The sequence below is a fragment of the Pseudomonas sp. A6 genome, assembly GCF_052367875.1.
Classification (GTDB): domain Bacteria; phylum Pseudomonadota; class Gammaproteobacteria; order Pseudomonadales; family Pseudomonadaceae; genus Pseudomonas; species Pseudomonas citronellolis.
Genome location: NZ_CP198970.1, coordinates 1451166 through 1900306 on the forward strand (window position 1 = coordinate 1451166; position 449141 = coordinate 1900306).

Consider the following 449141-nt stretch of genomic DNA (forward strand, 5'->3'; position numbering starts at 1 on the left):
GCACGCCCCGCCACCCGCAGGAGTTGCTGCGCCACCGCTGCTTCCAGTTCAGCTTCGACAGCCCGTGGAACCGCTGGAGCTTCCGCGCAGGCCCGGAGCGCCTGAGCGTGCCGGTGACGCCCGCGGCGACCTTCGCCCAGGGCGACCTGCTGCGCGACATGGCCCTGGCCGGCGCCGGCATCGTGCGCCTGGCCGACTTCCACATCGGCGCCGACATCCGCGCCGGCCGCCTGGTGCAGGTGCTGGAGGAATACCCCAGCGACCTGCGCGAGCCGGTGTACCTGATCTATGCCAACCGCAGGCACCTGAGCCCGAGGATCAAGGTCTTCCGCGACTTCCTCGAGCAGCGCCTGCGGGAGGCTCCCTGGAGCCTGTCCTAGGGCAGGCCGTTACGACCCATTCACGAGGCGCCCGCACGGCGGGCGCGATGCAGGAGTAGACCATGGCCCATCTGGTGGGTGACGTATCCAGCGCCGCGCGCATTCTTCCCGACCTGGACGGCGAGAAGCTGTTCATCCAGCGGGGCAGGGGGGCCTATCTCTGGGACGCCCAGGGGCGGCGCTACATCGATACCGCGCTGGGCTTCGGCGCGGTGCTGCTCGGCCATTCCGAGCCGGCGGTGATCGAGGCGGTGGGCGCCGCTCTGCAGGACGCCGCCGCGCCGTCCTGGGCCCACGTGCGCGAGCATGCCGCCGCCGACTGCCTGGCGCGCCACGGCGGCGCGCTCGACAAGGTGATCTTCACCAACTCCGGCAGCGAGGCGGTGCACCTGGCCTGCCGCGCGGCGCGCGCCTACACCGGCCGGCCGCGCATCGCCAAGATGGCCGCCGGCTTCGACGGCTGGTTCGACGAGGTGACCCTGGGCAACGTCGGTTCCGCCGAAGCCACCTTCGCCCCTGGCGAGCGCCCGGCGAGCGAGCGCATGACGCTGCTGCGCTACAACGATTTCGACGACGTCGAGCGGCTGTTCGCCGAGCACAGCGACATCGCCGCCGTGCTGCTCGAACCCATGCTGGCCAACGCCGGCTGCATCATGGCCGCGCCCGGCTACCTGGCGCACGTGCAGCGCGTGGCCCATGCCCACGGCGCGCTGGTGATCAGCGACGAGGTGCTGATGGGCTTCCGCCGTCACGCCGGGCTGAGCAGCCTGTACGAGGGGCTGGACCCGGACCTGGCCAGCGTCGGCAAGGCCATCGGCAATGGCGTGCCGGTCTCGGCGGTGCTGGGCAAGGCGCACATCCTGGCCGGCTTCGAGGAAGGCCGGGTGCTGCGCGGCGGCACCTTCAGCGGCAACCCCATGGCCTGCGCGGCGGTGCAGGCAACGCTGGCGCAGCTCGAAGACGCCGACTACGCCGCGCTGATGGCGCGTGGCGAGGCGCTTCGCAGCTGGATCGAGCGGCTGTTCCGCGAACATGGCATGCCCCTGTCCACCAGCGGCTACGGCAACGTCTTCGGCCTCTGGCCGGCAGAGCGGGCGCCGCGGGATTTCGACGAAGCCGCGCGCATCGCCAACCCTGGCTTCAGCAAGGCGCTGCATCTGGAACTGCGCCGCGGGGGTGTGCTGTTGATGCCGTCGCCCTATGGCCGGCTGTACCTGTCCTTCGCCCATACCGATGCGGTGGTCGAGGAGATGAAGGCGGCGTTCGAGCAGGCGGTGGGGCGCTTGGCCGAGGTGCTCTTGTAGGAGCGAGCTTGCTCGCGAACAAGCGCGGTGCCATGCGGTTCGCGAGCAAGCTCGCTCCTACGAGAAGCCGTGCCTGCCTGAGCCGTAGGAGCGGAGCTTCTCCGCGATAGCCGGAACCACCGGCGCGATTCGCGGATGAGATCCGCTCCTACGCTGCCCCGCCTACGCCATTCCCCTGTAGGAGCGCGCCCTGCGCGCGAAATCGCGGGCAGGGCCCGTGCGGGAATGCGTGGTGTTTTTCCCGTAGGAGCGGAGCTTCTCCGCGATAGCCGGATGTATCGGCGCGCTTCGCGGATGAGATCCGCTCCTACGCTGCCCCACCTGCGCCATTCCCTGTAGGAGCGCGCTCTGCGCGCGAAATCGCGGGCAGGGGCCGTGCGGGAATGCGTGGTGTTTTTCCCGTAGGAGCGGAGCTTCTCCGCGATAGCCGGATGTATCGGCGCGCTTCGCGGATGAGATCCGCTCCTACGCTGCTCCACCTGCGCCATTCCCTTGTAGGAGCGCGCCCTGCGCGCGATTTCGCGGGCAGGGCCCGCTCCTACAGGTTGTGGGCTTTCAGGCTTGCTGGCGGGCGCTTTCCTGCAGTCGCCGGGGCTCGGCGGCGGCTTCTTCGCCGGCCAGCTTCTGCGCCGCCGGCTCGTCTTCGGCGTTGACCGAGCGGCGGAAGCCCTTGATGGCTTCGCCGAGGTCGCTGCCCAGGTGTTTCACCCGCTTGCTGCCGAATACCAGCAGCGCCACCAGCAGCAGGACCAGCCAGTGTTTCCAGTCGAATATGCCCATCACCATGTCTCCAGATCGCGGTTCGGTTGTTGTTATTGGCGCCTGCATTTTTGGTGGGTGGGTTCTGCTGCAGAAGGCACTATCCAACAGATAACCTGGACTTTTCGTGGATCGTGCGGGTGGCCGATCTACGGCGGGAGGGCAGGGCTGGAGACTTTTCCGCGAGGAGTGGAATTTTCTTAAGAGTATTCGCTTGGCTTGTCCGCTGAATATTTATAACTAATTGATTTTCAAGTATTTAACTCGTGGCATGGTAATTGATTGGGGGTCGCCGGCGCGGCACGCAAGTGGCCGCGCGCCAATCCGATAACAACAAAAGGCCGGCACTCCCATGTTCGATCAATCCGTTCGCCTTCGCGTATCCCGCCTCGCCTGCGCCATGTTCCTGGCCGGCGCCGCCACCTCGGCCCTCGCCACGGAGGGCGGCACCTCCTCCTGGCCCATGGGCATCGAGATCTACGGGATGGGCATCCTTCCACCGCCTGGCACCTACGCCCAGCTGTTCGCGGGCAACTACCTGGCCGATACGTTGCGCGACAACGGCGGCCACAAGGCCGCCGACATCGACCTGCGGGTCTCTACCCTGGTGCCGCGTTTCGTCTGGGTGACGGAGCAGAAGGTACTGGGCGGCGACCTCGGCTTCCATGCCCTGCTGCCGCTCACCGACATGCGCCTGAACATCAAGAATGGCCCCCACGACCACAAGCGCGGCATCGGCGACGCCCACCTGGGGCCGGTGATCGGTTTCCACCCGAGCGAGAAGTTCCACGTGGCCACCGGCGTCGACTTCGTGCTGCCCACCGGCAGCTACGACAAGGACGACATCATCAACCTGGGCACCCACTACTACACCGTGCAGGCGGTGCTGGCGATGACCTACGTGGACCCGGCGGGGCCCAACGCCGACATCCGCCTGATGCACGACTACAACTTCGAGAACCGAGCCACCGACTACCAGTCCGGCCGTGAGCTGCACGCCGACTACACCCTTGGCTGGGGCATGGGCAACGGCTGGGTGCTCGGCGTCGGCGGCCACGCCTACCAGCAGATCAGCGACGACAAGCTCGATGGCCATACCGTCGAGGACTCCCGCGGGCGGACCTTCTCCATCGGCCCGGCGGTGCAGTATGCGAGCAAGGACGGCTGGTTCTTCAGCGCCAAGTGGCAGGACGATACGGGCGTGCGCAACCGGCCGGATGGGCAGACCTTCTGGTTCAAGTTCACCACGCCGCTCTAAGAGTCTGGGGTGCTCTCTCTTCGTAGGAGCGAGCTTGCTCGCGAACAGATTCCGCAGCGGGGCTCATTCGCGAGCAAGCTCGCTCCTACGAGAAGCCGTGCCTGCCTGAGCCGTAGGAGCGGAGCTTCTCCGCGATAGCCGGAACCACCGGCGCGATTCGCGGATGAGATCCGCTCCTACGCTGCCCCGCCTACGCCATTCCCCTGTAGGAGCGGACCTTGTCCGCGATAGCCGAAGGTTCCGGCGCGATTCGCGGATGAGATCCGCGGTAAACATGACGCCCCGTAGGATGGGTTGAGCTTGCGATACCCATGCGGTCGTGGTGATGGGTATCGCTTCGCTCAACACCATCCTACGAAAGGCCATGCTCGCCCATGCGGTAGGAGCGGAGCTTCTCCGCGATAGCCGGAACCACCGGCGCGATTCGCGGATGAGATCCGCTCCTACGCTGCCCCGCCTACGCCATTCCCCTGTAGGAGCGCGCCCTGCGCGCGAATCGCGGACAAGGTCCGCTCCTACGGTAAACATGACGCCCCGTAGGATGGGTTGAGCGAAGCGATACCCATCACCCTGGCCCGATGGGTATCGCAAGCTCAACCCATCCTACGAAAAGCGCCTCGGCACAGTTCGCAAGACAGTTGCGGCCTCAGCGCCCCTTCAACCGGTAGCTGACCTGAGCGCGGCTCATGCCGAGCATCTGCGCGGCGGCGGTGATGTTGCCGCCGGTGCGTTCCATCGCCACTTGCACCAGGCGTCTTTCCACGTCTTCCAGGGAGATGCCGAGGGTCGGGTTGCGGCCGGAGACGAAGGCGAGCAGGCTGGCCAGTTCGGGTTCTTCCACGGCCTTGCCGGGCGCTGCCTCGGGCGTCGCTGGCGCCGGCGCGGGCTGTTCGCTGCCGGTTTCGGCGAGGGGGCGGGACAGCCGGCCTTCCGCCGTCAGCCCTATGGGCGCGGCGATCGGCGCGGCGCCGCCTTCGGCCAGGTGGATGACGTCCATCACCTCGCCATCGGCGGCGGCGATGACGCCGCGTTCGATGAGGTTCTGCAGCTCGCGGATGTTGCCCGGGAAGCGGTAGGTCAGCAGCGCGTTGACCAGGCGCGTGCTGAAGCCGGCCAGTTGCCGGCCGTGGCGCAGGCTGAACTTGCGCAGGAAGTAGCTCATCAGCAGCGGGATGTCTTCCCGGCGCTCGCGCAGCGGCGGCAGGTGGATGGGGAAGACGTTCAGGCGGTAGAACAGGTCCTCGCGGAAGCGCCCGGCCTCCACCTCGCGGCGCAGGTCGAGGTTGGTGGCCGCGACCACCCGCACGTCCACGCGGATCGCCGTGGTGCCGCCGACCCGCTCCAGCTCGCCTTCCTGCAGCACGCGCAGGATCTTGCTCTGCGCGGCCAGGCTGAGGGTGGCGATCTCGTCGAGGAACAGGGTGCCGCCGTTGGCCCTTTCGAAGCGTCCGGGCCGCGAGCGTTCCGCGCCGGTGAAGGCCCCGCGCTCGACGCCGAACAACTCGGCCTCCACCAGGTTCTCCGGCAGCGTCGCGCAGTTCAGCGCCACCAGTGGCCCCTGGCTGCGCTTGCTGGCCTGGTGCAGGGTGCGGGCGAAGAGTTCCTTGCCCACGCCCGATTCCCCGGTCAGCAGCACCGTCGCCTGGGTCGGCGCCACGCGCTGCAGCAGCTGGCTGGCGGCCATGAAGGCGGCGGAGATGCCGACCATCGGCTGGTCCTCGGCGGGGCTGGGCAGCGTGGCGGCCGTGGTCGCCTGGCTGCTGCCGTAGGTGCTGCGGCCGAGGAAGTCGCTGGCGTCCAGGTGGGCCAGGTCGGCGTCGATGTCGTCCCATTCCTCCGCCGGCTTGCCGATGATGCGGCAGGCGTGGTGGCCCATGGCGCGGCACTCCACCTCGCGGAACACCACCAGGCGCCCGAGCAGTGACGAGGCGTAGCCGCTGGCGTACCCGATGCCCATCCAGCACGAGGGCTCGCTGCCCAGGCCGTAGGTGGCGATGTGTTCGTCGGCCTCCAGCGAGTTGTGCCAGAAGAACTCGGAGTAGAAGTGGCCGATGCTGGTGTCGATCTCGAAGTTGATCGGCTCGACGTTGACCATCCCTTCGAGCATGTGCAGGCGCGGCCCGGCGCTGTACAGGCTGGCGTGGTCGCCCTCGGGCCACTGCTCGCTGACCTGCGCCGCGTCGCGCGCGCCGGCCTGCCAGCCGATGCGGGTGAGCAGGCCGCGGGCCTTGTCCAGCCCCTGGGCCTCGATCAGTTCGCGGCGGATGGCGCCGAAGGCGGAGCCCTGCAGCAGCATCATGCGCTGGCCGCACAGCCAGATGCTGCCGTCCTGGGGAGAAAAGGCCACGGTCTCGGCCAGTTGCTCGGCAGAAGGCAGGCCCCGTGGATCGAATTGGCAGGCGCGGTCGACGATCAGGCGTTTCTGCCGGCTGAGCATGTGCCGGAAGAACTCTTCGTCCACCGCGCGCCCGTGTTTGCCCGGATTTGTAATAGTCATAAGGCAGTTCAAGAAGACGCAGGCTGGTCTGGGGAGTATGCCGGCCCGGCCACGGCGGTCAATCGGATTCCAGTCCGAGGGGGAGGGGCGGCGAGCGCAAAACGTACGATAACCGCACGGAATCCCGCTTTTGGCCGCGTCCGTCGAGCTTTCTCCAGCGCCGCGATTTTCTCTGCACAAAATTCCGCGGCCGCCGCGCCGCCAGCGCGAAAGGCGCCGCAGAAATCCTCAGATCAAATAACAACTATTTGTTTTTAAAGGAAATTTTTAAAGATAGCGCAGCTGGCACGATAGTTGTTAATGCCGAAACACTTGCAACTGAAAAATCCATAACAAGAAACCGGTGATTTCGACATGAACATCCTCCGCGCTTTCCACCATGCCCGTGCACTAGCCCATCCCGCCCTTGCCCGGCGCCGCCCGGCCCGCCCCGGCGACTGACCTTCGCCCAGCCCGTTTCCCTGTTTCCGTGGCCTTCGCCCAGGCCGGCGGCGGCCGTCCCTCGTCCAGACAAGAGGCACCAGCAACGATGAGCACCAGACCCCAGCCCTACCAGAACCTCGACCTGCAGCCGATCGCCGGCGCCTGGCGCGCCGGCGGCAGCGGCCGGCACATGGAGGTCCTCGACCCCTACACCGGGCAGAGCCTGCTGCGCCTGGCCCTGGCTGACCGCGCCGACCTTGACGCCGCCTATGCCAAGGCCGCCGAGGCCCAGGTGGCGTGGGCCGCCAGCGCGCCCGCCGAACGCGCCCGGGTGATGCTCGAAGCGGTGCGCATCCTCGATGCGCGCCGCGAGGAGATCATCGACTGGCTGGTCCGCGAATCCGGCAGCACCCTGCTCAAGGCGCAGATCGAATGGGGCGCGGCGCGCGCCATCACCCTGGAGGCGGCCAGCCTGCCGAACCGCGTGCACGGGCGCATCGTCGCCTCCAACGTGCCGGGCAAGGAAAGCCGCGTGTACCGCGTGCCGCTCGGGGTGGTCGGGGTGATCAGCCCGTGGAACTTCCCGCTGCACCTCACCCAGCGTTCGCTGGCCCCGGCCCTGGCCCTGGGCAACGCCGTGGTGGTCAAGCCGGCCAGCGACACCCCGGTGTCCGGCGGCCTGCTGCTGGCGCGCGTGTTCGAGGAGGCCGGGCTGCCGGCCGGCGTGCTCAGCGTGGTGGTCGGCGCCGGCAGCGAGATCGGCGACGCCTTCGTCGAGCACCCGGTGCCGGCCTTCATCTCCTTCACCGGCTCGACCCAGGTCGGGCGCAACATCGGCCGCATCGCCAGCGGCGGCGCGCACCTCAAGCACGTGGCCCTGGAGCTGGGCGGCAACAGCCCCTTCGTGGTCCTGGCCGACGCCGACATCGAGCAGGCGGTGAACGCCGCGGTGGTGGGCAAGTTCCTCCACCAGGGGCAGATCTGCATGGCGATCAACCGCATCATCGTCGAGCAGCCGGCGCTGGAGGCCTTCACCCGGTGCTTCGTCGAGCGCGTCCAGGCGCTGCCCTATGGCGACCCGCGCAAGCCGGAAACCGTGGTCGGCCCGGTGATCAACGACCGCCAGCTGCAGGGCCTGCGCGAGAAGGTCGCCAAGGCCCTCGACGAGGGCGCGCGCCTGCTGGTCGGCGGCGAGCCCCAGGGCAACGTCATGCCGCCCCACGTGTTTGGCGACGTGCACGCCGGCATGGAGATCGCCCGCGAGGAAATCTTCGGCCCGCTGGTGGGCATCCAGGCCGCGCGCGACGCCGAGCATGCGCTGGAGCTGGCCAACGGCAGCGAATACGGCCTGTCCAGCGCGGTGTTCACGTCGAGCCTGGAGCGCGGCGTGCAGTTCGCCCAGCGCATCCACGCGGGCATGACCCACGTCAACGACATGCCGGTCAACGACGAACCCAACGCGCCCTTCGGCGGCGAGAAGAACTCCGGCCTGGGCCGCTTCAACGGCGACTGGGCGATCGAGGAATTCACCACCGACCACTGGATCACCCTGCAGCACTCGCCGCGGCCCTATCCCTTCTGAGCGGCCGCCGGTCCCACCAATCCAATAACAAGATGGAGTACGAAATGTCCTTATCCTTCGACAGCCCGGCTGTGAAACGGACCTTCGCTGCTTGCCTTTGCGTGCCCTTGCTCGTGCTGGCCGGTAGCGCCTTCGCCGACGGCGACGGCGTGTGGAAAGGCGGCGCCAACGTCTACGAGAAAGTCTGCGGCCGCTGCCATGAGACCGGCATCGGGCCGGAGCTGAAGGGGCGCCAGCTGCCGTCGCCCTACATAGTCGCGGTGGCGCGCAACGGCCTGCGGGCGATGCCGGCCTGGCCGGCTTCCTTCATCGACGACAAGGCGCTGCAACAGGTCGCCGACTACATCTCGCAGGCGCCCGCGCCGGCGGCCAAGCCCTGAGGAGCGCGCCATGAATCTCGAACGTCGTTCCCTGCTCAAGGGCATGGCCCTGGGCGGGCTGGCGGGCATCGCCATGGGCGGCTCCGGCCTGGCCCTGGCGCGTGGCGTCGCCGGTGGCGCCGTGGCACAGCCGACACTGGTGCTCATCAGCCCGGCCGTGGCCGGCTCGGCCTTCCTCCAGGGCCTCGCCGCCAACCCGGCCGCGGCCCGGGCCGAGCTGCTGCGCAGCGATGCCAGCCTGGCTTTCATCCGCGAGCTGCAACAGCGCCTGGAGGCCGGACGGCCGCAGCGCATCGTCGGCCTGCTGGACGACGCCAGCGCCGCGCTGGTGGTCGACCTGGCGCGCAGCGCCGGCGCCCGCGTGCAGTGGCTTGGTGAGCACAGCGCCGATGCGCGCGCCTCGCGGCACCGGCTGATCACCGCGGATGCCGCCCACGGCCACGCCCTGCAACTGGGCCTGCAGCTGGACGCCTGCGGCGCCGGCTTCGACCTGCGCGAGCAGTGCCCGCTGGGCAGTCGCCAGCCCCTGCGCCTGGGCGCCGCCGGCCGCAACGCCGGCAACGCCGAGCAATGGGCCGCCACCCTCGGCTACGGCCTGGCCTCGCTCGGCGCGCAGCCGCCGGCGCCCGCGCCGCTGGTGGCCGGCCGCCCGAGCCCGCTGGCCGGGCATTTCGTTTCGTTCTCGATCCAGGCTTGAAGGAGCACCTCCCATGACTGACGCAACCAACAAGGCCGTGCTCCCGCGCGGAGTCGACGCGAACCACTTCCAGCAGGCGCTGGCCAAGTTCCGCAAGCTGCTGGGCGAGGAGAACGTCCTGGCCAAGGACGACCAGTTGATCCCCTACGGCAAGATCATGATGCCGGTGGACAACGCCGAGCACGCGCCTTCCGCCGCCGTCACCGCCACCAGCGTCGAGCAGGTGCAGGGCGTGGTGAAGATCTGCAACGAGTTCAAGATCCCGCTGTGGACCATCTCCACCGGCCGCAACTTCGGCTACGGCTCGGCGGCCCCGGCGCAACGCGGCCAGGTCATCCTCGACCTGAAGAAGATGAACAAGATCATCCACATCGACCCGGAGCTGTGCACCGCCCTGGTCGAGCCCGGCGTCACCTACGGCCAGCTCTACGACTACCTGCAGGAAAATAACCTGCCGCTGATGCTGTCGTTCTCCGCGCCCTCGGCCATCGCCGGCCCGGTGGGCAACACCATGGACCGCGGCGTGGGCTACACCCCCTACGGCGAGCACTTCCTCATGCAGTGCGGCATGGAAGTGGTGCTGGCCAACGGCGACGTCTACCGCACCGGCATGGGCGGGGTGCCCGGCGACAAGGCCTGGCAGGTGTTCAAGTGGGGCTACGGCCCGACCCTGGACGGCATGTTCACCCAGGCCAACTACGGCATCTGCACCAAGATGGGCTTCTGGCTGATGCCCAAGCCGCCGGTGTTCAAGCCCTTCAGCATCGTCTACGACGACGAGGCGGATATCGCCGACATCGTCGAGATGATCCGCCCGCTGCGCATCGCCCAGATCATCCCCAACGCGGTGGTGATCGCCAACGCGCTGTGGGAGGCCGCCGGCATCAGCGTGCGCCGCTCGGACTACATCAAGGAGAAGGGCGCGACGCCCGACTCGGTGATCCAGCAGGTCGTCAAGGACAAGGGCCTGGGCCAGTGGAACGTCTACGCGGCGCTGTACGGCACCCCCGAGCAGGTGGAGGTGAACTGGAAGATCGTCACCGAGACCGTGAAGAAGTCCGGCAAGGGCCGCATCGTCACCCAGGAGCAGGCCGGCGACACCCAGCCGTTCAAGTACCGCGCCGAGCTGATGAGCGGCGTGCCCAACCTGCAGGAATTCGGCCTGTACAACTGGCGCGGCGGCGGTGGCTCGATGTGGTTCGCCCCGGTCAGCCAGGCCCGCGGCAGCGAGTGCGACAAGCAGAAGGTGCTGGCCAAGCGCATCCTCAACAAGCACGGCCTGGACTACACCGGCGAGTTCATCGTCGGCTGGCGCGACATGCACCACGTGATCGACGTGCTCTACGACCGCACCGACCCCGAGGAGACCCAGCGCGCCCACGACTGCTTCGCCGAGCTGCTGGATGAGTTCGCCAAGGAGGGTTACGCCGTGTACCGCGTGAACACCGCCTTCCAGGACCGCGTGGCGCAGATCTACGGCCCGGTCAAGCGCCGGGTGGAGCACGCCATCAAGCGCGCCCTGGACCCGAACAACATCCTCTCGCCGGGCAAGTCCGGCATCGACCTCGCCAACAACTTCTAGCAACCGCAACAGGCCCCGCCGGCAATCGCCGGCGGGGCCGTTTCGCACAGCTGAATCCACTGGCCCGTTCCGCGCACGCCGGGTGCCGGGGGCCCCGGAACGGGAGCGACTCGCGCCATGCGCAACTGGTTTGACAACCTCGGCGTCACCTACAAGCTGGGGCTGGGCTTCGGCCTGGTCCTGTGCCTCACCGCGCTGCTCGCGGTGGGCGACTGGATCAGCCGCGAGAGCCTGCTGCAGCGCAGCCGGGCCCAGGAGGTCTACGGCGCGCTCAACGAATCGCTGGCGGAACTGCGCCTGTCGTTGCAGGACTATTTGCTGGACGGCGCCAAGGCGGCCAGCGAGCAGCGCCTGGGCGCGGCGCTGGATGACTTCGAGCGCCAGCAGGCGGCGATGCGCGCGCGCAAGCTGTTCGCCCGCGCGGACCTGCTCGCCCTGGAGCAGCAACAGGGCGAACTGGTCGGCGACTACCGCCAGGCCCTTGGCAAGCTGCAGGCCGCCAACCATGCGGCCAGCGCCGTTCGCGACGAGATGGCCGAGCGCGCCGAGCGGGCCTTCAAGGCGCTCAGCGCCCTGCAAGCGCTGGCGGCGGGCCTGGACGAACACGACGAACGCCGCTTCGCCTACTACCAGGCCGGCACGCAGCTGATGCAGGACCTGCTGCTGGTCCGCTACCGCGCGGCGGGCTACGTGGCCCATCCCGGGCCGGAGTCCGAGCGGCTGCTGAACGAACAGATGCGCCTGGCCATGGAGAACTTCCCGCGCCAGGCCAAGGTCTTCGGCGCACAGCCCCCCGCCGAGCTACTGGCGGTGGCGGCGGACCAGCAGAGCTACGCCAAGTGCATCGAGGCCTACCGGGCCGCCACCGCCACGGTGGAACAGGCCCGCCAGGTGCTGGTCAAGGTCGCCGAGCAGACCCGCGAAATCACCCAGGCGCTGACCCGCCAGCAGATCGAACTGCGCGACGAGGTGGCGGCCTTCAGCCGCCTGGCCCAGGCCAGCGTGGCCCTGCTGGCGATACTGGCCAGCGCCCTGGCCGCCTGGTTCATCACCCGCCGCATCACCCGGCCGCTGCACGAGACCATGCAGGTGGTCGAGCGCATCGCCTCGGGCGACCTGTCGCAGAACATCCAGGTCCGCCGTCGCGACGAGCTGGGCAGCCTGCAGCAGAGCATGCAGCGCATGAGCTGGAACCTGCGCGACCTGATCGGCGGCATCCGCGATGGCGTGACGCAGATCGCCAGCGCGGCCGAGCAGCTCTCGGCGGTCACCGAGCAGACCAGCGCCGGCGCCAATAGCCAGAAGGTCGAGACCGACCAGGTGGCCACCGCCATGCACGAGATGTCCGCCACCGTGCAGGAAGTGGCGCGCAACGCCGAGCAGGCCTCCCAGGCCGCGTCCGCCGCCGACCGCGAGGCCCACGACGGCGACCGCGTGGTGAACCAGGCGGTGGAGCGCATCGAGCGCCTGGCCCGGGAAGTGGAACGCTCGGCCGACGCCATGCAGCGCCTGGAGCAGGAGAGCGAGAAGATCGGCAAGGTCATGGACGTGATCAAGTCGGTGGCCGAACAGACCAACCTGCTGGCGCTCAACGCCGCCATCGAGGCGGCCCGCGCCGGGGAAGCCGGCCGCGGCTTCGCCGTGGTGGCCGACGAGGTGCGCGGCCTGGCCCTGCGCACCCGGCAGTCCACCGAGGAGATCGAAGCCCTGGTCGCCGGCCTGCAGAACGGCACCCGCCAGGTCTCCAACGCCATGCTCGGCAGCCGCGAGCTGACCGCCAGCAGCGTGGCCCTCAGCCGCCAGGCCGGCGAGTCGCTGGGCAGCATCACCCGCACGGTGTCCAGCATCCAGGCGATGAACCAGCAGATCGCCACCGCCGCCGAGGAACAGAGCGCCGTGGCCGAGGAGATCAGCCGCAGCGTGGTCAGCGTGCGCGACGTGTCCGAGCAGACCGCCGCGGCCAGCGAGCAGGTCGCCGCTTCCAGCGTGGAGCTGGCGCGGCTGGGCGGCGAGCTGCAGGCGCTGGTCGGCCGTTTCCACGTCTGAGCCCCGAACGCCGCCGGGGCCTGGGCACGCCCTCAGTCGTGCCCGTCGTCGTGGCCCCGGCTCGGCACCATCCCGGGCGGCACCAGGCCCTCGGGCAGCCACAGCCGCTCCAGGTTCCTGAAGCCCCAGCGCAGCGGGTCCTCGCGCTGGACGATGCGGTCGTAGATGCGCACGTCGGCCAGGTCGCGCAGTTCCTTGGCGATGGCCTGGCGCCGGTGGGAACAGAAGAACACCTGCACCTGCGGGCGCGTCAGGTTCTCCGGGTTCTGCTGGACCACCACCCCGAGGTGCCCGGACTCCAGGCGTACCAGGCTGCCGATGGGGTAGATGCCGATGGTCTTGACGAAGGCCTGGAACAACTGCGGGTCGAAATGCCCCTCCCAGCTGGCCATGCGCGCCAGGGAGCCGGCGGCTTCCCAGGCGCACTTGTACGGGCGGTCCGAGGTGATGGCGTCGTAGACGTCGCAGATCGCCGCCATGCGCGCCAGCAGGCTGATCTGGTTGCCGGCCAGGCGGTGCGGGTAGCCGGTGCCGTCGTAGCGTTCGTGGTGGTGCAGGCAGACGTCCAGCACCTGGGGCGACAGCCGGGTGTGCTGGCGCAGCATCTCGTGGCCGCGTTCGGGGTGGGTGCGCATGATGGCGAGCTCGGCCTCGTCGAGCTTGCCGGGCTTGTTGAGGATCGCCGGCGGCATGGCCATCTTGCCGATGTCGTGGAGCATCCCGGCCAGGCCGGCCTCGCGCTGGGCCTCGACGTCCAGGCCGAGCTGGCGGGCCAGGGCGACCATCAGCGCGCACACCGTCACCGAGTGCATGTAGGTGTATTCGTCCTTGTTCTTCAGCCGCGCCAGGCTGATCAGCGCCGAGGCGTCGCGGGCCAGCGAGGCGCAGATGTCCTCCACCAGCGGCAGGCACAGGTCCAGGTCGATCGCCCGGCCCATGCGCGCCTCGCGGAACAGTTCCATCAGCGTCAGCTTGGAGCGTTCGAGGATGCGCGCGGCTTCGAAGAACTCGTTCGGATAGATGGCCGGCGGCGCCTCGCCGACAAGCGCCACGACCGGCTCGGCGATGCCTGTGGCGGGCGCCGCGCCGGGGCCCTGCGCCGCCGGCGCGACGGCGTCGGTGACGCCCAGGCCGCGGGCGTCGTCGATCCACAGCCATTGCACGCCGCTGTTCTGCAGGGCGCGCAGGTCGCCGGGGTTCTCCAGCATGAAGCGGGTCTTCCAGAAGGGGTGGGACAGCCAGCTGCCCTCCAGCGACTGGATGAACATGCCCAGGCGAACCTGGTCGGTGCGAATCCGCTTAAGCATGGGGCAGGCTCCGTGGCGGCGGCGCCGGGCTGCGGCAGCCCTCCGGGGAACGCCGGCCGGGGCGGGCGGGCGAGACAGTCACGCACTCTGCTGGCATGGGGTACCTACGGGCCAAGGGGCCTCTCCTTCGTTCGGTGCCATTATCTCGGCGCCAGGAAGTAGCGCTTCTGCTGGAGTGCTGTGGCCCTTTGCCAGCAGGCAAAATATTTTCGTCGTATACGGAAAATTCCCTCTGTAATGGCAAAGTAACGGTCGGGCGGGGACTGACGTGTAGGAACTCATCGGAATGCCGAGCTTTATTCCCGATGCGCTGGAGGGGCAGCGCATCCTGGTCGTCGATGATCTGGAGAGCGAGCGTCGCCTGCTCGCCGAATACCTGCAGCAGCAGGGCTGCCGCATCTACCTGGCGAGCAACGGCCAGGACGCCTTCAAGAAAGTCCAGATGATCAACCCGGACCTGGTGCTGATGGACGTGCTGATGCCCGTGTGGGACGGCCTGACCTGCTGCCGGATGATGCAGGCGAACACCCATACGCGGGACATCCCGGTGGTGTTCCTGAGCGGGGCGAACACCCCCGAGGAGCGCGTCCAGGGGCTGCTGGTGGGCGCCGTCGACTACATCACCAAGCCCTTCAACCTCGAGGAAATCCGCCTGCGCCTGGCCATCCACCTGCGCCGCTGGGGCACCGACCGGCAGGCCTCGCCCATGCCGCCCAGCCACGCCGGCAACCTTGACAGCATCCTCTTCCAGTCGGCCCGCCAGGTACTGCTGCGCACCCTGTCGCACACCCCGGAACTGCAGGAGCTGGCCGAGGCCGTGGGCACCAACAGCAAGCGCCTGAACGAGGCCTTCCGCCAGTGCGTGGGCGTGACGGTCTTCGAGTACCTGCGCGAGGAGCGCATGAAGGAGGCCTGCGTGCTGCTCAGCGGCACCGGCCTGCCGATCCAGGCCATCGCATTGGAGGTGGGCTTCACCAGCGGGGCCAACTTCTCCACCGCCTTCCGCGAGCGCTATGGCCTCTCGCCCAGCCAGTTCCGCCAGTCGCGCCTGGACCTGGAGCCCGGCGATGCGCCCTGACCCGCGCGCCGCCTTCACGGCCCTGCTGGGGAGCCTGGCGCTGCTGCTGGTCATGGGCGTGTCGCTGTTCCTCAACCGCGGCGACCTGCAGGCGCCCTACATCGACCTGACCCGCAGCGCCCAGGTGTTCGAGGAGGCCCCCGGCCAGGCGCTGACGCCCGAGCAAGCCTGGCGCCAGGCCGACTGGCGGCCGGCCGATGCCAGCAGCCTGGCGGCGCCGCGGCGGGAGTCGACGCTCTGGCTGCGCCTGCGGCTGGAAAACCCCGACGCCCTCGCCTGGGAGCGCTGGCTGGAAGTGGCGCCCTGGCGCGTCGGCGAGGTCGATCTGTACCGCCTGGACGCGGCCGGCGGGCGCGTCGACGGGCACTGGCACATCGGCCTGTCGGTGCCCCTGGCCGAGCGTTCGCTGCACAGCCGGCGCAACCTGCTGCCGGTGGCGCTGGCCCCCGGGGAGAGCCGCGAGCTGCTGCTGCGGGTGCGCAGCGAGAGCCGCCCGGGCCTGGCCCTGAACCTGTGGGACATGGGCGCCGTGCTGGCCCAGGACAACGTCGAGCAACTGACCCATTCGATGCTGTTCGGCTGCGTGCTCACCCTGACCGTGCTGCTGTTGCTGCGCCTGGACTGGAGCTTCGCCATGCTCGCCGTGTGGCTGGGCGCGGCCTACGCCCTGGAGGCGGAAAAGGAGGGCTACCTGGCCTTCCACCTGTTCAGCGGGCAGTTCATCCACGGCCCGGGCATGCGCATCGCCTTCTGGCTGGTTTCCCTGGTCGGCTTCCTGGTCGCCGCCCGGCGCCTGCTCGGCCTGGCCGGGCAGGGCGCATGGCGGCGCCTGTACCTGGCCGGCGTGTTCGCCTGCCTGGCGCTGGCCGTCGCCCTGCCGCTGCTGCCGAACAACCTGGCGCGCACGCTGAACCTGTCGCTGAGCTTCTGCCTCCTGGCCTGCTGGCCGCTGTCGCTGTTCTCGCTGCGGCTGCGCGGCGACTTCTGCCGGCAGGTGCTGGCGGGGCTGTTCCTGCTGAGCTGGGCGGAAAGTTCCTGGTTCATCCTTCGCTACCTGCTCAACCTGGGCTACAGCGGGCAGTTCAGCGTGGACGTGGTGATGCTCAGGCTGAGCATCATCATCGGCATCATCGGCCTGTTCACCCTGCAGCAGCAGATGCGCAAGCAACGCCTGGAAACCGAGAGCCTGCAGAGCGAACGCCGGCAGAAGGCGCAGCTGGAAGAGGCGGTATCCCGGCGCACCGCAGAGCTGCAGGCCGCGTTGGTGAAGGCCAAGGACGCCAACCAGGCGAAGATCGACTTCCTCGGGCGCGTCAGCCACGACCTGCGCTCGCCGCTGACCTCCATCATCGGCTACGCCCAGCTGCTGCAGGAGGAGGGCGGGCGCAGCACCCGCAAGGCCGGTGTCATCCTGCGCAGCGCCGGCCACATGCTGACCCTGATCAACGACCTGATCGACCACGCCCGCGGCGTTTCCAGCGACCGCCTGGACATCCAGCCGGTGTACATCCACGGCCTGCTCGACGCGGTGGCGATGGATGCGCACATCCTCGCCCAGCGCAACCGCAACGCCTTCCGCCTGACGCTGTGCGGCGACATTCCCACGGTGCTGCAACTGGATGCCAAGCGCCTGCGCCAGGTGCTGACCAACCTGCTGGACAACGCCGCCAAGTTCACCCGCGACGGGCGCATCGCCCTGCAGGTGCAGGCCGCCGGGCAGCCGCTCAAGGCGGGCCTGGCGCAGCTGCGCTTTTGCGTCAGCGACACCGGCTGCGGCATTCCCGAGCAGGACCTGCCCAAGCTCTTCACCCCGTTCTTCCGCTGCGACGCCACCGGCGTGGAAGGCGCCGGGCTCGGCCTGGCCATCGTCGAGCACTGGGTCCAGCTCATGGGCGGGCGGGTGACGGTGCAGAGCGCGCCCGGCGAAGGCACCCGGGTTTCCTTCGAGCTGACCCTGGCCGTCGGCACCGAGCAGGACATGGCCCAGCCGCAGCTGTTCGACCTGCCGATGAAGAGCCTGCCGGTGCGAGGCGAGGGGCAGCTGGTGTGGGTCGTCGAGGACAACGCCGACATCCGCGACATGCTGGTGGACCTGCTCGAGGCCAGCCGCTTCCGCGTCGAGGCGGCCGTCGACGGGCAGGACTGCCTGGAGCGCCTGATGGGCCCGGGCGGGCAGCGGCCGGACCTGGTCCTGACCGACTACCTGATGCCGCGCTGCAACGGCGGCGAACTCCTGCTGGCGCTGCGCGAGCGCTGGCCGGGGCTGCCAGTGGTGCTGATGTCCGCCACCCAGCAGACCATGCAGTCCCTCGGCCAGGCGGGCGGCCTGCCGTTCGACGCCAGCCTGGTGAAGCCCATCAGCCTGGCCGACCTGGGCGTGACCCTGGCCCAGTTGCTGCGCCTGCGCGGCGGCCTGGCCGGCGTGACCGAAAAGCCTGACCGCCGTCAGCAAGCGCTGGCCGAACAGTTGGAATCCTTGAGCCGAGGGCAGCGGCAACAACTTCAGGCGCTCGTGGAATCGGGCGCCATCACCGACCTCATCGAATGGAGTCGAACACTCGCCGATGCCTCTGGGGAGTTGGCGGTGTACTTGCGAGAACTGGCAGAAACAGGGGACCTGGACTCCATGGAAGAAATGATGGGGTTACTGGGAAGCAACCCGTGAAGTCCCGCGTTTTATTTTTGGAAAGGAAAGGCCCTGGCGGCTTGCGGGCTTAGGGGGTCGAGTGTGGGGAGTCAAATGAAAAACAAACAACACCGGGCGTTCGAGGTGCTCGTCATCGACGATGAGCCGCTGGTCGCATCGGAGCTTTCCGAAGTGCTGGAGAGCGTCGGTTTCTCCTCGGTCGGTTGCAGTTCCATCGCCGAGGCGGTCGCGCTGTTCAAGAAGAACGCCAAGTTGCGCATCCTGGTGTGCGACCTGAACCTGGGCAGCGAATGGGGCCTGGACGCCATCAAGGAAATCCACGGCGCGGTGGGCGACGACTATATCTTCGAAGTCATCGTCCTCACCGGGTACGGCGAAAGCGACAAGGTGGTCGAGGCGATGCGCGCCGGGGCCTCGGACTTCCTGATGAAGCCGGTGGCGCCGCAGGAGCTGATCGAGTCGGTGGAGCGGGTGGAGAGCAAGCTGCTGCAGAGCATCCGCCGGCAACGCAGGATCCTTCACCTCAACGGCCGGCTGGAGCATATCGCGGAGTCGCTGAACTCGCTGTTTCAGGACGTCAGCGCGATCAAGATGGACGTCCACGGCGGCCCGAACGTCTTCGACCTGGACGATGACGAGCGTGCCGCCCCGGACAAGGTCGACATCAGCAGCCCGCTGTTCTTCAACCTGACGCAGCGCCAGCAGGAAGTGGCGCAGTTGATCTGCAAGGGCTATTCGAACTACCGGGTGGCCCATGAGCTGGGCATTTCCGAGAACACGGTGAAGCTCTACATCACCCAGATATTCAAGCTGCTGCGGGTCAGCAACCGCACCCAGCTGGCCATGCTGCTGGCTGCCTCCTCCGGCGCGCCTGGAGGCTTGGATGCCAGGGGGGCGCTGAGGTAATCCGCAATAAGCGGGCGCCTACAGGTCGTGGTTCGCCTTGCGCCTGGGCGATGACTTGAGCGCCAGCTGCGTGCGGTTGCTCAGCCCGGTGAGGCGCAGCGACTGGGAGACGTAGAGCTTCACCGTATGCTCGCTGATGCCCAGCTTGCAGGCGATCTGGTAGTTGCTCAGGCCCTTGCCGATCAACCTGACCACGTCGAGCTGGCGCAGGGAGAGCTTGGCGAAGAAGGGGTTGGCCAACTGGTCTTCCGGCGTGTTCAACAGGGCCTCGTCGTCCTTCGAGGGCTCGCCCCTGGCGGGCCTGGACGCAGTGCTCGCGTAGTTGATGGCCTTCTTCGCATCGCTGGCCAGGGACTTCAGGCTCTCGGTCAGCACGTCCAGGCGCGACTCCGCGCGGATGACCCGCTGCCGGTCGCGGGCCCGTTCCTCCAGCTTCTCGGCCAGCTTCTCCAGCGCGGCCAACAGGTGCTCGGGGTTCAGCGGCTTGGCGAGGAAGTCGCAGAAGCCGCTGCGCAGCACGTCGATCAGTTCGTCCTTGCCGGCCCGCCCGCTGATGGTGATGGCCTCGAACAGCCGCTCGCTGCCGGCCAGCGCCTGCATGCGCTCCAGCACTCGCGGGCCCTGGCTGTCCTGCAGGTCGAAGTCGAGGATCAGCATGTCGATGCCGGGGTTGGCCTGGAACAGCGCCAGGGCCTGTTCCGCCGTGTGCGCGCCCAGGCAGGGGTAGCCGGCGCAGTTCAGCAGGTCGACGACCTCTTCGACGATGTCGGGCTCGTCGTCGAGGATGAGTGCCTGGTGCCCGTGCAGGTTCGCTTTTCTTGTTGTAGCCACTGTGTTCAGACCTTGTTGCGCAGGCGCCGGGCCCCGGCGGTTCAGCTGGATTGCGTGAGGTTTCGCGAGCGCAGTTCCAGGTATTCGCTCAGGTCCTGGAGCCTGTCGCGCTCCAGCTTCCTGCGCATGTGCGACCTGATCCGGCTGACGAAGGTGCGGGGCTCCACCGGCTTGGGGATGAAATCGGCCGCGCCCAGCTCGAACCCTTCCAGCTCGGCTTCGGTGGTGTCCTCGCCGGTGAGGAAGATGATGGTGATGTCGCGGGTGCGGGCGTCGGACTTGATCGCTTCGCACAACTGATGTCCGTTCATGCCCGGCATGCCCAGGTCGGCGATGACGATGTCCGGCAGGGGCGTTTCCTCCAGCGTGCCGAGGGCCTCGTGGCCGGAGCCTGCGGTTTTTATATTGAAGAGACTTTCGAACAACTCCGCCGTCGAGGCCAGTGCGTCCGGGTCATCGTCAACGAGCAATATCAGGGGAAGTTCCGAACGGGTCAGCATCGCTTTTACCGAAGTTCTGCGGAGAGTGGTGTTCGCCTGTTTCCTTTTTGATTTCCGCTGGGCAGGTTTTATTGATTAAAGCTGCCCAGTGCGCGCGCGGATATTCATGAATTTGCCCCACTTCAATTGCGGATATGAAGTGGGGCGGTGCGATTGCCGCGGCGAGAAATCAGAGCGCGTCGGAGATCTGCTGGAAGACCGAGACCAGCTTGGGACCGAGGATCTTCAGGGTGGCGATGATGGCCACGGAGATCAGGCCGGCGATGACCGCGTACTCGATCGCGGTGGCCCCTTCCTTGTCCTTGGCGAATGCCTTTGCGGAAGAGACGAGTTTCTGGATTTTCAACTTGAAGTTCATGGTGCCTCCGTTGCGGGTATATCTTCCGATTCTTTTATGGGGAGTAACTTTTTACAACTAGTAGGAAGGGCCTAGTAGCTTTTGGTCGTTTTATTTATCGGGGCATCAAGGTAGCTTGCCGGCCTTCTCGCGAGATCGACGAGTCTGCTTTCGATACTTGCTTCCCGAATGTGCTTTCCGCTGGCTGCAACGAAATAATCATCATGAAAAGTAAATTGTTGATGGCGTTTGCCGGGCTTCTGTTACTGGGGGCGGTGGTGGTCGGTTACCTGGGGTTGTCCATCGGCAGGCCCGAGGCGCCGGTGGTCGCCAGCGAACCCGTTCCCACCGTGCTCCCCACCGATCCGGACAAGCTGCAGCGCACCCCCGTGGTGGTGGTCACCCGCGACCTGCCGGCGCTGGCGCTGCTGGGCAAGGACGATCTGCGCCTGGAATACCTGCAGACCGCGCCGGCGGGCAGCTACACCCAGGTCGAGGCCTTGCTCGGCCAGCGCGTGTGGGTGCCGGTGGCGGCCGGCAGCATCCTCTCCGGCGCCGTGCTCGAACCCGGCGGGCCGCTGGCGCGGACCATCCGCGCGGACGAGCGGGCCATGGCCATCGCCGTGGACGACGTGGTCGGCGGCGGCGGCTTCGTGCTGCCGGGCGACTACGTCGACGTGGTGCTCTACGTCGCCGACCAGCAGGGCATCCAGCGCGACGTCCGCGCCCAGCTGGTGCTGCCGGGCGTGCGCGTCCTGACCTATGGCGAGCAGATCGCCGTGGGCGGCGACGGCCAGGCGCGCAATGCCGACGACGGCAAGGACAAGGAACGCAAGGTGGCTCGCACCGCGGTGTTGGCGGTGCCGGCGAACGCCACCGCGCGGCTGATGCTGGCCAGCCAGGCCGGCTCGTTGCGCCTGGCGGTACGCAGCAAGGACGAGAAGCTCTACGAGAAAGAGCAGCAGGGCAGCTACCAGCACACCGCCCTGAGCGCCGCGAACACCGAGTCCATCACCCTGGAGCAACTGCTCGGCCGCCGCCAGCCGGTGGCCGCGGCGGTTCCGCGCAGCCCGGCCCGGCCGCGGGCCGCTGCGGGCGTGACGGTCTACCGCGGCGGCACGGTCGCCCACGAGGCGCCTTGAATCAGCCCCTGAAGCAGGGAGAGGGAGTAGTTAGGATGGCTTGCAATATGGGATACCGGCGTCCGGCTGGTGGGGTGGGCGTTTGCCTCGCGGGCGTCATGGCATGGGCGCTGCTGGGTTCGGCGCAGGCCGCGCCCAAGGCCTGCGAAGGGCTGGCGCAACTGCCGCAGAAGCTGGTGCTGGCGCTGCAGCAGGGCGTCCAGCAGGACCAGCAACTGCCGCTGCCGATCAAGCGCCTGGCCATTGGCGACCCGCAGATCGCCGACGTGCAGCTGCTGGACAAGCGCAACTTCCTGGTCACCGGCAAGGCCCAGGGCGAGACCAGCCTGCTGGTCTGGACCGGCTGCCCGGGCGACCCGCTGCGGGCCCAGGTGCAGGTGGCCGGGCGTTCGATCCGCGACGTGGGCGCGACCAGCGACGCCGTTGCCGCCGCCAACCTGGCCAGCCAGGTGCAGACCGACATCCGCTTCGTCGAGGTCAGCCGCAGCAAGCTCAAGCAGGCCAGCACCTCGCTGGTGCGGCGCGGCTCCAACCTGTTCATGCTCGGCGCGCCGGGCAGCCTGAGCGGCATCAGCGTGGGCTCCGACGGCGGTGTGACGGGCAACTTCGGCACCAGCGACAGCGGCTTCAACGTCATCTGGGGCGGCGGCAGCAGCAAGGTGCTGGGCTTCCTCAACATGCTCGAAGGCAGCGGCTTCGCCTACACCCTGGCGCGCCCCAGCCTGGTGGCCACCAGCGGGCAGAGCGCGTCCTTCCTGGCCGGCGGCGAGTTCCCCATCCCGGTGCCCAACGGCGATAACAACAACATCACCATCGAGTACAAGGAATACGGCGTGCGCCTGACCTTGACGCCGACGGTGATGTCCACCGGGCGCATCGCCCTGAAGGTGGCGCCGGAGGTCAGCGAGCTGGACTTCTCCGCCGGCATCCAGACCAACGGCATCGCGGTGCCGGCGCTCAACGTGCGGCGCACCGACACCAGCGTGATCCTCGCCGACGGCGAGAGCTTCGTGATCAGCGGCCTGATCAGCAGCAACACGGTGAGCAACGTCGACAAGTTCCCCGGCCTGGGCAACCTGCCGGTGCTGGGCGCGTTCTTCCGCTCCTCGCAGCTGGACAAGGACGACCGCGAACTGCTGATGGTGGTCACCCCGCACCTGGTCCAGCCGCTGGCGGCCAATGCCGCGCTGCCCAAGCTGCCCGGCGAGGGCCTGCGCAAGTACGACCCCGGCTTCGGCGAGTTCTACTTCCTGGAGAACGGCCAGTACGACGGCCGCGCTTCGGCCAGCGGGATGTCCCAGTGATGGCCGGCGATCCGTTGGGCCGCAGCGGCAGCCGCGTGCCCGCCGCGCAAAGCCGCAACGCCGCCCAGACCTTCGTCGCGCTGACCCAGCACGCCGGCGAGCTGGAGTGGCTGCAGAGCAGCCTGGCCAGCGCCGGCCAGGTGGTCGCCGCCACCAGCGGCACCCTGGAGGAGCTGCTGGCGCTGCTGGAAGTGACCGGCGCCGGCGTGCTCTTCATCAGCCTGAACAAGGCCAACCTGATGGTCCACGGCGCCCTGATCGAGGGCCTGGTGTCGGCGCGGCCGATGCTGGCGGTGGTGGCCGTGGGCGATGGCCTGGACAACCAACTGGTGCTGGCGGCCATGCGCGCCGGCGCCCGCGACTTCGTCACCTATGGCGCCCGCGCCAGCGAACTGGGCGGGCTGGTCCGGCGCCTGGGCGGGCGCCTGCCCAGCGTGCCGGTGAGCGCCGTGCAGCAGGGCGAGCTGTTCGCCCTGGCCAGCGCCCGGCCGGACGCCGACGGCGCCTTCGTCGCCCTGCACCTGGCGTTGGCGTTGCAAGCCCGGGAGGGTAGCCGGGTGCTGCTGGTGGACATCGGCCAGCCGGCCGGCGAGGCCCTGGCCATCCTCGGCATGGATGCGCCCTTCACCTTCGCCGACGCCATGCGCAACCTGCGCCGCCTCGACCAGACGCTGATCGACAGCGCCTTCAGCCGCCACGACTCCGGCCTGCGCCTGCTCAGCCTGACCGACGAGCCCGGGGTGCTGGAGCGCATGACCACCGCCGAGCTGTACCTGCTGCTGGGCAACCTGCGCACGGCCTTCAGCCACGTGCTGATCAACTTCACCGCCATGCCCGAAGGCGAGCTCGCCCGCCAGTTGCTGCAGCAGGCCAGCCGCGTGCTGTGGCTGGTGGACCAGAGCGTGCCCTCGTGCAGGAAGGGCCTGGAAAGCCTGCGCCGCCTGCGCGAGAACAGCCAGGCGCTGCCGCGCATCGAACTGCTGGTGGAGCGCTACCTGTCCGCGGTGCCGCCGGACGAGCAGGCCCTGTGCCGCATGTTCGGCCTGGAACTCTTCGGCGTGTTGCCGGCCTCGGCCGAGGCGCGCCTGCGGGCGAAGAACCTCGGGCGCAGCCTGTTCGAGGTGGCCCCGCGCGACCCCCTGGCGCTCAAGCTGCGCGCCCTGGCCGAGCCGCTCGGCGCGGTGGGCGGCCAGGCGCGGCGGCGCTTCCCCTGGTTCGGCCGCTTCCGGGGCGCGCGTCCATGAGCTACGCCAGCAGCCTCGGCGCGCACGAGCAGGAAATGCAGCTGCTGAAGATGCGCCTGCACCGCTACATCATCGACGAGATCGACGAAGACGGCGTGAACCTGCTGGAGGGCGCGCGCCCGGCGGTGGCCCAGTACGTCGCCGAGAAGGTCGGCGAGTACGCCGCGCGGCGCCAGCTGGCGATCTCCCGCTACGAGCTGGACCGCCTGGCCGAGGAAGTGGTGGACGAGCTGACCGGCTTCGGCCCGCTGGAAGTGCTGCTGCGCGACCCGGACATCAGCGAAATCCTGGTCAACGGCCCCGACCGAGTCTTCATCGAACAGCGCGGCCGCCTGTACCAGAGCGACCTGCGCTTCATCGACGACCACCACGTGTACCGCGTCATCCAGCGCATCCTGGCGCCCCTGGGGCGGCGCCTGGACGAATCCAGCCCGATGGTCGACGCGCGCCTGCCCGACGGCAGCCGGGTCAACGCCATCATCCCGCCGGTGGCCCTGGACGGCCCGTGCATCTCCATCCGCAAGTTCAGCAAGGAGCTGCTGCAGAGCGCCGACCTGCTGGCCTACCAGAGCGTCGACGAGGCGCTGCTGGGGTTCCTCCGCCAGGCCGTGGAGAACCGCTGCAACATCCTCATCAGCGGCGGCACCGGCACCGGCAAGACCACGCTGCTCAACGTGCTGAGCGGCTTCATCGACGCGCGCGAACGCATCGTCACCATCGAGGACACCGCCGAGCTGCAGCTGGGCCACGACCACGTGGTGCGCCTGGAGACGCGCCCGCCGAACGCCGAGGGCTACGGCGAGGTGACCGCCCGCGACCTGATCCGCAACGCCCTGCGCATGCGCCCGGACCGCATCATCCTCGGCGAGATCCGCGGGGTGGAAGTGCTCGACGTGCTGCAGGCGATGAACACCGGCCACGACGGCTCGATGAGCACGGTGCACGCCAACTCGGCGATGGACTCGCTGTTGCGCATGGAAATGCTGGTGGGCCTGGCCGGGCACAAGCTGCCCGAGCAGACGCTGCGGCAGATGATCTGCGCGGCGCTGGACATCGTGGTGCAGATCACCCGCCAGGCCAACGGCCGGCGCTGCATCAGCGAAGTGCTGGAAGTGCTGGAGGTGCGCGACGGCATCTACGTCACCAACTCGCTGTTCAGCCTGGACCGGCGCGCCAGCGGCAGGTTCGTGCGCACCGGCGTGCCGTCGGGACTGAAACTGCGCCAGGTGGCGGCATGAGCGCCGGGGCGCTGTTGCTGGTGGTGGCCAGCCTGGCGCTGGTGGGCCTGGCTGTGCTGCTGCTCGGCCTGGGCCTGCGCGCGCGCAACAACGAACAGGTGGTGCGCCGCCTGGTGCCCGGCCAGGCCCTGGGCGACCTCGCCGCGGCGCGGCCGCGCACCCAGCACTGGCTGGTGCGGCGCATGCGCCGCGCCGGCATCGTGCAGATGCGCCCCTGGCTGGTCGGCGCGGGGCTGGCGATGCTGGCGCTGGCCGTGCCGGGCTGGCGCCTGCTCAACGTGTTCGGCGTGCTGCTGGCCGTGCCGCTGGTGCTGCTGCTGTTCAACGGCCTGCTCGGCCTGCTGTACCAGCGCCGCCTGCAGAAGATGATCCGGCAGATGCCGGCCTTCCTCGACCAGGTGGTGCGCAGCCTGCAGGCCGGACGCACCCTGGGTGACGCCATCGAGCAGGCGGTGGTGGCGGCCGACGACCCGCTGCGCTCGATCTTCGCCCGCGCCAGCAGCCACGTGCAGCTGGGCATCAGCCTGCCCGAGGCGCTGCAGGACATCGCCGAACTCTACGACGTGGAGGAGCTGCACATCCTCGCCCTGGGCGTGACGGTCAACTACCGCTACGGCGGCAACACCACGGACTTGCTGGACAACATCATCAAGGTCATCCACGAGCGCGAGAAGATCGGCCGCCAGCTGCGCGCCATGACCGGCGAGACGCGCTTCAGCGCCCTGGTGCTGGCGGTGCTGCCGCTGGGCCTGGGCATGTACATCCTGGCCAGCAACCCCGGCTACCTGATGGCCATGTGGACCGACGGCTTCGGCCGCACGCTGCTGCTGACCTCACTGGGGCTGCAGGCGGTCGGCTGCGTCACGCTGTGGCGCATGCTCAAGAGCGTGTAGGAGACGGACATGGACGCAACCTGGTACGTACTCCTGGCCCTGCTGCTGTTCGGCGCGGCGCTGGCCCTGCTGGTGTCGCAGAGCCGCGCGGCCAACCGCGAGCAGCACCTGATCGAACAACGCCTGGGCGCCGCCGCGCAGGGCGGCGAGGACGCCGCGCGCTGGAGCGCCCGGGCCATCGAACGGCTCGGCGACGGCCCGCTGGGGCGGCGCCTGCAGCCGGGCGACCAGGAGGTGCGCGACCTGCTGGCCCGCGCCGGCTGGAACGGCAACCTGCCGCGCAGCCTGTACCAGGCCGCGCAGCTGGCCTTGCCGCTGCTGGCCTGCGCCCTGGTGGCGCTGGCCGGCCTGCTGCGGGGCGACGCCCTGGACGACCTGCTGCTGCCGCTGGCCTTCGCCGCCGGCCTCGGCTTCCTGCTGCCCAAGCGCGTGCTGGCGCACCTGGCGGACAAGCGCTGCCGGCGCCTGGCCGAGGAAGTCATCGTCTTCATCCAGCTGGTCCGCATCCTCTTCGACACCGGCCTGACGGTGGAACAGGCGCTGCGGGTGGTGCAACTGGAGGGCCGCAACATCGTGCCGCTGCTGACCCAGGAGCTGGACCTGGTGCTGGCCCACGCCGACAGCGGCCTGGACCTGGCCGACGAGCTGGACCAGCTGGCCAGGCGCCTGCAGGTGACCGAGCTCGCCGACTGCTGCGGCGTGCTGCGCCAGATGCTGCGCCAGGGCGGCAGCGCGCGGGCCTCGCTGGCGACGCTCAAGGCCCTGTTCGAGGACCGCCGGCTGACCTCGCTGCAGGAAAAGATCAGCAAGCTGGCGGCGAAGATGAGCCTGGTGATGATCACCCTGCTGTTCCCGGCGCTGCTGATCATCCTGGCCGGGCCGGGGTTCATGGCCATCACCAAGGCACTGGGGGGAATGTGATGAAGACGTTGTGCTTGCTGGGCCTGCTCGGCCTGGCCCTGGGCGGCTGCGCCAACCTGCCGGACGATCTGCGCGGCAACCTGGCGGAGAGCTTCCCGGCCCTCGGCCAGAGCTGCGGCAGCCGCCTGAGCCAGGACCAGGAACTGCAGCTGGACATGGCCCGCGGCATGTTGCGCGAGGGCCGCCTGCACGCCGCCCTGGCGCACCTGCAGACGCTGCCGGCGCAGTCGCTGGACGTGCGCGAAAGCAAGGCCGTGGCTCTGCGCCGCATCGGCAGCCCGCAGGCCAGGGCCGAGTACCAGGCCCTGCTCGGCACCTGCAAGGCCGGCGAGGCGCACCACGGCCTGGGCCAGATCGCCCTGCGCGAGGGGCGCATCGCCGAGGCCGAGCGCGAACTGCGCGTGGCGGCGCATCTGCAGCCCACCGACCGGCTGGTACGCAACGACCTGGGCGTGGTGCTGCTGCGCAAGGGCGACCGCGAAGGCGCGCGCTTCGAATTCCTCACCGCCCTGGAGCTGGACGGCGACGACAAGCTGCCGGCCAGCAACCTGCTCAGCCTGTTGCTGCTGGAGGGCAAGACCGCCCAGGCCACGGCGCTGGCCGAGAAGGCGCGGCTGTCCGACGAGCAGGTGCGCCAGGCCCGCCAGCGCGCCGATGCGCTCAGGGGCGGCGCGCCGGCGCCGCGGGCAGCTCAGGTGGCAGCGGCGCTGCCAGCCGTGCCGGCGGCGGACGGCGCCAGCGTGGCCCAGGTCCGCGTGCAGGCGCAGCCCCTGCCGCAGCCGCTGGTGGAACAGCAGATCAGGTAATCGACGGCGGGCGCCCGGCCGCAAGGCGGCCAGGGCCCGCGATGGAAACGGAGACTAGCTATGAAACGGATCATCCTCAGCGGCCTTCTGCTGGCCGCCCCCCTGAGCCTTGGCGCCACCGAGTCGGCGCGGCCGCAAGCGGGCAGCAGCGCCCGCGACCAGTGGGAAGTCGACCACTGGCTGCAACTGCAGCGCAGCGGCCAGCAGGCCTCGGCCAACCGCCAGGCCGCCACCGCGGCCGAGCGCGACCGCGCCTACCGGCGCTACCTGGACAGCTACAGCCACCCGATCCCCGAGTACCTGCTGGACGAGAACCAGGGCTTCAACACCGGCAAGAAGTGATCCCCGACGTCAAGGAGATGTCCATGTTCGGCAAGCGGCAGCGCGGCGCTATCGGTGTGCTGGCGGCAGTCACCCTGCTGTTGGTGCTGATCTGCATGGCCCTGGTGGTGGACACCGGGCGCCTGTACCTGGAGCAGCGCAAGCTGCAGCGGGTGGCAGACATGGCGGCGCTGGAGAGCGCCACCCAGAGCGGCATGTGCGCTACCCAGGCGAACGCCGACGTGCAGGCGCTGGCGATCACCAGCGCGCGGCGCAACGGCTTCGCCGACGACGGCCGGCTGGTCGCAAGCCTGGGCGACGTGGTCTTCGACGGCAGCGGCCAGCGGCGTGTGTTCCGCGCCGCCAATAGCAGCTGGAACGACTCGGTGCAGGTCGTCGCCAGCCGCACGGTGCCTTCGAGCCTGGTGCTGAACGTCGCCTCGGTGTTCGGCGCCGGCACGCCCACCAGCGTCACCCTCCAGGCCCAGGCGGTGGCCCGGCGCCAGGCCATGGCCGCGCTGTCGGCGGGCAGCGGCCTGCTGCGCCTGGACAGCAGCAATTCACCTCTGCTCAACGCCTTGCTCGGCGGCCTGCTGGGCACCCGGCTGAACCTCGACCTGGTGACCTACCAGGGCATCGCCGGGGCCAACGTCAACCTGCTCGCCCTGGGCGAGCAGCTGCAGCTGGCCGGCGTCGACCTCGACCTCGGCTCGGTGGACAGCCTGCTGGACGCCGACGTCAGCGTGGCGCAACTGCTCCAGGCCGCCATCGACGCCGCCGACGCCTCGCAGGTCGCCGGCGTCAACCTCGCCCTGCTGCGCAGCGCCCTGGCCAGCATCAAGGTGCCCTCGGCGAACATCAGCCTGGGGCAGATCATCAGCGTCATCGCCCCGGACAGCGCGCGCAACGCGGCCCTGGGCGCCGACGTCAACCTGCTGGACCTGCTGATGACCACCGCGCTGGTGGCCAACAAGCAGCATGCGCTGGCGATTCCCGGCCTGACGCTGAACGTGCCGGGGCTGGCCAGCCTGACGGTGAAGCTCACGGTGATCAGCCCGCCGACCATCGCCGTCGGCTACCCCGGCAAGGACGCCGGCGGGCAGTGGCGGACCCGCGCCAGCTCGGTGCAGGTGGCCCTGAACGTAGTGGCCGACGTGGACCTGCTCAGGCTCGGGCTGGTCAACGCCCATGTCGACCTGGGCGCCAGCGTGGCCCAGGGCTACGCCGCCCTGGACAGCATCGCCTGCGGCGGCGCCCAGCGGGCCTCGCAGGTCAACGTCAAGGCGCAGCCCGGCGTGGCGGCGGTGGCGCTCAACGACCTGAGCGTGAAGCTGCTGGGCAACGGCAACGCCTACCTGGCCAGCGTGTCGGTGAATACCCGCAAGGGCGACGTGGCGCTGGCCGCCCCCGGGGAACAGCCGCTGGCCTTCGACATCGCCTCGCCGGTCGACCTGCCCAGCGCCGTGCAGCGCGTGCAGAGCCCCCTGGGCGCCTCGCTGGCGGCGGGCATCGCCAGCCTGTCGCGGAGCCTGAGCCTGTCCGTCGAACTGAACACCCAGGGCCTGCTGTGCAAGGCGCCCCTGGTCGGCTGGCTGCTCTGCCCGCTGGGGAAACTGCTCGACGGCGTGGTCGGCGGCCTGGTGAATTCGCTCGGCGACCTGACCAGCCTGCTGACCCAGGCGCTGGCCTCGGTGCTCGCCAGCCTGGGCAGCCAGCTGATCGACCCGCTGCTGCAACTGCTGGGCATCCAGACCGGCACCCTCGACGTGCGCATCATCGACCTGCGCACCCCGGGCGCCCAACTCCTGATCTAGGCCACGGCCGTCGCCAGGCAACCACGACTCTACCCGGGGGAACCCATGCAGCAGAAACACCCGAGCCGCCAGCGCGGCGCCGTGACCATCGAGTTCGCTGCCGCCTTCATCCTGTTCTTCACCGTGATGTACGGCGTGCTGGCGTATGGCATCCCCATGCTGGTGCTGCAGTCGTTCAACGACGCCGCGGCCGCCGGCGCGCGGGTGGCGCTGTCGGTGAACGACTCGCTGGGCTCGCAGCAGTACCAGGCGGCCCTGCAGGACACTGTGGCCCAGGCCGTGTCGAGCCGCCTGGGCTGGATGCCGAGCCGCTGGTACACCGGCTGCAGCGACGGCAAGTACGTGGCCGCGCCGGTGGCCGAGGGGCGCTACACGCGCATCACCGTCTGCGTGCGCTACCCCGCCGACGCCACCCCGTTGGTGCCGGTGCTGACGCTGCCGGGCATCGGCCCGGTGCCGCGGCTGCCCGCGGTGCTGCAGGCCCAGGCCAGCCTGCTGCTGTGAGGTCGACGATGCGAGGACTGTTCCGTGGCCACTCCAACGACAAGGCCGCCCTGGCGCAGAACGGCGAAGCGCTGATGGACGAGGCGCAGAGCGGGCTGGACGAGCAGTACTGGCAATGGAGCCAGGCGCACTGGGACCTGTGCATCGAGCTGGATGCCGAGGACCGCGTGTGCCGCCTGGGCGGGCGCCGCGCCCGCTGCCTGGCGCAGCCGACACATGCCGGCACGGCGCGCCTGGGCGACTATCTGGAGCGCAGGTCCCGGCCCGCCAGCCCGGCGCCGGAGTTGCGCCAGAGCCGCCAGGCGGACCTGGCCCTGCGCAGCCTCGACCAGCAGCCGCTGGTCTTCCGCGTGCAGGTCAGCCCGCTGGCCGGCCGCGGCTGCCTGCTGCTGGGCACCGACATCTCCGACCTGAACTGGCAGAGCGACCGGGAAAAGTCGCAGATGCAGTGCTTCAACGTCATCAAGCAGTTGCTCTCCCGGCTCAGCCACGTCGCCCTGGCCGAGCTGCCGGGCGCGCTGGGCGAAGTGCTGGAGGTCATGGCCAACAGCTTCGCGCTGCAATCCATGGCGCTGGTCCTGGCGGAGCCGGGCGGCGGCGGGCGGGTGTTCGCCTGCTACGTCCGCCCCGGCGCCCACAGCCTGCTGCGCGAAGGCCTGGCCCTGCCGGATTGCGGGCTCGCCGCCCTGGCCGACAGCACCCTGCTCGGCGCCGGCGGGCCCGGCTCGGCGTTGCTGAAGCAACTGTGCTGCGAACGCCTGCGGGTGGTGCCGGCGACGCCGCAGGGCGGGCAGGGCGCCTGGCTGATCGGCGAACCGGACGGCCTCGACGAAGGCCGCGCGGGACTGTCGCCCGGCGACTGGCAGTGCCTGGCCGAACAACTGGCGCTGCAGGTCTTCGGCCGCCTCGAACGCAAGCGCCTGCGCGATGCCCTGCACCGGCTGAACCTGCTGGAGAGCAGGGTGCAGGGCGGCTACTGGCGCTACGACGCGGCGCGCGAAGGCTTCCAGTTCTCCGCCGCGGTGGCGGCCATCCTGGAATTGCCCGAGGGGCAGACGCGGCTGTCGCGGGAGGAACTGCTGCAGCGGCTGCACCCCGCCGATGCCGACGAACTGCTGATACGCCTGCGCCAACTGGGCCCCGGCGGGGAGCTGGCGCAGGACCTGCGCCTCTGCCCGGATTCCTGGACCCGCATCCGCCGCTGGCTGCACCTGCAGGGGCGCTGGCAGGGCGGCAGCGAGCACGGCTTCCTCGACGGCGTGCTGCTCGACGTCAGCGAGGCCCGCCAGCAGGCACAGCAGGCCGAGGCCACCCATGCGCGCCTGCGCAACCTGATCGACAAGGCGCCGGTGGTGATCTACGTGCAGCGCGTGGAAGACGGCCAGCTGATTCCGGAGTTCTACAGCGAAAGCGCCGGCAACCTGCTGGGCCTGGACCTGCAGGCGAACAGCTGGCAGGCCCTGGCCGAGCGCGTGCACCCGGACGACCTGGGCAGCTTCTTCGAGCGCGGCCGCACGCTGCTGCGCGAAGGGCGCGTCAACGCCGAGTACCGCCTGCGCGACGGCGCCGGGCAATGGCACTGGCTGTACGACGAGGCCAAGCTGCTGCGCGACGCCCAGGGCCTGCCGCGGGAAGTGGTGGGCCTGTGGCTGGACGTGACCGAGCGGCACCAGGCCGCGCAGCGCATCGCCGAGAGCGAGGAGCGCTACCGGATGCTGGTGGAGGACTCGCCGGCGCTGATCTGCCGCTATTCGGCCAGCCTGGTGCTGACCTTCGTCAACCACACCTTCGCCAGCTTCCTCGGCGAGCCGGTACAGGCGCTGCTGGGGCGGCGCCTGGACTACTGGCTGTCCGAGCGCGATTGCAGCGCCCTGCGCGCCCGCCTGGTCGAAGGGGCCGGCGGCGGCGTCGAGGAATCCTGGGAGCTGCGCTTCAACCTGCCCGGCCGGGAGTGTCGCTGGCTGATCTGGAGCGACCGCCTGCTGTTCGACGACCAGGGCCGGCTGCGCGAAGTCCAGGCGGTCGCCCGCGACAACACCTCGGTGCGCCATTCCCAGCAACAGCTCGCCCAGGGCGCCAAGATGGCCGCCCTGGGGCAGATGGTCAGCGGCATGGCCCACGAGATGAAGCAGCCCCTGCACGTCATGCGCCTGGCGCTGTTCAACGCCTGGCAGCGCCTGGACGACCCGCAGTACCTGGGCGAGAAGCTCAAGCGGGTGGATGCCCAGGTCGACCGGCTGACCCGCGTGGTCAACCACATGGGGGTGTTCAGCCGCAAGTCCGACTTGGACATGGCCCCGTTCGATCCCCAGGCCTGCTGCGAGGCGGTGGTGCTGCTGCTGGGCGAGAGCATGACCCAGCAGGGCATCACCCTGGAGCTGGAGGCGCCCCAGGCGCGGCCGAAGGTTATGGGCTTTGCCGACCAGCTGGAACAGGTGCTGGTGAACCTGCTGGCCAACGCCCGCGACGCCTTGCTGGAAAAGCGCGAGGGTGCCAGGTGGATCCGCCTGGGCCAGCACCCTTGCGCCGAGCCCGGGTGGCTGGAACTGCACGTGTGCGACAGCGCCGGGGGCATCGAGCCGGCACTGCTGGAGCGCATCTTCGAACCCTTCTTCACCACCAAGCCGGTGGGGCAGGGCACCGGGCTGGGGCTGTCGGTGAGCCACGACCTGATCCGCAACATGGGCGGCAGCCTGTGCGTGAGCAACGCCGAAGCCGGGGCGCTGTTCGTCATCCGCCTGCCCCTGGCGGAAGGCTGAAAGTTCCGGGGTGATGATCGCCGGCGAAGAAGTTCGCCGGTTTAGTTTCGCGATGAAACAGTGGGTTTTGATGTCGGGCTAAGTTGCTCCCTGGTGGTGTACTTTGTTTTTCATCATTCGAAGAATACTTGGGTGCGAAGATAATACATCGAGGGCATTGGTATGCTGTTGGCGATCCTTGCTGGTGTGCTTGTTGTTATTGTCCTTGAGTTTCTACGCGTATTGAGAAACTCCGCCCGTAGACGGCGGCGCAATCCTGAAGACGAATGAGGCAGAGAGGGCGGGAGGCTGTCCCTGCAACGGGGGCGGCCAGGTGTTGCGGAGGGGCGCTGCCTGGGCTGTAGCGGCTGCGCGGGGTGGTGGGGTTGTGCGCCGGGCTAGCCGGCCCGGGCTCTGGAGAAGCGGATCTTCTGCCAGCTGACCTCGCTTCTGAAGTCACCGGTATCGCCCAGCAGCTTGAAGCGCATGCTGCGGTACAGGGCGGTGGGGAAGCTGCAGCCTATCCTTCTCAGGTGGCCGTACATCCAGACCAGGCCGGAGTCCTCGTATTGAACTTTTGCTTGCATGGCATTCCTTGAATGAAGGATGAGTCGTTCTTCTGGTTTTGCATAGGGCTCGACTTTTGAATTATGGAAGTGGGTGGATGACTTGGATATATCCACATTGAACTAGTTGCTTCGTCTAGTTATTGAATAGGCACAACTTTCCCGGGGGCTATCCAGGTGGAATATCGGCGTGGGTTCTCGGGCGGCGGGTGTACTGCGCAAAGGGAAGGCCTGCGCCTCCCCGGTCACCGGGCGTTCATTCCCCTGGCGGGAGCAGCGTATCGATCTCGCGGAAGATCGCCTGCCATTCCGCCTCGCTCATCTCCATCAGGCCGAAGGAGCGCAGCAGGAAGGCGCCCTTGGCGGCGAGGAAGGCCAGGCGGGCGTTGCGGCTGCGCTCGTCGTCGCCGCCTTCCTGGATGAGCAGGGGGCGGTACCAGTCGCTGGAGCGCTGGCGCAGTTCCTCCCGGCTGAGCATCGCCGCGAGCACGGCCGCGGCGCGCTTGCCCAGGGCCTCGTCGCTGGCGGCCAGCAGTTGCACGTGGGCGCGCAGGTTGTCGAGCGGTTCCGCTTCGTCTGGGGTGTTGTCGCGTACAGCCACCTCGAACTCCGCTTTCCATCGGTTGAACATGGCCTCGATCAGGCCATCCTTGGTGCCGAAGCAGGATTGCACGCCACCCTTGCTGATCCCGGCGGCCTTGGCCACCTCGCCGATGGACAGCGCCGCAACGCCTTCGCGCATGACCACGCCTTCGGCGGCATCCAGGACCTTGCCTCTATCAATGACGGGGCGCTTACTCATCGGGTCTCTTCTGCATTAGAATACGGTCGTATTTTAAGGTTGGCCAGCCGTGCGGCCGCCCGTGCCGGTTGTGCCCCGCTGCGCCTGGCAGCCTGGGGACGGCACGGTCCTTCTCGATTCGCAGCAGCCGCTAGAGCTGCGCGCGTGCGGTAATGGCCTGGGACCCTGTCCGGCAGGGAGGCGGTGGCTTCCATTCCTGACCGATTCGTCAACGCTTGCCACCCGCTCGGCGAGGGGCAAGTCATCAATGTTCATGGCAATGGCGATTTTTTGACATTGCCGGTCTTGCGGGTAAACGTCGCCGCTATGTGGACGGAAGGCTGACGCTTTCACCCAATGGGGAAGCATAACGCGCCCAGCGGGAAAGGCACGTCAGACATGCTGGCAATTTACAGGCGCAGTTGCCGATGCCGCCTGGCGACCCTTCGCCGAAGGCCGTCTCTGGATTGATGTATGGAAATGGAAAGCAGTACTTCCGCCGGTATCGCCTTCGCCAGGCGCATCCACGCGCCACGCAGCCTGGGCTGCGGTCTCAGCTTCGTGTTCATCGCGGTGCTCGTCTATCCCGGCCACCCCGCGCTCTGGGCCTGGATGCTGGTCAACGGCTTCCTCTGGCCGGGCCTGGCCCGGTTCATCGCCGTGCGCGCCGCCGTGCCCTACCGGGCCGAGCTGCGCAACCTGCTGCTGGATTCGCTGTTCGCCGGCGGCTGGGTGGCGATCATGCACTTCAGCCTGCTGCCCTCGGCGCTGCTGCTGTCGATGGTCACCATGCACAACGTGGCGGCCAACGGCCCCGGCTTCATGCTCAAGGGCCTGCTGGCCAACGCGGCGGGCATCCTGGCGATGGGCTTGCTGACCGGCTACCAGGTGGACCTGGAGACGCCCAGGCGGGTGATCTGGGCCTGCCTGCCGATGCTGTTCTTCTACCCGCTGGCGGTGGGCTGGACCAGCTACAGCCTGGCGCGCCGCCTGCACGCCCAGCGCCGCGCCTTTTCCCTGGTGGACTGCTTCGACCAGCAGCAGCTGTTGCTGTCCTACGACGTCTGGCTGCACCGCCTGGCCCAGGAATTCGGCCGCTGCCGGCGCGGTGGGCCGCGGGCGACCCTGGCGCTGATCCGCATCGACGACCACACCCGCCTGCGCCTGCGTTACGGCAACCTCACCGCCGAGGCCCTCAGCGTGCGCCTGGGCCACCTGATCAAGGCCGAGGTGCGCAACACCGACCACGTCAGCCGCAAGCATCCGGACGAATATCTGGTGCTGTTCCGCCAGACCCACGGCGCCGGCGCTCGCGCCTGCGTCGAGCGCATCGCCCAACTGTTCGGCAACTTCGACCAGGCCTCGCTGCCGCCGCTCTCGCTGAGCATGGGCCTGGCCGACTACTCGACCGACTTCGCCAGCGAACACGACTGGATCGAACACGCCCGCCAGGCCCTGGCGCCGTGCGCCGCCGCCGAGGACGCAGCCCCGTAGGTGCCGGCTGCGCCGAGGTGCTCTTCGTAGGAGCGCGCCCTGCGCGCGAAATCGCGGGCAGGGCCCGCTCCTACAGGTTTCCGTGAGGCATGGCATTCTCCCCCGTAGGAGCGGATCTTATCCGCGATAACCGGAACCATCGGCGCGGTTCGCGGATGAGATCCGCTCCTACGCTGCCCCACCCGCGCCATTCCCCTGTAGGAGCGCGCCCTGCGCGCGAAATCGCGGGCAGGGCCCGCTCCTACAGGTTGCTGGGGAGCACGGTATTCCTCCCCCGTAGGAGCGGATCTTATCCGCGATAACCGGAACCACCGGCGCGATTCGCGGATGAGACCCGCTCCTACGCTGCCCCACCCATGCCATTCCCCTGTAGGAGCGCGCCCTGCGCGCGAAATCGCGGGCAGGGCCCGCTCCTACAGGTTGCTGGGGAGCACGGTATTCCTCCCCCGGAGGAGCGGACCTTGTCCGCGATAGCCGGAACCACCGGCGCGATTCGCGGATGAGATCCGCTCCTACGCTGCCCCACCCGCGCCATTCCCCTGTAGGAGCGAGCTTGCTCGCGAACCACATGGCACCGGGTTTGTTCGCGAGCAAGCTCGCTCCTACGAAGAGCGCCTCGGCGCGATGCTCAGCCGGCTGGTATCCACCAACTCCACCACCCGCGCCCGCAACTGCCCGCAACCACCCTCCACATCCTGCCCCGCGCTGTTGCGCACCTTGGTCAGCACCCCCCGACTGTGCAGGTAGCGCACGATCTCTACGATGCGCTCGCCGTCCGGGCGCTGGTAGGCGTCGCCTTCCAGGGCGTTGAAGGGGATCAGGTTGAGCACCGCGAACTTGCCCTTGAGCAGGCGCAGGATGCCGTCCAATTCATCCTGGCCATCGTTCACGCCCTTGAGCAGCGTCCACTGGTACTGGATGGGGTAGCCGACCTGGCGGGCATAGGCCTCGCCCAGCTCCACCAGTTCGTCCGGGGTGAGCTTCGGCGCCTTGGGCAGCAGGTGTTCGCGCAGGTCCGCGCGGGTGGTGTGCAGCGACAGGGCCAGGGCCGGTTTCACCCGCTGTTGTGGCAGGCGCTCGAACACCCGCGGGTCGCCCACCGTGGAGAACACCAGGTGCTTGTGGCCGATGCCACCGTCGCCGCCGAGGACGTCGATGGCCTCCAGCACGTTGTCGAGGTTGTGCGCCGGCTCGCCCATGCCCATGAACACCACCTTCTTCACCCGCCGCAGGCGCCGCGCCAGCACCACCTGGGCGACCATCTCGGCGGCGCTCACCTGGCGCAGCAGGCCGCTGCGGCCGGTCATGCAGAAGCGGCAGCCCACCGCGCAGCCGACCTGGCTGGAGACGCACAGCCCATCGCGCGGCAGCAGCACGCTCTCCACCATCTGCCCGTCGGCCAGGCTCACCAGCAGGCGCTCGGAGCCGTCCCCGGCGGGGTGGCGGGAGTGCAGGCGCGCCAGGCCTTCCAGCTGCGCGGCCAGCTCCGGCACGGCGTTGCGCACCGCCAGCGGCAGGAAGTCCTCGCTGGCCTGGCGCTTGGTCCCGGCATCCAGCGCCCGGCCCTGCAGCCAGGCACGCAGCATCCGCCCGCGATGGCGGGGCAGGGCGCCGAGGTCGGCGAGGAGTTGGTCGAAATCGGTCAGGCGCATGGGGCGCGCATGCTAACACTGGCGCGGGGTGTGGCGAAGGCGGGGCGATAAACCACGCAGGCGGCGCCTGAAGGGACGTTCAGCGGTCGCTGAAGCTTTCCACGAGGTCCTCATGGCGGATCGCCCGGCCCGGTTCGAAACCGGCCAGGCGATCATGGGCGAGGTTCTCCAGGCGCAGGTCGTGCAACTCATCGAGCAGGGCCTGGTAGGACTCGACGTCCAGGATGACCGCCATGGGAATCCTGCCCCTGACGACTACCAGCTTCTCGTGCTTTTGCGCCGCGACTTCCCGCAGCCGGGCGTCGAGCGTTCTCTTCAACTGGGTGAGCGAAACGGCGCGTGCCGTATGCCGGCGTGTGTTCATGGCGGTGCTCCCGATAGGCGAAGGCTGGACGATGGTTGAGCAGGCCCGCTCGGACCATGCCCCGAACAGCGTTTCGGAGGCTTCCCACATGGCTATCCGTTACGGGCTTACATCGCGCCTCTCTATTCTCCGCCGGTCACGGTCGACCCCGTGGCCGGGTTTGACGACCCGTGGAACAGGCGCGATCGCGCCGATGGCATATGCGAAAACGGCGTAGCGTTTTTTGCAGGCCCCCGTGCGCAGTTCGATCCATCTGCCACGCTTCATGGCGGATCGCGCGGGGAGGCCTTCGGGCCTGCCGGTACCTGTTCCCGGTTCGTCAACCCCGCGCGGTCCGCCTCCCTTCGTTTGACGACGCAGCGGCGGACTCCCCTCTCTGAACAGGAGTTCCCAGCATGCATGATGCCTATACCGCCACCACCTTCCTCCGCCACAACCGTCCCCTGCGCGGCCTGCTGATCGATGACCAACCCTGGTTCGTCGCCCACGACCTGGCGCGGCTGCTCGGGCTGCATCATCCACAGGCGCTGGCGCGGCGGCTGGATGCACATGAGGCGCGCTCGGTGCTGTTGTGCGCGGCCTCCGGCGCCGAGGAGTGGCTGGAGGTGGTCAACGAAGCCGCGCTGTACAAGGCGCTGATCCGCTTCGGTCACCCGGAGAACCGCGCCCTGGGGCGCTGGCTGGGCGAGCAGGTGATTCCGCTGCTGCGCGACCAGGGCCGCGTCGATCCGCAACGGCCCCGGCGGGTGCTGATGAGCTGGCGCTCGCAACGGGTGACGCTGCTGGACTGGCAGGGTGAGCTATGGGTGCCGCTGCAGCAATTGCCCACTTTCAGCCCTTGCAGCGGCGAAGGTAGTGGCTGGCTGGGGCGCCTGCGAGCTTCGCTCTAGCCCGCATATAGCCTGGTTTTGTCGTCATCCGGCAGGCTGCGGCCGCAGCCTGCCGGTCAGGAAGGGCTTGCCCTGGCGGCTGGACGTGGCAAGCTAGCGGCCCTCCCGTCCACCCCTTCCGCATCATGTCGCTCAATCGCAAAGTCGTTCTCGCGGGCGTGCTCATCGTGGCCTGGCTCGGCATTCTGTTCGCCGCCTTCTGGTCGTTCCACGGCCGCTACCTGCGCAGCTATCCCGATACCACCCAGCTGTTCGATGGCCAGGCGCTGCAGCTGCCGGCGCAACTGGCAGGCCCGGGGCACATCCGCGTGGTGCATTTCTGGGACCCGGAATGCCCGTGCAACGTCGCCAACCAGCAGCACCTGGCCTCGCTGATCAAGCGCTTCGAGCCCCAGGGCGTGGACTTCTACGCCTACCGCAAGCCCGGCACCCAGGGCCGCCTGGCCAGTGAGCTGTGGGGCCTGAAGCCGCTGCCGGAATTCCCCTCGCCGCCGCCCATCGCCGCCAGCCCCTCGGTGGCGGTGTGGGACCGCGACGGCAAGCTGGCCTACTTCGGCCCCTACAGCGAAGGCGCCACCTGCACTTCGGCCAACAGCTTCATCGAGCCGGTGATCCAGGCGCTGGTCGAAGGCCGCCAGGTGAAGTCCCCCAGCACCCTCGCCACCGGCTGCTACTGCGACTGGTAACGGCGTTGGGCCTTGCGCCCCTGGGAGCGGCTTTGGCTTTTCGTAGGAGCGAGCTTGCTCGCGAAGGGAGTTTGCCGGTGGCTGTGGTGTCGGGTTCAAGAGCGCCCTCTCCCCAACCCTCTCCCTGAAGGGAGAGGGGGCTGTCCTCTGCGGGCTGGAGGTCAGGTGCCATCCTCACACATCGTCATTCCCGCGAGCGGTTGTACGCCCTGCATCACCGGGTGGGCGTGGCGTAGGGCGGATAACCGTTCGCGGTTATCCGCCGCTTGACCGTGCGGCCCTGGGAGCGGCTTTGGCTTTTCGTAGGAGCGAGCTTGCTCGCGAACAGTGGTTACCGGTGGCGCAGGTGTTGGGGGTAAGAACGCCCTCTCCCCAACCCTCTCCCTGAAGGGAGAGGGGGCTGTCCTCTGCGGGCTGGAGGTCAGGTGCCATCCTTACACATCGTTATTCCCGCGAACGGTTGTACGTCCTGCATCACCGGGTGGGCTTGGCGTAGGGCGGATAACCGTTCGCGGTTATCCGCCGATTGACCTTGGCCCCAGGGCGCGCTGGATTCGAACCCGAAGCTCCCGTTTCCGAGCGCTCCGGGCTTGACCAGGAGGCCGGCGTCGAGATGGGTGTAACGGCGTACAACCGCGAACGGTTGTACGCCCTACAGCGTCAGCGTGAAACGCTCCACCAGCGCGCCTGGCAGCAACTGGGTGGCCGCGCTGCGGCGTCCGTAGGTGTTGGTGTCGATGCGCAGTGAGCGTTCGCGGGTCAGCGCCTGCAGGTGTTCGCCGAGCAGGCTGTAGAGGCTGTTGTCGAAGCGCATGCTGGCCAGGGGCGCGACTATCCGGCCGTCTTCCACCCAGAAGCTGGCGAAGCGCGTCATGCCGGTGATGCGCGCGGCGGCCAGGTCCGAGTAGTTCAGGTACCAGAGGTTGCCGATGTACAGGCCGGTGCCCAGGCGCGCCAGCACTTCGTCCTCGGGCAGCTCACCGGCGGCCATGACCAGGGACTGCGGCGTCTCGTGACTGTTGGCGCCGTAGGCGGGCAGGTTGAATTCCTTCGCCGAGCGCGGGCTGACCAGTTGGCCGACCATGCGTCCGCCCTCGATCAGCGCCTGGTCGCGGCGCAGGAAGCCGTCGCTGTCGAACAGCGGTTCCAGGCCGGTGCTGGCCGCTTCCTCCAGGCTGACTTGCGGTGACAGGCTGGCATGGCCCAGGTGCAGCGACAGCAGCGGGCTCTGGCGGGTGGCCAGTTCGCGGGCGGAGAAGCCGCCCCAGCACAGCAGCGAGATGATTTCCTCCAGCGCCGCCGGCGCCAGGTAGGCGCGGTAGGCGCCGGGTTGCAGCGTGCGCCGTGGGCGTTGCAGGTAGTCCAGCTGCTCGCGGGCGCGGGCGAAGGCCTGGCCCAGGGCGGCGGCGTTCCAGTCGCGCGCGGCGTAGGTGGTCTTCACCGCCTCGCCGTTGTCGGCGAACAGGCTCCAGTCCAGGCTGGCGCTGCCGGCAGCGTGCCAGCCGAAGCTGCCGCGGGTGTTGGCGAAGCCGCGGTACAGCGGGCCGCCGGCGTAGATGCCGACCAGGTCCAGGCCTTGCGCCCGGGCGTCCACCTGGTCGATCACCTCGCGGACTTCCGGCAAGCGGCCGGGGGCTTCCTGGACGCGGGTCCAGGGCTCGTCCTCCAGCAGCAGGTAGGGGTCTTCCGGGACCACTTCCAGGGTGCCGCGCAGTTGTTCCAGGCCCTGTTGCAGGCGCTGGCGGTCTTCTTCCGCGCCGCCGGTCAGGCTCAGCTCCAGGCTGGCGTGGCGCGCGCCGCGGATCAGCCGCAGCTGCGCTTCGATCTGCAGCACGCGGGTGGCCTGGCGCACCCGGGCGTGGTTGAAGCGCACGAAGTCGGAGTCCTCGGCGGCGAGCCACAGGCTGAATTCCTCGTCGCCGCGCAGCCGGCCCTTGAGCCAGTCGGCGAGTTCGCGCAGGTGGTCGGGGGACAGTCGCAGTTGCATCAGGCCTGCCCTCCGAACACGGTGACGTCCTTGAACACGCAGGCCGGCGAGGCGTGGCCGACGGTGATCGCCTGGTTGGGCTCGCCCTTGCCGCAGTTGGCGGTGCCCAGCACGCTGAAGGTGGAGGCGTCGCCCACCGCGCCCAGGCTGCGCCAGAACTGCGCGGAGATGCCGCGGTAGTTGGGGTTGCGCACCACGCCGGCGAGTTCGCCGTTTTCGATCAGCTGGCCCCATTCGCAGCCGAACTGGAACTTGTTGCGCGCGTCGTCGATGGACCAGGAGCGGTTGGTGGCCATGAGGATGCCTTTTTCGATGCCGCCGATCAGTTGCGCCAGGCTCTGGTCGCCGGGCTCGACGTTGAGGTTGGCCATGCGGTCGATGGGCGCGCGGTTCCAGCTGCTGGCGCGGCTGTTGGCCACCCCGGCGAGCTGGCTGCGGGCCTGGGACAGGGCGCCGCCCAGGGGGCGCTGGAGGATGCCGCCGGCGATCAGCAGCCGGCGCTCGGCGGGCGTGCCTTCGTCGTCGTAGGCGTAGCTGGCCAGTTCGTCGGGCACGTCCGGGGCGAAGCTGACGTTGAGCAGCGGCGAGCCGTACTGGTAATGGCCGAACATGTCCGGCGTGACGAAGCTGGTGCCGGCGTAGTTGCGCTCGTCGCCGAGGATGCGGTCCAGCTCCAGCGGGTGGCCGATGGATTCGTGGATCTGCAGGATCATCTGGTCGGGCATCAGCAGCAGGTCGCGGGTGCCTTCCGGGGTGTTGGGCGCCAGCAGCAGTTGCAGGGCCTCGTCGGCGACGCGCGCGGCGGCGCCGGCGAAGCCGCTGTGCAGCACCACCTCGGCGCCGCCCTGGCGCGCCACGTCGAAGGTGCGCGTCTGGCTCTGCCGGCCGTCGAAGGCGGTCACCGAGAGCCAGGGGTAGAGGCGCTGGGTCTCGTGCAGCAGGTCGCTGCCGTGGCGGTCGAGGTACAGCTGCCGCTCGCGCACCACGCGCAGGCTGGCGGACCAGTCGACGATGCGTTCCTCGCGCGGCACCGCGGCGCATTCCGCGCGCAGCAGGTCCAGCCATTGCGCCAGGTCCGGCAGCGGGGTGTCGAGGTTCGGGCTGCTACGCCGCTGGCGGCCGAGGTCGGCGCCGGTCTGGGCCGGGCGCGGCAGGGCACGGGCGGCGATGCCGGCGGCGAGCTGGCGGGCGCGTTCGAAGGCCTGGCGCAGGCCTTGTTCGCCGAGGTCGCTGGTGGCGGCGAAGGCTTCCACGCCATCGATCTCGGCGCAGAGCATGGCGCCCTGGTCGAGGCCGTGGCGCACCGGGTCGGGCTGGTCGCGGGTCACGCCGCAATCGAGGCTGTGCCGCTGCACCAGGCGCAGGGAGCGGAAGGCCGGGTCGTGGCGCAGGGTGGAAACGAAGTGGCGCAGGGCCGCATGCAGGCTGTCGGGCATCCGGGGGCTTCCTGGGGAGGGGCGAACTCCGGATTGTGCTCCTGCCGCAAACTTCATTGCCAGTGTGAAAAAGGGGGAAGGGCGGAGGGGATGGCTTTGGCTTTTTGGCTTTTGGGCTTTTCGTAGGAGCGAGCTTGCTCGCGAACAGGGGTTACCGGCGGCGTAGGTGTTGGGGATAAGAACGCCCTCTCCCCAACCCTCGACTGCGCGCCCCGCCCTGAAGGGAGAGGGGGCTGTCCTGAGTGGGCTGGGGGTCAGGTGTCATCCTTGTACATCGTCATTTCTGCGAACGGTTGTACGCCCTGCATCACCGGGTGGACCTGGCGTAGGGCGGATAACCGTTCGCGGTTATCCGCCGTTTGACCTTGCTCCCCGGCGCGCCTCGGTTACGGGTAATGCTCCAGCACATAACGCAGCGACGCCGGCAACATGGGCCCATGACCCAGACCATCGAACCGCTGGTACTGCACCTGCAGGCCCGGCACCTTGGCCAGGTCGGCGCTCAGTTCGCGGGCCGGGCGTTCGGCGTCGCCTTTCAGCGGGCCGCGCGGGTTGCCCGGTTCGTCGCCGCCGCGCATCAGCAGCAGGCGCGGGCGGCTTTCGCCCAGGCGTTGTTGCAGGCCGGCGGCTTCGCGGACGATGGCGCCGTCGTGCCACCACAGCGAGGGGCTGGCGGCGGCGTAGGTGTTGAACTCGCCGGGGCGGGTGAACAGGGCGTGGAGCACGGCCAGGCCGCCGTAGGAGTGGCCCCAGAGGGTCTGCCGGCTGGCGTCGATGGGGGCGACGGCGGCGACCATGGGGCGCATGCGTTGGCGCAGCAGGTCGAGGAAGGCGTCGATGCCGCCGCTGGGCTGGCCGGTCAGCGGGTCGAGTTGCCTGGCTTCGCCGGGCAGCGGCGGGGTGTAGTCGTAGGTGCGGGCGTTGCGTTCGATGCGCTGCTCGGTCTGGTAGCCGACCGCGACCAGCAGCGGCGCCTGGCCGCTGGCGAGCTTGTCCAGGCTGGCGGCATCGAGCGCGCCGAGGGCGGCGTTGCCGTCGAGCATCCACAGCACCGGGTAGCCGGCGGCGGGCGCCGGACGTTCGGGCTTGCCGACCCACAGGCGGTAGTGGCGCTGGCCGTCGGCGGAGTCGAGTTCCAGCTGGGTGAAGCGGTAGGCCAGGTCCTGGCGTTGCAGCAAGGTGGTGTCCATCTTCTGGTCCGGCGCCGGTTGCGCCAGGGCCGCCGGGGCCGGCGCGGCCAGTGCCAGCGCCAGGACCAGGGGCAGGGTGGTGGTTTTCATCAGGCGATCTCGTCTGCCGGCCCCCGCCGGGAGCGGGGGCCGGGTGGTCCTCAGAAGGACGCGGTCAGGCTGGTGTAGAGGGTGCGGCCGGGTTCGTTGTAGGTGGCGGCGCCGGCGCCGGCGATGTTGGTCACGCCCTGGGCGTTGCCGGCGCGGTACAGGCGCTTGTCGAAGATGTTGTCGACGCCGGCGGTGAGGCTGAGGTTCTTGCTGATCTTGTAGGTGCCGCTGGCGCCGGTCAGCGCGTAGGGCGAGAGCTGGTCGTTGGCGCTGCCGGTCACGCGGTCGCCGTGGTAGTCATACTTCTTCGGCTTCTGCTTGCCGTACCAGGCCACGCTCAGCTGCAGCGAGAGGTCGTCGCTGGCCTGCCAGTCGAGCATGGAGTTGAGGGTGTACTTCGGCGTCACCGAGAGCACGTCGCCGGTTTCCTTGTTCTTCGACTGCAGCATGTAGGTGAAGTTGTTGTTCCAGGTCAGCTGCGCGGCCAGCGGGATGCTCAGGGTGCCTTCCAGGCCCTCGACCAGTGCCTTGGGCACGTTCTCCCACTGGTAGATCGCGGCGTTGGCGTAGCTGCCGGTGCCGCCGGTCGCGCTGCCCACCGGGGTCAGGCCGGAGTCGATCTTGTTCTTGTAGTCGTTGCGGAAGTAGGTCAGCCCGGCGACCCAGCCGTCGTCCTTGTACTCGATGCCCAGTTCCTTGTTGACGCTGGTCTCGGCCTTGAGGTCCTCGTTGCCTTGCAGGTAGCAGCTGGTGGTCTGCCCGTAGCAGCCCTGGCCGCGGCTGTAGAGCAGGTAGTCGGGGTTGAGCTGGTAGAGGTTCGGCGCCTTGTAGGCGCGGGCGATGCCGGCCTTCAGGGTGAGGGTGTCGCTCAGCGCGTGGGACAGGTTGAGCGACGGGCTCCAGTTGTCGCCGACGATGCTGTGGTGGTCGAAGCGCAGCGCCGGGGTGAGCATGGTGCCGGGGAGGATCTCGATGTTGTCCTCGGCGAACAGTGAGAAGATCTGCGCCTGCGAGGTGGTGTCGCGGCCGCTGCTGGTCAGGCCTGCGACCGAGCCGCCCTCGGTGGTGGTCTGGGTGTTGGCGCTGGGGTCGTCGAGCTTCTGCTGGTTCCACTCGCTGCCCAGGGTCAGGGTCTGGTCGCGCCAGGCGTGCAGCGGCAGGTTGACCTCGCCGTGGGCGGTCAGGTCGCGCAGGGTCGAGGTGTAGAAGTCGGTGTTGCTGAAGATGCCCTCGGTGCCACCGGCCAGTCCTTCGTTGATGCGGCTGTTGCGCGTCTTCTCGTACTGCAGGTAGGCCATCGAGCTGCCGAAGTCCCAGTCGCCGCGGTGGGTGAGCGAGTAGTTCTCGCGGTACATGATGTTGGTCTCGTGACCCAGCATGCTCTTCACGTTGGCGTTGCTGTTGGTGTTCTGGGTGTCGCCGGTGTAGATGTTGCCCTGGCGGCTGAAGCCGCTCTCGAACTCGAGGCTCTGGTTGGGCGCCAGCTTCCAGCTCAGCTGGCCGTTGATGTCCTTGTTGCGCACGCCTTCGCGGCCGGCGGGGAGGGTGCCGGCCTGGTTGCCGGTGCGCTCGGACTCGTGGCCGGAGTTGATGTCCCAGTCGTCGGCGTCGGTCTTGGCCAGGTTGCCGTAGACGCGGTAGCTGAGGGTGTCGGTCAGCGGGCCGTTGAGGCCGAAGCTCACGCGCTTGCTGGCGCCTTCGTCGCCGTGCTGCGGGAAGTTCTGGTAGACGGTGAGGTTGCCGTGGGTTTGCCTGGCCGCCTGCTTGGTGATGATGTTCACCACCCCGCCCATGGCGCCGGAGCCGTAGCGCGCCGCCGCCGGGCCGCGGATGACTTCGATGCGCTCGACCTGGTCGGCCGGCACCCAGTTGGTGTCGCCGCGGGTGTCGCGCTCGCCGCGCCAGCCGTAGCGCACCGAGCTGCGGCTGCTGACCGGCTTGCCGTCGACCAGGATCAGGGTGTTCTCCGGGCCCATGCCGCGGATGTCGATCTGCCGGTTGTTGCCGCGCTGGCCGCTGGTGGAGTTGCCGGTGAGGTTGACCCCCGGCATGGTGCGGATGATCTGCGACAGGTCGTTGGCCGGCGGGCGCTTGGCGATGTCCTCGGCGGTGATGACGGACACGCCCGGGGCCTGCTTGGTTTCTTCCTGGGCGGTGGCGACCACGGTCTGGCTGTCCAGTTCGACGGGCTGCTCGTCCTGGCTGGCGGCATGGACGGCGCTGGCCAGCAGGCAGCTGGACAGCAGCAGGAAGGGGACTAGGGGTTGGGCACGGGACGACATCTTCGATCTCCGGAAGTTCAGCCTGAAGGCGAGAGATCGAAGATGATAATTACTCACAATTGCGAGTAAAGCGCATTAACTTTCTAAACACTTCCAGGCCGCCGGCAACAGCAGGTGCAGGCACAGGCCGGGGTGGGCGTTGGTGGCCCACAGGCGGCCGCCCTGCAGCTCGATGGCGCGGCGGGCGATGGCCAGGCCCAGGCCGAAGCCGGCGCCGCTGCCTTCCAGGCGCTGGTAGGGCTCGAAGATGCGCTCAAGGTCGGCCTCGGCCACGCCGGGGCCCTGGTCGCGCAGGCACAGGTGCCAGTGCCGGCCTTCGCGCCAGCCGTCGAGGCTGACGCGGCCGCCCGCCGGCGAATGGCGGATGGCGTTGCGCAGCAGGTTCTCCAGGGCCTGGGCCAGGCTGTCCAGGTGCACCTGCGCGCTGCATTCGGTGCCCAGCGAGCAGGGCAGCCGCGCCGGCTCCCAGCCGCTCTCGAAGCAGGCGTCCTCGCGCAGCGCTTCCCACACCGAGAGCACCAGCACCGGTTCGGTGGGCAACTGCGGGCGCTCGGTGTCCATCCAGGCCAGGTCGAGGGTGTCTTCCAGCAGCCGCTGCATGTCGGCCACTTCGCGGCCCAGGCGCTGGCGCAGCTGTTCGGGCGGCAGCTCGCCGTCGTGGGCGATGCGCAGCCGCGCCAGGGGCGTGCGCAGTTCGTGGGACAGGGTGCGCAGCAGCAGGCGCTGCTGGGCCAGGCTCTGGCGCAGGCGCGCGGCCATGTGTTCGAAGGCCTGGGCCAGCTCGCCCAGTTCGTCGCGGCGCTCCTGCAGCGGCAGGCCGGGGCTGTCGAGGTCGTCGGCGCGCAGGGCGTCGGCGCGGTCGCGCAGGCGGTTGAGCGGCACCACCAGGTGGCGGTACAGGGCCAGGCCCAGCAGCAGGGCCAGCAGGGTCGGCGCCACGCCGTGGGTGATGACGTGGGTCCAGGGCGTCAGGCCGCTGGGCAGCAGGCGCTCGGGCAGTTGGATGACCAGGCGGCCGTCCTCGGGGCGTTCGGGGAATTCGATGCTGACGTAGGGCAGCTCGTCCTGCAGGCGCCGGCTCATGGGCCAGTCGAGCTTGCGCATGAAGGTCAGGTGGCTGGCTTCCTCGGCGCTCAGCGCGGTGGTGCCGAGGCTTTCCAGGCGCGGGCCGACCAGGGCGACCCAGGTGTCTTCCTCGCGTTCCAGCTGGCGGCGGAAGGCTTCGGCGCCGGCCGCGCCGCCCTGGCGCCAGGCCTGCTCGGCCTGCAGGGCGTAGCGCGCGAGGTACAGGCGGTCGGCTTCGTCGAGGAAGTAGGTGCTGCGTTCCACCGACAGGCCCCAGTTCCAGATCAGCCAGGTCAGCGTCAGGCAGAAGCCCACCTGCAGCAGGGCCAGCTTCCACAGCAGCGGGTGGCGGCGCATCAGGCGCCGTCCGTTTCGACCAGCACGTAGCCCTGGCCGCGCACCGCCTGGATCTGCAGGTGCTGCGCGCCGATGGCAGTGAGCTTGCGGCGCAGGTTGCAGACGTGCACGTCGAGGCCGCGGTCCAGGCGGGTGTAGGCGCGGTGCAGCACGCTCTGGTAGAGGAAGGCCTTGCTCAGCGCTTCTCCGGGGTGCGCGCGCAGGGTCGCCAGCAGGCGGTACTCGGAGCCGGTGAGGCCGGCGGCGCGGCCCTGGTGGGTGACGTCGCGGGCCTCCTCGTCGAGGGTCAGCTCGCCGTCCCGGGGGGCCTCGGCCGGGCGTCGGTCGAGGGCCACGCGGCGCAGCAGGGCGTCGACCCGGGCGTCCAGCTCGGCCAGGCTGAAGGGCTTGGGCAGGTAGTCGTCGGCGCCGCGGGTGAAGCCGCTGATGCGGTCCTGCTCGGCGCCCAGGGCGGACATCAGCATCACCGGCACGGTCTGCCGGCGGCGCAGTTCGTCGAGCAGGCTGAGGCCGTCGACGCCGGGCAGCATGATGTCCAGCAGCACCAGGTCGAAGCGGCCCTCGCGCAGCGCGGCCAGGCCCTGGGTGCCGTTCTCGCAGGCGCGCACGGCGAAGCCGCGGGCCAGGAAGTGGCGTTCCAGGTCCGGGCGCAGGTGGGCGTCGTCTTCCACGAGGAGTAGTTGCGGTGACACGTGATCAGCCATGGATGAGAACAAAAAGCAATTGCAAATGATCCCACTGGCGGTGGGGGCGGGGCAATGGCTGGGTGCTGGCATTTCGTCGCATCTGAGGTGCTGGGGGGATGGTGCTTTTCGTAGGAGCGAGCTTGCTCGCGAACAATGGCGTCAAGCCTTGCTCCGGAGCGATGTCGAAGCCGGTCCCCTCTCCCCAGCCCTCTCCCTGAAGGGAGAGGGGGCTTGTCCGTGCCGAGAGGAGGAATGGCTTCAGTCGGAAACCAACGGTGCTGCCGGCTGACTCCAGAACATCCGTGTCTGCCCAACGGCCCCCTCTCCCTGAAGGGAGAGGGGACTTGTCCGTGCCGAGAGGAGGAATGGTTTCAGCTGGCAGCTTTCGGTACTGCCGGCTGACTCAGGAATATCCAAGCACTCCGAACGGTCCCCTCTCCCTTCAGGGAGAGGGTTAGGGAGAGGGTGCTCTCAGTCTTGGCGCCGAAGCCCCATTCGCGAGCAAGCTCGCTCCTACGAAAAGCAAGCTCGCACCCGACTGGCCCCAACGATCAGCGGCGTGCCGCTGTAGGGATCGCTCAGCAGCGTACAGCGCACGCCATACAGCGCCTCCACCAGTTCCGCCGTCACCACCCTGGCCGGCGCGCCTTCGGCCAGCACCTGGCCGCCCTTCATCGCCACCAGGTGGTCGGCGTAGCGGCAGGCGCTGGACAGGTCGTGGACCACCATCACCACCGTCTTGCCGGCCTCGGCCAGGTGGCGGATCAGTTCGAAGACCTCGATCTGGTGGCCCAGGTCCAGCGCCGAGGTGGGTTCGTCGAGCAGCAGCAGCGGGGTGTCCTGGGCGATGGCCATGGCGATCCAGGCGCGCTGGCGCTGGCCGCCGGACATGGATTCCAGCGGCCGCTCGGCCAGCTCGCCGAGGTCGGCGGCGGCCAGGGCGGCGTCCACCACCTTCTGGTCCTCGGCGCTCCATTGCTGGAACAGGCCCTGGTGCGGCTGGCGGCCGAAGCGGATCAGCTCGGTCACGGTGAGGCCGTCCGGGGCGCTGGCGTCCTGGGGCAGCAGCGCCAGGCGCCGCGCCACTTCCTTCGACGGCAGGCTGGCGATGGCCTTGCCGTCGAGCAGCACGGCGCCGCCGCTGGGCCTCTGCAGGCGCGCCAGGCCCGCCAGCAGGGTGGACTTGCCGCAGCCGTTGGGGCCGACGATGGCGGTGACCTGGCCGGCCGGCAGGCGCAGGTCCAGGCCTTCGATGATCGGCCGCTTGCCGTAGGCCATGCACAGGCCGCGGGTTTCCAGCGGGGCGCTGGGGTTCGGGTTCATGGCTGTCTCCCGGAGGGTTGGCGCAGGATGATCCACAGCAGGTAGGGCGCGCCTATCACCGCCATGACGATGCCCACGGGGATTTCGATGGGCGCCAGCAGGGTGCGCCCCAGCCAGTCGGCCAAAAGCGTCAGCAGGGCGCCGGCCAGGGCCGCGTTGAGCACCGGCACGCCGTGCTGGCCGCCCAGGTAGCGCGCTGCCTCGGGGGCGATCAGCGCCACCAGGCCGACCGGCCCGGCCACCGCCACGGCCAGCCCGGTGAGGGCCACGCTCAGCGCCAGGGTGGCGATGCGCATGGCGCCCAGGCGCACGCCCAGGCCGATGGCCACGCTGTCGGAGAAGCGCATCAGCATCAGCGGCCGCGTCAGCAGGCGCGCCGCCGGCAGGCCCAGGGCCAGGCCGCCGGCCAGCAGCCACACGGCCAGCGGCGGACGGGCGTTGAGGCTGCCGACGGTCCAGGGGTAGGCGGCGTTGGCCGCGTCTATGTCGGCGCGGGCCAGCATCAGGTTGGTCAGGGCGCCGAACAGCGCGCCTATGCCCAGGCCGACGACGATGAAGCGATAGCCGCGGGCGCCGGCCCCGGCGGCGAGCAGGAAGGTCAGCGCGGCAGCGCTGGCGGCGCCGGTCAGGGCCAGGGCCGAGGGCGCCAGGCTGGTCGGCACCGCGACTATGGAGGCCACGGCGAAGGCGGTGGCGCCGTTGTCCAGGCCGACCATGCCCGGGGTGGCCAGGCGGTTGCGCGCCAGGGTCTGCATCAGGCAGCCGGCGGCGCCCAGGGCGGCGCCGCTGAGCAGGCCAGCGAGCAGGCGCGGCAGGCGCAGCTCGCGCACCAGCAGTTGCTGGAAGGGGTCGCCCTGGCCGAGCAGGGTGGCGATGGCCTGGCCGGCGCCGAGGCCGTCGCCACTCAGGCAGAACACGAAGGCGGCGGCCAGCGCCGCCAGCAACGCCAGGCCGACCATGAGGCTGCGGCGGTGCCAGAGCAGCGACAGCCGGCCCAGGCGCAGCAGGCCGTAGCCGTGGGGAGAGGGCGCGTTCATTGGCGTTGCAGCGTCGGCAGGCGGTGCGAGCGCACCACGGCGATGAGGATGGGCGCGCCGACGAAGGCGGTGACCACCCCCACCGGCATCTCGTAGGGGCGCACCAGCAGGCGCGCGATTATGTCGGCCAGCAGCAGTACGCAGGGCCCCAGCAGCAGGCACAGGCCGAAGCAGCTGCGGATGTCGCTGCCCACCAGGCGGCGGGCGATGAAGGGCACGATCAGGCCGAGGAAGGCGATGGGCCCGGCGGCGGCGTTGGCCGTGCCCACCAGTAGCGCCACCGCCAGCAGGGTGGCCAGGCGCACCCGCTGCGGGTGATGGCCGAGGCCGCTGGCGACGCGTTCGCCCAGGGCCAGGGCGGCCAGCGGGCGGACCAGCGGCAGTGCCACCAGCAGGCCGAGCAGCAGCCCCGGCAGGCTCCAGTGCAGGGTATCCAGCGGCCGGCCGGCGAGGCTGCCGACCACCCAGAAGCGCACCTCGTCGGCGGTGCGCTGGTCCCACAGCAGCACCAGGCTGCTCTGGGCGGTGAGCAGGCCGGAGAAGGCCACCCCGGCCAGCACCAGGCGCACCGGGTCGTCGCCCACCCCGCGCAGGCGCGACACTGCCAGCACCAGCAGGCAGCCGCCCAGGGCGCCGAGCACGGCCACCGCCAGGTTGAGGCCGGCGGCGGTGGCGCCGAGGTTGATCGCCAGGGTCACGGCGAAGGCCGAGCCGGCGCTGACGCCCAGCAGGCCGGGCTCGGCCAGCGGGTTGCGCGTCACCGATTGCAGCAGCAGGCCGGCGGCGCCCAGGGCCACGCCCACCAGCAGGGCCAGTTCGGTGCGCGCCAGGCGCAGCACGCCGACGACGAAGCGGGTGTCTTCGTCGGCGCCGCCGAACAAGGCTTGCAGGCTGGCCCAGGGACCGGCGTCGCCGGCACCCAGCAGCAGGCTGGCCAGGCACAGCAGCAACAGAAGCGAAGCCGCCAGCCCGAGGGCCAGCGGCTGGGGCAGGCGCGCGGGCAGCATCAGTTGGCCAGCGCCTTCTCCACGTCATCCAGCACCTGCTGGGCGGCCAGGTAGCCGGAGCTGCTGCTCCAGATCTGCCCGTCGACGCTGGCCAGGTGCCCGGCCTGCACCGCTTTCAGGCGGGTGAAGGCCGGTTGCTGGCGGGCTTCGGCCAGGGCCTTCTCGCCGTCGGGGTTGAGGGTGGCGAGGAAGATCCAGTCGGCATCGGCCTTGGACAGGTTCTCCAGGCTGAGGATGTCGGTGTGCGGACGCTGGGTCTGCTGCGCCGCCAGCGGGTTGGGCCGCAGGCCCAACTGGTCGAGCAGCTGGCCGGCGAACAGGTGGCTGGACATCATGATCGGCCCCTGCGGGTTCCAGCGCACCACGCTCAGGCTGGCGTCGGCCGGCAGCCGTGGGCGCAGCCCGGCGATGCGCTGGTCGAGTTCGTTCAGGCGCTGCTCGGCCTCGGCGTTCCTGTCCAGGGCCGCGGCGTAGGTGCGGAAGGCTGCGCGCCAGTCCTCCAGGGCGCCGCCCTTGGGCACCACGGTGGGCGCCATCAGGCTGAGCTTGGCGTACTGCTCGCGGGTCAGGCCGGGGCTGGCGAGGATCAGGTCCGGGCGCAGCTTGAGCACGGCTTCCAGGTTGACTTCGCGCACGGTGCCCACCAGCGGCAGCTTGCCGGCCTTGGCCTTGAGGTATTCGGGGATGTCGCTGCCGCCGCGGCTGGCCAGCGCGCCCAGGGGTTGCACGCCCAGGGCGAGGGCGGCGTCCAGGGTGTTCTCGCCCAGGGCCACCACGCGCTGCGGGTGGTCCTTGACCTGCACCGGGCCGAAGGCGGTGTCCAGGGTGGCGGCGCTGGCGCCGCTGGGCAGCAGGAGCAGGAAGGCGCTGGTGACGGCGGCGGCCGCGCAGGCCAGCAGGCGGCGGGAGAGGGGAAGGGCTCGGGCTTGCATGGAGGTTTTCCTGAGGCGCCGAAGATGGCGGGCGGTTGGGAAACGCCCATAGATACGACAGAAGCGAGTTGGAATCACTCGCATTTACCGTTTTTTTACAACTGCGATGATTTGTGTCAAAGCCGCGCGGCAGGGCGCCGCGCGGTTTGCCCGGGTCAGTGGCCGGCCCACAGCGCGCGGGGAATGCACACCTGGCCGTCGAACAGCAGGCGCGCGGTGCGCACCAGGCCGCAGCCGGCCACCAGGCCGTCGCGCAGGCGGATTTCCACGCTGAATTCGCCGCTGGGGTGTTCCACCGCCAGGCGCCGCACTTCGCCTTCGCCGGCGCGAGCGACGTCCTGCGCCACCGAGCCTTGCACCAGGCAGGCGCTGGCCACGCTCACCGCGCCGAACACGCCGATGGAGGCATGGCAGCGGTGCGGGATGAACGAGCGGGTGTTGATCGCCCCGCCCTGGCGCGGTGCCGAGACCAGGCACATCTTCGGTACGTTGCGCTGGCCGACATCGCCCAGGTTCATGCGCGGGCCGGCTTGCAGGCGGATGGACTCCAGGCGCGCCTTCAGCTCGGCGTCGGCGTCCAGTTCCTCGCGGCTTTCGCAGCCGCTGCGGCCCAGGTCCTCGGCGCGCAGCAGCACCACCGGCATGCCGTTGTCGATGCAGGTGACCTCGATGCCGTCGAAGCTGTCGCGGGCATTGCCGGTGGGCAGCAGGGCACCGCAGCTGGAGCCGGCCACGTCGGCGAACTCCACCACCAGCGGCGCGGCGCTGCCGGGCACGCCGTCGATGCGCGTGTCGCCGGCGTATTCCACCTCGCCGTCGGGCGTGGGGACGTGCGCCACGGCGATCTGCCCGGTGTTCTCCATGAAGATGCGCACCGCCGTGCTGGCGCCGCGCACCGGCACCAGGCCGCGCTCGAGGGCGAAGGGGCCGACGCCGGCGAGGATGTTGCCGCAGTTCTGCCCGTAGTCCACCCGCGCCTCGTCCACCAGCACCTGGGCGAACAGATAGTCGACATCGGCGTCCTCGCGGCGCGAGGCCTGGACGATGGCGACCTTGCTGGTCAGCGGGTCGGCGCCGCCGAGGCCGTCGATCTGGCGCTTGTCCGGCGAGCCCATCACCGCCAGCAGCACGCGCTCGCGCAACCCGGCGTCGACGGGCAGGTCGGTGCCGAGGAAGTAGGCGCCCTTGGAGGTGCCGCCGCGCATGAGCAGGCAGGGGATGCGGGTCTGGCTCATGTTCAGCCTCCCAGTTCGTCGAGGCTGTCCACGTAGCGCAGGCCCTTGGCGGCCAGGCGTGGGCGCATCTCGTAGATGTCCAGGCCGAGTTCGCCGGCGGCCAGGCGCAGGCGCTTCCGTTCTTCCAAATCGGCGCGCTTGCGCGCGGCTTCCAGCACCTGGGCCGCTTCGCCGTGGCGCACCACGACCACGCCGTCGTCGTCGGCGATGACGATGTCGCCGGCGTTCACCAGTTGCCCGGCGCACAGCAGCGGCAGGTTCACCGAGCCGAGCACTTCCTTCACCGTGCCTTGGGCGTTGATGGCCCTGGACCACACGGCAAAGCCCATCTCGCGCAGGGTGTGGCTGTCGCGGATGCCCGCGTCTATCACCAGGCCGCGCACGCCGCGGGCCTTGAGCGAGGTGGCCAGCAGGTCGCCGAAGTAGCCGTCGCTGCACGGCGAGCTGGGCGCCACCACCAGCAGGTCGCCGGGGCGGCACTGTTCGACGGCGACGTGGAACATCCAGTTGTCGCCCGGCGCCACCAGCACGGTCACCGCGCTGCCGGCCACCGCCACGCCCTGCTGGATCGGGCGGATGCCGGTGTTCAGCAGGCCCTTGCGGCCCTGGGCCTCGTGCACGGTGGCCACGCCCAGGCGGGCGAGTTCGTCGATCACTTCCGGCGCTGCGCGGGGGATGTTGCGCACCACGATGCCGGTCTTGCCGATCAGCGCGCTCATGCCAGGTTCTCCGTCACGCGCGGGAACACGCTCTGGAAGCCTTCGGCGTAGACGATGTTGCGCGCGCTGGTGATGCCGACGTTGCGCTTGGCCTGCACGCCGCGCTGCAGGGCGACGCGGGTGTAGTACTCCCACAGGTGTTCCTGGCCGGCCATGCACTGGATGGCGGCGTACTTCCTGTCCCACACGCCGGTGATGTCGAGGAAGGTGTCCGGGCGCCATTCGCACTGCTCCGGCTGGTGCGGTTCGAAGGCGTATACGGGCGGCGCGCCGACGATCTTCTCGCCCGGCTTGTAGCCCTCGGCCTGGGCGATGATGCGCGCCTCCTGGGCGAGGTTCATGGCCAGCGGGTGGTCGTAGTTGTACGGGTCCTTCAGCGAGTGGCTGAGGAGGAATTCCGGCTGCACGCGGCGGAACACGTCGGCCAGGCGGAACAGGGTGTCCTGGTCGGCGCGCATCGGGTAGTCGCCGATGTCGAAGAACTCGACGCTGGCGCCGAGGATTTCGGCGGCGGCCAGGGCCTCTTCGCGGCGCGCGGCCTTGACCTTCGCTTCGGTCATCTCGCCCTTGCGCCACAGCTTGGCGGACTCGCCGCGCTCGCCGAAGGACAGGCAGACGATGTGCACGGCGTAGCCCTGCTCGGCGTGCAGGGCGATGGCGCCACCGGCGCGCCAGACGAAATCGGCGGAATGGGCGCTGACCACCAGGGCGGATTTTTGTGCTGCGTTCATGTGGGTGGGCTCCGGTTGGGAATGTGTCGAGGATGTCACCGAGGGCCACGGCGGACTAATGCGTTCAGTTGTTGGAGGTATGCGTTCTGCTTATTGCGCTTGTCCGGAGGGCTGGGCATAGTCCCGTCGGAGTAAGGCTGCGCGCCGGGAGGGGATATGAGCGACTTCGAGCTGCCGAACCTGATGCAGGTCCGCGCCTTCGTCCGCGTGGCGGACCTGGGCAGCGTGTCGCGGGCTTCGGAGGCGCTGTTCCGCGCGCAGTCGGTGGTCACCCGCGCCATCTCCGAGCTGGAGGCGCGGCTCGACGCGCCGCTGTTCGAACGCCACGCCAACGGCATGCGCCTGACCGACTACGGCGACTGCGTGCTGCCCCGCGCGCGCCGCGTGCTGGCCGAGCTGGAGAGCGTGCCGAGGGTGCTGGGCGCGGCGCCGGTGGAGCCGCTGTACCTGTTCCAGGGGCGGCGCCTGGAGGTCTTCGTCAAGCTCTGCGAGACGCGCCACATGCAGACCGTGGCCAGCCACTTCGGCCTCAGCCAGCCGGCGGTCAGCTCGGCGCTCAAGGTGTTGGAGGGCGGCTGCGGCCGGCCGCTGTTCGAGCGCACCCCGCGCGGCCTGCAGCCGACGCGGGCGAGCCACGAGATCCTCTTTCCGATCCGCCGCGCGCTCAACGAGCTGCGTCATATCGAGACCGACCTCAGCGCCATGCGCGGCAGCCTGCAGGGCGTGGTGCATGTCGGCGCGTTGCCGCTGGGGCGCACGCGCATCCTGCCCGAGGCCATCGTCCGCCTCACCGCCGAGCATCCCGGGGTGCGGGTGATCACCAACGAAAGTCCGTTCGACCTGCTGGCCACCGAGCTGCGCGCCGGCGACCTGGACTTCGTCTTCGGCGCCCTGCGCTCGGCGGACTACGCCAGCGACCTGGCCGGCGAGGCGCTGCTCACCGAGGAGATGGTGCTGCTGGCGCGCCGTGGCCACCCGCTGCTGGAAGGCACCCGCGAGCTGGCGGAACTGCAGCGGGCGCGCTGGGTATTGCCGCGCGCGGGCTCCCCGGCCCGGGGCCTGCTCGACGCCTGCTTCGCCGCCTCGGGCATGGCCGCGCCCTGGCCGGTGGTGGAGAGCGGCGACCTGGCGACCATCCGCGGCCTGCTGCTGCGCTCGGACATGCTCGCGGCGGTGTCGGCGCACCAGCTGGAACACGAGATAGCCTCCGGCGAGCTGTGCCGCCTGCCGGTGCAGCTGCAACAGACCACCCGCGCCATCGGCCTGACCTGCCGCAGCGGCTGCCTGCATTCGCCGGTGTCGGCGGCGTTGATGCAGAGCATCCGCGAGGTGATCCAGGGGACAGGGGCCCATAACCTGTAGGAGCGGGCCCTGCCCGCGATTCGCGCGCAGGGCGCGCTCCTACAGGGGAATGGCGCGGGTGGGGCGGCGTAGGAGCGGATCTCATCCGCGAATCGCGCCGGAGGTTCCGGCTATCGCGGACAAGGTCCGCTCCTTGTATGTCGACGACCCGCCATAACGGCGGGTAGTCTCCGGCTGATCACCGGAAGGAAGACCAGGAAGACGTGTCCGCTCCTAGGCTACGAGCCTGCACTGTAGATAGTCTCCTGCCTTCCCAATCCACTCGTGAGTCCGAACGGTATCTGGAGCCCCACCCCGGTGGTAGCTCGTATAGGCAAGGTTGGATGGAGTGGAGTGCTGATGATGTAAAGCTGTAAGAGGTAGCAGGAGTTATGGCCATCGTAGTTGGCGTGGATATCGCCAAGAAAACTTTCGACATTGCGGTTCTGCAGAGCAATGGCAAATACCGCACCAAAGGCAATCTGAGCAACGATCAGTCGGGCTTCAGCGTCTTTGACCAGTGGCTGCAAAAACATGCCGAGCCAGGGGCGTGGGTGGTGATGGAAGCCACCAACATCTATCACGAAGCTCTGGGCGATTATCTGTTGGCCCGGGGATATCGTGTCTGCGTGATGAATCCGGCACGTATCGCCAGCTATGCGCAAAGCCAGTTGCAACGGGTCAAGACCGACAAGGTCGACGCCAAGTTGATCGCCCTCTACGGCGCTCGGCATGCCGAGGATCTCCAGCTCTGGCAGCCGGACCCGGTGAGCGTGCGGCAACTCCGTGCGCTGGTACGGCGCTACGAAGAGCTCAAGGAGCTGTTCCAGATGGAAATCAACCGCCTGGAAACCGCCAAGAGCGACGTGGTGAAAGAGTCGATCCTGTCGGTCTCGGCCCATCTGGAACAGCAGATTGAACAGACGCTGGAAGCGATTCGCCAACATATCGACAACGATCCTGACTTGCGGGGCAAGCGCGATCTGCTGACGAGTATCGAGGGTATCAGCGACAAAACTGCAGCCCTGTTGCTGGCCGAACTTGGATCAATCAGCCGCTTCGAGAGTGCCCGGGCGGTCGTGGCTTTTGCAGGACTCAATCCGAGGCTCAGGGAATCCGGCCAACACAAGGGCCAGGTGAGGATCTCAAAGATCGGCTCACGCCTCTTGCGGGCAGGCCTGTTCATGCCAGCCATCTGTGCCATGAGCCATAACCAGGCGATACGGGCACTGCGTTTACGGCTCGAGGAGAAAGGCAAAGCGGGTAAACAGATCATCTGTGCTGCCATGCGCAAGCTGCTGCAGATCGCCTATGGCGTCCTCAAGTCGGGCCAGCCATACAATGTGGAACTGGCCCTTGCTCGAGGCTAGGTGACACGGTATCTACGGGAGAAATACCGCGCTTCCGGCAACCTGTAGGAGCGGGCCCTGCCCGCGATTCGCGCGCAGGGCGCGCTCCTACAGGGGAATGGTGCGGGTGAGGCAGCGTAGGAGCGGATTCCATCCGCGATCGCGGACAAAGTCCGCTCCTACAGGGGGCACCTGACAATCGTAGGATGGGTTTCGCAAGCTCAACCCATCCTACGAAAGCGCCTCGGCGTGGGGCCTACAGCAGGCTCAGTGGATAGCTCACGATCAACCGGTTCTCGTCGAAGCTGTTCGTGCGCCCCCAGTCGCGGCGCATGTTGGAGTTGCGCCACTTCACGTTCAGCGTCTTCAGCGGCCCGGATTGCACGGTGTAGGCCAGCTCGCTCTCGCGGGCCCATTCGGTGCCGTCGTCGGTGCTGGCGTTGTGCACGTTGTCGCCGTGGATGTAGCGGTTCATCAGCGTCAGGCCGGGCACGCCGAGGGCCGCGAAGTCGAAGTCGTGGCGCAGTTGCCAGGAGTGTTCCCTGGCGCTCTCGAAGCTGGAGCCGAAGGCATCGTTGGCCAGTGTGCCGCCGCTGGCGCCGTTGACGCGGAACCACTCGTCGTCGCCCATGACCTTCTGCAGCCCGACGTAGAAGGTGTTGCCGCCGACCTTCGCCGAGAACATCCCCGAAGCGGTGCGGTTGTCCAGGTCGCCGGCCTTGGCGCTGCCGTCTTCCTTGCCCCAGAAGTAGCCGAGATTGGCGCCCAGCACCCAGTCGCCGATCGGCTGGAAGTGCTGCACCTGCAGGTACTGCTGCTGGTAGATGTCCTTCAGCTCGGCGTTCCACAGGCCGACCAGGGTGCGCTCGTGGTTGAAGCGGTATTCGCCGCCGACGAAGTCGAAGCGGTCGGAGGTGTAGGCCGTGCGGTTGAACAGGCTCATGTCCTCCATGCTGGCGTCGTTGCGCGGGCTGTTCTGGCGGAACTGGCCGCCGTAGAGAGTCAGCCCGGCGAGTTCCTTCGAGGTCACCTGCGCGCCCTGGAAGGTCTGCGTCAGCGAACGGCCGTCGTCGGAACGCAGGATCGGCAGTGCCGGCGCCCATTCGCCGACTTTCAGTTCGGTCTTCGATACTCGCGCCTTGCCGGCCACCGCCAGGCGGCCGAAGTCGTCGGCCGGGCGGCCATCGTCGTGCACCGGCAGCAACTGGGTGCCGGCGGTGCCCTTGCCGCCATCGAGCTTGACGCTGTACAGGCCGAGCACGTCCAGGCCCAGGCCGACGGTGCCCTGGGTGAAGCCGGACTTGAAGTCGAGGATGAAGCTCTGCGTCCATTCCTCGGCCTTGCCCTGGGCGGCATCGCCGGTGTAGTCGCGGTTCATGTAGAAGTTGCGCAGGGTCAGGCTGGACTTGGCGTCGTCGAGGAAGCCTTCGGCCAGCGCCTCCAGCGGCAGGGCCGAGGCCAGGGCCAGGGTGCAGACGAGACGGTGCTTGTGGGACGGGCGGATCATTGTTGTTGTTCTCCGTTTCTTGGGCAAAGCGTCGCCGGCCAGCGGCACGATGGCGTCGCTGGTGGGCGGTGAAGCTGGGCGGGGGAGCGGGGTTAGCGCGGGGCCTTGCCGGCCACCGAGTAGCGCACCTGCTGGTTGCGCGTCTTCATGAAGTCTTCCAGGCTCTGGCCGCGCATGGCGGCGTAGATGTCCAGGTTGGAGACGCCGAGCACGGCGCCGAGTTTCTCCAGCACGAAGAAGATCACCCCGTAGTGGATCAGACCGCGCCAGTCGCGGCGGCGCAGCAGGTCGCGCTCTTCCTCGCTGAGGTCGGCTTCTTCGTACAGCGCCTCGGGTTCGGCGAGGAAGCGCTGGCGCCACTGCGGCTCGATCATGCGGTGCAGGAACTTGTTCAGCCGGTAGCCCTTGGCGCTGCGCTCCAGGGTGTAGGGGTAGGTGCCTTCCAACTGCTCGGCGCCGGCCAGCTGGTGCTGCATGTGCTGGCGGTGGCGCTCGATGGCCGGGGCCGGCAGGCGCTGGTCGCGGTTCTGCAGCAGCAGGGTGGCGATGCCGGTCATGGACGGCAGGTAGTAGTCCTGGTGCAGCTTGTCGACGCTGGCGGACAGCGCGCCGCGCATGATCAGCCAGGTGATCACCTCGGCGCCCTCCATGCCGCCGAGGGTGGCGTATTCGGCGACGGTCATTTCGGTCAGGCGCTCGGGGTCGTTGACCAGCAGCTCGATGAACTGCGCGTCCCACTCCGGGTTGTTGAAGCCGCAGCGCTCGCCGTGGACCTGGTGCGACACGCCGCCGGTGGCGACGATGGCGACCTTGAGGTCTTCCGGGTAGCTCTCGATGGCGCGGCGCAGGGCCTGGCCGAGCTTGTAGCAGCGCCGCGCGCTGGGGATCGGCAACTGCAGCACGCCGACCTGCAGCGGGACTATCTGCAGCGGCCAGCCGTCTGCGCAGGGCAGCAGCGCCGACATCGGCGAGAAGAAGCCGTGGTCCAGCGGCTTGTCGCGGAAGAAGCTCATGTCGAACTCGTCGGCCATCAGGCTTTGCCCGATGTGCCGCGACAGCGCCGCGTGGCCGCCCACCGGCGGCAGCTCGCGCGGGTTGCCGCCCTCGTCGGCGACGCCGTAGCGGTCGTCGACGCCGAGGGTGAAGGCGCTGTAGTGGTCGAAGAAGAACGAGGTGACGTGGTCGTTGAAGATGTAGAAGAGCACGTCCGGGCGCTGTTCCTGGAGCCAGGCGCGGATCGGTTCGAAGCTCTTGAAGATCGGCGCCCAGGCCGCTTCCTCCTGCTTGTCGTGGTCGACGGCGAAGCCGATGGTCGGGGTGTGGGAGACGGCTAGGCCACCAATGATGCGTGCCATGACGGGGTCCTCTGGTTCAGGTTACTGCGCGGCCAGCGCCTGGCTCGCGCGGCGCCGGGCGTGGCCGTTGGCCAGGATCGCCAGGGCCGCGACGAACGCCGGCAGGCCGAGGAAGGTGAACAGCAGCGGCAGGCCCAGGCCGAGGCTGAGCACCGCGCCGCCGATGAGCGAGCCGAAGATGGCGCCGAAGCGGCCGATGCCGAGCATCCAGCTTACCCCGGTGGCGCGGAACTCGGTGGGGTAGTAGCCCGGGGCGAAGGCGTTGAGGCCGGTCTGCGCGCCGCTCATGCAGAAGCCGGCGGCGGTCACGCCGACCACCAGCAGGCTGGACTCCAGGCTCAGCGCGCCGAGGCTGACGATGCACAGGCCGCCCAGGGCGTAGGCGATGGCGATGACGCGGTTGGGGTTGCGCCGGTCCATGATCCAGCCGACCACGATGGCGCCGACGGTGCCGCCGATCTGGAACAGCCCGGTGATGGTGGCGGCGCGTTCGATGGACAGGCCGCCGTCGCGCAGCAGGGTGGGCAGCCAGCCCATGGTCAGGTAGATCACCAGCAGGCCCATGAAGTAGGTGGCCCACAGCGCCAGGGTGCCCAGGCGGAAGCGCCCGTCGAACAGCTGGCGCACCGGTGTCTTGTGCCGCACCGGCGGCTCGCTGACGGTGAAGCGGGTGCCTGCGGCGAAGCGCCCGCCGAGCCTGGCCAGGGCCGCGGCGATCTGCTCGGCCGGGGCCTTGTGCGCGGCCATGAAGCGGGCGGATTCCGGCAGCAGCCACAGCAGCAAGGGCAGCAGAGCCAGCGGCAGCAGGCCGCCGGCGAGCAGCACCGCCTGCCAGCCGTGGTGCGGGATCAGCCAGGCGGCGAGGAAGCCGCCCAGGCCCGAGCCCATGTTGAAGCCGGTGAACATGATGGTGATCAGCAGCGAGCGGCTGCGCTCGGGCAGGTACTCGGCCAGCAGGGTGGTGCTGTTGGGCATGGCCGCGCCCAGGGCGACGCCGGTGAGCAGGCGCAGGAAGGCCAGTTCGTAGGGGCTGCGGGCGAAGGCGCAGGCCAGGCTGAGCAGGCTGAAGCCGGTCACCGCGATCAGCAGCACCTTCTTGCGGCCGAGGCGGTCGGCATAGGGGCCGGCGGTCAGCGCGCCGATGGCCAGGCCGATCATCCCGGCGCTCATCACCGGGCCGAAGGCGGCGCGGGACAGGCCCCACTCCTGCATCAGCGACGGGGCGATGAAGCCCATCACGGCGACGTCGAAGCCGTCGAACAGGACGATGAGGAAGCACAGGGACAGGATCAGCCACTGGTAGGCCGAGATCGGGCGGCTGTCGATCCAGTCTTTGACATCGACGGTCTCCATGCCACCGGGGTTTTGCTTGAGCATTCGCGTTCACCTTTTGTTCTTGTAGTGGTGAAAATTCCAACAGGCTTCGAAAACGATGATGACCGGCAGGAATCACCTCGCCGTTTTTCGGCGTGGGGCGACTGTAAGGCTCAAGGGGCGGGGCTTGCCTCTGGGAAATCCTTAAGCGGGTATCGGTTTTGTTTATGGGGCGCTTGCGCAGGCGTTGCCGGGGCCGGCGACGCCTGGCGGGCAGGTTTCACTGATTGAGTTCCTCGTGGTAGTCGGCCTGGCCCTGACGCCAGTAGGCGGCGACGCGCATGGCTTCCTTCGCCTGGCCCTTCTCCAGCAGCAGGTTGCGCACGCGGACCATGGCCGCGGCCTCGCCAGCGCCCCAGGCGAAGCCTTCGCCGGCGGGCAATTGCAGAGCCTCGACGGCGGCCAGCAGGGTTTCGCCGTCATCGAACCAGTGCAACTGAAGGTCGGCGGCGCTGGCGAACTGGCGACGATCAGCAGCCTCCACCTGCAGCAGGACGATGGCGCGGGTGCCGGCCGGCATCTCCTCCAGGCGCCGGTGCACGGCGGGCAGGCCGGTGGCGTCGGCGACGAACAGGTGCCAGTCGAAGTCCAGCGGGACGATCATCGAGCCGCGCGGGCCGCCGATTACCGCGTTGTCGCCGACCTGGGCGTGCTCGGCCCACTGGCAGGCCTTGCCGTGGCCGTGCAGGGCGAACTCGACGGTCAGCTCGCGGGCCGAGGCGTCGAAGCGGCGCGGGGTGTAGTCGCGGCGTACGATGCTGCCGTCGTCGTCCTCGAACATGAACTTGACGTGGTCGTCGAAGCCGGCGGAGACGAAATCGGCCAGGGCCTCGCCGGCGAAGGTGAGGCTGACGAAGTGCGGGCTGAGCTGTTCGCGGCGGGCGACCTTCACTTCGCGCATGCGCAGTTCGTGGCGGACGCGTTGCACGCGGCGTTGTTGGGTGGCTTGAGTCATGGGTGGCCCTCTTGGGCTATGGTTGATAATATCAACGATCATAAGAATCATTAGTTGATAAAGTCAACCGTATAGTCATGAAAGCCGACGACGTTCTCGAAACCATCCATGCCGTCATGCACCTGTACCGTTCGCGGCAATACCGCGAACTGCGCGACGGCCCCCACGACCTGACGCACATGGAATTCAAGGTGCTGTCCTTCTTCGCCCGCCGCCCGGGCGCCACCCAGCGCCAACTGGTGGAACACAGCGGCCGCGACAAGGCGCAGATCGCCCGGCTGATCCAGGGTCTGCGCAACCGTGGTTTGCTGGAGGGCAGCGCCGATGCATTGGACAAGCGCAGCGTGTGCCTGAGCTTGAGCGCCGCGGGTCAGGCGGTTTACGCCGAGGTGGAAGGGCAGGGCCGGCATCTGTCGGAGGTGGCGGTGCGGGGCTTCAGCGCGCAGGAGCGGGAGCAGTTACAGGGGTTGTTGGCGCGGGTGGAGGCGAATTTGCAGGGGGAGTAGGGGTTTTTGTGGAGGGGCTCGCCGGTGGTTTTGGTGGGGGCGTTCCCTCTCCCCAGCCCTCGGCTGCGCGCCCCGTCCTGAAGGGAGAGGGGGCGTTTCCGTGCCGAGAGGAGGAATGGTTTCAGTTGGTAACCTCTGTGCTAGCCGGCTAACGCCGAAACCCCCGAACACGCCCAACGGTCCCCTCTCCCTTCAGGGAGAGGGTTAGGGAGAGGGCGCGGAGGTTGGCATGGCAGCGGAGCCGCCGGTTACCTCGTTCGCGAGCAAGCTCGCTCCTACGAAAAGCTGGCCAATACCCGAGCGCAATAGCGGCTCCCGTAGGAGCGGGCCCTGCCCGCGATTCGCGCGCAAGGCGCGCTCCTACAGGAATGGCGCAGGTCAGCCCTCCACCACCCGATAGCACGGCTCATACGCCGCCCCACCCGGCAGCTTCATCCGGTGCTGCTTGACGAACGCATGCAGCAGTTCATCCAGACGCCGCATCAGCGCGGGTTCGCCGTGGATTTCGTAGGGGCCGAATTCCTCGATGGCGCGCACGCCCTTTTCCTTGACGTTGCCCGCGACTATCCCGGAGAACGCCCGGCGCAGGTTGGCGGCCAGTTCGTGGGCCGGCAGGTCGGTGCTCAGCTGCAGGGCGGCCATGTGTTCGTGGGTGGGGTCGAAGGGGCGCTGGAAGCCGACGTCGATCTTCAGCAGCCAGTTGAAGTGGAAGGCGTCGTTGCGCTCGCGGCGGAACTGCTTGACCTCCTTCAGGCCCTGGGCCATGTGCCGCGCCACTTCGGCGGGGTTGTCGATGATGATCTGGTAGCGCCGCTGCGCCGCCTCGCCCAGGGTGGCGCCGACGAAGGCGTGCAGCTGCTCGAAGTAGGCCGAGGCGCTGCGCGGCCCGGTGAGCACCAGGGGGAAGGGCAGGTCCTGGTTGTCCGGGTGCATGAGGATGCCCAGCAGGTAGAGGAATTCCTCCGCCGTGCCGACGCCGCCGGGGAAGATGATGATGCCGTGGCCGACGCGCACGAAGGCCTCCAGGCGCTTCTCGATGTCCGGCAGGATCACCAGTTCGTTGACGATGGGGTTGGGCGCCTCGGCGGCGATGATCCCCGGTTCCGTCAGGCCCAGGTAGCGGCCGCCGTGGTGGCGCTGCTTGGCGTGGCCGATGGTGGCGCCCTTCATCGGCCCCTTCATCACGCCCGGGCCGCAGCCGGTGCAGACGTCCAGGTTGCGCAGGCCCAGTTCGTGGCCGACCTTCTTGGTGTACTTGTATTCCTCGGTGCTGATGGAGTGGCCGCCCCAGCACACGACTATCTTCGGCTCCACGCCCGGGCGCAGGGTGCGCGCGTTGCGCAGCAGGTGGAAGACGTAGTCGGTGATGCCCTGCGAGGTGTGCAGGTCGACGCGCTGGTTGTCCAGCTCGTTGGCGGTGTAGACGATGTCGCGCAGGGCGCTGAAGAGCATCTCGCGGGTGCCGGCGATCATCTCGCCGTCGACGAAGGCGTCGGCCGGCGCGTTGACCAGTTCCAGGCGCACGCCGCGGTCCTGCTGGTGGATGCGCACCTCGAAGTCGCGGTAGGCGTCGAGGATGGTCTTGGCGTTGTCGATGCGCGCGCCGGTGTTGAGGATGGCCAGGGCGCACTGGCGGAACAGTTGGTAGACGCTGCCCGAGCCGGCTTCGCTGAGTTGCTGGACTTCGCGCTGGGACAGGGTTTCGAGGGTGCCCTTGGGGCTGACCGAGGCATTGATGGTGGGTCTGGGGGACATTACAGCTTCCATTGGTGCGGATGCCCGGGAGGGCACCTGGGTACTCGACCGCGCGGTGGCGGTGTCCTGCCCCGGGATGGCCGCAAGGGCGGCCCGGTGAGGGTGGGGCTTAAGCGGATAGTAGTGCGTGGGGAGCGAGGCCGCGAGCCCTGCGGATTGCCATCACGGCTGCGGGAAGGCCTCGGCCACCCGCCGGGAAGGCGGGAGCCGGACGACGGGGCGGGGCGTTCAGCCGGCCAGGGCGGCCACCGGAATGCCCTGCTGGTTGGGCAGGTAGCCGTTGCCCAGGGACAGGCTGATCGGCTGGCGCTGTGGCTTCAGGAAGCCGAGCAGGGCATCGCGGGTGTCGTGCCAGCCCTGCTTGTGCTCGACATCGATGAAGTGCCCGGCATTGCGGATGGTGCGGAACTCGCAATCGCGGATCAGCTGCTGGAACAGCTTGGCCTCGGCCGGCGTGGTGTAGAGGTCCAGCTCGCCGTTGAGGAACAGCAGCGGGATGTCGATGGCGGCGAACTTCTCCATGTAGCTCTCGGCGCTGAGCTTGAGCACCTGGCAGATGTGGAAATGCATCTGCCGGTACTCGTGCTCGTCCAGGCCGGCGACGTGGCGGAAGTTGTAGCGCTTGAACAACTGCGGCAGGTAGCGGCCGATGGTCTCGTTGACCAGGCTGGCGACGTTCGGCCGGTCGCAGGCGCCCAGGTAGTCCAGGCCGCGGTGCAGGTAGTCGAGCATCGAGGCGTTGAGCAGCGGCGAGAAGGAGCTGATCACCGCCTTGCGGATGCGGCTGGGTCGCTGCGCCAGGGCCAGCAGGGTGGCCACCCCGCCCCAGGAGAAGGACATCACCACGTCGGCGCGGTAGTGCTCGATCAGCCCGAGCAGCAGCTGCGCCTCGTACTCCTTGCTGATGAATTCGCGGCAGTCGTTGTGCGCCTTGGACCCGCCGGCATAGGGCTGGTCGTAGCAGACCACGTTGAAGTGCGGTTGCAGGTATTTCACCGTTTGCGCAAAGGAGGCGGTAGTAGCCAGCGAGCCGTTGACCAGGATGATGGTCTGGCGTGCTTCCCTGTTGGCGTGGAACTCCGTGTAGACCCGGTGTTGCAGAATTTCGACGACGGCGGTTTCCGGCCTCATGTCGCTTCCTCCATACGCAGCTCGAATGGATGCACCCACGATTGGGTACGAGAGAACTACCAGGCAGAAGGAAAACGCCTCGAGGTGACAGCTTCATGTCACTCGGCGAAAGTTCATATTTCTTTTATTTTCAAAAACTTATAAGTGCAAAAGCGAAGCGCCGAACCTCTTCGGGAGGGCCGTGCACGGGGCTTTCGAGGCAGGTAGGAAAGGCTGGGCCGGGAAGTGCCGAGCGGAAAAATCTTCTTGGACGTGATGCGTGACCGATGAGTCACGCATGGGGCAGAGTTAAGCAGGACGGTTCGCCCGCCGCAAGCCTGTGCCGGGCGTTTTCCCGCCACCGCCGGGGTGGAATCCGACGAACTGCGTTTTTCCGGCAAAAGGCCAGCGTCCTATTACACTTTCCTACAGCTCTTTCTAACTAACTCTCCTGCCGCGGAAGAGGTCGTTGCGCTCCTCCCTGGCCGACACAACGGATGGGTCGGATTCATGGTCGTGCACCCTGTTTTGCGAACCGGGCTGGTTTTCGCCGTGCTGGCCTGCGCGGGTCCGCCCGCGGCCGCGGATGACCTCTACGGCTGCGCGCAACCGGTGCGCCTGGCGTTCTACCGCAACCAGGTGTTCTACCACGACGGCAAGGGCCTGGACGCCGACCTGGTGGCGGAACTGGCGCGCCGCACCGGCTGCGCCTTCGAGGTCTCGGTGCGGCCGCGGGCGCAGATCTGGACGGCCCTGCAGCGCGGCGAACTGGACATGGCCACCAGCGCCGTGGCCACCGTCGAGCAGCGCCGCTACGCCTACTTCGTGCCCTACCTGCGCCTGCGCGAACGGCTGATCGTGCCGCTGGACCTGTCCGCCGACCTGCACAGCCTGGACGACTTCCATGCGCTGCCGGGCGTGCGCCTGGGCGCGGTCGCCGGCTACAACCACGGCCCCTACCTGGACGCCATGCTGCGCATCCTGCGCAGCGAGGGGCGGGTGCGCGAATACGTCGACGAGACGGCCTGCTTCAACGCTCTGCTGGGCGGCGAGGTGGACGGGCTGATCGGCCACGAACTGAGCCTGTCCGGGCTGCTCCACGAGCCGGCGCTGCGCCACCGCTTCCGCGGCATCGACGTGGCCCGCGGGCCCGGCGTGCCGCGCAGCCTGGTGCTGGCCCGCGGGCGTTTCAGCGCGGCGCAGAGCGCGCAGTGGCAGCGCCTGTTCGAGGACCTGCGGCTGGACGGCTCGCTGGTCCGCATCTTCCTGCGCAACGCGCCGCTGGACGTCGCTGCGGCGCTTCTCGACAACGGCTACCGGCCGACCCCCGACGGGCAAGGCGGACAGGACGAGGCACCATGAGGGCAGACAAGCGCGGCATCCCCCTGCAGGTCCTGGTGACCGGCGCCATCATCCTGAGCATGCTGGTGCTGGCCGTGTCCCTGCTGGTGCAGGGCTACCGGGGCGTGGAAGGGGCGTTGGTGACGGCGGCGGGGGAATCCGCGGCGCAGCTGGGGGTGACGGTCAACGAGCGCATCCGCCGGTTGCTCGACCCGGCGCAGAACACCCTGCGCCTGCTCAGCTACGACGGCATCTCGCAGACCGACAACCTGCCGGCGCGCCTGGAGCGCCTGCCGATGCTGGCCGAGAACCTGCGCGCCAACCGCACCCTCAGCGCGCTCTACATCGGCTACCCGAACGGCGAGTTCCTGCTGATCCGCGCCCTGCGCACGGCCAAGGCGCGCCAGGCGCTCAAGGCCCCGGAGAAGACCTTCTACCTGGTGCAGAGCCAGACCCTCGGCGAGCAGGGCGCGCTGGTCGGCGAGTGGCGCTTCTACGACGCGCGCCTGCAACTGCTGCAGCGCCAGGAACGCCCCGACTACCGCTACGACCCGCGCCAGCGCCCCTGGTACAAGGACGCCTACGCCGGCAAGGGCACGGTGCTGACGCAGCCCTACGTGTTCTTCACCACCCAGGAGATCGGCCTGACCCTGGCCCTGCGCAGCGTCGACGGCGCGGCGGTGATCGGCATGGACGCCTCGGTGGACGACCTGGCCACCGAGATGGGCGGCCTGCGCCAGACCGCCAACACCGAGCTGGCGGTGCTCGGCGCGCAGAACACGGTGATCGCCTACCCGGACCTGGAGCGTTTGCTGCTGAACCAGGGCGGCGAGGTGCGCCTGGCGCACCTCGACGAACTCGGCGTGCCCAGCCTGGAACGCCTGGTCGAGCTCGGCGGCCCGCCCGGCACGCCGCAGCGCTACCAGGTGGCGGGGCAGGACTGGTACGGCATCTGGGTGCCGCTGGTGAACTTCGCCAGCGGCCAGGCGCGGGTTCTGATCGGCATCCCGGCCGACGAACTGTTGGCCGGCGCACGGCAGATGCTGCTGCACCAGGCCGCCTGGAGCGGCGCGCTGCTGCTGGCCCTGCTGCTGCTCGGCTGGCTGATCGGCCGGCGCATCGCCCGCCCGCTGCGGGCCCTGGCCGACCAGGTGGGGGCGCTGGCGGCCTTCGACTTCGCCCGGCCGGTGGGCGTCGACTCGAAGATCCGCGAGGTGCGCGAGCTGAGCCGGGTGCTCGGCGGCATGTCGCGGACCATCCACAACTTCCAGGGCATCACCCTCAGCCTGAGCCGCGAGACGCGCCTGGACAGCATGCTCGCCGAGGTGCTGTCGCGCCTGGTGGTGGCCACCGGCGTGCAGGGCGGCGCGGTGTACCTGCTGCAGGAACAGGACAACCGCCTGGTGCAGGCCTGCGCGGTGAACGGCGAGCACTACCCGCAGTCGCTGCTCATCGAGGGCTTCGACGAGGCGCAGTTGGCCAGCCTGCTGGACCAGGCCCTGAGCGGCCGCGGCCGGCACATGGAGGTGCCGCTGCGCAACCGCAGCGAGGAGCTGCTGGGCATTCTGGTGCTGCAGCTGCAGGAGGAGGGCGAGCGCCGGCGCACGCCGCGGCGGCCGTTCAAGCGCTTCGTCGAGGAGCTGTCCGGCGCCGCCGCCGTGGCCATCGAGACGCGCCAACTGATCGAGGCGCAGCAGCGCCTGCTGGACGCCATCATCAAGCTGCTGGCCGACGCCATCGACGCCAAGAGCCCCTACACCGGCGGCCATTGCGAGCGGGTGCCACAACTGGCCGACATGCTGCTGCAGAAGGCCATCGACGACCGTGACGGGCCCTACGCGGCCTTCGCCATGAGCGACGCCGAGCGCTACGAATTCCAGATCGCCGCCTGGCTGCACGACTGCGGCAAGATCACCAGCCCCGAGTACGTGGTGGACAAGGCCACCAAGCTGGAAACCCTGTACAACCGCCTGCACGAAGTCCGCATGCGCTTCGAGGTGCTCTGGCGCGACGCCGACATCCGCTACTGGCGCGGCCGCGCCGAGGGCGGCGAGGAAAGCGTGCTGCGCGAACGGCGCGATGCCGAGCAGCAGGCGCTGCGCGAGGACTTCGCCTTCGTCGCCCAGACCAACGTCGGCGGCGAGTTCATGAAGGACGAGGACATCGAGCGCCTGGCGCGCATCGGTGAGCGCCGCTGGTGGCGGCACTTCGACGACCGTATCGGCATCTCCCACGACGAGGCCGAGCGCCTGGCCGCGACGCCGGTCGAGCCGCTGCCGGTGGAGGAACGCCTGCTGGCCGACAAGCCCGCACACCAGGTGCCCTGGGGCGAACGCAAGCCGCCGGTGGCCAAGGACGACCCGCGCAACACTTGGGGTTTCGACATGCGCCTGCCGGCCTTCGCCAGCCACTACGGCGAGCTGTACAACCTGGGCATCCGCCGCGGCACCCTGACCGACGAGGAGCGCTTCAAGATCAACGAGCATATCGTCCAGACGCTGATGATGCTCAGCGCGCTGCCGTTGCCCCGGCACCTGCGCCGGGTGCCGACCATCGCCGCCAACCACCACGAGAAGATGGACGGCACCGGCTACCCGCGGCGGTTGTCGGGCGAGGCGATGAGCATTCCCGAGCGGATCATGGCTATTGCCGACATCTTCGAGGCGCTGACCGCCGCCGACCGCCCCTACAAGGCGCCGAAGACGCTGTCCGAGTCGCTGAAGATCCTCGCCTGCATGGCCCGCGACCGCCATGTGGACGCGGGGCTGTTCCGGTTGTTCGTGGCCAGCGGCGTGTACCGCGAGTACGGCGAGCGCTTCCTGCGGCCGGAGCAGATGGATGTGGTGGACGAAGCGGCGGTGCTGGCCATCGTCGAGGCGGGGCAGGCGGAGAAGGCCTGAGCCGCGGCGTAATGCTGATCACTACGGCGTTATCCGCCGAATCGCGGACAGAGTCCGCTCCTACGGGGGAGGCATGCTGTGCTTTCCGGCAACCTGTAGGAGGCCCTGCCCGCGAAATCGCGCGCAGGGCGCGCTCCTACATGGAAATGGCGTGGGTGGGGCAGCGTAGGAGCGGATCTCATCCGCGAATCGCGCCGGATCGTCCGGCTATCGCGGACAAGGTCCGCTACGGGGGAGGCATACCGTGCTTCCCGGCAACCTGTAGGAGCGGGCCCTGCCCGCGATTCGCGCGCAGGGCGCGCTCCTACATGGGAATGGCGTGGATGGGGCAGCGTAGGAGCGGATCTCATCCGCGAATCGCGCTGGTGGCTCCGGCTATCGCGGACGGAGTCCTACAGTTCCAGGGAAGCCCCGTAGGATGGGTATCGCTTCGCTCAACGCCATCCTACGAAAAGCCGTGCTTCCTGGAACCGTAGGAGCGGACTCCGTCCGCGATGGGATTCACCGGCCACGCCGGACGTCCCGGTGGCACGAACACAGCCCCTCTCCCTCCGGGGCGGCGTCAGCGCGGCGAGTCCAGCGCCACGCTGCCCTCGGCCTGGAACAGCACCAGGTGGTCGGCGGCCACGCCGATGCCGACTTCCTCGCCCGGCTGGTGATCGGCATGGCTGGGGAAGATCGATTCCAGCAGGGTGCCGGTGGCCAGTTGCAGGCGGTACAGGGTCGCCGCGCCGAGGAACGACTTGCCGACGATGCGCGCCTTCAGGGTGCCCTGCGGGGCGTAGACCAGGTCGTCCGGGCGCAGCAGCACGTCCACCGCGCTGCCCTGGGGCAGGCTGTAGGCGCGGTTGCCGCGCAGCACGCCCAGTTCGGTCTGCACGCTGTCCGGGTCGAGCATCTGCCCGCGGATGAAGTAGCCCTGGCCGATGAAGCTGGCGACGAAGGGCGTCTGCGGCTCGTGGTAGAGGTTGAAGGGGGTGTCCCACTGCTCCAGGTGACCGTGCTTGAACACGCCGACCTGGTCGCTGACGGCGAAGGCCTCTTCCTGGTCGTGGGTCACCAGCACGGCGCTGGTGCCGCGCGCCTTGAGGATTTCGCGGACCTCGTGGCTGAGCTTGCGGCGCAGCTCCACGTCAAGGTTGGAGAAGGGCTCGTCGAGCAGCAGCAGCAGCGGCTCGGGGGCCAGCGCGCGGGCCAGGGCCACGCGCTGCTGCTGGCCGCCGGACAGCTCGTGGGGGTAGCGCCGGCCGAGCTTGTCGAGCTTCACCAGCTCCAGCAGCTCGGTGACGATGCGCCGGCGTTCGGGGTGCTTGCGGATGCCGAAGGCGACGTTGTCCTCCACCGTCAGGTGCGGGAACAGCGCGTAGTCCTGGAACACCATGCCGATGCGGCGCTTCTCCGGCGCCAGGGTGAAACCGGGACGCGAGATGGCCTCGCCGGCCAGGTGGATCTCGCCTTCCTGCACCGGCTCGAACCCGGCGATGGCGCGCAGGGTGGTGGTCTTGCCGCAACCGGAGGGGCCCAGCAGGCAGCCGATGTCGCCGGCGTTCAGGTGCAGGCTGACGTCCTGCACCACGCGCTGCTGCCCATAGCCACAGGAGAGGTTTCTGAGTTCGAGCAACAGCGGTCGGGTCATGGATCGGGCCGTGGAGAAAGAAGCGGAGGCAGAGAGTTTACACGTGGCGAATGAGAATTACTCGCCGGCGCGAACGCGGCGACCCCGTGCCGCACGGCGGGCCGGGGCCGTGCGGCTGGGTGAAGGTCAGGCGTAGTGGGCGTGTTCGACCAGCAGTTCGAGCAGCGCCTTCTGCGCGTGCAGGCGGTTCTCCGCCTGGTCCCAGGCCACCGAGCGCGGGTCGTCCAGCAGGTCCTCGCTGATCTCCTCGCCACGGTGCGCCGGCAGGCAGTGCATGAACAGCACGTCCGCGGCGGCGCCGTCGAGCAGCTCGCGGCTCACCTGGTAGGGGCGGAAGGTGCGCAGGCGCGCCTGGGCTTCGTCTTCCTGGCCCATGGAGGCCCAGACGTCGGTGCTCACCAGGTGCGCGCCGGCCACCGCTTCGCGCGGGTCACGGACCACGCGCACGCGCTCGCCGGCCAGTTCCTGCAGCGCGGCGCTGGGCTCGTAGCCCTCGGGGCAGGCCACGCGCAGCTGGAAGTCGAAGCGGATGGCCGCCTCGATGTAGCTGTTGCACATGTTGTTGCCGTCGCCGATCCAGGCCACCGTCTTGCCGGCGATGCTGCCGCGGTGCTCGTGGAAGGTCTGCATGTCGGCCAGCAGCTGGCAGGGGTGCAGGTCGTCGGACAGGCCGTTGATCACCGGCACCCGCGAGTTGGCGGCGAACTCGGTGAGGGTGCTGTGGGCGAAGGTGCGGATCATCACCGCGTCGACCATGCGCGACATCACCTTCGCTGCGTCGGCGATGGGTTCGCCGCGGCCCAGCTGGGTGTCGCGCGGGGAGAGGAAGATCGCCTGGCCGCCGAGCTGGATCATGCCGGCTTCGAAGGAGATCCGCGTACGCGTCGAGGCCTTCTCGAAGATCATGCCCAGCACGCGGTTCTTCAGTGGCTCGTAGAGCACGCCTCGGTCGCGCAGGTCCTTCAGCTCGCTGCCGCGGCGGATCAGACCGAGGAGTTCGTCGGTCGTGTAATCCAGCATCGAGAGGAAGTGCCTTGCGCTCATGATTCAGTACCTACTGCTTATTCTCAGAGTTGCGACCGAGGGTCTGGCCGGCTTTTCGAGAAAAAACGGACTGAACCTGCGGCCTGACCGCATGCAGCGGAAATTTAGGGGGAAGACGCGATCCTATAAGGAAATTACGCATCCACGCAAGTTTGCCGCGGAGAGCCCCGCCGGGCCCGGTGGCGGCGGGTTTCGGAACATTTCGGAAACGAACGGAAAGGTCCTATTGGGTCTGGCGAGCGGGACTACATAAACGCCCGCGTCTCCCTTGATAGCTTTTCGCCGCCGCCGAGTCCGGCGGCACAAGCCATTAGGAGAAGTTTTCAATGAAGAAACTATGGATGAGCACCGCCCTGGCAGCGGTGATCGTGACCGCCAGCGGTTGCACCAGCTACAACGTCAACCAGCCGTCGGCGCCCATGGATGGCGTGGTGAGCACCGACCTCAAGGCCGACGTCCGCGTCGGCGAGCCGATCACCGGCCAATCCTCGGTGAACATCCTGTTCGGCTTCCTCAAGTTCGGCGGCGACAACCAGTTCGCCGACGGCGTGGCCTACGGCGGCACCGACGGCGGCTCGCTGCTGTCCTTCGACCCGGTGTCCAGCGTCAAGTCCGCCGCGGCCTTCAAGGCCGTGAAGAGCTCCGGCGCCGACCTGATCGTCGCGCCGCGCTACGAAGTGTCGGTACAGGACTACTTCGTGTTCAAGAAGGTCGACGTCAAGGTCACCGGCAACAAAGGCAACATCGCCGGCATCCGCTGATGCCAGCACGGTCGGCATCCCCCCTCTGCCGACCGTCGTCCCCTGGTGGAGGGCCGGCCCCGTGCCGGCCCGATTCACGTCTATACCCCCCGATTCACTGCACTTAGGCTTGTGGCGTTCGCCGCGGCGCCGTTCCATAGTGCTCGCTCTGGTAACGACCGGCCCATGAAGGCCGGCGCAACAACAAGAGGCGAGCCATGAGCAAGACCCTCCACCACCGTGCGTGCCACCTGTGCGAGGCCATCTGCGGCCTGACCATCGAAACCGAGGAGCAGCGCATCCTGTCGATCAAGGGCGATGCGCAGGACAGTTTCAGCCGCGGCCACATCTGCCCCAAGGCAGTGGCCCTGCAAGACATCCAGAACGACCCCGACCGCCTGCGCCAGCCGATGCGGCGGGTCGGTGGCGAGTGGCAGCCGATCGCCTGGGACGAGGCCTTCGAGCTGGTCGCCGCGCGCCTGGCCGAGATCCGCGAGCGCCACGGCAACGACGCGGTGGCCGTGTACCAGGGCAACCCCAGCGTGCACAACTACGGGCTGATGACCCACAGCAACTACTTCCTCGGCCAGCTGAAGACGCGCAACCGCTACTCGGCCACCTCCGTGGACCAGCTGCCGCACCACCTGGTCAGCCAGCAGATGTTCGGCCACGGCCTGCTGATCCCCATCCCGGACATCGACCACACCGACTTCATGCTGATCCTCGGCGGCAACCCGCTGGCTTCCAACGGCAGCATCATGACCGTGCCGGACGTGGAGAAACGCCTCAAGGCCCTGAAGGCCCGCGGCGGCCGCCTGGTGGTGGTGGACCCGCGGCGCACCGAGACCGCGGCGCTGGCCGACCAGCACCTGTTCATCCGCCCGGGGCAGGACGCGGCGCTGCTGCTGGGCATCCTCGACGTGTTGTTCAGTGAGAACCTGGGGCGCGCCAGACACCTGCCGGTGGCCGGGCTGGAGGAGGTGCGCACGGCGCTGGCGCCCTTCGGCGTCGAGGCCATGGCGCAGCGCTGCGGCGTGCCGGCGGCGAACATCCGCGAGCTGGCCCGGGACTTCGCCGCCGCCGACAAGGCGGTGTGCTACGGGCGCATGGGCGTTTCCACCCAGCGCTTCGGCACCCTCTGCCAATGGCTGGTGCAACTGATCAACCTGGTCACCGGCAACCTCGACCGCGTCGGCGGCAGTCTCTGCACCACGCCGGCCGTGGACCTGGTGGCGAGCACTTCCGGTGGTGCCTTCGGCCGCTGGCGCAGCCGGGTATCGGGCTTGCCGGAGTACGGCGGTGAACTGCCAGTGGCAGCGCTGGCCGAGGAAATGCTCACCGAGGGCGAGGGCCAGGTCCGCGCGCTGGTCACCGTGGCCGGCAACCCGGTGCTCTCCACCCCCAACGGGCGGCGCCTGGAGCAGGCCCTCGACGGCCTGGAGTTCATGCTCGCCATCGACCTCTACATCAACGAGACCACGCGCTACGCCGATCTCATCCTGCCGCCCACCGCGCCGCTGGAGCACGAGCACTACGACAGCACCTTCAATGTCTTCGCAGTGCGCAACGTCACCCGCTTCAACGAGGCGGTGCTGCCCAGGCCCGCCGGCGCGCTGCACGACTGGGAGATCTTCGTCGGCCTGGCCAAGGCCTATGCTGCGCGCCAGGGCACCGAGCTGAAGCCGACCGTGGCGCCGGAACAGATGATCGACATGGGCCTGCGCTTCGGTCCCTATGGCGATGCCAGCGAGCACAAGCTCAGCCTGGCGCGCCTGCGCGAGCATCCCCATGGCCTCGACCTGGGCCCGCTGCGGCCGAACCTGGCGGCGCGCCTGAAGACTTCCAGCCAGCAGGTGGAAGCCGCGCCGGCGTTGTTCCTCGCCGACCTCGGGCGCTTCGCCGACACCCCGGCGCCGGCCGAGGGCCAGTTGCTGCTGATCGGCCGCCGCCACGTGCGCAGCAACAACTCCTGGATGCACAACTACCACCGCCTGGTGAAGGGCAAGCCGCGCCACCAGTTGCTGATGCACCCCCAGGACCTGGCCAGCCGCGGCCTGGTGGACGGCCAGCGGGTGCGGGTGCGTTCGCGGGTGGGCAGCGTCGAGATCGAGGTGGCGGCCAGCGACGAGGTGATGGCCGGCGTGGTCAGCCTGCCCCACGGCTGGGGCCATGCGCGCCCCGGCGTGCAACTGGCCATCGCCAGCGGGCAGGGCGGCGCCAGCGCCAACGACCTGACCGACGAGCGCCACCTCGACGCGCTGTCCGGCAACGCCGCGCTCAACGGCGTGCCGGTGGAGGTGGAGGCGGCCTGAGGCGCGCGGCAAAGCCGAGCGCTGTGCTCGGCTTTCCGGTACACTGTCGGCAAAGTACCGGCTGCATTGCCGGGCAGTAGCGAAGTTCAGCCGAGGTTAGCCAATGGACATCATCGATACCATCAAAGAGCAGATCGCCAACAACCCCATCCTGCTGTACATGAAAGGTTCGCCGAACGCTCCGCAGTGCGGTTTCTCCGCCCGCGCCGCGCAGGTGCTGATGGCCTGCGGCGAGAAATTCGCCTACGTCGACATCCTGCAGAACCCGGAAATCCGCGCCAACCTGCCGAAGTACGCCAACTGGCCGACCTTCCCGCAGCTGTGGGTGGGGGGCGAACTGGTCGGGGGCAGCGACATCCTCGTCGAGATGTTCGAAAAGGGCGAACTGCAGCCGCTGATCAAGCAGGCCGTCGGCAACGCCGAAGCCTGATCGACGGCATAGCCGTTGTAGCGAAGAACCCCGCGCCAGCGCGGGGTTTTTCATTTGTGCGGGGAAAGGATTCGAACCGATGGACGACCGTAAGAGGGCCCGCGCGGCCCGTTGGGCCTGCGCCTTCTGCTTCGGCGCCGGCGGGCTGGTGCATGGCAGCGTCATGGGGCGCATCCCGGCGCTGAAGAGCCTCACCGGCGTCGACGAACAGGGCCTGGGCCAGGCGCTGCTGGGCGCCGGACTCGGCGCATTGCTGGCGTTCTCCTTCGCCGGCACGTTGGTGCGGCGCCTCGGTAGCCGGCGGGTGACCCTGGCCAGCGCCGCGGCGCTGCTGCTGGTGTTCCCGCTGCTGGGGCTGTGCCAGAGCTGGTGGGCGCTGGCTCTCGCGCTGCTGCTGGTAGGGCTGACCTTCGCCACCCTGGACGTGGCGATGAACACCCAGGCGGTGGAGGTGGAGCGCCTGCTGGGCCGGCCCTGCCTGTCCAGCCTGCATGGCATGTACAGCCTCGGCGGCCTGATCGGCGCGCTGGGCGCGGCCTTGCTGGCAGACCTCACGCCGTTCCGGCATTTCAGCCTGCTCGCCGTGCTGGCGCTACTGGCCCTGCCGCTGTTCGGCCGGCGTCTGCTGGAAGGGCGCAGCGAACCTCAGGCCGATGCACAACCGCGCCGGCGGGGGCTCCGGCTGCCGCCGGCGGCGCTGGTCGGCCTGGGGCTGCTGACGCTCTGCGCCTTCGTCTCCGAAGGCGCGGTGGCGGATTGGAGCGCGCTGCTGCTGCACAGCGTGCTGGGCGCTTCGGAGCGGATGGCAGCGCTGGGCTTCGCCGCCTTCTCGGCGACCATGGTGATCGGCCGGCTGTTCGGCGACCGCCTGCGCCTGCACGTCGCCGACGTCGCCCTGGTGCGCGGGCTCAGCCTGCTGGCCATCGCCGGCATGCTGCTGGCGCTGTTCGGCGGCCGCGTCGAGCTGTCGGTGGCGGGCTTCGCACTGGTCGGCCTGGGCCTGTCGGTGGTGGTTCCGATCCTCATCGGCGCGGCCGGCAACCGGCCGGGCGTGGAGGCATCGAGCGGGGTCGCCGCGGTGGCGTCGTTCGGTTATGGCGGGTTGCTGCTGGGGCCGCCGCTGATCGGCATCCTGGCCGAGCACATCGGCCTGCGCCTGGCATTGCTGGTGGTGGTGGGGCTGTGCGCGGGGCTGCTGTTCTGGGCGCACCTGGTGCGCCGCCCGCAGCAGGCGGGGTAGGGAAGAACGGGGGCGCCGCGCGAGGCGGCGCCCGCAACCGTCAGTCGTCTTCGTGCATGTGCGACTGCAGGTAGTTCTCCAGGCCGACCTTCTGGATCAGGCCGAGCTGGGTCTCCAGGTAGTCGATGTGCTCTTCCTCGGACTCGAGGATGTTCTTGAGCAGGTCGCGGCTGACGTAGTCATGCACGCTTTCGCAATGCACGATGGCGTCGCGCAGGTCCTTCGCGGCCTTGAGTTCCAGGTTCAGGTCGCACTGCAGCATTTCCTGGGTGTTCTCGCCGACCAGCAGCTTGCCCAGGTCCTGCAGGTTGGGCAGGCCCTCGAGGAAGAGGATGCGTTCGATGAGCTTGTCCGCATGCTTCATCTCGTCGATCGACTCGTGGTACTCGTGGGCGCCGAGGCGCTTCAGGCCCCAGTCGTTCCACATGCGCGAGTGCAGGAAGTATTGGTTGATGGCGATCAGCTCGTTACCGAGGACCTTGTTCAGATGCTGGATGACTTTCTTGTCGCCTTTCATGCCGAGTCCTGCCGTGTGGAGTGGGTAGGACTGGAATTTTCGCCCTCTTATAACCGGATGTCAAACGTAAGCTATTGATTTAGTTATAAAAAGGAATATGAATACGAATGTTTTCATTCCGCAGTTAGGCGCTAAATCCTTGAATTGCGGGCATAAAAAAACCGGGCCTGGGCCCGGTTCTTCTGGCGTATGCCGAATCGGCATCGCTCAACTGGCGGCATAGGCCAGCGAGTAGTTCATCGTTTGCGCGCCCTGCAGGTCGCCGAGGGTCTCGCGCACCACCTGCTTGGCGAGGCAGGCGCACTTGCCGCACTGAGTGCCGACGCCGGTGCTTTCACGCACTTCGCGGTAACTGCAGCATCCTTCATAGATCGCGTCGCGGATCTGGGTATCGGTAACACCTTGGCAGAGGCAGACGTACATGGATGGCACTACTGGTGTGGGGTTGTTGGCGTCGATACTAATGTTAATGAGAATGATTGTCAAAAGTTGAGGGGAGACTTTTTGGCGTGTCGACGAACGGTCTTTCGGGGGGAAGGGCCCAATCGCGGACGGAGTCCGCTCCTACGGTTCCAGGAAGCACGGTTTTTCGTAGGATGGCGTTGAGCTTGCGATACCCATCACCACGGCATGGGTATCGCAAGCTCAACCCATCCTACGAAGAGCACCTCGGCATAAGCCTGAGGTTCAGGGAGGTACGGGCGTAGGAGCGGACTCCGTCCGCGATGGGGTTCACCGGCCACGCCGGACGCCCCGGTGGCACGAACAGCCCCAGGCATCGATCCAATAAAAAAGCCCCGCATCGGCGGGGCTTTCTCATAGCAAAGGGCCAAGAACAAGGATCAGTCCTCATCCTCCATCCACCCACCGCATTCCTTCCACCGGTTGACGATCCCGCAGAACAGCTCCGCGGTCTTCTCGGTGTCGTAGCGTGCCGAGTGCGCCTCGCGGTTGTCGAACTCCATGCCGGCGGCCTGGCAGGCCTTGGCCAGGACCGTCTGGCCGTAGGCCAGGCCGGCCAGGGTGGCGGTGTCGAAGCTGGAGAAGGGGTGGAACGGGTTGCGCTTGAGCCCGGTGCGGTTCACCGCGGCGTTGAGGAAGCCCAGGTCGAAGCTGCTGTTGTGGCCGACCAGGATCGCCCGCTTGCAGCCGTTGGCCTTCAGCGACTTGCGCACGCCACGGAAGATCTCGGTGAGCGCCTGCTCCTCGGCCACCGCCATGCGCAGCGGGTGGTCGAGCTTGATGCCGGTGAACTCCAGGGCCGCCGGCTCGATGTTGGCGCCTTCGAAGGGCTCGACGCGGAAGAAATGGGTATGTTCCGGGAACAGGTAGCCGTTCTCGTCCATGCCGATGGTCACCGCGGCGATTTCCAGCAGGGCGTCGGTGGCGCAGTTGAAGCCGCCGGTCTCGACGTCCACCACCACCGGCAGGTAGCCGCGGAAGCGGCGCGCCATGGGGTGGCGCGGGCCGGGGGGGAAGTTGCCGTCGAACTCTTCTTCGTAATGCTCCTCGCTCATGCGCCGGCCTCCAGCAGGCGCCAGCGCAGTTTTTCGCCGGCGCGCAGGGGCACCACCTCATGGTCGCCGAAGGGCAGGCTGGCGGGCGCCTGCCATTCCTCGCGGACCAGGGTGATGCTGTCGGCGTTGCGCGGCAGGCCGTAGAAGTCCGGGCCGTGGAAGCTGGCGAAGGCTTCCAGCTTGTCCAGGGCGTTGCGCTGCTCGAAGGCCTCGGCGTACAGCTCGATGGCGGCGTAGGCGGTGTAGCAGCCGGCGCAGCCGCAGGCCGCTTCCTTGGCGTGGCGGGCGTGGGGCGCCGAGTCGGTGCCGAGGAAGAACTTCGGATTGCCGCTGGTGGCGGCGTCGAGCAGGGCTTCCTGATGCACGTTGCGCTTGAGGATCGGCAGGCAATAGAAGTGCGGGCGGATGCCGCCGACCAGCATGTGGTTGCGGTTGTACAGCAGGTGGTGGGCGGTGATGGTGGCGCCGACGTTGGCCGGGGCGGCCAGGACGAACTGCGCCGCATCGCCGGTGGTGATGTGCTCGAACACCACCTTGAGCGTCGGGAAGCGCTCGACCACGCGGGCCAGGTGCTCGTCGATGAAGCGCTTCTCGCGGTCGAACACGTCTACCTCGGCGCGGGTCACCTCGCCGTGCACCAGCAGCGGCAGGCCGACTTCGGCCATGGCCTCGAGCACGTGGAAGATGTTGTCGATGCTGGTCACGCCGGAATCGGAGTTGGTGGTGGCGCCGGCCGGGTACAGCTTGGCCGCGTGGACGAAGCCGCTGGCCTTGGCGTTGCGCACGTCCTCGGCGCTGGTGCGGTCGGTGAGGTAGAGCACCATCAGCGGTTCGAAGCGGCTGCCGGCCGGGCGCGCGGCGAGGATGCGCTGGCGGTAGGCGTCGGCTTCGCCGGCGTTGCGCACCGGCGGCACCAGGTTGGGCATGATGATGGCGCGGCCGAAGGTGCGCGCGGCATCGCCGACGGTCTGGGCGAGGGCGGCGCCGTCGCGCAGGTGGATGTGCCAGTCGTCGGGGCGCAGCAGGGTCAGGCGGTCGGACATGGGGATACCAGAGGACGATTTGCAGCGGAATTGAAGTGGGGAAATGCTACCGGAAAAGCCCGCCGCCGGCACTCGCTATCAAGTTTCGCCGGGACCGTCCGATATCTCCTGGGTACTTTCCAGCATTACCCGGAGCCGTCCGTGCGCCATTCCTACTTTCTCCTGCTCGGCCTGTGCGCCAGCCTGCCGGCCTGGGGGCTGACCTTCCAGACGCGCCTGGAGAACGCGCGCTGGACGGCGGCGGGCGACCAGTTCGAATGCCGCCTGTCGCAACAGGTGGACGGCTTCGGCGTCGGCGAGTTCGTCTGGCGCGCCGGCGAGCAGCCGACCTTCCGCTTAAAGCCACAGCGCAACTGGCCCGGCGGCGGTTCGGCGACGCTCCTGGCGGCGGCGCCGCCGTGGCGGCCGACCCAGGGCGACATCAACCTGGGCTCGGTGGCCCTGGTCGCCGGCGAGGTGCCCTTCACCAGCAGCCAGCAGCAGGCCGGGCGCCTGCTCGACGGCGTGCTGGAAGGGCGCAGCCCCGAGGTGCGCCTGCGCGCGACGGGCGGCCAGGACCTGCGGGTGCGCCTGCTGCCGGCGCGCTTCGCCGACGGCTACGCGCAGTTGCAGGATTGCTCGACGAAGATGCTGCCGGTGAACTTCGAGCAGGTGCGCCAGGCGCAGGTCGGCTTCTCCGGCGGCGGCGACGCCCTGGACGCCGTGGCCCGCGCCAAGCTGGACATCGTCCTGCAGTACCTCAAGGCCGACCCGACGGTGAACCGCATAGAGCTGGACGGCCATTCCGACAACAGCGGCAACCGCCTGAGCAACCGTGACATCTCGCGGCGCCGCGCGGTGGCGGTGATGGAATACCTCAAGGCCCACGGCGTGCCCGAGGAGCAGATCACCGTGCGCTTCTATGGCGAGCGCTACCCGCTGGTGAAGAACAGTTCCGAGGCCAACCGCGCGCGCAACCGCCGGGTGACCCTGCACCTGTCCCGCGAGGCCGTGCCGGAAACCCCGCCGGCGCCAACCGCCGCGCCCAGCACGACGCCAGCCGCACCGCCAGCCCCCGCGCCCGCGGCTCCGCAGGCCAAGACGCCAGCCGGCAACGCCCCGGCTTCGGCGTCGCCGGGCCAGTCGCCAGCACGCGGTGCCTAGTCGCACTCACGATAGAATCTGTCGCTTTGTCGTCAAAAGCTGTCGCGCCTCTGTAATTTCCTGAAACGCAGCAGTAGAATCGGCGGTTTTCGTGACAACCCCCCGTGGAGTGATGGCATGGCGGACGTGAAGAAGGTAGTCCTGGCGTATTCCGGTGGCCTGGATACCTCGGTGATTCTCAAGTGGCTGCAGGATACTTATAACTGCGAAGTGGTGACCTTCACTGCCGATCTCGGCCAGGGCGAAGAGGTCGAGCCGGCCCGCGCCAAGGCCAAGGCCCTGGGTGTGAAGGAAATCTACATCGAGGACCTGCGAGAAGAGTTCGTCCGCGACTTCGTCTTCCCGATGTTCCGCGCCAACACCATTTATGAAGGCGAGTACCTGCTGGGTACCTCCATCGCCCGTCCGCTGATCGCCAAGCGCCTGATCGAGATCGCCAACGAGACCGGCGCCGACGCCATCTCCCACGGCGCCACCGGCAAGGGCAACGACCAGGTGCGCTTCGAGCTGGGCGCCTATGCGCTCAAGCCGGGCGTCAAGGTCATCGCCCCCTGGCGCGAGTGGGACCTGCTGTCCCGCGAGAAGCTGATGGACTACGCCGAGACCCACGGCATCCCGATCGAGCGCCACGGCAAGAAGAAGTCGCCGTACTCCATGGACGCCAACCTGCTGCACATCTCCTATGAAGGCGGCGTGCTGGAAGACACCTGGACCGAGCACGAAGAGGACATGTGGAAGTGGACCGTCTCCCCGGAGAAGGCCCCTGATGCTGCGACCTACATCGAGCTGACCTACCGCAAGGGCGACATCGTCGCCATCGACGGCAAGGAAATGACCCCGGCGCAGGTGCTGACCGAGCTGAACCGCATCGGCGGCGCCAACGGCATCGGCCGCCTCGACATCGTCGAGAACCGCTATGTCGGCATGAAGTCCCGCGGCTGCTACGAGACCCCCGGCGGCACCATCATGCTCAAGGCCCACCGCGCCATCGAGTCGATCACCCTGGACCGCGAAGTCGCTCACCTGAAGGACGAGCTGATGCCGCGCTACGCCAAGCTGATCTACACCGGCTACTGGTGGAGCCCGGAGCGCGAGATGCTGCAGCAGATGATCGACGCCTCCCAGGAGTACGTGAACGGCGTGGTGCGCCTGAAACTGTACAAGGGCAACGTCATCGTGGTCGGCCGCAAGTCCGACGACTCGCTGTTCGACGCCAACATCGCGACCTTCGAGGAAGACGGCGGCGCCTACAACCAGGCCGACGCCGCGGGCTTCATCAAGCTCAACGCGCTGCGCATGCGCATCGCCGCGAACAAGGGCCGCAAGCTGTTCTGATAAGCTTGCCAGCCTGAGCCAGACAAACCCCGGCCACGAGCCGGGGTTTGCTTTTATGCGCCCGAAACGGGCCGGATGAGGAGAACGACCCCCATGAGACTGCTGCATACCATGCTGCGCGTCGGCGATATGGACAAGTCCATCGCCTTCTACACCGAAGTCCTGGGCATGACCCTGCTGCGCCGCAAGGACTACCCGGACGGCCAGTTCACCCTGGCCTTCGTCGGCTACGGCGCCGAGGACGAGAACAGCGTCATCGAGCTGACCTACAACTGGGGCGTGGACAAGTACGAGCTGGGCACCGGCTACGGCCACATCGCCCTGGAAGTGGACGACGTCTACAAGGCCTGCGAGGACATCCGCTCGCGCGGCGGCAAGATCACCCGCGAGCCGGGCCCGATGAAGCACGGCACCAGCATCCTGGCCTTCGTCGAGGACCCGGACGGCTACAAGATCGAGCTGCTGTCGCCGCAGCGCAAGGACTGAGGTCGTTCCTGGGGGCGACCGCCTCCGACGCCATGTTCGAACCGCCTGGTCCCTCCGGCCAGGCGCCGGGTGTTACCGAATGAGCCGCGCACCGGCAGGGGCGTGGGCATGATCGCCTCACCCTGCCTATCCCTTCATCCGCTTATTCGGTAGTGAAACATCGAAAACTGGCCGGCATATCGGTCCTTGGCGAGTTTCCATTCAACCGGCTGATTCCAAAGGTTTAATGCCTGAAACAGGCATTTCCCTTCCTTCTCCATGAGCTGGCATGCCTCCTGCAATTTTCTCAGGGAAACATTGTTTCGCGGGGGAAATAGCTGAGTCAGAGCCTTGCTCAGGGACGAGCCGGGGGAGTGCTGCCAGTGGCGCTCCATTGAATAGCCATTTCGGTTCCTGAGCCTCCTGTGCGCTGCTCGTCGACGTGACGATCGCGGTCAAGGGACGGCTTTGCCCGAAGGTGGCGAATAACAAGAAAAAGGAATGGAAATGAAAGCGTCACTTCTGGCCTTGGGCATCCTGGGCTGTATGTTGCAGCAGCCCGTTCTGGCAAAGAACATCGACCCGGTAAAACTGCCGCCGGTCAATCTCGGCGGTGGTTTTTTCTCCGAGGGACTGGCGAGGCCGGGGCATCACCTGATGTTCCAACAGAACTTCTATTCAGTCGAAAACATAAAGGATGGCGAAGGCGATGAAACACCCGGGGAGAAGAACAACCGGATAAGCACCAGTATCTTTCAGTACGCGCTCAATACCCCATGGAAGATATTTGGCGCCGAGTACGGTTTCACCGTCAGGGTGCCTGTCATCCACTCGGACATCGATGTCGAAGTCGGAGCCAAGGGGCGCGATTCCGGCGTGGGGGACCTCACCCTGCGGCCGGTGAAACTGACCTGGCGCGACATGCCGCTGGGTTCCGGACGGCTCACCCTGCAGTCGATCCTGGCGCTGACGCTGCCGACCGGCGCATACGACGACAAGCGGTACGTCAATGTCGGGAGCAACTACCTCTACCTGAACCCCATGTTCGCCGGCACCTACTTCAGTGGGCGCTGGAGCCACAGCTTCAACCTCGGATACGTCTGGAGCGACCGCAACGACGATCCGGTCGGCGGTCGAGCCCGCAGCGCGCAGCCCGGCACCGCCATGAACCTGAGCCTGTCGAGCGGCTATCTGCTGTCGGAGCGCCTCAGGTTGGGCCTGGCGGGCTACAGGCTGGAACAGCTGAGCGACGATCGCCTCGACGGGCGCAGGGTCAGCCGTTCGAAGGAGTCCGTCTCGGCGCTCGGACCGGCTTTTTCCTATTTCCATCGCCAGGCGCGGCTGGGCTTCGGAGTGGCCTGGTACGAGGAGTTCGATGCCAGGAACCGGGGCCAGGGCACCCGGGTGATCGCCAATATCCACAAGGGCTTCTGAGGAGGGGCTATGGACAACAAGCTGATCCTGTTGTTGCTGTCGCTCTGTGTCCTCGGTTTGCCGAGCGGCGCTGCGTCGAAGGATGAGGCTCCCCTCTACCGCACCGTCGACCTGGGCCGAGCGATGGGGACGGGCAGGGAATACCAGACGCGGATCGTCTTCCTGGGGACGGGAAGCCCCATCCTCGAGCCGGACAAGGCGGGGCAGTCGATCGCGATCGTGGTCAGGGACAGCGTCTACGTGTTCGACGCAGGGCACGGCAGCATGAACAACCTGTCCAGGTACGGCGACGGCAAGGTCTTCCCTCCGTGGAAGATGCCTACCGGGTATCCGGGGGCCGGCTACATGGACAAGCTGTTCCTGACGTACCTGGATAGCGACCATGTTCTCGACGTGCCGGCGTTTCTCCTGCGCTTCTGGATCTATGGCCGCCAGGGGCCGGCCCGGGTCCACGGTCCGCCGGGCACGGAGGCGCTGGTGCGCGGCGTGCTGGAGGGGAACAAGCAGTGGATAGACTATCGCCTGGCTTCGACGAGAACGAAGAACAAGGCGGGCATCACCGTGGAAACCAAGGAGTTTTCAGCCCCTGGCCCGGTCTTCTCCGATGAGCACGTTCGCGTTTCCGCCTTCCAGGTCGTCCATGGTAGTTGGGACCCCGGCAGGACCTACGGGTACAGGGTGGAAACGCCGGACCTGGTGATATCCATCACCGGCGACTATTCGTACCGCCTGACGCCGGCGCTGGAAGAGAAGCTCGCGGGCAGCGACATCGTCATCAGCGAAGTCATGAGCTCGGCGGGCACCGCGAAGCTTCCCGGCGAGTGGCGCGACTACATGCTCGATGCCCACACCACGGAAACCCAATTGGCGGCGCTGATGGCCAAGGTGCAGCCCAGGCTGCTGATCGGCACCCACGCGCTGACGCACGGGGAGGCGCGCGGTGACCTGCTGCTGCGCTTGCAGGCGCTGTATGGAGGGCGCGTCGTGCTGGCCGATGACAATATGGTTTTCCGATGAGCGCAGGCATGCACCCGTGCGTGCCGGAGGTGAGAACCGAAAAAAACGAAGCCCCGCCAAGTGCGGGGCTTTTTTCAGCTTGGGCGCAAGACTCAGAGGTCGAAATCGTAGTCCGACAGCTGGCGCTGCAGGCGGCGCTCTTCGAGGTAGTTGTCGATGATGCGGCGCTTGGTGAGGTTGGTCTTGGCGACTTCGGCGGCAGCTTCGACGCTGTCATCGGCATCGTCGGTGCTCACTTCGTCTTCGAGCTCGAGATCTTCTTTATCGGCCATAACGATCACTCCAACGTGCGGGGTGTGCTTGGCGCCCCTTATAGCGACAAAGCTCGGGGCGGTAAAAAAGATTTTTTCAATGAGCGGCGATGCTTTTGACGATAGCACTCAATCGTCGGAAGTCTTGTGCTTGTACTCGCACAGGTCCTCGATGCGGCAGCTGCCGCACTGCGGCTTGCGCGCCTTGCAGACGTAGCGGCCATGCAGGATCAGCCAGTGGTGGGCGTCCAGCAGGTATTCCCTGGGCACGAACTTGAGCAGCTTGCGCTCCACCTCCAGGACGTTCTTCCCCGGCGCGATGTTGGTGCGGTTGGCGACGCGGAAGATGTGCGTGTCCACCGCCATGGCCAACTGGCGGAAGGCGGTGTTGAGCACCACGTTGGCGGTCTTGCGCCCGACGCCGGGCAGGGCCTCCAGGTCCTCGCGGTTCTCCGGCACCTTGCTGCCGTGCTTCTCGATGAGGATGCGGCAGGTCTCGATGACGTTCTTCGCCTTGCTGTTGTACAGGCCGATGGTCTTGATGTACTCCGACAGCCCGTCCACGCCCAGGGCGTAGATGGCTTCGGGGGTGTTGGCCACCGGGTAGAGCTTGGCGGTAGCCTTGTTCACCCCGACGTCGGTGGCCTGGGCGGAGAGGATCACCGCGATGAGCAGCTCGAAGGGCGAATCGTAGGCCAGCTCGGTCTTGGGGTCGGGGTTGTCTTCTTGCAGACGGCGGAAAATCTCCGCGCGCTTGGCGGCATTCATTCGATCACTCCGGTCACGCGGACGCGCTGGCGCTCTGCGGCGGGTACGTTGCCCGCCTGCGCCTTGGCGCGTTCCGCCAGGCTTTCATCGATACGGTTCTTCAGGGCTATCAGCAGGCCCAGCAGGAGGAAGGCGCCGGGCGGCAGCACGGCGAGCAGGAAGCCCTGGTAATCGGCTATCTGCAACTTCCAGCCGGCGGCGGCCGGACCGAACAGCAGGTTCATGTCGGCCAGCAGGGTGCCGTGGCCGATGAGTTCGCGCAAGGTGCCCAGCACCAGCAGCACCAGGGCGAAGCCGGCGCCGGTCATCAGGCCGTCGAAGGCCGCGCGGGCGACGCCGTTGCGCGCGGCGAAGGCTTCGGCGCGGCCGAGGATCACGCAGTTGGTGGTGATCAGCGGGATGAAGATGCCGAGGATCTGGTACAGCTCGTAGGTCCAGGCCTGCATCAGCAGTTCGATGCAGGTGGTCAGCGCGGCGATGATCAGCACGAACACCGGCAGTCGCACCGCCGCGCCGACCCAGCGCCGCGTCGCGGAGATGGCGGCGTTGGAGCAGGCCAGCACGAAGATGGTCGCCAGGCCCAGGCCGAGGGCGTTGACCATGGAGTTGCTGGTGCCCAGCAGCGGGCACAGGCCCAGCAGCTGGACCAGCCCGGGGTTGTTCCGCCACAGGCCCTGGCGGGCGATCTCGCGGTAGCTATTCATGTTGTTCGCCTCCGGCCGCCGGCGCCAGCAGCGCGGCCTTGTGCGCATCGAAATACTGCAGCGCCTTGTGCGTGGCCTTGACCACGGCGCGCGGGGTGACGGTGGCGCCGGCGAACTGGTCGAACCGGCCGCCGTCCTTCTTCACCTTCCAGCCGGCCTCGTCCGGGTCGGCCAGGGAACGGCCGTCGAAGCCGTGCAGCCAGTCGCTCTTGCCCGGCTCGATCTTGTCGCCCAGGCCCGGGGTTTCCTTGTGCGCCACCACGCGCACGCCGAGCAGGCGGCCTTCGGCGCTGACTCCCACCAGCAGTTCGATGGCGCCGCTGTAGCCGTCCGGCGCGGTGGCCGGGAGTATGACGCCGGTGGCGCGGCCCTGCAGGCGGGCGACGAAGGCCTGGGCCGGCTGCGGCTTGCCCAGCAGCTTGGGCTCGAAGACTTCGACGGGGGCGTCCAGCGGGTGGTTGTCGTAGCTTCCCGGCGGCAGCAGTTCCAGCAGCAGGCGCCCGCGCGCCTCGCGCTGGGCCTGCTCGATGCGCGCCTGGGTGAACTGGTGAACCACCGCCACCAGGCCGACGCAGAGCACCGCGAAGGCCCCCAGCAGCAGGGCGTTCTTCAGCATGGAACGGCGGCTGTCGGCCATCTCATTCCCCCAGCTTGAAGCCGCGCTTGGGCTTCTTGTGCCCGTAGGTGCGCGGGCGGGTGTAATAGTCGATGGTCGGCGCCGCCAGGTTCATCAGCAGCACGGCGAAGGCCACGCCGTCGGGGTAGCCGCCCCAGGCGCGGATCACGTAGGTGACGATGCCCACGCCGAGGCCGAACACCAGGCGCCCGCGGTTGCTGGTGGCGCCGGAAACCGGGTCGGTGACGATGAAGAACGCGCCGAGCATGGCCGCGCCGCTGAACAGGTGGAACAGCGGCGAGCCGTGGGAATCCGAGCCCGAGCCGTTCCAGAACAGCAGGCTCATGACGAACAGGCCGCCGAGCATGCCCAGCGGCGCATGCCAGGTGAACAGCTTGCGCCAGAGCAGGAACAGGCCGCCGGCGAGGAAGGCCAGGTTGACCAGCTCCACGCCGCGCCCGCCGACGTGGCCGAAGGCCGCGCTCTGCGTCAGCAGCTCGTCGATGGTCAGGCTGTGGTTGTTCTTCAGCACGTCCAGCGCGGTGGCGCCGGCCCAGGCGTCCGGCGGCGGCGCGCCCAGGCCGAGGATGCGCGACAGGCCGTCGACCAGGCCGAGGCCGGCGTCGGGGCTGGGCCAGCGCGTCATTTCCAGGGGGAAGGACACCAGCACCACCACGTAGCCGAGCATCGCCGGGTTGAACGGGTTCTGCCCGAGGCCGCCGTACAGGTGCTTGCCGAACACCAGGGCGAAGGCGCTGGCCAGCAGGCTCAGCCACCAGGGCGCGTAGGGCGGCAGGGCCAGGGCCAGGAGCACGGCGGTGACCAGCGCGCTGCCGTCCTTGAGGAACACCGCCAGCGGGCGCTTGCGCAGGTGCAGCATCAGCGCCTCGGTGCCCAGGGCCACCGCGCTGCACCAGAGCAGGTTGAACAGGGTGCCGACGCCGTACAGGGCGATCAGCGCCAGGGCGCCCGGGGCCAGCGCGGCTAGCACCTGCAGCATGACCTTCTGCGTGCGGTTGGCGCCGGTGGCGTGGGGCGAGGAAAAATGCGGCAGGGCCATGGGTCACTCCGTATCGCGCGCGGCCAGCGCGTTTTCCGCCGCTGCCAAACGCTCGCGCGCGGCGGCCAGGCGGGCTTCGTCGGCGCCTTCGCGTTCGAGCTTCTTGAGGTCGGCGCGGGCGTAGGCCAGTTCGGTCTTGAGGGCGCGGGTGGCGGCGTCCACCGGGCGCTTGTCGATGCGTTGCAGGTCTGGCGCCGGCTTGCCGCTGGCGTCCTCGGCGGCGTGCAGCTGGCGCTCGGCCTCGGCCAGGGCTTCGCGCAGCAGGGCCAGTTCGGCTTCGCCGGCGCCGTCCTGCTCGGCTTTCCTCAGCTCGGCGCGGCGGCTGACCAGGGCGATCTTGGCTTTCTTCAGGTTCGCCATGCCGTCGCCGGCGGGCTCCGCCTTGGGTTCGGGCGCTGCCTGCAATTGCGCCAGGTGGCGCTCGGCCTGTTCGGCGGCTTCGCGCAGCTGGGCGAGGGTGGCCTGCTGCTGTTCGTCGGGCGCTTCGCCGAAGGCTTTCTCGGACTTCTTCAATTGGGCGCGGGCCATGGCAGCGTCGATCTTCGCCTTCTTCAGGGCCGCTTCGTCGCCGATTGCTGGCTTGGGAGCGGCGGGGGCTGGTTCGGCTTCGGCAGTCTCCAGGGCCAGGCGGGCCTGCTCGGCGGCCTGGCGCAGCGTCTCGACCTGGGCGCGCAATTGTTCGGTGTCGTGGGCGGCCAGCTGCTTCTCGGCCTTCTGCAGGGCGACGCGGGCCATGCTGGCTTCGATCTTCAGCCGCTTGAGGTCGGCGCCGGCGTTGCCCACGGCCTTCTCCGATTTCACCCGTTCGATGGCCGACTGCGGCGCTTCCACCAGCGGCGCGGCGGCCTGGGCTTCGCGGGCGCGGGCGGCGCGTTCCAGGCGGGCCTGGCGTTCCTCGGCCTTGCGTTGCTCCTCGCGGCGCAGGCGTTCCTGGCGGTGCTCGAAGCGCAGGCGCGAATGCTCGGCCTTCTGCTGTTTCAACTGCAGTTCGCGGATGTCCGCCTTGGCCGCGCGGTAGTACTGCACCAACGGGATGCTGGAGGGGCAGACGTAGGCGCAGGCGCCGCACTCGATGCAGTCGAACAGGTTGTAGGCCTGCAACTGCTCGTGGTCGTCGCCCTGGGCGAAGAAGTACAGCTGCTGCGGCAGCAGGCTGGCCGGGCAGGCCTGGGCGCAGTCGCCGCAGCGGATACACGGCAGGGCGGCGGGCGGTGTCGGCAGCTCCTCGGCGCTGGCGGCCAGCAGGCAGTTGGCGGTCTTGATCAGCGGGGCCTGCAGGTCGCCGAGGGTGATGCCCATCAGCGGGCCGCCCATGAGCAGGCGGCCGAGCCGGCCGCGGTCCAGGCCGGCGAATTCCAGCAGTTCGCCGACCGGCGTGCCAAGCAGCGCCTCGACGTTCATCGGCCGTGCCAGGGCGGCGCCGGTTAGGGTGGTGATGCGTGAGATCAGCGGGCGGCCGAGGATAAGCGCATCGCGCAGCGCCACGACGGTGCCGACGTTGACGCAGACCATGCCGATGTCCGCCGGCAGGCCGCCGCTGGGCACCTCGCGGCCGCTGAGCAGCTGGATCAGCTGGCGTTCGCCGCCGGAGGGGTACTTGGTCGGGACCACCCGCAGTTCGATGGCGCGCTCGCCGATGGCCTGGCGCAGGGACTCGATGGCCTGGGGCTTGTCATCCTCGATGCCGAGCAGCACCTGCTGCGGTTGCAGCAGGTGCATGAGAATTTCGATGCCTTCCACCAGTTCGGCCGCGCGTTCGCGCATCAGCATGTCGTCGGCGCTGATGTAGGGCTCGCACTCGGCGCCGTTGATCACCAGGGTGTGCAGGTCCTCGGCGGCGCGGGCGGCCAGCTTGGCGGCAGTGGGGAAGCCGGCGCCGCCGAGCCCCGCGATGCCGGCCTGGCGGATGCGTTCCAGCAGGGCGGCGGGGCTTTCCTGGCGGTAGTCGGGGCAGGGCTGCAAGGGCGCCCATTCGTCCAGTCCATCGGCGTCGATGACGATGGCTTCGGCCAGCAGGCCGGAGGGATGTGGATAAGGCTGCTCGCCGATCACCACCACCGTGCCGGAGGTCGGTGCATGCACGGCGGCGCTGATGGCGCTGCCGGGGCTGGCGATCATCTGGCCCTTGAGCACGCGCTCGCCGACGTCCACGCAGGGCAGGGCCGGCGCGCCGGTGTGTTGCTGCAGCGGCAGGATCAGCCGGCTGGGCAGTGGCGCCCGGACGATGGGGCCGGCGGTGGATTGTGCCTTGTTGGTCGGCAGATGCAGGCCGCCGGGGAAGTCCCAGGCCTTGGCGTTCATGCGGCCTGCTCCCGGTCGCTGGCGATCAGCCGGGCATCGGGCAGCGGCCATTTCCAGTCGCGCACGCCGACTTCCAGGTCGAGCATGTCGATGCAGTCCACCGGGCAGGGCTCGACGCACAGATCGCAGCCGGTGCATTCGGCTGCGATCACCGTGTGCATCTGCCGCGCGGCGCCGACGATGGCGTCCACCGGGCAGGCCTGGATGCACTTGGTGCAGCCGATGCACTCGGCCTCGCGGATGAAGGCCACACGCGGCGGGGTTTGCGCCGGGGCGTCCAGGGGCGGCGCCTCGACGTCGAGCAGGTCGGCCAGGGCGGCGATGGTGGCGCTGCCGCCGGGCGGGCACTTGTTGATCGCGTCGCCCTGGGCGATGGCCTCGGCGTAGGGCTTGCAGCCGGCATAGCCGCATTGCCCGCACTGGGTCTGCGGCAGCAGGGCGTTGACCTGTTCGGCCACCGGGTCGCCCTCGACGCGGTAGCGCACCGCCGCGTAGCCGAGCAGGGCGCCGCTGGCCAGGCACAGGGCCAGCAGCACACCGACCGCGAGCAGCACGGCGCTCATAGCTTGATCAGACCGGTGAAGCCCATGAACGCCAGGGACATCAGCCCGGCGGTGATCATGCCGATGGCCGCGCCCTGGAACGGCTTGGGCACGTCGGCGATGGCAATGCGCTCGCGCAGGGCGGCGAACAGCACCAGCACCAGGGAGAAGCCCAGCCCGGCGCCGAAGCCCTGGACGCTGGACTGCAGGAAGCCGTACTCGGGCTTGTTGGCGTTGAGCAGGGCCACGCCGAGGACGATGCAGTTGGTGGTGATCAGCGGCAGGAAGATGCCCAGCACGCGGTACAGCAGCGGGCTGCTTTTCTTCACCAGCAGTTCGGTGAACTGCACCACCACGGCGATCACCAGGATGAAGCCGATGGTGCGCAGGTACTCCAGGTCCAGCGGCCGCAGCACGTAGCGCTGCAGGATGTAGCTGCAGATCGAGGCCAGGGTCAGCACGAAGGTGGTGGCCAGGGCCAGGCCGATGGCCGTCTCGATCTTGCGCGACACGCCCATGAACGGGCACAGGCCGAGGAACTGCACCAGCACGAAGTTGTTGACCAGGATGGCGCTGACCAGGATCAGGGCGAGTTCGGTCATGGCCGGGCGCCTCGGGCCGGGCGGTGGCGGAGCTTGGGCATGCTCAGATTCCCGTGATCAGCAGGTCGATGGCGGCGATGATGTCCAACCGCAGGTGCGCCAGGCTGCCCACCGGCTCGCCCAGCTCGCGGCGCGCTACGCCGGCCATCTGCGGGGTGAGCAGCAGCAGTTTCTCGCCCTCCACCGTCACCTCGGGCATCAGCCGGTCGATGCCGGCCAGGCCCTTGCCGCGGCTGAGCGGGATCACCACGCGGGTGTTCAGCGAGGTGAGCAGCTCGCTCTGCACGTCCAGCAGCAGCGGGATGTCCTCGCGGCTGCGCGGGCTGGGGTTGCGGTACAGGTCGAACTGCGGCATCAGAAGCTCCGCAGGTCGTCGGCGAACACGCCGGCGCCGTCCACATGCTGATTGTAGGCGTCTATCGCCTGGCGGTTCTGTTCCAGCCAGCGTTGCCGCAGGCGTTCGCGCACCACGTCGGCCAGCGCTTCCTCCAGCACCGCCGAGAGGTTCACGTCCAGCTCGCGGGCCTGCTTGAGCAGGTCGCTGTTGAGGCTGAGGTTGGTGGCTTTCTTCGGGGCTTGGGGATCGTAGGTCGTGTGCATGGGAACCTCCGAGACGGATGCGCATAGGTTATGCGCATGGTCGTACCCGGGCAAGGCAGAAACGACGACGCCGGCCCCGGGGCCGGCGTCGCGTTCGGCGCGTGCCGCTTACTTCACGCGCTGGCCCGGCTTGGCGCCGCTGTCCGGGCTGAGCAGATAGATTTCCTCGCCGCCGGGGCCGGCGGCCAGGACCATGCCTTCGGAGACGCCGAACTTCATCTTGCGCGGGGCCAGGTTGGCCACGTACAGGGTCAGGCGTCCTTCGAGCTTGCTCGGGTCCGGGTAGGCGCTCTTGATGCCGGAGAACACGTTGCGCTTCTCGTCGCCGATGTCCAGGGACAGGCGCAGCAGCTTGTCGGCGCCCTCGACGAACTCGCACTTCTCGATCAGCGCGATGCGCAGGTCGACGGCGGCGAAGGCGTCGAAGTTGATTTCCGCGGCCAGTGGGTCCTTGGTCAGTTCGCCATTGCCCTTGGGTTGGTTGGCGGCGGCGAGGTCTTCCTTGGAGGCTTCGATCATGGCTTCGATTTTCGCGGGCTCGATACGGGTCATCAGCGGGTTGAACGGGTTCAGCTGGTGGTTGGCCAGCAACTGCTCGTGGTCGCTCCACTTCAGCGGGGCGACGTTGAGGAAGGCTTCGGCGGCCTCGGCCAGCTTCGGCAGCACCGGCTTGAGGAAGATCACCAGCTGGCGGAACAGGTTCACGCCCAGGGCGCAGATGGCCTGGACCTCGGCCTGCTTGCCTTCCTGCTTGTTCAGCGCCCAGGGCGCCTTGTCGGCGATCCAGGCGTTGGCCTGGTCGGCCAGGGCCATGATTTCACGCATGGCGCGGCCGAAGTCGCGGGCTTCGTAGGCGGCGGCGATGCTCGGCGCGGCGGCCTTGAAGGACTCGACCAGCTCCGGCGCCGGATTGGCATCCACCAGCAAGCCGGCGTTGCCCTTGTGGATGAAGCCGGCGCAGCGGCTGGCGATGTTGACCACCTTGCCGACCAGGTCGGAGTTGACCTTCTGCACGAAGTCCTCGAGGTTCAGGTCGAGGTCGTCGACGCCGCGGCCGAGCTTGGAGGCGTAGTAGTAGCGCAGGTATTCCGGGTCCAGGTAGTCCAGGTAGGTGCGCGCCTTGACGAAGGTGCCGCGGGACTTGGACATCTTCTGCCCGTTGACGGTCAGGTAGCCGTGCACGTTCAGCGCGGTGGGCTTGCGGTAGCCGGCGCCTTCGAGCATGGCCGGCCAGAACAGCGCGTGGAAGTTGACGATGTCCTTGCCGATGAAGTGGTACAGCTCGGCCTTGGAATCCTTGTTCCAGAAGGCGTCGAAGTCCAGCTCCGGGCGGCGCGCGCAGAGGTTCTTGAAGCTGGCCATGTAGCCGATGGGCGCGTCCAGCCAGACGTAGAAGTACTTGCCCGGGGCCTCGGGGATCTCGAAGCCGAAGTAGGGCGCGTCACGGGAGATGTCCCATTCCTGCAGGCCGGCGTCCAGCCATTCGGCGATCTTGTTGGCCACCGACTCCTGCAGCGCGCCGCTGCGCGTCCACTGCTTGAGCATGGCGTCGAAGTCCGGGAGCTTGAAGAAGTAGTGCAGCGACTCCTTGAGCACCGGGGTGGCGCCGGAGATGGCCGATTTCGGGTCCTTCAGCTCGGTGGGCGAGTAGGTGGCGCCGCAGGCTTCGCAGTTGTCGCCATACTGGTCGGCGGTGCCGCACTTCGGGCAGGTGCCCTTGATGAAGCGGTCGGCCAGGAACATCTGCTTTTCCGGGTCGAAGTACTGCGTCACCGGGCGCGTGGCGATGTGCCCGGCGTCGCGCAGCTTCAGGTAGATGGCCGAGGACAGCTCGCGGTTCTCTTCCGAATGGGTCGAGTAGTAGTTGTCGAAGTCCACCAGGAAGTCGGCGAAGTCGGTCATGTGCTCGGCGCGCACGGCGTCGATCAGTTGCTCCGAGGTGATGCCCTCGCGCTCGGCGCGCAGCATGATGGCCGAGCCGTGGGCGTCGTCCGCGCACACGTACACCGCCTGGTTGCCACGCATCTTCTGGAAACGCACCCAGATGTCGGTCTGGATGTATTCCAGCATGTGGCCCAGGTGAATGGAGCCGTTGGCGTAGGGCAGGGCGCTGGTGACGAGGATCTGGCGGTTTTCGGACATGATGCTCAGGCCATTGGGGTAAATCGAGGGAAGTCGGTAACTATATAGGAAGCGGCGAGCTGCAAGCCACAATAGGCTACAGGCGGCGAGCTGCCGGTAGGGGCGACCGGTCGTGCCGAGGTGTTCTGTAGGAGCGAGCTTGCTCGCGAATGGGCCTGTAGCGGACTTTGTTCGCGAGCAAGCTCGCTCCTACGAGAAGCCGTTCCCGCTCGTACGCCGGGAGCGAGGCGCCGTGTTCGCCTGAAGCCTGCCGCCTGCAGCTGCTGTTAGAATGTCCGCCTACCGTGCTCAGCCTTTTTTCGGGAGAACCCATGAGCGTCGTCACCCGCGCCACGGTGGAGGCCGTCCTCCGCCAGATCACCGACCCGCACAGCGGCCAGAACCTGCTCGACGCCGGCTACCTGCGCGATCTCGACATCCAGGGCGGGCGCATCGCCCTGGGCCTGGAGCTGGGCTATGCCTGCGGCCTGTTCAGGAATGGCCTGGCGCAGACCGTGCAGATGGCCCTGGAAGCCCTCGACGGCGTGGACTCGGCCCAGGTGAAGGTGGACGTGAAGATCGCCGCGCACAAGGCCCAGGCCCAGGTGCCGGGCATGAGCAACGTGAAGAACATCATCGCCGTGGCCTCCGGCAAGGGCGGCGTGGGCAAGTCCACCACCGCCGCCAACCTGGCCCTGGCGCTGGCCCGCGAAGGGGCGAAGGTGGGCATCCTCGACGCCGACATCTACGGCCCCAGCCAGGGCATCATGTTCGGCATTCCCGAGGGCATCCGGCCGAAGGTGCGCGAGCAGAAGTGGTTCGTGCCGCTGGAGGCCCATGGCGTGGAAGTCATGTCCATGGCCTTCCTCACCGACGACAACACCCCGGTGGTGTGGCGCGGGCCGATGGTTTCCGGCGCGCTGCTGCAACTGATCACCCAGACCGCCTGGAACGACCTGGACTACCTGGTGATCGACATGCCGCCGGGCACTGGCGACATCCAGCTGACCCTGGCGCAGAAGGTCCCGGTGGCCGGCGCGGTGATCGTCACCACTCCGCAGGACCTGGCCCTGCTCGATGCCAAGAAGGGCGTGGAGATGTTCCGCAAGGTCAACATCCCGGTGCTGGGCGTGGTGGAGAACATGGCGGTGCACATCTGCTCCAACTGCGGCCACGCCGAGCACCTGTTCGGCGAGGGCGGCGGCGAGAAGCTGGCGGCGCAGTACGGCGTGGATCTGCTGGCCTCGCTGCCGCTGTCCATGGCCATCCGCATGCAGGCCGACGGCGGCAAGCCGACGGTGATCGCCGACCCGGAAAGCCAGTTGGCGATGATCTACCAGGAAATGGCCCGCTGCGTGGGCGCGCGCATCGCTCTGAGCGAGAAGGACGCGCCGGCGATGCCGAGCATCTCCATCAGCGAGGACTGATCAAGGGCGCGGCCTGGCGGCCGCGCTCGTCATTTGCCGGACGCCATGGCCGCGGTGGCCTCAGTTGACCTTCAGCTTGCCGCCACGGCCCAGCCCGCCCTCGACGTTCTGGGCCTTGTAGTCCTGCAGGGACACGACCATCTTGTTCCAGGCATCGATGAAGGCGACCACCGTGGCCTTGCCTTCGGGCGTGCGGGAAAAGCCGCCCAGCCCTCCGCCGACGCCACCGCCGAAGCCGGCCAGCGCGGCTCCGTAGTTGGTCGCGGTCGAGTTGCCTTCGGCTGCGGCGATCTGCACCGAGGAGCGAATGTCGAACAGCGAGAGCGTGACCACCGAGGCCTTGGTTTGCAGCGCGCCGGCGAGTTGGCCGATGGCGGCGTTGCCGATCAGCCCGCCGAGGGTTCCGGCCAGGCCGCCAATGGCGGAGTCGTTGATGATGATCTGCGGTTCCAGGTAATAGTCGGCGGCGACCCGCTGGCCCTTGTGCTGTTTAGAACCGGCACGGTATTCGCCGGATAGCCGCTGTATCTCGGTGATGCGCGAGAGGCGGGCGTCGGATCGCTGGTTGCCGATCGAGGTGATGACGAAGCAGTTCGATTGCTGTACCGCCAGGCGCAGCAGGGGTTCGATGGAGGTCATCTGCGTGGCGCTGCCGAAGGGGCCGTACCAGTCGGCCTCGCGCCCGTCGTCCACGGCGATGGTGCCCAGTGGCTTGTCGCAGCGCTGCAGCGATTGCTGCGCGCCGTTGCTGTTGCCGCCGGCCGCCGCGCCGGAAACCCCGGCATGCTGTCCCCCCGGCGAGATCAACCCCCCGCCCAGTGCCGCGCATCCATTCAATGTGCCGGCAATGGCCGCGCCCAGCATGTATTTAACAATGCTCTTCGATTTTGATTTCATGTTGTTTTGCCGTTTGGTGTTGGGGGGTGTTTGTTCTTCTGCCAGTTGCCGTTGCGGAAACTTTCGACTTGTGACTTCCAGCTAGCGCCAGTGCCAGTTGTCATCCCGCCAATAACTGCGATAGGGATAGGCCGAGTACCAATAGCGCAGGGTCATTTCCCGCCAGTCGCTCTTCCACTTGAAATAGGCGGCTTCGGAGTTTTTGGCGGCGCGGGCCTGGGCCAGGAGTTGCATCGACTCCTGATCGCCTCGGCCCGCGGCCATCGCCAGCCATTTCTCGGCTTCCTGCGGGTCGGCGCCCATTTCCTCGAGGCCGCCCAGGTAGAGGCCGCCGAGGGCCTTCTGCGCCTCCAGGTCCCCACGCTCCGCGGCGCTGCGCATCCACTGCAGCGCCTGGTAGCTGTCCTGGGCCACTCCATCCCCGCGGAAATAGCGCAGCCCCAGGTCGTAGGCCGCGCGCGGGTCGGTGGCGGCGAGGGACAGGAGCGCGCTCGAGGCTCGGTCCGCGTCGGTATCCGTGGGGTTATTGCCGGCAGCTGAAGATGACGCCGGGGGCTGTTGTGTTCCACAACCTTGTTCATCGCAAACCGGCTTCGGGTCGTTTGTCGCGCACGCAATTAGCAATAAGGGAAACAGCAGGAGGGGAATCTTTGGATTCATGGGAGTTCCCTGCGGGGCGTTTATTGTGATTTCCGCTGTAGGCAACTTATGGCGGGGCAGGGGGCAAAGTATCTTTCACGTCCGGTTCAAGGTGCAGGTGAAGTTTCTTTTGAGTCTTGTGAGATTTTTCTTAAAAAGTTGGAAGTATCTCGGCAATATCTGAAATACGCGTTGGCCCGCTACCCTCGCGGCCAGCATTCGTGTGTTGTTGGACGGTCTTCGGCGGGCCCGTGTGCAACGCGTTTTCGACGTTGGTCATGCAGCCTTTGCTGCCGACGGGCGCTGCCGGTAAGATTCGCGTTTCTTTTTCAGCAGCTACGGGACGCCCGCCATGAGCATCAAATCGGACAAGTGGATTCGCCGCATGGCCCTGGAGCACGGGATGATCGAGCCCTTCGTCGAGCGCCAGATCCGCGGCGCCGACGACAGCCGGGTGATCTCCTACGGCGTCTCCAGCTACGGCTACGACGTGCGCTGCGCCGCGGAATTCAAGGTGTTCACCAACATCCACTCGGCGGTGGTGGACCCGAAGAACTTCGACGAGAAGAGCTTCGTCGACATCAACAGCGACGTCTGCATCATCCCGCCGAACTCCTTCGCCCTGGCGCGCACCGTGGAGTACTTCCGCATCCCCCGCGACGTGCTGACCATCTGCCTGGGCAAGAGCACCTACGCCCGCTGCGGCATCATCGTCAACGTCACCCCGCTGGAGCCGGAGTGGGAAGGCCACGTGACCCTGGAGTTCTCCAACACCACCAACCTGCCGGCGAAGATCTACGCCCACGAGGGCGTGGCGCAGATGCTGTTCCTGCAGTCGGACGAGGCCTGCGAGGTGTCGTACAAGGATCGTGGGGGCAAGTACCAGGGGCAGACTGGGGTGACGCTGCCCAAGGCCTGAGGCTTTAGGCGGATGCGAGAAACCGGGCTTTGGCCCGGTTTTTTGTTGCCTGGCGGTTGGCGCGGAGCAGTCCTGGACGCAGCGACCATCTTGCCGACTGCGCCGTGGCGCTTTTCGTAGGATGGGTTGAGCCTGCGAAACCCATGCTGCCGTGGCGATGGGTATCGCTTCGCTCAACCCATCCTACGACTGAGCCCCCCTCACTTCAGATTCCCACTGAGAAACTGCCGCAACCGCTCGCTCTTCGGCTGACCCAGCACCTCCTGCGGCGGCCCCTGTTCCTCGACGCGGCCCTGGTGGAGGAACAGCACCTGGCTGGAAACCTCGCGGGCGAAGGCCATTTCGTGGGTCACCAGGATCATGGTGCGGCCTTCCTCGGCCAGGGCCTTGATCACCTTGAGCACCTCGCCCACCAGTTCCGGGTCCAGCGCCGAGGTGGGTTCGTCGAACAGCATGATCTCCGGCTCCATCGCCAGCGCGCGGGCGATGGCCACGCGTTGCTGCTGGCCGCCGGAGAGGAACGCCGGGTACTTGCCAACCACCTGTTCCGGCAGGCCGACCTTGTTCAGGTAGGCGCGGGCGCGCTCCTCGGCTTCCTTGCGCTCCACGCCGAGCACCCGGCGCGGCGCCAGGGTGACGTTCTCCAGCACCGTCAGGTGGCTCCACAGGTTGAAGTGCTGGAACACCATGGCCAGGCGCGTACGGATGTGTTGCAGCTGCGCCGCGTCGGCCACGCGCATGCCGCCGGGGCTGGCGACCATGCGGATTTCCTCGCCGTCCAGGCTCATGCGGCCTTCGTCGGGCTGTTCGAGGAAGTTGATGCAGCGCAGGAAGGTGCTCTTTCCCGAGCCGCTGGCGCCGATCATGCTCACCACGTCGCCGGTGCGGGCTTCCAGGGACACGCCCTTTAGCACCTCGTTGTCGCCGTAGCGCTTGTACAGGGCGTCGATCTTCAGTGTGGTCATGGAGTCCTCAGGTTACGGCCGCCGCGCGGCCGGGATGGGGTTCAGCCATGGCTGGGGCCGAGGAAGGCCAGCCAGCGGCGTTCGGCGAGGCGGAACAGGCCGACCAGGGTGAAGGAGGTCACTAGGTACAGCGCCGCGGCTATGCCGAAGGACTGGAAGGAGAGGAAGGTGGCGGCGTTGGCGTCGCGGGCGATCTTCATGATGTCCGGCACCGTGGCGGTGAAGGCCACGGTGGTGGAGTGCAGCATGAGGATCACCTCGTTGCTGTAGTAGGGCAGCGAGCGGCGCAGCGCCGAGGGCATGATCACGTAGCGGTACAGGCGCCAGCCGCTCAGGCCGTAGGCGCGGGCCGCTTCCACCTCGCCGTGGGCAGTGTTGCGGATGGCCCCGGCGAATATCTCGGTGGTGTAGGCGCAGGTGTTCAGGGCGAAGGCCAGCAGCGTGCAGTTCAGGCCGTTGCGGAAGAAGGCGTCGAGGATCGGCTGCTCGCGCACCGCCGCCACGCTGTAGATGCCGGTGTAGCAGACCAGCAACTGGATGTAGAGCGGCGTGCCGCGGAACACGTAGGTGTAGAACTGCACCGGCCAGCGCAGCAGCGGGTTGCGCGAGACGCGGGCGATGGACAGGGGAATGGCGAAGGTGAAGCCGAAGGCGATGGACACCGTCAGCAGCCAGAGCGTCATGGCCAGGCCGGTGATGTGGTAGCCGTCGGTCCAGAGGAAGGCCTTGCCGTACTGCTGCAGCAACTCGATCATCGCAGGGCCTCGCGCACGCCGATGGCGTAGCGGCGCTCAAGGGCGTTGAGCACGATGTTGGAAACGGTGGTGAAGAGCAGGTAGATGGCCGCCGCCACCAGCAGGAAGAACAGCAGGCGGTAGCTGCTCTTGCCGGCGTCCTGGGCGGCGCGCACCACGTCGGAGAGGCCGATGATGGAGACCAGCGCGGTGGACTTGATCAGCACCATCCAGTTGTTGCCCACCCCCGGCAGGGCGAAGCGCATCATCTGCGGGAAGAGCACGAAGCGGAAGCGCTGCAGGCGCGTCAGGCCGTAGGCGCTGGCCGCCTCCAGCTGGCCGCGCGGCACGGCGAGGATGGCGCCGCGGAAGGTCTCGGTGAAGTAGGCGCCGTAGATGAAGCCGAGGGTGATGATGCCGGCGCTGAAGGGGTCGATCTCGATGTAGTCCCAGTCCATGTAGTCGGTCAGGTCCGCCAGCCAGGTCTGCAGGCTGTAGAAGATCAGCAGCATCAGCACCAGGTCGGGCACCCCGCGGATCAGCGTGGTGTAGCAGGTGGCGGGGAAGCGCAGCAGCCTGGAGCCGGACAGCTTGGCGCTGGCGCCCAGCAGGCCGAGGGTCACCGACAGCAGCAGCGAGCAGATCGACAGCTTGACGGTCATCCAGGTGCCGTCGAGGAGGATGGAGCCGTAGCCCTTGAGGCTCATGGTCTCGGCCAGGGTACGGAAGAAGTCCTGGAGCATGCGCAGGCAACTCCTTGTGCGGCGTTATCAGCAGAATAGACCGCGCCCGGCCGCCTTGGCGGCAGCCGGGTGCGGTGGACGCGGGTCAGTCGTTGTAGATGTCGATGTCGCCGAAGTATTTCTTCTGCAGCTTGTCGTAGGTGCCGTCGGCGTGGATCGCCTTGATGCCCTTGTTGATCATCTCGCGCAGTTCGTTGTTGCCCTTCTTGATGCCGATGGCGATGTCGGCCGGCATCAGCGGGTCATGCACCGGCTTGCTGATCTCGAAGCCCTTGCCCTGGTCGGTGGTGAGGAAGCCCTGTTCGGCCTGCAGCATGTCCTGCAGCGAGACGTCCAGGCGCCCGGACACCAGGTCGGCGTAGACCTGGTCCTGGTTCTGGTAGCTCTTCACGTTGACCCCGGCCGGCTCCAGCTTGGCCTTGGCGAAGGTTTCCTGGATGGTGCCCTGCTCGACGCCGACGGTCTTGCCCTTGAGCGATTCGGCGGTGGCTTCCAGGCCCGAGCCCTTCTTGCTGATCATCGCGGTGGGGCTGGTGAACAGCTTGTCGCTGAAGTCGATTTCCTTCTGGCGCGCCTCGGTGACGGTCATCGAGGAGATCACGCCATCGAACTTGCGAGCCTTCAGGCCCGGGATCATGCCGTCGAAGTCGTTGGCCATCCACACGCACTTGACCTTCAGGTGCTCGCAGATGGCGTTGCCCAGGTCGATGTCGAAGCCGACCAGGCTGCCGTCCGGCGCCTTGGACTCGAAGGGCGCGTAGGACGGGTCGGTGGCGAAGCGGATTTCTTTCCATTCCTTGGCCTGCAAGGCTCCGGCGCCAGCCAGCAGCACCAGGGCGGAGAGGGTCAGCCATGCTTTTTTCATCGGTTGGAATCCTTGGTGGTTGATTCAAGCAGTGGAACCAAAGGCATAACATCAATGTGACAGCAAGTTTCGAACCAGGGGCGCAACCACGGGCCTCGGCGGTAGGAGACGGACGACGGGCGCGTTCCTACGACAGGTATAGCAGCCGGTCGGGGAAGGGATGCCCCAAGACGGGGCGAGGGGGCGGGGTTTTCGGTAACAGCCTGGTGCGCCGATTGTGGCGCGGGCAGCAAAAAAGAAAGGCACCCGAGGGTGCCTTGAAGATGATCATGGAGTAAGTCGACAGATCCGACCCGCCGGCGCGGCGGAAGTTCCGCACCGCGCGCTCATTTCTGCGGGACGAGGGTCAGGCGCTTGCTGCCGTAGACGCGGTCGAGGTTCTGGCTCTGGAACGGGAAGCTCATGTAGTCGCCCTTCAGCCAGGCGTCGATGCCGTCGGCGTAGTGCGGGCTGGCCGGGTTGCCGGACTGGCCGCTGCTGTTGACGCCGAGCATGGGCTCGCTCTGGCCGAAGTCGACGACGATGCGCATGGCCGGGATCAGCCAGGTGTCGAAGTTCTGGCCCCAGTTGTAGGCGGAAACGTTCAGCGTGCTGTGGTCGCCGCCGGCCGGGTAGGGGCCGCGGTCCAGGTAGCCCTTGATGGCGCCCAGGCCGGCGCGCTGTCCAGCGTCCAGGTAGGGCGCCATCTTGGTGCTGTCGCTGACCCAGTTGTAGGTGTGCAGCTTGCCCCACTGCCAGGCATGGCGGTCGCTGCCCAGCTTCTGTTCGCAGAAGGCGGTGGCGGCGGCCAGGCTGCGCGCGAGGATGGCCGGCTTGTCTTCCTTCTGCGGCGTTTTCACGTCGTCCCAGAAGGGGCTGTCATCGCGGCCCAGCAGGTGGTCGGCCTGGGCCGAGTAGGAGAGGTCGGCGTTCTGCACGAAGGCCTTCCAGGCCGGGCTGTCTTCCGGGCCGAGTTCGTCGAGGAAGATCTGCTTCGCGCTTTCCTGCAGGAAGGCCTCGTAGAGGGCGGCGTCGGCGGAGCTGGCGGAGAGCTTGCCGTCGAACGCCATCAGCCGGTCCAGGGCCTCGCGGGCGCGCTCGCGCTGGCCCTCGGGCAGCGCCTGGATCGCCTGCTTCAGCGGCGCGGCCATGCCGGGCGCGTCGAGCATGCCCTGCAGCTTGGCGGCGAAGGGCGTGGTCTGGTCGTACTGCATGGCGATCATGCTGCGCGCGTCGTGGCGGTTGCTGGCGTTGGCCAACTGGGCGATGCGCTCGGCGCGTTCGGGGTAGTACCAGGAACTGGACAGCTGCGCGCCGTAGCCGGGCTGCACGGTGCGGTTGTTGGCGGTGCCCAGCCAGCCCTGCTGCGGGTCCTGGTCGGAGGGATGGAGGATCGGGTCGGCATAGCCGTCCCAGTCGTAGCGCCCGTCCCAGCCCGGGGAGGGCAGCAGGCCGCGGCCGTCCTTGCGGTTGGGGAAGCGCCCGGTGACCTGCCAGCCGATGTGCTTCTCGTCGGCGAACACGATGTTCAGCGGCATGGCGCGTATTTCGCGGGTGGCGTCGAAGGCCTGCTCGACGCTCTTGGCCCGGGACAGGTCGAAGAAGGCGTCCAGGCTCTTGTCCGACACCGCCTGGATGCTCTGGTAGGCCAGGCCGTAGCTGCTGGACAGCGGTAGCGGCTGCAGGTCGTTCTTCTTCGCGCCGAGCAGGGCGCTGTTGAGCAGCGGGCCGTGGCGGGTTTCATAGATGGTCTCGCGCACCGGGCGCTGGCCCTTGATGAAGAAGGTCTCGACGCGCTCGCTGGCCGGCTTCCACTGGCCGTCGGCCAGGTAGTAGAGCTTGCCGCCCTGGCGCCGCAGCTGTTCGAGGAAGACGTCCTGATTGTCGCCCATGACCATGGTCATGCCCCAGGCCAGCTTGCCGTTGAAGCCGGCCACCACGCCGGGCACGCCGGCGATGGTGACGCCCGCGGCGCTGTACTTCGGCGAGCGGATCTGCATGAAGTTCCAGATCGACGGCATCGACAGCGGCAGGTGGGTGTCGTTGGCCAGCAGGCTCTTGCCGCTGCGGCTGCGCTGCGGGGCGATGGCCCAGTTGTTGGAGGCGGCCACGCCGAGCATCTGCAGCCCGGCCACGGCCTCGGCGGCGCCACCGACCTCGGCCAGGCCGGGAATCTGCCCGGCGAGGTTCAGGCCTTTGAGCTTGTCGGCCTCGGCGAAGGGTAGTTCCTCGTCGGGGTAGATGGGCGTGAGCCAGGCGAGCTTCCCGGCGCCGACCTTCTGCGCGAGCACCAGGGAATCCAGTTCTTCCTGCAGGTTCACCGCCAGGCCGAAGTTGAGCAGGGCGAAGACCAGCGCCGAATCCTCGGGTTTCCAGTATTCCGGGCGGTAGCCGGACTCGGCGATGTCCATCGGCAGCTTGTCGCGGTAGCGGAACAGGTAGGCGTTGACGCCGCGCGCGTAGGTTTCGAAGAAACGCTTCAGGCGCGGCGAGGAGCCGGTGTAGAGGGCATTGGCGGCCTGCCTGAGGTTGACCGTGCGCATGAAGCGGTCGATCTCCAGGGCGCCCGGCCCGACCATCTCCGACAGCCGCCCCTGGGCCATCAGGCGCAGGCTGACCATCTGGCCGATGCGGTCGCTGGCATGCACGTAGCCCATGGCGAAGAGCGCGTCGTGGAAGGTGCTGGTCTCGATCAGCGGCATGCCCAGGGCATTGCGGCGCACCGACACGCTTTCGGCCAGGCCCTTGAGCGGCTGCACGCCGGAGGTGGGCGGCAGGCTGTCGGCGTAGCGGTCGTTCAGCCAGGTCTGACAGCCAGTCAGGCTGACTGCGGCGCTGAGGGTGGCGGCGAGGCCGAGTCGGGGAAGCGGGCGGAAGGCTCGCGAGGCCATGGAAGCGTGCTCCTGCACAGGGGCTTGCGGAAAGCCGCTACGTTAGAGAGGCGCGCACCTTCGCGCAAGCCGCGGGGCAGGGAATTCGCGGGGTGTGGGTGGTTCGGGAGGGTGGGCGCGGGGATGCTCGCGATGGGTGTTCGTGCCACCAGGGCGTCCGGCGTGGCCGGCGAGTCCAATCGCGGACGGAGTCCGCTCCTACGCCCGTGCTTCCCTGGAACTATAGGAGCGGACTCTGTCCGCGATTCGTGCGGATAACGCCGTAGGCATTATGCGCCCTACGGATTTCCAGAGAACTTCGGGTGCTGGGTTCAAGAGCGCCCTCTCCCCAACCCTCTCCCGCAAGCGGGAGAGGGGGCTGTTCGGAGTGGGGGGAGAATCCTGAGTCGTCCTGATACGCCTTACCTCACCCCCGTCATTCCCGCGAACGCGGGAACCCAGTGACGGGTGGTTGGGTTCGCGAGCAAGCTCGCTCCTACGAAAAGCAAAAGCAAAAGCGCGTTTGCTTTTGGATTTCCAGAGAAACATCCGTGCACTCCGAAACGCCCCTTCAGAAGGCCGAGCGAAACCGGCGCTCAGGAGGTCATGCGACATGGATGTCGCGAGAGCCCCGTGGGCTACAGGGACGTACCCTCGGGGCGGGCCTCCGTGGCGGGGGAGTTCGTGAGGGTAGCCCGGCTTTATCGGGCCCGTATGTTGGGGCAAGCCTTTTTGGTTCCTTTTGTGGCGTTTGACAAAAGGGACTCGCCCGAGGGGGCGAAACAAAAAATCTCCGCAGACTCGGAGCGGCGCAGAAACACCCAAACAAGAAGGCAACTGGGTTCCCGCGTTCGCGGGAATGACGGGGGTGAGGTTAGGGGTGGGAGGATGGAGCCTGATCGACGCACCGCTCAGGACAGCCCCTCTCCCTTCAGGGAGAGGGTTGGGGAGAGGGCGCTCTTACCCCCAACACCATCGCCACCGGGTAAACCCCGTTCGCGAGCAAGCTCGCTCCTACAGGGGCTTTTGTGCCCGCCGGAAACGAAAACGCCGTTTCCCCTCACGGAAGAAACGGCGTTCTCACCTAGCCCACCCGCCTCAGGCGCCGTGGCACTTTTTGAACTTGGCGCCGCTGCCGCAAGGGCACGGATCGTTGCGGCCAACGTCCTTCAGCGGATTACGCACCGGCTCGTGGCTGTGATTGCAGTGCGGGCCATGCACGTGGTGATGATGGTCATGATCATGGTCGTGGTTGCAGTCGGGACCATGTACATGGGGTTCCTGGCTCATGGGTGCCTCACTCCGGGATGAAATCGCCGGGGATTATCTCGCCATTGCGCGCGATATGCACGGTGCGGCCGAACAGCAGGCCGGTCTTCACGTCGCCTTCGAGGCTGTAGCGGATCGGCTTGTCCGGGTCTTCCAGCAGCTTGACGATGTACTTCATGTGCCGCCAGAGGTTGGTCTGCACCGGCACCTCGAAGAACTGCCGGCCGTTGGCGGGCACGGTGAACCAGACGCTGGATTCGCCTTCGGCCAGGTCGACGTCGTTCAGCTTGACCTTGTAGGCCAGGCCGCGCACCGGCAGGCTGAAGTCGTTCGGGTTGTCGATACGGAAGTGCAGTGTGAACTGTTGCTCTAGCAGGCGGGCTTTCACCACGTCCACTTTCATCAGCTTCACGTCGGGGCTTTCGAAGCTACCGGTCATCCAGCTGCAACCGGAGAGGAGCGCGAAAATCCAGACTAGGCTGATAATTCTTATCGTTTGCGCCTGATAATTCATTTCAATCCCCCAAGACGCCCCAGTGTACCAAGCGGCTGCTTGGCCGCAAGTTGTTGTTGCGTTAAAAGAAGTTGTCCCATACTGGGCCGCCCGTCGGCAGACGGGAGAACACAGGAGTGTGATGGATGAGCCGTTTCGAAATCGTCTTTTCCGGTCAGACGCTTCCAGGCGCCGATCCGGAAGCGGTGAAGGCCAACCTGGCCAAGCTGTTCCAGGCCGATGCGCAACGCATCGCCCTGCTGTTTTCCGGCCGCCGCCTGGTGCTGAAGAATAACCTCGACGCCGCCGCCGCCGACAAGTACCGCGCCGCTCTGGAACGGGCCGGCGCGCGCGTCGAGGTGGTGGACATGGCCCCCGCGGTGGAGGAGATCGAACTGGCCCCGCCGCCCGCCGCCGAACCCGCTCCTACCCCGGCACCGGCCGCGGCTACGCCGGGACGGCTGAAGGTAGCCCCGCGCGACGAGTACATGGCGGCCTTCGCCGAGGTAGACGCGCCGGACTTCGGCCTGGCCCCGGTGGGCGCCGACCTGCAGGACGACAAGGCCGAGCCGCATGCGCCGCAGGTTGACCTCAGCCAGTTCAGCCTGGCGCCGGTGGGCAGCGACATGGGCCAGGCAAAGGCGGACCCCGCCGCGCCGGCGCCCGACACCAGCCATCTGAAGCTGGCCGACTGAGCGCTCAGCCGTTCTGCTGGGGATCGTCCTTGTAGACGAACTTGGGCATTTCCCAGTGGAAACGGATCGCCAGCAGGCGGAACAGGAAGCCGGCGAACAGGGTGATCAGCATGGCCTGCTCGTTGGGCAGGTCCAGCTGGATGCAGATCAGGTAGCACCAGGCGCTGGCGAAGGACACGCTGGCGTACAGCTCGCGGCGGAAGATCAGCGGCACGTCGTTGCAGAAGATGTCGCGCAGGATGCCGCCGAACACCCCGGTGATCACCCCGCTGACCGCGGCGATCAGCAGGCTGTGGCCCATCTCCAGGCCGACCTGGCAGCCGATCAGGGTGAAGGCCACCAGGCCGATGGCGTCGAGTACCAGGAACAGCGAGCGCAGGTGACGCATCAGCGGCGCGATGAACACCGTGACCAGCGCGGCGCCGGCGGTGAGCGCCAGGTATTCCGGGTGGCGCACCCAGGTCAGCGGGTAGTGCCCCAGCAGCATGTCGCGCATCGAGCCGCCGCCCAGGGCGGTGACGCAGGCCACCAGCACCACGCCGAACAGGTCCATGCTGCGGCGCCCGGCCGAAAGCGCGCCGGTCATGGCTTCGGCGGTGATGGCGATGATGTAGAGGACGGTCAGCAGCATGGCGAGGGGCCCGCGAAAAAGCGCGCATTCTAGCCGATGGGCCCGATGCACCCAATGGGTGCATGCGGTGTCCCTCTTTAGGTGGGAACGAATCCTTCGCTATCCACGCCCGCCGGAAAGCCCTGGCTACAGGTGCAAGAGAAGCTCTGACGTAGGATGGGTTGTTGCGATACCCATCACCATGGCCCGATGGGTATCGCTTCGCTCAACCCATCCTACGAGGCACGCCCCGGTGCGTCCGCCGTGTCAACCGATCCACGGCCCGCAGCATTTCTTCAGCTTGCCGCCGGCGCCGCACGGGCAGGGATCGTTGCGGCCCAGCTTGAGCGGCACCGTCGGGTCGAGGAAATACCAGCGGCCGTCGCGCTGGACGAAGCCGGAGCATTCGCGGTGGCTGTGCTCGCCGTTGGCGTCGTGCCAGCGCGCGGTGAAGGTGACGCGGGCATGCTCGGGCGTGCCGCCGAGCACCTCGTGGCTTTCCACCTCCAGGCCCAGCCAGGTGCTGCCCAGGCTCCAGGCGCGGATGGCCTCCAGGTCCAGGCCGGGCTGCTGGGCCGGCAGCGTGGTGTCGCGCAGGTAGTCCACCAGGCCCAGGGCGTAGGCGCTGTAGCGCGAACGCATCAGCGCCTCGGCGGTGGGCGCCGGCTGGCCGGCGTGCAGGCGGCCGCAGCAGTCCGCCAGGGACAGGCCGCTTCCACAGGGGCAGCAGGGCTCGGTCATGGTCACCACCAGTACTTGCCGAAGTTTTCCGGGTTGGCCCAGAACTTGGCGTTCAGCCAATCCGGGACCTGCTTGTATTCACGCAGATCGTAGGTGAACAGCGTGAGTGTCTGATCGTCGCGCTGGAAGCGTTCGCTGGCCTGCATGCCCAGGGCGTAGAAGTCGATTTCGGCGACGCCGGCCTCGGCCAGGTCGACCAGCACGGCGACGCGGCTGCTGTTGAGGTTGCGGATGCCGCCGACCAGTTGCAGCGCCGCGCGCCGCTCCAGGTGTTCCAGGCAGTCGGCCAGCAGCGCCAGGTCGTAACGCTGCGCCGCCAGTTCCGCCGGCAGCTCGCCTGCGGCGGCGCCGTGCACCTGGCAATCGGGGTGGGCCTGGCGGAAGGCTTCCACGGCGGGAATGCCGCTGGCGCCTACCAGCAGCAGGCGTTGCGGGGCGTAGCGGTCGAGCAGGGCGGCCAGCGCCTGCTGGGGCGTGCGATCGGAAATCATCGGTGTGCGGAAACTCTCGTTCGGAATGCGCAGAGACTAGCCTGTGAACCCCTTCATGGCCTAGTGCTGGCGTATTCGTGCATCGCCGTCTTTACTCGGTAATTGTCGGTTCAGACCCATCTCACAGGAGAGACTGATATATGAGCATCAAAAGGACCGCTTTACCCCTGCTGCTGGTAAGCACGCTGCTCACCGGTTGCGCAGGGTTGCAGAAGTCCGACTGGCCGACCTGCGCATTGGTCGGTGGTGTAGGGGGCGCTGGCCTGGGCTCCATCGAAAGCAGTGCCTGGGCGGGCTGGGGCGCGCTGATCGGCGGCGTGCTCGGCGCGTCCTACTGCTGGGTGCATGGCGAAGGCGAGAAGGTGGTCGAGGCGCCGCCGCCCGCACCGGCTCCCGAACCGGCTCCGGCACCGCTGCCGAAGGAAGAGACCATCGTGGTCAGGGACCTGCACTTCGCCTTCGACTCGTCGAAGATCGACAACCGTGACAAGGACAAGCTCGACACCATCGCCACCCGCCTGAAAGAGGAAGCCTCCACCACCACGCTGGATATCTCCGGCCACACCGACAGCGTCGGCACCGACGCCTACAACCAGAAACTGTCCGATCGCCGCGCCCACGCGGTGGCCAACTACCTGGTGGATGCCGGCGTGCCTGCCAGCAGCATCAAGTCGGTGGAAGGCTACGGCGAAAGCAAACCGGTCGCCGACAACAAGACCAAGGAAGGCCGCGCGGAAAACCGTCGCGTGGAAATCCTGATCAAGCGCCAGTGACACCCGGCGTGTGCTGAAGCGAAAGGGGCCTTTGCGCCCCTTTCGTGTTTCCGCCGCCTATGGAAATCGTCACCGCCTCCGGAGTATGGTGCCGGCACAAGAAACCGGGGGAGCATCTACATGAAGGCTTTTGTGGGGCTGGGCAAGCTGGTTGCCCTGTTGTTCTGGCTGGCGGTGCTGGCCAATCTGCTGCATCCCTTCGCTCATCCGTTCGCGACCCTGCTGAAGGTCGCCGGGGGCCTCATCCTGCTGATCCACATCCTTGAACTGCTGGCGCTCGGCGCACGCCTGAAGGGGCGTTCGTCCCCCTGGCTGGACCGCATCCAGGTCCTGCTGTTCGGCATCTTCCATTTCCTCTCGCTGCCGGCACCGGTCAAGGAGGGCGGTCATGCGTAAGCTGCTGTTGGGCCTGATGCTGCTGGCGCCGATCGAGGCCGCCAGCGCCGCTTCGGTGCAGGTGGAGGCCAATACCGTGCTGCGCCTGCCGGTGAAGGGCGAGTCCCTGAGCCTGGAACACGTCCGCGTGGCGGAGGGCGGCGCGCTGCTGATCCCGTCGCGGGTGAAGGTGCTGCACATCGACGAACTCGACCTGCAGAAGAACGCCCGCCTCGGCGTGTTCCCCGGCGAGCAGCCGCTGCGCATCGAGGTGGCCCGCGGGCACCTCGCCGATGGCAGCGTGATCGCCGCCCAGGGCGCTGCCGGCAGCTTCCACCGCCCGGCCAGCGCCGGCCGCACCCTGACCCTGCGCCTGCAGGACGTGCAGGTGGAGAACCTGCTGGTCGACGTGCGCGGCGGCGTCGGCGCGCCGGGCTACGACGGCCTCGACGGCGCCAATGCGCGCAGCGGCGGTTGCCTGTGGGGCGGCGCGGAGCAGGGCGGCGACGGCCAGGACGCCGGCGACGGCCAGACCGGCGGCGCCGGCGGCGTGGTGCGCCTGGAAGTGCCCCAGCAATTCCCCGTGGAGTCGGTCAAGGTGCGCCTGGAAGGCGGCGCCGGCGGTGCCCCGGGCCAGCCGGGCAAGGCCGGCGCGCGCAGCGGCGAAAAGGGCTGCCTGCTGTACTCGGTGGACGGTGGCAAGGCCGGCCACGACGGCAACGCCGGCAAGCCCGGCCCCAGCGGCGCCCAGGGCCGTCTGGACGTCGTGCGTTTCTGATTGAAACCGGCGCGGGCCCGCGGCCCGCGCCAATGTTCACCAGTGCGGGCGCGCGGCGACTATCGCCACCAGCGCCATGCCCAGCAGCAGGTTGCCGCCCACGGTGCGGCGGACTCGCCCCAGCACCGCGCCGCCGGCGGGCCAGTCGGACGCCTCGATGGCACGGCGCAGCTCCGGCAATTGCAGCGCCTGCACCCGCAGGAACAGCGCCAGCATCGCCACGTACAGCCCCATCATCACCTGCACGTAGCGCGGCGCGCCGGCCACGCCGTTGAAACTCAGCTGCAACATGCCGATACCAGTCACCGGCAGCACCAGCACCGCCACCCAGACCCAGACGAAGAAGCGCCGGAACACCTCGGCCCACAGCTTCAGCCGCGCCGGCGCATCCAGCGCGGCGACGGCCGCAGGCCGCAGGATCATCCAGGCGAAGAACATCCCTCCGACCCAGACCAGGGCGGCCAGGACGTGCAGGGCGTAGACGGGGGCAAAGGCGGTCATTCGGCGATCTCCGCTGGCGGTTGAAAATAAGCGCGCTATCATAGCCGGCCCACAGGGTCTGTTGACGTTTTGTCGCGAGCCGCGTTGCAGCGACAAATGGCGCCAGGCTAGGCGCGGGACGCAGGCAATGGCGCTCCCTTGGCAAGTCCCGCAACGACGCATGGCGCCATTTGCCGCGCAACCCGAAGGGACGGGCCCTTTTTTGCGTGGTGCCGCGTTACTCGTCGTTCATTTGGAATGACCAAACCGCTCTCCTCGCGCCTTGCCCTACGCAAAAAATGGCTCCGTCGCGGTCGTGACAAAACGCCAACAGACCCTGCTACCACTGAAAATTTATCCAGCATCGGGATGTATCCCGCATGCCCGGGAATTCCATGCTCAGCAACGAACTCAAGGCCACCATCCAGGGCGCCTATACGCGCTTCCTGGAAGCCAAGGAACTCAAGCCGCGCTACGGCCAGCGCCTGATGATCGCCGAAGTGGCCAAGGTCCTGGGCACCATCGAGACCGACGAGGAAGGCCATCGCACCGGCGAGGCCGCGGTGGTGGCCGTGGAGGCCGGCACCGGCACCGGCAAGACCGTGGCCTACAGCCTGGCCGCCATCGCCTGCGCCAAGGCCGCCGGCAAGCGCCTGGTGATCGCCACCGCCACGGTGGCGCTGCAGGAGCAGATCGTCCACAAGGACCTGCCCGACCTGCTGCGCAACAGCGGCCTGGCCTTCAGCTTCGCCCTGGCCAAGGGCCGCGGCCGCTACCTGTGCCTGTCCAAGCTCGACCACCTGCTGCAGGAAGGCCAGGCGCAGAACGCCACGGCCCAGCTGTTCGAGGAAGAAGGCTTCCGCATCGACGTCGACGAGAGCGGCACCAAGCTGTTCAACCAGATGATCGAGCGTCTGGCCGGCAACCGCTGGGACGGCGACCGCGACTCCTGGCCCGAGGCCATCGAGGACGCCCACTGGGCGCAGCTGACCACCGACCACAGCCAGTGCACCAACCGCCACTGCCCGAACTTCCAGCAGTGCGCCTTCTACAAGGCGCGCGAGGGCATGACCAAGGTCGACGTCATCGTCACCAACCACGACCTGGTGCTGGCCGACCTGGCCCTGGGCGGCGGCGCCATCCTGCCGGACCCGCGCGAGACCCTCTACGTCTTCGACGAAGGCCACCACCTGCCGGACAAGGCCATCGGCCACTTCGCCCACTTTACCCGCCTGCGCGCCACCGCCGACTGGCTGGGGCAGGTGGAGAAGAACCTGACCAAGCTGCTGGCGCAGAACCCGCTGCCCGGCGACCTCGGCCGGCTGATCGAGCAGGTGCCGGAACTGGCCCGCGAACTGCGCACCCAGCAGCAGTTCATGTTCACCGCCTGCGAGGAGATCGGCGACTTCCGCGCCGGCGAGGACATGGAAGGCCGCGAGCGCCCGCGCCACCGCTTCGTGGGCGGGGTGGTCCCCGAGCACATCCGCGAGATGGGCATCGAGCTGAAGAAGGGTTTTTCCAAGCTCACCGACCTCTTCACCCGCCTCACCGAACTGCTCAAGCAGGCCATGGACGGCGAGGGCACCGCCGGTGTCGCCAGCTACCAGGCAGAGGAGTGGTACCCGCTGTTCGGCAGCCTGCTGTCGCGCGCCCAGGGCAACTGGGAACTGTGGACCGCCTTCACCTGCGAGGACCCACAGGACAGCCCGCCCATGGCGCGCTGGCTGACCCTCGCCGAGAGCGGCAGCTTCTACGACATCGAGGCCAACGCCAGCCCGATCCTCGCCGCCGAGACCCTGCGCCGCAACCTGTGGAACGTGGCCTACGGCGTGCTGGTGACCTCCGCCACCCTGACCGCCCTGGGCACCTTCGACCGCTACCGCATGCGCGCCGGCCTGCCGCGCGCGGCGGTCACCGCCGTGGTGCCCAGCCCCTTCCACCACGCCGATGCCGGCCTGCTGCGGGTGCCGGACCTGAAGGCCGACCCGCGCGACGCCGCTGCCCACACAGCGGCCATCGTCCGCGAGCTGCCGGCCATGGTCGAAGGCGCGCGGGGCACCCTGGTGCTGTTCGCCTCGCGGCGGCAGATGCAGGACGTGTTCGACGGCCTAGAGCGCGACTGGCGCAAGCGCGTGCTGATCCAGGGCAACCTGTCCAAACTGGAGACGCTCAACAAGCACAAGGCCCGCGTCGACGACGGCGAGCCCAGCGTGCTCTTCGGCCTGGCCAGCTTCGCCGAGGGTGTCGACCTGCCGGGGGCCTACTGCGAGCACGTGGTGATCGCCAAGATTCCCTTCGCGGTGCCGGACGACCCGGTGGAGGCGGCGCTCTCGGAGTGGATCGAGGCGCGCGGCGGCAACCCCTTCATGGAGATCGCCGTGCCCGACGCCTCGCTGCGCCTGGTGCAGGCCTGCGGGCGCCTGCTGCGCACCGAGCAGGACCGCGGCACCATCAGCCTGCTGGACCGCCGGGTGGTGACGCAGCGCTACGGCAAGGCCATCCTCAACGCCCTGCCGCCGTTCCGCCGCGAGATCGCCTGAGGCGTGCGGCACCCGTAACAGGGGACGGCGCGCCGTCCCAGGTCGCAAACCCCGGTGGCGCCCGGCGCTGCCCCAAGGACAAGGTTGCATGCGTTCATCCCGTTGGCATCTGCCCCTGCTGTTCAGCCTGAGCCTCGCCTGCGCCCCGCTGTGGGCCGCGCCCAGCGACGACACCCTGTTCAACTTCGTCAAGCCGATGGCCGTGGTCGGCGTCGGCCTGCAGGACGCCGACCTGCCCAGCTCCACCGCCGAGGCCACGCCCGAGGGCGAGATCCTGCGGCGGGTGAAGTTCCATCCGGCGGCGCGCCCCACGCTCACCCTCAAGCCCGCCAGCGGCAGCTGGGACTGGTCGCGGGCCGACGCCATGAGCCTGCGCATCCAGAGCGCCATGGACTGGGCGCTGACCCTGGAGATCGATATCGACAACCTCGACGGCACGCCGGGCCTGCACGCCAGCGTCGCGCTGCCCGCCGGCCCGGCGCAGACCCTGCTGGTGCCGCTGCAGGCCACCGCGCCGCAGCTGTTCGGCATGCGCGCCGGGGTGCCGATGCCGATGAGCCTCGACGGCCAGCGCGTGCTCATCGCCCCGGTGGTCACCGGCGAGCTGCAGCGCAACAAGGTCGGCGCGGTGCGCATCTACCTGAACGCCCCGAAGGCGGCCCAGGACATCCTCGTCGGCCGCTTCGGCACCCGTTCCGGCGGCGACGAGCTGCGCAAGGCCTACACCGGCATCATCGACGCCTACGGCCAGTCCACCCGCAGCGACTGGCCGGAGAAGGTCAAGAGTGTCGAGCAACTGGCCAACGCCTGGAAGGCCGAAGGCGAGCAACTGAAGAAATGGCAGGCCCAGGCGCAGCCCACCGACACCTTCGGCGGTCTGCTGGAAGGCCCGGACTTCCAGGCCACCGGCTTCTTCCGCACGGAGAAGCGCAACGGCCGCTGGTGGCTGGTGACGCCGGACGGGCACCCGTACTGGTCCCTGGGCGTGAACACGGTGAACAGCGAAAGCAGCCAGACCTACGTCGAAGGCCGCGAATACATGTTCGCCGAGCTGCCCGCCGAGGGTGAGCCGCTGGCCGACTTCTACGGCCAGAGCGACGACCGCGACGGCGTCGGCGCCCAGCAGGGCAGGGCCTTCGGCCACGGCCGCTGGTACGACTTCTACGCCGCCAACCGCTACCGCGCCACGGGCGGGCTGAGCGGCCAGCCGGCTGCTGACGCCTGGCTGGAGCGCACCCTGGCGCGCCTCGACGCCTGGGGCTTCAACGGCCTGGGCAACTGGAGCCAGCCGGCTTTCGCCGGCGCCTCGCGGATACCCTACAGCCTGCCGCTGGCCATCGGCGGCGACTACGCCACGGTCAGCACCGGCTACGACTGGTGGGGCGCCATGCCCGACCCCTTCGACCCGAAATTCGCCATGGCCGCCGAGCGCGCCATCGCCATCGCCACCCGCGACCACCGCGAAGACCCCTGGCTGCTCGGCTACTACGCCGACAACGAACTGGCCTGGGCCGGACAGGGCAGCGAGCCGCGCAACCGCTACGCGCTGGCCTTCGGCACCCTGGCGCTGTCCACCGACAGCCCGGCCAAGCGCGCCTTCATCAAGCAACTGAAGGACAAGTACCACGAGCACGAGGCCCTGGCCGAAGCCTGGGGCGTCGAGCTGGGCGCCTGGGAAGACCTGGACGCGCCGGGCTACCAGGCCCCCGCGGTGCAGGCGGAACACCCGGCCATCGAGCAGGACTACAGCGCCTTCCTGCGCCTGTACGCCGACCAGTACTTCAAGACCCTGCGCGACTCCCTCAGCTGGCACGACCCCAACCACCTGCTGCTGGGCGGTCGCTTCGCGGTGAACACCCCCGAGGCGCTGGCCTCCTGCGCGCGGTATTGCGACCTGCTGAGCTTCAACCTCTACGCGCCGACGCCGCAGCAGGGCTACGACGCCGCCTACGTGCGCAGCCTCGACAAGCCGGTGCTGATCAGCGAATTCCACTTCGGCTCGCGCGACCGCGGGCCGTTCTGGGGCGGGGTTTCCGAGGTGTACAACGAGCAGCAGCGCGGCGAGCGCTACCAGCAGTTCCTCGCCGCCGCGGTGAAGGACCCGCAGATCGTCGGCGCGCACTGGTTCCAGTACCTCGACCAGCCCGCCAGCGGCCGCCTGCTCGACGGCGAGAACGGCCACATCGGCCTGGTCGGCATCACCGACCTGCCGTTCGCCGGCTTCATCGACGCGGTGCGCAAGGGCAACCAGCAGGTGATGAAGGCCATGCTGGAACAGGCCCGTGCCGCCGCCAAGGCAGCGCCCGAGGCGCCCACCCCGCGGGTCGACCCGGACGCCACCGCCAGCGCCGCACAGGACGTGCCGGCCGCGCAATAGAACGGCATTCGCCGCGGCCATGATGGCCGCGGCCCTACCCAGGTCGGGTTCACAAGCCGGCGGGGTGCTGGAAGAATGCGCCTTTCGTCCCCAGTCCGGAGTGCCCCATGACCCTGCAAGGCCATTGCGACAGCCGCTTCACCCCCGTAGCCGACGCCTTCGCCGCGCTCTTCGAGGACCCGCAGGAACGAGGCGCCGCGCTGTGCATCCAGGTCGGCGGCGAGACCCTGGTGGACCTCTGGGCCGGCAACGCCGGCAAGGACGAAGGCCAGGCCTGGCAGGCCGACACCATCCTCAACCTGTTCTCCTGCACCAAGACCTTCGCCGCCGTGGCCGCCCTGCAACTGGTGGGCGAGGGCCGCCTGGAGCTGGACGCCCCGGTGGCGCGCTACTGGCCGGAGTTCGCCGCCGCCGGCAAGCAGGCCATCACGCTGCGCCAGTTGCTCTGCCACCGCGCCGGGCTGCCGGCGCTGCACCAGATGCTGCCCGCCGAGGCGCTGTACGACTGGCAGGCGATGACCGCCGCGCTGGCCGCCGAAACGCCCTGGTGGACGCCGGGCAGCGAGCATGGCTACGCGCCCATCACCTACGGCTGGCTGATCGGCGAGGTGATCCGCCGGGTGGATGGCCGCGAGCCCGGCACCGCCATCGTCGAGCGCACCGCCAAGCCCCTGGGGCTGGACTTCCACATCGGCCTGGACGACGCCGAGTTCCCGCGCGTGGCGCACATCGCCCGGGCCAAGGGCAACCTCGGCGACGCCGCGGCGCAGCGCCTGCTGCGCACCCTGATGAGCGAGCCGAGCGCCCTGAGCACCCGCGCCTTCACCAACCCGCCGTCGATCCTCACCAGCACCAACAAGCCCGAGTGGCGGCGCATGCAGCAGCCGGCCGCCAACGGCCACGGCAATGCCCGCGCCCTGGCCGGTTTCTACGACGGCCTGCTGCAGGGCAAGCTGCTGGATGCCGCGCTGCTCGCCGAGTTGACCTGCGAGCACGCCCGCGGCGAGGACCGCACCCTGCTCACCGGCACCCGCTTCGGCCTGGGCTGCATGCTCGACCAGCCGGAACTGGCCAACGCCACCTACGGCCTCGGCCCGCAGGCCTTCGGCCACCCCGGCGCCGGTGGCTCGGTGGGCTTCGCCGACCCCGAGCGCAGCCTGGCCTTCGGCTTCGTCACCAACACCCTCGGCCCCTACGTGCTGATGGACCCGCGCGCCCAGAAGCTGGCGCGCATCGCCGGCGACTGCCTGTAGGCGCCCCGGGCCAGACGCCGCGCAGCGCCTGGCCGACGAAGCGGCGGAACCTTCCGCCGCGGCTCCGCTCGAATGGCGACTTCATGGGGAAACCGCGCCGGGTTTCGTCGCGTTTTTTCCCCCGCTGCTACGGCCGGGGTTCCACCGCTCGTCAGTTGAAGAGCAAAATGCCCATTTCCCTTAGTAAGTTATGTTCGAATCTTGATTCGCGACATTAACTTGTGTCCGTCCCTGTTGCCCAAGACCGTCCAATGGAATTCCGCCCATGAGACTGCTCAAGCTTTCCACCCTGACCCTCTGCGTCACCCTCGGCGCCTGCAGCCACTTCCAGTCCCAGGACGCCGCCGCGCCGGCGCCTAGCCAGGCCAAGGCCGACGGCGGCAGCCACTGGTGGTGGCCGTTCGGTAACACCGAAGCCAGTGCCCAGACCGAGACCAAGGCTCCCGCCGCGGTGCCCAAGCCGGTGGTGGCCCAGGTGGACGCGGCCACCGACAAGTCCGCCGGTGGCCACTGGTGGTGGCCCTTCGGCGATTCCGCCTCGGCCCAGGCCAAGGCCGACAACCCGGTGGCCGCGCCCAGCGCCCAGGACACCAAGGCCTGGCTGGACCAGCACGAAGCCGCCGTGCGCGCCGCCGTGGCCGGCAGCAAGTTCAGCGTCGAACGCCGCGACAACGCCCTGGTGCTGACCGCGCCGGTGGACGGCTCCTTCAATCCCAAGCGCCAGGAACTGCTGCTGCCGATCACCCTGGCGCCGCTGGCCAACGTCGCCAAGATCGTCGAGAAGGACCCGCAGGCCGGCGTGTTCATCCTCGGCCACAGCGACAGCAGCGGCGACAAGGCGGCCAACGACAAGGTCAGCCAGCAGCGCGCCGTGGCCATCGCCGCGATCTTCCGCCTGAGCGGCCTGGGCAACGACCGCCTGCGCTACAAGGGCGTGGGCGACGCGCAACCGATCGCCGACGACAAGACCAAGGCCGGCCGCGCCAAGAACCGCCGCGTCGAAGTCATGCTGACCCCGCGTGGCGGCCTGCTGGCCCTGGCCCAGAGCAACTGAAGCAGCGCGGCGCTTGTCGCCGGTCAAGCAATCTCGCCTGCCACTGGTTAAGCTAATGCACTGGCTTTTTCGAGGAGACGACGATGGCCCAGACCCTGGCCGACATGCGCCGCGAATACACCCGGGACGGACTCTGCGAGGCCCAGGCGCCCGCGGAGCCCTTCGTGCTGTTCCAGCAATGGTTCGAGGACGCGGTGAAGACCGAGCAGTTGCCGGTCGAACCCAACGCCATGACCCTGGCCACGGTGGACGCCGACGGCCAACCGCATTGCCGCGTGCTCCTGCTCAAGGGGCTGGACGACCGCGGCTTCACCTTCTTCAGTAACTACGACAGCGCCAAGGGCGACCAACTGGCGGCCAACCCGCGCGCGGCCATGACCTTCTTCTGGCCGGCGCTGGAGCGCCAGGTGCGCATCGAAGGCCGGGTGGAGAAGGTCTCGCCGGAAGAGTCCGACGCCTACTACCGCGTGCGCCCGCTGGGCAGCCGCCTGGGCGCCTGGGCTTCGCCGCAGAGCCGGGTGATCGGCAGCCGCGAGGAGCTGGAACGGCTGCTGGCGGAAACCGAGAAGCGCTTCATGGACGTCGCCCCGCACTGCCCGGACCACTGGGGCGGCTACCGCCTGCTGCCGCAGCGCATCGAATTCTGGCAGGGCCGCCCGAGCCGCCTGCACGACCGCCTGAACTACCGTCTGGTGGACGGCGCGTGGCAGCGCGAGCGCCTGGCGCCCTGATCCCGCACGGTGCTTTTCGTAGGATGGGTTGAGCTTGCGAAACCCATGCGGTCACAGTGATGGGTATCGCTTCGCTCAACGCCATCCTACGGCGGCTCGTACAAAGCTCCGCGCCCTCCTATGTAGGAGCGCGCCCTGCGCGCGATTCGCGGGCAGGGCCCGGCGGTCACGGCTTCTCGTAGGAGCGAGCTTGCTCGCGAATGAGCCCCGCAGCGGAGTCTGTTCGCGAGCAAGCTCGCTCCTACGAAGAACATCCCAGCGCGGCCTGCAAGACAGTTGCTCCTACAGGTGTAGGGCGTACAACCGTTCGCGGTTGTACGCCGTTACACCCATCCCAGCATCGACACCATGGTCGAGCCGAACCCGCAGTCCGCCCCGGCTCCCGGCATGAGTCCGAGTGGGATACGGCCAAGGTCAAGCGGCGGATAACCGCGAACGGTTATCCGCCCTACGCCAACCCTTTCCTCCGCTGCACGGCGTTGTAGGATGCCCCCTACATACCGACACCGGACCCGCCCATGAAACTCGTCATCGCCCCCGATTCCTTCAAGGAAAGCCTGTCCGCCCCCGAGGTCGCCGCCGCCATCGCCCGCGGCTGGTCGCGGGCGCGGCCGCTCGACGAGATACTGCTGCGGCCCATGGCCGATGGCGGCGAGGGCACCGTGGATGCGGTGCTGGCGGCCACCGGTGGCGAGCGCCGCGAATGCGCGGTGCGCGGGCCGTTGGGTGCGCCGGTACAGGCCCACTGGGGCTGGCTGGAGGAGGGCGCCGCGGTGATCGAGATGGCCGCCGCCAGCGGTCTGCACTGGGTCGCCCCGCAGCTACGCGACGCCACCCGCACCACCAGCTACGGCACCGGCGAGCTGATCCGCGCGGCGCTGGACGCCGGCGCGCGCAAGATCATCCTCGGGCTCGGTGGCAGCGCCACCAACGACGGTGGCATGGGCCTGCTGCAAGCCCTGGGCGTACGCTTCCTCGACGAACGCGGCGAGCCCCTGGGCGACGGCGGCGCGGCGCTGGCCGGACTGCACGCGATCGACCTGGCTGGCCTGGACCCGCGCCTGGCCGGGGTCGAAGTGGAAGTCGCCGCCGATGTGAACAATCCGCTGTGCGGCGAGCATGGCGCCTCGGCGGTGTTCGGCCCGCAGAAGGGCGCCAGCCCCGAGCAGGTCCGCCAGCTCGATGCCGCGTTGGCGCGCTACGCCGAAGTCGCCGCGCGCACCCTCGGCCAGGACCACAGCCTGTTCCCCGGTGTGGGCGCGGCGGGTGGCCTGGGCTTCGCCGCGCGGGCCTTCCTCAGGGCGCGCTTCCGTCCCGGCGTGGAGCTGGTGGCCGAGGTTTCCGGCCTGGCCGAGGCGCTGCGGGGCGCGGACCTGGCGATCACCGGCGAGGGCCGCCTGGACGAGCAGAGCCTGCACGGCAAGACGCCCATCGGCGTGGCTCGGCTGGCACGGGAGGCAGGGGTTCCGTTGATCGCCCTGGCCGGCAGCCTGGGCAAAGGCTATGGTCGCTTGCACGAGGCGGGCATCGCCGCGGCCTTCAGCCTGGTCCCGGGGCCGATCAGCCTGGCCGAGGCCATGGCCGGCGCCGCGGGCGAACTGGAGGCGCGCGCCGAGGAACTGGCGCGCCTGTGGAGCCTGGCTCAGCCGGCGCGGTAGTCGTCGGCGGCGCGCTGCAGCCAGGCCGGCAGCTCGCTGCGCGACACGCCTTCGTCGCGGGCCAGTTGCAGGCACTGCAGCAGGTACTCGCGCTTGTGCGGGTCGTCGCCGGCCAGCGACAGCGCCAGGTCGCGGTCCATCCAGCGGCGGATGCGCACGAACAGCCACCAGTGGAAGTACAGGCCGGCGGCGGTGGTGACGACGATGATGAAGTAGTCCATGGGCCTTCCTCGTGGGGATGCTGACCTTACCCCAGGCGGGATGGGGGAATGAACGCGCGCTTTTGCCGCAGCTGTCGGAAGAGGCTGTACGGCGGCTGAATCGAACGAAAACTTTGACCTGGCCGGCGTGACAGCAAGTGGCGCGGCAGAGTCTAATATTCACATATCTATCCGGAGGTTCCCGTATGCGTAAATCCGCCTTCCTGCTCGCCGGTTTCACTGCAGTGGCCCTGGCCCTCGGCGGCTGCCAGTCCAGCCTGACCGGCGACACCTACAGCCGTGACGAGGCCCGCACCGTGCAGAACGTGCGCTGGGGCACCATCGAAGCCCTGCGTCCGGTGAAGATCGAGGGCACCAAGACGCCGATCGGCGCCGCGGCGGGCGCCGCCGTGGGCGGCATCGGCGGCAGCGCCATCGGTGGCGGCAAGGGCAGCTACGTGACCGCCATCATCGGCGCCGTGGCCGGCGGCCTGCTGGGCGCGGCCACCGAAGAGGGCCTGACGCGCACCCAGGGCGTGGAGATCACCGTCCGCGAAGACGACGGCAGCTCCCGCGCCTACGTGCAGGAAGTCGACCAGGGCGCCATCTTCCGCGTCGGCGAGCGCGTGCGCATCCTGACCGTCAACGGCACCAGCCGCGTTTCCCACTGATCGGCCCGCCCCGCCCGCCTGGGCGGGAGCGTTTCCTGGCGCGCGACACCGGTTTCCGGTGTCGCGCGCTATCGTTTCCGGGTAGCGCTTTTTCCCGCGCCCAGCCTTTCGTAATAGTTCTATCCAAGACGCGCATTCGATAGATATGGATAATCGCCCGGTTCCATGGCTTTCCTGGTAAGTCAGCCATGTCTGAAGGATTAAGGAGAAGGTGATGATGCTGGCGCTGTTGATCGCGCTGCCTTTCCTGGGCTGTTGCCTGCCGGCGCTGTTCGAGCGCCTGGGCCGCAACGCCTGCGCCGCGGCGGCGGCCGTCGCGCCCTTGCTGGGCCTGGGGATTCTGTTCGGCCAGCGCGGCGTGCTCGGCGGCGAGCGGCTGCTGGCGCGCTACGACTGGCTGCCGGAGCTGGGCCTGAACCTCAGCCTGCGCCTGGACGGCCTGGGCTTCCTGTTCGCCCTGCTGATCCTCGGCATCGGCCTGCTGGTGATCCTCTACGCCCGCTACTACCTCTCCGAGCGCGAGCCCACCGGGCGCTTCTACGGTTTCCTGCTGCTGTTCATGGGTTCCATGCTCGGCGTGGTGCTCAGCGAGAACCTGCTGCTGATGCTGGTGTTCTGGGAGCTCACCAGCCTGTCGTCGTTCCTGCTCATCGGCTTCTGGAGCCACCGCTCCGACGCCCGCCGCGGCGCGCGCATGGCCCTGGCGGTCACCGGCGGCGGGGGCCTGGCGCTGCTCGCCGGCATCCTGCTGATCGGCCAGGTGGTGGGCAGCTTCGAGCTGAGCGACGTGCTCGCCGCGCGCGAGGTGCTGCAGGCCAGCGCGCTGTTCCCGCTGATCCTGGTGCTGGTGCTGCTGGGCGTGTTCACCAAGTCGGCGCAGTTCCCCTTCCACTTCTGGCTGCCCCACGCCATGGCGGCGCCCACGCCGGTGTCGGCCTACCTGCACTCGGCGACCATGGTCAAGGCCGGGGTGTTCCTGCTGGCGCGCCTGTACCCGGCGCTGGCCGGCAACGACCTGTGGTTCTACCTGGTCGGCCTGACCGGCCTGGCGACGCTGCTGCTGGGCGCCTTCCTGGCGCTGTTCCAGAACGACCTCAAGGGCCTGCTGGCCTACTCGACCATCAGCCACCTAGGCCTGATCACCCTGCTGTTCGGCCTGGATTCGCCCATGGCCAACGTCGCGGCGATCTTCCACATCATCAACCACGCCACCTTCAAGGCCTCGCTGTTCATGGCCGCCGGGATCATCGACCACGAGACCGGCAGCCGCGACATGCGCCGCATCAACGGCCTGTGGAAGTACATGCCGCACACCGCGGTGCTGGCGATGGTGGCTTCCGCGTCCATGGCCGGGGTGCCGCTGCTCAACGGCTTCCTCAGCAAGGAGATGTTCTTCGGCGAGACCCTCTCGCAGAACATGGCCGGCGCCTTCAACTGGCTGATCCCGACCCTCGCCACCGTGGCCACGCTGTTCTCGGTGGCCTATTCGGTGCGCTTCATCCACGACGTGTTCTTCAACGGCGAGCCGGTCGACCTGCCGAAGACGCCCCACGAGCCGCCGCGCTACATGAAGGTGCCGGTGGAGGTGCTGGTGGGCCTGTGCCTGCTGGTGGGCATGGCCCCGGCCTGGACGGTGGCGCCGCTGCTGTCGGCAGCCGCCTCGGCGAGCCTGAACGGCGCGCTGCCGGCCTACAGCCTGGCGATCTGGCACGGCTTCAACGCGCCGCTGGCGATGAGCCTGATCGCGCTGGTCGGCGGCATCGCCCTGTACCTGCAGCGGCGGCCGCTGTTCGCCTGGTTCGCCGGCTTGCCGGCGGTGGACGCCAAGCAGGTGTTCGAGGCGCAGGTACAACGCCTGGCGCGCTTCGCCCGTGGGCTGACCGGGCTGCTGGAGAACGGCTCGTTGCAACGCTACGTGCTCTGGCTGCTGCTGGCGGCCGTGGTGGTGGTCTGCGCCGGCCTGGCGGGCCTGCCCGCGCTCGCCGGCAGCCGCGCCTTCGTCGAGGTCGACGCCGTCACCGCCCTGTGCCTGGCGCTGCTGGCCCTGGCCGGGCCGCTGACCGTCGTGTTCCACCGCCAGCGCCTGGTGGCGCTGGTGCTGCTGAGCATCTCCGGGCTGTTGGTGGCCCTGGCCTTCGCCCGCTTCGCCGCGCCGGACCTGGCGCTGACGCAGCTGGCGGTGGAAGTGGTGACCATGGTGCTGCTGATGCTCGCGCTCTACTACCTGCCGCAGCGCACGCCGCGGGAAAGCAGCAGCCTGCGCGGCCTGCGCGACTTCCTGGTGGCCGTCGCCTGCGGGGTGATGGTGGCGCTGCTGGCCTACGCGGTGTTCAGCCGGCCCTACGACAGCATCGCCGGCTACTACCTGCAGCACAGCGTTTCCGGCGGCGGCGGGCACAACGTGGTGAACGTCATCCTGGTCGACTTCCGCGGCTTCGACACCCTGGGCGAGATCAGCGTGCTGGCCATTGCCGCGGTGGGCATCTTCGCCCTGCTCGACGGCCTGCGCCTGCCGCGCCGCGCGCGCGACGCCGAGGGCCTGGCCTGGTCGGCCGACGCCCACCCGCCGATCCTCGCCACCCTGGCCCGGCTGTTGCTGCCGCTGGCCCTGCTGGTGGCGGTGTTCATCTTCCTGCGCGGGCACAACCTGCCGGGCGGCGGCTTCATCGCCGGGCTGGTCACCGCGGTGGCGCTGATCCTCCAGTACATCGCCTGCGGCAGCCGCTGGGTGCATACCCGCCTGCCGCTGAACTACTCGCGCACGGCCGGCCTGGGCGTATTCGTCGCCGGCCTCACCGGCCTGGGCAGCTGGGCCTTCGGCTATCCCTTCCTGACCTCGTCCTTCGGCCACTTCCAGCTGCCGCTGGTGGGCGAGTTCGAGCTGGCCACGGCCATGCTCTTCGACCTGGGCGTCTACCTCACCGTGGTGGGCGCGACCCTGCTGATCCTCGCCGGCCTCGGCGAACTGAACGCGCCGCCGCAGCCGGCGCCGGCCAAGGAGGCCCGCTGATGGAAGCGCTGTTCGCCATCACCCTCGGCCTGCTCACCGCCAGTGGCGTGTACCTGCTGCTGCGGGCACGCACCTTCCCGGTGGTGCTGGGCCTGACCCTGATCTCCTACGCGGTGAACCTGTTCCTCTTCGCCATGGGCCGCCTGGCCGGCGAGCCGGCGGTGCTGGGCCAGGTGGCCAACCCCGGCGACCCGATCCCGCAGGCGCTGGTGCTGACCGCCATCGTCATCGGCTTCGCCATGACCGCCTTCGTCATAGTCCTGGCCCTGCGCGGCCTTGCCGAGACCGGTGACGACCATGTCGACGGCAAGGCGCGGGAGGACGGCGAATGAATCACCTGCTGATCGCCCCGGTCCTGCTGCCGCTGTTCGCCGGCTGCCTGCTGCTGCTCGCCGGCCATGCCTCACGCGCCGCGCGGGGCATCTCGCTGCTGGCCACCCTGGCGCTGCTGCCGCTGGCCGCGCTGCTGCTGCAACAGGCTGCCGGCGGCCAGGTGCAGTTCTACGCCCTGGGCAACTGGCAGCCGCCATTCGGCATCATCCTGGTGCTCGACCGCCTGAGCGCGCTGATGCTGCTGGCCAACGCGGTGCTGGCCAGCTTTGCCTTGCTGTACGCGCTGCGCGGCGACGACCGCCGCGGCAAGCACTTCCACGCGTTGTTCCAGTTCCAGCTGCTCGGCCTCAACGGCGCCTTCCTCACGGGCGACCTGTTCAACCTCTTCGTGTTCTTCGAGATCCTGCTGATCGCCTCCTACGCGCTGCTGCTGCACGGCGGCGGGGCAGGGCGGGTGCGCGCCGGCGTGCACTACGTGGTGCTCAACCTGGTGGGTTCGGCGTTCTTCCTGATCGCCGTGGGCACGCTCTATGGCGTCACCGGCACCCTGAACATGGCCGACATGGCCGTCCGCGTAGCCCAGCTGGGGGCGGCCGACGCGCCGCTGGTGCGCGCCGCGGCGCTGCTGTTGCTGGTGGTGTTCGGCCTCAAGGCGGCGTTGCTGCCGCTGTACTTCTGGCTGCCGCGGGCCTATGCCGAGGCCAGTGCGCCGGTGGCGGCGCTGTTCTCGATCATGACCAAGGTGGGCATCTACTCGATCCTGCGGGTGTACACGCTGATCTTCGGCGACCACGCCGGCGAGCTGGCCAACCTGGCCCAGGCCTGGCTGTGGCCGCTGGCCCTGGCCGGCATCCTGGTCGGCACCTTCGGGGCGTTGGCGGCGACGCGCCTGCAGGGCCTGCTGGCCTACCTGGTGGTGATTTCCGCCGGTACCCAACTGGCGGTGCTGGCGCTGGGTTCCGCGCAATCCCTGGCGGCGCTGCTGTTCTACCTGCTGCACAGCACCTGGGTGGTGGGCGGGCTGTTCCTGCTCGCCGACCTGATCGCCCGCCAGCGCGGCGACAAGGCCGGCCTGCTGGTGCAGGGCCCGGCGCTGCTGCAGCCACAGCTGCTGGGCGCGCTGTTCTTCGTCGGCGCCATCGCGGTGGCCGGGCTGCCGCCGTTCTCCGGCTTCTTCGCCAAGCTGCTGATCCTGCGTTCGGCCAGCGGCGGCGAGGCGCTGGCGCTGTGGGCGGTGGTGCTGGGCAGCGGCCTGCTGGTCACCGTGACCCTCAGCCGCGCCGGCAGCGCGTTGTTCTGGAACACCGGGCGCAGCGTCCTCGGCAACGCCGAGCGTGACCCGCTGCGCCTGCTGGCGGCGGTGGCGCTGCTGGCTGCGGCCGTGCTCCTGGTGCTGTTCGCCAAGCCGCTGCAGGCCTACCTGCAGGCCACCGCCGAGCAGTTGCTGGACGTCGACCTCTATCGCCGGGCGATCCTGTCTGGAGGTGGCGCATGATCCGCCGCCTGCTGCCGCATCCGCTGCTCAGCCTGTGCCTGCTGCTGGGCTGGGTGCTGCTGGTCGATGACTTCTCCTTCGGCCACTGGCTGCTCGGCGCCGGGCTCGGCCTGGCCTTGCCGCTGCTGTGCCGCGACATGCTGCTGGCGCCGCTGCGCATCCGCCGCCCGGGCCCGCTGCTGCGCTTCATCGGCCTGGTGCTGTACGACATCGTCATGGCCAACCTGCAGGTCGCGCGCCTGGTGCTCGGGCCCACCAGCAAGCTGCAGCCGGGCTTCGTCGAGGTGCCGCTGGAACTGCGCGAGGATTTGCCCATCGCCATCCTCGCCAGCGTCATCACCCTGACCCCCGGCACGGTCTCCGCCGACCTCAGCGCCGACCGCCGCAGCCTGCTGGTGCACGGCCTGGACGTGCCCGACCCGCAGGCCCTGGTGGCGGACATCAAGGCGCGCTACGAGGCGCCGCTGAAGGAGGTGTTCGAATGCTCGCCTACGTGATCCCGCTGTGCCTGGCGCTGATCGCCCTGGCCCTGCTGCTGACGGTGGCGCGCCTGGTGCGCGGGCCGAGCGCGGCCGACCGTATCCTGGCGCTGGACACCCTGTCGGTGGAGGCCATCGCGCTGATCCTGCTGTACGGCCTGTGGAGCGGCAGCGGCCTGTACTTCGAGGCGGCGTTGCTGATCGCGGTGATGGGTTTCGTCAGCACCGTGGCGCTGTGCAAGTTCCTGCTGCGTGGAGACATCATCGAATGAGCCTGTTGGTGGAAATCCTCGTCAGCGCGCTGTTGCTGGGCGGCAGCCTGTTCGCCCTGCTCGGCGCCCTGGGCCTGTACCGCCTGCCGGACTTCTACACGCGCCTGCACGCGCCGACCAAGGCCTCGACCCTCGGCGTGGGCGGCGTGGCGCTGGGTTCGCTGCTGTACTTCAGCACCAGCGGCAACGGCGTGAGCCTGCACGAGGTGCTGATCACCCTGTTCCTGTTCATCACCGCGCCGGTCAGCGCCCACCTGCTGGCCAAGGCCGCCATGCAGGCGCGCCTGCCGCGCACCCCGCGTACCCGTGGGGAGCCTTGGGAGTAGGGCTCCCGGCTGCGCCGGGGTGCTTTTCGTAGGATGGGTTGAGCCTTGGCGAAACCCATGCGGTTGCGCTGATGGGTATCGCTTCGCTCAACACCATCCTACGGGTCTCGTGCTTGCCGGAGGGGGTAGGAGCGGACCTTGTCCGCGTGTGGTGGTTCAATTTCCTCGGACACCTCGATAGGTGGAAAATCCACTGAATAGAGGAGTCATTCATGAGCCGTAAACGCAGAGCATTCGATGCCAGCTTCAAGCTGCAAGTCGTCCAGATGATCAAAGACCAGGGCCTGAGCATTACGCAGGTCTGTCGAGACATGGACCTGGGAGAGACGGCAGTTCGCCGCTGGGTTCAGCAATACGAAGCCGAGCTGTCGGGGCAGGCGGGAGTGGGTAAGCCGCTGACACCCGAGCAGCAGCGGATTCGTCAGTTGGAGGCCGAGAATCGCCAGTTGAAGCAGGACAACGACCTGCTAAAAAAGGCCTCGGCCTTCTTCGCCCGCGAACTGAAGTGATTCACCGGTTGATCGCGCAGCAGCAGCAGCAGAAGAAGGCCGGAGTTGCACGGCTGTGTCGGCTGCTGGGTGTCAGTCGGTCGGGCTACTACGCCGCACAGCGCCGCCCCTTGCGCCCAGCCTTGCACTGCCCGGTAGCCGCTTCCTTGAAGGCCCTGTTCATGAGCTGCGGGCGTACCTATGGGAGCCGTCGCCTGCAAGCCGCGCTCAATGGCGAGGGCGTGCATGTAGGGCGCTACCGAGTCCGCCGGCTGATGCGCGAGCACCGGCTTCGGCCAGTCTGGAAGCGCAAGTTCGTGCACACGACCAACAGCAAGCATGACCTGCCGATAGCCTCCAATATCCTGGCCCGCCGGTTCGATCCTCCAGCGGCAAACCAGGCCTGGGTGGCAGATATCACCTACATCCGTACCCGCCGTGGCTGGCTGTACCTGGCTGCGGTGATGGACCTGTATTCGCGCAAGATCGTCGGCTGGGCGATGGCGCCGAACATGCCGGCGGAACTGGCCTGTTCGGCGCTACAGATGGCGATTGCTCAGCGGCAGCCAGCGCCAGGCCTGGTTGTGCACTCGGATCGTGGTAGCCAGTACGCCAGCGAGGTTTATCGTGCGCTGCTCAGGCGGCATGGCCTGGTGTTGAGCATGAGCCGCAAGGGAAATTGCTGGGACAACGCGGTCATGGAACGCTTCTTCCTGAACCTGAAAATGGAGCGGGTCTGGCAACGTGACTACGCCAACCATGCTGAGGCTATGACCGACATTGCCGACTACATCGTCGGCTTCTACAACAACGTGCGCCTGCACTCCAGCCTGGGCTATCTGCCTCCCACCCGCTACGAGCGCAGGCCACCCAGACAACCTATCGAAGTGTCCGAAATTATTTGACCACCACAGCGATAGCCGGAGGTTCCGGCGCGGTTCGCGGATGAGATCCGCTCCTACGCTGCCCCACCCACGCCATTCCCTGTAGGAGCGCGCCCTGCGCGCGAAATCGCGGACGGAGTCCGCTCCTACGGGCGGGAGAGACGCTGGCGCAGGCCATTACAGTTTTCCCCCGGCGCTGTGCCTGTCGGCCACCCGCGGCGCGCTTCTATACTGCGGGGATTCATTTCCTGGAGCGTCCCGTGCAGCAGTCCCGGCCCTTCGCCCTGGCATGCCTGGTCCTGGCCATGGCGCTGTGGGGCAGTTCCTTCATCGCGCTGAAACTGGCCTTCGCCGAATGGCCGGCGATGTGGGTGATCTTCGCCCGCATGGCCATCGGCAGCCTGATCTTCCTCGCCGCCTGGCGCTGGCGCGGGCGGATGGACTACCAGGCGGGCGACTGGAAGTACCTGGTGGGCCTGGCGGTGTGCGAGCCGTGCCTGTACTTCGTCTGCGAGTCCTTCGCCCTGCAGTACACCAGCGCCGCCCAGGCCGGGATGATCACCGCGCTGCTGCCGTTGCTGGTGGCGGTCGGCGCCTTCCTCCTGCTGCACGAGCGCATCGCCCGCAACACCTGGGCCGGCTTCGCCCTGGCGGTGCTCGGCGCGCTCTGGCTGACCCTCGCCGGCGAGCCCGACCAGCATGCGCCGCAGCCGCTGCTGGGCAACTTCTTCGAACTGCTGGCGATGGTCTGCGCCACCGGCTACACCCTGTTGCTCAAGCACCTGTCGGCGCGCTACTCGCCCTTCATCCTGACCGCCATGCAGGCCTTCATCGGCTCGGTGTTCTTCCTGCCCCTGGCCGCCCTCAGCTCCGGCGTGCCGCCGGCGCCCAGCGGCCAGGGATTGTTCGCCCTGGTGTACCTGGGCAGCGTGGTCACCGTCGGTGCCTACGGCCTGTACAACTTCGGCGTCAGCCGGCTGCCGGCGAGCCAGGCCACCGGCTTCATCAACCTGATCCCGGTGTTCACCCTGGTATTCGCCTGGCTGCTGCTGGGCGAGCGCCTGAACGGCCAGCAGCTGCTGGCCGCCGGCCTGGTGTTCGCCGGCGTCGCCCTCAGCCAGTGGCGCAGCGCCACGCCCGCGCCCGCCGGGGTGCTCGACTGACCGAACGAGGAACCGCCCCATGTCCATCGACATCCGTGACTGGACCCGCGAAGCCATCCGCATCATCGAGGCGGACTTCCAGCGCAGCGCCGACACCCACCTGATCCCCCTGGAAGCGCCCGGCCTGCCCGGCATCGACCTGTACTTCAAGGACGAATCCAGCCACCCCACCGGCAGCCTCAAGCACCGCCTGGCGCGCTCGCTGTTCCTCTACGCGCTGTGCAACGGCTGGCTGAAGCCGGGGGCGCCGGTGATCGAGGCTTCCAGCGGTTCCACGGCGATCTCCGAGGCCTACTTCGCGCGCCTGCTGGGGCTGCCCTTCATCGCCGTGGTGCCGGCCAGCACCTCGAAGGAGAAGATCGCCCAGATCGCCTTCTACGGCGGCCGCAGCCACCTGGTGGACGACCCCACGCAGATCTACGCCGAGTCCGAGCGCCTGGCCCGCGAGAGCGGCGGGCACTTCATGGACCAGTTCACCTACGCCGAGCGCGCCACCGACTGGCGGGCGAACAACAACATCGCCGAATCGATCTTCCAGCAACTGCGCCACGAGCGCTTCCCCGAGCCGGCCTGGCTGGTCTCCAGCCCCGGCACCGGCGGCACCCTGGCCACCCTCGGGCGCTTCGCCCGCTACCGCCGGCACCAGACCCGCGTGCTTTGCGCCGACGCCGAGCGCTCGGTGTTCTTCGATGCCTACCGCACCGGCGACCGCAGCCTGACCCTGGACTGCGGCTCGCGCATCGAGGGCATCGGTCGGCCGCGGGTGGAGGCGTCCTTCCTGCCCGCGGTGCTCGACGCCATGGTCAAGGTGCCCGATGCCTGGTCGCTGGCGGCCATGCACTACCTGGCGCAGCGCCTGGGCCGGCGCGTCGGCGGCTCCAGCGGGACCAACCTGGTGGGCGCGCTGCTGGCGGCGCGGAGCATGCTCGATCGCGGCGAGTCCGGCTCGATCGTGGCGATCCTCTGCGACGGCGGCGAACGCTACGCGACCAGCTACTACGACCCGCTGTGGTTGATCCAGCAGGGCTTCCAGCTGGAGCCGATGATCGATGCGGTGCGCGCCTGCGTGGAGCAGGGCAGCGCACTGCCGGAGGCGTTGCCGGCGCTGGGGTTGTGACGGGCCGGCTTATTCCTGGTAGGCGGCGCCGGGGTAGGCGCAACCGCGCATGACCTTGTCGTCCAGGCGCAGTTCGGCGGTGAGGTTGTTCACCGCGCCGCTCATGCCGTTGACGCAGCGCGCCGGGGCCACCCACAGCTCCAGCTTCTCGCCGTTGGCCTCGGTGGAATAGCTGCTGCTGCCGCCGGGCACGCTTTCCACCACGTAGGGCAGCACCTGGTCCGGCTGCCCCGGGCGCTGCAGCAGCAGGCCCTGGGCGTTGACCATCACGCTCCAGCCCGGCTCGTTGCCGCCTGCCTGGACGATGGTCTGCCTGAAGTTGGGGTCGTCGCAGCCGTGGCCCTCGTTCTGCAGGCGGTACAGCGAGCGCACTTCGAACTTGCCGTCGGTGTTGCTGGCCTGGCCGCCGGAATAGGCGCCGCGCGCGTCGATGAACAGCTTGCCGGCGCCGTCGGCGAACAGGTCGCGGGACTCGCGGGCCACGGCGCTGTCGGCGCCGTCCACCAGGTTGAAGCGGCGCTGCTCGTTGCACGGTCGCAGCACCAGGCCGCCGTCCTCGCGGGTGACCTCGCCCTGTACCCGCGTCGGCGCATCCTGGCGGGTGGGCTCGGGCTTCCACACCTGGCAGGCGGCGAACAGGGGCAGCAGGGCATAGAGGAAGAGACGGGCTTGGCGCATGAGATAGGGCTCCCGGAAAAATGCGCCCACGTTACCGAGCCAATGGCACCTGCTCAAGGGCTACAGTGGTAGGGACAGTCGCAAAAGGAGGCATCCGATGATTCGCTACAAGCGCGCCTACGAGGCCCCGGCCGCGGAGGACGGCTACCGGGTCCTGGTGGACCGGCTCTGGCCCAGGGGCATCAACAAGGAGGAGCTGCACATGGACGAATGGCTCAAGGACGTGGCGCCGTCCACCGAGCTGCGCCAGCGCTTCCACCACGATCCCGGCCTGTTCGAGGAATTCCGCCGCGCCTACCACGCCGAACTGGCGGCGCATCCGGAGCACTGGTGGAAGCTGCTGGGGATCGCTGGCAAGGGCGACCTGACGCTGCTCTATGGCGCGAAGGATACCGAGCACAACAATGCGCGGGTGTTGGCGGAGTTTCTGGAGGATGAGATGGAAAGGGTGGGAGAGGGGAGTTCGCCGGTGTGCTATGCGGGGAAGAAGGAGTGAGGGGGTTGGCTTTTCGTAGGAGCGAGCTTGCTCGCGAACGGAGTTATCCGGTGGCTTCGGTGTTTGGGGTTGACGCCGTCCCCTCTCCCCAACCCTCTCCCTGAAGGGAGAGGGGGCTTGTCCGTGCCGAGAGAGGGTCAGGTTTCAGCCGGTAGCTTTCGGTGTTACCGGCTAACTCCAGAACATCCGTGTCTGCCCAACGGTCCCCTCTCCCTTCAGGGAGAGGGTTAGGGAGAGGGCGCTCTTGAGGATTCGCGTGCAAGAACTAGGCGTCCCCCTCGCTCCTACAAGTAGCAAGTAGCCCCCGCCCCACACTCACCAAACCTTGTAGACCCGCCCCGTCTCCGCCCCTTCCACACTCCGCGCGAACCCCAGCGCCGCATCCGCCGCCGGCACCGGCTTGAAGCCGCGGAAGAACGGCCCATAGCCCGCCATCGACTCCACCAGCACGTTCGGGCTCACCGCATTGACCCGCTGCCCGCGCGGCAGTTCGATGGCGGCGCTGCGCACGAAGCCTTCCACCGCCGCGTTGACCAGGGTTGCCGAACTGCCCTGGCGGATCGGCTCCTCGCTGAGGATGCCGGTGGTCAGGGTGAAGGAGGCGCCGTCGTTGGCGTAGTGGCTGCCGATCAGCACCAGGTTGACCTGGCCCATCAGCTTGTCCTTCAGGCCGACGGCGTACTCCGCTTCGCCCATCTCGGCGAGCGGGGCGAAGTGCACCTTGCCGGCGGCGCTGACCAGGGCGTCGAAGGGGCCTACCTGCTCGAACAGGGCTCGGATCGAGGCGCTGTCGGTGATGTCCACGCGCAGGTCGCCGCTGCTGCGGCCGACGCGGACGATCTCATGGCGCTGGCCCAGTTCGCTGGCCACGGCCTGGCCGAGGGTGCCGCTGGCGCCGACGAGGATGATCTTCATGCTGACTCCGGGAGTGAGTGGGTGACGGAGCCAGTCTAGGGACGTATTTTGTTGAGATAACCGGGGTAATCGGCAACCTGGCGTTTTCGTGGGGAAACAATCATGGGCGAACTGGAAGACCTCTCGGCCTTCGCCGTGTTGCTGGAATGCGGCAGCTTCACTCGCGCCGCCGAGCGCCTGGGTTGCAGCAAGGGGCAGTTGTCCAAGCGCATCAGCGCCCTGGAGCAGTCCCTGGGTGTGACCCTGCTGCACCGCACGACGCGAAGCCTGGCGCTGACCGCCGCCGGCCAGGCCCTGCTGCCCGAGGCCCAGGCGCTCAACGCCCAGGCGGCGCGGGCGCGGCAGGCGGTGGCGCGGTTGCAGGAGGAGGCGCGTGGCACGGTGCGCATGAGTGTGCCGGTGTCCCTCGGCGAGACCTTCTTCGACGCCTGGCTGGTGGAGTTCTCCCGCAGCCATCCGGGCATCCGCCTGGAACTGGACCTGGCCAACGAGCGCCGCGACCTGGTGGCCGACGGCTTCGACCTGGCGATCCGCTCCGGCGTCGGCGGCGACGAGCGCCTGGTGGCGCATCCGCTGTTCGCCCTGCAGGAACTGACCTGCGCCACCCCGGCATACCTCGCCGCCCACGGTGAGCCGCAGCGGCCGGCGGACCTGGCCGGGCACAATTGCCTGCTCAACACCCACTACCCGGGCCCTGGCCCGTGGCTGTACCAGCGCCAGCACGAGCTGTTCCGCGTGGAGGTCGGCGGGGTGCTGGCGAGCAACCACTACACCCTGCTGAAGAAGGCGGCGCTGGCCGGCGTCGGCATCGCCCGGCTGCCGTCCTACATGCTCCAGGACGAACTGGCCGACGGCCGCCTGCGCTGGTTGCTGCGCGACTACCAGACGCGCAGCACGCCGGTGTTCCTGGTGCACCCCTACCAGGGCGGGCTGCCGCGGCGCACGCAGTTGCTGGTGGACTACCTGCTGGCCTGGTTCGAGCGCGCCCGCCAGCGCCTGCTGCAATTACAGGGCTGAAAACGGCTTCGTTCAGCTTCGTTCAGTGTGGGTTCAGCTGGAGTTCAGGGGGTGTTCAGTGACGAGGGAATAGGCTTTGTCCATTCCCTTAGTGACCGTCCGCGAGGACCCGACCATGAAAACCTCGACCCCGAAAGCCTCCCGCTCCCTGCTGCTCGCCGCCTTCGTCGGCAGCGCCCTGGTGCTGTCCGGCTGTGCCTCGAACCTGTCCGGCAGCAGCTATTCCCGCGCCGATGCCCGCGCGGTGCAGAGCGTGCGCATGGGCACCATCGAATCCCTGCGCGCGGTGCAGATCGAAGGCACCAGGACGCCGATCGGCACCCTGGCCGGTGCCGCCGTCGGCGGTATCGCCGGCAGCGGCATCGGGGGTGGCCGTGGCGCCGCCATCGCCACCGTTCTCGGCGGCGTCGCTGGTGGGGCCGCCGGCTCGGCGGTGGAAGAGGGCCTGACGCGTACCCAGGGCGTGGAAATCGTGGTCCGCGAGGACGACGGCATGTCCCGCGCCTACGTCCAGGCGGTGGATGCCGGCCAGCGCTTCCGCGTTGGCGACCGCGTCCGCATCATGAGTGTCAACGGCGCCAGCCGCGTGACGCTCTGAGCCGCCGTGCAGGAGGCACAGTCATGAACAAGGCGCTGATCCTGCTGGCGGCGTTGCTGCTGGCGCCCGCCGCCTGGGCCGGCGAGGGCGACTCCTGGTACCTGCAGACCAGCGTGCTCACCCGGCACTGGAACCACGACCCGCAACACAACAACCACCAGGACCTGATCGGTGTCGAGCGCAACCGCGACGATGGCTGGGTGTGGGGCGGCGCGACCTTCCGCAACTCGTTCCGCCAGCGCTCCAACTACGTCTACGCCGGCAAGCGTTTCGACCTGGACGACTCGCCGTTCTACTTCAAGGTCACCGGCGGCGCCATCCAGGGCTACCGCGGCGAGTACCGCGACAAGATCCCGCTCAACCGCTACGGCGTGGCGCCGGCCGTCATTCCCTCGGTCGGCGCCCAGGTCGGCCGCTTCGCCAGCGAGTTCGTGGTGCTGGGCAACTCGGCCGGGATGGTCAACCTGGGCGTGCACCTGTAGCGGCGCGCCCCGTTCAGCCGGCGGTTTCGGCCAGGGCGGCGTCCAGGGTGTCGATCAGCAGGTCGGCGTGTTCCTGTTCGAAGGCCAGCAGCGGGCGGATCTTGAGGATGTTCTCCTGCGGGCCGGCGGCGCTGATCAGCACGCCGCGCTCGCGCATGGCGTTGACCACCCGGCGCGTCTGCGCGGCGGCCGGGGCCTTGCTGGCGCGGTCGGCGACCAGTTCGACGCCGAGGAACAGCCCGGCGCCGCGCACGTCGCCGATCAGTTCGTGGCGCTGGGCCAGGCGCTGGAAGCCCTCGCGCAGGTAGTTGCCGAGCCGTTCCGAGCGTTGCTGCAGGCCTTCGTCGCGGATCACGTCGAGCACCGCCTGGCCGGCGGCGCAGCTCACCGGGTTGCCGCCGAAGGTGTTGAAGTAGCGCACGCTGCGGCCGAAGCTTTCCAGCACCTCGGGGCGCGCGACCACGCCGGCGATGGGCTGGCCGTTGCCCATGGGCTTGCCCAGGGTGACCAGGTCCGGCTGCACGCCGTGGCGCTGGAAGCCCCACATGTGCTCGCCGGTGCGGGCGAAGCCGCTCTGCACTTCGTCGGCGATGTAGAGCAGGCCTTCGCTGCGGGCCACGGCCACCGCTTCGGCTAGGACGCCGATGGGGCCCGCGAACACGCCGTCGCTGGCGAAGATGCCGTCCACCAGCAGCGCGGCGGGCTCGATGCCGTTGGCGCGCAGGTCGGCGATGGCGGCGCGCACGTCCTCGGCGAGCAGGCGGGCGACGTTCTCCGTGCCCAGGCGGTAGGCGTCCGGCGCGCGCACGGTGCGGGCGTGGGCGGGCAGGGTGATGCCGCTGCCCAGCGCCGGCGAGAGTTCGGAAATGTCGCCGGTGACGCCGTGGTAGGCGAAGCGGGTGACGATCACCCCGCTGCCGCCGGTGTGGTGGCGTGCGATGCGCAGGGCCAGGTCGTTGGCCTCGCTGCCGGTGCAGGTGAACATCACCTGGCCGAGTTCTGCGGGGAAGGTGGACAGCAGGTCCTCGGCGTAGTCGAGGATGCCTTCCTGCAGGTAGCGCGTATGGGTGTTCAGCACCGCCGCCTGGCGGGCGATGGCCTCGACCACCCGCGGGTGGCAGTGGCCGACCGAGGCGACGTTGTTGTAGGCGTCGAGGTAGCGCCGGCCCCGCTCGTCGTAGAGCCACACGCCCTCGCCGCGCACCGTGTGCAGCGGGCGCTCGTAGAACAGCCGGTAGGCCGGGCCGAGCAGGCGCTCGCGGCGCTCGATCAGGCTGCGTTCCTTGTCGCTCAGGCGCTCGGCGTCGGCCGGGCTGTAGCCATTGGTCATGGTCATGCGGGGGACTCCTCGTGGCAGGCGCGGGCGATGCGTTCGCGCGCCTCGGATCGGGACAGCCCGGCCAGGCCCTGCAGGCTGGCGCGGGCCTGGCGGGCGTTGCGCAGGATGTAGTCGCGGTTCTCCGGGTGCAGGCTGGCGCGCCAGGCGGTGATGCCCAGGGTGAGCACCAGGCGGGTGGCCATGAGGTCGCAGAGGATGTCCTGCTCGGCTTCCAGCAGCGGGTTGCGCGCGTGATAGGCGGCGATGAATTCCAGGGCCGGGGCCAGCACGTCGCCCTCGCTGCCCAGCTGGTAGGCGGCGGCCACGCCGAGGTCGTTGACCAGCGGGGCATGGACCATGTCGCCGAAGTCGAGGATGTTGCGCAGCCGCTCGGGGTGCGCGGCGTCGACTATCACGTTGTGCGGGTTGAGATCGTTGTGGATCACCTGGGCGCGCAGCGTCGGCAGGCGCGGCAGGGCGTGTTCCTCGAAGTTGTCCAGGGCGCGCTCGACCAGGCCGCGCAGCTCGCCGTCGTCGATGTGCCGCAGCAGCGGGCGCAGGCGCTGGGCGTGCTGCAGATCCCAGAGCAGTTCGTGGCCGGAGGCCGGGTGCTGGTAGCCGTGCAGGGCCAGGTCCAGGCGCGCCAGGGCTTCGCCCAGGTTGCGCCGCAGCGCCGTCGAGCGCTGGGGCACGCGGTGCAGCGGCAGGCCTTCGACGAAGGACATCAGCCGCGCCAGCATGCGCTGGCCGTCCACTTCCACCCAGGTCTGGTACTGGCCGTCGAGGGCCGGGTAGACGCGCTGCACCGGCAGGTTCGGGTCGGCCTGCTGGACGCGCAGCAGGGCGCGGTTGTGGAAGTCCACCACCTGCGGGTCCTCCAGTGGGTGGGACAGCTTGAGCAGGCGGCTGGCGCTGTCGTGGGCGCCGATCTGGAAGTTCAGGTCGCGCTCCCCGGCCAGGCGTTGCAGCGGGCCTTCCAGGCCGAAGCAGTCGCGGGCGATGGCCGCGGCCTGGTCCGGCGTGACCTGGGCGGGCGTGGCTTCCAGCAGGGGATCGTGGGCGAGGGCGGTCAGCGGCATGCGCGGGGACTCCGGTTCTTGTCGTGCTTGTCGTTCTTGTGGGGCTGGCGGCCATTAAAGCATAAAGAAAATATGATGCATCATATTTTATTCGACGGCCGATTGCGTCATTATCGAACGCACTCCGCAAGCCCGAATGGATGGACACGCACATGAGCGAACCCAGGACCCTGCTGCTCACCGGCGCCAGCCGCGGCATCGGCCACGCCACCGTGAAGCACTTCAACGCCGCCGGCTGGCGGGTGTTCACCGCCTCGCGCCAGGACTGGGTGGCCGAATGCCCCTGGGCCGAGGGGCTGCTCAACCACATCCACCTGGACCTCGAGGACATCGCCAGCGTCGAGGCCGCCCTGCCAGCCATCCGCGAGAAGCTCGGCGGCCGACTGGACGCCCTGGTGAACAACGCCGGCATTTCGCCCAAGGGCCCGGAAGGCCAGCGCATGGGCGTGCTGGAGAGCGACTACGGCACCTGGCTGAAGGTGTTCAACGTCAACCTGTTCTCCACCGCGCTGCTGGCCCGCGGGCTGTTCGAGGAGCTGAAGGCGGCCCAGGGCAGCATCATCAACGTCACCTCCATCGCCGGCTCGCGGGTGCACCCTTTCGCCGGCGTCGCCTACGCCTCGTCCAAGGCCGCGCTGGCGGCGCTGACCCGCGAGATGGCCTACGACTTCGGCCGCCACGGCGTGCGGGTGAACGCCATCGCGCCGGGGGAAATCGATACCTCGATCCTGTCGTCGGGCACCGAACTGATCGTCGAGCGCGACATCCCCATGCACCGCCTGGGCAAGCCGGAGGAGGTGGCCTCGCTGATCCACTTCCTGTGCACCCAGGGGGCTTCGTACGTGAACGGCGCGGAAATCCACGTCAATGGCGGCCAGCACGTCTGAGCGGGTGGCTGGCAATTCGCCGGCGACCGCCGCATCATCGCGCCCGGAATAGCACGAGGAGCCCATGAACTATCCCATCGACGGCCTCAACCACGCCTACCTGGGCAGCGGCGTCTACGCGTTGCTGCGCGAGGCGCTGATCACCGGACGCTTCCAGCCCGACGACCGCCTGCGCATCCGCGACCTGGCGCAGCAGCTGGGCACCAGCGTGACGCCGGTGCGCGACGCCATCCTGCAACTGGCCAAGGAGCAGGCCCTGGTGCTGCGCACGCCAAGGGACATCCGCGTGCCGGTGCTGAGCCGCGAGCAGTACCTGGAAATCCGCAGCATCCGCGTGGCCCTGGAGGGCCTGGCCGCCGAGACCGCGGCCGGCCGCGTCACGCCCGCGCAACTGGCGATGCTGGAGAAGAACATCCGCGACAACCTCGCGGCCATCCACGCCGACGACCTGGTGGCGGCGCTCAAGCTCAACCAGGCCTTCCACTTCGCCCTCGCCGAGATCGCCGGCATGCCGCTGCTCAAGGGCTTCCTCGACAGCCTGTGGATGCGCACCGGGCCGCTGATCGCGCGGACCTACGGCAGCTTCAACGAACGCATGGCGGTGGAGCACCACTGGGAAGTGCTGCACGCGCTGCAGAAAGGCGATGGCGCCGCGGCGCGCGCAGCCATCTGCGCCGACCTCACCGATGGCAGCCAGAAGATGCTGGAGTTCCTCGCTCAGCGCGAAGAGGACGAGGCGCGGGCGGCGGGTTGAATCCCTCATGGGAATGGCGCGGGTGGGGCAGCGTAGGAGCGGATCTCATCCGCGAATCGCGCCGGTGGTTCCGGCTATCGCGGACAAGGTCCGCTCCTACGACCGTGCATTCCTGCGGCTATCCGCCATGCCATGCCAATGTAGGAGCGGGCCCTGCCCGCGATTTCGCGCGCAGGGCGCGCTCCTACTCGCGAACGGTGTTTACCGGCGGCAACTGTGTTTCGGATTGACGCCGCTCCCTCTCCCCAACCCTCTCCCGCAAGCGGGAGAGGGGGCTGTCCGTGCGATCGGGGAGGGAGGTTTCATCCTGCCGTTTTCGCAGGTCCGCAGAGGGCGCAGTCCAATGTAGGAGCGCGCCCTGCGCGCGATTCGCAGGCAGGGCCTGCTCTTACGCTACAGGCGTGCACGGCTTTTCGTAGGAGCGAGCTTGCTCGCGAACAGATTCCGCAGCGGCACCTAAGGCGATGGGGCCGCAGTCCAGTCCTCCAGGCGCAGCCCCGGTACCCGCTCGAATTCGCGCAGGTTGTTGCTGACCAGGATCAGCCCGCGGGAACGGGCGTGCCCGGCGATCATCTGGTCGTAGGGGCCTATGGGCTTGCCGATTCGCGCCAGTTCGGCGCGCAGTTGCCCAGTGTGGGCCGCCGCGTTGCCGTCGTAGTCGAGCACTTCCAGGCGGGCGGCGAAGCCTTCGACGATGCCCAGGTTGTGTTCCGGCATGGAGGACTTCTCGGCACCGTATATCAGTTCCATCAGCGTCACCGAACTGATCGCCAACTGCCCATGGTGCTGGTTGAAGGCCTCGCGAACGACTTGCGGCTTGTTCTTGATGGTGAAGATGCAGATGTTGGTATCGAGCATGAACTTCAGCATCAGAACCCCTCGCGTTCCTGTTCCGCCGGTTGCTCGCGCTCGCTCATGAAGTCGGCGCTGACGTTCTCGCCGTCGAACCAGCTGTCCCAGCTCTCCCCGGCCGGGGTGAGGATGCGGGTTCGGCCGATGGCCACGACGTCTACGCGCTTCACGTCTTCAGGCAGCGCGACGGCCTTGGGCAGGCGCACGGCCTGGCTGCGGTTGCTCTGGAATACGGCGCCTTGTTCCATGCTCGGCCTCCGGGATGGGGAAAGGGGAGGCTTCATGGTAAGGATGATGAGGGATATGTCAATGGGATATACATTGCTGGAGAACCAAAGAAAAACGGCCCCGAAGGGCCGTTTTCTTTTGCCGCAAGAGGCTCAACCCCCCAGGTAGGCGTCGCGTACCTTGGGGTTGACCAGCAGGTTGGCGCCGGTGTCCTGCATCACGATGTGGCCGTTCTCCAGCACGTAGCCGCGGTCGGCGAGCTTCAGCGCCTGGTTGGCGTTCTGCTCGACGAGGAAGACGGTCACGCCTTCGCTGCGCAGCTGTTCGATGATGTCGAAGATCTGCTGGATGATGATCGGCGCCAGGCCCAGGGACGGTTCGTCGAGCAGCAGTAGCTTGGGCTTGCTCATCAGCGCGCGGCCGATGGCGAGCATCTGCTGCTCGCCGCCGGACATGGTGCCGCCGCGCTGGCTGAAGCGTTCCTTCAGGCGCGGGAACAGGCCCAGGACGCGGTCCATCTGCTCCTGGTAGTCGCCCTTGCTGGTGAAGAAGCCGCCCATGGCCAGGTTTTCCTCGACGGTCAGGCGGGCGAACACCCGGCGGCCTTCGGGGACCACCGCGATGCTCTTGCGCATGATGTGCGAAGACTCCTGGCCGACCAGTTCCTCGCCGAGGTACTTGATGCTGCCGGAGGCCGCCCGCGGCGAGCCGCAGAGGGTCATCAGCAGGGTCGACTTGCCGGCGCCGTTGGCGCCGATCAGGGTGACGATCTCGCCCTGCTGCACTTCCAGGCTGACCTCGTGCAGGGCCTGGATCTTGCCGTAGAAGGTGGAGACCTTGTCGAACTTCAGCATGGCTCAGGCCTCCCCCAGATAGGCTTTGATCACGTCCGGGTTGTCGCGGATCTGCTCCGGGGTACCGTCGGCCAGGGGCGTGCCCTGGTTGATCACGTAGATGTGGTCGGAAATGCTCATCACCAGCTTCATGTCGTGCTCGATCAGCAGCACGGTCACGCCGTGCTCGGCGCGCAGCATGGCGATCAGCGCCTTGAGGTCCTCGGTCTCGCGCGGGTTGAGGCCGGCGGCCGGCTCGTCGAGCATGAGGATCTGCGGGCGCGTCATCATGCAGCGGGCGATCTCCAGGCGGCGCTGCTGGCCGTAGGCCAGGGTGCCGGCCGGGCGGTTGGCGACGTCCTTGAGGTTGACCACTTCCAGCCAGTGCGCCGCGTAGTCCAGCGCCTCGGCCTCGGCGCGGCGGAACCCGGGGGTCTTCAGCAGGCCGGCGAAGAAGTTGGTGTTGATGTGCCGGTGCTGGGCCACCAGCAGGTTCTCCACCGCGGTCATTTCCTTGAACAGGCGGACGTTCTGGAAGGTGCGCACCACGCCGCGGTGGGCGATCTTGTGGCCCGGCAGGCCCTGGATGGGCTCGCCGCGCAGCAGGATCTGCCCGCCGGTGGGCTGGTAGAAGCCGGTCAGGCAGTTGAACACGGTGGTCTTGCCGGCGCCGTTGGGGCCGATCATCGAGACCACCTGCTTTTCCTCGACCTTGAGCGCGACGCTGTTGACGGCCAGCAGGCCACCGAAGCGCATGGTCAGGCCGGATACTTCAAGAATCGGTCGACTCATTTACGCAACTCCAGGTGCGGGCGCTGCATCGGCAGCAGGCCCTGCGGACGCCAGATCATCATCAGCACCATGATGGCGCCGAACATCAACATGCGGTATTCGCTGAACTCGCGCATCAGTTCGGGCAGCAGGATCATCACCACGGCGGCGAGGATTACGCCCAGCTGCGAGCCCATGCCGCCGAGGACGACGATGGCGAGGATGGTGGCCGACTCGATGAAGGTGAACGACTCCGGGGTCACCAGGCCCTGGCGCGCGGCGAAGAAGCTGCCGGCGAACCCGGCGAAGCAGGCGCCGAGGGTGAAGGCCGAGAGCTTGATCATGGTCGGGTTCAGGCCCAGCGCGCGGCAGGCGATCTCGTCCTCGCGCAGCGCTTCCCAGGCGCGGCCCAGGGGCATGCGCAGCAGGCGGTTGATGACGAACAGCACCAGCAGCACCAGCAGCAGCGCCACCAGGTAGAGGAACACGACCTTGTAGTTCGAGTTGTAGGCGATGCCGAAGAACTCGTGGAAGGTCTGCATGCCCTCGGGGGCGCGGCGCTCGAAGGTCAGGCCGAGCAGGCTCGGCTTCTCGATGTTGCTGATGCCGTTGGGGCCGCCGGTCAGGCCGGTGAGGTTGCGCAGCAGGACGCGGATGATCTCGCCGAAGCCCAGGGTCACGATCGCCAGGTAGTCGCCGCGCAGGCGCAGCACCGGGAAACCGAGCAGGAAGCCGAACAGCGCGGCCATCGCCCCGGCGATCGGCAGGCAGGTCCAGAAGCCCAGGCCGTAGTAGTGCGAGAGCAGCGCGTAGCTGTAGGCGCCCACGGCGTAGAAGCCGACGTAGCCGAGGTCGAGCAGGCCGGCGAGGCCCACCACGATGTTCAGGCCCAGGCCCAGCAGCACGTAGATCAGCACCAGGGTAGCGATGTCCACCGCGCCGCGCGAGCCCCAGAAGGGCCAGGCCAGGGCGACCAGGATCATCACGATGATCACCTTGCGCTGCACCGAGGGCTGCGTCAGCGAGCGGTACAGGAAGTTGTTCTCGCCCAGGTGCAGGGTGCGGCCACGGCTGAAGCTGAAGCGGTCGCGCACCAGTTGCCAGACGAACATGGCCACGGCGCACGCGGCGATGGTCCACAGGGTGCTGGGGCTGACGCCTTCCAGCTGCAGGCCGATACCGATGACGCTGAGTTTCAGGCCGAGGATCGGGTAGGCCACCGCCAGCACCAGCAGGGCGCTGAAGAAAGCCGTCTTGAGTCGCTTGTTCATACCTTCTCCACCTCCGGACGACCGAGCAGACCGGTGGGGCGGAACAGCAGCACCAGGACCAGCAGGCTGAAGGCCACCACGTCCTTGTACTGGTCGCCGAACACGTCGGCGCCGAAGGCTTCGGCGACGCCCAGCACCAGGCCGCCGAGCATGGCGCCCGGAATGCTGCCGATGCCTCCGAGCACCGCGGCGGTGAACGCCTTGATGCCGGCGAGGAAGCCGATGTTCGGGTTGATCACGCCGTACTGCAGGCCCAGCAGGACTGCGGCCACGGCCGCGAGGCTGGCGCCGATGACGAAGGTCAGGGCGATGATGTTGTTGGTGTTGATCCCCAGCAGGTTGGCCATCTTGATGTCCTCGGCGCAGGCGCGGCAGGCGCGGCCCAGGCGGGAGCGGGAGATGAACAGGCTGAGGCCGTACATGGCCAGCAGGGTGACGATGAAGATCAGCACCTGCATGTACGAGACGGTCACCCCGTAGCTGGGATCGCCGAAGACGAAGTTCCCCGGCAGCAGGTTGGGGATGGCCTTGTCCTTGGAATCCTGGGCGAGCAGGACCTCGTTCTGCAGGAAGATCGACATGCCGATGGCGGAGATCAGCGGGATCAGCCGGTTGCTGCCGCGCAGCGGGCGGTAGGCGATCCGTTCGATGCTGTAGCCATAGGCGCTGGTGACGATGATGGCAGCGGCGAAGGTGCAGAAGATGACGATCGGCAGGCTGACGATCCCCATCATGGCCAGGCCGGTGATCACGATGAAGGCTACGTACGAGCCGATCATGTAAACCTCGCCATGGGCGAAGTTGATCATGCCGATGATGCCGTAGACCATGGTGTAGCCGATGGCGATCAGGGCATAGGTGCTGCCAACGGTAAGGCCGTTGACCAGCTGTTGCAGGTAGTGATAGAGCTCAGGCATCACCTAACTCCTCGGGCGTCGCGTGAAGCGGCGCTTGTGGCGCGACGGACCCCCGGAATACGCGGAATAAACAAAGCCCACTGCGGGTGCAGTGGGCTCTGGACCTCAGGCGGCAGACCTTATTTGACTTCGGTCTTGGTGCCGTCCTTGTGCCACTGGTAGACCACGAAGTTGAAGTTCTTCAGGTCGCCCTTCTCGTCGAAGGCCAGGGCACCGGTGGGCGTATCGAAGGTGTTGCTGCGCAGGGCGGCGGCGACCTTTTCGGTGTCTTCGCTGCCGGCTTTCTTGATGCTGTCGGCGATGACCTGCACGGCGGCGTAGGCCGGGAACACGAACGGGCCGCTCGGGTCCTGGTTCTTGGCCTTGAAGGCGGCGACCAGGGCCTGGTTCTTCGGATCCTGGTCGAAGGACTTCGGCAGGGTCACGTACAGGCCTTCGGAAGCCGGGCCTGCGATAGCGGAGATTTCCTTGTTGCCGACGCCTTCCGGGCCCATGAAGCCGACTTTCAGGCCTTTCTCGGAAGTCTGGCGCAGCAGCAGGCCCAGTTCCGGGTGGTAGCCGCCGTAGTAGACGAAGTCGACCTTGGCCTGCTTGAGCTTGGCGATCAGCGAGGAGAAGTCCTTGTCGCCGGCGTTGATGCCTTCGAACAGGGCGACTTTCACGCCGGCGTCTTCCAGGGTCTTCTTGACCGCGGTGGCGATGCCTTCGCCGTACTGCTGCTTGTCGTGGATGACCGCGACGATCTTCGGCTTGACGTGCTCGGCGATGAACTTGCCGGCGGTCGGGCCCTGCATGTTGTCCAGGCCGATGGTGCGGAAGATCAGCTTGTAGCCGCGGCTGGTGATGTCCGGGCTGGTGGAGGCCGGGGAGATCATCAGGATGCCTTCGTCCTCGTAGATGTCCGAGGCCGGCTGAGTGGAGCTGGAGCACAGGTGGCCGACGACGAACTTGACGCCGTCGTTGACGATCTTGTTGGCGACCGCCACGGCCTGCTTCGGATCGCAGGCGTCATCGTAGACCACGCCTTCGAGCTGCTTGCCGTCGACGCCGCCGGCCTTGTTGATCTGCTCGATGGCCATCTTGGCGCCGACGAACTCCATCTCCCCGTACTGGGCGACCGCACCGGTCACCGGACCGGCCAGGGCGATCTTGATGGTATCGGCGGCCATCGAATAGCTGGCGACGCCGGCCAGGGCCATGGCGGTCAACAGTTTGGAAAGACGTTGGGTACCCTTTTTCATAATGCTCCACTCTTTCTTGTGTTTTCGTTCTTGTGGTTCGTGGCCGCGGTTCGACGGGCTTTGCGCCCGGGGGAAGCCGCCGGCAACTGTACCGGTACAGTGTAGAGTGCCGCTTCGCCGCTTGAAAAGCCGCTGGCGGCGGGGCGTTTCGCCCCATGTCGCAAAGTCGCAATAAACGTATAGAAAAACGGCGTTGTGCCAGTACCCTCCTTTGGTCCCATCCGCCCCCGCGGCTCCCGGGAAACTTGCCTGGCGCCGACCGGGCGGTATCATGGCGCCGCCTGATTTCCCGGTGAGCACCATGACTGAACAAACTAGCACCCTCTATGCCAAGCTGCTCGGCGAGACCGCGATGATTTCCTGGCAGGAGCTGCAGCCGTTCTTCGCCCGCGGCGCCCTGCTGCTGGTGGGCGAGGCCGTGGACCTGGTGGAGGCCGCGCAGGCCGTGGCCGAGGACGACCGCCAGAAGGTCGCCGCCTGGCTGGCCAGCGGCGACCTGGCGCGGGTCGACGAGGCCCGCGCCCGCGACTTCCTCGAACGCGACCCGCAGCTGTGGGCGGTGGTGGTGGCGCCCTGGGTGCTGGTGCAGGAGCGTGCGGAAAAAAACCGCCTGCATTGACCCGGGGCGGCTTGCGTTGCCCGCAGGCGAGCTAGACTTGCGGGACCACTGCAAGGAGTCACGTCATGTTCGAGCCTGGTCACCTGCATCTCCACGCCCTGCCGGGCCTTGACCAGCAGGCGCTGGATATCCACCTGTACTACGAGATTCGCCACGACGCCGAGAAGGGCGCCTATGTCCACTTCACCATGGACGGCAGCATCGACGGCAATGCCTTCAAGGAAGAGTTCGACATGCCCAAGGACCAGGCCTTCAACTTCGCCAGCGATGCTACCCGCATTGCGCAGAAGCATGGCCTGCACCCGCGCTTCGGGCCGATCGTGCGCATCCATAAGGAATACGATGCGATGTTCGAGGACATTCGCGTCAAGCTGGGGACCCATCCGGGGGATCCGGTGGACCTGGACAAGGTGCTCCATGGCGGTGAGTGAGCGCTGATACGCGGAGGTCCGGCGGGTGCCGTGATGTTGCTTGTTTACTTAAAAGAGGATGCCGTTTCTCTGGGTGGGGGAAACGGCATTTTTCATATGGGGTGGGCCATGGCTTTGCTTGCGGAGCGGGGGACCTCGGCTCCGTGCTCCGATCTCCACCCCGTCATTCCCGTGAACGCGGGAACCCAGAGACTTCTGGTTTGGGTGTGTTTGCGCCGCTTCGGCGTGCTCGGATGTTTCTTGTTTCGCCCCCTCGGGCGAGTCCCTTTTGTCAAACGCCACAAAAGGAACCAAAAAGGCTTGCCCCGACATACGGGCCCGACAGAGTCGGGCTACCCTCGCGAACTCCCCCGCCACGGAGGCCCGCCCCGAGGGTACGTCCCTGTAGCCCACGGGGCTCTCGCGACATCCATGTCGCATGACCTCCTGAGCGCCGGTTTCGCTCGGCCTTCTGAAGGGGCGTTTCGGTGCGCGCGGCTATTTCTCTGGAAGTCCAAGAGCAAACGCGCTTTTGCTTTTGCTTTTGCTTTTCGTAGGAGCGAGCTTGCTCGCGAACCCCGCAGTCACTGGATTCCCGCGTTCGCGGGAATGACGAGGTGGGGGTTGGGCGTATCAGGATGACTCAGGATTCTCCCCCCACTCCGAACAGCCCCCTCTCCCGCTTGCGGGAGAGGGTTGGGGAGAGGGCGCTCTTGAACCCAGCACCTAAAGTTCTCTGGAAATCCGTACGGCGTTATCCGCCATTGTTGTTCGGCTCCGGTGTTCCGCCCTACGCCCTCAGGCACTGACCCACCGCTGCCGCGCCCAGGCGCTGAGGGTGTCGACGCCCAGCACCAGCACCAGCATGGCGAGGATCACCGTGGCCGCCTGGGCCTGCTGGAACAGGCTGAGGCTGAAGTAGAGCATCTGTCCCAGGCCGCCGGCGCCGACGAAGCCGAGCACGCTGGCCATGCGGATGTTGTTCTCCCAGCGGTAGAGGATGTAGGCCACCAGTTGCGGCCAGACCGCCGGCAGGGTGCCGTAGGCGAAGGCCGCGACCCGCCCGCTGCCGCCCAGGCGCAGGGCCTCGGCGGGTTCGGCCGGGGTGTTTTCCAGGGCTTCGGCGAACAATCGGCCGAGCACGCCGCCGGTGTGCAGGGCCAGGGCCAGGGTGCCGGCGTTGGGGCCCAGGCCCGCGGCCAGCACCATGAGCGCGCCCCACACCAGTTCCGGCACCGCGCGCAGGGCGTTGAGGACGAAGCGCGCCAGGCTCTGCGCGGCGGCGCCGAAGCGGCCGGCGGCCGGTAGCGCGAAGAGCATGCCCAGCAGCGCCGCGAGCAATGTGCCCAGGGCCGACATGGCCAGGGTTTCCAGAGCGCCGCGGGCCACCGCGCTCAGGTGCGTGGCGGACAGGTCCGGCGGGAAGAAGTCGCGGGCGTAGCCGAGCATCTGCCGCAGGCCTTCGCCGCTGAGCAGGCCATCGCTGTCGACTTGCAGATAGATGAAGGAGGCCGCCACCGCGAGCAGGATCGCCAGGCTCCAGCCGATGGCGCGCAGCAGTCCGGCGCGGGCGCGGTTCATTCCAGCCTCCGGCGCAGGAAGCGGCTGAGCTGGTCGGCGCCCAGCACCAGCAGCAGGAAGGTCAGCAGGATGCTGGCCACCTCGCCGCCGGCGAACATGCGCAGCGACAGGTCGACCTGCTGGCCGAGCCCGCCGGCGCCGACGAAGCCCATGACCACCGAGGCGCGGATGGCACACTCCCAGCGGTACACGGTGTAGGAGATCATCTCGCTGGCCGCCTGGGGTAGCAGTCCGTAGGCGAAGGCGCCCAGGCGCGAGCCGCCGCCCAGCAGCAGCGCGCGGGTGGGGCGCGGGTCCACCGATTCGAAGATTTCCGCGTAGACCTTGCCGAGCATGCCGCCGTAGGTGATGGCGATGGCCATGACGCCGGCGGTGGGGCCCAGGCCGACGGCGCGGACGAACAGCAGCGCCCAGACGATCTCCGGGATGCTGCGCAGCACGATCAGCAGCAGCCGCACCGGCCAGCGCAGGGCGCGCGCCCACCAGGCCGGCAGGCCGCCGCGGGGCAGGGCGGACAGCGACAGCGCGCGGGTGGCCAGCAGCGCCGCGGGGAAGGCGATCAGCCAGGCCAGGGCCATGCCGGCGGTGGCGATGGCCAGGGTTTCCAGGGTGGCGCGGCCGAGGATGGCGAGGAATTCGGCGTCGTGGGCCGGCGGCCAGAAGCCGGCGAGGAAGCCGGCCATGGTGCGCGCGTTGTCGCCAGTGAACAGGCCGCGGATGTCCAGTTCGCTCAGGCGCAGGCCGGGCCACAGCAACAGCAGCGCCAGGGCGGTCAGCAGCAGCCGCGGCAGGGCGGCGGGGTCGCGGGGTTTCAGCATCGCGGGATCTGCACCACGTGCAGGGGCTCGACCGGCGCCGGGGCATCCAGGCTCAGTTGCTCGTTGGCGTAGAGCTGCTGCAGGTCGTCCGGGCTGACGCTGGCGGCCGGCTTGTCGAAGACGATGCGCCCGTCGCGGATGCCGACGATGCGCGGGAAGTGCGCCAGCGCCAGGTCCACCGCGTGCAGGCTGGCCAGCAGCGTCAGGCCACGGTTGGCGGCCTCGCGGGTGAGCAGGTCGAGGGTGTGCCCGGCGAGCACCGGGTCCATCGCCGAGACCGGCTCGTCGGCCAGCAGCAGTTGCGGCTGCTGGTACAGCGCGCGGGCGATGCCGACGCGCTGCAGCTGGCCGCCGGAAAGCTGGTCGCAGCGCTGGAACAGTTTGTCGGCCAGGTCCAGGCTGCGCAGGGCTTCGCGGGCGCCGTCGATGTCCAGCGGGTAGAGCAGGCTGGCCAGGCTCTTCCACAGCGGCCACTGGCCGAGGCGCCCGGCCAGCACGGCGTTGACCACCCGCTGGCGCGGCGGCAGCGGCGGCGCCTGGTGGATCAGGCCGATGCGCGCGCGCAGGCGCTGGCGGGCCCGACTGCTCAAGCGCCAAGGCTGGCTGCCGAGCAGTTCGATTTCGCCGTGGCTGGGCTTCAGGGCGGTGGCCAGCACGCGCAACAGGGTGGTCTTGCCGGCGCCCGAGGGGCCGATGATCGCCACCCGCTCGCCGGCCTCGACGCTCAGGTCGATGCCGGCGAGGGCGCGCTGGCCGTTGGCGTGCTGGTGCTCCACGCCGGTCAGGCGCAGGCTCACTTCAACAGGCCGGCGGCGCGGGCCGACTCCTCGATGCCCTTGTAGTTCTCCGGCTTGGTCTCGATGAAGCGGCTGGCCGCCTGCAGGTCGAGGATGGCCTTGTCGCGCGGCTTGCTCGGGTCGAGGTCGAGGAAGGCCTGCTTGATCTTCTCGGCCAGGGCCGGGTCGAGGTTGCCGCGCACGGTCCAGTTGTAGTCGTAGTAGGTCGGGGTGGTGGCGAAGACCTTCACCTTGTCGGTGTCGACCTTGCCGGCGTCCACCAGCTTCTGCCACACCGAGGCGTTGAGCACGCCGGCGTCCACCTTGCCGGCCTGGACCCAGGCCACGGTGGCGTCGTGGGCGCCGGAGTAGGCCACGCGGGAGAAGAACTGCTCGGGGACGATGCCATCCTTCTGCATGAAGTAGCGCGGCATCAGGCTGCCGGAGGTGGAGGACACCGAGCCGAAGGCGAAGGTCTTGCCCTTGAGGTCCTGCAGCGACTTCACGTGCGGGTCGGCGCTGATGAATTTGCTGGTGAACTGCTGGTCCTGCTCGCGCTGCACCAGGGGAATGGCGTTGCCGGTCTTCAGCCGCGCCTGGACGAAGGTGAAGCCGCCCAGCCAGGCCATGTCCAGGCGGTCGGCGGCCAGGGCCTCGACCACGCCGGCATAGTCGGACACCGGGATGAACTTCACCGGCATGCCCAGGCGTTCCTGCAGGTATTCGCCCAGCGGCTTGAACTTGCGCAGCAGCTCGGTGGGGGCTTCGTCGGGGATCGCCGAGACCTTCAGTTCCTTCAGGGTTTCGGCCTGGGTGAAGCTGGCGGAAAGGGACAGCGCAAAACAGGCGGCGAGCGCCAGGGTGCGTTTCAGCATGGGAGCAGTCTCCGGTTCAATAGCGGAAAAAGCCTGGGAAGTATAGTGGCGGTCTGCCGGTGCGCGTGGAAATGACCACGGCGGCGGGCTCGCAGGCTCGGCGAAGGCGGCGGTGGACGGTTAAGATGGCCGTCCCCGTGCCCGCTATTTTGCCCGACAGGAGCCATCCATGTCTGCCTTGCCCTCCATCGCCTTCGCCGGCCTCGGTCTGATGGGCGTGCCCATGAGCCGCCGCCTGCTGGCCGCCGGCTACCCGTTGACCGTGTGGAACCGCTCCGCCGCCAAGCGCGAGCTGCTGGCCGGGGAGGGCGCCCGCGCCGCGCAGAGCCCCGCGCAGCTGTGCGCGGATGCCGGGATCGTCATGCTCTGCCTGGCCGACACCGCCGCCGTGCGCGAGGTGGTGTTCGGCCCCGGCGGCATCGTCGAAGGGGCGAAACCGGGGCAGTTGCTGGTGGACTTCTCCAGCCTGGAGCCGGCCGCCACCCGCGAGATGGCCGCCGAGCTGGAAGCCCGCAGCAGCATGCGCTGGATCGATGCGCCGGTTTCCGGCGGCACCCCGGGCGCCGAGGCCGGCAGCCTGGCGATCATGGCCGGCGGCCGGGTGGAGGACATCGAGCGCGTCCGCCCCGTCCTCGCCCACCTCGGCCAGCGCCTGACGCGCATGGGCGAGGTCGGCGCCGGCCAGGTGACCAAGGTGTGCAACCAGATGATCGTCGCCTGCAACGCCCTGGTGATCGCCGAAGTGGTGGCCCTGGCGGAGAGCGCCGGGGTCGACGCCAGCCTGATCGCCCCGGCCCTGGCCGGCGGTTTCGCCGACTCCAAGCCCTTGCAGATCCTCGCCCCGCAGATGGCTGAGAGCTGCTTCGAGCCCATCAAGTGGCACGTGCGCACTTTGCTCAAGGACCTGGACACCGCGGTGAAGCTGTCCCGCGAGCAGGGCTCGGCCACGCCCATGAGCGGCCTGGCCGCGCAACTGATGCGCCTGCACGGCAGCCAGGGCCACCTGGCGCACGACCCGGCCACCCTGGTCGAGCAGTACCGCCAACCCCGCGATTGAGGAATGCCGCCATGCCGATCTGCGCCAACCTGTCCCTATTGTTCACCGAGCTGCCGCTGATCGAGCGCGTGCGCGCCGCCGCCGAGGCCGGTTTCGCCGGGGTGGAGATCCAGTTTCCCTACGAGGTGCCGGCCGCGGCATTGCAGGCCGAGCTGCAGCGCAGTGGCATGCCGCTGGTGCTGTTCAACCTGCCGGCCGGCGACCTGATGCAGGGCGGCGCCGGGTTGGCCGCGGTGCCGGGGCGCGAGGCGCAGTTCGCCGTCGGGCTGCGCCAGGCCCTGGACTACGCCGAGGTGCTGCGGCCGCAGAAGATCAACGTGCTGGCCGGGCGCCTGGCCGAGGGCGTCGAATGCGAGCAGGCGCTGGCGCTGCTGGCCGAACACCTGCGGCAGACCGCCGAGGCCTTCGCCGGGCGCGGCATTGCGGTGCTGATGGAGGCGATCAACCTGCACGACATGCCCGGCTTCCTGCTCAACACCCCGCAGCATCTGCTGGACATGCTGGCGCGCGTCGGCCACCCGAACCTGGCGGCGCAGCTGGACTTCTACCACATGGCGCGCATGGGCCTGGACCTGGCCGACTGCGTGCGCCAGCTGCAAGGGCATATCGGCCACGTGCAGTTCGCCGACGCCCCCGGGCGCGGCGAGCCGGGCAGCGGCGAACTGGACTTCGGACCGGCGCTGGCGGCCTTGCGGGCCCAGGGCTACGCCGGCTGGCTGGGCGCCGAATACCGCCCGGTTGGCGCTACCAGCGCCGGCCTGGGCTGGTTGCCGGCTTGGCGGGAACGTCTGCAATCGGCCTGAGCCGACAAACGTTGTATCGATTCAGTGGCGAATTTGACACTTTTTTGACTAACTGATCAGTAGATTCGGCGCGCCCGCCGTGACGGTGGGCGATGCCGTTCTTCCGCTGCGCCCAGTCAAGGAGTGCCTCGATGTCCGAGGACAACCGTCACCTGTTACCCACGATCAGTTCCAACCGCCTGGTGCTGCTGTTTTCCCTGGCCCTGGTGCTGTTCTACAACCTCGCCACCTGGAAGGCCCTGGACGGCCTGGTGCCGCTGCAGGGGGCGTATCGCATCGCCTTCTTCGCGTCCTTCGGCGTCTTCCTCTGGGCCGCGTTCAGCCTGCTGCTGACCCTGGTGTCGTTCCGCCCGTTGCTCAAGCCGGCGCTGACCCTGGTGGCGCTGTGCTCGGCCGCCGCCGCCTATTTCATGAACAGCTACGGCATCGCCATCGACACGGTGATGGTGCAGAACGTCTTCGAGACCAACCCGGGCGAGGCCGAGGCGCTGTTCAGCGGCAGGCTGGTGGCCTACCTGCTGCTGCTCGGGGCGCTGCCGTCGGCGCTGGTCTGGGCGCTGCCGGTGGCCTACAAGCCGTTCCTGCGCGGGCTGCTGAACAAGGTATTGGTGGTGTTCGCCTGCGTGGCGGCGGTGGCGGTGATGGTGGGTAGTTTCTATTCCACCTACGCGCCGATCTTCCGCGAGGAAGACAAGCTGACCCACTTCATCAACCCGACCAACTACATCTATGCCGTGACCAAGTATGGCAAGCAGCGCCTGGGCATCAAGAAGGCCGAGCTGGTGGTGCAGAAGATCGGCGAGGACGCGGTGCAGAGCGCCAAGGCTTCGCAGCGGGCGAAGAAGTCGCTGTTCGTCTTCGTGGTCGGCGAGACCGCGCGGGCCGACCACTTCTCGCTCAACGGCTACGCCCGGCAGACCAACCCGGAGCTGGCGAAGCTGGACATCCTCAACTTCACCCAGGTGCATTCCTGCGGGACCTCCACCGCGGTGTCGGTGCCCTGCATGTTCTCCAAGTTCCCCCGCGAGGACTACAGCGACAAGAAGGGCAAGACCTACGAGAGCCTGCTGGACGTGCTGCAGCGCGCCGGCCTGCAGGTGATCTGGCTGGACAACAACAGCGACTGCAAGGGCACCTGCCTGCGCGTGCCGCACCGCGACATCCCGAAGAACCAGCCCGGCCCGTTCTGCGACGGCAACCGCTGCCTGGACGAGGCCCTGCTGCAGGACCTGCAGGCGTACATCGACGGCCTGAAGGACAACGCCATCATCGTCCTGCACGCCGACGGCAGCCACGGCCCGGAGTACTACGACCGCTACCCGGCGGACATGGAGCGCTTCAAGCCGGTGTGCCGCACCAACCAGCTGGGCAGCTGTTCGAAGGACGAGCTGGTGAACGTCTACGACAACACCATCCTCTATACCGACTTCTTCCTGTCGAAGGTGATCGATCTGCTGAAGAAGAACAGCGACAGGTACGACACCTCGATGCTCTACGTCTCCGACCACGGCGAGTCGCTGGGCGAGAACGGCGTGTACCTGCACGCCGCGCCCTACGCCATTGCCCCGGCGGCGCAGGTCCACGTGCCCATGGTGATGTGGTTCGGCCCCTCGACCCTGCGCGACCTGGGCATCGACCGCGGCTGCCTGGCCGGCAAGCGCGACGAGCAGGACCTGAGCCACGACAACCTGTTCCACTCGGTGCTCGGCCTGCTGGACGTGCGCACCAGCCTGTATCAGCCCGGCCTGGACATCTTCCACTCCTGCCGCGGCAACGCGGTGGCGGCGGGTGAGTGACGCCGATGCCGTAGCCTTCTGCTTTTCGTAGGAGCGAGCTTGCTCGCGAACGGATTCCGCAACGGGGCTCGTTCGCGAGCAAGCTCGCTCCTACAGGGGGGCTCCAGGCGAAAAAAGGCCGTGCGGGTCATCCCGCACGGCCTTTTTCATCGGGGTGGACTTAGTTGTCGCGAACCAGCAGCACCGGGCGGTTGCTGACGCGCAGTAGGCCCTCGGCCACGCTGCCCAGCATCAGCCGGCGCACGCCGCGGCGGCCGTGGGTGCCCATGACGATCACGTCGGCCTTGGCGTCCTCGGCCTCCAGCTCGATGCGCTCGGCGATTTCCTCGCTGGCGCGCTCCTGGCACACGCGGTCGAACTTCGCCTTGACCTTGTCGCCGACCTGCTCGCGGGCCTTGGCCAGCACGTCGTCGGCGGCCTTCAGCGCGGCTTCGCGCAGCGGTTCGGGGTTGTAGTAGACGGCATAGTCGGGCAGGTGGCGCAGCGGGCTGTCGACGATGGTGATGACGCGCAGCTCGCCGCCAGTCAGTTGCGCCAGCTTGACCGCCTCGCCCAGCGCGCGGTCGGAAACCGGGCTGCCGTCCACTGCTACCAGAATGCGCTCGTACATGATGTATCCCTCAATGAGTGGCTTGGTGGGAAAACTCTAGCTCTCCCCGGGGTGGATTCCCTTGCGCAGCGTCAATAGTAGACCGTGAGGGCGGATGTGCCGGCGGAAGGGGCTCCGCGCGAGCGGACTTCGTCCGCGGTTTCGCGCGCAGGGCGCGCTCCTACATGGGAATGGTGAGGGTGGGGCAGCGTAGGAGCGGATCTCATCCGCGAATCGCGCCGGATCGCCCGGCTATCGCGGACAAGGTCCGCTCCTACGGGGGAGGCACGCTGTGCTCCCCTGCAACCTATAGGAGCGGGCCCTGCCCGCGATTTCGCGCGCAGGGCGCGCTCCTACATGGGAATGGTGTGGGTGGGGCAGCGTAGGAGCGGATCTCATCCGCGAATCGCGCCGGATCGTCCGGCTATCGCGGACAAGGTCCGCTCCTACAGGGGGACGCCAATTGGGCAGGCATGAAAAAGGCCGCCGCGGTTTCCCGGGGCGGCCTCTTGGGCGTGGCGCGGATCAGCCGGCGACCAGCACGCGGATCGCCTCCAGGCGCAGCGAGGCCTTGTCCAGCAGGGCAACGCTCTCGTCGCGCTGGGTGCGCAGGGCTTCCAGCTCGCTGTCGCGCACGCTGGGGTTGACCTGCTTGAGCGCGGTCAGACGCGCCAGTTCCTCGTCCAGGCTCGCCACCAGTTGCTGGCGGGCCTTCTCCACGCGCTCGGCGTGTCGCGGGGCGATCTTGGCCTCGCCAATGGCGAACTGCTTGGCCAGCACGTCGCGCTGGGCCTGGACGAACTTGTTGGCGCTGGCGCGCGGCACGCTTTCCAGCTGCTCGTGCAGCGTCTCGAAGGCCACCCGGGCGGCCAGGTCGTTGCCGTTGGCGTCGAGCAGGCAGCGCAGCGCCACCGGCGGCAGGAAGCGGCCCAGCTGCAGCTTGCGCGGGGCCACCGCCTCGCTGACGAAGAGCATCTCCAGCAGCACGGTGCCGGGCTTGAGCGCCTTGTTCTTGATGATCGCCACCGAGGTGTTGCCCAGCGAGCCGGACAGCACCAGGTCCATGCCGCCCTGCACCATGGGGTGCTCCCAGGTGAGGAACTGCATGTCCTCGCGGGCCAGGGCCTGGGCGCGGTCGTAGGTGACGGTCACGCCCTCGTCGTCGCCCAGGGGGAAGCTGGCGTCGAGCATCTTCTCGCTGGGCTTGAGGATCAGCGCGTTCTCGGAGTGGTCCTCGCTGTCGATGCCGTAGGTGTCGAACAGCTTCTCCATGTAGATCGGCAGGGCGAACTGGTCGTCCTGTTCCTCGATCGCTTCCACCAGCGCCTCGCCCTCGCCGGCGCCGCCGGAGTTCAGCTCCAGCAGGCGGTCGCGGCCGCTGTGCATTTCCGCTTCCAGGGCCAGGCGCGCGGCCTGGCCTTCTTCGAGCAGGGCGGCGAAGGCGTCGTCGTCGCTGCCTTCGAGCAGTTCCACCAGGCGCGGGCCGTAGCGGTGCTGCAGGGCGTTGCCGGTGGGGCAGGTGGCGAGGAAGGCGTTGAGCGCCTGGTGGTACCACTGGAACAGGCGTTCCTGCGGGCTGTTCTCCAGGTGCGGCACGTGGATCTGGATGGTGTGCCGCTGGCCGATGCGGTCCAGGCGGCCGATGCGCTGTTCCAGCTGGTCCGGGTGGGCCGGCAGGTCGAACAGCACCAGGTGGTGGGCGAACTGGAAGTTGCGGCCCTCGCTGCCGATTTCCGAGCAGATCAGCACCTGGGCGCCGAATTCCTCGTCGGCGAAGTAGGCCGCGGCGCGGTCGCGCTCGAGGATGCTCATGCCCTCGTGGAACACCGTGGCCGGGATGCCCGAGCGCAGGCGCAGGGCGTCTTCCAGGTCCAGGGCGGTCTCGGCGTGGGCGCAGATCACCAGCACCTTGAACTGCTTGAGCATCTTCAGGGTGTCGATCAGCCATTCCACGCGGGGGTCGAAGCGCCACCAGCGGGCGTTTTCGTCGGTGTTGTCGTCGACTTGCGCCTGGAAGCTCACTTCCGGGTACAGGTCCGGGTGTTCGCCGACCGGCAGCTCCATGTATTCCACCGGGTTGGGCAGCGGGTAGCTGTGCAGCTGGCGCTCGGGGAAGCCCTGTACCGCGGCGCGGGTGTTGCGGAACAGCACGCGGCCGGTGCCGTGGCGGTCCAGCAGTTCGCGGATCAGGCGCGCGCGGGCATCGTCGTCGCCACTCTCGACGGCGGCCAGCAGCTCGTCGCCGGCTGCGCCGAGGAAGCCATGGATGGCCTCGCGCGCGGCGGAGGACAGGCGGCCCTGGTCGATCAGTTCCTGCACCGCCTCGGCGACCGGGCGGTACTGGCTGCTCTCGCGGCGGAAGGCCTCCAGGTCATGGAAGCGGTCCGGGTCGAGCAGGCGCAGGCGCGCGAAGTGGCTGTCCAGGCCCAGCTGTTCCGGGGTGGCGGTGAGCAGCAGCACGCCGGGGATGATCTGCGCCAGGGTTTCCACCAGCTGGTACTCGCGGCTGGCCTGCTCCGGATGCCAGACCAGGTGGTGGGCCTCGTCGACCACCAGCAGGTCCCAGCCGGCGGCGCACAGGGCGTCCTGGGCGCGCTCGTCGGCGCGGATCCACTCCAGGGCCACCAGGGCCAGCTGGCTGTCCTCGAAGGGGTTGCTGGCGTCGCTTTCGGCGAAGCGCTCGCGGTCGAACAGCGCCACTTCCAGGTTGAAGCGCCGGCGCATCTCCACCAGCCACTGGTGCTGCAGGTTCTCCGGCACCAGGATGAGCACGCGGCTGGCGCGCCCGGAGAGCAGCTGGCGATGGATCACCAGGCCGGCCTCGATGGTCTTGCCCAGGCCCACTTCGTCGGCCAGCAGGACGCGCGGGGCGATGCGGTCGGCGACCTCGCGGGCGATGTGCAGCTGGTGCGCGATGGGCTGGGCGCGGGCGCCGCCCAGGCCCCAGAGGGAGGATTGCAGCAGGCGGGTGCGGTGTTCCAGGGTGTGGTAGCGCAGGGCGAACCAGGGCATGGGGTCGATCTGCCCGGCGAACAGGCGGTCGCTGGCCAGGCGGAACTGGATGAAGTTGGACAGCTGGGTTTCCGGGAGTATCTTGGCGTCGTTGTGCGAGTTGATGCCGTGGTAGACCAGCAGGCCATCGACCTCCTCGACCTCGCGGACGGTCATCTTCCAGCCTTCGAAATGCGTCACCTCGTCGCCCGGGGCGAAGCGCACGCGGGTCAGCGGGGCGTTGCGTTCGGCGTACTGGCGGGTATCCCCGGTGGCCGGATAGAGCACGGTGAGCAGCCGTCCGTCGAGCGCCAGGATGGTGCCCAGCCCCAATTCTGCTTCACTGTCGCTGATCCAGCGTTGACCCGGTTGATACTGCGCCATGGACACCTCCCGCAAAAAGCCGGCTATGGTAACGGAACACGCGGCTTTCAGCGACGCCCGTTCGCACGCAGCGGCCGGGTGGCATCGCCGCCTCGGGGGGCGATGGGCCTGCGCCGGCTCCGCGCCGCCGGCCAGGACCGGGATGGATGCGGATTGTTCCGTGAAGTGTAGCGACGGCCCCGGCGCCTGCCGCCGCCAGCCGACAACCTGAAGCCCGCGAGGAGCCAGCGACAGCCATGATCCCGCCGATCCCCAGCGACGTACTGCCGGTCACCGCGCAGCAGGACCCGGCGCGCTCGCGCCCGGATGTCGCCCCGGTGGCGCCGGTGGTCCCTGCCACGAGCGATGCCGCCGTGGGCCTGGAGCGCCGCCCGGCGGAAATGACGCCGGAGGAAGAGTACCCGCAGCACCAGCGGCGCCGGCAGCAGGCGCAGGGCGAGGAGGCTGAGCCCGAGGCGCCGGAGGAGCCCGCCGACGACGGCCTGGGCGAGGCGCCGCGCAAGGGCGTGTGGATCGACATCGAGGTCTGAGCGCGCCGCGTAGTAAGCTGTCCTTCCCGACCCGTCTCCCGTCACCGCCATGCTCTTCGCCGACGCGCCCATTCATCTCGAACACGCCGAGCTGCGCCTGATCCCGCACTGGTGCGATGAAGCCTGCGCCACGGCCTGGTTCGCCGAGCTGGTCGAGAACACTCCCTGGGAGCGGCCCAGCGTGCGCCTGCACGGCCGCGACTACCCGGTGCCGCGCCTGGTGGCCTGGTACGGCGACGCCGAGGCCAGCTACCGCTACTCCGGCCTGGTCCACCGGCCGCTGCCGTGGACGCCGCTGCTGGCGGAAATCCGCGAGCGCGTGCAGGCTGAGGTCGGCCAGCGCCTGAACGGCGTGCTGCTCAACTATTACCGCGACGGCCAGGATTCCATGGGCTGGCACAGCGACGACGAGCCGGAGCTGGGCCGCAACCCGCTGGTGGCCTCGCTGAACCTCGGCGGCACGCGGCGCTTCGACCTGCGCCGCAAGGGCCGCGCGGCCATCGAGCATTCCCTGGCGCTGGATTCCGGCAGCCTGCTGGTCATGTCCGGCGCAACACAGCATTATTGGCAGCATCAGGTGGCCAAGACGCGGCGCCCGGTCGCCCCCCGCCTGAACCTGACCTTCCGCCTGGTGCACGCCTGATCATGAGCAACGACGACAAGCTGATCGACTTCAACGCCGAGCGCGACAAGCGCATCCACGACGTCCACGAGAAGCGCCTGCAGGAAGTGCGCAAGGCCTTCGAGCAGGCCCTGCCGCTGGGCAAGGCACGCAAGAAGGGCAAGGGCAAGCCGAAGAAGCGCTGAATCCGCTCCGCCCGTTCCGAACATCCCGCCAGAAGCCGCCCCGCGCGGCCATGCACCGCATCCCAACCCGCCCCGAACTTGATCTGGATCAGTTATCCGAAGCCCCGTGAACCGGGGCTTTGCGGCCATTGATCCAGGTCAATATCGCGCCCCCGGCCGACGCTAACCTGAGCCCATCTTCAAAACGCACAGGGATTCAGGAGGCCAGCATCATGTTCATCGACGAAGTGGTTCTCGCCGGCATTGTCACCGTTGGTCTGATGGTCCTGTTCTGCGGTGGAGTCGGATATTTCATCTGGAAGGACAGCCACAAGAAGGGCTGATCTCCTTCCCGATCACAGAGCACGCAAGGCACTTGGGGCGACTTCGGTCGCCCGTTTTTTTGCCTGCGATTTTTCCTCGCGGACGGAGTCCGCTCCTGCATCCGTGCTTCCCACTCTTGCAGGCTGGGCCGGAATGCTCTTCGTAGGAGCGAGCTTGCTCGCGAACAAACACGCTGCCATGCGGTTCGCGAGCAATCTCGCTCCTACGAGAAGCCAGAAGCAGTGCCCGCCGGTATGGTAGGGCTCCGCCCGCGCAGGTCGCACGATGGCCAGGAGAAACGCCATCGCAGGATGGGTTGAGCGAAGCGATACCCATCGCCACGACCGCATGGGTTTCGCAGGCTCAACCCATCCTACGAAGAGCATCTCGGCGCAGTCGGCTTCGAGGCAATGAATAAAAAACGCCGCTTCCCCCTCGGGGGAAAGCGGCGTTTTTTTGTGGGCGCGGATCAGCCGATGGTGATCGGCGGCAGCGCCGGCAGTTCGATGTCCAGCTTCTGCTTCGGCGCCAGCACCTCGGCTTCGCCTTCCACCACCGCCTCGCCGTTCTGGTTGAGCACGCGGGTGCCGATGCGCACGCGGTTCTTCGGCAGTTTTTCCAGCACTTCCAGCTCCACATCGAGCACGTCGCCGATCTTCACCGGGCGGGTGAAGCGCAGGCTCTGGCCCAGGTAGATGGTGCCCGGGCCGGGCAGGGTGGTGGCGATGGCGGCGCTGATCAGCGCGCCGCTGAGCATGCCGTGGGCGATGCGCTCCTTGAACAGGGTGGTGGCGGCGTAGTCGGCGTCCAGGTGGACCGGGTTGCGGTCGCCGGAGACTTCGGCGAAGAGCTGGATGTCGCGCTCGCCGACCGGGCGCTGGAAGCAGGCCTTCTGCCCGACTTCGAGCTCGGCGTAGGGAACGTTCTGCACCTGGGTCATGGCTTTTCCTCGTGGTTCGCGCCTTGGCCTGCGGAAAGGATTCCGTCCAGCCAGGCGATCAGGTTGCGGGTGACCTCGTCGCGGTTGGTCTCGTTGAACAACTCGTGGCGGGCCTCGGGGTAGATCTGCGTCTGCACGTCGCGCAGTCCGGCGCGGCCCAGCGCCCCGGCCAGGTCGCGCAGGCGCTTGCCCTGGCTGACCGGGTCGCGCTCGCCGCCGATGATCAGCAGCGGCAGGGCCTTGTCGATGCGCGCCAGGTGCTGCACCGGGGTGATGTCCTCCAGGCCGCCGAGCAGGTCCAGCCACAGCTGGTTGCTGCAGCGGAAGCCGCACAGCGGGTCGCTGATGTACTTGTCCACCTCGCGGGTGTCGCGGCTGAGCCAGTCGAATTCCGTGCGGTTGGGCTTGAAGGCCTTGTTGAACGAGCCGAAGGAGAGGAATTCGATCAGCGCGCTGCGCCCCAGCGGGCCCTGGCGCCAGCGCTCGAAGCGGGCCACCAGGCGCGCGGCGCGGTACAGCGCGATGCTCTGGTAGTTGGAGCCGGAGAGCACCGCGCCTTGCAGCGTGGCGCTGTGCTGCAGCAGGTAGGCGGTGGCGATGTAGCTGCCCATGCTGTGGCCGAGCAGGACCACCGGCAGGCCGGGGTGCTGCTCGCGCACGTGGCGGTTGAGGCTGAGCAGGTCGCCCACCACCTTGCCCCAGCCGCCCTGGTCGGCGTAGTGGCCCAGGTCGCCGTGCTCGGCGGTGCGGCCGTGGCCGCGCTGGTCGATGGCCAGCAGCGACCAGCCGGCGGCGTTCAGCGCCTCGCCCAGGCGGGCGTAGCGCCCTGCGTGCTCGGCCATGCCGTGGGAGAGCATCACCACGCCCTTGGCTGCGTCTGCGGTCCAATGGTGGGTGTACAGCGGGGTCTGGTCGCTGGCGGTCAGCCAGTAGGCGGCGTACGGCATGGGCAATCCTTGTGCCGGCTCGGAGTGGCGGCATTCTAGCAGCGCCTGGCGCTGCGCAGCATCCCGCCGGCGGTGGCGCAAGATTCACGAAGTAAATGGGAATGGCCGAACTATTTGCGCTGCACCGGGCAACTGCTACTTTGCGACGGATGCCCCTGCGCCGGATGCCCGAGGGAGCCGGCCGGGAACAGCCTTGCAGGTAATAAAGAGGACAACAGCCAATGCAAGCGGAATTCTGGAACGACAAACGTCCCGCCGGCGTGCCCAGCCAGCTCGACCTGGGCGCCTACAAATCGGTGGTGGAAGTGTTCGAGCGCTCCTGCAAGCGCTTCGCCGACCGCCCGGTGTTCAGCAACATGGGCGTGACCCTCACCTACGCCGAGCTGGACCGCCTGTCCGCCGCCTTCGCCGCCTACCTGCAGCGCAACACCGACCTCAAGCCCGGCGAGCGCATCGCCGTGCAGATGCCCAACGTCCTGCAATACCCCATCGCCGTGTTCGGCGCCCTGCGCGCCGGCCTGGTGGTGGTCAACACCAACCCGCTGTACACCGCCCGCGAGATGCGCCACCAGTTCAAGGACTCGGGCGCGCGGGCGCTGGTCTACGTCAACCTGTTCGGCAAGCTGGTGCAGGAAGTGCTGCCGGACACCGGCATCGAATACCTGATCGAGGCGCAGATGGGCGACCTGCAGCCGGCGCTCAAGGGCCTGCTGGTCAACGCCGCGGTCAAGCACGTGAAGAAGATGGTCCCGGACTACCAGCTGCCCCAGGCGGTGCCCTTCAAGGAGGTGCTGCGCCAGGGCCGCGGCCATGCGCTGCAGCCGGTCAAGGTCGGCCTGGAGGACATCGCCGTGCTGCAGTACACCGGCGGCACCACCGGCGTGGCCAAGGGCGCCATGCTCACCCACGGCAACCTGGTGGCGAACATGCTGCAGGTGGACGCCTGCCTGTCGCAGCACGGCCCCGACGGCCGCCCGCTGATGAACGAGGGCGGCGAGGTGATGATCGCGCCGCTGCCGCTGTACCACATCTATGCCTTCACCGCGAATTGCATGTGCATGATGCACAACGGCAACCACAACGTGCTGATCAGCAACCCGCGGGACATCCCCGGCTTCATCAAGGAGCTGAAGAAGTGGCGCTTTTCCTCGCTGCTGGGGCTGAACACCCTGTTCGTGGCGCTGATGGAGCACCCGGAGTTCAAGGACCTGGACTTCTCCAACCTCAAGGTCACCAACTCCGGCGGCACCGCCCTGGTCTCGGCCACCGCCGAGCGCTGGAAGGCCGCCACCGGCTGCACCGTGGTCGAGGGCTATGGCCTCACCGAGACCTCGCCGGTGGTCAGCACCAACCCCTACGGCGAGCTGGCGCGCCTGGGCACCGTGGGCATCCCGGTGCCGGGCACCGCGCTGAAGGTGATCGACGACGAGGGCAACGAGCAGCCCGTGGGCGAACGCGGCGAGCTGTGCGTGAAGGGCCCGCAGGTGATGAAGGGCTACTGGCAGCGCCCGGAGGCCACCGAGGAGGTGCTGGACGCCGAGGGCTGGCTGCGCACCGGCGACATCGCGGTGATCGACGCGGACGGTTTCGTACGCATCGTCGACCGCAAGAAGGACCTGATCATCGTTTCCGGCTTCAACGTCTACCCCAACGAGATCGAGGACGTGGTCATGGCCCACCCGAAGGTGGCCAACTGCGCCGCGGTCGGGGTGCCGGACGAACGTTCCGGCGAGGCCGTCAAACTCTTCGTCGTGGCCCGTGAGCCGGGTCTGACGGTGGAGGAGCTGAAGGCCTACTGCAAGGAGAACTTCACCGGCTACAAGGTTCCCAAGCAGATCGTCCTCAAGGAGGCCCTGCCGATGACCCCGGTGGGCAAGATCCTGCGCCGCGAGCTGCGCGAGAGCGCCTGACCGGTTCGGCCGCAACAACCCTCCGAACGGAGGCTGGTCCGACGACCCGCCTCCGTTTTTTTCGTCTCGCTTTCCCTGGCAGCGTCTTTGTCAGACAATCCAACAAGGCCGCAGCCCTTCTGGCACGGGCTTTTCCGACCGATGGACGGGTTGTGACCGATTTGCCTGCTTTTGGTCATTTTTATGACTGGGTAGGCTGTGTTTGGTGCTGGTCGGGTTTTGGCAAAGCTGTTAATCTCGGCCCGCTTTTCGCTCCCCGACTCAAGGGAAAGCGGCACAAACACAACAAAGAACCGCGTACGCGGTAAAGATAAGCTGTTGCTTAGGAGTGGGCTTCCATGATCGACAATTTCTGGAAGGACAAATACCCAGCAGGTATCGCTGCCGAGATCAATGCCGACCAGTACCCGAACATCCTCGCGGTGCTCAAGGAGTCCTGCCAACGCTTTGCCAACAAGCCTGCCTTCAGCAACCTTGGCAAGACCCTGACCTACGGCGAGCTGTACCGCCTCTCCGGTGATTTCGCCGCCTACCTGCAGAACAACACCGACCTGCAGCCGGGCGACCGCATCGCGGTGCAGCTGCCCAACGTCCTGCAATACCCCATCGTGGTGTTCGGCGCCATGCGCGCCGGCCTCATCGTGGTCAACACCAACCCGCTGTACACCGCGCGGGAGATGGAGCACCAGTTCAACGACTCCGGCGCCAAGGCGCTGGTGTGCCTGGCCAACATGGCCCACCTGGCCGAGGAAGTGCTGCCGCGCACCGGCATCCGCCACGTGCTCATCACCGAGGTCGCCGACCTGCTGCCGCCGCTCAAGCGCCTGCTGATCAACGCGGTGGTCAAGTACGTCAAGAAGATGGTCCCGGCCTACCACATCGGCAACGCCGTCAAGCTCAACGACGCCCTGGCCAAGGGCCGCGGCAAGAGCGTGCGCGAATCCTCGCCGAAGGCCGACGACGTGGCCGTGCTGCAGTACACCGGCGGCACCACCGGGGTGGCCAAGGGCGCCATGCTGACGCACCGCAACCTGGTGGCCAACATGCTGCAGTGCAAGGCACTGATGGGCGCCAACCTCAACGAGGGTTGCGAGATCCTCATCGCGCCGCTGCCGCTGTACCACATCTACGCCTTCACCTTCCATTGCATGGCGATGATGCTCACCGGCAACCACAACATCCTGGTGACCAACCCGCGCGACCTGAACGCCTTCTCCAAGGAGCTGGCGCAGTGGAAGTTCACCGGCTTCGTCGGCCTGAACACCCTGTTCGTCGGCCTGTGCAACAACGAGGCGTTCCGCAAGCTGGACTTCTCCAGCCTGAAGCTGACGCTCTCCGGCGGCATGGCCCTGCAACAGGCCGCGGCCGAGCGCTGGAAGGAAGTCACCGGCTGCGCCATCTGCGAAGGCTACGGCATGACCGAGACCAGCCCGGTGGTGTCGGTGAACCCGTTCCAGAACATCCAGATCGGCACCATCGGCATCCCGGTCCCGTCGACCCTGTGCAAGGTCATCGACGACGCCGGCAACGAGCTGCCCCTGGGCGAGCGCGGCGAGCTGTGTGTCAAGGGCCCGCAGGTGATGAAGGGCTACTGGCAGCGCCAGGAAGCCACCGACGAGATCCTCGACGCGGACGGCTGGCTGCGCACCGGCGACGTGGCGATCATCCAGGAAGACGGCTACATGCGCATCGTCGACCGCAAGAAGGACATGATCCTGGTCAGCGGCTTCAACGTGTATCCCAACGAGCTGGAAGACGTCCTCGCCACCCTGCCGGGCGTGCTGCAGTGCGCCGCCATCGGCGTGCCGGACGAGCGCTCCGGCGAGGTGATCAAGGTGTTCGTGGTGCCGCGCCCGGGCGTGACCCTGACCAAGGAGCAGGTGGTCAAGCACATGCACGACAACCTGACCGGGTACAAGCGTCCGAAGTACGTGGAATTCCGCGAGAGCCTGCCGACCACCAACGTCGGCAAGATCCTCCGTCGCGAATTGCGCGACCAGGAGCTAAAGAAGGCCCAGGCCTGAGCCGATAACAAGAAACCCGCCCCACGGCGGGTTTTTTGATGCCGTCGCCCCTGCCTATGGAGGCTGCCACCGTGATTCCCTCCCTGCGCCTGCGCGCCAAGGTCCTGAGCCTGGCGCTACTCCCGATCCTGATCCTCACCCTGGTGCTCTGCGCCGTGGCCCTGGTGGCCCTGCAGCGGCTGTCCGGCCAGCAGGAAGAACAGATCCGCCAGAGCCTGATCGACGACCGCCAGGTCCAGCTCAAGCAGTTCGTCGACGTCGCCCTGGCGGCGGTCGGCCCGCAGTACCAGGCCGCGGCCGAGGGCGATGCGGCGGCGCGCGAGGCCGGGGTGGCGCTGCTCAAGCGCCTGGCCTACGGCAACGGCGGCTACTTCTGGGGCTACGACACCCGCTCGGTGCGCGTCTTCCAGGGCACCAGCGAAGAGCGCATCGGCGAAGACTTCAGCAGCTTCCGCGACCCCAACGGCGTCTACGCCATCCGCGAGCTGGTGCGCGCCGGCCAGGACGACAGCCACTACGTGCACTACAGCTTCACCCGCCCGGGCAACAGCGCCGTCGTGCCGAAGATCGGCTACGCGCAGTACCTGCCGAAGTGGAACCTGGTGTTCGGCACCTCGCTGAACCTGGACGACATCGAGGAAGACGTGGCCAAGGCCCGCGAACATCTGCACGGGCAGATCAACAGCCTGCTGACGCTGATGATCGGCTCGGCCCTGGCGCTGCTGGTGATCATCGCCCTGGTGGCGGTGCCCACCGGCAACGCCATCGTCCGCCCGCTGCTGCGCGTCAAGGCCAACCTCGACGACATGGCCGCCGGCGACGGCAACCTGACCCACCGCCTGCCGGTGGAAAGCCGCGACGAACTGGGCGAGCTGGCGCAGTCGTTCAACCGCTTCGTCGAGAAGATCCACACCCTGGTGCAGCAGGTGGCCGGCACCACCGGGCAACTGTCCGGGCTGGTCGGCAACGTCGCCCAGCAGGCGCAGCGCTCGGAGCAGGCGATGGCCGGCCAGCGCAGCGAGACCGACCAGGTGGCCACGGCGATCAACGAAATGACCGCCGCTGCCCAGGAAGTGGCGCGCAGCGCCCAGCGCGCCGCCGATGCCGCCCGCGACACCGACCGCGAGGGCCAGGCGGCCAAGCGCGAGGTGGACCTGTGCGTGGCGCAGATCAACGACCTGGCCGGCGAGGTGAGCAGCAGCAGCGAGGCCCTGGACACCCTCAGCCAGGACGTGCGCGGCATCGTCGGCGTGCTGGAGGTGATCCGCTCCATCGCCGAGCAGACCAACCTGCTGGCGCTCAATGCCGCCATCGAGGCGGCGCGGGCCGGCGAGGCCGGGCGCGGCTTCGCGGTGGTCGCCGACGAAGTGCGCGCGCTGGCCAGCCGCACCCAGCAGAGCACCGGCGAGATCCAGCAGATGATCGACCGCCTGCAGGCCACCACCGCCGGTTCCGTGCAGGCCATGCAGCGCGCCAGCGAGATGGCCGGGCGCACCCGCAGCCAGGCCGACCAGGCCGGGCAGTCGCTGGACGCCATGGCCAACCTGATCGGCACCATCAACTCGATGAACGCGCAGATCGCCAGCGCCGCCGAGGAACAGACCGCGGTGGCCGAGGAGATCAACCGCAGCGTGCACCAGATCGCCGACGGCGTGGACCGGGTGGCCGAGGACGCCGTGCAGGGCGCGCGCACCGCCGGCGAGCTGAGCGGCCTGGGCGAGCGCCTGCGCCAACTGGTCGGCCAGTTCCGCATCTGATTCGCGCCTGAAACCCCGCCGCCACGCACTGGGCGTGGCGACGCGGGGCGTTACTCTGCGACAATCGCGCCTTTGCCCCTTTCCGGAAGCGGCCGCCGCCAGGCGCGCGGCCGCCTCCGGCACAGACGCCAGCTCAGCCGATGACCGACGTAACGCCCAGCCCCGAACAGCTCCTGCAACGCCTCGACCACGCGTTGATCCGCGACCGCCACCGCCTGCGCCGGCAGTTCCACGAACTGCGCAAGCACCCCGACGACGGCAAGCTGGCGCAGTGGGTGGAGCGCTTCCAGGCTTCCTGCGCCAAGGTCGAGGCGCGCCGCGCCAGCGTCCCGGCGATCCGCTACGACGACAGCCTGCCGATCGCCGCCAAGCGCGACGAGATCAAGGCCGCGCTGCTCAAGAGCCAGGTGGTGGTGATCGCCGGCGAGACCGGCTCGGGCAAGACCACCCAGCTGCCGAAGATCTGCCTGGAGCTGGGCCGCGGCAGCCACGGCCTGATCGGCCACACCCAGCCGCGCCGCCTGGCCGCGCGCAGCGTCGCCACGCGGGTGGCCGAGGAGATCGGCACACCGCTGGGTTCGCTGGTGGGCTACCAGGTGCGCTTCGAGGACCAGAGCGACGACAGCACCCTGGTCAAGCTGATGACCGACGGCATCCTGCTCGCCGAGACCCAGCACGACCGCTACCTGGAGCGCTACGACACCATCATCGTCGACGAGGCCCACGAGCGCAGCCTGAACATCGACTTCCTGCTCGGCTTCCTCAAGACCCTGCTGCCGCGCCGGCCGGACCTGAAGCTGATCATCACCTCGGCGACCATCGACCTAGAGCGCTTCTCGAAGCACTTCGGGGATGCGCCGATCGTCGAGGTTTCCGGGCGCACCTACCCGGTGGACACCTGGTACCGGCCGCTGGCCGCCGAAGTGGACGAGGACGGTGAAGCGCTGTTCGACGACCTTTCGGTGGACGAGGGCATCCTCCGCGCCCTGGACGAAATCGCCGCCCACGAGCGCGAAGTCGGCAAGCGCCCCGGCGACGTGCTGGTGTTCCTCCCCGGCGAACGGGAAATCCGCGACGCCGCGGACATGCTGCGCAAGGCCAACCTGCGCCACACCGAAGTGCTGCCGCTGTACGCGCGGCTGACCCCGGCGGAGCAGCAGAAGATCTTCGCGCCCATGCCGGGGCGCAAGATAGTGCTGGCCACCAACGTCGCCGAGACCTCGCTGACGGTGCCGGGCATCCGCTACGTGATCGACAGCGGCACCGCGCGCATCAGCCGCTACAGCTACCGCGCCAAGGTCCAGCGCCTGCCCATCGAGGCCGTGTCCCAGGCCAGCGCCAACCAGCGCAAGGGCCGCTGCGGGCGGGTCGAGCCGGGCATCTGCGTGCGTCTGTACAGCGAAGACGACTTCAACGGCCGGCCGGCCTTCACCGACCCGGAGATCCTCCGTACCAACCTGGCGGCGGTGATCCTGCAGATGCTCCACCTGCGCCTGGGCGACATCGAGGCCTTCCCCTTCATCGAGCCGCCGGACGGCAAGGCGATCAAGGACGGCTTCACCCTGCTGCAGGAACTCTCGGCGGTGAACCGCGAGGGTCAGCTGACGCCGCTGGGCCGCCAGCTGGCGCGTCTGCCGGTGGACCCGCGGCTGGGCCGCATGCTGCTGGAAGCGGCCCACCAGGGCAGCCTGAACGAAGTGCTGACGGTGGCCAGCGCGCTCTCCGTGCAAGACCCGCGCGAACGCCCGATCGAACGCCAGCAGGCCGCCGACCAGGCCCATGCGCAGTGGAAGGACCCGGATTCGGACTTCGCCGCGCTGATCAACCTCTGGCGCGGCTTCGAGGAACAGCGCCAGGCCCTGGGCTCCAACGCCCTGCGCGCATGGTGCCGGAAGAACTTCCTCAACTATCTGCGCCTGCGCGAATGGCGCGACGCGCACCGCCAGCTCACCCTGATCTGCCGCGAACTCAAACTCCCCTTCGGCAAGGGCGATGCTTCTCGTAGGAGCGAGGGGGGCGCCTCAGTCATTGCTCGCGAACAACCCAACGCTCCGAAACCCCAGGCCGGCAAAGACGCAAAGAGCGTTCGCGAGCAAGCTCGCTCCTACAAAGACGGGGAGCAGCCCAAGCGCGACATCGACTACGCCGCCGTGCACAAGGCCATCCTCTCCGGCCTGCTCAGCCAGATCGGCCAGAAGTCCGAGGACGGCGACTACCTGGGCGCGCGCCAGCGGCGCTTCTGGGTCCACCCCTCCAGCGTCATCGGGCGCAAGAAGCCGCAGTGGATCATGGCCGCCGAACTGGTGGAGACCACCAAGCTGTTCGCCCGTATGGTCGCCAAGATCGAGCCGGACTGGCTGGAGCCCCTGGCCGCGCACCTGGTGAAGAAGAACCACCTGGAGCCGCACTGGGAGAAGAAGCGCGGCCAGGTGGTGGCCTACGAGCAAGTGACCCTCTACGGGCTGATCATCGTCGGCCGCCGCGCCGTGCACTACGGCCCCATCGACCCGCCGGTGGCCCGTGAGCTGTTCATCCGCGAGGCCCTGGTGCGCGGCGAGATCAACAGCCGCGCCAGGTGCCTTGCCGCCAACCGCCAGTTGCTGGAGAAGCTCGACGAGCTGGAAGCTAAGGCGCGCCGCCGCGACATCCTCGCCGACGAGGAAACCCTGTTCGCCTACTATGACGCGCGCCTGCCGGCGGACATCTACCAGACCGCCAGCTTCGAGAAGTGGTACGAGCGCGAGCACAAGCAGCAGCCCGACCTGCTGATCATGCGCGAGGAAGACGTGCTGGCCCGCGACGCCAGCGAAGTCACCGCCGGCCTCTACCCGGACCGCCTGCGCCTGGGCGAGCTGCAGCTGCCGCTGACCTACCACTTCGAACCGGGCCACCCGCGCGACGGCGTGACCCTGCGTGTACCGGCGCCGCTGCTGCCGCAGCTTCCCGCCGAGCGCCTGGAATGGCTGGTGCCGGGCCTGCTGGAAGCCAAGTGCGTGGCCCTGGTGCGCAACCTGCCCAAGGCCATCCGCAAGAACTTCGTGCCGGTGCCGGACTTCGTCCGCGCCGCGCTGGGCAAGATGACCTTCGCCGAAGGCGCGCTGCCCGGGGCCCTGGGCCGCGAGCTGCAACGCATGACCGGCAGCCGCGTGGCCGAGGAAGCCTGGGCCGAGGCCGCCGCGCTGGTGGAAAGCCACCTGCGCATGAACATCGAGGTGGTGGACGCCCGCGGCAAGTTCCTCGGCGAAGGCCGCGACCTCGCCGAACTCACCGCGCGCTTCGCCGAAGCCAGCCAGGCCGCCCTGGCCATCCCCCAGGCCGACAAGCCGCAGAAGCCGGTGGAAGCCAAGGGCTTCGCCGAGGTGGCGGAAAAGGCCCAGCAGAAGATCGCCGGGCTGTCGATGACGGTCTACCCGGCGCTGGTGGAAGAGGGCGGGGTGGTCAAGGAAAACCGCTTCCCGACCCAGGCCGAGGCCGAGTACCAGCACCGCCGCGCCCTGCAGCGCCTGCTGCTGCAGCAACTGGCCGAGCCGGCCAAGTTCCTGCGTGGCAAGCTGCCGGGGCAGACCGAGATGGGCCTGCTGTACCGCGAACTGGGCCGCGTCGAGGCGCTGGTGGAAGACATCCTCCTGGCCAGCCTGGACGCCTGCATCCTCGAAGGCGAGGCCAGCCTGCCCCGCGACGGCGCGGCCCTGGCTTCGCTGGCGGAGAAAAAACGCGGCGCCTGGACCGAGCACGCCGAACGCATCGCCCGCCTGGTGCTGGACATCCTCAAGCTCTGGCACGGCCTGCAGAAGCGCTTCAAGGGCAAGGTCGACCTGGCCATGACTGTGCCGCTCAACGACGTGAAGGGGCAACTGGCCAACCTGGTCTATCCCGGCTTCGTTCGCGACACCCCGCTGGAATGGCTGAAGGAATACCCGCGCTACCTCAAGGCCGTGGAACAGCGTCTGGACAAGGTCGCTGGGCAAGTCCAGCGCGACCGCGTGTGGAGCGGCGAGATGGCCGGCTACTGGGACCAGTACAAGGCCCGCCAGGCCAAGCACGCCCAGGAAGGCAAGCGCGATCCGGAACTGGTGCTGTACCGCTGGATGCTGGAGGAGTACCGCGTGTCGCTGTTCGCCCAGCAACTGGGAACGAAGGTGCCGGTGTCGGACAAGCGGCTGAGCAAGCAGTGGGGCCAGGTCGAGGCCTGACGCAGGGCTGATCGCTTTTGGTAGGAGCGGACTCCGTCCGCGATGGGCCGAGCCTGCGCACAGAACATCGCGGATAAGCGAGCATGGCTTTTCGTAGGATGGTGTTGAGCGAAGCGATACCCATCACCGCAACCGCATGGGTTTCGCAAGCTCAACCCATCCTACGAAAAGCGCCTCGGCGCGGCCGGCAAGACAGTCGCCCCTACAGGCGTACCGCTCAACCCTTCTGCGGAATCCCCAACCCCCGCTGCACCGCCGGCCGCGCCAGGAACGCCTCCAGCACCCGCTTCACATTGCCGAAGCGCTCGAACTGCACCAGGTCCCCCGCCTCGTAGAAGCCCACCAGGTTGCGCACCCAGGGGAAAATGGCGATGTCGGCAATGCCGTACTCCTGCCCCATCACCCAGTCGCGCCCTTCCAGGCGCTGGTCGAGCACCGCGAGCAGCCGCCGGGACTCCTCCACATAGCGATTCAGCGGCCGCTTGTCCTCGATCTCGCGACCGGCGAATTTATTGAAGAAGCCCAACTGGCCGAACATCGGCCCGATGCCGCCCATCTGGAACATCAGCCACTGGATCGCCTCGTAACGCCGGGCCGGGTCCTTGGGCAGCAACTGGCCGGTCTTCTCGGCCAGGTAGATGAGGATGGCGCCGGACTCGAACAGCGCCAGCGGCTGGCCGCCGGGGCCGTTGGGGTCAAGGATGGCGGGGATCTTGTTGTTCGGGTTCAGCGAAAGGAATTCCGGGCTGAACTGGTCGTTGCGCTCGAAGCTGACCAGGTGCGGCTCGTAGGCCAGGCCGGTTTCCTCCAGCATGATCGAGACCTTCACCCCGTTGGGCGTGGGCAGCGAATACAGCTGCAGGACGTCGGGGCGGGTGGCGGGCCATTTGCGGGTGATCGGGAAGTCGGCGAGCGAAGGCATGGGAACTCCGGTCTGAAAGTCGAACGCCCAGCATACGCCGCCGATCGCGCAGGGGGGAGGTGCCAGCGGCGCCGCGAGCCGGTATGGTGCCGTCTCCGATCCACCGCTCAAGGACAGCGCCATGAGCCTGCAAGGCACCTACGATGCGCAGAACATCTTCGCCCAGATCATTCGCGGCGAGGCACCCTGCTACAAGCTGTACGAGGACGACGACGTGCTCGCCTTCCTCGACCTCTTCCCGCAGTCCCACGGCCATGCGCTGGTGGTGCCCAAGCGCAGCGCCGCGCGCAACATCCTCGAAGTCGACCCCGATGCGCTGTGCAAGGTGATGGGCGTGGTGCAGCGCCTGACCCGCGTGATAGTCGAGGAGCTGAACCCCGACGGCGTGCAGGTGGCCCAGTTCAACGGCGCGCCGGCCGGGCAGACGGTGTTCCACATCCACGTGCACATAGTGCCGCGCTATGCCGGCCAGGGCCTGGGCATCCACGCCGCGCAGAAGGCCGACCCCGCCGAGCTGGAGCAGTTGCAGGCGCGCCTGGTGCGACGTATCAACGGGTAAAGCGGGGAAGGGCGGGGCCGTGGCCCCGCCCGGGCGTCAACGCTGGGCCGGGAGGATGTCGAAGCCTTTGTTGGCGTCGCTGAGGATGCGGAACTGCGCGGTCTCGCCGGCGGCGAGGTCCACCAGCAGTTCGCGGCGCAGCAGGCCCTTGCTGCACAGGCCCTCGCCCTGTTCGTCGGCGCCGATGCCGACGATGTGCTGGCCGGGTGGCAGCTGGAAGCTGGCGGTCTCGCCCACGGCAATGCGCGCGGCCAGTTGGCGGTCGATCTTGAAGGCGACCATGCAGCCGCCGCCGAGGAAGCCCAGGTCGCGCTCGACCTCGACCTTGGCGTCGCCCTGGGCCTCCTGCTGGAAGCCCAGCAAACGGTCGGCGGGCACCGGGCCGGTTTCCTTGGCCTGGTAGGACGAGCAGCCGGCCAGGGCCAGCAGGGACAGCGAAGCGATCAATGCGCGCATGGGCGCCCTCCGTGGTTGGGGTTCCTCGAAGGCTAGCGCAGCGTCGCCGAGGCTGCCGTGAATTCGCCGTGGCGGCGTTGGTCGTCGTCGTTGCACCGTCCGGCGGGCGACGACCGGCTGTCATGCCGGGCGGGCGGACTGGCTAGACTCCATCCACGCGGATGGGCGGTCGTTTCGTCCAGCGCTCCGCCATGCCTGGCGGGGCCAGGGAAAGGTAGCCATGCACGACAAGGCCAAAGCCAATGCGCCGGGGGAGCCGGCAGCCAGCACCAGCGGACTGGACCTGGCCGACCAGCGCCTGCTGATGCGCCTGATCTTCTTCTGCACCGGGCTGACCCTGGGAATCTTCTCGGTGCTCCAGTGCCTCAACGGCAACTATCTGCTGGCGGGCCTGGAGGCGCTGGTCTGCGCGCTGTTGCTGTGGGCCACCTCGCGCCTGGCGCGGGTGCGCGACCTGACGCCGTGGATCTACGCCTACCTGCTGCCCACCTTCTGCTTCCTGGTCTACATCATCATCATGCCGCAGGCCTCGGCCACGGCCTTCGTCTGGCTCTACCTGATGCCGGTGATGGCCTACCTGCTGCTGGGCGCGTGGCGCGGCTTCCTGCTCTCGGTGCCCTTCGTCGGCGTGGCCGCGCTGCTCTACCTGCGCCAGCACCCGCTGCGCCTGGACGCCCCGGGGATGATCGACCTGGGCAACGCCATCCTCTGCGGCCTGCTGATCATGGCCTTCGTGCACATCTACGAAACCCGCCGCGCCCAGGCCCAGCAGTTGCTGCAGCGCCTGGCGCTGAGCGACGCGCTGACCGGCGTGGCCAGCCGCGAGGCGTTCCAGCGCGCGGTGCTGCGTTGCCTGGAGGATTCCCGCGGCAACGGCCAGCGCTGGGTGCTGGTGCTGCTGGACGTGGACCACTTCAAGGACGTCAACGACCGCTGGGGCCACGACGCCGGCGACAAGGCCCTGCAATACCTCTGCGCCCGGCTGCGCCTGCACCTGCGCGCCGGCGACATGATCGGCCGCCTGGGCGGCGAGGAGTTCGCCCTGCTGCTGCGCAACACCGTCCGCTTCGACGCCGCGCCGCTGGTGGAGCGCCTGCGCACGGACCTGGCGGCCAACCCGCTGCTGTACCGCGGCCATGTCATCCCGCTGTCGGCCACCTTCGGCCTGGCCGAGTGGCCGGTGGACGGCGACGACGCCGAGGCCCTGTACCGTTGCTGCGACCACCGCCTGTACCGCGGCAAGGCCCAGGGGCGCAACCGCCTGGTCTGCGGCGACGGCTAGGCCGGCACCGGGCGCGGCGCCCAGGCCTGCTTCAGGCGCCGGCCCAGGCGCAGTTCCACCCATTCGTAGCTCAGCCAGGACAGCAGCAGGATCGCCGGCAGGCACAGCGCCAGCGTCTGGTACGGACCGAGGCCCAGGCGCTGGTGCAGCCAGTAGCTGGCCAGCCACAGCACGATCACGTGGACCAGGTACACCGAATAGCTCCAGTCGCCCAGCGCCTTGAGCGGGCGGCAGCCGGCGAACCATGGCTCCAGCGCCACGCAGGCGGCCACCAGCACCGCGCTGGGCAGGCCCCAGGTCAGCGGGCGCCAGGGATGGTCGGCGGGGAAGTGCAGCAGCACCAGCACCGCGCCCAGCGCCAGCGGTAGTGCCAGCGATGCCCGCAGGCGCAGCAGGCCGCGGCGGTACAGCTCGGCCAGCAGCAGGCCGAAGAGGAATTCGCAGACGATGGGGTTGCGGTAGAAATTGCTCAGCCACGGCGCCTTCGCCAGCACGCCGCTGACCAGCGCTAGCAGCGCGCCGACCAGCCAGGGGCGCCAGCGTTCGCCGGCGGCGAAGGAGAGGGCGAACAGCAGGTAGAAGAGCATCTCGAAGTTCAGCGTCCAGCCCACCGGCAGGATCGGGTAGAAGCCGAAGCCGCCGGGGTTCTGGCTGGGCAGGAAGAGCAACGACAGCAGCAGTTGCGGCAGGGCCACGCCGTAGACCGGCATCAGGTTGCCGAAGGCGTAGAGGATCAGCGCGGTGATGGCGGTGTACAGCCAGTAGGCCGGGGCGATGCGCGCCAGCCGCTGGGCCAGGAAGGTCAGGCCGGGCACCTGGCGCCCGGCGCAGGACAGCTGGATGACGAAACCGCTGAGGACGAAGAAGATGTCCACCCCGACCTGGCCGCGGGTGGACAGCAGGCGCCCGCCGAGGCTGTCAGCGCGAAAATCGAAGAACACCTGCATGAAGTGATGGAACACCACCAGCCAGGCGGCCAGGGCCCGCAGCGCCTGAAGGGAAACCAGCATCGCTACCTCTGTGCTTGCCAATGAAAAGGGGCGCCGGCGGGCGCCCCTTTCCTCGACAGCGGTTTTCCCGCCGGGGTTCAGCGCACCTGCCCGGTGGCATGCGGGCACTCGCCCCAAGGGCATTTGCGCAAGAGCGCAGGGCGCTTCCGCCAACTCGCCTGGATGGCCTGGCTATCGAGGCTTTCGGGAATTTCAATCACCGGCCGGTACAAGGTCTGTATGCTGGAAAACTGCGCCGCGGTAGCGGCATTTCCCGGCGATTTGCCGCATAATCGGCGGTTATTCGAGCGCCGCGCAGCGCCGCCGCCGTTGGGCGGTGGAAGATGCCAGCGCGCCACCTTCGATGGCACACTGCCTGGTCATCAGGCCGTGCCCTCAGGCCCATGCGGGCCGAACCCCTTTTGCAGTGCCGGCCCGCGGGCGGGCACATCGATGCCTAACCATGCTGCCGGGGCCGGCAGCCAGATTGAGAAGAGGATTGACCGTGCATAAAGTCGTGATCAGCGGAACCGGTCTCTATACCCCGCCGTTCAGCATCTCCAACGATGAACTGGTGGAGTCCTTCAATGCCTACGTCCGCCAGTACAACGACCAGCACGCCGAAGCCATCGCCAAGGGCGAACTGGAAGCGCTGAGCGAATCCAGCTCGGCGTTCATCGAGAAGGCCTCCGGCATCAAGAGCCGCTTCGTGGTCGACAAGCAAGGCATCCTCGACCCGCAGCGCATGGTCCCGCGCATCCCCGAGCGCAGCAACGACGACTGGGGCATCCTCTGCGAGATGGCCGTGCACGCCGCCAAGGAGGCGCTGCAGCGCGCCGGCCGCAGCGCGGCGGACATCGACGGCGTCATCGTCGCCTGCTCCAACCTGCAGCGCGCCTACCCGGCGGTGGCCATCGAGGTCCAGGCCGCCCTCGGCATCCAGGGCTTCGGCTTCGACATGAACGTCGCCTGCTCCTCGGCCACCTTCGGCCTGCAGGCCGCGGCCAACGCCGTGCAACTGGGCCAGGCCCGCGCCATCCTGATGGTCAACCCGGAAATCTGCACCGGCCACCTGAACTTCCGCGACCGCGACAGCCACTTCATCTTCGGCGACGCGGCCACCGCGGTGATCGTCGAGCGCGCCGACCAGGCCATCGGCAAGCAGCAGTTCGACATTGTCAGCACCAAGCTGCTGACGCAGTTCTCCAACAACATCCGCAACAACTTCGGCTTCCTCAACCGCGCCGCGGAAGAGGGCATCGGCCAGCGCGACAAGCTGTTCGTCCAGGAAGGCCGCAAGGTGTTCAAGGACGTCTGCCCCATGGTCGCCGAGCTGATCGGCGAGCACCTGGCGCAGAACGACATCCCGGTCGGCGACGTCAAGCGCTTCTGGCTGCACCAGGCCAACCTCAACATGAACCTGCTGATCACCCGCAAGCTGCTCGGCCGCGACGCCGAGGCCCACGAGGCGCCGGTGATCCTCGACAGCTACGCCAACACCAGCTCGGCCGGCTCGGTGATCGCCCTGCACAAGTACCACGAGGACCTGCCCGCCGGTTCCATCGGCGTGCTCAGCTCCTTCGGCGCCGGCTACTCCATCGGCAGCGTGATCCTGCGCAAGCGCTGACCGGGTGGGCGAAGCCGACGGCGAACTGCTGGCGCGCCTGCGCGCCGGCGAGGACGCGGCCTTCCGCGAGATGGTCGCGGCCTACCAGGGCGCCATGCGCGCCGTGGCTTTGGCCATCGTCGGCAGCCCCCACGCCGACGAGGTGGTGCAGGACGCCTGGCTCGCCGTGGTGCGTCACCTGGACGGCTTCCAGGGGCGCTCCAGCCTCAAGACCTGGCTGCTGACCGTTACCGCCAACACCGCCAAGAGCAAGCTGCGCCAGGTGCGCCGGGAAGTCTCCCTGGACGACATGCCGGCGCCCCACGGCAGCATCGACGACAGCCGCTTCGCCGCCGACGGCCACTGGAGCGCCGCGCCCCTGGCCTGGCATTCGGACTCGCCCGAGGCCCTGCTGGCCGAGGACGAACTGCGCGAATGCCTGGAAAAGACCCTGCTGAGCCTGTCGGACATGCAGCGCAGCGTGGTCCTGCTGCGCGAGCGCCAGGGCCTGGAATTGCAGGAGATCTGTAATCTTCTGTCGCTTTCCCTCTCCAATGTCCGGGTGTTGCTGCACCGCGGGCGGCTGAAGCTGTTCGCCACCCTGGAGCATTTCGAGGAGACCGGCCAATGCTGACCTGCAAGGAACTGGTGGCCCTCTCCAGCGACCTGCTGGACAGCCAGCTCGGCCTGCGCGAGAAACTCGCGGTGCGCCGCCACCTGCTGCTGTGCCGCCACTGCCGGCGCTTCATCCGCCAGATGCGCCTGACCCAGGCCAGCGTGCGCCGCCTGCCGGAAGACCGCGACACCGGCCTGGACCTGCTGGCCGCCCGCCTGGCCGAACTGCGCCGGGACCATTCGCGGCGCTGAGCGCAATTGCGCCGGGATGACCAGCTATCGCGGACAAGGTCCGCTCCTACGGGGGAGAAATACCGTGCCTCCCGGTAACCTGTAGGAGCGGGCCCTGCCCGCGATTCGCGCGCAGGGCGCGCTCCTACATGGAATGGCGCAGGTGGGGCAGCGTAGGAGCGGATCTCATCCGCGATCCGCGCCGATACCTCCAGCTATCGCGGACAAGGTCCGCTCCTTGTATGTCGACGACCCGCCATAACGGCGGGTAGTCTCCGGCTGATCACCGGAAGGAAGACCAGGAAGACGTGTCCGCTCCTAGGCTACGAGCCTGCACTGTAGATAGTCTCCTGCCTTCCCAATCCACTCGTGAGTCCGAACGGTATCTGGAGCCCCACCCCGGTGGTAGCTCGTATAGGCAAGGTTGGATGGAGTGGAGTGCTGATGATGTAAAGCTGTAAGAGGTAGCAGGAGTTATGGCCATCGTAGTTGGCGTGGATATCGCCAAGAAAACTTTCGACATTGCGGTTCTGCAGAGCAATGGCAAATACCGCACCAAAGGCAATCTGAGCAACGATCAGTCGGGCTTCAGCGTCTTTGACCAGTGGCTGCAAAAACATGCCGAGCCAGGGGCGTGGGTGGTGATGGAAGCCACCAACATCTATCACGAAGCTCTGGGCGATTATCTGTTGGCCCGGGGATATCGTGTCTGCGTGATGAATCCGGCACGTATCGCCAGCTATGCGCAAAGCCAGTTGCAACGGGTCAAGACCGACAAGGTCGACGCCAAGTTGATCGCCCTCTACGGCGCTCGGCATGCCGAGGATCTCCAGCTCTGGCAGCCGGACCCGGTGAGCGTGCGGCAACTCCGTGCGCTGGTACGGCGCTACGAAGAGCTCAAGGAGCTGTTCCAGATGGAAATCAACCGCCTGGAAACCGCCAAGAGCGACGTGGTGAAAGAGTCGATCCTGTCGGTCTCGGCCCATCTGGAACAGCAGATTGAACAGACGCTGGAAGCGATTCGCCAACATATCGACAACGATCCTGACTTGCGGGGCAAGCGCGATCTGCTGACGAGTATCGAGGGTATCAGCGACAAAACTGCAGCCCTGTTGCTGGCCGAACTTGGATCAATCAGCCGCTTCGAGAGTGCCCGGGCGGTCGTGGCTTTTGCAGGACTCAATCCGAGGCTCAGGGAATCCGGCCAACACAAGGGCCAGGTGAGGATCTCAAAGATCGGCTCACGCCTCTTGCGGGCAGGCCTGTTCATGCCAGCCATCTGTGCCATGAGCCATAACCAGGCGATACGGGCACTGCGTTTACGGCTCGAGGAGAAAGGCAAAGCGGGTAAACAGATCATCTGTGCTGCCATGCGCAAGCTGCTGCAGATCGCCTATGGCGTCCTCAAGTCGGGCCAGCCATACAATGTGGAACTGGCCCTTGCTCGAGGCTAGGTGACACGGTATCTGCGGGGGGAGGAATACCGTGCCTCCAGGAACGGGCAGGGGAATGGCGCAGGTAGCACACCGTAGGATGGGTTGAGCGAAGCGATACCCATCACCGTGGCCCGATGGGTATCGCAAGCTCAACCCATCCTACGAAAGCCCATCGGCCCGGGCCTGGCTCGCCTGCCATGCCTCCAGCCCGCCGGACAGCGCCCAGGCGCGCGGGTAGCCGTGCTTGCGCAGGCGCTCGGCGAGCATGGCCGCGGAGAGTTCGTTGGGGCAGGCGCAATAGATGACTACGTCGGCCTGGCCGAGGCTGTCGGCGAGCCCGTCCAGCGGGGTGTCCAGGGTCATCGGGATGGCGCCGGGGATGCCGTCCTCGCCGGCCTCGGCGCGCACGTCGAGGATCAGCGGGGTGTCGCCCTGGTCCAGGCGTTCGCGCAGTTCCTCGACGCTGATCCTGGGAATCCGCGCGGTGCGTCGCAGCAGGCTGTAGCGCTGCCACAGGCGCCAGGCGATGAACAGCGCGAAGGCCGCCAATAACAACAGCAGGCCGCGGGTCGCGTAGTCGTGCAGCCAGCCGAGCAGGCTGTCGACGGTGTCGCTGAAGATGGCACCCAGCAGCAGCGCCGAGCCCACCCACAGCGCCGAGCCGGCGAAGTCGTAGCCGAGGAAGCGGCGCAGCGGCGTGCCGGTCATGCCGGCCAGGCTGGTGGACAGCGCGCCGGCGCCGGGCAGGAATTTGCTGATCAGCAGCGCGCGCGGGCCGATGCGCAGGTACAGGCTCTGGCTCTGGCGGATGCAGCTGTCGCGCGACAGCGACACCCTGCAGATGCTGCGCAGCAGGAAGCCGCCGTAGCGGCGGCCGGCGAAGTACCAGGCGGTGTCGGCGATCAGGCAGGCCAGGGTGGCCACCGCCAGCGCCTCGCCCAGGGACACCCCGTGCCCCTGCAGCGCGAGGGCGCCGGCGACGATCAGCGCCGGGTAGGCCGGAATCGGCAGGCCCAGTTGCTCCAGCAGCACATTGAGGAAGAGCAGGGCGGGGCCGTAGCGTTCGATCAGCGGTTGCAGTTCTTGCATGGAGTGGGCGCGGTGGCGGAGGGGGAGGCGACAGCATACTGCCGCTCGTCCGGTGCGTCAGTCCCCGCTGACAGCCGCTGCTTTCAGCCCATGACCGCGTAGTCGAATTTTTCGGAAAAGTTCAGCTGTAACAAAAAGTTTATATCTATGCAGCCGATCTGAAATAACCCCCCGCCAAGATTCCCCGCAACACAGAAGAGCCGCCAAACGGCTGCGCGAGACCATGGGGGCCGCGCCCTGCATGCCAGGCGCTCAGCGTGTTCAACGCTTAAAACACCATAAGGGGAATCCTGATGATCCGTAAGAACTACGCCGGTTTTGCCATGGGCGGCCTGGCGCAGGCCGTGCTCGGCGCCAGCATTGTCGTACCCGCAGTCGCTCACGCCGACTTCATTTCGGACAGCAAGGCCAACGTTGAACTTCGCAACTTCTACTTCAACCGCGATTTCCGCAGCTCCACCCAGGCGCAGCAGAGCAAGCAGGAAGAGTGGGGCCAGGGCTTCATCCTGAAATTCGAGTCGGGCTATACCGACGGCACCATCGGCGTGGGCGTCGACGGCATCGCCGCGCTGGGCCTGAAGCTGGACTCCAGCCCGGATCGCACCGGCACCGGCCTGCTGCCGAAGACCGCCGACGGCGATGCGCCGGACGACTTCAGCAAGGGCGGCGCCACCCTCAAGCTGCGCTACGAGAAGAACACCCTGAAGATGGGCACCCTGACGCCCAAGCTGCCGGTCGTGGTGACCAACGACAGCCGCCTGCTGCCGCAGCTCTTCGTGGGTAGCGCGATCAACTCCACCCAGCTCGACGGCCTGAACTTCGACGCCGGCCGCCTGAACCAGACCAACCGCCGTGACTCCTCCAACTACGAGGAAATGACCGTCACCACCGGCGGCAAGAAGAACATCACCGTGCGCAGCGGCAACACCACCAACGAGTTCGACTACGCCGGCGCTACCTACAACTGGACCAAGAACTTCAGCACCGGCTACCACTACGGCCAGCTGGACGACTTCTACAAGCAGCACTACCTGACCCTCGGCTGGACCCTGCCGATCGCCGAAGGCCAGTCGCTGAAGTCCGACGTCCGCTGGGCCAAGTCCACCGACGACGGCGGCAGCAACGTCGACAACAAGGCGTTCAACGCCATGGTCACCTACAACCTGGGCTACCACGCCTTCGGCGTCGGCTACCAGAAGATGAGCGGCGACACCGGCTTCGCCTACATCAACGGCACCGACCCCTACCTGGTGAACTACATCCAGATCCTGGACTTCGCCAACAAGGACGAGAAGTCCTGGCAGGCCCGCTACGACTACAACTTCGCTGGCCTCGGCATCCCCGGCCTGACCTTCATGACCCGCTACGTGAAGGGCGACAACGTCGACCTGCTGAACGCCAGCGGCGACGACGGCAAGGAATGGGAACGCGACACCGACATCGCCTACGTCGTCCAGGAAGGCGCGCTCAAGGGCTTCGGCGTCAAGTGGCGCAACGCGACCACCCGCAGCGACTTCGCCCGCAACAGCGCCTCGTCCAACAAGGCCGACGAGAACCGCCTGATCCTCAGCTACACCATGCCGCTGTGGTAATGGCGCTGAAGTAAGACGTCACTCCTATGGTTTGAGCCCCGCCACCTGGCGGGGCTTTTTTTCGTCTGCGAACCGCCCATCGCGGACGGAGTTTGCTCCTACGTTGCAGGCGAACGCGGCTTTTCGTAGGAGCGAGCTTGCTCGCGAACGCCCCCGCTGCGGAATCTGTTCGCGAGCAAGCTCGCTCCTACAGGGAAACATCCGCGTGGTTTCCTCCATGGACGAAAGCGTCAATCCAGGCTGAGCGCTGCCGTCATTGAGGCGTGGCGGGGCTGGCACCTAACCTGCCGGCACTTCCACCGACCAGGATTCGCCAGCATGCAGCGCATACACTTCGAGACCGAGCACAACCTGTTCCGCGATGCCTTCGCCGCCTTCCTCGCCAAGGAAGTGGTGCCGCACCAGGAGGCCTGGGAAGAGGCTGGGGTGGTCGACCGCAGCGTCTGGCTGAAGGCCGGCGAGCTGGGCTTCCTGCTGCCCTGGGCCGACGAGGAATACGGCGGCGCCGGGCTGAAGGACTTCCGCTACGAGCAGATCATGTGCGAGGAACTGGCGCGCATCAACGAGCCGGGCTTCATGATCCCGCTGCACTCGGCGCTGTGCGGGCCCTACATCGCCGAATACGGCAACGCCGAGCAGAAGGCGCGCTTCCTGCCCGGGATCATCCGCGGCGAGACCATCCTCGCCGTGGCCATGACCGAGCCTTCCGCCGGCTCCGACCTGGCCGGCATGCGCACCACCGCCGTGGACAAGGGCGACCACTACGTCCTCAACGGCTCCAAGGTGTTCATCTCCAACGGCCTGCTGGCCGACCTGGTGATAGTCGCGGCCAAGACCGACCCGAACAACAAGCACGCCATGGGCCTGTTCCTGGTCGAGCGCGGCATGCCCGGCTTCGAGCGCGGGCGCAACCTGAAGAAGCTGGGCATGAAGAGCCAGGACACCGCCGAGCTGTTCTTCAACGACGTGAAGGTGCCCAAGGAAAACCTGCTGGGCGACGCCAAGGGCGGCTTCTACTACCTGATGAACATGCTCGCCCAGGAACGCCTGACCAACGCCTGCGGCGCGGTGGCCGGGGCCGAGGCGGCGCTGCAGGCCACCCTCGACTACGTGAAGGAGCGCAAGGCCTTCGACCGGCCCATCGCGCACTTCCAGAACACCCGCTTCAAGCTCGCCGAGATGCGCACCCAGGTGGACGTGGCCCAGGTGTTCACCGACCGTTGCGTGATGGACCACAACCAGAAGAAGCTCAGCCCCGAGGTGGCCGCCGAAGCCAAGCTGTTCACCACCGAACTGCTCGGCAAGGTGGTCGACGAGGGCGTGCAACTGCACGGCGGCTGGGGTTACATGTGGGAATACCCGATCTGCCGGATGTACGCCAACGCGCGCATCCAGCGCATCTTCGCCGGCACCTCGGAGATCATGAAGGAGATCATCAGCCGCGGCATGAAGCTCTGAGGCGCGGCTGTTTCACTGGATCCCCGCGTTCGCGGGAATGACGGGGAAGGCCAGTTCACGGACAGCGTCTTCCCCGCGAACGCGGGGATCCAGAAACCACACCCAGGAGTTCCCCATGAAAGGCCCGCTCGCCTCGCTGAAAGTCCTCGACTTCTCCACCCTGCTGCCGGGGCCCTTCGCCTCGCTGCTGCTGGCCGACATGGGCGCCCAGGTGCTGCGGGTGGAATCGCCCACGCGCATGGACCTGGTGCGCGTGTTGCCACCCCATGACGACGGCGTCTCGGCCAGCCACGCCTACCTCAACCGCAACAAGCGCAGCATCGCCCTGGACCTGAAGCGGCCCGAGGCGGTGGAGGTGGTGAAGCAACTGGTGCGCGAGTACGACATCGTCCTGGAACAGTTCCGCCCCGGCGTCATGGACAAGCTGGGCGTCGGCTACGAGGCGCTCAAGGCGATCAACCCGAAGCTGATCTACGTCTCCATCACCGGCTACGGCCAGACCGGGCCCTACCGCGACCGCGCCGGGCACGACATCAACTACCTGGCCCTGGCCGGCGTGGCCAGCTACACCGGGCGCAAGGACACCGGCCCGCTGCCCCTGGGCGTGCAACTGGCGGATATCGCCGGCGGCTCGCTGCACGGGGTGATGGGCTTGCTCGCTGCAGTCATCCACCGCCAGCAGACCGGCGAAGGCCAGCAGGTGGACATCAGCATGACCGACTGCGCCTTCAGCCTGAACGGCATGGCCGGCGCCGGCTACCTGGCCTGCGGCGTGGAGCCGGGCATGGAGGCCCAGGCGCTGAATGGCGGTAGCTTCTACGACTACTACTGCACCCGCGATGGCCGCTGGTTCTCGGTCGGCAGCCTGGAGCCGCAGTTCATGCAGCAGTTCTGCACCGCCATCGGCCGCCCGGAGCTGGCCGCCCGCGGCCTGTCGCCCAAGGCCGAGGACCAGCGGCTGCTCAAGCGCGAGATCGCCATCGAGTTCGAGAGGCGCGATTTCGCCGACTGGTGCGAACGTTTCGCCGCCGTGGACGCCTGCGTGGAACCTATGCTGCCGCTATCCGAAGCGGTGGAGCACCCGCAGATCCAGGCCCGCGGCCTGGTCACCGAAGTGCCCCGCGGCGATGGCCGCAGCCAGCGGCAGATGGCCTGTCCGATCCGCTTCTCCGCCGGCCTGCCGGCGCCGAAGCACATAGGCGTGGCGGCGGGGGCGCACAGTGCCGAGGTCCTGGCCGAACTGGGCTATAGCGACGAGCAGGTGGCGGCGCTGAAAGCCGCGGGCGCGGTGGGCTGAAGCTACTCGCGGACCACTTCCCCGGTGAACACCAGGGTGGTGCGGCAGCGCCGGCAGTAGTAGCGGCGGCCCTGGGCCACCAGGTTGTGGCGCTGGGCGGAGAAGGGGAAGTCGGGGTTCTCGTCGCAGCGGCAGCGGTAGATGTAGCGCGTGGCGCGGCGCCGCTTGATCTCGTAGGTATGGCAGCGGTCCGGCGGCAGGCCGTAGACGCCGCGCATGATCAGCTGCCACTCCTCGCCGTGGGGGCGGATGCGCGGGCCGAACATCTGGTGCGCGATCAGGTGCGCGACCTCGTGGGCCACGGTCTGCTTGAGGAAGTGCTCGCGGTTCTCGCGGTAGAGCTGGGGGTTGAAGCGCAGCAGGTTCTCGTCCAGGTGCGCCACCCCGGCCTTCTGCCCGCGCAGGCGGAAGCTCACTTCCGGACGCGGGAAGCGGCGCTGGAAGAAGCTTTCCGCCAACTGGTAGCAGGCTTCGACACGGGCGTTGAGCTGTTCGGGCATACAGTATTTTCTCCGACGGCTGCCGATTATGCCGGAGCCGCGGGCGTTGTGCAGGCCGCTCGTCTGCCGTGCAGGTTCGGGCAAGTGGCGGGGAGTTCCAGGCAAGGAAGAGCCGGTGTTGTAGGAGCGAGCTTGCTCGCGAAGGGAGTTTGCCGGTGGCGTAGGCGCCATATTCAAGAGCGCCCTCTCCCCAGCCCTCGGCTGCGCGCCCCGCCCTGAAGGGAGAGGGGGCTTGTCCGTACCGGCTGATGGGCATGGTTTCAACCTGTAACTTCGTTTCCGGCTGACACCGAAACATCCGAGCACGCCGAACGGTCCCCTCTCCCTTCAGGGAGAGGGTTAGGGAGAGGGCGCGGACTTCGACAACGCTCCTGGAGCCAAGCCAGAAACCGACCCCCCACAAACGAAAACCGGGCCCCCAGGGCCCGGTCTGCATTCGCCAGTCAAGCCTCAGGTATATTCCGGCCCCACCCCGCTCCCCCAGAGGATCACCGACAGCGCGATCATCGCCACCAGCACCACCAGGCCCACCGCCAGCACCGAGCTGGAGAACAGGAAGCCTTCGTCCTTGGGAATGTTCATGAAGGCCGGGATGCCGACGTAGAGCAGGTAGACCGTGTAGCAGATCGCCGCGGTGCCGATGACCATGCCCAGCCACAGGTGCGGGTAGAGCGCGGCCACGCCGCCGATGAACAGCGGGGTCGCCGTGTAGGCGGCGAACACGATGCACTGGGTCATGCTCGGAGTGGCGTCGTAGGTGCGCGCCATCCAGTGGATGAAGGCGCCCATGACGGCGACGCCGGCGAGCATCGCCACGTAGGTGAGCACGGTGAGCTGGATCGCGCTCGCCGGTGTCAACTTGACCGGCCCTGCGCTGCCCAGCACCCAACCCACCTGGGTGGTGCCAATGTAGGCGCAGATGACCGGGATGGCAGCCAATATCAGCACATGGGTCAGGTACATGTGGCTGATGCTTTCTTCTTCGCCGCGGATTTCCTGCCATTCCTGATCGGGATGGGTGAAGAGCCCCCACACATGATGGATCATCTCGGCAACCTCCTCGTTATTATGCAGGCCGCCTCCCAGCGCCGCGCCGGGGACGCATGGCCAGCGCCTTCCGGTGCCCGTCAGACTCGTGCGACCTTGTGTCGCAGTATAGGAAAGCCCCGAAGGCCGCGTCCTGCCTGGGGTTAGAGCAAATCGGAGCTTCATGGGCGGCTGTAATAGCGCTCGAGAATTTCCATCGCCTTGTTGATCGACTGCAGGCGCGTGGTGCTGCCGCCGCGGTCCGGGTGGTGCTGGCTGACCAACTGGCGGTAGCGCAGCTTGATCAGCGCGTAGTCCACCGGGCCGTCCTCCAGCTCGAACAGGGCCAGCGCGGCGGCCTTCTCGCCGTCGCCCTGCATGCGCGTCCAGAAGCTTTCCAGCAGCTTCTCCACGTCGCGCTCGGTGGTGTCGCGCAGGTTGCTTTCGTCCAGGTAGTAGTCGCGCAGCGGGTCGCTCTCCACCAGGCCCGGCGCGCCGGGTTGCCAGGGCAGCAGGCGGATCTGCAGCGGGCCGATCTGCAGGAAGCCGGCCTCGTCGGCGCAAAGCTCATCGCGCAGGCGGTAGAGGGCGTTGAACACCAGGAAGTGAGTGCGGAACAGCACCAGCTTGTCCAGCAGCGGCAGGTGCGGGACATGGGTGGAATGCCGCGCCTTCAGCTGCTGGATCAGCTGATATTCGGAAAGGCCTTCAGGGGCCTCGCGCAGCAGTTCGAGCAACTGCCCGGCGAGGTCGAGGCGGGCGTCGAGGTCGGGAGTCATGGGCATGAGCCTAGCATCAGGCTACCGATGAAGGCGGGGTGCGCGTAAAATAACCAGCTTTTCGTCTTCCCCCCGGATTCCACAGCACCATGGCCAGCACCCTTTCGGTCAACCAGAACAAACTGCAGAAACGCCTGCGCCGCCAGGTCGGCGAGGCCATCGCCGACTTCAACATGATCGAGGACGGCGACAAGGTCATGGTCTGCCTGTCCGGCGGCAAGGACAGCTACACCCTGCTCGACGTCCTGCTGTACCTGCAGAAAGTCGCGCCGATCAAGTTCGAAATCGTCGCGGTGAACATGGACCAGAAGCAGCCCGGCTTCCCCGAGCACGTGCTGCCGGCGTACCTGGAGTCCATCGGCGTGCAGTACCACATCATCGAGAAGGACACCTATTCGGTGGTGAAGGAGAAGATTCCCGAGGGCAAGACCACCTGCTCGCTGTGCTCGCGCCTGCGCCGCGGCACCCTCTACACCTACGCCGACGAGATCGGCGCGACCAAGATGGCGCTGGGGCACCACCGCGACGACATCCTCGAGACCTTCTTCCTCAACATGTTCTACGGCGGCACCCTCAAGGCCATGCCGCCCAAGCTGCTGTCCGACGACGGCCGCAACGTGGTGATCCGCCCGCTGGCCTACTGCAACGAGAAGGACATCGAGGCCTACTCGGTGCTCAAGGAATTCCCGATCATCCCCTGCAACCTCTGCGGCTCGCAGGAGAACCTGCAGCGCCAGGTGGTCAAGGAAATGCTGCTGGAATGGGAGCGCAAGACCCCCGGCCGCACCGAGATCATGTTCCGCGCCCTGCAGAACGTGGTGCCCTCGCAACTGGCCGACCGCAACCTGTTCGACTTCGCCAGCCTGCGTATCGACGACAACGCCACGCCGCGCTTCGTCGACGTGATGAACCTGTAATAAAGGAAGGGCGATGCGCGACTACCAATGGCTGCACGAATACTGCCTGAACCGCTTCGGCTCGGCGGCGGCGCTGGAAGCGCGCCTGCCGCAGCCCAAGAGTCCGGCCGAACTGGCCGCGGTGAGCGATGACCGCTACCTGTCGCTGATCAGCCTGCGCATCTTCCGCGCCGGCCTCAAGCACAGCCTGGTGGACGCCAAGTGGCCGGCCTTCGAGGAAGTGTTCTTCGGCTTCGACCCGCAGAAGGTGGTGCTCATGGGCGGCGAGCGCCTGGAGAACCTGATGCAGGACACCCGCCTGATCCGCCACCTGGGCAAGCTCAAGAGCGTGCCGCGCAACGCCCAGATGATCCTCGACATCGCCCATGAGCACGGCAGCTTCGGCAAGCTGCTGGCGGACTGGCCGGTGACCGACATCGTCGGCCTGTGGAAGCTGCTGGCCAAGCGCGGCAACCAGCTCGGCGGGCTGTCGGCGCCGCGCTTCCTGCGCATGGCCGGCAAGGACACCTTCATCCCCAGCGACGACGTGGTCGCCGCGCTCAAGGCCCAGGAAATCGTCGACAAGGCGCCCACCAGCCAGAAGGACCTCGCCGCCGTGCAGACCGCCTTCAACACCTGGCACGAACAGAGCGGCCGGCCGCTGTGTCAGCTCTCGATGATGCTGTCGTACACCGTCAACCATTAGAGCCCCAGGCGGCCGCTGCCGACCATCCACAGCGCGGCCAGCGCCAGGGCCAGCACCAGCGCGCCCAGCGCCCGCTCCCCGGCGTTGCCGAAGGCCGCGAGGCCGCGCTGGCGCCGGGCGTGGATGAAGAAGCCCAGCCCCGGGGCGTAGAGAATCATCGACAACAGCAGGTACTTCAGGCCGGCGGCATACAGCAGCCAGAAGCCATAGAGCGTGCCCAGCGTCGCCATCGCCAGCAGTGCCGGGCTCGGCTGCCGCAGCACGCGCTTGAGGCAGAAACCGGCGCACAGCAGGTAGGGGATCAGCGCCATCGAGGTGGCCAGCTGGATCAGCGCGTTGTAGCCGGAGGCGTTGAGGAAGGCGACCAGCAGCAGCGCCGAGATCAGCGTGTTGGTCAGCCATAGCGCCGGCGCTGGCGTATCCACGTCGTTGGTCCTGCCGAACAGCGCCGGCGCGGTGTGCCCTTCGCCGCGGCTGGCCAGGTAGAGCATCTCCACCGCCAGCATGGTCCAGGCCAGCAGGGCGCCGCCCACCGAAACGATCAGGCCGACGTTGATCAGCGTGGCGCCCCAGGGGCCCACGGCCGCGGCCATCACCTGGGCCATCGACGGGTTCTTCATCTGCGCCAGTTCGTGCTGCGGCACCACCCCCAGCGACAGCACCGAGACGCAGACCAGCAACAGCAGGGTGATGACGAAGCCGAGCAGGGTGGCCCGGCTGACGTCGGCCGCGCGCCGCGCGTGGCTGGCATAGACGGTGGCGCTTTCGATGCCGAGGAAGACCCACACGGTGTACAGCATGGTGGTTTCCACCTGGCGGGTGACGCTGCCCAGCGCCGGGCTGCCCCAGAAATCCAGGCGGAACACCTCGACGCGGAAGGCCAGGGCGACGCAGAGGATGAACAGGGCGATGGGCACCACCTTGGCCAGGGTGACGATGGCGTTGGTGATGGCCGCGTTGTGCACCCCGTGCAGGACGAAGGCGTGCATCAGCCAGAGCACCGCCAGCTCGCCGAGCAGCGCCGGCCAGGTGGTGCCGTCGCCGAAGAAGGCCAGCGCGCCGAACGAGCCCAGGGCGCTGAACAGCACGACGAGGTAGCCGGCGTTGCCGACCCAGGCGGAGATCCAGTAGCCCCAGGCGGCATTGAAGCCCAGGTACTCGCCGAAGCCCTCGCGGGCGTAGCCGTAGACGCCGTCGTCCAGTTCCGGGCAGGTGGTCGACAGCCACTGGAAGACCCGCGTCAGCGTCAGCATGCCGACGAAGGTGATGCCCCAGGCGATGAGAATGGCCCCGGCACCGGCGCCTTCGGCCATGTTCTGCGGCAGGCTGAAGATACCGCTGCCGATGATGCCGCCCACCACCAGGGCGGTCAGCGCCGGCAGGCCGAGTTTTCCTTTATCCGAAATCGACATCTTGCGCCTCCGAGACAGCAACCGGTGGCGTGGCGGCATCTGTCGCCACGCATGACGCCGGCGCAGGGGAGGGGGCCCGCGCCGGCGCGACGGGCCGGGAGGCCCGCCGCTGGAGCGGCCGTTCAGAAGCGCAGGGACATGCAGCTGACGCCGCCGTCGATCTTGCGGTACTCGGAGGTGTCGACCTCGATCACCCGGTAGCCGAGGTCGGCGATCTTCTGCCGCGTGCGCGGGTAGCCGGCGGGCATGATCACCCGTTCGTTGACCCAGATGCAGTTGGCCGCGTAGGCCTCCTCCTCGGGGATTTCGACGATGTTCAGGTGCTGGAACTCCGGCTTGTCGATGAACTCACCGGCGGCCAGCAGGTTGCCGTGCTCCAGGTAGGCGAGTCCGGTCTTCAGGTGCAGCACCTTCTCCAGGCGCACCACCGAACCGGTGAAGCCGTGCTTGGCGAGGAGGGCGATCATCTGCCGGGCGCCTTCGGCGTTGGTCCGCGCCGATTCGCCGATGTAGAAGTGCTCGCCGACCATCATGATGTCGCCGGCCTCCACCGTGCCGGGTGCTTCGATGCGCTCGACCTTGCCCGGATAGAAGCGCTGGATGGTCTCCTCGATGATTGCGGTCTCGCCGCGCCGCGACTCGGCGCCGGGGCGGGTGATGATGGCGCAGCGCGGGGTGCAGAGCACCGGGTCCTCGACGAACACCGAGTCGGGGAAGCGCTCGTCCGGCGGCAGCAGGGTGATGTCCAGGTCGCAGGTCTGCAGCGCGCGGATGTAGGCGTTGTGCTGCTCCAGGGCCCTGGCGAAGTCCGGTTTGCCCAGGTGGCTGGAGGTCAGGCCGTCGACCAGGCTGCTGGCCGGGGTGCGGGCGATGATGTGCTTGAACATGGCGTTTCCTCTTGCAGATGGATGCTTGCCGCGTTGCAAGGCGTGCGCCAGGCGGATCGGCGTGCCGCAGACGGTTTTCCTGGCCTGGCGTTGACCCGCAGCGGGGCGGGCTCGCGCGCTTTCGTCGAAACTGGGACAGTTGTCGAAAACCGGACGGATATAAAAGGCTGGGCTGCCATGGCTGTTGTCGAGAATGCGACGGTTCCTACGGAAAAGGACGAATTGCGCTGGCTGGTGGACAGCCTGGCGCCGATCTTCGATGGGCTGCGGCAACCGGTCACGGTGGTCGACACCCAGGGGCGCTTCGTCTACTACAACCAGGCCAGCGGCCTGCTCGACGGCCTCGACCCGCGGCAGGCGCTGGGCATGCACGTGCTGCAGAGCGCGCCCTGGCTGCAGGCGGAGCAGAGCACCTTGCTGCGTTGCCTGGCCCAGGGGCGGCCATCCATCGATACGCTGCAGGCCTATGTCGGCGCCGGCGGCGAGCTGTTGCAGTACCGGCACCGGGCGATCCCGCTGCACGGCCGCGGCGGCCAGTTGCTCGGGGCGATGGAGGTGGGCGAGGTGGTGGCGGAATGCGCCGCAACGGACGACGAGCCGGACTGCCCGCCGATCCTCAGCGTCACCCCCGGCCTGCAGCGGCAGTTGCAGCGCCTGGACATCTTCGCCGCGACCGACCTGCCGCTGCTGATCCATGGCGAGACCGGCACCGGCAAGGAACTCTTCGCCCGCCGCGCCCACGCCCTCAGCCCGCGGCGCAACGGTCCGATGATCAGCCTGAACTGCGCGGCCATCCCCGAGACACTGCTGGAGAGCACCCTGTTCGGCACCACCCGCGGCGCCTTCACCGGCGCCGAGAACCGCAAGGGCATGTTCGCCCTGGCAGAAGGTGGCACGCTGTTTCTCGACGAGATCAACTCCATGCCCATGGCCCTGCAGAGCAAGCTGCTGCGCGTGCTGCAGGACGGCAGCTACCTGCCGCTGGGCGGTCTGCGGCCGTTGCGCGCGGACGTGCGCCTGGTCGCCGCGAGCAACCAGGCACCGCGCCAGGCGATCGCCGAGGGGCGCTTGCGCGAGGACTTGTATTACCGGTTGGAGGTCGGTTGCCTGAGCATTCCGCCGTTGCGCGAGCGCCCCGCTGACGTCGAACTGCTGGCCCGGGCCTTCGTGCGCCGCGACGCGCGCAGCCTGAACCCGCGGGTGACGGCCTTGGGGCCGCGGGCGCTGGCGCGCCTGCAGGCCTGCGCCTGGCCGGGCAACGTGCGCCAGCTGGAAAACGTGATCCGTCGCAGCCTGCTGTTGCATGGCCAGGGCGGACCGGTGCTCGACGAGGTGGTCTTCGCCGACGAGGAGCCACGGGACATGGCGGTGGCCGGAGACGGGCCGCCAGCGCTGGGCCTGCGCGAGAGGCTGGCGGAACAGGAGCGCAAGCTGATAGAAGAGGCCTTGCGCCGGGCGCGGGGCAACCTCTCGCAGGCCGCCGCCAGCCTGCGCATCCCACGGACGACGCTGCTGGGGCGCCTGCAGCGCCTCGCCGTACAGTACCCACCCGCCGGCGACACGCTGGCCTGACAGGAACCCGCCCATGGACTCATCAATGGCCGCGCTCGTCCAAGCCGTGCAGGCCGCCGAACGCATCCTGGTGATCACCGGCGCCGGCCTCTCGGCGGATTCCGGCATGCCCACCTACCGTGGCCTGGGCGGCCTGTACAACGGCGTGACCGAGGAGGGCATCGCCATCGAGGCGGCCATCTCCGGGCCCATGCTGCGGCGTGACCCGGCGCTGTGCTGGAAGTACCTGGCGCAACTCGGCCGGGCCTGCCTCGCGGCAGCGCCCAACGCCGGCCACGAGGCCATCGCCGAACTGCAGCGGCGCAAGCCGGAGTGCTGGGTGCTGACGCAGAACATCGACGGCTTCCACCGCCGCGCCGGTTCGCCGATGGAACGGCTGATCGAGATCCACGGCGAACTGCGGCCGCTGTACTGCCAGTCCTGCGGGGCCGAGAGCGATGAACTGGAGGAACACCTGCAGCGTCCGCTGCCACCGCAATGCGCGGTCTGTGGCGGTGTGCTGAGGCCGCCGGTGGTGCTGTTCGAGGAGATGTTGCCGGAGGCGGCGATCGACAGCCTCTACGGCGAATTGCGCAAAGGCTTCGAAGTCGTGCTGCTGGTGGGGACCACGGCGAGCTTCCCCTACATCGTCGAGCCGGTGCTGCGCACACGGGCCGCCGGCGGCTTCGTCGCCGAGGTGAATCCGGCGCCGACCGACCTCAGTTCGAGGGTCGATGTAAAAATTGCAGGACGAGCCTTAGACATTCTGCCGCAACTGATAGGTCACATTTCGCGATAAAAAACTTGCATCGGCTCGATCGAGCGGGCAAATTAGCGCGCTAATGGAACTAATGAGACACGGTCGTGCCCATGCTTAGACGCTTCGCACCCCTCGTGCCCATGAGTTTCGTCTTGCTGCTGGCCGCTTGCGCCAGCCATTCGCCAGAGTCCCAGCCGGGTCAACAGCAGGTCGCCGTAGAGCAGGCCACCCGCAGCTGGGCTCAGATTGACCACCATCAGGCAACGCTGGCGGATGTAGAAGACGAGGGGGCAGGAAATGATAACGGGAACCCGTCAGGGCGGGTTTCCAGCATTCTGGATCGCGCATTCGAACTGATCGGCACGCCGTATCGCTTCGGGGGCCGTTCGGAGAAAACCGGTTTCGATTGCAGCGGCTTCGTCGGCTACCTGTTCCGCGAAGAGGCTGGGATCAAGCTGCCGCGTTCCACGCGCGAGATGATCACCATGGACGTCCCGCTGGTCTCCAAGGAAGACCTGCAACCGGGCGACCTGATCTTCTTCAACAACCGTGGTCGCGGACGTGTGAGCCACGCCGGCATCTATATTGGCGATGGCCAGTTCATCCACTCCGCCAGCCGCCGTGGCGGTGGTGTACGGGTGGACAACCTGGACGACAGCTACTGGCGCCTGAGCTACATGGAAGCCAAGCGCGTCCTGGAGCCGGGTTACCAGGCACAACAGACAGTAACGCGCTAATCTTAAAGTTTTACTTTAAGTATTGCGCTTAAGCGTTTGACGGTGCAAAGTGATGGCATTCCTGAACAGGGGATGCCATCACATGCATACCTCCCTCCGAATCATCACCCTCGCACTCGTTTCCCTGCTGGCCGCCTGCGCTAGCCATACACCGCCCGCGCCGCCGCCGGTGGTCTACGCGCCCTCGAACAACTTCGGCGATTCCCAGGCTGCGGACGACGTGCTGATCCGCGCCATCGGCCTGGTGGGTACTCCCTATCGCTGGGGTGGCAATACCCCTGATGGCGGTTTCGACTGCAGCGGCCTGATCGGCTACGTCTACCGCGATGCCACCGGCCTGCAACTGCCGCGCTCCACCCGCGAGATGATCGGCATGCGCGTCCCAGCGATCGGCCGCGAGGGCCTGCAGAGCGGCGACCTGGTGTTCTTCGCCACCAACGGTGGACGCAACGTCAGCCATGCGGGTATCTATGTCGGCGAGGGGCGCTTCGTGCATGCGCCCAGAACGGGCGGGACCGTACGCCTGGACAGCCTCGACAGCCCCTACTGGCAGCGGGCCTTCCTGGAAGCCAAGCGCGTCCTCGCGGTACAGAGCCTCGCCCTCCACCCCTGATCTTCAGGAGGGCCCATGACCACCCGTACGCTCAACCTCGATGACGCGCTCTACCAATACCTGCTCGACACCTCCCTGCGCGACACCCCGCTGAAGGCGCGCCTGCGCGAGGAAACCGCCGCCCTGCCCATGGCGCGCTGGCAGATCGCCCCCGAACAAGGCCAGTTCCTCGCCCTGCTGGTCAAGCTGACCGGCGCCCGGCGCATCCTCGAAGTGGGCACCTTCACTGGCTACAGCGCCCTGTGCATGGCCGAGGCGCTGCCCGAAGACGGCCACATCCTCTGCTGCGACCTCCCCGGCGACTACAACGCCACGGCGCAGTCCTACTGGCGCGAAGCCGGCGTCGAAACCCGCATCGAACTGCGCCTGGGTCCCGCGCTGGACACCCTGGCTGGCCTGGAAAGGGAAGGCCAGGCGGGCAGCTTCGACATCGCCTTCATCGACGCCGACAAGGCCAACTACCCACGCTACCTGGAACACGCCCTGACCCTGCTGCGCCAGGGCGGCCTGGCGATCTTCGACAACGTGCTGTGGAGTGGCCGGGTACTCGAAACCAACCCGCAAAGCGCTGACACCCGCGCCATCCAGCAATTGAACCTGGCGCTGAAAAGCGACGCGCGGGTGGACTATTCGCTGCTGCCGCTGGGCGACGGCATGGGGCTGTGTCGCAAGCGCTGAATTGGTGCTGAGAGGGCGTCTATTTTTCCGACAGTGCCATCGTTGCCTGCAGATAGTGCCTGGGTTAGATTCCTACCCTATCGGGCCGATAGCTCAGCTGGGAGAGCGCCGCGTTCGCAATGCGGAGGTCGGGAGTTCGATCCTCCTTCGGTCCACCAGCTATTAGAGAACCCAGCCATTCGGCTGGGTTTTTTATGCCTTACATGGGCGCTGCTTTATATATATAAAATATTTTTATGTTTACTTTTGAGGGTTATGGATTGAAGGCGCTCGTAGGGCAAAGAAGCGATTTATTTAGACAATTTACGTGGAGTGGGGTGATATCTCTGCTCTTTGTCTTGGTGGCTTTCTTGTGGTTTGGTCATCGGGGCTTGAATCTGTGGGATGAGGGTTTCCTGTGGTATGGCGTTCAGCGGACTATGTTGGGTGAGGTACCGCTCAAGGACTTTATGTCATATGATCCGGGGCGTTATTACTGGTCGGCGGCGGTGATGTCCATGATGGGGGGAGATGGAATAGTCTTTCTTCGTGTGGCAGTTTCTATTTTTCAATTTTTTGGGCTGTTCTGTGGGGTATATCTAATCGCTCGGTCTCGTCCCCGCTTGAGGAGCGTAGATGGGGTCGTTCTCCTGTTTGCTGCAGCTGTTTTTGTGCTTTGGATGTTTCCGCGTCATAAGTTGTTTGATATTTCCATTTCGATATTTCTGGTCGGGATATTGGCATGTCTTGCGGGCTCCAGAACTCCTCGTCACTATTTTGGGGCGGGAGTTGGGATCGGATTGATTGCTTTTTTAGGGCGTAACCACGGAGTGTATGGGGCTGTGGCGAGCGTGGCTGTAATGGCTTGGTTATTGATTGGGGAGGGGGCGAGAGAGGCTGCAGTAAAGAAAATTTCTTCTTGGTGTGTAGGCGTTGTGGTGGGATACGCTCCTATGCTTTTCTTGATTCTCTTTGTTCCTGGTTTTGAGGATGCATTTTTAAATGGAGTGAAATTTCAGATTTCCCGAGGCTCAACGAACCTCCCTCTCCCTATTCCCTGGCCATGGCTTGTTGATTTTTCCACGTCATTTTGGCTGGACAGCCTGCGAGCATTTTTGGTTGGTGTTCTTTTTGTTTCTTTATTGATATTTGGGGGCCTTTCTCTTCTGTGGGTTTTTTTTGAAAGGCTGAGAGGTAGGGCCGTTCCGCCGGTTTTTGTAGGTGCTGCTTTCTTGTCGCTACCTTACGCGCACTATGCTTATTCACGTGCGGATGTAGGTCATCTTTCTCAAGGGATTTTTCCTCTGCTTATAGGTTGCTTACTCCTGATCTTCCGACAGAATGGGAAGAGGAGGGGGCTTTTGCTATTGGGGCTATTGGCGATTAGCCTAATCGGTGTCGGAGCCAATCAGCCAGGTTGGAACTGTAGTGGAGATAACCGATGCGACAAGCTAGTGGTAGCTGGCGATCAGTTGGAAGTGGACTCTGCGACTGCAAAAAATGTCCAGTTCATATTGGATCTTGCTGAAAAATATTCAGGAGAGCATCACGCATTTATAGCGACCCCGTATTGGCCGGGTGCCTATGCGCTGCTTGGTGTCAAGTCTCCACTTTGGGCGAACTATGCACTGTGGTCGCGTGGGATCGCTTTTGAGCAAGAGGAAGTTGAGCGAATCAAAGCGGCGAACCCAGGTGTGATAATTGTTGTCGACCTTCCTCTGGATGGTCGTGAGGAGCTGAGGTTTAGAAATACTAATCCGCATATATATGAATATGTAGTGGAAAATTTCCGTGCTTTACCTGACTCCGATGCTCGTTGTCCGTCTTGTCGTGTGTTCGTAGCTAAGGATTTTCCTGGCGAGGATTGATATGTTTTTGTTTCATGCCCTGCGAGGAGCATTTGAGAGGTTTAAAAGTGAATGACTTTGTCGCGTATAGTGTCGTTGTTCCAGTTTATGGTTCGGAGCTTATCCTTCGCGAACTTCATGAGCGCCTGACAGAGACGTTGAAGACGCAGGGGAAGAGTTATGAGATCGTTTTTGTTGATGACTGTGGGCCCGGGAGTACGTGGGCTATCCTACAGTCGCTTGCCGAAAAGGATTCTCATACTACTGCTATTCAGCTTATGCGCAACTTCGGCCAAGGCAGTGCCACCTTGTGCGGCATGGCTCATTCGCGCGGTCAGGTTGTAGTGACCATTGACGACGATCTACAAAGTGCACCGGAGGATATCCCGCTTTTACTGAGGGGGCTGGAAAGTGATGTAGACGTCGTAATGGGGGTTCCAGCCGAAAAGCAGCATAGTTTGTTTCGGCGCCTGGGGAGCCACCTGGTAAATGAAATGAACGCGCTGTTCCTGGGGAAACCGCGGGATTTGAGGTTTACCAGTTTTCGAGCCATTCGGCGGCCGGTGGTTGATGCTTTGCTTGAGCTACGAGCATTGAATCCTGTGTTAGGCGTTATGCTAAGTTCGGTAACGCGGCGTATCGCCAATGTCACTGTTCCGCATTATCCCCGTCGAGCGGGTAAAAGCGGGTATACCTTGGCGCGCCTGCTGCGGGCCACGATGAGCAACTTCATCGGGCAGTCCGTTCTTCCCCTTCGTCTCCTGGGAGTGATCGGTGGTTTCGGGATCATTTTCAGCGTGCTGTTCTCCGTTTATCTGCTATGCCGGTATTTTCTGGGCGGTATCGCGGTTCCGGGTTGGATGACCACAACCTTGCTGTTGCTGTTCCTCTCCGGTTTCAACTTCTTCGCCTTCGCCGTGATCGGTGAGTATGTTTTACGGATTCTCCAGCGGGTCAATGCCACTCCCCAGTACTTCGTGCGCAGGCAGACGAGCGTTACGGAAGCCGAGTTGCATGGGGGCTATGATGGTGGTAGCCAGCGCTAGGACGGATGGATGAGGGCTTGGAGTGACTAAAAGATTTCTGGTACTGGGAATTGGTGCAGCGCAGGCTGATCTGTTGGCGCGTTTGTCGGGCGAATTTGAAACGCATGCATTGAGCAATACCACGGCTGGCCCAGGTCGAACCCATGCACGGCATTTCGCTCAGGTGGACATTACCGACAGAGGCTCCGTCCTGCGCTATGCCCGCGACCATGCCGTGGATCAGATCTACTCCGTCGGGTCTGATGTCGCAATGCCTACGGTGGGGTACGTGGCGGAGCAACTTCATTTGCCGCGGCTGGCCAGTGAAGAGGTTGCGGTGACCTGTAACAACAAGGGGTTGTTGCGGCATCACTTGCAGGGCTTGCCCGGATCTCTGGAGTTCGAGGTGCTGGAGCATGCGAACCAGGCGACCGACGTGCCCTTGCCAGCGATGCTCAAGCCGGTCGACAGTCAGGGGCAGCGGGGTGTCTGCAGTGTGTCGGCGTACGCGCAGATACCGGCGGCTTTTGCCGCGGCCGTAGGTTTCTCTCGTTCCGGTCGGGTCATAGTCGAGCAGAAAGTCGAGGGGCGGGAGATATCCGTGAATGCCTTCTTCGCCGAGGGTGAGATGGTTTTCTTCCTCCCTTCCGACCGGGAGTCCTGGGCTCAGTTTGATGGTGGCATCATTCGCCGACACATCCTTCCAGCCAGCCTTTCGGACGGGGCGGAGCAGGCGGTTCGTGAACTGGTGCTACAGACAGCGGCACAACTGGGTGTACAGGAAGGACCGCTGTATTTTCAGATCAAGATGAATGGGGACTTCCCCTATTTGATCGAGGTTGCCCCGCGGCTGGATGGCTGCCATCTGTGGCGCCTGATTCTGGCCAGCACCGGTGTCGATCTGCTGGATGGATGCATCAAGCGGTTGCAAGGGCGGACGGTCACCATGCCCGCTACCCTGAGCGTCCGGCCAGCCTATCTGGAGTTCTTTTGTCAGCCGCCCGGCGAGAGCTTCGCCTTGGTCGATGCGCATCCTGATGCCGTTCATGTCGAATTCTATTACGCACCTGGCGAGTACGTTCGTAGCACCAACGGGCTCATGGAAAAGTGCGGCTATCAGATCGTGATGGGAGAGCTTTAGCCCATGAAGCTCGCCATCACCGGGGCTAACGGTTTCGTCGGCAAGCATCTGGTCGAGTTGCTCGGACCACGATACGAAGTATTTGCTTTGTCGCGTACGGTTCCTGACGAGCGATTGCCGGGAGTCACCTATATTGCGACTGACTACTCCCTTGAGTCCCTGCGGCGTCATCTCGCGGGGATGGATGGCTTGGTTCATCTCGCTGCCGCTCGGCCCAAGGGGGATATCGATTCCGATGTTCTGGGTAATGTAAGCCTGGACTACCGGGTGCTGCTCTGTGCTGAACAATGTGCACTCCAACAGGTCGTACTAGCCTCGACACGGGGTGTCTATGGGCGATTGCCCGTGCCGTGGAGCGAGGCTCAAACGCCAGCGCCGGAGTCGCCTTATGCCTTGGCCAAGAGGCACTCAGAACTGACTGCGGATTACTTCATGCAGCGTGGGCTGAATATCGTGACCCTCCGTCTGGCCCAGGTATTCGGACTGGGGGAGTATCCGAGCAGTGCCATCGCCACCTTCATTCGCAAGGCTTATCGTGATGAACCGGTGACCCTGACAGTGACAGGTATTCTTCGGGAATATCTTTATATCAGGGATATAGCTACTGCCATCGAGGCTACGCTGCTTAGATCTGGCAATGGAGTCTTCAATCTGGGCTCGGGAGAGTGCTCATCGTTGGAACAGATCGCGCGGACGATATTCCGGGCATTCGGCCGGGAGTACCGAGTAAGTGAGGCGCAGAGTATGAAGAGCGTACCGGAGCATTCATTGATGGACAGTTCGTGCTTCCGCCGAGAGTTCGATTGGGCCCCTGTATGGACTCTGCAGGCTGCTGCCGAAGACATTGCAATGACGCTGCGCGATGAACGGGAGGCGGCCAGGTATGGATTATCAGGAGATTGACAGCCAGATAGACCCGCTGGCCACAGTGTACTCTGGCGCACGAATCAAGGCGTCTACTTTGGCGGAGCATGTTTCGGTCGGCAACTTCTCTCGTGTCGACTTCAGCCAGTTGGCCAGCCGAGTCAGGATAGAGCGTGCCAATCATCTGCTTCATGCGAGTCTGGGGCGACATTCCTATACCGGCATGAATACGGTGATCATGTATGCCGATATTGGCAGTTTCTGTTCCATCTCATGGAATGCCAGCATTGGTGGCGGCGAGCATGATCATTCACGCATCGTTCAACACTCGTTCTTATATAACGATCATGACCAGCTCCGTCCGTTCTCGGCAGAAATTCCTTATGACCGTTTCGCGTTGCCGTTGAGCATCGGACACGATGTCTGGATAGCCGCGGGTGCAGTGGTCTGTCGCGGAGTACGCATAGGTAACGGCGCTGTCGTTGGAGCCAATGCCGTAGTTACGACTGACGTTGAACCCTATGCCGTGGTGGTTGGGGCGCCAGCCAGGGTGGTGAAGTATCGCTTCCCGGCAGCGATCATCCGGAAGCTGGAAGAGCTGCGGTGGTGGGACTGGTCAGCCGATGATATTCAGCGACACTTCGATCTATTGAGTTCGGTTCCTGATGCTGAGGCACTGGAAGTCCTACTGAACCGAAACTATCAGAGCTGACGGATTGTTGATGTCTCGTCGTATGTGGCTGGTTCTCTTCCAGGCAAGCTTCTCTGTTGCCGTAGTCGTCTACCTCATTCGTTTTCTCGATTGGTCGGCTATCGCCTCGCTGTTGCGCGATGGGAGCCTTTATCGTCTTTGGCCCGGGCCATTGATTCTTCTCGTGGGGCTGGTCATGGCTGCCAATCGTTGGCGTCTGGTTCTTGCCGCTTTAGGTATCGCCCTGCGATCTTCGAGTGCTCTCTATCTGTATCTGGTGGGCACCTTCTACGGTGTCATGTTGCCCGGTGTGCTGGGTGGCGATGCTGTACGGGTGGCTCTGTGTGCGGCGCGCCAGCGTGGAGCCGTATCCAGGGTTTTGGCTTCGGTGGCCATCGAGCGCGGACTGGGGCTCTGCGGTGTGGCTTTGGTCGGTTCGCTGGGTGTGCTTGTGCTGAATGATGCCCTTCGTCGAAAGCTAGGCTCGGAGGCCCTGTTGATTGCCCCGACGATTGTGGCTTCGCTATTGGTTTTAATCGTGGTGCTGAGCGGTGCCCCACGGTTGTTGAAATGGCTTGGCGGCAGGTTTGTCGGCCAGCGCCTGGACGGATTGGTGGTGCTCTACCAGAAGTTATGGAGTCTCCCGTCTGGGACCTTGTTGTCTACTTTGCTGCTTAGCACTTTGTTCCAGGCCGCAGATATCCTGGTTTTCTATTACTTCGCGCATGTCATGGAACTGGAACTGCCCCTGGCACTCTGCCTGGTAGTCATTCCAATCATCTATCTGTCAACTGTATTACCCATTTCACTGGGGGGCATAGGCGTTCGGGAAGGTGTGATGGTCTGGTTGCTGGGAAGAATCGGTGTGCCAGTCGCGGACGCCGTGCTGCTCGCCTTCCTGATGTATCTCAATCGTGTGGCGCTTGCCCTGATCGGTGGTGCCGTAGCGGCATTGCATACCCTGATCGGTGCTGGAAAACGCACGTGAATTCGATATCGGTTTCTGCCCTCTGGGCGCGTACCCTGCCATTGGCGTTGCCGTTGCTGCTCTGTGTGTTGTTGTTGAGTGCATTGTCGGTATGGGAGCCCTACTGGCAGACCAATGACGATGTAGGCATGGCGATGCGTGTGGAAGGGTTCGGCTCGATTGCCGTGCCCAGTCGCAATCTGATCTTCTCCAACGCCCTGTGGGGGGCGTTCATTCAATGCATACCGAGTGTCCGCGGGTTACTTGGATATTCGTTGGTCACTTATCTGGTTCTGCTGGCAGTTGCGCTAGTGGCCTGCCATTTTCTCATCCGTCGAGGCATGGGCCCCTGGGCCGCCGTGGTTGCGGTATTCAGCGTATTCTTTTACCCGTGCGTCTTCCCACAGTTCACAGTTGTTTCAGGGCTGGCTGGGATGGCCGCTGTGTTGGCGCTGCTGGATTATCGGGAGCGACGTGGCAACGGGGAACTGTTCCTGTGCTTCATTCTGGCCCTGGTGTCCTATCTGATTCGATGGAACGAGTTTCTCTTCATCGTTGCTGTTTCGATACCGCTCTGGCTGTCGCTCCGTATCCTGCGTGATCGGGCGTTTCTCTTGCTGTTCCTTGCAATTGCTGCTGCCAGCCTTGCGGCAATCGCTTTCGATCGCGCGTCCTATTCGGATGTCAGTTGGGCGAAGTACAACGCCTTCAATGCCGTAAGGGTGAAGCTTACGGACTATGGCCTGGCGGACTATCTGAAAACCCTTCCCCTGCATTCTTCCAGCGAGTTGAGCGTCAATGACTTCGACCTGTTGAGGAACTGGTTCTTTGTCGATGACAACCTGACGTCTTCGCGGACCATGGAGGCGTTGCGCCAGGCTGTGCCGGGTGAACTCAGCGCGCCGCGTAGCGTTGGGAGAGGGATCGAATCCATCCGTTCTGCTTGGCAGGATCCACGTGCTTTTCCACTTGCGCTGGCAGGGCTGGTCATCGGTGCGCTATTGGGTAGTTTGCGAGTGTGGTTATGCCTTTTTTTATTTTACGCTGGTCTGTTCTATACCGGTTATATAGGTAGGCCAGGTGTCTTCTGGGCTTATTATCCAGCGTTGAGTGCTTGCCTCCTGTGGATGATTGCACAGGCGTCGACGTTGCGAGGTACGCGCCGGTGGCTGGCATATATAGCACTTTGTTCTTTGGCAGCCAGTACCTTTTGGCAAACAGTAAAACAGCATCAGCAGATAGACGGGATGGTCCAGGATATCCGGCGCGACGTCAAAGAGCTGGGTACGGATGTGATCGTAACCTGGGGGGGTTATTTCCCTTATGAATATGTCTACTCGCCGTTTGATCGTAATCTGCACAACGCAGGGTTTCGTTTTTACTCCCTCTCATCCGGAACCTATGCTCCGACTTCGCTGGCCTATCGGCTGGAAAGTGAGAAGCCGGGCTGGTTCGTGCAACGCCTGTTGTCCTCGCAAGGCCTCGACTTCAGTGGCTATGCCGATAGACCGATTCCAGCCCAGGGGGAATATCTTCGCAACTACTGCATGCAACGGCATCAAGGTGAGTTGGAACTCAAGGTTGTGAAGAATCTTGGCAGCATTGTTGTCGTCAATGCCAGATGCATAACCGGAAACAAGGGATAAGCCTGTGTCGAAGAAGCTTCCATTCAATCGCCCGTACATTTCCGGACGAGAACTTTACAATATCGCCAATGCCCATCTTTCCGGGCATCTTTCTGGAGATGGTCAGTACACCAAGTTGTGCCATGCCTGGCTGGAGCGATACACCCGATCGGCCAAGGCGCTCTTGACCCATTCCTGCACTGCGGCCTTGGAAATGGCTGCTCTGCTGCTGAAGATCCAGCCGGGGGATGAAGTCATAATGCCTTCATTCACCTTTGTTTCCACAGCTAATGCCTTTGTCTTGCGCGGAGCAGTGCCGGTCTTCGTGGATATCCGCGAGGATACTCTCAATCTTGATGAGCGCCTCATCGAGTCGGCAATCACTGAACGTACCCGTGCAGTGGTACCGGTCCACTATGCGGGTGTCGCCTGTGAAATGGACAGCATCATGGCCGTCGCGCATAAACGGCAGATCAAGGTCGTGGAAGATGCTGCCCAGGGTGTGATGGCATCTTACAAGGGGCGTGCTCTGGGAAGCATTGGAGACCTTGGGGCATATAGCTTCCATGAGACCAAGAATGTCATCTCCGGAGAGGGCGGGGCATTGCTGGTCAACGAGCCGCTGCTGGTCCAGCGTGCGGAGATCATTCGCGAAAAGGGGACCGACCGCAGTCGCTTTTTCCGAGGCGAAGTGGACAAGTACACCTGGCAGGAAGTGGGGTCCTCATTCCTCCCTGGCGAATTGATAGCGGCATTCCTCTGGGCGCAGCTCGACGAAGCCGAACGCATCACCGAGGAGCGTCTGGCATGCTGGGAGCTGTATCACCAACTGCTCGAGCCGCTGGAGAAGGAAGGCCTCCTGCGTCGCCCCGTGGTGCCTGCCGACTGCCAGCACAACGCCCACATGTACTATGTGCTACTGGATTCCGCTGCAAGTCGGGAGCAACTGCTGGACGATCTGAAGCGACAGGGGATAGGGGCCGTTTTCCATTACGTGCCGCTGCATGCCTCCCCGGCAGGTGAGCGCTACGGTCGAGTTCACGACAGCATGGCGGTGACTGAACGGCAATCCGAGCGCTTGGTACGTTTGCCCTTGTGGCTGGGGATTTCCGAAGCGGAGCAGAACCAGGTCGTCGAACAGATCAAAATCAGCCTTAAGTGCAGTGGTTGATGGACCGAAAAAGGCACGCCGAGGCGTGCCTTTTCGTTGTAGATGGGGATCAGGCAACATCCACCAGAATCACCTCGCTGTCCTCCAGCGCCGTCACCTTCACCACCGCTTCCTCGGCGATGGCCGCGCCGTCGCGGGCTTCCAGGAGCATGCCGTTGACTTCCACCTTGCCAGCCGCCGGCACCAGGTAGGCGCGGCGTTCGTTGCCCAGGGCGTATTCGGCGCTCTGGCCGGCTTTCAGGGTGGCGGCGGCCAGGCGGCCGTCGGCGCGGATGCGCAGGGTGTCTTCGTCGTTTTCATCGCCGCTGGCGAGGATCACGAAGCGGCCGGCGCGGTCGCCTTTGGGGAAGGGCTTGGCGCCCCAGGATGGCGTGCCGCCGCGTTGCGTCGGCAGGATCCAGATCTGGAAGATCCTGGTCACGTCCTGCTCCAGGTTGTATTCGGAGTGGACGATGCCGCTGCCGGCGCTCATCACCTGCACGTCGCCCGCCTCGGTGCGGCCCTTGTTGCCCAGGCTGTCCTGGTGGGTGATCGCACCCTGGCGCACGTAGGTGATGATTTCCATCTCGCGGTGCGGGTGCGGCGGGAAGCCGGTGCCCGGGTCGATCTCGTCGTCGTTCCAGACGCGCAGGTTGCCCCAGTTCATGCGCTCGGGGTCGTAGTACTCGGCGAAGGAGAAGTGGTGCTTGGCGTTGAGCCAGCCGTGGTGGGCGCCGCCGAGCTGGGCGAAGGGTCTGCGTTCGATCATGGGATCAGTCCTCTTGGGGCGCTGGGCCGGCGAGTTGGCCGGCCTGCGCGGTTCATGGAGGCTATGTTGATCCCGATTGAGTCGATATAAAAGCGCAAATATCCGAGATAATTTATCGAATTTACAGATTTATTCAGATCGCCCCTGATCAGGATTGAGGAACTTGCTGAGGAACTGCCGGGTGCGTTCCTCGCGGGGCTGGGCGAACAGCGTCTTGGCGTCGCCCTGTTCGACGATCACGCCCTTGTCGATGAAGATCGCCCGGTTGGCGACGTCGCGGGCGAAGCTCATCTCGTGGGTGACGATGACCATGGTGCGCTTTTCCTGGGCCAGGCCGCGGATGGTCGCCAGCACTTCGCCGACCAGTTCCGGGTCGAGCGCTGAGGTGGGTTCGTCGAAGAGGATCACGTCCGGCTGCATGGCCAGGGCCCGGGCGATGGCCACGCGCTGCTGCTGGCCGCCGGAGAGGCGCTTGGGATAGGCGTCTTCCTTGCCGGCCAGGCCGACCTTCGCCAGCAATTGGCGGGCGCGTTGCACGGCGCTGTCGCGGGGCTCCTTCTTGACGATCACCGGGCCTTCGATGACGTTTTCCAGCGCGGTGCGGTGGGGGAACAGGTTGAAGTTCTGGAACACGAAGCCGACGTGCTGGCGCAGCTTGCGGATCAGCCCCTGCTGTGGCTTGAGCGGGCGCGAGGCGTCGATCTCGATGTCGCCGACGCGGATGGTCCCGCCGTTGGGGATTTCCAGCAGGTTCAGGCAGCGCAGCAGGGTGGTCTTGCCCGAGCCGCTGGGGCCGATGATCGCCACCACCTCGCCGGCCGCGACGGAGAGGTCGATGCCCTTGAGCACCTCCTGGCCGCGGAACTGCTTGGTGAGCTTGCGTACCTCGATCATGCCTCGTGCTCCCGGTCATGGCGGTTGACCCGCTCTTCCAGGCGGTTCTGCAGGTGCGCCAGGACGCTGGCGAGCACCCAGTAGATGAGCGCGGCGGTGAGGTACATGGTGAACACCTCGAAGGTCCGCGCGGTGATCAGCTGCGCCTGGCGGAACAGCTCCGGCACCTGGATGGTGGCGGCCAGGGCGGTGTCCTTGACCAGCGAGATGAAGCTATTGCCCAGCGGCGGCAGGGCGGTGCGCGCGGCCTGGGGCAGCACCACCCGGCGCAGCGTCTGGGCGCGCGTCATGCCGATGCTGGAGGCCGCCTCCCACTGGCCGCGATCGATGGAGCCGATGGCGGCGCGGAGGATCTCGCAGACGTAGGCGGCCATGTTCAGCGAGAAGCCGATCAGCGCCGCCGGCAGCGGGTCAAGCTCCAGGCCCAGCTGCGGCAGGCCGTAGTAGATCATGAACAGCTGCACCAGCAGCGGCGTGCCGCGGAAGAACGACACGTAGATGCGCGCCAGCCAGCTGAACACCGCGTGGCCATACAGCCGCGCCAGGGCGAGGATGAACCCCAGCAGCAGACCGAAGAACATCCCGCCGATGCTGAGGACTACGGTAAAGACCGCGCCCTTGAGCAGGAAGGGCGCGGAATCCAGAGCGAGCTGCAGGCTTTCGTCGATCATTGGGTCACGTCAGCCTGGAACCACTTCTCCGAAAGCTTTTTCAGCGAGCCATCGGCCTTGAACTTCTCGATGGCCTTGTTCAGCGCGCCGAGCAGCTCGGGGTTGCCCTTGCGCAGGGCGATGCCGGCTTCCTGGCGGGCGAAGGGCGCGCCGGTCAGGGCCATGGCGCCCTTGGTCTTGTTGACCATGTCGAAGGCGGCCAGGCGGTCCACCAGGATCACGTCGATGCGCCCGCTGCGCAGGTCCTGGAACTTGGTCGGGTCGTCCTCGTAGGTGCGCACGTCGGCCTGCGGCACGTTCTGCTTCAGCCACTGCTCGTAGTTGGTGCCCAGGCCCACGCCGACCTTCACCCCGGCGAGCTTCTCGGGCGTGTCGTACTTGCTTTCGTCGCCCTTGCGCACCAGGGCCTGGATGCCGGAGACGGTGTAGGGCTCGGAGAAGTCGTACTTCTTCTTGCGCTCCTCGGAGATGGTCACCTGGTTGATCACCACGTCCAGGCGCTTGGACTCCAGGGCGGCGAGGATGCCATCCCACTTGGTCGGCTGGAACTTGGCCTTCACCCCCAGTTCCTTGGCCAGCAACTCGGCGAAGTCCACCTCGAAGCCGGACAGCTTGCCGTTCTCGTCGACGAAGCTGAAGGGCGGGTAGGTGCCTTCCAGGCCGACCTTGATCGCGCCGTTGCCCTGGATCTGTTTGAGCAGGTCCTCGTCGGCCGAGGCCTGCTGGCCGAGGAAGCTGGCGCCGAGGGCCAGGGTCAGGCCGGCGAAGATGAAACCGCGTCGCAGGATGGAGAAGTTCATGATTGCCCTCGTTCTTGGTGTTTCAAGCAGGTTAGTAGGCTGCGCGACTATAGGGGGTCAATGGTTATGCAATAAAATAATGAAATATCCTGTTCATATAACTTGAATGAATTCACAGCAGCGACGGGTAGGCGAACAGCGCCGGGGCGCCGCCGGTGTGCAGGAACAGCAGCGGGCCTTCGGCGAAGCGGCCGTGGGCCACGCCATCGAGCAGGCCGGCCATGGCCTTGCCGGTGTAGACGGGGTCCAGCAGCAGGCCTTCGGTCGCGGCGAGCAGGCGCATCGCGTCCAGGGTGCCGGCGTTGGGCTCGCCATAGCGCGGGCCGAAGTAGGCGTCCCACAGGTGCACGGCGAAGTGCGCCGCCAGCGGCCGGCCGAGCAGGTCCGCGGTGCGCTGCGCCAGGCCTTCCACCTTGGGCCGCTGGGTGGCGTCGGGACGCGAGACGGTGACGCCGATCACCGGGGTTTCCGGCAGCGCTTCGGCCAGCGCCAGGGCTAGTCCGGCATGGGTGCCGGCGCTGCCGGAAGCGAGCACCACGGCGGCGAAGTGCTGGCCGCTGGCGCGCACCTGCTCGGCCAGCTCCAGGCCGGCGCGCACGTAGCCCAGGGCGCCGAGGGCATTGGAGCCGCCGATGGGCACCAGGTAGGGCTTGCGCCCCTGGGCGCGCAGGCGCTCGCAGGCGTCCTGCAGCAGGGCGTCGGCGTCGTCGAGGTTGGCGACCGCTTCCACCTGGGTGCCGAACAGGTCCAGCAGCAGGCGGTTGCCGTTGCCCAGGTAGTTGGCGTCGTCGGTGCCGATGGGGTTTTCCAGCAGGGCCAGGCAGCCCAGGCCCAGGCGCGCGGCCAGCGCCGCGGTCTGGCGCACGTGGTTGGACTGGATGGCGCCGGCGGTCACCAGCACGTCGGCGCCGGCGGCGAGGGCATCGGCGGCGAGGTACTCCAGCTTGCGCACCTTGTTGCCGCCCATGGCCAGCGGGGTGAGGTCGTCGCGCTTGACGAAGAGCTCCCGGCCCAGTTGCGCCGACAGGCGCTCCAGCTTGTCCAGTAGGGTAGGGGCGCCGACCAGGTCGAGGCGGGGGAAGCGGGTGAGGGCGTCGCGCAGGGAACTCATCGGAGGGGACCTCGGCGATACTTGAACGATCCGCCAAGATAGAACGGGGCAGGGGCGCGCGGCAATTCGCCGGCGGGGCTTTTCTTTGCGCCGCGTCTCGACGAGAATTTCACGCCGATTGTTATAAGGTTACATTTTGTTTCCCTGCGCGCCGATGTACCGGCTGGCCTCCTGGCCGCCTCTGGAGTTGTGATGCGAGTCGACCTGGACACCGCGGGCGAGGACCTGCAGGCGCTGCCGCGCTTCCAGCAGGCCGCGGTGCATGCCCGGCGCCTGTTCGCCCTGGCCCTGGGCAGCGGCTTGCTGGCCGCGCTGCTGTTCCTCCTGGCGATTCTCATCGGCCTGTTCGCCGCCCGCTCGCCCTGGCTGCCTCTGCTGTGCAACAACGCGGCGGCTTTGCTGCTACTGGCCGCGGCGGCGCAGTCGGCCTGGCGCGTCGACGCCTGGCGGGCGCGCGCCCTGGGACAGGAGCCTTCGCTGCGCTGGTTCGGCGGGCGTGAGACGGCGGACGAACCGCTAGCCCCCGAGGCGCTGAGCGCCTATGACCGCTTCCTCGACAGCATCGGCCGTGGCATCCGTTCGCTGCTGCGGCGCATCGGCCCGGGCTCGCTCTGGCTGGCGGGGCTCTGCGTCGCCGCGCTGCTGGTGATCCGCGCCGGCTGGAGCCTGGCGCTGCCGGGCGCCGACCTCGGCCAGGCGGCCTATGTTGGCGCCGGCCTGTTGTTGCTGGGCGCCTTCGGCCTGCTGGTGCTGGAGCGCCACTTCGCCGCCAGCGGCGAGGCCCAGTGGCCGGAAGCCGCCGCCCTGGCGCCGCTGCTGCGGCTGGTCATCGCCGTGCAGCTGCTGTCGCTGCCCGGCCTGCTGTTCGCCAGCGCCGACAACCTCTGGCCGGTGCGCCTGCTGGTGCTGATCGGCTTGCTGCCCGCTGCGGTGGCCGTGGAGCTGCTGGCGCGCGCAGTATTTTCCGCCTTCCTGCCGCAACGCGAGCGTGAGGAGCCGCGCCTGGTCGCCCGCAGCCTGGTGGCCGGGCAATTGCGCTGGCCGCCGCGGCCGCTGCAGTTCCTGCAGGACGAACTGCAGCAGCGCTTCGGCATCGACCTGCGCCAGGTCTGGGCGTTCGCCTTCATGCGTCGCGCCTTCCTGCCGGTGGCCGCGTTGGTGGCGCTGGTCGGCTGGCTGCTCAGCGGCATACACGAGGTGTCCCTGGACGGCCGCGGCGTCTACGAGCGCTTCGGCAAGCCCGAGGCGGTGCTGCAGCCGGGCCTGCATGTCGGCTTGCCCTGGCCGTTCGGGCGGGTGCTCGCGGTGGAGAACGGCGTGATCCACGAACTGGCCACCTCCGGCGATTCCGCCGTCGCCGACCCGCCGGGCCCGGCCGATGGTCCCGCGCCGGACAGCGCCAACCGCCTGTGGGACGCCTCCCACCGCAGCGAGAAGTCCCAGGTGATCGCCAGCGCCGCCGAGGGCAAGCAGAGCTTCCAGGTGGTCAACATGGACGTGCGTTTCGTCTACCGCATCGGCCTGGACGATGCCGCGGCCCTGGCGGCGACCTACAACAGCGCCGATGTGCCGGCGCTGATCCGCAGCACCGCCAGCCGCGTGCTGGTCCACGATTTCGCCTCGCGCACCCTGGACGGCGTCCTCGGCGGCGAGCGCGAGGCCCTGGCGCAGGACATCGGCAAGGCCGTGCAGGCCGACCTCGATGAGTTGCACAGCGGTGTGGAAATCCTCGCCACCGTGGTCGAGGCCATTCACCCGCCGGCCGGCGCGGCGAATGCCTACCATGGCGTGCAGGCGGCGCAGATCACCGCCCAGGCGCTGATCGCCCGCGAGCGCGGCAAGGCCGCCGAGCAGGGCAACGAGGCCCGTCTGGCCGCCAGCCAGGCGGTGGACAAGGCCAATGCCGACGCCCGCGAGACGCTGGCCGCGGCGCGGGCCGCTGACCTGCGTTTCGGCGCCGAGCGCAAGGCCTGGCAGGACGCCGGCCAGTCGTTCCTGCTGGAACAGTATTTCGCCCGCCTGGGCCAGGGCCTGGGCAATGCCAGCGCCCTGGTCATCGACCATCGACTGGGCGCCGGCGATGCGCCGACCCTCGACCTGCGCGGCTATTTCACCGCGCCCTTCGACCCGGCGCGCAAGCCGGCCAAACAGGAGCTCGCCCCTTGAGTTCGTCGCACAGCCACGACCACGCGCACCACGACCACGACCACGGCCATCACCATCACGAGCATGAGCACGGCGGCGCCGGGCCCTTGCCCTGGCGGCGCATCGGCCTGGCCGCGCTGCTGGTGCTGTTCGCCGCCGCCACCGCCTGCCTGGTGCAGGTGCGCTCCGGCGAGGCCACGGTCGTCACCCGCTTCGGCAACCCGGTGCGCGTGCTGCTGCAGCCGGGGCTGGCCTGGCGCCTGCCGGCGCCGTTCGAGGCGGCCATCCCGGTGGACCTGCGCCTGCGCACCACCTCCAGCGGCCTGCAGGACGTCGGCACCCGAGACGGCCTGCGCATCATCGTCCAGGCCTACGTGGCCTGGCAGGTGCAGCCCGACGCGGACGACGTGCAGCGCTTCATGCGCGCGGTGCAGAACCAGCCGGACGAGGCGGCGCGGCAGATCCGCACCTTCGTCGGCTCGGCCCTGGAAACCACCGCCAGCGGCTTCGACCTGGCCGACCTGGTGAACACCGACGGCAGCAAGGTGCGCATCGCCGATTTCGAACAGCGCTTGCGCGGGCAGATCGACAAGACCCTGCGCGACACCTACGGCGTGCGCGTGCTGCAGGTGGGCATCGAACGCCTGACGCTGCCCTCGGTGACCCTCGGCGCCACCGTCGACCGCATGCGCGCCGAGCGTGAGACCATCGCCACCGAGCGCACCGCCGAGGGCAAGCGCAAGGCCGCCGAGATCCGCTCCGCCGCCGAGCGCGACGCGCGCATCCTGCAGGCCGACGCTACGGTCAAGGCTGCCGACATCGAGGCGCAGTCCCGCGTCGAGGCGGCGGACATCTATGCCAAGGCCTACGCCGGCTCGCCCGAGCTGTACAACCTGCTGCGCTCGCTGGATACCCTGGGCACCATCGTCAACTCCGGCACCCGCCTGGTCCTGCGCACCGACGCCGCGCCCTTCCGCGTGCTGGTCGACGGCCCGCCGCAACTGCCGGCGCCCAAGCCGGGCGCGCAGCATGAGTGAGCGCGGCGAGGGCGGCAGCCCCTGGCTGCAGGCCGGGCGCCTGGCGTTCGTCGCGCTCTATGGTGTGACGCTGCTGGCGGCGCTCGGCTGGGCGCTGTCCAACGTCCGCGAGATCGGACCGGACAGCCGCGCCGTGGTGCTGCGCATGGGCGCCCTGCAGCGCATCGCCAACCCCGGCCTGCTGCTGGCCTGGCCGCGGCCCTTCGAGCAGGTGGTGCTGCTGCCGGCGGCCGAGCGCGTCATCGAGCGCCGGGTGGAAACCCTGCTGCGCTCGGCCCAGGCGCAGAAGGCCGACCTTGACGTCAGCCTGGTCAACGACGCCACGGCCGGCTCCGGCTACCTGCTGACCGGTGATGCCGGCGTCGTGCAACTGGACGTGCGGGTGTTCTACAAGGTGGTCGACCCCTACGCCTACGTGCTCCAGGGCGAGCACGTGCTGCCGGCGCTCGACCGCCTGGTGGCGCGCAACGCCGTGAGCGTGTGCGCGGCCCGCGACCTGGACACCATCCTGGTCGCCCGCCCCGAACTGGTCGGCAGCGACAGCGCCGTGGCCGAGCGCCGCGAGCGCCTGCGCGGCGACCTGCAGCAGGGCGTCAACCAGAGCCTGGCGGCATTGGCCGCCGCCGGCAGCGGGCTGGGCATCGAGATCGAGCGGGTGGACGTGCAGTCCTCGCTGCCGCGCGAGGCGGTGAGTGCCTTCAACGCCGTGCTCACCGCCAGCCAGTTGGCCGAGCAGAACGTCGCCAGCGCGCAGAACGACGCCGCGCGGCAGACCCAGGCGGCCACCCAGGCCGCCGACCGCACCCTGCAGGTGGCCCGCGCCCAGGCCGGCGAGCGCCTGGCCAAGGCCCATGCCGACACCGCGACCATCACCAGCCTGGCCGCCAGCCAGGACCCCGGCCTGCTGCTGCGCCTGTACCGCGAGCGGGTGCCCGGCATCCTCGGCAAGGCCGGCGCGGTCACCACCGTCGACCCCCGCGACGCCGGCCGCCTGATCCTCCAGGGGCCGCAGCCGTGAAGCAATGGGCGGACAGATGTCACACGGACGCGCTAGGCTCGCCGAGGGCCGCAGGCCCGACACCCACATTCCGAGAAAACACCTAGGGCGGGACACTCCATGAACGCTGTCGCTTACCGGCACTCTTCCACTTCGTCGCGGGGCAACCGCTGGCGCCCCCTGGGCGCGCTGCTGCTGGCCCTGGGCCTGCTGCTCGGCGCCGGCAGCGCCGAGGCCGGCCGCGAACTGCCCTCGGGCATGCTGGTGGGCGTGGTGGACAGCGCCAGCTTCCCGGTCATCACCCTCAAGCGGCCCAAGCCCAACCTGCTCAAGCAGGTGGTCAGCCTCGGCCTGTACCAGAAGACCGTGAGCTACCCGGTGGCGGTCTCGGTGCGCATCCGCAACGAGAACAACCTGTTCATCGTCAACGGCCTGATGCCGCAGCTGAAGGACAAGTTCGTCGCCCTGAAGAGCGGCCTCAGCGGCCAGGTCAACCAGATCTGGGTGCTGACCGAGGCGGAGGCCGAGGAATACGTACAGCGCCCGGACACCCGCTTCCCGCCCCGGGCCACCCTCCTCAAGGACGACGAGACCGCGTCGAGCCAATGACCTGAGCGATAGATGAGCGCACACCACCACCACGGCCATCACCATGGCCACAGCCACAGCCACAGCCACAGCCACAGCCACAGCCACAGCCACAGCCACAGCCACGGCCACCTCACGGGGGCCATGCTCAGCCGCGACGAGCAACGCGCCGCCGCCCGCCAGCTGAGCCTGGCCATGCTCGCCCTCGGCCTGCTGCTGCTCGGCCTGCTCTGGCGCTGGCTGGCGCCGCAGCAGGAAGGCGTGGCGCAGATGCTGCTGGGCGTCGCCTCGCTGCTGGTGGCGGTGCCGGTGCTGCGCTCGGCCGCCGCCAGCCTGCGCCACCCCAGCCTGCACGGCATCACCGACCAGTTGATCGCCCTGGCGATGCTCGGCGCCTGGGCCACCGGCGACCTGCTGACCGCGGCGCTGCTGCCGATCATCATGATCTTCGGCCATGTGCTGGAGGAGCGCAGCGTGATCGGCTCCCAGGAAGCCATCGAGGCCCTCGGCCGCCTGACCCGCAGCCAGGCCCGGCGCATCCGCGCCGACGGCGCCGTGGAGGAAGTGGACAACGCCCAGCTGCGCGCCGGCGACCAGGTGGAGGTGCGCGCCGGCGACCGCGTGCCGGCCGACGGCCGGGTGCTGGACGGCCAGGCCAGCCTGGACACCGCGCCCATCACCGGCGAATCGGTGCCGCTGGAGGCGCAGGCCGGGATGGAAGTCTACGGCGGCGCCATCAACCTCGACGGCCTGCTGCGCATCGAGGTGACGCGCACCGGCGAGGAATCCACCCTGGGCAAGGTGATCGCCCTGATGCAGCGCGCCGAGCGCGCCAAGCCGCCGATCACCCGCCTGCTGGAGCGCTACGCCGGGCGCTACATGGTGCTGGTGCTGCTGATCGCCGCGGTCACCTGGTTCGTCACCAACGACCCCCAGGCCATGCTCGCCGTGCTGGTCGCCGCCTGCCCCTGCGCCCTGGTGCTGTCGGCGCCGGCCACGGCCATCGCCGGCATCGCCGTGGCGGCGCGCCACGGCATCCTGATCCGCAGTTCGGCCTTCCTCGAGGAACTGGCCGACCTGACCTCGCTGGTGGTCGACAAGACCGGCACCCTGACCCACGGCAGCCTGCGCCTGCAGGCCCTGTGCGGCGAGCCCGGGGAAGACCCGGCGGCGCTGCGCCAACTGGCCGCCAGCCTGGGCGCGGCCAGCAGCCACCCGGTCAGCCGCGCCCTGGCCGCGCTGGTGCCCCACGATGTCTACCACCCGCTGGAAGACATCCGCGAACGCCAGGGCCTGGGCGTCATCGCCCACACCCCGCAGGGCGAGGCGGCCCTCGGCCGGCCCGAACTGTTCGCCCAACTGGGCATCGCCACCGCGCCGGTGCCCGAGCACGACGGCCCCATCGCCGGCCTGGCCCTGGGCGGGCGCTTCTGCGCCTGGCTGCTGCTGGCCGACAGCCTGCGCCCTGAGGCACCGCAGGCCATGGCCGAACTGCGCGAGCTGGGCCTGGGCCGCCAACTGCTGCTCACCGGCGACCGCCAGAGCGTCGCCGAAGGCGTGGCGCGCGAGGTGGGCATCGCCGAAGTCAGCGCCCAGGCGCTGCCCGAAGACAAGCTGCACCGCGTCGGCGAGGAAATCGACAAGGGCTTCCGCCCGCTGGTGGTGGGCGACGGCATCAACGACTCGCTGGCGCTCAAGGCCGGCGTGGTGGGCGTGGCCATGGGCGCCGGCGGCGCCGACATCGCCCTGGCTTCGGCCGACGTGGTGCTGATCGGCAGCGACCTGCGCCGCCTGGGCACCTGCGTGCGGCTGAGCCGCCAGTGCCGGCGCACCCTGCAGGTGAACGTGGCGATCGGCCTGGGCTGGACCCTGGCGATAGTCGCGGCGGCTGCCTTCGGCCTGCTCGGCGCCGCCGGGGCGATGATCGCCGCCGTGCTGCACAACCTCAGCACCCTGCTGGTGCTGGGCAACGCCGGGCGCCTGCTGCGCTTCGACGAAAGCCTCGGCCAGGCGCGCCCGGCGGGGCCCACCGGGGAGCCGGTCGGCGCCTGAGGAGCAGCGGGCACGGTGCCTATCGGGTATGATGGGCGCCGTTTCCGCATCTTTCACCCGGTCTCTATCATGACTTCCTCGCAACAGCCGCCGCGCGACGACAGCGCGGACACCCCGGCCCAGGCCCCGCTGTCCCTGGCCGAACTGACCCGCGCCGCCCTCGCCGCGCAGAAGGACGCCGCCGCCGGCTACCAGCCGCGCAAGGCCCACGACAAGGATGTACGCCGTCCACCGGCGCCCCGCGGTTCGCGCCGCTCCATGGGCAAGCGCTGACGGCTCCGGCGGGGAGCAAATGGCCGCCGGGCTTGTCGAAACAGGCCCGACATCCTCAGAATGACCGGCTCGCACCTTTGCCGGTCGCAGACAAGGAGAGGCAATGAAAGCGATTCCCCTGTTGCTCGGCGCCAGCCTGCTGGTGCTGGGCGGCTGCAAGACCTTCGGCGGCCACTACGAGATAGACGCCGTCGACGCCAATGGGCAGAAGCTCAACAAGAAATCCTTCCTGGCCCAGGGCAGCGGCATCTACACGGTGCGCAACGCGCTCTGCTCCAGCTATCCCAAGGCCACGGTGATCATCCGTGACATCGACGCCGACCAGGAACTGGAAGGCGAAAGCCCCTACCACTGCAAATGACCATGAAACGACTGCTGCTGATCGGCGTGGGCGCCGGCGACCCCGAGCAACTGACCATTCAGGCGGTCAAGGCATTGAACCGCGCCGACGTGTTCTTCCTGCTCGACAAGGGCGCCAGCAAGAGCAAGCTGCTCGACCTGCGCCGCGACATCTGCGAGCGCTACGTCGAGCGCAGCGATTACCGCGTGGTGGAGGCCGAACTGCCGGAGCGCGAGCGCGGCGTGGCCGACTACGCCGGCAGCGTGGTGGACCTCAACGCGGCCAAGCAGGCGCTGTTCGAGCGGCTGATCGACGAGCACGTGGCCGAAGACGGGTGCGGCGCCTTCCTGGTCTGGGGCGACCCGGCGCTGTATGACAGCAGCATCCGCATCCTCGACGCCATCCTCGCCAGCGGCCGGCTGCGCTTCGATTACGAAGTCATCCCCGGCATCACCAGCGTGCAGGCCCTGGCCGCGCGCCACCGCATCCCGCTCAACCACATAGGCGGCGCGCTGCAGATCACCACCGGCCGCCGCCTGGCCCGCGAAGGCCTGCCCGCCGGCGTGCAGGACGTGGTGGTGATGCTCGACGCCCAGGACAGCTACACCGGCCTGCGCGGCCAGGACCTGGAAATCTTCTGGGGCGCCTACGTCGGCACCCCGGACGAACTGCTGATCGCCGGCCGCCTGGACGAAGTCGCCGAACGCATCCGCGACACGCGCCTGAAGGCCCGCGAGGCCAATGGCTGGATCATGGATACCTATCTGTTGCGGCGGGTGGAGAACCAATAACGTGCGCTCGGTGTTTGCCACGGGTGGCAGTGCCGCCAATGTACGCACTATCGCTTCGGATGCCTGCGCAGACTCGGACCCGATATCGCCATGAAGGCCTATGAACCACCGCTTGCCCTTTCCGCTTCACTGCTGCGATTGGTCGGTGAAATCTGCGAGCGGGTCGGTCGGCTTTCGGTGGGTGGCGACTCGGCATTGACGCCTCAACTACGGCGCGACAACCGTATCCGTACCATCCAGGCCTCTCTGGCCATCGAAAACAACACCCTCAGCGTCGAGCAGGTCACTGCCGTGCTGGAGGGGAAGCGGGTGCTGGGATTGCCCCGTGAAATCCAGGAAGTGCGCAATGCCTTTCGCGCCTATGAATACCTGCCTTCCTGGCACCCGACCTCTCAACTCGATCTATTGGCAGCCCACGCCAGCCTGATGGAAGGGCTCATCGACGACGCAGGGCATTTTCGACAGGGTGGTGTCGGCATCTACCGGGGTGACCAACTGCTACACATGGCGCCGCCGGCCAACCGTGTCCCGACGCTGGTGGGGCAGTTGCTGGAGTGGCTGGGCCATACGGACTGGCACCCGCTACTGGCGAGTTGTGTTTTTCATTACGAGTTCGAATTCATTCACCCGTTCGCCGATGGCAACGGGCGCATGGGACGACTCTGGCAGACCTTGATACTCAGTCGCTGGAATCCGCTGTTGGCTTACTTGCCCGTGGAGACGGTCATCCATGCCCAGCAGGAGGCCTACTACGCGGCCTTGGCCGAGGCCGATCATGTTGCACAGGCGACGCCCTTCGTTGACTACATGTTGCGGGCATTACTGGCAGCCATGGACGAAGTCGCGCAGACCGAACAAGTAAGCGATCAAGTTACCGACCAAGTAAACGAGAGCGTGCAACAGCTGTTGCAGGCTTTCAACAAGGGAGAAGCCCTCAAGTCCTCGGAAATCATGCGCAGGTTGGGGTTGTCGCACCGGCCAACCTTCCGGAAGAACTACCTGGGGCCGGCGATAGCGTCCGGATTGCTGGAAATGACCCAACCGGATTCTCCGCGCAGTCCCCTGCAGTGTTATCGCTTGACCGATCCGGGTTGGCGCAGGCGAGTTTCCGACTAGCCGTGGCGATGGGTATCGCTTCGCTCAACCCATCCTACGAAAGGCGCTCCGTAGGGCGTATAACCGTTCGCGGTTATACGCCGATACGCCGGGGCCACAGCCAACGCCACGGTTGGCCTTGGCGCCGCCGGGGACCGAGGCCAAACGGCGGATAACGCCGTAGGCGTTATGCGCCCTACGCGCCATGGGGTGCGGTCTTTCACCGCTCGAACTTCTGCGCCTGCCCCTGCTGCAACGTCCAGCCCACCACCTCGGCGGCCAGGCGGTCGGTGGCCTGGCCGAAGGCGCTGACCACTTCCGGCACCTTTTCCCCTGCGGACGGCTGGCGGACCTCGAAGCGTCGCGTCGCGATGATGCGCTGGGTGGCGCTGCGCACCAGGCGGGCTTCGAGGATGACCACCGCTTCCACGCCCTTGTCGCGGTATTCGGCCTGGAAGGCGCGCAGGTCGCCGCCCAGTTCCAGGTCGGCTTGCAGGCTGACTTCGTCGCTGCTCAGGGCCTGGATGCGGCCGTCGGCGCGGAAGGCGTCGAGCAGGCGGTCGCGCAGCAGCGGCGGGGCGCCGTCGGCCCAGCGCGCGCCCTTGTAGACGCTGAGCAGGTCGCCCCTGGGCTGCACGGCGATGCGGTTGCTGTCCAGCACCTGGCTGGCCCTGGGCGCCAGCACCCGCAGCGACCAGTCCACCGCCGGCGTGGCGCGCGGCGGTTGCTGCTGCGCCGGCAGCAGGTAGATGTCCGGGGTCTCCGCCTTGGGCAGGATCGAGCAGGCCCCGAGCAGGGCGGCGAGGGCGCTGTAGCCGAGCAGGCGCAGGGGGGCCTTCATGGTTGGAACTCCTTGGTGCGGTTGCCGCCGAACAGGTAGTTGGTCGGGTTCTCTTCCAGGCGCCGGGTGACCCGCTGCAGGTTTTCCAGGGTGGCGCGCAGTTCGCGCACCGCCGGGCCTATCTCGCCCAGGCCGTTCAGCCCGCCGTTGACCGAGTCGTAGTTGCTGTCGAGCAGGCGCTCGACCTTCTCGCTGCTGCGTTGCAGCGCGGCGAGGGTCTGCTGGGCGCTGACCAGCGAATCCTTGCCCTGGCTGCCGAGCAACTGGTTGGCGTTGCCCAGCAGCTGGCTGGCGTTGGCCAGGGTCAGCTTGGCCTGTTCGCTGGCCGCGGCCAGTTCCTGCACGGTGCGGCGGATGTCGCCGCGCTGCTCGGCGATCACCGCGGTGGCCTGGTCGATGTGGTCGAGGGTGCGGCTGATGCGGTCGACGTTTTCCTGGGAGAACATGCGGTTGACGTTGTTGATCAGGTTGCTGACGTTGGTGGCGATGTCCTCGCCGTTGGCCAGCAGCTTGCTCAGCGGCGAGGGGATGGTCTTGATCACCGGCACCTGGCCGTCCTTGCCCACCAGCGGCGGGCTTTCCGGCGAGCCGTTGCTGAGCTGGATGATGGCGGTGCCGGTGACCCCGGTGATGGCCAGCTTGGCGCGGGTGTCCTGGCGGATCGGCGTCTGGTCGAAGACGCGGATGCGCGCCAGCACCTTGCGCGGGTCGCGCGGGTCCAGCCGCAGGCTGACCACGTCGCCGACCTTGATCCCGCTGTATTGCACGGTGCCGCCCTGGGACAGGCCGGTCACCGCCTCGGTGAAGATCACGTCGTAGTAGTTGTACTGCTGGTCGCTGCTGTTCTTGGCCAGCCACAGGCCGAAGAGCAGGCCGCCGATGGCCACCAGCACGGTGAACAGGCCGATGACCACGTGGTGGGCGCGGGTTTCCATTCAGTTCTCCTCCCGCAGGCGGTCCGCCGCCTGCTGCGCGGCACGGCCGCGCGGGCCGTGGAAATAGTCCTGGACCCAGGCGTCGGGGTTGGCCGCCACCTCGTCGAGGCTGCCGACCACCAGCACGCGCTTCTGCGACAGCACGGCGACGCGGTCGCAGATGGTGTAGAGGGTGTCCAGGTCGTGGGTGACCAGGAACACGGTGAGGCCGAAGGCCTCGCGCAGGGTCAGGATCAACTGGTCGAAGGCCGCCGCGCCGATCGGGTCGAGGCCGGCGGTGGGTTCGTCGAGGAACAGGATGTCCGGGTCCAGGGCCAGGGCGCGGGCCAGGGCGGCGCGCTTGACCATGCCGCCGGACAGCTCCGAAGGGTACTTGGCGCCGGCTTCCGGCGGCAGGCCGGCCAGGGAGATCTTCACCTTGGCCAGGTACTCGGCGTCGTCGCGGGACAGCCCGGCATGCTCGATCAGCGGCAGGCAGACGTTCTCGCTGACGGTCAGCGAGGAGAACAGCGCGCCGTTCTGGAACAGCACGCCGAAGCGCCGTTCGATCTTCGAGCGCTGCTCCGGCGGCAGTTCCAGCAGGTTCTGCCCGAACACGTGGATCTGCCCTTCCTGGGGCCGGCGCAGGCCGATGATGGCGCGCAGCAGCACCGACTTGCCGGTGCCCGAGCCGCCGACCACGCCGAGGATTTCGCCGCGGCGCACGTCCAGGTCCAGGTGCTCGTGCACCGCGTGGTCGCCGAAGCGGTTGCACAGGTCGCGGACCTGGATGATGGCTTCTTCGCTCACCAGCCCATCTCCATGAAGAACAGCGCGGCGATGGCGTCGATGACGATCACCGCGAAGATCGACTGGACCACCGCCGAGGTGGTGTGCTCGCCCACCGACTGTGCGCTGCCGCTGACGCGGAAGCCTTCCAGGCAGCCGATCACGGCGATGACGAAGGCGAATATCGGCGCTTTCACCAGGCCCACCAGGAAGTGCTGTACGGCGATGTCGTTCTGCAGCATGACCATGAACATGCGTGGTGAGATGTCCAGCGACAGCGCGCAGACCACGCCGCCGCCGACGATGCCCGAGAGCATCGCCAGGAAGGTCAGCAGCGGCAGCACCAGCAGCAACGCCAGCACCCGCGGCAGCACCAGCAGTTCCATCGGGTCCAGGCCCAGGGCGCGGATGGCGTCGATCTCCTGGTTCGACTTCATCGAGCCGATCTGCGCGGTGAAGGCGCTGGCGGTGCGCCCGGCGAGGAGGATGGCGGTGAGCAGCACGCCGAACTCGCGGAGGAACGAGAAGCCCACCAGGTCGACGGTGTAGATGGCCGCGCCGAACTTGTTCAGCACGGTGGCGCCGAGGAAGGCCACTACGGCGCCGACCATGAAGGTCAGCAGGGCCACGATGGGCACCGCGTCCAGGCCGGTCTGCTCCATGTGCGCGGCCAGCGAGGTGGGCCGCCAGCGCCGGGGATTCAGGGCGCAGCGCGCCAGGCTTTCGAGGGTCAGGCCGATGAAGCCGAGCACGCCCACCAGGTCCTTCCAGAAGACCTCCATGGCGCGGCCGATGCGTTCCAGCAGGTCGGCCAGGGCATTGCCCGGCGGCGGCTTCTTCTCGTGCAGGCGGCACTGGGTGATGGAGCTGCCCACCGCGCGCAGCAGGTCGCGGCGTTCCCTGGGCACGTCGGCGGCGATCTCGTCCAGGCGCTGCAGGCCGCTGGCGCCGATCAGGTCGGCGAGCAGGCTGGCGCCGGCGGTGTCGAGGGCGCCGAGCTGGCTGAAGTCGAAGCCCCCGGCGTGGGCCCGCTGGCCGTCGAGGGCGCCGACCTGGCGCTGCAGGTCGGCGAAATGGGCGAGCGTCCAGTCGCCGCTGACTTGCAGCAGGGGCGGGGAGGCGGAGGTGTCCAGGCGCAGCTGGCCGGCTTGAGCGGTTTCGGTCATCCCACGGAGTCTAGCGGAGTTGTGTGACGGGACCATCCGTCGCCTTGCATCCAGGGAGGTTACAGGATGTTTCTTGACATTGTTAGCAAGCTATTTAATAGTTCGGTCAACGATTTTGCCGGTATGTCTGCATGCCTGCCTTCCTGTCGCTGTTCACCGAGTTCTTTCGCGCCGTGCTGCGCCCGCGCCGCACGGACCTGCAGTTCGCCAGCAAGTCGCTGCTGGCCGGCATTCTCGCGCTCTACCTGGCGTTCCGCTTTGAGTTGCAGCAACCGCAATGGGCGCTGGTCACGGTGTTCGTGGTCAGCCAGCCGCTGAGCGGCATGGTGCTGGCCAAGAGCGTGTTCCGCCTGCTCGGCACCTGCATCGGGGCCATGGTCTCGGTGGCGCTGATCGCCCTGTTCGGCCAGGCGCCGCTGCCTTTCCTGCTGGCCATGGCCGCCTGGCTGGCATTCTGTACCGCCGGCGCCTCGCTGCTGCAGAACTTCTCTTCCTACGGTTTTGTGCTCGCCGGTTACACCGCGGCGATCATCGCGCTGCCTTCCAGCGCCGCGCCCATGACGGTGTTCGACCAGGCCGTGGCGCGCTGCTCGGAGATCGGCCTGGGCATCCTTTGCGCCTCGCTGGTGAGCATCGTGCTCTGGCCGCGGCGGGTGCAGCAGCAATTGGCGGAGCAGGGCAAGGGCGCCTGGGAGACCGGCCTGCAGGCGGCCGCTGCCGAACTGACCGGCGCCGACGAGCGCGGCCCGCTGATCCGCGCCATGGGCCGCATCGTGGCGGTGGATGCGCAGCGCGAGCACGCCTGGTTCGAGGGCGAGAGCGGCCGGCGCCGGGCCCAGGCGCTGCGGGTACTGAATGCCGACCTGCTGGGCCTGCTGCGTGCGGCGCGCAAGGTGGCGCGGGAATGGCGGCTGCTGGACCAGGCCGCGGCGGCCGCGCTGGAGCCCTGGCGGTGCGAGGTCATGGCTCTGCTGGATAAGGCCGAGTACCGCGACTTCGAAGACTGCCGTGAACGCCTTGGCGTCGCCGCTCGGGAACTGGACAACGCCCAGCAGAGCCTGTGCCTGGAATGCCTGGCGCGCACCCTGGAGATGGCCGGCGAGGCCCAGCGCAGCATGCAGGCGCTGGTCTACGGCGAGGCGCCGCGCAACGCGCCGGGGGTGATCGTCTGGCACCGCGACATCGAACGCGGCCTGCTCTACGGCTTGCGCAGCGCCCTGGCGTTCCTCTGCGTGTCGGCCTTCTGGCTGGCCACGGCCTGGCCCAGCGGCCTGGGCGCGGTGTCCATCACCGGCGTGGTGCTGAGCCTGTTCGCCAGCCGCGACAACCCGGCCGGCGCCGGGCTGAACTTCCTGCGCGGCATCGTCCTGTCGGTGCCCTTTGCCGGTGTCGCGGGCCTGGTGATACTGCCGTTGTGCGATGGCTTCCCGGCGTTGGCGCTGGTGCTGGGCGTGCCGCTGTTCATCGCCGCGCTGTGCATGACGCGGCCGCCGATCGCCGCCATCGCCTCGTCCTTCTGCATCTTCTATGTGAAGAACATCGGGCCGAGCAACGAGATGAGCTACGACCTCGGTCACTTCCTCAACTCGGCGCTGGCCACGGTGGTTGGCGTGGCCTTCGCCGTGCTGGTATTCAACCTGGTACGCCTGGCGCCCGGGCAGCGCCATTACCGCCGCGTGCTGGCGGCCATCCTCGCCGACCTCGCGCGGCTCACCCGCGGCCCGTTGCCGGTGGCGGAGGTGTGGTTCGACGGCCGCAGCGCCGACCGCCTGCTGCGCCTGGCGCAGTTCTACAAGAACCTGCCGGCCGAGCGCCGCGCGCGCTGGCGCGGCGGGCTGCTGGGGCTGGATCTGGGCGACGAGCTGCTGTTCCTGCGTGCGCGCTTGGCCGCTGCCCGCGGCCCCGTACGCCGGGCCCGCGACGCCTACCTGCTGTGCCTGCACGACCTGCTGCTCGCCGGCGGCCCGCGCGCCGGCCGCGAGCAGGCCCTGGACGCCGCCAGCGTGGCGCTGTTCCAGGCCCTGGAAAACGACCACCGGCTGCCCGCCGAAGGCCGCGAGCTGGCCTGCGCCACCCTGGTCCAGCTGCAGTTCATCTGGCTGCGCTGGTGCCGCCAGGACCCGGCCGCCGCGCCCGCGCCGGCGGCGCGACCCATCGCCGCCGCCGATTGACCGGCCACCCCGCCAGCCTCTAAGCTGCGCGCCTGCTACAGGTGCCTCCAGCCACGGCTGGAGGTGAAACAGGGAAGCCGGTGCAACCGAGCCAATTCGGTCATTCCGGCGCTGCCCCCGCAACGGTAGGCGAGTCACGCGGACGCAACAGCCACTGTGCCAACGGCATGGGAAGGCGCAGCCGCAGAGGTCCAATGACCTTCACTCGCGAGCCCGGAGACCGGCCCGTAGCGCAAGACGACGCGCAGGAAGCCGTCGGGCGCTGCCCAGGCCGCGCTCCGATCGCCCCGCGTCATCCCGGTTTACTAGCCGCGCGGGTGAGAGCGGTGGAGCGATCAGGCAGATGAGCATTCTCCTTCCAGCCACGGCCCCGCGCCGCGCGGCTGCTTTCCTTCGTCACTCCCGCACGCCCCTTCAGCCCCGGTGCCTTGGCATCGCGAGCACGGCCGCCTTCGGCCAGGAGACACAACGATGAGCGAATCCCCGGAAAAGGACGAGCGCCACCGCGCGCGCATGCAGCGCAAGAAGGACGTGATCGACGAGAAGATCGCCCAGGCCCGGGACGAGCGCGGCGTGCTGCTGGTGCTCACCGGCAACGGCAAGGGCAAGAGCAGCTCGGCCTTCGGCATGCTCGCCCGCGCCCTCGGCCACGGCATGCAGGCCGGCGTGGTGCAGTTCATCAAGGGCGCCGCGAGCACCGGCGAGGAAGCCTTCTTCCGGCGCTTCCCCGAGCAGGTGCGCTACCACGTGATGGGCGAGGGCTTCACCTGGGAGACCCAGGACCGCCAGCGCGACATCGAGAAAGCCCGGCAGGCCTGGGACGTGGCCCGCGAGCTGCTGGCCGACCCGGCCGTCGGCCTGGTGCTGCTGGACGAGCTGAACATCGCCCTCAAGCACGGCTACCTGGAACTGGATACCGTGCTTGCGGACATCGCCGCACGCCCGGCGCATCAACACGTGGTGGTCACCGGCCGCGCCGCTCAGCCGGGCATGATCGACGCCGCCGACACCGTCACCGAGATGGGCCTGGTCAAGCACGCCTTCAAGGCCGGCATCAAGGCGCAGAAAGGGGTGGAGTTCTGATGACCCAGGCGCGCCAGTGCCCGGCGCTGCTGATCGCCGCTCCCGCCTCGGGGCAGGGCAAGACTACCGTCACCGCCGCCCTGGCCCGCCTGCACGCGCGCCAGGGGCGGCGGGTGCGGGTGTTCAAGGTCGGCCCGGACTTCCTCGACCCGATGATCCTCGCCCGCGCCAGCGGCGCGCCCGTGCACCAGCTCGACCTGTGGATGGTCGGCGAGGCGCAGAGCCGCCGGCTGCTCTGGGAAGCGGCGGGGGAGGCCGACCTGATCCTCATCGAAGGGGTGATGGGCCTGTTCGACGGCACGCCCTCGGCGGCCGACCTGGCGCGCACCTTCAATATGCCGGTGCTCGGGGTGATCAACGGCCAGGCCATGGCGCAGACCTTCGGCGCCCTGGCCGTGGGCTTGGCCACCTATCAGCCGGGCCTGCCGTTCTCCGGCGTGCTCGGCAACCGCGTCGGCAGCCAGCGCCACAGCGACCTGCTGCGCGACAGCCTACCGGAGTGGATCCGCTGGTACGGTGCGTTGCCGCGCAGCGCCGACCTGGAACTGCCCAGCCGCCACCTGGGCCTGGTGCAGGCCGAGGAACTGGCCGACCTGGACGCGCGCCTGGACGCCGCCGCCGACGCCCTGGCCGCCAGCAGCGCGGTGGACCTGCCGCCGCCGGTGAGCTTCGCGGCGCCGGCCGAGCACGCCGTGCCGCCAGCCCTTGCCGGCGTGCGCATCGGCGTGGCGCGGGACGCCGCCTTCGCCTTCCTCTACCAGGCCAACCTCGACCTGCTGCGCGAACTGGGCGCCGAGCTGAAGTTCTTCTCGCCGCTCACCGACGAACGCCTGCCGGAGGTGGATAGCCTCTACCTGCCCGGTGGCTATCCGGAACTGCACCTGGCGCAGCTGGAGAACAACCGCGCCATGGCCGAGGCCATCCGCGCCCACCACGCCGCCGGCAAGCCGCTGCTGGCCGAATGCGGCGGCATGCTCTACCTGCTCGACGGCCTGACTGACGCCGAGGGCCGCAGCGGTCGGCTGCTGGGCCTGCTGCCCGGCCGCGCCACTTTGCAGAAGCGCCTCGCCGCCCTGGCCTTGCAGGAAGTGGAACTGCCGGAAGGCCCGCTGCGCGGCCACACCTTCCACCATTCGCTGCTGGACAGCCAACTGGAACCGGCCCTGCGCGGCACCTGCCCGAACGCCAAGCCGGTGGCCGAGGCGGTGTTCCGCCTGGGCCGACTGACCGCGTCCTATATCCATTTCTACCTGCCGTCGAACCCGGCGGCCGCCGCCGCGATCTTCCGCCCATGAACCAGCACGCCTACAGCCCCGAGGAACGCGCGGCCATCTACCGCGCCATCGCCGAGCGCCGCGACATGCGCCACTTCAGCGGCGGCGAGGTGGCCCCGGCGCTGCTGGCGCGCCTGCTGGAAGCGGCGCACCAGGCCCCCAGCGTCGGCCTGATGCAGCCCTGGCGCTTCATCCGCATCACCCGCCCGGAACTGCGCGAGGCCATCCACGGCCTGGTGGAGGCGGAGCGGGTGAAGACCGCCGAGGCCCTGGGCGAGCGCTCCGAGGAATTCATGCGGCTGAAGGTCGAGGGCATCCGCGACTGCGCCGAGCTGCTGGTGGCGGCCCTGGCGGACGGCCGCGAGGCCCACGTCTTCGGCCGCCGCACCCTGCCGCAGATGGACCTGGCCTCGCTGGCCTGCGCCATCCAGAACCTCTGGCTGGCGGCCCGCGCCGAAGGCCTGGGGATGGGCTGGGTGTCGCTGTTCGAACCCGCCGCCCTGGGCGAACTGCTCGGCCTGCCGGCGGGCAGCGAGGCGGTGGCGGTGCTCTGCCTGGGCCCGGTGGCGGAGTTCTACCCGGCGCCCATGCTGGCCCTGGAAGGCTGGCGCCAGCCGCGCCCGCTGAACGAACTGCTTTATGAAAATCACTGGGGAGAACGCCCATGAGCCTGGCCCTGCTGAGCGTCGCCGGCGTGGCCCTGGACGGCCTGCTGGGCGAGCCGAAGCGCTGGCACCCGCTGGTGGCCTTCGGCCGCCTGGCCGACCGCCTGGAACGCCGCTTCAATCGCGCCCGAGTGCCATTGTCGACGTCTGGCACGGACAGCCCCCTCTCCCTTCAGGGAGAGGGTTGGGGAGAGGGTGCTCTCCCAAACTCCCCAACCTCCGATAACCACACCCCCGGCCTAGGCTGGCGCAGCCACGGCGTCACCGCCTGGGCCCTGGCCGTACTGCCACTGACCTTCCTCACCTGGCTGCTGACCCTGGTCCCGCACCTCGGCTGGCTGGTCTCCGCCATCGCCCTCTACGCCGCCATCGGCCTACGCAGCCTGGGCGAGCACGCCGAACCCGTGGCCCTGGCCCTGCGCGACGGCGACCTGCCCGAGGCGCGCAAGCGCGTGGGATATATGGTCAGCCGCGAGACCGCTGAACTGGACGACAGCGCGGTGGCCAAGGCCGCCACCGAATCGGTGCTGGAGAACGGCAGCGACGCGGTGTTCGCCGCGCTCTTCTGGTTCGCCGTGGCCGGCGCGCCGGGCGTGGTGCTCTATCGCCTGAGCAACACCCTGGACGCCATGTGGGGCTACCGCAACCCACGCTTCGAACGCTTCGGCTGGGCCGCGGCGAAGATCGACGACGCCCTCAACTACATCCCCGCGCGCCTGGTCGCGCTGACCTATGCGCTGCTCGGCAACACCCGCCTGGCCCTGCGCAGCTGGCGCCGCCAGGCGCCGCAATGGGACAGCCCCAACGCCGGCCCGGTGATGGCCGCCGGCGCCGGTGCGTTGGGCGTGGCCCTGGGCGGCAATGCCGTCTACCACGGCGAACTGCATGAACGCCCGCATCTGGGCGAAGGCCCGGCGCCGGGCGCCCGCGACATCTGGCGGGCCCTGGCCCTGGTGCGTCAGGGCGTGCTGCTGTGGCTGCTGGCGATCCTCGGCCTGGGGGCGCTGCTGCATGCTTGAGCACGGCGGGAAGCTGCGCGCAGCCGCGCAGCGCTACGGCATCGCGCTGGAGGACTGGCTCGACCTGTCCACCGGCATCGCGCCCTGGCCCTGGCCGCTGGCGGACATCCCCGCCAGCGCCTGGCAGCGCCTGCCGGAAGAGGACGACGGCCTGGAGCAGGCCGCGCGCGATTACTACGGCTGTGACTCATTGCTGCCGCTGCCCGGCAGCCAGGCGGCGATCCAGGCTCTGCCGCGTCTGCGCGCACCGGGCCGGGTCGGCGTGCTCGCGCCTTGCTACGCCGAACACGCGACGGCCTGGAAACAGCATGGCCATGAGCTGCTGGAGCTGGCCGACGATGAGGTGGACGGCCTGATCGACCAGCTCGACGTGCTGCTGCTGGTCAACCCCAACAACCCCACCGGCCGACGCTTCGACTGCGAACGCCTGCTGGCCTGGCACGAGCGCCTGCGGGCCCGCGGCGGCTGGCTGGTGGTGGACGAGGCTTTCATGGACTGCACCCCCGGCCACAGCCTGCTGCCCCTGGCCGGCGGCCAGCCGGGCCTGGTGGTGCTGCGTTCGCTGGGCAAGTTCTTCGGCCTGGCCGGCGCGCGCCTGGGCTTCGCCTTCGCCGAGCCGGCGTTGCTGCGGGGCCTGGCCGAGCTGCTCGGGCCCTGGGCGGTGAGCGGGCCGACGCGCTGGGTGGCGCAGCACGCCCTGGCCGACCATGCGCGGCAAGGTGAACGCCGCGCAGCGCTGGAGCAGGCCGGCGCACGCCTGGCCGCGCTTCTGAAAACGCACCGGTTGCTGACCCAGGGCACCGCGCTGTTCCAGTGGCTTGCCTACCCTCGGGCCGGCGAACTGCACGAGCACCTGGCTCGCCGCGGCATCCTCGTACGCCTTTTCGACAGCCCGCCGAGCCTGCGCTTCGGCCTGCCCGCCGACGAAGCCGGTTGGCAGCGCCTGGGCCAGGCCCTCGGCGAATGGAGCCCGACATGACCACCCTGATGGTGCAAGGCACTACTTTAATGGTGCAGGGCACCACCTCCGACGCCGGCAAGAGCACCCTGGTGACCGCGCTGTGCCGCTGGCTGCGCCGCCAGGGCGTGGCGGTGGCGCCGTTCAAGCCGCAGAACATGGCGCTGAACAGCGCGGTGACGGCCGACGGCGGCGAGATCGGCCGCGCCCAGGCGGTGCAGGCGCAGGCCTGCCACCTGGCGCCGCACACCGACATGAACCCGGTGCTGCTCAAGCCCAACAGCGACGTGGGCGCCCAGGTGATCATCCACGGCCGCGCGGTGACCAGCATGAACGCCGCCGCCTACCACGACTACAAGAGGGTCGCCAAACAGGCTGTGCTGGAATCCCACCAGCGTCTGCTCGACGCCTACCAGGTGGTGATGGTGGAAGGCGCCGGCTCCCCGGCGGAGATCAACCTGCGCGCCAACGACATCGCCAACATGGGCTTCGCCGAGGCGGTGGACTGCCCGGTGATCCTCATCGCCGACATCGACCGCGGCGGCGTCTTCGCCCATCTGGTCGGCACCCTGGAGCTGCTTTCGGAAAGCGAGCGGGCGCGGGTGAAGGGCTTCGTCATCAACCGCTTCCGCGGCGACATCGCTCTGCTGCAACCGGGCCTGGATTGGCTGGAGGAGCGCACCGGCATCCCGGTGCTGGGCGTGCTGCCCTACCTGATGGACTTCCACCTGGAAGCCGAGGACGCCATCGACACCCGCCAGGCCGCCAAGGCCGGGGAAAGCCTCAAGGTGGCGGTGCCGGTGCTGCCGCGCATCAGCAACCACACCGACTTCGACCCGCTGCGCCTGCACCCACAGGTGCAACTGACCTTCGTCGGCCCCGGCCAGCCGCTGCCGGCGGCGGACCTGGTCATCCTGCCCGGCTCCAAGAGCGTGCGCGCGGACCTGGCCTTCCTCCGCGCCCAGGGCTGGGACGCCGCCATCGAGCGCCACCTGCGCTATGGCGGCAAGCTGCTGGGCATCTGCGGCGGCTTGCAGATGCTCGGCCGCACGCTGTCCGACCCCCACGGCCTGGAAGGCGCCGCCGGCGACAGCGCCGGCCTCGGCTGGCTGGAGTTGGACACGGTGCTGGAACCGGAGAAGCAACTACGTAACGTACGCGGCCGGCTGGCCCTGGAAGACGCCGAGGTCGGCGGCTACGAAATCCACGCCGGCGTCACCAGCGGGCCCGCATTGGAGAGCCCGGCGGTGCGCCTGGACGACGGCCGCTGCGACGGCGCGCTGAGTGCCGACGGCCAGGTCATGGGCACCTATCTGCACGGCCTGTTCGAATCCCCCGCCGCCTGCGCCGCGCTGCTGCGCTGGGCCGGCCTGGGCGAAGTGCAACAGCTGGACTACCACGCCCTGCGCGAGCGCGACATCGAGCGCCTGGCGGACCAGGTGGAGGCGTATCTGGACACCCAGAAGCTGAAATCCCTGTGTGGCCTTTGAGCCAAGGGCCGCAGTTGCGGCTCTTCGTAGGAGCGAGCTTGCTCGCGAACCCGCCCCGCTGCGAATCCGTTCGCGAGCAAGCTCGCTCCTACAGGACATGACTTCCCCGGAGAAAACCCATGCTTGAACTCATCCTCGGCGGCGCCCGTTCCGGCAAGAGCCGCCTGGCCGAGCGCCTGGCCCGGGACAGCGGCCTGCCGGTCACCTATTTCGCCACCGCGCAGATCGGCGACGGCGAGATGGGCGAGCGCATCCGCCAACACCGCGACCGGCGCCCCGCCGAATGGGGCCTGGTGGAGGAACCGCTGCACCTGGCGCGGGCCCTCGCCGAGCACGCCGCGCCGGACCGCTGCCTGCTGGTGGACTGCCTGACCCTGTGGCTGACCAACCTGCTGCTCGCCGACGACGGCGCGCACCTGCAACATGAAGTGAACAAACTGCTGGCCACGCTGCCGGCCCTGCCGGGCCGCATCCTCCTGGTCAGCAACGAAACCGGGCTGGGCGTGGTGCCCCTGGGCGAGCTGACGCGGCGCTACGTCGACGAGGCCGGCTGGCTGCACCAGGCCCTGGCCGAGGCCAGCGAGCGGGTGGTGTTCACCGTCGCCGGCCTGCCCATGACCCTCAAGGGAGATCCCGTATGAGCCTGCAATGGTGGCGCGAAGCGTGCCAACCCACGGACCGCGTGGCGCGCGACAAGGCCGCCGCGCGCCAGGACCAGTTGACCAAGCCGCGCGGCGCCCTGGGCCGCCTGGAGGACGTGGCCGTGCACCTGGCCAGCCTGCAGGGCCGCGAGCGGCCGAGCCTGGAGCACCTGTGGATCGCCCTGTTCGCCGGCGACCACGGCGTGGTGGAGGAGGGCGTCTCGGCCTACCCGCAGGCGGTGACCGGCGAGATGCTGCGCAACTTCGTGCGCGGCGGCGCGGCCATCAGCGTGCTGGCCCGCGACCTGGGCGCTCGCCTGGAAGTGATCGACCTGGGCACCGCCGTGCCCCTGGAACCGCTGCCCGGCGTGCTGCACCTGATGGTCGGCGCCGGCACCCTGAACTTCGCCCGCGAGCCGGCGATGACCGCCGCGCAGTGCCTGATCGCCCTGGAGGCCGGGCGCGAATCCGTGCGCCGCGCGCAACAGGCCGGCAGCGAGCTGTTCATCGGCGGCGAGATGGGCATCGGCAACACCACCTGCGCCGCGGCGCTGGCCTGCGGCCTGCTGGGCGAGCGCGCGGCGCCTCTGGTTGGCCCGGGCACTGGCCTGGACGCGCGAGGCGTGGCGCACAAGGCCGAGGTCATCGAACGCGCCCTGGCCCTGCATGGCGGGCACTGTGCCGACCCCTTCGAGGCCCTGTGCCGCCTCGGCGGCTTCGAGGTGGCGGCCCTGGCCGGCGCCTACCTGGCCTGCGCGCAGAAGGGCATCGTCGCCCTGGTGGACGGCTTCATCTGCAGCGTCGCGGCGCTCTGCGCGGTGCGCTTCAACCCGCAGTGCCGCGACTGGCTGCTGTTCGCCCACAGCGGCGCCGAGCCCGGCCACCAGCGCGTGCTCCAGGCCCTGGAGGCGCAGCCGCTGCTGGACCTGGGCCTGCGCCTGGGCGAGGGCAGCGGCGCCGCCCTGGCCGTGCCGCTGCTGCGCCAGGCCTGCCGGCTGCACGCCGGGATGGCCACCTTCGCCGAGGCGGCGGTGTCGGACCGCCCGGCATGAGCCTGCGCCTGGACCTGCTGCGCCACGGCGAAACCGAACTGGGCGGCGGCTTCCGCGGCCGCCTGGACGACGCCCTGACCGCCGCCGGCTGGGCGCAGATGCAGGCCGGCCTGGGCCTGGAGCAGCCCTGGGAGGCCCTGGTCAGCTCGCCGCTGCGCCGTTGCGCCGCCTTCGCCGAGCGCCTGTCGGCCGCAAGCGGCCTGCCATTGCACCTGGAACCGGACCTGCGCGAGATGGATTTCGGCGAGTGGGAAGGGCTTTCCGCAGCTAAGCTGATGGAGACTGATAGCGATGCGCTAGCCCGCTTCTGGAACGACCCCTACGCCTTCACCCCGCCGGGCGGCGAACCGCTCGCGGCCTTCGAGGCGCGGGTGTTCGCCGCCCTGCAGCGGCTGTACGCGACGCATGCCGGAAAGCACCTGCTGCTGGTGACCCATGGCGGGGTGATGCGCCTGCTCGGCGCGCGCGCCCAGGGCCTGCCGCGCGAGCACTTGCTGCAGGTGAGCGTCGCCCACGGCGAACGGCTGGCGCTGCGCATCGAGCCGCAGGCCGGCGGCTGGAACATCCAACCGGTCGAGTCCGCCGTGAGCGCGCCCCGATGAGCAACCTGTTCCTGCCGTTGATCGCCCTGCAGTTCCTCAGCCGCATCCCGATCCGCCTGGGCGAGGTGCCCACGCCCGAGCAGTTCGGCCGCGCCACGCTGTTCTACCCGCTGGTGGGGGCGCTGATGGGGGGCGGGCTCTATGCGCTGGGCTACTTCTTCGGCGAGACCTACCTGCTGCTGCACGCCGCGCTGCTGCTGGCCGTATGGGTGGCCTTCAGCGGCGCCCTGCACCTGGACGGCCTGGCCGACACCGCCGACGCCTGGGTGGGCGGCCTGGGCGACCGCGAGCGCACCCTGGCGATCATGAAGGACCCGCGCAGCGGCCCGGTGGCGGTGGTGGTGCTGGTAGTGCTGTTGCTGGTGAAGTTCTGCGCCATCGCGGCGCTGCTCGACGCCCACCACTTCTGGGCCCTGCTGCTGGCGCCCTGGCTCGCGCGGGTGGCCCTGCCGCTGCTGTTCCTCACCACTCCCTACGCCCGCCCCGGCGGCCTCGGCCAGGCCCTGGCCGACCACCTGCCGCGCCGCGCGCTGCCCTGGATGCTGGTGCTCAACGCCGCGCTGATGCCGCTCACCGGCCTGAGCGGCCTGGTGGCGCTGGTGGTGGCGCTGGCGGTGTTCCTCTGGTGGCGCAACCGGCTGATGGCGCGGCTGGATGGCACGACCGGGGATACGGCGGGGGCCTTGGTGGAGTTGGTGGAGTGTGCGGTGTTGGTGGCTCTGGCGATCTAATCAGCCGGAACGCTGTGGTGTGTGATTCGACCGCGTAGCCCTCTCCCCAGCCCTCTCCCTGAAGGGAGAGGGGGCTTGTCCGTGCCGAGAGAAGGAATGGTTTCAGCCTGAAACCCTCGGTGTTGCCGGCTGACTCCAAAACATCCAAGCGCTCCGAACGGTCCCCTCTCCCTTCAGGGAGAGGGTTAGGGAGAGGGAGCGGACTTCCCGCCGGGCACCTCACCCCAAGGCGAACACCCTCACCCCAACGTCTCCGGCGGCGCCTCGTAGCTCCCCGACTCATAGCTCACCCCATGCCGCATCTTCGGCGGCGCATCCCCCGCATGCAGGCTGGTGACCGTGTCGATGATGGTCTTGTCCTCCAGCGTCATGCGGTCGAGCATGCGCAGGTGGGCGATCCAGTTGTCCACCAGGAACACCTCCTGCCAGGCCTCCTTGTCGCTGATGTCGCGGTACAGCGCCCAGCGTTCGGCGCCGTTGCGCAGGCGCAGGCGGCGCAGCGCCTTGGCCGCGCGGACGAAGTCGCGGGTGCGCTCGGCCGGGATGCGGTATTCGATGGTCACCAGCACCGAGCCGCGCTGGGTGTCGAAGACGAAGGTCGGCTCCCCCGGCAGGGTGCTGGGCGCGCGGGCGATGCTGCCGGGGTTGAGCTCCGGCAGGCGCGAGTTGTACAGCAGCGCCACCGACACCAGCAGCAGGCAGCCGGCGGCCAGCAGCGCGCCCTGCACGCCCAGGGTGCCGGCGAAGTGGCCCCAGAGGAACGAGCCCAGCGCCAGGCCGCCGTAGATGGCCGTCTGGTACAGCGCCAGGGCGCGCGCCTTGACCCAGTCCGGCACCAGTATCTGCACCGCCGAGTTGTAGCTGGCCACCGCGGCTATCCAGCAGCTGCCGCCAAGGATCAGCGCCGGGAACAGCACCCAGAGGTTGTCCACCGTGCCGAGGACCAGCAGCACCAGGCCGAGGGTGCCGCCGCCCAGGCTGATCAGCCGGCTGGTGCCGATCACCTTGCGCAGGCGGCCGACCAGGGTGCTGCCGAGGATGGCGCCCAGGCCCAGGGCGCCGAGCATGTAGCCGTACACCGAGGCATTGCCGTCGGGGTTGCGGTGCGCCAGCAGCGGCAGCAGCGCCCAGACCGCGCTGGCCGACAGGCCGAACACCGCCGAACGCAGCATCACCAGGCGGGTTACGCTGGAGTACTGGGTGAAGCGCAGCGCCGCCACCACCCCTTCGACGATGTGCTCCGGCGGCAGGGTGCGCTTGGGCACCTCGCGGCGCCATTGCCAGATGGCCCAGATCAGCGAGGCGTAGCACAGGCAGTTGAACAGGAACACCCAGGGCGCGCCGGTGGCCGACAGCAGCAGGCCGCCGATGGCCGGGCCGACCGCGCGGGCGACGTTGTAGTTGACGCTGTTGAGCAGCACCGCGTCGCCCACCAGGCGCGGCGGCACCTGCTCGTTCACCGCCGCCTGCCAGGCCGGGATGGTGATGGAGCTGCCCAGGGACAGCCAGAGGATGGACGCGATCAGCAGCAGCGGGTCGAGGTAGCCGAGGAACGCCAGCAGCGTCACCAGGGCGGCGCCGGACAGTTCGATGGTGAGGCCGACGAGCATGATCTTGCGCCTGTCGTGGTTGTCCGCCAGCACCCCGGAGAGGATCGACAGCAGCACCAGCGGCAGCGCCGAGGCGACCTGGATCATCGCCACCATCAGCGGGCTGGCGTGGGCCTCGGTGACCACCCAGGCGGCGGCCACCGACTGCGCCCAGGTGCCCAGGTTGGCGAACAGGTTGCAGATCCAGATGATGCGGAAGGCCGCGATGCCGAACGGGGCGAGCACGCCGCTGCGCTGGGGATCGGCCTCGTTCTTCAGCGGCAGGTCGTTCTTCGGTGAAACGGATTGCAGCATGGGGGAAATGCCTTCTTGCGATGGCCGGCGACGACGGCGCTCTGCCGGCAGGTCATGCCCGGCAAGTGTAGTGGCTGGCCCCGCGCTCGCCATTGATGATGGTCAGCCTGGCCTTATCGGTGAATCGCCCTGGCCCTCTGCGACAGTGCCCCGCAGCGCCGGGATTGCTAGGCTGCGGGGCATCGTCCGAGAAGAGTGGAGGCCCCATGAGCCACCGGTTGCGCATTTGCCTGCTGCTGTCCCTGCTGATCCTGCCGCGTTGCCTCTGGGCCTGGTCCAACCATGCCCTGGGCAGCTACCAGGCCCTGGCCCGACTACCGGCCGTGGCCGCTGCGCCGGCGGTGCCCATGGAGCCGCTGGAGACCTTCCTCGCCGCCGAACGCGAGGGCCTGGTGTCACTGCTCGACGAGCAGGAGCGCTTCGCCCGCGAGCACTTCCGCAAGTACCCGGCGCGCCCCGACGCGCTGCGCTTCACCGGTACGGAGCAAGATTTGCGCCTGGCCTTTCTCACGGCCTTGCGGCTGAACCCGGAGATCAAGCTGGCCAATGCCATCCAGCCCGCGCCGGGGCACGACCAGCCCGGGCGGCCGCACCTGAAGGCGTTCGACGTGCTGGTGTTCCACGACCTCGCCGGCTGGGCGCGCTGGCGCTTCATCGCCTTGCAGCCGGGCGAGCCGGTGCCGGCCCTGGCGGTGCTGGCCAGCGCTAGCGACGAGCCGGACTTCGGCCACGACATCCACCTGTTCAGCGACAACCCTGGCACGGCTGGCCAGCGCTATGGCTTCGGCCCGCAGCCGTTCGGCGACCCTGGCTACGAGTTCAGCTCCCAGGCGCCGTTCCACATGGGCTTCTACCACGAGTCGGCGATCATCTTCGCCGGCGCGCCCTACCTGCAGCGCAGCTGGCCGGAATGGCGCGCCTACCAGTTCCACGGCCTGGCGCGCTACGCCTTCAACCATGGCCACCCGTACTGGGGCTACCGCTTCCTCGGCTGGTCGATGCACTACATCCAGGACCTGACGCAGCCCTACCACAGCACGCCATTACCCGGCGAAACCACCGCCAGCATGCTGTGGACCGCGCTCAAGGCCATGGCCGGCTTCGACGCCGACAAGAAGACCGCCATCAGCCGCGTGGCCAGCCGCCACCTGGGCGTGGAGCGCTACCAGCTGGACTGGCTGCTGGAATCGCTGCGCAAGCCGCAGGGTTCGGCGCTGCTTGCCGCCTATGCCGATACTTCCGGCGACGACGGCTATCCGGCGTATTCGGCCGATTACCCGCGGGAGGTGGTGGCGGCCGAATCCCATGCCCATGCGGCGGCCTTCGATGCGGCGATCGGTCATTGGCTGGCGACGGTCCCGGCGGATGCCGGCGTCGGTTTCAGCGCCGGCAACGAACTGGCGCCGCTGCAGCACGATGCGCAGCTGGACGAACAGCTATTGGCGTTGATCCGGGCGTTCGGGGCGCACAGCCGCAACCTGGCGAGGTCGGTGCTGCAGCGTTAGGGAAGGGGGAGGGGAGAGAACCTGCAACGCGCCGCGAAGGGGGCGTGGACCCTTCGCGGTTGCGTTCCGGATGGGCCTAGCCGCCAGTGCAGCCGTTGCCCCAGACCTGGTACTCGATGGTGTGACGCTCGCCCTTCGAGTCTTCGTAGGTCATCTGCGCGGGCACGACCCCGCACTGGTTGGAGACGTCGGTGGTGGAAACCACGTGGGCGACGTCCAGGTTCATTCCGTAGGTGTATTGCTCCACTGCCGGACTCTGAGGTTGGGCAGCCTCGTCCGCTTGCGCAGCGAGGGCGAGCGAGGAGAAGCCGGCCAGGGCCAGAACGACTAGGGCTTTCATGAATTTTCCTGCCTTTTTCCCGAGCGGGAGCCGCATCCGGGCGCACGCGGCCAGGACGAAGTTCATCAGCTTCATCGGGAAGATGTCTTTAGGGATGTTGCAATCGGGTTCTTGGGTGTTGCGGCGCGCTTCAACAGCAAGCAAATGGTAGGTCCGCGGCGGGCATATTCATATGCCTGGAAGCCAAAAATACCTCGTACTAAAAGGCAACAATCCAGCAACGGCGCGGGTTTGCGGGGCGAGGGTGGCCATGATGACGCTGCGCGGTCGTGTCGCGGTCGTTGTGCGATAGGGGCCGGTGTAGGAGCGGGCCCTGCCCGCGATTTCGCGCGCAGGGCGCGCTCCTACAGGGGAATGGCGTGGGTGGGGCGGCGTAGGAGCGGATCTCATCCGCGAATCGCGCCGGTGGTTTCGGTTATCGCGGACAAGGTCCGCTCCTACGACCGTGCTTCCTGGAACCGTAGGAGCGGGCCCTGCCCGCGATTTCGCGCGCAGGGCGCGCTCCTACAGGGGAATGGCGTGGGTGGGGCGGCGTAGGAGCGGATCTCATCCGCGAATCGCGCCGGTGGTTCCGGCTATCGCGGACAAGGTCCGCTCCTACGGGGAAATGTCATGCCTCACGGAGCAACTGTCTTGTCGACTGCGCCGAGGTGCTCTTCGTAGGAGCGAGCTTGCTCGCGAACCGCATGGCACCGCGTTTGTTCGCGAGCAAGCTCGCGCCTACGAGAAGCCGGTAGGAGCGCGCGGCTTCCTCAACCCCGCGAGCTCTCCCGCAGCGGCGAGCTGGGGTCGAGCAGCGAGGTGCGGATGAAGTGCAGGTAGCTGCACATGCGCCGCAGCGGCGAGGTGTCGAAGTGCGGCGGGCGCGGTTCCTGGGTGCTGCGGGTGCTGTGGATGGCGTGCTCCACCGCCGCCAGGGCGCGCAGGCGGTTGTGCTCGCTGGGCTGGATGAACAGGCGGATCAGCGCCCGGCCCATGGCGCGGATGGCGCGGCGCCAGGGCATGTGCTCGGCGTACCAGGGCTCGTCGGGCAGCACCGCCTGTTCGCGGCGCAGCTCGATGATCGCCAGGCCCACCTCCTGCACCTGGAACATCCAGCGCAGCAGCCGGCGCTGCACGTCGGGGCGGCCGCTGGCCAGGCCGTAGGCCTGGTTGAGCAGGTCGCGGGTGCCGCTTTCGAAACCGGCCGACAGGCCCTTCAGCGGGTCGCTGATGGTGTGCACCACGCGCATGCGCAGTTCGGCCTCCAGGCGCTCCCACAGCCAGGGGCGGTTCGGTGGCAGTATCACCATCGCCGCCACCACCGCCATGCCCATGGACAGCAGCATGGCCAGGTATTCGTTGATGAAGGTGTAGGCGTCGTAGCGCGCCAGGTTGGCCGGCAGCGAGGCGATGCAGAACCACACCAGCAGGCCCACGCCGTAGCCGCTCCACTGCGGGCGGGTGATGAGGAAGGCGCCGAGGGCGAACACCGGCGCCAGCACCATGCACAGCAGCGGGAAGCCATCCAGGTGCGGCAGCACGCGGAAGGTGAGGATGAAGCCCAGCGTGGCGCCCAGCAGGGTGCCGAAGGTCAGCTGCAGCGACAGGCGCTTGGGGTTGGGCGAGGCCGAGGACAGCGCGGCGATCAGCACCGAGGTGAGGGTGAAGGTGGCGCCGCTGAGCCACGAGGTCTCGATCCAGAACACCCCGCCGACCAGCACCAGCAGCGCGCAGCGCAGCCCGGCGACCGCCGCGGCCACGGCGTTGGCCTTGGGCGTGAAGCGCTCCTTCCACTGCTCGCGGGCGTGCCTGTGGGCGGCCAGGGAGGCGTGGGTCTGGGCGTAGTCGTGGAGGTCGCCGGCGAAGCGGAACAGCAGCTCGGCGGCGGTCTCGAAGTCCAGCTGGTCGGCTTCCCGCGGGCAGGCATGGGCGAGCCTGGCGCGGGCCTCGCGGATGTGTGGCATCAGCTGCTGGCGGCAGTGCTCCAGCTGGGCGGCGAGGAAGGCCGCGTCGGCGTCGCGCAGCGGCCGGCCATGCCAGCCGGCGAGCAGCCCGCCGACCTCCACCAGGCACGGCATCAGCACTTCCAGCACGGCGCCGGCCTGGCGTTCGCGCAGGCGGTCGAGCAGGCGCTGCAGGGCGTGGAAGCGCGTGGTCAGCTGCATGAACTCGCTGTTCAGGCGCGCCAGGCGGCCGCTGCGCAGGCGCATGTGCGGGTCTTCGAAGGCGGTGGCGTTGCGCAGGTTCTCCAGGCCCACGGCCTCGGCGGCGATGCGCGCGGCGGCCTGCTCGAAGCGGGCGTGATCGAGGGTGCCTTCCAGGCCGGCGGCGGCCAGACCGGCGAAGTCGCCGAAACGTGTGTCCAGGGCATTGCGCAGCGCGGCGCTGCTGGTCTGCGGCAGCACCAGGGCGCTGACCAGGCCGGTGCAGAAGATGCCCAGGGTGATCTCCAGCACCCGCCACAGCGCCGCCATGAAGGCGCCTTCCGGATGCAGGGTGGCGGGGATGCCGATCATCACCGCGGTGTAGCCGGCCAGCAGGCAGGCGTAGGCGCGGAAGTCGCGGTAGCGCGCGGCGCCGGCGGTGCACAGGCCGACCCAGATCGACACGCAGAGCAGGAACAGCACGCGCTCCTGGGCGAACAGGGCGATGAAGGTGACCATCACCGTGAGCCCGGCCAGGGTGCCGAGGATGCGGTAGAAGCTCTTGGCCAGGACCTGCCCGCTCTGCGGCTGCAGCACGATGAAGGCACTGACCAGCACGGTGTTCGGCTGCGGCAGCTCCAGGCGGTAGGCCAGCCACAGGGCGAGGAAGGCGGTGAGCAGGGTCTTGCCGATGAACACCCAGGTCACCCCGTCGCTATGGGCCCAGGCGGACGCCGCCTGGCGCAGCGCGTCGGCGCCGGGCAGGCGCGCGCTGATGCGGGTGAGGCTGTTCATCGGGGCAGCGGCGAGTTGGGAACTGTGCAACCGCAGGGCTGCGGGAAGGGCGACGGAGCAGGGGCGAAACGAGCCTGGCGCGTATGGCGGAACACAGCTGTGAATCCTGGGAACTGCGGAGGGGCCGCGGTGGGGAGGCGATTCTAGAAAACCGCCGGAGGCAGGATAAGCTGACAGTTGGGCGAATTATTGTTGCCTGAAAAACAACAATTCGCCGTGGGCAGTTATGCGACAATTCGCCGCCTGTCGCGAATCTGTAACAAGACTTTGCTGTAGCCGGCATCGCCCGGCACGGCGCGCGGACAGGCTCTCAGGAGAAATGATGGACCTGCTGCACAACATGCGTGCCTTCGTCTGTGTCGCCGAGACCGGCAGCTTCACCGCCGCCGCCCAGCGCATGGACCTCACCACGGCCTACGTCTCGCGTACCGTGGCCAAGCTCGAAGCCCACCTGCGTACCCGCCTGCTGCACCGCACCACCCGCCGCATCGCCCTCACCGAGGCCGGCCAGCGCTACCTGCTGCGCTGCCAGCAGATCCTCGGCTACATCGAGGAAGCCGAGGCCGAGGCCAGCGACGCCCACTCGCGCCCGGCCGGCAAGCTCAAGGTGCATGCCATGACCGGCATCGGCCAGCACTACCTGATCAAGGCGATCTCCCAGTACAGCGAGATGTATTCGGAAGTCAGCTTCGACCTGACCCTGGCCAACCGCACCACCGACATCCTCGACGAGGGCTACGACATCTCGGTGGTGATCGCCCCCGAGCTGCCCGACTCCGGCTTCGTCTCCAAGCGCCTGGGGCAGACCCACAGCGTGCTCTGCGCGGCGCCCGCCTACGTGACGCGGCATGGCTCGCCCAAGGTGCCGGCGGAACTGGCCGGGCACCGCTGCCTGCGCCTGGTGAACAGCGTGATGTCGCTGGACAAGTGGCTGTTCCACGGCCCGGACGGCGAAGAGCTGGCGCACATCGACCACACCCACTTCCAGGTCAACACCGCCGACGCCCTGACCGAGGCGGTGGTGGCCGGCATGGGCATAGGCGCGCTGCCGGTCTACTCGGCGGTGGAGGGGCTGCGCAACGGCAGCCTGGTGCGGGTGATGCCCGGCTACAGCCTGTTCCACCTGAACATCTACGCGCTCTACCCGTCGCGGCAGTTCCTCGATGCGAAGATCCGCACCTGGGTCGAATTCCTCCGCGACTGCATCCCCGGCATGCTCGCCGAGGACGAGCAACTGATGCTCGAACACAGCGCGCGCCTGCCCAACTGAGGCGCCAGGCCGTCTGATCCGCGCCGCCCGCCCGGGCGGCGCCTTCCTTCCTCCCGAGTTTTCCTACATCCCCCGGCCCTCGGCGTTTTCGTGCCCGCATTCCGGAATTCCGAATGCGGCCTTGGGAAATCGCGAATTCTCCGAACGCCATCGTTGCGTCAGTCTGGGCAGCCCCGGCCGCCCTGCGGCCTGCCTCGCCAATACAAGAAAAACGAGGGTGACGCGATGTTAGGTTCGACTTTACGGGCGCTGTTGGGCGTCCTGGCAGTGTTCGGCGCCGGCCTGGCGCAGGCTGCCGAGGCTCCGGTGGTCATCAAGTTCTCCCATGTGGTGGCGGAGAACACCCCCAAGGGCCAGGGCGCGCTGCTGTTCAAGCGCCTGGCCGAGGAGCGCCTGCCCGGCCGGGTGCGCGTGGAGGTCTACCCGAACTCCTCGCTGTTCGGCGACGGCAAGGAAATGGAGGCGCTGCTGCTGGGCGACGTGCAGATACTGGCGCCGTCGCTGGCCAAGTTCGAGCACTACGCCAAATCCATCCAGGTCTTCGACCTGCCGTTCCTGTTCGACGACATCGACGCCGTCGACCGCTTCCAGCGCAGCCTGCAGGGCAGGGCGCTGCTGGCCAGCATGCAGGACAAGGGCATCCTCGGCCTGGGCTACTGGCACAACGGGATGAAGCAGTTGTCGGCCAACCGCGCGTTGCTCGAGCCGGCCGATGCCCGCGGCCTGAAGTTCCGCGTGCAGGCCTCGGCGGTGCTCGACGAACAGTTCCGCGCCCTGCGCGCGATCTCCCGCAAGATGTCCTTCGCCGAGGTCTACCAAGGCCTGCAGAGCGGCGTGGTGAATGGCACCGAGAACACCTGGTCGAACTACGCCAGTCAGAAGGTCTTCGAGGTGCAGAAGCACTTCACCGCCTCCAACCACGGGCTGGTGGACTACATGGTGATCACCAATGCCGCCTTCTGGAACGGCCTGCCGGCGGACCTGCGCGAGCCGCTGCAGGCGGTGATGGACGAGGTTTCGGCGGAGGTCAACCGCCAGGCCGCCGAGCTCAACCTGCAGGCCCGCCAGCAGATCGCCGGCAGCGGCGCCAGCCAGATCCACGAACTCACCCCGGCCCAGCGCGCCAGCTGGCGCCAGGCCATGCAGCCGGTGTGGCGCAAGTTCGCCGACGACATCGGCCCCGAGCTGATCCAGGCCGCGGAAGCGGCCAACCATCCTCTCTGAATCCTCCCCCGAACCATCCCGGAGCGAAGTCATGCAACGACTCAAGCGTGCCTGCGAGCGCCTGGAGGAGGGCCTCATCGCCCTGCTGCTGGCGGCCATGGCCCTGGTGACCTTCTTCTACGTAGTGGTGACCAACGTCTTCACCCTGTTCTACGACCTGGGCGACGCCTGGCCGGCGCTCAGCGGCCCGAGCTACGCCGTGGGCGACGCCATCCTCGGCCTGGCCCAGGACATGAGCTGGAGCAACGCGCTGACCAAGGCGCTGTTCGCCGCCCTGATCTTCCTCGGCCTGGCCTATGGCGTGCGCACGGCCGGGCACATCGGCGTCGATGTACTGGTGCGCCTGGCGTCGCGCCCCGTGCAGCGCTGGCTCGGCCTGCTCGCCTGCCTGTGCTGCCTGGCCTACGCCGGCCTGCTCGCGGTGGGCAGCTTCGACTGGGTGAACACCTTGCGCGGCGCCGGCATCGGCGCCGAGGACCTGGCCCACTTCGGCGTGCGCCAGTGGCACATAGCGCTGGTCGTGCCCCTGGGCTTCGCCCTGGTGTTCGTCCGCTTCCTCCAGGTGCTGGTGCGCATCCTGCGCGGACGGCAGACCGGGCTCGGCCTGGCCGATGAGGCCGCCGAGGCGCTGAAGCTGCAGGACGCCGAGGAGGTGCGCCCATGACGGTGCTGGTTCTGTTCATCCTGCTGTTCGCGCTGATGTTCATCGGCGTGCCCATCGCCATCTCCCTGGGCCTGGCCGGCTCGCTCACCCTCATGCTGTTCAGCCAGGATTCGGTGCGCTCGCTGGCCATCAAGCTGTTCGAGACCAGCGAGCACTACACCCTGCTGGCCATCCCGTTCTTCCTGCTCTCCGGCGCCTTCATGACCACCGGCGGCGTGGCGCGGCGGCTGATCGCCCTGGCCAATGCCTGCGTCGGGCACATCCGCGGCGGCCTGGCCATAGGTGCGGTGCTGGCCTGCATGTTGTTCGCCTCGCTGTCCGGCTCGAGCCCGGCCACGGTCGCCGCGGTGGGCTCCATCGCCATCGCCGGCATGGTCCGCGCCGGCTACCCGCAAGCCTTCGGCGCCGGCATCCTGTGCAACGCCGGCACCCTGGGCATCCTCATCCCGCCGTCGATCGTCATGGTGGTCTACGCCGCGGCCACCGAGCAGTCGGTGGGCACGCTGTTCATGGCCGGGGTGATCCCCGGCGTGTTGCTGGGCCTGGTGCTGATGCTGGCGATCTACGTGGTGGCGCGGGTGCGCCGCCTGCCGGCGCTGCCGAGGGCCAGCCTGGCGCAGTTGCTGGGCTCCGTGCGCGAGGCGGTGTGGGGGCTGCTGTTGCTGGTGATCATCCTCGGTGGCATCTACGGCGGCCTGTTCACCCCCACCGAGGCGGCTGCCGTGGCCGCGGTCTACTCCGCCTGGGTGGCCCTGTGTGTGCACAAGGACCTGGCCTGGCGCGAGGTGCCGCGGGTACTGCTGGAGTCGGGCAAGCTGTCGGTGATGCTGATGTTCATCATCGCCAATGCCATGCTCTTCGCCCATGTGCTGACCACCGAGCAGATTCCCCAGCAGGTCACCGCCTGGATGGTCGACCTGGGCCTGCGCCCCTGGCAGTTCCTGCTGCTGGTGAACGTCCTGCTGCTGGTCGCCGGGGCCTTCATGGAGCCGTCGGCGGTGATCCTGATCCTGGCGCCGATCCTCTTCCCCATCGCCATGGAGCTGGGCATCGACCCCATCCACCTGGGCATCATCATGGTGGTGAACATGGAGATCGGCCTGGTCACCCCGCCGGTGGGGCTCAACCTGTTCGTCACCTCGGCGGTCACCGGCATGCCGCTGGGTGCCACGGTGCGCGCGGCCCTGCCGTGGCTGAGCGTGCTGCTGGTGTTCCTGCTGCTGATCACCTACGTACCCCTGATCTCCCTCGGACTGCCTCGTCTATTGGGACTGTGACGCATTGCCGCAGGCCCCGTCAGCCGGGCTGATGGGGCCTATCACTACGACTAAGGATTGGTAAGACCATGGTCGTATGGTCCCTGCGCACCCCGGCCGTTACAACTTGGTCCCAACAAGAACAACACTCCGAACCGAGGTAATGCGTCATGAGTGCGGCATCCGTGTATCCCGTGCGTCCCGAAGTGGCCGCCAATACCCTGACCGACGAAGCCAGCTACAAGAAGCTGTACCAGCAGTCGGTGGTCAACCCCGACGGCTTCTGGCGCGAGCAGGCCCAGCGGGTGGAGTGGATCAAGCCCTTCACCAAGGTCAAGCAGACCTCCTTCGACGACCATCACGTGGACATCAAGTGGTTCGCCGACGGCACGCTCAACGTTTCCTACAATTGCCTGGACCGCCACCTCGCCGAGCGCGGCGACCAGTTGGCGATCATCTGGGAAGGCGACGACCCGTCCGAGCACCAGGAAATCACCTACCGCCAGCTGCACGAGCAGGTCTGCAAGTTCGCCAACGCCTTGCGCGGCCAGGACGTGCACCGCGGCGACGTGGTGACCATCTACATGCCGATGATCCCGGAAGCCGTGGTGGCCATGCTCGCCTGCACCCGCATCGGCGCCATTCACTCCGTGGTGTTCGGCGGCTTCTCCCCCGAAGCCCTGGCCGGGCGCATCATCGACTGCCGCTCGAAGATCGTGATCACCGCCGACGAAGGCGTGCGCGGCGGCAAGAAGACCCCGCTCAAGTCCAACGTCGACGACGCCCTGACCAACCCGGAAACCAACAGCGTGCAGAAGATCATCGTCTGCAAGCGCACCGGTTCGGACATCAAGTGGAACGCGCACCGCGACGTCTGGTACGAAGACCTGATGAAGGTCGCCGGCACCACCTGCGCGCCGAAGGAAATGGGCGCCGAGGACCCGCTGTTCATCCTCTACACCTCCGGCTCCACCGGCAAGCCCAAGGGCGTGCTGCACACCACCGGCGGCTACCTGGTGTACGCCTCGCTGACCCATGAGCGGGTGTTCGACTACCGTCCCGGCGAGGTCTTCTGGTGCACCGCCGACATCGGCTGGGTCACCGGCCACAGCTACGTGGTCTACGGTCCGCTGGCCAACGGCGCGACCACCGTGCTGTTCGAAGGCGTGCCGAACTACCCGGACATCAGCCGCGTCGCCAAGATCGTCGACAAGCACAAGGTCAACATCCTCTACACCGCGCCCACCGCCATCCGCGCCATGATGGCCGAGGGCAAGGCCGCGGTCGAAGGCGCCGACGGCTCCAGCCTGCGCCTGCTGGGCTCGGTGGGCGAACCGATCAACCCGGAAGCCTGGCAGTGGTACTACGAGACCGTCGGCCAGTCGCGCTGCCCGATCGTCGATACCTGGTGGCAGACCGAGACCGGCGCCTGCCTGATGACCCCGCTGCCGGGCGCCCACGCGCTGAAGCCGGGCTCCGCCGCCAAGCCGTTCTTCGGCGTGGTGCCGGCCCTGGTGGACAACCTGGGCAACATCATCGAGGGCGCGGCCGAGGGCAACCTGGTGATCCTCGACTCCTGGCCGGGCCAGGCGCGCACCCTGTACGGCGACCACGACCGTTACGTCGACACCTACTTCAAGACCTTCAAGGGCATGTACTTCACCGGCGACGGCGCCCGCCGCGACGAGGACGGCTACTACTGGATCACCGGCCGCGTCGACGACGTGCTCAACGTCTCCGGCCACCGCATGGGCACCGCCGAGATCGAGAGCGCCATGGTCGCCCACCCGAAAGTGGCCGAGGCCGCGGTGGTCGGCGTGCCGCACGACATCAAGGGGCAGGGCATCTACGTCTACGTCACCCTGAACGCCGGCGAGGAAGCCAACGAGCAACTGCGCCAGGAACTCAAGGCCTGGGTGCGCAAGGAGATCGGCCCGATCGCCACCCCGGACGTCATCCAGTGGGCCCCGGGCCTGCCGAAGACCCGCTCGGGCAAGATCATGCGCCGCATCCTGCGCAAGATCGCCACCGCCGAGTACGACGCCCTGGGCGACATCTCCACCCTGGCCGACCCGGGCGTGGTGCAGCACCTGGTGGACACCCACCGGGCGATGAAAGCCGCCTGATCCGCCTCCGCAACGAAAAACGCCCCGGCTTGCCGGGGCGTTTTTCTTTCTTCCACTGTAGGACAGACCGCGCCAGGATGCTCTTCGTAGGATCGAGGGGGACGCCTAGTTCTTGCTCGCGAATGGGCCCCGCAGCGGAGTGTGTTCGCGAGCAAGCTCGCTCCTACGCCACCCCACCCACGCCATTCCCATGTAGGAGCGCGCCCTGCGCGCGAATCGCGGGCAGGGTCCGCTCCTACAGGTTGATGCCCGACGCCGAATGGCATGCGGTAACACCGCCCCGCCCCGCTGCGACAAAATGAGGCGCCTGGAAACATTTCGCACGCTTGCTGTGCGCCTTTTCTGAACTCCAGAAAACCGCCCCCAGGCTGGAGGCCCCGTATTCATTGAGGCGTACATCCGTTGGCCCGATACCTGCAATGAAAATTGGTTTTACTCTTCCCTCCTTGATCACCTAAAATCCGCCCCGTCAAGACGTCGGAGCCCGCTCTCCGGTGCTTCTATAATTAGTTGTCGCATTGAAGAAATAACCGCCCAGGGGCTGTCGCTAGAATGCCGCTCACCCTGGATGGCGTGGTTTTCCACGAGAAACCCGCCACGGCAATGCGCGCAGACGACAAGAACCTTCACTTCTGCACGGGCAGCCTGGGCCAACCCCTTTCTCCTGCCAATCGAAGTCCTACCCTCGAAGGAGTTACTGATGAAGAAGTTCGCACTTCTCGGCGCGCTGGCGCTCTCCGCTATCACCGCTATGGCCCACGCCGACGACAAGCCCGTGCGTATCGGCATCGAAGCGGCCTACCCGCCGTTCTCCTTCAAGACCCCCGATGGCCAGCTGGCCGGCTTCGACGTCGACATCGGCAACGCCCTGTGCGAAGAGATGAAGGTCAAGTGCACCTGGGTCGAGCAGGAATTCGACGGCCTGATCCCGGCGCTGAAAGTGCGCAAGATCGACGCCATCCTCTCGTCGATGACCATCACCGACGAGCGCAAGAAGTCTGTGGACTTCACCAACAAGTACTACAACACCCCGGCCCGCTACGTGATGAAGGAAGGCTCGGCGCTGAACGACCCGCTGACCGACCTCAAGGGCAAGAAGGTCGGCGTGCTGCGCGGCAGCACCGCGGACCGCTACGCTTCCGGCGAGCTGACCCCGGCCGGCGTGGAAGTGGTGCGCTACAACTCCCAGCAGGAAGCCAACATGGACCTGGTGGCCGGCCGCGTGAACGCGGTGGTCGCCGACTCGGTCAACCTCGACGACGGCTTCCTCAAGACCGACGCCGGCAAGGGCTTCGCCTTCGTCGGCCCGCAACTGACCGACGAGAAGTACTTCGGCGAAGGCGTGGGCATCGCCGTGCGCAAGGGCGATAGCGCCCTGGCCGGCAAGTTCAACGCGGCCATCGCCGCGCTGCGCGCCAACGGCAAGTACAAGCAGGTCCAGGACAAGTACTTCAAGTTCGACGTCTACGGCTCGAACTGACCCCTGACCGGAAAGTGGCGCAAACCCGGGCCGAGACCTGAAGTTTGTGCCACTTTTTTATTGGGCGGCGGACGCTGGGCGACCGCGGCCGGTTTTCCCGGGCTCCGTGGCCCGTCGTTCTGCGTTCGCCGCTGCGGCGAGCGGTTGCATGAGGTGCTGACCATGTTCAACGGTTACGCGGCCACCATCGTCGATGGTGCCTGGCTGACCCTCCAGCTCGCCCTGTTGTCGATGGCCCTGGCGGCGGTGCTCGGCCTGGTCGGCGCGGCCTTCCGCCTGTCGCCGGTCAGGTGGCTGGCCTGGTGCGGCGACGCCTACTCCACGGTGATCCGCGGCGTACCCGACCTGGTGCTGATCCTGCTGATCTTCTACGGCGGCCAGGACCTGGTGAACCGCGTCGCGCCGCTGCTGGGCCACGACGACTACATCGACCTCAACCCCTTCGTCGTCGGCGTCGGCACCCTCGGCTTCATCTTCGGCGCCTACCTCTCGGAAACCTTCCGCGGCGCCTTCATGGCCATCCCCAAGGGCCAGGCCGAGGCCGGCTTCGCCTACGGCATGAGCCACCTGCAGGTGTTCTTCCGCGTGCAGGTGCCGCAGATGATCCGCCTGGCCATCCCCGGCTTCACCAACAACTGGCTGGTGCTGGTCAAGGCCACCGCGCTGATCTCGGTGGTCAGCCTGCAGGACATGATGTTCAAGGCCAAGCAGGCCGCGGACGCCACCCGCGAGCCGTTCACCTGGTACCTGTTCGTCGCCGCCCTCTACCTGGTGGTGACCAGCGTCTCGCTGCTGTTGCTGCGCTTGCTCGAGCGCCGCTACTCGGTGGGCGTCAAGGTCGCGGATTTGTAAGGGGAGCCACGCGATGATCTTCGACTACACCGTCATCTGGGAAAACCTGCCGCTGTACTTCGGCGGCCTGCTGGTGACCCTCAAGCTGCTGCTGATCTCCCTGGCCGTGGGCCTGCTGCTGGCCGTGCCGCTGGCGCTGATGCGCGTGTCCAAGCGCCCGGCGGTGAACCTGCCGGCCTGGCTGTACACCTACGTGATCCGCGGCACGCCCATGCTGGTGCAGCTGTTCCTGATCTACTACGGCCTGGCCCAGTTCGAGGCGGTGCGCAACAGCGTGTTCTGGCCCTGGCTGTCCAACGCCAGCTTCTGCGCCTGCCTGGCCTTCGCCATCAACACCAGCGCCTACACCGCGGAAATCCTCGCCGGCAGCCTCAAGGCCACGCCCCATGGCGAGATCGAGGCGGCCAAGGCCATGGGCATGTCGCGCCTGAAGATGTACCGCCGCATCCTCCTGCCCTCGGCGCTGCGCCGCGCGCTGCCGCAGTACAGCAACGAGGTGATCATGATGCTGCAGACCACCAGCCTGGCCTCCATCGTCACCCTGGTGGACATCACCGGCGCCGCGCGCACCGTGAACTCGCAGTACTACCTGCCGTTCGAGGCCTTCATCACCGCCGGGGTCTTCTACCTGATCCTGACGCTGATCCTGGTGCGCCTGTTCAAGGCCGCCGAACGCCGCTGGCTGGCCTACCTGGCGCCGCGCAAGCACTGAGCCGGAGGAGGGGAACATGCAACGCATCGATCACCTGTTGCCCTGCGCCAGCCTCGGCAGCGAACGCCGCCTGAGCGTGTTCCGCTACGGCGCCGGCCCGCGCAAGGCCTACATCCAGGCCAGCCTGCACGCCGACGAGCTGCCGGGCATGCGCACCGCCTGGGAGCTGAAGCTGCGCCTGGCCGCGCTGGAGGCCGAAGGCCGCCTGCTGGGCACGGTCGAGCTGGTGCCGGTGGCCAACCCCATCGGCCTTGGCCAATGGCTGCAGGCCAGCCACCTCGGGCGTTTCGAGGCGAACAGCGGGCAGAACTTCAACCGCGGCTTCGTCGACCTGGCATCCCTGGTCGAGCCGCGCGTCGCCGGCCAGTTGGGCGCCGATGCCGAGGCCAACGTGCAACTGATCCGCCAGCACATGCGCGAAGTCCTCGACGCGCTGGCGCCGGCCACCTCCGAGCTGCAAGCCATGCAGCGCCTGCTGCTGCGCCACGCCTGCGACGCCGACGTGGTGCTCGACCTGCACTGCGACTTCGAGGCCTGCATCCACCTCTACGCCATTCCCCAGCACTGGCCGCAGTGGCGTTCCCTGGCCGCGCGGCTGAAGGCGGGCGTGGCGCTGCTGGCCGAGGACTCCGGCGGCAACTCCTTCGACGAATCCTGCTCGCTGCCCTGGCTGCGCCTGGCCCGCGCTTATCCACAGGCCGCCGTGCCTGCGGCATGCATGGCCACCACGGTCGAGCTGGGCAGCATGGGCGATACCCGCGTCGAGCAGGCGCGCGACAACGCCGAGGCGATCCTGGCCTTCCTCGCCGAACAGGGGCTGATCGCCGGCGAATGGCCGCAAGCGCCGGCCGAATGCTGCGAAGGCATGCCCTTCGAGGGCACCGAATACCTCGCCGCGCCCCACGCCGGGGTGGTCAGCTTCCTGCGCCGCGCCGGCGAGTGGGTGGAGAAGGGCGAGGTGCTGTTCGAGGTGGTGGACCCGCTGAACGACAAGGTCAGCACCGTGTACGCCGGGACCGCCGGCGTGCTCTTCGCCCTGGAGCGGGGGCGCTACGCGCTGGCGGGACACTGGATGGCCAAGGTGGCCGGGCGCGAGCCGTTCCGTACGGGCCGGCTGATCAACGACTGAATTCGAGTAACCGACATGTACAAACTGGAAATCCAAGACCTGCACAAGCGCTACGGCACCCACGAAGTGCTCAAGGGCGTTTCCCTGGCGGCGAAAGCGGGCGACGTGATCAGCATCATCGGCTCCTCCGGCTCGGGCAAGAGCACCTTCCTGCGCTGCATCAACCTGCTGGAGCAGCCCCACGCCGGCAAGATCCTGCTCAACGGCGAGGAGCTGAAGCTGCTGCCGAACAAGGACGGCGCGCTCAAGGCCGCCGACACCCGCCAGCTGCAGCGCATGCGCTCGCGCCTGTCGATGGTGTTCCAGCACTTCAACCTGTGGTCGCACATGAGCGCCCTGGACAACGTCATCGAGGCGCCCGTGCACGTGCTCGGCGTGTCGAAGAAGGAAGCCCTGGAGAAGGCCGAGCACTACCTGGCCAAGGTCGGCGTGGCGCACCGCAAGGATGCCTACCCGGCGCACATGAGCGGCGGCGAGCAGCAGCGCGTGGCCATCGCCCGCGCCCTGGCCATGGAGCCGGAGGTGATGCTGTTCGACGAGCCGACCTCGGCGCTGGACCCGGAGCTGGTCGGCGAGGTGCTCAAGGTCATGCAGGACCTGGCCCAGGAAGGCCGCACCATGGTGGTGGTGACCCACGAGATGGGCTTCGCCCGCGAGGTCTCCAACCAACTGGTGTTCCTGCACAAGGGCCTGGTGGAAGAGCGCGGTTGCCCGAAGGAAGTCCTGGCAAATCCTCAATCGGACCGCCTCAAGCAGTTCCTTTCCGGCAGCTTGAAGTAAGCTGTCCCCCGACGACGTCGACAGAAGCCTCCGCATGACTGCCCAACGCATCGGTTTCCTGCTCTGGCCCCAGACCCGCGCGCTGACCCTGGCGCTCGCCGAGGAGGCCCTGCGGGTCGCCCGGCGCCTGCACCCCGAAGCGCTCTACGACCCGGTGTTCATGAACGCCGAGCAACCCGCCGAGGGCGAGGGCTGGCGCCTGCCGGGGCAGGCCTGGCAGGGCGTACTGGAGCAGTGCCAGCGCGTCTTCCTGGTGGCCGACGAGGCGCCGCAGCAGGTTTCCGCGCCGCTGGCCGCCGCGCTCAAGCAACTGGCCCGCGGCGGCGCCAGCGTCGGCGCGCTGTCCGCCGGCATCTACCCGCTGGCCCAGCTCGGCCTGCTCGATGGCTACCGCGCCGCGGTGCACTGGCGCTGGCACGACGACTTCACCGAGCGCTACCCCAAGGTCATCGCCACCAACCACCTGTTCGAGTGGGACCGCGACCGCCTCAGCGCCTGCGGCGGCATGGCCGTGCTCGACCTGCTGCTGGCGGTGCTGTCCCGCGACCACGGCGCGGAACTGGCCGGCGCGGTGTCCGAGGAACTGGTGGTCGAGCGCATCCGCGAGGGCAGCGAGCGCCAGCGCATCCCGCTGAAGAACCGCCTCGGTTCCAGCCACCCGAAGCTCACCCAGGCGGTGCTGCTGATGGAAGCGAACATCGAAGAGCCGCTGACCACCGACGAGATCGCCCAGCACGTCTGCGTGTCGCGCCGCCAACTGGAGCGCATCTTCAAGCAGTACCTGACCCGCGTGCCCAGCCAGTACTACCTGGAACTGCGCCTGAACCGCGCGCGGCAGATGCTCATGCAGACCAGCAAGTCGATCATCCAGATCGGGCTGTCCTGCGGGTTTTCCAGTGGGCCGCACTTCTCCAGTGCTTACCGTAATTTCTTTGGCGTTACCCCTCGTGAGGACCGGAACCAGCGTCGTGGGCAGGGGGCTGCCGATGGTGCGCTGGGGCCGGGGGAGCGGGGGTGAGCTGAGTGGGGGAGGCTCCCGGTTACGCTGATGTTGGGCGTGGCCGCGTTCCCTCTCCCTAGCCCTTGGCTGCGCGCCCCGCCCTGAAGGGAGAGGGGGCCGTTGGGCAGATGCTGATGTTTCGGCGTTAGCCGGCTAGCACAGAAATTACCGGCTGAAACCATGCCTCCTCTCGGCACGGACAAGCCCCCTCTCCCTTCAGGGAGAGGGTTGGGGAGAGGGGCGGAGCCGAGCCCAGGCACCGTAGCCACCGGGGAACCCCCTTCGCGAGCAAGCTCGCTCCTACAAGAGCAAGCGCGGTGCTGCGTGGGCTTTTCGTAGGAGCGAGCTTGCTCGCGAACAAAGCGCCCATGCCGGCTCAGGATTTCCCGGCACCGCCGAACGCCCCGGAGAGGAAGGGCCAGGCGTCCTCTCTCCCCCACGAAAACCCCACCCAACCTTCCCCCGTCCGACCATCGAACAAATTCCCCCGCGCCTTGTACCCGCAGGCCCGCCCTGGCTTTACACTGCGCCTTACCGACGCTTTCTGTCGCATTTCCGAAAGCCTCGGAAATCCACGGGTTGGCGCTATAAGAAGTTGTCGCTTGGCGGCAATGCCAACCGGTCTTTCGTCCCTACAATCCTTCCATCGATAGCCGCCTCACCAGGCAGGAGAACACCGATGTCCGCTCCGCACGCTCAGGTACAACGCTCCGACTTCGACCAGCTGATGGTCCCCAACTACTCCCCGGCCGCTTTCATTCCGGTGCGTGGGCAGGGTTCGCGAGTCTGGGACCAGAGCGGCCGCGAGCTGGTGGACTTCGCCGGCGGCATCGCCGTGAACTCCCTGGGCCACTGCCACCCGGCGCTGGTGGGCGCGCTGGCCGAGCAGGCCAACAGGATCTGGCACGTATCCAACGTGTTCACCAACGAGCCGGCCCTGCGCCTGGCGCAGAAGCTGATCGACGCCACCTTCGCCGAGCGGGTGTTCTTCGCCAACTCCGGCGCCGAGGCCAACGAGGCCGCGCTCAAGCTGGCCCGTCGCTACGCCCACGACGTCTACGGCGCGCAGAAGTACGAGATCATCTCGATGGTCAACAGCTTCCACGGCCGCACCCTGTTCACCGTCAACGTCGGCGGCCAGGCCAAGTACTCCGACGGCTTCGGGCCGAAGGTCGAAGGCATCACCCACATCCCGTTCAACGACCTGGACGCGCTCAAGGCCGCCATCTCGGACAAGACCTGCGCGGTCATCATCGAGCCGGTGCAGGGCGAGAGCGGCGTGCTGCCGGCCGACAAGGCCTACCTGGAAGGCGTGCGCAAGCTGTGCGACGACAACGGCGCGCTGCTGATCTTCGACGAAGTGCAGAGCGGTTTCGGCCGTACCGGCTACCTTTACGCCTACCAGCACTACGGCGTGGTCCCGGACATCCTCTCCAGCGCCAAGAGCCTGGGCGGCGGCTTTCCCATCGGCGCCATGCTGACCACCGCGAAGATCGCCGAACACCTGGTCGTCGGCACCCACGGCACCACCTACGGCGGCAACCCGCTGGCCTGCGCGGTGTCCGGCGCGGCCTTCGACGTGATCAATACGCCCGAGGTGCTCGAAGGCGTGCGCGCCAAGCACGAGCGCTTCAAGGCGCGCCTGGAGAAGCTCGGCCAGGAATACGGCATCTTCACCCAGGTCCGCGGCCTCGGCCTGCTGATCGGCGCGGTGCTGGCCGATGCCTGGAAGGGCAAGGCCAAGGACGTGTTCAACGCCGCCGAGCGCGAAGGCCTGATGATCCTGCAGGCCGGCCCGGACGTGGTGCGCTTCGCGCCCAGCCTGGTGATCGACGACGCCGACATCGACGAAGGCCTGGATCGCCTGGAACGCGCGGTGGCCAAGCTCACCCGCGGCTGATCCGCAGTACGGCGCCGGGCATCCCGCCGGCGCCGGTTCGACGCGGCCGGCTTGCCCGGCCGTTTTTCGCAGGCCCCGAATGCGTTGGCGCAGGCTGTTCCGTGCCCGCGACGCGACGGGGAAGTTCATATGGTTTTGTCTGGTTAGAGGAGTGACGCCATGCTGGTGATGCGCCCCGCCCAAGTGGCCGACCTGCAGCAGGTGCAGCGTCTCGCCGCGGACAGCCCGGTCGGCGTCACGTCGCTGCCGGACGACGCGGAACGGCTGAAGGAAAAGATCCTGGCCTCGGAGGCCTCGTTCGCCGCCGAAGTCAGCTACAACGGCGAGGAAAGCTACTTCTTCGTCCTCGAGGACACGCAGACCGGGCAACTGGTCGGCTGCTCGGCCATAGTCGCCTCGGCCGGCTTCTCCGAGCCCTTCTACAGCTTCCGCAACGAGACCTTCGTGCACGCCTCGCGCGAGTTGAAGATCCACAACAAGATCCACGTCCTCTCGCTGTGCCACGACCTCACCGGCAACAGCCTGCTGACCAGCTTCTACGTGCAGCGCGAGCTGGTGAACACGCCCATCGCCGAGCTCAACTCCCGCGGCCGCCTGCTGTTCATGGCCAGCCACCCGGAGCGCTTCGCCGACGCCGTGGTCACCGAGATCGTCGGCTACAGCGACGATCAGGGCGAATCGCCGTTCTGGAACGCCGTGGGGCGCAACTTCTTCGACCTCAACTACAGCGAGGCCGAGAAGCTCTCGGGCCTGAAGAGCCGCACCTTCCTCGCCGAGCTGATGCCGCATTACCCGATCTACGTGCCGCTGCTGCCGGACGAGGCCCAGGAAGCCATGGGCCAGGTGCACCCGCGGGCGCAGATCACCTTCGACATCCTGATGCGCGAAGGCTTCGAGACCGACAACTACATCGACATCTTCGATGGCGGCCCGACCCTGCATGCGCGCACTTCGGGCATCCGCTCCATCGCCCAGAGCCGCCTGGTGCCGGTGCGCATCGGCGAGGTGCCCAAGGCCACCCGCAGCTACCTGGTCACCAACGGCCTGCTGCAGGACTACCGCGCCGTGGTCGCCGAGCTGGACTGGGTGCCCGGCAAGCCGGTGACCCTCAGCGCCGAAACCGCCGAGGCCCTGGGCATCGGCGAAGGCGCCAGCGTGCGTCTGGTAGCGGTATGAGTCAGGGGCTGCAGGCTGCCAGCGGCAGGCTGCGGGCCCAAACGGAAGCTTTCGCCTGTGGCCTGCAGCCTGCGGCCTGAAGCCGAAACGGAGTGAATATGATCGTTCGTCCTGTCACCAGCGCCGACCTGCCGGCCCTCATCGAACTGGCGCGCAGCACCGGCACCGGGCTGACCACGCTGCCGGCCAACGAACAGCGCCTGGCGCACCGCGTCGGCTGGGCCGAGAAGGCCTTCCGCGGCGAAGCCGAGCGCGCCGATGCCGACTACCTGTTCGTCCTCGAGGACGATGCCGGCAAGGTCGTCGGCATCTCCGCCGTGGCCGGCGCCGTCGGCCTGCGCGAGCCCTGGTACAACTATCGCGTCGGCCTCACCGTCAGCGCCTCCCAGGAGCTGGGCATCCACCGCGAGATCCCCACGCTGTTCCTGGCCAACGACCTCACCGGGCAGTCCGAGCTGTGCTCGCTGTTCCTGCATGCCGACCACCGCACGGGCCTCAACGGCCGCCTGCTGTCCAAGGCGCGCTTCCTGTTCATCGCCGAGTTCCGCGAGCTGTTCGGCGACAAGGTGATCGCCGAGATGCGCGGCATGTCCGACGCCGACGGCCGCTCGCCGTTCTGGGAAAGCCTGGGCCGGCACTTCTTCAAGATGGAGTTCAGCCAGGCGGACTACCTGACCGGTGTCGGCAACAAGGCCTTCATCGCCGAACTGATGCCGAAGTTCCCGCTATACACCTGCTTCCTCTCGGAAGAGGCGCGCAACGTGATCGGCCGCGTGCACTCGGACACCGAGCCGGCGCTGGCCATGCTCAAGGCCGAGGGCTTCAGCTACCAGGGCTACGTCGACATCTTCGACGCAGGCCCGGCCATCGAGGCGCCGACCGAGAAGATCCGCGCCATCGCCGACAGCCAGGCGCTGGTGCTGGCCATCGGCACGCCGGGCGATGACGCCGAGCCCTACCTGATCCACAACCGCAAGCGCGAGGAATGCCGCATCGCCGCGGCCCCGGCGCGGGTCGCCGCCGGCTCCCTGGTGGTCGACGCGCAGACCGCCAAGCGCCTGCGCCTGTCCGCCGGCGCCTCGGTGCGCGCGGTGCCGCTGTCCGCCGGAAAACGCTGATCCCGCGCGGATCGGAGGAGAACAAGAGATGACTACCCACTACATCGCCGGCCAGTGGCAGGCGGGCGAGGGCGCTACCCTGGAATCCCTCGACCCGGTCAGCCAGGCCGTGGTCTGGAGCGGCCGCGCCGCCAGTGCTGCACAGGTCGATGCCGCCGTGGCCGCCGCCCGCGCCGCCTTCCCGGCCTGGGCGCGGCGCCCGCTGGAGGAACGCATCGTCGTGCTGGAAGCCTTCGCCGCCACCCTCAAGGCGCGCAGCGACGAACTGGCCCGGGCGATCGGCGAGGAAACCGGCAAGCCGCTGTGGGAAGCCGGCACCGAAGTCACCAGCATGGTCAACAAGGTGGCCATCTCGGTCCAGGCCTACCGCGAGCGCACCGGCATCAAGAGCGGCCCGCTGGCCGACGCCAGCGCCGTGCTGCGCCACAAGCCGCACGGGGTGGTCGCGGTGTTCGGCCCCTACAACTTCCCCGGCCACCTGCCCAACGGCCACATAGTGCCGGCGCTGCTGGCCGGCAACTGTGTGATCTTCAAGCCCAGCGAACTGACGCCCAAGGTCGCCGAGCTGACCGTTCGCGCCTGGATCGACGCCGGCCTGCCGGCGGGCGTGCTCAACCTGGTGCAGGGCGCCCGCGACACCGGCGTGGCCCTGGCTGCGCACACGGACATCGACGGCCTGTTCTTCACCGGCTCCAGCCGCACCGGCAATCTGCTGCACAGCCAGTTCGGCGGCCAGCCGCAGAAGATCCTGGCGCTGGAGATGGGCGGCAACAACCCGCTGATCGTCGATGAAGTGAAAGACGTCGACGCCGCGGTCTACACCATCATTCAGTCCGCCTTCATCTCCGCCGGCCAGCGCTGCACCTGCGCGCGGCGCCTGCTGGTGCCGGCGGGCGAGTGGGGCGACGCCCTGCTGGCGCGCCTGGTGGCGGTGACCGCGAGCATCAAGGTCGGCCGCTTCGACGAACAGCCGGCGCCCTTCATGGGCTCGGTGATTTCCCTGGCCGCCGCCGAGCACCTGCTCAAGGCCCAGGAGCACCTGCTGGCCAACGGCGCCGTGGCCCTGCTGGCCATGTCCCAGCCGCTGGAAGGCGCGGCCCTGCTGACCCCCGGCATCCTCGACGTGACCGGCGTGGCGCAGCGCCCGGACGAAGAATTCTTCGGCCCGCTGCTGCAGGTCATCCGTTATGGCGATTTCGACGAAGCAGTGCGCGAAGCCAACGCCACCCAGTACGGCCTGGCCGCCGGCCTGCTGTCCGATTCCCGCGAGCGCTTCGAGGGCTTCCTGCTCGACAGCCGCGCCGGCATCGTCAACTGGAACAAGCAACTGACCGGCGCCGCCAGCAGCGCGCCCTTCGGCGGTATCGGCGCCTCCGGCAACCACCGCCCGAGCGCCTACTACGCCGCCGACTACTGCGCCTATCCGGTGGCCTCGCTGGAAAGCGAAAGCCTTGCCCTGCCTGCAACCCTGACTCCGGGAGTGAGCCTGTGATGACCGCCTATGAAATGAACTTCGACGGTCTTGTCGGCCCGACGCACAACTACGGCGGCCTGTCCTACGGCAACGTCGCCTCGCAGAGCAACAGCCAGGTGGCGTCCAACCCGAAGGAAGCCGCCAAGCAGGGCCTGGCGAAGATGAAGGCGCTGATGGAAATGGGCTTCAAGCAGGGCGTGCTCGCCCCGCAGGAACGCCCGGCCGTGGCCTCGCTGCGAGCCCTCGGCTTCAGCGGCAGCGACGCCGAGGTGATCGCCAAGGCGGCGAAGGAAGCCATGCCGCTGCTCGCCGCGGTCAGCTCGGCCTCCTGCATGTGGACGGCCAATGCCGCCACCGTCAGCCCCAGCGCCGATACCGCCGATGGCCGCGTGCACTTCACCGCGGCCAATCTGAACTGCAAGTTCCACCGCTCCATCGAGCACCCGGTCACCAGCCGCATCCTCGGCGCCATGTTCCGCGACGAGAAACACTTCGCCCACCACGCGGCGCTGCCGGCGGTGGCGCAGTTCGGCGACGAAGGCGCGGCCAACCACACGCGCTTCTGCAAGGGCTACGGCGAGGCCGGCGTGGAGTTCTTCGTGTTCGGCCGCAGCGCCTTCGATAGCCGCTTCCCGGCGCCGCAGCGCTACCCGGCGCGGCAGACCCTGGAAGCCTGCCAGGCGGTGGCCCGCCTGCACGGCCTGGGCGAGGAGGGCGTGGTCTACGCCCAGCAGAACCCGGCGGTGATCGACCAGGGCGTGTTCCACAACGACGTGATTTCCGTGGGCAACGGCGAGGTGCTGTTCTACCACCAGGACGCCTTCCTCGACACCGACAAGGTACTGGCCGAGCTGGACGCCAAGCTGGGCCGCCGCGGCGGCCGCTTCCAGCCGGTCTGCGTGCCGGGCGACCAGGTGAGCGTGGAAGACGCGGTCAGGTCCTACCTGTTCAACAGCCAGCTGCTCAGCCGCGCCGACGGCAGCATGCTGCTGATCGTCCCGGAAGAGTGCCGGCAGAACGAGCGCGTGTGGAACTACCTGTCGCGCCTGACCGCCGGGGGCGGGCCGATCCGCGAAGTGAAGGTCTTCGACCTCAAGCAGAGCATGCAGAACGGCGGCGGCCCGGCCTGCCTGCGCCTGCGCGTGGCGCTCAACGAAGCCGAGCTGGCCGCGGTGAACCCCGGCGTGGTCATGACCCCGGCGCTGTACGACACCCTGGTGGCCTGGGTCGACAAGCACTACCGCGACCGCCTGTCCGAAGCCGACCTGGCCGACCCGCAGCTGCTGGTGGAGTGCCGGACGGCATTGGATGAACTGAGCCGGATCCTTAAACTGGGCTCCGTCTATCCCTTCCAGATGAGTTGAACATCATGACCACCGAAAGCCTTCCGCTGATCCTCGAAGACGCCACCGGCGCCCGTCGCGAGACCCACAGCGCCCGCCTGGCCATCCGCCTGGAGGGCCGCGACCTGTGGCTGGAGGCCGACGGCAAGGGCGGCCTGCTGATCTACGCCGAGTCCTTCGAGGAGGACACCGAGGTGCCGCTGCTGGTGGTCCGCCCGCAGGCGGTCAACCAGCTCAGCCTGAGCCTGGAGCTGGAGGCCGCCGAAGTCCACGAACATGGTCCAGACTGTGGATGTGACCATCACTGATCGCAGGGGCCGCCGCCCGCAGGTGCCGGCGGCCAACCGGGAGACCCGCGCATGCTAGCACTGGGCAAGCTGCTCGACCTGACCCTCGTCGGTCGCGAGCCGACCGAGAAGATCCAGCTCACCGCCGACGGCACGCGCCTGCACTGGCTGGCCGAAGGCGCCCTCGAGGTGACCCCCGCCAGCGGCCGCGACAATGGCCTGGACCTGCTGCTCTCGGCCGGCATCCACGGCAACGAGACGGCGCCCATCGAACTGCTCGACCGCCTCGTCCAGCGCATCGCCCGCGGCGAGCTGAAGCCGGCGGCGCGCCTGCTGTTCCTGCTTGGCAACCCGGAGGCCATGCGCCGCGGCGAGCGCTACCTGGAACAGGACATCAACCGCCTGTTCTGCGGCCGCCACGAGGACGGCAGCGGCAGCGAGGCCCTGCGCGCCGCCGAACTGGAGCGCCTGGCCGCGGCCTTCTTCGCCCGCGACGGCCGCCAGCGGCTGCACTACGACCTGCACACGGCGATCCGCGGTTCGAAGATCGAGCAGTTCGCCCTCTACCCCTGGAGCGAGGGCCGCGAGCATTCCCGCGCGGAGCTGGCGCGCCTGCGCAGCGCCGGGATAGACGCGGTGCTGCTGCAGAACAAGACCGGCATCACCTTCAGCTCCTACACCTACAGCCGCCTGGGCGCCGAGGCCTTCACCCTGGAGCTGGGCAAGGCGCGGCCCTTCGGGCAGAACCAGGTGGTCAACCTGGGCCGCCTGGAGGCGCTGCTGCAGGTGCTGGTCGACGGCAGCGAGGCGCCGGTGGAGGAGGGCGGGCTGGACGGCCTGCAACTGTTCGCCGTGTCCCGCGAGGTGATCAAGCACAGCGACCACTTCCGCCTGCACCTGGACGACGCCGTGGACAACTTCACCGAGCTGGACCATGGCTACCTGCTCGCCGAGGACATCGGCGGCACCCGCTGGATCGTCGAAGAGAAGGGCGCGCGCATCATCTTCCCCAACCCGCGGGTGAGGAACGGCCTTCGCGCCGGCATCCTCGTGGTGCCCACGGAACTCTGAGCGCCCGGCGTCTGGGGCTCTTCGTAGGAGCGAGCTTGCTCGCGAACAGATTTTTCCGGCGGCTGCGGTGCCATGCGGTTCGCGAGCAAGCTCGCTCCTACGAGAAGCCATGCTCGCCTGCAACGTTGTCCGCAATAGCTGGAACCACCCACGCCATTCCCCTGTAGGAGCGCGCCCTGCGCGCGAAATCGTGGGCAGGGCCCGCTCCTACAGGTTGCCGGGAGGCACGGTATTCCTCCCGCCGTAGGAGCGGACCTTGTCCGCGATAGCCGGACCCACCGGCGCGATTCGCGGATGAGATCCGCTCCTACGCCGCTCCACCCGCGCCATTCCCCTGCCCGCGAAGACCCGCCTTCCGAGCCTTGTCCCCAGGCAGCCAAGCACATAGCATCGGGCTCTTTCCCCGCTTTCCAGGAGCCCCGCCATGTCCGTCATCGACCTTCGCAGCGACACCGTCACCCTGCCCAGCGCCGGGATGCGCGAGGACATGGCCCGGGCCGAACTGGGCGACGACGTGTATGGCGAGGACCCCACCGTCAACCGCCTGGAGGCCGCCCTGGCCGAGCGCCTGGGTTTCGAGGCCGGGCTCTTCGTGCCCAGCGGCACCATGAGCAACCTGCTCGGGCTGATGGCCCACTGCGAGCGCGGCGACGAGTACATCGTCGGCCAGCAGGCCCACACCTATAAATACGAAGGCGGCGGCGCCGCGGTGCTCGGCTCCATCCAGCCGCAGCCCATCGAGGGCGAGGCCGACGGTTCGCTGGACCTGGCCAAGGTCGAGGCGGCCATCAAGCAGGACGACTTCCACTTCGCCCGCACCCGCCTGCTGGCGCTGGAGAACACCATGCAGGGCAAGGTCCTGCCGCTGGCCTACCTGGCCGCCGCCCGCGAGCTGACGCAGCGCCGCGGCCTGGCCCTGCACCTGGACGGCGCGCGCCTGTACAACGCCGCGGTCAAGCTGGGTGTGGACGCCGGCGAGATCACCCGCCACTTCGATTCCGTCTCGGTGTGCCTGTCCAAGGGCCTGGGCGCGCCGGTGGGCTCGGTACTGTGCGGCAGCGCCGGGCTGATCGGCAAGGCCCGGCGCCTGCGCAAGATGGTCGGCGGCGGCATGCGCCAGGCCGGCGGGCTCGCGGCGGCCGGGCTGTACGCCCTGGACCACCAGGTGCAACGCCTGGCCGAGGACCACGCCAATGCCGAAACCCTCGGCCGTGGCCTGGCGGACCTGGGCTACGCCGTCGAGCCGGTGCAGACCAACATGGTCTACGTCGACCTCGGCGAGCGTGCCGCGGCCCTGCGCGACTTCCTCGGCGAGCGCGGCATCCGCGTCAGCGCTGCCCCGCGCCTGCGCCTGGTTACCCACCTGGACGTGAAAACCGCGGACATTCCCCGTATCGTCGAGGCTTTCGCCGCCTTTCGTCGCGACTGACTAGGATAGAGGCGCAATAGCTGCCATCTATCGTAGAAACACACTGTACCCGGTGCGCAGGGCCGATATAATGCGGCCCTTTGCCGGCGATTCGTGGCCGCATTTTTCCGTGGAAGAACCTATGAAAAGCGCTGAAATCCGTGAAGCCTTCCTCCGCTTCTTCGAAGAGAAGGGGCACACCCGCGTAGCGTCCAGTTCGCTGATTCCGGCGAACGACCCGACCCTGCTGTTCACCAACGCCGGCATGAACCAGTTCAAGGACTGCTTCCTCGGCCTGGAAAAGCGCGCCTACACCCGCGCCACCACCAGCCAGAAGTGCGTCCGCGCCGGCGGCAAGCACAACGACCTGGAAAACGTCGGCTACACCGCGCGCCACCACACCTTCTTCGAAATGCTGGGCAACTTCAGCTTCGGCGACTATTTCAAGCGCGACGCCATCCACTACGCCTGGGAATTCCTCACCTCGGACAAGTGGCTGAACCTGCCCAAGGACAAGCTCTGGGTCACCGTCTACGCCAGCGATGACGAGGCCTACGACATCTGGACCCAGGAAGTCGGCGTGCCCGCCGAGCGCATGGTGCGCATCGGCGACAACAAGGGCGCCCCCTACGCCTCCGACAACTTCTGGGCGATGGGCGACACCGGCCCCTGCGGCCCCTGCACCGAGATCTTCTACGACCACGGCGCCGACATCTGGGGCGGCCCGCCCGGCTCCCCGGAAGAGGACGGCGACCGCTACATCGAGATCTGGAACAACGTGTTCATGCAGTTCAACCGCACCGCGGACGGCGTCATGCACCCGCTGCCGGCGCCGAGCGTGGACACCGGCATGGGCCTTGAGCGCATCAGCGCCGTGCTGCAGCACGTCCACTCGAACTACGAGATCGACCTGTTCCAGAGCCTGCTCAAAGCCTCCGCCGAAGCCATCGGCTGCGCCAACGACGACGCGCCGTCGCTGAAGGTTGTGGCCGACCACATCCGTTCCTGCAGCTTCCTGATCGCCGACGGCGTGCTGCCTTCGAACGAAGGCCGCGGCTACGTGCTGCGCCGCATCATCCGCCGCGCCTGCCGTCACGGCAACAAGCTGGGTGCCAAGGGCAGCTTCTTCCACAAGATCGTCGCCGCCCTGGTGACCGAGATGGGCGAAGCCTTCCCCGAGCTCAAGCAGCAGCAGGCGCACATCGAGCGCGTGCTCAAGACCGAGGAAGAGCAGTTCGCCAAGACCCTGGAGCAGGGCCTGAAGATCCTCGAGCAGGACCTGGGCGAGCTGAAGGGCAGCGTCATCCCTGGCAACGTGGTGTTCAAGCTGTACGACACCTACGGCTTCCCGGTGGACCTGACCAACGACATTGCCCGCGAGCGCAGCCTGACCCTCGACGAGGAAGGCTTCGAGCGCGAGATGGAGGCCCAGCGCGAGCGCGCCCGCTCCGCCAGCGCCTTCGGCATGGACTACAACGCCCTGGTGAAAGTCGACGGCGACACCCGCTTCCTGGGCTACCAGGGCGTGTCCGGCGCCGGCCAGATCATCGCGCTGTTCAAGGACGGCAAGGCCGTCGAGAAGCTCAAGGAAGGCGAGGAGGGCGTGGTCGTCCTCGACCAGACGCCGTTCTACGCCGAATCCGGCGGCCAGGTCGGCGACTGCGGCACCCTCTCCGGCGCCGGCGTGCGCTTCGACGTGCGCGACACCACCAAGGCCGGCGGCGCCCACCTGCACCACGGCATCGTCGCCCAGGGCAGCCTGAGCGTCGGCGCCGCGGTCAAGGCCGAGGTCGATGCCGGCGTGCGCCAGGCCACCGCGCTGAACCACTCCGCCACCCACCTGCTGCACGCCGCGCTGCGCCAGGTGCTGGGCGACCACGTGCAGCAGAAGGGCTCGCTGGTGGACAGCCAGCGCCTGCGCTTCGACTTCAGCCACTTCGAGGCCATCAAGCCCGAGCAGCTGAAGCAACTGGAAGACATCGTCAACGCCGAGATCCGCGCCAACAGCGAGGTCGAGACCGAAGAGACCGACATCGACACCGCCAAGGCCAAGGGCGCCATGGCGCTGTTCGGCGAGAAGTACGGCGACCAGGTGCGCGTGCTGACCATGGGCGGCGGCTTCTCCGTCGAACTGTGCGGCGGCACCCACGTCGGCCGCACCGGCGACATCGGTCTGTTCAAGATCACCAGCGAAGGCGGCGTGGCCGCCGGCGTGCGCCGTATTGAGGCGGTGACCGGCGCGGCTGCGCTGGCCTACCTCAATGGCGCCGAAGAGCAGCTCAAGGAAGCGGCCGGCCTGGTCAAGGGCAGCCGTGACAACCTGCTGGACAAGCTCGCCGGCCTGCTGGAGCGCAACCGCCAGTTGGAGAAGGAACTGGAGCAGCTCAAGGCCAAGGCCGCCAGCGCCGCCGGCGACGACCTGGCCGGTTCGGCCGTGGACGTGGCGGGGGTGAAACTGCTGGCCGCGCGTCTCGACGGCCTGGACGGCAAGGCGCTGCTGGCGCTGGTCGACCAGCTGAAGAACAAGCTGGGCAGCGGCGTGATCCTGCTCGGCGGCGTGTTCGAAGAGAAAGTGGTGCTGGTCGCCGGGGTGACCCAGGACCTGACCGCCAGGCTCAAGGCCGGCGACCTGATGAAGCAGGCCGCGGCAGCCGTGGGCGGCAAGGGCGGCGGTCGCCCGGACATGGCCCAGGGCGGCGGCACCGACGCCGGCAAGCTGGACGAGGCCCTGGCCCTGGCCAAGGCCTTCGTCGAACAGGGCCGGTAAGCACCGGCAAGGCCAGGCCCGCGGCGCGCCCGGCGGGCCTTGGCAAGGGGCAGCGATGTCTGTCTAATGGGCGCCCTTCAGGAATCAGGCGGCTTTTGAAATGGCTTTGATCGTACAGAAGTTTGGAGGGACCTCCGTCGGCACCGTCGAGCGTATCGAGCAGGTAGCCGAGAAGGTGAAGAAATTCCGCGAGGCGGGTGACGATATCGTGGTGGTGGTTTCCGCCATGAGCGGCGAGACCAACCGCCTGATCGGCCTGGCCAAGCAGATCATGGACCAGCCGGTTCCGCGCGAACTGGACGTCATGGTCTCCACCGGCGAGCAGGTGACCATCGCCCTGCTGAGCATGGCCCTGATCAAGCGCGGCGTGCCGGCGGTTTCCTACACCGGCAACCAGGTGCGCATCCTGACCGACAGCGCGCACACCAAGGCGCGTATCCTGAGCATCGACGACGCCAACATCCGCAGCGACCTCAAGGCCGGCCGCGTGGTCGTGGTCGCCGGCTTCCAGGGCGTGGACGAGCACGGCAACATCACCACCCTCGGCCGCGGCGGCTCCGACACCACCGGCGTGGCCCTGGCCGCGGCGCTGAAGGCCGACGAGTGCCAGATCTATACCGACGTCGATGGCGTCTACACCACCGATCCGCGCGTAGTGCCGCAGGCCCGCCGACTGGACAAGATCACCTTCGAGGAAATGCTGGAAATGGCCAGCCTCGGCTCCAAGGTGCTGCAGATCCGCTCGGTGGAGTTCGCCGGCAAGTACAATGTTCCGCTGCGCGTGCTGCACAGCTTCCAGGAGGGTCCGGGCACCCTCATTACCCTTGATGAAGAGGAATCCATGGAACAGCCGATCATCTCCGGCATCGCCTTCAACCGCGACGAAGCCAAGCTGACCATCCGTGGCGTACCGGATACCCCCGGAGTGGCCTTCAAGATCCTCGGGCCGATCAGTGCCGCGAACATCGAAGTCGACATGATCGTGCAGAACGTCTCGCACGATAACACCACCGACTTCACCTTCACTGTGCACCGCAACGACTACCTCGCGGCCCTGGAAATCCTCAAGCAGACCGCCGCCAACATCGGCGCGCGCGAGGCCACCGGCGACACCAACATCGCCAAGGTCTCCATCGTCGGCGTCGGCATGCGTTCCCACGCCGGCGTCGCCAGCCGCATGTTCGAGGCGCTGGCGAAGGAGAGCATCAACATCCAGATGATCTCCACCTCGGAAATCAAGGTGTCCGTGGTCATCGAGGAGAAATACCTGGAGCTCGCGGTACGTGCGTTGCACACCGCCTTCGAGCTGGATGCCCCGGCCCGCCAGGGCGAGTAAGAGGGCATCATGCAAAAGGCGCGGCTCATCCCGCGCCTTTTGTCGTTTTTGACCGGGCCACCGGAACTTTCATTCCGCGCGGACTGGTCAATACTTGGGTGAAGGAGCACACACTTGATATTCAGTGGCTCTGCCGCCATTTCTTTTTTTGCAGACTGCTTATCCGAAACACGAAAGGAGAAAGGAATGCTGATTCTGACTCGCCGGGTCGGAGAGACCCTGATGGTTGGTGATGACGTCACTGTGACCGTGCTGGGCGTCAAGGGAAATCAGGTGCGCATTGGCGTGAACGCGCCGAAGGAAGTCGCTGTTCACCGCGAAGAGATCTACCAGCGCATCCAGAAAGAGAAAGACCAAGAACCAAACCATTAATTTTTCTATAAAAAATTCTTTGCAAACGGGGAAAACATGGATATCATGCGCCCCGTGTTGCGGAGAGGTGGCCGAGTGGCCGAAGGCGCTCCCCTGCTAAGGGAGTACACCTCAAAAGGGTGTCGGGGGTTCGAATCCCCCCCTCTCCGCCATTTGCACGTTCTGGTGCGAATGACGAGTCAGGTAGCTAAGCTACTGAAAAGATTGAAAAATCTGTTTGACACGTCTGAATGTTCGAACTAGAATCTGCGCCCCATCAGCGCACTCATAGCTCAGCTGGATAGAGTACTCGGCTACGAACCGAGCGGTCGGAGGTTCGAATCCTCCTGAGTGCGCCACTACACAGGCGGTACGCGCAAGCGGACGCCAGCAGCGACGAAAGGCCTCGGCCCCAGAAGCTGCACCAGTTGGTGAACCTGGCTAAACTGCACCAACCAGCGCACTCATAGCTCAGCTGGATAGAGTACTCGGCTACGAACCGAGCGGTCGGAGGTTCGAATCCTCCTGAGTGCGCCATCTACCGAAAGGGCCTGCAGCAATGCAGGCCCTTTTTCTTTGCCTCGCGTTTTTCCGCATCGGGCCGGGCTCAGCGCCGCTTGCGCGTCGCCTTGCCCTGCACGCAGCCGAACTCGTCGAAGGTTACTGTGCGCCTGCCTTGGTCGGGCCTGGCGTCGTAGTGGTAGCGCTGCCGCTCGTCGAGCTGGCTGACGCGGTCCGGGCGGCCGAAGGCGCTTTCCACGTCCGTGCGGGTCATGCCGGTGCGAATGCGCTTCTGCAGGATCGCGGTGCGCCTTTCGCGCTCGTCGAGGCGGTTGCCGCAGCCATCCTCGCGCTCGCCAACCACCACCAGCGGGTTGTCGGATGGCGCGCGCCGGCTCTCGTGGGGAGGGTGGGCTAGGGGCACCGGCCTGCCGCTGCCCGGCGTCGGGTTGTGCGCCCGCTGCCGGCTTTGCGCCTGGCCCGGCGGGCAGCCATGCTGGTGGAAGCTGACATGGCCATCGGCGGTCTCGCAGCGGAACGGCGTGGCGGCGGGGCGGTCCATTGGCATGAGGGCGAGCAGCGGGAGCAGGCAGTACAGGGGCGACAGGCGCATCTCCGATCCTCCGTGACAGGGTTGCATGCAGCCTATCCCGCCTGGCCTTCGCGAAATTTCCGGGTGTCTCGACAGCTTTTTCCGGCGTCTGTGATAGCGAGTGAAGTCACCCTCAACTTTGTGCCGCAAGCGATTGTTCTAGCCGCTATTTTGTAACGCTGAACAGGCTCCGGAGTGTTATCATTTCTCCTATCTGCCCGATATGGGCGCGTGGGCACACCACCATGGACTTACCCAGTAGTTACCCAGAACCCCGATTGCCTCAACACGACCTGATGTTTTAAGCCCCCGTGCGCGCTCCGCCGCTGGGGGTGGAGCGTGCTATGACCGAAGTAGAAGCCAAGAAGCCGCAGGAAAGCCTGCAGGACCGCCTGAACCAGGTGGTCGAGCTGCTGAACAAGCACAAGCTGGTCGAAGACCTGGCGCACCGCCAGGAAGGCCAGCACCAGGATCTCGTCGAGAACCTGGTACACCGGCAGAACCTCGCCGAGCTGCAGCGCAAGCTTGATGACCTGCACCCCGCCGACATCGCCCACATCCTCGAATCGCTGCCGCTGAGCGACCGCCTGACGGTCTGGCAGCTGGTCAAGGCCGAGCGCGACGGCGACATCCTCCTGGAAGTATCCGACGCCGTCCGCGAGACGCTGATCGCCGACATGGACGATCACGAGATCCTCGCCGCGGCCAAGGAGATGGACGCCGACGAACTCGCCGACCTGGCGCCGGAACTGCCGCGCGACGTCGTCCACGAGCTGATGGAAACCCTCGATGCGCAGCAGCGCGAGCGCGTGCGCTCGGCGTTGTCCTACGAGGAAGACGAAGTCGGCGCGCTGATGGACTTCGAGATGGTCACCATCCGCGACGACGTCAGCCTGGAAGTGGTGCTGCGCTATCTGCGCCGCCTGAAGGAGCTGCCGGGGCATACCGACAAGCTGTTCGTGGTCGACTACGACGGCCTGCTCAAGGGCGTGCTGCCGATCAAGCGCCTGCTGGTCAACGACCCGGACAAGCAGGTGGCCGAGGTCATGGCCACCGACCCGGTGACCTTCCAGCCCGACGAGGACGGCTACGACGCCGCCCAGGCGTTCGAGCGCTACGACCTGATCTCCGCCCCGGTGGTGGACAAGAACGGCAAGCTGATCGGCCGCCTGACCATCGACGAGATGGTCGACCTCATCCGCGAGGAGAGCGAGACCGAAGTGCTGAACATGGCCGGTCTGCGCGAGGAGGAAGACATCTTCGCCTCGGTGTGGAAGTCGGTGCGCAACCGCTGGACCTGGCTGGCCACCAACCTGATCACCGCCTTCGTCGCCTCGCGGGTGATCGGCCTGTTCGAAGGCTCCATCGAGAAGCTGGTGGCGCTGGCCGCGCTGATGCCCATCGTCGCCGGCATCGGCGGCAACTCGGGCAACCAGACCATCACCATGATCGTCCGCGCCATCGCCCTGGACCAGATCCAGACCAGCAACGCCACGCGCCTGCTGCGCAAGGAGCTGGGCGTGGCGCTGGTCAACGGCCTGGTCTGGGGCGGGGTGATAGGCGTGGTGGCCTTCTACCTGTACGGCAACTGGGAGCTGGGCGTGGTGATGACCGCGGCCATGACCCTCAACCTGCTGTTGGCTGCGCTGGCGGGGGTGCTGATTCCGATGACGCTGCTGCGCCTGGGGCGCGATCCGGCGATGGGATCCAGCGTGATGATCACCGCCATGACCGACAGCGGTGGGTTCTTCATCTTCCTGGGCCTGGCCACGTTGTTCCTGATGTAGGCCCATGCCGGCTGCGAAAAACCGCCTTCGGGCGGTTTTTGCACTTCAGGAGCGGGGCTTTGCGGGCAGGAATCGGGGCTCTCGCTACATCCGTATCACAGGACCTCCTGAGCGCCGGATCGCGGACAGAGTCCGCTCCTACGGTTCCGGGAAGCACGACTTTTCGTAGGATGGCGTTGAGCGAAGCGATACCCATCATCAGGGGGCGATGGGTTTCGCAAGCTCAACCCATCCTACGAAGAGCACCTCGGCGCAAGCCTAAGGTTCAGGGAGGGCACGGGCGTAGGAGCGGACTTTGTCCGCGATTGGATTCACCGGCCACGCCGGACGGGGCATGGCCCGCTGGAATGAAAAATGCCGTTTCCCCCATGGGAGAAACGGCATTTCTCTTTAAGCGAACAGCGCTTCTTCGGTGCAACTGGGCTCAGGCGTTGCTGGCCATTTCCGCATCGTGGGCGATCAGGGCGATCAGCGCATTCTGCTGGCGATGGGTCAGCTGGCGGAAGCGTTGCAGCAGCTCACGCTCGTGCAGGCTCAGCTCGGGGCTGTCCAGGCGGATGCCGAGGTTGTCCTGCAGGGCGCCCTCTTGCAGCAGGCTCTGCTCCAGGCGGGCGATGATTTCCGAGTTCATGCTGCGATGGTGATTGCGGGCGACCTCGGCGATACGCTCACGCATGCCTTCGGGCAGACGGACGACGAACTTGTCGGCGGTGCGACTGGAGTAGCTTGGGGTTGCCTGTTTCAATGGGCGCATACATTAAACCTGTAAGTCAGGGAAACGGTGCCAAGGGGTCTGTGTTCGAGTCCCTATGACAGCGAAATCCGTTGGCCGTTCAGCGCAAGGGCAGTAATCAGGTGGCCGACCAATTACTTGACGTCAATTCTGCGACGTATTTTGCGTCGCATGAAGGCTAAATGCCAGCACCAATCGTCCGAAATGCGAGGCTATCTGCATATCTTTCTTTCGATGGGTGGCGCGGCCCATGGGCTCCATTCGCTCAGATTAGCTCAAGTCCCAGGTCCCGGCCGCCATTGCGCCATCATCCGACCACCCGCACGGGCAATGGTTCACGAGGGGCGCGGATGATGTCACAACCTGGCTCGCCATGCAGCGCCGGGCCGGCCATTTTCCCGCTTCCGCGGCGCCGGCGGGCGGGTATCATACGCGGCGTCCGCGCCCCGGGAGGCGCGGTGCAGAGATGAGCATGAGCGGCAAGTTGATCTATCTGATGGGGCCTTCGGGCTCGGGCAAGGACAGCCTGCTCCAGGCTGCGGCGGCGCCGCTGGCCGAGCGGGGCGGGTACGTCGTGCGGCGGGTGATCACCCGTTCCGCCGAGGCCCGCGGCGAGGATGCCGAAGCGGTGACCCCCGAAGCCTTCGAGCGCCTGGAGCGCGAGGGCGCCTTCGCCATGAGCTGGCGGGCCAATGGCCTGTGCTACGGCATCCCGCGGCAGATCGACCACTGGCTGGCCCAAGGGCGCGTCGTGCTGGTCAACGGCTCGCGCGGCTATCTGGAGGAAGCGCGACGACGCTATCCCGGCCTGCTCGCGGTGCTGTTGCAGGTCGCCCCCGAGGTGCTGCGCCAGCGCCTGGTCGCCCGCGGCCGGGAAACCCTGGCGGAGATCGAGGCGCGCCTGGCGCGCAATGCCGCCTTCGCCGAGGGCCTGGCGCCGCCGTTGCGGGTGCTGGACAACTCCGCCAGCCTGGAGACCAGCGTGGGCGGCCTGCTGGCCTTGCTGGACGACGCCGGGGTCAGCGCAGCGGCAACGCCAGGCTGACGCCGCTGTTCGTTCAGGCGGGCCTTCTCGGCAGGTGCGAAATCCGCGCCGCGGCATGACAAATGCGCCGACGCTGGTTAACATGCCCACCCGGTCCCGGCAGCCGCCGCGGGCCCAGGCGTGTCCCCATAGTTCAAGGGATAGAATAAGCCCCTCCTAAGGGCTAGATACTGGTTCGAATCCAGTTGGGGACGCCATCCTTCCCGCCGTTTCCTCATTGCCCCCGGTTTCTTGCCACTGCGCCTGGCGCCGATACCCGATAGTCGAATCCAGACGCCTGGCGATGACGGAGAAGCGATGAGCCATTTCCCTGAGCGGTCCGAGCGATGCTGAGCGCCGAACTCAAGGCCTTCTATATGGTGGCGCGCCTGGGCAGCATCACCCAGGCGGCGAAGAAGCTCGGCCTCAGCCAGCCGACGGTGACCACGCAAATCCGCAGCCTGGAAGGCCAGTACGCCGTGGAGCTGTTCTACCGCGGCGGCCGCCGCCTGACCCTCACCGACGAAGGCGCGCGCCTGCTGCCCATGGTCCAGGCGCTGCTGCAGCAGGAGGCGGACATCGAGTTCTTCCTGCGCAACTGCGGGCAGATGCAGGGCAGCCTGCGCATCGGCGCCACTTCGCCCTACTACGTGCTGGGGCTGATCAAGGCCTTCCGCGAGCGTTACCCGCAGATCGAGGTGTCGGTGGAGATCGGCAACTCGCAGCAGGTGCTGGAGGCCCTCTATGAATGCCGGGTGGACCTGGCGGCCTCGTCGCAGCCGGTGGAGGACGCGCGGCTGATCCACCTGGTGCTCGGCCGCGACCCGCTGGTGCTGGCGGTGCACCGCAGCCACCCGCTGGCGGCGCAGCGCTCGGTGGCCCTGGGCGAGCTGCGCAACCATTGCCTGCTGATGCGCGAGGCCGGCTCGACCACCCGCGAACTGACCGAGAAGCTGCTGCGCGAGTCCGTGGTAATGCCGGCCTCGATGCTGGAGATCGGCAGCCGCGAGTCGATCCGCGAGGCGGTGATCCGCAACCTCGGGGTGAGCATCATCTCGCGCCAGGAAGTGCCGGATAACCCCGAGCTGCGCGTGCTGGAGCTGCAGGGTGCGCCGCTGATCGACGAATACCTGTTCTGCCTGAAGGAACGCCGCCAGGCGCGCCTGACCAGCGCCTTCCTGGCCCTGGCACGGGAAACCGCGCCCGCCCCATAGCTGCAATTGCCTGGGGGTTTTCGTAGGAAGCCGGGCCTGCCCGTACCGTAGGAGCGGACCTTGTCCGCGATAGCCGGACGTCCCAGCGCGATTCGCGGATGAGATCCGCTCCTACGCCGCGCCACCCGCGCCATTCCCCTGTAGGAGCGGGCCCTGCGCGCGAAATCGCGGGCAGGGCCCGCCCTGTAAAAAGCCTTTCGGCATCGCAAATCTGCCTATACCTCTATCGGCGCAGTTGCACCCATCGCAACAGAGCCTTCGCATTCCTTCCCTAGCATGGCCCTCCATCGAGCCCCGCGGTCTGTCGCCGCGGGCCAGCTGCAAGAGGTTCCGCCATGCACGATTCCCTCCCCACCGGCACCCCGCTGCGGGTGCGCGACATGCACAAGCGCTTCGGCCACTTCGCCGCCCTCGACGGCGTCTCGCTGGACATCGAGGGCGGCGAGCTGGTCTGCCTGCTCGGCCCCTCCGGCTGTGGCAAGACCACGCTGCTGCGTTGCATCGCCGGGCTGGAGCGCCAGGACGGCGGCGCCATCCATATCGGTGAGCGCGACGTCTCGCGCCTGCCGCCCCAGGCCCGCGACTACGGCATTCTGTTCCAGTCCTACGCGCTGTTCCCCAACCTCAGCGTCGAGCAGAACGTCGCCTACGGCCTGACCGGCGCCAGCCGCGAGGAAGCGCGCAAGCGCGTGGGCGAGATGCTCGAACTGGTCGGCCTGGCCGGCAGCGAGAAGAAGTACCCCGGCCAGCTCTCCGGCGGCCAGCAGCAGCGCGTGGCCATGGCCCGCGCGCTGGCCCCGGCGCCGTCGCTGCTGCTGCTCGACGAGCCCATGTCGGCGCTGGACGCCCGGGTGCGCGAGCACCTGTGCGGCGAGCTGCGCCAACTGCAGAAGAGCCTGGGCATCACCACCCTGATGGTCACCCACAACCAGGACGAGGCCATGCTGATGGCCGACCGCATCGCCGTGATGAACCACGGCAAGGTCGAGCAGTACGGCACCGCCCAGGAAATCTACAGCGCCCCGGCCACGCCCTTCGTCGCCGAGTTCGTCGGCCAGGGCAACTGGCTGCCCTTCGAGCGCGGCGCCGACGGCATGGCGCGGGTCGGCGGCCTGAGCCTGCGCCTGCACGGCGAGCGCGCCAACGCCACGCGCGGGCGGCTGTTCTGCCGCCCGGAGGCGATCGGCATCAACCCGGTGGTGCACCAGGAGAACCTGTTCCGCGCCCAGGTCCGCGAGATCACCTTCCTCGGCAACCGCTGCCGCATGAGCTTCGAATTGCACGAGCTGCCCGGCCACGCGCTGCTGGCCGAGCTGGCCCCGGAGCAGATGCCGCGCCTGGGCAGCGCGGACATCTGGGTCTCGCTGCCGCCGCAGAGCCTGCAGGTGTTCGCCTGACATGAGCGCGGTAATGAAACTCGACCCGACCCTGGCCGCCGGCCAGGCCCGCGGCGACCTCGGCGACCGCCTGTTCATCCTCGGCGGCAAGCTGTTGCTGCTCGCCCTGCTGGCCCTGGCCGTGCTGCTGCCGCTGCTGGCCATCTTCTGGCGTGGCTTCAGCGGCGCCGAAGGGCAGGGCGGCGGCCTGACGGCCATGGCCGAGCTGCTGGCCAGCGCCAACTTCCACTGGCTGCTGGGCAATAGCCTGAAGGTCTCGCTGAGCGTGGCGGCCATCGTGGTGCCGCTGGCCTATGGCTTCGCCTACGCCCTGCAGCGCACGCTGATCCCGGCCAAGGGCCTGTGGCGTGGCATTTCCCTGCTGCCGCTGCTGGCGCCGTCGATGCTCCCGGGCATCGCGCTGATCTACCTGTTCGGCAACCAGGGCCTGCTGCGCAGTTGGGTGCCGGACAACATCTATGGTTTCTGGGGCATCGTCCTGGGCGAGGCCATCTACACCTTCCCCCATGCGCTGATGATCCTGCTTTCGGCGCTGTCGCTGGCCGACGCGCGGCTGTTCGACGCCGCCTCCAGCATGGGCGCCAGCCCCTGGAAGGCGTTCCGCAGCATCACCTGGCCGGCCTCGCGGCAGGGCGTGTTCGCCGCCTTCTGCCTGGTGTTCACCCTGACCATCACCGACTTCGGCGTGCCCGTGGTTGTCGGTGGCGACTACCAGGTGCTGGCGCTGGAAGCCTACAAGGCAGTGGTCGGCCAGCAGCAGTTCGGCCGCGGCGCACAGATCGGCATGCTCCTGCTGTTGCCGGCACTGCTGAGCTTCGCGGTGGACGCCTGGCTGCGCCGGCGCCAGGGCGACTCCATGAGCGGCCGCGCCCAGGTCTACCAGCCCAAGCCCTCGCGCCGCCGCGACGGCGCCTACCTGGCGCTGGTGCTGCTGGTCAGCGCGGTGATCCTCGGCGTGCTGGGCATGGCCGTGTATTCCTCGCTGGTGAAGTTCTGGCCGTACAACCTGTCGTTGTCGTTGCGCCACTACGCCTTCGAGGAAACCGCCGGCGGCGGCTGGCTGGCCTACCGCAACAGCCTGACCCTGGCCTGCTGCACCGCGCTGTTCGGCAGTGCGCTGATCTTCACCGGCGCCTACCTGATCGAGAAGACTCGCGAGCAGGCCTGGCTGAACCAGTTGCTGCGCATGTTCTGCTTCGTGCCCATGGCGGTGCCGGGCCTGGTCCTGGGCCTGGGCTACGTGTTCTTCTTCAACCTGCCGGGCAACCCGCTGCACGTGTTCTACGGCAGCATGGCCCTGCTGGTGGTGTGCACCATCGCCCACTACCTGACCACCGCGCAGATGACCGCCACCACCGCGCTGCGCCAGCTCGACGGCGAGTTCGAGGCCGCCGCGCTGTCGCTGAAGATGCCGCTGTGGCGCCACTACCTGAAGGTGACCCTGCCGATCTGCCTGCCGGCGCTGCTGGACATCGTCCGCTACCTGTTCGTCTCGGCGATGACCACGGTGTCGGCGGCGATCTTCCTCTACAGCCCGGATAGCATCCTCGCCGCCGTCGCCGTGCTGAACATGGACGACGCCGGCAACGTCGGCGGCGCCGCCGCCATGTCCACGCTGATCCTGCTCACCTCGGCGGCCGCCTCGCTCGTCCTGGCCCTGGCCTCGCGCGGCCTGCTGCGCCGGTCCCAGGCCTGGCGCCGGAGCGGCCACTGATTCCCCACGACCCACGTTGCACCTGACCGTCACCCCCGCGAACGCGGGGGCCCAATAAACAGAAGGAGCGCACCATGTTCAAACGCCTCGCCCTCGCCGCCGCCGTGCTCGCCGGTTTCAGCCTGCACGCCAGCGCCGCCACCGAACTGACCGTCTACACTGCCCTGGAGCCGGAACAGCTGAAGGCCTACAAGGAAGCCTTCGAGAAGCAGAACCCGGACATCGAGATCAAGTGGGTGCGCGACTCCACCGGCATCGTCACCGCCAAGCTGCTGGCCGAGAAGGACCGCCCGCAGGCCGACGTGGTCTGGGGCCTGGCCGCCTCCAGCCTGGCCATCCTCGACCAGCAGGGCATGCTCGAGCAGTACTCGCCCAAGGACCTGGCGGCGATCGGCAAGAACTACCGCGACCCGGCTAACCCGCCGGCGTGGGTGGGCATGGACGTGTGGGCCGCGACCATCTGCTTCAACAGCGTGGAAGCCGAGAAACAGGGCCTGTCGAAGCCCATCAGTTGGCAGGACCTGACCAAGCCCGAGTACAAGGGCAAGATCGTCATGCCCAACCCGGCGTCCTCCGGCACCGGCTTCCTCGACGTCTCCGCCTGGCTGCAGACCTTCGGCGAGAAACAGGGCTGGGCCTACATGGACGCCCTGCACGAGAACATCGGCCAATACGTCCACTCCGGCTCCAAGCCGTGCAAGCTGGCCGCCGCCGGCGAGTTCCCCATCGGCATCTCCTTCGAGTACCCGGCGGTGCAGCTCAAGCGCCAGGGCGCGCCGCTGGACATAGTGCTGCCCAAGGAAGGCCTGGGCTGGGAGATCGAGGCCACCGGCATCGTCAAGGGCACCCAGCACCTGGAAGCGGCGAAGAAACTCGCCGACTTCTCCGCAAGCCCCGCGGCCATGGAGCTGTACAAGGAGAACTTCGCCGTGCTCGCCCAGCCGGGCATCGCCAAGCCGCAGACCGAACTGCCGGCGGACTACGAGCAGCGCCTGATCAAGAACGACTTCGCCTGGGCCTCGAAGAACCGCGACGCCATCCTGGCCGAATGGCGCAAGCGCTATGACGGCAAGTCGGAGAAGGTGGCGCAGCAGTAAGCGCGAAGCAGAGGAGAGCACCCTCTCCCTAGCCCTCTCCCTGAAGGGAGAGGGAACCCTCCTCTGCACTGGTTGCCATCACCGAGTTCATCCTGAGGTTCCAGGCGGGCTCCGATGCCGATCCACGCACCGAACAGCCCCCTCTCCCTTCAGGGAGAGGGTTGGGGAGAGGGGCTCTTCGATCCCAGGAATCCACCCATGTCCCAACAAAACACCGACATCGCCATCATCGGCGCCGGCATCCTCGGCCTGTCCCACGCCTATGCCGCCGCCCGCCGCGGCCTGCGCGTGCGCGTCTTCGAACGCAGCGCCACGCCGCTCGGCGCCTCCATCCGCAACTTCGGCCAGGCCCTGGTCGGCGGCCAGCCGCCGGGCGTCATGCTCGACCTGGCCCGCGCCAGCCGCCCGCTGTGGGCCGAATGGGCCGAGCGCGCCGGCTTCGCCATCCGCAGCAACGGCTCGCTGCTGTTCGCCCGCAGCGAGGCCGAGGAAGACCTGCTGGAAGCCTTCTGTGCCGGCCGCGCCAGGGAGCACGGCTACCGCGCCGAACTGCTCCGCGGCAAGGCTCTGGACGCGCTCTACGACGGCGCGTTCTGCAAGCACCGCGCGGCCCTGCACAGCCTCGACGACCAGCAGCTGTACTCCCGCGAGGCGCTGCCGGCGCTGATCGACTGGCTGCGCCGGGAGCTGAAGGTGGAATTCCACTTCTCCACCCTGGTGCGTGACATCGAGCCGGGCCTGCTGCGCACCACCGCCGGCACCTTCCAGGCCGGGCAGATCCTGGTCTGCTCCGGCCACGACTACCAGACCCTGCTGGCCGAGCAACTGGCCGCGCTGAAGCCGCAGGTGTGCCGCCTGCAGATGCTCCGCGCCCGCCCCGAGCGCGACCTGGGCCTGGGCCACGCGCTGCTGACCGGCCTGAGCTGCGTGCACTACGGCGCCTTCGCCGACCTGCCGCAGGCCCAGGCGATCCACGCGCAGATCCGCCGCGAGACGCCGGCGCTGGAGCGCCATGGCATCCACCTGCTGATCAGCCCTACGCCCTACGGCGAGCTGATCATCGGCGATTCCCACGACTACGGCAGCGATGCCGCGCCCTTCAACGCCGAAGTGGTGGACCGCCTGATGCTCGACCTGGCCGAGGACACCCTGGGCATGCGCGTCGAGGTGGTCGAGCGCTGGCAGGGCGTGTACGGCGCGCGCGGCCCGGCGCCGTTCTCGGTGCTGCAGGTGGAGGCGGGCATCAGCGCAGTGCTGATGCACACCGGCGTGGGCATGAGCGTGGGCCCGGCGCTGGGCGAGCGGACCATCGCCGGGCTGTTCGGCTGAGGCGCCTGTCATCGCGCTGTCATCGTTCTGGCACCGGAACGTCATGCCGGCCTGCTAAGCAGGAAGGTCGCCGGCCCGGCCCAGGGCGATGCCACATTCAGCGAGCGCGCATGAACCAACGTTTCACCCAGGACCCCTGGGATTCCGACCTGTTCGGGCTGCTCTACGGCTTCCGCTTCCACCCCGGGCAGCGCGGCCAGGAGCTGGATTCCAGCGCTGCGCTGCGCTGGCTGGAGGCGCCGGGGGAGGGCGAGGACTTCGTCTGGCTGCACCTGAACCTCGCCCACGCCGCCTGCGAGCGCTGGATGAAGAGCCACCTGGAGCTGCCCGAAACCTTCTTCGAGACCCTGCGCGAGGGCTCGCGCTCCACGCGCATCGAGCACGTCGACGCGGCGCTGCTGGCAGTGGTCAACGACGTGGTGTTCAACTTCGGCAGCGTCTCCTCGGACGTGGCCACCCTGTGGGTCTGCGCGCGCCGCCGCCTGCTGGTGACCGCCCGCATGCAGCCGCTGCGCTCGGTGGACCGCCTGCGCTCCTCGGTCAAGCACGGCGAGTGCTTCCGCTCGCCGCTGGAACTGCTGGTGCACCTGCTGCGCGACCAGGGCGACATCCTCACCCAGATCGTCCGCGAGACCACCGTGGGCGTGGACCGCATCGAGGACCGCCTGCTGTCGCAGAACCTCTCCGACAACCGCGCCGACCTGGGCGCCATGCGCCGCGTGCTGGTGCGCCTGCAGCGCCTGCTGGCGCTGGAGCCGGGCTCGCTGCTGCGGCTGCTCAACCGCCCGCCGGACTGGCTGCAGGAGGCCGACGTGCGCGACCTGCGCGAGGCCACCGAGGAATTCTCCCTGGTGATCAGCGACCTCACCTCCCTGGGCGAGCGCATCAAGCTGCTGCAGGAAGAGATCGCCGCGCAGCTCAACGAACAGAGCAACCGCACCCTGTTCACCCTGACGGTGGTCACGGTGCTGGCGCTGCCGATCAACATAGTCGCCGGCTTCTTCGGCATGAACGTCGGCGGCATTCCCCTGGCGGAGAACCCCCACGGCTTCTGGCTGCTGGTGATGCTGGTGGCCAGCTTCACCCTGCTGGCCTGGCGTTGGGCCTTCCGCAAGCGCAACGACGCCTGAACTGTCACGCGGCTGACACCGGCGCGGCCTAGGCTGGCGCGACACGCATCCCGCCAGCGAGGTCCCGGCCATGCCACTGAGCAACGACAACCTGATCCGCCGCATCCACCGCGAGCTTCTCGACCACAGCGACGAGGAACTGGAGCTGGAACTGCTGGAGGACGTGCGCAACCTCGACGAACTGTTCGACGACCACATCCCCGACGGCGACGAGGAGAAGATCGCCCGCCGCCGCTACTTCAGCGAGCTGTTCCGCCTGCAGGGCGAACTGGTGAAGCTGCAGAGCTGGGTGGTCAAGACCGGGCACAAGCTGGTGATCCTCTTCGAAGGCCGCGACGCGGCGGGCAAGGGCGGGGTGATCAAGCGCATCACCCAGCGCCTCAACCCGCGCGTGTGCCGGGTGGCCGCGCTGCCGGCGCCGAACGACCGCGAGCGCACCCAGTGGTACTTCCAGCGCTACGTCTCACACCTGCCGGCGGCGGGGGAGATCGTGCTGTTCGACCGCAGCTGGTACAACCGCGCCGGCGTCGAGCGGGTGATGGGTTTCTGCAACGACGAGCAGTACGAAGAGTTCTTCCGCAGCGTGCCGGAATTCGAGCGCATGCTGGCGCGCTCGGGCATCCAGTTGGTCAAGTACTGGTTCTCGATCACCGACGAGGAGCAGCACATGCGCTTCCTGAGCCGCATCCACGACCCGCTCAAGCAGTGGAAGCTCAGCCCCATGGACCTGGAATCGCGGCGCCGCTGGGAGGCCTACACCAAGGCCAAGGAGATCATGCTCGAACGCACCCACATCGCCGAGGCGCCCTGGTGGGTGGTGCAGGCCGACGACAAGAAGCGCGCGCGGCTGAACTGCATCCACCACCTGCTCGGCCAGGTGCCCTACGAGGAAGTGGCGCACCTGCACGTCGAGTTGCCGATGCGCCAGCGCCATGCCGACTACGTGCGCATTCCCACGCCGGGAGAAATGGTGGTGCCGGAGCATTATTGAGTCCAGACCAGGCGTAGGGCGGATAACGTTCCACGTTATCCGCCGTTTGACCTCGCCCGCCAGCCGCTCGGTGTCGAGCTTGGCGCGGGTCACGCATTCCCCCGGTTCGGCCGAGGCAGGGTCGATGAGAAAGGTGAGGCGGCGTATAACCGCGAACGGTTATACGCCCTACGCCAGGTTCGGCCTTCGCGTAGGGCGTATAACGCCTCTGGCGTTATCCGCCGTTTGACCTTGGTCGCCGGCCCGCTCGCTGTCGAGCTTGGCGCAGGTCACGCATTCTCCCGGTTCGGCCGAGGCAGGGGCGGAGAGGAGGGTGAGGCGGCGTATAACCGCGAACGGTTATACGCCCTACGCCAGGGATGTTCTCGGCCTCCAAGACATAAATTGTCACACTTGCCCGTCATGCTGGCGCGGTCATCCCCCGCAACCGGATTCCCGCATGACTAGCGAAACCCTGGCCAGGGACGGCGCCGCCGTTCTCGAAGGCCGTCCGCACCTGGACAGCAAGCCCGGCCGCCTCACCGCCCTGGCGTTCTATGCATTGCTGGCCGTCGGCCTGCTGTTCTCCGCCTGGAGCCTGGTCCACGACGTCGACGAGGTGGCCAGCGCGGTCACCACCTGGACGCCTTTCCTGCTGCTCGGCGTGGCGCTGCTGATCGCCCTGGGGTTCGAGTTCGTCAACGGTTTCCACGACACCGCCAACGCCGTGGCCACCGTCATCTATACCCATTCGCTGCCGCCGCACTTCGCGGTGGTCTGGTCCGGCTGCTTCAACTTCCTCGGCGTGCTGCTCTCCAGCGGCGCGGTGGCCTTCGGCATCATCGCCCTGCTACCGGTGGAGCTGATCCTGCAGGTCGGCTCCTCGGCCGGCTTCGCCATGGTCTTCGCCCTGCTGATCGCCGCCATCCTGTGGAACCTCGGCACCTGGTGGCTGGGCCTGCCGGCATCGTCCTCGCACACCCTGATCGGCTCGATCATCGGCGTCGGCGTGGCCAACGCGCTGATGCACGGCCGCGACGGCACCAGCGGCGTGGATTGGGCGCAGGCGACCAAGGTCGGCTACTCGCTGCTGCTCTCGCCGCTGATCGGCTTCGCCTGCTCGGCGCTGTTGCTGCTGGCCCTGCGCCTGCTGGTGAAGAACCGCGCGCTGTACAAGGCACCCAAGGCCAAGGCGCCGCCGCCGTGGTGGATCCGCGGCCTGCTGGTGCTGACCTGCACCGGGGTGTCCTTCGCCCACGGCTCCAACGACGGGCAGAAGGGCATGGGCCTGATCATGCTGATCCTGATCGGCACCGTGCCCATGGCCTATGCGCTGAACCGCACCATCCCGGCCGACCAGACCACCGCCTTCGTGGTCCTCGCCGAAGCCACCCAGCAGGGCCTGCAACGCAGCGCCCAGGGCACGGCGCCGGCCGATCCGCGCCCGGTGCTCTCGGAGTACATCCGCACCCATGAAGTGAAACCGGCCGTGGTGCCCTCGCTGGCCGCGCTGACCGGCAGCATCGGCGCCGAGGTGAAGAGCTACGGCAGCCTGGCCAAGGTGCCCGCCGAGGCCATGGCCAACGTGCGCAACGACATGTACCTGGCTTCCGAGACCATCCGCGTGATGGACAAGGACAAGGCCGGCGACTTCGACGCCGATACCCAGGCGCGGCTGATGGCCTTCAAGGGCAAGATCGACGACGCCACCCGCTTCATCCCGCTGTGGGTGAAGATCGCCGTGGCCATCGCCCTCGGCCTGGGCACCATGGTCGGCTGGAAGCGCATCGTGGTGACCGTCGGCGAGAAGATCGGCAAGAGCCACCTGACCTACGCCCAGGGCGCCTCGGCCGAGGTGGTGGCGATGCTCACCATAGGCGCGGCGGACATGTACGGCCTGCCGGTGTCCACCACCCACGTGCTGTCCTCCGGCGTGGCCGGGACCATGGCGGCCAACGGCTCGGGCCTGCAGATGCGCACCATCCGCAACCTGCTGATGGCCTGGGTGCTGACGCTGCCGGCGGCCATCGTGCTGTCCGGCTCGTTGTACTGGCTGTTCACCCGGCTGTTCTGACGGATCGCCAGGTTCGCAGCGCCGCCCCTCGGGGCGGCGTTTTCGTTCATGGGCGCGGTGTGTGGCGTACCCGTAGGAGCGGGCCCTGCCCGCGATATCGCGCGCAGGGCGCGCTCCTACATGGGAATGGTGCGGGCGGGGCAGCCCCGTAGGATGGGTTGAGCGAAGCGATACCCATCGCCTCCACTGTTCGCGATGGAGCTGCGTCCCGCGAACGCGGGAAACCAGAGGCGGTTCGCGAGCAAGCTCGCTCCTACAGGGAGGGGCCGCGCTCTTCGTAGGAGCGAGCTTGCTCGCGAACAAAAAACATCCCTTTTGCCTGCTTGAAATATCGAACGACCGGTGCGTATTTTGTACAGGTCGCACAGCCTGTGTGCGGCCGTACTACAAGGATAAGAAGTCATGACTAGCGAAGGACGCAGCCCGCTCGCCGAGCGCCTGGCTGGAGTCGAAGAGATCGAATGCGTCACCCCCGACCTCAACGGGGTGCCGCGCGGCAAGGTGATGACCGGCGAGGGCTTCCTTTCCGGGCGGCGCCTGCAGCTGGCCCGCGGCGTGCTGCTGCAGTGCATCATGGGCGGCTACCCGCCGGCGCGCTTCTACGGCAGCGACGACGGCGACCTGGCCCTGGTCGCCGAGCCCACCCAGGTCCACCGCCTGCCCTGGAGCGACACTCCGCGCGCCCTGGCCATCTGCGACGCGGTGGAGCTGGACGGCCAGCCCTCCGGCCTGTCCAGCCGCGGCCTGCTCAAGCAGGTGGTGGCGCTCTATGCCGAACATGGCTGGCAACCGGTGGTGGCCACCGAGCTGGAATTCTTCGTCTTCGCCCCCAACCCGGACCCGCAACAGCCGTTCCAGCCGCCGCTGGGCCTGGACGGCCGCCGCGAGATGGGCCATTCGGCGTTCAGCGTGTCGTCCAACAACGGCCTGCGTCCGTTCTTCGAGGACGTCTACCGCTGCATGGCCGCGGTGGGGCTGGAGCGCGACACCTTCATGCACGAGATGGGCACCAGCCAGTTCGAGATCAACTTCTTGCACGGCGACCCGGTGCTGCTGGCCGACCAGACCTTCCTGTTCAAGCACCTGCTCAAGGAAGTGGCGCTCAAGCACGGCCTGCTCGTCGTGTGCATGGCCAAGCCGCTGGCGCACACCCCGGGCAGCTCCATGCACATCCACCAGAGCGTGGTAGACGGCGAGGGCCGCAACATCTTCAGCGACGCCGAGGGCGAGGCCACGCCGGCCTTCCGTCATTTCATCGGCGGCCTGCAGGCCTGCCTGGCCGACTTCACCCTGCTGTTCGCGCCCAACGTCAACTCGTTCCAGCGCCTGTGCCACCCCTACGCCTCGCCGAACAACGCCTGCTGGTCCCACGACAACCGCGCCGCCGGCCTGCGCATCCCGGCCAGCCCGCCGGTGGCGCGGCGGGTGGAGAACCGCCTGGCAGGCGCCGACGCCAACCCATACCTGGCCATCGCCGCCAGCCTGGCTGCCGGCCTGCACGGCATCGACAACGAGCTGGAGCCCAGCGCGGCCATCCAGGGCGAGTTCGAGGTGCCGGACGAACTGCTGCTGCCCTGCACCATGTACGACGCCTTGCGTCGCCTGAAGCGCAGCGAGCTGGCGCGGCGGATGTTCGGCGCCGAATTCGTCGACGGCTACGTGGCCAGCAAGGAGCTGGAACTGACCAGCTTCTTCGACGAAATCACCCCCTGGGAACGCCGGGTGCTGGCCGCCCAGGCCTGAGGCCGAGCGGAGCCCGCCACGGCGGGTTCCGACCGCCGGCTTTGCCATGGACGACGCCTTTCTTTGCGTACCCGTCAAAGGGCTCGACGCGCCTTGCGGCAGGCTCTAGGCTGGTAGCGAACGCCCGCCTTCGCGCGGGCGTGCTTCGTGTAGTACGGCGGCGTCCTGCCGCCCGTCTTGGACCGGAGGTCCGATGCGGATTTTCACTGCCTTCCGTGCGCTTTACTTCGCCACCCTCACTTTGCTCACCGGCTCCGGCCTGCTGAGCACCTACCTGGGCCTGCGCCTGGCCGCCGAGAAGGTCGACGGCCTGTGGATCGGCGCCATGATGGCGGCCTACTACCTGGGCCTGGTGCTCGGCGGCAAGATCGGCCACCGGCTGATCGCCCGCGTCGGCCACATCCGTGCCTATGTCGCCTGCGGCGGCCTGGTGGTGGCGGCGGTCCTGGGCATCGGCCTGACCAACTGGCCGGCGATCTGGCTGCTGCTGCGAACGCTCATCGGCCTGGGCATGATGTGCCAGTACATGGTCATCGAGAGCTGGCTCAACGAGCAGGCCGAGGCGCGCCAGCGCGGCGCGGTGTTCGCCGGCTACATGGTGGCTTCCTACCTGGGCCTGGTGGCCGGCCAACTGATCCTGGTGGCGCACCCGGGGCTGGGCCCGGACCTGCCGATGATGATCGCGCTGGCCTTCGCCCTGTCGCTGATCCCGGTGTCCATCACCCACAAGGTCCACCCCGCGCCGCTGCGCCCGGCGCCGCTGGAGCCGCGCTTCTTCATCCAGCGGGTGCCGCAGTCGCTGACCACGGTGCTGGTCTCCGGGCTGGTGATCGGCTCCTTCTACGGCCTGGCGCCGCTGTACGCCACCGAGCAGGGCCTGAGCGTCGAGCAGATCGGCGTGTTCATGGGCGTGTGCATCTTCGCCGGCCTGCTGGTGCAGTGGCCGCTGGGCTGGCTGTCGGACCGTTACGACCGCGCGCTGCTGATCCGCAACGCCGGCATCCTGCTGCTGGTGTTCGCCTTGCCGTTGGCGGTGCTGCCGTCGCTGCCGATGGAGGCCATGGTGCCGATGGGCTTCATGGTCTGCCTGGTGCAGTTCACCCTCTACCCGCTGGCGGTGGCTTTCTCCAACGACCACGTCGAGGGCGAGCGACGCGTGTCGCTGACCGCCATGCTGCTGGTCACCTTCGGCGTCGGCGCCTGCGTCGGCCCGCTGGCGACCGGCGCGCTGATGCGGGCGTTCGGCCCGAACATGCTCTATGCCTTCGCCGCGGCCTGCGCGCTGATCGTCATCTGGCGCGTGCGCCCGGAGAAGGTCAGCGGCCTGCACCGTGTCGACGAGGCGCCGGTGAAGCACGTGCCCACGCCGGACAGCCTGGCCAGCTCGCCGCTGTCGGCGGCGCTCGACCCGCGGGTGGCCGATGAAACGGTGGAAGAACAGATGAAGACCACCCCGGTGCCAGCGCCCGCGGCGCCCGAGGCGGAGGAGGAAAGCCGGCCGGGGTAGGGCGGGGGAAGGGCGAGCGTTAGAACAGCTCGTCCTTCTCGAAACGCCGCGCTTCGCGCTGCAACTGGTAGACGAAGCGCTCGATGTGGCGCTGCTCCAGGCCGCTCAGGCGGTTGAAGCGCAGGCCGGCGAAGCTGGCGTTGACCTTCTCGTCGAAGTGCACGTGGCGCAGTTCCACTTCCAGGGTGATGGCGCCGAACGGCAGGCGGGCGGTGAAGCGCTCGTAGAGCTGGCCGGGTTGCAGGCGCTCGTGCACGTCGCCGGCGAAGCGCACCTTGCAGCCGGTGGCGGAGATGTCCAGCAGGTTGCCGCTCAGCGCGGCCTTGAGCTTGTCGCCGGCCAGTTCCACGGCGACCGGCTGGGTCTGCTTGAGGGCGGCGCGGTAGGCGTTGCGGCGCTGGTGGTAGAGCATCTCGGCGGGCATCGGCAGCCAGTAGCAGCGGGCGCCGTCGAGTTCGCTGAACTGCGCGGCCTGCTGGCATTCCCAGGCGATCCGCACGCCTTCGTGGAAGGCCTCGATGCGGAAGTTTTCGCCGTTTTGCAGGAAGCGCTCGCCGTCGTTGGGGATCAGTTCGTCCAGGGCTACCCGGTTGCGTTCGCGGTCCACCGCGACGACGAAGCTCTGGAAGCGCTGGTTGCGCTCGGCGAAGCTGATCACCAGCGGGTCATGGCTATCCATCAGGATTCGCAGGTTGGCCTGGATCTCCACGGCCGCCTTGAGCGTTTTCGGCGGTTGCGGGCCATTTTCCTCGGCGAACGGGCTTGCCACTGTCCTACGATCTCCAGATGTATTTATTGTGGGAATTTTCTTTTGCAAGGCGATGGCATTCTGCCGCATCGCCCTGCCGGGCGCCAGGGTTCAGGCCTGGCTGAGGGGACGCTGGCGGCTGCCCTGGATCGCGCCGCCGCGGCGGTCGTAGAGACTGGGGGTGTCCTGGCCGCGGAGGATGTCCAGCAGGCGACCGGTGGCGTGCTGGTTGTTGCGGATGATGCGGCCGTTGCGCAGGTTGGCCTGCTGGCACTGTTCCAGCAGCGCCGCCAGGCGCTCGCTGAGTTCCACGGTGCCCGGCTCCACCTTGCCCTGCGCGGCCAGCGCGGCGAGGCCGGCGCGGTCGCTGCTGACGCCGGCCTGGCGCAGCGTCTCGCTGCGCTGGCGGCCATTGCGCTCCAACTGCTGGAGCAGCGGCAGCTTGCTGTCGAGCAGGCCCTGCAGGCGCTCCAGGTCACGCGCGTCGAGGGCGTGGAATTCGTCCTCGATCAGCTGCAGAAGAGCCTCGGCGGCGCCGATATCCTCGGTGATCAGGTGGAGCAGGCTGGCGTTTGGCATGGCGGCTCGGCGTTCAGGGCGTCCTTGGGGAACCCCGCGCTCAGCGCTGGGATTCGAAGTCGAGCAGTTTGCCGGCGACTTTCTGGCTGTCGACCTGGTAGCTGCCATCGGCGATGGCCTGCTTCAGCCGCGCGACCTTTTCCGAGTCGACGACGGGTTGGTCTTTCAGCTGGTCGCTGGCTTTCTGCAATTGCTGGGCGGTGCTGCTCAGTTGCACGGACTCACCGCTGCCAGCGGCCGACGCGCTGCCGGCGCTTTCGCTGCCGGCGGCTTCGCTGCGGCCGGCCTGGGGCTTGCCGGTGCTGCCGGTGGAGACCGGCGCGCTGGCATTGTTCAGCCGGTTGAAGTCGATGACCATGGTAGTGAACCTCTGCGGGTTTAGGACGCTTGCCTGTAGGTTTCGGCTGACATCCGTAAAACTTTAGGGCGGTTTTTCGTGCGCCTTCGCACAGTTTAGTGAAGGCTGGCGCGCAAGCGCCAGACTTCCGCCGCTAGAGCGTGACCTGCACCGCGCCTGGTTCCACCACCCGGGCCCTGATGATGCGCTGCGAACGCAGGTTGCGCACGCGAATCTGCTCGCCGGGCACCCCGTCGGCCATGGCCTCGCCGGGCATCACCACGTTGACCGCGCCGGTCTGCGCGCGGATCACCACCTGGTCGCCCTTGCGCACCGCCGCGGCCTGTTCGAGGAAGACCGGGGCGAGGATCTGGTCGCTGACCGCCGGTCGCTTGAGCTTCTGCCCCACGGCCTGCTGCGGGTCGGTCAGGTAGCCCTGGCTGAGCAGGCCGATGTCGCGCTCCATCAGGCTGATGTCGCCCGGCTCCAGCACGTGGTCGCGCTTGAGCGGCTGGGTGGTCACCACCACCTGGCGGAACAGCTTGACCTGCGCCGGCACGTACACCGACCAGGGCGAGGAGCCTTCGCAGCGCACCAGCACCGAGACGCGCCCCACCGGTTGCGCGGGGCTTTCCAGGGATTGCGTCAGGTCCTTGTCGCAGGCCGCCAGGCGCAGGCGCGGGTCGATGCGCGCCACTTCTATCTCGTAGCGTGCCTCGATACCGCTGCGTTGCAGATAATCTTCCACCTTGAACTCAAGAAAGCCCTGGGTGGAGCCGATAAGAATCTCGGGCGCGGTGAAGTCGTCGGCCCAGGTCGGACCCGGGGCGAACGCGCCCAGCATGCCGAGCACTCCGCAGAGTGACAGGGCATGGGCTCGGGACCGTCGGAAAAACGTCGTTGGCAGTTTCATGCCACGACTTCAAGCAAGGCTCGTGCCGATTGCCGCCCTGGGCGGCACGGCGGATACGAAGGGGGCGCAATGGCCGGAGTCATGGATTCGGTCAACCAGCGAACGCAGCTGGTTGGGCAGAATCGTCTCGAACTGCTGCTGTTCCGGCTGGATGGCAGCCAGTTGTACGGCATCAACGTGTTCAAGGTGAAGGAGGTACTGCAGTGCCCGCGCCTGACCGTGATGCCCAAGTCCAGTCCGGTGGTGCGCGGGGTGGCGAACATCCGTGGCGGCACCATTCCGATCCTCGACCTGTCGATGGCCACCGGCCGTCGCGGCCTGCGCGAGATCGACAACAGCTTCGTGATCATCACCGAGTACAACACCAAGGTGCAGGGCTTCCTGGTGCATTCGGTGGAACGCATCGTCAACATGAACTGGGAGGAGATCCATCCGCCACCCAAGGGCACCGGCCGCGACCACTACCTGACGGCGGTGACGCGGGTGGACAAGCAACTGGTGGAGATCATCGACGTGGAGAAAATCCTCGCCGAGGTCGCGCCCACCAGCGAGGACATCTCCGAAGGCGTGATCGACGCCGACACCCAGGCCCAGGCGGTGACCAAGCGGGTGCTGGTGGTGGACGACTCCTCGGTGGCGCGCAAGCAACTGATCCGCTGCCTGGAGACTGTCGGTGTGGAAGTGCTCGCGCTCAATGACGGACGCCAGGCGCTGGACTACCTTCAACAGATGCTGGCCGCCGGTGGTAATCCGGGCCAGGAATTGCTGATGGTGATCTCCGACATCGAGATGCCGGAAATGGATGGCTACACCCTGACCGCGGAGATTCGCCACGATCCGCGGCTGCAGGACCTGCACATTCTCCTGCATACTTCGCTGTCCGGGGTGTTCAACCAGGCGATGGTGCGGAAGGTCGGCGCCAACGACTTCCTCGCCAAGTTCCGGCCCGATGATCTGGCGGCGCGTGTCGTCGAGCGCATCAAGGCGGCGGACGCACGCTGAGGAGGGCACTTCGGGGTAGTCTGCAACGGCCGGGGGCGACCCCGGCCGCCTGGCGTCGGGATCGACGCCCGGCCAACTGGAAAGAGGCGTGATCGGTGACATCGACCAACATGGAATTCGAGCTGTTCCGGGACTTCCTGGAAAAGGCCTGCGGCATCGTCCTGGGTGCCAACAAGCAGTACCTGGTCGCCAGCCGCCTGAACAAGCTGATGGAGCAGCAGGGCATCAGGAGCCTGGGCGAGCTGGTGCAGAAGATCCAGGTCCGCAGCCAGCTGCGCGAGCAGGTGGTGGATGCCATGACCACCAACGAGACCCTCTGGTTTCGCGACACCTACCCCTTCGAGGTGCTGAAGAACCGCATCCTCGCCGAGCTGATCAAGGCCAACCCGGGCCAGCGCCTGCGCATCTGGTCGGCGGCCTGCTCCTCGGGGCAGGAGCCCTATTCGCTGTCGATGACCATCGACGAGTTCGAGAAGACCAACCTCGGCCAGCTCAAGGCCGGCGTGCAGATCGTCGCAACCGACCTCTCCGGTTCCATGCTCAACGCGGCGAAGGCCGGCGAGTACGACAGCCTGGCCATCGGCCGCGGGCTGTCCCAGGAGCGCCTGCAGCGCTACTTCGACACCAAGGGGTCGGGGCGCTGGGCGGTGAAGCCGGCGATCAAGGGCCGCGTCGAGTTCCGCGCGCTGAACCTGCTGGAGAGCTACGCCACCCTCGGCAAGTTCGACCTGATCTTCTGCCGCAACGTGCTCATCTACTTCTCCGCCGAGGTCAAGCGCGACATCCTGCTGCGCATGCACGCGGCGCTCAAGCCCGGCGGCTATCTGTTCCTCGGCGCCTCCGAGGCGCTCAACGGGCTGCCGGAGCATTACCAGATGGTCCAGTGCAATCCGGGGATCATCTACAAGGCCAAGTAGCCGGGCATTATGCCGATCACAGAAGGGCGCCCCTGGGGCGCCCTTCGCCTATCCGCACGAGCCGTTCGCCGTCTTGCCGGCTGTGCCTGGGGGCTTTTCGTCGGATGGATTGAAGGGGCGTTTCGGAGTGTGCGGAGGTTTCATCGTAGGGCGCATGACGCCTGCGGCGTTATCCGCCGAATCGCGGACGGAGTCCGCTCCTACGCTTCCGGCAAACACCACACCCCGTAGGATGGGTTGAGCGAAGCGATACCCATCGTCACCACCGCATGGGTTTCGCAGGTTCAACCCATCCTACGGTTCCAGGGAAGCACGGGCGTAGGAGCGGACTTGTCCGCGATTGGACCCACCGCCCACGCCGGACGCCCCGGTGGCACGGAGGGTGTTCTTGAGCCCAACACCTACGTCACCGCTCACCCCTTCGAATGGGCAGAACGCATTGCCGCCGGGCGGTAAGGCCTTGCCGCTTGCCGCGGTTTGCCGCCCTTTGCCGCTTGTTGATCATCGGTAATTCATTGATTAATAAGGATTTAGCGTTTTGGCACGCACCTTGCTGAAGTGCTGGCAAGCCCACACCGGCAAACAGGTTCGTGACCATGAGCATCAGCTTCGACTCCGCCCTCGGCATCCACGCACAAGCGCTCAGCTTCCGCTCGCAGCGCGCTGAAGTGCTGGCCAACAACCTGGCCAACGCCGACACCCCCAACTACAAGGCGCGCGACCTGGACTTCGCTTCGGTGCTCGCAGCCCAGGCCGACAAGGCCAAGAGCGGCACCTTCAGCACCGCCGTCACCAACGCCCGGCACATCGAGGCCGACGGCGTGGCCATGGGCGACGACTCGCTGAAATACCGCATCCCGACCAACCCCTCCATCGACCAGAACACCGTCGACGAGCAGGTCGAGCAGGCCAACTACGCGCAGAACGCCGTGCAGTTCCAGGCCAGCTTCACCTTCCTCAACAGCAAGTTCAAAGGCCTGATGGGCGCCCTGCGCGGAGAGTGATAGCCATGTCCCTTGCCAGTGTCTTCAACATCGCCGGTAGCGGCATGAGTGCCCAGACCACCCGTCTGAACACCACCGCCTCGAACATCGCCAACGCCGAGAGCGTGTCCTCAAGCATCGACCAGACCTATCGCGCCCGCCACCCGGTGTTCTCCGCCACGTTCCAGCAGGCGCAGGGCGGCCAGGGCTCGCTGTTCCAGGACACCGACCAGGCCGGCAGCGGCGTGCAGGTGACGGGCGTGGTCGAGGACCAGAGCCCGCTGGTGCCGCGCTACGAGCCGAGCCACCCGGCCGCCGACGCCAACGGCTACGTGTACTACCCCAACGTCAACGTGGTGGAGGAGATGGCCGACATGATCTCCGCCAGCCGCTCCTTCCAGAGCAACGCGGAAATGATGAACACCGCCAAGCAGATGATGCAGAAGGTCCTGACCCTGGGTCAGTAAGCGCAGAGGACGCCCCATGAGCATCGATAACACCAGCAGCACTTCGAACTCGATCCTCTCGTCGCTGAACGCCGGGTCGAGTTCCTCGTCTTCCACCTCGGAAACCGGCACCAGTGCGCTGGGCAAGGATTCGTTCCTGCAACTGCTGGTCACCCAGCTGAACAACCAGAACCCGCTGGACCCGCAGGACAACACCCAGTTCGTCTCCCAGCTCGCCCAGTTCAGCAGCCTGGAGAGCATGGAGAACCTGGATACCACCCTGGGCAACTTCTATTCCTCGTTCCAGTCGTCCCAGGCGCTGCAGGCCTCGTCCCTGGTCGGCCGCTCGGTGATCGTCAACTCCAGCAAGGTCCAGGTCGACGACCCCAGCGCCGGCGTGCAGGGCTCGCTGGTGATGCCGTCCAACGGCGATGGCGTGACCCTGAAAATCTATGACGACGACGGCGAGCTGGTGCGCACCATCGACATGGGCAGCCAGAAGAGCGGCAACATCGACTTCACCTGGGACGGCAAGGACGACAGCGGCGAGCAGGTGGCCTCCGGCACCTACACCATCAAGGCCACGGCCTCGCTGGACGGCACCAGCACCGCCCTGACCACCTACCTGCCGGCCACGGTCAACAGCGTCACGCTGGGCCAGAGCGGCGGGGAAATGACCCTCAATCTCGCTGGCATCGGCAGTGTCTCCGCCTCCAGCATTCAGACCATCGGAAAATAACGCCGTCCTTCGGCACGGGAGCTGACCATGTCTTTCAATACCGCCCTGAGTGGTTTGAACGCCGCTAGCACGGACCTGAACGTGACCGGCAACAACATCGCCAACGTCGGGACCACCGGCTTCAAGTCCTCGCGCACCGAGTTCGCCGACCTGTATGCCGCCTCGATGCTCGGCACCGGGCGCAACGCCGTGGGCAGCGGCGTGATCACCCAGTCGGTCTCGCAGCAGTTCACCCAGGGCAACCTGACCTCCACCGGCCGCAGCCTGGACCTGGCCATCAGCGGCAACGGCTTCTTCATGGTCAGCGACAACGGCAGCCGCCTGTACACCCGCAACGGCTCCTTCAATACCGATGCCAACGGCTACATCGTCGACGGCTCCGGCAACCGCCTGCAGGGCTATGGCGTCAACGGCAACGGCTCGGTCGTCAACGGCGTGATCACCGACCTGAAGGTGGACACCGCCAACCAGCCGCCGAGCCCGACCTCGAAGATCACCTCGACGCTGAGCCTGAACTCGGCGGCCAGCACGCCGACCAACGCCACCTTCGACCCGGCCGATTCCGACAGCTACAACTGGTCGACCTCGGTGGACATCTACGACTCCCAGGGCAACTCGCACACCATGACGAACTACTTCGTCAAGGACAGCAGCAACAACTGGACCATGCACACCCTGGTGGACGGCCGCTCGCCGACCGACCCGACCAGCACCACGCCGCTGACCAGCCAGCTGAGCTTCAACAGCTCCGGCCAACTGACCGGCGTCACCTCCACCGGCATGACCGTCAATGCGGACAAGACCATGACCCTCACCGGCTGGGTGCCGGCGGCGATCACCGATTCCACCACCGACCCGGTGACCTGGGGCGCCAACGGCGCGGCCGGGGCCACCGGCGGCATCAGCCTCGACCTGACCAAGACCACCCAGACCAACGCCGCCTTCGCGGTCACCGCGGTGACCCAGGACGGCTACGCCACCGGCCAGATGTCCGGCCTGTCGGTGGACGTGGACGGGCAGATGTATGCCACCTACACCAACGGCCAGTCCAAGGTGATCGGCCAACTGGTGCTGGCCAACTTCGCCAACACCCAGGGCCTGACCCCGGTCGGCAGCACCGCCTGGAAACAGTCGCTGGCCTCGGGCGAGGCGGTGATCGGCACGCCGACCTCCGGCACCCTGGGCTCGGTGGGTTCCGGCTCGCTGGAGGAGTCCAACGTCGACCTCACCGCGCAGCTGGTCAACCTGATAGTCGCGCAGCGCAACTACCAGGCCAACGCCAAGACCGTGCAGACCGAGAGCACCATCTCCGACACCATCATCAACCTGCGTTGATGGCGGCAAAGCGCTCTTGCCGCAGGCGGCAGCCCCTCGCCGCCTGACGGCCCCTCAGGCTCCTTCGGGAGCCTTTTCTTTTTCATTCGTCCTTTCGAATCAGCGGCTTGCGCTGATTTTTCAATTCTGGCACAGCCCTTGCTGAGACACCTCCAGCACCGCCGGGAATCCGACCCGGCACTGGAGGAATGCCTTGGACAGAATGCTGTATGTCGCCATGAGCGGCGCGAGCCAGAACACGCAGGCCATGCAGGCTCACGCCAACAACCTGGCGAACATTTCCACGACCGGTTTCCGTCGCGACTTCGAACAGGCGCGCGCGATGCCGGTCTTCGGCGACAGCTTTCCGGCGCGCGTGTTCGCCATGAGCGAACGCCCGGCCACCGACTTCACCGCCGGCGCCCTGCAGGAAACCGGACGTGACCTGGACGTCGCCGCCAAGGGCGACGCCTGGATCGCCGTGCAGGCCCCGGACGGCGGCGAAGCCTACGTGCGCACCGGCAGCCTGGAAATCGACGCCCTCGGCCAACTGCGCACCGGCGACGGTTTGCCGGTGCTCGGCAACGGCGGGCCGATCGCCATTCCGCCGGAAGAAAAGATTGAGATCGGCGAGGACGGCACCATCACCGTCCGCGGCCAGGGCAACAATCCCAACGCGCTGGCCACCGTCGACCGCATCAAGCTGGTCACCCCGGACCCGAAGCAACTGGAGAAGGGCACCGACGGCATGATCCGCATGAAGCAGGGCCAGCCGGCGCCGCAGCCCGACGCCAACGCCAGCGTGCAGTCCGGCTTCCTCGAGGCGAGCAACGTCAACGCGGTGGAAGAGATGACCTCGATCCTGGCGCTGTCCCGCCAGTTCGAGCTGCACGTGAAGATGATGCGTACCGCCGAGGACGATTCCCAGGCCATGGCGCGGGTTTTGCAATTTAGCTAATCACCAGATCGAGGCGTCATGAATCCGACGCCCGAGGAGAAGACATATGCTTCCGGCACTGTGGGTCAGCAAGACCGGCCTGTCCGCCCAGGACATGAACCTGACCACCATTTCCAACAACCTGGCGAACGTCTCGACCACCGGCTTCAAGCGCGATCGCGCCGAGTTCCAGGACCTGCTGTACCAGATCAAGCGCCAGCCCGGCGCCCAGTCGACCCAGGACAGCCAGCTGCCCTCGGGCCTGCAGCTGGGTACCGGTGTGCGCATCGTCGGCACCCAGAAGAACTTCACCGCCGGCAGCCTGCAGACCACCGACAACCCGCTGGACATGGCGGTCAACGGCCGCGGCTTCTTCCAGGTGCTGACCCCGGACGGCACCGTCGCCTACACCCGCGACGGCAGCTTCCACCTGAACTCCGACGGCCAGATCGTCACCTCCAACGGCAACGCCCTGGAGCCGGCCATCGTGGTCCCGGCGGAAACCCAGACCTTCACCGTCGGCAACGACGGCACCGTCTCGGTGACCGTGGCCGGCAACTCGCAGCCGCAGATCATCGGCAACATCCAGACCGCCGACTTCATCAACCCGGCGGGCCTGCAGGCGACCGGCAACAACCTGTTCCTGGAAACCGCCGCCAGCGGCGCGCCGCAGGTCGGCACCCCGGGCCTGAACGGCCTCGGCACCGTGCAGCAGAACACCCTGGAGAACTCCAACGTCAGCGTGGTGGAGGAGATGGTCAACATGATCACCACCCAGCGCGCCTACGAGATGAACTCCAAGGTGATCTCCACCGCCGACCAGATGCTGTCCTTCATCACCCAGAACCTTTGATGCATGACGCGGGCCCCGCGGCCCGCCAGTTAGTGGCTCTCCCCGAGAGGTAGTTGCAATGAACCGTTCCCATCTTCTCCCGCTGCTGGCGCTCGCCGCGCTGGCCGGTTGCGTCAGTCCTCCGCCGAAGCCGGACGACCCGTACTACGCGCCGGTCATGCCACGCACGCCCATGCCCGCGGCGCAGAACAACGGTTCCATCTACCAGGCCGGGTTCGAAAACAACCTCTACGGCGACCGCAAGGCCTTCCGCATCGGTGACATCATCACCATCACCCTCAACGAGAAGACCCAGGCGAGCAAGAAGGCCAACTCGGACATCTCCAAGGACAGCAGCAACAAGATGGGGCTGACCTCGCTGTTCGGCAGCAAGGCCACCACCAACAACCCCTTCGGCAGCGGCGACCTGAGCCTCAGCGCCGAGTACAGCGGCAACCGCGAGACCAAGGGCGACAGCGCGGCGGGGCAGAGCAACAGCCTGACCGGCTCGATCACCGTGACCGTGGCCGAAGTCATGCCCAACGGCATCCTCGCCGTGCGCGGCGAGAAGTGGATGACGCTGAACACCGGCAACGAGCTGGTGCGCATCGCCGGGCTGATCCGCGCCGACGATATCGCCACCGACAACACCGTGTCCTCGACCCGCGTGGCGGATGCGCGCATCACCTACTCGGGCACCGGCGCCTTCGCCGACGCCAGTCAGCCGGGCTGGCTGGACCGCTTCTTCCTCAGCCCGCTGTGGCCGTTCTGAGGGTGGCCGACATGGCTTTCACAGGAGCGAGACTGCTCGCGAAAATCGGCGCTGGAAGGGTTCGCGAGCAAGCTCGCTCCTACGGTCTGGCATTGCTGTGTCTGTTCCTCTGCCTGCCGGCCCACGCCGAGCGCCTGAAGGACATCGCCAGCATCCAGGGCGTGCGCAGCAACCAGCTGATCGGCTACGGCCTGGTGGTCGGCCTCAACGGTTCCGGCGACCAGACCACGCAGACGCCCTTCACCCTGCAGACCTTCAACAACATGCTGGCGCAGTTCGGCATCAAGGTGCCGGCCGGCAGCGGCAACGTGCAGCTGAAGAACGTCGCCGCGGTGTCGGTGCACGCCGACCTGCCGGCGTTCGCCAAGCCGGGCCAGACCATCGACGTGACCATCTCCTCCATCGGCAACGCCAAGAGTCTGCGCGGCGGCAGCCTGCTGATGACCCAGCTCAAGGGCATCGACGGCCAGACCTACGCCATCGCCCAGGGCAACCTGGTGGTGGGCGGCTTCGACGCCGAGGGCCGCGACGGCTCGAAGATCACCGTCAACGTGCCGTCGGCCGGGCGCATTCCCTCCGGCGCCACCGTCGAACGCGCGGTGCCGAGCGGCTTCGACCAGGGCAACAGCCTGACGCTGAACCTCAACCGCCCCGACTTCACCACCGCCAAGCATATCGTCGACCGCATCAACGACATGCTCGGCCCGGGCGTGGCCCAGGCCATCGACGGCGGCTCGGTGCGCGTCAGCGCGCCGCTGGACCCGAACCAGCGGGTGGACTACATGTCGGTGCTGGAGAACCTGGAGATCCAGTCCGGCGAGGCGGTGGCCAAGGTCATCATCAACTCGCGCACCGGCACCATCGTCATCGGCCAGAACGTGCGCGTGTCGCCGGCCGCCGTGACCCACGGCAGCCTCACCGTGACCATCACCGAGGACCCGATCGTCAGCCAGCCCGGCCCCTTCTCCAACGGCGAGACCGCGGTGGTGCCGCGCTCGCGGGTGAACGCCGAGCAGGAAGCCAAGCCGATGTTCAAGTTCGGCCCGGGCACCACCCTGGACGAGATCGTCCGCGCGGTGAATCAGGTGGGCGCGGCGCCCAGCGACCTGATGGCCATTCTCGAAGCCCTCAAGCAGGCCGGCGCGTTGCAGGCCGAGCTGATCGTCATCTGAGGACGCCGCCATGGACGCACGACTGCTCAACTCCGGCGCCAGCGCCAGCGACAGCCAGGCCTACACCGACCTCAACCGCTTGAGCCAGCTGAAGAGCGGCGACCGCAACAGCCAGGGCAACATCCGCAAGGTGGCCCAGGAGTTCGAGTCGCTGTTCCTCAACGAGATGCTCAAGTCGATGCGCTCGGCCAACGAAGTGTTCGCCAAGGACAACCCGCTCAACAGCGAGACCGCCAAGCAGTACCAGGACATGTACGACCACCAGCTGTCGGTGTCCCTGGCGCGCGAGGGGCACGGCATCGGCCTGGCCGACGTGCTGGTCAAGCAGATGGAGAAGATGCAGGGCGTACGCCACACCGGCAACAACCCCTTCGCCCAGGTGCAGGCGCAATCCGACACCCAGGCCACCCAGGCTGTAGCGGGGCAGGACCGGCAGCGGGCCAGGAGCCTGTGGTCCGCCAGCGGCAAGCCGCTGGCGCAGCCCGAGCCCGGCCGCGACGACCGCCAGGCGCTGAACGCGCGGCGCCTGGCCCTGCCGGGCACGCTGGCCAAGCGCATAGCCGCCGGCATAGTGCCGGACGCCAATGCCACCAGCGCCAGCCAGCCGACGCAGCTGGCCAGCAGCGACTGGCGCAACGGCAGGGGCTACGCCCGCCAGGACGATACCGCCGGCAGCGCCGCCGTCGCCGATACCTCGGCCATCTCGACCAAGCCGGGCAAGTCCATGTTCGCCTCGGCCGACGACTTCGTCGCCACCATGCTGCCCATGGCCGAACGCGCGGCCAAGCGCATCGGCGTCGACCCGCGCTACCTGGTGGCCCAGGCTGCGCTGGAAACCGGCTGGGGCAAGAAGATGATCGCCCAGCGCGACGGCAGCAGCAGCCACAACCTGTTCGGCATCAAGAGCGGTTCGAGCTGGAGGGGCGACTCGGCGCGAGCGGTCACCAGCGAGTACGAGAACGGCAAGCAGGTGAAGGAAGTGGCCTCGTTCCGTGCCTACAACTCCTTCGAGCAGAGCTTCCAGGACTACGTCAGCTTCCTGCAGAACAACGACCGCTACCAGGGCGCCCTGGACTCCGCCGCGCGCCCCGAGCAGTTCATGAAGGAGCTGCAGCGCGCCGGCTACGCCACCGACCCGCAATACGCGCGCAAGGTCTCGCAGATCGCCAGGCAGGTGCAGGTCTACCAGACCGTGGCCATGGCCGACGCCCCGACCCGTACGCTTTGAAGAATGGAACGCTCTAAGGAAAGCCCATGAGCCTGTTATCCATAGGATTGTCCGGTCTCAACGCCTCGCAAACGGCGCTGAGCACCACCGGCAACAACATCACCAACGTCGACACCGCCGGCTATACCCGCCAGCAGTCGATGCAGGTCAGTTCGGCCGCGCAGTTCTCCGGGCGCTACTACGTGGGCACTGGCACCACGGTGCAGGACGTGCGCCGGATGTACAGCGAGTTCCTGGCCAACCAGCTGCGCGGCGCGACGGCGGTGAACAGCGATGCGCAGACCTACCTGAGCCAGGTCAACCAGGTCGACTCGCTGCTGTCGGACAGCACCACCGGCCTGTCCTCGGTGATGCAGAACTTCTTCGCCTCGCTGCAGACCGCGGCCGGCACCCCGACCGATTCCGCCTCGCGGCAACTGGTGCTGACCCAGGCGAAGAACCTGGCGCAACGCTTCAATTCCATCTCCACCCAGCTGGGCACCCAGAACAGCTACGTCAACACCCAGATGAGCAGCCTGGCCGGGCAGGTCAGCGACCTGGCCAAGACCATCGCCCAGTACAACCAGGCGATCACCGCCGCCGAGTCCGCCGGCGCCAGCGCCAACGACCTGCAGGACAAGCGCGACCAGGCGGTGGTGCAGCTGTCGGACATGATCGGCGTCAGCGTGGTCAAGCAGGGCAGCAGCTACAACCTCTACCTGGGCTCCGGCCAGCCGCTGGTGGTGGGCAGCAACGCCTCGACCCTGAGCGCCGCGCCCAGCGCCAGCAACCCGTCGCAGTACAGCCTGTCGCTGAACTCCAGCTCCAGCGGCGTGACCGTGGACGTCACCTCGGTGGTCACCGGCGGCCAGATGGGCGGCCTGCTGCGCTACCGCAGCGAGGTGCTGAACACCACCCAGAACGAACTGGGGCGCATGGCCATCGTCCTCGCCGACACCTTCAACAGCCAGTTGGCCCAGGGCCTGGACCTCAACGGCAACTTCGGCGCCGCGCTGTTCAAGGACATCAACGACGCCAGCGTGATCGGCAACCGCAGCCTGGCCAACGGCCTCAACAGCGGCACCGGCAACCTCAACGTCAGCATCGACGACAGCAGCGCGCTGACCACCAGCGACTACGAGGTGACCTTCACCTCGGCCACCGGCTACACCGTCAGGCGCCTGTCCGATGGCGAGGTGATGGGCAGCGGCGACCTCACCGACGATCCGCCCAAGGAATTCGACGGCTTCAGCCTCAGCCAGCAGAGTGTCGGCACCATCCAGGCCGGCGACCGCTTCACGGTGATCCCCACGCGCACCGCCGCGGCGGACATCTCCGTGGCGATGACCGACGCCAACCGCCTGGCGCTGGCCTCGCCGCTGGTCTCCACCACCACCACCGGCAACATCGGCAGCGGCACCATCAGCGGCACCAGCCTGACCACCGAGCTCGACGCCAGCAACAGCGCCGACCTGGCGGCGGCGATCAAGGCCGGCATGCCGGTCAAGCTGGTGTTCGACGCCGCCGCCGGCGACGGCACCCAGGGCTACACGATCTACGATTCCGCCGGCAACTCGCTGGGCACCGGCAGCATAGTGCCGGGGCAGAGCAACGACATCAGCGTCACCGTGCCCGGCACGCCGTCGTTCAGCTTCCAGACCAGCATCGGCGGCTACCCCGGCAGCGGCGACAGCTTCACCGTCGCCTTCAATTCCGGTGGCGACGCCGACAATGGCAACGCGCAGAAGCTCATTGACCTGCAGAGCGCCAAGACCGTGGGCAGCGGCACCGGCAGTGGCAGCGGCATGAGCCTGACCGGCGCCTACAGCAGCCTGACCGAGACCGTCGGCGCCCAGGCCAACCAGGCCCAGCTGGACGCCACCGCCACCAGTGCGGTGCTGACCCAGGCGCAGAACACCCGCGACTCGCTGTCGGCGGTCAACCTCGACGAGGAAGCGGCCAACCTGGTGAAGTTCCAGCAGTACTACACGGCCTCCGCGCAGATCATCAAGACCGCGCAGACGCTCTTCGACACCCTGATCAACAACATCTGAGGCGGCCGTGATGCGTATTTCCACCCCGCAGATCTTCAGTTCCAACATCGACAACTACAACCGCGGCTACGCCAGCCTGGCCAAGACCCAGGAGCAGATTTCCAGCGGTGTGCGCATCCAGACCCCCGCCGACGACCCCGTCGGCGCCGCGCGCCTGCTGCAACTGCAACAGCAGCAGGCGCTGCTGACGCAATACAGCAGCAACATGACCACCGCGCAGAACGCCCTGAACCAGGAAGAGAGCGTGCTGTCGTCGATCACCAACGTGCTGCAGCAGGCCCGCGAGGTCGCGGTACGCGCCGGCGACGGCTCCCTCACCGACGACGACCGCAAGGCCCTGGCCGACCAGCTCGGGCAGATCCAGCAGCAGCTGCTGACGCTGATGAACAGCAAGGACGCCAGCGGCAACTACCTGTTCTCCGGCAGCAAGAGCACGGTGCAGCCGTTCATCCAGAACGCCGACGGCACCTACAGCTACCAGGGCGACCAGAGCTCGCTGAACCTGCAGATCGCCGACAACCTGCTGCTGCCGACCAGCGACAACGGCTGGAGCATCTTCGAGATGGCGGCCAACGCCAGCCGCACCACCAGTTCGCTGAGCAGCAACCCGAACAGCGACGGCGTGCAGCGGGCGTTCCTCTCCCAGGGCACGGTGACCAGCGACAGCACCTACAACGCCAGCTTCCGCGATGGCGCGCCCTACACCCTGAACGTGCTCAGCGGCACCCAGTACCAGATCCTCGACAAGGACGGCAACGACGTCACCAGCGAGGCCAACACCAACGGCACCTATGACGCCACCTCCGCGGACAGCAACGCCATCAGCTTCCGCGGCGCGCAGTTCCAGCTCGACGTCTCGCTGCCCAGCAGCGACGACGCCAGCGACATGGACAGCCTGGTCGGCGGCTACAGCTTCAGCTTCGGCATGGCCCCCGACGACATCTCGATCAAGCGCAGCGCCACCAACACCTCGGGCGCGCAGATCACCAGCGGCACGGTCAGCAACCAGACCGCCTACGCCACCCAGTTCCCGGCCAACGGCGTGCAGCTGAAGTTCACCAGCGCCACCGACTACGAGGTCTACGCGCTGCCGGCCAGCCAGGGCGCCACGCCGATTTCCAGCGGGACCCTCGGCGGCACCTTCCCGCAGACCATCAGCGTGGCCGGCGTCGACCTCTCGATCAGCGCCTCGCCGGCCGCCGGCGACCAGTTCAGCGTCACCGCCAGCTCGCCGGAGCGGCAGAACATCCTCAACACCATCGGCGACCTGCGCACCGCGCTGAGCGCCTCCACCGCCGACGATCCCCAGGCCCAGCTGAACATCCGCAACATGGTGGCCTCGGCGCTGACCAACATCGACAACGGCATGAACCAGGTGATGAACGTGCAGTCGTCGGTGGGCTCGCGGCTGAACACCATCGACGTGCTCAGCCAGGAAAACCAGAGCCTGAGCCTGACCAACAGCACCACCCAGTCGTCGATCCGCGACACCGACATGGCCGAGGCCACCTCCAAGCTGGTGCTGCAGCAGACCATGCTCGAAGCGGCCCAGGCGGCGTTTGCCCGAGTCAGCCAGTTGAGTCTGTTCAACAAGCTCTGAGCCTACTCGATCGCCGTGCGCCTCCCGTGGGAGGGCGCGCGGCGTTTCCTTCGGCGGCAATCCCTTGCCGCTGCCTCCCGCCTTCTCCTGCCAGCGCTTCAAGCCTTCCCCAATCCCTCATACGCCGCGTCCCGCGCACCTTCGCGGAAGATGGCATTCAATTTGCTGAGGTCCTGTCGGGGCGGTTCTTTCAGTCAGCGAATTGACGCCCCGTCCACTGGCTGGATTCCTACGGGAGCTCAACCGCCAGTGCTTTCGGAACCTTCGCCAGACCTTGCCGTAGCGGCAGGCGGGGAGAGATGCAGCATGTCGAACACGATCATTCCCTCTGGAGCCCCGGCCAGGTCCGGTATTGGCCAGGAGTCTTCGAACCGCCTCCGCATGAATGATGGATACGAGGGGAAGCCCGACTTCCCCCTGTCGTATTCCCGTCGCTGCGTCTGTCCGATGTCGGTCGGCAGGGAGTAGTCATGACCAAGATCATCCCGGTCACCCGGCCCCTGCTGCCGCCCCTCGAAGAATTCCTGCCCTACCTGGAACGGGTCTGGGCCAGCGGCATCCTCACCAATGGCGGTGATATGCACCGTGCGCTGGAGAAAGCGCTGTGCGAGTACCTGGGCGTCGAACACATCGCCCTGTTCGCCAACGGCACCCTGGCGCTGGTCACCGCCCTGCAGGCATTGCGCGTCACCGGGGAAGTGATCACCACGCCTTACTCCTTCGTCGCCACCGGCCATTCGCTGCTGTGGAACGGCATCCGTCCGGTGTTCGTCGACATCGACCCGCAGACGTTCAGCCTGGACCCGGCGAAGATCGAGGCGGCGATCACCCCGCAGACCACCGCGATCATGCCGGTGCACTGCTACGGCAACCCCAGCGACGTCGAGGCCATCCAGGCCATCGCCGACAACTACAACCTGCGGGTCATCTACGACGCGGCCCATGCCTTCTCGGTGCGCGACGCCGGCGGCAGCATCCTGCGCCATGGCGACCTGAGCGTGCTCAGCTTCCACGCCACCAAGGTGTTCAACACCTTCGAGGGCGGGGCGATCATCTGCCCCGACGAGAAGACCTACCGGCGCATCGGCCACCTGAAGAACTTCGGCTTCGTCAACGAAACCACGGTGGTGGCCCCCGGCATCAACGGCAAGATGAGCGAGATCAACGCCGCCTTCGGCCTGTTGCAGCTGCAGCACATCGACCGCGCGCTGGCGCGGCGCAAGGAAATCGACGGCCTCTACCGCGAGCGCCTGGCCGGCTTGCCGGGGCTGAGCTTCATCGAGTTCCGCGCCGGTTGCGTGCCCAACCACGCCTATTTCCCGGTGCTGATCGACGAGGACTTCGCCCTGGAGCGCGACCGGCTGTACGAACTGCTGCGCGATCAGGGCATCGTGGTGCGCCGCTACTTCTATCCGCTGATCAGCGACTTCCCGATGTACCGCGGGCTGCCGTCGGCCGAGCCGAGCAACCTGCCGGTCGCCCGCCAGGTGGCGAGCCGCGTCCTGTGTCTGCCGATCTACCCGGACCTGGCCGACGAGGATGTCGAGCGCATCTGCGACCTGGTCGTCAGCGCAGGAGTCCGGGCGTGATTCTCGCGGTCATGCAACCCTATTTCTTCCCCTACCTGGGCTACTACCAGTTGGCGGGGAGCGTGGATCACTTCGTCTTCCTGGACGATGTGGCATTCATCCGCCGGGGGTTCATCCACCGCAACAACATCCTGCTCGACGGCCAGCCGTTCCGCTTCACGCTGCCGGTGGCTGGGGCCAGCCAGAACATGCGGATCGACCAGCACCATTTCGTCGGTGAGCACGACAAGTTCCTTCAGGTGCTGCGTCATGCCTACCGGCAGGCTCCCTTCTTCGATGAGGTTTTCGCCCTGGTCGAGTCCATTTGCAGGATGCCCGAGCAGAGCGTCGCCAGCGTCTGCGCCGCGTCCATCCAGGCGGTGTTCGCCTATCTCGGCAGGCCGTTTTCGGTTTCCTTCGCTTCGCAGAAGCCCAGCGCGCTTCGGGGGCAGGAGCGCATTCTGGAGCTTTGCCGGCTCTTTGACGCCGACACCTACCACAACGCCAGCGGTGGCCGTTCGCTGTACAGCGCCGCCGCGTTCCGGGAACAGCACGTGCAACTGCGTTTCGTGCACGGCTGCTTTCCTGCCTACCAGCAACAGAAAGTGGAGAACTTCATGCCAGGCCTGTCGATGATCGATGTGCTGATGCACAACCCGCCTCAGGCCGTCGAGCGGATGCTGTCGATGGGCGAGTTGGAGGATGCAGCATGACCACCAGCGCAATCGAATCCCCGGTCATCGCCGTAGTGCTCGCTGGAGGGCGTGGCCTGCGCTTCGGCAGCGAGGTGCCCAAGCAGTTCGTCAAGCTGGCTGGGCGCATGGTCATCGAGCATACCGTCGAAGTCTTCGAGCACTCGCCGGCAGTGGAGCAGATAGTGCTGGTGGTGCCCGGCGGCTACGAAAGCGTGCTGTGGGAGGCGGTCACCCGCAACGGCTGGCGCAAGGTGGCGAAGATCGTCGCCGGTGGCCGCGACCGTGCCGACTCCACCGCTTCGGCCATCGCCGCCCTGGACGGGCAGCCGGAACAGGCGCGGATTCTCATTCACGATGCGGCTCGCCCGCTGCTGGACCAGCCGACCATCGTTCGCTGCCTCGATGCGCTGGAGCGATACGAGGCCGTGGACGTGGTGGTGCCTGCCAGCGATACCATCGTCGAGGTGGCAGAAGAGGGGCACATTCGCGACATTCCCGACCGCAGCCGGCTGCGCCGTGGGCAGACGCCGCAAGGGTTCCGGCTGGGCATCCTGCGTGAAGCCTATCGGCTCGCCCTGCGGCATGGACTGGAGGGCGTGACCTGCGATTGCGGCGTACTGCGCCGGGAGATGCCCGAGGTGACCATCGCCACTGTTTCCGGCTCTCCGTCCAATCTGAAGATCACCGACGGGGTGGACCTGTATATCGCCGAAAAGCTGATCCAGATCCGCAGCACCGAGGCTGCGCAGGACGACGGCCTGCAAGGGCTGCTGCGTGACCGCGTGGTGGTGGTGATCGGCGCAAGCTACGGCATCGGCGCTTCGGTGGCCGAGCTGGCCAGGGCCCATGGCGCTCGCGTCCATGGCGCCAGCCGTGGCGACGGCAACATCGATATCTCCCGGCGCAGCGACGTGGAACGCTTCCTGGCCGAAGTGGCACAGCGTGAAGGGCGGATAGACGCGGTGGTCAATACCGCCGGCATGCTGTTGCACAAGCCATTGACGCTGCTGAGCGAGTCCGAGGTCGAGCAACTCATCGCCACCAACCTCACCGGCACCATCCACCTGGCCCAGGCCGCCCATGGGTATCTGCGAGAAAGCCGCGGCTGCCTGGTGAATTTCGCCTCCAGCTCCTACACCCGGGGCCGCGCATTCTACGCCGCCTACAGCGCCACCAAGGCCGGCGTGGTCAACCTCACCCAGGCATTGGCCGAGGAGTGGGCGAGCGAAGGAATCCGCGTGGTCTGCATCAACCCCGAACGGACCCGCACGCCGATGCGCACGCGCAACTTCGGTGCCGAGCCGGTCGAGAGCCTGCTGGACCCTTCGGCGGTGGCGCTCGCTACCCTGCAGGCGCTGGGCTCGACACTGACAGGCATGGTGTTCGATGTCCGCCGTCATGCTTGATCGGGCCACGGTGGCCGGCGTGCCCCTGGAGCAGATCCAGCAGCGGGCCTTCGCCGTGCTGTGCGCGCTGGTCGATTTCTTCCGGGCCCATGCAATCGACTACTACCTGGTCGGTGGCACGCTGCTGGGCGCCGTGCGCCATGGCGGTTTCATTCCCTGGGATGATGACATCGACATCGTCGTGCCGCGCAAGGATTACCGCCGTCTGCTCGGGTTGCTGGATCGATTGCCGTCGACGTTGCGGGCGATCCATCCGTCCATCGATGCCCATACGCCTTATCCGTTCCTGGTGGTGACCGATCGCCATTCGCGTTGGGTGGTGGACTACGCACGCCCGTTCGACCGGGGCATCGGGGTGGACGTCTTCCCGCTGGACGGCGTTCCGCCTCCCGGCCTGCGTCGCCGTCTGTTGCACAAGTCCATCGCGCTGCTGCGCTCGATGACCATGAACAAACAGAAGGGCTACTACCCGCGTCCCGTCCCGCCGGGCCAGCGTTGGCGTTTCGCGCTGGTGGCGCTGGCTGCGAGCCTGGTGCCCCGCGCCCTGCTTTTCGCCGCCTACGACCGCCTGGTGGCAATGGTTTCGCTGAGCGATAGCGGGTGGCAAGGCAACCTGTACGGCCTGTATGGCGAGCGCGAAATAGTGCCCACCCAGGTGTTCGGCAAGGGGGCTTCGGTCGTGTTCGAAGGGCGCGATTTCCGCGCGCCGGAGCAGACCGAGGCCTATCTCACCAGCATCTATGGCGACTTCCGGCAACTGCCTCCGCTGGAGCGACGCCACTCCGGCCACCGCATAGCCCTGGCTTCCCTGACTTCCGCCGATGGCGCATGAGCGCCTGCAACAAGCTGACCAATGGACCGCACCATGTCACAGAACAGCAGAAACGACAGCATCTGGGTGTTCAATGCCGGGATGAACTTCGCTGGCAATCCGAAATGGCTGTTTGCCTACATCCAGTACAAGCGGCCCGATATCCAGGCGCACTGGCTGTGCGACGACGACCAGACCATTGCGCTGGTGCGCCGGCAAGGCTGGAGCGCCCATCGCTACGACTCGCCGGCTGCCCGCCGGATCATGCGGCAAGCCGGCGTGTACGTGGTGGAGAACTTCAAGGAAGTCATCCAGGAGGAATTGCAGGGGATCACTATCCTCAACCTGTGGCACGGCGTGGGCTGCAAGACGGTCGAGCGGGGCGTCAGCAGCGGTTTCCTGCATGAAAGGATCGTCAAGAAGCACATCGTCCATCACGAAACCTATCGCAATCACCAGCTGTTTCTGACCACTTCGCCCCTGATGGAGAAGCACTTCATCGAGCAGTGCGCCCTGGAGCCTCATTCGATCCTGCGGGGAGCCTATCCCCGCTGCCATGAGACGGTCGCGGTCAAGACCTTCGACCACGACCTGCTGGGGCGCAGGAACCTGCCGCCGGACACTCGGATCGTCGCCTATTGCCCCACCTATCGGGAGAAGTCGCATAACGACTTCTTCAATCGCGCCCTGCCGGACATGGAGAAGCTGCTCGGCACGCTGGAGGAGAACGGTCTGCTGTTCATCCTCAAGGTCCATCCGATGATCGAGGGGTATCAGAAGTACAAGGCGCTCAAGCAGCGCTATGCCGACCAGCCTCGTCTGCTGTTCTGGGACAACCACGAGGATTTCTACGAGGTCATGGGCCAGGTCGATGCGGCGATCATCGACTACTCGTCAATCTTCTACGACTTGCTGGCCGCCGGGGTTCCGTACTTCATCCGCTATTTCTTCGACTACGGTACCAACGGCAACTGCCGCGATTTCGTCTACGACTGCCGGGAAATGACCTGTGGCCTCGAATGCGATGACTTCGACCAGCTTCTGCAGGCGCTAGGTCGCTACCGCGAGCAGTCCGACCACGAGCGGGCGGCCATTTCCGAGCTGTTCTGGTCGTACTCCCGGGCGGACAACAACGACTACCTGATCGAGTCGGCGCGCGCCTTCCGTACGCCGGCCCTGGTCTCACCCACCCTGTATTCGTTCGACGTGTTCGACACCCTCATTCAGCGCACGACGCTGGAACCTGCAGGCGTGTTCTTCCGGGTACAGCGGGCGATGCGCGATTCCGGCCTGGGCTTCCCTCAATCGCTGCTGTCCGACTACCCGAAAGCGCGCATGGGGGCCGAGTCCAATGTTCGCTACATGTACAGCGCCACGAAGCTTCAGCGTGGCAGCGACTTGTTGGAGATCACCTTTGACGAAGTCATCGAGCGCCTGGCCGATGTCTATGGGCTGACGCCGGAACAGGCGGCATTCCTGCGCGAGCAGGAGCTGGAAAGCGAGTTCGTCTCCTGCCAGCCATGCCCGGACAAGATCGCTGACGCTCTCGAACTGTTGCAGCGCGGCGAACGGGTGATCCTGCTGTCCGACATGTACCTGCCCGAGGACTTCATCCGGCGTTTGCTGGCCAAGGCCGAGCCGCGCCTGGCCGAGCTGCCGCTGTTCCTTTCGTCCACGCGAGGCACCCAGAAAAGCACCCGTACCCTTTATCTGGATGCGTTCCGGGAGGCGGGATATCGTTTCTCCAGGTGGGTCCACCATGGCGACAACCCCAACGCCGACGGCAAGAGTGCCGCTGCGCTGGGAATCGCTCCGGTGCTGCATGAACTACCGCAGTTCGATGCATTCGAGCGGGAGATCGTCGAGAGCCTGGGCAGCTATGACGCCTATTGCGTCGCCGCGCTCATGGCTCGCTTCCGCCATCGGAATCAGGATGGCAAGGCCTGCTATGCCTACACCCGGGCCTCCCTGTATCTGGTTTGCTATGCGATGTGGGTGGTGCGCGATGCGCTGGCGCGCGGTATCGAGTGCCTGTACTTCGTCGCCCGCGATGGCCACCATCTCAAGCGCATCGCCGATGCGATCATCGAGGAGTGCGGTTTGCCGTTGCAGACCCGCTATCTCTATGGCTCGCGCCAGGCCTGGTGGGTGGCGTCCTATGTCGATGAGATCGATGCGGAGTTCTTCGCCAGCATTCTCGCCTACACGGGGGCGATTTCCTTCGACGGCCTGCTGGAAGGGCTGCGGCTTGACGCCAGCCAGTTCGCGGAGTTCTTCCCCGACCTGAGCGTGCCCGCCAGGCGGGATGATCTGCCGACGACCTTCGTCACCCTGGTGGTGCACGAAGCGAAGAACGCCGAGCGATACCGTCGGCACTTGCTGGAGGTGGGGAACCGGGAGCGCCCCACGGCGATTGGTTACCTGCGTTCGCAGATCGATTTCGATCAACGCTTCGCTTTCGTCGAGTACTGGGGGCGGGGCTATACCCAGGATTGCCTGGCGCGGCTCCTGGAGCTGGCCGCGGGCAGCCCCGTGCCTGCCGATTTCTACTACGCGCGAAGCATCTACCGCAGCCAGCCCGGCAGGGCGCGGTACAACCTGACGGTGAGCAGGGCATCGCTGCTGTTCGTGGAGACCCTCTTCGCCAACCTGCCCTATGCGAGCACCAGCGGCTATGAGCTGCGTGACGGAGACTTCATGCCGGTGATTCCGCCGCGCGACTGCGACATGGCATTGCATGAGGCCATGGAGCGCGAACTGCCGAAGTTCGCCCGCGAACTCTGCCGGCTGCCGCTGCAGGACGAAGTCGACGCCATGCGCACATTGTTCGACTGGTCGATCGATCACTTCGCCCGCAACAGATTCAACCCCGAGGTGGTCAAGGAGATTTCCCACCTGACCGACTCCATGTACAGCCATGGAAGCAACACCGAATACTCACCTGCGCTCACGCTGGCGGACATCGTGCGCAACCTGCGGGGGGAGCCGATCAGGTCCCAGTCGCTGGACACGTCCCTGGCTCGTTCGCCGCGCTGGCTGGCCTTGCTCTACGTCATCACCAGCCTACCGATACTGCAGCGCCCGCCCAAGTTGCCCGTCGGGCACTCGGCCGAGTTGCGCCGCCCCCTGCCTTAAGCGAAACAGGTTGCCAGAACCGCAAGGATCAGAATCATGACCACCCTACAATGCAGCGCGTGCGGAAGCACCGACCTTTCCTTCGAAACCGTTACCTGCACCATCCAGAAATGGCTGGGTAAAACCTGTGACTTCGTGATCTGCAGTTGCTGCGGGTACGCTGGCAACCCGGGCAACACCCACGATTATCGTTGCGCCCCCTTCGACCCCGGCAGCCAGCCCGAGACCAGCGTGCGCGCTGGCGATGGGGTTACTCCGCGCCGCGAGTACCGGATGGCGGAGATGGGCATCGAAATCCTGCAAAATCACTTCGGCGAAGCCTTCGCTCCCGATGTGGTGGTCTATGGCGCCGGCTTGTCCCAGGATCATGTGCTGATCCAGCAGCAGTTGCCGGTTTCCAGGGTCGCCGTATCCGACCTGGGCAATTTCCAGGAAGCGCAGGATTTCGTCCCCTTCGATTCGCGCGAGGCGGAATTCGACCTGATGGTCGCCTGCGAAGTGGTGGAGCACTTCGTCGACCTGGACGAGGACTTCGCCAACCTGCTGCACAAAGTGCGCGATAGCGGGCTGGTCATCGCCAGTACCAACTTGCGCGATGACCTGCCGCTGGAGACTGTCACCTATCCGTTCGAAGAAGGGCACACCTCCTATTATTCCGGTCGCTCGCTCATCGAGATCGGCAGGCGCTTCGGCGTGAAGGTTGATTTCCGCACCCCCGCCATCGCGCTGAAGATGAGTACTGGCGGCCCGCGCAAGCGCTACGTGTTCTTCTACCGCGATCCGGCTATCGGCGAGTGCATTTCCCAATACTTCGCCGACCACCACCTGGCGCCGTCGGAATGAGCAAGGTCCGGGTACTGGTGTTTCCCTGCGGCACCGAAGTGGGGCTGGAGATCGCCCGTGCCCTGGAGCACTCGCTGCACGTCGAGCTGCACGGCGCCTCCAGCCGTGTCGACCACGGCGAGCAGGCCTATGTCCGGCACGCACACCTGCCCAACATTGCCGATGCGACCTTCGATGAGTGCTTCGCGCACTTGCTGGCGCAGTGGAACATCGACCTGGTGTTCGCCACCCACGACAGCGTGCAGGACTACCTGGCGCCCCGTGTCGAAGGCCTTGGCGTGCAACTGGTCAACGGTGACGCTCGAACGGCGCGCATCGCCCGGCGCAAATCGTTGACCTATGAATTGCTGGACGATACGCCATGGGTTCCGCGTCGATATGCCAATGCCGCGGCCGTGGAGGCCTGGCCCGTGGTGGTGAAGCCCGACCAGGGGCAGGGCGGGCAGGGGGTGACTCTGGTCGCCGATGCCGATGAGCTGGCCGTGGCGCTGGCTGTCGTGCAGCAACCGCTGGTCTGCGAGTACCTGCCGGGCGAAGAGCTGACCGTGGATTGCTTCACCAGTCATCGTGGCCAACTGCTGCACGTCGGGGCGCGCTCCCGCGAGCGTGTGGTGGGCGGCATCGCCATGCGCTCGGGACCTCGGCCCACCGATACGCAACTGAACGACATCGCCACCACGCTCAACGCCCGGCTCGCCCTGCGTGGGCCCTGGTTCTTCCAGGTTCGCCGGGACCGCCAGGGCGACTGGAAACTGCTGGAGTTCAGCAGTCGCTTGTCCACCGGCTCGGTCGTGGCGCGCGCCCTTGGCGTCAACCTGCCATTGCTGGCGGTGCAGGACTACCTCGGGCGAGACTTGCTGCTGTTGCCGGAGCCGCGCCTGCAACTGGTCGAGCGCCGCCTGGAGAACAAGGCGGTGCTCGACTACGACTTCGATACCTGCTACCTGGACCTGGACGACACCCTGGTGTGCGCCGGCCGCGCCAACCCCCAGGCGATGCGCCTTGCCTACCGGTTGCTGCAACTGGACAAGCGGCTGGTGCTGCTCACGCGCCATGCCGGTGATCTGACGGCCACCCTGGAGGCCGCGCATATCCCGTTGACGATGTTCGAACGGATCGTCCACCTGCGTGAAGGCGAGCCCAAGTCCGACCATGTGCGCGCGCCGGCGATCTTCATCGACAACCATTTTCCCGAACGTCTGGACGTGTCCCGACGCCATGGCATTCCCGTATTCGATGTGGATGCGATGGATCTGCTGTTCTGACGAGTTCAATTCGCAAGCCGTGGGCATGGTGCCCGCGGATTGCCTGAAGCCAAGTTGAGGTGTGATGGTGAACCAACCCAACGATATCAACCCGCTGGTCAGCGTCGTAATGCCGGCCTATAAGGCGGCCTACCTCAAGGAGGCCCTGCAGAGCCTGCAGGATCAGACCTATCGCCCCCTGGAACTGGTGATCTGCGATGACTGCCGGACGGACGAAGTCCGGGCGGTCGTGGACGAGTACCGCGGCATTCTCGATTTCCCCGTGCACTACTCGTACAACGAGACGCGCCTGCACGAATCGAAGAACCTGGCCAAGTGCGTCAGCCTGGCCAGCGGCGAATACCTGAAGTTCCTGTATGACGACGACGTCTTGCATCCGGAGTGCGTCGAACGCATGGTCGACGCCATGCGCGAGCGGCCGGGGATTGAACTGGTCAGTTCGCGGCGGCGGCGCATCGACGATCAGGGACGGCAGCTGCCGGACATCCTGGCCACCGCATTGCCGTTCGTGGAGGATGCGCTGGTCGATGGTATCGGCCTGACGTCGTTCCTGGCCGAACACACGGTCAACTTCATCGGCGAGCCCAGCACCGTGTTGTGCCGCCGGGAGGCGGTGGCTGCGTTCGGCGACCAGGTCATGGCGCTCAATGGCGTGCCCATCCGCTGGGTGGGCGACCTGGCGCTCTATGTCAAGCTGCTGCAGAAGGGGGACCTGGCGTTCCTCTCCGCCCCCCTGGTGGACTTCCGCGTCTCCCGCGAGCAGTTCAGTCAGCTCGGCCGCGACAAGCCGGGCATCGGCGACAAGGGCCACCAGGACTTCCGCCAGGCCGTGCGCGACCTGGGTTGGTACATCGAGGGCGGCGACCAGCTGGTTGGTGTTTCGCCGCTGCATCGGGAACAAGTTCCGGAGCGCGTCGACCTGCTTGCCGCCTTGCGCCAGGCCCATGCCCTGAGCGAGATGATCGAGCGCTTCGACGAGTGGCTGGAGGCGCGCAAGCCCAGCCCGGTACAAAAGCGCCTGATCGACGAGCACCTGCAGGCCAACGGCATGGGCGTGCACATCGAGGTGCTGCTGGTGGGCGAGGATGCCGCGGCATTGCAGGCGACGCTCGACAGCCTGGCGGTCGCCGCCGGGCTCTATCCGAACGTCAGCGTGACGCTGCTGGCCGACCAGCCTCCGCAACTGCACAACGGGCTGCGCCTGCGGCACCAGCCGGTGGATGCCGATGGTCTTGGCGTAGCGCTCAACGCGGCGCTGCACGGCAGTACGGCGGATTGGCTCCTGCTGGCCGACGCCGGCGATATCTTCACCACTTCCGGCCTGATGATCGCCGGCCTCGAACTGATGACGGCCGCGGGGTGCCGAGCCGTTTCCACCGACCTGGTGATGCGCGGCGAGGACGGATCCCAGGGGCCGGCGCTGCGCCCGGACTTCAACCTCGACCTGCTGATCAGCTTCCCGGCGTCCCAGGCGCGTCACTGCCTGTACAACCGCGAGGCGCTCCTCGAAATGGGCGGCTTCGATGCGGGCTATCCACGGGCCCTGGAATTCGACCTGCTGCTGCGCCTGGTGGAAGAGGGCGGGCTGGGCGGCCTGGCGCATCTTTCCGAACCGCTGCTCAGCACCCCGGCCGCGCGCCTGCAGGCCAACCCCGACGAGGAGCGCACCCTGCAGCGCCACCTGCTGGCGCGTGGCTACGAGCGGGCGCGGGTCCTGAGTCCGCTGCCGGGCCGCTACCAGATCGACTATGGCCATGCCGGACAGCCGCCGGTATCCATCCTCATCGTCCTGCGCGATCAGCTCGCGGCCGTGCAGCGCTGCGTGATGAGCCTGCTCGAACACACGGCCTACCCCAACTACGAAATCCTGCTGGTGGACAACGCCAGCGAGAACCCGGCCACCCGCCAGTGGCTGGAAGGCGTCGAGCAGATGGCCGCCGAGCGCGTCCGCGTGTTGCGCTCGGGCGAGCCGCTGGCCGATGCGCGCCTGAAGAACCTGGCTGCTGCCCACGCCCGTGGCGACTACCTGTTGCTGTTGCGCCCGGAGGCCGCCGTCTTCCAGGGCGAGTGGCTGGGCGAGCTGGTTAACCAGGCGCAGCGTCCGGAGGTTGGCGTCGTCGGCGCGCGGACCATCGACGGTGACGGACGCATCACCCATGCCGGGCTGGTGCTGGGCCTGCGCGGCATCGCCGGGCACGCCTTCATCGGCGAGGACATGAACGCCACCGGCTACATGAACCGCCTGCAGGTGGCGCAGAACTACAGTGCGGTCTCCGATGGCTGCCTGATGATCCGCAAGGCGCTGTTCGACGAACTGGGTGGCCTGGACGAGGGCGACTTCGCCGAGCGTGGCGGCGATGTCGACCTCTGCCTGCGCGCCGGCGAGGCCGGTTACCTGGTGGTGTGGACGCCCCATGCGACCCTGCTGCACAGCCCGGCTACGGAAGCCGAACCGGTGGAGCTGCAGGACGCCTTCTACGCCCGCTGGCTGCCACGCCTGGCCCGCGACCCGGCGTACAACCCGAACTTCTCGCGGGTCCGCAGCCGCGCCGGCTTCGTCCTCACGGATACCCAGCTGACCTGGCGCCCGCTGACCTGGCAGCCGGTGCCGACGGTGCTGGCGCACTTCGCCGATACCTTCGGCTGCGGCCACTACCGCGTCATCCAGCCGTACCTCGCGCAGCGCGAGCAGGGCTTGATCGAGGGCGTGGTGACCCACTCGCTGCTGCCGGTGGTCGACCTGGAGCGCTTCGCGCCGGACGTGATACTGCTGCAGCGCCAGATCGGCGACGAGCGCCTGGACGCCATGCGGCGCATGAAGGCCTTCTCGAACGCCTTCAAGGTCTACGAGCTCGACGACTACCTGCCCAACCTGCCGGTCAAGAGCGTGCACCGCAGCCACATGCCCAAGGACATCGTCCGTTCGTTGCGTCGGGGCCTGGGTTATGTCGATCGCTTCGTGGTCTCCACCGAGCCGCTGGCAGAGGCGTTCGCCGACCTGCACCCGGACATCCGCGTCGCCCATAACTGCCTCGCTCCGGGCTGGTGGGGCGGCTTGCCGTCAAGCCTGCGCCGTCGTGGAGCCAAGCCGCGGGTGGGCTGGGCGGGCGGTGTCAGCCACACCGGCGACCTGGAACTGATCGCCGACGTGGTCAAGGAACTGGCCAACGAAGTCGAGTGGGTCTTCTTCGGCATGTGCCCGGAAAGGATCCGTCCCTATGTGCACGAGTTCCACCCGGGCCTGCCGATACAGCAATACCCGGCCAAGCTCGCCAGCCTGGATCTCGACCTGGCCCTGGCGCCGCTGGAAGACAACCTGTTCAACCAGTGCAAGAGCAACCTGCGCCTGCTGGAATACGGCGCCTGCGGCTTCCCGGTGGTGTGCAGCGACAACCGCGCCTATGCCGGCGACCTGCCGGTGACCCGGGTGAAGAACCGCTTCCGCGACTGGGTGGAGGCGATCCGCATGCACCTGGCCGACCTCGACGCCACGGCGCGAATGGGCGACGAGTTGCGTGACAGGGTGCGTGCCGAATGGATGCTGCAGGGCGACAACCTGCAGGCCTGGCACTACGCCTGGCAGCCGGACTGAGGCTTTTCGCCTGTCCGTGCGGAACCTCGAAAGCCCCGTTTCCCGGGGCTTTCGACTTTTTTCCGGAGCCCTGTGCAAGAAGGGCTTGAAAAAAAATCGAAAATCGCCCTAAAGCAAAATCCGCCACGGACGATAACCCTAACGAAGGTTCTCCAGGCCATATCGGGCGGCACTAGCCAGCGGCCAGGGACCAACTGAAAGCAGTCGCCTATCCACGAGGATCTCGTCATGGCCCTTACCGTCAATACCAACATCTCTTCGCTGACCGTTCAGAAGAACCTGAACAACGCTCAGAAAAACCTGAACACTGCCATGACCCGGCTCTCCACCGGCCTGCGCATCAACAGCGCCAAGGACGACGCCGCCGGTCTGCAGATCTCCAACCGCCTGAGCAGCCAGATCAACGGCCTGAACAAGGCTGTGGACAACGCCAACGACGCCATCTCCATCGCCCAGACCGCAGAAGGCGCGCTGCAGGAATCCACCAACATCCTGCAACGCATGCGTGTCCTGGCCGTGCAGTCCGCCAACGGCTCCAACAGCGAAGACGACCGCTCCTCGCTGAACCAGGAGTTCGAATCGCTGACCGCCGAACTGACCCGTATCTCCGACACCACCACCTTCGGTGGCGGCAGCACCGCGGTGACCCTGCTCAACGGCAACGCCGGCACCAATGGCACCATGACCTTCCAGGTCGGCGCCAACGCCAACGAAACCGTCAGCTTCACCCTGAACGACATGAGCGCCCAGGCGCTGAAGGGCACCTACTCCTCGGCTTCGGGCACCGTCGACATCTCCTCCAAGCTCGATGCCACCACCAGTGGTGCCAGCGCTGCCGGTTCGCTGAACCTGAGCGTCGATGGCAAGGCCTACACTGTCGATTACGACAAGGGCGCCACCGTCAACGACATCGTCAGCGCGCTCAACAGCAACATCAGCGGCATCACCGCCGTGGCCGACAGCTCGGGCAGCATCACCCTGACCTCCAGCAAGGCGCTGGGCGGTTCCGACGTGACCGGTGCGGCCATGACCTCCGGCTCGCTGAACATCCAGTCCCTGGACATCAAGAGCGCAGACAGTGCCCAGAAGGCCATCCAGGTCATCGACGGCGCGCTCAAGCAGATCGACACCCAGCGCTCGGCCCTCGGTGCGGTGCAGAACCGTCTGGACAGCACCATCTCCAACCTGCAGAACATCGCGGAGAACGCCACCTCGGCACGCAGTACGATCCAGGATGCCGACTTCGCCGCGGAAACGGCGGAGATGACCAAGCAGCAGACCCTGCAGTCGGCAGCCACCGCTGTACTGGCTCAGGCCAACCAGCTGCCTTCTGCCGTACTCAAGCTGCTGCAGTAAGGTCATCGGCGGTTGATACGAAGGAAGGGCGCACTGCGCCCTTCCTGCATTTGTCCAGAACAATGAGGAGTCGATGATGAGCGTGACTTTCTCTACGATCGGACTGGGAGCCCCCGTCAGGGCTGACCAGGCCCAGGCGGCCACGCCCATCGCGGCCGGCGGCAAAACCGTTGCCGTCGACGGCAAGGGCTCGCCGTCCACCGGCAGCGCCCAGGCCGAGCCGGACAAGGCTACCCTGGATCGCGCGCTGGACAGCCTGCGCAGCAATGCCCAGGTCATCCATCGCAACCTGGAGTTCTCGGTCGACCAGGAGTCGGGCATCACCGTGGTCAAGGTGGTGGACAGCACCAGTGGCGACGTGATCCGGCAGATTCCCTCCGAGGTCGCGGTGAAGCTGGCGGAGAGCATCAAGGAAGCCGGCAACCTGCTGTTCCGCGAGCAGGCCTGACAGCCTGGCCTGCTTCTTGCTGAAAGCACGGGCACAGACGCCGATGCGTCAAGAAATCGATTGAAGGAGGTTGGCAATGGCAACGGGCAGTATCGCTTCGACAGGTCTGGGATCGGGCCTGAAAATTGACGATATCGTCAGCGCCCTGGTGAAGGCACAGACCAGCGCCAAGCAGACGCAGATCACCAACCTCACCACCAAGAGCACCACCCAGCTGTCGGCGACCAGCCAGCTCAAGAGCGCCCTGTCGACCTTCCAGCTGGCGCTGGCGACGCTGAACACCGCCGACTCCTTCTCCGGGCTCAAGGCCACTTCCTCCAACGAGGACGCGGTAACCGCCAGCACCACCTCTTCGGCGACCCCGGGCACCTATACCCTGGACGTCGAAAAACTGGCGACTTCCTCCAAGGTGGCCAGCCAGTATGTCGGCACTTCCGACAAGTACGGCGCCGGCCGCCTGACCCTCAGCCAGGGCGGCAAGAGCTACTTCGTGACGGTGTCCGCCGGCGATTCGCTGTCGACCATCCGCGACAACATCAACAAGCTCAGCGAAACCAGCGGCATCTCGGCCAACGTCGTCACCGACTCCAGCGGTTCGCGCCTGGTGCTCAGCTCCACCACCACCGGCGCCGGCACCGACATCAGCGTCAAGACCTCGGGCGACAGCACCCTGGGCAAGCTGGCCATCGATGGCAGCGCCGCCTACAGCAGTTCCACCGGTGGCTACCTGGTGCAGGCCGGCGATGCCGAATTCAAGCTCGACGGTCTGTCGATGACCAGTTCCAGCAATACCCTGGACAAGGCCGTCAGCGGTGTGACCTTCGACCTGGTGAGCACTGGCAGCTCCACAGTGACGGTAGCGACCAACACCGACGACCTGACCGCCAACATCCAGCAGTTCGTCGATGCGTACAACACCCTCATCAAGGCTGTGTCCAGCCTGACCGACATCACCACTACCACCAACGAGGACGGCACCACCAGCAATAGCGTCGGGCCGTTGGCCAGCGATGCCATGACCCGCAGCCTGCTCAACAGCCTGCGTAACGAGTTCGTCAACCTCTCCAGCAGCAGCGGTTCGCTGAAGGTACTGTCGCAGTTGGGCATCACCAGCCAGAAAGATGGCACCCTGAGCGTCGACAGCACCCAGCTGAAAAAAGGCCTGGCGACTTACTCGGGCAGCATCCAGAGCTTCTTCACCGGCAGCGACGGCTTCCTCAAGCGCATGTACAACGCCGTCGACACCTACGCCAAGACCGACGGGCTGCTCGACCAGCAGACCGATTCGATCAACTCCACCATCGCCAGCCTGAAAAAGCAGCAGACCGATCTCGACGACCGCACCACCAAGCTGACCGACATCCTGTACGCCAAGTACAACGCCATGGACAGCCTGGTCGCCCAGCTCAATGCCACCAGCAACAGCGTGATGACCACGCTGAACGCGCTGAACAAGAGCTCCGACGACTGACGCCGGCAGCGTCTAGCCGACCGGCAGCGCCCGGCGCAGACGCAATTCGCGATTAAAGTCTGGCGCCGCCGCGCCGATACCCTGGACATCGGATATGAAACCTTCCACACCAGGGGATCTCGAAATGAATGCGATGGCAGCGCTTCGCCAATATCAGAACGTGGGTGTCCAGGCACAGCTCCACGAGGCGAGTCCGCACCGCCTGATCCAGATGCTGATGGAAGGTGGCCTGAGCCGCATCGCCCAGGCCCGCGGCGCCATGCAGCGCGGCCAGATGGCGGAGAAGGGCCAGCTGATCGGTAAGGCCGTGGCCATCGTCGGTGGCCTGCGCGACGGCCTGAACCTGGAAGCCGGCGGCGACTATGCCGAGCGCCTGAACGCCCTGTACATCTACATGGGTCGCCGCCTGCTTGAGGCCAACCGGCAGAACGACGAACATATGCTCGACGAAGTGGCCAACCTGCTTCGCAGCATCAAGGAAGGTTGGGACGGTATCCCGCAGTAATACCGTCCCTCCAGGAGACACGAAGCATGACCCTCGCCGTCGAGCGTATCGAACAAACCCGCAGCGCCCTGGGCACCGCCCTGGCGGAGCAGGACTGGGAAGCCATCGCCCGGCTGGACCTGGAGTGCCGCCAGCACGTGGATGCCGCCATGCACGAGCCGCTGGACGACGACAGCGACCTCAAGCGCAGCCTCGAAGGCCTGCTCGTGCTGTACCGTGAACTGGTCCAGGAAGTCACCCGTCAGCGTCAGGGCGTGGCCGAGGAAATCATCCGCGTCAATCGGTCGCACAAAGGCGCCAAGGTCTATCAGCTTTTCGGCTGAGCCCCGCGGGTCGCCCGTTCGGCGCGGCCCCCCGTTTTCGCCGTTGCCGCCGTTCGTGCCAGCAGGTAAGTTCTTCCGTCGGAAACAACGAATAAATCACGCCATAAATTTGACTCCTGCCACATTTTTGACTTTACTTGGTGGCTAAATGATGGCGGATTGTTTCCGCCTCTTTCCCGTTGCCGTTCGCCGGCCCACATGCCTTCGGAAGACAAGAGCAAGATGTGGCGTGAAACCAAGATTCTGCTGATTGACGACGACCTGGAGCGTTGCCGCGAACTCTCCACCATCCTCAACTTCCTCGGCGAGGACCAGTTGTCCTGCCGCAGCCGCGAATGGCGTCTGGCGGTCGACGACCTGTCCAACGGCAGCCGCGGCGTGCTCTGCGTGCTGCTCGGCAGCGTCGAGCACAAGGGCGGCGCCCTGGAGTTGCTCAAGCAGCTTTCGGCCTGGGACGAATTCCTGCCGGTGCTGCTGATCGGCGACTCGGCGCCGACCGACTGGCCGGAAGAGCTGCGCCGCCGCGTGCTGGCCAGCCTGGAGATGCCGCCCAGCTACAACAAACTGCTCGATTCCCTGCACCGCGCCCAGGTCTACCGCGAGATGTACGACCAGGCCCGTGAGCGCGGCCGCCAGCGCGAGCCCAACCTGTTCCGCAGCCTGGTCGGCACCAGCCGGGCCATCCAGCAGGTACGGCAGATGATGCAGCAGGTGGCCGACACCGACGCCAGCGTGCTCATCCTCGGCGAGTCCGGCACCGGCAAGGAAGTGGTGGCGCGCAACCTGCACTACCACTCCAAGCGCCGCGAAGCGCCCTTCGTGCCGGTTAACTGCGGGGCCATTCCCGCCGAGCTGCTGGAAAGCGAACTGTTCGGCCACGAGAAGGGCGCCTTCACCGGCGCCATCACCAGCCGCGCCGGGCGCTTCGAGCTGGCCAACGGCGGCACCCTGTTCCTCGACGAGATCGGCGACATGCCGCTGCCGATGCAGGTCAAGCTGCTGCGCGTGCTGCAGGAGCGCACCTTCGAGCGCGTCGGCAGCAACAAGACGCAGAACGTCGACGTGCGCATCATCGCCGCGACCCACAAGAACCTGGAGAAGATGATCGAGGGCGGCAGCTTCCGCGAGGACCTGTACTACCGCCTCAACGTCTTCCCCATCGAGATGGCGCCGCTGCGCGAGCGGGTGGAAGACATCCCGCTGCTGATGAACGAGCTCATCTCGCGCATGGAGCACGAGAAGCGCGGCTCCATCCGCTTCAACTCCGCCGCCATCATGTCGCTGTGCCGCCACGACTGGCCGGGCAACGTGCGCGAGCTGGCCAACCTGGTGGAACGCCTGGCGATCATGCACCCCTACGGGGTGATCGGCGTGGGCGAGCTGCCGAAGAAATTCCGCCACGTCGACGACGAGGACGAGCAACTCGCCAGCAGCCTGCGCGAGGAGCTGGAAGAGCGCGCCGCCATCACCGCCGGGCTGCCGGGCCTGGACTCGCCGGCGATGCTGCCGGCCGAGGGCATCGACCTCAAGGACTACCTGGCCAACCTCGAGCAGGGGCTGATCCAGCAGGCCCTGGACGACGCCAACGGCGTGGTCGCCCGCGCCGCCGAGCGCCTGCGCATCCGCCGCACCACCCTGGTGGAGAAGATGCGCAAGTACGGCATGAGCCGTCGCGAGGAGGAAGTGGCGGAGGATTGACGCCGCTTGCCACTGCCTTCCAATAAGTGCCTGAAAATAAAGGACTAATTTTTAGGCACGCAGATTGCTAAGACTCTGCCAGCCGACGCTTTCACGACGTCGGATGGAAGAGAGACAGCATGATGCCAGCCGTACCCCAGCAGTCCCAGCCGACCTCCAGCGATGCGCCGGAGGAGAACGGTCGCGCCGGCCTGGACCAGGCCTTCGCCCTGTTCAACCAGATGTCCACCCAGCTGAACCAGTCGTACAGCATGCTGGAGGCGCGGGTCAGCGAACTGAAGGGACAACTGGCCCTGGTCAGCGCCCAGCGCATGCAGGAGCTGGCGGAGAAGGAACGCCTGGCCAACCGCCTGCAGAGCCTGCTGGACCTGCTGCCCGGCGGCGTCATCGTCATTGACGGCCAGGGCGTGGTGCGCGAGGCCAACCCGGCGGCGCGCGGCCTGCTCGGCCAGCCCCTGGTGGGTATGCTGTGGCGCCAGGTCATCGCCCGCTGCTTCGCGCCGCGCAAGGATGACGGCCACGAGATTTCCCTGCGCGACGGGCGCCGCCTGTCCATCGCCACCCGCTCGCTGAACGGCGAGCCGGGGCAACTGGTATTGCTCAACGACCTCACCGAGACCCGCCGCCTGCAGGACCAACTGGCCCGCCACGAGCGCCTGTCGGCCCTGGGCCGGATGGTCGCGTCCCTGGCCCACCAGATTCGCACGCCGCTGTCCGCGGCCATGCTCTATGCCGGCCACCTGAGCGAGCAGGCGCTGCCGCTGGAGCAGCAGCAGCGCTTCGCCGGGCGCCTCAAGGAGCGCCTGCAGGAGCTGGAGAACCAGGTGCGCGACATGCTGGTGTTCGCCCGCGGCGACCTGCCGCTGCCGGATCGCCTGAGCCCGGCGGAGCTGTTCGCCGGCCTGCGCGCCGCCGCCGAGGCCCATGTCGCCGGCCTGCAACTGCGCTGGCAATGCGACGTGCGCGGCGGCGAGCTGCTGTGCAACCGCGACACCCTGGTCGGCAGCGTCCTCAACCTGCTGCACAACGCCATCCAGGCCGGCGGCCAGGACGTGCGTCTGAAAGTCCATCTCTACGCTCGCGGCGACAGCCTGCGTCTGGCCATCAGCGACAGCGGCCCGGGCATGGACGCCGCCACCCTGGCGCGCCTGGGCGAGCCCTTCTTCACCACCAAGACCACCGGCACCGGCCTCGGCCTTGCGGTGGTCAAGGCGGTGGCCAAGGCGCACCACGGCGAACTGCGCCTGCAATCGCGACCAGGCCGTGGCACCTGCGCCAGCCTGGTCCTGCCGCTGATCGCGGCCCCTGTCCGTGAACACAAGGAATAACCCCATGCCCGCCAGAATCCTGCTCGTCGAAGACGACCGCGCCCTGCGCGAAGCCCTCTCCGATACCCTGCTGATCGGCGGCTGCGCGTTCACCGCCGTGGACAGCGCCGAGGCGGCCCTGGTCGCCCTGCAGCGCGAGGCCTTCGGCCTGGTGGTCAGCGACGTCAACATGCCCGGCATGGACGGCCACCAGTTGCTCGGCCTGATCCGCGCCGGCTACCCGCAGCTGCCGGTGCTGCTGATGACCGCCTTCGGCGCCGTCGAGCGCGCCGTCGACGCCATGCGCCAGGGCGCTGCCGACTACCTGGTGAAACCCTTCGAGCCCAAGGTGCTGCTGGAGCTGGTGGCCCGCCACGCCCTGGGCCAGGCGCCCGTCGCCGAGGGCGAGGGGCCGGTGGCCGTGGAGCCGGCCAGCCGCCAGTTGCTGGAGCTGGCCGCGCGGGTGGCGCGCAGCGATTCCACCGTGCTGATCTCCGGCGAGTCCGGCACCGGCAAGGAAGTGCTGGCGCGCTACATCCACCAGCAGTCGCCGCGCGCCGGCAAGCCTTTCATCGCCATCAACTGCGCGGCCATTCCCGACAACATGCTCGAGGCCACCCTGTTCGGCCACGAGAAGGGCGCCTTCACCGGCGCCATCGCCGCGCAGCCGGGCAAGTTCGAGCTGGCCGACGGCGGCACCATTCTCCTCGACGAGATTTCCGAGATGCCCCTGGCGCTGCAGGCCAAGCTGCTGCGCGTGCTGCAGGAGCGCGAGGTGGAGCGCGTGGGGGCGCGCAAGCCGATCGAGCTGGACATCCGCGTGCTGGCCACCACCAACCGCGACCTGCTCGGCGAGGTGGCGGCGGGGCGCTTCCGCGAGGACCTGTACTATCGCCTGTCGGTCTTCCCCCTGGCCTGGCGCGCCCTGCGCGAGCGCCCGGCGGACATCCTGCCGCTGGCCGAACGCCTGCTGGCCAAGTACGTGAAGAAGATGAACCTGGGCGCGGTGAGCCTGGCCGCCGACGCCCGCGACGCCCTGCTGACGCACCCCTGGCCGGGCAACGTGCGCGAACTGGACAACGCCATCCAGCGCGCGCTGATCCTGCAGCAGGGCGGCCAGGTCCGCGCCCTGGACCTGTGCCTGAACGCCCCCATCGGCATGGCGCCCGCAGCGCCCGTGATCCCCCTGGTGCAGCCCGCCCCGGTGGTGGCCGCCGCCAGCGCCGGAATTCCGTCGGCGCCCGCGGACAACGCCGGCGGCCTCGGCGAAGACCTGCGCCGCCGCGAGTTCCAGATGATCATCGACACCCTGCGCAGCGAACGCGGCCGCCGCAAGGAGGCCGCCGAACGCCTGGGCATCAGCCCGCGCACCCTGCGCTACAAGCTGGCGCAGATGCGTGATGCGGGGATGGATGTGGAGGCCTACTTGTACGCCAGTTGAGTGGCGCCGATTTCCCCTGTTCGGGCCCGCTGTTCGCGGGCCTTTTCTTTGTCTGGTGAGGGGAGTTTCCCGTGGTGGTTTCAGCGCTTGCCGGCAGTCGTGAGGGCAGTGGGTGGCGCAGGGTTCTGCTTTTCCATGGAGGAGGGGCAGGGCATGTCGAAGCCAACGGAATTCGCCCGGGGGCTGCGGCGTCGGCAAACCGACGCGGAGCGGCTGTTGTGGAGTCGTTTGCGGGATCGCCGGCTACTCGGCTGGAAATTCAGGCGTCAGGTGCCGCTGGGGCCGTATGTGGTGGATTTCTACTGTCATGAGCGGCAGTTGGTGGTGGAGTTGGATGGCGGGCAGCACCTGGGAAGTGCCGCGGATGTCGAGCGGGATGCCTGGTTGAGGGGCCAGGGGCTGCGGGTGTTGCGGTTCTGGAACCATGACGTGCTGGTGCGGACGGAGGGGGTGTTGGAGGCGATTCTGTTGGCATTGGAGCCTGGATAGAGCACCCTCACCCCAGCCCTCTCCCAGAGGGAGAGGGGGCCGTTCGGCGCGGCGATAGGCGATGGTTTTCTCCTGGCGCATAGGTGTGGCCGACACCGATGTTCCAGGCTGCATGCCTTGATTCGCACGGCAGAGGAGGGGCTCCCTCTCCCTCCGGGAGAGGGCTGGGGTGAGGGGCTCTTGCTCCCAATAGCCACATCCTACAAGTCCCCCTGAAACCTGGCACCCTTGTTGCAATCCCCTATGCCAAAGCGCCGCGGCGTCAAAAAAGCCGCGGCCCGTAGTCAGAGGGAAAGCAAATGAGTCAGGGTATCGAGTTCAACCGCCTGCTACTGGAAATGCGCTCCATGCAGATGGACGCCATGGCCAAGGCCAAGCCGGCCGCTTCGGCGCCGGCTGCCGTGGAGGGCGCGCCGAGCTTCTCGGACATGCTCGGCCAGGCGGTGAACAAGGTGAACTCCACCCAGCAGGCCGCCAGCGCGCTGGCCAATGCCTTCGAGGTGGGCCAGAGCAACGTCGACCTGACCGACGTGATGATCGCTTCGCAGAAGGCCAGCGTGTCCTTCCAGGCCATGACCCAGGTGCGCAACAAACTGGTCCAGGCCTACCAGGACATCATGCAGATGCCCATCTGAGCCACGGGGTAGGTAGATAGTTCATGGCCGAAGCCACTATAGACAACCAGGTCCCCGCCAAAGCCGGCGCAGCCGAAATGCTGAAGAAGCCGCTGATGGGCCTGCAGTTCCTCGAAAGCCTCGCCGAGATGCCGGTGCTGCGCCAGGTCGGCCTGCTGGTCGGGTTGGCGGCGAGCATCGCCATCGGCTTCGGCATGGTGCTGTGGTCCCAGCAGCCGGACTACAAGCCGCTGTACGGCAGCCTCAACGGCGTCGACGCCAACAAGGTGGTCGAGACGCTGAACGCCGCCGACATCAACTACAAGGTCGACCCCAACTCCGGCGCCCTGCTGGTCAAGGCCGACGACCTCGGCCGCGCCCGCATCAAGGTGGCCGGCGCCGGCCTGACGCCCACCGACAGCAACGTCGGCTTCGAGATCCTCGACAAGGAACAGGCCCTGGGCACCAGCCAGTTCATGGAGGCGACCAATTACCGTCGCGGCCTGGAAGGCGAACTGGCGCGCACCATCTCCAGCCTGAACAACGTCAAGGCCGCCCGCGTGCACCTGGCCATCCCGAAGAGCTCGGTGTTCGTCCGCGACGAGCGCAAGCCCACCGCCTCGGTGCTGGTCGAGCTGTACCCGGGGCGCAGCCTGGAGCCCAGCCAGGTGCTGGCGATCGTCAACCTGGTGGCCACCAGCGTGCCGGAACTGGACAAGTCCCAGGTCACCGTGGTCGACCAGAAGGGCAACCTGCTCTCCGACCAGCAGGAGCTGTCCGAGCTGACCATGGCCGGCAAGCAGTTCGACTATTCCCGGCGCATGGAAAGCATGTTCACCCAGCGCGTGCACAGCATCCTGCAGCCGGTGCTGGGCGACGGCCGCTACAAGGCCGAGGTGTCCGCCGACGTCGACTTCAGCGCCGTGGAATCCACCGCCGAGTCCTACAACCCGGACCAGCCGGCCCTGCGCAGCGAGCAGGTGAACAACGAAGAACGCCAGAACAGCAACGGCCCGCAGGGCGTGCCGGGTGCGCTGTCGAACCAGCCGCCGGGCCCGGCCAGCGCGCCGCAGCAGACCGGCAAGAGCGCCGGCGGCGATTTCGTCGCCCCGGGCCAGCCGCTGAAGGACGCCAACGGCCAGACCATCATCGACCCGAAGACCGGCCGTCCGGTGCTGGCGCCGTACCCCACCGACAAGCGCGAGCAGAACACCCGCAACTACGAGCTGGACCGCTCCATCAGCTACACCAAGCAGCAACAGGGCCGTCTGCGCCGGCTTTCCGTCGCGGTGGTGCTGGACGACCACATGGTCGCCGACGCCAAGACCGGCGAGGTCAGCCACAAGCCCTGGAGCGCCGACGAACTGGCGCGCTTCACCCGCCTGGTGCAGGACGCGGTGGGCTACGACGCCAGCCGCGGCGACAGCGTCAGCGTGATCAACGCGCCCTTCGCCCCGGAGCAGAACCTGGAGATCGCCTCGCCGCCGTTCTACTCGCAGCCCTGGTTCTGGGACATCGTCAAGCAGGTGCTGGGCATCGTCTTCATCCTGGTGCTGGTGTTCGGCGTGCTGCGCCCGGTGCTGAACAACCTCGCCGGCAACAAGAACAAGGCCCTGGTGGCCGGCGCCGGCGGCGGCGACATGGCCCTGGGCGAGATGGGCGGCCTGGAAGGCGAGCTGGCCGAGGACCGCGTCAGCCTGGGCGGCCCGCCGAGCATCCTGTTGCCCAGCCCCAGCGAGGGGTACGATGCGCAGCTGAACGCGATCAAGAGCCTGGTGGCTCAGGACCCGGGCCGCGTGGCCCAGGTAGTGAAGGATTGGATCAACTCCGATGAGTGATGCGGTATGAGCGAGACCCGGTTGAACGCCAAACTGACCAAGGTCGACAAGGCCGCGATTCTCCTGCTGTCCCTCGGCGAGACCGACGCGGCCCAGGTGCTGCGGCACATGGGCCCGAAGGAAGTGCAGAGGGTCGGCGTGGCCATGGCGCAGATGCGCAACGTGCATCGCGAGCAGGTCGAGCAGGTGATGAGCGAGTTCGTCGAGGTGGTCGGCGACCAGACCAGCCTGGGCGTCGGCGCCGACGGCTACATCCGCAAGATGCTCACCCAGGCCCTGGGCGAGGACAAGGCCAACAACCTCATCGACCGCATCCTGCTGGGCGGCAACACCAGCGGCCTGGATAGCCTGAAGTGGATGGAACCGCGCGCCGTGGCCGACGTCATCCGCTACGAGCACCCGCAGATCCAGGCCATCGTCGTCGCCTACCTGGACCCGGACCAGGCCGCCGAAGTGCTCAGCCACTTCGACCACAAGGTGCGCCTGGACATCGTCCTGCGCGTGTCCTCGCTGAACACCGTGCAGCCCTCGGCGCTGAAGGAACTCAACCTGATCCTCGAGAAGCAGTTCGCCGGCAACGCCAACGCCACCCGCACCACCATGGGCGGGGTGAAGCGCGCGGCGGACATCATGAACTACCTCGACAGCTCGGTGGAGGGCGCCCTGATGGACGCCATCCGCGATGTCGACGAAGACCTCTCCGGGCAGATCGAGGACCTCATGTTCGTCTTCGACAACCTCGCCGACGTCGACGACCGCGGCATCCAGGCGCTGCTTCGAGAAGTCTCCTCGGACGTGCTGGTGCTGGCCCTCAAGGGCTCGGACGAGGGCATCCGCGAGAAGATCTTCCGCAACATGTCCAAGCGCGCCGCCGAACTGCTGCGCGACGACCTGGAGGCCCGCGGCCCGGTGCGCGTCAGCGAAGTGGAGGGCGCGCAGAAGGAAATCCTCACCATCGCCCGGCGCATGGCCGACTCCGGGGAGATCGTTCTCGGCGGCAAGGGTGGCGAGGAGATGATCTAAGTGAGTGGTCCCGCGAAACCCAAGGGCGAGGAACACGATGGCCTGATCCGCGCGCGCGACGTCGCCGGCTTCGACCGCTGGGCGTTGCCCAGCTTCGACCCGGTGGTGGAGCGGCCGCCGGAGCCTGCGCCCGAGCCGGAGGAGCCGGAAACCCCGGCGGTGGAGGAAGTCCCCGTCGAGGAAGTCAAACCGCTGACGCTCGAGGAGCTGGAAGCGATCCGCCAGGACGCCTACAACGAAGGCTTCGCCACCGGCGAGAAGGACGGCTTCCACGCCGGCCAGCTCAAGGCCCGACAGGAGGCCGAGGTGGCGCTGCAGGAGCGCCTGGCCGGCCTGGAGACACTGATGGGCCAGCTGTTCGAGCCCATCGCCGAGCAGGACCTGCTGATCGAGCAGATGCTGGTCAACCTGGTCGGCCAGGTGGCGCGCCAGGTCATCCAGCGCGAGCTGGAGGGCGACTCCAGCCAGCTGCGCCAGGTATTGCGCGAGGCGCTCAAGCAACTGCCGATGGGCAGCGACAACGTGCGCATCCACGTCAATCCGCAGGACTTCGAGCTGGTCAAGGCGCTGCGCGACCGCCACGAGGAAAGCTGGCGCATCCTCGAGGACGAGCAGCTGCTGCCCGGCGGCTGCCGCATCGAGACCGAGCATTCGCGCATCGACGCCAGCATCGAGACGCGCCTGGCGCAGATCACCAAGCAGCTCTTCGAGCAGCAGCGCGAGCAGGCCACCCACGCCCTGGAGCCGGACCTGCACATCGACCTGGACCAGCCCGATGCGCCTTGACCGGGTGAGTTTCGCCAAGCGCCTGGAAGGCTATATGGAAGCCGCCAAACTGCCGGCGCAGCCGGTGGTGGAGGGCCGCCTGCTACGCATGGTCGGCCTGACCCTGGAGGCCGAGGGCCTGCAGGCTGCGGTGGGCAGCCGCTGCATGGTGATCAACGACAGCGGCTACCACTCGGTGCAGGTGGAAGCCGAGGTCATGGGCTTCTCCGGCAGCAAGATCTTCCTCATGCCGGTCGGCAGCCTCGCCGGCATCGCCCCTGGCGCCCGCGTGGTGCCGCTGCCCGACAGCAGCCGCCTGCCCATGGGCATGTCCATGCTCGGCCGGGTGCTCGACGGCGTCGGCCGCGCCCTGGACGGCAAGGGCGGGATGCGCGCCGAGGACTGGGTGCCGATGGACGGCCCGACCATCAACCCGCTCAAGCGCGAGCCGATCCACGAACCCATGGACGTCGGCATCCGCTCGATCAACTCGCTGCTCACCGTCGGCCGCGGCCAGCGCCTGGGCCTGTTCGCCGGCACCGGCGTGGGCAAGTCGGTGCTGCTGGGCATGATGACCAAGTACACCAAGGCCGACATCATCGTGGTCGGGCTGATCGGCGAACGGGGCCGCGAGGTGAAGGAGTTCATCGAGCACATCCTCGGCGAGGAGGGCCTCAAGCGCTCGGTGGTGGTCGCATCCCCCGCCGACGACGCGCCGCTGATGCGCCTGCGCGCAGCCATGTACTGCACGCGCATCGCCGAATACTTCCGCGACAAGGGCAAGAACGTCCTGCTGCTGATGGACTCGCTGACGCGCTTCGCCCAGGCCCAGCGCGAGATCGCCCTGGCCATCGGCGAGCCGCCGGCGACCAAGGGCTACCCGCCATCGGTGTTCGCCCGCCTGCCGCGCCTGGTGGAACGCGCCGGCAACGGCGAGAAGGGCGGCGGCTCGATCACCGCCTTCTACACCGTGCTCAGCGAGGGTGACGACCAGCAGGACCCGATCGCCGACTCCGCCCGCGGCGTGCTCGACGGCCACTTCGTGCTGTCGCGCCGGCTGGCCGAGGAAGGCCATTACCCGGCCATCGACATCGAGGCCTCGATCAGCCGGGTGATGCCCCAGGTGGTCAGCCCCGAGCAGCTGCAGCACGCCCAGCGCTTCAAGCAGCTGTGGTCGCGCTACCAGCAGAGCCGCGACCTGATCAGCGTCGGCGCCTACGTCGCCGGCGGCGATGCCGAGACCGACCTGGCCATTCAGCGCTTCCCGGTGATGCGCCAGTTCCTCCGCCAGGGCCTGAACGAAAGCCAGAGCCTGGAAGACAGCGCCCAGCTGCTGGACGCCGTGCTGTCCGGCAAGGCCGGCTGAGGTTGCCGCATCATGCCTGAGGCCCGCCTGCCATGAATCGCCGCGCCGACCGTTTGGCTCCTGTCGTGGAAATGGCCCTGAAGGCCGAACGCGAGGCCGCGCGCCAGCTCGGCCAGGCGCAGAACCAACTGCTCCAGGCGCAGCGCAAGCTGGCCGAGCTGGAGCGTTTCCGCGCCGACTACCAGCAGCAGTGGATCGACCGCGGCCGCCAGGGCGTCAGCGGCCAGTGGCTGCTGGACTACCAACGCTTCCTGGCGCAGCTGGAAACCGCCGTGGAGCAGCAGAACCGCAGCCTGGCCTGGCACCAGGACGTGGTGGAGAAGGCGCGTGTCACCTGGTCGGAGAAGTACGCCCGCCTGGAAGGCCTGCGCAAGCTGGTGGAACGCTATCGCGAGGAAGCGCGGCTGCTGGCTGACAAACAGGAACAGAAGCAGCTCGACGAATTCGCCCAGCGCCTGCGGCCGCCGGTCTACTGAGCTAGGCTCAGCCCAGGTCCCCCGCCTGGAACGCCACGCATGCTGCTCAGCCGTACCCTGCTGCACACCCATCCGCGCCTGCTCCTCGCCTGCGCCGCCGGCCTGGCGCTGGGGCTGGCCTGCTACCACCTGCCGCCGCTGATGCGCACGCTGGTCGGCTGGAACGTCGCCGCCTGGGGCTATGTGCTGCTGATCACCGTGCTCGCCCTGCGCGCCGGGGCGGACCAGGTGCAGCGCCTGGCCGCCATCGAGGACGAGAACGCCCAGGCGGTGCTGGTGCTGGTCAGCGCCGCGGCCATCGCCAGCCTGGTGGCGATCGTCTACGAGCTGGCCGGCGCGCGCCAGCTGCCGGGGAGCGAGCGGCTGCTGCGCTACGCCTTCACCGGCAGCACGGTTTTGGGTTCCTGGTTCCTCATCGGGACCATCTTCGCCATGCACTACGCGCGCATGTTCTACACGGCGGCGGATGGCGAGGCGCCGCTGCAGTTCCCCGATCGCGGGCGGCAGCCGGACTACTGGGACTTCGCCTACTTCTCCTTCACCCTCAGCGTCGCCGTGCAGACCTCGGACGTGGCCATCGCCTCGCCGGCGCTGCGCCGGGTGGCCCTGGCGCAGTCGATCATCTGCTTCCTGTACAACACGGCGATCCTCGGCCTGAGCATCAACATCGCCGCCGGCATCCTCGGCTGACGCGCCTCAGTGGCGCCAGAAGGCCGGGGTGAACAGCACCAGCACGGTGAGGATCTCCAGGCGCCCGGCGAGCATGCCGGCGCACAGCAGCCACTTGGCGGTGTCCGGCAGGGACGAGAAGTTGCCCGAGGGGCCGATCACCGGGCCCATGCCCGGGCCGACGCCGGAGACGGTGCTGGCGGCGCCGGTCAGCGCGGTCATCCAGTCCAGGCCGAGGAAGGTCAGGGCCAGGCCCAGGCCGCCGACGGTGGCGCCGAAGAAGAACGAGAAGGTCAGGATCGAACGCACGATCTCCTCGTCCAGGCGGTGGCCGTTGTAGCTCTGGCGCAGCACCGCGCGCGGGTGGATGAGCTGGTACAGGCTGGCCTTGAGCAGGATGTAGGCGACCTGGAAGCGGAAGATCTTCAAACCGCCGGCGGTGGAGCCGGAACAGCCGCCGATGAAGCCCAGGTAGAAGAACACCATGATCGAGAAGTGGCCCCACAGGCTGTAGTCGCCCAGGGCGAAGCCGGTGGTGGTGACCACCGAGGTGACGTTCACAGCCACGATGCGGAAGGCGTCCTGCCAGGACAGGTCGGAATTGAAGGCGTACCAGGTGCCCATCACCAGCCAGGTGAATACCAGCAGGCCGATGAAGCCGTGCACCTGGCTGTCCCTGAGCAGAGCCTTGCGATGGCCGCGCAGGGTGGCGACGTAGAGGGCGAAGGGCAGGCTGCCGAGGATCATGATCACCACCGCCACCCAGTGCACCGCCGGCTGGTGCCACTTGGCCAGGGACTGGTCGGAGGTGGAGAAACCGCCGGTGGAGATCGCCGACATGGCGTGGTTGAGCGAGTCGAACAGGCCCATGCCGGCCCACCACAGGCCCAGGGTGCCGAGGATGGTGATGCCGACGTACACCGCGACTATGTACTTGGCGACCATGTGCGAGCGCGGCATGACCTTGTCGCTGCGATCCGAGGATTCGGTCTGGAACAGGCGCATGCCGCCGATGCGCAGCATCGGCAGGATCGCCACCGCCATGCCGATGAAGCCGATGCCGCCCAGCCAGTGCAGCATCGAGCGCCAGATGAGGATGCCCGGCGACATCTTGTCCAGCCCGGAAAGCACCGTCGAGCCGGTGGCGGTGATGCCCGACATGCTCTCGAAGAAGGCGTCGGTGACGCTCATGTGGCGGGCGATGATGAAGGGCAGGGCGGAGAAGAAGCAGACGATCACCCAGCTGGAGACCGTGAGCATGTACATGTCCCGCGGGCGCAGGTGGGCCTGCTCGGGGCGGCCGGGCAGGACCAGGCCGAGGCCGGCGCTGAAGGTGATCAGGCTCGACCAGATGTAGGGCGAGAGTTCCTGCGGGCGGTGGTAGTAGAGCAGGGTGGCCATGGGCACCAGCATGGCCACCGCCAGGGTGATCAGGAACAGGCCGATGATGTATCCGAGGGTGCGTAGTGTCGGCAGCGCCATGAAGCGGACTCGATGGACATGAACCCTCCATTGTACCTGCCCTCGGCGCGATGCGCAGCGCGCCGGAGGGCTCTTCACAACGGCTGCGCAATCGCTAGAATCCTGCGCTGCCCGCCGGCGCTCGCCGGTTTCTTCTGGTGCATTCGCACATCATGCCCATCGACAATCCGTGTTTGAACTGCGGCGCCTGCTGCGCGTATTTCCGTGTGTCCTTCTACTGGGGCGAGTGCCGTTCCGCCGGCGGCCGCGTACCCGACGACCTGGTGGTGCAGGTCGGCCCATACCATGCCGCCATGCGCGGCACCGAGGCCAAGCCGGTGCGCTGCGTGGGGTTGCTGGGCGAGGTCGGTTGCGGCGTGCGCTGCACGGTCTACGAGCAGCGCTCCAGCACCTGCCGGGAATTCGAGGCCTCCTGGCTCGACGGCCAGCACAACCCCAACTGCGACACGGCCCGCGCCGCCTACGGCCTGCCGCCGCTGCAGCCGATCATCACGCCGTCGCCGGAGCGGGTGGCTTGACTGTGGGCGCATGACTTTGGGCTCCCTGTAGGAGCGAGCTTGCTCGCGAACAGCTCTACCGGCGAACGCTGGTGTTCATCCTGAGAGCGCCCTCTCCCTAACCCTCTCCCTGAAGGGAGAGGGGACCGTTCGGGGTGTGCTGACACTTCGGCGTTAGCCGGCTTGCATTGAGTATCCGGTTGAAACCAGAGCCCTTCTCGGCACGGACAAGCCCCCTCTCCCTTCAGGGCGGGGCGCGCAGCCGAGGGCTGGGGAGAGGGATCGGAGCTAACCCGAAACGCAGGAGTCGCCGGTAAGCCCCCTTCGCGAGCAAGCTCGCTCCTACACGGATACGAAGCACCCTGGCTGCAGGTGAGCAGGCAGATGAGAAGCCTTTGCGACTACAATGGCCGTCCTTGTGTGTACAGGAGGTAGCCCATGGAGGCCTACGAAGCGCTGGTCAACCGTGTATCCCATGCCCGCCTGGGCGAGCCGGCGCCCACTGCCGGGCAGCTCGAGCGGCTGTTCCGCGTCGCCTTGCGCGCGCCGGATCATGGGCAGTTGCGCCCGTGGCGCTTCCTCACGGTGGAAGGCGAGGCGTGCCAGCAGCTGGGTGAGTTGTTCGCCCGCGCGCTGAGCGCCGAGCAACCCGACGCCAGCCCCGAGGCGCTGGCCAAGGCCCGCGCCATGCCGTTGCGCGCGCCGACCCTGGTGGTGGCCATCGCGCGCCTGCAGGAGCACCCCAAGGTGCCGGAGATCGAGCAGATGCTGGCCGCCGGCTGTGCTGCCTACGGCATCGTCCAGGCGGCGTTCGTCGAGGGGCTGGGGGCCATGTGGCGCACCGGCGCCATGGCTTTCGATCCAGTCGTGCACCAGGGGCTGGGCCTGGCGGCCAACGAGCGCATCGTCGGTTTCATCTACCTGGGCACGCCCATGGGTGAGCTGCGCCAACCGGCGCCGCTGGACCCGGCGGCCTTCGTCAGCGCCTGGCGGGGCTGAGCGGCAGGCTCAGGCGGACTTTCCAGCGCGCCCCGCCGGCCCGCCAGAGCAGCCGGCCGCCCTGCCAGGCGGCCAGGCGCTGGGCGGCGCGCAGGGCCCGGGGCAGCCAGCGCCGGGCCTGTTCGTCGGTGCCGCCGAGGTCCAGGCGCAGCAGGCCGCGCTCCAGGCGCGGTTCCAGCACGATGGCGGCGTCCTGCTGCCATTCCACCGCGGTATCCAGCAATTCATCCAGGGCTTCGTGCAGCGCCTGCGGCCAGCTGTGCAGCGGCCAGGTGCCGCCGCGCGGCAGGCTCAGGCGCAGTTCCGGCCAGCGGCGCCGCCAGCGCTGCGCCAGCAGCCCCAGCTCCACCGCCAGCACCAGGCTCTGCGGCTCGTCCCGCGGGCGCTCGCGTGGCAGGCCGGCGGCCGCCAACGGCAGGGCCGGGGAGGGGGACGGCAGGTATTCGGCGGCTAGGTTCATGATCGGGCTCCGGGGTCAGGCGGCGTGGCGCGCCAGCGGTATTTCCAGGGTGGCGACGAAACCGCCGTCGGGATGATTGGCCAGGCGCAGGCGGCCGGCGTGGCGCTCCACCGCGCGGCGGGCGATGGCCAGGCCCAGACCGTGGCCGGGGCTGTCCTGGTTGGGCGCGCGGAAGAAGGGCTCGCCCAGCTGCGCCAGGTGTTCGGCGTCGGCTCCCGGGCCATGGTCGCGAACGCGCACGCGCAGCACGGCGCCGTCGCTGTCGGCTTCGACTTCCAGCGGCTTGTCCGTCGGGTTGAAGCGCAGGGCGTTGCGCAGCAGGTTGTCCAGCGCCCGTTCGAGCATGTCGGGCCAGCCATCCAGGGCCAGGTCGGCGGGAACCCGCAGCTGGATGTGCTGTTCCGGGGAAAGCAGCTGGGCGTCCTCGCGCAGGCGTTCGAGCAGTGGCAGCAGTTCGACGCGGCTGGTCGGCCCGGGCTCGGCGTCCAGGCGGGCGAGGGCGAGGATTTCGGCGATCAGCGCTTCCAGGCGGTCGCACTCCTGCTCCAGGCGCGGCCACATGCTGGCGCGCTGTTCGGGGCTGGCGCGCTCGGCCAGGGCCAGGGCGATGCGCAGGCGCGCCAGCGGCGAACGCAGTTCGTGGGAAACGTCGCGCAGCAGTTGGCGCTGGCTGCTGATCAGCCGTTGCAGGCGCGCGCCCATGCGGTTGAAGTCGCGGGCCAGCACGCCCAGCTCGTCGCCGCGGCGGGCCAGGCGCGCCAGGCTGTCCTGCTGGTAGGCGGTTTGCCCGAGGTCGTGCACGGCGCGGCGCAGGCGGTTGAGCGGGCGGGTGATGGAAAGCGTCACCAGCAGGCTGAAGATGGTCAGCACCACCAGGGCGATGCCCAGCGCGCTGAGCGGCCACAACAGGCTGCCGCGGTGCCAGGCTTCCAGCGCGCCGTGGGGAATCCGGTAGATGAACAGATAGGTGTGGTCGCTGTCCGCGCTGGTGTATTCCTGGCTGAGCTGGCGCCAGGGGAAGCGCGGCAGGTTCCGGCGGTCGAAACCTTCGTCGTTGTTGCGCCGTGGCGGGCGCGGCAGGTAGGTGCCGTCGACCAGGCGCTGGCCGCTTTCGTCGAGCACCTGCACCGACAGGTCGTAGTCGCGGCGGCGTTGCTCCAGCAGCTGCTGGGCGGCGGCGGGACCCTGGTTTTCGTAGAGCCGCGTCCATTGCTGGGCGAGATCGTGCATGCCGGGGTAGCGGGCGATGATCCAGGTGTCCTGGTTCAGCGCGCGGCCGAGCAGGATGGACAGGCCGGCGACCAGCAGCAGGGCGAGCCAGAAGGCGGCGAGGATTCGCCAGAAGAGCGAGCGCATGGTCTTTCGGTTCAGTCGCATGTCCGTTTCGGGTCAGGGGCGCGGGCACGCCGAGGCGCCGGGGGTGAGCCCGGCGCCCGCGTGGCTGGCGCTATCAGTTGGTCTTGCCATCCTTCTGCGCTTTCCATTGCTGGAACTCGGCCCATTCGGCCTTGCGCTGTTCGCGCTGGGTCTTCAGCTCGTCGAACTTCTTCTGCTGTTCGGGCGTCAGGAGCGCGCGGATGTCCTTCTGCGTCTTGTCGTGGCTGGCCTTGAGTTCATCCTGCATGGCCTTGCGGTCAGCGGCGGACAGCTTGCTCAGGTACTTGTCGGTGATGTCGTGGCGGCTCTTCATCGAGTCGCCCATCAGCTTGCCGACCTGCTGGCGCTGTTCCTTGCTCAGGTTCAGCTCGCGCATCGGGCCGCCGCGGTCGCCGTGGCCGAAGCGCGGGCCGTGGCCGTCCATCATCGGGGCGCCGGCGGGCGGCGGGGGAACGTCGGTCGGTGCCGGGGTGGCGGCCATGGCCAGGGTCGGCAGGGCGGCGGCGAACATCAGTGCGGTGAGGGTCTTGCGCATGAATCTTCTCCTTTCGTGGACCGGTTTCTGAACCGGATGTGCCCAGTCTAGGGATGGCAAGGTCAAGGGCGGTCAGGGCCGGGTAAAGCTTCGGTAAAGATTGCGTCTACCGCTCTAGGGCGGGCTTCCCGACCGTTCGCTCAGGGCGCGTAGAAGTAGCCGCGCCCGCGCAGGGCGAGGATGCGCGGACGCCCGTCCGGGTGCGCGCCGAGCTTCTTGCGCAGGTTGCTGACGTGCATGTCCAGGCTGCGGTCGTAGAGCGTCAGCTTGCGGCCCAGGGCGATCTGCGCCAGGGCCTGCTTGTCCAGCGGCTCGCCGGGCTGGCGCAGCAGCGCCTCGAGGATGCGGCTCTCGGACAGCGTCAGGCTGACCTCCTGGCCGGCGACGCTGGCCACGCCGCGGGCCAGGTTCAGGCTCAGGTCGCCGAGGTCGACCTGGGCGCTGGGCTGCGCCGGGTGGCTGCGGCGCAGCACGGCGCGCAGGCGCGCGGTCAGCTCGCGCGGATCGCACGGCTTGGCCAGGTAGTCGTCGGCGCCCAGTTCCAGGCCGAGGATGCGGTCCAGCGGCTCGCCGCGGGCCGAGAGCATCAGCACCGGCAGGTCGGGGTGCTCGCTGCGCAGCTGCTTGAGCAGCTCCAGGCCGCTGCCGTCGGGCAGCATCACGTCCAGCACCACGGCGTCCGGCGTGCGGCTGGCCAGGGCGCTACGGGCCGCGCCGCCATCGTGGCTGGCGCGCACGCTGAAGCCTTCCTGGGTCAGCCAGGTGCACAGCAGTTCGCACAGTTCACGGTCGTCGTCGATCAGCAGCAGCTCACTCATTGCTCGGGCTTCTTTCAGTTGATCCATTCACGCCGCCGGCGGCGTCGGCCGCGGCTCAGGGCGCCGAGGACGAAGGCGACGAGGGCGACGGCGCCGCCGGTCGCGAACCAGGTCTGCTCGTCGCTGAGCAGGCGCGGCGGTTGTTGGGCCTGCAGCTCGCGCAATTGCAGCTTCAGGCGCTGGTTTTCCTGGCGCAGGTGGCCCACCACGGCGCTTTCCGCCCCTTGCAGCTGGGCGGCGAGGTCGGCGCGCTGCTTCTCGCTCTCGTCCAGGCGCTGTTGCAGTTGGGCGAAGTCGTCGCTGGCCGGGGCCGGCGCGGCAGTGGGAGCCGGCATGGCGCCGGGGTCGTCGGTGACGGGCTCCTCGCCGTGGGCGGCGAGCGGCAGGCTCAGGCAGAACAGCAGGGGCAGCAGATGACGTCGGGACATCGGAACTCCTTGTACGCTGATGAGCCGCCGGGCACCGCGCTCCGGGCGCTGTCCGGCCGCGGGGCCGGGCCTGTGTGTCCGGCCATGCGGCGTCGTCCGTACGCCGCCGCTCGCCGGTTTACGGCAGGACTTTCTTGAACGGCTTGACCACGACTTCGGCATAGACGCCGGCGGCGCGGTACGGGTCGGCATCGGCCCAGGCCTGGGCGGCGGCCAGCGACTCGAACTCGGCGACGATCAGGCTGCCGGTGAAGCCGGCCGCGCCCGGGTCGGGGCTGTCGATCGCCGGGTGCGGCCCGGCCAGGACCAGGCGGCCCTCGTCCTTGAGCTGCTCCAGGCGGGCCAGGTGCGCCGGACGCGCGGCCAGGCGGCGTTCTTGGGAAGCGGTGATGTCGCGGGCGATGATTGCGTAGAGCATGTCAGTCCTTGGGCTTTTCGCCGGTTGGGGCGTCGTGCATGTGGCGAGCCAGGAACACGCCCTGGCCGATCAGGAAGAGCAGGGTCATGCCCAGGCTGCCGAACACCTTGAAGTCCACCCAGAAACGCTCGAAGGTGAAGGCGACGAACAGCTGGACGCAGCCGCAGAACACGAAGAACAGTACCCAGGCCAGGTTCAGGCGCTGCCAGATCGGTTCCGGCAGGTGCACGGCATGGCCCATGATGCGCTGGATCAGCGGCCGGCGGTCGCCCACCAGGGTGCTGCCGAGGAAGCCCAGGGCGAACAGCCAGTTGACCACCGGGGCCTTCCACTTGAGGAAGGTCTCGCTGTGGAAGGCCAGGGTCATGCCGCCGAACACCAGGCAGGCGGCCAGGGTCAGCCACTGACCCTTGTCCAGCTTGCGCTGCTTGATCAGCAGGGCGCCGTAGACCACTACCGAGGCGCCGATCAGCACCGCGGTGGCGCTGTAGATGCCGCCCAGGCTGAAGGAGTGTCCGGCGAGTTCGACCGTGCGCGGGTCCAGCTTGTAGACGATGAAGAACAGGATGAGGGGGATGAAATCGATGAATTGCTTCATTACGGCAGCCAGAGCCCAGTTGTGGCGGCATAATACCAACCTGCGGAAGAACTGAAATAGTCACCCGTCTCGTGCCGTTGCGCTCGCACGCCGTGAATCGCCGCCGCGCAGCGTCTATACAGAAGTAAAACCCGTTCCGGTATGCCCATGCGTGTCGACCTGCATTGCCATAGCACCGCCTCCGACGGCCAGCTGCCGCCCGCTGCCGTGGTGGCCCGCGCACACCAGCGCGGCGTACGCCTGCTCGCCCTGAGCGACCACGACACCCTGGAAGGTTTGCCCGAGGCGCGCGCCGCCGCCGAGGCGCTGGGGGTGACACTGGTCAACGGCGTGGAGCTGTCCTGCACCTGGGGTGGGGCGACCATCCACGTCCTGGGTTACGCCTTCGACAGCGCCGCCGAGCCGCTGGTTCGCGCCCTCGATGACCTGCACCGCGGGCGCTGGGCGCGCGCCGAGGAGATCGGCCGGCGCCTGGAGGCCAAGGGCATGCCCGGCGCCTTCGAGGGCGCGCGGGCCGTCCAGCGCGAGCTGGGCGACAGCGAAAACGCCCCGGCGCGGCCGCACTTCGCCGAGTTCCTGGTGCGCGCCGGTCACGTCGCCGAGCGTGCCGAGGCCTTCCGCAAGTGGCTGGGCGCCGGCAAGCTGGGCGACGTCAAGCAGCACTGGCCGAGCCTCGCCGAGGCGGTCGGCACCCTGCGCGCGGCGGGCGCCTGGGTCAGCCTGGCGCACCCCTACCAGTACGATTTCACCCGCACCAAGCGGCGCAAGCTGATTGCCGACTTCATCGACGCCGGCGGCCACGCCATCGAAGTGGTCAACGGCCTGCAGCCGGCCGAGCAGGTCGGCGTGCTGAGCATCCTGGCCCGCGAATTCGGCCTGCTGGTCAGCGCCGGCAGCGATTTCCACGGCCCCAGCGACTGGTCGGAGCTGGGGCTGTACCGGCCCGTGCCGGACGACCTTCCGCCCTTGTGGACGCGCTTCGCCGGCGCGGCCCGGGCCCTCGAGGAGACTTCATGAGCCAGTTCTTCCAGGTCCACCCGGAAAACCCCCAGCCACGCCTGATCAAGCAGGCGGTGGAGATCGTCCGCCAGGGCGGGGTGATCGCCTATCCCACCGATTCCTCCTATGCCCTGGGCTGCCGCCTGGGCGAGAAGGGCGCAGTGGAGCGCATCCGCCGGCTGCGCAAGCTCGACGACAAGCACAACTTCACCCTGGTGTGCCGCGACCTGTCCGAGCTGGGCCTGTACGCCAAGGTCGACACCCGCCTGTTCCGCCTGCTCAAGGCCCACACGCCCGGGCCCTACACCTTCATCCTCGACGCCACCCGCGAGGTGCCGCGCATGCTGCTGCACCCCAAGCGCCGCACCATCGGCCTGCGCGTGCCGGCCTGCCCGATCGCCCAGGCGCTGCTGCAGGAGCTGGGCGAGCCGCTGATGAGCGTCAGCCTGATCATGCCCGGCGAGACCGAGCCGATGAGCGACCCCTATGAAATGCGCGGCGCGCTGGAACACCAGGTGGACCTGGTGCTGGACGGCGGCTACGGCGGCGTCGAGGCTTCCACGGTGATCAACCTCACCGGCGAGGAGCCGGAGGTGGTGCGCGTCGGCTGCGGCGACCCGGCCCCCTTCGAGGCCTTCGCCTGAGGCGCTTTTCTATACTGCCGCCCTTGACTGTCCGTCCGAGGTCCCGCGCTTGAGCAATGTCGAATCCCAGCGCCGTGTGCTGTCCGGCATGCGCCCCACCGGGCGCCTGCACCTGGGCCACCTGCACGGCGTGCTGCGGAACTGGGTGCGCCTGCAGCACGAGTACGAATGCTTCTTCTCCATCGTCGACTGGCACGCCCTGACCACCGAGTACGATGACGTCGGGCCGATACGCCAGCACGTCCGCGACATGGCCGTGGACTGGCTGGCGGTGGGCGTCAGCCCCAGCGCCGCGACCCTCTTCATCCAGTCCCAGGTGCCCGAGCACGCCGAGCTGCACCTGCTGCTGTCGATGATCTGCCCACTGCCCTGGCTGGAGCGGGTGCCGACCTACAAGGAGCTGCAGGAAAAACTCGGCCACAAGGACCTGTCGACCTACGGCTTCCTCGGCTACCCGCTGCTGCAGGCGGCGGACATCCTGGTCTACCGCGCCGGCCTGGTGCCGGTGGGCTCGGACCAGCTGGCCCACGTCGAGTTCGCCCGCGAGGTGGCTCGGCGCTTCAACCACCTCTATGGCGGCGAGGTGGACTTCGAGGACAAGGCCCAGGCCGCCGTCGCACGCCTGGGCAAGAGGACCTCGAAGCTCTACAGCAGCCTGCGCAAGGCCTGGCAGGAACAGGGCGACGAGGATGCCCTGGAAACCGCGCGGGCACTGCTCAAGGAGCAGCAGAACCTGACCCTCGGCGACCGCGAGCGGCTGTTCGGCTACCTCGAAGGCAGCAGCCGCGTGCTGCTGCCCGAGCCGCAGACGCTGGTCGGCAGCACTTCGCGCATGCCGGGGCTGGACGGGCAGAAGATGTCCAAGTCCCACGACAACACCATCAGCCTGCGCGAAAGCCCGGCGGAAGTGGAGGAGAAGATCGCGCGCATGCCCACCGACCCGGCGCGGGTGCGGCGCAACGACCCGGGCGACCCGCAGCGCTGCCCGGTGTGGCAGTGGCACCTGATCTACTCCGACGACGCCTGCCGCCAGTGGGTGCAGGAGGGCTGCAGCAGCGCCGGCATCGGCTGCCTGGACTGCAAACGGCCGCTGATCGAGTCGATCAACCAGGAACTGGCGCCGATCCGCGAGCGCGCCCAGGACTACGAGGACAACCCCGAACTGGTGCGCAGCATCCTCGCCGAGGGCGCCGAACACGCCCGCGAGGCGGCGCGCGAGACCCTGGTGGAAGTGCGCCAGGCCATGGGGTTGGTGTACCGCTAGGTTGCCCGGCATTGCGGATAAAATCCTGCGTTGCAGGCGAGCATGGCTTTTCGTAGGAGCGAGCTTGCTCGCGAACCGCATGGCACCGCGTTTGTTCGCGAGCAAGCTCGCTCCTACAGGGAAATGGCGTGGGTGGGGCAGCGTAGGAGCGGATCTCATCCGCGAATCGCGCCGGTGGTTCCGGCTATCGCGGACAAGGTCCGCTCCTACGGGGGAGGAATACCGTGCAACCTGTAGGAGCGGGCCCTGCCCGCGATTCGCGCGCAGGGCCCGCTCCTACAGGGGATGGCGTGGATAGGCGCCATTCCGTCCAATTCCCTCACCATCGCCGCTGAAAAGCAGGGATAATGCCGCCCTGAGCCCGCCCCGCCCGACGAGAGGCCGATGAGCGACCTGAACGAGCCGCAAACCCCGCCCAGCCCCGCCGAATATCGCGAACCGGTGCAGTTGGCGCTCGTCTATGGCGAGGCGGTCACCGAGCTGCCCCAGGACCTGTACATCCCGCCGGACGCCCTGGAGGTCTTCCTCGAAGCCTTCGAAGGCCCGCTCGACCTGCTGCTGTACCTGATCCGCAAGCAGAACATCGACGTCCTCGACATCCCGGTGGCGGAAATCACCCGCCAGTACATGACCTACGTCGAGCTGATGAAGTCGGTGCGCCTGGAGCTGGCCGCCGAATACCTGGTGATGGCCGCCATGCTCGCCGAGATCAAGTCGCGCATGCTGCTGCCGCGCTCGGCCGAGGCCGAGGAGGACGAGGAAGACCCGCGCGCCGAGCTGATCCGCCGCCTGCAGGAATACGAGCGCTTCAAGCAGGCCGCCGAAGACCTCGACGGTCTGCCGCGCCAGGGCCGCGACTACGTGGTGCCGACCGTGGCGGCGCCGGAGGCCAAGGCGCGCAAGCTGCTGCCGCAGGTGGACATGCAGGAGCTGATGCTGTGCATGGCCGAGGTGCTGCGCCGCGCCGACCTGTTCGAGAGCCACCAGGTGACCCGCGAGATGCTCTCCACCCGCGAGCGCATGAGCGAAATCCTCGAACGCCTCAAGGACGCCGGCTTCGTGCCCTTCATCGAGCTGTTCAGCGTCGAGGAAGGCCGCCTGGGCGTGGTGGTGACCTTCATGGCGGTGCTGGAACTGGTCAAGGAACAACTGGTGGAGCTGGTGCAGAACCAGGCCTTCGCGCCCATCCACGTGCGCGCCCGGATCGAGGTGGAGGAGGGCGCAGCGCCGCTCGAGGAGCTGGAAGAGGGCGACGAGGGCGTCTTCGAGCCGGTCGAGGCGCCGGCGCCGGAGCCGACCTTCGAGGACGGCGGCTTCGACGAGACGGCGGACGCCGAGGACTTCGACGAAGAGCCGCTCTGAGCCGCCGGCGTTGCCCTGGCGCCGCGCATTGAGTAGTTTTCCCGCCAGACCGGCGATTCCCGCAACCCGAACCGAGCGACCCGATGAACCTCTCCGACCCCCACGAACTGGCGACCCTGCTCGAAGGCATCCTGCTGGCTTCCGGCCGGCCGCTGTCGCTGGAGCGCCTCGGCGAGCTGTTCGAGGAGGCTGAGCGCCCGGAGCCGCAGCAATTCCGCGACGCCCTGGCGATCCTGTCGCTGTCCTGCGCCGGGCGCGCCTTCGAACTCAAGGAAGTAGCCAGCGGCTACCGCCTGCAGATCCGCGAGCCGCTCTCGCCCTGGGTCGGCCGGCTGTGGGAGGAGCGCCCGCAGCGCTACTCTCGCGCGCTGCTGGAAACCCTGGCGCTGATCGCCTACCGCCAGCCCATCACCCGCGGCGAGATCGAGGACATCCGCGGCGTGGCGGTGAACACCCAGATCGTCAAGACGCTGATGGAGCGCGAGTGGATCCGCATCGTCGGCTACCGCGAGGTGCCGGGGCGCCCGGCGATGCTCGCCACCACCCGCACCTTCCTCGACTACTTCAACCTCAAGAGCCTGGAAGAGCTGCCGCCGCTGGCCGAGCTGCGCGAGATGGAAGCCGAGCCGGAAGACGTGCAACTGGTGCCGGTCCACCTGCCCAGCCCGATCCTCGACGAGGACTACGTGCCGGCGTCCATCCAGGCCCTGGCCGACCAGGCGCTGCGCGAAGCCGGCGAAGAGCCGGAAGCCGCGCCGCCGGAGGAGAAGCCCGAGGAGACCAGCTTCCGCAGCCTGCTGGCCGAGCTGGACGAAATGGAGCAGGGCCTGAAGACCGATTTCGACGACCTGATCGAACCGCCGCCGGTCGCCGAAGACGAGGCCGCGGACGACCCCGCAGCGGCCGAAGAAGCCTTGCCGACAGCGCCCGACGACGCCGTCGAGGCAGCCCCGGAGCCCGCCGCAGAGCCCGCCGCGCCGGCGCCCGAGGCCGAGGAATACGACGAGGAGCGCGCCCTGGCCGAGGCCATGCGCGAGGAACTCGAGGCCATGGCCAGGGAACGCGACCACTGATCCGCGCGTCCGAAAGTCGGGGGCGCCGCCCCTGAAAGCTTTCAACCGTTGACTTCCATCGCGCGCGGGACGACCTTATGTGCCGCGCCGCACGGGCGCCGGCGGCAGCACCTGGGGGAGCCGCCGGAACAGCGCCGGGTATGGCCGTCATCGAACCTTCCAACATTCAACAGTCGGCCGCCGCCCTGGCGCGGGCCACTGAGTGCGCACACATAATGAAGAGAACACACCTCTGCCTCGGCCTCCTGCTGGGGTTGAACAGCGTTTCCCTGTTCGCTGCCGAGGGGCCGGCGGTTCCGCTGCCGGGGCAGTCCAAGGACGCCTTCATCAGCCAGCTGATGCAGCAGATGAGCCTCGAAGAGAAGATCGGCCAGCTGCGCCTGGTCAGCGTCGGCCCCGACCATCCCAAACCGGTGCTGCTGGAAGAGATCAAGACCGGCAATACCGGCGCCATCTTCAACACCGTGGTCCGCCCGGGCATCCGCGATCTGCAGGACGCGGCCATGCGCAGCCGCCTGAAAATCCCGCTGTTCTTCGCCTACGACGTGGTCCACGGCCATCGCACCGTGTTCCCCATCGGCCTGGGCCTGGCCGCCAGCTGGGACATGGACGCGGTCGCCACCAGCGCGCGCATCGCCGCTCTGGAAGCCAGCGCCGACGGCCTCAACCTGACCTACTCGCCCACCGTCGACATCGCCCGCGACCCGCGCTGGGGGCGCGTGTCCGAAGGCTTCGGCGAGGACACCTACCTGGTCAGCCGCATCGCCGGGACCGTGGTCAAGGCCTACCAGGGCAAGGGCCTGGACCAGCCGGGCACCATCATGGCCGGGGTCAAGCACTTCGCCCTGTACGGCGCCGGCGAGGGCGGGCGCGACTACAACACCGTGGACATGAGCCTGCCGCGCATGTTCCAGGACTACCTGCCGCCGTACCGCGCGGCCATCGACGCCGGCGCCGGCGCGGTGATGGTCTCGCTGAACAGCGTCAACGGCGTGCCGGCCACCGCCAACAAGTGGCTGCTGCAGGACGTGCTGCGCAAGCAGTGGGGCTACAAGGGCGTGCTGCTCAGCGACCACGGCGCGGTGATGGAGCTGATCAAGCACGGCGTCGCCGGCGAACCGCGCGAGGCCGCGCGCCTGGCGATGACCGCGGGCGTCGAGATGAACATGAACGACGACCTCTACGGCAAGGAACTGCCGGAGCTGCTCAAGACCGGGGCCATCAGCCAGGCCGACATCGACCGCGCCTGCCGCGACGTGCTGGCGGCCAAGTGGGACATGGGCCTGTTCAAGGACCCGTACCGCTACCTGCAGGGCGCCGACCCGGTCGACACCGACGCCGAAAGCCGCTTGCATCGCGCCGAGGCCCGCGACGTGGCACGCCGCGGTATGGTGCTGCTGAAGAACGAAGGCGACGTGCTGCCGCTCAAGCGCGGCGGCACCATCGCCCTGGTCGGCCCGCTGGCTGACAGCAAGCGCGACGTGATGGGCAGCTGGTCCGCCGCCGGCAAGGCCTTCCAGGCGGTGACCCTGCTCGAAGGCATGGGCCACGCCACCCGCGGCAAGGCCGCGCTGCTGTACGCGAAGGGCGCCAACGTCACCAATGATGAAGAGATCATCAAGTACCTCAACGAATACAACGAGGACGTGAAGATCGACCCGCGCAGCCCGCAGGCAATGATCGACGAGGCGGTGGCCAAGGCCAGGCAGGCCGACGTCATCGTGGCGGCGATCGGCGAGGCCCAGGGCATGGCCCACGAGGCGTCGAGCAAGACCAACCTGCACATCGCCCAGAGCCAGTACGACCTGCTCAAGGCGCTGAAGGCCACCGGCAAGCCGCTGGTGCTGGTGCTGATGAACGGCCGCCCGCTGGACCTGCGCTGGGAAACCGAGAACGCCGACGCGGTGCTGGAGACCTGGTTCAGCGGCACCGAGGGCGGCAACGCCATCGCCGACGTGCTGTTCGGCGACTACAACCCCTCGGGCAAGCTGCCGATGACCTTCCCGCGCTCGGTGGGGCAGATTCCGATCTACTACAACCACCTCAACACCGGCCGCCCGTTCGACCACGAGCACCCGAACAAGTACACCTCGCGCTACTTCGACTCGCAGAACGGCCCGCTGTACCCCTTCGGCTACGGCCTGAGCTACACCCGCTTCAGCGTTTCCGACGTGCAGATGTCCAGCCCGCGGATGCACAAGGGCGACACCCTCAAGGCGCGGGTGACGGTGAAGAACACCGGCAAGCGCGCCGGCGAGACCGTGGTGCAGCTGTACCTGCGCGACGAGGTGGCTTCCATCAGCCGCCCGGTGAAGGAGCTCAAGGGTTTCCGCAAGGTCATGCTGCAGCCGGGCGAGTCGAAGGTGGTGGAATTCCCGATCCGCGAGGAAGACCTGCGCTTCTACGACAGCAACCTGCGCTACGCCTCGGAACCGGGCGAGTTCAAGGTGATGATCGGCCTGGACTCGGATGACGTGAAGGAAAGCCAATTCACCCTGCTCTGAGCCGGCTTGCCGAACCACGACATCGCCCTGATTGGCCCGGCCAATCGGGGCGATGTCTTTTCTGCGTTGGACCTTTCGTCGCCTGTGCCTTCAAGTAGGCCCGGCATATCCCCATGGTGGAGGTGTGCGCGACCCATCGGGAGGCCCCGTGAAAGATCCCTGCATCAAGGTCTGCGAATTCGACGACGGCATCTGCCGCGGCTGCGGGCGCAGCCGCAGCGAGGTCAAGGCCTGGAAGAAACTCGACAAGCCCGAACGCCTGGCGGTGCTGGCCGAAGCCGACATGCGCCTGCTGGTGCTGCAGGCGCAGGGGCGGCGCAAATACCGTTAGCGGTGACAGGGAAGCACGGGCGTAGGAGCGGACTCCGTCCGCGATGGGATCCACCGGTCACGCCGGACGCCCCGGTGGCACGGATGGCGGCGGATAACCGCGAACGGTTATCCGCCCTGCGGTTCTGTTCGCGAGCAAGCTCGCTCCTACGAAGAGCGGCTTGGCACGGCCTTGCAGGCTGACTCTGTACTTGCCGTCCGCACCGGATGGCCCCCTCTCCCTTCAGGGAGAGGGCTGGGGAGAGGGAACGGAGTTCGCCCGGACAAGGGAATCATCTCCTACGGTTCAGGGAAGCACGGGCGTAGGAGCGGACTCCGTCCGCGATTGGACTCACCCCGCCACGCCGGACGCCCCGGTGGCACGGATGGCGGCGGATAACCGCGAACGGTTATCCGCCCTGCGGTTCTGTTCGCGAGCAAGCTCGCTCCTACGAAGAGCGGCTTGGCACGGCCTTGCAGGCTGGCTCTGTACTTGCCGCCGCTCAGGACGGCCCCCTCTCCCTTCAGGGAGAGGGCTGGGGAGAGGGAACGGAGTTCGCCCGGACAAGGGAATCATCTCCTACGGTTCAGGGAAGCACGGGCGTAGGAGCGGACTCCGTCCGCGATGGGATCCACCGGTCACACCGGACGCCCCGGTGGCACGGATGGCGGCGGATAACCGCGAACGGTTATCCGCCCTGCGGTTCTGTTCGCGAGCAAGCTCGCTCCTACGAAGGGCGCCTTGGCACGGCCTTGCAGGCTGGCTCTGTACTTGCCGTCCGCACCGGACGGCCCCCTCTCCCTTCAGGGAGAGGGTTGGGGAGAGGGAGCGGAGTTCGCCCAAACAATGGGGTCTCCGGTAAGGCACCCGCCGCAAAGGCCGATGGACGCCAGCTATCAATTCCCCCGGGACAGGAAAAGGCCCACGACACTCGCAGAATCAGGGCCTTCAGCGAGAGCCGGGCTCTGATGTTAAGTGGCGCCAACCTCAACCGAGCCACCAGGAGCCCCGATGAACGAATTCCACTGCTGCCCGCACCACGCACCCGAGGACCCGCGCCGCCGCGCCCTGCTCAAGGGCGGCGCCGGCCTCGCCGCCCTCGGCCTGCTCGGGGCCGCCGGCTGGCTGGGCGCGCCGGGCCAGGCCCATGCCGCTGCGCTGGGCAAGGCCGAGCGCGACGCCCTGACGCCCGACCAGGTCATTGAACGCCTGCGCCAGGGCAACCGGCGCTTCCGCAGCGGCCAGGCATCGCAGCATGACTACCTGGCACAGAAGCGCGCCAGCCGCGACGGCCAGTATCCGGCGGCAGTGATCCTCAGCTGCATCGACTCCCGCGCGCCGGCGGAAATCCTCTTCGACCTCGGCATCGCCGACACCTTCAACGCCCGCGTGGCGGGCAACGTGGCCAGCCCGGAGCTGCTCGGCAGTCTGGAATACTCCTGCGCGGTGGCCGGCGCCAAACTGGTGCTGGTCATGGGGCACACCGGCTGCGGCGCGATCAAGGGCGCCATCGACGATGCCCGGCTCGGCCACCTGACCGGCCTGCTGGACAAGATCGAGCCGGCCGTCGCCGCGACTGCCTATGACGGCGAGCGCAACGCCAGAAATGCCGCCTTCGTCGATGCCGTGGCCAGGACCAACGTACGCCTCACCCTCGAACACATCCGCAAGGAGAGCGCGGTGCTGGCCCAGCTGGAGCGGGAAGGGCGGATCAAGCTGGCCGGGGCGCTCTATCACCTGAACGGCGGCGAGGTCGAGTTCTTCGCCTGAGTTCGTTCGCAGCGGCGGGGCGCAAGGCCCCGCCGCCTTCTGCGCCGCCGCGCCTCAGGCCGGCGCCCGCCACAGCGCCAGGGCGTTGTCCAGCATGCGGTTGGAAAAGCCCCATTCGTTGTCGTACCAGGCCATCACCTTGAGCAGCCGGCCGCTGACCTTGGTGTGGTTGGCGTCGAAGATGGCCGAGCGCGGGTCGTGGTTGAAGTCCACCGAGACCAGCGGCTGGCTGTTGTAGCCGAGGATGCGCGAACCCTGGCTGGCTATCCTGAACAACTGGTTGACCTCCTCGACCGTGGTGTCGCGGCCGACCTGCACGGTCAGGTCCACCAGCGAGACGTTGATCACCGGCACCCGCACCGCAAGGCCGGTGAGCTTGCCGGCCAGCTCCGGCAGCACCAGGCCCACCGCCTCGGCGGCGCCGGTGCGCGTGGGGATCATCGACTGGGTGGCCGAGCGCGCGCGGTAGACGTCGCCGTGGTACACGTCGGACAGGCTCTGGTCGTTGGTGTAGGCGTGTATGGTGGTCATCAGGCCCTGTTCGATGCCCAGCTCGCGGTGCAGCACCTGGGCCACCGGGGCCAGGCAGTTGGTGGTGCAGGAGGCATTGGAGATGATCTGGTGCGAGGCGCGCAGCAGCTCGTGGTTGACGCCATGGACGATGGTGGCGTCGACGCCGGCCCCCGGCGCCGAGACGATCACCTTGCGCGCGCCGGCGGCCAGGTGCGCGGCGGCCTTGTCGCGCCGGGTGAAATGTCCGCTGCACTCCAAGACGATATCGACGTCCAAGCCTTTCCAGGGCAGCTGCGCCGGGTCGCGCAGGGCCGTGACGGCGATGCGGTCGCCGTTCACCGTGAGGCTCTCGTCATCATGCTCGACCTGCCCGGGGAAGCGCCCGTGGACGCTGTCGTACTGCAGCAGGTGGGCGTTGATGGCGGCGTCGCCGAGGTCGTTGATGGCCACCACTTCGAGCTGTTGGCGGTAGTCGGCGGTATAAAGGGCGCGGAGGACGTTGCGGCCGATGCGGCCGAACCCGTTGATCGCCAGGCGAATGGTCATGGAGGTCGTCTCTTTTGTGTTTTTGTGGTAAAAACCATTAAATTTTTTCGTCAAACAAAAGTAAATATCCTTTAACCGATGATTATGTTGTAAAAACAACAATCGTTAGTCTGCAGGAGAATGCTGCCATGCACCCGCGCGTGCTCGAAGTCACCCGTCGCATCCAGGAACGCAGCGCCGCCACCCGCCAGCGCTACCTCGCCATGGTCAAGGCCGCCGCCACCAAGGGCCCGCACCGCGGCACGCTGCCCTGCGGCAACCTGGCCCACGGCGTGGCTGCCTGCGGCGAGCACGACAAGCAGGCGCTGCGCCTGATGAACCAGGCCAACGTCGGCATCGTCTCTGCCTATAACGATATGCTCTCGGCGCACCAGCCGCTGGAACGCTTCCCGGCGCTGATCAAGGACGCCCTGCGCGAGATCGGCTCGGTGGGCCAGTTCGCCGGCGGCGTGCCGGCCATGTGCGACGGCGTGACCCAGGGCGAGCCGGGCATGGAGCTGTCCCTGGCCAGCCGCGACGTGATCGCCATGGGCACCGCCATCGCGCTGTCCCACAATATGTTCGACGCCGCGCTGTGCCTGGGCGTGTGCGACAAGATCGTCCCCGGCCTGCTGATCGGCGCGCTGCGCTTCGGCCACCTGCCGGTGGTGTTCGTCCCCGCCGGGCCCATGCCCACCGGCATCTCCAACAAGGAGAAGGCCGCGGTGCGCCAGCTCTACGCCGAAGGCAAGGCCAGCCGCGAGGAACTGCTGGTCTCGGAGATGGCCTCCTACCACGCACCGGGCACCTGCACCTTCTATGGCACCGCCAACACCAACCAACTGCTGGTGGAAGTGATGGGCCTGCACCTGCCGGGCGCCTCCTTCGTCAACCCGAACACCCCGCTGCGCGACGAGCTGACCCGCGAGGCCGCGCGCCAGGCCAGCCGCCTGACCCCGGAGAACGGCCAGTACGCGCCCATGGCCGAGGTCATCGACGAGCGCGCCATCGTCAACTCGGTGGTGGCCCTGCTGGCCACCGGCGGCTCCACCAACCACACCCTGCACCTGCTGGCCATCGCCCAGGCCGCCGGCATCCAGCTGACCTGGCAGGACATGGCCGAGCTCTCCGAGGTGGTGCCGCTGCTGGCGCGCATCTATCCCAACGGCCAGGCCGACATCAACCACTTCCAGGCCGCCGGCGGCATGTCCTTCCTGATCCGCCAGCTGCTCGACGGCGGGCTGCTCCACGAAGACGTGCAGACCGTGGTCGGCAAGGGCCTGCGCCGCTACCTGCAGGAACCCTTCCTCGACGGCGGCAAGCTGGTCTGGCGCGAGGGCCCGGCCGACAGCCTGGACGAGGACATCCTGCGCCCGCTGTCGCGCCCGTTCTCCGCCGAGGGCGGCCTGCGCCTGATGGAGGGCAACCTCGGCCGCGGCGTGATGAAGGTTTCCGCCGTGGCCGCCGAACACCAGGTGGTCGAGGCGCCGGTGCGCATCTTCCACGACCAGGCCAGCCTGGCCGCGGCCTTCAAGGCCGGCGAGCTGGAGCGCGACCTGGTCGCCGTGGTGCGCTTCCAGGGCCCGCGCTTCAACGGCATGCCCGAGCTGCACAAGCTGACTCCGTTCCTCGGCGTGCTGCAGGACCGCGGCTTCAAGGTGGCGCTGGTCACCGACGGGCGCATGTCCGGCGCCTCCGGCAAGGTGCCGGCGGCGATCCACGTGTCCCCGGAAGCCAGCGCCGGCGGCCCGCTGGCGCGCCTGCGCGACGGCGACGTGGTGCGCGTCGACGGCACCACCGGCGAGCTGCGCGTGCTGGTCGACGCCGCCGAATGGCAGGCCCGCCCGCTGGCGCCGCTGCCCGAGGACGACGGCAGCGGCATGGGCCGCGAGCTGTTCGCCTTCATGCGCCAGTCGTTCAGTTCCGCGGAGCAGGGCGCCTGCGCCTTCACCGCCGAGCTGGACAGCTTGCGGTAGGGGCTATGCTTGGCGGAGCATTCGCCTCCCGGAACCCGCTCAAACCTTTCAGTTGCCCGAGCTTGCGATGAATTCCAACAACAAATCCCAAGCACCGACCGGCATCGCGCTGGTCGGCGACATCGGCGGGACCAACGCCCGCTTCGCCCTCTGGCGCGAGCAGCGCCTGGAGGCCATCGAGGTGCTGGCCTGCGCCGACTACCCGCGCCCGGAAGACGCCGTGCTGGAGTACCTGCAGCGCGTCGGCCAGCCGCTCGGCGCCATCCATAGCGTCTGCCTGGCCTGCGCCGGGCCCGTGGGCGATGCCGACTTCCGCTTCACCAACAACCACTGGGTCATCAGGCGCGAGGCCTTCCGCGCCGAGCTGGGCCTGAACCACCTGCTGCTGGTCAACGACTTCAGCACCATGGCCTGGGCCGCCTCGCGCCTGGGCGGCGAGGACCTGGTGCAGGTGCGCGACGGCCAGGCCCTGCCGGGCCGCGCCAAGCTGATCATCGGCCCCGGCACCGGCCTGGGCGTCGGCAGCCTGGTGCCGCTGCCCGGCGGCGGCTGGGACGTGCTGCCCTGCGAGGGCGGCCACGTCGACCTGCCGGTGACCGGCGAGCGCGACTTCGCCATCTGGCAGCAGCTGCGCGAGAAGTACGGCCACGTCTCGGCCGAGCGCGCGCTCTCCGGCAGCGGCCTGGAGAACATCTACCAGGCCAGCTGCAAGGTCGACGGCATCGAGCCGCTGGCGCTCTCCGCGGCGCAGATCGGCGAGCGCGCCCTGGCCGGCGACGCCTACTGCGACGCGGTGCTGGAGCACTTCTTCGTGTGGCTGGCGCGGGTCGCCGGCAACGCGGTGATGACGGTCGGCGCCCTGGGCGGCGTGTACATCACCGGCGGCATAGTCCCGCGCTTCCTCGAACGCTTCCAGCGCAGCGGCTTCGCCGAGGCCTTCTGCACCCGCGGCAAGACCAGCGGCCCCTACCTGAGCCAGGTGCCGGTATGGGTGATGACCGCCAGCCATCCGGGCCTGTTCGGCGCCGGCGTGGCCCTGGAGCAGACGCTGCAGGCAAAAGCCTGAACGACCAACGGCAACCACTAGAACAACAACAAGGGATGCCCCGTGAACGCACCCGCCAAATCCATCCTGCTGGTGGATGACGACCAGGAAATCCGCGAGCTGCTGGAAACCTACCTGAGCCGCGCCGGCTTCCAGGTGCGCAGCGCCGCCGATGGCGCGGCCTTCCGCCAGGCCTTGCTGGAAGAGGAGGCCGCCCTGGCCATCCTCGACGTGATGCTGCCCGACGAGGACGGCTTCAGCCTGTGCCGCTGGATCCGCTCGCACCAGCGCCTGGCCTGCATGCCGGTGATCATGCTCACCGCCAGCTCCGACGAAACCGACCGGGTGATCGGCCTGGAGCTGGGCGCCGACGACTACCTGGGCAAGCCCTTCAGCCCGCGCGAGCTGCTGGCGCGGATCAAGGCCCTGCTGCGCCGCGCGCAGTTCACCCAGGTGCGCGGCGGCGAGGTGCTGGCCTTCGACGACTGGCGCCTGGACACGGTCAGCCACCGGCTGTTCCACGAGGACGGCGAGGAGTTCTTCCTCAGCGGCGCCGACTTCGCCCTGCTCAAGCTGTTCCTCGACCACCCGCAGCAGATCCTCGACCGCGACACCATCGCCAACGCCACCCGCGGCCGCGAGGTAATGCCCCTGGAGCGCATCGTCGACATGGCGGTCAGCCGCCTGCGCCAGCGCCTGCGCGACACCGGCAAGGCGCCGCGGCTGATCCAGACCGTGCGCGGCAGCGGCTACCTGCTGGCGGCGCAGGTCCGCCCGCACCTGGGGCCGTGATGGGCGAGCGGCGGCGCTGGCCGCTGGTCCCGCGCTCGCTGCTGGGGCGCATGCTGCTGCTGACGCTGCTGGCGATCCTCGTCGCCCAGGGCCTGTCCAGCCTGTTCTGGCTTTCGCACCTGCGCTCCAGCCAGCGCGAGGGCCTGCTCACCAGCTCGCGCAGCCTGGCCTATTCCATGGCCGCCAGCGTCAGCTACTTCCGCTCGCTGCCCATCGGCTACCGCCCGCTGGTGCTGGACCAGCTGCGCAGCATGGGCGGCACGCGCTTCTTCGTCTCGCTCAACGAGCGCCCGCTGCAGATGCAGAGCCTGCCGGACACGCCGAACAAGCAGGCGGTGCTGGACATCGTCCGCGACGTGCTGCAGCAGAAGCTGGGCAAGGACGTGGAGCTGGAAGTGGAGTTCGTCGCCCCGGACGACCTGCGCCTGTTCAACAGCCAGCTGAAGCTGGAGGAGCTGCCGCGCTCCTGGGCCCACTACGCGCTGACCCTGGAGCCGGTGAACCCGCCGGTGCTGGTGACGCAGATCCGCATCGGCGAGAACGAATGGCTCTACATCGCCAGCCTGATGCCGGCGCCCTACGTCAGCCTGGAGCCGGAGGCGCTGCAGCCGCAGCAACTGCTCTCCATCGGCCTGACCAGCCTGTTGCTGCTGCTCTTCGCCGGCCTGCTGGTGCACCAGCAGAGCCGCCCGCTCAAGCGCCTGGCCCGCGCCGCCCGCGAAGTCGCCCTGGGCAGCCCGGCGGCGCCGCTGGAAGAGCGCGGCGCCCGCGAGCTGGTGGAAGTCAGCCGCGCCTTCAACACCATGCGCGAGAGCATCGACCGCTACCTCAGCGAGCGCGGCCAGCTGTTCAGCGCCATCTCCCACGACCTGCGCACGCCCATCACCCGCCTGCGCCTGCGCGTCGAACTGCTCGACGACGAGCCGCAGCGCGACAAGCTCAACCAGGACCTCGACGAGCTGGAACTGCTGGTCAAGGGCGCCCTGCAATGCGTGAAGGACACCGACATCCACGAGAACATCGAGCCGGTGGACGTCAACCAGTTGCTACAGCACGTAGCCGGCCCCTACCTGGCCGACGGCCGCGTGAAGCTGCTGGGGGAGGCGGGCGAACCCTATCCCGGCAAGCCCCTGGCCCTGCGCCGCTGCATCGGCAACCTGCTGGACAACGCCCTGAAGTACGGCGAACGCGCGCAACTGCAGGTCGAGGACGGCCCGGAAGCGCTGGTCGTGCACGTCGACGACGAGGGGCCCGGGGTGCCGGAGCAGCGGCTGGAGCAGGTGTTCGAACCGCGGGTGCGCCTGTCGCAGCGGGGGCAGGGGTATGGGTTGGGGCTGGGGATTGCGAGGAATATCGCGCATACCCATGGCGGGGAGGTGAGTTTGCAGAACAGGCGGGAAGGGGGGTTGAGGGTGAGGTTGCGTCTACCTAGGTTGGTTGTGGAATAAAGCCATTTCCTGATCCTGGCTCTGATATTGCCGGCGTACTCCGTAATCACATCCCGCAGAGGACAGCCCCCTCTCCCTTCAGGGCGGGGCGCGCAGCCGAGGGTTGGGGAGAGGGGCTCTTCAACCAAGGCCGAGTAACTTCCCTGATCTCGCAAAAAAGGAGATCAAGGATGTCCCCCTCATACCGCGACTTCTCCCGCCAACTCCGCAAGGACCAGACCGACGCCGAACGAGCCCTCTGGCAACAACTCCGTGCCTACCGCTTCATGGAGCTGAAGTTCAAGCGCCAGAAAGTGGTAGGCCACTACATAGTCGACTTCATCTGCCTGGAAAGAATGCTGGTGATCGAACTGGACGGCGGCCAGCACCTGGGCTCTGCTACCGATCTGGAGCGGGACGCCTGGCTCTGCGCCCGAGGTTTCCAGGTGCTACGGTTCTGGAACCATGACGTGCTGTTGAAGATGGATTCGGTGCTGGAGGCGATACGCCTGGCGCTCGATTCGAGTTCGCAACCCTCTCCCCAGCCCTCTCCCTGAAGGGAGAGGGGGCCGTTCGGCGCGGGCTGCAATCATGGAGTTAGCCGGCAACATCTTGCTATCAGGATGACGCCGAACATATAGCCCCTCAGGACCAGCCCCTCTCCTTGACGGGAGAGGGGGCAGTTCGGAGTGAAGCGAGGCGATGGCGCTCGCCGGCAACATTCGACTATCAGGATGACTCAGGACATATAGCCACTCAGAACCAGTCCCCTCTCCCTTCAGGGAGAGGGTTAGGGAGAGGGGCTCTTGGCTCTTCAAATCAACCCCAACCCAGCCACCCCAAATGTCACCACCCCGTGACAATCCACCATCCCTTCGTTACCCGGAGCAGGAAATGCCTTGGATAGACTCGGACTACCGCAAGCGCAGACTTGCCCCGAATAACAAGAACAGGTCCTCCCCCATGAATGCGCTCCGCCGCCTTTCCGCCGCTGTCTGTCTTTCCTCGCTTTATCTCGCCACCCCGGCCCACGCCGGCGAAGTCGAAGTCCTGCACTGGTGGACTTCCCCCGGCGAGGCGCGCGCCGCCGAAACCCTGAAGAAACTCGTCCAGGCCAAGGGCCACACCTGGAAGGACTTCGCCGTCGCCGGCGGCGGTGGCGAGGCCGCCATGACCGTGCTGAAGACCCGCGCCGTGTCCGGCAACCCGCCGGCCGCCGCGCAGATCAAGGGGCCGGACATCCAGGAGTGGGGCCAGCTCGGCCTGCTCGCCGACCTCAACCAGGTCGCCGCTGAGGGCAAGTGGGACCAGCTGCTGCCGCCGCAGGTGGCGCAGGTCATGAAGTACCAGGGCGACTACGTCGCCGTGCCGGTCAACGTGCACCGGGTGAACTGGCTGTACATCAACCCCGAGGTCTTCAAGAAGGCCGGCGCCACGCCGCCGACCACCCTTGACGAGTTCTTCGCCGCCGCCGACAAGCTCAAGGCCGCCGGCTTCGTGGCCCTGGCCCATGGCAGCCAGCCCTGGCAGGACGGCACCCTGTTCGAGAACCTGGTGCTCAGCAAGATGGGCCCGGACGGCTACCGCAAGGCCTTCGTCGAGCAGGACAAGGCCACCCTCACCGGGCCGCAGATGGTCGAGGTGTTCAGCGCGCTGAAGAAACTGCGCGGCTACATCGACGCCGACGCCGCCGGGCGCGAGTGGAACGTCGCCACCAGCATGGTCATCAACGGCAAGGCCGGCATGCAGATCATGGGCGACTGGGCCAAGAGCGAGTTCACTGCTGCCAGCAAGGTCGCCGGCAAGGACTACCAGTGCCTGCCGTTCCCCGGCACGCAGAAGGACTTCGACTACAACATCGACTCCCTGGTGATGTTCAAGCTGAGCAACGCCGAGAACCGCAAGGCCCAGGAAGACCTGGCCCGCGCGGTGCTCGACCCGGCGTTCCAGAAGGACTTCAACCTGGCCAAGGGCTCCATCCCGGTGCGCCTGGACGCCGACATGGCGCCCTTCGACGCCTGCGCCCAGCAGTCGATGAAGGACTTCAAGGCGGCCTCCGCGGCCGGCACCCTGGTGCCGAGCATGGCCCACAGCATGGCCGCCTCCAGCTACGTGCAGGGCGCCATCTTCGACGTGGTGACCAACTTCTTCAACGACCCCGCCGCGGACCCGCAGAAGGCTGCCCAGCAGCTCTACGCGGCGATCGAGGCGGCGGCGCAGTAAGCCGCGCGGCGCCTTCCGCCAGGCGCCGCCCCACTCCCAGCCGACCCACTCCGGGCCATCGCCATGGCCCGGACGGCTTCACTCGCACCCGGGAAGACCCATGGCGACAGAAAACCCCACCTTTACCCCCGCGGCGGCCCCGCGCGCCTCGCTGCTCGACGGCCTGCAGCGCTGGCTGCCGAAACTGGTGCTGGCCCCGAGCATGCTCGTGGTGCTGGTCTGCGTGTACGGCTACATCGGCTGGACGCTGCTGCTGTCCTTCACCAACTCGCGCTTCATGCCCAGCTACAGCTGGGCCGGGCTTGGCCAGTACCTGCGCCTGTGGGACAACGACCGCTGGTGGGTGGCCAGCCGCAACCTGCTGCTGTTCGGCGGCCTGTTCATCGTCATCTGCCTGCTGCTCGGGGTGTTCCTCGCCGTGCTGCTGGACCAGCGCATCCGCCGCGAGGGCTTCATCCGCACCGTCTACCTGTACCCCATGGCGCTGTCGATGATCGTCACCGGCACCGCCTGGAAGTGGCTGCTCAACCCCGGCCTGGGCCTGGACAAGCTGCTGCGCGACTGGGGCTGGACGGGCTTTCGCTTCGACTGGCTGGTGGACCCGCAGCGCGTCGTCTACTGCCTGGTGATCGCCGCCGTGTGGCAGGCCTCCGGCTTCGTCATGGCGCTGTTCCTCGCCGGCCTGCGCGGCGTCGATCCGGCCATCGTGCGCGCCGCCCAGGTGGACGGCGCGAGCCTGCCGACCATCTACCTGCGCATCGTCCTGCCGAGCCTGCGCCCGGTGTTCTTCAGCGCGCTGATGATCCTCGCGCACATCGCCATCAAGAGCTTCGACCTGGTCGCCGCCATGACCGCCGGCGGCCCCGGCTACTCCTCCGACCTGCCGGCGATGTTCATGTACGCCCACACCTTCACCCGCGGCCAGATGGGCCTGGGCGCGGCGAGCGCGATGCTGATGCTCGGCGCGGTGCTGGCCATCGTCGTGCCCTACCTGTATTCCGAACTGCGAGGCAAGCGCCATGCGTGACGCGACCTTCAAGCCGAGCCTCGGCCGCCTGGCGGTCCACGCCACCCTCTGGGGCGCCGTGGCGCTGTACCTGATCCCGCTGCTGGTGATGCTGCTGACCAGCTTCAAGAGCCCCGAGGACATCCGCAACAGCAACCTGCTGGCGCTGCCGGAAGTGTTCACCCTGATCGGCTGGGTGAAGGCCTGGGGCGCGGTGGGCGACTTCTTCTGGAACTCGGTTCGCATCACGGTGCCCGGCGTGCTGATCTCCACCTTCATCGGCGCGCTGAACGGCTACGTGCTGTCCATGTGGCGCTTCCGCGGCTCGCAGCTGTTCTTCGGCGCGCTGCTGTTCGGCTGCTTCCTGCCGTTCCAGGTGATCCTCCTGCCGATGTCCTTCACCCTCGGCAAGCTCGGCCTGGCCAACACCACCACGGGCCTGGTGATGGTCCACTGCATCTACGGGCTGGCCTTCACCACGCTGTTCTTCCGCAACTACTTCGTGGCCATCCCGGATGCCCTGGTGAAGGCCGCGCGGCTCGACGGCGCCGGCTTCTTCACCATCTTCACGCGCATCCTCCTGCCGATGTCCACGCCCATCGTCATGGTCTGCCTGATCTGGCAGTTCACCCAGATCTGGAATGACTTCCTCTTCGGCGTGGTGTTCGCCAGCGGCGACGCCCAGCCGATCACGGTGGCGCTGAACAACCTGGTGAACATCAGCACCGGGGTCAAGGAATACAACGTCGACATGGCCGCGGCGATGATCGCCGCGCTGCCGACGCTGATCGTCTACGTACTGGCTGGAAAGTATTTCGTGCGCGGCCTGACCGCCGGCGCGGTCAAGGGGTAATCGGACATGGCAACACTCGAACTGCGCAACCTGCACAAGTCCTACGGCAGCGGCCTGGCGGACACCCTGAAGTCCATCGACCTGGCGATCGAGTCCGGCGAGTTCCTGATCCTGGTCGGCCCGTCCGGCTGCGGCAAGTCCACGCTGATGAACTGCATCGCCGGCCTGGAGGACATCAGCGGTGGCGCCATCCTGGTGGATGGCCGCGACATCAGCGGCATGAGCCCGAAGGACCGCGACATCGCCATGGTGTTCCAGTCCTACGCGCTGTACCCGACCATGACGGTGCGCGAGAACATCGCCTTCGGCCTGAAGATCCGCAAGCTGCCCCAGGCGGCCATCGACAAAGAGGTGGCGCGGGTGGCCAAGCTGCTGCAGATCGAGCACCTGCTGCAGCGCAAGCCCTCGCAGCTCTCCGGCGGCCAGCAGCAGCGCGTGGCCATGGGCCGGGCGCTGGCGCGGCGGCCGAAGATCTACCTGTTCGACGAGCCGCTGTCGAACCTCGACGCCAAGCTGCGGGTGGAGATGCGCACCGAGATCAAGCTGATGCACCAGCGCCTGAAGACCACCACGGTCTACGTCACCCACGACCAGATCGAGGCCATGACCCTCGGCGACAAGGTGGCGGTGATGAAGGACGGCGTCGTCCAGCAGTTCGGCACCCCGCAGCAGATCTACAACGACCCGGCCAACCTGTTCGTCGCCAGCTTCATCGGCTCGCCGCCGATGAACTTCATCCCGCTGCGCGTGCAGCGCCAGGGTAGCCGCCTGGTCGGCCTGCTGGACAGCGGCCAGGACCGCTGCGAGCTGCCGCTGGAGTTGGACGCCGAAGTGGCCGAGGGCCGCGAGCTGATCCTCGGCGTGCGTCCGGAACAGATCGGCGTGGCCGAGAGCGGCAACGGCCTGGTGGACGTGCGCGCCGAGGTCGAGGTGCTGGAGCCCACCGGCCCGGACACCCTGGCCTTCGTCACCCTCAATGGCGCCAAGGTCTGCTGCCGCCTGGCTCCGGACGCCGCGCCGGCCCTGGGCTCGACCCTGCAACTGCGCCTGGACCCGGCGCGGGTACTGCTGTTCGACGCGGGCAGCGGCGAGCGCCTGCGCAAGGCGCCGGGCGGGGCGGGGGAGGCCAAGGTCACCCCGCTGGCCCGGCACAAGCACTGAACGCCGCAAGGCATTTCACCAACGAGGACGTCAGCAATGCATAAGAACAACAAGATCCGGCCCGCCCTGGGCTGCCTGCTCGCCCTGGGCGCCGTCGGCCTGAATGGCCTGGCCTGCGCCGACGAGGCCTTCTCCGCCGATTCGAAATGGGGCCTGGGGGATTGGGGCGGCACCCGGACCGAGCTGCTGGAGAAGGGCTACGACTTCAAGCTGGACTACGTCGGCGAGGCCGCGGGCAACCTGCACGGCGGCTACAACGACGACAAGACCGCGCGCTACACCGACCAGTGGGCGCTGAGCACCCACCTGGACCTGCAGAAGATCCTCGGCTGGCACGGCGCCGAGTTCCAGCTGACGGTGACCGAGCGCAGTGGCAACAACCTCTCCAACGACCGTATCAGCGATCCGCGCGCCGGCCAGCTCAGCTCGGTGCAGGAAGTCTGGGGCCGCGGCCAGACCTGGCGGCTGACGCAGATGTGGTACAAGCAGACCTTCCTCGACGACGCCCTGGACATCAAGGTCGGCCAGTTCGGCGAGGGCGAGGACTTCAACAGCTTCCCCTGCGACTTCCAGAACCTGGCGTTCTGCGGCTCGCAGGTAGGCAACTGGGTCGGCGGCATCTGGTACAACTGGCCGGTGGCGCAGTGGGCGCTGCGGGTGAAGTACAACCTGAGCCCGGAATTCTTCGTGCAGGTCGGCGCCTACGAGCAGAACCCTTCGAACCTGGAGACCGGCAACGGCTTCAAGCTCAGCGGCAGCGGCACCAAGGGCGCGATCCTGCCGGTGGAGCTGGTGTGGTCGCCGAAGGTGGGGGCGCAGCAACTGCCGGGCGAATACCGCCTGGGCTACTACTACAGCACCGCCAAGGCCGACGACGTCTACGAGGACGTCAACGGCCAGCCCCAGGCGCTGACCGGCAATGCCTTCAAGTCCCACGGCAGCAAGCACGGCTGGTGGGTGGTGGCACAGCAGCAGGTCACTGCGCACAACGGCGACGCCTCGCGCGGCCTGAGCCTGTTCGCCAACTTCACCGTGCATGACCAGGCGACCAACAGCGTCGACAACTACCAGCAGGTCGGCATGGTCTACAAAGGCCTGTTCGATGCCCGGCCGAAGGACGACATCGGCCTGGCGGTGGCGCGCATCCACATCAACGACGACGTGACCAAGCACCAGAAGCAGATCAACGAAGTCTCCGGCCTCGACGACTACGACAACCCGCTGTTCCAGCCGGTGCAGCACAGCGAATACGACGCCGAGCTGTACTACGGGGTGCACGTGACCAACTGGCTGACGGTGCGGCCGAACCTGCAGTACATCAAGCATCCCGGCGGCGTCTACGAGGTGGACAACGCCCTGGTCGCCGGCCTGAAGATCCAGTCCAGCTTCTGATGCGCCAAACGACTCGCTCCTGAGGTGCTGCTGTACTTGGCCCGCCCGCCATCACCGGGGCGGGCTTTTTGTTCGTAGGGCGCATAACCGTTCGCGGTTATCCGCCGATACGCCGGGGGCCACAGCCAACGCCCAGGTCAACCTGGGAGCCGCCGGGCAGCGAGGCTGGACGGCGGATAACGCCGGAGGCGTTATCCGCCCTACGTGGCTGACATCCCTATTACCCAGTCATTCCCGCGAACGCGGGAATCCAGCGGCTTTCGTGGTCCGGTTCGCGAGCAAGCTCGCTCCTACGGGGGCTTATTGCTCCCGCGGACGAAAAAATCCGGACATGTGACTGGGGTTCTATGCTTTTCAGGTAGAATCTGCGCTTTTTTCACCAACGTGTAGTAAAACTACATAGATGTCATGCCCCGGGAGCGTCCGGGAAGGGATTGATTCAGGACCTCCGGACAATGCTCGAGCATCCGCTGCAGCGCTTCTTCCATTCCATGCGTGCCAAGCGCCCCTTCGACTGGGTGCGCTTCCAGCGCCGCGACCTGCTGCTGATCGATCACCCCCTGTGCCAGGCGGTCTTCAGCCGCCAGGGCGCGCAACTGCTGCACTTCCGGCCCCAGGGCGAGCGTTCCATGCTGTGGTGTTCCAGCCAGTGGCCGGCGCTGAGCACGGCGCCCATCCGCGGCGGCATCCCGGTGTGCTGGCCGTGGTTCGGCAGCCACCCCAGCGAGCCCGACTGGCCGCCCCACGGCTGGGCCCGCCAGCGCGAATGGCGCCTGCTCGACGCCCACGCCGACGAGAGCCTGGTGCAGGTGAGCTGGCAGCTGGACATCGAGGACTGGCACGTGCGCCTGGACGCGCGCCTGGGCCGCGAGCTGGAGATGGAACTGTCCAGCTACCACGAGGACGACAGCGACTGCCTGTTCAGCTTCGCCCTGCAACCCTACTGGCGCATCGGTTCGCTGCGCCGCAGCGTGGTCCACGGCATGGAGCTGGAGGGCGGCCAGCGCCCGGCTGCGCCGCTGCCCAACACCTGGACGCCGCGGGGCGCGGTCAAGCAGGTGCTGTACAACACCGGCGCGCTGGTGCTGGAAGACGCCGGCTGGCAGCGCCGCCTGCGCATCGACAAGAACGCCGCCGCCGGCAGCGTCATTTGGCACCCCGGCAGCCGCGCGGTGGAGCAGGTGGAGCCGGGCGAGGCCGACCGCTTCCTGTGCATCGGCGCTGCCGGCTACCGCCCCGGCGGTCTGATCCTGGCCCAGGGCGAGCGCATGCGCCTGCGGCTGAAGGCCGGGCTGGTCTGACGGTTTCCGCTGCACGGGGCTTGAGCGTAGGAACAACGGTCTTGCCGACTGCGCCAAGGTGCTCTTCGTAGGATGGGTTGAGCTTGCGATACCCATCGAACCATGGTGATGGGTATCGCTTCGCTCAACACCATCCTACGACGGTGCTCCTCCTGCCATGTAGGAGCGGACTCCGTCCGCGATCGGCCGATCCCCTGCGCCGAAATCGCGGATGAATCCGCTCCTACGATCGTGCCTCCCTGGAGCTATAGGAGCGGGCAGGGCGCCAGAGTCTCTGGGTTCCCGCGTTCGCGGGAATGACGTCGGAAAACACGATTCTCAACCCGTCATTCCCGCGAACGCGGGAACCCAGAAAACAGCGTAGGAGCGGACTCCATCCGCGATTGGTCGATCCCCTGCGCCGAAATCGCGTATGAATCCGCTCCTACGAAATCACCGCGACGGGGCGTCAGTCTTCCTCGTCCAGCTGGTAGCGCGTCGGCACCAGGCTCTCCTTGATCCTGCGCAGGTGCGGCTGGAAGTCCACGCCGCGGCGCAGGGTCACGCCGGTGGCCAGCACGTCGAGCACCGTCAGCTGGATGATCCGCGAGGTCATCGGCATGTAGATGTCGGTGTCTTCCGGCAGCGGGATGTCCAGGGTCAGGGTGCAGACCTTGGCCAGCGGCGAGTCGGCGGCGGTCAGGCCGAGCACCGAGGCGCCGTTGTCCCGCGCCAGGCGCGCCACGTCCACCAGCTCGCGGGTGCGGCCGGTGTAGGAGATCACCACGAACAGGTCGCCGGTGTGCGCCACCGAGGCGATCATCCGCTGCATCAGCACGTCGCTCTGCGCCGACACCGCCAGGTTGAAGCGGAAGAACTTGTGCTGCGCGTCCAGCGCCACCGAGCTGGAGGCGCCGAGGCCGAAGAAGTGGATTTGCCTGGCCTGGATCAGTAGGTCCACTGCGCGGTCCACGGCGCGTGCGTCGATCAGCTTGTAGGCGGCGTCCAGCGAAGCGATGGTGCTGCTGAATATCTTCCGCGTGTACGCCTCGGGGCCGTCGTCCTCGGCCACCGCCTGGGTGACGAAGGCCGCGCCGCTGGCCAGGCTCTGCGCCAGCTGGATCTTCAGCTCCGGGTAGCCGCTCATGCCGAAGGAGCGGCAGAAGCGGTTCACCGTCGGCTCGCTGACGCTCGCGGCCTGGGCCAGCGCGGCGATGCTGAAGCGGGTGGCCTGCTGCGGGTTCTGCAGTATCACCTCGGCGACCTTGCGTTCGGCCTTGTTCAAGTCTTCCAGGCGCGTCTGGATCTGCTCCAGCAGGTTCTTCATCCGTTCTCCTTGGTGGCCCCTGTGGGGCAATCGACGGCCGGGGACGTGCCTGCGGCCAGCGGCGCTATCCTAACGTCAGGTCGGCAGACGACCAACTGGACCGTGCCTTGGGAAAAATATGTTGTTTAATTACTACATTTTTGCCTTAATGGCGCGGTGTATTCGGCAAATGTTCCTCAAAATCTGTTTGGTAACAACAAATGCCTGATGTCCGCGTTCTGCCTTGCACCCTGGCGCTGTTCGGCGCGCTGGGCGACCTCGCCCTCCGCAAGCTGATCCCCGCCCTCTACCAGCTCGACCGTGAAGGCCTGCTCCACGGCGACACCCGCATCCTCGCCCTGGCCCGCGAAGAAGGCGACCCCGCCGCCCACCTGGCCACCCTCGAGAAGCGCCTGCGCCTGGCCGTGCCGGCGCGCGAATGGGACGACGCCGTGTGGGCGCGCTTCCAGCAGCGCCTGAGCTACCTGAGCATGGACTTCCTCGACGCCGCTTCCTACCCGGCGTTGCGCGATGCGGTGCCGGCCGGCCTGCCGCTGGTGGCCTACTTCGCCACCCCGGCCGCGGTCTACGGCGGCATCTGCGAGAACCTCGCCGCCCTCGGCCTGGCCGAACGCACCCGGGTGGTGCTGGAGAAGCCCATCGGCCACGACCTGGCGTCCTCCCGCGAGGTGAACGAGGCGGTGGCGAAGTTCTTTCCGGAGAACCGCATCTACCGGATCGACCACTACCTGGGCAAGGAAACGGTACAGAACCTCATCGCCCTGCGCTTCGCCAACAGCCTGTTCGAGACGCAGTGGAACCAGAACCACATCTCCCACGTGGAGATCACCGTGGCCGAGAAGGTCGGCATCGAAGGCCGCTGGGGCTACTTCGACCGCGCCGGGCAATTGCGCGACATGGTGCAGAACCACCTGCTGCAACTGCTCTGCCTGATCGCCATGGACCCGCCCAGCGACCTCTCCGCCGACAGCATCCGCGACGAGAAGGTCAAGGTGCTGCGCGCCCTGGAGCCGATCCCGCCGGAGCAACTGGCCAGCCGCGTGGTGCGCGGCCAGTACACCGCCGGCTTCATCGACGGCAAGGCGGTGCCCGGCTACCTGGAAGAGGAACACGCCAACCGCATGAGCGGCGCCGAGACCTTCGTCGCCCTGCGCGTGGACATCCGCAACTGGCGCTGGTCCGGCGTGCCGTTCTACCTGCGCACCGGCAAGCGCATGCCGCAGAAGCTGTCGCAGATCGTCATCCACTTCAAGAACCCGCCGCACTACATCTTCGCCCCGGAGCAGCGCTCGCTGATCAGCAACCGCCTGATCATCCGCCTGCAGCCGGACGAGGGCATCTCCCTGCAGGTGATGACCAAGGACCAGGGCCTGGGCAAGGGCATGCAGTTGCGCACCGGGCCGCTGCAGCTGAGCTTCTCCGAGGCGTACCAGGCCGCGCGCGTGCCGGACGCCTACGAGCGGCTGCTGCTGGAAGTGATGCAGGGCAACCAGTACCTGTTCGTGCGCAAGGACGAAGTGGAGTTCGCCTGGAAGTGGTGCGACCACCTGATCGCCGGCTGGGAACGCCTGGGCGATGCCCCCAAACCCTACGCCGCCGGCACCTGGGGACCCCAGGCGGCCGTGGCGCTGATCGCGAGAGACGGGAAGGACTGGTATGGCGACCATTGATCTGAAACTGCCGGCCGGCGTGCGCTGGACGGCCTGGGAAAGCCCGGTGGCGCAGGCCCGCGGCCTGGCCGCCAATGTGGCCGAACAATTGCGCGGGGCCATCGCCGAGCGCGGCCGCGCGCTGCTGGCGGTGTCCGGCGGACGCAGCCCGGTGGCGTTCCTCGAAGCCCTGAGCGGCGAAGTCCTCGATTGGGACAAGGTGACCGTGACCCTCGCCGACGAGCGCTGGGTGCCGGAAGTCCACCCGGACAGCAATGCCGGCCTGGTGCGCCGCCATCTGCTCAAGGGCGCGGCGGCCAAGGCGCTGTTCTGCGGCCTGTATCACTCGGCGCCGAGCCTGGAGGAAACGGCGGCCATCGCCGACCGCCAGGTCGCCGAGCTGGCCCTGCCGATCGACGTGCTGGTGCTGGGGATGGGCGACGACGGCCACACCGCCTCGCTGTTCCCGGCCAGCCCCGGCCTGGCCGAGGCCCTCGACCCGGCCGGCGCGCGCCATTGCCTGCCGGCTTGGGCGCCGAGCGTGCCGCACCAGCGCCTGACCCTCAGCCGTGCGCTGCTGGCCGCCTCGCGGGTGCAGCTGCTGGCGATCCAGGGCGAGGCCAAGCTGGCCACCCTGAGGGCCGCGCTGGCCGCCGAAGACGAAGCAAGCATGCCGGTGAGCGCCTTCCTCCGCGCTCCCCTGTCGATCCACTGGTGCCCCTGAGGCACGGAGTTACCGCAACATGAGCCTTGATTCCCACATCCAGCGCATCGACGCCCTCGCCGAGCGCGCCCGCATCCTGCCGGTGATCACCATCGATCGGGAGCAGGACATCCTGCCCATGGCCGACGCCCTGGCGGCCGGCGGCATCACTGTGCTGGAAGTGACCCTGCGCACCCCGCTGGGCCTGACCGCCATCCGCACCCTGGCCGAGCAGCGCCCGGAATTGTGCGTGGGCGCCGGCACCGTGCTGGACCCGCAAACCTTCCGCCAGGCGGAAGAGGCCGGCGCGCAGTTCATCGTCACCCCCGGCTGCACCGAGGAACTGCTGCAGCACGCGGTGAGCCGCCCGGTGCCGCTGCTGCCCGGCGTGGCCACCGCCTCCGAGATCATGGCCGCCTACCGCCACGGTTTGCGCCGTTTCAAGCTGTTCCCGGCCAAGGTGTGCGGCGGCGTGGAAGCGCTCAAGGCCTTCGCCGGCCCCTTCCCGGAGGTGCGCTTCTGCCCCACCGGCGGGGTAGGGCCGGACAACCTGAACGACTACTACCGCCTGGACAACGTGATGTGCGTGGGGGGCACCTGGATGCTGCCCAAGGCTGCGGTCGCCAGCGGTGACTGGGCCGCGGTCGAGCGCCTGTCGCGCGAGGCCCTGGCGCTGCTCGAATCACACTGAGCTGTCCCACGATCGGACGTGCCCGGCCTTGTGCCGGGCTTTTTTATGGGGGCGGGGAGCTCGGTGATTCCAATCGCGGACGGAGTCCGCTCCTACGACCGTGCTTCCCTGAACCGTAGGAGCGGACTCTGTCCGCGATTCGGCGGATAACGCCGTAGACGTTATGCGCCCTACGACGAGCAGCCTTCCAGATAATCCCGCAACCGCTCCTGCAGATAGGGCACCGCTTCCCCCTCATCCAACCCGAGGTACTCTTCCACCGCCATCAGCCGCCAATACTGCCCCTCGTCGCCGAAGCGGATGGCTTCGAACTCCGCCGCCCGCAGCCGCGCCACCAGGAACCAGGCCCAGGGCGCCGGGCCGTGGGTGGCGCGGTAGCGGCGCTGCCACTCGATGCGCTCCTGGCTCAGGCGGATGGCGAACTCTTCCTCCAGCTCGCGCAAAGCGCATTCGGCCGGGGTTTCCGCACCTTCGCGGCCACCGCCGGGAAAGTCCCAGCAGCCGGGGAAGGGGATGCCGGGCTTTTCGTCGCGGCGGTAGACCACCAGGTGGCCGTCGTGGAACAGCGCCAGCTTGGCGCCGGTGAAGGCGGATTCGTCGCTCAACTCGGTTTTCCCCTGAAAGCGGCGCGAATGGCAAAAGCGGCTAGGCTTTCCCGATCACGGACGGTGCTTTGCCGCGCCCAAGCGCGTATGATGCGCGACCTTTTTCTTCGTTGCATGACACACCGGGAGGTGCCCAGATGAACGACACGCACGAAAACCCAGAAATTTCCCCCGCCGGCGAGAAGCTGCAGAAGGTCCTGGCCCGTCTGGGCGTCGGCTCGCGCCGTGACGTCGAGGCCTGGATCGAGGAAGGCCGGGTCAAGGTCAACGGCGTGGTCGCCAGCCTCGGCCAGCGCGTGGAAGGCCACGACGCCATCGCCGTCGACGAGCACCTGATCCGCCGCGAGCAGGCCGAAGAGCACGTGCGCCGCGTGCTGATCTACAACAAGCCCGAGGGCGAGGTCTGCACCCGCGACGACCCGGAAGGCCGTCCCACCGTGTTCGACCGCCTGCCGCGCCTGCGCAGCGGCCGCTGGATCAACGTCGGCCGCCTGGACATCAACACCACCGGCCTGCTGCTGTTCACCACCGACGGCGAGTTGGCCAACCGCCTGATGCACCCGTCCTACGAGATGGACCGCGAGTACGCCGTGCGTGTGCGCGGCGAAGTCGACGAAGAGATGATCGAGCGCCTGAAAGCCGGCGTGATGCTCGAAGACGGCCCGGCCAAGTTCAGCGACATCCAGCAGGCGCCCGGCGGCGAAGGCTTCAACCACTGGTACCACGTGGTGGTGATGGAAGGCCGCAACCGCGAAGTGCGCCGCCTGTGGGAATCCCAGGGCGTGGTGGTGAGCCGCCTGAAGCGCGTGCGCTTCGGCCCGGTGTTCCTCACCTCCGAGCTGACCATGGGCCGCTACCGCGAGATGGACCAGCGCGAACTGGACATCCTCAGCGAAGAGGTCGGCCTGAAGCCGGTGAAGCTGCCGGAGATGACCACCAAGGCCAAGGACAAGCTCGAACGCCAGCAGCGCAAGCTGGCCAAGCCGCTGGCGCGCAGCGAGCGCCCGGATGCCGGTCGCGGCAATCGCCAGCGCAAGGAGTCCTTCGAAGGCGAGCGTCCGAGCCGCAGCCCGCGTCCGGGCGCCAGCGAGCGTCCGGCCCGTGGTCCGCGCCAGGACTCGGATCGTCCGGTTCGCGGCCCGCGCCAGGATTCGGATCGTCCGGCTCGTGGTCCGCGCAAGGACTCCGATCGTCCGGCCCGTGGTCCGCGTCAGGACTCCGATCGTCCGGCCCGTGGTCCGCGCCAGGACTCGGAGCGTCCGGTTCGTGGTCCGCGCAAGGACTCCGATCGTCCGGCCCGTGGTCCGCGTCAGGATTCCGAGCGTCCGGCCCGTGGTCCGCGCCAGGATGCCGAGCGTCCGGCCCGCGGTCCGAGCAAGGACTCCGACCGTCCGGCCCGTGGCCCGCGCCAGGATTCCGAGCGCCCGGCCCGCGCGCCGCGTCCGGAAGGCCGTGGCAAGGCCCCGGCCGGCGAGGCGCCGCGTTCGCGTCCGGCCAAGCCGAGCGCCGAGCGGGACGAGCGCCCGTCCAAGCCAGTGGCGCGCAAGCCGCTGAACAAGCGCCGCCCGCAGCCGGCCGGCGACGGCATGCGCCCGGGCTTCAAGCGCTAAGCGTCAGGCATGAAAAAAGGGCTCCGCGGAGCCCTTTTTTTCGTCTTCCGGAAAGTCCGCTCAGCCAGCGCAGGCCAGGCGGTTGCGGCCGTCGCGCTTGGCCGCGTAGAGCGCGGCGTCGGCCCGGTGCAGCAGGTCGTCGACGCGCTCGCCGGCGATCAGGGTGGCGCAGCCGAGGCTGACGGACAGCGGCACCGGCTTGCCATCGACGGCAAAGGCCAGCTCCTGGATGGCATGCCGCAGCCTCTCGCCGACCTGGGCGGCGCTGCTGCTCGGTGTGTTGGACAGCAGCACGAGGAACTCCTCGCCGCCGAAGCGGAAGACCATGTCGACGTTGCGCAGGCTCGCCTTGATCGCCCTGGCCACGCAGCGCAGGGCTTCGTCGCCGTGGCTGTGGCCGTACTGGTCGTTGATGCGCTTGAAGTGGTCCAGGTCGAGCATCAGCACCGACAGCGGCTGCAGGCTGCGCCGCGCCAGCTCGACCTCGCGGCCCAGGGCCTGGTCCATGGCGATGCGGTTGCCGGTGCCGGTCAGAGCGTCGCGCAGGGCGGCCTGGATGGCGGCGCGGTAGAGGAGGGCGTTGCGCAGCGGGTAGAGCAGGCTGGCGATCAGGCTTTCCAGCTGGCCCAGTTCGATCTCGTCGAAGGGGCGGCGGCGGCGGAAGGCCAGCTCGCCCAGGTATTCCCCGGCATGGTTGAGGTTGTAGGTGGCGCCGTGGCTGGCCGCTTCGCCGAACTCCAGGCGCAGGTCAGCGCTGCCGTTCTGGTAGCTCAGGTAGTCCAGCGGCAGCAGCGCCTGGATCTCCTGGAAGAACAGGCCCAGGACGCGCTCGGCCTCGAGGCTGGTCTGCAGCTGCACGGCGAGCTGCCGGCGCACGTCCGTCAGGCTGGCCGGGCGCCGGCCGCGCGGGCGGCCGCTCTCGACCTGGCTCAGGCGCTGGAGCTTGGCGGTATCGAAATCGATGGTGTTGGACTGCTTGGGCGGGGCCATGACGCGTGGCGACCTCTGGCGCAAAACGGCGACAGTGAGGGCTGAGCTATTTTCGTGCCAACCCGCGAAAAGTTCTGTTCTGACGGCTCAAGGGACCGTCTGGCGCGGGCTTGGTTCCGTAGGCTGGGAGTGCCCCGGAGGGTGGGATGTCAAAATGATGGCGAATTTTCCGGGGTGGCCGTAGGCGCTTTCCCCGGGCGTAGCCGGAAAACCGGCGGGGCGGCTATCGCGCCGCCCCGTGCCGGTCAGGCCTGGGCGTCGAACGCCTGGCCGTTGACGCCGATGCTGTCCGGGCCCATGAGGTACAGGTAGACCGGCATGATCTCGTCGGGCGCCGGGTTGTTCGCCGGGTTCTCGCCGGGGTAGGCCATGGCGCGCATGCTGGTGCGGGTAGCGCCGGGGTTGACGCTGTTGGCGCGGACGGCGTTGGTGCCGTCGCACTCGTCGGCCATCACCTGCATCAGGCCCTCGGTGGCGAACTTGGACACCGCGTAGGCGCCCCAGTAGGCGCGGCCCTTACGCCCGACGCCGCTGGAGGTGAAGATCACCGAGGCGTCGCTGGCCAGCTTGAGCAGCGGCAGCATGGCGTGGGTCAGCATGAACACGGCGTTGACGTTGACCTGCATGACGCGCATGAAGTTTTCCCCGGAAATCTGCTCGATGGGCGAGCGCAGGCCGAGGATGGAGGCGTTGTGCAGCAGGCCGTCGAGCTTGCCGCATTCCTTCTCGATGGTCGCCGCCAGCTCGTCGTACTGGTGCGGCTGGGCGGTTTCCAGGTTGAAGGGGATGACCACCGGCTGCGGGTGGCCGGCGGCCTCGATCTGGTCGTAGGTCTGGTTGAGGTTTTCTTCGCTCTTGCCCAGCAGCAGCACGGTGGCGCCGTGGGCGGCATAGGCCCGCGCGGCGGCGGCGCCGATGCCGCGGCCGGCGCCGGTGACCAGGATCACCCGGTCCTTGAGCAGGTCGGGGCGGGCGGAATATTGGAACATGGAATCTCCTTCGGCGAGCGACAAGCTTCAAGCTGCAAGCGACAAAGAGCGGCTTGAGCTTGAGGCTTGCAGCTTGTTGCTTGGGGCTGCTGCTCTAGCAGCTACAGAGGGCGCGGTCGAGCACCGCCAGCAGGTCGCGCGGGTGGTCGACGATGACGTCGGCGCCCCAGTGCGCGGGGTTGTCCTCGGGGTGGATGTAGCCGTAGCGCACCGCCGCGGTCTTGGTGCCGGCGGCGCGGCCGGATTCGATGTCGCGCAGGTCGTCGCCGATGAACAGTACCTGCGCCGGGTCGATGCCCAGCTGGCTGCAGGCCAGCAGCAGCGGCTCCGGGTCGGGCTTGCTGTTGGTCACGTGGTCCGGGCAGACCAGCACCGCCGAGCGCTCGGCCAGGCCCAACTGCTGCATGATCGGTTCGGCGAAGCGCACCGGCTTGTTGGTCACCACGCCCCAGATCAGGTTGGCCCGCTCGATGCTTTCCAGCAGCTCCGGCATGCCGTCGTACAGGCGGCTGTAGACCGCGCAGTGGTCCTGGTAGCGGTCGAGGAATTCCTGGCGCAGCGTCTCGAAGCCGTCGGCTTCGGGGTCCATGTCGAAGGTCGCGGCGACCATGGCGCGGGCGCCGCCGGAGACCACGTCGGCGATGCGCTGGGCGTCGATCGGTGGGCGGCCGTGGGCGGCGAGCATGGCCTGGCACACGGCGATGAAGTCCGGCGCGGTGTCCAGCAGGGTGCCGTCCATGTCGAAGAGAACCGCTCTGAGCTGCATCGCCGTCATTCCTCGCGCAGGGTCTGGATCATGTAGTTGACGTCGACGTCGTCGGCCAGCTTGTAGTGCTTGGTCAGCGGGTTGTAGGTCAGGCCGATGATGTCCTTGACCGCCAGACCCGCATCGCGCGACCAGGCGCCCAGCTCGGAGGGGCGGATGAACTTCTTGAAGTCGTGGGTGCCGCGCGGCAGCAGGCGCATGACGTACTCGGCGCCGACGATGGCGAACAGGTAGGCCTTGGGGTTGCGGTTGATGGTGGAGAAGAACACCTGGCCGCCGGGCTTGACCATCTTGTGGCAGGCGCGGATCACCGAGGCCGGGTCGGGCACGTGCTCGAGCATTTCCAGGCAGGTGACCACGTCGAACCGCCCGGGCATTTCCTCGGCCAGCTGTTCGGCGGTGATGCGCCGGTATTCCACCGGCACCCCGGATTCCAGCTGGTGCAGCTGGGCCACTGCCAGCGGCGCCTCGCCCATGTCGATGCCCATGACGGTGGCGCCGCGCTGGGCCATGGCCTCGCTGAGGATGCCGCCGCCGCAGCCGACGTCCAGCACCTTCTTGCCGGCCAGGCTGGCGCGCTCGTCGATCCAGTTGACGCGCAGCGGGTTGATGTCGTGCAGCGGCTTGAACTCGCTCTCGCGGTCCCACCAGCGATGGGCCAGTGCCTCGAATTTGGCGATCTCGGCGTGGTCGACGTTGCTCATGGCGTACCTTCGTTGCAAATCATGGGAAATCGTGGCGCGCAGGCCGACTATGATGCCAGCTTCGCGCGGCGGATGGGCGCGGCATGACAGATTGTCGCAGCCGCGCCCGGCAGTGTTCAGGCGCCGGCGATGCGCCGGCCCCAGGCGCCGACCTCGGCGGCCAGGCGGCCCTCGTCCAGGCGCGTCAGGCGGCCAGCGTCCAGCAGCTGCTTGCCGCTGACCCACAGGTGGCGCACGCAGTCGCGGCCGGTGGCGTAGATCAGTTGCGAAACCGGCTCGTAGACCGGCTGCTGGGCCAGCCCGGAAAGGTCGAAGGCCACCAGGTCCGCGGACTTGCCCAGCTCCAGCGAGCCGATCTCCTGCTCCAGGCCCAGGGCGCGGGCGCCGTTCAGGGTGGCCATGCGCAGTGCGCGGTGGGCATCCAGGGCAGTGGCCTGGCCGGCCACTGCCTTGGCCAGCAGGGCGGCGGTGCGGGTTTCGCCGAGCAGGTCGAGGTCGTTGTTGCTGGCCGCGCCGTCGGTGCCTATGGCGACGTTGACCCCGGCCTGCCACAGGCGCTCCACCGGGCAGAAGCCGCTGGCCAGCTTGAGGTTGGATTCCGGGCAGTGGATCACCGAGCTGTTGGTTTCCACCAGCAGCTCCAGGTCCTCGTCGCTCACCTGGGTCATGTGCACGGCCTGGAAGCGCGGCCCCAGCAGGCCCAGGCGATGCAGCCGGGCCAGCGGGCGCTCGGCGCTCTTCTCCAGGGCCTGCTGGACCTCGAAGGCGGTCTCGTGGACGTGCATCTGGATGCCTGCGTCGAGTTCCTCGGCCAGCATCAGCACGTTCTCCAGCTTGTCATCGCCGACCGTGTAGGGCGCGTGCGGGCCGAAGGCCACGCGGATGCGCGGGTGGTGCTTGAGGTCGTCGTGCAGCGCCACGCCCTGGCGGATCGCCTCCTGGGCGTCGCGGGCGCCGGGCATGGGGAAGTCCAGCACCGGCACGCACACCTGGGCGCGGATGCCGCTGTCGTGCACCGCCTCGCAGGTCACCCGCGGGTGGAAGTACATGTCCGAGAAGCAGCTGATGCCGCCCTTGATCTGCTCGGCGATGGCCAGCTCGCTGCCGGTGCGCACGAAGTCCTCGTCCACCCACTTCGCCTCGGCCGGCCAGATGTGCTCCTGCAGCCAGGTCATCAGCGGCAGGTCGTCGGCCAGGCCGCGGAACAGGCTCATGGCGGCGTGGCCGTGGGCGTTGACCAGGCCCGGGGCGAGCAGCATGCCCGGCAGCTCGCGGGTTTCCGCCGCCTGCTGGCGCAGGGCCTCGGCGCGCGGGGCGAGCAGGGCGATGCGGCCGTCGCGGATGCCCAGCGCATGGTCGCGCAGGACCACGCCGGCGGGTTCCACCGGGACTATCCAGGTCGGCAGCAGAAGCAGGTCGAGAGGGGCTTTGGCGTCGGGCATGGGGCGCTTCCTGCGGCGCGGGAACGGGTGGCCGGCAGTATACCCGAGCACCTTGGCCTGCGGCTCGTTATACTCGCGGGTTTTCCCGGCCCTGGCCGGGCTCGATATCGGCGCGCCGCCCGGCGCGCCCGGACCTGATAGAAGAACGAGGTGTTCCATGCGTGAGCGACTGTTGGCGGCCGAGCGGGTCACGGCCATTGATTGGCGCAAGGGCACCCTTCGTCTGCTCGACCAGCGCCTGCTGCCGCTGGAGGAAACCTGGCTGAGCTACGACAGCGCCGCCGGCGTCGCCGAGGCCATTCGCCAGATGGTGGTGCGCGGCGCCCCGGCCATCGGCATCGCCGCGGCCTACGGCCTGGTGCTGGGCCTGCAGGCCCGCCTGAACAACGGCGGCGCCTGGCGCGAAGCCCTGGAGGACGACTTCCGCGTGCTGGCCGAGTCGCGGCCCACGGCGGTCAACCTGTTCTGGGCGCTGAACCGCATGCGCGAGCGCCTCGAGCGCCTGAAGCCGGGCGACGACCCGCTGCAGGTGCTGGAAGCCGAGGCCATCGCCATCCACGAGAGCGACCGCGAGGCCAACCTGACCATGGCCCAGCTCGGCGTCGAGCTGATCCGCAAGCAGCACTCCGGCCCGCAGAAGATCCTCACCCACTGCAATACCGGCGCCCTGGCCACCGGCGGCTTCGGCACCGCCCTGGGGGTGATCCGCGCGGCGCACCTGGAGGGCCTGGTCGAGCGCATCTATGCCGACGAGACGCGCCCCTGGCTGCAGGGCGCGCGCCTGACCGCCTGGGAGCTGGCCAACGAGGGCGTGCCGGTCACCCTGAATGTCGACGCCGCGGCGGCGCACCTGATGAAGACCCAGAGCATCACCTGGGTCATCGTCGGCGCCGACCGCATCACCGCCAACGGCGACGTGGCGAACAAGATCGGCACCTACCAGCTGGCGATCAACGCCATGCACCACGGCGTGCGCTTCATGGTGGTGGCGCCCAGCTCGACCATCGACATGAACCTGGAAAGCGGCGAGGACATCCCCATCGAAGAGCGCAACGGCCGCGAACTCCTGGAAATCGGCGGCAAGCGGATAGCCGCCGAGGTGGATGCCTACAATCCGGTGTTCGACGTGACCCCGGCCGACCTGATCGATGCCATCGTGACCGAACGCGGCGTGGTCGAGCGTCCGGACACCGAGCGCATGGCCCAGTTGATGAGCCGCAAGCGCCTGCATTGAGGGCGCCCGGCGGGGATAGGTGTTCCCCCTGGCTTGTGGTAAGCTCCGACGGTTCTCAGTGGGGCCTTTTCAGGGCCCCGTCGATTGCGCGGATCATTGACCTAAGTCGTTGATTTGTTGTGAGTCGATGGCGTTCTGATAGCGCTGTCGCACTCCGCCGGGCTCGGGACGGGCGAGGCGGAGTTCCATCTGCAAAAGGAACCAGGCTTCTCATGGGCGAACTGGCCAAAGAAATCCTCCCGGTCAACATCGAAGACGAACTCCGACAGTCCTACCTCGATTACGCCATGAGCGTGATCGTCGGTCGTGCCCTGCCCGATGCACGCGATGGCCTCAAGCCCGTGCACCGCCGCGTCCTGTACGCCATGAGCGAACTGGGCAACGACTGGAACAAGCCCTACAAGAAATCCGCCCGTGTGGTCGGCGACGTGATCGGTAAATACCACCCGCACGGCGACACCGCGGTGTACGACACCATCGTGCGTATGGCCCAGCCGTTCTCGCTGCGCTACATGCTGGTGGACGGCCAGGGCAACTTCGGTTCGGTGGACGGCGACAACGCCGCGGCCATGCGATACACCGAAGTGCGCATGGCCAAGCTGGCCCACGAGCTGCTGGCGGACCTGGACAAGGAAACCGTCGACTGGGTGCCCAACTACGACGGCACCGAGCAGATCCCGGCGGTCATGCCGACCAAGATCCCCAACCTGCTGGTCAACGGCTCCAGCGGCATCGCCGTGGGCATGGCGACCAACATCCCGCCGCACAACCTGGGCGAGGTGATCGACGGCTGCCTGGCGCTGATGGACAACCCCGAGCTGTCCGTCGACGACCTGATGCAGTACATCCCCGGTCCCGACTTCCCGACCGCCGGCATCATCAACGGCCGCGCCGGCATCATCGAGGCCTACCGTACCGGCCGCGGGCGCATCTACATCCGTGCCCGCGCCGATATCGAGGACATGGAGAAGGGCGGCAACCGCCAGCAGATCATCATCACCGAGCTGCCCTACCAGCTGAACAAGGCGCGGTTGATCGAGAAGATCGCCGAACTGGTGAAAGAGAAGAAGATCGAGGGCATCACCGAGCTGCGCGACGAGTCCGACAAGGACGGCATGCGCGTGGTCATCGAGCTGCGCCGCGGCGAAGTCGGCGAGGTGGTGCTGAACAACCTCTACGCCCAGACCCAGCTGCAGAGCGTGTTCGGCATCAACGTGGTGGCCCTGGTCGACGGCCAGCCGCGCACGCTGAACCTCAAGGACATGCTCGAAGTCTTCATCCGCCACCGCCGCGAAGTGGTGACCCGGCGGACCGTCTACGAGCTGCGCAAGGCCCGCGAGCGCGGCCACATCCTCGAAGGCCAGGCGGTCGCGCTGTCGAACATCGACCCGGTGATCGAGCTGATCAAGACCTCGCCGACCCCGGCCGAGGCCAAGGAGCGCCTGATCGCCACCGCCTGGGAATCCAGTGCGGTGGAAGCCATGGTCGAGCGCGCCGGCGCCGATGCCTGCCGCCCGGAAGACCTGGACCCGCAGTACGGCCTGCGCGAGGGCAAGTACTACCTGTCGCCGGAGCAGGCCCAGGCCATCCTGGAACTGCGCCTGCACCGCCTGACCGGCCTGGAGCACGAGAAGCTCCTGTCCGAATATCAGGAAATCCTCACCCTGATCGGCGAGCTGATCCGTATCCTGACCAACCCGCAGCGCCTGATGGAAGTCATCCGCGAGGAGCTGGAGAAGGTCAAGGCCGAGTTCGGCGATGCCCGCCGCACCGAGATCGTCGCCTCCCAGGTGGACCTGACCATCGCCGACCTCATCACCGAGGAAGAGCGCGTGGTGACCATCTCCCACGGCGGCTACGCCAAGTCGCAGCCGCTGGCCGCCTATGAGGCCCAGCGCCGCGGCGGCAAGGGCAAGTCGGCGAGCGGGGTGAAGGACGAGGACTACATCGAACACCTGCTGGTGGCCAACAGCCACGCCACCCTGCTGCTGTTCTCCAGCAAGGGCAAGGTCTACTGGCTGCGCACCTTCGAGATCCCGGAAGCCTCGCGCACCGCGCGCGGCCGTCCGCTGGTCAACCTGCTGCCGCTGGACGAAGGCGAACGCATCACCGCCATGCTGCAGATTGACCTGGAAGCCGTGCGCGCCCAGTTCGCCGGCGAGGAGGGCGATGACGACGACGTGGTCGCCGAGCAGGTCGCCGAAGTGGTGGAAGCCGAAGAGGCCGAAGAGGGCGACGACGCCGACTTCAGCCAGGACGAGCCGACCGGCGCGTACATCTTCATGGCCACCATGAAAGGCACCGTGAAGAAGACCCCGCTGATCCAGTTCACCAAGCCGCGCTCCAACGGCCTGATCGCGCTGAAGCTGGAGGAGGGCGACTCGCTGATCGCCGCCGCCATCACCGACGGCTCGAAGGACGTGATGATGTTCTCCGACGCCGGCAAGGTGATCCGCTTCAAGGAAAGCAAGGTGCGCATCATGGGCCGCAACGCCCGTGGCGTGCGCGGCATGCGCCTGGCCGAAGACCAGCGCATCATCTCCATGCTGATCCCCGAATGCCGCGAGGCGCAGATCCTCAGCGCCTCCGAGCGCGGTTACGGCAAGCGCACCCCGCTGGCCGACTACCCGCGCCGCGGCCGTGGTGGCCAGGGCGTGATCGCCATGGTCATCAACGAGCGCAACGGCAAGCTGGTGGGCGCCGTGCAGGTGCTGGACGGCGAGGAAATCATGCTGATTTCCGACCAGGGCACCCTGGTCCGCACCCGCGTCGACGAAGTCCGCGGCGCAGGCCGAAATACCCAGGGCGTGATCCTCATCAAGCTGGCCGCCGACGAGACCCTGGTGGGCCTGGAGCGGGTGCAGGAGCCGACCGTGGTCGAGGGCGAAATCGTGGACGACGAAGCGTTCGACGAGAATCAAGAAGCAGGCGAAGCCGCGGCCGAGGAAGCGCCGCAGGCCAGCGAAGACTGATTAGCGAGAGTGGATGTGAGCAAGCGAGCCTATAACTTCTGCGCAGGTCCAGCTGCGCTTCCCACCGAGGTGCTGGAGCGCGCCCGCGAAGAGCTGCTCGACTGGCAGGGCAAGGGCCTGTCGGTCATGGAGATGAGCCACCGCAGCGACGACTACGTGGCCATCGCCGAGAAGGCCGAGCAGGACCTGCGCGACCTGATGGGCGTGCCGTCGAACTACAAGGTGCTGTTCCTCCAGGGCGGCGCCAGCCAGCAGTTCGCCGAGATTCCGCTGAACCTGCTGCCCGAAGACGGCGTGGCCGACTACGTGGAAACCGGCATCTGGTCGAAGAAGGCCATCGAGGAAGCGCGCCGCTTCGGCAACGTCAACGTGGTCGCCAGCGCATCCAAGTACGACTACTTCGCCATCCCCGGGCAGAACGAGTGGAACCTGACGCCGAACGCAGCCTACCTGCACTACGCGTCCAACGAGACCATCGGCGGCCTGGAGTTCGACTGGATTCCGCAAGTGGGTGACGTGCCGCTGGTGGTGGACATGTCCTCGGACATCCTCTCGCGCCCGGTCGACGTGTCGAAGTTCGGCCTGATCTACGCCGGCGCGCAGAAGAACATCGGCCCGTCCGGCCTGGTGGTGGTCATCGTCCGCGAAGACCTGCTCGGCCGCGCCCGCAGCATCTGCCCGACCATGCTCAACTACAAGGTCGCCGCCGACAATGGCTCCATGTACAACACCCCGGCCACCTATTCCTGGTACCTCTCCGGCCTGGTCTTCCAGTGGCTGAAGGAGCAGGGCGGCGTCGAGGCCATGGAGAAGCGCAACCGCGCGAAGAAGGACCTGCTGTACTCCTTCATCGACGCCAGCGATTTCTACACCAACCCGATCCAGCACAGCGCCCGTTCCTGGATGAACGTGCCGTTCCGCCTGGCCGACGAGAAGCTCGACAAGGCCTTCCTCGCCGGCGCCGACGCCCGCGGCCTGCTCAACCTCAAGGGCCATCGCTCGGTGGGCGGCATGCGCGCCTCCATCTACAACGCCCTGGGCCTGGACGCCATCGAGGCCCTGGTGGCCTACATGGCCGAGTTCGAGAAGGAGCACGGCTGATGAGCGACGCTGACCAGCTCAAGGCTTTGCGCGTACGCATCGACAGCCTCGACGAGAAGATCCTCGAGCTGATCAGCGAACGCGCCCGCTGCGCCACCGACGTGGCGCGGGTGAAGATGCAGTCCCTGGCCGAGGGCGAGAAGCCGGTGTTCTACCGGCCCGAGCGCGAGGCCTGGGTGCTCAAGCACATCATGGAGCTGAACAAGGGCCCGCTGGGCAACGAGGAAGTGGCGCGGCTGTTCCGCGAGATCATGTCTTCCTGCCTGGCCCTGGAACAGCCGCTCAAGGTCGCCTACCTCGGCCCCGAGGGCACCTTCACCCAGGCCGCGGCGCTCAAGCACTTCGGCCATGCGGTGATCAGCACGCCGATGGCGGCCATCGACGAAGTGTTCCGCGAAGTGGCCGCCGGCGCGGTGAACTTCGGCGTGGTGCCGGTGGAGAACTCCACCGAAGGCGCGGTGAACCACACCCTCGACAGCTTCCTCGAACACGACATGGTGATCTGCGGCGAGGTCGAGCTGCGCATCCACCACCACCTGCTGGTGGGCGAGAACACCAAGACCGACAGCATCACCCGCATCTATTCCCACGCCCAGTCCCTGGCCCAGTGCCGCAAGTGGCTGGACGCGCACTACCCGAACGTCGAGCGCGTGGCGGTGCCGAGCAACGCCGACGCCGCCAAGCGGGTGAAGAGCGAGTGGAACAGCGCGGCCATCGCCGGCGACATGGCGGCCAGCCTGTACGGCCTGGACAAGCTGCACGAGAAGATCGAGGACCGCCCGGACAACTCCACGCGCTTCCTCATCATCGGCAGCCAGGAAGTGCCGCCGACCGGCGACGATAAGACCTCGATCATCGTCTCCATGCGCAACAAGCCCGGCGCGCTGCACGAGCTGCTGGTGCCGTTCCACACCAACGGCATCGACCTGACGCGCATCGAGACCCGCCCGTCGCGCAGCGGCAAGTGGACCTACGTGTTCTTCATCGACTTCGTCGGCCACCACAAGGACCCGCTGATCAAGGACGTGCTGGAGAAGATCAACAGCGAAGCCGTGGCGCTGAAGGTGCTGGGCTCCTATCCCAAAGCGGTACTCTAACAAGTGGCTGGAAGCCGGAAGCTCGAAGCTGGAAGTTGGAGTCGCGCGGTCGCTTCCAGCTTCAAGCTTCCAGCTCTCGGCTTTCAGCTCCAGCGGAGCTGAAAAAATGTCTTGCGACTTCCTCGCCCTGGCCCAGCCGGGCGTACAGAAACTCTCGCCCTACGTGCCGGGCAAGCCGGTGGACGAACTGGCCCGCGAGCTGAGCCTGGACCCGGCGAAGATCGTCAAGCTGGCCAGCAACGAGAACCCGCGGGGCCCCAGCGCCAAGGTGCTGGAAGCGATCCGCGGCGAACTGGCGGAAATGACCCGCTATCCCGACGGCAACGGCTTCGAGCTGAAGAGCAAGCTGGCTGCCCGCTGCGGCGTTTCCACCGCCGAGGTGACCCTCGGCAACGGCTCCAACGACATCCTCGACCTGGTCGCCCGCGCCTACCTGGCCCCGGGCCTGAACGCCGTGTTCAGCCAGTACGCCTTCGCCGTCTACCCGATCTCCACCCAGGCCGTTGGCGCCGAGGGCAGGGCGGTGCCGGCGAAAGACTGGGGGCATGACCTGGAAGCCATGCTGGCGGCCATCGACGCCAACACCCGCGTGGTCTTCATCGCCAACCCGAACAACCCCACCGGTACCTGGTTCGGTCCGGACGCGCTGGAGCAATTCCTCTCCCGCGTGCCGGAAAACGTCCTGGTGGTGCTGGACGAGGCCTACATCGAGTACGCCGAGGGCGACGAACTGCCCGACGGCCTGGCCTACCTGGCCCGCTACCCGAACCTGCTGGTCTCGCGCACCTTCTCCAAGGCCTACGGCCTGGCTTCGCTGCGTGTCGGCTACGCTATCTCCTCGGCGCAGATCGCCGACGTGCTGAACCGCGTGCGCCAGCCGTTCAACGTCAACAGCCTGGCCCTGGCCGCCGCCTGCGCTGCGCTGGACGACGCCGAGTACCTGGCCGAAGGCAAGCGCATCAACGACGCCGGCATGCAGCAGCTGCAGGACGGCCTGCGCGCCCTGGGCCTGGCCTGGATTCCGTCCAAGGGCAACTTCCTCGCCGTCGACCTGCAGCGCGACGCTGGCCCGGTCTACCAGGCCCTGCTGGCGGAAGGCGTGATCGTCCGTCCGGTGGGCGGCTACGGCATGCCGCAGCACCTGCGCATCTCCATCGGCCTGCCGGAAGAGAACGCACGTTTCCTCGAAGCGCTGGCCAAGGTGCTCGCCCGTGCCTGAGGTGACGCCACGCAAGCTCCGCCGCCTGGTGGTGGTGGGGCTGGGCCTGATCGGCGGCTCCTTCGCCAAGGGGCTGCGCGAGAAAGGCCTGTTCGAAGAAGTGGTCGGCGTCGACCGCGACCCGCAGACGCGCCGCCTGGCGGTGCAGCTGGGCGTGGTCGACCGTTGCGAGGAGAGCCTGCGCGAAGGCTGCCGCGACGCCGACGTGATCCAGCTCGCCGTGCCGATCCTGGCCATGGAGAAGGTGCTGGTGGAACTGGCCACCTTCGACCTCGGCCATGCCGTGCTCACCGACGTTGGCAGCGCCAAGGGCAACGTGGTGCGCGCGGCCAGGGCCGCCTTCGGCGAGATGCCGGCGCGCTTCGTTCCCGGCCATCCCATCGCCGGCTCCGAGCAGAGCGGGGTAGAAGCGGCCAACGGCAAACTGTTCCGCCGTCATAAAATCATCCTCACGCCGCTGGATAATGCCGATGCGGACGCGGTCCGGTGCATCGAGGCGCTGTGGCGCGAGCTGGGCGCGGACGTCGAGCTGATGGAAGTCGAGCACCACGACGAAGTGCTCGCGGCCACCAGCCACCTGCCGCACCTGCTGGCCTTCACGCTGGTCGACTCGCTGGCCAAGCGCAGCGAAAATCTGGAAATCTTCCGTTATGCCGCCGGCGGCTTCCGCGACTTCACGCGGATCGCCGGCAGCGACCCGACGATGTGGCACGACATCTTCCTTGCCAACCGCAAGGCGGTGCTGCGCATCCTCGACGTTTTCCGCGACGACCTCGACGCTCTGCGCGAGGCCGTCGATGCAGGGGACGGGCAGCAACTGATGGGCGTCTTCACCCGCGCCCGCGTCGCCCGTGAACATTTCAGCAAAATCCTGGCCCGCCGGGCCTATGTGGACGCCATGCACAACAACGACCTGATTTACCTGGCCCAGCCGGGTGGCCGCCTGTCCGGGCGCGTACGCGTTCCGGGCGACAAGTCCATCTCCCACCGCTCGATCATGCTCGGCTCCCTGGCCGAAGGCACCACCGAGGTGGAAGGCTTCCTCGAGGGCGAGGACGCCCTGGCCACCATTCAGGCGTTCCGCGACATGGGCGTGGTCATCGAAGGCCCGCACCACGGCCGCGTGACCGTCCACGGCGTCGGCCTGCACGGCCTGAAGCCGGCGCCGGGCCCCATCTACCTGGGCAACTCCGGCACCTCCATGCGCCTGCTCAGCGGCCTGCTGGCGGCGCAGCCGTTCGACAGCACCCTGACCGGCGACGCCTCGCTGACCAAGCGTCCGATGAACCGCGTGGCCAAACCGCTGCGCGAGATGGGCGCGGTGATCGAGACCGCCGCCGAAGGGCGCCCGCCACTGACCATCAAGGGCGGCCAGAAGCTGACCGGCATGCACTACGACATGCCCATGGCCAGCGCCCAGGTGAAATCCTGCCTGCTGCTCGCCGGCCTCTACGCCGCCGGTGAAACCTCGGTGACCGAGCCGGCGCCGACCCGCGACCACACCGAGCGCATGCTGCGCGGCTTCGGCTATCCGGTGGAGGTGGAAGGCAGCACCGCCAAGGTCGAAAGCGGCCACAAGCTCAGCGCCACCAACATCGAAGTCCCGGCGGACATCTCCTCCGCGGCCTTCTTCCTGGTCGCGGCGAGCATCGCCGAAGGTTCGGAGATCGTCCTCGAACACGTCGGCATCAACCCGACCCGCACCGGCGTGATCGACATCCTCAAGCTGATGGGCGCCGACATCACCCTGGAGAACCAGCGTGAAGTGGGCGGCGAGCCGGTGGCCGACCTGCGCGTGCGCTCGGCCAAGCTGAAAGGCATCGACATCCCCGAGGACCTGGTGCCCCTGGCCATCGACGAATTCCCCGTGCTGTTCGTCGCCGCCGCCAACGCAGAAGGTCGTACCGTGCTGCGCGGCGCCGAAGAGCTGCGGGTGAAGGAGTCCGACCGCATCCAGGTCATGGCCGACGGCCTGCTGGCCCTGGGCGTGAAATGCGAGCCGACCCCGGACGGCATCATCATCGACGGCGGCGCCTATGGCGGCGGCGAAGTCTGGAGCCACGGCGACCACCGCATCGCCATGTCCTTCAGCGTGGCCTCGCTGCGCGCCTCGGCGCCGATCCGCATCCACGACTGCGCCAACGTCGCCACCTCCTTCCCGAACTTCCTCGGCCTGGCCGCGGGCGCAGGCATCCGTGTGGCGGAGGAGGGCAACTGATGGCCGCTCCCGACTTCTCCGCGGCCTGGCCGGTGGTCGCCATCGACGGCCCCAGCGGCTCCGGCAAGGGCACCGTGGCCGGCATCCTGGCCAAGCGCCTGGGCTGGAACCTGCTGGACTCCGGCGCGCTGTACCGCCTGCTGGCCTTCGCCGCCGGCAACCACGGCATCGACCTGACCAACGAGGAAGCCCTCAAGGTCCTGGCCGCACACCTGGACGTGCAGTTCACCCACGCCAAGGGCGGCGAGGGCCAGCACATCATCCTCGAAGGCGAAGACGTCACCGACACCATCCGCACCGAACAGGTCGGCGCCGGCGCCTCCCAGGTCGCCGCGCTGCCGGCGGTGCGCGACGCCCTGCTGCAACGCCAGCGCGCCTTCCTCGAAGCCCCGGGCCTGGTGGCCGACGGCCGCGACATGGGCACCGTGGTGTTCCCCGACGCGCCGCTGAAGATCTTCCTCACCGCCTCGGCCGAGGAGCGCGCCCGCCGCCGCTACCTGCAACTCAAGGGCAAGGGCGTGGACTGCGACATGGCCGCGCTCACCGAGGAAATCCGCGCCCGCGACGAACGCGACAGCCAGCGCAGCGTGGCCCCGCTGAAACCAGCCGAAGGCGCCATCGTGGTGGATTCCACCAGCATGAGCATCGAGGCGGTGGTGGACAGCATTCTTGGTGAAGTCGAGAGGCTCGGTCTGACCGACTGAGGCCTGGGAATCCTTCAGCTGCGGCAGATTTCGGCGCCATGTGGTTGAAGATGTTTCTGAGGATGATTCCTCTTGATGCTGAGGACGTTTCTTCTAGAGACGTCTTGCCCAGGCTGCCAAACTTCCGCGCTGTTCAATAGCGCCCGCTCGACCCGAGCGGGCCGTGAATAGCGTGGAGGCCCCTTGTCCGACAGTCCCGTCCCCGCCGCACTGCATTCCTCGCAGGGCGCGTGGGTCCAGTTGTTGCTCGCACTGACCCGGCGGGAAATCCTGGCGCGCTACCAGGGCGCCCTGCTCGGGCGGTTGTGGCTGCTGCTGTCGCCGTTCCTGCTGCTGGCGGTCTATACCTTCGTCTTTGGCCAAGTGCTCAAGTCACGCTGGGGTGCGGAGCAAAGCACGGCCTCCTTCGCCTTGACGCTCTTCGTCGGGCTGTTGCTCCACGGCATGCTGGCGGACAGCCTGTCCCGCGCGGTCACGGTGATGCACAACCACCGCAACCAGGTGAAGAAGCTGGTCTTCCCGCTGGAACTCCTGCCGCTTTCGCTGGCCCTGTCCGCCCTGTCGAACGCCGTCATCGGCTTTCTCGTACTGCTCCTGCTGATGCCCTGGCTCGGGCAACCGCTGGGCTGGAGCATCCTCTACCTGCCGTTGGTCCTGCTGCCCTTCGTGCTGTGCGTGTGCGGCCTCAGCTGGATCATCGCCGTGTTCGGCGCCTATTTCCGCGATACCAGCCAGTTCATCCAGTTTCTTCTCGTATTGCTGCTGTTCCTCAGTCCGGTGTTCTACCCCGTGAGCGCCTTGCCGGAAGCCTTGCGCCCCTACCTGTTGCTCAATCCGCTGAGCGTTCCGGTGGAAGCGGTGAGGGCCTGCCTGTTCGGCATGCCGATGCCGCCGATGGGCGTCCAACTGGGTTATGCCGCCATCGCCTGTCTGTTGGCGGTACTGGGCTGGCTGTGGTTCCGGCGTATGAAGGACGGTTTCGCCGATGTCCTCTGAACCGCTCGCCGACACCGTGCCGGCGGTCGTTGCCGATGCCCGCCCGCTGGGGCAGATGCTCATCGAGCGCGGCCTGTGCAACGCCCAGGAGCTGGAGCGCGCGCTGGAACTGCAGGCCAGGATCGGCGGGCGCCTTGGGGCGCTATTGCTGCGCTCGGGCGGTGTTTCGGAGGCGGCCCTGCTGGAAGTGCTCGCCGAACAACTGCGCATGCCCTTGGTGGGCGTGGACCTGGAGTCCCCCGGCAACGCCGAGTTGCTGGCTTTCCTCGAAGCGACCTCCATCGGTGTGGAATGGTTCGTCGCCGAACAGGTGGTCGTCTGGAACGATGCCCAGGGCGGCCTGCTGGTCGCTTCCCGTGACCCGATGGCGTCCTTCGTCCTGGAGGTCCTGCGCTATTTCCATCCCGGACAGCCTCTGCGCACGGTGCTGTGCCGTTCCCAGGATCTCGACGCCTGGCTGGAGCTGCTCAAGGAGCGCCTGCAGCAGGAGAGCCGCGAGGGGCTGCGCTTCGCCTCCGATGACATCCGCCAGCTGCGGGAAATGGCGGAGGAGGCGCCCATCGTCGAACTGGTCAACAACGTCATGAGCCAGGCGGTGGAGAAACGCGCTTCGGACATCCACATCGAGCCGCGCGAATTCAATTTCCATATCCGCTTCCGCATCGATGGCGTCCTGCAATCGCAGCTGAGCCTGCCGCGGGAGCGCTTCGCCGCGGTGGTCTCGCGGATCAAGCTGATCTCCGCCATCGACATCGCCGAACGGCGCCTGCCCCAGGACGGGCGGATGAGCACCAGAGTGGGCGGGCAGGATATGGACGTCCGCGTTTCCACGCTGCCCGGGGTGCATGGCGAGTCGGTGGTGATGCGCCTGCTGCCCAAGGCCCGCGAAGGTCTGCGCCTGGACCGCCTGGGAATGCTGGCGGACCACTTGGAACTGATGCGCGCCTGGATCGCCGAGCCCCACGGCATCGTGCTGGTCACCGGCCCGACCGGCTCCGGCAAGTCGACGACCCTCTACGGCACGCTCGAGGCCATCAACGACGGCATCCGCAAGATCATCACGGTGGAGGACCCGGTCGAGTACCAGGTGCCGAACATCACCCAGGTCCAGGCCCACGCCGACATCGGCCTGACCTTCGCCGCCGCCCTGCGCTCAATCCTGCGCCAGGACCCGGACGTGATCATGATCGGCGAGATACGCGACCTGGAGACGGCGGAGATCGCCGTGCAGTCGTCCCTCACCGGGCACCTGGTGTTCTCCACGCTGCACACCAACGATTCGCTCAGCGCTTTCACCCGCCTGATCGACATGGGCATCGAGCCGTTCCTGGTCGCCTCGCCGGTACGCGGCGTCCAGGCCCAGCGCCTGGTGCGCACTCTGTGCCGGCATTGCGCGGAGCCCTGCGAGCCCGGCCTGGCGGCAGAGGACAAGGCCGCGCTGGACGCGGCGATCCAGCGCCTCTACCCCGGGCAGGCACCGAACTGGCTCCGCGCGAAGGGCTGCGAGCAGTGCCAGGGCACGGGCTATCACGGGCGGCTGGGAATCTACGAGATGGTGGACGTCGGCCCCGAACTGCAGGCGCTCATCCTGCAACAGGCTCCCGTCGAACAGATGCGCCGGCTGGCGGCCAGCCAGGGCTTCCGCAGCATGCGCGAAGACGGCTTCATCAAGGCCTGGCTGGGCCTGACCTCGCTGGACGAGGTACATCGGGTCACCAGCGGTTAACGGCATGCGCTTCGAATACCAGGCAGTGGACCGGCAAGGCCGGCGTTGCAGCGGTGACCTCGATGCTGGTTCTCACAGCGACGCGCTTCGCCAGCTGGAGGCACAGGGCCTGACGCCTCTGAGCCTGGAGGCGGGCCAGCGTGCGCCGCAACCCGGGCGCCGGCGCCTGCGCGCGGAAGAACTGAACATGGCGCTGCACGAGCTGGCGACCCTGCTGGCGGCGGGCGTCGCCCTGGCCGACGCAGTCTCCGCCCAGGAGCGCTCGAGCAGCCATCCACGTCTCTGCGCGGCGCTGCAGAGCATGAGCGAAGGTCTGCGCCAAGGGCGTTCCTTCCCTCAGGTGCTGGAGAAAGCCGGCTTGCCCCTGCCACGTTACGCCTACCAGTTGGTGGCGGCGGGCGAGATGACCGGCAACCTGGCGGCGGCGCTGCGGGACTGCGTGACGCAGATGGAGTACGAGCGGCGCACCCGCGAGGAAGTGCGCAACGCTCTGATCTACCCGAGCGTGCTGGTGCTCAGCGGAATCGGGGCGGTCATGGTGATGTTCGTCTTCGTCGTGCCCAAGTTCGCCAACCTGCTGGAGCACGCCGACAAGCTGCCTTGGCTGGCCTGGGCAGTGCTCAGTGCCGGCGTCTGGAGCAAGGCCAATGCCTTGCCGTTGCTGCTCGCCGGCCTGCTGCTGGGTGCCCTGGGGCTGCCGTTGGCCAGGAGCGAGAAGGTTCGCGGCCGCTTCCTCAACGGCTTGTTGCGTTTGCCATTGCTCGGCGACTGGCTGTTGCAAGCGGAGATCGCCCAGTGGGCCAAGGTCCTCGGCACCCTGCTGGGCAACCGCGTGGCGCTGGTCGAGGCCCTGCGCCTGGCCAGCGCGGGCGTGCGCATCGGTCTGCAACGCGAGCTGCTGGAAAGGGTCACCCAGGACGTCAGGGGCGGAACTTCCCTGTCCGAGGCATTGGAACTGCGCAGGGCGATCACCGCCACGGGCGGCAACCTGGTGCGCGTCGGCGAAAGGTCCGGGCGCCTGGCCGAGATGCTCGACAGCCTCGCCGAACTCTACGAGGGACTGGGGCGCTCACGGATGCGCAAGGTCCTGGCGCTGATCGAGCCGCTGGCGATCCTGCTGATCGGCTCGCTGTTCGGCGTGATCATCACCGGTGTGGTGCTGGCCATCACCAGCGCCAACGACATTGTGTTCTGAAAAAGGGGGAGTGGATGCGCGACGGGCATGAGGGAAGAGGACCCCGGGAGGGGAACAGGAAAGTGCCGGCGCCGGGACGCGAGCGCGGCTTCACCCTGCTGGAAATGATCGTGGTGCTGGTGATCATCGGGCTGCTCATGGGGCTGGTCGGGCCGCGCCTGTTCAGCCAGGCCGACAAGGCCAAGGTGCAGACCGCGGATACCCAGGTGAAGATGCTCAAGGGCGCGCTGATGACCATGCGCCTGGACATCGGCCGCCTGCCCAGCGAACAGGAGGGGCTGGCCCTGCTCAACGCGGCGCCTGCGGACGAGCGGATCAAGGCCTTCTGGAAAGGCCCCTATCTGGACGGCGGGGTGCCGCTGGATCCCTGGAACCGTGCCTACGTCTACAGCAATGCGCCCAGTGCTGAACAGCCGTTCTCGCTGTACAGCCTGGGCGCCGACGGGCAGCCTGGCGGGGAAGGGGAGAATGCGGACATCGGCTTCCTGCCCCGGCAATGAGCGCTGCGGCGGTTTCACCCTGCTCGAACTGCTGGTGGTGCTGGCCCTGGTCGCCGCGGTGGGCGCCGTCGTCATGCCCAACCTGCTGAACATGCAGGAGGCCTGGCGTCGTCGTGTCGACCTGCAGGACATCGCCAACCAGCTGCAGACGCTGGGCTACCGGGCCCGGCTGGAAGCCCGGCAGACCCTCATCGGGCCGGCTGGCGTCGAGCCGCCGCAGATGCTGAAGCTGCCCCAGGGCTGGACGCTGAGCGCAAGCGCGCCCGTCATCTACCTGGCCAATGGCGTCTGCCTGGGGGGGACGCTGGAGTTGCGGCAGGGGGATGTCGCTCGGCAGTTGCAACTGGTTCCGCCGCAATGCCTGCCGGAGTTCGTCCAGTGAAGCGCGGGCGGCAAGCCGGTTTCACACTGCTGGAAGCGGTGGTCGCCCTGACGCTGCTGGCTGTGGTGGGCAGCGCGCTGCTGGCCTGGCTGGGGACGGGCTTCCGCAGCCTGGAGCGAATGAACGAGGTTCAGCGCCGCATCGATGCGACCCGCACCGGCCTGGCGTTTCTCGAGGGGCTCAACCCGATGCTCCAGCCGAGCGGCAGCGCCGCCCTTGGAAGCTACCGGCTGGACTGGGAGAGCCGGCTTCTCGCCGCTCCGCGCCCCGTCGTCAGCCGCTACAGCGGCCACCCGGGTCCCTTCGACAGCGCCCTGTATCGCGTCCAGGCGACACTGTTCGGCGAGGACCTACCGCCGCTGCCCTTGAGCCTGGAACTGGCGGGGTACCGGATGGCCCGCCTGCCGGACGGAGGGGCCGCGCCATGAGCCGACGCATTCCGGGAGGACGGGAGCGGGGCTTCACCCTGCTGGAGCTCATCGTGGTCCTGTTGCTGGCGGCGATGGTCACCACCCTGCTGATGCAGGGTATGGACTATGTCTCGCGGGCCAACGACAGCTTTCTGCGCCAGGGCGAGTCGCGGCAACTACGCGTGTTGGCCTTCGGCTGGTTCGACGACGCGATAGCGCAGCTGGCTGCGCCGGCCAGGGGAGATGCGCCGGCCCGTTTCCGCGGCGATCCGCTCAGCTTCGAAGCCGTCTCCCTGGCCAGCGCCGAACGTATCGAAGGCGTCCCGGTGCCCTTTGCCTTTCGCCTGGAACGGCTTGGCGAGCCGGGCCGGGAGCGGACCGCGATGATCTACGTGCGCCGGTTGCAGGCCAGCCGCTGGCCACTGCTGGAACTGCAGGGGCCGGCGCATTTCCTTTATCGCGACGAGCAGGGAGCTTGGCATGACAACTGGCCGCCCTTGCCGGTGCTGGCCGACAGCCTTCCCGCGGCGGTGGCGTTGAACGCGCCCGCGGAGCGCCTGTTCCGCCTGGCCAGGGTCGCGACGCCGCTTCGACGGGTGAATGCGGATGCGGACTGAGCGTGGCTTCGTGCTGGTCGGCGTCATCTGGTTTCTCGCCATCATGACCTTGGTGGTGGCCTCGGCCGTGACCTGGATCGAACGCTCGCTGGACGGTATCGAAAAGGAGCGTCAGGGGTTGCTGCGCGACATGACGGAACGCTCCATGCTCAGCCGGCTGACCTGGCTGGCATCGACCCAGCGCTTGACCCTGGCCGGATTGACCACACCCGACAGCCCGGCTCCGAGCCTTGCCGACATGGATATGTCGGTCCTGCCGGTAGGGGCCGAGCTGGCCCTGGATGGCCGCGAATACTGCCTGGCCAACGGCTGGTGCTTCGCCTTCGTCGACCGCGCATCGCGTCTTGGCCTGGAACAGGCCCCGCCGGCGGCCTTGGCCTCGTTGCTGGAAGGGCTGGGGATAGCGCCGGAGAGGATAGCGCCAATGCTGGCGGAGCTTGCCGGCCATTTGCGTGGCCCACCGGGTAGCGCCGTGCTGCGCAGCCTGCATGCCCCGCAGGAAGTCTTCGTCCTCGACAGCTGGCGCCCCTGGGAGGCCGCGTTGCGGGCTGCCGGCTGGGAGGAACTGGTCACGGTCGGCGAGCCGTCCCTGAACGTGAACACCGCCAGCGGCCAGCTCCTGCGCCTGGCCTGGCGGCTGCCGGAGGACAGCCTGGCGCTGTTGCTCGCGGCGCGCCATGAGCGGCCGTTGCGGGGCGTGGGCGACCTCGAGGGCGTGTTGGGCATGTACCTGCAGCAATTACCCGCGGAGAACTGGTCGCGCCTGGCCAGTGCCACCCTGTTCATCCGCCTGCGCCCCGCGGACGCCGTGGCGCGTTACGAATACCAACTGCGATTCGAGAGCGACGACCTGCAAGGGTCGCCCTGGCAATTTCTGCAACGGAGGTCCCTGCCGCGCAATGTCCCCATCACCGACACAGCGCCCATCCATCATGAGGCGCCTGGACTGCTTTCCGCCCCGCTTGTGGCAAGCCCATGACGCGGATGGCTCGCCCTGCCTGGAGTGGCGGCGCCAGCCCCATGGTCTGGGGCGGATGCTCCGCACGCAATGGGTCATCGAGCGTTCGCAATGCCTGTACCGCTGCCTGGACCTGTCCCATGTGCCGGCCAGCGGGAGGGCCCAGGCCCTTGCCCTGAAGCTCGCCGGCCTGTCTCCGTTCCGCTTGCCGGGGCACTACGCGGTCTGGCGCGACGGCTGGGTGCAGCTGTGGCTCTGGGACGAACAGCAGCGCCAGCGGCTCGCCGAAGCGCAACAGGCTGCGTCCGGCTGCCTCTGCCTGCCGGAAACCCTGCTGCAGGCTCCGCCGGCGACGACGCCGGAGCCAAGTGTTCGCCTGGTGAGCGTCCAGGACGGTGTGGACCTGCAGGTCTGGCGGGCCGGCGTGCTGCGGGCGAGCGTCTTCCAGGATGGCCTGCCGCTGTCCGCGATGGCCTGGCAGGCAGTGCGAGGGGTTCCCGGCGTACGCCTGCCCGAGCGGCTGGAAGAAGAGGTGCCGGCCTGCCTCGAGCGTCCCTGGGCCTCCGGCGCCAGTCTGGTAGGACGGGACTGGGAGCGCTGGTTGCCCTATGGCCTGGCGGCCACCCTGCTGGCGGGCAGCGCTTTCAACCTGACGCAGGGGGCGCAATGGTGGTGGGCCGAGCGCGGCCTGGCGGGGCAGCAGGTCGCGCTGGCCCAGCAGGTCGAGCCGGTGCTGGCGGCACGTACTCGGGCCATGCAGGCCGAGAGCGAAATCCAGGCTCTGCTGCGCTTGCGGGATGCACCCTCGCAGGTCGAACTGCTGGGCACCGTGGCGGGGCTGCTGCCGGAGGATAGCCGCCTGCTGAGTTGGCGTTTCCGGGAACACACGCTGGAACTACTCATCCAGAGCAATCGCGCGGATCCGCGGTTCTTCGTCCAGCGGCTGCAGGAGGGCGGCAGGTTCCAGGATGTCCGGGTCGAACCCTCGCCCAGGGGCGATGGCCTGCAACTGGCCATGAACATTCGGCAGGGGGAATAGATGGACGCTCGATTGCAAGAGGTTTTGCCTCACTGGTCCCGGCTGCGCGAGCAGTGGCGGGAACAGCCCCGCCTGCGCCTGGCGGGATGGATGATCCTGGCGCTGCTGGTCGTGCATCTGCTGTTGCTGGGCAGCGACTGGCGCGACGCCCGCAGTCAGGCGTTCGAGGAATCGGCCAGGCGCCTGGCGCAGATGCGCGCGCTGGCCGCCCAGGAACACTGGCCGGACCGTGCCGTCCAGGCGGAAGACGTACGTAGCGCATTGCGCATGCGTTTGTGGCAGGCGCAGAACCCCTCGTTGGCCAGGGCCGATGTGCAGGCCTGGCTGGATGCACAGGCCAGACAGAGCGGCTTGCAGGATGCACGCATCTCGGTGTTGCCACCTCTGGACTTCGACAAGGAAGGCATCGGTGCCAGGGTCCAGGCACAAGTGCGCGGACGCTTCGAGCCGAAGAGTTTCGGCCACCTGTTGCATGCGCTGGAAACGGCGGAGCACTGGGTGAGCATCGACGCCCTCGAGTTGAACGACCGCGGCTCGCCGTCGGTGAACCTGCAACTCACCTTCCATTTTCGTCCGAACGCAACGCCCCCTTGAGCGGATGAGCGCGGAAGGCCCTGATTCGGAAGGACATTCAGGCCATTCAGGTGCTGCCGATCGTTCGCAGTCCCAGGTTGGGAAACTTCCTTCATGGAAAGCGGCAAAGGCAGCATTTCTGTAATGACAGAATCCCGCCTTCAACTTGCTTCGAATGCACCTTTCCCTAGCGGTATCGATTCATCGGTTTCCTATGACTTCCTCCTTTCCCTTCCGATTGGCCTGGGCGGCGCTTGCCGGCGGCGTCCTGCTGGCGCTGCTCTGGCAGCCACAGGCAGCCATACCCGAGGCTCCGGCTGAGACTGCGCAGTGGCGGCTACCGGAGGTCCGGCCTGTCTCTCGCAATGCCAGCATCCCGGCGCAGATTGCTGGCATGTCCTGGTGGGGGAGCGCCAGGGAGGAGGCCGAGAAAGCACACTCGGCGCGCATCAGCCTGGACGAGCAGGGCGTGGCCCGGGTCAAGGTCCAATGGCTGTTTCGCGGTGTGGTCGCCGAGGGTGGACAGCGTTTCGCCCTGATCGCCAAGGATGCCGCCGCGCCGCTGTTGCGCTATGCCCCGGGCGACCAGCTACCGGGAGGCGAACGCCTCGAACGGATCGCAGGGCAGGGCATTCGTTTCTCGCTGTCCGAGGATGGCGCAACACAGGACTTTGAAAGGAAACTCTATGCCCCCCTCGAATAACGCCCTTGCGGCCTTTCCCCCGCACCCGCTGTTGCTCGCGATCTGTCTGGGACTGCTGGGGGGCTGTGGTAAGACGCAGTTGCAATTGCCCGCGCCCTTGCTGGAGCCGCGCCAGGCCATGGAGGAGAACATGCCGCAGGAGGGGGCCGAGGGAACGGTGCAGCGCCCGCAGCAATCGGCGGGGCCGCAGGTGAGCCTGACGCCAGCACCTCCCGCCGGGCCTGTGGGTGGGCTGGTGGACAAGGCTGATCGCCTGGTGCTCGATGACAAGAACGCCGACCTGCAGGTGAGCGTCGAAGACGTCGCCCTGCCGGGCTTCATCAACGAAGTCTTTGGCAACCTGCTGGCGTTGTCGTTCGAGATCGACGACAACCTGAAGAAACGCAACGACCGGGTCACCCTGCGCTTGGAGCAGGCGCAGACCCGGCAGACGGTCTATGACATCGCCTCGCAGGTCATGGCCAATTACGGCGTAGAGATCGTCAAGCAGGGTGGCATCCTGCGCTTCCAGGTCAAGCAGATCGGCCTGAGCCCCGAGGAGCCGCCGATCCTCGTCAGCGGCGAAGCGCTTCCCGATGTGCCCAACGCCTACCGGCCCGTGTTCCAGTTCATACCCTTGCACAACGTCGATCCCAAGGACGTGATTCCCTGGTTGAACAATGCATACGACAAATCCGGGCTGTCGGCCTCTGCGGACAATCCGCGCGGCGGCCTGATGCTCAAGGGGATGGCATCCCTGGTCAAGCAGGCGGTGCAGGCCGTGCGGCTGCTCGACCAGCCGTTCATGCGGGGGCAGCACAGCTTGCGCATCGACCCGGCATTCATCACCTCTGCGGAGATGGCCAAACAACTGAAGACTCTGCTCGAGGCCCAGGGTTACAGCGTTGGCATCGGTGAGGCCTCCGGCAGCGTCGTGCTGGTGCCGCTGGAAAGCTCCAATGGCCTGATCGTGTTCTCCAGCCAGCGTTCGCTGCTGGACCTGGCCCGAGACTGGGCCGGACAGGTGGATCGCGTCCCCCTGGCCAGCGCGGTGGATTCCGCCGGGGCTGGGGCGGAAAGCGAGGGATTGTTCTTCTACGAAGTGCGTAACACCCGCGCCACCGAAGTGGCTCGCTCGCTGCGGGCGCTGGTTTCCGGTCCGGCGGGCAGTGGTGCCTACGGGTTGACGCCGGGCTTGGGCAGCAGCGCTTCGAGCCGGGCCGCAGCGGCCTCTGGCAACAATGCCGTACTGTCACGCTCGGCGTCGGGACGTGGCAGCGGCGACATGGGGGGCGGCCAGTCCGGTGTCGCTCCGCTTGTCCGCCTTGCCGGGGCTCAGGCCTTGTTGTCGGGCGGCAGTAGCAGCCTGATGGATAGCCTGGCGGCTGGTGTGTCGGGCAGCGGCACCATCGTCGAGGACGAGAACCGCAACGCCATCCTGTTCCGAGGCCCGGCCAGGGTCTGGCAGCAGATGCAGACGCTGCTGCGGCAACTGGACAAGCCGGCGCGCCAGGTGTTGATCGAGGTGACTGTCGCCAGTGTGACGCTGAGCGACAACCAAGAGGCGGGCCTGGAATGGTCCTTGCTGAGTGGGGCGGCGAATTCCGGCTCCAAGTTCTCTCGTGAAATATCTGCAGGGAAAGAGGGCTTCAAATACCTGATCAATACGGCCGGTGGCACGAAGGCGACACTGACCGCGCTGGCAAGTGACAAGCGGACTCGGATCCTCGCCACCCCACGGATTCTGGTGAAAAGCGGAGAACAGGCCAACATCAATGTCGGTACCGACATTCCGGTCGTAACCGGGCGGCAAACCGACGGCAGCAATACCGGCGGGAACTCCAACCTCCTGCAGTCCATCTCTTATCGTTCGACCGGCGTCATCCTCAACGTCTCTCCTGTCGTCTATTCGAACAACCGGGTGGACCTGACTGTCAGCCAGGAAGTCAGCGATGGCGGTGGAACTGGGTCTTCTGGTAGCGAAGGTGGCGATATTTCTTCTCCCCCGATCAAGCGTACCTCGTTGGAAACTTCGCTGACCCTGCAGAGTGGCGGCTCCATTTTCATGGGGGGGTTGATCAACGAGAACGAGGCGGACAGTAATGATGGCGTCCCTTGGCTCAAGAACCTGCCGGTTCTGGGATATCTGTTCGGCAAACAGACCCGGAACACCTCCAAGGATGAGGTGGTGATGCTTATCCAGCCTTACGTCATCGACGGAGCGGAAGAGGCCAGAGAGGTCACTGAGAAACTTCGTCGGATGATTGAGCCGGCGCTCGGTTGCGAGAAGTCCTTGGCTGAATGCCGCCGCCTGTAGCCAGGCGGCATCTTCGGACGGGCAGAGCTGGTCATCCACGAGCGCTTGCCCTCCCTCTCATTTGGCATTCCGAGGGGACTCCGCAGGGGCGGGGCCCCTTTTGCCGCGATGCTTCGATTCGGGCTGCAGACCCCGCATCGCATTCTCACCCCCCACCGCCAATTGGCCTCGTCCTTCTTCCATAACCCTCTTCCTACAGCGTGGGGAAAGGGCTGCTTCCATTGCATCGCACAATGGTTGCAACTTCGGCGCTGTTTCGGTTGGCGGAGAGGATTGTTGAAATTGCTGAATATAAATTTTCGAATTTTCTTAGGGTTTTAATTTCTTGCCCTGTAGGTATTTTCCATATTTTTGCTATTTGGGGGTTTGCGGGGTGTGGCCCGTTGTTTTGAGGAAGTTCCGAATATATAACGCTGCCTGAAGCTGATGCTGAATTTTGTGTTGGCTTGCGCTGTTCCAATATTCAGTCAGATATGGCTGTAAGTAGTGGGATGGTGCGAAGTAAGTCATATGGCTATAGGCAGTTTCCCCAGTTCTGACTGGCCCGGAGCGGCTGGCCAGGGAGCGGCGAACCGTTCCTGGAGTGGAGCCCGATATGGCCTTTCCACTTTGGGTATATATGGCCCGTATGTAATTTGCCGTCGGCAACCCAGTCGTTCGGCTGGATGGAAATACTAGAAAAAGTTAGGAGCTTGAAAAATGTTGAAAAGAACACTGCTGAGCGCGGCTATTGTCTCTGCCATGTTCGCGGGCGCGGCCAATGCCGGCGTGGTCAGCATCGTTGTTGGTGAGAGTTCCAACGGGACAGTTCTTCAGAACTCTCCGGGGGCCGAAGATCAATATGCTCCGGGCCAGTCGAACTACAAGGCGGGTGTGAGTATCGAGACTGGGGCGAACTACACCAGCCGCGCCGCCAACATCACCATCGCCCAGGAAGTCTTCGGCAACCTCTCCGAAACCACCCAGTTCGACCTTCCCGACCTCAAGTACGCCATCGACCTGGTCAAGGCCGTCAACGTTGCACCCGGCCACACCATCAAGCTGACCCTGGATCGTACCGTGGCGCAGTTCGCCAACACGATCAGCCCCAACCAGATCCAGATCGGTACGTTGGCCGCCGGCGAAGGTTTCACCATCACCAGCGGCACCGGCGTCAACACCCTGAGCCTGACACTGGACACCACCGGTGCCGAGGAAATCAAGAAGGCGGCAGCTGATAACTCCATCGTTCACTTCAACTTCCGCACCAACAGCACCGCCGGCCTGCAACCGGGGCGGATCGATCGCCTGCGCGCCGCCCTGCAAGGTGATACAACCTTCCTGAGCCAGTCCAACGTCAGCATGCTGGACGACCCGCTGAACGAGCGCCGTTTCAACGTGACCGTTTCCGCACAGCTGGATACCACCACCGGCCCGAACGGCGGCGACGCAAAGAACAACGACTCCGCTCCGCCGCTGATGGTATTCACCTCCCTGCCGGCAGTCTATTGGGATGTCCTTAATACCAACGTCTGGGGACAGTACCAGGTTCTCCACTCGCTGGACCTGGCCAACCAGGACAAGAGCTTCGACACTTCCGTTTCCGTGCAGCCGGAAGTGACCGATCCGAACAACTACGGCACCAACTACGCCCGTCTGGGCAGCGTGCGCCTTGGCGTCAACCAGGATGTGCTCAACGAAGACGGTCGCAACGTGTTCGGCTTCAACGGCAGTGACAAGCTGCACAGCTACATCAGCGGCAACTTCAGCGGCATCGAGTCCGTGGCTCTGACCATCGCCAACTGCCAGGCCTACGCCAACGGCACTGCCGCCGCCGACCAGATCGCTCACTCCTGGACCGGTGAGGCCCTCAAGCCCAATCCGGGGTCCAATGGCACGACCAAGCTGCCGCTGGAGCTGGTGAATGGCGACGTCAACCAGACCTACAACATCTGTGTGAAGTCCAGTGGCGCCGACCCCATGGTCGCCCAGCAGAGCTTCGTCGTAGGTCCGCTGAGCATCGACTTCGGTAACGTCCGTTATGTCGACCGGGTGATCAATGGTGGTGAGATCGACCACTTCTGGAAGAGCAGCTGCGTTGCCAGCCTGTTCAACCTGCCGGCCGCCAACAACGCCGATGCGTTCTTCATCCGTCTGACCAATACCAGCGACAGCGGTCGTGCCGGCAAGGTCCGCGGCGTGCTGTTCGACCAGAACGGCAAGCGTTATCCGGAAGTCGGCAGCGCCTATATCGTCGACCAGAGCGGCAAGGAGGCTCTCCAGGCCCACGAAACCGGTGTTTACAGCGTGGATCAGGTCGCTTCCGCCTTCGGTGTCAACGGTGCCGACTGGAACGGTGTAGGTGGCCGTGCCCGCCTGGTGCTGGAAGGCGAGTTCCCCACCTGTGAGGCGCTCGGTCTGATCCGTACGCCGAACGGCACCCTGGTGAACATGACCTCCACCACCCAGGGCAACTTCAATGGCGACTCCGGTCCGTCCTCCACTGTCAACCATCGCGGTGGCAACAACCGCAACTGATCTCTGGCCCAGGCCATGAGGTTGTGGAGAGGCGGTGTGAACCGCCTCTTCACTTTTGCTTTTCGAGGCATGACGTTTTCACTGGTGTTGCGATGAAAGTGTTGGTGACAGGCGGGGTAGGTTTCATTGGCTCCCACGTGGTCGTTCACTTGCTGGAATGGGGGGCCGATGTCGTTGTCCTGGACAACCTGGCCAACAGCTCCCTGGCCATTCTCGACAAAATAGAAGTCCTGGCCGGCAAGCCCCTGTGTTTCGTGAAGGGGGACGTTCGGGATATCTCCCTGCTTCGGGAGCTGTTCGCCGAGCACGCCATCGATGCCGTTATCCATCTGGCTGGGCTGAAGTCCGTGGCGGAAAGCGTAAGGCTGCCGCTGGATTATTACTCCACCAATGTCGGCGGCATCCTGGCGTTGCTGGAGGCGATGGCGGAGGTGGGAATTCATCGCGTGGTTTTCAGTTCGTCCGCCACTGTGTATGGCGACCCCGAAAGCGCTCCTGTTGCCGAGACGCATCCGGCGGGGCGTGCGGTCAACCCCTATGGCCGAAGCAAGTTCTTCGCCGAGGAAGTGATCAAGGATTTCGCCGCCACCGATCCGCGCTGGGCGGTAGCGATACTGCGCTATTTCAACCCCGCTGGCGCGCATGCCAGCGGCCTGATCGGCGAAAACCCCAAAGGCCAGCCGAACAACCTGCTGCCCATCGTTGGCCGTGTCGCTGTGGGCCAGCAGCCGGTCGTGGGGATATATGGAAATGACTACCCCACGGCAGATGGTACGGGGGTACGCGACTATGTGCATGTTTGCGACCTGGCCCAGGGACATGTGCAGGCCCTGGATTATCTCCTCCGGCATGCCGGCGTCCGTGTTTGGAACATGGGGGTGGGCCGGGGATATTCGGTTCTGGAGGTCCTGAGGGCGTTCGAAGCGGCATGCGGCAAGCCGATACCCTACGAGGTTCGTGACCGTCGCCCGGGAGATATCGCGGAAAGCTGGGCGGATGTCGCCAAGGTCGAGCGAGAGCTGGGCTGGAAGTCCCGCAAGGACATCGGGCAGATAGTGGCCGATGTCTGGCGTTGGCAGACGTCGGGCCTGGAAACATGATGCTTTCAGGCCAGCCTGGTGCGTGCAACCTTGGCTTCCGGCGGCTGGCGCTGGTTTCCAACCAGGCTTTCTCGATCGTCAATTTTCGCGGCGAACTGATTCGCGACATGGTCGCCAGGGGCGTGGAGGTCTATGCCTTCGCTCCCGACCATGACGAACACAGCAGAAGGCAGATTCGCCAGTTGGGCGCAATGCCGGTCGAGGGCTACATCGGGCGCAGCGGCATGAACCCGTTCGTCGCATTGTGGGCGATCGTGAAAACGGCGTGGCGGCTTCGTTCCTTCAGAGTCGATGCCGTTTTCAGCTACTTCCCCATGCCGGTGATCCTTGGCGGGCTGGCCGCCAGGTTGGCCGGGGTTCGCATCATCTACTCGATGATCGAGGGCGCGGGCTACGTCTTTTCTGACGTGGGTGCATCGAGCCCTGCCAGGGGGATGTTGCGTGGCCTCGTACGGGGGCTCTATCGCCTCACCCTGAAGTCATCCCGGCGGGTTTTCCTGCTCAATGGCGATGACTACGCACTCTTCGTGCATGGAGGCCTGGTGGCGGCGGAGAAGGTCGTGCTGTTGCCGGGCATCGGTCTGGATTTAACGCATTTCCTACCCTCGCGGCCGCCGGTGAGTCCGGTCGTTTTCATCTTCGTCGGTCGCCTTCTGCAGCAGAAAGGTATCCAGGACTTCGTCGAGGCCGCCCGCTCGCTGAAGGCCGAGCACCCCGAGATTGAATGCATCGTTCTTGGCGACACGGACGTGAACCCGGACTCCATCCGGCAAGAGGAAATCCACCGCTGGAGTGAGGAGGGTTCGGTACGCTGGGTCGGCTGGGTGAGGGATGTGCGGGGGTGGCTGAACGAATCCAGCGTCCTGGTGCTGCCTTCCTATTACCGCGAAGGCATTCCCCGCTGCATCCAGGAAGCAATGGCGCTGGGGCGTCCCGTGATCACCACTGACTGGGTGGGCTGCCGGGAAAGCATCGTCGATGGCGTCAACGGTTTTCTCGTGCCGATCCGCAGCCCCAAGGCCCTGACGCAGGCGATGGCTCGTTTCATCCATGACCCCCAGCTCATCCTGCGGATGGGAAGGGAGAGTCGGCGTATCGCCGAAGCACGTTATGACGTTCGTGAAATCAACAGGAAAGTGCTGGCGAGCATGTAATGGCCGGCCAATGGTAGCGAGATGAATGTTGCGCAACGCCCCATGATCCAGGTTTCCGGACTTGGGAAGTGTTTCCATCTGTTCGACAGCTCCGGCAAGCGTTTCTTGCAGGTGCTTTTGGGCAACCGCTTCAGTTTTCATCGCGAGTTCTGGGCCTTGCGCGACCTATCACTACAAGTAGCGGCGGGAGAGGTCGTTGGCATCATCGGTCGCAATGGTTCCGGAAAGTCGACCTTGCTGCAGATCATCGCAGGGACCTTGCGTCCATCCCGGGGCAGGGCGCAGGTCCATGGCCGGGTGGCCGCTTTGCTGGAGTTGGGGATGGGGTTCGATCCGGAGGAAACCGGAAGGAACAACGTAATCTTCAATGCCATGTTGCTGGGCATGACGAAGGACGAGATAGCCGGGAAACTGGAGGCGATCATCGCTTTCGCGGACATAGGCGAATTCATCGATCAGCCGGTCAAGACCTATTCGAGCGGCATGTATGTCCGCCTGGCCTTCGCACTCAATGCCCATGTCGATGCCGACGTGCTGATCATCGACGAGGCCCTTGCCGTCGGCGATGCCGCTTTCCAGTTCAAGTGCCTTGGTAGGCTGGATGCACTGCTGGCTCGAGGCGTCACGATATTGCTGGTGTCCCATGATGCGCAATTGATCAAGGGCTATTGCAGTCGGGCTGTCTACCTGAAGGATGGCCTGGTTGCATTCGATGGCGATTGCGAAACGGCTTGCGAACTCTATCAGCGCGATAGCCAGGCCGGAGCGGCATCAGCAGAAGGAGGAGAGGACGATACCTCTCTTCCTCTTGGCCTCGAGGGCATGGCGTTCGGCAATGCCAAGGGGCGGATTCTGCAACTGCGCCTGGGAGTCGCCGGAGAGTGGCGTCAAGCGTTCGACAGCGGCGAACGAATCGTTGTCGAGGTGGTGGCCAGGCTGTTCCAAGCGGTGTCGAGGCCCAGGATCACTGTGGTCCTTCGTGACCTGCGCGGATACAACCTCTACGCGTTCAATAATGCGCACCAGGGTATCGAGCTGCCGGTGGGTGAGGATGGACTCGTGCATGCCCGTATCAGCTTCGCTGGCGATCTGCAGGCTGGCGACTATGCCCTGACCGTGCGTCTGGACGATGCGTTGACGGATGAGCTTTGCGAACTGCTGGACAAGCAGGTGAACGCCGCGATTTTCCGGATCAACAACCCCATCAAGCGTTTCGATGCCGTGGTCAACCTGCACGGTTCCTTCGAGTTGCCCCACGCATCATGACCCAGTCATTCCCTGATCGCCCCTCTTCCGATTTCTGCGTAGTTTTCGTTACGCATGGCGGGATACTCGAGTACAAGGCCGCATTGCTGGCGACCTCTTTGAGAGCCCGGTTTGGAGAAAGTGTCCCGATACTGGCTGCCCTGGCCACTCCCGCGTCGTCCTGGGGGGCTCTCAGTCAGGCCTCGCGCAGCCTGTACAACCGCCTTGCCATCCCTCTGCGAGAAATCGAGAACCCTTTCGGCCCCGAATACCCCATAGGTAACAAGTTCGCCGCCCTGGCCTTGGGGGAGGGGTATGGGCATACCCTGTTTCTCGATTCGGATATGTACTGCCTGCACGTCCCTGATATCGATACGCTTCGCCAGGCCGATGCGGCCCTGAAACCGGCGGACGTGGCCTTGGTGCCCACCGATGATGGCTATTGGAGGCAACTGTACGGAGTGTTGGGGCTCGATCTCCCGGAAGTGCGGGTGCTCACCAGTCATGGCCAGGAGGTCATGCCCGGATATTTCAACGCCGGATTCATCTGGGTACGCGATGCCGAGCGGTTTGCCGCTTGCTGGCTACGGGTGGCCAAACTCCTCGCCGAGGCGCCGGAAGTCGAGCACAAATGGCCCTGGCTGGACCAGTTGGCGCTGCCGATCGCCCTGGCGCAATCGCAGATGCGGACACGCTCTCTCGATGAGCGCTACAACTTTCCGTTGCACCTGAAACCTTTGCGCAAGCCGGGCAGCAGGCCCTTCCTCTGCCACTATCACGATCTGCCGGTGCTGGCTCGTGAGCCTGAATTGCTGCGGGACCTGCACGGGCTCCAGCAGCGTTTCCCCGAACTGACCGAGGTGCTCCGGCAATCTGTGGATGTCCAGGCATATTCTCCCGCCTGGTTCGCTGGGTTGGGCACAGGTCCGTCTCTGGAGCGCGACGGGCGTGACCTATTGATCACCGGCCTGCCGCGCAGCGGTACCAGCTACCTGTGCCGGCTGCTATCGGAACGTCGGGATACCGTGATCATCAATGAGCCCGCTGAAGTATTTCCTGTGCTGACGGCTGGTGCTACCCCGTGGGGCATACCACGGCTGTATGGCGAACTACGCCGTGATCTGCTGGCGGGGCTGTCCGTGCCGAACAAGCACGTGGAGGGGCGCCTGGTAGACGACACCGCCCGTGAGGGCGACCGTCGGCAGCCCTATCGCGTGCAACTCCAGGGCGCGTCCTTCACCCTGGGTACCAAGAATACCCTGGCCTACCTGTCACGTCTGCCGGGCCTGCTCCGGGCTATGCCCGACGCCACTTGCATCGCGCTCATCCGTCATCCCTACGACAGCCTGTCTTCCTGGAAGCGGACCTTCGAGCACCTGCGCACGGCGGCGGTGCAGACACAACCGATTGGTCATCCGGACGATCCCGGATTGAGCGGTTGGCAGCGCAAGATGCTCCGGGAGGTCATGGCTTGCGACTACCTACCTGTGCGCCGGGCGCTATGGTGGCGCTATCTCGCTTGCCAGCTGTTGGAGATGGAGGCACACCTGCGCTGGACGCGATACGAGGATTTGATCAGCAAGCCGTCCGACATGGTTGACTGCCTGTTGGGCAGCGCACCTTTGCCTGAACTGGTTCCGTTGCCTTGCCTCGGTGACGAGATGGACGAGCGCGAGCGTGATCTGGTCGCGGCCGTGGTGAGCGATGTTGCCGAGAGTCTGCGATATGTGCTTTGAACGCTCTTCCGATACAAAGGGCTCCAAGGTGCATGGGACAGTTTCCGCACTGCCGGAGATCAGTCTGGTGGGTGTGTTTCATAGGGAAGGCATACGGGCCCAATGGAGCCTCTGGTCATTTCAGCGCATGCGCCGATGGGCTGCATTCCATGGCCTGTTGGTGCAACTGGTGGCAGTCCTCGACCGTCCTGACGGAAATACCCGGCGGATAGTCGGCGAGCATCCGGCGTTGCTGTCGACGGATCGGCTGCTGGAGGTCGAGCACGGCGACCTGTCCCAGGCGCGCAATGCCGGCGTATGCCTGGCGGATGGAGAGTTCTTGGGCATATTCGATGGCGACAGCTATTGCAGTGCCAACTGGCTGATAGAGGCGCTGGGCGTGGTGCGGCGTTGTGGAGGCCAGGTGGTCGTACACCCCGAATATCTCCTGCATCACGGGCAGGTGTTCTCCTACACGCGCTGCATCGACCAATTGGTGGATACCTACAACCCGGAGAACTGCTTCAAGCATTATCCGTGGGGCGCCACGGTCTTTGCCCGCCGCGATGTGTTCGAGGCCGTTCCCTACCAGCCGGTGGCCACCGAGCAGACTGGGTTCGCTTTTCCGGACTGGCACTGGGGGTTGGAGATCATCGCTTCCGGCCGCCTGCATACTTTGGCCGTGGGTACCGCGGCCTTTTGTCGTGGAATGCCCGAGACGTTTCCCTCTCTGTGCAAGGGGATGGCCAGTGTACTCAGGCCGGGCGCCTTCTTTTCCAGTCGCCTGCCAGAGGTTCGTTGAAGTCATGCCCAAGTCCTGTGTGGTAATGACCTTTCATGGCGAGCGCACTCTGGGCCATTGGTCGCTATCCGGTTTCGAACGCCTTCGCCGCCATGCCGAGTCGTTCGGGCACGAGGTGCAGTTGCTGGCGGTACTGGATCATGCCGATCCGCTCACGCTGCGGGTGGTCCGCGAGCATCCTGCCGTGCGTTCGACCGATCGCATCATCGAAGTAGGCTTGGGAGATCCTGGCCTGGCGCGTAATGCAGGGATCTCCGAGGCAGACGGAGAGCTTATCGGCATTCTCGATGGCGATGACTATTGCTCGGCGAACTGGATCACTGCGGCGTTGAGCGTCATAGCAGCGCAGCCGGGCGAGGTGGTCGTGCATACCGATTATCTGCTGACTTTCGGTGAGTCCTGGGAATTGTCCCGGCAGAGCGATCAACTCTCTGGGGAAGGAAGCCTGGATACCTGCTTCAAGCACCACCTGTGGGCCTCGACAGTGTTCGCCTCCCGGGAGCTGTTCCTGCGTTGCCCGTATCGGGAGGCAAACATGGCCAGGACCGGCTTCGGTTACGAAGACTGGGACTGGAGCCTTGCTGCGTTGGCTGCGGGAGCCTGCCATACCACGGCACCGCAGACAGCGCTGTTCTACCGGCGCAAGCCGGCTGGCTCCCGGCAGAACACCGGCCTGCGACAGCAGGTCATCGTTCGCCCGGGACCATTCTTCGCCGATGGACTCTGGAAGTAAGAGGTTTTGATGTCCGTACGTCTCAAGAAGCTTCTCGTATGGTTCGCCTGGCGTGCTTATGGATGGTTGTTCGCACTGCTGCGGCGCTTCCTGAGTGAACGACAGCTGCAAGGCTTCGTGGTGTTCTGCCGTCGTCTCAGGCATCGCTATTTCCCGGAGGCCGTGGTGGCCCGGGACGATGCACCGGTAGCGCTGCCGCAGTGGATAGTCGAGGAATTGCGCGAACTGTCGAATATCGAGCCGGCGCTGTACCCCAGCGATGAGCTGCTCGGTCGTTTCCGTTCCTGGCAGCCAGGCGAGGATCCTCACGCTGCCGCGCTCTACCGGGCGTTAGCGTCTGATTTCGTCGACAGCCGTCCCCAGATGATCTTCATCATTCCCCATATGATGCGCGGAGGGGCCGACCTGGGCACGTTGCACCATGTCAACCTTTGTGTGGAGCAGGGGCTTCGGGTAACGGTCGTGCTGACACGGGACGTCCTGTCGCCTTGGGTTAATCGTTTACCAGTCGAGGCCAGGGTGGTCGAGTTCGGGCAACTGACGCGGCATGCCAGTCCCGAGGATCGCGAACTGGTTCTGCTGCGGTTGTTGCTGCAGAGTCCGGCCTGCACGCTGCATCTGATCAATTCGTTGCTGGGCTGGCAATTGTTCGAGCGGTTCGGCAAGCCATTGGTGAGTAGCGGCAAACGCCTGTTTGCCAGCGTCTATTGTGATGATGTCGACCGCAATGGCGTGCGTTGTGGCTATGCCACGGAATTCTTGCCGAAGGCCTGGATGCACCTGACAGGTATCTTCACCGACAACCTGTGTTTCCTCAATCTTATACAGCGGCGTGACGGTCTGCCGCGGGAACGTCTGCATACCCTGTATTTCCCATTCGTTGGCAATATGGCCAGCACGCCCAGGGACGGTAGGAAGGTGTTGTGGGCAGGGCGCCTGGCTGCGCAGAAGCGTCCCGAGTTGCTTTACGAAATCGCCAGGGCCTTGCCGGAGGTGCGCTTCGATGTCCATGGCGAAGCCGACCCCGCCTACGATAGAGATGTACTGCAACGCCTGAGAGCTCTACCGAATATTTCCCTGGCTGGCGGCTTCGACAGTTTTGCGACCATCGCCCAGGAGAGTGATTATGGAGTCTTCCTCTATACATCCGCCTACGACGGTCTACCGAATGTCCTGCTCGAGGCCACTGCCGCGGGCCTTCCCATAGTCGCACCAACGGTTGGCGGTATAGCGGAGTTGGTCAACGAAGATAGTGGTTATCCTCTCGATGCCACTGCCGGGCCGCTCGCATTTGCCGAGAGGATCAGGACGGTACTGGAAGATCGGCAGCAGGCCGAAAGGAAAGTGGCCTGTGCCCAGGCCCTGATGCGTGGGCGGCACAATTGGTCCGCTTTTGAGCAGCAAGTCTCCGCCGTGCCGGGATACTTGCCGACATGCGCCGCATTACAGCCGGTCGGGTGAGTGTCGCCCATCGTGTCGATAGCGCAGGCACTTCGTTCCGGAGGAGCATGGCTTTGGTTCCTGTGTCGGCCCGTGCTCCGGCGAGTAGCGGGAAATCCGGGCCGGACTCTGCTCCACTGGATATTGGGCTCGCGCTCACGTGGCAGTCCGCCATGCGAGCCCGCTACAGCGGAACCCTGGGACTCGGGGATGCCGTTGGTCAGCGTGATTGTCCCCTGCTTCAACTATGGCGCCTATCTGTTGCAGGCGCTGCGGAGCTTGCGTGAACAGACGCTGCAGGACTTCGAGGTCATCCTGGTCGACGATGGCTCCGATGATCCCGCTACCCGGCGTCTGCTCGCCTTGCTTGAACGGTGCACTTCATTGACTGTCCTCCGGCAGGCCAATGCAGGCCCCGGGGCAGCACGCAACGCAGGAATTGCCAAAGCCCGGGGGCGCTACATCTGTTGCCTTGACGCCGATGACCTGCTGGCCCCGTCGTACCTGGAGAAGTGCGTGGTGATGCTGGAGGCGGATGCCGGCGTGAGCTTGGCGCATAGCTGGCTACAACTGTTCGGAGGGGAGCGAGGAGTGGTCAGGACCTGCGACCTCGATCCGGTGTTGCTGCCCTACGTCAATCACTTGGGGGTTTCGGCCGTATTCTCGCGTGTCGCCTGGGTGGCAGCAGGTGGCTTTTCGGAGGTGCGCAGTTCCTTGTACGAGGACTGGGACTTCTGGATTCGCCTGGCGAGTCTGGGCGTGCATGGCCGGGTGATAGGCGAAGCGCTGATGCTCTACCGGCGGCACCCCGGATCGCGGCTGGATCAGGCCAGTTGCCGTTCGCGCCAGGCCCGTTGCGAACTGCGCTTGGTGCACCGGGAGTTCTATGTCAACACGGCATGGCGAAAGTCGTTAGCCAATGGTTATCGCCGGCGACCGGTGAATGAGCCGCTGCTCAACCTATCGCGCCCGAGCCAGTATCGACGTTCGCCGGTGCTGGCGTTTGTGATTCACCTGAAGCGAGGTAGCGATCTGCGGTCATGGCCTCGTTCTGCGTTGGAGGCTCTCGTTGGCAAGGCGCCGTTGCATCTTATCGCCGAGGGAGGCGTTGTGCTGCCGGACTGGTTGCTCTGCCGGGCCGTCATTGTCTATCGGTTGGCCGACCTCCTGGATGACAGCCAATGCGCTGCGTTCGTGAACAACTATTTCGCGACCCGGGATTGGTGTGCTGCCCTGGTCCTTCCTAAGGTATCCGGCAAGGCCACGCTTCTTCGTCCGGATGAGCGTATGAGGGATGGCCAGGCCGGTGTCGTGAAAGTGGAGATTGGTCGGTTCGACAGGATCGCTGGTAGCAGGTAGGAAATGAGTTGAAAACGGTAGTCATGACGCTGGGTATGCACCGCTCCGGCACCAGCCTGTTGTCTGCGGCATTGGAATGCCTGGGAGTGGACTTTGGGGAACACCTCATTGCACCGGGGCCAGACAATCCACGAGGGTTCTGGGAAGATCGTGCGATCATCGACCTGAACGAGGAAGTGTTCGCAGCGCAAGGCTTCTCGTCTTCCTGCATTGGAGTCGATGGGAGCCTCCTGCTGGATAGCGAGTCCGGCAAAGACCTGCAGCGCCGGATGGGTTCGCTGCTGGATCAACGCCTGGCAGGGCGTGATCTGTTCGGCATCAAGGATCCCCGTCTGCCGCGCCTCATGGATTTCTGGATGCCGTTGCTGGATGCCAGGGGGGTGAACGTTGCACTGGTCGTTCCCCTGCGTCATCCGCTGAGCGTGGCGGCATCGCTGGAGGCGCGTGATGGTTTTTCCACGGCGAAGAGTCTGATGCTGTGGTACGAACACATGTACAGGGCCTTACGATTCGCCGCCGCCAGGCGCATGGTCGTAGTTGACTACGACGGCTTCATGGCGCAGCCGCGAGAGTCCCTGCAGCGGGTGGCGGATCGCCTGGGTTTGCCGTTTTCGGATGCGTTGTTCGAGCGTTTCTCCGTCGACATCCTGGATCGTTCCCTTCGGCATACCTGTTTCGATGAGGCACTTCTGCGCCGACATGCAGACGCCTTTCCCGCATTGGTCGGGCTTCATGAACTGTTGGGCCGGCTGGCCAGGGACGAGGGACAGGTATCCGTTCGTCAGTTAGAGGCTGTTGAGCGTCAGTTCGCTGAGGTGTGGCCGATGCTACGGCATTTCGGACGCCTGGATATGGAGTCCTGGAGCGCCAGCCAGTGGTACCAGGGTGACCGGAAGCGATCGAGTGCGCGGGAAGCCGAACTGGTCGGCTGGATATTCCAGCTGGAATCCACCATTAGGGCAGGTGAGACTGCACGTCAGGAGGCCGCTGCTTTCTTCGAGAAGCAGGAGCGGGCCTATCTGGCCGGGCTTCAGGCGCTGCAACAGGAGCGCGAAATGCTTCTCGAGTCGATGGAGGGCCAGCGTCAGAAGCTTGCTTCCCTGGAGGCCGAGCAATGCCGTTTGCGCGCAGAGCATTCAGCGACCCTTGGACACCTGGAACAGGTCCTGGCCAGCAGGTCCTGGCGTGTGACAGCGCCCTTGCGGCATTGTGGCGAATGGGTCGGGAAGATGCGCACCAAGCCCATTTGACGCCTGGTGCGGCGGTTGCTAACATTCCAGACCTTGTATTGGGAGGCTTTCGTCTGTATCTGGCGAAGCAACCCGTAAAAATTGAATGTGGAGTGCCCGGCTTCGGCCGGGCGCGGCCAGGGGCCGGCAGGATACCAGTCTCGATCCTGCTGGCTTCTTTTTCATCACTTGACCGCGTTCGCTGGTGGCGCGGAGCCGGGCCTACAGGCCTTTGACTACAGGTATAAACATGAGCGAAAGCTTCGCAGAACTCTTTGAAGAAAGTCTGAAATCCCTCGACATGCAGCCGGGTGCCATCATCACCGGCATCGTGGTCGACATCGACGGTGACTGGGTCACCGTGCATGCCGGCCTGAAGTCCGAGGGCGTCATCCCGGTCGAGCAGTTCTACAACGAACAGGGCGAGCTGACCATCAAGGTGGGTGACGAAGTCCACGTTGCGCTGGACGCGGTTGAAGATGGCTTCGGTGAAACCAAGCTGTCCCGCGAAAAAGCCAAGCGTGCCGAATCCTGGCTGGTTCTGGAAGCTGCCTTCAACGCTGATGAAGTGGTCAAGGGCGTAATCAACGGCAAGGTCAAGGGCGGCTTCACCGTCGACGTCAGCGGCATCCGCGCGTTCCTGCCGGGTTCCCTGGTCGATGTCCGTCCGGTGCGTGATACCACTCACCTGGAAGGCAAAGAGCTCGAGTTCAAGGTCATCAAGCTGGACCAGAAGCGCAACAACGTTGTCGTTTCCCGTCGTAGCGTCCTGGAAGCCGAGAACAGCGCCGAGCGCGAAGCCCTGCTGGAATCCCTGCAGGAAGGCCAGCAAGTCAAGGGTATCGTCAAGAACCTCACCGACTACGGCGCATTCGTGGACCTGGGCGGCGTAGACGGCCTGCTGCACATCACCGACATGGCTTGGAAGCGCATCAAGCACCCGTCGGAAATCGTCAACGTCGGCGACGAGATCGATGTCAAGGTTCTGAAGTTCGACCGCGAGCGCAACCGCGTATCCCTGGGCCTGAAGCAACTGGGCGAAGACCCGTGGGTTGCCATCAAGGCTCGTTACCCGGAAGGCACCCGCGTCATGGCCCGCGTCACCAACCTCACCGACTACGGCTGCTTCGCCGAGCTGGAAGAGGGCGTGGAAGGCCTGGTACACGTCTCCGAAATGGACTGGACCAACAAGAACATCCACCCGTCGAAAGTCGTTCAGGTTGGCGACGAAGTGGAAGTTCAGGTTCTGGACATCGACGAAGAGCGTCGTCGTATCTCCCTGGGCATCAAGCAGTGCAAATCCAACCCGTGGGAAGACTTCTCCGGCCGCTTCAACAAGGGCGACAAGATCTCCGGCACCATCAAGTCGATCACCGACTTCGGTATCTTCATCGGTCTGGAAGGCGGCATCGACGGCCTGGTTCACCTGTCCGACATCTCCTGGAACGAAGCCGGTGAAGAAGCCGTGCGTCGCTTCAAGAAGGGCGACGAGCTGGAAACCGTCATCCTCTCCGTCGATCCGGAGCGCGAGCGCATCTCCCTGGGCATCAAGCAACTGGAAGACGATCCGTTCTCCAGCTACGCCGGCCAGCACGAGAAGGGCAGCATCGTTCGCGGCATCGTCAAGGAAGTTGACGCCAAAGGCGCCGTCATCAGCCTGGGCGACGAGATCGAAGGCGTTCTGAAGGCTTCCGAAATCAGCCGCGACCGCGTCGAAGACGCCCGCAACGTGCTGAAGGAAGGCGAAGAAGTCGAAGCCAAGATCATCAGCATCGACCGCAAGAGCCGCGTCATCAGCCTCTCCATCAAGTCCAAGGACGTCGATGACGAGAAGGATGCGATGAAAGAGCTGCGTAGCAAGCAAGAGGTAGAAAACACCGGTCCGACCACCATTGGTGATCTGATTCGTGCGCAAATGGAGAATCAGGGCTAAGTCCTGATTCCTCTAAGAAAAAGGGCGACCTCGGTCGCCCTTTTTCGTTTTCCCTCCTTTAGGCTGTTCAAAGCTTGAGCTGCGTGCTAAAAGAACCTAGAGCTGATCTAGCCGCTTGAAAAAGAAGGGAAAACCATGACCAAGTCGGAGTTGATCGAGAGAATCGTCACCCATCAGGGGCAGCTTTCCGCAAAGGATGTGGAGCTGGCGATCAAGACGATGCTTGAGCAGATGTCCCAGGCTCTGGCTACCGGCGATCGCATCGAGATCCGTGGGTTCGGCAGTTTCTCTCTGCATTACCGCGCACCGCGCGTCGGCCGGAATCCGAAGACCGGCGAATCGGTGCGCCTGGATGGTAAATTCGTTCCGCACTTCAAGCCGGGCAAGGAATTGCGCGATCGGGTGAACGAGCCCGTGTAGCCGGCTAGAGAACGATCGAGGATTTTTCATGCTTCGGCTCAAACGCTTTCTGGCCTTCCTGGCTGCCATCCTGCTCTGCGCAGTGGTCGTCGTCTTCGTCTTGGAGAACCTTCAGCGGGTTCAACTGGCCTTCCTGGGCTGGCAGACGCCGGAGTGGCCGCTGGTGGTCTTCATTACCCTGTCCTTCGTCTTGGGTGGTGTCATCGGCCTGCTGCTGAGCATTCCATTCCGGGCGCGCACGCGCCTGCATCTCTCGGGGCTGCGTTCCGAAGTGTCGCGCTTCCGCAAGGAAAACCAGGCCCTGCGCGACCAGTCGCTGAAGACCCAGTGACACCGGGATGTCCAGCGTTGTAGCGATGCTGCTGTTCGTTTTGGCCCTGGCCGTCGGTTGGTGGCTGGGGCGACGCTCGTTGCGCCCGGGCTCTTGGCCGGCTTCGGCTGACGAGGCGTTGCGCGAGCGGGTGCGCAACATGCACAACCTGCTCGACCGGCATTCCGACGACGCGCTGGAGCGTCTTTCCCAAGGGCTTTCGCTGAACGAGGAAACACTCGAAAGCCATGTTCATGTCGGCAATCTGTTCCGTCGCCGTGGGGATATCGAGAAGGCCATCCAGATCCACCAGGAATTGCTGGACAAGGCATCGGCCAACCCCGAGCTGTCCGCGCAGATCAGTCTCGAACTCGCTCGTGATTACATCGCCGGAGGCTTGCTCGGTAGTGCCGAGCAACTGCTGGATGAGCTGATGCAGCGAGATGGCCAGGCCATCTCACTGGAGGCGCTGGACGAGTTGCGTCGCATCGCCGAGCGCGAGAAGGATTGGGCGCGTGCCGTTGAACTCGCTGCGCGCCTGGTGGGGCGGCGTCCTCAGCTGAAGACGGTGCTGGCCAACTATTATTGCGAGCAGGCTCAGGAGCGCATTCGCGCGGGTGACCGCGACGGTGCCCGCGAGCTTCTCAAGGAAGCCCGGCGGGTCGACCCCCAATGCGTGCGCGCCTTGCTGATGCGCCTGGACTGTGAGCTGTGGCAGCGCAACTTCCAGGCTGCCGACGCCTCCATCACCGAGCTCTGCGCGGCCGATGCCGGCTTTCTCGGCGAGCTGCTGCCCATGTTGCGGCGGCGCGAGTGTTGTGCCGAGCCGGAAATCCTTGCCTGCCTGCGCCGTCTTGCGGAGGCGCCGGATGCATCGCCGGCGCTGCTGGCGATCCTGGCCCAGCTCGATGCGGACGGGCAGGGCTGGCGTGGCCGCTTGCTGGCCAAGGTCCAGCAACAGCCGTCCTGGCGAGGGCTGCTGGACATGCTCGGTACGCTGGGTGGTGGAAGGGCGGACCAGGAGCTGTTCACCCACATGCAGCCGATCATCCTCGGCCTGTATCGATCGATGCCGCACTATCGCTGTGGCAATTGCGGTTTCGCCGGGCGCGAACTGCACTGGCAATGTCCGGGCTGCCACGCGTGGAATACGCTCAGGCCGATCGCTGCTCCCCAGCAGTGATGCCGATGCCCGGAATCATGGATGGTGCCCCGGCGCCCTGAATCTCTAGGAGTGGTGTTGAAAGTACTTCTGACCGGTGCGACCGGTTTTGTCGGGCGGGGCATTCTCGAAGCCTTTGCCGCGATACCGGAGCTGCGCCTGGCGGTGGCGGTGCGTTCCCGTCTGTCTGGCGAATTTCCCGGCGTGGAGGTCCACTCCATCGATGGCCTGGACGCAACCCAGGACTGGACTTCTGCACTGGCTGGCGTGGACGTCGTGGTCCATGCCGCGGCCCGGGTGCATGTCATGCGCGAAACTGCGGACGATCCCCTGGCCGAGTTCCGCGCGGTCAACGTCGAGGGCACCCTCAACCTGGCGCGCCAGGCTGCAGCCGCAGGGGTACGGCGTTTCATCTTCATCAGTTCGATCAAGGTCAACGGCGAGCTGACGCCGCCCGGCCGGCCGTTCCGTGCCGAGGATCGGCCGGCGCCGGTCGATCCCTACGGCCAGTCGAAGCTGGAGGCGGAGAGGGCGCTGTCGCACTTGGCCGAAGGGAGCGCGATGGAGTGGGTGATCATCCGCCCTCCGCTCATCTACGGCCCGGGTGTGGGGGCCAACTTCGCCAGCCTGATGCGTGCGGTGCAGCGGCAACTGCCCCTGCCGTTCGCTCGGGTGCGCAACCAGCGGAGCCTGGTGGCTAGGGATAATCTGGTCGATCTGCTGCGCGTATGCCTGGAGCACGAGCGTGCCGCCAACCAGGTCTTCTTGGTCAGCGACGACCACGATCTTTCCAGTGCTGAGCTGTGCCGTCGCCTGGCCATGGCTCTCGGCGTACGCCCGCGGCTGCTGCCTGTGCCGGTGGCCCTGCTGCAGGGGCTGGCCGCGCTATTTGGGCGAGGAGCCCAGGCGCAGCGCGTGCTGGGCTCGTTGCAGGTCGATATCGGCAAGACCCGCGAGCTGCTGGGCTGGCAGCCGCCGGTGAGCGTCGACCAGGCGCTCGCGGAGACGGTGCGCTGGTACCGGGAGGCCCGGGCATGATCTTCCTCCTGCTGTTTCTCGCCCTGCTGCTGGCTTGGGCCGGTACCGCCGGGGTTCGCTACTATGCCCTGGCGCGCAGCGTGATGGACGTGCCCAACGAGCGCAGCTCCCACAGTGTGCCGACGCCAAGGGGCGGCGGGGTGGCGATAGTCCTGAGCTTCCTGCTGGCGCTGCTGCTGTCCTGGGGAATGGGCCTGACCGATACGCGCGCCATGCTTGCCCTGCTGCTGTCGGGGGGCTGGATAGCCCTGGTGGGATTCATCGACGATCACCGTCACGTACCGGCGCGCTGGCGCCTGCTCGGCCATTTCCTCGGCGCGGCCTTCCTGCTCTACATGCTGGGGGGGCTGCCGGCCCTGTCGTTCGCCGGCGTTCGCTGGGACCTGGGGCTATTCGGCTCGCTGCTGGCGTTGTTCTACCTGGTGTGGCTGCTGAACCTCTACAACTTCATGGACGGCATCGACGGCATCGCCAGCCTGGAGGCGATTACCGTCTGCGGCGGCGCGGCGCTCTGCTGCTGGTTGGCGGGGGTGGGGTCGGCCGCCTGGCTGCCGCTGTTGCTCGCCGCGGCCACCGCGGGGTTCCTGGCCTGGAACTACCCACCCGCGCGGATATTCATGGGCGATGCCGGCAGCGGCTTCCTCGGCATCATGCTGGGCGGGCTCTCGCTGCAGGCGGCCTGGCAGGCGCCGCAACTGTTCTGGTCGTGGCTGATCCTGCTGGGCGCCTTCGTGGTCGATGCCACCTGGACCCTGGCGCGGCGCTTGCTGCGCGGCGAGCGGGTCCACGAAGCACACCGCAGCCATGCCTATCAGCGGGCTTCGCGGCGTCTTGGCCAGCATCGCGCCATCAGTTTGTCGGTGGCTGCGATCAATCTGATATGGCTGTCGCCGATCGCCGTTTTCGTGGCGCTGGGCCGAATCGACGGCGTCGCCGGTCTGTTTCTTGCCTATGCTCCATTGGTGCTGGTCGTGGCATTGCTGGGCGCCGGTGGGCCTGAAAACGGCAAATCGAAGTGAACTCCATGGGAAATGGTGGTCAATGTAACGGGAGACTGCGCTCCCGGACTGGGAAGGATGAAAGGATATGCTGCGAGAGCGCCTGCTGAGGTTGCCCCGACGTTACAAGCGAATGCTGCAGGTCGTCACGGACGTGCTCCTGGTCTGGCTGGCCCTGTGGCTCTCTTTCGTGGTGCGCCTGGGTACGGATGACCTGACCTATCCCTTCCGTGTGCATGCCTGGCTGTTCATCGCCGCGCCGTTGATCGCGATACCGTTGTTCATCCGCTTCGGCATGTACCGGGCGGTCATGCGTTACCTGGGCAACGATGCGCTGATCGCCATCTGGAAGGCGGTGACCATTTCGGCCCTGGTGCTTTCGCTGGTGGTCTACTGGAACCGCTCGGTCGTCGAGGCGGTGCCGCGCTCCCTGGTGCTCAACTATTGGTGGCTGAGCCTGCTGATGGTCGGCGGCCTGCGCCTGGCCATGCGCCAGTACTTCATGGGCGACTGGTACAGCGCGATCCAGGTCGTGCCTTTCCTCAAGCAGGATGATGGCCTGATCAAGGTCGCGGTGTACGGTGCCGGTACCGCGGGCAACCAATTGGTCGCCGCACTGCGCCTGGGGCGGGTGATGCGGCCGGTGGCCTTCATCGACGACGACGACGAGATCGCCAACCGGGTGATTGCCGGCCTGCGGGTGTTCAAGCCCAAGCATATCCAGCAGATGATCGAGGAGACCGGGGCCCAGGAAATCCTCCTGGCGATTCCTTCCGCCTCGCGGGCGCGCCGTCGCGAAATCCTCGGTCTGCTGGAGCCCTATCCGCTGCACGTGCGCAGCGTGCCCGGCATCATCGACCTGGCCAACGGCCGGGTGAAGGTGGACGACATCCAGGAAGTGGACATCGCCGACCTGCTGGGGCGCGACCCGGTGGCGCCGCGCAAGGAGCTGCTGGAGCACTGCATCCGCGGCCAGGCGGTGATGGTCACCGGGGCGGGCGGTTCCATCGGTTCGGAGCTGTGCCGCCAGATCCTGCCCTGCGGGCCCACGGTGATGGTGCTGTTCGAGCACTGCGAGTTCAATCTCTACCGCATCCACCAGGAACTGGAGCAACGCGTCCGGCGGCAATCCCTGCCGGTGCAGCTCGTGCCCATCCTGGGCTCGGTACGCAGCGCCGAGCGCCTGCTGGAGGTGCTGGGCAGCTGGAAGATCAACACCGTCTACCACGCGGCCGCCTACAAGCATGTGCCCATCGTCGAGCACAATATTTCCGAAGGGGTGCTGAACAACGTCCTGGGGACGCTGTATGCGGCCCAGGCCTCGATCCAGGCTGGCGTGCAGAACTTCGTGCTGATCTCCACCGACAAGGCTGTGCGACCGACCAACGTCATGGGCGGGACCAAGCGCCTGGCCGAGATGATCCTCCAGGCGCTCAGTCTGGAGCCCGCGCCGGTGCTCTTCGGCGACAAGACCGGGGTCCACCATGTGAACAAGACCCGCTTCACCATGGTGCGTTTCGGCAACGTGCTGGGCTCGTCCGGCTCGGTCATCCCGCTGTTCCGTGAGCAGATCAAGCGTGGCGGCCCGGTGACCGTCACCCATCCGGCGATCACCCGCTATTTCATGACCATTCCCGAGGCTGCGCAGTTGGTGATCCAGGCGGGCTCCATGGGGCGCGGCGGCGACGTCTTCGTGCTCGACATGGGCCAGCCGGTGAAAATCCTCGAGCTGGCCCAGCGGATGATCCACCTTTCCGGGCTCAGCGTGCGCTCGGAGAGTTCGCCTCACGGTGACATCGCCATCGAGTTCAGTGGCCTGCGTCCCGGCGAGAAGCTTTATGAGGAGTTGTTGATCGGCGACGAGGTAGGCGCCACCGAGCACCCGATGATCATGAAGGCGAACGAGGAAATGCTGCCTTGGGAGGCGTTCAAGACGGTGCTGGTCTCGCTGCTGAAGGCGGTGGAGCGGGGCGACTACGCCCAGGTGCGTATGCTGCTGCGGGAGACGGTCAACGGCTACTGCCCGGATGGCGACATCGTCGACCTGGTCCACCAGCAGCGTCGTATGGAGCCCTGACAGACCGATACCGGTGCTCGGTCGGACACTGCCTTGTTGCAGGAGGGGCTCTTCGTCCAATCGGCGAGGAAGCCCCTGATTCATTCAAAGTGTGATTTTCCCTTCTTCCCCTTGCCCCGCTCCTGTCGCTAAAGGTGAATGGCGAGCCCGTTCTGGCTCGCCATACCCAGTGACTAAAAGGAGTTGTTCATGCATAAGGCATTCGCGCTACTGCTGGTCGTGCTTTCCTCCCTTTCCCTGTCGGGCATGGCTGCCGCCGCTCCCGCGCCGGAGAAGCTGACGCCGGCGACGGTCACCATGCACGACGAGAAGGAAGGGCTGGTCAGCCCCAACACGGCGGACGCAGAGACGCTGCAAAAGCGGCTCAAGGGGATCGGCAAGGCCAAGGCCGAAGCCATAGTGGCCTATCGGCAGGCCAATGGCCCCTTCACCAGCCTGGATCAGTTGCTGGAAGTGAAGGGCATCGGCAAGGCGATCCTGGAGAGCAACCGGGAGGCGATCAGCCTCGACTGAGGCACTCCGCGATGGAAAGGCCGGTCCGGGTGACCGGCCTTTTTCGTTGCGTAGGGCGGATAACCGTTCGCGGTTATCCGCCGTTGTCTAGGGAAACGGCGGACAGGACGATTGGTGTGGACGTTTCCTCGTAGGAGCGGATTTATCCGCGATTCCGCCGGTAGGACCAGCATTCCGTCGAGCAGGGCGATGGGTATCGCTTCGCTCCACCCATCCTACGAAGAGCTGGGCGTCGCCCCAAAGAAAAAGCCCCCGGCATATGCCGAGGGCTTTTGAATTTTGGCTCCGCGACCTGGACTCGAACCAGGGACCCAATGATTAACAGTCATTTGCTCTACCGACTGAGCTATCGCGGAACAACGGGGCGTATCTTACTGATTAAGAAGGGGAAGTCAACATTCTGCCGATGACTTCCCCGGTTTTTTTCAGAGCACCTGGACGATGGCGCGGGTGACGGTTTCCAGGTTGCCATTGTTCAGCGCGGCGACGCAGATGCGGCCGGTGCCGACGGCGTAGATGCCGAACTCGTTCTTCAGGCGCTCCACCTGCTCGGCGGTCAGGCCGGAGTAGGAGAACATGCCGCGCTGCTGGGCGACGAAGCCGAAGTCGCGCTTGGCGCCCAGGGCGGCCAGTTGCTCGACCATGGCGACGCGCATGTTGCGGATGCGGCTGCGCATTTCGCCCAGTTCCTCTTCCCACAAGGCGCGCAGTTCCGGGCTGTTGAGCACGGCGGAAACGACGCTGGCGCCGTGGGTCGGCGGGTTGGAGTAGTTGGTGCGGATCACGCGCTTGACCTGGGACAGGACGCGGGCGGACTCCTCGCGGCTGTTGGTGACCACCGACAGCGCGCCGACGCGCTCGCCGTACAGCGAGAACGACTTGGAGAAGGAGCTGGAAACGAAGAAGTTCAGGCCGGACTGGGCGAACAGGCGCACTGCGGCGGCGTCTTCGTCGATGCCGTCGCCGAAGCCCTGGTAGGCGATGTCGAGGAAGGGCACGTGGCCTTTGGCCTTGAGCACTTCCAGGACCTGTTTCCAGTCGTCCAGGCTCAGGTCGACGCCGGTCGGGTTGTGGCAGCAGGCGTGCAGGACCACGATGGACTGCGAAGGCAGGGCGTTGAGGTCTTCCAGCAGGCCGGCGCGGTTCACGCCGTGGCTGGCGGCGTCGTAGTAGCGGTAGTTCTGCACCGGGAAGCCGGCGGCCTCGAACAGCGCGCGGTGGTTTTCCCAGCTCGGGTCGCTGATGGCCACGGTGGCGTTGGGCAGCAGGCGCTTGAGGAAGTCGGCGCCGGTCTTCAGCGCGCCGGTGCCGCCCACGGCCTGGGTAGTGACCACGCGGCCCTCGGCCAGCAGCTCGGAGTCGGCGCCGAACAGCAGCTTCTGCACGCCCTGGTCATAGGCGGCGATGCCTTCGATCGGCAGGTAGCCGCGCGGAGCGTGTGCTTCGATGCGGGCTTTCTCCGCGGCCTGTACCGCGCGCAGCAACGGGAGGCGACCCTCTTCGTTGTAGTACACGCCAACGCCCAGGTTGATCTTGCCCGGGCGGGTATCGGCGTTGAAAGCTTCGTTCAGGCCCAGGATGGGGTCGCGGGGGGCCATTTCGACAGCGGAGAACAGACTCATTTTGGCAGCAGCTCTAGGGCGGGAGTGAAGATGCAATTGCAACCCCCCGCGCACGGCGCTGGGGGATGCGTCGACGGGCCGGTATTATATAGGCCTCTATGGCAGGCGGCGAGTTGATCGCGCATGCTTTCGCCTGGTTTGACGCCGCAGCCGCGCCCGCGTCACACCCCACAGCGAGGTTCCCATGTCGACATTCCAACTGGATTCGCGCTTCAAGCCGGCGGGCGACCAGCCCGAGGCGATCCGACAGATGGTCGAGGGCCTGGAAGCGGGCCTTTCGCACCAGACGCTGCTGGGGGTGACCGGCTCCGGCAAGACCTTCAGCATCGCCAACGTCATCGCCCAGGTGCAGCGCCCGACCATGGTCCTGGCGCCGAACAAGACCCTGGCCGCGCAGCTCTACGGCGAATTCAAGACCTTCTTCCCGCACAACGCGGTGGAATACTTCGTCTCCTACTACGACTACTACCAGCCGGAAGCCTACGTGCCGTCCTCCGATACCTATATCGAGAAGGACTCGTCGATCAACGACCACATCGAGCAGATGCGCCTCTCCGCGACCAAGGCCCTGCTGGAGCGCGAGGACGCCATCATCGTCTGCACCGTGTCGTCCATCTACGGCCTGGGCGACCCGGCGTCCTACCTGAAGATGGTCCTGCACCTGGACCGCGGCGACCGCATGGACCAGCGCGAGCTGCTGCGCCGCCTGACCAGCCTGCAATACACCCGCAACGACATGGACTTCGCCCGCGCCAGCTTCCGCGTGCGCGGCGACGTGATCGACATCTTCCCGGCGGAATCCGAGCTGGAAGCCATCCGCGTCGAGCTGTTCGACGACGAGGTGGAGAACATTTCCGCCTTCGACCCGCTGACCGGCGAGGTGATCCGCAAGCTGCCGCGCTTCACCTTCTACCCCAAGAGCCACTACGTGACGCCGCGGGAAACCCTGATGCAGGCGGTGGAGCAGATCAAGGAAGAGCTCAAGGTGCGCCTGGACTACCTGCGCAACAACAACAAGCTGGTGGAGGCCCAGCGCCTGGAGCAGCGCACCCGCTTCGACCTGGAGATGATCCTCGAGCTGGGCTACTGCAACGGCATCGAGAACTACTCGCGCTACCTCTCCGGGCGCGGCCCCGGCGAGCCGCCGCCGACCCTCTACGACTACCTGCCGGCCAACTCGCTGCTGGTGATCGACGAATCCCACGTCAGCGTTCCCCAGGTTGGCGCCATGTACAAGGGCGACCGTTCGCGCAAGGAAACCCTGGTGGAATACGGCTTCCGCCTGCCCTCGGCGCTGGACAACCGGCCGCTGCGCTTCGAGGAATGGGAGGCCATCAGCCCGCAGACCATCTTCGTCTCCGCCACCCCCGGCCCCTATGAAGAGCAGCATGCCGGGCGGGTGATCGAGCAGGTGGTGCGGCCCACCGGCCTGGTCGACCCGCAGATCGAGGTGCGCCCGGCCTCCACCCAGGTCGACGACCTGCTCTCGGAAATCCGCCTGCGCGTGGCCAGCGGGGAGCGCGTGCTGGTCACCACCCTGACCAAGCGCATGGCCGAGGACCTCACCGACTACCTGGGCGACCACGACGTGCGCGTGCGCTACCTGCACTCGGACATCGACACCGTCGAGCGCATGGAGATCATCCGCGACCTGCGCACCGGCGCCTTCGACGTGCTGGTGGGTATCAACCTGCTGCGCGAGGGCCTGGACATGCCCGAGGTGTCGCTGGTGGCCATCCTCGACGCCGACAAGGAAGGCTTCCTGCGTTCCGAGCGCTCGCTGATCCAGACCATCGGCCGCGCCGCGCGCAACCTCAACGGCAAGGCGATCCTCTATGCCGACAACGTCACCGGCTCGATGCAGCGCGCCATGGACGAGACCGAGCGGCGGCGCAACAAGCAGATCGCCTTCAACGAGCAGCACGGCATCGTGCCCAAGGGTGTGAAGAAGGACATCAAGGACATCCTCGAGGGCGCCAGCGTGCCGGGCGCCAAGGGCAAGCGCCGCGGCGTGGCCAAGGTGGCGGAGGAGAGCGGGCGCTACGAGGGCGAACTGCGCTCGCCGAACGAGATCGGCAAGCGTATCCGCCAGCTCGAAGAGAAGATGTACCAGCTGGCCCGGGACCTGGAGTTCGAAGCCGCCGCCGCGGTGCGCGACGAAATCCACAAGCTGCGCGAACGCCTGGTGGAGGTCGGCTGACCTCCACCGCGGGGCTCAGTGCGCGCCGGCGCCAGCCTGGGCGCCGAGGCCCGCGGGCAGGGGGCGCGTCAGCAGGGCTGCGAGCATGCTCACGGCGAGGACGATGCCGATGGCGTGGAAGGCGTCGTTGTAGGCCATGATCGCCGCCTGCTGGTGGACGATCACGCTCACTTCGCCCAGCGCCGCCTGCTGGCTGCCCAGTTGCGCGGCCAGTTGCGCCAGGCGCTCTTCCACCGCGCCATTCATCGGCACCACCGCTTCGCGCAGGTAGTCGTAATAGACCTTGGCGCGGCTATCCAGCAGCGTCGCCAGCAGGGCGATGCCGATGGCGCCGCCGAGGTTGCGCAGGATGTTGAACAGGCTGGAGGCGGAGCCGGCATCCTGCGGCTGCAGGTAGGCGGTGGCGATCAGCGAGATGGTCACCATCACCATCGGCTGGCCGAGGGCGCGCAGCAGCTGGATCTGGTTGAACTGCGGACCGGCGAAGTCCGGGTTGAGTACCCCGGAGCTGAAGCTGGCCAGGCCGAACAGGCCGAAGCCCAGGGCGCACAGCAGGCGTGGCTCGATGACCTTCATCAGCTTGGGGATCAGCGGGATCAGGAACAGCTGCGGCACGCCCATCCACATGATCACCTCGCCGATCTGCATGGCGTTGTAGCCCTGGATCTGCGCCAGGTACAGCGGCAGCACGTAGATCGAACCGTACAGCCCCATGCCCAGGCCGATGCTGGAGATGCTCGCCAGGCCGAAATTGCGGTTGCGCAGGATGCCCAGGTTGATCAGCGGGTTGGGCCGCGAGGTCTGCAGGATGACGAAGAGGATCAGGCTGACCAGGGCGATGCTGCCCAGGGCGACGATCAGGTTCGACTCCAGCCAGTCCTTGCGGTGGCCTTCCTCGAGGAACACCTGCAGGCAGCCCAGGCCGATGGCCATGGTGACGATGCCGGCGTAGTCGGTGCTCTTGAGCAGTTCCCAGTGCGGCGGCTTCTTCTCCAGGCCGTAGAGCAGCCCGGCGATCATCAGCAGCCCCGGCGGGATGTTGATGTAGAAGATGTATTCCCAGCCGAAGTTCTCGGTCAGCCAGCCGCCCAGGGTGGGGCCGATGGACGGCGCGAAGGTGGCAGTGATGGCGAACAGCGCCATGCCCTTGGGCCGGTGGTGCTCCGGCAGCTTGAGCAGGCTCAGGGTGAAGGCCAGGGGGATGAGCGCGCCGCCGGTGAAACCCTGCATGGCGCGGAACACGATCATGCTCTCCAGGTTCCAGGCGAAGGAGCACAGCAGCGAGGAGAACAGGAAACCGATCGACACCATCACCGCCAGGCGCCGCGCCGACAGCAGCTGCACCAGCCAGGCGGTGAGCGGGATCATGATGATCTCGGCCACCAGGTAGGAGGTGGAGATCCACGAGCCTTCCTCCAGGGTGGCGGCCAGCGCGCCCTGGATGTCTTTCAGCGAGGAGTTGGTGATCTGGATGTCCAGCACCGCCATGAAGGCGCCGAGCATCGCCGAGAGCACGGCGATCCAGTCGCGCCGGGTGGGCTCACCGGCCGGACGGACGAGGGCGTCAGCGCTCACCGAGCTGCACCTCGGCCTCGACCGACATGCCCGGGCGGATCAGGCCCTTGAGCGGGTTGTCGGCGGCGAAGGTGATCTTCACCGGGATGCGTTGCACCACCTTGGTGAAGTTGCCGGTGGCGTTGTCCGGCGGCAGCAGGCTGAACTGGGCGCCGGAGGCGGCGAAGAGGCTGTCCACGCAGCCTTCGATGGGGGTGTCGGGGAAGCTGTCGAGGATCAGCCGGGCCTTCTGCCCCGGGCGCATGTGGCCGACCTGGGTCTCCTTGAAGTTGGCCTGCACCCAGATGCCTTCGTCGGGCACCAGCGCCAGCAGCTGGCTGCCGACCTGCACATACTGGCCCACCCGCGCGCTGCGCTGGCCGACCAGGCCGGCGACGGGCGCGCGCAGTTCGGTGCGCGCCAGGTTGATCTCGGCCTGGGCGATCTCCGCCCGGGAGGCGTCGATCTGCGCCTGCAGGCGCTTGATGTCGGCGTTCAGGGCGTCGATCTGGATGCGCTGGGCCTGCAGGTCGGCCTGGGCCTTGGCCACCTGCGAGCGGGCCACGTGGGAATCGGCGGTCAGGGTAGTGACGCGTTCCTCGGAAACGTAGCCGGGCTTGCGCAGGGTCTGGGCGCGGTTGAGGTCGATCTGGGTGCGGCCGAAGGTGGCCTGGGTGGCGTTCAGGTCGGCCTCGCTGGCGGCGATCATGCTGCCCTGGCCCTTGAGTTTGCTGCGTGCCTGGGCCAGCTCCGCCTCATGGGTGGCGAGGGCGGCCCGGGCGCGGTCCAGGGCCAGGCGGAAGTCGGCATCTTCCAGCTTGACCAGCAACTGGCCCTTTTCCACGTGCTGGTTGTCGGTGACCAGCACCTGGTCGATGCGCGCGCCCAGCTGGCTGGCGATGCGGGTGATCTCGCCCTGGACGTAGGCGTTGTCGGTGGTTTCCTGGAAGCGGCCGATGAAGTACCAGCGCGCCAGGAAGGCCAGGGCGACCAGGCAGAAAATGACGAAGAAGATGCTCAGGCGGCGTTTTAATTGTGCGGGCATGATAAACGAGCGTTTGTTTGGCAGAATTTTTCCCGCCAATGTAACAGTGTTCCCGGCCGGGGCGCAGTCGCTACAATTCGGAAACTTTGTTGTTTATAAGGAACAATAATGGGGCTGGATGATGCGCTGATCTTCACCCGTGTCGTGGAGTTCCACAGTTTCACCCAGGCCGCCCACAGCCTGGGCATGCAGAAGTCCACGGTCAGCCGGCGCATAGCGCTGCTGGAAGAGCGCCTGGGCGTGCGCCTGCTCAACCGCACCACGCGCAAGCTGCGCCTGACCGAGGTGGGGCAGGCCTACTACGACCGCTGCCGGCAGATCATGCTCGACTTCGCCGAGGCCGAGCAGGCGGTGATGCAGTTGCAGCAGGAGCCTTCGGGCCTGCTGCGGATCACCGCGCCCATCGAGTTCGGCCAGCTGTACCTGGCCGAGGTGCTCGGCGACTTCATGCGCCTCTACCCGCAGATTACCGCGGAAGTGGAGCTCGGCTCGCGCACCGTCGATCCGCTGGAGGAGGGCGTGGACATCGCCATCACCGTCGGCCAGCCGGAGGACTCGACGCTGATCGCCCGCCGCCTGCTGGTGACCAGCCGCTGCCTGTGCGCCAGCCCCGGCTACCTGCAGCAGCACGGGCGGCCGCTGCACGTCGAGGACCTGGCGCGGCATCGCGCGGTGCTGCTGGCGCAGGACTCGCAACGCTACTGGCCGCTGCTGAACGAGAGCGTGCCCTGCCAGCGCGTGCTGTCCTGCAACAACATCTCCTTCGCCCGCGAGGCGGTGCTGGCCGGGGCGGGCATCGCCTCGCTGCCGGAGCTGATCGTCGATGTGGCACTGGAAAGCGGCCGCCTGGAGCGCCTGTTGCCGGAGGTGCAGCTGCCCATCGGCGAACTCTATGCGGTCTATCCCTCGCGGCGCTTCCAGGCGATGAAGGTGAAGACCTTCCTCGACTACCTGATCCACCGCCTGCCCATCGACGAAGCCCATCGGCTGGAGCCGGGGGCGGCGCGCCTGATAACATCGCACCCATGAATGCGGGCCGCGGTCCGCATCTTTCATTCCGGTTTTCACGAGAGCTTTCATGACCACTGTCCGCACCCGCATCGCGCCGTCCCCCACCGGCGACCCGCACGTCGGCACCGCCTACATCGCGCTGTTCAACCTGTGCTTCGCCCGCCAGCACGGCGGCAAGTTCATCCTGCGCATCGAGGACACCGACCAGGTGCGTTCCACCCGCGAGTCGGAACAGCAGATCTTCGACGCCCTGCGCTGGCTGGGCATCGAGTGGGACGAAGGCCCGGACGTCGGCGGCCCGCACGGCCCGTACCGGCAGAGCGAGCGCGGCGCCATCTACAAGCGGTACAGCGACGAACTGGTGGAGAAGGGCCACGCCTTCCCCTGCTTCTGCTCCGCCGAGCGCCTGGACGCCATCCGCGCCGAGCAGCAGGCGCGCAAGGAAACCCCGCGCTACGACGGCCACTGCATGCACCTGCCCAAAGAGGAGTCGCAGCGCCGCATCGCCGCCGGCGAATCCCACGTGGTGCGCATGAAGGTGCCGACCGAGGGCGTCTGCGTGGTCCCGGACATGCTCCGCGGCGACGTCGAGATTCCGTGGGACCGCATGGACATGCAGGTGCTGATGAAGGCCGACGGCCTGCCCACCTACTTCCTGGCCAACGTGGTCGACGACCATCTGATGGGCATCACCCACGTGCTGCGCGGCGAAGAGTGGCTGCCCTCGGCGCCCAAGCTGATCAAGCTGTACGAGTACTTTGGCTGGGAACAGCCGGTGCTCTGCTACATGCCGCTGCTGCGCAACCCGGACAAGAGCAAGCTGTCCAAGCGCAAGAACCCCACCTCCATCACCTTCTACGAGCGCATGGGCTTCCTGCCCCAGGCGCTGCTGAACTACCTGGGCCGCATGGGCTGGTCGATGCCCGACGAGCGCGAGAAGTTCAGCCTGCAGGAGATGATCGACAACTTCGACCTGTCCCGCGTGTCCCTCGGCGGGCCGATCTTCGACATGGAGAAGCTGTCCTGGCTGAACGGCCAGTGGATCCGCGAGCAGTCGGTCGAGGAGTTCGCCCGCGAAGTGCAGAAATGGGCGCTCAACCCCGAGTACCTGATGAAGATCGCCCCCCACGTGCAGGGCCGGGTGGAGAACTTCAGCCAGATCGCCCCGCTGGCCGGCTTCTTCTTCAGCGGCGGCGTGCCGCTGGACGCCAAGCTGTTCGAGCACAAGAAGCTCGACGCCACCCAGGTGCGCCAGGTCCTGCAGCTGGTGCTGTGGAAGCTGGAAGCGCTGCGCCAGTGGGAGAAGGAGCGCATCACCGCGACTATCCAGGCCGTCGCCGAACACCTGGGCCTGAAGCTGCGCGACGTCATGCCGCTGATGTTCCCGGCCATCACCGGCCACGCCAGCTCGGTGTCGGTGCTCGACGCCATGGAAATCCTCGGCGCCGACCTGTCGCGCTATCGCCTGCGCCAGGCCCTGGAACTGCTGGGCGGGGCGTCGAAGAAGGAAGCCAAGGAGTGGGAGAAGATCCGCGACGCCATCGCCGGCTGACGGATTCCGCCTGACAAAAGGCCGGCCGCCTCCGGGCGCCCGGCCTTTTTCGTGTCCATAATCCCTGGGGCCGGGCCGCGGTTGTAAGGGGCCGAAGGCGCGGCGCAGGGGAGGGGAACCGGGCTCCTTTGCTAAGTGATTGTTCTTTGGGAGAAAAAATTTAAAAAAGTCGAAAATTCTTGTTGACAGGGTTACCTCCCGCCCCTAAGATGCGCCCCGTTCCAGCGACGAACTGAACGACAGGGCGAAGCGGAACGGTAGATGTAGCGGTACTTTGGGGCTATAGCTCAGCTGGGAGAGCGCTTGCATGGCATGCAAGAGGTCGACGGTTCGATCCCGTCTAGCTCCACCAAATTACCAGTAGGTTTCGCCACTTCGGGGCGGAGCCGAAAATCGAAGGTTTGCGTCCCCTTCGTCTAGTGGCCTAGGACACCGCCCTTTCACGGCGGTAACAGGGGTTCGAGTCCCCTAGGGGACGCCACTTATTCCAGCGACGATGCGCTCGCGTCGTCCGCCAGAGTCATCTGGGGCTATAGCTCAGCTGGGAGAGCGCTTGCATGGCATGCAAGAGGTCGACGGTTCGATCCCGTCTAGCTCCACCAAATCGCCAGAGTCCGCCAGGCGCGGATTTCCTCGAAGGATACGTCCCCTTCGTCTAGTGGCCTAGGACACCGCCCTTTCACGGCGGTAACAGGGGTTCGAGTCCCCTAGGGGACGCCAATTTTCCCGCTCTGCGGGGCCTATAGGGCCACTCAATTTTCGAGTGGCCTTTTGTTTTTTCCCCTTTCGAAAATCTTCTCGTCCGACCAATGGTCGCCATCGTCGCTTGCCGATTTTTATTATGAGCATAATATTTCACTCATAATATTTTGGGGTGCGCCATGAGCCAGAAGACCGGCAGCAATGAAAAAGGCCTGGGCGAGAAGAAGGCCCAGACCCGTGAACGCATTCTTTGCGCGGCCGCCGATGCCCTGGTCCGCCGCGGGCCGCTGGAGCCGAGCGTGGCCGAGGTGATGGGCGCCGCCGGGCTGACCGTCGGCGGCTTCTACGCGCATTTCCAGAGCAAGGATGCGCTGATGCTGGAAGCCTTCCGCCACCTGCTGTCTTCGCGCCGGGCCAAGCTCAAGCACTTCGACCCGGACATGCCGTTCAGCGAGCGCCGGCAACTGGTCGCGGCCTTCTACCTGTCGCGCAAGCACCGCGACAGCGAGGAGCCGGGCTGCCCCATCCCCAGTTCCCTGGGCGACATGGCGCAACTGCCGGAGAGCTTCCACGAAGCCCTGGCCGAACACCTCGAACTCATGGTCGCCGAGCTGGCCGAGCGTCCCGAGGACGCCGACACCGTGCTCGCCGACATCGCCCTGATGGTGGGCGGACTGGCACTGGCGCGGGCCCTTGGCCCGAGCGACCTGTCCGACCGTGTCCTGCGTGCCGCCAAGAAAGCGGTGGATTGAGACCTCGAAGGAGGGCCTGGCAATGAGCAGCTTGACCTGGATCCGTGGCGTCAACGCCACCCTGGGGCGTGTGGCGCCGGAATGGGCGGCGCGACGCATGCGTGAAGTCTTCATGACCCCTCGGGCGCTGCAGCCGCGCGACTGGGAGTTGCCGCTGCTGGCCAGTTCCGAGCGCATCACCCTGCGCTTCGGCCTCTCCGCGCTGCGCTGGGGCGAGGGGCCGGCGGTACTGCTGATGCACGGTTGGGAAGGGCGGCCGACGCAGTTCGCCCACCTGATCCGCGAACTGGTCGGCGCCGGCTACGCCGTGGTGGCGCTGGATGGCCCGGCCCATGGCCGTTCGCCGGGGCGTGAGGCCCATCCGCTGCTGTTCGCCCGTGCCTTGCTGGAAGCGGCCAGCGAGTTGCCGCCGCTGCGCGCGGTGATCGGCCATTCCATGGGCGGCGCCAGTGCCTTGCTGGCCACCCAGATGGGGCTGCGCACCGAGGCGCTGGTCTGCATTGCCGCGCCGAGCCGGGTCATCTCCGTACTGCGCCGTTTCGCCGGCTTCATGGGGTTGCCGGCCGAGGCGCGGTACCGCTTCGTCCGCCAGGTCGAGGCCTACACCGGCATGCCTGCGGCGCAACTGGATGTCAGCCGCTACACGCTGAATATGCCCGGGCTGGTGGTGCACGCCGAGGACGACCCGCAAGTGCCCGTGGCGGATGCGCAGGACATCCATGCGGCCTGGCCGCGCAGCCGCCTGTTGCGCCTGGAAGGCGGCGGCCACCAGCGCGTGCTGGCCGACCCGCGCCTGAGCGACGCCGTGCTGGCGCTGCTGGAAGGCCAGGAAGAGCGGTATCTGCTGCCCATGGCGTTGGCCTCCTGACGACAGGGGAGGGGCGGGACGCTGCCGGGCCCTGTAAACTGCCGGCTTCGATCATGCGGCCGGGTCCTCGGACCCGGCCCCGGACTGGAGCAAGCGCATGGCCTGGGACCTGCCCGACCCCTTCGTCATCGACATCAGCGTGAACGCCGAGGACATCGACGGCCTCGGCCACGCCAACAACGCCGTCTACGTGAGCTGGCTGGAGCGCTGCGCCTGGCGCCATTCGCAGCGCCTGGGCCTGGACCTGGCCGAATACCGCCGGCTCGACCGCGCCATGGCGGTGGTGCGCCACGAAATCGACTACCTCGCCGCCGCCTACGAGGGCGAGGAACTGCAGATGGCCACCTGGATCGTCGAGTCCGACCAGAAGCTGCGCATGGACCGCCGCTTCCAGCTGGTGCGCCCGGCCGACGGCGTGACCCTGCTGCGCGCCCGCACCACCTTCGTCTGCATCGAACTGTCCAGCGGCCGGCCCAGGCGCATGCCGGTGGAGTTCATCGAAGGCTACGGCCGCGCGTTGCTCGGCGCTGCGCCGGCCTGACGGCACTTTGCGCGGGCGGCGAGTCCCCCTAGAATTCGCCGCCTTCGACAGTAAAGGTTCCCCGCCGTGCAAATTGCCCTGGCCCCGATGGAGGGGCTGGTCGACGAAATCCTCCGCGACGTACTGACCCGCGTCGGCGGCATCGACTGGTGCGTCACCGAGTTCATCCGCGTCACCGACCGCCTGCATCCGCTGGCCACCTACGAGAAGCTGGCGCCGGAGCTGCTGCACGGCAGCCGCACCCGCGCCGGCACGCCGATGCGTGTGCAGTTCCTTGGTTCCGACCCGCAGTGCCTGGCGGAAAACGCCGCCTATGCCTGCGAACTGGGCGCCCCGGTGATCGACCTGAACTTCGGCTGCCCGGCGAAGACGGTGAACAAGTCCCGCGGCGGGGCCGTCCTGCTCAAGGAGCCGGAGCTGATGTTCGCCATCGTCGAGGCCGTGCGCCGCGCGGTGCCGGCGCACATCCCGGTGACCTCGAAGATGCGCCTGGGCTACGAGTCCCCGGACGGCGTGCTGGATTGCGCCCGCGCCCTGGCCGACGGCGGTTCCGCTCACGTGGTGGTCCACGCGCGGACCAAGAGCGACGGCTACAAGCCGCCGGCTCATTGGGAGTGGGTGGCGAAGGTGGCGGATGCGGTGACGGTGCCGGTGTTCGCCAACGGCGAAGTCTGGAGCCTCGACGACTACCTGCGCTGCCGGTCCATCAGCGGCGTCGACGACATCATGTTGGGCCGCGGTCTGGTCTCGCGCCCCGACCTGGCCCGGCAGATAGCCGCCTGGCGCGAGGGCAGGGAAGTGCGGCCGATGCCCTGGCACGAAGTGCGCGTGCTGCTCGACGACTTCTGGCGCCAGGCCCGGCGCAAGCTGGCGCCACGTTATGCGCCAGGCCGCCTGAAGCAGTGGCTGGGCATGCTCACCCGCAGCTATCCCGAGGCGGTGGAGCTGTTCGCGCAGATCCGCCGCGAGAGCGACTGCGAGCTGATCGACCGGCTGTTGCAGGTCGAGGTGGAAGACGCCGCGTAGGATGGATTGCGCCGGTGCTCTTCGTAGGAGCGAGCTTGCTCGCGAATGAGCCCCGCAGCGGAGTCTGTTCGCGAGCAAGCTCGCTCCTACGAGAAGCCGTGCCCGAACAACCTTGTCCGCGATAGCCGGACGTCCCGGCGCGATTCGCGGATGAGATCCGCTCCTACGCTGTCCCGTCCACGTCATTCCCATGTAGGTGCGGGGAAATGCAGTGCCTCACGGAGCGCGTAGGGGCACGGAATCGAGCGAGCAGGCCTGCGGCCCCCTCACCCCAGCCCTCTCCCGGAGGGAGAGGGCTGGGGTGAGGGGAAAGCCCGAGCGCCGATGTCATTCCCCTGTAGGAGCGCGCCCTGCGCGCGAATCGCGGGCAGGGCCCGCTCCTACAGTTCGCCGTGAGGCATGGTGTTTCTCCGCCCTACCGCCCGCCACTGACATCGATGAATGTCCCGGTGCTGTAGCTCGACTCGTCCCCGGCCAGGAACAGGATCGCCCGCGCCACTTCCTCCGGTTCCCCGCCACGGCCCAGCGGAATGGCGCTCTTCAGCCGCTCCACGCGCCCCGGCTCGCCGCCGCTGGCGTGGATTTCCGTGTCGATCAGCCCCGGCCGCACGGCGTTGACGCGGATGCCTTCGGCCGCCACTTCCTTGGCCAGGCCGATGGTCATGCTGTCGATGGCGCCCTTGGCCGCGGCGTAGTCGATGTACTCGTTGGGCGAGCCCAGGCGCGAGGCCATGGACGACACATTGACGATGCTGCCGCCCGCGCCGCCATGGGATTTCGCCATGCGCCGCACCGCCTCGCGGGCGCAGAGGAAGCTGCCGGTGACGTTGACCGCCAACACCCGCTGCAGGCGCGCCGCGTCCATGTCTTCCAGGCGCATCTGGCGCTCCAGCATGCCGGCATTGTTCACCAGCACGTCGAGGCGGCCGAAGGCCTGGTCCAGTTCCCGGAACAGCTTCACCACTTCCTCTTCGCAGGCGACGTCCGCGGCGAAGGCCTCGGCCTGGCCACCGGCGTCGCGGATGCGCCGTACCAGCCCGTCGGCGGCTTCGCGCTGGCGGTGATAGTTGATGGCGACGGCATAGCCGCGTTCGGCGGCGAGCAGCGCGGTGGCGGCCCCTATGCCGCGGCTGGCGCCGGTGATCAGCATGACTTTGCGCATGTGGCTGTTCCTTCGACGAGTGGGCTTGAAAGGCTGCGAGGCGACCCTATCTGTATCCGTGCGGGAGGCCGAAACCGGGTCCCGCTTCCGGAGTCCTGCAGACAGGCTCCACCAATGACCTTGCTGAATTATTCAGGAGATTCGCCATGAGCAACGTACTTTCTCTTGCCCCGCTGTTCCGCCAGTCGATCGGCTTCGATCGTTTCAACGACCTCTTCGAATCGGCGTTGCGCAGCGAGAACGGCAGTTCCTACCCGCCCTACAACGTCGAGAAGCACGGTGACGACCAGTACCGCATCGTCGTCGCCGCCGCCGGCCTGCAGGAGGAAGACCTGGAGCTGCAAGTGGAGCGCGATGTGCTGACCGTCAGCGGCGGCAAGCGCGAGAAGGCTGCCAGCGACGTCACCTACCTGCACCAGGGCATCGCCCAGCGCGCCTTCAAGCTGTCCTTCCGCCTCGCCGACCACATCGAGGTCCGCGGCGCATCGCTGAAGAACGGCCTGCTGAGCATCGAACTGGTGCGCATCGTTCCGGAAGAGGCCAAGCCCAAGCGGATCGCCATCAACGGCCAGCGCCCGGCGCTGGAGGGTTGATGACCCAGCCATGAAAAAGGCGCCGAAAGGCGCCTTTTTCTTTTCCGTCGCTTCAGACCACGCAGGCGATGGGCGCCACCGCCTGGGCGTCGAGCAGGGCCATGAAGGCCCGCGCGGCATTGGACAGGGTGCGCTCGGTGTGCAGGATGTAGCCCAGCTGGCGGCTGAGCTGGATGTCCTGCAGCGGCAGGCGCACCACCGTCTCGTCGAGCATGGTGCGCGGCAGCACACTCCAGGCCAGGCCGATGGAGACCATCATCTTGATGGTCTCCATATAGTTGGTGCTCATGCCGATGTTCGGCGTCAGCCCCTCGGCCTCGAACATGCGCCGCACGATGTGGTGGGTGAAGGTGTTGCCGCCGGGGAACACCGCCGGGTGCCGCGCCACGTCGGCGAGGAACACCGGGCCCTGCATGGCCAGCGGGTGCTCGGGGGCGGCGACGAAGTCCAGCGGGTCGTCCCACACCGGCACCGCGCGCACCGGCTCGGCGGTTTCCGGGGCCAGGGTGATGACCGCCAGTTCGGCGCGGCCGTGGAGGATTTCCTCGTAGGCCACTTCCGAGTCACAGAACTGGATGTCCAGCGCCACCTGCGGGTGCGCCCGGGTGAAGGCGCGCAGCAGCGTCGGCAGGCGGTGCAGGCCGATGTGGTGGCTGGTGGCGAGGACCAGGCGGCCGCTGACCTCGCCGCTGAGGTTGGTCAGCGCGCGGCGTGTGTCGTCCAGCACATTGAGGATCTGGTAGGCCCGCGGCAGCAGGGCGCGGCCGGCCTCGGTCAGGCTCACTTCGCGGCCGACGCGGTCGAACAGGCGCACGCCGAGCTGGCTTTCCAGGGCGGCGATGCGCTTGCTCACCGCCGGCTGGGTCAGGTGCAGGCGCTCGCCGGCCTCGGAAAAGCTGCCGGACTCGGCGATGGCGAGGAAGGTGTTGAGGCTGGTCAGGTCCATCGAGGGGGCTCCAGGCGGCAGGCTACAGGCGGCAGGCGAAGGGCGGTCGGGGCGCTCTTGCCTGCAGCCTGCAGCTTATAGCCTGTAGCATTCCTCTTGGGAATCCTTTGAATAAAAAATATGAATTTGAGTTATTCGTCGACAGACCATAGCATCATCCCCACAAGCCCAAGGGGCATAGAAATACGCTGATGAGGAATCTCTGATGGCCGGCAAGACGCTCTACGACAAACTCTGGGAACTGCACGAGGTGAAGCGCCGCGATGATGGCTCGTCGCTGATCTACATCGACCGCCACATCCTCCACGAAGTGACCTCGCCGCAAGCCTTCGAAGGCCTGCGCCTGGCCGGCCGCAAGCCGTGGCGCATCGACGCCAACATCGCCACCCCGGACCACAACGTGCCGACCACCCGCGCCGAACGCCAGGGCGGCCTCGAAGCCATCGCCGATGAAGTCTCGCGCATCCAGGTCAAGACCCTGGACGAGAACTGCGACGACTTCGGCATCCTCGAATTCAAGATGAACGACGTGCGCCAGGGCATCGTCCACGTGGTCGGCCCGGAGCAGGGCGCGACCCTGCCGGGCATGACCGTGGTCTGCGGTGACTCGCACACCTCCACCCACGGCGCCTTCGGCGCGCTGGCCCACGGCATCGGCACCTCCGAGGTCGAGCATGTGCTCGCCACCCAGTGCCTGGTGGCCAAGAAGATGAAGAACATGCAGGTGCGCGTGGAGGGCAAGCTGCCCTTCGGCGTGACCGCCAAGGACATCGTCCTCGCGGTGATCGGCAAGATCGGCACCGCCGGCGGCAATGGCCATGCCCTGGAGTTCGCCGGCAGCGCCATCCGCGACCTGTCCATGGAAGGCCGCATGACCATCTGCAACATGTCCATCGAGGCCGGCGCCCGCGTGGGCATGGTGGCGGTGGACGAGAAGACCATCGAGTACGTCAAGGGCCGTCCGTTCGCCCCGCAGGGCGCCGACTGGGCCAAGGCCGTGGAAGCCTGGAGCGACCTGGTTTCCGATGAAGACGCCCACTTCGACACCATCGTCGAGCTGCGCGCCGAGGACATCAAGCCGCAGGTCAGCTGGGGCACCTCGCCGGAAATGGTCCTGGCCGTCGACCAGAACGTGCCGGACCCGGCCGTCGAGGCCGACCCGGTCAAGCGCGACTCCATCGTCCGCGCCCTCAAGTACATGGGCCTGAACGCCAACCAGGCGATCACCGACATCCAGCTGGACCGCGTGTTCATCGGCTCCTGCACCAACTCGCGGATCGAAGACCTGCGCGCCGCCGCCGCCGTGGCCAAGGGCCGCAAGGTCGCCTCCAGCGTCAAGCAGGCGCTGGTGGTGCCGGGCTCGGGCCTGGTCAAGGCGCAGGCCGAGCAGGAAGGGCTGGACAAGATTTTCATCGAGGCCGGCTTCGAGTGGCGTGAACCGGGCTGCTCCATGTGCCTGGCGATGAACCCGGACCGCCTGGAGAGCGGCGAGCACTGCGCGTCCACCTCCAACCGCAACTTCGAGGGCCGCCAGGGCGCCGGTGGCCGCACCCACCTGGTGAGCCCGGCCATGGCCGCCGCCGCCGCGGTGACCGGCCGCTTCATCGACGTCCGTGAATTGATGCAGGCCTGAGGAGACCGAACATGAAAGCCTTTACCCAGCACACCGGTCTCGTCGCGCCGCTCGATCGCGCCAACGTCGACACCGACCAGATCATTCCCAAGCAATTCCTCAAGTCGATCAAGCGCACCGGCTTCGGCCCCAACCTGTTCGACGAGTGGCGCTACCTGGACGTCGGCCAGCCGAACCAGGACAACTCCAAGCGCCCGATCAACCAGGACTTCGTGCTGAACTTCCCGCGCTACCAGGGCGCCAGCGTGCTCCTGGCCCGCGAGAACTTCGGCTGCGGCTCCTCCCGCGAGCACGCGCCCTGGGCCCTGGACGAGTACGGCTTCCGTACGGTCATCGCGCCGAGCTTCGCCGACATCTTCTTCAACAACAGCTTCAAGAACGGCCTGCTGCCGATCATCCTGAAGGACGAGGAAGTCGACGAACTCTTCCAGCAGTGCGAGGCCACCGAGGGCTACCAACTGACCGTCGACCTCGCCGCGCAGACCGTGACCCGCCCGGACGGCAAGCAGTACCACTTCGAAGTGGACGCCTTCCGCAAGCACTGCCTGCTCAACGGCCTGGACGACATCGGCCTGACGCTGCAGGACGCGGACGCCATCCGCGACTTCGAGGCCGGCTACAGGCAGCGCCAGCCCTGGTTGTTCCGCGACGCCTGACGGCGTCGCATCATCACCCCGCGAGGAGAAAGTCATGACCCAGAGTCGCCACGAAGCCGTGGTCGAGCGCCAGTTCGGCGCTCAGGCCAGCGCTTACCTGAACAGCGCCGTGCATGCCCAGGGCGAAGAGTTCGCCCAGCTGCGCGAGCGACTGTCGGCGAGCAGCGGCGCCCGCGTGCTGGACCTGGGTTGCGGGGCGGGGCACGTCAGCTTCCATGTCGCGCCGCTGGCCGGCGAAGTGGTGGCCTACGACCTCTCCGAGCAGATGCTCGCCGTGGTGGCCTCGGCCGCAGCCGAGCGCGGCCTGGACAACATCAGCACGCGCCAGGGCGTGGCCGAGCGCCTGCCGTTCGAGGACGGCGAGTTCGACTTCGTCTTCAGCCGCTACTCGGCGCACCACTGGCGCGATGTCGGCCAGGCCCTGCGCGAAGTGCGCCGGGTGCTGAAGCCGGGCGGCGTGGCCTGCTTCATCGACGTGGCGGCCCCCGGGCTGCCGCTGCTCGACACCCACCTGCAAGCGGTGGAAGTGCTGCGCGACACCAGCCACGTGCGCGACTATTCGCCGTCCGAGTGGGCGCGGCTGGTCGGCGAGGCGGGCCTGGCTGTCACCGCGTGCAGCCGCCAACGCCTGCGCCTGGAATTCACCTCCTGGGTCGAGCGCATGCGCACGCCGGAGGTGATGCGCCAGGCCATCCGCGCCCTGCAGCTTTCCGTGGGCATTGAGGTGCGCGAGTATTTCGAGATCGACGCCGAGGGTTCCTTCAGCACCGACGTGCTGGTGCTCTGGGCGAACAAGTAACGGCTGCAAGCGACGAGCTGCAGGCGACAACAAGCGCCTGCAGCCTTTTACCTATTCCGAAGGAAGAAAGTGATGAGCAAACAGATTCTGGTTCTCCCCGGCGACGGTATCGGCCCGGAAATCATGGCCGAGGCGGTCAAGGTCCTGCAGCTGGCCAACGACAGGTTCCAGCTGGGCTTCGAGCTGACCGAGGACGTCATCGGCGGCGCCGCCATCGACAAGCACGGCGTGCCGCTGGCCGACGAGACCCTGGAGCGCGCGCGCAAGGCCGACGCCGTGCTGCTGGGCGCCGTGGGCGGGCCGAAGTGGGACAAGATCGAGCGCGACATCCGCCCCGAGCGCGGCCTGCTGAAGATCCGTTCGCAACTGGGCCTGTTCGCCAACCTGCGCCCGGCCATCCTCTACCCGCAACTGGCCGACGCCTCCAGCCTGAAGCCGGAAATCGTCGCCGGCCTGGACATCCTCATCGTCCGCGAGCTGACCGGCGGCATCTACTTCGGCGCCCCGCGCGGCACCCGCGAGCTGGAGAACGGCGAGCGCCAGTCCTACGACACCCTGCCGTACAGCGAGAGCGAGATCCGTCGCATCGCCCGCGTCGGCTTCGACATGGCCCGCGTGCGCGGCAAGAAGCTGTGCTCGGTGGACAAGGCCAACGTCCTGGCCTCCAGCCAGCTGTGGCGCGAGATCGTCGAAGAAGTGGCCAAGGACTACCCGGACGTCGAGCTGAGCCACATGTACGTCGACAACGCCGCCATGCAGCTGGTGCGCGCGCCCAAGCAGTTCGACGTGATGGTCACCGACAACATGTTCGGCGACATCCTGTCGGATGAGGCTTCCATGCTCACCGGTTCCATCGGCATGCTGCCTTCAGCGTCCCTGGATGCGAACAACAAGGGCATGTACGAGCCGTGCCACGGCTCGGCGCCGGACATCGCAGGCAAAGGCATCGCCAACCCGCTGGCGACCATCCTCTCGGTGTCCATGATGCTGCGCTACAGCTTCAACCAGGGCGCCGCGGCGGACGCCATCGAGAAGGCGGTGAGCCAGGTCCTCGACCAGGGCCTGCGCACCGGCGACATCTGGTCCGAAGGCTGCAAGAAGGTCGGAACCCGCGAAATGGGCGATGCGGTAGTCGCCGCGCTGCGGAATCTGTAATCTCTCCGGTTCGCCCGCCCCTGGGCACCCGCACAGAGCGGGCAGGGGCGGCGGTCCACTACTTATTCGAAGGTGTAGTAGCGATGAAGCGTGTAGGTCTGATCGGTTGGCGTGGCATGGTGGGTTCGGTGCTCATGCAGCGGATGCTGGAAGAGCGGGACTTCGACCTGATCGAGCCGGTGTTCTTCACCACCTCCAACGTCGGTGGCGAAGGTCCGTCCATCGGCAAGGACATCGCCACCCTCAAGGACGCCTACAGCATCGAGGAACTCAAGAGCCTCGACGTCATCCTGACCTGCCAGGGCGGCGACTACACCAACGAAGTCTTCCCCAAGCTGCGTGAAGCCGGCTGGCAGGGCTATTGGATCGATGCCGCCTCCAGCCTGCGCATGCAGGACGACGCGGTGATCGTCCTCGACCCGGTGAACCGTCGCGTGATCGACCAGTCGCTGGACGCCGGCGCCAAGAACTACATCGGCGGCAACTGCACCGTCAGCCTGATGCTGATGGCCCTGGGCGGCCTGTTCGAAGCCGGCCTGGTCGAGTGGATGAGCGCCATGACCTACCAGGCCGCCTCCGGCGCCGGCGCGCAGAACATGCGCGAGCTGATCAAGCAGATGGGCGCCATCAACGCCGCCGTGGCCGACGACCTGGCCAACCCGGCCAGCGCCATCCTCGACATCGACCGCAAGGTCGCCGAGGCCATCCGCAGCGAAGCCCTGCCCACCGAGCACTTCGGCGCGCCCCTGGCCGGCAGCCTGATCCCGTGGATCGACAAGGAGCTGCCGAACGGCCAGAGCCGCGAAGAGTGGAAGGGCCAGGCCGAGACCAACAAGATCCTCGGCCGCTTCAAGAATCCGATCCCGGTGGACGGCATCTGCGTGCGTATCGGCGCCATGCGCTGCCACAGCCAGGCGCTGACCATCAAGCTGAACAAGGACGTGCCGCTGACCGACATCGAAGGCCTGATCAGCCAGCACAATCCCTGGGTCAAGCTGATCCCCAACCAGCGTGAAGCCAGCATGCGCGAGCTGACCCCGGCCGCCGTCACCGGCACCCTGAGCGTCCCGGTCGGCCGCCTGCGCAAGCTCAACATGGGCTCGCAGTACCTCGGCGCCTTCACCGTCGGCGACCAACTGCTGTGGGGCGCGGCCGAGCCGCTGCGGCGCATGCTGCGCATCCTGCTGGAGCGCTGATCGCAGCCTCCTCGAAGACGCCGGCCCTGTGCCGGCGTCTTGCTTTGTACAGGCGGAAAAAGTCGATCACTCGACAGAACGGCGAAGTCGCCGGCGCCGGCGTCGTTTTCTGTGACGGAGCGCGGGCTGGTGTCCGGCGCCCTGTGATTATCCTCGCTGCCCGGCCCGTTCGGGCCGGCCGGTGGGTTGGGGCCGCCGGGGGGAGTCATCGACAGCAGGGGATGGGGATGTTCCGCTTCGCGCACGTATTTCTGGCCGCCGCCGTCGCGGCCGCTTTCCTGCCGGCACGCGCTAGCGCGCTGGAACTGGGGGATATCGCTTCGCAGGCCGCGCTGGGCCAGACGCTGGATGCGCGGATCGAGCTGCGCGGCATGGGCGATCTCGGCAGCGAGGACCTCAAGGTCAGCCTGGTGCCGCAGCAGGAGGCCGAGCGGCTGGGCATGGAGCCCAACTACGTCTTCCTTTCCGGCTTGCGCTTCACCCCGGAGGTCGGGCGCAACGGCCGCGGGGTGATCCGCGTGCAATCCAGCGGCCCGGTGCGCGAGCCCTACGTCAACTTCGTCCTGCAGGTGGCCTGGCCGCAAGGGCGGGCCATGCGCGAATACACCCTGCTGCTCGATCCGCCGAACTACCAGGCCGTCGCCCTGGTGCCCAGCGCGCCGGTCGTTTCCGCCGCGCCGTCGGCGGCCATCGCGGCGCCGGTGAAGGCGCCGGGCGTCGCCGCGTCGGCGCCCTCGGGCAGCCACCGCATCGCCGCCGGCGACACCCTGTGGGCCATCGCCTCCCGCCACCGGCCGGCCGGGGATGCCTCGGTGATGCAGACCATGCGGGCGATCCAGGCGCTGAACCCGCAGGCCTTCATCGACGGCAACGCCAACCTGCCGCGGGTCGGCGCCGTGCTGCGCTTGCCCGACGCCAGCCAGGTCCGTGCCCAGGGGCATGCCGAGGCGGTGAGCCACTTCCAGGCCCAGGAAGCCCGCTGGCGCGAACGCCCCCGCGCACTGGACGCCACCCGCAAGGCGGCACCCGGTGCCGCGCCTGCCGTGGCGGAGGTGCGTGACCAACTGCGCCTGCAGTCCGGGCAGGCCTCGAAGCAACCCCAGGCGAAGGCCGCCGCGGAGCGCCTGGCGCTATTGCAGGAAGACCTGGACAGCGCACGCCGCCAGGGCGAGGAGCTGACCAGCCGGATCGGCGACCTGCAGAGCCAGCTGGACAAGCTGAACAAGCTGATCGAACTCAAGGATGCGCAGATCGCCACCCTGGTGGCGCGCCTGGCGGCGCAGTCGCGGCAACAGGCCGCGGGCGCTCCGGCCGAGCCGCCGGTCGCCGTGGTAGGCAGTCCAACACCGCAGGCGGCGCCGGCCGCCGCGCAGGAAGTCGCCCGATAGGGGGAAGGCGAACGGCGATCGACGGGCACGGGCGCGATTGCCTGGGCGGGGAAGGGGGCAGTAAAGTGCTGCGTCTTGTTTCCTTCTAGTCCATGGGATTTTCGATGTCCGTCGACGTTGCTGTAGTAGGGGCCACCGGTCTGGTTGGCGAAGCGCTGGTCGAGTTGCTGGAAGAGCTGGACTGCCCCGTGGCCGAGCTGCACCTGCTGGCCAGCGGCGAGTCCGCCGGCAAGAGCGTGCCCTTCCGCGGCCGCAATCTGCGGGTGCGCGAGCTGGACGGTTTCTCCTTCACCCAGGTGAAGCTGGCGCTGTTCGCCACCTCGGCCGAGGTCGCCGGCGAGCACGCCGCGCGCGCCCTGGCCCAGGGTTGCACGGTGATCGACCTGAGCGGCAGCGTGGAAGGCGCCCTGGTACTGACGGCGCTGAACCCGGCGCGCCTGGACGAGCTCAGCTTCCCGGCGCTGCTGCGCGTACCCTGCGCCCCGGCTGCCGAGGTGGCCGAAGTGGTCGCCGCCCTGGGCGATTGCGTCGAACTGCAGGAACTGTCGCTGACCGCCTGCCTGTCCGCCTCGCAACTGGGCCGCGAAGGCGTGCAGGAGCTGGCCCGGCAGACCGCCGAGCTGCTCAACGCGCGCCCGGTGGAGCCGCGCCTCGTCGATCGCCAGTACGCCTTCAACCTGCTGGGCCTGGTCGGTGCGGCCGACGCCTCGGGCTACAGCGCCATCGAGCGGCGCCTGAACGCCGAGCTGAACGAACTGCTGCCGCAGCTGCAGGGCAGGGTGCAGGCGGACTGCCTGCTGGCCCCGGTGTTCTTCGGCGACGCCCTGAACCTCAACTTGCGCAGCGCCGTGCCGATAGATTTGTCGGAAGTGCGAGCCGCTCTGGAGGCGGCCGAGGGCATCGAACTGGTCGAGGACGATTACCCGACGGTGATCGGCGATGCCCTGGGCCAGGATGCCATCCACGTCGGCCGGGTGCGTCAGGGTGCCGCCGGCCCTTGCAACCTCAATTTGTGGATTGCGTCTGATAATGTGCGAAAAGGCCTGGGACTGAATGCTGCGAACCTGGCTGCATTATTGATAAAACACTATCTGTAAAAGATACTTATCGAATATTTGAAGAAGCATTCTAGCTTGGCAATACTGGCTTGGACGGCCCTGGCGGGGGGATATCCCGGCGTTTTCGACGCCGGGAATAGCGGGCGCCAGGTGTTGTTCCGAAACGCTCGAATCCAGAAGAAAGCTGTTAAAACAAGGGATTAGATTATGGTCCGGCTTCGTAAACTGGTGCAGGCAATTGCGGCTGCTTCGGCGTTGACCACCGGCATGGCGCATGCGCTGGGGTTGGGAGACATCCACCTGCACTCGGCGCTGAACCAGCCGCTGAATGCCGATATCGACGTGACGGACGTCCGCGACCTGACGGCCGGCGAGATCATTCCCAAGCTGGCTTCGCCGGAGGACTTCAGCAAGTCCGGCGTCGATCGCAACTTCTTCCTCACCGGGCTCAAGTTCACCGCGGTGGTCCAGCCCAACGGCAAGAGCGTCATCCATGTGACCTCCGACAAGCCGGTGCAGGAGCCCTACCTGAACTTCCTCGTGGAAGTGCTCTGGCCCAGCGGCCGGGTGCTTCGCGAATACACCGTGCTGCTCGACCCGCCGCTGTACTCGCCGCAGGTGGCTGCCGCCGCCGCGCCGCGTGCGCCGGTCGCCGCGCCCGCGCCCATCGCGCGCCAGCCCGTGGCCCCGGCCGCGCCCCGCGCCGTGGAGCCGGCCCCCGCGGCCAGCGCGCCGCGCCAGGCCCGCCTGGACGGTAACGAGTACCGCACCGGTTCCCGCGACACCCTGTGGGAAATCGCCTCCCGCGCGCGTCCCGACGGCAGCGTGACCGTCAACCAGACCATGCTAGCGATCCAGGACCTCAACCCCGACGCCTTCCTCGACGGCAACATCAACCGTCTGAAGAGCGGCCAGGTGCTGCGCCTGCCCGATGCCGAGCAGATCCGCAGCCGCTCCGCGGGCGAGGCCGACGTGCAGGTGCGCGAGCAGCGCAGCGCCTGGCGCGAAGGCCGCAGCCTGGCCGGTTCCTCCCGCCAGCTGGACGCCACCCGCCGAGCCAATGCCGGCGCTGCGCCCGAGCAGGCCGAGAGCAAGGACAACCTGCGCCTGGTCTCCGGCGAAGCCGGCAAGGCCAAGGGCTCCGACAAGGGCGCGAAGAACGGCAAGGCGCTTTCCGACAAGCTGGCCGTCACCCAGGAAAGCCTGGACAGCACCCGCCGCGAGAACGACGAACTGCAGAGCCGCATGACCGACCTGCAGAGCCAGTTGGACAAGCTGCAGAAGCTGATCGAACTGAAGGACGCGCAACTGGCCAAGTTGCAGGGCGAGCTGGCGACTACGCCGCAGCCCGCCGCGCCGGGCTCCGCGCCCGCGGGACAGCCGCCGGCGCCTGGCGCCGAAGCTCCGGCCGCCCCGGCAGCGGCTCAGCAGCCCGATGCCACGCCTGCCGCCCCCGCTCAACCGGCCGCGCCGGCAGCCGCCAAGCCGGCCGAACCCAAACCGGCGGCGCCCAAGCCCGCTGCACCTGCACCGGCCGCCGAAAACGAGCCGGGGCTGATCGAGGAACTGCTGGCCAACCCGACGCTGCTGGCCGCCATCGGCGGCAGCCTGGTGCTGGTCCTGCTGCTGGTGCTGCTCCTGCTGCGCCGCCGCGCGGCCCAGGCCGAGGCCGCCAAGGTCGAGCCCGCCGTGGCCGGCCCGAGCGGGACGGACGAGCCGCTGGAACTGGCTGCCGGCGAATTCGACAGCCTGAGCCTGGAAGACGAGGACGCAGCCCCGGCAAGCGCGCCGGCCGCCGGTGACAAGGTCGCCGCGCAGACCAGCGATCCGCTGGGCGAGGCCGATATCTACATCGCCTACGGCCGCTTCAACCAGGCCGCCGAACTGCTGCAGGGCGCCATCTACGACGAACCGCAGCGCGCCGACCTGCGCCTGAAGCTGATGGAGGTCCTGGCCGAGATCGGCGACCGCGAAGGCTTCGCCCGCCAGGAAAACGAACTGCGCGAACTGGGCGGCGCCGAACCGCAGGTGGAGCAGCTGAAGTCGCGCTACCCGGGCATGGTCGCGGCGGCTGCCGTGGCCGGCGGCCTGGCCGCGGCCGCAGCCAGCAGCGACGAGCTGGATCACTTCAGCCTCGATGACCTCGACCTGACCCACGACGGCGATGCGCCCGTCGGCGAACCGGTCGCACAGGCCGCCGGCGACCTGGACGACGCCTTCGACCTGGGCCTGGACGACCTGCAGCTCGACGACGAGGTGCCGCACGCCGCAGTCGAGCCGCAAGCCAAGGCCGACGAACTGTCGCTGGAGGACTTCGACCTCGACGACGACCTGCGCCTGGACGAGCCCGCCGCCGCGGCCCAGCCGGCCCAGTCGGACGACGACTTCGCCTTCGACCTCGATCTGGAAGACGACCTGGCCAAGGCCGCACCCGCGGCGCCCACGGCCAGCGACGCGCTGGACGATTTCACCCTGGACCTGCCGGACGAGCCGGCAGCCCTCGCGGACAAGGAAGAGGACTTCCTCTTCGACCTGGGCGAGGAGGGCGCCGGGCTTGCCGCGAGTACCGACGACGACTTCAGCTTCGACCTGGGGGCCGAGAGCGAGCCCGCGGCCAAGCTGGTCGAAGGCCTGGCGGACGACTTCGACCTGTCGCTGCCCGAAGAGGCCCCGCAGGAGCTGCCGGCCGACGACAGCTTCGCGGCCCAGCTGGACCAGGTCAGCGCCGAGCTGGACAAGCTCGCCAGCGACCTTGAGCAACCGGCCAGCCCGGCGGCATCGCTGGAGCCCGAGGTCGAGCCGTCGCTGGACTCCGCACTGGACGAGGGCGACGTGGACGACGAGTTCGACTTCCTCTCCGGCGCCGACGAGGCCGCGACCAAGCTCGACCTGGCCCGTGCCTACATCGACATGGGCGACGCCGAGGGCGCGCGCGACATCCTCGACGAGGTTATCAGCGAAGGCAGCGACCAGCAGCAGCAGGAAGCCCGCGAGCTGCTCGAACGCCTGTCCTGAGCAGGTCGCAGGTAAAGCGATGGCAGCCTTCGGGCTGCCATCGTCGTTTCAGGGCGTGGACATTGCGCGCCTGGCGGCGGCGCGCCGATCGCGGCGCATCGCCCGGGCACGGCAATCCAGGCAGAATAGCCCGCTGAGTTACCTTTTCGGGATGGCCTGAGCAGTTGAACGAGTTCGAGAGCGCGGTGGGCGAGGTCGCCACCGCTGACGTCACCAGGATCGCCCTGGGCGTCGAATACAAGGGCGCGCGCTACCGCGGCTGGCAGCGCCAGGAGGACGGCGTGCCGTCGGTGCAGGGAGCGCTGGAGCGGGCCCTGTCCAAGGTCGCGGCAGAGCCGATCGGGGTGATGTGCGCCGGCCGCACCGATGCCTCGGTGCACGGCAGTGGCCAGGTGGTGCACTTCGACACCCGCGTCGAGCGCCCGCTGAAGGCCTGGGTGATGGGCAGCAATGCCAACCTGCCGGCGGATATCAGCGTGACCTGGGCCAAGGTCATGCCGGCAGACTTCCATGCGCGCTTCTCGGCCGTGGCGCGGCGTTACCGCTACGTCATCTACAACGATCCGATCCGCCCGGCGCACATGGCCGAGGAGGTCACCTGGAACCACCGGCCGCTGGACGTCGAGCGCATGCGCGCGGCGGCGCAGAAGCTGGTCGGCACCCATGACTTCACCTCGTTCCGCGCCGTGCAGTGCCAGGCCAAGTCGCCGATCAAGACGGTGCACCACCTGCAGGTGCTGGAGCACGGCCGCTTCATCGTGCTGGATGTGCGCGCCAACGCCTTCCTCCACCACATGGTGCGCAACTTCGCCGGGGTGCTGATGACGGTCGGGGCGGGCGAGCGGGAGCTGGAATGGGTCGACGAGGTGCTGGCGGCGCGCGACCGCCGCGCCGGCGGAGTGACCGCGCACCCCTTCGGGCTCTACCTGGTGCGGGTGGAATACCCCGAGGCCTTCGCGCTGCCGCAGCGCTACCTGGGGCCACATTTCCTTTCATCTTTGCCCGATACGCTCGGCTGACGCTGTCCGGGGCATTTGCTACCATCGACGGATTGCTTTGAAGGAAGGTCGCCGCATCTTGTCCGCCGTTCGCATCAAAATCTGTGGCATTACCCGTGTCGAGGACGCCCTGGCCGCCGCCGAGGCGGGCGCCGACGCCATCGGCATGGTGTTCTACGCCAAGAGCCCGCGCGCGGTCAGCGTGCAGCAGGCGCGCGCCATAGTCGCGGCGCTGCCGCCCTTCGTCACCAGCGTTGGCCTGTTCGTCAATGTCAGCCGCTGCGAGCTGGGGGAAATCCTCGATGCGGTGCCGCTGGACATGCTGCAGTTCCACGGCGACGAGCGCGCCGCGGACTGCGAGGGCTACCACAAGCCGTACCTGAAGGCGCTGCGCGTCAAGGCCGGCGACGACATCGCCGCGCAGGCCGCGCAGTACCCGCGGGCCGCCGGCATCCTGCTGGACACCTAC

Annotated in this window: 404 protein-coding genes, 10 tRNA genes, 1 pseudogene and 1 riboswitch (2 of these 416 cut by a window edge); of the genes and pseudogenes, 286 read left to right on the forward strand and 129 right to left on the reverse strand. The window is 67.3% G+C overall.

Going from position 1 to position 449141, the window contains the following annotated elements; all coding sequences use genetic code 11:
• Both ACTWJ5_RS06585 and ACTWJ5_RS06590 read left to right on the forward strand, forming a co-directional pair.
• Nucleotides 1–380 carry the 3' end of a LysR family transcriptional regulator gene (locus ACTWJ5_RS06585; RefSeq protein ID WP_301499845.1) on the forward strand. Its footprint begins 526 nt before the window's first position, so the window shows 380 of its 906 coding nt (coding positions 527–906); the start codon falls outside the window, past its left edge; its stop codon occupies nt 378–380.
• A 62-nt stretch (nt 381–442) separates the two neighbouring features.
• A complete protein-coding gene (locus ACTWJ5_RS06590) occupies nt 443–1684 on the forward strand; it encodes an aspartate aminotransferase family protein (protein WP_253408419.1) in 1242 nt (413 codons plus the stop codon).
• A 555-nt stretch (nt 1685–2239) separates the two neighbouring features.
• Here the strand turns inward: ACTWJ5_RS06590 and tatA are convergent.
• Nucleotides 2240–2464, reverse strand: a complete 225-nt coding sequence (gene tatA, locus ACTWJ5_RS06595) for a twin-arginine translocase TatA/TatE family subunit (protein ID WP_074983062.1) — start codon at nt 2462–2464, stop codon at nt 2240–2242.
• 331 nt (nt 2465–2795) lie between these two features.
• Here tatA and ACTWJ5_RS06600 point away from each other — a divergent pair, with 331 nt between their 5' ends.
• The gene (locus ACTWJ5_RS06600) at nt 2796–3701 is read left to right on the forward strand and encodes a SphA family protein (protein ID WP_444437869.1); all 906 of its coding nucleotides are present in this window, start codon (nt 2796–2798) and stop codon (nt 3699–3701) included.
• 646 nt (nt 3702–4347) lie between these two features.
• Here the strand turns inward: ACTWJ5_RS06600 and ACTWJ5_RS06605 are convergent.
• Nucleotides 4348–6198: a sigma 54-interacting transcriptional regulator gene (locus ACTWJ5_RS06605; RefSeq protein WP_444437871.1), complete on the reverse strand. Its 1851-nt coding sequence runs from the start codon at nt 6196–6198 to the stop codon at nt 4348–4350.
• A gap of 529 nt (nt 6199–6727) precedes the next feature.
• Here ACTWJ5_RS06605 and ACTWJ5_RS06610 point away from each other — a divergent pair.
• The 6 genes and pseudogenes from ACTWJ5_RS06610 (at nt 6728) to ACTWJ5_RS06635 (ending at nt 12908) form a co-directional block, all read left to right on the forward strand.
• Complete coding sequence (locus ACTWJ5_RS06610; protein WP_261746836.1) at nt 6728–8203, forward strand: aldehyde dehydrogenase family protein; 1476 nt, start codon at nt 6728–6730, stop codon at nt 8201–8203.
• 44 nt (nt 8204–8247) lie between these two features.
• Nucleotides 8248–8583: a c-type cytochrome gene (locus ACTWJ5_RS06615; RefSeq protein WP_009618272.1), complete on the forward strand. Its 336-nt coding sequence runs from the start codon at nt 8248–8250 to the stop codon at nt 8581–8583.
• A gap of 10 nt (nt 8584–8593) precedes the next feature.
• Entirely contained in the window at nt 8594–9280 is a 687-nt protein-coding gene (locus ACTWJ5_RS06620; RefSeq protein ID WP_261746834.1) for a hypothetical protein, read from the forward strand.
• Nucleotides 9281–9293: 13 nt separating this feature from the next.
• A complete protein-coding gene (locus tag ACTWJ5_RS06625) occupies nt 9294–10862 on the forward strand; it encodes an FAD-binding oxidoreductase (RefSeq protein WP_301499841.1) in 1569 nt (522 codons plus the stop codon).
• Nucleotides 10863–10979: 117 nt separating this feature from the next.
• Nucleotides 10980–12002, forward strand: a pseudogene (locus tag ACTWJ5_RS06630) (methyl-accepting chemotaxis protein); the annotation flags it as partial.
• A 201-nt stretch (nt 12003–12203) separates the two neighbouring features.
• Nucleotides 12204–12908: a methyl-accepting chemotaxis protein gene (locus ACTWJ5_RS06635; protein WP_436278529.1), complete on the forward strand. Its 705-nt coding sequence runs from the start codon at nt 12204–12206 to the stop codon at nt 12906–12908.
• A 32-nt stretch (nt 12909–12940) separates the two neighbouring features.
• Here ACTWJ5_RS06635 and ACTWJ5_RS06640 read toward each other — a convergent pair whose 3' ends face one another.
• The gene (locus ACTWJ5_RS06640) at nt 12941–14215 is read right to left on the reverse strand and encodes an HD-GYP domain-containing protein (RefSeq protein WP_074983072.1); all 1275 of its coding nucleotides are present in this window, start codon (nt 14213–14215) and stop codon (nt 12941–12943) included.
• A gap of 286 nt (nt 14216–14501) precedes the next feature.
• On the opposite strand from ACTWJ5_RS06640, the gene ACTWJ5_RS06645 reads away from it, so the two are divergent.
• The 3 genes from ACTWJ5_RS06645 (at nt 14502) to ACTWJ5_RS06655 (ending at nt 18846) form a co-directional block, all read left to right on the forward strand.
• On the forward strand, nt 14502–15293 hold the full coding sequence (locus tag ACTWJ5_RS06645) for a response regulator transcription factor (RefSeq protein WP_074983074.1): 792 nt from the start codon (nt 14502–14504) through the stop codon (nt 15291–15293).
• On the forward strand, nt 15283–17958 hold the full coding sequence (locus ACTWJ5_RS06650) for an ATP-binding protein (RefSeq protein ID WP_444437876.1): 2676 nt from the start codon (nt 15283–15285) through the stop codon (nt 17956–17958). The genes ACTWJ5_RS06645 and ACTWJ5_RS06650 overlap by 11 nt, the downstream gene beginning before the upstream one ends.
• A 75-nt stretch (nt 17959–18033) precedes the next feature.
• Nucleotides 18034–18846 (forward strand): response regulator transcription factor, encoded by an 813-nt coding sequence (locus ACTWJ5_RS06655; RefSeq protein WP_074983080.1) that lies wholly within the window; start codon nt 18034–18036, stop codon nt 18844–18846.
• 18 nt (nt 18847–18864) lie between these two features.
• Here ACTWJ5_RS06655 and ACTWJ5_RS06660 read toward each other — a convergent pair whose 3' ends face one another.
• From ACTWJ5_RS06660 to ACTWJ5_RS06670, 3 genes are all read right to left on the reverse strand, one after another.
• Nucleotides 18865–19677: a response regulator gene (locus ACTWJ5_RS06660; protein ID WP_009618283.1), complete on the reverse strand. Its 813-nt coding sequence runs from the start codon at nt 19675–19677 to the stop codon at nt 18865–18867.
• Between the two features lie 41 nt (nt 19678–19718).
• Nucleotides 19719–20177, reverse strand: a complete 459-nt coding sequence (locus tag ACTWJ5_RS06665) for a response regulator (protein WP_009618285.1) — start codon at nt 20175–20177, stop codon at nt 19719–19721.
• A 169-nt stretch (nt 20178–20346) separates the two neighbouring features.
• Nucleotides 20347–20535 (reverse strand): Flp family type IVb pilin, encoded by a 189-nt coding sequence (locus ACTWJ5_RS06670; RefSeq protein ID WP_249917672.1) that lies wholly within the window; start codon nt 20533–20535, stop codon nt 20347–20349.
• A 203-nt stretch (nt 20536–20738) separates the two neighbouring features.
• On the opposite strand from ACTWJ5_RS06670, the gene cpaB reads away from it, so the two are divergent.
• The 11 genes from cpaB to ACTWJ5_RS06725 are packed head-to-tail and all read left to right on the forward strand — an operon-like array spanning nt 20739 to nt 33460.
• Nucleotides 20739–21656 (forward strand): Flp pilus assembly protein CpaB, encoded by a 918-nt coding sequence (gene cpaB, locus ACTWJ5_RS06675; RefSeq protein WP_249917671.1) that lies wholly within the window; start codon nt 20739–20741, stop codon nt 21654–21656.
• A 35-nt stretch (nt 21657–21691) separates the two neighbouring features.
• Nucleotides 21692–22960, forward strand: a complete 1269-nt coding sequence (locus ACTWJ5_RS06680; protein WP_390895839.1) for a type II and III secretion system protein family protein — start codon at nt 21692–21694, stop codon at nt 22958–22960.
• On the forward strand, nt 22960–24204 hold the full coding sequence (tadZ, locus tag ACTWJ5_RS06685) for a type 4b pilus Flp biogenesis protein TadZ (protein WP_444437881.1): 1245 nt from the start codon (nt 22960–22962) through the stop codon (nt 24202–24204). Before ACTWJ5_RS06680 ends, tadZ begins: the two co-directional genes overlap by 1 nt.
• On the forward strand, nt 24201–25442 hold the full coding sequence (gene tadA, locus ACTWJ5_RS06690; protein WP_009618290.1) for a type 4b pilus Flp biogenesis ATPase TadA: 1242 nt from the start codon (nt 24201–24203) through the stop codon (nt 25440–25442). The genes tadZ and tadA overlap by 4 nt, the downstream gene beginning before the upstream one ends.
• Nucleotides 25439–26335, forward strand: coding sequence for a type II secretion system F family protein (locus tag ACTWJ5_RS06695; protein ID WP_444437883.1), 897 nt, complete (start codon nt 25439–25441; stop codon nt 26333–26335). Before tadA ends, ACTWJ5_RS06695 begins: the two co-directional genes overlap by 4 nt.
• Before the next feature lie 9 nt (nt 26336–26344).
• Nucleotides 26345–27256 carry a type II secretion system F family protein gene (locus ACTWJ5_RS06700; RefSeq protein WP_116422509.1) on the forward strand — a complete coding sequence of 304 codons (912 nt, stop codon included), beginning with the start codon at nt 26345–26347 and terminating at the stop codon, nt 27254–27256.
• A complete protein-coding gene (locus ACTWJ5_RS06705; RefSeq protein ID WP_116422508.1) occupies nt 27256–28062 on the forward strand; it encodes a hypothetical protein in 807 nt (268 codons plus the stop codon). Before ACTWJ5_RS06700 ends, ACTWJ5_RS06705 begins: the two co-directional genes overlap by 1 nt.
• A 60-nt stretch (nt 28063–28122) precedes the next feature.
• Entirely contained in the window at nt 28123–28404 is a 282-nt protein-coding gene (locus ACTWJ5_RS06710; protein ID WP_074983092.1) for a DUF3613 domain-containing protein, read from the forward strand.
• A 23-nt stretch (nt 28405–28427) separates the two neighbouring features.
• Nucleotides 28428–30197 (forward strand): pilus assembly protein TadG-related protein, encoded by a 1770-nt coding sequence (locus ACTWJ5_RS06715; protein ID WP_444437886.1) that lies wholly within the window; start codon nt 28428–28430, stop codon nt 30195–30197.
• A gap of 45 nt (nt 30198–30242) precedes the next feature.
• Complete coding sequence (locus tag ACTWJ5_RS06720; RefSeq protein WP_074983096.1) at nt 30243–30701, forward strand: TadE/TadG family type IV pilus assembly protein; 459 nt, start codon at nt 30243–30245, stop codon at nt 30699–30701.
• Nucleotides 30702–30709: 8 nt separating this feature from the next.
• Nucleotides 30710–33460: an ATP-binding protein gene (locus ACTWJ5_RS06725; protein WP_444437888.1), complete on the forward strand. Its 2751-nt coding sequence runs from the start codon at nt 30710–30712 to the stop codon at nt 33458–33460.
• Between the two features lie 377 nt (nt 33461–33837).
• Here ACTWJ5_RS06725 and ACTWJ5_RS06730 read toward each other — a convergent pair whose 3' ends face one another.
• Together ACTWJ5_RS06730 and ACTWJ5_RS06735 are read right to left on the reverse strand one after the other, a co-directional pair.
• Complete coding sequence (locus tag ACTWJ5_RS06730; RefSeq protein WP_074983098.1) at nt 33838–34026, reverse strand: hypothetical protein; 189 nt, start codon at nt 34024–34026, stop codon at nt 33838–33840.
• Nucleotides 34027–34261: 235 nt separating this feature from the next.
• Entirely contained in the window at nt 34262–34807 is a 546-nt protein-coding gene (locus ACTWJ5_RS06735) for a TetR/AcrR family transcriptional regulator (protein ID WP_253408452.1), read from the reverse strand.
• Nucleotides 34808–35260: 453 nt separating this feature from the next.
• Between ACTWJ5_RS06735 and ACTWJ5_RS06740 the strand changes: the two genes are divergently transcribed.
• Nucleotides 35261–36280 (forward strand): MASE2 domain-containing protein, encoded by a 1020-nt coding sequence (locus ACTWJ5_RS06740; protein WP_444437890.1) that lies wholly within the window; start codon nt 35261–35263, stop codon nt 36278–36280.
• Nucleotides 36281–36882: 602 nt separating this feature from the next.
• Here ACTWJ5_RS06740 and ACTWJ5_RS06745 read toward each other — a convergent pair.
• Both ACTWJ5_RS06745 and ACTWJ5_RS06750 read right to left on the reverse strand, forming a co-directional pair.
• Entirely contained in the window at nt 36883–37932 is a 1050-nt protein-coding gene (locus ACTWJ5_RS06745) for an RNA methyltransferase (RefSeq protein ID WP_444437892.1), read from the reverse strand.
• A 79-nt stretch (nt 37933–38011) separates the two neighbouring features.
• Nucleotides 38012–38296, reverse strand: coding sequence for a type II toxin-antitoxin system prevent-host-death family antitoxin (locus tag ACTWJ5_RS06750; RefSeq protein ID WP_444437894.1), 285 nt, complete (start codon nt 38294–38296; stop codon nt 38012–38014).
• A 395-nt stretch (nt 38297–38691) separates the two neighbouring features.
• On the opposite strand from ACTWJ5_RS06750, the gene ACTWJ5_RS06755 reads away from it, so the two are divergent.
• Both ACTWJ5_RS06755 and ACTWJ5_RS06760 read left to right on the forward strand, forming a co-directional pair.
• Nucleotides 38692–39186: a BRO-N domain-containing protein gene (locus ACTWJ5_RS06755; protein ID WP_043272468.1), complete on the forward strand. Its 495-nt coding sequence runs from the start codon at nt 38692–38694 to the stop codon at nt 39184–39186.
• 125 nt (nt 39187–39311) lie between these two features.
• Nucleotides 39312–39872 carry a DUF6436 domain-containing protein gene (locus ACTWJ5_RS06760; RefSeq protein WP_058488689.1) on the forward strand — a complete coding sequence of 187 codons (561 nt, stop codon included), beginning with the start codon at nt 39312–39314 and terminating at the stop codon, nt 39870–39872.
• Between the two features lie 652 nt (nt 39873–40524).
• Here the strand turns inward: ACTWJ5_RS06760 and ACTWJ5_RS06765 are convergent.
• From ACTWJ5_RS06765 to galB, 13 genes are all read right to left on the reverse strand, one after another.
• Complete coding sequence (locus tag ACTWJ5_RS06765; protein WP_444437895.1) at nt 40525–41859, reverse strand: TldD/PmbA family protein; 1335 nt, start codon at nt 41857–41859, stop codon at nt 40525–40527.
• Nucleotides 41859–43295, reverse strand: coding sequence for a TldD/PmbA family protein (locus ACTWJ5_RS06770; RefSeq protein ID WP_256514553.1), 1437 nt, complete (start codon nt 43293–43295; stop codon nt 41859–41861). The genes ACTWJ5_RS06765 and ACTWJ5_RS06770 overlap by 1 nt, the downstream gene beginning before the upstream one ends.
• 386 nt (nt 43296–43681) lie before the next feature.
• On the reverse strand, nt 43682–44575 hold the full coding sequence (locus tag ACTWJ5_RS06775) for an alpha/beta hydrolase (protein WP_444437898.1): 894 nt from the start codon (nt 44573–44575) through the stop codon (nt 43682–43684).
• Nucleotides 44576–44625: 50 nt separating this feature from the next.
• The gene (locus tag ACTWJ5_RS06780; protein WP_444437900.1) at nt 44626–46857 is read right to left on the reverse strand and encodes a TonB-dependent siderophore receptor; all 2232 of its coding nucleotides are present in this window, start codon (nt 46855–46857) and stop codon (nt 44626–44628) included.
• Between the two features lie 75 nt (nt 46858–46932).
• Nucleotides 46933–48279, reverse strand: a complete 1347-nt coding sequence (locus ACTWJ5_RS06785) for a HAMP domain-containing sensor histidine kinase (RefSeq protein WP_116422494.1) — start codon at nt 48277–48279, stop codon at nt 46933–46935.
• Entirely contained in the window at nt 48279–48983 is a 705-nt protein-coding gene (locus ACTWJ5_RS06790) for a response regulator transcription factor (protein WP_253392281.1), read from the reverse strand. The genes ACTWJ5_RS06785 and ACTWJ5_RS06790 overlap by 1 nt, the downstream gene beginning before the upstream one ends.
• A 495-nt stretch (nt 48984–49478) precedes the next feature.
• Nucleotides 49479–50288, reverse strand: a complete 810-nt coding sequence (locus tag ACTWJ5_RS06795) for an ABC transporter ATP-binding protein (RefSeq protein ID WP_444437902.1) — start codon at nt 50286–50288, stop codon at nt 49479–49481.
• Nucleotides 50285–51325, reverse strand: a complete 1041-nt coding sequence (locus ACTWJ5_RS06800) for a FecCD family ABC transporter permease (RefSeq protein ID WP_444437904.1) — start codon at nt 51323–51325, stop codon at nt 50285–50287. The genes ACTWJ5_RS06795 and ACTWJ5_RS06800 overlap by 4 nt, the downstream gene beginning before the upstream one ends.
• Nucleotides 51322–52332: a FecCD family ABC transporter permease gene (locus tag ACTWJ5_RS06805; protein ID WP_444437906.1), complete on the reverse strand. Its 1011-nt coding sequence runs from the start codon at nt 52330–52332 to the stop codon at nt 51322–51324. The genes ACTWJ5_RS06800 and ACTWJ5_RS06805 overlap by 4 nt, the downstream gene beginning before the upstream one ends.
• Nucleotides 52332–53264 (reverse strand): ABC transporter substrate-binding protein, encoded by a 933-nt coding sequence (locus ACTWJ5_RS06810; RefSeq protein ID WP_444437908.1) that lies wholly within the window; start codon nt 53262–53264, stop codon nt 52332–52334. The genes ACTWJ5_RS06805 and ACTWJ5_RS06810 overlap by 1 nt, the downstream gene beginning before the upstream one ends.
• 155 nt (nt 53265–53419) lie before the next feature.
• Entirely contained in the window at nt 53420–54499 is a 1080-nt protein-coding gene (locus ACTWJ5_RS06815; RefSeq protein WP_444437910.1) for a 4-oxalomesaconate tautomerase, read from the reverse strand.
• A 2-nt stretch (nt 54500–54501) separates the two neighbouring features.
• Entirely contained in the window at nt 54502–55218 is a 717-nt protein-coding gene (locus ACTWJ5_RS06820; RefSeq protein WP_444437912.1) for a 4-carboxy-4-hydroxy-2-oxoadipate aldolase/oxaloacetate decarboxylase, read from the reverse strand.
• Entirely contained in the window at nt 55215–55949 is a 735-nt protein-coding gene (galB, locus tag ACTWJ5_RS06825) for a 4-oxalmesaconate hydratase (protein WP_253392286.1), read from the reverse strand. The genes ACTWJ5_RS06820 and galB overlap by 4 nt, the downstream gene beginning before the upstream one ends.
• 156 nt (nt 55950–56105) lie before the next feature.
• Here galB and ACTWJ5_RS06830 point away from each other — a divergent pair, with 156 nt between their 5' ends.
• Both ACTWJ5_RS06830 and ACTWJ5_RS06835 read left to right on the forward strand, forming a co-directional pair.
• On the forward strand, nt 56106–57311 hold the full coding sequence (locus tag ACTWJ5_RS06830; RefSeq protein WP_116422487.1) for a LysR family transcriptional regulator: 1206 nt from the start codon (nt 56106–56108) through the stop codon (nt 57309–57311).
• A gap of 371 nt (nt 57312–57682) precedes the next feature.
• The gene (locus tag ACTWJ5_RS06835; RefSeq protein WP_444436200.1) at nt 57683–58660 is read left to right on the forward strand and encodes an IS110 family transposase; all 978 of its coding nucleotides are present in this window, start codon (nt 57683–57685) and stop codon (nt 58658–58660) included.
• A gap of 235 nt (nt 58661–58895) precedes the next feature.
• Here the strand turns inward: ACTWJ5_RS06835 and ACTWJ5_RS06840 are convergent, their stop codons facing one another.
• The 4 genes from ACTWJ5_RS06840 to ACTWJ5_RS06855 form a co-directional block, all read right to left on the reverse strand.
• Nucleotides 58896–60146 (reverse strand): OprD family porin, encoded by a 1251-nt coding sequence (locus tag ACTWJ5_RS06840; RefSeq protein ID WP_444437914.1) that lies wholly within the window; start codon nt 60144–60146, stop codon nt 58896–58898.
• Between the two features lie 92 nt (nt 60147–60238).
• Nucleotides 60239–61501: a gallate dioxygenase gene (locus ACTWJ5_RS06845; protein WP_249917647.1), complete on the reverse strand. Its 1263-nt coding sequence runs from the start codon at nt 61499–61501 to the stop codon at nt 60239–60241.
• A 21-nt stretch (nt 61502–61522) separates the two neighbouring features.
• Nucleotides 61523–62878, reverse strand: coding sequence for an MFS transporter (locus ACTWJ5_RS06850; RefSeq protein ID WP_074976726.1), 1356 nt, complete (start codon nt 62876–62878; stop codon nt 61523–61525).
• Nucleotides 62879–63095: 217 nt separating this feature from the next.
• Nucleotides 63096–63830 carry a siderophore-interacting protein gene (locus ACTWJ5_RS06855; protein WP_444437917.1) on the reverse strand — a complete coding sequence of 245 codons (735 nt, stop codon included), beginning with the start codon at nt 63828–63830 and terminating at the stop codon, nt 63096–63098.
• A gap of 77 nt (nt 63831–63907) precedes the next feature.
• Here ACTWJ5_RS06855 and ACTWJ5_RS06860 point away from each other — a divergent pair, with 77 nt between their 5' ends.
• A complete protein-coding gene (locus ACTWJ5_RS06860) occupies nt 63908–64336 on the forward strand; it encodes a MarR family winged helix-turn-helix transcriptional regulator (protein ID WP_256514567.1) in 429 nt (142 codons plus the stop codon).
• A gap of 378 nt (nt 64337–64714) precedes the next feature.
• Here the strand turns inward: ACTWJ5_RS06860 and ppnN are convergent, their stop codons facing one another.
• Together ppnN and ACTWJ5_RS06870 are read right to left on the reverse strand one after the other, a co-directional pair.
• On the reverse strand, nt 64715–66091 hold the full coding sequence (gene ppnN, locus ACTWJ5_RS06865; RefSeq protein ID WP_074976719.1) for a nucleotide 5'-monophosphate nucleosidase PpnN: 1377 nt from the start codon (nt 66089–66091) through the stop codon (nt 64715–64717).
• Between the two features lie 228 nt (nt 66092–66319).
• On the reverse strand, nt 66320–67222 hold the full coding sequence (locus ACTWJ5_RS06870) for an alpha/beta fold hydrolase (protein ID WP_074976717.1): 903 nt from the start codon (nt 67220–67222) through the stop codon (nt 66320–66322).
• Between the two features lie 489 nt (nt 67223–67711).
• Here ACTWJ5_RS06870 and ACTWJ5_RS06875 point away from each other — a divergent pair, with 489 nt between their 5' ends.
• A complete protein-coding gene (locus tag ACTWJ5_RS06875) occupies nt 67712–68563 on the forward strand; it encodes a substrate-binding periplasmic protein (RefSeq protein ID WP_043315845.1) in 852 nt (283 codons plus the stop codon).
• Entirely contained in the window at nt 68560–71442 is a 2883-nt protein-coding gene (locus ACTWJ5_RS06880) for an HD domain-containing phosphohydrolase (RefSeq protein ID WP_444437920.1), read from the forward strand. Before ACTWJ5_RS06875 ends, ACTWJ5_RS06880 begins: the two co-directional genes overlap by 4 nt.
• Before the next feature lie 562 nt (nt 71443–72004).
• Here the strand turns inward: ACTWJ5_RS06880 and ACTWJ5_RS06885 are convergent.
• Complete coding sequence (locus ACTWJ5_RS06885; protein WP_074976711.1) at nt 72005–73078, reverse strand: ABC transporter ATP-binding protein; 1074 nt, start codon at nt 73076–73078, stop codon at nt 72005–72007.
• A 126-nt stretch (nt 73079–73204) separates the two neighbouring features.
• Nucleotides 73205–74122, reverse strand: coding sequence for an ornithine carbamoyltransferase (gene argF / locus ACTWJ5_RS06890; protein WP_009618386.1), 918 nt, complete (start codon nt 74120–74122; stop codon nt 73205–73207).
• 326 nt (nt 74123–74448) lie between these two features.
• Between argF and ACTWJ5_RS06895 the strand changes: the two genes are divergently transcribed.
• From ACTWJ5_RS06895 to ACTWJ5_RS06910, 4 genes are all read left to right on the forward strand, one after another.
• Nucleotides 74449–74883, forward strand: coding sequence for a hypothetical protein (locus ACTWJ5_RS06895; RefSeq protein WP_009618388.1), 435 nt, complete (start codon nt 74449–74451; stop codon nt 74881–74883).
• A gap of 197 nt (nt 74884–75080) precedes the next feature.
• Complete coding sequence (locus ACTWJ5_RS06900; protein ID WP_444437922.1) at nt 75081–77174, forward strand: molybdopterin oxidoreductase family protein; 2094 nt, start codon at nt 75081–75083, stop codon at nt 77172–77174.
• Nucleotides 77175–77277: 103 nt separating this feature from the next.
• On the forward strand, nt 77278–77604 hold the full coding sequence (gene grxD, locus ACTWJ5_RS06905; RefSeq protein WP_058070522.1) for a Grx4 family monothiol glutaredoxin: 327 nt from the start codon (nt 77278–77280) through the stop codon (nt 77602–77604).
• Between the two features lie 79 nt (nt 77605–77683).
• A complete protein-coding gene (locus ACTWJ5_RS06910; protein ID WP_083426704.1) occupies nt 77684–78844 on the forward strand; it encodes an MFS transporter in 1161 nt (386 codons plus the stop codon).
• A gap of 40 nt (nt 78845–78884) precedes the next feature.
• Here ACTWJ5_RS06910 and bfrB read toward each other — a convergent pair whose 3' ends face one another.
• The 4 genes from bfrB to pyrC form a co-directional block, all read right to left on the reverse strand.
• The gene (gene bfrB, locus ACTWJ5_RS06915) at nt 78885–79361 is read right to left on the reverse strand and encodes a bacterioferritin BfrB (RefSeq protein WP_009618404.1); all 477 of its coding nucleotides are present in this window, start codon (nt 79359–79361) and stop codon (nt 78885–78887) included.
• Between the two features lie 207 nt (nt 79362–79568).
• On the reverse strand, nt 79569–79784 hold the full coding sequence (locus ACTWJ5_RS06920; RefSeq protein ID WP_009618406.1) for a bacterioferritin-associated ferredoxin: 216 nt from the start codon (nt 79782–79784) through the stop codon (nt 79569–79571).
• Between the two features lie 419 nt (nt 79785–80203).
• Nucleotides 80204–80878 carry a ribonuclease T gene (rnt, locus tag ACTWJ5_RS06925; RefSeq protein ID WP_074976703.1) on the reverse strand — a complete coding sequence of 225 codons (675 nt, stop codon included), beginning with the start codon at nt 80876–80878 and terminating at the stop codon, nt 80204–80206.
• Complete coding sequence (gene pyrC, locus ACTWJ5_RS06930) at nt 80875–81921, reverse strand: dihydroorotase (RefSeq protein WP_267853807.1); 1047 nt, start codon at nt 81919–81921, stop codon at nt 80875–80877. The genes rnt and pyrC overlap by 4 nt, the downstream gene beginning before the upstream one ends.
• Before the next feature lie 141 nt (nt 81922–82062).
• On the opposite strand from pyrC, the gene ACTWJ5_RS06935 reads away from it, so the two are divergent.
• From ACTWJ5_RS06935 to ACTWJ5_RS06955, 5 genes are all read left to right on the forward strand, one after another.
• Nucleotides 82063–83064, forward strand: a complete 1002-nt coding sequence (locus tag ACTWJ5_RS06935) for a flagellar protein MotY (protein WP_444437926.1) — start codon at nt 82063–82065, stop codon at nt 83062–83064.
• A 117-nt stretch (nt 83065–83181) separates the two neighbouring features.
• Complete coding sequence (locus ACTWJ5_RS06940; protein WP_061560880.1) at nt 83182–84399, forward strand: argininosuccinate synthase; 1218 nt, start codon at nt 83182–83184, stop codon at nt 84397–84399.
• A 93-nt stretch (nt 84400–84492) separates the two neighbouring features.
• Nucleotides 84493–84885 carry a lactoylglutathione lyase gene (gloA, locus tag ACTWJ5_RS06945; protein WP_009618415.1) on the forward strand — a complete coding sequence of 131 codons (393 nt, stop codon included), beginning with the start codon at nt 84493–84495 and terminating at the stop codon, nt 84883–84885.
• A 486-nt stretch (nt 84886–85371) separates the two neighbouring features.
• Complete coding sequence (locus ACTWJ5_RS06950; protein WP_444437929.1) at nt 85372–86298, forward strand: SphA family protein; 927 nt, start codon at nt 85372–85374, stop codon at nt 86296–86298.
• A 9-nt stretch (nt 86299–86307) separates the two neighbouring features.
• Nucleotides 86308–87315, forward strand: coding sequence for an MBL fold metallo-hydrolase (locus tag ACTWJ5_RS06955; RefSeq protein ID WP_444437931.1), 1008 nt, complete (start codon nt 86308–86310; stop codon nt 87313–87315).
• Between the two features lie 92 nt (nt 87316–87407).
• Here ACTWJ5_RS06955 and ACTWJ5_RS06960 read toward each other — a convergent pair whose 3' ends face one another.
• The 11 genes from ACTWJ5_RS06960 to metG all read right to left on the reverse strand — a co-directional run bounded on the left by ACTWJ5_RS06960 (nt 87408) and on the right by metG (nt 96901).
• Complete coding sequence (locus ACTWJ5_RS06960; protein WP_074976686.1) at nt 87408–87587, reverse strand: PA3496 family putative envelope integrity protein; 180 nt, start codon at nt 87585–87587, stop codon at nt 87408–87410.
• Nucleotides 87588–87695: 108 nt separating this feature from the next.
• Nucleotides 87696–88334 (reverse strand): endonuclease III, encoded by a 639-nt coding sequence (gene nth / locus ACTWJ5_RS06965; protein ID WP_064582191.1) that lies wholly within the window; start codon nt 88332–88334, stop codon nt 87696–87698.
• Nucleotides 88331–89038 carry an electron transport complex subunit E gene (locus ACTWJ5_RS06970; RefSeq protein WP_249917637.1) on the reverse strand — a complete coding sequence of 236 codons (708 nt, stop codon included), beginning with the start codon at nt 89036–89038 and terminating at the stop codon, nt 88331–88333. Before ACTWJ5_RS06970 ends, nth begins: the two co-directional genes overlap by 4 nt.
• On the reverse strand, nt 89031–89675 hold the full coding sequence (rsxG, locus tag ACTWJ5_RS06975; protein WP_043315824.1) for an electron transport complex subunit RsxG: 645 nt from the start codon (nt 89673–89675) through the stop codon (nt 89031–89033). The genes ACTWJ5_RS06970 and rsxG overlap by 8 nt, the downstream gene beginning before the upstream one ends.
• Nucleotide 89676: 1 nt before the next feature.
• Nucleotides 89677–90714, reverse strand: a complete 1038-nt coding sequence (locus ACTWJ5_RS06980) for an RnfABCDGE type electron transport complex subunit D (RefSeq protein ID WP_444437933.1) — start codon at nt 90712–90714, stop codon at nt 89677–89679.
• 3 nt (nt 90715–90717) lie between these two features.
• Complete coding sequence (gene rsxC, locus ACTWJ5_RS06985; protein ID WP_444437935.1) at nt 90718–93015, reverse strand: electron transport complex subunit RsxC; 2298 nt, start codon at nt 93013–93015, stop codon at nt 90718–90720.
• Complete coding sequence (rsxB, locus tag ACTWJ5_RS06990) at nt 93012–93578, reverse strand: electron transport complex subunit RsxB (protein WP_074976670.1); 567 nt, start codon at nt 93576–93578, stop codon at nt 93012–93014. The genes rsxC and rsxB overlap by 4 nt, the downstream gene beginning before the upstream one ends.
• On the reverse strand, nt 93575–94159 hold the full coding sequence (gene rsxA / locus ACTWJ5_RS06995) for an electron transport complex subunit RsxA (RefSeq protein WP_043315811.1): 585 nt from the start codon (nt 94157–94159) through the stop codon (nt 93575–93577). Before rsxA ends, rsxB begins: the two co-directional genes overlap by 4 nt.
• 43 nt (nt 94160–94202) lie before the next feature.
• Nucleotides 94203–94514 (reverse strand): CcdB family protein, encoded by a 312-nt coding sequence (locus ACTWJ5_RS07000; protein ID WP_253408510.1) that lies wholly within the window; start codon nt 94512–94514, stop codon nt 94203–94205.
• Nucleotides 94514–94759, reverse strand: coding sequence for a type II toxin-antitoxin system CcdA family antitoxin (locus tag ACTWJ5_RS07005; protein WP_043272502.1), 246 nt, complete (start codon nt 94757–94759; stop codon nt 94514–94516). The genes ACTWJ5_RS07000 and ACTWJ5_RS07005 overlap by 1 nt, the downstream gene beginning before the upstream one ends.
• A gap of 108 nt (nt 94760–94867) precedes the next feature.
• Nucleotides 94868–96901, reverse strand: coding sequence for a methionine--tRNA ligase (metG, locus tag ACTWJ5_RS07010; protein ID WP_444437938.1), 2034 nt, complete (start codon nt 96899–96901; stop codon nt 94868–94870).
• Nucleotides 96902–97212: 311 nt separating this feature from the next.
• On the opposite strand from metG, the gene apbC reads away from it, so the two are divergent.
• Nucleotides 97213–98307: an iron-sulfur cluster carrier protein ApbC gene (gene apbC / locus ACTWJ5_RS07015; RefSeq protein ID WP_253408512.1), complete on the forward strand. Its 1095-nt coding sequence runs from the start codon at nt 97213–97215 to the stop codon at nt 98305–98307.
• 60 nt (nt 98308–98367) lie between these two features.
• Here the strand turns inward: apbC and ACTWJ5_RS07020 are convergent, their stop codons facing one another.
• Complete coding sequence (locus ACTWJ5_RS07020; RefSeq protein WP_116422465.1) at nt 98368–99204, reverse strand: hypothetical protein; 837 nt, start codon at nt 99202–99204, stop codon at nt 98368–98370.
• A gap of 81 nt (nt 99205–99285) precedes the next feature.
• A complete protein-coding gene (locus ACTWJ5_RS07025) occupies nt 99286–99864 on the reverse strand; it encodes a tetratricopeptide repeat protein (RefSeq protein WP_116422464.1) in 579 nt (192 codons plus the stop codon).
• A 331-nt stretch (nt 99865–100195) separates the two neighbouring features.
• Here ACTWJ5_RS07025 and dcd point away from each other — a divergent pair, with 331 nt between their 5' ends.
• Entirely contained in the window at nt 100196–100762 is a 567-nt protein-coding gene (gene dcd, locus ACTWJ5_RS07030) for a dCTP deaminase (RefSeq protein WP_074976654.1), read from the forward strand.
• A gap of 200 nt (nt 100763–100962) precedes the next feature.
• On the opposite strand, the gene ACTWJ5_RS07035 is transcribed toward dcd, so the two are convergent.
• From ACTWJ5_RS07035 to ACTWJ5_RS07065, 7 genes are all read right to left on the reverse strand, one after another.
• Complete coding sequence (locus ACTWJ5_RS07035) at nt 100963–101727, reverse strand: ABC transporter ATP-binding protein (RefSeq protein WP_074976652.1); 765 nt, start codon at nt 101725–101727, stop codon at nt 100963–100965.
• A 41-nt stretch (nt 101728–101768) separates the two neighbouring features.
• Complete coding sequence (locus tag ACTWJ5_RS07040; protein ID WP_074976650.1) at nt 101769–102482, reverse strand: ABC transporter permease; 714 nt, start codon at nt 102480–102482, stop codon at nt 101769–101771.
• Nucleotides 102479–103204 carry an ABC transporter permease gene (locus ACTWJ5_RS07045; protein WP_043272507.1) on the reverse strand — a complete coding sequence of 242 codons (726 nt, stop codon included), beginning with the start codon at nt 103202–103204 and terminating at the stop codon, nt 102479–102481. Before ACTWJ5_RS07045 ends, ACTWJ5_RS07040 begins: the two co-directional genes overlap by 4 nt.
• An 85-nt stretch (nt 103205–103289) precedes the next feature.
• Complete coding sequence (locus ACTWJ5_RS07050) at nt 103290–104069, reverse strand: ABC transporter substrate-binding protein (protein WP_074976648.1); 780 nt, start codon at nt 104067–104069, stop codon at nt 103290–103292.
• Nucleotides 104070–104395: 326 nt separating this feature from the next.
• On the reverse strand, nt 104396–106939 hold the full coding sequence (locus ACTWJ5_RS07055) for a penicillin acylase family protein (protein WP_444437942.1): 2544 nt from the start codon (nt 106937–106939) through the stop codon (nt 104396–104398).
• 1077 nt (nt 106940–108016) lie between these two features.
• Entirely contained in the window at nt 108017–108208 is a 192-nt protein-coding gene (locus ACTWJ5_RS07060; RefSeq protein WP_009620699.1) for an SEC-C metal-binding domain-containing protein, read from the reverse strand.
• A gap of 7 nt (nt 108209–108215) precedes the next feature.
• Nucleotides 108216–108701: an LEA type 2 family protein gene (locus tag ACTWJ5_RS07065; RefSeq protein ID WP_009620697.1), complete on the reverse strand. Its 486-nt coding sequence runs from the start codon at nt 108699–108701 to the stop codon at nt 108216–108218.
• Nucleotides 108702–108826: 125 nt separating this feature from the next.
• Between ACTWJ5_RS07065 and ACTWJ5_RS07070 the strand changes: the two genes are divergently transcribed.
• The gene (locus ACTWJ5_RS07070; protein WP_444437945.1) at nt 108827–109375 is read left to right on the forward strand and encodes a hypothetical protein; all 549 of its coding nucleotides are present in this window, start codon (nt 108827–108829) and stop codon (nt 109373–109375) included.
• 4 nt (nt 109376–109379) lie between these two features.
• Here the strand turns inward: ACTWJ5_RS07070 and ACTWJ5_RS07075 are convergent, their stop codons facing one another.
• The 3 genes from ACTWJ5_RS07075 to ACTWJ5_RS07085 form a co-directional block, all read right to left on the reverse strand.
• Nucleotides 109380–110006, reverse strand: a complete 627-nt coding sequence (locus tag ACTWJ5_RS07075; RefSeq protein WP_444437946.1) for a trimeric intracellular cation channel family protein — start codon at nt 110004–110006, stop codon at nt 109380–109382.
• 246 nt (nt 110007–110252) lie between these two features.
• Nucleotides 110253–110726, reverse strand: coding sequence for a YchJ family protein (locus ACTWJ5_RS07080; protein ID WP_043272511.1), 474 nt, complete (start codon nt 110724–110726; stop codon nt 110253–110255).
• A 2-nt stretch (nt 110727–110728) separates the two neighbouring features.
• Complete coding sequence (locus ACTWJ5_RS07085) at nt 110729–111217, reverse strand: DUF6231 family protein (RefSeq protein WP_009620689.1); 489 nt, start codon at nt 111215–111217, stop codon at nt 110729–110731.
• Between the two features lie 140 nt (nt 111218–111357).
• On the opposite strand from ACTWJ5_RS07085, the gene ACTWJ5_RS07090 reads away from it, so the two are divergent.
• From ACTWJ5_RS07090 to ACTWJ5_RS07100, 3 genes are all read left to right on the forward strand, one after another.
• Complete coding sequence (locus ACTWJ5_RS07090) at nt 111358–111990, forward strand: OmpA family protein (protein ID WP_009620687.1); 633 nt, start codon at nt 111358–111360, stop codon at nt 111988–111990.
• Nucleotides 111991–112110: 120 nt separating this feature from the next.
• Nucleotides 112111–112386: a DUF1145 domain-containing protein gene (locus tag ACTWJ5_RS07095; protein WP_043272512.1), complete on the forward strand. Its 276-nt coding sequence runs from the start codon at nt 112111–112113 to the stop codon at nt 112384–112386.
• Nucleotides 112379–113143, forward strand: a complete 765-nt coding sequence (locus ACTWJ5_RS07100) for a collagen-like protein (RefSeq protein ID WP_444437948.1) — start codon at nt 112379–112381, stop codon at nt 113141–113143. Before ACTWJ5_RS07095 ends, ACTWJ5_RS07100 begins: the two co-directional genes overlap by 8 nt.
• Before the next feature lie 36 nt (nt 113144–113179).
• On the opposite strand, the gene ACTWJ5_RS07105 is transcribed toward ACTWJ5_RS07100, so the two are convergent.
• A complete protein-coding gene (locus tag ACTWJ5_RS07105) occupies nt 113180–113644 on the reverse strand; it encodes a CopD family protein (protein ID WP_444437950.1) in 465 nt (154 codons plus the stop codon).
• Nucleotides 113645–114018: 374 nt separating this feature from the next.
• Between ACTWJ5_RS07105 and dinG the strand changes: the two genes are divergently transcribed.
• From dinG to ACTWJ5_RS07135, 6 genes are all read left to right on the forward strand, one after another.
• Nucleotides 114019–116163 carry an ATP-dependent DNA helicase DinG gene (gene dinG, locus ACTWJ5_RS07110; RefSeq protein ID WP_444439549.1) on the forward strand — a complete coding sequence of 715 codons (2145 nt, stop codon included), beginning with the start codon at nt 114019–114021 and terminating at the stop codon, nt 116161–116163.
• A gap of 88 nt (nt 116164–116251) precedes the next feature.
• A complete protein-coding gene (locus ACTWJ5_RS07115; RefSeq protein WP_444437952.1) occupies nt 116252–118540 on the forward strand; it encodes a beta-galactosidase in 2289 nt (762 codons plus the stop codon).
• A gap of 107 nt (nt 118541–118647) precedes the next feature.
• Nucleotides 118648–119793, forward strand: coding sequence for a serine hydrolase domain-containing protein (locus ACTWJ5_RS07120; protein WP_253408517.1), 1146 nt, complete (start codon nt 118648–118650; stop codon nt 119791–119793).
• Between the two features lie 265 nt (nt 119794–120058).
• On the forward strand, nt 120059–120847 hold the full coding sequence (locus ACTWJ5_RS07125; protein ID WP_074976634.1) for an OmpA family protein: 789 nt from the start codon (nt 120059–120061) through the stop codon (nt 120845–120847).
• Nucleotides 120848–120930: 83 nt separating this feature from the next.
• The gene (gene pdxH / locus ACTWJ5_RS07130; protein WP_074976631.1) at nt 120931–121578 is read left to right on the forward strand and encodes a pyridoxamine 5'-phosphate oxidase; all 648 of its coding nucleotides are present in this window, start codon (nt 120931–120933) and stop codon (nt 121576–121578) included.
• A gap of 518 nt (nt 121579–122096) precedes the next feature.
• A complete protein-coding gene (locus ACTWJ5_RS07135) occupies nt 122097–123236 on the forward strand; it encodes a glycerate kinase (protein WP_444437955.1) in 1140 nt (379 codons plus the stop codon).
• On the opposite strand, the gene ACTWJ5_RS07140 is transcribed toward ACTWJ5_RS07135, so the two are convergent.
• Nucleotides 123221–123457, reverse strand: coding sequence for a hypothetical protein (locus ACTWJ5_RS07140; protein WP_009620668.1), 237 nt, complete (start codon nt 123455–123457; stop codon nt 123221–123223). The two genes, ACTWJ5_RS07135 and ACTWJ5_RS07140, sit on opposite strands and share 16 nt — an antisense overlap.
• 185 nt (nt 123458–123642) lie before the next feature.
• On the opposite strand from ACTWJ5_RS07140, the gene ACTWJ5_RS07145 reads away from it, so the two are divergent.
• From ACTWJ5_RS07145 to ACTWJ5_RS07190, 10 genes are all read left to right on the forward strand, one after another.
• Nucleotides 123643–124107: a glycine zipper 2TM domain-containing protein gene (locus ACTWJ5_RS07145; protein WP_009620666.1), complete on the forward strand. Its 465-nt coding sequence runs from the start codon at nt 123643–123645 to the stop codon at nt 124105–124107.
• 214 nt (nt 124108–124321) lie between these two features.
• Nucleotides 124322–127117, forward strand: a complete 2796-nt coding sequence (locus tag ACTWJ5_RS07150; protein WP_444437957.1) for a monovalent cation/H+ antiporter subunit A — start codon at nt 124322–124324, stop codon at nt 127115–127117.
• Nucleotides 127117–127449, forward strand: a complete 333-nt coding sequence (locus ACTWJ5_RS07155) for a Na+/H+ antiporter subunit C (protein WP_009620662.1) — start codon at nt 127117–127119, stop codon at nt 127447–127449. The genes ACTWJ5_RS07150 and ACTWJ5_RS07155 overlap by 1 nt, the downstream gene beginning before the upstream one ends.
• A complete protein-coding gene (locus ACTWJ5_RS07160; RefSeq protein ID WP_444437959.1) occupies nt 127446–128945 on the forward strand; it encodes a monovalent cation/H+ antiporter subunit D in 1500 nt (499 codons plus the stop codon). The genes ACTWJ5_RS07155 and ACTWJ5_RS07160 overlap by 4 nt, the downstream gene beginning before the upstream one ends.
• Nucleotides 128942–129442 (forward strand): Na+/H+ antiporter subunit E, encoded by a 501-nt coding sequence (locus tag ACTWJ5_RS07165; protein ID WP_444437961.1) that lies wholly within the window; start codon nt 128942–128944, stop codon nt 129440–129442. The genes ACTWJ5_RS07160 and ACTWJ5_RS07165 overlap by 4 nt, the downstream gene beginning before the upstream one ends.
• The gene (locus ACTWJ5_RS07170; RefSeq protein ID WP_043272521.1) at nt 129427–129696 is read left to right on the forward strand and encodes a K+/H+ antiporter subunit F; all 270 of its coding nucleotides are present in this window, start codon (nt 129427–129429) and stop codon (nt 129694–129696) included. The genes ACTWJ5_RS07165 and ACTWJ5_RS07170 overlap by 16 nt, the downstream gene beginning before the upstream one ends.
• The gene (locus ACTWJ5_RS07175) at nt 129693–130022 is read left to right on the forward strand and encodes a Na+/H+ antiporter subunit G (RefSeq protein WP_444437964.1); all 330 of its coding nucleotides are present in this window, start codon (nt 129693–129695) and stop codon (nt 130020–130022) included. Before ACTWJ5_RS07170 ends, ACTWJ5_RS07175 begins: the two co-directional genes overlap by 4 nt.
• 212 nt (nt 130023–130234) lie before the next feature.
• A protein-coding gene (locus tag ACTWJ5_RS07180) for an IS3 family transposase (RefSeq protein ID WP_444437965.1) occupies nt 130235–131415 on the forward strand; the annotation gives its coding sequence in 2 pieces (ribosomal slippage) (nt 130235–130502 and nt 130502–131415; 1182 coding nt in all).
• Between the two features lie 284 nt (nt 131416–131699).
• Nucleotides 131700–132557, forward strand: a complete 858-nt coding sequence (locus tag ACTWJ5_RS07185) for a DMT family transporter (protein WP_444439551.1) — start codon at nt 131700–131702, stop codon at nt 132555–132557.
• Nucleotides 132558–132576: 19 nt separating this feature from the next.
• Nucleotides 132577–133674, forward strand: coding sequence for a PLP-dependent cysteine synthase family protein (locus ACTWJ5_RS07190; RefSeq protein ID WP_043314167.1), 1098 nt, complete (start codon nt 132577–132579; stop codon nt 133672–133674).
• Between the two features lie 9 nt (nt 133675–133683).
• Here the strand turns inward: ACTWJ5_RS07190 and ACTWJ5_RS07195 are convergent, their stop codons facing one another.
• On the reverse strand, nt 133684–134352 hold the full coding sequence (locus ACTWJ5_RS07195) for a COG3650 family protein (RefSeq protein WP_256514592.1): 669 nt from the start codon (nt 134350–134352) through the stop codon (nt 133684–133686).
• 97 nt (nt 134353–134449) lie between these two features.
• Between ACTWJ5_RS07195 and ACTWJ5_RS07200 the strand changes: the two genes are divergently transcribed.
• A complete protein-coding gene (locus ACTWJ5_RS07200) occupies nt 134450–134848 on the forward strand; it encodes a DUF488 domain-containing protein (protein ID WP_256514593.1) in 399 nt (132 codons plus the stop codon).
• 315 nt (nt 134849–135163) lie between these two features.
• On the opposite strand, the gene ACTWJ5_RS07205 is transcribed toward ACTWJ5_RS07200, so the two are convergent.
• A complete protein-coding gene (locus ACTWJ5_RS07205; RefSeq protein ID WP_444437968.1) occupies nt 135164–135763 on the reverse strand; it encodes a short chain dehydrogenase in 600 nt (199 codons plus the stop codon).
• A 102-nt stretch (nt 135764–135865) separates the two neighbouring features.
• On the opposite strand from ACTWJ5_RS07205, the gene ACTWJ5_RS07210 reads away from it, so the two are divergent.
• The 3 genes from ACTWJ5_RS07210 (at nt 135866) to ACTWJ5_RS07220 (ending at nt 137860) form a co-directional block, all read left to right on the forward strand.
• Nucleotides 135866–136780, forward strand: a complete 915-nt coding sequence (locus ACTWJ5_RS07210; protein WP_444437970.1) for a LysR family transcriptional regulator — start codon at nt 135866–135868, stop codon at nt 136778–136780.
• 115 nt (nt 136781–136895) lie between these two features.
• Complete coding sequence (locus ACTWJ5_RS07215; RefSeq protein WP_444437972.1) at nt 136896–137378, forward strand: glycine zipper 2TM domain-containing protein; 483 nt, start codon at nt 136896–136898, stop codon at nt 137376–137378.
• A 23-nt stretch (nt 137379–137401) separates the two neighbouring features.
• Nucleotides 137402–137860 carry a sn-glycerol-3-phosphate transporter gene (locus tag ACTWJ5_RS07220; RefSeq protein ID WP_444437974.1) on the forward strand — a complete coding sequence of 153 codons (459 nt, stop codon included), beginning with the start codon at nt 137402–137404 and terminating at the stop codon, nt 137858–137860.
• 13 nt (nt 137861–137873) lie between these two features.
• Here ACTWJ5_RS07220 and ACTWJ5_RS07225 read toward each other — a convergent pair whose 3' ends face one another.
• Both ACTWJ5_RS07225 and ACTWJ5_RS07230 read right to left on the reverse strand, forming a co-directional pair.
• Nucleotides 137874–139196 carry an aspartate aminotransferase family protein gene (locus tag ACTWJ5_RS07225; protein WP_444437976.1) on the reverse strand — a complete coding sequence of 441 codons (1323 nt, stop codon included), beginning with the start codon at nt 139194–139196 and terminating at the stop codon, nt 137874–137876.
• Nucleotides 139193–140257 carry a phosphotransferase gene (locus tag ACTWJ5_RS07230; protein ID WP_444437978.1) on the reverse strand — a complete coding sequence of 355 codons (1065 nt, stop codon included), beginning with the start codon at nt 140255–140257 and terminating at the stop codon, nt 139193–139195. The genes ACTWJ5_RS07225 and ACTWJ5_RS07230 overlap by 4 nt, the downstream gene beginning before the upstream one ends.
• A gap of 152 nt (nt 140258–140409) precedes the next feature.
• Between ACTWJ5_RS07230 and ACTWJ5_RS07235 the strand changes: the two genes are divergently transcribed.
• Together ACTWJ5_RS07235 and ACTWJ5_RS07240 are read left to right on the forward strand one after the other, a co-directional pair.
• Entirely contained in the window at nt 140410–141144 is a 735-nt protein-coding gene (locus tag ACTWJ5_RS07235) for an SDR family NAD(P)-dependent oxidoreductase (RefSeq protein WP_009620642.1), read from the forward strand.
• A gap of 64 nt (nt 141145–141208) precedes the next feature.
• Nucleotides 141209–141898, forward strand: a complete 690-nt coding sequence (locus tag ACTWJ5_RS07240) for a GntR family transcriptional regulator (protein ID WP_074976587.1) — start codon at nt 141209–141211, stop codon at nt 141896–141898.
• Nucleotides 141899–142354: 456 nt separating this feature from the next.
• Here the strand turns inward: ACTWJ5_RS07240 and vapC are convergent, their stop codons facing one another.
• From vapC to ACTWJ5_RS07275, 7 genes are all read right to left on the reverse strand, one after another.
• Nucleotides 142355–142768 (reverse strand): type II toxin-antitoxin system tRNA(fMet)-specific endonuclease VapC, encoded by a 414-nt coding sequence (gene vapC, locus ACTWJ5_RS07245; protein WP_009620640.1) that lies wholly within the window; start codon nt 142766–142768, stop codon nt 142355–142357.
• On the reverse strand, nt 142768–142998 hold the full coding sequence (vapB, locus tag ACTWJ5_RS07250; RefSeq protein WP_009620639.1) for a type II toxin-antitoxin system VapB family antitoxin: 231 nt from the start codon (nt 142996–142998) through the stop codon (nt 142768–142770). The genes vapC and vapB overlap by 1 nt, the downstream gene beginning before the upstream one ends.
• Nucleotides 142999–143130: 132 nt before the next feature.
• A complete protein-coding gene (locus ACTWJ5_RS07255; RefSeq protein ID WP_009620638.1) occupies nt 143131–143832 on the reverse strand; it encodes an ATP-binding cassette domain-containing protein in 702 nt (233 codons plus the stop codon).
• A 3-nt stretch (nt 143833–143835) separates the two neighbouring features.
• On the reverse strand, nt 143836–144603 hold the full coding sequence (gene livG, locus ACTWJ5_RS07260; protein WP_074976582.1) for a high-affinity branched-chain amino acid ABC transporter ATP-binding protein LivG: 768 nt from the start codon (nt 144601–144603) through the stop codon (nt 143836–143838).
• Nucleotides 144600–145853, reverse strand: coding sequence for a high-affinity branched-chain amino acid ABC transporter permease LivM (locus ACTWJ5_RS07265; RefSeq protein ID WP_074976580.1), 1254 nt, complete (start codon nt 145851–145853; stop codon nt 144600–144602). Before ACTWJ5_RS07265 ends, livG begins: the two co-directional genes overlap by 4 nt.
• Complete coding sequence (livH, locus tag ACTWJ5_RS07270; RefSeq protein WP_074976578.1) at nt 145850–146770, reverse strand: high-affinity branched-chain amino acid ABC transporter permease LivH; 921 nt, start codon at nt 146768–146770, stop codon at nt 145850–145852. The genes ACTWJ5_RS07265 and livH overlap by 4 nt, the downstream gene beginning before the upstream one ends.
• 119 nt (nt 146771–146889) lie before the next feature.
• Nucleotides 146890–148011, reverse strand: a complete 1122-nt coding sequence (locus ACTWJ5_RS07275; RefSeq protein WP_074976577.1) for a branched-chain amino acid ABC transporter substrate-binding protein — start codon at nt 148009–148011, stop codon at nt 146890–146892.
• A 301-nt stretch (nt 148012–148312) separates the two neighbouring features.
• Between ACTWJ5_RS07275 and ACTWJ5_RS07280 the strand changes: the two genes are divergently transcribed.
• On the forward strand, nt 148313–148630 hold the full coding sequence (locus tag ACTWJ5_RS07280) for a DUF2288 domain-containing protein (protein WP_074976809.1): 318 nt from the start codon (nt 148313–148315) through the stop codon (nt 148628–148630).
• A gap of 65 nt (nt 148631–148695) precedes the next feature.
• Nucleotides 148696–149061 carry a DUF5064 family protein gene (locus tag ACTWJ5_RS07285; protein ID WP_074976575.1) on the forward strand — a complete coding sequence of 122 codons (366 nt, stop codon included), beginning with the start codon at nt 148696–148698 and terminating at the stop codon, nt 149059–149061.
• Nucleotides 149062–149838: 777 nt separating this feature from the next.
• Here ACTWJ5_RS07285 and phnE read toward each other — a convergent pair.
• The 4 genes from phnE to ACTWJ5_RS07305 are packed head-to-tail and all read right to left on the reverse strand — an operon-like array spanning nt 149839 to nt 153090.
• Nucleotides 149839–150621, reverse strand: coding sequence for a phosphonate ABC transporter, permease protein PhnE (phnE, locus tag ACTWJ5_RS07290; protein ID WP_261746785.1), 783 nt, complete (start codon nt 150619–150621; stop codon nt 149839–149841).
• Nucleotides 150618–151439 (reverse strand): PhnE/PtxC family ABC transporter permease, encoded by an 822-nt coding sequence (locus ACTWJ5_RS07295; protein ID WP_444437985.1) that lies wholly within the window; start codon nt 151437–151439, stop codon nt 150618–150620. The genes phnE and ACTWJ5_RS07295 overlap by 4 nt, the downstream gene beginning before the upstream one ends.
• Nucleotides 151433–152236: a phosphonate ABC transporter ATP-binding protein gene (locus ACTWJ5_RS07300; protein ID WP_444437987.1), complete on the reverse strand. Its 804-nt coding sequence runs from the start codon at nt 152234–152236 to the stop codon at nt 151433–151435. Before ACTWJ5_RS07300 ends, ACTWJ5_RS07295 begins: the two co-directional genes overlap by 7 nt.
• Nucleotides 152233–153090 carry a putative selenate ABC transporter substrate-binding protein gene (locus ACTWJ5_RS07305; RefSeq protein WP_074976565.1) on the reverse strand — a complete coding sequence of 286 codons (858 nt, stop codon included), beginning with the start codon at nt 153088–153090 and terminating at the stop codon, nt 152233–152235. The genes ACTWJ5_RS07300 and ACTWJ5_RS07305 overlap by 4 nt, the downstream gene beginning before the upstream one ends.
• Nucleotides 153091–153259: 169 nt before the next feature.
• On the opposite strand from ACTWJ5_RS07305, the gene ACTWJ5_RS07310 reads away from it, so the two are divergent.
• From ACTWJ5_RS07310 to ACTWJ5_RS07320, 3 genes are all read left to right on the forward strand, one after another.
• The gene (locus ACTWJ5_RS07310) at nt 153260–154147 is read left to right on the forward strand and encodes an NAD(P)-dependent oxidoreductase (protein ID WP_444437989.1); all 888 of its coding nucleotides are present in this window, start codon (nt 153260–153262) and stop codon (nt 154145–154147) included.
• An 11-nt stretch (nt 154148–154158) separates the two neighbouring features.
• On the forward strand, nt 154159–154950 hold the full coding sequence (locus ACTWJ5_RS07315; RefSeq protein ID WP_444437991.1) for a hydroxypyruvate isomerase family protein: 792 nt from the start codon (nt 154159–154161) through the stop codon (nt 154948–154950).
• Between the two features lie 131 nt (nt 154951–155081).
• Nucleotides 155082–156746: a phosphoethanolamine transferase gene (locus tag ACTWJ5_RS07320; RefSeq protein ID WP_116422436.1), complete on the forward strand. Its 1665-nt coding sequence runs from the start codon at nt 155082–155084 to the stop codon at nt 156744–156746.
• A gap of 160 nt (nt 156747–156906) precedes the next feature.
• On the opposite strand, the gene ACTWJ5_RS07325 is transcribed toward ACTWJ5_RS07320, so the two are convergent.
• Together ACTWJ5_RS07325 and rapA are read right to left on the reverse strand one after the other, a co-directional pair.
• Nucleotides 156907–157356: a universal stress protein gene (locus ACTWJ5_RS07325; RefSeq protein WP_253408554.1), complete on the reverse strand. Its 450-nt coding sequence runs from the start codon at nt 157354–157356 to the stop codon at nt 156907–156909.
• Between the two features lie 504 nt (nt 157357–157860).
• Entirely contained in the window at nt 157861–160716 is a 2856-nt protein-coding gene (gene rapA / locus ACTWJ5_RS07330; protein ID WP_444437993.1) for an RNA polymerase-associated protein RapA, read from the reverse strand.
• Nucleotides 160717–160946: 230 nt separating this feature from the next.
• Between rapA and ACTWJ5_RS07335 the strand changes: the two genes are divergently transcribed.
• The 4 genes from ACTWJ5_RS07335 (at nt 160947) to ccoM (ending at nt 162370) form a co-directional block, all read left to right on the forward strand.
• Entirely contained in the window at nt 160947–161240 is a 294-nt protein-coding gene (locus tag ACTWJ5_RS07335; protein ID WP_444437995.1) for an aspartate-semialdehyde dehydrogenase, read from the forward strand.
• A gap of 49 nt (nt 161241–161289) precedes the next feature.
• Nucleotides 161290–161883, forward strand: coding sequence for an alpha-ketoglutarate-dependent dioxygenase AlkB family protein (locus ACTWJ5_RS07340; RefSeq protein WP_444437997.1), 594 nt, complete (start codon nt 161290–161292; stop codon nt 161881–161883).
• Between the two features lie 2 nt (nt 161884–161885).
• A complete protein-coding gene (locus ACTWJ5_RS07345; RefSeq protein ID WP_009618525.1) occupies nt 161886–162047 on the forward strand; it encodes a hypothetical protein in 162 nt (53 codons plus the stop codon).
• Nucleotides 162048–162259: 212 nt separating this feature from the next.
• Nucleotides 162260–162370 carry a cytochrome c oxidase subunit CcoM gene (ccoM, locus tag ACTWJ5_RS07350; RefSeq protein WP_009618523.1) on the forward strand — a complete coding sequence of 37 codons (111 nt, stop codon included), beginning with the start codon at nt 162260–162262 and terminating at the stop codon, nt 162368–162370.
• Between the two features lie 449 nt (nt 162371–162819).
• On the opposite strand, the gene ACTWJ5_RS07355 is transcribed toward ccoM, so the two are convergent.
• A complete protein-coding gene (locus ACTWJ5_RS07355; protein ID WP_253391415.1) occupies nt 162820–163290 on the reverse strand; it encodes a MaoC family dehydratase in 471 nt (156 codons plus the stop codon).
• A complete protein-coding gene (locus ACTWJ5_RS07360) occupies nt 163287–164237 on the reverse strand; it encodes a lysophospholipase (protein WP_444437999.1) in 951 nt (316 codons plus the stop codon). Before ACTWJ5_RS07360 ends, ACTWJ5_RS07355 begins: the two co-directional genes overlap by 4 nt.
• A 221-nt stretch (nt 164238–164458) precedes the next feature.
• Between ACTWJ5_RS07360 and fadD2 the strand changes: the two genes are divergently transcribed.
• From fadD2 to hrpA, 4 genes are all read left to right on the forward strand, one after another.
• Nucleotides 164459–166147 carry a long-chain-fatty-acid--CoA ligase FadD2 gene (gene fadD2 / locus ACTWJ5_RS07365; protein ID WP_116422430.1) on the forward strand — a complete coding sequence of 563 codons (1689 nt, stop codon included), beginning with the start codon at nt 164459–164461 and terminating at the stop codon, nt 166145–166147.
• Between the two features lie 338 nt (nt 166148–166485).
• Entirely contained in the window at nt 166486–168171 is a 1686-nt protein-coding gene (gene fadD1 / locus ACTWJ5_RS07370; protein WP_116422429.1) for a long-chain-fatty-acid--CoA ligase FadD1, read from the forward strand.
• A gap of 71 nt (nt 168172–168242) precedes the next feature.
• The gene (locus tag ACTWJ5_RS07375) at nt 168243–169928 is read left to right on the forward strand and encodes a methyl-accepting chemotaxis protein (RefSeq protein ID WP_116422428.1); all 1686 of its coding nucleotides are present in this window, start codon (nt 168243–168245) and stop codon (nt 169926–169928) included.
• Nucleotides 169929–170068: 140 nt separating this feature from the next.
• Nucleotides 170069–174121 carry an ATP-dependent RNA helicase HrpA gene (gene hrpA / locus ACTWJ5_RS07380; RefSeq protein ID WP_116422427.1) on the forward strand — a complete coding sequence of 1351 codons (4053 nt, stop codon included), beginning with the start codon at nt 170069–170071 and terminating at the stop codon, nt 174119–174121.
• A 217-nt stretch (nt 174122–174338) separates the two neighbouring features.
• On the opposite strand, the gene ACTWJ5_RS07385 is transcribed toward hrpA, so the two are convergent.
• Nucleotides 174339–175043: a glutathione S-transferase N-terminal domain-containing protein gene (locus ACTWJ5_RS07385; protein ID WP_444438003.1), complete on the reverse strand. Its 705-nt coding sequence runs from the start codon at nt 175041–175043 to the stop codon at nt 174339–174341.
• A 121-nt stretch (nt 175044–175164) separates the two neighbouring features.
• Here ACTWJ5_RS07385 and ACTWJ5_RS07390 point away from each other — a divergent pair, with 121 nt between their 5' ends.
• Nucleotides 175165–175602, forward strand: coding sequence for an HIT family protein (locus tag ACTWJ5_RS07390; RefSeq protein ID WP_444438005.1), 438 nt, complete (start codon nt 175165–175167; stop codon nt 175600–175602).
• 36 nt (nt 175603–175638) lie between these two features.
• Here ACTWJ5_RS07390 and ACTWJ5_RS07395 read toward each other — a convergent pair whose 3' ends face one another.
• Nucleotides 175639–176058, reverse strand: a complete 420-nt coding sequence (locus ACTWJ5_RS07395) for a 3-isopropylmalate dehydratase (RefSeq protein ID WP_116422425.1) — start codon at nt 176056–176058, stop codon at nt 175639–175641.
• 220 nt (nt 176059–176278) lie between these two features.
• Here ACTWJ5_RS07395 and ACTWJ5_RS07400 point away from each other — a divergent pair, with 220 nt between their 5' ends.
• Nucleotides 176279–177340 carry a GGDEF domain-containing protein gene (locus ACTWJ5_RS07400; RefSeq protein WP_116422424.1) on the forward strand — a complete coding sequence of 354 codons (1062 nt, stop codon included), beginning with the start codon at nt 176279–176281 and terminating at the stop codon, nt 177338–177340.
• Here ACTWJ5_RS07400 and ACTWJ5_RS07405 read toward each other — a convergent pair.
• Nucleotides 177337–178350 (reverse strand): acyltransferase family protein, encoded by a 1014-nt coding sequence (locus tag ACTWJ5_RS07405; protein WP_301499776.1) that lies wholly within the window; start codon nt 178348–178350, stop codon nt 177337–177339. The genes ACTWJ5_RS07400 and ACTWJ5_RS07405 overlap by 4 nt on opposite strands.
• A gap of 484 nt (nt 178351–178834) precedes the next feature.
• On the opposite strand from ACTWJ5_RS07405, the gene ACTWJ5_RS07410 reads away from it, so the two are divergent.
• From ACTWJ5_RS07410 to ACTWJ5_RS07425, 4 genes are all read left to right on the forward strand, one after another.
• Complete coding sequence (locus tag ACTWJ5_RS07410; protein ID WP_249917598.1) at nt 178835–179956, forward strand: beta-ketoacyl-ACP synthase III; 1122 nt, start codon at nt 178835–178837, stop codon at nt 179954–179956.
• 70 nt (nt 179957–180026) lie between these two features.
• On the forward strand, nt 180027–180569 hold the full coding sequence (locus ACTWJ5_RS07415) for a sigma-70 family RNA polymerase sigma factor (protein ID WP_249920149.1): 543 nt from the start codon (nt 180027–180029) through the stop codon (nt 180567–180569).
• On the forward strand, nt 180563–180802 hold the full coding sequence (locus ACTWJ5_RS07420) for a zf-HC2 domain-containing protein (RefSeq protein ID WP_116422421.1): 240 nt from the start codon (nt 180563–180565) through the stop codon (nt 180800–180802). The genes ACTWJ5_RS07415 and ACTWJ5_RS07420 overlap by 7 nt, the downstream gene beginning before the upstream one ends.
• A gap of 455 nt (nt 180803–181257) precedes the next feature.
• Nucleotides 181258–182235 (forward strand): IS110 family transposase, encoded by a 978-nt coding sequence (locus ACTWJ5_RS07425; protein ID WP_444436200.1) that lies wholly within the window; start codon nt 181258–181260, stop codon nt 182233–182235.
• Nucleotides 182236–182376: 141 nt separating this feature from the next.
• On the opposite strand, the gene ACTWJ5_RS07430 is transcribed toward ACTWJ5_RS07425, so the two are convergent.
• The gene (locus ACTWJ5_RS07430; RefSeq protein WP_281688616.1) at nt 182377–183306 is read right to left on the reverse strand and encodes a DedA family protein/thiosulfate sulfurtransferase GlpE; all 930 of its coding nucleotides are present in this window, start codon (nt 183304–183306) and stop codon (nt 182377–182379) included.
• Between the two features lie 293 nt (nt 183307–183599).
• Here ACTWJ5_RS07430 and ACTWJ5_RS07435 point away from each other — a divergent pair, with 293 nt between their 5' ends.
• The 3 genes from ACTWJ5_RS07435 (at nt 183600) to ACTWJ5_RS07445 (ending at nt 187653) form a co-directional block, all read left to right on the forward strand.
• Nucleotides 183600–184898 (forward strand): OprD family porin, encoded by a 1299-nt coding sequence (locus tag ACTWJ5_RS07435; protein ID WP_261746774.1) that lies wholly within the window; start codon nt 183600–183602, stop codon nt 184896–184898.
• A 318-nt stretch (nt 184899–185216) separates the two neighbouring features.
• Nucleotides 185217–186356 (forward strand): acyl-CoA dehydrogenase family protein, encoded by a 1140-nt coding sequence (locus tag ACTWJ5_RS07440; protein ID WP_043267805.1) that lies wholly within the window; start codon nt 185217–185219, stop codon nt 186354–186356.
• Nucleotides 186357–186471: 115 nt separating this feature from the next.
• The gene (locus ACTWJ5_RS07445; RefSeq protein ID WP_444438010.1) at nt 186472–187653 is read left to right on the forward strand and encodes a CaiB/BaiF CoA transferase family protein; all 1182 of its coding nucleotides are present in this window, start codon (nt 186472–186474) and stop codon (nt 187651–187653) included.
• A 2-nt stretch (nt 187654–187655) separates the two neighbouring features.
• Here the strand turns inward: ACTWJ5_RS07445 and ACTWJ5_RS07450 are convergent, their stop codons facing one another.
• The 3 genes from ACTWJ5_RS07450 to ACTWJ5_RS07460 all read right to left on the reverse strand — a co-directional run bounded on the left by ACTWJ5_RS07450 (nt 187656) and on the right by ACTWJ5_RS07460 (nt 189958).
• Complete coding sequence (locus ACTWJ5_RS07450) at nt 187656–188153, reverse strand: SprT family zinc-dependent metalloprotease (RefSeq protein ID WP_009618490.1); 498 nt, start codon at nt 188151–188153, stop codon at nt 187656–187658.
• 450 nt (nt 188154–188603) lie between these two features.
• Nucleotides 188604–189200 carry a Yip1 family protein gene (locus tag ACTWJ5_RS07455; RefSeq protein ID WP_074976515.1) on the reverse strand — a complete coding sequence of 199 codons (597 nt, stop codon included), beginning with the start codon at nt 189198–189200 and terminating at the stop codon, nt 188604–188606.
• Nucleotides 189201–189361: 161 nt separating this feature from the next.
• On the reverse strand, nt 189362–189958 hold the full coding sequence (locus ACTWJ5_RS07460; protein WP_064585001.1) for a DNA-J related domain-containing protein: 597 nt from the start codon (nt 189956–189958) through the stop codon (nt 189362–189364).
• A gap of 89 nt (nt 189959–190047) precedes the next feature.
• Between ACTWJ5_RS07460 and ttcA the strand changes: the two genes are divergently transcribed.
• Nucleotides 190048–190875 carry a tRNA 2-thiocytidine(32) synthetase TtcA gene (ttcA, locus tag ACTWJ5_RS07465; protein WP_074976512.1) on the forward strand — a complete coding sequence of 276 codons (828 nt, stop codon included), beginning with the start codon at nt 190048–190050 and terminating at the stop codon, nt 190873–190875.
• 13 nt (nt 190876–190888) lie between these two features.
• Nucleotides 190889–191560, forward strand: a complete 672-nt coding sequence (locus ACTWJ5_RS07470; RefSeq protein ID WP_074976510.1) for a DNA-3-methyladenine glycosylase I — start codon at nt 190889–190891, stop codon at nt 191558–191560.
• On the opposite strand, the gene ACTWJ5_RS07475 is transcribed toward ACTWJ5_RS07470, so the two are convergent.
• Nucleotides 191557–192972, reverse strand: a complete 1416-nt coding sequence (locus ACTWJ5_RS07475) for a basic amino acid/polyamine antiporter (RefSeq protein WP_074976508.1) — start codon at nt 192970–192972, stop codon at nt 191557–191559. The genes ACTWJ5_RS07470 and ACTWJ5_RS07475 overlap by 4 nt on opposite strands.
• Before the next feature lie 122 nt (nt 192973–193094).
• Complete coding sequence (ddaH, locus tag ACTWJ5_RS07480) at nt 193095–193859, reverse strand: dimethylargininase (protein WP_444438013.1); 765 nt, start codon at nt 193857–193859, stop codon at nt 193095–193097.
• A gap of 177 nt (nt 193860–194036) precedes the next feature.
• Here ddaH and ACTWJ5_RS07485 point away from each other — a divergent pair, with 177 nt between their 5' ends.
• From ACTWJ5_RS07485 to rffA, 14 genes are all read left to right on the forward strand, one after another.
• Entirely contained in the window at nt 194037–195431 is a 1395-nt protein-coding gene (locus tag ACTWJ5_RS07485) for a sigma-54 interaction domain-containing protein (protein WP_444438015.1), read from the forward strand.
• A gap of 13 nt (nt 195432–195444) precedes the next feature.
• Entirely contained in the window at nt 195445–196209 is a 765-nt protein-coding gene (locus ACTWJ5_RS07490; RefSeq protein ID WP_444438017.1) for an NAD-dependent deacylase, read from the forward strand.
• A gap of 65 nt (nt 196210–196274) precedes the next feature.
• Nucleotides 196275–196907: a C40 family peptidase gene (locus ACTWJ5_RS07495; protein WP_089391873.1), complete on the forward strand. Its 633-nt coding sequence runs from the start codon at nt 196275–196277 to the stop codon at nt 196905–196907.
• An 82-nt stretch (nt 196908–196989) separates the two neighbouring features.
• Nucleotides 196990–197520: a C40 family peptidase gene (locus ACTWJ5_RS07500; RefSeq protein ID WP_249919034.1), complete on the forward strand. Its 531-nt coding sequence runs from the start codon at nt 196990–196992 to the stop codon at nt 197518–197520.
• A gap of 15 nt (nt 197521–197535) precedes the next feature.
• Nucleotides 197536–198198, forward strand: coding sequence for a class I SAM-dependent methyltransferase (locus ACTWJ5_RS07505; protein ID WP_074976496.1), 663 nt, complete (start codon nt 197536–197538; stop codon nt 198196–198198).
• Between the two features lie 82 nt (nt 198199–198280).
• Nucleotides 198281–198356 (forward strand) — tRNA-Ala (locus ACTWJ5_RS07510).
• A gap of 102 nt (nt 198357–198458) precedes the next feature.
• Nucleotides 198459–200045 (forward strand): hypothetical protein, encoded by a 1587-nt coding sequence (locus ACTWJ5_RS07515; RefSeq protein ID WP_444438020.1) that lies wholly within the window; start codon nt 198459–198461, stop codon nt 200043–200045.
• A 47-nt stretch (nt 200046–200092) separates the two neighbouring features.
• Entirely contained in the window at nt 200093–201070 is a 978-nt protein-coding gene (locus ACTWJ5_RS07520; protein ID WP_159458804.1) for a glycosyltransferase family 2 protein, read from the forward strand.
• 22 nt (nt 201071–201092) lie between these two features.
• The gene (locus ACTWJ5_RS07525) at nt 201093–202190 is read left to right on the forward strand and encodes an ATP-grasp domain-containing protein (protein ID WP_135499863.1); all 1098 of its coding nucleotides are present in this window, start codon (nt 201093–201095) and stop codon (nt 202188–202190) included.
• 3 nt (nt 202191–202193) lie between these two features.
• Nucleotides 202194–203093, forward strand: a complete 900-nt coding sequence (locus tag ACTWJ5_RS07530) for an NAD-dependent epimerase/dehydratase family protein (RefSeq protein WP_074976490.1) — start codon at nt 202194–202196, stop codon at nt 203091–203093.
• Complete coding sequence (locus ACTWJ5_RS07535; RefSeq protein WP_301300491.1) at nt 203074–203766, forward strand: CatB-related O-acetyltransferase; 693 nt, start codon at nt 203074–203076, stop codon at nt 203764–203766. The genes ACTWJ5_RS07530 and ACTWJ5_RS07535 overlap by 20 nt, the downstream gene beginning before the upstream one ends.
• A gap of 10 nt (nt 203767–203776) precedes the next feature.
• Nucleotides 203777–204733 carry a lysylphosphatidylglycerol synthase transmembrane domain-containing protein gene (locus ACTWJ5_RS07540; RefSeq protein ID WP_444438023.1) on the forward strand — a complete coding sequence of 319 codons (957 nt, stop codon included), beginning with the start codon at nt 203777–203779 and terminating at the stop codon, nt 204731–204733.
• Entirely contained in the window at nt 204730–206358 is a 1629-nt protein-coding gene (locus tag ACTWJ5_RS07545) for a hypothetical protein (protein WP_444438025.1), read from the forward strand. Before ACTWJ5_RS07540 ends, ACTWJ5_RS07545 begins: the two co-directional genes overlap by 4 nt.
• Before the next feature lie 4 nt (nt 206359–206362).
• Nucleotides 206363–207508 carry a dTDP-4-amino-4,6-dideoxygalactose transaminase gene (rffA, locus tag ACTWJ5_RS07550; protein ID WP_074976481.1) on the forward strand — a complete coding sequence of 382 codons (1146 nt, stop codon included), beginning with the start codon at nt 206363–206365 and terminating at the stop codon, nt 207506–207508.
• Between the two features lie 49 nt (nt 207509–207557).
• Here the strand turns inward: rffA and ACTWJ5_RS07555 are convergent, their stop codons facing one another.
• The 5 genes from ACTWJ5_RS07555 to ACTWJ5_RS07575 all read right to left on the reverse strand — a co-directional run bounded on the left by ACTWJ5_RS07555 (nt 207558) and on the right by ACTWJ5_RS07575 (nt 211732).
• Nucleotides 207558–208256 (reverse strand): pirin family protein, encoded by a 699-nt coding sequence (locus tag ACTWJ5_RS07555; protein WP_074976479.1) that lies wholly within the window; start codon nt 208254–208256, stop codon nt 207558–207560.
• Between the two features lie 129 nt (nt 208257–208385).
• Nucleotides 208386–209150, reverse strand: a complete 765-nt coding sequence (gene tcyN / locus ACTWJ5_RS07560) for an L-cystine ABC transporter ATP-binding protein TcyN (RefSeq protein WP_074976477.1) — start codon at nt 209148–209150, stop codon at nt 208386–208388.
• Entirely contained in the window at nt 209147–209818 is a 672-nt protein-coding gene (gene tcyL, locus ACTWJ5_RS07565; RefSeq protein WP_174672424.1) for a cystine ABC transporter permease, read from the reverse strand. Before tcyL ends, tcyN begins: the two co-directional genes overlap by 4 nt.
• Entirely contained in the window at nt 209818–210621 is an 804-nt protein-coding gene (gene tcyJ, locus ACTWJ5_RS07570) for a cystine ABC transporter substrate-binding protein (protein WP_074976474.1), read from the reverse strand. The genes tcyL and tcyJ overlap by 1 nt, the downstream gene beginning before the upstream one ends.
• 112 nt (nt 210622–210733) lie before the next feature.
• Nucleotides 210734–211732: a D-cysteine desulfhydrase gene (locus ACTWJ5_RS07575; protein WP_444438028.1), complete on the reverse strand. Its 999-nt coding sequence runs from the start codon at nt 211730–211732 to the stop codon at nt 210734–210736.
• A 192-nt stretch (nt 211733–211924) separates the two neighbouring features.
• Here ACTWJ5_RS07575 and hflK (ACTWJ5_RS07580) point away from each other — a divergent pair, with 192 nt between their 5' ends.
• The 9 genes from hflK (ACTWJ5_RS07580) to ACTWJ5_RS07620 all read left to right on the forward strand — a co-directional run bounded on the left by hflK (ACTWJ5_RS07580) (nt 211925) and on the right by ACTWJ5_RS07620 (nt 221071).
• Nucleotides 211925–213898: a protease modulator HflK gene (hflK, locus tag ACTWJ5_RS07580; RefSeq protein WP_444438029.1), complete on the forward strand. Its 1974-nt coding sequence runs from the start codon at nt 211925–211927 to the stop codon at nt 213896–213898.
• Nucleotides 213895–214914, forward strand: coding sequence for a protease modulator HflC (gene hflC, locus ACTWJ5_RS07585; RefSeq protein ID WP_444438031.1), 1020 nt, complete (start codon nt 213895–213897; stop codon nt 214912–214914). Before hflK (ACTWJ5_RS07580) ends, hflC begins: the two co-directional genes overlap by 4 nt.
• Nucleotides 214907–215932, forward strand: coding sequence for a protease modulator HflK (hflK, locus tag ACTWJ5_RS07590; protein WP_249919039.1), 1026 nt, complete (start codon nt 214907–214909; stop codon nt 215930–215932). Before hflC ends, hflK (ACTWJ5_RS07590) begins: the two co-directional genes overlap by 8 nt.
• 99 nt (nt 215933–216031) lie before the next feature.
• The gene (locus ACTWJ5_RS07595) at nt 216032–216520 is read left to right on the forward strand and encodes a hypothetical protein (RefSeq protein ID WP_009618457.1); all 489 of its coding nucleotides are present in this window, start codon (nt 216032–216034) and stop codon (nt 216518–216520) included.
• 123 nt (nt 216521–216643) lie between these two features.
• A complete protein-coding gene (locus ACTWJ5_RS07600; protein ID WP_444439553.1) occupies nt 216644–218551 on the forward strand; it encodes a cation-translocating P-type ATPase in 1908 nt (635 codons plus the stop codon).
• A gap of 69 nt (nt 218552–218620) precedes the next feature.
• Entirely contained in the window at nt 218621–218824 is a 204-nt protein-coding gene (locus ACTWJ5_RS07605; RefSeq protein WP_009618454.1) for a hypothetical protein, read from the forward strand.
• Between the two features lie 103 nt (nt 218825–218927).
• Nucleotides 218928–219185, forward strand: coding sequence for a hypothetical protein (locus ACTWJ5_RS07610; RefSeq protein WP_009618451.1), 258 nt, complete (start codon nt 218928–218930; stop codon nt 219183–219185).
• A gap of 2 nt (nt 219186–219187) precedes the next feature.
• Nucleotides 219188–219955 carry a precorrin-6A synthase (deacetylating) gene (gene cobF / locus ACTWJ5_RS07615; RefSeq protein WP_285642491.1) on the forward strand — a complete coding sequence of 256 codons (768 nt, stop codon included), beginning with the start codon at nt 219188–219190 and terminating at the stop codon, nt 219953–219955.
• Between the two features lie 90 nt (nt 219956–220045).
• Nucleotides 220046–221071 (forward strand): Fic family protein, encoded by a 1026-nt coding sequence (locus ACTWJ5_RS07620; RefSeq protein WP_444438034.1) that lies wholly within the window; start codon nt 220046–220048, stop codon nt 221069–221071.
• Between the two features lie 199 nt (nt 221072–221270).
• Here the strand turns inward: ACTWJ5_RS07620 and ACTWJ5_RS07625 are convergent, their stop codons facing one another.
• The 4 genes from ACTWJ5_RS07625 to ACTWJ5_RS07640 are packed head-to-tail and all read right to left on the reverse strand — an operon-like array spanning nt 221271 to nt 224760.
• Nucleotides 221271–221891 (reverse strand): ABC-type transport auxiliary lipoprotein family protein, encoded by a 621-nt coding sequence (locus tag ACTWJ5_RS07625; RefSeq protein ID WP_301499765.1) that lies wholly within the window; start codon nt 221889–221891, stop codon nt 221271–221273.
• Complete coding sequence (locus ACTWJ5_RS07630; protein ID WP_249919041.1) at nt 221888–222826, reverse strand: MlaD family protein; 939 nt, start codon at nt 222824–222826, stop codon at nt 221888–221890. Before ACTWJ5_RS07630 ends, ACTWJ5_RS07625 begins: the two co-directional genes overlap by 4 nt.
• On the reverse strand, nt 222827–223615 hold the full coding sequence (locus ACTWJ5_RS07635) for an ABC transporter ATP-binding protein (RefSeq protein WP_074976455.1): 789 nt from the start codon (nt 223613–223615) through the stop codon (nt 222827–222829).
• Entirely contained in the window at nt 223612–224760 is a 1149-nt protein-coding gene (locus ACTWJ5_RS07640; protein WP_074976452.1) for an MlaE family ABC transporter permease, read from the reverse strand. Before ACTWJ5_RS07640 ends, ACTWJ5_RS07635 begins: the two co-directional genes overlap by 4 nt.
• A gap of 131 nt (nt 224761–224891) precedes the next feature.
• On the opposite strand from ACTWJ5_RS07640, the gene ACTWJ5_RS07645 reads away from it, so the two are divergent.
• From ACTWJ5_RS07645 to ACTWJ5_RS07695, 11 genes are all read left to right on the forward strand, one after another.
• On the forward strand, nt 224892–226931 hold the full coding sequence (locus tag ACTWJ5_RS07645; RefSeq protein WP_301499764.1) for an FUSC family protein: 2040 nt from the start codon (nt 224892–224894) through the stop codon (nt 226929–226931).
• Nucleotides 226932–226953: 22 nt separating this feature from the next.
• Nucleotides 226954–227174: riboswitch (cobalamin riboswitch) on the forward strand.
• 228 nt (nt 227175–227402) lie between these two features.
• The gene (cobO, locus tag ACTWJ5_RS07650; protein ID WP_301499763.1) at nt 227403–228014 is read left to right on the forward strand and encodes a cob(I)yrinic acid a,c-diamide adenosyltransferase; all 612 of its coding nucleotides are present in this window, start codon (nt 227403–227405) and stop codon (nt 228012–228014) included.
• Nucleotides 228014–229309 (forward strand): cobyrinate a,c-diamide synthase, encoded by a 1296-nt coding sequence (locus ACTWJ5_RS07655; protein ID WP_444438038.1) that lies wholly within the window; start codon nt 228014–228016, stop codon nt 229307–229309. The genes cobO and ACTWJ5_RS07655 overlap by 1 nt, the downstream gene beginning before the upstream one ends.
• Nucleotides 229306–229956: a 5,6-dimethylbenzimidazole synthase gene (gene bluB, locus ACTWJ5_RS07660; protein WP_253391391.1), complete on the forward strand. Its 651-nt coding sequence runs from the start codon at nt 229306–229308 to the stop codon at nt 229954–229956. Before ACTWJ5_RS07655 ends, bluB begins: the two co-directional genes overlap by 4 nt.
• The gene (gene cbiB, locus ACTWJ5_RS07665; RefSeq protein ID WP_444438040.1) at nt 229953–230972 is read left to right on the forward strand and encodes an adenosylcobinamide-phosphate synthase CbiB; all 1020 of its coding nucleotides are present in this window, start codon (nt 229953–229955) and stop codon (nt 230970–230972) included. The genes bluB and cbiB overlap by 4 nt, the downstream gene beginning before the upstream one ends.
• A complete protein-coding gene (gene cobD, locus ACTWJ5_RS07670) occupies nt 230965–231951 on the forward strand; it encodes a threonine-phosphate decarboxylase CobD (RefSeq protein ID WP_444438042.1) in 987 nt (328 codons plus the stop codon). Before cbiB ends, cobD begins: the two co-directional genes overlap by 8 nt.
• 8 nt (nt 231952–231959) lie before the next feature.
• Complete coding sequence (locus ACTWJ5_RS07675; protein ID WP_043314252.1) at nt 231960–233420, forward strand: cobyric acid synthase; 1461 nt, start codon at nt 231960–231962, stop codon at nt 233418–233420.
• Between the two features lie 119 nt (nt 233421–233539).
• Nucleotides 233540–234061, forward strand: coding sequence for a bifunctional adenosylcobinamide kinase/adenosylcobinamide-phosphate guanylyltransferase (gene cobU, locus ACTWJ5_RS07680; protein ID WP_444438044.1), 522 nt, complete (start codon nt 233540–233542; stop codon nt 234059–234061).
• A complete protein-coding gene (gene cobT, locus ACTWJ5_RS07685; protein ID WP_444438046.1) occupies nt 234058–235113 on the forward strand; it encodes a nicotinate-nucleotide--dimethylbenzimidazole phosphoribosyltransferase in 1056 nt (351 codons plus the stop codon). The genes cobU and cobT overlap by 4 nt, the downstream gene beginning before the upstream one ends.
• The gene (cobC, locus tag ACTWJ5_RS07690) at nt 235110–235715 is read left to right on the forward strand and encodes an alpha-ribazole phosphatase family protein (RefSeq protein ID WP_116422394.1); all 606 of its coding nucleotides are present in this window, start codon (nt 235110–235112) and stop codon (nt 235713–235715) included. Before cobT ends, cobC begins: the two co-directional genes overlap by 4 nt.
• The gene (locus ACTWJ5_RS07695) at nt 235712–236446 is read left to right on the forward strand and encodes an adenosylcobinamide-GDP ribazoletransferase (RefSeq protein ID WP_253412513.1); all 735 of its coding nucleotides are present in this window, start codon (nt 235712–235714) and stop codon (nt 236444–236446) included. Before cobC ends, ACTWJ5_RS07695 begins: the two co-directional genes overlap by 4 nt.
• A 239-nt stretch (nt 236447–236685) precedes the next feature.
• Here ACTWJ5_RS07695 and ACTWJ5_RS07700 read toward each other — a convergent pair whose 3' ends face one another.
• Nucleotides 236686–238350 (reverse strand): MFS transporter, encoded by a 1665-nt coding sequence (locus ACTWJ5_RS07700; protein WP_444438048.1) that lies wholly within the window; start codon nt 238348–238350, stop codon nt 236686–236688.
• Between the two features lie 206 nt (nt 238351–238556).
• Between ACTWJ5_RS07700 and ACTWJ5_RS07705 the strand changes: the two genes are divergently transcribed.
• Nucleotides 238557–239855 carry a phospholipase gene (locus ACTWJ5_RS07705; protein WP_444438050.1) on the forward strand — a complete coding sequence of 433 codons (1299 nt, stop codon included), beginning with the start codon at nt 238557–238559 and terminating at the stop codon, nt 239853–239855.
• 76 nt (nt 239856–239931) lie between these two features.
• On the opposite strand, the gene ACTWJ5_RS07710 is transcribed toward ACTWJ5_RS07705, so the two are convergent.
• Together ACTWJ5_RS07710 and ACTWJ5_RS07715 are read right to left on the reverse strand one after the other, a co-directional pair.
• Nucleotides 239932–240195, reverse strand: a complete 264-nt coding sequence (locus ACTWJ5_RS07710) for a DUF2790 domain-containing protein (RefSeq protein ID WP_009618416.1) — start codon at nt 240193–240195, stop codon at nt 239932–239934.
• Nucleotides 240196–240947: 752 nt separating this feature from the next.
• Entirely contained in the window at nt 240948–243116 is a 2169-nt protein-coding gene (locus ACTWJ5_RS07715) for an FUSC family protein (protein ID WP_444438052.1), read from the reverse strand.
• A gap of 322 nt (nt 243117–243438) precedes the next feature.
• Here ACTWJ5_RS07715 and ACTWJ5_RS07720 point away from each other — a divergent pair, with 322 nt between their 5' ends.
• The 25 genes from ACTWJ5_RS07720 to ACTWJ5_RS07840 all read left to right on the forward strand — a co-directional run bounded on the left by ACTWJ5_RS07720 (nt 243439) and on the right by ACTWJ5_RS07840 (nt 270377).
• Nucleotides 243439–244386 (forward strand): LysR family transcriptional regulator, encoded by a 948-nt coding sequence (locus ACTWJ5_RS07720; RefSeq protein WP_058488791.1) that lies wholly within the window; start codon nt 243439–243441, stop codon nt 244384–244386.
• Between the two features lie 225 nt (nt 244387–244611).
• Nucleotides 244612–245610: a TRAP transporter substrate-binding protein gene (locus ACTWJ5_RS07725; RefSeq protein WP_256514634.1), complete on the forward strand. Its 999-nt coding sequence runs from the start codon at nt 244612–244614 to the stop codon at nt 245608–245610.
• Nucleotides 245611–245641: 31 nt separating this feature from the next.
• Nucleotides 245642–246274, forward strand: a complete 633-nt coding sequence (locus ACTWJ5_RS07730) for a TRAP transporter small permease (RefSeq protein WP_074976420.1) — start codon at nt 245642–245644, stop codon at nt 246272–246274.
• The gene (gene dctM, locus ACTWJ5_RS07735; protein WP_249919052.1) at nt 246271–247551 is read left to right on the forward strand and encodes a C4-dicarboxylate TRAP transporter large permease protein DctM; all 1281 of its coding nucleotides are present in this window, start codon (nt 246271–246273) and stop codon (nt 247549–247551) included. Before ACTWJ5_RS07730 ends, dctM begins: the two co-directional genes overlap by 4 nt.
• A 149-nt stretch (nt 247552–247700) precedes the next feature.
• Nucleotides 247701–249656 carry an acetate--CoA ligase gene (acs, locus tag ACTWJ5_RS07740; RefSeq protein WP_249919053.1) on the forward strand — a complete coding sequence of 652 codons (1956 nt, stop codon included), beginning with the start codon at nt 247701–247703 and terminating at the stop codon, nt 249654–249656.
• A 700-nt stretch (nt 249657–250356) separates the two neighbouring features.
• Nucleotides 250357–251136 (forward strand): ABC transporter substrate-binding protein, encoded by a 780-nt coding sequence (locus ACTWJ5_RS07745; RefSeq protein ID WP_009620740.1) that lies wholly within the window; start codon nt 250357–250359, stop codon nt 251134–251136.
• A gap of 162 nt (nt 251137–251298) precedes the next feature.
• Nucleotides 251299–251988 (forward strand): ABC transporter permease, encoded by a 690-nt coding sequence (locus ACTWJ5_RS07750; protein WP_009620741.1) that lies wholly within the window; start codon nt 251299–251301, stop codon nt 251986–251988.
• Between the two features lie 13 nt (nt 251989–252001).
• Entirely contained in the window at nt 252002–252700 is a 699-nt protein-coding gene (locus ACTWJ5_RS07755) for an ABC transporter permease (protein WP_043267718.1), read from the forward strand.
• Between the two features lie 16 nt (nt 252701–252716).
• On the forward strand, nt 252717–253829 hold the full coding sequence (locus ACTWJ5_RS07760; protein WP_253408723.1) for a succinylglutamate desuccinylase/aspartoacylase family protein: 1113 nt from the start codon (nt 252717–252719) through the stop codon (nt 253827–253829).
• A 15-nt stretch (nt 253830–253844) separates the two neighbouring features.
• A complete protein-coding gene (gene aotP, locus ACTWJ5_RS07765) occupies nt 253845–254609 on the forward strand; it encodes an arginine/ornithine transport ATP-binding protein AotP (RefSeq protein WP_444438057.1) in 765 nt (254 codons plus the stop codon).
• A 34-nt stretch (nt 254610–254643) separates the two neighbouring features.
• Nucleotides 254644–255627, forward strand: a complete 984-nt coding sequence (gene argR, locus ACTWJ5_RS07770; RefSeq protein ID WP_058488795.1) for a transcriptional regulator ArgR — start codon at nt 254644–254646, stop codon at nt 255625–255627.
• Between the two features lie 661 nt (nt 255628–256288).
• A complete protein-coding gene (locus ACTWJ5_RS07775; protein ID WP_116422389.1) occupies nt 256289–257509 on the forward strand; it encodes an aspartate aminotransferase family protein in 1221 nt (406 codons plus the stop codon).
• A 159-nt stretch (nt 257510–257668) separates the two neighbouring features.
• Complete coding sequence (gene aruF / locus ACTWJ5_RS07780) at nt 257669–258685, forward strand: arginine/ornithine succinyltransferase subunit alpha (protein WP_253391381.1); 1017 nt, start codon at nt 257669–257671, stop codon at nt 258683–258685.
• Between the two features lie 98 nt (nt 258686–258783).
• Nucleotides 258784–259803 (forward strand): arginine N-succinyltransferase, encoded by a 1020-nt coding sequence (astA, locus tag ACTWJ5_RS07785; RefSeq protein WP_249919056.1) that lies wholly within the window; start codon nt 258784–258786, stop codon nt 259801–259803.
• A 28-nt stretch (nt 259804–259831) separates the two neighbouring features.
• Entirely contained in the window at nt 259832–261295 is a 1464-nt protein-coding gene (astD, locus tag ACTWJ5_RS07790; RefSeq protein ID WP_074976400.1) for a succinylglutamate-semialdehyde dehydrogenase, read from the forward strand.
• A complete protein-coding gene (gene astB / locus ACTWJ5_RS07795) occupies nt 261295–262641 on the forward strand; it encodes an N-succinylarginine dihydrolase (protein WP_074976398.1) in 1347 nt (448 codons plus the stop codon). Before astD ends, astB begins: the two co-directional genes overlap by 1 nt.
• A 5-nt stretch (nt 262642–262646) precedes the next feature.
• Entirely contained in the window at nt 262647–262928 is a 282-nt protein-coding gene (locus tag ACTWJ5_RS07800) for a hypothetical protein (RefSeq protein WP_009620763.1), read from the forward strand.
• Nucleotides 262929–262979: 51 nt separating this feature from the next.
• A complete protein-coding gene (gene astE / locus ACTWJ5_RS07805; RefSeq protein WP_061560954.1) occupies nt 262980–263978 on the forward strand; it encodes a succinylglutamate desuccinylase in 999 nt (332 codons plus the stop codon).
• A 424-nt stretch (nt 263979–264402) separates the two neighbouring features.
• The gene (gene ltaE / locus ACTWJ5_RS07810) at nt 264403–265407 is read left to right on the forward strand and encodes a low-specificity L-threonine aldolase (RefSeq protein ID WP_074976394.1); all 1005 of its coding nucleotides are present in this window, start codon (nt 264403–264405) and stop codon (nt 265405–265407) included.
• A 121-nt stretch (nt 265408–265528) separates the two neighbouring features.
• Nucleotides 265529–268153, forward strand: coding sequence for an alanine--tRNA ligase (alaS, locus tag ACTWJ5_RS07815; RefSeq protein WP_444438061.1), 2625 nt, complete (start codon nt 265529–265531; stop codon nt 268151–268153).
• Between the two features lie 100 nt (nt 268154–268253).
• Nucleotides 268254–269489: an aspartate kinase gene (locus ACTWJ5_RS07820; RefSeq protein ID WP_074976389.1), complete on the forward strand. Its 1236-nt coding sequence runs from the start codon at nt 268254–268256 to the stop codon at nt 269487–269489.
• A gap of 186 nt (nt 269490–269675) precedes the next feature.
• Nucleotides 269676–269861 (forward strand): carbon storage regulator CsrA, encoded by a 186-nt coding sequence (gene csrA / locus ACTWJ5_RS07825; RefSeq protein ID WP_003085981.1) that lies wholly within the window; start codon nt 269676–269678, stop codon nt 269859–269861.
• A gap of 61 nt (nt 269862–269922) precedes the next feature.
• Nucleotides 269923–270013: transfer RNA gene (locus ACTWJ5_RS07830), tRNA-Ser, on the forward strand.
• Between the two features lie 109 nt (nt 270014–270122).
• Nucleotides 270123–270199: transfer RNA gene (locus ACTWJ5_RS07835), tRNA-Arg, on the forward strand.
• 101 nt (nt 270200–270300) lie between these two features.
• Nucleotides 270301–270377 (forward strand) — tRNA-Arg (locus ACTWJ5_RS07840).
• A gap of 70 nt (nt 270378–270447) precedes the next feature.
• Here ACTWJ5_RS07840 and ACTWJ5_RS07845 read toward each other — a convergent pair.
• Nucleotides 270448–270954, reverse strand: a complete 507-nt coding sequence (locus ACTWJ5_RS07845) for an outer membrane protein assembly factor BamE (protein ID WP_261746762.1) — start codon at nt 270952–270954, stop codon at nt 270448–270450.
• Nucleotides 270955–271277: 323 nt separating this feature from the next.
• Here ACTWJ5_RS07845 and mgtE point away from each other — a divergent pair, with 323 nt between their 5' ends.
• A complete protein-coding gene (gene mgtE / locus ACTWJ5_RS07850) occupies nt 271278–272720 on the forward strand; it encodes a magnesium transporter (protein ID WP_074976383.1) in 1443 nt (480 codons plus the stop codon).
• A gap of 424 nt (nt 272721–273144) precedes the next feature.
• Here the strand turns inward: mgtE and amrZ are convergent, their stop codons facing one another.
• Nucleotides 273145–273474: a transcriptional regulator AmrZ gene (gene amrZ, locus ACTWJ5_RS07855; RefSeq protein ID WP_009620783.1), complete on the reverse strand. Its 330-nt coding sequence runs from the start codon at nt 273472–273474 to the stop codon at nt 273145–273147.
• A 451-nt stretch (nt 273475–273925) separates the two neighbouring features.
• Here amrZ and phnN point away from each other — a divergent pair, with 451 nt between their 5' ends.
• The 12 genes from phnN to ACTWJ5_RS07915 all read left to right on the forward strand — a co-directional run bounded on the left by phnN (nt 273926) and on the right by ACTWJ5_RS07915 (nt 288652).
• A complete protein-coding gene (phnN, locus tag ACTWJ5_RS07860; RefSeq protein ID WP_116422810.1) occupies nt 273926–274498 on the forward strand; it encodes a phosphonate metabolism protein/1,5-bisphosphokinase (PRPP-forming) PhnN in 573 nt (190 codons plus the stop codon).
• A 122-nt stretch (nt 274499–274620) separates the two neighbouring features.
• A tRNA-Arg gene (locus tag ACTWJ5_RS07865) sits at nt 274621–274695 on the forward strand.
• Between the two features lie 129 nt (nt 274696–274824).
• The gene (locus ACTWJ5_RS07870; RefSeq protein WP_249919062.1) at nt 274825–275691 is read left to right on the forward strand and encodes a LysR substrate-binding domain-containing protein; all 867 of its coding nucleotides are present in this window, start codon (nt 274825–274827) and stop codon (nt 275689–275691) included.
• Between the two features lie 335 nt (nt 275692–276026).
• A complete protein-coding gene (locus ACTWJ5_RS07875; protein ID WP_444438065.1) occupies nt 276027–277088 on the forward strand; it encodes a putative 2-aminoethylphosphonate ABC transporter ATP-binding protein in 1062 nt (353 codons plus the stop codon).
• A gap of 1 nt (nt 277089) precedes the next feature.
• Complete coding sequence (locus tag ACTWJ5_RS07880; RefSeq protein WP_444438067.1) at nt 277090–278802, forward strand: putative 2-aminoethylphosphonate ABC transporter permease subunit; 1713 nt, start codon at nt 277090–277092, stop codon at nt 278800–278802.
• A 74-nt stretch (nt 278803–278876) separates the two neighbouring features.
• Nucleotides 278877–279899, forward strand: coding sequence for a putative 2-aminoethylphosphonate ABC transporter substrate-binding protein (locus ACTWJ5_RS07885; protein WP_253391374.1), 1023 nt, complete (start codon nt 278877–278879; stop codon nt 279897–279899).
• A 198-nt stretch (nt 279900–280097) separates the two neighbouring features.
• Nucleotides 280098–281228, forward strand: a complete 1131-nt coding sequence (locus tag ACTWJ5_RS07890; RefSeq protein ID WP_253391373.1) for a TIGR03364 family FAD-dependent oxidoreductase — start codon at nt 280098–280100, stop codon at nt 281226–281228.
• A gap of 110 nt (nt 281229–281338) precedes the next feature.
• The gene (locus ACTWJ5_RS07895; RefSeq protein ID WP_043314322.1) at nt 281339–282358 is read left to right on the forward strand and encodes a transporter; all 1020 of its coding nucleotides are present in this window, start codon (nt 281339–281341) and stop codon (nt 282356–282358) included.
• 70 nt (nt 282359–282428) lie between these two features.
• Nucleotides 282429–283349 (forward strand): polyphosphate kinase 2, encoded by a 921-nt coding sequence (gene ppk2 / locus ACTWJ5_RS07900; protein WP_009620802.1) that lies wholly within the window; start codon nt 282429–282431, stop codon nt 283347–283349.
• A 439-nt stretch (nt 283350–283788) separates the two neighbouring features.
• Nucleotides 283789–285402, forward strand: coding sequence for an inorganic phosphate transporter (locus ACTWJ5_RS07905; protein WP_253408704.1), 1614 nt, complete (start codon nt 283789–283791; stop codon nt 285400–285402).
• Nucleotides 285403–285906: 504 nt separating this feature from the next.
• Nucleotides 285907–287145, forward strand: a complete 1239-nt coding sequence (locus ACTWJ5_RS07910) for a glutamine synthetase family protein (RefSeq protein ID WP_167858380.1) — start codon at nt 285907–285909, stop codon at nt 287143–287145.
• 193 nt (nt 287146–287338) lie between these two features.
• Nucleotides 287339–288652, forward strand: a complete 1314-nt coding sequence (locus tag ACTWJ5_RS07915; RefSeq protein ID WP_444438070.1) for an MFS transporter — start codon at nt 287339–287341, stop codon at nt 288650–288652.
• 19 nt (nt 288653–288671) lie between these two features.
• Here ACTWJ5_RS07915 and ACTWJ5_RS07920 read toward each other — a convergent pair whose 3' ends face one another.
• The 4 genes from ACTWJ5_RS07920 to flgA all read right to left on the reverse strand — a co-directional run bounded on the left by ACTWJ5_RS07920 (nt 288672) and on the right by flgA (nt 291160).
• Complete coding sequence (locus ACTWJ5_RS07920) at nt 288672–289421, reverse strand: flagellar brake protein (protein WP_135499861.1); 750 nt, start codon at nt 289419–289421, stop codon at nt 288672–288674.
• Between the two features lie 90 nt (nt 289422–289511).
• The gene (locus ACTWJ5_RS07925) at nt 289512–289979 is read right to left on the reverse strand and encodes a flagella synthesis protein FlgN (protein WP_444438072.1); all 468 of its coding nucleotides are present in this window, start codon (nt 289977–289979) and stop codon (nt 289512–289514) included.
• A gap of 40 nt (nt 289980–290019) precedes the next feature.
• The gene (flgM, locus tag ACTWJ5_RS07930) at nt 290020–290337 is read right to left on the reverse strand and encodes a flagellar biosynthesis anti-sigma factor FlgM (RefSeq protein ID WP_009620820.1); all 318 of its coding nucleotides are present in this window, start codon (nt 290335–290337) and stop codon (nt 290020–290022) included.
• A 133-nt stretch (nt 290338–290470) separates the two neighbouring features.
• Entirely contained in the window at nt 290471–291160 is a 690-nt protein-coding gene (gene flgA, locus ACTWJ5_RS07935) for a flagellar basal body P-ring formation chaperone FlgA (RefSeq protein WP_261746757.1), read from the reverse strand.
• Between the two features lie 138 nt (nt 291161–291298).
• On the opposite strand from flgA, the gene ACTWJ5_RS07940 reads away from it, so the two are divergent.
• Both ACTWJ5_RS07940 and cheR read left to right on the forward strand, forming a co-directional pair.
• The gene (locus ACTWJ5_RS07940; protein ID WP_009620824.1) at nt 291299–292231 is read left to right on the forward strand and encodes a chemotaxis protein CheV; all 933 of its coding nucleotides are present in this window, start codon (nt 291299–291301) and stop codon (nt 292229–292231) included.
• A gap of 110 nt (nt 292232–292341) precedes the next feature.
• A complete protein-coding gene (cheR, locus tag ACTWJ5_RS07945; RefSeq protein ID WP_444439556.1) occupies nt 292342–293148 on the forward strand; it encodes a protein-glutamate O-methyltransferase CheR in 807 nt (268 codons plus the stop codon).
• A gap of 406 nt (nt 293149–293554) precedes the next feature.
• On the opposite strand, the gene ACTWJ5_RS07950 is transcribed toward cheR, so the two are convergent.
• Complete coding sequence (locus tag ACTWJ5_RS07950; protein WP_444438075.1) at nt 293555–293752, reverse strand: hypothetical protein; 198 nt, start codon at nt 293750–293752, stop codon at nt 293555–293557.
• Here ACTWJ5_RS07950 and flgB point away from each other — a divergent pair.
• The 35 genes from flgB (at nt 293745) to ACTWJ5_RS08125 (ending at nt 334329) form a co-directional block, all read left to right on the forward strand.
• Complete coding sequence (gene flgB / locus ACTWJ5_RS07955; protein WP_009620829.1) at nt 293745–294152, forward strand: flagellar basal body rod protein FlgB; 408 nt, start codon at nt 293745–293747, stop codon at nt 294150–294152. The genes ACTWJ5_RS07950 and flgB overlap by 8 nt on opposite strands.
• A gap of 5 nt (nt 294153–294157) precedes the next feature.
• Nucleotides 294158–294598: a flagellar basal body rod protein FlgC gene (gene flgC, locus ACTWJ5_RS07960; RefSeq protein ID WP_444438077.1), complete on the forward strand. Its 441-nt coding sequence runs from the start codon at nt 294158–294160 to the stop codon at nt 294596–294598.
• Between the two features lie 16 nt (nt 294599–294614).
• A complete protein-coding gene (gene flgD, locus ACTWJ5_RS07965) occupies nt 294615–295316 on the forward strand; it encodes a flagellar hook assembly protein FlgD (protein ID WP_043267665.1) in 702 nt (233 codons plus the stop codon).
• Between the two features lie 27 nt (nt 295317–295343).
• Nucleotides 295344–296651 (forward strand): flagellar hook protein FlgE, encoded by a 1308-nt coding sequence (flgE, locus tag ACTWJ5_RS07970; RefSeq protein ID WP_009620835.1) that lies wholly within the window; start codon nt 295344–295346, stop codon nt 296649–296651.
• A gap of 193 nt (nt 296652–296844) precedes the next feature.
• Nucleotides 296845–297588 (forward strand): flagellar basal-body rod protein FlgF, encoded by a 744-nt coding sequence (gene flgF, locus ACTWJ5_RS07975; protein ID WP_058072092.1) that lies wholly within the window; start codon nt 296845–296847, stop codon nt 297586–297588.
• Between the two features lie 46 nt (nt 297589–297634).
• On the forward strand, nt 297635–298420 hold the full coding sequence (gene flgG / locus ACTWJ5_RS07980; RefSeq protein WP_074976357.1) for a flagellar basal-body rod protein FlgG: 786 nt from the start codon (nt 297635–297637) through the stop codon (nt 298418–298420).
• A gap of 58 nt (nt 298421–298478) precedes the next feature.
• Nucleotides 298479–299171 (forward strand): flagellar basal body L-ring protein FlgH, encoded by a 693-nt coding sequence (gene flgH, locus ACTWJ5_RS07985; protein ID WP_009620840.1) that lies wholly within the window; start codon nt 298479–298481, stop codon nt 299169–299171.
• Between the two features lie 32 nt (nt 299172–299203).
• A complete protein-coding gene (locus tag ACTWJ5_RS07990; RefSeq protein ID WP_258872541.1) occupies nt 299204–300343 on the forward strand; it encodes a flagellar basal body P-ring protein FlgI in 1140 nt (379 codons plus the stop codon).
• Nucleotides 300344–300353: 10 nt separating this feature from the next.
• Nucleotides 300354–301571 carry a flagellar assembly peptidoglycan hydrolase FlgJ gene (gene flgJ, locus ACTWJ5_RS07995; protein ID WP_444438081.1) on the forward strand — a complete coding sequence of 406 codons (1218 nt, stop codon included), beginning with the start codon at nt 300354–300356 and terminating at the stop codon, nt 301569–301571.
• Nucleotides 301572–301597: 26 nt separating this feature from the next.
• Nucleotides 301598–303604, forward strand: coding sequence for a flagellar hook-associated protein FlgK (gene flgK / locus ACTWJ5_RS08000; protein WP_444438083.1), 2007 nt, complete (start codon nt 301598–301600; stop codon nt 303602–303604).
• A 10-nt stretch (nt 303605–303614) separates the two neighbouring features.
• Nucleotides 303615–305204 carry a flagellar hook-associated protein 3 gene (locus ACTWJ5_RS08005; protein WP_058072089.1) on the forward strand — a complete coding sequence of 530 codons (1590 nt, stop codon included), beginning with the start codon at nt 303615–303617 and terminating at the stop codon, nt 305202–305204.
• Between the two features lie 470 nt (nt 305205–305674).
• Nucleotides 305675–306793 (forward strand): DegT/DnrJ/EryC1/StrS family aminotransferase, encoded by a 1119-nt coding sequence (locus tag ACTWJ5_RS08010; RefSeq protein WP_074976350.1) that lies wholly within the window; start codon nt 305675–305677, stop codon nt 306791–306793.
• Nucleotides 306790–307485, forward strand: a complete 696-nt coding sequence (locus ACTWJ5_RS08015) for a WbqC family protein (RefSeq protein ID WP_253408696.1) — start codon at nt 306790–306792, stop codon at nt 307483–307485. The genes ACTWJ5_RS08010 and ACTWJ5_RS08015 overlap by 4 nt, the downstream gene beginning before the upstream one ends.
• On the forward strand, nt 307482–308873 hold the full coding sequence (locus ACTWJ5_RS08020) for a bifunctional cytidylyltransferase/SDR family oxidoreductase (protein WP_009620856.1): 1392 nt from the start codon (nt 307482–307484) through the stop codon (nt 308871–308873). The genes ACTWJ5_RS08015 and ACTWJ5_RS08020 overlap by 4 nt, the downstream gene beginning before the upstream one ends.
• Nucleotides 308854–309705, forward strand: coding sequence for a LicD family protein (locus ACTWJ5_RS08025; RefSeq protein WP_074976344.1), 852 nt, complete (start codon nt 308854–308856; stop codon nt 309703–309705). Before ACTWJ5_RS08020 ends, ACTWJ5_RS08025 begins: the two co-directional genes overlap by 20 nt.
• 33 nt (nt 309706–309738) lie before the next feature.
• Nucleotides 309739–312819, forward strand: a complete 3081-nt coding sequence (locus tag ACTWJ5_RS08030) for a CDP-glycerol glycerophosphotransferase family protein (protein ID WP_253408694.1) — start codon at nt 309739–309741, stop codon at nt 312817–312819.
• Between the two features lie 36 nt (nt 312820–312855).
• On the forward strand, nt 312856–313662 hold the full coding sequence (locus tag ACTWJ5_RS08035) for a methyltransferase domain-containing protein (RefSeq protein WP_444438085.1): 807 nt from the start codon (nt 312856–312858) through the stop codon (nt 313660–313662).
• A complete protein-coding gene (locus ACTWJ5_RS08040; protein ID WP_444438086.1) occupies nt 313659–314927 on the forward strand; it encodes an ATP-grasp domain-containing protein in 1269 nt (422 codons plus the stop codon). Before ACTWJ5_RS08035 ends, ACTWJ5_RS08040 begins: the two co-directional genes overlap by 4 nt.
• Nucleotides 314928–314991: 64 nt before the next feature.
• Nucleotides 314992–318519 (forward strand): glycosyltransferase, encoded by a 3528-nt coding sequence (locus tag ACTWJ5_RS08045; RefSeq protein ID WP_256514648.1) that lies wholly within the window; start codon nt 314992–314994, stop codon nt 318517–318519.
• A gap of 228 nt (nt 318520–318747) precedes the next feature.
• Nucleotides 318748–319875, forward strand: a complete 1128-nt coding sequence (locus tag ACTWJ5_RS08050; RefSeq protein ID WP_074976335.1) for a flagellin N-terminal helical domain-containing protein — start codon at nt 318748–318750, stop codon at nt 319873–319875.
• A 76-nt stretch (nt 319876–319951) separates the two neighbouring features.
• Nucleotides 319952–320323 carry a flagellar protein FlaG gene (locus ACTWJ5_RS08055; protein ID WP_220376921.1) on the forward strand — a complete coding sequence of 124 codons (372 nt, stop codon included), beginning with the start codon at nt 319952–319954 and terminating at the stop codon, nt 320321–320323.
• 76 nt (nt 320324–320399) lie between these two features.
• Nucleotides 320400–321794, forward strand: coding sequence for a flagellar filament capping protein FliD (gene fliD, locus ACTWJ5_RS08060; RefSeq protein ID WP_253391364.1), 1395 nt, complete (start codon nt 320400–320402; stop codon nt 321792–321794).
• A 124-nt stretch (nt 321795–321918) separates the two neighbouring features.
• The gene (gene fliS / locus ACTWJ5_RS08065; RefSeq protein ID WP_074976328.1) at nt 321919–322299 is read left to right on the forward strand and encodes a flagellar export chaperone FliS; all 381 of its coding nucleotides are present in this window, start codon (nt 321919–321921) and stop codon (nt 322297–322299) included.
• 26 nt (nt 322300–322325) lie between these two features.
• Nucleotides 322326–322622 (forward strand): hypothetical protein, encoded by a 297-nt coding sequence (locus ACTWJ5_RS08070; protein WP_043267646.1) that lies wholly within the window; start codon nt 322326–322328, stop codon nt 322620–322622.
• A 222-nt stretch (nt 322623–322844) separates the two neighbouring features.
• Nucleotides 322845–324320, forward strand: coding sequence for a sigma-54 dependent transcriptional regulator (locus ACTWJ5_RS08075; RefSeq protein WP_043319360.1), 1476 nt, complete (start codon nt 322845–322847; stop codon nt 324318–324320).
• A 122-nt stretch (nt 324321–324442) separates the two neighbouring features.
• Complete coding sequence (locus tag ACTWJ5_RS08080) at nt 324443–325648, forward strand: sensor histidine kinase (RefSeq protein ID WP_249920223.1); 1206 nt, start codon at nt 324443–324445, stop codon at nt 325646–325648.
• Nucleotides 325649–325652: 4 nt separating this feature from the next.
• On the forward strand, nt 325653–327068 hold the full coding sequence (gene fleR / locus ACTWJ5_RS08085) for a sigma-54-dependent response regulator transcription factor FleR (protein ID WP_444438090.1): 1416 nt from the start codon (nt 325653–325655) through the stop codon (nt 327066–327068).
• 153 nt (nt 327069–327221) lie between these two features.
• The gene (locus ACTWJ5_RS08090; RefSeq protein ID WP_116425660.1) at nt 327222–327557 is read left to right on the forward strand and encodes an endonuclease domain-containing protein; all 336 of its coding nucleotides are present in this window, start codon (nt 327222–327224) and stop codon (nt 327555–327557) included.
• Nucleotides 327558–327856: 299 nt separating this feature from the next.
• A complete protein-coding gene (gene fliE / locus ACTWJ5_RS08095; RefSeq protein WP_009620871.1) occupies nt 327857–328192 on the forward strand; it encodes a flagellar hook-basal body complex protein FliE in 336 nt (111 codons plus the stop codon).
• A gap of 23 nt (nt 328193–328215) precedes the next feature.
• On the forward strand, nt 328216–330009 hold the full coding sequence (gene fliF / locus ACTWJ5_RS08100) for a flagellar basal-body MS-ring/collar protein FliF (RefSeq protein ID WP_444438092.1): 1794 nt from the start codon (nt 328216–328218) through the stop codon (nt 330007–330009).
• 6 nt (nt 330010–330015) lie between these two features.
• Nucleotides 330016–331032: a flagellar motor switch protein FliG gene (fliG, locus tag ACTWJ5_RS08105; protein WP_009620873.1), complete on the forward strand. Its 1017-nt coding sequence runs from the start codon at nt 330016–330018 to the stop codon at nt 331030–331032.
• On the forward strand, nt 331033–331818 hold the full coding sequence (gene fliH, locus ACTWJ5_RS08110; RefSeq protein ID WP_253408683.1) for a flagellar assembly protein FliH: 786 nt from the start codon (nt 331033–331035) through the stop codon (nt 331816–331818). It abuts the gene before it with no gap.
• Nucleotides 331808–333163 carry a flagellar protein export ATPase FliI gene (fliI, locus tag ACTWJ5_RS08115; protein WP_074976314.1) on the forward strand — a complete coding sequence of 452 codons (1356 nt, stop codon included), beginning with the start codon at nt 331808–331810 and terminating at the stop codon, nt 333161–333163. Before fliH ends, fliI begins: the two co-directional genes overlap by 11 nt.
• Nucleotides 333164–333195: 32 nt before the next feature.
• Nucleotides 333196–333639, forward strand: a complete 444-nt coding sequence (fliJ, locus tag ACTWJ5_RS08120) for a flagellar export protein FliJ (protein ID WP_043267636.1) — start codon at nt 333196–333198, stop codon at nt 333637–333639.
• A 39-nt stretch (nt 333640–333678) separates the two neighbouring features.
• Nucleotides 333679–334329 carry a DUF1345 domain-containing protein gene (locus ACTWJ5_RS08125; RefSeq protein WP_058488820.1) on the forward strand — a complete coding sequence of 217 codons (651 nt, stop codon included), beginning with the start codon at nt 333679–333681 and terminating at the stop codon, nt 334327–334329.
• 6 nt (nt 334330–334335) lie between these two features.
• Here ACTWJ5_RS08125 and ACTWJ5_RS08130 read toward each other — a convergent pair whose 3' ends face one another.
• The gene (locus ACTWJ5_RS08130) at nt 334336–335790 is read right to left on the reverse strand and encodes a TrkH family potassium uptake protein (protein ID WP_074976311.1); all 1455 of its coding nucleotides are present in this window, start codon (nt 335788–335790) and stop codon (nt 334336–334338) included.
• 152 nt (nt 335791–335942) lie between these two features.
• Here ACTWJ5_RS08130 and ACTWJ5_RS08135 point away from each other — a divergent pair, with 152 nt between their 5' ends.
• Both ACTWJ5_RS08135 and ACTWJ5_RS08140 read left to right on the forward strand, forming a co-directional pair.
• Nucleotides 335943–336308, forward strand: a complete 366-nt coding sequence (locus ACTWJ5_RS08135; protein ID WP_444438096.1) for a YkgJ family cysteine cluster protein — start codon at nt 335943–335945, stop codon at nt 336306–336308.
• A 417-nt stretch (nt 336309–336725) separates the two neighbouring features.
• Nucleotides 336726–337286, forward strand: a complete 561-nt coding sequence (locus tag ACTWJ5_RS08140; RefSeq protein ID WP_444438098.1) for a nitroreductase family protein — start codon at nt 336726–336728, stop codon at nt 337284–337286.
• On the opposite strand, the gene ACTWJ5_RS08145 is transcribed toward ACTWJ5_RS08140, so the two are convergent.
• The 7 genes from ACTWJ5_RS08145 to ACTWJ5_RS08175 all read right to left on the reverse strand — a co-directional run bounded on the left by ACTWJ5_RS08145 (nt 337267) and on the right by ACTWJ5_RS08175 (nt 341920).
• A complete protein-coding gene (locus ACTWJ5_RS08145) occupies nt 337267–337746 on the reverse strand; it encodes a hypothetical protein (RefSeq protein WP_083426696.1) in 480 nt (159 codons plus the stop codon). The two genes, ACTWJ5_RS08140 and ACTWJ5_RS08145, sit on opposite strands and share 20 nt — an antisense overlap.
• A gap of 15 nt (nt 337747–337761) precedes the next feature.
• The gene (locus tag ACTWJ5_RS08150) at nt 337762–339102 is read right to left on the reverse strand and encodes a sensor histidine kinase (protein ID WP_444439559.1); all 1341 of its coding nucleotides are present in this window, start codon (nt 339100–339102) and stop codon (nt 337762–337764) included.
• Nucleotides 339103–339196: 94 nt separating this feature from the next.
• The gene (locus ACTWJ5_RS08155; protein WP_116425663.1) at nt 339197–339658 is read right to left on the reverse strand and encodes a Spy/CpxP family protein refolding chaperone; all 462 of its coding nucleotides are present in this window, start codon (nt 339656–339658) and stop codon (nt 339197–339199) included.
• 140 nt (nt 339659–339798) lie between these two features.
• The gene (locus ACTWJ5_RS08160) at nt 339799–340476 is read right to left on the reverse strand and encodes a response regulator transcription factor (protein ID WP_058488823.1); all 678 of its coding nucleotides are present in this window, start codon (nt 340474–340476) and stop codon (nt 339799–339801) included.
• Nucleotides 340477–340490: 14 nt separating this feature from the next.
• Entirely contained in the window at nt 340491–340904 is a 414-nt protein-coding gene (locus ACTWJ5_RS08165) for a hypothetical protein (RefSeq protein WP_064582363.1), read from the reverse strand.
• Between the two features lie 118 nt (nt 340905–341022).
• A complete protein-coding gene (locus ACTWJ5_RS08170; RefSeq protein WP_043319343.1) occupies nt 341023–341322 on the reverse strand; it encodes a YciI family protein in 300 nt (99 codons plus the stop codon).
• A gap of 1 nt (nt 341323) precedes the next feature.
• Entirely contained in the window at nt 341324–341920 is a 597-nt protein-coding gene (locus ACTWJ5_RS08175; RefSeq protein WP_116425665.1) for a septation protein A, read from the reverse strand.
• Nucleotides 341921–342067: 147 nt separating this feature from the next.
• Between ACTWJ5_RS08175 and ACTWJ5_RS08180 the strand changes: the two genes are divergently transcribed.
• From ACTWJ5_RS08180 to ACTWJ5_RS08215, 8 genes are all read left to right on the forward strand, one after another.
• Nucleotides 342068–342937, forward strand: a complete 870-nt coding sequence (locus ACTWJ5_RS08180) for a PHP domain-containing protein (protein ID WP_074976779.1) — start codon at nt 342068–342070, stop codon at nt 342935–342937.
• Nucleotides 342934–343563 (forward strand): L-threonylcarbamoyladenylate synthase, encoded by a 630-nt coding sequence (locus ACTWJ5_RS08185; RefSeq protein ID WP_253391280.1) that lies wholly within the window; start codon nt 342934–342936, stop codon nt 343561–343563. Before ACTWJ5_RS08180 ends, ACTWJ5_RS08185 begins: the two co-directional genes overlap by 4 nt.
• 49 nt (nt 343564–343612) lie before the next feature.
• Nucleotides 343613–344827: a tryptophan--tRNA ligase gene (locus ACTWJ5_RS08190; RefSeq protein WP_074976299.1), complete on the forward strand. Its 1215-nt coding sequence runs from the start codon at nt 343613–343615 to the stop codon at nt 344825–344827.
• A gap of 513 nt (nt 344828–345340) precedes the next feature.
• Nucleotides 345341–346189, forward strand: coding sequence for a segregation and condensation protein A (locus ACTWJ5_RS08195; protein WP_245322969.1), 849 nt, complete (start codon nt 345341–345343; stop codon nt 346187–346189).
• Nucleotides 346190–346272: 83 nt separating this feature from the next.
• Complete coding sequence (gene scpB, locus ACTWJ5_RS08200; RefSeq protein ID WP_444438103.1) at nt 346273–347262, forward strand: SMC-Scp complex subunit ScpB; 990 nt, start codon at nt 346273–346275, stop codon at nt 347260–347262.
• 215 nt (nt 347263–347477) lie between these two features.
• Nucleotides 347478–349766, forward strand: a complete 2289-nt coding sequence (gene bglX, locus ACTWJ5_RS08205) for a beta-glucosidase BglX (RefSeq protein ID WP_444438105.1) — start codon at nt 347478–347480, stop codon at nt 349764–349766.
• A gap of 148 nt (nt 349767–349914) precedes the next feature.
• Nucleotides 349915–350097, forward strand: a complete 183-nt coding sequence (locus tag ACTWJ5_RS08210; protein WP_116425669.1) for a DUF1289 domain-containing protein — start codon at nt 349915–349917, stop codon at nt 350095–350097.
• Between the two features lie 990 nt (nt 350098–351087).
• Nucleotides 351088–351846, forward strand: coding sequence for a carbonic anhydrase family protein (locus ACTWJ5_RS08215; protein WP_444438107.1), 759 nt, complete (start codon nt 351088–351090; stop codon nt 351844–351846).
• Between the two features lie 54 nt (nt 351847–351900).
• Here ACTWJ5_RS08215 and gap read toward each other — a convergent pair whose 3' ends face one another.
• Nucleotides 351901–352905: a type I glyceraldehyde-3-phosphate dehydrogenase gene (gap, locus tag ACTWJ5_RS08220; protein WP_444438109.1), complete on the reverse strand. Its 1005-nt coding sequence runs from the start codon at nt 352903–352905 to the stop codon at nt 351901–351903.
• A 128-nt stretch (nt 352906–353033) separates the two neighbouring features.
• Here gap and edd point away from each other — a divergent pair, with 128 nt between their 5' ends.
• The 11 genes from edd (at nt 353034) to ACTWJ5_RS08275 (ending at nt 366060) form a co-directional block, all read left to right on the forward strand.
• Nucleotides 353034–354860 (forward strand): phosphogluconate dehydratase, encoded by a 1827-nt coding sequence (gene edd, locus ACTWJ5_RS08225; protein WP_256514661.1) that lies wholly within the window; start codon nt 353034–353036, stop codon nt 354858–354860.
• A gap of 67 nt (nt 354861–354927) precedes the next feature.
• Nucleotides 354928–355926, forward strand: coding sequence for a glucokinase (locus ACTWJ5_RS08230; protein WP_444438112.1), 999 nt, complete (start codon nt 354928–354930; stop codon nt 355924–355926).
• A 42-nt stretch (nt 355927–355968) separates the two neighbouring features.
• Nucleotides 355969–356697, forward strand: coding sequence for a response regulator (locus tag ACTWJ5_RS08235; RefSeq protein ID WP_444438114.1), 729 nt, complete (start codon nt 355969–355971; stop codon nt 356695–356697).
• Nucleotides 356697–358145 carry an ATP-binding protein gene (locus ACTWJ5_RS08240; RefSeq protein WP_444438115.1) on the forward strand — a complete coding sequence of 483 codons (1449 nt, stop codon included), beginning with the start codon at nt 356697–356699 and terminating at the stop codon, nt 358143–358145. The genes ACTWJ5_RS08235 and ACTWJ5_RS08240 overlap by 1 nt, the downstream gene beginning before the upstream one ends.
• 170 nt (nt 358146–358315) lie before the next feature.
• On the forward strand, nt 358316–358681 hold the full coding sequence (locus ACTWJ5_RS08245; protein WP_444438117.1) for an endonuclease domain-containing protein: 366 nt from the start codon (nt 358316–358318) through the stop codon (nt 358679–358681).
• A gap of 406 nt (nt 358682–359087) precedes the next feature.
• On the forward strand, nt 359088–360347 hold the full coding sequence (locus ACTWJ5_RS08250; protein WP_043267604.1) for an ABC transporter substrate-binding protein: 1260 nt from the start codon (nt 359088–359090) through the stop codon (nt 360345–360347).
• A gap of 100 nt (nt 360348–360447) precedes the next feature.
• Nucleotides 360448–361374, forward strand: coding sequence for a carbohydrate ABC transporter permease (locus ACTWJ5_RS08255; RefSeq protein WP_051878441.1), 927 nt, complete (start codon nt 360448–360450; stop codon nt 361372–361374).
• Nucleotides 361367–362206 carry a carbohydrate ABC transporter permease gene (locus ACTWJ5_RS08260; protein WP_058488833.1) on the forward strand — a complete coding sequence of 280 codons (840 nt, stop codon included), beginning with the start codon at nt 361367–361369 and terminating at the stop codon, nt 362204–362206. The genes ACTWJ5_RS08255 and ACTWJ5_RS08260 overlap by 8 nt, the downstream gene beginning before the upstream one ends.
• A 6-nt stretch (nt 362207–362212) precedes the next feature.
• Complete coding sequence (locus tag ACTWJ5_RS08265; protein WP_444438119.1) at nt 362213–363367, forward strand: ABC transporter ATP-binding protein; 1155 nt, start codon at nt 362213–362215, stop codon at nt 363365–363367.
• Nucleotides 363368–363403: 36 nt separating this feature from the next.
• On the forward strand, nt 363404–364759 hold the full coding sequence (locus ACTWJ5_RS08270; protein WP_444438120.1) for a carbohydrate porin: 1356 nt from the start codon (nt 363404–363406) through the stop codon (nt 364757–364759).
• 455 nt (nt 364760–365214) lie between these two features.
• Nucleotides 365215–366060, forward strand: coding sequence for a D-hexose-6-phosphate mutarotase (locus tag ACTWJ5_RS08275; RefSeq protein ID WP_009620929.1), 846 nt, complete (start codon nt 365215–365217; stop codon nt 366058–366060).
• A gap of 448 nt (nt 366061–366508) precedes the next feature.
• Here ACTWJ5_RS08275 and ACTWJ5_RS08280 read toward each other — a convergent pair whose 3' ends face one another.
• Nucleotides 366509–367366, reverse strand: coding sequence for a MurR/RpiR family transcriptional regulator (locus ACTWJ5_RS08280; protein WP_074976263.1), 858 nt, complete (start codon nt 367364–367366; stop codon nt 366509–366511).
• Between the two features lie 200 nt (nt 367367–367566).
• Here ACTWJ5_RS08280 and zwf point away from each other — a divergent pair, with 200 nt between their 5' ends.
• The 3 genes from zwf to ACTWJ5_RS08295 are packed head-to-tail and all read left to right on the forward strand — an operon-like array spanning nt 367567 to nt 370409.
• Entirely contained in the window at nt 367567–369036 is a 1470-nt protein-coding gene (gene zwf / locus ACTWJ5_RS08285) for a glucose-6-phosphate dehydrogenase (RefSeq protein WP_074976260.1), read from the forward strand.
• Nucleotides 369023–369739 carry a 6-phosphogluconolactonase gene (pgl, locus tag ACTWJ5_RS08290; RefSeq protein WP_444438123.1) on the forward strand — a complete coding sequence of 239 codons (717 nt, stop codon included), beginning with the start codon at nt 369023–369025 and terminating at the stop codon, nt 369737–369739. The genes zwf and pgl overlap by 14 nt, the downstream gene beginning before the upstream one ends.
• Nucleotides 369740–369758: 19 nt before the next feature.
• Nucleotides 369759–370409 (forward strand): bifunctional 4-hydroxy-2-oxoglutarate aldolase/2-dehydro-3-deoxy-phosphogluconate aldolase, encoded by a 651-nt coding sequence (locus tag ACTWJ5_RS08295; protein WP_074976254.1) that lies wholly within the window; start codon nt 369759–369761, stop codon nt 370407–370409.
• A gap of 170 nt (nt 370410–370579) precedes the next feature.
• Here ACTWJ5_RS08295 and ACTWJ5_RS08300 read toward each other — a convergent pair whose 3' ends face one another.
• Entirely contained in the window at nt 370580–371014 is a 435-nt protein-coding gene (locus ACTWJ5_RS08300; RefSeq protein ID WP_074976252.1) for an NUDIX hydrolase, read from the reverse strand.
• 137 nt (nt 371015–371151) lie between these two features.
• On the opposite strand from ACTWJ5_RS08300, the gene rluB reads away from it, so the two are divergent.
• Nucleotides 371152–372624, forward strand: coding sequence for a 23S rRNA pseudouridine(2605) synthase RluB (gene rluB, locus ACTWJ5_RS08305; protein WP_444438126.1), 1473 nt, complete (start codon nt 371152–371154; stop codon nt 372622–372624).
• A 60-nt stretch (nt 372625–372684) separates the two neighbouring features.
• Here rluB and ACTWJ5_RS08310 read toward each other — a convergent pair whose 3' ends face one another.
• The 5 genes from ACTWJ5_RS08310 to ACTWJ5_RS08330 all read right to left on the reverse strand — a co-directional run bounded on the left by ACTWJ5_RS08310 (nt 372685) and on the right by ACTWJ5_RS08330 (nt 377515).
• Nucleotides 372685–373614, reverse strand: coding sequence for a GGDEF domain-containing protein (locus ACTWJ5_RS08310; protein WP_444438128.1), 930 nt, complete (start codon nt 373612–373614; stop codon nt 372685–372687).
• A gap of 245 nt (nt 373615–373859) precedes the next feature.
• Entirely contained in the window at nt 373860–374603 is a 744-nt protein-coding gene (locus ACTWJ5_RS08315) for a YciK family oxidoreductase (RefSeq protein ID WP_074976243.1), read from the reverse strand.
• 94 nt (nt 374604–374697) lie between these two features.
• On the reverse strand, nt 374698–375378 hold the full coding sequence (gene mupP / locus ACTWJ5_RS08320) for an N-acetylmuramic acid 6-phosphate phosphatase MupP (RefSeq protein ID WP_135499859.1): 681 nt from the start codon (nt 375376–375378) through the stop codon (nt 374698–374700).
• Complete coding sequence (ubiG, locus tag ACTWJ5_RS08325) at nt 375375–376073, reverse strand: bifunctional 2-polyprenyl-6-hydroxyphenol methylase/3-demethylubiquinol 3-O-methyltransferase UbiG (protein ID WP_249919165.1); 699 nt, start codon at nt 376071–376073, stop codon at nt 375375–375377. The genes mupP and ubiG overlap by 4 nt, the downstream gene beginning before the upstream one ends.
• A 116-nt stretch (nt 376074–376189) precedes the next feature.
• Nucleotides 376190–377515 (reverse strand): TRZ/ATZ family hydrolase, encoded by a 1326-nt coding sequence (locus ACTWJ5_RS08330; protein ID WP_116425685.1) that lies wholly within the window; start codon nt 377513–377515, stop codon nt 376190–376192.
• 157 nt (nt 377516–377672) lie between these two features.
• Here ACTWJ5_RS08330 and mtnA point away from each other — a divergent pair, with 157 nt between their 5' ends.
• The 37 genes from mtnA (at nt 377673) to ACTWJ5_RS08515 (ending at nt 421200) form a co-directional block, all read left to right on the forward strand.
• Nucleotides 377673–378749, forward strand: coding sequence for an S-methyl-5-thioribose-1-phosphate isomerase (gene mtnA / locus ACTWJ5_RS08335; protein ID WP_043267580.1), 1077 nt, complete (start codon nt 377673–377675; stop codon nt 378747–378749).
• Between the two features lie 212 nt (nt 378750–378961).
• On the forward strand, nt 378962–381721 hold the full coding sequence (gyrA, locus tag ACTWJ5_RS08340; RefSeq protein ID WP_074976235.1) for a DNA gyrase subunit A: 2760 nt from the start codon (nt 378962–378964) through the stop codon (nt 381719–381721).
• Nucleotides 381722–381736: 15 nt separating this feature from the next.
• Entirely contained in the window at nt 381737–382822 is a 1086-nt protein-coding gene (gene serC, locus ACTWJ5_RS08345; RefSeq protein ID WP_261746734.1) for a 3-phosphoserine/phosphohydroxythreonine transaminase, read from the forward strand.
• The gene (gene pheA, locus ACTWJ5_RS08350; protein WP_061560995.1) at nt 382822–383919 is read left to right on the forward strand and encodes a prephenate dehydratase; all 1098 of its coding nucleotides are present in this window, start codon (nt 382822–382824) and stop codon (nt 383917–383919) included. The genes serC and pheA overlap by 1 nt, the downstream gene beginning before the upstream one ends.
• Before the next feature lie 106 nt (nt 383920–384025).
• On the forward strand, nt 384026–385138 hold the full coding sequence (gene hisC / locus ACTWJ5_RS08355; protein WP_444438131.1) for a histidinol-phosphate transaminase: 1113 nt from the start codon (nt 384026–384028) through the stop codon (nt 385136–385138).
• Nucleotides 385131–387356: a bifunctional prephenate dehydrogenase/3-phosphoshikimate 1-carboxyvinyltransferase gene (locus ACTWJ5_RS08360; protein ID WP_444438133.1), complete on the forward strand. Its 2226-nt coding sequence runs from the start codon at nt 385131–385133 to the stop codon at nt 387354–387356. Before hisC ends, ACTWJ5_RS08360 begins: the two co-directional genes overlap by 8 nt.
• Nucleotides 387356–388060, forward strand: coding sequence for a (d)CMP kinase (gene cmk, locus ACTWJ5_RS08365; protein ID WP_444438135.1), 705 nt, complete (start codon nt 387356–387358; stop codon nt 388058–388060). The genes ACTWJ5_RS08360 and cmk overlap by 1 nt, the downstream gene beginning before the upstream one ends.
• A 183-nt stretch (nt 388061–388243) precedes the next feature.
• A complete protein-coding gene (locus ACTWJ5_RS08370; RefSeq protein ID WP_444438137.1) occupies nt 388244–389056 on the forward strand; it encodes an ABC transporter permease in 813 nt (270 codons plus the stop codon).
• Nucleotides 389046–390782, forward strand: a complete 1737-nt coding sequence (locus ACTWJ5_RS08375) for a GspE/PulE family protein (protein ID WP_444438139.1) — start codon at nt 389046–389048, stop codon at nt 390780–390782. The genes ACTWJ5_RS08370 and ACTWJ5_RS08375 overlap by 11 nt, the downstream gene beginning before the upstream one ends.
• Before the next feature lie 4 nt (nt 390783–390786).
• The gene (locus ACTWJ5_RS08380) at nt 390787–391977 is read left to right on the forward strand and encodes a type II secretion system F family protein (RefSeq protein WP_444438141.1); all 1191 of its coding nucleotides are present in this window, start codon (nt 390787–390789) and stop codon (nt 391975–391977) included.
• A 104-nt stretch (nt 391978–392081) separates the two neighbouring features.
• Complete coding sequence (gene gspG / locus ACTWJ5_RS08385; RefSeq protein ID WP_058489739.1) at nt 392082–392477, forward strand: type II secretion system major pseudopilin GspG; 396 nt, start codon at nt 392082–392084, stop codon at nt 392475–392477.
• A complete protein-coding gene (locus ACTWJ5_RS08390) occupies nt 392446–392859 on the forward strand; it encodes a prepilin-type N-terminal cleavage/methylation domain-containing protein (protein WP_116425690.1) in 414 nt (137 codons plus the stop codon). The genes gspG and ACTWJ5_RS08390 overlap by 32 nt, the downstream gene beginning before the upstream one ends.
• Nucleotides 392856–393287 carry a PulJ/GspJ family protein gene (locus tag ACTWJ5_RS08395; RefSeq protein ID WP_444438143.1) on the forward strand — a complete coding sequence of 144 codons (432 nt, stop codon included), beginning with the start codon at nt 392856–392858 and terminating at the stop codon, nt 393285–393287. Before ACTWJ5_RS08390 ends, ACTWJ5_RS08395 begins: the two co-directional genes overlap by 4 nt.
• A complete protein-coding gene (locus tag ACTWJ5_RS08400) occupies nt 393284–393886 on the forward strand; it encodes a prepilin-type N-terminal cleavage/methylation domain-containing protein (RefSeq protein WP_444438145.1) in 603 nt (200 codons plus the stop codon). Before ACTWJ5_RS08395 ends, ACTWJ5_RS08400 begins: the two co-directional genes overlap by 4 nt.
• Nucleotides 393876–394865 carry a hypothetical protein gene (locus ACTWJ5_RS08405; protein ID WP_074976209.1) on the forward strand — a complete coding sequence of 330 codons (990 nt, stop codon included), beginning with the start codon at nt 393876–393878 and terminating at the stop codon, nt 394863–394865. The genes ACTWJ5_RS08400 and ACTWJ5_RS08405 overlap by 11 nt, the downstream gene beginning before the upstream one ends.
• A gap of 55 nt (nt 394866–394920) precedes the next feature.
• Nucleotides 394921–395883, forward strand: a complete 963-nt coding sequence (locus ACTWJ5_RS08410; RefSeq protein WP_253408655.1) for a hypothetical protein — start codon at nt 394921–394923, stop codon at nt 395881–395883.
• The gene (locus ACTWJ5_RS08415) at nt 395884–396477 is read left to right on the forward strand and encodes a hypothetical protein (protein ID WP_253408653.1); all 594 of its coding nucleotides are present in this window, start codon (nt 395884–395886) and stop codon (nt 396475–396477) included.
• 193 nt (nt 396478–396670) lie between these two features.
• Entirely contained in the window at nt 396671–397159 is a 489-nt protein-coding gene (locus tag ACTWJ5_RS08420) for a hypothetical protein (RefSeq protein ID WP_256514676.1), read from the forward strand.
• Nucleotides 397143–399455 carry a secretin N-terminal domain-containing protein gene (locus tag ACTWJ5_RS08425; RefSeq protein ID WP_444438148.1) on the forward strand — a complete coding sequence of 771 codons (2313 nt, stop codon included), beginning with the start codon at nt 397143–397145 and terminating at the stop codon, nt 399453–399455. Before ACTWJ5_RS08420 ends, ACTWJ5_RS08425 begins: the two co-directional genes overlap by 17 nt.
• 873 nt (nt 399456–400328) lie before the next feature.
• Nucleotides 400329–401972: a hypothetical protein gene (locus ACTWJ5_RS08430; protein ID WP_256514678.1), complete on the forward strand. Its 1644-nt coding sequence runs from the start codon at nt 400329–400331 to the stop codon at nt 401970–401972.
• 92 nt (nt 401973–402064) lie between these two features.
• On the forward strand, nt 402065–403072 hold the full coding sequence (gene galE, locus ACTWJ5_RS08435) for a UDP-glucose 4-epimerase GalE (protein ID WP_256514679.1): 1008 nt from the start codon (nt 402065–402067) through the stop codon (nt 403070–403072).
• Nucleotides 403069–404226, forward strand: coding sequence for a glycosyltransferase family 4 protein (locus tag ACTWJ5_RS08440; RefSeq protein ID WP_370311048.1), 1158 nt, complete (start codon nt 403069–403071; stop codon nt 404224–404226). The genes galE and ACTWJ5_RS08440 overlap by 4 nt, the downstream gene beginning before the upstream one ends.
• 42 nt (nt 404227–404268) lie before the next feature.
• A complete protein-coding gene (locus ACTWJ5_RS08445; protein WP_444438151.1) occupies nt 404269–405492 on the forward strand; it encodes an ABC transporter ATP-binding protein in 1224 nt (407 codons plus the stop codon).
• Complete coding sequence (locus ACTWJ5_RS08450; protein ID WP_444438153.1) at nt 405489–407207, forward strand: sulfotransferase; 1719 nt, start codon at nt 405489–405491, stop codon at nt 407205–407207. Before ACTWJ5_RS08445 ends, ACTWJ5_RS08450 begins: the two co-directional genes overlap by 4 nt.
• Nucleotides 407197–407988 (forward strand): glycosyltransferase family 2 protein, encoded by a 792-nt coding sequence (locus ACTWJ5_RS08455; protein WP_444438155.1) that lies wholly within the window; start codon nt 407197–407199, stop codon nt 407986–407988. Before ACTWJ5_RS08450 ends, ACTWJ5_RS08455 begins: the two co-directional genes overlap by 11 nt.
• A 4-nt stretch (nt 407989–407992) precedes the next feature.
• Nucleotides 407993–408721 (forward strand): glycosyltransferase family 2 protein, encoded by a 729-nt coding sequence (locus tag ACTWJ5_RS08460; RefSeq protein ID WP_074976194.1) that lies wholly within the window; start codon nt 407993–407995, stop codon nt 408719–408721.
• A gap of 9 nt (nt 408722–408730) precedes the next feature.
• Nucleotides 408731–410182, forward strand: a complete 1452-nt coding sequence (locus ACTWJ5_RS08465; protein WP_444438157.1) for a glycosyltransferase family 4 protein — start codon at nt 408731–408733, stop codon at nt 410180–410182.
• 189 nt (nt 410183–410371) lie between these two features.
• Nucleotides 410372–411520, forward strand: coding sequence for a glycosyltransferase family 2 protein (locus ACTWJ5_RS08470; RefSeq protein WP_444438159.1), 1149 nt, complete (start codon nt 410372–410374; stop codon nt 411518–411520).
• Nucleotides 411521–411528: 8 nt separating this feature from the next.
• Entirely contained in the window at nt 411529–412770 is a 1242-nt protein-coding gene (locus tag ACTWJ5_RS08475; RefSeq protein WP_135499855.1) for a sulfotransferase family protein, read from the forward strand.
• A 229-nt stretch (nt 412771–412999) separates the two neighbouring features.
• On the forward strand, nt 413000–414682 hold the full coding sequence (gene rpsA / locus ACTWJ5_RS08480) for a 30S ribosomal protein S1 (RefSeq protein ID WP_043267558.1): 1683 nt from the start codon (nt 413000–413002) through the stop codon (nt 414680–414682).
• Between the two features lie 135 nt (nt 414683–414817).
• Nucleotides 414818–415102: an integration host factor subunit beta gene (gene ihfB, locus ACTWJ5_RS08485; RefSeq protein WP_009621012.1), complete on the forward strand. Its 285-nt coding sequence runs from the start codon at nt 414818–414820 to the stop codon at nt 415100–415102.
• 28 nt (nt 415103–415130) lie between these two features.
• Nucleotides 415131–415433: a LapA family protein gene (locus ACTWJ5_RS08490; protein WP_009621013.1), complete on the forward strand. Its 303-nt coding sequence runs from the start codon at nt 415131–415133 to the stop codon at nt 415431–415433.
• 7 nt (nt 415434–415440) lie between these two features.
• Entirely contained in the window at nt 415441–416595 is a 1155-nt protein-coding gene (locus tag ACTWJ5_RS08495; protein ID WP_444438163.1) for a tetratricopeptide repeat protein, read from the forward strand.
• Between the two features lie 57 nt (nt 416596–416652).
• Nucleotides 416653–417612, forward strand: coding sequence for a UDP-glucose 4-epimerase family protein (locus ACTWJ5_RS08500; protein ID WP_253408645.1), 960 nt, complete (start codon nt 416653–416655; stop codon nt 417610–417612).
• Nucleotides 417609–418631: an MraY family glycosyltransferase gene (locus ACTWJ5_RS08505; protein ID WP_444438165.1), complete on the forward strand. Its 1023-nt coding sequence runs from the start codon at nt 417609–417611 to the stop codon at nt 418629–418631. The genes ACTWJ5_RS08500 and ACTWJ5_RS08505 overlap by 4 nt, the downstream gene beginning before the upstream one ends.
• A gap of 67 nt (nt 418632–418698) precedes the next feature.
• Nucleotides 418699–420687 (forward strand): polysaccharide biosynthesis protein, encoded by a 1989-nt coding sequence (locus ACTWJ5_RS08510; protein WP_074976180.1) that lies wholly within the window; start codon nt 418699–418701, stop codon nt 420685–420687.
• 189 nt (nt 420688–420876) lie between these two features.
• Nucleotides 420877–421200 (forward strand): ComEA family DNA-binding protein, encoded by a 324-nt coding sequence (locus ACTWJ5_RS08515; RefSeq protein ID WP_444438167.1) that lies wholly within the window; start codon nt 420877–420879, stop codon nt 421198–421200.
• A gap of 280 nt (nt 421201–421480) precedes the next feature.
• On the opposite strand, the gene ACTWJ5_RS08520 is transcribed toward ACTWJ5_RS08515, so the two are convergent.
• Both ACTWJ5_RS08520 and ACTWJ5_RS08525 read right to left on the reverse strand, forming a co-directional pair.
• Nucleotides 421481–421556: transfer RNA gene (locus ACTWJ5_RS08520), tRNA-Asn, on the reverse strand.
• Between the two features lie 69 nt (nt 421557–421625).
• Complete coding sequence (locus tag ACTWJ5_RS08525) at nt 421626–422822, reverse strand: amino acid aminotransferase (RefSeq protein ID WP_074976178.1); 1197 nt, start codon at nt 422820–422822, stop codon at nt 421626–421628.
• Nucleotides 422823–423006: 184 nt separating this feature from the next.
• Between ACTWJ5_RS08525 and uvrB the strand changes: the two genes are divergently transcribed.
• Nucleotides 423007–425022: an excinuclease ABC subunit UvrB gene (uvrB, locus tag ACTWJ5_RS08530; RefSeq protein WP_074976177.1), complete on the forward strand. Its 2016-nt coding sequence runs from the start codon at nt 423007–423009 to the stop codon at nt 425020–425022.
• A 15-nt stretch (nt 425023–425037) separates the two neighbouring features.
• Here uvrB and ACTWJ5_RS08535 read toward each other — a convergent pair whose 3' ends face one another.
• Entirely contained in the window at nt 425038–426537 is a 1500-nt protein-coding gene (locus ACTWJ5_RS08535; RefSeq protein ID WP_256515347.1) for an MDR family MFS transporter, read from the reverse strand.
• Between the two features lie 49 nt (nt 426538–426586).
• A complete protein-coding gene (locus ACTWJ5_RS08540; RefSeq protein ID WP_116425702.1) occupies nt 426587–427621 on the reverse strand; it encodes an HlyD family secretion protein in 1035 nt (344 codons plus the stop codon).
• A gap of 108 nt (nt 427622–427729) precedes the next feature.
• Here ACTWJ5_RS08540 and ACTWJ5_RS08545 point away from each other — a divergent pair, with 108 nt between their 5' ends.
• From ACTWJ5_RS08545 to ACTWJ5_RS08590, 10 genes are all read left to right on the forward strand, one after another.
• The gene (locus ACTWJ5_RS08545) at nt 427730–428650 is read left to right on the forward strand and encodes a LysR family transcriptional regulator (protein WP_074976169.1); all 921 of its coding nucleotides are present in this window, start codon (nt 427730–427732) and stop codon (nt 428648–428650) included.
• 49 nt (nt 428651–428699) lie between these two features.
• The gene (gene gltX, locus ACTWJ5_RS08550; protein ID WP_009621034.1) at nt 428700–430184 is read left to right on the forward strand and encodes a glutamate--tRNA ligase; all 1485 of its coding nucleotides are present in this window, start codon (nt 428700–428702) and stop codon (nt 430182–430184) included.
• 276 nt (nt 430185–430460) lie between these two features.
• Nucleotides 430461–430536: transfer RNA gene (locus tag ACTWJ5_RS08555), tRNA-Ala, on the forward strand.
• A 53-nt stretch (nt 430537–430589) separates the two neighbouring features.
• Nucleotides 430590–430665, forward strand: a tRNA-Glu gene (locus ACTWJ5_RS08560).
• 45 nt (nt 430666–430710) lie between these two features.
• Nucleotides 430711–430786: transfer RNA gene (locus ACTWJ5_RS08565), tRNA-Ala, on the forward strand.
• 42 nt (nt 430787–430828) lie between these two features.
• Nucleotides 430829–430904 (forward strand) — tRNA-Glu (locus ACTWJ5_RS08570).
• Between the two features lie 194 nt (nt 430905–431098).
• The gene (locus tag ACTWJ5_RS08575; protein ID WP_043267950.1) at nt 431099–431638 is read left to right on the forward strand and encodes a TetR/AcrR family transcriptional regulator; all 540 of its coding nucleotides are present in this window, start codon (nt 431099–431101) and stop codon (nt 431636–431638) included.
• A gap of 22 nt (nt 431639–431660) precedes the next feature.
• Nucleotides 431661–432506 carry an alpha/beta hydrolase gene (locus tag ACTWJ5_RS08580; protein ID WP_074984807.1) on the forward strand — a complete coding sequence of 282 codons (846 nt, stop codon included), beginning with the start codon at nt 431661–431663 and terminating at the stop codon, nt 432504–432506.
• Between the two features lie 97 nt (nt 432507–432603).
• Complete coding sequence (locus ACTWJ5_RS08585) at nt 432604–433047, forward strand: acyl-CoA thioesterase (protein ID WP_009621037.1); 444 nt, start codon at nt 432604–432606, stop codon at nt 433045–433047.
• Nucleotides 433048–433113: 66 nt separating this feature from the next.
• Nucleotides 433114–434073, forward strand: coding sequence for a tRNA dihydrouridine synthase (locus ACTWJ5_RS08590; RefSeq protein ID WP_256514688.1), 960 nt, complete (start codon nt 433114–433116; stop codon nt 434071–434073).
• A gap of 415 nt (nt 434074–434488) precedes the next feature.
• Here ACTWJ5_RS08590 and ACTWJ5_RS08595 read toward each other — a convergent pair whose 3' ends face one another.
• A complete protein-coding gene (locus ACTWJ5_RS08595) occupies nt 434489–435235 on the reverse strand; it encodes an SDR family oxidoreductase (RefSeq protein ID WP_256514689.1) in 747 nt (248 codons plus the stop codon).
• A 146-nt stretch (nt 435236–435381) separates the two neighbouring features.
• Between ACTWJ5_RS08595 and ACTWJ5_RS08600 the strand changes: the two genes are divergently transcribed.
• Nucleotides 435382–435828, forward strand: coding sequence for an Hsp20 family protein (locus tag ACTWJ5_RS08600; protein ID WP_009621040.1), 447 nt, complete (start codon nt 435382–435384; stop codon nt 435826–435828).
• A gap of 52 nt (nt 435829–435880) precedes the next feature.
• Here the strand turns inward: ACTWJ5_RS08600 and ACTWJ5_RS08605 are convergent, their stop codons facing one another.
• Nucleotides 435881–436774 (reverse strand): LysR family transcriptional regulator, encoded by an 894-nt coding sequence (locus tag ACTWJ5_RS08605; protein ID WP_116425706.1) that lies wholly within the window; start codon nt 436772–436774, stop codon nt 435881–435883.
• 205 nt (nt 436775–436979) lie between these two features.
• Here ACTWJ5_RS08605 and leuC point away from each other — a divergent pair, with 205 nt between their 5' ends.
• The 10 genes from leuC to ACTWJ5_RS08655 all read left to right on the forward strand — a co-directional run.
• Nucleotides 436980–438407 carry a 3-isopropylmalate dehydratase large subunit gene (leuC, locus tag ACTWJ5_RS08610; RefSeq protein ID WP_253408635.1) on the forward strand — a complete coding sequence of 476 codons (1428 nt, stop codon included), beginning with the start codon at nt 436980–436982 and terminating at the stop codon, nt 438405–438407.
• A gap of 11 nt (nt 438408–438418) precedes the next feature.
• Nucleotides 438419–439063: a 3-isopropylmalate dehydratase small subunit gene (leuD, locus tag ACTWJ5_RS08615; RefSeq protein WP_074984795.1), complete on the forward strand. Its 645-nt coding sequence runs from the start codon at nt 438419–438421 to the stop codon at nt 439061–439063.
• Between the two features lie 34 nt (nt 439064–439097).
• Nucleotides 439098–439862, forward strand: a complete 765-nt coding sequence (locus tag ACTWJ5_RS08620; RefSeq protein ID WP_444438174.1) for a class I SAM-dependent methyltransferase — start codon at nt 439098–439100, stop codon at nt 439860–439862.
• Nucleotides 439863–439934: 72 nt separating this feature from the next.
• Nucleotides 439935–441017 (forward strand): 3-isopropylmalate dehydrogenase, encoded by a 1083-nt coding sequence (gene leuB / locus ACTWJ5_RS08625; protein WP_074984791.1) that lies wholly within the window; start codon nt 439935–439937, stop codon nt 441015–441017.
• A gap of 83 nt (nt 441018–441100) precedes the next feature.
• Nucleotides 441101–442213: an aspartate-semialdehyde dehydrogenase gene (gene asd, locus ACTWJ5_RS08630; RefSeq protein WP_058072014.1), complete on the forward strand. Its 1113-nt coding sequence runs from the start codon at nt 441101–441103 to the stop codon at nt 442211–442213.
• 227 nt (nt 442214–442440) lie between these two features.
• Complete coding sequence (locus tag ACTWJ5_RS08635) at nt 442441–443601, forward strand: type IV pilus assembly protein FimV (RefSeq protein WP_253408631.1); 1161 nt, start codon at nt 442441–442443, stop codon at nt 443599–443601.
• A 104-nt stretch (nt 443602–443705) separates the two neighbouring features.
• Nucleotides 443706–444698: an aspartate-semialdehyde dehydrogenase gene (locus ACTWJ5_RS08640; protein WP_249919186.1), complete on the forward strand. Its 993-nt coding sequence runs from the start codon at nt 443706–443708 to the stop codon at nt 444696–444698.
• A gap of 168 nt (nt 444699–444866) precedes the next feature.
• Complete coding sequence (locus tag ACTWJ5_RS08645) at nt 444867–447674, forward strand: FimV/HubP family polar landmark protein (RefSeq protein WP_444438177.1); 2808 nt, start codon at nt 444867–444869, stop codon at nt 447672–447674.
• A gap of 164 nt (nt 447675–447838) precedes the next feature.
• A complete protein-coding gene (truA, locus tag ACTWJ5_RS08650; protein ID WP_444438179.1) occupies nt 447839–448693 on the forward strand; it encodes a tRNA pseudouridine(38-40) synthase TruA in 855 nt (284 codons plus the stop codon).
• A 58-nt stretch (nt 448694–448751) separates the two neighbouring features.
• Nucleotides 448752–449141, forward strand: partial view of a phosphoribosylanthranilate isomerase gene (locus ACTWJ5_RS08655; protein ID WP_116425752.1) — the 5' portion only. Its footprint extends 240 nt past the window's final position; 390 of the gene's 630 nt are visible here — the first part of the coding sequence; it begins with the start codon at nt 448752–448754; its stop codon lies off the right edge, out of view.

Excerpts from the sequence above, each read along its gene's own strand:
- ACTWJ5_RS06590 (WP_253408419.1), top strand. The coding sequence starts at position 443 with ATGGCCCATCTGGTGGGTGACGTATCCAGCGCCGCGCGCATTCTTCCC.
- tatA (WP_074983062.1), bottom strand. The coding sequence starts at position 2,464 with ATGGGCATATTCGACTGGAAACACTGGCTGGTCCTGCTGCTGGTGGCG.
- ACTWJ5_RS06600 (WP_444437869.1), top strand. The coding sequence starts at position 2,796 with ATGTTCGATCAATCCGTTCGCCTTCGCGTATCCCGCCTCGCCTGCGCC.
- ACTWJ5_RS06605 (WP_444437871.1), bottom strand. The coding sequence starts at position 6,198 with ATGACTATTACAAATCCGGGCAAACACGGGCGCGCGGTGGACGAAGAG.
- ACTWJ5_RS06610 (WP_261746836.1), top strand. The coding sequence starts at position 6,728 with ATGAGCACCAGACCCCAGCCCTACCAGAACCTCGACCTGCAGCCGATC.
- ACTWJ5_RS06615 (WP_009618272.1), top strand. The coding sequence starts at position 8,248 with ATGTCCTTATCCTTCGACAGCCCGGCTGTGAAACGGACCTTCGCTGCT.
- ACTWJ5_RS06620 (WP_261746834.1), top strand. The coding sequence starts at position 8,594 with ATGAATCTCGAACGTCGTTCCCTGCTCAAGGGCATGGCCCTGGGCGGG.
- ACTWJ5_RS06625 (WP_301499841.1), top strand. The coding sequence starts at position 9,294 with ATGACTGACGCAACCAACAAGGCCGTGCTCCCGCGCGGAGTCGACGCG.
- ACTWJ5_RS06635 (WP_436278529.1), top strand. The coding sequence starts at position 12,204 with ATGTCCGCCACCGTGCAGGAAGTGGCGCGCAACGCCGAGCAGGCCTCC.
- ACTWJ5_RS06640 (WP_074983072.1), bottom strand. The coding sequence starts at position 14,215 with ATGCTTAAGCGGATTCGCACCGACCAGGTTCGCCTGGGCATGTTCATC.
- ACTWJ5_RS06645 (WP_074983074.1), top strand. The coding sequence starts at position 14,502 with ATGCCGAGCTTTATTCCCGATGCGCTGGAGGGGCAGCGCATCCTGGTC.
- ACTWJ5_RS06650 (WP_444437876.1), top strand. The coding sequence starts at position 15,283 with ATGCGCCCTGACCCGCGCGCCGCCTTCACGGCCCTGCTGGGGAGCCTG.
- ACTWJ5_RS06655 (WP_074983080.1), top strand. The coding sequence starts at position 18,034 with ATGAAAAACAAACAACACCGGGCGTTCGAGGTGCTCGTCATCGACGAT.
- ACTWJ5_RS06665 (WP_009618285.1), bottom strand. The coding sequence starts at position 20,177 with ATGCTGACCCGTTCGGAACTTCCCCTGATATTGCTCGTTGACGATGAC.
- ACTWJ5_RS06670 (WP_249917672.1), bottom strand. The coding sequence starts at position 20,535 with ATGAACTTCAAGTTGAAAATCCAGAAACTCGTCTCTTCCGCAAAGGCA.
- cpaB (WP_249917671.1), top strand. The coding sequence starts at position 20,739 with ATGAAAAGTAAATTGTTGATGGCGTTTGCCGGGCTTCTGTTACTGGGG.
- ACTWJ5_RS06680 (WP_390895839.1), top strand. The coding sequence starts at position 21,692 with ATGGCTTGCAATATGGGATACCGGCGTCCGGCTGGTGGGGTGGGCGTT.
- tadZ (WP_444437881.1), top strand. The coding sequence starts at position 22,960 with ATGGCCGGCGATCCGTTGGGCCGCAGCGGCAGCCGCGTGCCCGCCGCG.
- tadA (WP_009618290.1), top strand. The coding sequence starts at position 24,201 with ATGAGCTACGCCAGCAGCCTCGGCGCGCACGAGCAGGAAATGCAGCTG.
- ACTWJ5_RS06695 (WP_444437883.1), top strand. The coding sequence starts at position 25,439 with ATGAGCGCCGGGGCGCTGTTGCTGGTGGTGGCCAGCCTGGCGCTGGTG.
- ACTWJ5_RS06700 (WP_116422509.1), top strand. The coding sequence starts at position 26,345 with ATGGACGCAACCTGGTACGTACTCCTGGCCCTGCTGCTGTTCGGCGCG.
- ACTWJ5_RS06705 (WP_116422508.1), top strand. The coding sequence starts at position 27,256 with ATGAAGACGTTGTGCTTGCTGGGCCTGCTCGGCCTGGCCCTGGGCGGC.
- ACTWJ5_RS06710 (WP_074983092.1), top strand. The coding sequence starts at position 28,123 with ATGAAACGGATCATCCTCAGCGGCCTTCTGCTGGCCGCCCCCCTGAGC.
- ACTWJ5_RS06715 (WP_444437886.1), top strand. The coding sequence starts at position 28,428 with ATGTTCGGCAAGCGGCAGCGCGGCGCTATCGGTGTGCTGGCGGCAGTC.
- ACTWJ5_RS06720 (WP_074983096.1), top strand. The coding sequence starts at position 30,243 with ATGCAGCAGAAACACCCGAGCCGCCAGCGCGGCGCCGTGACCATCGAG.
- ACTWJ5_RS06725 (WP_444437888.1), top strand. The coding sequence starts at position 30,710 with ATGCGAGGACTGTTCCGTGGCCACTCCAACGACAAGGCCGCCCTGGCG.
- ACTWJ5_RS06730 (WP_074983098.1), bottom strand. The coding sequence starts at position 34,026 with ATGCAAGCAAAAGTTCAATACGAGGACTCCGGCCTGGTCTGGATGTAC.
- ACTWJ5_RS06735 (WP_253408452.1), bottom strand. The coding sequence starts at position 34,807 with ATGAGTAAGCGCCCCGTCATTGATAGAGGCAAGGTCCTGGATGCCGCC.
- ACTWJ5_RS06740 (WP_444437890.1), top strand. The coding sequence starts at position 35,261 with ATGGAAATGGAAAGCAGTACTTCCGCCGGTATCGCCTTCGCCAGGCGC.
- ACTWJ5_RS06745 (WP_444437892.1), bottom strand. The coding sequence starts at position 37,932 with ATGCGCCTGACCGATTTCGACCAACTCCTCGCCGACCTCGGCGCCCTG.
- ACTWJ5_RS06750 (WP_444437894.1), bottom strand. The coding sequence starts at position 38,296 with ATGAACACACGCCGGCATACGGCACGCGCCGTTTCGCTCACCCAGTTG.
- ACTWJ5_RS06755 (WP_043272468.1), top strand. The coding sequence starts at position 38,692 with ATGCATGATGCCTATACCGCCACCACCTTCCTCCGCCACAACCGTCCC.
- ACTWJ5_RS06760 (WP_058488689.1), top strand. The coding sequence starts at position 39,312 with ATGTCGCTCAATCGCAAAGTCGTTCTCGCGGGCGTGCTCATCGTGGCC.
- ACTWJ5_RS06765 (WP_444437895.1), bottom strand. The coding sequence starts at position 41,859 with ATGCAACTGCGACTGTCCCCCGACCACCTGCGCGAACTCGCCGACTGG.
- ACTWJ5_RS06770 (WP_256514553.1), bottom strand. The coding sequence starts at position 43,295 with ATGCCCGACAGCCTGCATGCGGCCCTGCGCCACTTCGTTTCCACCCTG.
- ACTWJ5_RS06775 (WP_444437898.1), bottom strand. The coding sequence starts at position 44,575 with ATGAAAACCACCACCCTGCCCCTGGTCCTGGCGCTGGCACTGGCCGCG.
- ACTWJ5_RS06780 (WP_444437900.1), bottom strand. The coding sequence starts at position 46,857 with ATGTCGTCCCGTGCCCAACCCCTAGTCCCCTTCCTGCTGCTGTCCAGC.
- ACTWJ5_RS06785 (WP_116422494.1), bottom strand. The coding sequence starts at position 48,279 with ATGCGCCGCCACCCGCTGCTGTGGAAGCTGGCCCTGCTGCAGGTGGGC.
- ACTWJ5_RS06790 (WP_253392281.1), bottom strand. The coding sequence starts at position 48,983 with ATGGCTGATCACGTGTCACCGCAACTACTCCTCGTGGAAGACGACGCC.
- ACTWJ5_RS06795 (WP_444437902.1), bottom strand. The coding sequence starts at position 50,288 with ATGAACCCGAACCCCAGCGCCCCGCTGGAAACCCGCGGCCTGTGCATG.
- ACTWJ5_RS06800 (WP_444437904.1), bottom strand. The coding sequence starts at position 51,325 with ATGAACGCGCCCTCTCCCCACGGCTACGGCCTGCTGCGCCTGGGCCGG.
- ACTWJ5_RS06805 (WP_444437906.1), bottom strand. The coding sequence starts at position 52,332 with ATGCTGCCCGCGCGCCTGCCCCAGCCGCTGGCCCTCGGGCTGGCGGCT.
- ACTWJ5_RS06810 (WP_444437908.1), bottom strand. The coding sequence starts at position 53,264 with ATGCAAGCCCGAGCCCTTCCCCTCTCCCGCCGCCTGCTGGCCTGCGCG.
- ACTWJ5_RS06815 (WP_444437910.1), bottom strand. The coding sequence starts at position 54,499 with ATGAGCCAGACCCGCATCCCCTGCCTGCTCATGCGCGGCGGCACCTCC.
- ACTWJ5_RS06820 (WP_444437912.1), bottom strand. The coding sequence starts at position 55,218 with ATGAGCGCGCTGATCGGCAAGACCGGCATCGTGGTGCGCAACATCCCC.
- galB (WP_253392286.1), bottom strand. The coding sequence starts at position 55,949 with ATGAACGCAGCACAAAAATCCGCCCTGGTGGTCAGCGCCCATTCCGCC.
- ACTWJ5_RS06830 (WP_116422487.1), top strand. The coding sequence starts at position 56,106 with ATGAGCGACTTCGAGCTGCCGAACCTGATGCAGGTCCGCGCCTTCGTC.
- ACTWJ5_RS06835 (WP_444436200.1), top strand. The coding sequence starts at position 57,683 with ATGGCCATCGTAGTTGGCGTGGATATCGCCAAGAAAACTTTCGACATT.
- ACTWJ5_RS06840 (WP_444437914.1), bottom strand. The coding sequence starts at position 60,146 with ATGATCCGCCCGTCCCACAAGCACCGTCTCGTCTGCACCCTGGCCCTG.
- ACTWJ5_RS06845 (WP_249917647.1), bottom strand. The coding sequence starts at position 61,501 with ATGGCACGCATCATTGGTGGCCTAGCCGTCTCCCACACCCCGACCATC.
- ACTWJ5_RS06850 (WP_074976726.1), bottom strand. The coding sequence starts at position 62,878 with ATGCTCAAGCAAAACCCCGGTGGCATGGAGACCGTCGATGTCAAAGAC.
- ACTWJ5_RS06855 (WP_444437917.1), bottom strand. The coding sequence starts at position 63,830 with ATGACTCAAGCCACCCAACAACGCCGCGTGCAACGCGTCCGCCACGAA.
- ACTWJ5_RS06860 (WP_256514567.1), top strand. The coding sequence starts at position 63,908 with ATGAAAGCCGACGACGTTCTCGAAACCATCCATGCCGTCATGCACCTG.
- ppnN (WP_074976719.1), bottom strand. The coding sequence starts at position 66,091 with ATGTCCCCCAGACCCACCATCAATGCCTCGGTCAGCCCCAAGGGCACC.
- ACTWJ5_RS06870 (WP_074976717.1), bottom strand. The coding sequence starts at position 67,222 with ATGAGGCCGGAAACCGCCGTCGTCGAAATTCTGCAACACCGGGTCTAC.
- ACTWJ5_RS06875 (WP_043315845.1), top strand. The coding sequence starts at position 67,712 with ATGGTCGTGCACCCTGTTTTGCGAACCGGGCTGGTTTTCGCCGTGCTG.
- ACTWJ5_RS06880 (WP_444437920.1), top strand. The coding sequence starts at position 68,560 with ATGAGGGCAGACAAGCGCGGCATCCCCCTGCAGGTCCTGGTGACCGGC.
- ACTWJ5_RS06885 (WP_074976711.1), bottom strand. The coding sequence starts at position 73,078 with ATGACCCGACCGCTGTTGCTCGAACTCAGAAACCTCTCCTGTGGCTAT.
- argF (WP_009618386.1), bottom strand. The coding sequence starts at position 74,122 with ATGAGCGCAAGGCACTTCCTCTCGATGCTGGATTACACGACCGACGAA.
- ACTWJ5_RS06895 (WP_009618388.1), top strand. The coding sequence starts at position 74,449 with ATGAAGAAACTATGGATGAGCACCGCCCTGGCAGCGGTGATCGTGACC.
- ACTWJ5_RS06900 (WP_444437922.1), top strand. The coding sequence starts at position 75,081 with ATGAGCAAGACCCTCCACCACCGTGCGTGCCACCTGTGCGAGGCCATC.
- grxD (WP_058070522.1), top strand. The coding sequence starts at position 77,278 with ATGGACATCATCGATACCATCAAAGAGCAGATCGCCAACAACCCCATC.
- ACTWJ5_RS06910 (WP_083426704.1), top strand. The coding sequence starts at position 77,684 with ATGGACGACCGTAAGAGGGCCCGCGCGGCCCGTTGGGCCTGCGCCTTC.
- bfrB (WP_009618404.1), bottom strand. The coding sequence starts at position 79,361 with ATGAAAGGCGACAAGAAAGTCATCCAGCATCTGAACAAGGTCCTCGGT.
- ACTWJ5_RS06920 (WP_009618406.1), bottom strand. The coding sequence starts at position 79,784 with ATGTACGTCTGCCTCTGCCAAGGTGTTACCGATACCCAGATCCGCGAC.
- rnt (WP_074976703.1), bottom strand. The coding sequence starts at position 80,878 with ATGAGCGAGGAGCATTACGAAGAAGAGTTCGACGGCAACTTCCCCCCC.
- pyrC (WP_267853807.1), bottom strand. The coding sequence starts at position 81,921 with ATGTCCGACCGCCTGACCCTGCTGCGCCCCGACGACTGGCACATCCAC.
- ACTWJ5_RS06940 (WP_061560880.1), top strand. The coding sequence starts at position 83,182 with ATGGCGGACGTGAAGAAGGTAGTCCTGGCGTATTCCGGTGGCCTGGAT.
- gloA (WP_009618415.1), top strand. The coding sequence starts at position 84,493 with ATGAGACTGCTGCATACCATGCTGCGCGTCGGCGATATGGACAAGTCC.
- ACTWJ5_RS06950 (WP_444437929.1), top strand. The coding sequence starts at position 85,372 with ATGAAAGCGTCACTTCTGGCCTTGGGCATCCTGGGCTGTATGTTGCAG.
- ACTWJ5_RS06955 (WP_444437931.1), top strand. The coding sequence starts at position 86,308 with ATGGACAACAAGCTGATCCTGTTGTTGCTGTCGCTCTGTGTCCTCGGT.
- ACTWJ5_RS06960 (WP_074976686.1), bottom strand. The coding sequence starts at position 87,587 with ATGGCCGATAAAGAAGATCTCGAGCTCGAAGACGAAGTGAGCACCGAC.
- nth (WP_064582191.1), bottom strand. The coding sequence starts at position 88,334 with ATGAATGCCGCCAAGCGCGCGGAGATTTTCCGCCGTCTGCAAGAAGAC.
- ACTWJ5_RS06970 (WP_249917637.1), bottom strand. The coding sequence starts at position 89,038 with ATGAATAGCTACCGCGAGATCGCCCGCCAGGGCCTGTGGCGGAACAAC.
- rsxG (WP_043315824.1), bottom strand. The coding sequence starts at position 89,675 with ATGGCCGACAGCCGCCGTTCCATGCTGAAGAACGCCCTGCTGCTGGGG.
- ACTWJ5_RS06980 (WP_444437933.1), bottom strand. The coding sequence starts at position 90,714 with ATGGCCCTGCCGCATTTTTCCTCGCCCCACGCCACCGGCGCCAACCGC.
- rsxC (WP_444437935.1), bottom strand. The coding sequence starts at position 93,015 with ATGAACGCCAAGGCCTGGGACTTCCCCGGCGGCCTGCATCTGCCGACC.
- rsxB (WP_074976670.1), bottom strand. The coding sequence starts at position 93,578 with ATGAGCGCCGTGCTGCTCGCGGTCGGTGTGCTGCTGGCCCTGTGCCTG.
- rsxA (WP_043315811.1), bottom strand. The coding sequence starts at position 94,159 with ATGACCGAACTCGCCCTGATCCTGGTCAGCGCCATCCTGGTCAACAAC.
- ACTWJ5_RS07000 (WP_253408510.1), bottom strand. The coding sequence starts at position 94,514 with ATGCCGCAGTTCGACCTGTACCGCAACCCCAGCCCGCGCAGCCGCGAG.
- ACTWJ5_RS07005 (WP_043272502.1), bottom strand. The coding sequence starts at position 94,759 with ATGCACACGACCTACGATCCCCAAGCCCCGAAGAAAGCCACCAACCTC.
- metG (WP_444437938.1), bottom strand. The coding sequence starts at position 96,901 with ATGTCCGAAAACCGCCAGATCCTCGTCACCAGCGCCCTGCCCTACGCC.
- apbC (WP_253408512.1), top strand. The coding sequence starts at position 97,213 with ATGAGCGTCGTCACCCGCGCCACGGTGGAGGCCGTCCTCCGCCAGATC.
- ACTWJ5_RS07020 (WP_116422465.1), bottom strand. The coding sequence starts at position 99,204 with ATGAAATCAAAATCGAAGAGCATTGTTAAATACATGCTGGGCGCGGCC.
- ACTWJ5_RS07025 (WP_116422464.1), bottom strand. The coding sequence starts at position 99,864 with ATGAATCCAAAGATTCCCCTCCTGCTGTTTCCCTTATTGCTAATTGCG.
- dcd (WP_074976654.1), top strand. The coding sequence starts at position 100,196 with ATGAGCATCAAATCGGACAAGTGGATTCGCCGCATGGCCCTGGAGCAC.
- ACTWJ5_RS07035 (WP_074976652.1), bottom strand. The coding sequence starts at position 101,727 with ATGACCACACTGAAGATCGACGCCCTGTACAAGCGCTACGGCGACAAC.
- ACTWJ5_RS07040 (WP_074976650.1), bottom strand. The coding sequence starts at position 102,482 with ATGATCGAGTTGCTGCAGCAGTACGGCAAGGCCTTCCTCTGGACCGAC.
- ACTWJ5_RS07045 (WP_043272507.1), bottom strand. The coding sequence starts at position 103,204 with ATGCTCCAGGACTTCTTCCGTACCCTGGCCGAGACCATGAGCCTCAAG.
- ACTWJ5_RS07050 (WP_074976648.1), bottom strand. The coding sequence starts at position 104,069 with ATGAAAAAAGCATGGCTGACCCTCTCCGCCCTGGTGCTGCTGGCTGGC.
- ACTWJ5_RS07055 (WP_444437942.1), bottom strand. The coding sequence starts at position 106,939 with ATGGCCTCGCGAGCCTTCCGCCCGCTTCCCCGACTCGGCCTCGCCGCC.
- ACTWJ5_RS07060 (WP_009620699.1), bottom strand. The coding sequence starts at position 108,208 with ATGAGCCAGGAACCCCATGTACATGGTCCCGACTGCAACCACGACCAT.
- ACTWJ5_RS07065 (WP_009620697.1), bottom strand. The coding sequence starts at position 108,701 with ATGAATTATCAGGCGCAAACGATAAGAATTATCAGCCTAGTCTGGATT.
- ACTWJ5_RS07070 (WP_444437945.1), top strand. The coding sequence starts at position 108,827 with ATGAGCCGTTTCGAAATCGTCTTTTCCGGTCAGACGCTTCCAGGCGCC.
- ACTWJ5_RS07075 (WP_444437946.1), bottom strand. The coding sequence starts at position 110,006 with ATGCTGCTGACCGTCCTCTACATCATCGCCATCACCGCCGAAGCCATG.
- ACTWJ5_RS07080 (WP_043272511.1), bottom strand. The coding sequence starts at position 110,726 with ATGACCGAGCCCTGCTGCCCCTGTGGAAGCGGCCTGTCCCTGGCGGAC.
- ACTWJ5_RS07085 (WP_009620689.1), bottom strand. The coding sequence starts at position 111,217 with ATGATTTCCGATCGCACGCCCCAGCAGGCGCTGGCCGCCCTGCTCGAC.
- ACTWJ5_RS07090 (WP_009620687.1), top strand. The coding sequence starts at position 111,358 with ATGAGCATCAAAAGGACCGCTTTACCCCTGCTGCTGGTAAGCACGCTG.
- ACTWJ5_RS07095 (WP_043272512.1), top strand. The coding sequence starts at position 112,111 with ATGAAGGCTTTTGTGGGGCTGGGCAAGCTGGTTGCCCTGTTGTTCTGG.
- ACTWJ5_RS07100 (WP_444437948.1), top strand. The coding sequence starts at position 112,379 with ATGCGTAAGCTGCTGTTGGGCCTGATGCTGCTGGCGCCGATCGAGGCC.
- ACTWJ5_RS07105 (WP_444437950.1), bottom strand. The coding sequence starts at position 113,644 with ATGACCGCCTTTGCCCCCGTCTACGCCCTGCACGTCCTGGCCGCCCTG.
- dinG (WP_444439549.1), top strand. The coding sequence starts at position 114,019 with ATGCTCAGCAACGAACTCAAGGCCACCATCCAGGGCGCCTATACGCGC.
- ACTWJ5_RS07115 (WP_444437952.1), top strand. The coding sequence starts at position 116,252 with ATGCGTTCATCCCGTTGGCATCTGCCCCTGCTGTTCAGCCTGAGCCTC.
- ACTWJ5_RS07120 (WP_253408517.1), top strand. The coding sequence starts at position 118,648 with ATGACCCTGCAAGGCCATTGCGACAGCCGCTTCACCCCCGTAGCCGAC.
- ACTWJ5_RS07125 (WP_074976634.1), top strand. The coding sequence starts at position 120,059 with ATGAGACTGCTCAAGCTTTCCACCCTGACCCTCTGCGTCACCCTCGGC.
- pdxH (WP_074976631.1), top strand. The coding sequence starts at position 120,931 with ATGGCCCAGACCCTGGCCGACATGCGCCGCGAATACACCCGGGACGGA.
- ACTWJ5_RS07135 (WP_444437955.1), top strand. The coding sequence starts at position 122,097 with ATGAAACTCGTCATCGCCCCCGATTCCTTCAAGGAAAGCCTGTCCGCC.
- ACTWJ5_RS07140 (WP_009620668.1), bottom strand. The coding sequence starts at position 123,457 with ATGGACTACTTCATCATCGTCGTCACCACCGCCGCCGGCCTGTACTTC.
- ACTWJ5_RS07145 (WP_009620666.1), top strand. The coding sequence starts at position 123,643 with ATGCGTAAATCCGCCTTCCTGCTCGCCGGTTTCACTGCAGTGGCCCTG.
- ACTWJ5_RS07150 (WP_444437957.1), top strand. The coding sequence starts at position 124,322 with ATGATGCTGGCGCTGTTGATCGCGCTGCCTTTCCTGGGCTGTTGCCTG.
- ACTWJ5_RS07155 (WP_009620662.1), top strand. The coding sequence starts at position 127,117 with ATGGAAGCGCTGTTCGCCATCACCCTCGGCCTGCTCACCGCCAGTGGC.
- ACTWJ5_RS07160 (WP_444437959.1), top strand. The coding sequence starts at position 127,446 with ATGAATCACCTGCTGATCGCCCCGGTCCTGCTGCCGCTGTTCGCCGGC.
- ACTWJ5_RS07165 (WP_444437961.1), top strand. The coding sequence starts at position 128,942 with ATGATCCGCCGCCTGCTGCCGCATCCGCTGCTCAGCCTGTGCCTGCTG.
- ACTWJ5_RS07170 (WP_043272521.1), top strand. The coding sequence starts at position 129,427 with ATGCTCGCCTACGTGATCCCGCTGTGCCTGGCGCTGATCGCCCTGGCC.
- ACTWJ5_RS07175 (WP_444437964.1), top strand. The coding sequence starts at position 129,693 with ATGAGCCTGTTGGTGGAAATCCTCGTCAGCGCGCTGTTGCTGGGCGGC.
- ACTWJ5_RS07185 (WP_444439551.1), top strand. The coding sequence starts at position 131,700 with ATGGCGCTGTGGGGCAGTTCCTTCATCGCGCTGAAACTGGCCTTCGCC.
- ACTWJ5_RS07190 (WP_043314167.1), top strand. The coding sequence starts at position 132,577 with ATGTCCATCGACATCCGTGACTGGACCCGCGAAGCCATCCGCATCATC.
- ACTWJ5_RS07195 (WP_256514592.1), bottom strand. The coding sequence starts at position 134,352 with ATGCGCCAAGCCCGTCTCTTCCTCTATGCCCTGCTGCCCCTGTTCGCC.
- ACTWJ5_RS07200 (WP_256514593.1), top strand. The coding sequence starts at position 134,450 with ATGATTCGCTACAAGCGCGCCTACGAGGCCCCGGCCGCGGAGGACGGC.
- ACTWJ5_RS07205 (WP_444437968.1), bottom strand. The coding sequence starts at position 135,763 with ATGAAGATCATCCTCGTCGGCGCCAGCGGCACCCTCGGCCAGGCCGTG.
- ACTWJ5_RS07210 (WP_444437970.1), top strand. The coding sequence starts at position 135,866 with ATGGGCGAACTGGAAGACCTCTCGGCCTTCGCCGTGTTGCTGGAATGC.
- ACTWJ5_RS07215 (WP_444437972.1), top strand. The coding sequence starts at position 136,896 with ATGAAAACCTCGACCCCGAAAGCCTCCCGCTCCCTGCTGCTCGCCGCC.
- ACTWJ5_RS07220 (WP_444437974.1), top strand. The coding sequence starts at position 137,402 with ATGAACAAGGCGCTGATCCTGCTGGCGGCGTTGCTGCTGGCGCCCGCC.
- ACTWJ5_RS07225 (WP_444437976.1), bottom strand. The coding sequence starts at position 139,196 with ATGACCATGACCAATGGCTACAGCCCGGCCGACGCCGAGCGCCTGAGC.
- ACTWJ5_RS07230 (WP_444437978.1), bottom strand. The coding sequence starts at position 140,257 with ATGCCGCTGACCGCCCTCGCCCACGATCCCCTGCTGGAAGCCACGCCC.
- ACTWJ5_RS07235 (WP_009620642.1), top strand. The coding sequence starts at position 140,410 with ATGAGCGAACCCAGGACCCTGCTGCTCACCGGCGCCAGCCGCGGCATC.
- ACTWJ5_RS07240 (WP_074976587.1), top strand. The coding sequence starts at position 141,209 with ATGAACTATCCCATCGACGGCCTCAACCACGCCTACCTGGGCAGCGGC.
- vapC (WP_009620640.1), bottom strand. The coding sequence starts at position 142,768 with ATGCTGAAGTTCATGCTCGATACCAACATCTGCATCTTCACCATCAAG.
- vapB (WP_009620639.1), bottom strand. The coding sequence starts at position 142,998 with ATGGAACAAGGCGCCGTATTCCAGAGCAACCGCAGCCAGGCCGTGCGC.
- ACTWJ5_RS07255 (WP_009620638.1), bottom strand. The coding sequence starts at position 143,832 with ATGCTGAAGTTCGACAAGGTCTCCACCTTCTACGGCAAGATCCAGGCC.
- livG (WP_074976582.1), bottom strand. The coding sequence starts at position 144,603 with ATGAGTCGACCGATTCTTGAAGTATCCGGCCTGACCATGCGCTTCGGT.
- ACTWJ5_RS07265 (WP_074976580.1), bottom strand. The coding sequence starts at position 145,853 with ATGAACAAGCGACTCAAGACGGCTTTCTTCAGCGCCCTGCTGGTGCTG.
- livH (WP_074976578.1), bottom strand. The coding sequence starts at position 146,770 with ATGCCTGAGCTCTATCACTACCTGCAACAGCTGGTCAACGGCCTTACC.
- ACTWJ5_RS07275 (WP_074976577.1), bottom strand. The coding sequence starts at position 148,011 with ATGAAAAAGGGTACCCAACGTCTTTCCAAACTGTTGACCGCCATGGCC.
- ACTWJ5_RS07280 (WP_074976809.1), top strand. The coding sequence starts at position 148,313 with ATGACTGAACAAACTAGCACCCTCTATGCCAAGCTGCTCGGCGAGACC.
- ACTWJ5_RS07285 (WP_074976575.1), top strand. The coding sequence starts at position 148,696 with ATGTTCGAGCCTGGTCACCTGCATCTCCACGCCCTGCCGGGCCTTGAC.
- phnE (WP_261746785.1), bottom strand. The coding sequence starts at position 150,621 with ATGAACCGCGCCCGCGCCGGACTGCTGCGCGCCATCGGCTGGAGCCTG.
- ACTWJ5_RS07295 (WP_444437985.1), bottom strand. The coding sequence starts at position 151,439 with ATGCTGAAACCCCGCGACCCCGCCGCCCTGCCGCGGCTGCTGCTGACC.
- ACTWJ5_RS07305 (WP_074976565.1), bottom strand. The coding sequence starts at position 153,090 with ATGCTGAAACGCACCCTGGCGCTCGCCGCCTGTTTTGCGCTGTCCCTT.
- ACTWJ5_RS07310 (WP_444437989.1), top strand. The coding sequence starts at position 153,260 with ATGTCTGCCTTGCCCTCCATCGCCTTCGCCGGCCTCGGTCTGATGGGC.
- ACTWJ5_RS07315 (WP_444437991.1), top strand. The coding sequence starts at position 154,159 with ATGCCGATCTGCGCCAACCTGTCCCTATTGTTCACCGAGCTGCCGCTG.
- ACTWJ5_RS07320 (WP_116422436.1), top strand. The coding sequence starts at position 155,082 with ATGTCCGAGGACAACCGTCACCTGTTACCCACGATCAGTTCCAACCGC.
- ACTWJ5_RS07325 (WP_253408554.1), bottom strand. The coding sequence starts at position 157,356 with ATGTACGAGCGCATTCTGGTAGCAGTGGACGGCAGCCCGGTTTCCGAC.
- ACTWJ5_RS07335 (WP_444437995.1), top strand. The coding sequence starts at position 160,947 with ATGATCCCGCCGATCCCCAGCGACGTACTGCCGGTCACCGCGCAGCAG.
- ACTWJ5_RS07340 (WP_444437997.1), top strand. The coding sequence starts at position 161,290 with ATGCTCTTCGCCGACGCGCCCATTCATCTCGAACACGCCGAGCTGCGC.
- ACTWJ5_RS07345 (WP_009618525.1), top strand. The coding sequence starts at position 161,886 with ATGAGCAACGACGACAAGCTGATCGACTTCAACGCCGAGCGCGACAAG.
- ccoM (WP_009618523.1), top strand. The coding sequence starts at position 162,260 with ATGTTCATCGACGAAGTGGTTCTCGCCGGCATTGTCACCGTTGGTCTG.
- ACTWJ5_RS07355 (WP_253391415.1), bottom strand. The coding sequence starts at position 163,290 with ATGACCCAGGTGCAGAACGTTCCCTACGCCGAGCTCGAAGTCGGGCAG.
- ACTWJ5_RS07360 (WP_444437999.1), bottom strand. The coding sequence starts at position 164,237 with ATGCCGTACGCCGCCTACTGGCTGACCGCCAGCGACCAGACCCCGCTG.
- fadD2 (WP_116422430.1), top strand. The coding sequence starts at position 164,459 with ATGCAAGCGGAATTCTGGAACGACAAACGTCCCGCCGGCGTGCCCAGC.
- fadD1 (WP_116422429.1), top strand. The coding sequence starts at position 166,486 with ATGATCGACAATTTCTGGAAGGACAAATACCCAGCAGGTATCGCTGCC.
- hrpA (WP_116422427.1), top strand. The coding sequence starts at position 170,069 with ATGACCGACGTAACGCCCAGCCCCGAACAGCTCCTGCAACGCCTCGAC.
- ACTWJ5_RS07385 (WP_444438003.1), bottom strand. The coding sequence starts at position 175,043 with ATGCCTTCGCTCGCCGACTTCCCGATCACCCGCAAATGGCCCGCCACC.
- ACTWJ5_RS07390 (WP_444438005.1), top strand. The coding sequence starts at position 175,165 with ATGAGCCTGCAAGGCACCTACGATGCGCAGAACATCTTCGCCCAGATC.
- ACTWJ5_RS07395 (WP_116422425.1), bottom strand. The coding sequence starts at position 176,058 with ATGCGCGCATTGATCGCTTCGCTGTCCCTGCTGGCCCTGGCCGGCTGC.
- ACTWJ5_RS07400 (WP_116422424.1), top strand. The coding sequence starts at position 176,279 with ATGCACGACAAGGCCAAAGCCAATGCGCCGGGGGAGCCGGCAGCCAGC.
- ACTWJ5_RS07405 (WP_301499776.1), bottom strand. The coding sequence starts at position 178,350 with ATGCTGGTTTCCCTTCAGGCGCTGCGGGCCCTGGCCGCCTGGCTGGTG.
- ACTWJ5_RS07415 (WP_249920149.1), top strand. The coding sequence starts at position 180,027 with ATGGTCGCGGCCTACCAGGGCGCCATGCGCGCCGTGGCTTTGGCCATC.
- ACTWJ5_RS07420 (WP_116422421.1), top strand. The coding sequence starts at position 180,563 with ATGCTGACCTGCAAGGAACTGGTGGCCCTCTCCAGCGACCTGCTGGAC.
- ACTWJ5_RS07425 (WP_444436200.1), top strand. The coding sequence starts at position 181,258 with ATGGCCATCGTAGTTGGCGTGGATATCGCCAAGAAAACTTTCGACATT.
- ACTWJ5_RS07430 (WP_281688616.1), bottom strand. The coding sequence starts at position 183,306 with ATGCAAGAACTGCAACCGCTGATCGAACGCTACGGCCCCGCCCTGCTC.
- ACTWJ5_RS07435 (WP_261746774.1), top strand. The coding sequence starts at position 183,600 with ATGATCCGTAAGAACTACGCCGGTTTTGCCATGGGCGGCCTGGCGCAG.
- ACTWJ5_RS07440 (WP_043267805.1), top strand. The coding sequence starts at position 185,217 with ATGCAGCGCATACACTTCGAGACCGAGCACAACCTGTTCCGCGATGCC.
- ACTWJ5_RS07445 (WP_444438010.1), top strand. The coding sequence starts at position 186,472 with ATGAAAGGCCCGCTCGCCTCGCTGAAAGTCCTCGACTTCTCCACCCTG.
- ACTWJ5_RS07450 (WP_009618490.1), bottom strand. The coding sequence starts at position 188,153 with ATGCCCGAACAGCTCAACGCCCGTGTCGAAGCCTGCTACCAGTTGGCG.
- ACTWJ5_RS07455 (WP_074976515.1), bottom strand. The coding sequence starts at position 189,200 with ATGATCCATCATGTGTGGGGGCTCTTCACCCATCCCGATCAGGAATGG.
- ACTWJ5_RS07460 (WP_064585001.1), bottom strand. The coding sequence starts at position 189,958 with ATGACTCCCGACCTCGACGCCCGCCTCGACCTCGCCGGGCAGTTGCTC.
- ttcA (WP_074976512.1), top strand. The coding sequence starts at position 190,048 with ATGGCCAGCACCCTTTCGGTCAACCAGAACAAACTGCAGAAACGCCTG.
- ACTWJ5_RS07470 (WP_074976510.1), top strand. The coding sequence starts at position 190,889 with ATGCGCGACTACCAATGGCTGCACGAATACTGCCTGAACCGCTTCGGC.
- ACTWJ5_RS07475 (WP_074976508.1), bottom strand. The coding sequence starts at position 192,972 with ATGTCGATTTCGGATAAAGGAAAACTCGGCCTGCCGGCGCTGACCGCC.
- ddaH (WP_444438013.1), bottom strand. The coding sequence starts at position 193,859 with ATGTTCAAGCACATCATCGCCCGCACCCCGGCCAGCAGCCTGGTCGAC.
- ACTWJ5_RS07485 (WP_444438015.1), top strand. The coding sequence starts at position 194,037 with ATGGCTGTTGTCGAGAATGCGACGGTTCCTACGGAAAAGGACGAATTG.
- ACTWJ5_RS07490 (WP_444438017.1), top strand. The coding sequence starts at position 195,445 with ATGGACTCATCAATGGCCGCGCTCGTCCAAGCCGTGCAGGCCGCCGAA.
- ACTWJ5_RS07500 (WP_249919034.1), top strand. The coding sequence starts at position 196,990 with ATGCATACCTCCCTCCGAATCATCACCCTCGCACTCGTTTCCCTGCTG.
- ACTWJ5_RS07505 (WP_074976496.1), top strand. The coding sequence starts at position 197,536 with ATGACCACCCGTACGCTCAACCTCGATGACGCGCTCTACCAATACCTG.
- ACTWJ5_RS07530 (WP_074976490.1), top strand. The coding sequence starts at position 202,194 with ATGAAGCTCGCCATCACCGGGGCTAACGGTTTCGTCGGCAAGCATCTG.
- ACTWJ5_RS07535 (WP_301300491.1), top strand. The coding sequence starts at position 203,074 with ATGGATTATCAGGAGATTGACAGCCAGATAGACCCGCTGGCCACAGTG.
- ACTWJ5_RS07540 (WP_444438023.1), top strand. The coding sequence starts at position 203,777 with ATGTCTCGTCGTATGTGGCTGGTTCTCTTCCAGGCAAGCTTCTCTGTT.
- ACTWJ5_RS07555 (WP_074976479.1), bottom strand. The coding sequence starts at position 208,256 with ATGATCGAACGCAGACCCTTCGCCCAGCTCGGCGGCGCCCACCACGGC.
- tcyN (WP_074976477.1), bottom strand. The coding sequence starts at position 209,150 with ATGATCGAGGTACGCAAGCTCACCAAGCAGTTCCGCGGCCAGGAGGTG.
- tcyJ (WP_074976474.1), bottom strand. The coding sequence starts at position 210,621 with ATGAACTTCTCCATCCTGCGACGCGGTTTCATCTTCGCCGGCCTGACC.
- ACTWJ5_RS07575 (WP_444438028.1), bottom strand. The coding sequence starts at position 211,732 with ATGAGTTCCCTGCGCGACGCCCTCACCCGCTTCCCCCGCCTCGACCTG.
- hflK (WP_444438029.1), top strand. The coding sequence starts at position 211,925 with ATGCGAGTCGACCTGGACACCGCGGGCGAGGACCTGCAGGCGCTGCCG.
- hflK (WP_249919039.1), top strand. The coding sequence starts at position 214,907 with ATGAGTGAGCGCGGCGAGGGCGGCAGCCCCTGGCTGCAGGCCGGGCGC.
- ACTWJ5_RS07595 (WP_009618457.1), top strand. The coding sequence starts at position 216,032 with ATGAACGCTGTCGCTTACCGGCACTCTTCCACTTCGTCGCGGGGCAAC.
- ACTWJ5_RS07600 (WP_444439553.1), top strand. The coding sequence starts at position 216,644 with ATGCTCAGCCGCGACGAGCAACGCGCCGCCGCCCGCCAGCTGAGCCTG.
- ACTWJ5_RS07605 (WP_009618454.1), top strand. The coding sequence starts at position 218,621 with ATGACTTCCTCGCAACAGCCGCCGCGCGACGACAGCGCGGACACCCCG.
- ACTWJ5_RS07610 (WP_009618451.1), top strand. The coding sequence starts at position 218,928 with ATGAAAGCGATTCCCCTGTTGCTCGGCGCCAGCCTGCTGGTGCTGGGC.
- cobF (WP_285642491.1), top strand. The coding sequence starts at position 219,188 with ATGAAACGACTGCTGCTGATCGGCGTGGGCGCCGGCGACCCCGAGCAA.
- ACTWJ5_RS07620 (WP_444438034.1), top strand. The coding sequence starts at position 220,046 with ATGAAGGCCTATGAACCACCGCTTGCCCTTTCCGCTTCACTGCTGCGA.
- ACTWJ5_RS07625 (WP_301499765.1), bottom strand. The coding sequence starts at position 221,891 with ATGAAGGCCCCCCTGCGCCTGCTCGGCTACAGCGCCCTCGCCGCCCTG.
- ACTWJ5_RS07630 (WP_249919041.1), bottom strand. The coding sequence starts at position 222,826 with ATGGAAACCCGCGCCCACCACGTGGTCATCGGCCTGTTCACCGTGCTG.
- ACTWJ5_RS07640 (WP_074976452.1), bottom strand. The coding sequence starts at position 224,760 with ATGACCGAAACCGCTCAAGCCGGCCAGCTGCGCCTGGACACCTCCGCC.
- ACTWJ5_RS07645 (WP_301499764.1), top strand. The coding sequence starts at position 224,892 with ATGCCTGCCTTCCTGTCGCTGTTCACCGAGTTCTTTCGCGCCGTGCTG.
- cobO (WP_301499763.1), top strand. The coding sequence starts at position 227,403 with ATGAGCGAATCCCCGGAAAAGGACGAGCGCCACCGCGCGCGCATGCAG.
- ACTWJ5_RS07655 (WP_444438038.1), top strand. The coding sequence starts at position 228,014 with ATGACCCAGGCGCGCCAGTGCCCGGCGCTGCTGATCGCCGCTCCCGCC.
- bluB (WP_253391391.1), top strand. The coding sequence starts at position 229,306 with ATGAACCAGCACGCCTACAGCCCCGAGGAACGCGCGGCCATCTACCGC.
- cbiB (WP_444438040.1), top strand. The coding sequence starts at position 229,953 with ATGAGCCTGGCCCTGCTGAGCGTCGCCGGCGTGGCCCTGGACGGCCTG.
- cobD (WP_444438042.1), top strand. The coding sequence starts at position 230,965 with ATGCTTGAGCACGGCGGGAAGCTGCGCGCAGCCGCGCAGCGCTACGGC.
- ACTWJ5_RS07675 (WP_043314252.1), top strand. The coding sequence starts at position 231,960 with ATGGTGCAAGGCACTACTTTAATGGTGCAGGGCACCACCTCCGACGCC.
- cobU (WP_444438044.1), top strand. The coding sequence starts at position 233,540 with ATGCTTGAACTCATCCTCGGCGGCGCCCGTTCCGGCAAGAGCCGCCTG.
- cobT (WP_444438046.1), top strand. The coding sequence starts at position 234,058 with ATGAGCCTGCAATGGTGGCGCGAAGCGTGCCAACCCACGGACCGCGTG.
- cobC (WP_116422394.1), top strand. The coding sequence starts at position 235,110 with ATGAGCCTGCGCCTGGACCTGCTGCGCCACGGCGAAACCGAACTGGGC.
- ACTWJ5_RS07695 (WP_253412513.1), top strand. The coding sequence starts at position 235,712 with ATGAGCAACCTGTTCCTGCCGTTGATCGCCCTGCAGTTCCTCAGCCGC.
- ACTWJ5_RS07700 (WP_444438048.1), bottom strand. The coding sequence starts at position 238,350 with ATGCTGCAATCCGTTTCACCGAAGAACGACCTGCCGCTGAAGAACGAG.
- ACTWJ5_RS07705 (WP_444438050.1), top strand. The coding sequence starts at position 238,557 with ATGAGCCACCGGTTGCGCATTTGCCTGCTGCTGTCCCTGCTGATCCTG.
- ACTWJ5_RS07710 (WP_009618416.1), bottom strand. The coding sequence starts at position 240,195 with ATGAAAGCCCTAGTCGTTCTGGCCCTGGCCGGCTTCTCCTCGCTCGCC.
- ACTWJ5_RS07715 (WP_444438052.1), bottom strand. The coding sequence starts at position 243,116 with ATGAACAGCCTCACCCGCATCAGCGCGCGCCTGCCCGGCGCCGACGCG.
- ACTWJ5_RS07720 (WP_058488791.1), top strand. The coding sequence starts at position 243,439 with ATGGACCTGCTGCACAACATGCGTGCCTTCGTCTGTGTCGCCGAGACC.
- ACTWJ5_RS07725 (WP_256514634.1), top strand. The coding sequence starts at position 244,612 with ATGTTAGGTTCGACTTTACGGGCGCTGTTGGGCGTCCTGGCAGTGTTC.
- ACTWJ5_RS07730 (WP_074976420.1), top strand. The coding sequence starts at position 245,642 with ATGCAACGACTCAAGCGTGCCTGCGAGCGCCTGGAGGAGGGCCTCATC.
- dctM (WP_249919052.1), top strand. The coding sequence starts at position 246,271 with ATGACGGTGCTGGTTCTGTTCATCCTGCTGTTCGCGCTGATGTTCATC.
- acs (WP_249919053.1), top strand. The coding sequence starts at position 247,701 with ATGAGTGCGGCATCCGTGTATCCCGTGCGTCCCGAAGTGGCCGCCAAT.
- ACTWJ5_RS07745 (WP_009620740.1), top strand. The coding sequence starts at position 250,357 with ATGAAGAAGTTCGCACTTCTCGGCGCGCTGGCGCTCTCCGCTATCACC.
- ACTWJ5_RS07750 (WP_009620741.1), top strand. The coding sequence starts at position 251,299 with ATGTTCAACGGTTACGCGGCCACCATCGTCGATGGTGCCTGGCTGACC.
- ACTWJ5_RS07755 (WP_043267718.1), top strand. The coding sequence starts at position 252,002 with ATGATCTTCGACTACACCGTCATCTGGGAAAACCTGCCGCTGTACTTC.
- ACTWJ5_RS07760 (WP_253408723.1), top strand. The coding sequence starts at position 252,717 with ATGCAACGCATCGATCACCTGTTGCCCTGCGCCAGCCTCGGCAGCGAA.
- aotP (WP_444438057.1), top strand. The coding sequence starts at position 253,845 with ATGTACAAACTGGAAATCCAAGACCTGCACAAGCGCTACGGCACCCAC.
- argR (WP_058488795.1), top strand. The coding sequence starts at position 254,644 with ATGACTGCCCAACGCATCGGTTTCCTGCTCTGGCCCCAGACCCGCGCG.
- ACTWJ5_RS07775 (WP_116422389.1), top strand. The coding sequence starts at position 256,289 with ATGTCCGCTCCGCACGCTCAGGTACAACGCTCCGACTTCGACCAGCTG.
- aruF (WP_253391381.1), top strand. The coding sequence starts at position 257,669 with ATGCTGGTGATGCGCCCCGCCCAAGTGGCCGACCTGCAGCAGGTGCAG.
- astA (WP_249919056.1), top strand. The coding sequence starts at position 258,784 with ATGATCGTTCGTCCTGTCACCAGCGCCGACCTGCCGGCCCTCATCGAA.
- astD (WP_074976400.1), top strand. The coding sequence starts at position 259,832 with ATGACTACCCACTACATCGCCGGCCAGTGGCAGGCGGGCGAGGGCGCT.
- astB (WP_074976398.1), top strand. The coding sequence starts at position 261,295 with ATGACCGCCTATGAAATGAACTTCGACGGTCTTGTCGGCCCGACGCAC.
- ACTWJ5_RS07800 (WP_009620763.1), top strand. The coding sequence starts at position 262,647 with ATGACCACCGAAAGCCTTCCGCTGATCCTCGAAGACGCCACCGGCGCC.
- astE (WP_061560954.1), top strand. The coding sequence starts at position 262,980 with ATGCTAGCACTGGGCAAGCTGCTCGACCTGACCCTCGTCGGTCGCGAG.
- ltaE (WP_074976394.1), top strand. The coding sequence starts at position 264,403 with ATGTCCGTCATCGACCTTCGCAGCGACACCGTCACCCTGCCCAGCGCC.
- alaS (WP_444438061.1), top strand. The coding sequence starts at position 265,529 with ATGAAAAGCGCTGAAATCCGTGAAGCCTTCCTCCGCTTCTTCGAAGAG.
- ACTWJ5_RS07820 (WP_074976389.1), top strand. The coding sequence starts at position 268,254 with ATGGCTTTGATCGTACAGAAGTTTGGAGGGACCTCCGTCGGCACCGTC.
- csrA (WP_003085981.1), top strand. The coding sequence starts at position 269,676 with ATGCTGATTCTGACTCGCCGGGTCGGAGAGACCCTGATGGTTGGTGAT.
- ACTWJ5_RS07845 (WP_261746762.1), bottom strand. The coding sequence starts at position 270,954 with ATGCGCCTGTCGCCCCTGTACTGCCTGCTCCCGCTGCTCGCCCTCATG.
- mgtE (WP_074976383.1), top strand. The coding sequence starts at position 271,278 with ATGACCGAAGTAGAAGCCAAGAAGCCGCAGGAAAGCCTGCAGGACCGC.
- amrZ (WP_009620783.1), bottom strand. The coding sequence starts at position 273,474 with ATGCGCCCATTGAAACAGGCAACCCCAAGCTACTCCAGTCGCACCGCC.
- phnN (WP_116422810.1), top strand. The coding sequence starts at position 273,926 with ATGAGCGGCAAGTTGATCTATCTGATGGGGCCTTCGGGCTCGGGCAAG.
- ACTWJ5_RS07870 (WP_249919062.1), top strand. The coding sequence starts at position 274,825 with ATGCTGAGCGCCGAACTCAAGGCCTTCTATATGGTGGCGCGCCTGGGC.
- ACTWJ5_RS07875 (WP_444438065.1), top strand. The coding sequence starts at position 276,027 with ATGCACGATTCCCTCCCCACCGGCACCCCGCTGCGGGTGCGCGACATG.
- ACTWJ5_RS07880 (WP_444438067.1), top strand. The coding sequence starts at position 277,090 with ATGAGCGCGGTAATGAAACTCGACCCGACCCTGGCCGCCGGCCAGGCC.
- ACTWJ5_RS07885 (WP_253391374.1), top strand. The coding sequence starts at position 278,877 with ATGTTCAAACGCCTCGCCCTCGCCGCCGCCGTGCTCGCCGGTTTCAGC.
- ACTWJ5_RS07890 (WP_253391373.1), top strand. The coding sequence starts at position 280,098 with ATGTCCCAACAAAACACCGACATCGCCATCATCGGCGCCGGCATCCTC.
- ACTWJ5_RS07895 (WP_043314322.1), top strand. The coding sequence starts at position 281,339 with ATGAACCAACGTTTCACCCAGGACCCCTGGGATTCCGACCTGTTCGGG.
- ppk2 (WP_009620802.1), top strand. The coding sequence starts at position 282,429 with ATGCCACTGAGCAACGACAACCTGATCCGCCGCATCCACCGCGAGCTT.
- ACTWJ5_RS07905 (WP_253408704.1), top strand. The coding sequence starts at position 283,789 with ATGACTAGCGAAACCCTGGCCAGGGACGGCGCCGCCGTTCTCGAAGGC.
- ACTWJ5_RS07910 (WP_167858380.1), top strand. The coding sequence starts at position 285,907 with ATGACCGGCGAGGGCTTCCTTTCCGGGCGGCGCCTGCAGCTGGCCCGC.
- ACTWJ5_RS07915 (WP_444438070.1), top strand. The coding sequence starts at position 287,339 with ATGCGGATTTTCACTGCCTTCCGTGCGCTTTACTTCGCCACCCTCACT.
- ACTWJ5_RS07925 (WP_444438072.1), bottom strand. The coding sequence starts at position 289,979 with ATGCCAAACGCCAGCCTGCTCCACCTGATCACCGAGGATATCGGCGCC.
- flgM (WP_009620820.1), bottom strand. The coding sequence starts at position 290,337 with ATGGTCATCGACTTCAACCGGCTGAACAATGCCAGCGCGCCGGTCTCC.
- flgA (WP_261746757.1), bottom strand. The coding sequence starts at position 291,160 with ATGCTGGGCGCGTTCGCCCCGGGTCCGACCTGGGCCGACGACTTCACC.
- ACTWJ5_RS07940 (WP_009620824.1), top strand. The coding sequence starts at position 291,299 with ATGGCCGGAGTCATGGATTCGGTCAACCAGCGAACGCAGCTGGTTGGG.
- cheR (WP_444439556.1), top strand. The coding sequence starts at position 292,342 with ATGGAATTCGAGCTGTTCCGGGACTTCCTGGAAAAGGCCTGCGGCATC.
- flgB (WP_009620829.1), top strand. The coding sequence starts at position 293,745 with ATGAGCATCAGCTTCGACTCCGCCCTCGGCATCCACGCACAAGCGCTC.
- ACTWJ5_RS07950 (WP_444438075.1), bottom strand. The coding sequence starts at position 293,752 with ATGCTCATGGTCACGAACCTGTTTGCCGGTGTGGGCTTGCCAGCACTT.
- flgC (WP_444438077.1), top strand. The coding sequence starts at position 294,158 with ATGTCCCTTGCCAGTGTCTTCAACATCGCCGGTAGCGGCATGAGTGCC.
- flgD (WP_043267665.1), top strand. The coding sequence starts at position 294,615 with ATGAGCATCGATAACACCAGCAGCACTTCGAACTCGATCCTCTCGTCG.
- flgE (WP_009620835.1), top strand. The coding sequence starts at position 295,344 with ATGTCTTTCAATACCGCCCTGAGTGGTTTGAACGCCGCTAGCACGGAC.
- flgG (WP_074976357.1), top strand. The coding sequence starts at position 297,635 with ATGCTTCCGGCACTGTGGGTCAGCAAGACCGGCCTGTCCGCCCAGGAC.
- flgH (WP_009620840.1), top strand. The coding sequence starts at position 298,479 with ATGAACCGTTCCCATCTTCTCCCGCTGCTGGCGCTCGCCGCGCTGGCC.
- flgJ (WP_444438081.1), top strand. The coding sequence starts at position 300,354 with ATGGACGCACGACTGCTCAACTCCGGCGCCAGCGCCAGCGACAGCCAG.
- flgK (WP_444438083.1), top strand. The coding sequence starts at position 301,598 with ATGAGCCTGTTATCCATAGGATTGTCCGGTCTCAACGCCTCGCAAACG.
- ACTWJ5_RS08005 (WP_058072089.1), top strand. The coding sequence starts at position 303,615 with ATGCGTATTTCCACCCCGCAGATCTTCAGTTCCAACATCGACAACTAC.
- ACTWJ5_RS08010 (WP_074976350.1), top strand. The coding sequence starts at position 305,675 with ATGACCAAGATCATCCCGGTCACCCGGCCCCTGCTGCCGCCCCTCGAA.
- ACTWJ5_RS08020 (WP_009620856.1), top strand. The coding sequence starts at position 307,482 with ATGACCACCAGCGCAATCGAATCCCCGGTCATCGCCGTAGTGCTCGCT.
- ACTWJ5_RS08025 (WP_074976344.1), top strand. The coding sequence starts at position 308,854 with ATGTCCGCCGTCATGCTTGATCGGGCCACGGTGGCCGGCGTGCCCCTG.
- ACTWJ5_RS08030 (WP_253408694.1), top strand. The coding sequence starts at position 309,739 with ATGTCACAGAACAGCAGAAACGACAGCATCTGGGTGTTCAATGCCGGG.
- ACTWJ5_RS08035 (WP_444438085.1), top strand. The coding sequence starts at position 312,856 with ATGACCACCCTACAATGCAGCGCGTGCGGAAGCACCGACCTTTCCTTC.
- ACTWJ5_RS08040 (WP_444438086.1), top strand. The coding sequence starts at position 313,659 with ATGAGCAAGGTCCGGGTACTGGTGTTTCCCTGCGGCACCGAAGTGGGG.
- ACTWJ5_RS08045 (WP_256514648.1), top strand. The coding sequence starts at position 314,992 with ATGGTGAACCAACCCAACGATATCAACCCGCTGGTCAGCGTCGTAATG.
- ACTWJ5_RS08050 (WP_074976335.1), top strand. The coding sequence starts at position 318,748 with ATGGCCCTTACCGTCAATACCAACATCTCTTCGCTGACCGTTCAGAAG.
- ACTWJ5_RS08055 (WP_220376921.1), top strand. The coding sequence starts at position 319,952 with ATGAGCGTGACTTTCTCTACGATCGGACTGGGAGCCCCCGTCAGGGCT.
- fliD (WP_253391364.1), top strand. The coding sequence starts at position 320,400 with ATGGCAACGGGCAGTATCGCTTCGACAGGTCTGGGATCGGGCCTGAAA.
- fliS (WP_074976328.1), top strand. The coding sequence starts at position 321,919 with ATGAATGCGATGGCAGCGCTTCGCCAATATCAGAACGTGGGTGTCCAG.
- ACTWJ5_RS08070 (WP_043267646.1), top strand. The coding sequence starts at position 322,326 with ATGACCCTCGCCGTCGAGCGTATCGAACAAACCCGCAGCGCCCTGGGC.
- ACTWJ5_RS08075 (WP_043319360.1), top strand. The coding sequence starts at position 322,845 with ATGTGGCGTGAAACCAAGATTCTGCTGATTGACGACGACCTGGAGCGT.
- ACTWJ5_RS08080 (WP_249920223.1), top strand. The coding sequence starts at position 324,443 with ATGCCAGCCGTACCCCAGCAGTCCCAGCCGACCTCCAGCGATGCGCCG.
- fleR (WP_444438090.1), top strand. The coding sequence starts at position 325,653 with ATGCCCGCCAGAATCCTGCTCGTCGAAGACGACCGCGCCCTGCGCGAA.
- ACTWJ5_RS08090 (WP_116425660.1), top strand. The coding sequence starts at position 327,222 with ATGTCGAAGCCAACGGAATTCGCCCGGGGGCTGCGGCGTCGGCAAACC.
- fliE (WP_009620871.1), top strand. The coding sequence starts at position 327,857 with ATGAGTCAGGGTATCGAGTTCAACCGCCTGCTACTGGAAATGCGCTCC.
- fliF (WP_444438092.1), top strand. The coding sequence starts at position 328,216 with ATGGCCGAAGCCACTATAGACAACCAGGTCCCCGCCAAAGCCGGCGCA.
- fliG (WP_009620873.1), top strand. The coding sequence starts at position 330,016 with ATGAGCGAGACCCGGTTGAACGCCAAACTGACCAAGGTCGACAAGGCC.
- fliI (WP_074976314.1), top strand. The coding sequence starts at position 331,808 with ATGCGCCTTGACCGGGTGAGTTTCGCCAAGCGCCTGGAAGGCTATATG.
- fliJ (WP_043267636.1), top strand. The coding sequence starts at position 333,196 with ATGAATCGCCGCGCCGACCGTTTGGCTCCTGTCGTGGAAATGGCCCTG.
- ACTWJ5_RS08125 (WP_058488820.1), top strand. The coding sequence starts at position 333,679 with ATGCTGCTCAGCCGTACCCTGCTGCACACCCATCCGCGCCTGCTCCTC.
- ACTWJ5_RS08130 (WP_074976311.1), bottom strand. The coding sequence starts at position 335,790 with ATGGCGCTGCCGACACTACGCACCCTCGGATACATCATCGGCCTGTTC.
- ACTWJ5_RS08135 (WP_444438096.1), top strand. The coding sequence starts at position 335,943 with ATGCCCATCGACAATCCGTGTTTGAACTGCGGCGCCTGCTGCGCGTAT.
- ACTWJ5_RS08140 (WP_444438098.1), top strand. The coding sequence starts at position 336,726 with ATGGAGGCCTACGAAGCGCTGGTCAACCGTGTATCCCATGCCCGCCTG.
- ACTWJ5_RS08145 (WP_083426696.1), bottom strand. The coding sequence starts at position 337,746 with ATGAACCTAGCCGCCGAATACCTGCCGTCCCCCTCCCCGGCCCTGCCG.
- ACTWJ5_RS08150 (WP_444439559.1), bottom strand. The coding sequence starts at position 339,102 with ATGCGCTCGCTCTTCTGGCGAATCCTCGCCGCCTTCTGGCTCGCCCTG.
- ACTWJ5_RS08155 (WP_116425663.1), bottom strand. The coding sequence starts at position 339,658 with ATGCGCAAGACCCTCACCGCACTGATGTTCGCCGCCGCCCTGCCGACC.
- ACTWJ5_RS08160 (WP_058488823.1), bottom strand. The coding sequence starts at position 340,476 with ATGAGTGAGCTGCTGCTGATCGACGACGACCGTGAACTGTGCGAACTG.
- ACTWJ5_RS08165 (WP_064582363.1), bottom strand. The coding sequence starts at position 340,904 with ATGTCCCGACGTCATCTGCTGCCCCTGCTGTTCTGCCTGAGCCTGCCG.
- ACTWJ5_RS08170 (WP_043319343.1), bottom strand. The coding sequence starts at position 341,322 with ATGCTCTACGCAATCATCGCCCGCGACATCACCGCTTCCCAAGAACGC.
- ACTWJ5_RS08175 (WP_116425665.1), bottom strand. The coding sequence starts at position 341,920 with ATGAAGCAATTCATCGATTTCATCCCCCTCATCCTGTTCTTCATCGTC.
- ACTWJ5_RS08180 (WP_074976779.1), top strand. The coding sequence starts at position 342,068 with ATGCGTGTCGACCTGCATTGCCATAGCACCGCCTCCGACGGCCAGCTG.
- ACTWJ5_RS08185 (WP_253391280.1), top strand. The coding sequence starts at position 342,934 with ATGAGCCAGTTCTTCCAGGTCCACCCGGAAAACCCCCAGCCACGCCTG.
- scpB (WP_444438103.1), top strand. The coding sequence starts at position 346,273 with ATGAACCTCTCCGACCCCCACGAACTGGCGACCCTGCTCGAAGGCATC.
- bglX (WP_444438105.1), top strand. The coding sequence starts at position 347,478 with ATGAAGAGAACACACCTCTGCCTCGGCCTCCTGCTGGGGTTGAACAGC.
- ACTWJ5_RS08215 (WP_444438107.1), top strand. The coding sequence starts at position 351,088 with ATGAACGAATTCCACTGCTGCCCGCACCACGCACCCGAGGACCCGCGC.
- gap (WP_444438109.1), bottom strand. The coding sequence starts at position 352,905 with ATGACCATTCGCCTGGCGATCAACGGGTTCGGCCGCATCGGCCGCAAC.
- edd (WP_256514661.1), top strand. The coding sequence starts at position 353,034 with ATGCACCCGCGCGTGCTCGAAGTCACCCGTCGCATCCAGGAACGCAGC.
- ACTWJ5_RS08230 (WP_444438112.1), top strand. The coding sequence starts at position 354,928 with ATGAATTCCAACAACAAATCCCAAGCACCGACCGGCATCGCGCTGGTC.
- ACTWJ5_RS08240 (WP_444438115.1), top strand. The coding sequence starts at position 356,697 with ATGGGCGAGCGGCGGCGCTGGCCGCTGGTCCCGCGCTCGCTGCTGGGG.
- ACTWJ5_RS08245 (WP_444438117.1), top strand. The coding sequence starts at position 358,316 with ATGTCCCCCTCATACCGCGACTTCTCCCGCCAACTCCGCAAGGACCAG.
- ACTWJ5_RS08250 (WP_043267604.1), top strand. The coding sequence starts at position 359,088 with ATGAATGCGCTCCGCCGCCTTTCCGCCGCTGTCTGTCTTTCCTCGCTT.
- ACTWJ5_RS08255 (WP_051878441.1), top strand. The coding sequence starts at position 360,448 with ATGGCGACAGAAAACCCCACCTTTACCCCCGCGGCGGCCCCGCGCGCC.
- ACTWJ5_RS08260 (WP_058488833.1), top strand. The coding sequence starts at position 361,367 with ATGCGTGACGCGACCTTCAAGCCGAGCCTCGGCCGCCTGGCGGTCCAC.
- ACTWJ5_RS08265 (WP_444438119.1), top strand. The coding sequence starts at position 362,213 with ATGGCAACACTCGAACTGCGCAACCTGCACAAGTCCTACGGCAGCGGC.
- ACTWJ5_RS08270 (WP_444438120.1), top strand. The coding sequence starts at position 363,404 with ATGCATAAGAACAACAAGATCCGGCCCGCCCTGGGCTGCCTGCTCGCC.
- ACTWJ5_RS08275 (WP_009620929.1), top strand. The coding sequence starts at position 365,215 with ATGCTCGAGCATCCGCTGCAGCGCTTCTTCCATTCCATGCGTGCCAAG.
- ACTWJ5_RS08280 (WP_074976263.1), bottom strand. The coding sequence starts at position 367,366 with ATGAAGAACCTGCTGGAGCAGATCCAGACGCGCCTGGAAGACTTGAAC.
- zwf (WP_074976260.1), top strand. The coding sequence starts at position 367,567 with ATGCCTGATGTCCGCGTTCTGCCTTGCACCCTGGCGCTGTTCGGCGCG.
- pgl (WP_444438123.1), top strand. The coding sequence starts at position 369,023 with ATGGCGACCATTGATCTGAAACTGCCGGCCGGCGTGCGCTGGACGGCC.
- ACTWJ5_RS08295 (WP_074976254.1), top strand. The coding sequence starts at position 369,759 with ATGAGCCTTGATTCCCACATCCAGCGCATCGACGCCCTCGCCGAGCGC.
- rluB (WP_444438126.1), top strand. The coding sequence starts at position 371,152 with ATGAACGACACGCACGAAAACCCAGAAATTTCCCCCGCCGGCGAGAAG.
- ACTWJ5_RS08310 (WP_444438128.1), bottom strand. The coding sequence starts at position 373,614 with ATGGCCCCGCCCAAGCAGTCCAACACCATCGATTTCGATACCGCCAAG.
- ACTWJ5_RS08315 (WP_074976243.1), bottom strand. The coding sequence starts at position 374,603 with ATGTTCCAATATTCCGCCCGCCCCGACCTGCTCAAGGACCGGGTGATC.
- mupP (WP_135499859.1), bottom strand. The coding sequence starts at position 375,378 with ATGACGGCGATGCAGCTCAGAGCGGTTCTCTTCGACATGGACGGCACC.
- ubiG (WP_249919165.1), bottom strand. The coding sequence starts at position 376,073 with ATGAGCAACGTCGACCACGCCGAGATCGCCAAATTCGAGGCACTGGCC.
- ACTWJ5_RS08330 (WP_116425685.1), bottom strand. The coding sequence starts at position 377,515 with ATGCCCGACGCCAAAGCCCCTCTCGACCTGCTTCTGCTGCCGACCTGG.
- mtnA (WP_043267580.1), top strand. The coding sequence starts at position 377,673 with ATGCGTGAGCGACTGTTGGCGGCCGAGCGGGTCACGGCCATTGATTGG.
- gyrA (WP_074976235.1), top strand. The coding sequence starts at position 378,962 with ATGGGCGAACTGGCCAAAGAAATCCTCCCGGTCAACATCGAAGACGAA.
- pheA (WP_061560995.1), top strand. The coding sequence starts at position 382,822 with ATGAGCGACGCTGACCAGCTCAAGGCTTTGCGCGTACGCATCGACAGC.
- hisC (WP_444438131.1), top strand. The coding sequence starts at position 384,026 with ATGTCTTGCGACTTCCTCGCCCTGGCCCAGCCGGGCGTACAGAAACTC.
- cmk (WP_444438135.1), top strand. The coding sequence starts at position 387,356 with ATGGCCGCTCCCGACTTCTCCGCGGCCTGGCCGGTGGTCGCCATCGAC.
- ACTWJ5_RS08375 (WP_444438139.1), top strand. The coding sequence starts at position 389,046 with ATGTCCTCTGAACCGCTCGCCGACACCGTGCCGGCGGTCGTTGCCGAT.
- ACTWJ5_RS08380 (WP_444438141.1), top strand. The coding sequence starts at position 390,787 with ATGCGCTTCGAATACCAGGCAGTGGACCGGCAAGGCCGGCGTTGCAGC.
- gspG (WP_058489739.1), top strand. The coding sequence starts at position 392,082 with ATGATCGTGGTGCTGGTGATCATCGGGCTGCTCATGGGGCTGGTCGGG.
- ACTWJ5_RS08390 (WP_116425690.1), top strand. The coding sequence starts at position 392,446 with ATGCGGACATCGGCTTCCTGCCCCGGCAATGAGCGCTGCGGCGGTTTC.
- ACTWJ5_RS08400 (WP_444438145.1), top strand. The coding sequence starts at position 393,284 with ATGAGCCGACGCATTCCGGGAGGACGGGAGCGGGGCTTCACCCTGCTG.
- ACTWJ5_RS08405 (WP_074976209.1), top strand. The coding sequence starts at position 393,876 with ATGCGGACTGAGCGTGGCTTCGTGCTGGTCGGCGTCATCTGGTTTCTC.
- ACTWJ5_RS08410 (WP_253408655.1), top strand. The coding sequence starts at position 394,921 with ATGCTCCGCACGCAATGGGTCATCGAGCGTTCGCAATGCCTGTACCGC.
- ACTWJ5_RS08415 (WP_253408653.1), top strand. The coding sequence starts at position 395,884 with ATGGACGCTCGATTGCAAGAGGTTTTGCCTCACTGGTCCCGGCTGCGC.
- ACTWJ5_RS08420 (WP_256514676.1), top strand. The coding sequence starts at position 396,671 with ATGACTTCCTCCTTTCCCTTCCGATTGGCCTGGGCGGCGCTTGCCGGC.
- ACTWJ5_RS08425 (WP_444438148.1), top strand. The coding sequence starts at position 397,143 with ATGCCCCCCTCGAATAACGCCCTTGCGGCCTTTCCCCCGCACCCGCTG.
- galE (WP_256514679.1), top strand. The coding sequence starts at position 402,065 with ATGAAAGTGTTGGTGACAGGCGGGGTAGGTTTCATTGGCTCCCACGTG.
- ACTWJ5_RS08440 (WP_370311048.1), top strand. The coding sequence starts at position 403,069 with ATGATGCTTTCAGGCCAGCCTGGTGCGTGCAACCTTGGCTTCCGGCGG.
- ACTWJ5_RS08445 (WP_444438151.1), top strand. The coding sequence starts at position 404,269 with ATGATCCAGGTTTCCGGACTTGGGAAGTGTTTCCATCTGTTCGACAGC.
- ACTWJ5_RS08450 (WP_444438153.1), top strand. The coding sequence starts at position 405,489 with ATGACCCAGTCATTCCCTGATCGCCCCTCTTCCGATTTCTGCGTAGTT.
- ACTWJ5_RS08455 (WP_444438155.1), top strand. The coding sequence starts at position 407,197 with ATGTGCTTTGAACGCTCTTCCGATACAAAGGGCTCCAAGGTGCATGGG.
- ACTWJ5_RS08460 (WP_074976194.1), top strand. The coding sequence starts at position 407,993 with ATGCCCAAGTCCTGTGTGGTAATGACCTTTCATGGCGAGCGCACTCTG.
- ACTWJ5_RS08465 (WP_444438157.1), top strand. The coding sequence starts at position 408,731 with ATGTCCGTACGTCTCAAGAAGCTTCTCGTATGGTTCGCCTGGCGTGCT.
- ACTWJ5_RS08470 (WP_444438159.1), top strand. The coding sequence starts at position 410,372 with ATGCCGTTGGTCAGCGTGATTGTCCCCTGCTTCAACTATGGCGCCTAT.
- rpsA (WP_043267558.1), top strand. The coding sequence starts at position 413,000 with ATGAGCGAAAGCTTCGCAGAACTCTTTGAAGAAAGTCTGAAATCCCTC.
- ihfB (WP_009621012.1), top strand. The coding sequence starts at position 414,818 with ATGACCAAGTCGGAGTTGATCGAGAGAATCGTCACCCATCAGGGGCAG.
- ACTWJ5_RS08490 (WP_009621013.1), top strand. The coding sequence starts at position 415,131 with ATGCTTCGGCTCAAACGCTTTCTGGCCTTCCTGGCTGCCATCCTGCTC.
- ACTWJ5_RS08495 (WP_444438163.1), top strand. The coding sequence starts at position 415,441 with ATGTCCAGCGTTGTAGCGATGCTGCTGTTCGTTTTGGCCCTGGCCGTC.
- ACTWJ5_RS08505 (WP_444438165.1), top strand. The coding sequence starts at position 417,609 with ATGATCTTCCTCCTGCTGTTTCTCGCCCTGCTGCTGGCTTGGGCCGGT.
- ACTWJ5_RS08510 (WP_074976180.1), top strand. The coding sequence starts at position 418,699 with ATGCTGCGAGAGCGCCTGCTGAGGTTGCCCCGACGTTACAAGCGAATG.
- ACTWJ5_RS08515 (WP_444438167.1), top strand. The coding sequence starts at position 420,877 with ATGCATAAGGCATTCGCGCTACTGCTGGTCGTGCTTTCCTCCCTTTCC.
- ACTWJ5_RS08525 (WP_074976178.1), bottom strand. The coding sequence starts at position 422,822 with ATGAGTCTGTTCTCCGCTGTCGAAATGGCCCCCCGCGACCCCATCCTG.
- uvrB (WP_074976177.1), top strand. The coding sequence starts at position 423,007 with ATGTCGACATTCCAACTGGATTCGCGCTTCAAGCCGGCGGGCGACCAG.
- ACTWJ5_RS08540 (WP_116425702.1), bottom strand. The coding sequence starts at position 427,621 with ATGCCCGCACAATTAAAACGCCGCCTGAGCATCTTCTTCGTCATTTTC.
- ACTWJ5_RS08545 (WP_074976169.1), top strand. The coding sequence starts at position 427,730 with ATGGGGCTGGATGATGCGCTGATCTTCACCCGTGTCGTGGAGTTCCAC.
- gltX (WP_009621034.1), top strand. The coding sequence starts at position 428,700 with ATGACCACTGTCCGCACCCGCATCGCGCCGTCCCCCACCGGCGACCCG.
- ACTWJ5_RS08580 (WP_074984807.1), top strand. The coding sequence starts at position 431,661 with ATGAGCAGCTTGACCTGGATCCGTGGCGTCAACGCCACCCTGGGGCGT.
- ACTWJ5_RS08585 (WP_009621037.1), top strand. The coding sequence starts at position 432,604 with ATGGCCTGGGACCTGCCCGACCCCTTCGTCATCGACATCAGCGTGAAC.
- ACTWJ5_RS08595 (WP_256514689.1), bottom strand. The coding sequence starts at position 435,235 with ATGCGCAAAGTCATGCTGATCACCGGCGCCAGCCGCGGCATAGGGGCC.
- ACTWJ5_RS08600 (WP_009621040.1), top strand. The coding sequence starts at position 435,382 with ATGAGCAACGTACTTTCTCTTGCCCCGCTGTTCCGCCAGTCGATCGGC.
- ACTWJ5_RS08605 (WP_116425706.1), bottom strand. The coding sequence starts at position 436,774 with ATGGACCTGACCAGCCTCAACACCTTCCTCGCCATCGCCGAGTCCGGC.
- leuC (WP_253408635.1), top strand. The coding sequence starts at position 436,980 with ATGGCCGGCAAGACGCTCTACGACAAACTCTGGGAACTGCACGAGGTG.
- leuD (WP_074984795.1), top strand. The coding sequence starts at position 438,419 with ATGAAAGCCTTTACCCAGCACACCGGTCTCGTCGCGCCGCTCGATCGC.
- ACTWJ5_RS08620 (WP_444438174.1), top strand. The coding sequence starts at position 439,098 with ATGACCCAGAGTCGCCACGAAGCCGTGGTCGAGCGCCAGTTCGGCGCT.
- leuB (WP_074984791.1), top strand. The coding sequence starts at position 439,935 with ATGAGCAAACAGATTCTGGTTCTCCCCGGCGACGGTATCGGCCCGGAA.
- asd (WP_058072014.1), top strand. The coding sequence starts at position 441,101 with ATGAAGCGTGTAGGTCTGATCGGTTGGCGTGGCATGGTGGGTTCGGTG.
- ACTWJ5_RS08635 (WP_253408631.1), top strand. The coding sequence starts at position 442,441 with ATGTTCCGCTTCGCGCACGTATTTCTGGCCGCCGCCGTCGCGGCCGCT.
- ACTWJ5_RS08640 (WP_249919186.1), top strand. The coding sequence starts at position 443,706 with ATGTCCGTCGACGTTGCTGTAGTAGGGGCCACCGGTCTGGTTGGCGAA.
- ACTWJ5_RS08645 (WP_444438177.1), top strand. The coding sequence starts at position 444,867 with ATGGTCCGGCTTCGTAAACTGGTGCAGGCAATTGCGGCTGCTTCGGCG.